Consider the following 445,433-nt stretch of genomic DNA (forward strand, 5'->3'; position numbering starts at 1 on the left):
GGGGGGCAAGCTGCGCACCATGGGCTCCACCACCTACAAGGAGTTCCGCCAGCACTTCGAAAAGGACCGCGCGCTGAGCCGCCGGTTCCAGAAGATCGACGTGAACGAACCTTCGGTCGATGACGCGGTGAAGATCCTGCGGGGCCTGAAACCCTATTTCGAGGATCACCACTCGGTCAAATATACCTCCGACGCGATCAAGACGTCGGTGGAACTGGCACACCGCTATATCAACGACCGCAAACTGCCGGATTCGGCCATCGACGTCATTGACGAGGCCGGTGCAGCCCAGCATCTGGTCGCTGCCTCCAAGCGCCGCAAGACCATCGGCACCAAGGAGGTCGAAGCCGTGGTGGCCAAGATCGCCCGCATCCCGCCCAAGAACGTATCCAAGGACGATGTTGTGGTGCTGAAGGATCTGGAAGCCTCGCTCAAACGCGTGGTCTTTGGCCAGGACAAGGCGATCGAGGCGCTGTCCTCTGCCATCAAACTGGCCCGTGCGGGCCTGCGCGAACCGGAAAAACCCATCGGCAACTATCTCTTTGCCGGGCCGACCGGTGTCGGCAAGACCGAGGTGGCCAAACAGCTGGCGGATACGCTGGGTGTGGAACTGCTGCGCTTCGACATGTCGGAATACATGGAGAAACACGCGGTCTCCCGCCTGATCGGCGCGCCTCCGGGCTATGTCGGCTTTGACCAGGGCGGCATGCTGACCGATGGTGTCGACCAGCACCCGCACTGCGTGCTGCTGCTGGACGAGATGGAAAAGGCGCACCCGGATGTCTACAACATCCTGTTGCAGGTGATGGACCACGGCAAGCTGACCGACCACAACGGCCGGACGGTGGATTTCCGTAATGTGGTGCTGATCATGACCTCGAACGCGGGTGCCGCGGAACAGGCCAAGGAAGCCATCGGATTTGGCCGCGACCGCCGCACAGGCGAGGATACGGCGGCAATCGAACGCACCTTCACGCCGGAATTCCGCAACCGTCTGGATGCGGTGATCAGCTTTGCACCGCTGCCCAAGGAGGTGATCCTGCGTGTGGTCGAGAAGTTCGTGCTGCAGCTTGAGGCACAGCTGATGGACCGCAACGTGACCATCGAGCTCAGCAAGAAGGCCGCCGAATGGCTGGCCGACAAGGGCTATGACGACAAGATGGGTGCGCGCCCGTTGGGCCGCGTGATCCAGGAACACATCAAGAAGCCGCTGGCCGAAGAACTGCTGTTCGGCAAGCTGGCCAAGGGTGGTGTGGTCAAGGTCGGCGTCAAGAAGGACGAACTGTCGATCGAGGTTCTGGGGCTGGAAAACAAGCGTCTTTCGGGCAACAAGCCCCCGCTCCTGACCGCCGAGTGATCCGTCAGGGCCTGACGGCCCTGATACTGCCCTTCGCCGGTCCCGCACTGGCGGAGGGTTTGCTTTTGCAGTCGCCCGTGGCCTGCGACCTGGGTCAGACCTGCTACATCCAGCAATATATGGACCGTGATCCCGGCCCCGGCGCCACGGATTTCACCTGCGCGGGCCTGACCTATGATGGTCACAAGGGAACCGATTTCGCCCTGCCCACCCTGGCGGATATGGCTTCGGGCGTCGATGTGCGCGCCGCGGCACCCGGCATCGTGGCGGGCGTTCGCGACGGGATGGATGACCTTGGTTATACGCCCGAACGCCGCGCCGAACTTGCAGGGCGCGAATGCGGCAACGGGGTGCTGATCCGGCATGAGGGGGGCTGGCAGACCCAGTATTGCCACCTCAAACAGGGCAGTATCGCCGTCAGCCAGAACCAGACCGTCGAAACCGGCACCGTCCTGGGGCAGATCGGCCAGTCCGGCAATGCCGCCTTTCCACATGTGCATCTTTCGGTGCGCGATCCCGATGGCGCTTCGGTTGATCCCTTCGATCCGGATGGCACGCTGAGCTGTGACACGCCCGGCGACAGCACGCTCTGGGCCGACCCGCCCGCCTACCGCCCCGGCGGGCTGCTGAACCTTGGGTTCTCGGACGCGGTCCCCGACTATCAAAAGGTCAAGGCGGGAGAGGCCACCGCGGACAGCCTGCCCGTGGACGCCCCGGCGCTGGTGGTCTTCGCCTATTTCTTTGGCCCGCGCGCGGGCGATATCCTGCAGCTGGAGATGACCGGCCCCGCCGGACAGGTCATCGCGGACGAGATCAAGCTGAGCAAGACCCAGGTCAAGGCATTCCGGGCAATCGGCAAACGGCGCAGCAGCGCGCCCTGGCCTGCCGGGCGTTATACCGGCACGGCGGTGCTGCTCCGGGACGGCGCGCCAGTGGACCGCATGACTGCGGAGATTTCCCTGCGCTGATCGGCTCCGGGTTACTTCTCGGTGAATTTCAGCTCGATCCGGCGGTTCTGCGCGCGGGCTTCCTCGCTGTCGCCGGTGGCGACAGGCTGATACTGGCCAAAGCCGTTCGCAGCCAGCCGGTCGGGCGCGATTCCCTGAGCGCTGATCATGTATTTCACCACCGAAAGCGCCCGCGCCTGAGACAGCTCCCAGTTGTCGGCAAATTCGCCCAGGCCGGAGAGCGGCACGTTGTCGGTGTGGCCGTCCACCCGGATCACCCAGTTGATCTCGGACGGGATGTCGCCCGCGATGGCGCGCAGGATGCCCGCCACCTTGGCAATCTCCCGTTCACCGTCGGGCGACAGCACCGCCCCACCGGGCGGAAACAGCACCTCTGAGGAAAAGACGAAGCGGTCCCCTTCGATCCGTACCCCCTCCTGCGCGCCCAGCAGATTCCGCAAACGGCCGAAGAATTCGGAGCGGTATTGTTCAAGGTCCTTGGTCTGCGCCTCAAGCCGCGCGCGCTCTGCCGCTTCCAGCTCGGCACGGCGGCGCTGCTCTGCCGCGACGCGGGCCAGGGCGGTGTTCAGCTCGGACCCAAGCGATTGCAGTTCCACCGATTGCGCCGCATCCCGCGCCACCGCATCGTCCAGCAAGGCCTGAAGGTCGCCCAATTGCTGGCGCAGGGCCGCAACCTGCTGGTTCAGCAATTCCGTCTGCCGCTGGGCCGCAGCACTTGTGGCTTCTTCCTCGGCCAGTGCCGACCGCGCCGCCGCAAGCAGCGCCGCGCGTTTTTCCGCCTCGCTTGTTGTATCCTCGGCCAGGGTTTCCGCCGCCAGCTTCGCCGCCAACGCCTGTGCCAGTTGCGCGCGCAGGTCGTCGCGCTCTTCCGTCAGCTCTGCACTTGTTTCATCAAGACGCCCGCGCAGCGCTTCGATTTCGGCACGCAGGCGCGCGGCGTTCTCCTGCGCGTCCTCGCCTTCGGAAATTGATTTTTCTGCCTCCTGCAAACGGAGCAGGGTCTGCGACAGACGGCTGTCCAGATCCGCCTCCGCCGCTCTTGCCGCGGCCAGCAGGGTCAGGGTTTCCTCCGCCTCCCGGCGTTGCTGCTCCAGTGCCAGGGTCATCGCCGTCAGTTCCGCATCTGCATTTTCCAGACGGTTGCGCAGCATTTCCGCTGCTGCCGCTTCGGCCAGCCGCGCGGCCTCTTCCTCGCTCAGTGCTGCCTCGGTCTCGGCAACCTGTTGTGTCAGGTCGGCCACCTGGCCCTCGGCCTCCGCGTTGCGCGCCCGCAGGTCCGCGACCAGGGCATCCAGCGCCTCGCGGCGGGAGGCGGCAAGGCGCGCGGCTTCGGCCTGGGCATCCACCTCATTGCGCGCGCTGGCCAATGCGAGGTTCAGCGCCTCCTGTTCGCTCAGCAATTGCGCCTGACGTTCCTGCAAGCTGGCCTGCGAATCCTCCAGTGTCGCCACCTGACCCAGCGCATTGTCGCGCGCAGCGATCAGGGCGGCGACCTGCGCCTCGAACCCGGTAATCCGGGTCTGCGCGGCTTTCAGTGCACTTGCCTGGCTGTCGCGCTCGCTTGTCAGGGATGCGATCAGGGCGGCCTGCTGGTTGACCTGTTCCTGTGCATCATTCAGCGTTGCGTTAAGCGCCCCCAGACGCGCCTCAAGCTGTGCGTTGGAACGTTCCTCCACCCCCAGCGCGCGGGCCAGGGCGGCAACCTCACCCGAAAGCTGGTCCAGCTCGCTTTCCTGACCGGTGATCCGTTCGGTCAGGACATATTGCACCACCATGAAGATGGTCAGCACGAACATCAGAACCAGCAAGAGACCGGTCATCGCATCCACGAAGCCGGGCCAGATCGACCCCTGGAAGCGCGCTCCTGTCCGCCGGGACAAAGCCATGGTCAGCTCTCATCCGGCGTTTCGGGACTGCGCATCCGGCGCGGCACGGATGCGGGCCGCCCGCCCGATACCGCCTTTGCCAGCAGCGAGATGTCATGGCGCAGTTCAGCCATGGTTTCCTGACGGCCGGCGGAAATCTCTTCCAGGATCCGCAGCATCTGCACGTCGATGGACCGCAGGCGCATCCGGCTTTCGGCATCCATACCGTCGCCGCCCGTCTTTTCCAGCGTGGCGATCAGCCGTTCCTGCCCCTCTGCAATACGCTCCAGCGTGCTGGCAGAGTTATCGCCCCGTTCCATCCGGTTTGTCATCCGGTCCACCGCATCGGCCAGCTTGCCCAGTTTTTCATCCACCATGGACCGGCTGATGTCGGACTGGGTGTACATCTGCTGCAGGCTTTCCATCTGCTCTGCCATGTGATCGACCACGCCCGCCATCATATGCTGATCGCTGGTGGCATCATCCCCGGCAGAAAAACCGACGCGGGTGATGGAACTCAGCCAGTCTTCGAGTTCCTGATAGAACCGGTTCTGTCCGTGGCCTGCGAAAAGCTCAATCAGCCCCACCACCAGCGACCCGGCCAGACCCAGCAGGGAAGAGCCAAAGGCAACGCCCATGCCGCCCAGCTGCGCCTCAAGTCCCGTCATCAGGCGGTTGAAGACATTGACGCCCCCTTCACCCTCGGAGGGTGCCAGGCTGCGAATGGTATCCACCACCGCCGGAACGGTCGTGGCCAGCCCATAGAAGGTTCCCAGAAGGCCGAGGAAAATCAGCATGTTGACAATATAACGCGTGATCTCCCGTGCTTCGTCGATGCGGGTCGCAACGGAATCCAGGATAGAGCGTGTCGATGTTGCGCTGATCTGCATCCGCGCCCCGCGCGTCCGCAAAAGCTGCGCCAGAGGTGCCAGCAGTTGCGGCGCCATTGTTTCCGGGTCGGGCTTGTCCGAGGCGAAATTCTCGATCCAGCGGACCGAACCGATCAGCTGGAAGACCTGATAGAAACAGGCCAGCACACCGATGACGAAGACAAAGACGATCACCCCGTTCAGATAGGGGTTGGCCACAAAGATCGGAAACACGGAAGGCAACGCAATAAAGCCGCCGACGGCGGTCAGGGCCAGCACCACCAGCATCAGTGTAATCTGACGCACCGGCTGGGAGAATTGCGGTGTCTGCGCGCGGTCTGGCTGCGCCATCAGGCTTGGCTCCTGACCCTTTTTCCTGCTCTCACCGGTGTTTATACCGGATTTGCCGCGTTGCGCCATGTAATTATGAGGTCAGATGCCTCACCCTTTCGTGCAGCCAATCCAGTTCGGCGTCGTGCAGGCCGATCTCGGCCAGATGGCTGGCCGTGTTGTAGAGGTATTCGGTATTGGGCCCCCGGCCCCCGACCGCACGCGCGATGATCTGCGCCTGCTCCTCCAACGGCAAACCACCACAATACTGGTCGTGGGTTTCGTCGATGACATAGACCACGGCCCGGACCCGCCTGCCATCGGTCAGATCGACATCCAGGTTCTTTTCCAGATAGGCGGAAGAGATCAGTTCACGCTCCCGCAGATAGGCCAGCGTCGCCGCCTCCTGCCCCGGCGCCACGCGCAGGGCGATGCCGGTGCAGGCATGATCCGGCTGCTCGTCCAGCGCCAGCACCAGTCCCGGAGATTCCTCGCTGCCGCGATGGTGGATCGAGCGCATGCAGAAGGACCGCGCATATCCCGGCAGGGTGCCGACCACGCTTTCCGCAACCTCGAACCCCGGGTTCCACAACAGGGACCCATATCCGAACACCCACATTTCCATCTGGCTGGTCCTTTCGCTTTGCCCCCGGTAAACCGCATCATCGGGTCGAGTTAAAGGGGGCTCTTGATGCGCAGCTTGGTGATTTTGCTCATATCCGTCGCCCTGCTTTGGTCTGCATGGTGGGCCGGGGCCAGCTATGCCCTGCGGCAAGGGGCACTGGCATGGCTGCAGGACCGCCGCGCCGCCGGGTGGCAGGCAGAGGCCGATGTGGCGCAAAGCGGCTTTCCGCTGCGTTTGCGCAGCCTGGCACATGGGGTGACCCTGGCCGACCCGGCCAGCGGGAATGCGGTATCGGCGGAACGGATCACGCTGTCGGCGCCGGCCTATTGGCCCGGTTATGTCACGCTGGAGCTGCCGCAAACGCCGATCACCATCACCCTTGCGGGTCAGCAGTTCAGCCTGCAGGCACAGGATGCCGCCGCCCGGTTGCGGCTGCGCCCGGGAACCGCGTTGCAACTCGAAAGTGTGGCGCTGCACAGCTCGGCATGGCAGTTCTCGGCCTTGCAGGGTACCTTGCTGCGCGCGGATGCCCTGACCCTGACGGCACAGCAGGATGCGGCAACCGAAACGCTCTATACCATTGATATCGAGGCGGCGGCGCTGACACCGGGCGATGCCCTGCGCGACCTTCTGAACCTGACCGATGGCTGGCCAGCCACATTTGAAAGCTTTGCGCTGCAGGGCGCCATCCGGTTTGACAGGCCGCTGGACCGGGAGGCGCTGACAGGCCCGCCCGCACAGCCGCGCGCGATGGACCTCAAGGCGCTTGATCTGCGGTGGGGCGCGCTGGCGCTGACCGGCAATGGACAGGTTACGATTGACGCGGCCGGTGTGCCGACCGGTGATGTGACCCTGCGCCTGGCACAGTGGCAGGAGATGATCGACCTCGCCGCAACCTCAGGCCTGCTGGACCCGGCCCAGCGCGATCAGGTGCAGCTGCTGATGGGCGGGCTGGCCAATATCGGCGGTCAGGACGGCGATATCGAAATCACCCTTGCCTTCGCGCAGGGGCAGATGGCGCTTGGCCCGGTCGCGCTTGGACCCGCGCCGCGCATCATGCTGCGACAGGATCAGCGGCAATAGGTTCCTGACCGGTAACGCGCGGTATCGAAATGAAAGTGGTCGCGATGAAACCGGTTGGCATTGGGGCCCAGCACCGTGCCGAACGGCCCGCAGGCGGCCTTGTGCATCTGGCGCAGTGGTTTGGAATAGGTTCGCGCATTCCACCCCTGCAAAACGCTGACCTCGGTGCCGTTGTTCAGGACAAAGCCCGAAATGTCGATGGCCCGGCCCTTGCCGTGTTCGGATATCTTTGCGCCCTTCTGGTTGTTGCGCCCCCGGCAAGCGTAATGCGCCGCCACCCTGACACCTTTCAGACCGCCACCCGATCTGGACAGGGCCGGTTTGGCCGCGCGTTCCATCCAGGCTTTCAATGCATTGGCCGTGGTGCAATCCATCACCGCGCCGGTGCTGAGCTTTACGCCTGAGACCGACCGCACCTTCACCGCATTGTCCACGCCGCAGCCGCTCAGCGTGCCTTTGACCCGGCCCAGGACTTCGCCCTGGATTGCCAGATCACCGCAGACGGCGCCTTTCTTGAGCATTTCGCGCTGCGTGCGGGCGGTCTTTTCGACTTTGCGGGACCGGAACAGGGGGCGCAGGGATTTGAACAATCCCTTCCTTTCGGGCTGCACATTCTGCGTCATGATGGTGTCGTCGGGCTGCCCGGCCGGGGCCACCGGTGCCGATTGAACCGGCTCACCGCCCTCGCGCGGGACCGGGCGCAGCGACGTGTTCGGGCCGCTGGCCTGGGCCAGCGTGGCCAGAACCAGCAGAACACATGTCGCCCCCGCCGCTTTCATTTCTTGCCCCCTCCCCGGCCGAAGTCGGGCGCATCGGTATCCTGACCCGCCTCGATGATCCCCTTGCGGATCGCGCGGGTCCGGGTGAAGTAATCGTGCAGATGCGCCCCGTCACCCTGTCGGATCGCCCTTTGCAGCGCAAACAATTCTTCGGTGAAGCGGCCCAAGATCTCCAGCGTCGCATCCTTGTTCGACAGGAAAACGTCGCGCCACATGGTCGGGTCAGAGGCGGCGATGCGGGTGAAGTCGCGGAAACCACCGGCGGAATATTTGATGACTTCGCTGTCGGTCACCCGGCGCAGATCATCGGCGACCCCCACCATCGTATAGGCGATCAGGTGTGGCGCATGGCTGGTCACCGCCAGCACAAGATCATGATGTTCCGCATCCATTTCGTCGACATTGGCACCAAGACCTTCCCAGAGCCGCCGCAGTTTCGCGATGGCTTCCGGGTCCGTACCCTCCGGCGGGACCAGAAGGCACCAGCGGTTTTCGAAAAGCTCGGCAAAACCCGCACGTGGGCCGGAGTGTTCGGTCCCGGCCAGAGGGTGTCCCGGGACAAAATGCACACCTTCCGGAATATGCGGTCCGACCTGGGCGATGACATCCGCCTTGACCGATCCCACATCGGTGACGGTGGCCCCCGGTTTCAACGCCGGGGCGATTTCCGCCGCCAGTTCCCCCATCACGCCCACGGGAACGCAAAGCACGACCAGATCCGCGCCCTCAACCGCCTCAAGCGCTGTGTCGCAGATCCTGTCACAAAGACCGATCTCGCGCGCGATCTTGCGGGTCTCGGCGGAACGGGCATAGCCGGTGACCTCGCGCGCCAATCCGCCCCGTTTGATCGCCCATGCCATCGAGGAGGCGATCAGGCCAAGGCCGATCAGCGCCACGCGGTCATAGACTTCAGTCATCCGCCTCACCGTTCTTGAACTGGCGCACCGCATGCACGACCCGGCGGCAGGAGGGTTCGTCACCCACCGAAATCCGCAGGCAATTGGGCAGGTTGTAGCTGGCCGAAGGCCGCACCAGCAGGCCCTGAGAGGTCAGATGCGCGTTGCAGGCCGCAGCCTCTTCGGGGCTGGCGAAACGGGCCAGCACGAAATTGGTTAGCGATACGTCGGACGGCACGCCGATTTCGGCCAGCGCGTCGGCCATCCAGGTCCGCATGCGTGCGTTTTCCGCCCTGCAGTGATCCACATAGGCCACATCGCGGATGGCCGCCTCTGCCGCGGTCAGCGCCGCCTGAGACAGGTTGAACGGCCCCCGGATGCGGTTCAGCACGTCGATGACATGGCGCGGGCCATAGCCCCAGCCGATGCGCAGGCCGCCCAATCCGTAAATCTTCGAGAAGGTCCGCGTCATGATGACATTTTCGCGCGCCTCCACCAGGGCGGCGCCGCCGTCATAGCCATCGACATATTCCGCATAGGCCCCGTCAAGCACCAGCAGCGCCTGCGGTGGCAGGGCCTCCGCAAGCCGCGCAACTTCGCCGGGCGCAATCATCGTGCCGGTCGGGTTGTTGGGGTTGGCGATAAAGACCAGCGCGGTCTTGGGACCGCAGGCGGCAAGGATATTGTCCACATCCGTGACCCGCTCGCGCTCTTTCACCTCCACCGGGGTGGCACCTGCCGCCAGCGCATTGATCTTGTACATGCCGAAACCGTGTTCGGTATGGATCACCTCGCGCCCCGGCCCGGCATAGGCCTGGCAGAGAAAGGCGATGATCTCGTCCGAACCGGCGCCACAGATGATGTTGTCGGGATCGAGGCCCAGGACCTCCCCGATTGCCTGGCGCAGACCGGCATGGTCCGTTGACGGATAGCGATGCAGGCTGAACGCCGCACGGCGGAAGGCCTCCATCACAGCTTCGGAGGGGCCCAGGGGGTTCTCGTTCGAGCTGAGCTTGACCACGTTCTGGATGCCCGCCACATGGCTGGCCCCGCCCTGGTAGAGCTTGATATCCATGATGCCGGGCTGCGGCGTTATCTGTGTCATGCGGCGCACTCCATGATGATGGCCCAACTTCTAGCGGCCGCCGCGGGGCGGCACCACCGGTTTCGTCAACTGGCCAGCACGTTGCGGAAAAGCCAGGGATCGCTTTCGTCGATATCCTCGGGGAACAGCTCCCAGCGGTTCTGCAGCGGCGTCCAGTCGGTATAATGCGCCTCTACCGGGCCCAGGTAGGGGCGTTGCACCTCAAGGCAGCGGGCATGATCCATCTCGTCGGTTTCGACAATCCCGGCGGTCGGGTTTTCCAGCGCCCAGACCATGCCCGCCAGCACGGCAGAGGTCACCTGAAGGCCGGTGGCATTCTGGTAGGGGGCCAGTTCGACCGCCTCGGCGTTGCTGAGGCGGGAGCCATACCAAAGCGCGTTCTTTTCATGCCCGTAAAGCAGCACACCCAGCTCGTCGATGCCTTCGCTGATCTCATCGGGTTCCATGATGTGGTGTTTGGTCTGGGTCACGCCGGAACCGAACATCTCGTGCAGGGAGAGCACCGCGTCGTCAGACGGGTGATAGGCATAATGACAGGTCGGGCGGTAATCGGGGTTCCCGGCCGCGCCGACGGTGTAATAGTCCGAGATCGACACCGCTTCGTTATGGGTCACCAGAAAGCCGAACTGCGGACCGGGCGTGGGGCACCATGTGTGCACCCGGGTGATGGCACCCGGACGCTCGAACCAGATTGCCGCCTGGCAGCCGGTGTCATAGCTATGGGCATTCTCCGGCATCCAGGTCTCGTGCGTGCCCCAGCCCAGTTCGGCAGGCTGGAACCCTTCGGAGATGAACCCCTCCACCGACCAGGTGTTGACGAAGGTGCCGCGCGGGCGGGGAATGCGGCGGGCCTGGGTGTCGCGTTCGGCGATATGCACGCCCTTGACGCCCAGCGACTGCATCAATGTCGCCCAGCCCTCGCGGGTTTCGGGGGTGGTCACCTGCCTGCCCGTATCCTGTGCCAGGGTCAGCAGCGCCTCTTTCACGAACCAGCTGACCATGCCGGGGTTGGCCCCGCAGCAGGACACCGCCGTTGTCCCGCCGGGGTTGGCCGCCGCCTCGTCCCGCACCTTCTGGCGCAGGGCGTAATTGGTGCGTTCCGCATTGTTCTGGGTTTCGAAATAGAACCCCTCCCAGGGCTCCACCACCGTGTCGATATAGAGCACGCCCAACTCGCGGCACAGCTTCATGATATCAAGGCTGGAGGTATCCACGCTGAGATTCACGCAGAACCCCTTGCCGTCCTTGAAAAGCCCCCCCAGCAGATCGCGGTAATTGTCGCGCGTGACCTTTTCCGCGATATGGCGAATCTTGCGCTGGCTCAGAAAGGTATGCACGCCCGCATCAGGTTCGATCACCACAAGCTGATCCGCGTCATAGTCGAAATGACGTTCGATCAGCGGCAGCGTGCCGCGCCCGATCGAGCCGAAGCCGATGATCACGATTGGACCGTCGATGCGGCCATAGGTTGGATATGCGGTCATGTGGCGTACCTCACTTTGTCACGGGTTGCCCCCGCTGATGCATGAGGCAGGCTACAGGGTCAATCCTGTGCCGGTGTGTCGTTGACCAGACAGGCTTCGAGTGCGGCTTTCACATCGGCGGGCCAGGGGATCGAAATATGTTTGTCGAGGTCCGATGCGGCCAGGACCTGGGTGCTGGACCAGCGCTTTTCGCCCTTGCAGCTGATCTCGTGGTACATGGTCACCGAAGAGCGCCCGACCTTTTTCACATGCACCTCAAAGGTCAGTTCCTCGCCGAAAAAGGAGGGGCTGGAAAAGTCGGAGGACAGATGCACGGTGGGCGTGCCCCAGCGGTCTTCCCAGATGATCTTGTGCCAGGGCCAGCCGAGGTGAAGCCAGAATTCCTCGTTCACGCCGTTGAGAATGTTCAGGTAGGAGGGGAAATAGGCGGTGCCAGAGATGTCGCAATCGCCGAAATTCAGCATGCGGGTGGTCTTGAACGGAACTTGCATGGGCGTCTCCTCCTGCGTTGGGGGATGGTGGTACACTGGCAGAGGCCGCTTTCCCAGATACATTTCCCAAATACAAATCAAGACATGTCAAAAATGACATGTCTTGATTTGTAGATCGCGGAGGAGACGCCGAGCTGAGGCTTAGGGACCCTCAAGGAGTATGGCAGATCAGCCAGACAGGATGTGTCAGGGCTGAGCCCTTCCGGAGCGCCTGTTTGGAGGTTCCGCCATACTTCCCCCAGGCCGCGCTCTTCAACCTGCCAACATTGTCGGCGGTTTTGCCCAAGGGTTCCGTTAACCCCGCCTTCACCTTCCCCCGCTACGCAAATCAAGACATGTCAAAAATGAGATGTCTACATTTGCAGATCGTGGAGGAGGCGGCCGGGAATGCTGACCTACAGACCAGACAAGTTCGAGCGCGCCTTTCATCTGCAGGACGGTGCAGCGCTCTGGGATTTTCTCAGGCAGCCCGAAAACCGCCTGCGCATGGAAACGGCAACCTATCTCGGCCGTCCGGCCATCGAACCGCTCTCTCCCGCGCTTGTACAAGCCTTCGGCAACCGGGTCAGGGATCATCAGATCAGGCAGATGATCGGCCATATGGTGCGCCAGATCATGGAGGAACGCGGCTATCGCCTGGACCGCAGCGGCGTGCGCATCAGGCGCAGGAACAACATATTCTTCAGCGGCAGCAGGTATCTCGCACCCGATTCCGCATGAAAAAGGCCGCACCCTGCGGTACGGCCTTTCCAGACAGGATGGCGAAAAACCTTAGTTCTTCGCGTAGAATTCCACGACCAGGTTCGGTTCCATCATCACCGGATAGGGCACATCGCCCAGACCCGGTGTGCGCACGAATGTCGCTGTCATCTTGGAGTGATCGGCTTCGATGTAATCGGGCACGTCACGCTCGGCCAGTTGTGTCGCTTCCAGCAGGGCAACCATTTGCTTGGAACGGTCACGCACTTCGATCACGTCACCCTCTTTCACGCGGTAGGAGGGGATGTTCACTTTCTTGCCGTTCACGCGGACATGGCCGTGGTTCACGAACTGGCGCGCAGCAAATACGGTTGCGACGAACTTGGCACGGTAGACAACCGCGTCCAGGCGACGCTCCAGCAGGCCGATCAGGTTTTCACCGGTGTCGCCTTTGACACGCTCTGCTTCACCATAGATGCGGCGGAATTGTTTCTCGGTCAGGTCGCCGTAGTAGCCTTTCAGCTTCTGCTTGGCGCGCAGCTGAATGCCGAAATCGGACAGTTTGCCCTTGCGGCGCTGGCCGTGCTGGCCGGGGCCGTATTCGCGGCGGTTTACCGGGGATTTCGGACGGCCCCAGATGTTTTCGCCCATGCGGCGGTCGATCTTGTGCTTGGCAGCGGTGCGTTTTGTCACGGCTGTTCTCCTTTATGTGGCCCCGAGGGGCGGTAAAGGGCGTTGTCCTTTGGGCTTGCGACCCCGACAGGCATCCCCTTGCGGGGGCCACCAACACCAATGAAGCCGCGCTTATACGGGGGTGCCACGGGGAGTCAATGCAAGAATTCCCGATTCCGGCAGACCGCGCGGATCCGACGCCAGATCCGTCTTTGGCCGCTGGTATCCACCCATCGGGCCTCAGGCTCCTGAACGCCCCAGTTCCGCACATGCCGCATGCCGATGACAGGTCACGATATGGTCGTTGACCAACCCGCAGGCCTCCATCCAGGCATAGACGATGGTGGGGCCGCAGAACTTGAAACCTTCCTTCTTCAGGTCCTTCGATACCTGCTGTGACAGCACGGTCTGCGGGGGCACGTCGGCCTGTGTCGCAAACCGGTTCTGCAATGGCACACCATCCACATACCGCCACATGAATGTGTCAAAACCTTCGCGGGCCTCCACCTCTTGCCAGGCGCGGGCATTTGCAATCGCCGCCTCGATCTTGCCCCGGTGACGGATGATCCCCGGATCTGCGACCAGCCTGGCCACCTCTTCCTCTCCCCAGGTTGCGATTTCATCGGGATCGAACCCGGCAAACGCCCTGCGGAAATTGTCCCGCTTCCTGAGGATGGTGATCCAGCTCAGCCCGGCCTGGAATCCATCCAGGATCAGCTTTTCCCACAAGGCCCGGCTGTCATATTCTGGCACCCCCCATTCCCTGTCGTGGTAGTCCATATATACCGGGTCGGTCCCGGCCCATCCGCACCGCTGCATGGCCCCTCCTCTGCGCAGGAAAAATTCGAAGCAAATTCGTTCCTTAAAGCGCCGTTATCACTTTGGACGCCAAGGTGGCGCAGCACCGTGGGAAAGTACATGCCGTGAATGCCAGACAAAAACAGAAATGGGCCGATGTGCCCGCAGATGCCGTCAATCCGCTGACCCATGCCGTCGCCGCGCGCGACCGCAATACGCTTGCCATGGTCCGTGATGCCATAACGCACAAGGAAACCATGCTGGCCTATCAGCCTGTCGTCTCCGCGCGCGCGCCCGGCACCCGGGCCTTTTACGAGGGGTTGATCCGGGTGCTGGACGCCACCGGTCGCGTGATTCCGGCGCGCGAATTCATGCCGGTGATCGAAGACACCGATCTGGGGCGCGAGATTGACGTCATTGCCCTGCGGATGGGGCTGACCGCCCTGCAACGGCATCCGGCCCTGCGCCTTTCGATCAACATGTCTGCCCGCTCCATCGGGTACAAGGCCTGGAAGCAATTGCTGCACCGCGCCCTCAACCGCAACCCGATGCTGGGCGAACGGCTGATCCTGGAAATCACCGAAAGCTCTGCCATGACCGTGCCGGAACTGGTGGTCGACCTGATGGATGAACTGCAACCCAAGGGAATCTGCTTTGCCCTTGATGACTTTGGCGCAGGCCAGACCGCCATCCGCTATTTCAAGGATTTCCTCTTTGACGTGATCAAGATCGACGGCCAGTTCATCCGCGGCATCGCACGGGATGCGGACAACCGCGCCCTGACCGGTGCCATGGTTTCCATTGCGCAGCATTTTGACATGCTCACCATCGCCGAATGTGTGGAAAACGAACAGGACGCCGCGGCCGCCGCTGCCCTTGGCGTGGATTGTTTGCAGGGCTATTTTTTCGGCGCGCCCACCACGCAGCCCGACTGGCTGAAACCTGCAGCGCAGTCTTCGGCCCGGTAACCTACCTGCGCCACTCAGTTGCCGCGCCCCTGTCCTTGGGATATGACAAGCCAGAGGGCAGAGGAGTCGCGGTATTCACCCCTTCACCGCGGCGAGACTCTTCTGTCGAACATGAAGAGGAACGCTATCTCATGACCAACGTCGTCATTGCATCCGCCGCGCGCACCCCAGTGGGCAGCTTTGGAGGCTCCTTCGCCAATATCCCTGCCCACGATCTGGGCGCTGCCGTCTTGCGTGAACTCGTTGCCCGCGCGGGCGTGGATGCCGCCGATGTGTCCGAAACGATCCTGGGCCAGGTACTGACCGCTGCACAGGGCCAGAACCCTGCCCGTCAGGCCCATATCAATGCGGGCCTGCCGATCGAATCCGCCGCATGGTCCATCAACCAGGTTTGCGGCTCCGGCCTGCGGGCCGTGGCCCTTGGCGCACAGCACATCCAGCTGGGTGATGCCGCCATCGTGGCCGCCGGTGGCCAGGAGAACATGACCATGTCGCCCCATGCGCAAAACCTGCGCGCGGGCCAGAAAATGGGCGACCTGCAATTCATCGACACGATGATCCGCGATGGTCTTTGGGATGCCTTCAACGGCTACCACATGGGCCAGACCGCCGAAAACGTTGCCGAAAAATGGCAGATCAGCCGCGACCAGCAGGACGAATTCGCCGTCGCCTCCCAGAACAAGGCCGAAGCCGCGCAGAAGGCCGGCAAGTTTGCCGACGAAATCGTCGCCTACACCGTGAAGGGCCGGAAGGGCGAAACGATTGTGGATCAGGATGAATACATCCGCCACGGCGCCACCATCGAAGCCATGCAGAAACTGCGCCCCGCCTTTACCAAGGACGGCTCCGTAACCGCCGCCAACGCCTCCGGCCTCAATGACGGTGCCGCCGGCGCCCTGCTGATGAGCGCGGACGAAGCCGAGAAACGCGGCATCGAACCGCTGGCACGGATCGCATCCTATGCCACTGCCGGTCTGGACCCGTCGATCATGGGCGTCGGCCCGATCTATGCCAGCCGCAAGGCGCTGGAAAAGGCCGGCTGGAAAGCTGAAGACCTGGACCTGGTCGAGGCCAACGAAGCCTTTGCCGCCCAGGCCTGCGCGGTGAACAAGGACATGGGCTGGGACCCGGCCATCGTGAACGTCAACGGCGGTGCCATCGCCATCGGCCACCCCATCGGGGCCTCCGGCGCGCGGATCCTGAACACCCTGTTGTTCGAGATGAAACGCCGCGGCGCGAAAAAGGGCCTGGCAACATTGTGCATCGGTGGCGGCATGGGCGTCGCCATGTGCCTTGAGCGCCCTTGATCTGATTGGCAACGCGGCCCTTTCACGGGGCCGCGTTGCAGCGCGCTGATGCCTGCACTTCCCCGCCCTCCTGTTTCGAACGCTGGTCTGCTGAGGTGGCGGGAGGGACGGCTTTTCCCCGCAACATGTCACCGAACCCTGCGCCGCGGCAGATCAGGCGCGCAGCCCGGGCAAGACTGCGCCGATGCCGCGAAAACGCTGAATTGGGTGGCTGAAGTTCTCTCCCCAAATAGTAGAATCGACAAATTGAACCGCCAAGCTCGCTTCGGTGTTGCCAAGCTTGAACAAGCCGCATAAACCGGTTGTGGTAGCAATAAAGTTGCGTCTGATAGATGCATTTCGAAATATCATTACTGGAGGAAACTAAATGTCCCGTGTCGCACTTGTAACCGGAGGGAGCCGTGGGATCGGCGCCGCCATCTCGAAAGAACTGAAGGATGCAGGCTATTCCGTTGCCGCCACCTATGCCGGCAATGATGAAGCCGCTGCCGAATTCACCAAGGAAACCGGGATCAAGACCTACAAGTGGAACGTTGCCGACTACGAGTCCTCCAAGAATGGCATAGCACAGGTCGAATCGGACCTGGGACCGGTCGAAGTGGTCGTCGCCAATGCGGGCATCACCCGTGACGCACCCTTTCACAAGATGACGCCGGAACAATGGCACCAGGTGATCGACACCAACCTGACAGGCGTGTTCAACACCATTCACCCGATCTGGCCGGGCATGCGCGAACGCAAGTTCGGGCGCATTGTGGTGATCTCCTCGATCAACGGACAAAAGGGGCAGTTTGCGCAGGTCAACTATGCCGCAACCAAGGCCGGCGATCTGGGCATCGTGAAATCGCTGGCGCAGGAAGGTGCGCGGGCGAACATCACCGCGAATGCGATCTGCCCGGGCTACATCGGCACGGATATGGTCATGGCCGTGCCTGAGAAGGTCCGCGAATCGATCATCGCGCAGATCCCGGCGGGCCGTCTGGGCGAGCCGGAGGAAATTGCCCGCGCCGTCAAATTCCTGGTCTCTGATGATGCGGGTTTCATCAACGGCTCCACCATCTCGGCCAATGGCGCGCAATTCTTTGTCTGATTGCAGCAGTTGAGACAATCAAAGGCCGGCTCCTTCGAGCCGGCCTGAGGCTGCTGAAAAAGCACGTTCCTGCACCCGCCCCCCCCGAAACAACGAAATCGTTCTTCCACGACGCCAGCCACAACCCTTGGCGCGGGCTGAAAGCCCGGGCCGCGCCCGACCCTCCCCCCGGGAGGGCGCTTTTGGTGACTTCTCGTATCACACTGACAACATTGATATTTGTAAGGGAAGCGCTCCGAATGCGCGTCTCAATGCGCCCTCCCAGGCTCGGGCGCGGCCCTTCGTTCGAAAACGTAACGCCGAGCGCAGAAGAACGATTTACCTCCGGCGGCAGCCGTTTCCGGGTTTGTCAGCTATCTGAGGCCGGCTCCTTCGAGCCGGCCTTTTTGCTGGTACGGGCTGGGAAAGCCCGATCCGCCGCCCTTAGAACGCCCGACCTTAAACCAGAGACATGAGCGCCTGCGGCGCTCCCGGGGCATTCATGTCGCTGGATACTTCAGGTTAAAGATCGGACGCTTTAGCGGCTGGAACGGGGAAACAACCAACCCCAAAAGGCGTTGACAGCAGCCCCACGCGCACGATGTGCCTTGTGGATGGCGTTGCGGGCTGCGGCGTTTGTTGTGGCTTCAATCATCGGATCAATCCTTGTGATCGTTTTACAGCGTCCCGCCTTTCACCTGATACATTCCGTATCGCCGATGTCCCAGGAGCGCGAAGCGCGGCAGGGTATCGGCTATACAAGTTTAAGGCGGGGCGCTTTAGTGTTTTTGACCTGAACCCAATCTGGGCCTTTGCAACGGTGCTTACAAACGAGACTTTTCAATCCGTCAGTTAAAGTATACTTAACTGAGAATGGTAGGTCGCCTTCCCCCTCTCACCGCCCTGCGCGCCTTTGATGCCGCTGCGCGTCACATGTCCTTTGCCAGGGCGGCAGCGGAACTGAACGTCACCCCTGCCGCGTTAAGCTTTCAGATCAAGTCGCTGGAAGAACACCTTGGCACCCCCCTGTTCCGGCGTCTGAACCGCATGGTGGAACTGACCGAAGCCGGGCGCGCGCTCGCGCCGGATGCCCGGAGTGGTTTTGAAATTCTGACCCGGGGCTGGCGCGCGGCCCAGCGCACCCAGGACCATCAGTCACTGACCGTGACAGCGGGGCCTGCCTTTACCGCCAAATGGCTTGCCCCCCGGCTTTTCGACTTTGCGCAGGAACATCCCGACATCGAACTGCGGTTCTCGGCCTCCCTGCATCTGGTGGACTTTGCCCGCGACGATGTGGATGTGGCGGTGCGCTTTGGCCTTGGCCCCTACCCCGGCCTTTATGCCCTGCCGCTGGCAGAGGAATGGGTAACGCCGGTGATGGTGCCCGAACTGGCCGCCCGATACCCCGAGCCTGCTGATCTGCGCAACGCGGTGCTGATCACCGATGAATCGATGGATTTTCTCGCCCCGCCCGCCGATTGGGCCGCATGGTCAGCCGCATTGGGCTTGCCCCCGCTCAAGCCGGCGGGCCCGCGGTTTTCGCAGGCCGATCACGCGGTGGATGCTGCCCTTGCGGGAATCGGCGTTGTGCTGGGGCGCCGCGCATTGGTGATCAAGGACCTGGCAGAGGGCCGCCTGATCGCGCCGTACAAGACCGCCCTGCCGACCGGGGCAAGGTTTACCTTCATTTGCCCCGAAGGGGCAGAGGACCGCCCCCAGATTGCGGCCTTCCGGGACTGGATGCTGCGGGAGATTGACAAGACTGCACATATCGCCGACGCAATGACCGTGTTGAACAGGGCATCCCCATCATGACAGGCAAGGCCGCCACCGCCATCGGTTTCATCGCCGTGCTTCTCTGGGCGCTGCTGGCGCTTTTTACCGTCGGATCGGCACCCACACCGCCCCTCCTGCTCAACACATTGTGCTTTGCTGTCGGCGGGACGCTTGGGCTGATCTGGGCCTGTGCGACCGGTTCGCTTGGCGCATTACGGCGGGTGCCGCTGCGGGTCTATGTCTTTGGCACCCTGGGGCTGTTCGGCTATCACGCGCTCTATTTCTCGGCCCTGCGCCTGGCACCTGCGGCCGAAGCGGGGCTGATCGCCTATCTCTGGCCGCTTCTTATCGTGATCTTCTCGGGGTTGCTGCCGGGCGAACGGCTTCGCGGCGGCCATATGCTGGGGGCCGCGTTGGGATTTGCAGGCGCAGCCCTGATCATCGCCGGGGGCGGTCTGGGGTTTTCGTCGGAAAACCTGCCGGGCTATTTGCTGGCCCTGCTCTGCGCGCTGACCTGGTCCAGCTATTCGGTTCTGTCACGGCTGGTGGGCAATGCGCCGACCGTCTCCGTGACCGTCTTCTGCCTCGCGGCGGCGGCCCTGTCCCTGCCCCTGCATCTTTTGTTCGAGCAGACGATTCTGCCCGCCACCGCATTGGGCTGGGCGGCGATTCTCGGCCTTGGCCTTGGTCCGGTCGGGCTGGCGTTCTTTGTGTGGGATATCGGTGTGAAACACGGCGACATACAGCTATTGGGAACAAGCTCTTACGCGGCACCGCTTCTGTCTACATTGGTGCTTGTACTCGCCGGGGTCGCCGCCCCCAGTCTCACGTTGCTGTGGGCGGCCTTACTGATCACTGGCGGCGCAGGTATTGCCGCCTATACCAGCATGAGAAAGCGTTAGGTCCGCAGACCTACGCCGAAAGGCGCGCAATTTCTTCCTTGAGGCGCAGTTTTTCTTTTTTCATTGTAGCAACTTCCAGATCATCAACTCCAGGGGAGCGTTGGGCCGTCTCCACCGCTTCGCTCATCGCCTGATGTTTCCTTCTCAGAGTCTCCAGATGTGCGTCAAAAGCCATATAATCCTCCATATGATGAGCTAACCCTTCGAGTGGATCACAGAACGATGTTTCTGTCACGCTGCCTCGCAGCATAATCGCTAAAGTAGTAAAAGATTGCCTAACGCGGCCTAAAACTTCAGCGCGGCCCCGGCGCGGAGCACGGCGTCAACCGCCGGCACATAGTCTTTTGCGTCACTTTCGTGATGCGCCCCTGCATGCAGTGCGAGTGCGGGGTGCAGGCGGAATGCCGCCCGCCCGCTCTTGCGCGCCCGCAATATCACGCGGTCAGGGGCACGCCCCGGCCGGGCGGCAAGCGGCAGCACCTCGACAGAGCCAAGGTCATCCGGCAGGGCGCGGATCAGGTCGGGCAGGCGCTCGACCCGGTGAATGAAATGGGCCTGCCCCTTGGGGGCGAGACGTTTCGCCGCAACCCTGACCCATGTGGCCAGCGGCACTCCCTCACCGTGCGCCGCCTCACGCGCCGGATCGTCGGACCGGACAGAGGCCGCGCGATCATAATAGGGCGGATTGGCCAGCACGTGGTCGAACTGGCGTTCACGCAGGGCCTGCGGCAGCCTGGCAAGGTCGGCTGTGAACACCTCCAGCGCCTCGCCTCCGTTGCGCCGGGCCAGATCCGCCATCGGCGGATGGAGCTCCACACCCGTCAGCGCCAGGCCGGAAACCCTTGAATTCAGGCATAAGATCGCAGCACCCACACCGCACCCCAGATCCAGCACGCGCTGGCCGGGCCGGGCCTGCACAGAGGCGGCCAGCAGCACCGCATCCACCCCGGCGCGGTAGCCCTGTCGCGGCTGCCACAGGTGCAGCCTGCCGCCCAGAAAGGCGTCATGGGTCAGATCGCTGTCACCCGACCCGCTCACAAGCCCAGCGGGATCCCGTTATCGCGCATCACCTGGCAGGCGGCGTCATGGTCATCGGGATGCACCATCAGCCGGCGCGGAAAAATTCCGATGCCGCCTTCCAGCACGCTCATATTTACGTCCATCTCGAAGCAGGCTATATCCTCGCCCCTGAGAAGGGCCGTGGCAAAGGCGATGATCGTCATGTCGGTGCTGCGCAAAAGTTCCTTCATCAGATTGATTTGGGGCAAGCGTGCCCGTTTGTCGAGCCTTGGGTGGGGCCATGCCATGAATATCGCGACAAAGGCCAAGCCGCACGAAAGGCTCGCCGCCTATCTGACCGAGGATATGGCCGCCGTTGGTGCGCTGATCCGCGAGCGGATGGCGTCGAAACATGCGCCGCGCATCCCCGAGGTCACGGCGCATCTGGTCGAGGCGGGCGGCAAGCGCCTGCGCCCCATGCTGACCCTCGCGGCGGCGCGCATGTGCGGCTATGAAGGCCCCTACCATGTCCACCTCGCAGCGACGGTGGAGTTCATCCACACCGCCACACTGCTGCATGACGATGTGGTCGACGAAAGCGCCCAGCGGCGCGGGCGGCCCACGGCCAACCTGTTGTGGGACAACCAGTCATCGGTGCTGGTGGGCGACTATCTGTTTGCGCGGTCCTTCCAGTTGATGACCGAACCGGGCTCCATGCGGGTGATGAGGATCCTGTCGAATGCCGCGGCCACCATCGCGGAGGGGGAAGTGCTGCAACTGACCGCAGCGCAAAACCTGGCAACCGACGAAAGCGTCTATCTGCAAGTGGTCCGGGGCAAGACCGCCGCGCTCTTCTCTGCCGCCACAGAGGTCGGCGGCGTGATCGCCGATGCACCCGAGGAGCACGTCAAGGCGCTGTTCGATTATGGCGATGCTTTGGGCGTGGCCTTCCAGATTGTCGATGACCTGCTGGACTATCGCGGCCAGGCCGATGCCACAGGCAAGAACGTGGGCGACGATTTCCGCGAGCGCAAGCTGACCCTGCCGGTGATCAAGGCAGTGACCCGTGCCGATGCCGAAGAACGCGCTTTCTGGGTGCGCACCATCGAGAAGGGACGCCAGGAAGACGGCGATCTTGAGACCGCGCTGGACCTTTTGCAGCGCCACGGCGCCCTGTCGGACACGCAGGAGGATGCCATGGGCTGGGCGGAACAGGCCAAGGCGGCGCTTGCCCCCCTGCCCGACCATCCGGTGAAATCCATGCTGATTGATCTTGCGGATTACGTGGTCAGCAGAATCAGCTGATCCGCGGCTGGCAAAGCGCCTGCATGTCGCCCAGTTGCGTTGAGGTAACCCACCAGTGCGGCCGCACGTCCGACAGCCACGCGGCAGCCGATTTGGCCCTTGCGGCAGTCTCGTAGAGCCCGAAACAGGTGGCCCCCGATCCCGACATCCGCGCCAGCAGGCAACCTGCCGAGGCCCTGAGGGTTTCCAGCGCATCCTGGATCACCGGTGCCAGGGACACGGCAGGTGCTTGCAGGTCATTGCGCTGATCCTTCAGCCAGGCGATCAGGTCGTTGGCTGTATGGAAGTCTGGCAAATGATCCGGCATTTCCGGATTCCCACGCTGTTCCAGCGCCTTGAACACCGATGGTGTGGACAGGGCCACGCGGGGGTTTGCCAGAACCGCATGTAGTCCGGGCAGGCCCGGCACCGGTGTCAGGTCCTCTCCGACCCCGCGCATCCGGCTGGGACGACACGACAGGCACACCGGAATGTCAGCGCCCAATGCCAGTAACCGGTCGGCCAGATCCGCCGGAACCGCACCCGTTCCCCGGCTGGCAAGCAATGCCCGCACCACCGCCGCGGCATCGGCGGAGCCGCCCCCGATACCGGAGGAAACCGGCAGGTTCTTTTCCAGCCTGAATCTGCCGGTGGGCGTCCCCTGCATCAGAGCTGCCGCCCGCAGCACCAGGTTGTCGCCACCACCCTGCAACCCGCCGCCTTCCGGGCCGGAAATGGTCAGCGAAAGCGATGTGCCCGTGGTCAGTTCCAGCCTGTCACCCACATCGGCAAAGACCACCAGCGAATCCAGCAGGTGATATCCGTCGGGGCGTTGACCGGTGACATGCAGTGTCAGGTTGATTTTCGCAGGCGCGCGGACCCGCACGCGCAGCGGTACGTCAGCCACCGGCCGCTCAGATGTCGCTGCTGGTTTTCAACGGTTCGGCGCCTTCTTCCTCCAGCACCGCGTCCAGACCAACCTCAAGCTTGCGGCGCATCCTTTCGGGGTCCGCCTCGCCGTCGGTATCCTCGGGGTCGACAAAGGAAATCGCCCGGCGCCACTGGAACTCCGCTTCACGTTTGCGCCCGACAGCCCAATAGACATCGCCAAGGTGATCGTTGATCACCGGATCGACCGCCAGGAGCTCCACCGCGCGCTCCATCTGATCCACCGCCTCCTCGTAACGGCCAAGCCGATAAAGCACCCAGCCCAGCGAATCCACGATGTAACCGGAATCAGGGCTGGCCGCGACAGCGCGTTCGATCATGTCCAGCGCCTCGTCCAGGTCACGCTGCTGTTCGACCAGCGAATAACCGAGGTAGTTCAACACCTGCGGCTGTTCGGGATTGATCGCCAGCGCGGCACGGAAATCCGTTTCGGAGGCCGCCATGTCGCCGGAGCGTTCATAGGCGATGCCACGGGAATAGAAGAGCACCCAGCGCATGCGGTTGTCTTGTGGCACCCGTTCAATGGCGCGGTCATAGGCGGCAATCGCACCGGCCCAGTCTTCGCGCCCGCGCAGCAGGTCACCCAGGGTCGAATGTACCACTGCCAGATCGCCGTGGCTGCGCGCCAGCTGGGTCAGCACCTCGATCGCCTGATCGTCCTTGCCGGATCGGCGCAAAGCGCCTGCGCGGCCCAGTTCGGCAGCATGATAGGTGGGGTTGTCCGCAGGCACCGCGGCGAATTCGTCGATGGCCAGTTGGTACTGGCCAAGGTTTTCCAGCAGTTCAGCGGTCAGCAGCAGCGCATCCATGTGATCGGGCCGCAGGTATCGTGCGACACGGGAATAGAGCAGCACATAGTAATCGCCGGTATTCTCGTTCTTCAGGACCGCCGCAAAGGTATAGAACACCTCGGCCATCCCGGCCAGGGGGTCCGGCACATGGGTAAAAGGCACCGGTTCCCCTGCGGCAAGCGCCGCAGTCAGCATATCGAGTTCGGGGTCGGTCCCGGTGCCAAAGCTGGTGCGGATCAGAGTCAGCGCCTCGTCCTGCCGGTCGAGTTGCGCCAGGATTTCGGCATGGGCCATGACACCCCGGCGGGTCTGACCGGCAGCGCCCACCAGGCCCTCGCCGAATATGTCTGCAGCACCTTCATAATCGCCGACGCTCGCCAGTGCGAGGGCCTTGTGATACATCACCAGCCCCTGCATCCCCGGTTCTTCGCCAAGCGTATCAAACGCCGCCATGGCCGAGGTCACGTCGCCCACACCCATATGCGCCCAGGCCTTGACCAGCCCGTCGACCCAGGGGCCGATCCCGGTTGCGTCATCGCCCCGTTCCAGCAGGCCCTCATAGTCACCCCGCTTGGCCATGTCGGCGGTCAGGACAAGCCGGGCCACCTGGCTGCGGTGGTTCTTTTCCTCAAGCGCACGGGCCAGCGGCACGGCCTTTTCCACATCACCCAGGGACAACAGGGACAGCGTCCCGCTTTCCATCAGTTCGGCATTGGTCGGATCATGGCTCAGCGCCTCGGTGTAATACCTGGCGGCCTCTGCGTAATCGCTGCTGACAGCAGCATGCCGCCCCGCCAGATAGGCCCCCGCCACCGATTGCGCCTGTACCGGCGGGGTCAGGGCGCTGCTGACCGCAAGAATGGCAACCGCACTCAGCACTCGTTTCATCATTTTGCAACGGCCTCTAATTCTGTTTTCCCAAAGGCTATCAGGTCCAGCGCCAAGCGCAATGGCACAGCCCCGCCATGACGCACCTGTGAGCAAAGTGGCGCGGACAGGAAAAAGGCGGGGTCACCCCCGCCTGAGGCTGCTGAAAAACCCGGAAACGGCTGCCGCCGGAGGTAAATCGTTCTTCTGCGCTCAGCGTTACGTTTTCGAACGAAGGGCCGCGCCCGAGCCTGGGAGGGCGCATTGAGACGCGCATTCGGAGCGCCTCCCTAACAAATATCAATGTTGTCAGTGTGATACGAGAAGTCACCAAAAGCGCCCTCCCGTTTTGCCGGAGGCAAACCTTCGGTTTGACGGGAGGGTCGGGCACGGCCCGGGCTGACACCCGGGCCAAGGCTTGTGGCTGGCGTCGTGGAAGAACGATTTCGTTGTTTCGGGGGGAGCGGGTGCAGCAACGTGCTTTTTCAGCAGCCTCAGGCGGGGTCACCCCCGCCTCATTTCGCATCACATGTCATTTCGCATCACATGTTGGGATAGTTCGGCCCGTCGCCCCCCTGCGGCGTGGTCCAGACGATGTTCTGCGTCGGGTCCTTGATGTCGCAGGTCTTGCAATGCACGCAGTTCTGGAAGTTGATCACGAAACGCGGGTCCTTGCCGTCTTCGATGACGAATTCATAGACCCCTGCCGGGCAATACCGCGCCGAGGGCCCTGCATATTCGGGCAGGTTGACCTTGACCGGGACATCCGGGTCTTTCAGCGTCAGATGCGCAGGCTGGCTTTCCTCGTGGTTGGTAAAGGAGAACGCCACGTTGGTCAGACGGTCAAAGCTGAGCTTGCCGTCGGGCTTGGGATAGTCGATGGGCTTGTGCATGGACGCCTTTTCAGTGGCTTGCGCATCGGTTTTGCCGTGGCCCAATGTTCCCAGCAGCGAAAAGCCCAGGGTGTTGCACCACATGTCGAAACCGCCCACCGCGAGGGAGGTGGTCAGGCCGAATTTGGACCACAGCGGCTTGACGTTGCGCACTTTCTTGAGGTCCGCACCGATGGCACCGCCGCGCACGTCCTCCTCATAGGCGGTCAGCTCATCGCCAGACCGGCCAGCCGAGATCGCCTCATAGGCTGCTTCCGCCGCTGCCTTGCCGGAGAGCATGGCATTGTGGTTGCCCTTGATGCGCGGCACGTTGACCATGCCCACCGAGCAGCCCAGCAGCGCCACGCCCGGTGCCACCATCTTGGGCATCGACTGATAGCCGCCCTCGGTGATCGCCCGCGCGCCGTAAGCCACGCGCTTGCCGCCTTCCAGCAGCTCCTTGACCATCGGGTGATGCTTGAAGCGCTGGAATTCCATGTAGGGAAACACATGCGGGTTCTTGTAACCCAGATGTACCACAAAGCCGACATAGACCTGATTGTTATCAAGGTGATAGATGAAAGAACCGCCGCCCGCGTTCTTGCCCAGCGGCCAGCCCATGGTATGTGTCACAGTGCCTTCGCGGTGTTTGGCGGGGTCGATCTCCCAGATTTCCTTCATGCCAAGGCCGTATTTCTGCGGCTCCTTGCCTTCGTCCAGACCGTATTTGGCGATCACCTGCTTTGACAGGCTGCCGCGCACGCCTTCGGACAGGAACACGTATTTGCCATGCAATTCCATGCCCGGCTCATAGCTGGGGCCGGGCTTGCCATCCGGCCCCACGCCCATTTCCCCCGCGACGACGCCCTTGATCTCGCCGTTGTCACCGAACACCAGCTCGGAACAGGCCATGCCCGGAAACACCTCGACGCCCAGTTCCTCGGCCTGTTCAGCCATCCAGCGGCAGACATTGCCCATGGAAACGATATAGTTGCCGTGGTTGTTCATCAGCGGCGGCATGGGGAAGTTCGGCACCCGCAGCTTGCCCGCCTCGCCCAGCAGGTAAAAGTTGTCTTCCTTCACCGGCACGGTGACAGGCGCGCCCTTTTCCTTCCAGTCGGGGATCAGCGCATCCAGCCCGCACGGGTCCAGCACCGCGCCCGACAGGATATGCGCCCCGACTTCAGAGCCTTTTTCGAGCACGACGACATTGCAGTCGGCATCCAGTTGTTTGAGCCGGATCGCAGCGGAAAGACCGGCAGGCCCCGCGCCCACGATCACCACGTCATATTCCATTGCTTCGCGTTCGATCTCGGCCATGCTCGGCGCTCCCTCCAGGCAATTAAAAAGGTTTGAAATTGGCTAAACCACGCCAAGCCCCTTTGCAATCCGGACGTGGGGTGAAATTTCGGGCGTGTCGTCGCATGCAGGCAAGGGAAAGCGCCCCTACGGGCGACCGGGTTCCGCTGGCATGACGCCGCAGGATCAGCCTTCGGGCGTGTCGCCCATCAGGTAACGCGGCCCCTGCCCCCGATCCGCCGCCTTGTCGGCAGGGTTGTAAAGCGCGCAGCTGTCCAGGCTGAGGCAGCCACAGCCGATGCAGCTGTCCAGACTTTCACGCAGCTTTGTCATCGTGTCGATGCGCTGGTCCAGCGCAGCCTTGAAACCGGCGCTGATCTGGGCCCAATCGGCCTTGTTCGGCGTCCGCCCGCCCGGCAGCCGGTCCAGTTCCGCCTTGATCTGGGGCAGGGTAAATCCGAATTGCTGCGCGATCATCACAAAGCTCAGACGCCGCAGATCCGCCCTTTCGAACCTGCGCTGGCCGCCCGCATTGCGCCAGGGCCGGATCAGCCCCTGCGCCTCGTAATAGCGGATGGCAGAGACCGCCAGGCCGGTCCGGTCCGCCAGCGCCCCAATCGACAAACCGTCATTTACCGCCATCTGAAATTTCTCCGCAAAATACCTTGACCTAAAGTGAGGTTTAGCAATTACGATGAAAAAATCAACAACAAAGGAGGCCCAGATGCCTGCAATCCTCGAACATACGAATTACACCGTGTCCGACCCTGCCGCCACCGCCGCATGGATGGAAAAGCTGTTTGGCTGGCACATCCGCTGGCAAGGCGATGCCATGGCGGGCGGGCATACGGTTCATGTGGGCACTGACGATCATTACCTGGCGCTTTACACCCCCGGCACCCCGGCCAGCGAAGCGACCTCCAGTTACACCCGTGTCGCCGGCCTGAACCATATCGCGGTCGTCGTCGACGATCTGGACGGCACCGAAACCGCCATCAGGGCGCATGGGTTCAAGACCGGTAATCACGCCGATTACGAACCCGGACGGCGTTTCTATTTCCACGACGATGACGGCATCGAATACGAGGTCGTGGCCTACAACTGATCCCCTCTGCCGCCGATCCTGCGCTGCCCCCCTTGCAATCGGCGGCAACTTTGGGTCACTTGGAGTCCAAGCAAAGCAACCAAGGCCGCTCCCGGTATCAAACCGGGGTGCGGCCCTCCTTACGTGGACGGACGGCCCATGGAAAAGATCCCGATGACCCGCGCGGGTCACACCGCACTGGAAACCGAACTCAAGCAGCTGAAGAGCATTGAGCGCCCCGCCATCATCAAGGCGATTGCAGAAGCGCGCGAGCATGGCGACCTGTCGGAAAATGCCGAGTACCATTCCGCCAAGGAAAAGCAGTCCTTCATCGAAGGCCGCATCAAGGAGCTTGAGGGCGTGATCTCGCTCGCCGATGTGATCGACCCTGCGAAAATGTCCGGCCCGATCAAGTTCGGCGCAACCGTGACACTGGTCGACGAAGACACGGACGAGGAAAAGACCTATCAGATCGTGGGTGAGTACGAGGCCAAGATCGAGAATGGCCTGCTGAACATCAAATCGCCCATCGCCCGCGCCCTCATCGGCAAGGAAGAAGGCGATTCGGTCGAAGTGCGCACACCAGGGGGCGAAAAATCCTATGAGGTTCTCAAGATCGTCTATGCCTGACAGGGGGCTGCGGCATGACTGACGCGCCCGAATCCGCTGCCGGCACCGAAACGTCCGAGACCGCCAAACCGGCGGCCAGGGCGCCCCGGGTGACCCCCTTGGGAATTTACGACAAGCCAAAGCCCGATGCGATCACCTCGATCGAGGTGATTGCCATCGCGCTGAGCGCCGTCTGGCTTCTGGGGGCCGGTATTTTCTTTGTCTTTGTCAGCTCCGAGCCGGAAACGCAGGCGGAATCCGGAGGGTTCCGGTTTCTGATGACCATGCTGGCAGTCTTCATGCCGGTTGCGATGATCTGGGTTTCGGCGACGGCGGCGCGCGCCAGCCGCGTCATGCGCGAGGAAAGCCAGCGCCTGCAATCGGCCATCGACGCGATCCGCCAGTCCTACATCGCGCAGCAGCAGGGCATGCATATGCGCACCGAACCCTCGGTCGCGCGCAAACTTGATGAAATCGCCGCCGCCGCCCGCAAGACCGAAACCGCGCTGGCGACCTTTCAGTCGCGCCGCGATGAGCGGATGCGCCTCGCCCCCCTTGCCCCCGCGCCACAGGTCGATGACCAGCCGACACTGGCACTGGGCACCCAGGCCAGCGACATGATGCCGCTTCTGTCGAACGAAGACTTCATCCGCGCCCTCAATTTTCCCGAAACCGCCGAGGACGAGACCGGCTTCGCCTCCCTGCGCCGGGCCTTGAAGGACCGCGCTGCCAAACAGCTGATCCAGGCCGCGCAGGATGTGCTGACCCTGCTCAGCCAGGACGGCATCTATATGGACGACCTGCGCCCCGACCGGGCGCGCCCCGAAGTCTGGCGGCAATTCGCGCAGGGCGCGCGCGGCCGTCCGATTGCGGCACTGGGCGGCATCCGGGACAGATCGTCGCTGGCGCTGAGCAATGCACGGATGAAGCAGGACCCGATCTTTCGCGATGCCGCGCATCACTTCCTTCGCCGCTTTGACAAGACCTTCGCCGCCTTCGAGCAACAGGCATCGGACGGAGAGATTTCGGCCCTCGCCGACACCCGCACCGCGCGGGCCTTCATGCTGCTGGGCCGCTGCGCGGGGACGTTTGACTGAGGCTTTTTCAGGGGAACAGTAGCGATCGCCACCATCTAGAAGCGCAGTGCTACGCCAATTTCATAACTCTTGGAGATTGAGGCGCCAGCTGGAAATTTCGCTTTCCAATTCGTTCCAGCGTTGTTCAAGCACCTGCCGGTCGCCACTCTTGATCGTTGGGCCATCGAGCCCCTCGAACTGATCGCCAAGGTAAACCGGCAAATCACCGCTTACTTCCTGAGCGAAATACAGCCCGGTAAAGTCGGCCAATCGTTTCAATTCGCATAGAACCTTTTTAGCATCAGTCAGGTTAAATTGATCCAATGCCTTTCCTTTTCGACTGAAGCTATTTCCCGAATGCGCGACATAGGTGTTCACGTGGTCGACCAGCCAATCTAGCTGATCAAGTCGCGCGCGAGTCTTGTCAAATATCGTGCGACTGATGACATCCTCGGGACTTCTGTCCTCTTCGAGTACACCGCTCAATTCATCAAATGACCGATGCGCTGCTCTTATTCTAGACAGAGCAGGATCGCCCCAAACCGGGCGACCAGCAGAGTCTTGAAGACGTTCATACATCACTTGCTCGTATCGTTGCGCACTGTATTCGACACCATGGACGCATTCCACATAGGTTCTCCGGTCAAGCCAATCGCTACAGGCTTCGACGTCTTTCATCACTGATCGGATCGAATAGACACCTTTCGGTCCGCTCAAGTCGTGATTGTCGAGCAGCCTTCTTGTTCCGATCAGGAACAACGCCCAAAAACCGCGCGCGATGAGATCGAATGTCATTTGGTTCGGAGCGTTACCTTCCCAATCTGGCTTGGCACACAACTTCACAATCTGTGCTGAATTCGCAAAAGCGGCGAAATCCCAACAAAGATTCTGGATCAGGGTGTGTATTCCCGTGGTTTCATCAATGTAAGCATTTTGCCATAGCCTGATACGCTCCGCTCTGTTCTTTGCGAGTTGTTGTCCCATCAAACCCCGAAACTCCCGTAAGGAATGAACCGCACCATGTCCCCCTGCGCCACTTCTGCCGCCGGTTCGGGCAGTTCCACCAGCCCTTCCGCCCAGCTTAACCCGCTGATCCGCCCCGACCCTTCGGAGGCAAAGACCTCGGCCCGCCCGTCCCGCATGCGCGCCCGCAGATATTCCCGGCGCCCCGCCTTCTTGCGCTTGGAAAATCCGGCGGGCACGTCGAAGCCCTGGGGCACCGGCCAGCTTTCCCCGGCCAGGACCGCCAGCGCGGGCCGTGCAAAGATCAGGGTACAGACCAAAGCCGCAACCGGGTTGCCCGGCAGGCCAAAGACCGGTTTGCCCTGCCACATGCCCAGGGCCAGCGGACGCCCCGGTTTGACAGCGATGCGCCACAGCCCCATCGCCCCCGCCTCTTCCAGCAGGGCCGAGACGTGATCCTCATCCCCGGCAGAGGCGCCGCCGCTGGTCAGGATCACATCCACCTGCCCCGCCGCATCATCGAGCACCCCGCGCAGCGCCGCCCTGTCGTCACCCACCTGCCCCAGATCGACCGGCTGATGGCCAAAGCGCTGCAACAGGGCCAGCAGCATCGGGCGGTTCGCATCGAAGATCTGCCCGTCGGAGGCCGGATTTCCCGCAGCGACCAGTTCATCACCCGTTGACAGCACACCGACCCGCAGCGCGGCCCGCACTGCAACTTCGGCATTTCCCGTTGCCGCCAAAAGGGCCAGGTCGGGGGCGGTGATGCGCCGACCCGCGCGCAGGACAGGATCACCCGCCTGCACATCCTCACCCGCCCTGCGCGTGTTGGACCCTGCCTTGACCGGCCCCTGAAAAGTCACCTCTGCACCGTCAAGCACCACGTCCTCTTGCAGGACAACGGTATCGACCCCCTGCGGAAGGGCTGCCCCCGTCAACACCCGGATCGCCTGCCCCTCTGGCACCATGCCGGGGCGGTCCCCTGCCGCTGCACGCCCTTTGGCCAGGGTCAGGCGATGGCTGCCTTCGCCACGCGCGCCCGCGAATCCATAGCCATCCACGGCGGTATTGGGCAGCGGCGGGTTCGCCCGCAAGGCGGCAACATCCGCTGCGGCAACCCGGTGCATCGCCTGATCAAGGGAAACAATCTGCAGCGGTGTGACCACCTGCATCCGCGCTTTCAGATGCGCCAGGGCCTCCTCCACCGGGGTCCAATGCACCCCCGGCGGCAAGGCAAAACAATCGTTGCGCAGTGGCGGCGGTGCAGTGCCTGCCTGCGCCGCCGCGATCAGCTCATCGCGTATCCGCGCGCCCAGTATCCAGGCCTCCTCGCCCGCCTCATCCGGCAGATCCGCCATATCCGCCACCAGCCGGTCGGGCGGCAATTTGGCCAGCGCATTGGCCAGCAGCCGCACCTGTTCGCGGTCCCGGATGGCATCGGCCCCCCGTGCCTGCATCGCACCCCGCACCGCCTGTTCCACCAGACCGGGCCAGATTTCCGCCAGGACGACAGCCGCGCCGCTGATATCCTCCAGCGGCCAGGCACGCGCGCCGCAGGCCCTGCGCAGCCGCGACAGCACCGGCAGCCCCATCATGACCTGCCCGCCCACCGTCGGGGGGAAAGCCATCTGGAAACAGGAAGAAGCTGCATTTGCCACGATGTCCGTGACACGCCTTTCGGCAATTTCGTCGAACCGGACGCCCTGCTTGCGATAGGGCACGCCGGGCCATCTGTCGCGGTGCGATTTCCCCCAGAAGGGGCCGGGGCCGCTGAAAAGCGCGTTCAGGCGCTCGGCCACCTCATAGCGGTTGTTGTGGCCCGAGGCATCGTCGCTGATCTGGCTCTCGAACCAGTCCCACAGGGCCAGCGTGCCCTTGTTGCCGACAACCTTCCGGGCAAACCCCTTCGGATAGCCAAAGGGGAAGTCGAACCCCAGCAACAGCCGCCGCCCCGCCGCCACCTCCTGCGCAATCAATGCGCGCAACTGGTCTTCCGCCTCCGGCCTGCTGCGACAGTAAAGCGGTGCCTGCTCCACACCCGCGCGGTTGACCCCGATCCAGATCGCATCCTTTGACGGATGTGCCGGGGCGCGCTTTCCAGCGGACCAGTCGACAACGGCAAATGTATCGAACGCCGTCACAGCCCGACCTCGGCCAGGATGAAATCGGCGATGGCGCTGGTGTCATTGAGGTCAAAGACCGGCCGGTCGAGGTCGAGCGGCACATCGCTGGCCACTGCCCGCACGGTCGGATCCTCCGGCGCGATCAGGGGGTTGCCCGTTTCGGCGCGATGCGCCTCCACCTTGGGATGAGCGTCACGTTTGTAACCTTCGATCAGCACCAGATCGACCGGCGACAACCGCGCCAGCAGCGCCTCCAGCGTCGGTTCCGCCTCCGCGCGCAGCTCATGCATCAGGGCAAAGCGGTTGCGCGAGGCCAGCATCACCTCGGTCGCGCCTGCAACACGGTGACGGTGGCTGTCCTTGCCTTCGTGGTCCACGTCGAAGGAATGGTGCGCGTGCTTGACCGTGGAGACGCGCAGGCCCCGCCCGGTGATTTCGGTTACCAGCCGTTCCATCAACCCGGTCTTGCCCGCGTTCTTCCACCCGACAACGCCGTATAACTTCATAACATTGCCTCGGCCCGCTGCAGGTCTTCGGGCGTATTGATGTTAAAGAACGCCGCCTCATCCGGGAACAGCGCTTCGCGCCCGTCGTGGCGCGCTGTCCACTGCACAACCTTGCGCATGCCGTCTTGAAGTGATGCACGAAGATCGTCGCGTAACCCCACAGGCCATAAGCCAAAAGTCGGATGCCGCGCATGGCCCCGCTCAGGATCAGGCGTCGCGGCCAATACCAGCGGCTGCGCCATCCCCTCGCTTGCCAGCAAGAGCTGCGGGACCAGATCGCAGGGAAAGAACGGCGTGTCGGCGGCGGCGGTCACGATCGTATCCGCCCCCTGTTCCGCCGCCCAGTCCAGCCCGGCCAGAACCCCCGCCAGCGGGCCTGCGAAACCGTCGATACTGTCGGGCAGAACCGGCAGCCCAAGCGCCGCAAAGCGGGCTGCATCGCCATTGGCATTCAGCGCCAGATCAGCGACCTGCGGCGACAGCCGCCCGATCACCCGGTCCAGCACGCTCTGCCCGCCCAGCCGCAACAACCCCTTGTCGCCGCCGCCCATGCGCGTGGCTTGTCCGCCTGCCAGGATCACGCCGAGAGGTTGCTTCATGTCGCAGCCTCATGCCACCGGACCACATCCCTCACACCCTTCGCCACCAGCATCGCTCCGACCCCACCGCCGGGGACCAGCATGCCCGCAAAGTGCAATGCGTAGCTCTCGGTCATGATGCGGCCTTCCGCCCGGAGCGCTTTGGCTCATCGGCCACAGTTTCCGGATCCACATCCCGCGCCAGACGTTCCGCACCGCTCAGGCAGATGAACCGCCGCCCCTTCAGCCGCCCGATCAGGGTCAGCCCGACCTGCCGCGCAATCTCCACGCCCCAGGCGGTAAAGCCCGAGCGTGACACCAGCACCGGGATGCCCATCATCGCCGTCTTGATCACCATTTCGGAGGTCAGCCTGCCGGTGGTGTAAAGTATCTTGTCGGCCCCATCGACGCCCTCGGACAGCATCCAGCCCGCGATCTTGTCCACCGCGTTGTGGCGCCCGACATCCTCCATATAGACCAGCGCGCGCTGCCCCTGGCACAACACGGTGCCATGGATCGCACCCGCCGTGAGGTACAGGCTGGGCGTCCGGTTGATCCGGGCGGAAAGCGCATAAAGTGCAGAGGTCGTCACCGGCGTCTGCGGCAGATGTACCTGGTCCAGCCCCTCCATCATGTCACCAAAGACGGTGCCGACCGCACAGCCCGAGGTCCGCGTCTTGCGGCGCAACTTGTCTTCGAAATCGGTTTCGACAGCGGTGCGGACCACCACGGTTTCCAGCTCTTCGTCATAATCCACGCCGGTGATCTCATCGCCCAAGCGCAGCATCTGCTGATTGCGCAGGAATCCCAGCGCCAGATACTTGGGATAATCCCCGATGGTCATCGCGGTGACGATCTCCTGCCGGTTGAGGTAGATGGTCAGCGGGCGCTCCTCCACCACGCGGATGTCGGTCTCGACCCCGTTCTGGTCCGTGCCACGCACAGCCCGTGTCAAACGATCCGCCGCAGGATCGGGCGCGATCAGGAAATCAGACAGATCCGGGTTCTGGGCCAATTGTATCCCCTTTTGTAACAGGTTACCCCTGTCCGCATAATCTAGGGGTATCCCATGACCATCACCACCACCAAATCCGCCTATCTGAAGGGCATCGCCGACGGTGCCCCCTTCATTCTGGTGATCATTCCCTTTGCTGCGCTCTTTGGCCTGCTGGCCACCGAAGCCGGTCTTTCGGTGATCGAGGCGCTGTCCTTTTCCGTGGTGGTCATTGCCGGGGCCGCGCAGTTCACCGCCCTGCAGCTGATGCAGGAACAGGCCCCGACGGTGATCGTCTTGTGCTCTGCCCTTGCGGTGAATCTGCGCATGGCGATGTATTCCGCCTCTCTTACCCCCTGGATCGGGGGCGCGCCGCTGTGGCAGCGCGCGCTGGCGGCCTATCTGACAGTCGATCAATCCTATGTCATCGCGATGGCCCAATACGAAAAGGCGCCAAAGATGACGATCCCGCAGCGGATGGGATATTTCTTTGGGGCGGTCACGCCGATCGTGCCGCTGTGGTATTTCTTTACCTTCATCGGTGCCTACCTTGGTGCCCGGGTGCCGGACGGCTTGGCGCTTGATTTTGCGATTCCGATTACATTTCTCGCGATGATCGCGCCGATGTTCCGCACGCTGGCCCATGTGGTTGCGGCCTTTGTCGCTGTTGTCGTCAGCCTGTTCGCGACCGGCATACCCTATTCGCTGGGCGTCATCGTCGCCGGCTTGATCGGCATGATGGCAGGCGCAGAGGTCGAGCGCCGGATGAAGCGCCGCGCGGGAGGTCCGACATGATCGACAAGACAACACTCTGGATCGTGATCATCGGGCTGGGGCTGGGCAGCTTCTTCTTGCGATTCGTCTTTACCGGGCTGGTCGGCAACCGGGCGATGCCGGAATGGCTGCTGCGGCACCTGCGTTACACCGCTGTCGCCGTATTGCCTGCCCTGGTGGCACCCCAGGTTCTATGGCCGAATGCAACCGGGGGCGAGTTCGACCCCGCACGGCTGGCGGCAGCAACGGTCACGCTGGCGGTGGGCGTTCTGACCAAGAATGTCATCGGTGCCATCCTGTCAGGGGCGGCAACGCTGTACGGTCTGCTCTATCTGCTGGGGTAGCGGTTAATCCGCGACGACAATGCCCGCCTTGACCGCGTCGGTCACATGACCTTCGTCATCTTCGAAGTAGCGGGTGGTGGTCACGCCAGGGCGTTTTGCAATCTGTTCCATGAACTGCGCCGGGTAGAAGGTGGTTTCGATGTCACCAAAGCCCGGAACCTTCTTGAGCAGGGAGGTGGTGGCATTGGCGCAATAGGCACCGGGCACAGCGCCATTCGCCTGGACCAGCCGCAGGGCGGTTTCCGCCTGCTCGGGTGTCACGATCATTTCCTGGGTGACCACATGAAATGTCTCACGCGCATGGGCGGATTTATAGGCCTGGATCCAGGACGGTGTCATGCCATAAAGCACATCGCCGCGTTCGACGACGCGTTCGTCGCGGAATGACCCCGCCGGGTCAAAGATGACCTGCTGGGAGCCATTGACCAGCAAGGCGGTATGACCGCCCTTGCCGGTGCGGTTGTTGATCATCGTGAAGACGGTGATTTTCTTGGGGCCCGGCGCCTGATAGGCGGCCGCGGCCACTGCTTCCGGCGGGCTGTCGGGGCTTGTGTCAGCCGCGCAACCGGCAAGAAGGGCGGCGCAAACAAGGCCGGTCAACAGGCGTTTCACTAAAGAAATCTCCGATACTGGTCACATATGCCTGGCATCACCGGATGCCGCAGCGCCTCAGCGGATGAAGATCGCCATCAGCACCAGCAGCAGCAGAATGATGATTCCGGTGCGGGTCACAAAGGACATGAAAGATGCAAAGGTCTGTTCCTGCACCTTGATGTCCATGCTGCCATGTTCGTGATCGGCCATATCAATCGGTCCCTCGTTTCAATGTTTGCGGCTGACTACCCTATTCAAACCGTCCTGTCACGACCCCTTAGTGGCTCAGGGTCAGGATGTCGCGGCGCTGTTGTCCGCATCATTCTCCAGGTCCTGGACCAGCCGGAAGCCGATCCGGTTGGGTTCGGCATCCTCGACCGCTTTCGGCAGCGCCCGCAGGATCACGTTCAACTGGCTGACATGCTGGATATGCTGCATTCTTCCGCCCACCGGATCGGCCCCGTAAAAGGTGATGATATCGGGATCGAAATAGCCCATGCCCACGATCCGCAGCACCCCGGCATCAGCCCCGGTAAAGCCCATCGCGACCTCGTGATCGCTGTCCAGCTGCTCTTCGAATTTCTTGAGATAAAGGACAATGCGTTCATAGGCCCATTGGGCCGGTGATTTCTGCTCCATGGGCTGACCGCTGACCGCACCGGGCACCGGCTGGTCCTGCGCGCGGGCCGTCTCGGGGTCCATGTGAACCTCATAGCGGCGCGGCAGCGCGTCGGCCTCATAGGCTTCGGCGGCGGTCTTGATCTCGTTGTCCATGTTCACACCTTGCTCTGGTACACCCAGGCCCCGTCCTGCTGCCGCAGCGCGCGGGTGGCGTGGCCTGTCTGGTATAGGTGGCTCAGATGGGCAACGGCTTCAACCAGGGCAAGGCCATATTCGCCCTCGCCGATCTTGCGCTTGAACAGGGGCGGGAAACATTCCGACGCGGATCTGGGGGTCGCGATGAAATCCATCAGACGTTTCAATGCGCCGTGATGATTCTCGATCAGTTGCTCCATCCGCTTGGGCAGGCCGGTAAAGGGCAGTTTGTGTCCACCCAGCACCAGATGATCGGCCCGCGCCAGCGGGGCCAGCCGCTCGCAGGCCTCAAGCCATTCGCCAATCGGATCCGCCATCGGTTCGGTTGCATAGACGCCGACATTCGGGCTGATGGAGGGCAATATCTGATCCCCTGCAATCACCAGGTTGTCGTCCCTGCTCCAGAAGGTCGCATGCTCCGGGGCATGGCCATTGCCGATGTGCACATCCCAGGTGCGCCCGCCCATGACAATGGTGTCGTCCTGCCTGATCCGGGTGTAGCCCAGCGGCATCGGGTCGACCACATCGGCAAAGTTGAAGGGCCGGTCGTTGCTCCGTTTCTCCAGCAGCTCGCTGTGCATGCCCGACTGGCGGTAAAAGCTCAGCGTTTCTGCCGGGGCCACTTCCTGCGTGTCGAGGGTCAGCATCCGCGCCGTCAGCCAGGCGGTACGCGTGGTCACCAGCTCGGCGCCGTGTTCGGTCTGGAACCATCCGGCGAGGCCCACGTGATCGGGGTGGTGATGCGTCACCACCACCCGGCTGACAGGTTTGCCTCCCAGCGGGCCTGCCAATGCCTCTGCCCAGATCGCCTTGGATTTCTTCGATGAAAACCCGGTGTCGATGATGGTCCAGCTGTCACCTTCATCCAGCGCATAGATGTTCACGTGATCCAGCTTCATCGGCAGCGGCATCCGCAGCCAGAGCACGCCGGGCGCAACCTCGATCGCGGCGGTGCCATGTTCGGGCGGCGTCTCCCAGGGATAGCGCAGGCCGGCAGGTGCAATATCAGCCATTACGCCACCAGATCGTCGGCTGTGACGGCAAAGAGATCGGCCGCGCCCGCCTGGGCATGGGTCAGCAGCCCGCCATATTCCGGCATGATCCGCTGGATATAGAACCGCGCAAGGCGTTCGCGCGGCCCGCCCTTGTCGGCCATGGCGGCCTTGAGGTGCAGATGCCCCCCCAGCACCCGTGCAAAGGCCCGCAGATAGGGCACAGCCCCGGCAAATCGCGCCTGCATGTCATCCTGCGCCACCAGCCAGTCGGTCGCCTCGCGCAGGCTTTCGCAGGCCTGCCAGACCGCATCGGCCATGTTGGGAAAGCTGTCGCGCGCCCGTTCGATGTCCGCTTCCATCTCGTCCAGCAGCGCGCCCGCCGCATCGCCGCCGTCCATCATCTTGCGGCCCACCAGATCCATCGCCTGAATGCCGTTGGTGCCCTCGTAGATCGCGGTGACCCGCACGTCGCGGGCAAATTGCGCGGCGCCGGTTTCCTCGACAAAGCCCATGCCGCCGTGGACCTGCACGCCGGTCTGGGCAACCTCGATGCCCACGTCGGTGCCAAAGGCCTTGGCAATCGGGGTCAGCAGCGCCGCCCGCGCCTTCCAGGCGGCGTCGCCGGTGGCATTGGTCATGTCGATGGCATGGGCACAGGACATGGCGATGGCCCGCGCGACATAGATGTCGGCCTTCATGGTCGCCAGCATCCGGCGCACATCGGCATGGTCGATGATCGTGCCCTTGCCGCCCTGCCTGCGTTCCTGCGCATAGGCCAGCGCGTGCTGATAGGCACCTTCCGCCACGCCCACGCCCTGCCCGCCGACACCCAGACGCGCGTTGTTCATCATGGTGAACATCGCGGCCATGCCGCCCTGTTCCGGCCCCACCATCCAGCCGGTGGCACCGGCGTATTCCATCACGGCAGTGGGCGAGCCATGCAGGCCCAGCTTGTGCTCCAGGCTGACGACCTTCAGATCATTGCGCCTGCCCGGGTTGCCATCGGCATCCGGCAGGAACTTCGGCACCAGAAACAGGCTGATCCCCTTGGTCCCCGCAGGGGCGCCGGGCAGACGCGCCAGCACCAGGTGGCAGACGTTCTCGGCAAAGTCGTTGTCACCCCAGGAGATGTAGATCTTCTGCCCGGTGATCGCATAGGTGCCGTCGCCCTTGTCCTCGGCCCTGGTCGACAGCGCGCCCACGTCCGAACCGGCCTGCGGTTCGGTCAGGTTCATCGTGCCGGTCCATTCGCCCGAGATCAGCTTGGGCAGGTAGAGCGCCTTGAGTGCGTCAGAGGCATGATGCTCCAGCGCCTCGATCTGGCCCTGGCTCATCAGCGGGGCCAGTTGCAGCGACAGGCAGGCGCCGCTCATCATCTCGTTCACGGCGGTGTTCAATGTCATCGGCAGGCCCATGCCGCCATGCTCCGGGTCCGCCGTTATGCCGATCCAGCCACCCTCCGCGATGGCGCGAAACCCCTCGGCAAAGCCGGGTGAGGTGCGCACGACCCCGTTTTCAAGCCTGGCCGGATGCAGGTCGCCGGGGCGCTGCAGCGGTGCCAGCACCGCGTCGCACATCTTGCCCGCCTCGGAGAGGATGGCACGGGTGACATCCTCTGTCGCCTCTGCAAAACGCGCTGTGGCGCGCAGGGCCTCCGTGTCCAGAATGTGTTCGATCAGAAAGGCAAATTCATCTGTGGCAGCTTGGTATGGCATGTCTATCCTCTCCCGACTGGGGCGCAGCGGCTTGGCAACCCCGTCCCCACCCTGCTATGGGCAGGTCCGTAGTGCCGTCAACATGAAGCGCGGCACCCTGCCCCGCAACCCAAAACGCAGCGTCATCAGCACCCATGGCCGATCAGTCAGAGATCCTGCAATTCGACACGGACGGCATCGCCAGGGCCGCAGCACTTCTGTCCTCCGGGCAGTTGGTCGCCTTCCCGACCGAGACGGTCTATGGGCTGGGCGCGGATGCGCGTGACGGGGATGCCGTGGCGCGGGTCTATGCGGCCAAGGGCCGGCCCGGTTTCAATCCGCTGATCGCCCATCTGGCGGATGCCGGACTGGCCCGCAGCTATGTGCAATGGTCCGACATGGCGGAAATCCTGGCAACCGCATTCTGGCCGGGACCGCTGACGCTGGTCCTGCCGCTGAAACCCGGGCACGGGCTTTCAACGCTGGTGACCGCGGGCCTGGACACGGTGGCCCTGCGGGTGCCGGCCCATCCCGCAGCTCACGCGCTGCTGGAGGCTTTCGGCGGCCCGGTGGCGGCCCCTTCGGCCAATCCATCGGGTCGGATCAGCCCGACCACGGCTGCACATGTCTTGGCCGGTCTGTCAGGGCGCATCGCAGCAGTGCTGGACGATGGCCCTTGCACGGTGGGTCTGGAAAGCACCATCATCGGCCTGGATGGCCCGGCCCCCACCCTGCTGCGCGCAGGCGGGCTGCCGCAGGAGGCCGTGGAAGCGGCCCTTGGCCGGCCGCTGTCGGTTGTGAGCGGCGCAGAGGTGATTGCACCGGGGCAGCTTGCCTCCCACTACGCGCCGCGCGCGCGGGTCCGGCTGAATGCCACATCGGCAGAGGCCGAAGAGGTGATGCTGGGGTTCGGCCCGGTGGACGGGATGCTGAACCTCTCCCCGACCGGCGATCTGGTGGCGGCGGCAAGCCATCTGTTTGACCATTTGCACCAGCTAGACGCCATGAACCGCCCCATCGCGGTGGCTCCGATCCCCGATCACGGGCTGGGCCGTGCCATCAACGACAGGCTGCGCCGCGCCGCCGCCCCACGTTAAGACATTGCGGAAGAAATCCCGGGGTCAGGCCCTGCCTGCCGTCGCCGACAGGCCCAGGGGATCGACGCCCAGCGATTTCAGCGCCGCAGACCATTTGCGCTCGTCCGGCAGGTCGAACACCGTTTCTTGCGTTGCCTCGCAGGTCAGCCAGCCATTCTGGGCAATCTCGCCCTCCAGCTGGTCAGGCCCCCAACCGGAATAACCCAGCATCAACTGCGCCTTTTCGGGCCCCTTGCCTGCGGCGATGTCCTCAAGCACATCAAGCGTCGCCGTCACGGCAAAAGCACCTGCGATGTTCATGGTCTGCATGGCAGAGCGGTATTCCGGCGAATGCAACACGAAACCGCGCCCGGTCTCCACCGGCCCGCCGATATGCACCCGCAGGTCGAACTGCGCCGGGGCTGTCGGGGTCTCGATCTGGTCCAGCACATCGGACAGCGCCATGTCCGCCGCGGGCTTGTTGACGATCAGCCCCATCGCCCCCTTTTCCGAATGATCGGCGACAAAAATCACCGCATGGGCAAAGCGGGGGTCGCCCATGCCGGGCATCGCAACAAGAAGTTTTCCGGTCAGGTTCATCGGCTACGGCATGTCATTACAGGTGATTTCAGCCTTTACGATGCCCAAGCAGGCAGGCTGTGGCAAGGGGTGGATCAAATGTCGGTGACCTTGGCCGAAACATGGATGATGCAAACGTGACTTGGCAGGGGCGCGCGCTTGGGCCATTGAAAGGGCATGATCAAACATCTTGCATCCGCGCTGGCCCTTTGTCTGGCAACCGCCCTGCCGGGGCTCGCCCAGACCGGAATCGGCACACCCGTTACAGCGGAAATCCTGCCCGGATGGGTCAAGGCGGACGGCACCCGCGTCGCGGCGATCAGGTTCAAACTGGCACCGGGCTGGAAGACCTACTGGCGCGCGCCCGGCGATGCCGGCATCCCGCCGCAATTCGACTGGTCGCAGTCGGACAATCTGCGCGGCGTCGGCATCACCTGGCCGGCACCGAAAGTATTCCACGAAGGCGGGGTGCGCACCATCGGCTACAAGGACGAGCTGGTGCTGCCAATCACCCTTGCCCCGCGCAACGCCGGCAAGCCGATGCGCCTGACGGCAACCCTGGATTTCGGCGTTTGCAGCGACATCTGCGTGCCGCAGCAACTGGAAGTCTCTGCCATGCTGGACGGCACGGACAGCAGGCCGACACCGGCCATTGCAGCGGCCCTCGCCGCACGCGCCTATTCGGGGTCGGAGGCCGGCGTCAGTTCCGCCACCTGCAGCTTGCGGCCAACGGCAAACGGGCTTGAGATCGAGACGCGGCTGGATATGCCCCGCGCCGGCAAAAGCGAACTGGTGGTGATCGAACCCGGCCAGCCCGGCCTCTGGGCGGGCGAGATGGACAGCACAAGGTCCGGCGGAACGCTGACGGCAAGGGGCGCATTGTCCGCGATATCGGGGGGCGCGGTGGCTATCGACAGATCGGCCATCACCATCACCGTATTGGGCGACAATCAGGCCATAGAAATCCGCGGCTGCACACCCGGCTAAAGCGCCCCGCCTTGAACTTGAATCGCCGATACCCTGCCGCGCTGCGCGCTCTCTGGACATCGGCGATATGGAGTGTATCAGGCTAAAGCCGGGACGCTACAGGTGTCGGAGGTCAGCTGGCGGCCGCCTTCGCCCGCCTGCCCGACAGGGTGAAATAAAGCGCGCCGGTGACGTAACCTGCCAGCGCAATCACCCCGGCCCCGATCACGAACAACAGCAGCGCACCCTGGATTCCGCCCATGGCAAAGGGAACCAGCCCGGAAACCGTCGGCTGCACGCTGCCCTGCCAGACCGCCCAGCCCAGCGTCAGACCACCCCAGGCCAGCACCAGCAGCCAAAGCGCGATCATCCCCAGCCGCAGGCTGCGCAGCGGCGCCCGCAGGCCGCGCCGCATCGCGGTCACCTGCAACGCCACATCCTGCTGGGCCGCCACCAATGCGGGCACCACAAGAAGCACCAGCAACATGCCAAAGCCCAGCCCATAAACCAGCGTGATCACCGTGGGCTTGAGAAACTGCGCCTGCTGGCTTTGCTCATAAAGCAGCGGCGCCATGCCCAGCACCGTGGTCAGCGTGGTCAGCATCACGGGCCGCAGCCGATCTGCCGCGCCGTCGATGATCGAGGGGACCAGCCCCCGCGTTTCGGCATATTCGTCGATGGTCGTCACCAGCACGATGGAATCATTGATGATGATCCCGGTCATGCCCAGCAGCCCCACCACCGTGAACATGCTCAGCGGCACATCCCACAGCGCGTGCCCATAGATCGCCCCGACCAGGCCGAAGGGGATGATCGCCATCACCACCAGGGGCCGCGTCCAGCTGCCAAATATCCATGCCAAAACCAGGTAGATGCCCGTCAGAACCAGAATCAGCCCGGTCAGCGCGTCGCTGAGGAAATCGCTTTCCTGTTCGCTCAGCCCAGACAGGCGGAACTCGACCTGCTGTTCCGAGGCGACGCGCGGCAGGATGACCTCCTGCAGGGCCTGCTGGATCTCTGTCGCGCGGGCGGCATCGTCTTCCGAGATATCGCCGGTCACCGAGATCAGCCTGATCCCGTTCTCGCGCCGCACCGTGCTGAAACCGGTCCGCCGCGCCACGCTGACGATATCGGCCAGCGGCACATAAAGCCCCTCCGGCGTGCGCATCTGGGTCCGGTCCAGGAAATCCGCCGTCAGCTCGCCCTCGGGCAGTTCCACCCGGATCGCGGCAGAGCGCGGACCATCGGGATAGGTCGCCGCTTCGATCCCGGCCAGGCGATTGCGCAGCACCCGCCCCAACGTGTCGATGGTAAAGCCCAGCGCCTGCCCCTGCGGGGTCAGATCGAGGATCAGCTCTTCCTTGTCATAGGCCAGGTTATCCTCGACCGCGCTGACCTCGGGATAGCGGCGCAATGCATTCTTCAGGTCTTCCGCCGCAGCCTTGAGCCTTTCGGTACTGGCCCCGTAGAATTGCACGTCCAGCGCATCGCCTCCCGGTCCTGACCGCCAGCCGCGAAAGCTGACGGTTTCAGCCAGCGGATGGTTCACCACCCGGTCCTGCAATTCTCCCACGAAGGCAAAGCTGGAATAAGGGCGCAGATCGGCGTCGATCAGCTCGATCGAGATGCCGCCCAGCAGATCCGCATCCTTGTTATCCGCCCCTGCCAGGCCGCGCCCCGAGGTGCCGCCGATCTGGGCCATCACATAGTCCAGCGGATTGGCCCCGTAGCGCGCCTCATATTCCGCACCCAGGGCTTCGGTCGCGCGCTGCATCTCGCGCATCATCTCCATCGTGTCGGCGCGGCTGGCCCCCTCTGCCATGGCAAAACTGCCCGACACGGAGCCCTGCTCCGGCGAATTGAAGAACCGCCATTGCACCGATCCGTTGATAAACAGCGTGATCTGCGACGCCAGCACCACGACCACACCCGCCAGCACGACATAGCGGGCGGCGATCACCCCGGCCATGAAGGGGCGGAAGAGCCGGTCGCGCATGAACTCGAACCCGCGGTTCACCACCCGGCTGGGCAGATCGTACCAATGTTCCCTGGCCGCCGCGCGCATCGCATGTGCCATGTGGTTGGGCAGGATCAGGAAACATTCAACCAGCGACGCGGCCAGAACGGCAATCACGGTAAAGGGGATATCCTGGATCAGGTCACCGAACCGGCCCCCGACAACAACCAGCCCGTAAAAGGCGATGATGGTCGTCAGGGTGGCGGCAAAAACCGGCATCGCCATCCGCCGCGCGGCATTCTCCGCCGCCTGCAAGGCACTTTCTCCGGCCCGGTAACGCTGATCGGCATATTCGCCCACCACGATGGCATCGTCGACCACGATGCCCAGCGTGATGATCAGCCCGAAAAGCGAGATCATGTTGAAGGTGAGCCCGCCCGCATACATCAGCGCGATGGCCGCCCCCATCGCCACCGGAATGCCAGCCGCCACCCAGAAGGCGGTGCGCGCGTTCAGGAACAGGAACAGCAGCAGCACAACCAGCCCCAGACCCATAAGACCATTGTCGATCAGCAGGTCCAGCCGCCCGGTGATCGCCTCCGCCCGGGTGCGGATCAATTCGACGGTGACATTTGCGGGCAGGCTGGCCGACAGCTCTGCCGCCACCTCCTCGACCGTGGCCTGGATGCCGATGGCATCACCCCCGTCAGAGCGGTCCACCCGGACCGAAACGGCGGGATTGGCACCGACGAAGTAGGATTGCATCCGGTCCACGCCTTCGCTGCGCACGGTCGCCAGGTCACCGATGGTCAGCTTGGAGCCATCGGCGTTGGAGCGCAGGACGATCCCGGAAATCTCCTGTGCGCTGCGTTTGGCGGTGCCGGTGCGGACCCTTGCATTGGCCCCGGTGACATCCCCTGCCGGGTCCGCATCGACCTCGGAGGCGATGGCAGCGGCAATATCGGCCATGGATATGTCAAAGGCGATCAGCTTGGCAGAAGGCACCTCGACCAGCGTCTGTGGTGCCGCGATCCCCTGGATCGACGTGCGGGTGACACCACGGGCGAACAGCCGGGTCACGAATTCATCGGCAAACCGGCCCAGCTGTTCGGGCGCGATGGGGCCGGTGATGACCACATCTGTCACCCGGTCGCGCCAGGCCCCGCGCCGGACATTGGGGTCTTCCGCCTCCTCCGGCAGGGTGGTGATGGCATCCACCGCCGTTTGCACATCGGTCGCCGCGCGTGCCATGTCCCAGCCCGGTTCGAAATCCAGCGTGACCGTGCCCCGCCCTTCGCGCGACGTGCTTTCCGAGCTTTCGACACCCTCAACCGCCAGCAGCGCCGGTTCCAGCACCTGCACGATTGCGGCGTCCACATCCTCGGCTCCCGCCCCGTCCCAGACCGTGGTGACAGTGACATTGTCGACAATCACATCGGGGAAGAACTGCGCGCGCATGTTCGGTGCGGCAGCGGCCCCCGCAACCAGCAGCAGGACCAGCAGAAGGTTCGCCGCCGTGCGGTGCCGCACGAAGTAGGACAGCAGCCCCCCGGCCTTGCCCGTGATCGCGCGGACCATACCCTAGCCCCCCATCCGGCTTTCCAGCCGCGCCACCATGCCGGCAGGGACACGCGGTTCCGACAGCCGTGCCAAGACCCGTTCCTTTGCCTCCTGCGGCATCGCGCTGCTGGCCTCGACAAAGGCCACCAATCGCGCGCGGCGCTCTTCACTCAGCTCCAGCATATCCGCCGCCTCATCCGGCTGTGGTTGCGGCAAGGCCCGGTCAAGGGGTTTGACGGCAATGCCTGCACCCAGCAGGGGCGAGCGTTCGCGCACGACCTGGCGGCCCTCGACCGGGCCCCTGACCAGCACGTCGTCACCCTGGCGGCGCAGCAATTCCACCGGCACCTGCTCCAGCCTGTTGCCTTCGCCCAGCACCAGCACGCTCTCACCGGCATCCAGCGCGGAAGCGGGCAATTTCACCACGTTCTGCAGCACCGGCTCCGCCACCCGGACGGTGACGAAATCGCCGGTCTTGAACCCGGCGGCATTCTCCAGTGCGGCAAAGATCAGACGCCCCGTCGCCCCCTCGCCCGCGGCGGCACTGGCCCGGCTGATGCGGCCCCGCGCCTCCAGGTCGACACCGGCCACATCCAGCGTCACCGTGACATCGCTGCTGATCAACCGGCCCTCATCGTCCAGCAGGCGGGCATATTGCGCCGTGGACAGGCGAAACGACACCTCCAGATCATCGGGGTCGATCAACTGGGCCAGCTGCTCATTGGCAGAGGCCAGACGCCCCACCACCACGGAGGTGGCCGAAAGCGTGCCGGAAAACGGCGCTTCGATCGTCGTGTCGTCCAGACGGCGCTCTGCCTCTGCCAGGGCGATCCTTGCCCGTTGCAGGCTGGTCGCGGATTGATCCACCCGCGCCTCGGCCGCTGCAACCGCCTGCCGGGAGGAGATCACCGCCAGCCGGGCGGTCGATGCGGCCAGTTCGGCGGTTTCCGTTGCGGTGGCGGTGCTGACGCCCCGCTCCCCCAGATCCTGTTGCCGGTCAAAGGCACGGTCGCGCAGGGCGGCCTGTTCTTCGGCAGCCGTGAGAGAATCCCGTGCCAGCACCAGCGCCCGTTCTGCATCGCGCTGTTCGGCCTGCGCATCGGCGATATCGCTGGCAGCCCGGTCCACCGCCGCCTGCGCATCGCTGGGGTCAAGCCGCACCAGTACCTGCCCGGCCTCAACCGCGCCGCCATCCTCGAAACCCTCCGCCAGTTCAACGACCCGCCCGCCCACAGCGGCGCGCAGTTCCAGCAGACGGCGGCTTTGCAGCTCGCCGAAGGTCTCCAGCACCGGAGCGATATCCGTCGCCTCGGCCAGCATCACATTGACGGAAAACACCCGTTCGCGCGCGGGCGGTGTCCGGGGTTCCTGCGCAAGACGTTCCTGCAGCGCGCTGCCGACCAGATAGACGGCAAACACCAGGAGCCCCAGCGTCGCCGCCGCGAGGAACAGGCCGATCATACTCTGTCTGAGAAACCGCATGCAGATCCGATCCGAAAATGACTGAGACGAGAGAGCTATACCCTAGTTCGCAGCCGAAAAATACAATTCACACCCCTGATACGCAGCAGCGAAACCTTTCCGTCGCCGCCACCAGTCTAGAATGTCGCGCAGCTTTGACCCGGTACATCCGATTTTCTGAATCGCATCAACGGGCCGCATCCTGCAATTCTGACCCAAACGTCAGGTATCTCTGGCCCGGCTTGCGCCTCACGTCATACTGGGCACCATACTGCCATTCACCGCAATCCGCGCGGAGGTCCGTTGTCCCGTTCCGGGTCCGCGATGAGGTAAAAGCAATCTTCGCGCGACCTCATACAACCACGAATAAACCGGGCAGATCAGCCTTGCTTGCCGAACAGCCCGCCAAGGGCACGTTTGATGATGCTCCGCACCCTGGGGCGTTTCGACGGGGTAAAGGGCAAGGGGCGGCACACCTCCATCGCTGCCACACCGACGCGCGCGGTCAGCGCCCCGTTCACCAGGCCTTCGCCAAAGCGCCGGCTGAGCTTGCCCAGCAGCGATCCGCCCAGGATCGGTTCCAGCATGTCGTCGCCCACGGCCACCGCACCCGTCGCCACAAGATGCGACAGCACCGCACGGGTCAGCCGCCATGAGCCGAAAAAACCCGAGCGGCCGCCGTAGATCTCCGCAATCCGGCGGATCATCCGCAGGTTCGATGTCAGCGCCGCGGCCACATCGGCCAGCGCCAGCGGCACCAGCGCCGTCACCGTCGCCACCTGCCGCGCCGCCGCCTCGACCTCGCGGCTGGCGGCAAGGTCGAGCGGGCCAAGCAGTTCGGCCTCGGTCAGTGCCAGCAGACCCTGAGCATCCAGCTGGTCCCTCCGCAGTTCCGCCAGCCTGTCCCGGCCCCAGCGGGTGTCCTCGCGGCCCTTGTAGAGCGCGACCATCCGGTCTGTGACGGCCCGCGCGGCCCCCAGATCAGCCTGCGCCAGCGCCTCTGCCGCATCATGGCGCAGCCCGTCGAGCCGGGCCAGACGGCCAAAGGCAGCCATCTCGCGCAGGCAAAGCAGCGACAGGACCAAAAGGAAGGCCGCGACCAGCACCGTCATCGCCCAGCCCAGCAGCGGATATTGCGCCATCAACCCGGTGATGAAACTCCACGCCGCGATCGAGACCGCAGCCCCCACAAGCGCCGTTGCAAGCCACCAGAACAGCCGCACCAACAACGAGGGGCGCCGCGCGGCAAGCTGGGCAGCGATCTGCATCGCCTGCCCCTTTGGCGCCGGGTCCGACAGATCCGGCACCGGCGGCGCTTCGGCCACCTGCGGGCGCAGCGCCGCGTCTTCGTCGAGTTCAAACAGAACCGGGCCCCTGGCCATCACCTTGCCTCCTGTTGCCATTCATAGCGAATATCGGGCAGGCCCTCGTCATTGGCCTCGCCCTGTGTCCGCAACGCTTCACGGAACCCATGCCGCAGGTAGAACCGCTGCGCGCCGGTATTGGCCTGAAAGGTCCAGAGCGTCAGCGCTGGTGCCGCGGCCTGTGCCTGCCGCAGCAGATCGCTGCCAATGCCCTGTCCCCGTGCCACCCGCGCGACATATAGCGCATGCAGTTGGGCAGCGTCGCGCGCGGCAAAGCCCAGAACCTCATCCACCCCTACGGCCAGGGTCACCCAGCCAAGGTCGATCATATCCGCCGCATGGGCCAGATCCTGCGCCCGGCTGTGGATGCGCGGCATCCAGGGGGTCGTGTCCACGAATTCGGACAGGATCATCCCCACCGCCCCCGCATCGACGGGCCGTGCCGCCCGCAGCCGGATCACAGCCGGTCCCCGAACAGGAATTCCGCCGCCCGGTCCAGCCGGATATGCGGCGGCCCGTCGCCGGGACGCAACGCCAGCGGGGCCGGTGCAAACCGCATGATCTGGTAGTCCTGATCCAGCCAGCTTTCTGCCCCGCTGCGCGCCGGCGTCAGCAGATGTGCGGGATCCGAAGGCAGGTCACCGGGATAGAATGCCGCCTCCTTGCCGGTCTCCAGCAGGGTGCCGCGCACCACGCCCAGATCTTCGCCCTGATGTTTCATCATGTCTTCGGTCGTGGCCCGCAGCGAGGCGATGGCCATGGCGGCGGTCCCCGCACCTGCATATTGCGCCCGGTCCCGCGCCTCGCGGGTCAGCGCCTCCATGATCGCGGTCAGTTTGGGATGCTGGCTGTGATGCAGATGATCGGCCTTGGTGGCGGCAAAGAGGATCTTCTCCACCCGCTTGCCACCCAGCAGGCTGCTCAGGAACCGGTTGCGGCCGGGCCTGAAGGCGCCCAGCGTCTCGCCCATGGCGCCGCGCAGGTCCTCCACCGCCTGTGGCCCCTGATGGATCGCACCCAGCGCATCCACCAGCACGATCTGCCGGTCGATGCGCGCAAAATGATCCCGGAAAAACGGCCGCACCACGCGGGATTTGTAAGCCTCGAACCGGCGCGCCATCTCGCGGTGAAGCGAACCGCGCGAAGACGACCCCTCAACCGGAATCGGGGCAAAGGTAAGCACGGGGCTGCCCGCAAGATCGCCAGGCAGCAGAAACCGCCCCGGCGTGCAGTCAGAAAACCCCGCCGCGCGGGCCTGAACCAGATATTCGCCAAAAAGCCGGGCAAGCTCCTGCGCCAGCGGCTCGTCATGTTTGCCCTCGGGGTCGACGTTGCGCGCGCGCGCCATGAATTCGGCAGCCGAGGGCCGCGCCGCGATCCGTTCCAGGGTCTCGCGCGACCAATCTTCGAAACTGCGCTCCATCAGCCCCAGATCCAGCAGCCATTCGCCGGGGTAATCGACAATATCCAGATGGATGGTGCGCGGCCCCTGCAAACCCGCCAGCAAACCGGTGGGCCGCACCTTGAGCGACAGGCGCAATTCGGAAATCGCGCGGGTGCTGTCGGGCCAATGGGGCGCAGGGCCGGTCAGCGTGGCCAGATGGGATTCATATTCGAAACGCGGCACGGTGTCGTCGGGCTGGGGCTGCAGGAACGCCGCCTGAATCCGCCCCTCCCGCGCGGCAACCAGACCGGGCATGCGGCCACGGTCCAGCAGGTTCGCCACCAGCGAGGTGATAAAGACCGTCTTGCCGGACCGCGCCAGCCCGGTCACGCCCAGCCGGATCACGGGTTCCATGAACGTCTCCGACACCGCGTCCTGCACATTTTCGACCTGACGCCAGATGCCGTCCGCGATCCGCCCGATGACCAATGCCTTGCCCGTCCCTTCGTTGCTGGGTGTAACATAGGGTCGCGACGCAGGGATTGCCAGATGGCCACCGCCCCGCTAAAGCGCGGCCATGCCCCGATATGCCCTGAAAATCGAATACCACGGCGCGCCCTTCGTTGGCTGGCAAAGGCAGACGAACCTGTCCTCGGTTCAGGGTGCGATCGAAGCTGCCCTGGCCCGGCTGGAACCGCGCACCCACAACATTGTCGCCGCCGGACGCACCGATGCGGGCGTGCATGCGCTGGCGCAGGTGGCCCATTGCGACATGGCGGATGACTGGGACCCGTTTCGCCTGTCGGAAGCGCTGAACTATCACCTCAAGCCGCAGCCCGTCGCGATCCTTGATTGCAAGGCCGTGCCGGATGATTTTCACGCGCGCTTTTCAGCGCTGGAACGGCGGTATCTTTTCCGCATCCTGTCGCGCCGCGCACCTGCCGTGCACAGCGCCGGTCTGGTCTGGCAGATCAAACACCGGCTGGACCTTGAGGCCATGCGGGAGGCGGCGGGGATTCTGCTTGGAAAGCACGACTTTACCACCTTTCGTTCAACCGTCTGTCAGGCGGACAGCCCGGTCAAGACGTTGGATCACCTGACCATAGCACAGGTTGAGGCACCCGGCGGCGTGGAATACCATTTCGATGTGCGCGCACGGTCGTTCCTGCACAATCAGGTCCGCAGCTTTGTCGGCTCGCTGGAGCGGGTCGGCACCGGATCATGGCAGCCGCAGGACATGCAAAAGGCGCTTGATGCCCGCGACCGGGCGGCCTGCGGTCCGGTCTGCCCACCTCAGGGGCTCTACCTCGCGCATGTCGGCTATCCGGACGATCCCTTCGCCTGAGGCGGTGCCAGACTTTTCAAAAAGTCTGGGCCGATTTTTTCAAAAAAATCGTCATCTTGCGCGGGGTTGTTCAGCTCGGCTCATCCCATGTACCATGGTGGTTTCCGGCCATGTCCAGCCGCCCGAACCCGTGATGTCCAAAGAAATCCCGCTGCGCCTGTATCAGGTTTGCGGTCCCCCGCGCCCGGCGCATGGTGTCATACCACGCCAGCCCCGCAGAGAGCGCAGGCAGCGCCACGCCCATGGAGACCGCCGCCACCAGCACCCGCCGCAGTGCCGGGATTGCCTCCTGCAACTGGGTGCGGATCGCGGGGGCCAGGATCAGATGGCCATGGGGCAGCTCCCCGCGGAAGGCTGACGCAAGGTCATCCAGCAAGGCGGAGCGGATGATGCAGCCGGCCCGCCAGATCTCTGAAATCCGGGCCAGATCCAGCTGCCAGCCGAATTCCCCGGAAGCCGCCGACAGGATGCGGAACCCCTGCGCATGCGACAGGATGCGCCCCGCCAGCAGCGCCAGCTCCAGGTCCCTCTCAGGGGGCATCTGCGCGTCCAGCGCGCCCGCTGCCAGCATCGGCTCCGCCGCCGCGCGCATGTCCTTTTCCGAGGACCAGCCGCGCGCGCCCACCGCCGCCTCGATGGTGCTGGCCGATTGCCCCATCCTCAGGGCCTCGATCAGGGTCCAGCGGCCGGTGCCCTTTTGCCCCGCCTGATCGCGGATCACATCGACCATCGGCTGCCCCGTCTCCCTGTCGGTAGAGGACAGCACGGTCGCGGATACATCCATCAGGTAGGATTTCAGCGGCCCCTCGCGCCAGCCCTCAAAGAGCCTGCCGATGCTCTGCGCCGTTTGTCCGGCACCGTCGCGCAACAACCCGTAAACCTCTGCAATCATTTGCATATCGGCATATTCGATGCCGTTGTGAACGGTCTTGACGAAATGGCCCGCCCCGTCGGGACCCAGATGCGCAACGCAGGGCTCGCCCTCGAATCTCGCGGCAATTGCCTCCAGCATCGGTTGCAACTGGGTCCAGGAATGACCGGTGCCGCCCACCATCATCGAAGGGCCGTGGCGCGCGCCCTCCTCGCCGCCCGACACGCCCATGCCGACGAAATGCAGCCCCTTGTCCGTCAGCTCTGCCGCGCGTCTGCGGGTGTCGTTGAAATCGGCATTTCCGCCGTCGATAATGGTATCGCCCGGGTCCAGCAGGGGTGCGATCTCGGCAATCATCGCATCCATCGGCGCGCCCGACGGGATCATGAACAGGATCGACCGGGGGGTGGCGAGCGCCGCGACGAAACCGGCCAGTGCCGGGGTGCCGACCAGGCGGTCGGCCAGCGGCCCCGCTTCCACCAGGAACGGGTCGATCCATTCCGCCTCCCGGTTGGACACCGCAACGGTGAATCCGCTCTCTGCCAAATTCAATGCCAGAGCGGAACCCATTGTCCCCAAACCGAAAACACCTATATCTGCAGTGGCGGTCATGATTGCTCCCTCAATTGCTTGTCCGCAGAGTGGTCGCTGGACCCGCAAGGTGCAAGCCAACAGATTGGATTTGCCTTTCGGCGGGGAATAAGTTATCCACAGGCAGATACAAGACGATGATATTAATAAGAAATTAACAGGCAAACCAGATGATACACGCCTTTCGCCTCGCCTGGACCGAGATGGTCCTTCCTATTCTGAAACGCCCCAAGCGTTTGCAGGTCGCGGCCCTGTGCTATCGCGACACAGCGGAGGGCAAGCGCGTGCTGCTGATCACCAGCCGCGACACGGGCCGCTGGATCGTGCCCAAGGGCTGGCCGATCGACGGGCTGGACGGCCCCGGTGCCGCCCTGCAGGAAGCCTGGGAAGAGGCCGGCGTGCGCAAGGCCGAGATCGAAAGCGATCCGGTGGGATTTTACTATTATGCCAAGGGCATGACCGAAGGTCTGACCATCCCGGTCGAGGCGCAGGTCTATCTGACGCGGGTCAAGGAGCTGGGCGAGGATTATCCGGAGGCGGATGTGCGCAAGCGTGCCTGGTTCACCCCCGAACGGGCCGCCGAGCTGGTCGAGGAACCTGACCTGCAGGACATGCTGCGCGCCCTCTGAAGCGCCTGACGACCCCCCGTGATCCCACAGCACACTTGCGCGCGAAGGCCCGCTGTGCCAACCGGTGGAACCCATAGACATGTCACCGGGGGAGACAACAGGTATGAGCAGCCGACCGAAGGGCAGCCAATGGAAGACGCTGGATACCGACCTTAATCGGATTTCGCAGGTCGAACAGGCCACGGCCTATGTGTCGCGGCCCCTGGTCGCCACCGGGATCGCGCTGGCCTTCATGGTGCTGGCCGGCGTGATGGCCTCCATATTCTTCGGTCAGACCCCACAAAACTTCGTGGTGATCGCCGCCGCCGTCTTTGGCGCCTACATGGCGGTCAACATCGGGGCAAATGACGTTGCCAACAACATGGGTCCGGCGGTCGGGGCGAATGCCCTGACCATGGGCGGGGCCATCCTGATCGCGGCCCTGTGCGAAAGCGCGGGTGCCCTGCTGGCGGGGGGCGACGTGGTCTCCACCATTTCCAAAGGCATCATCGACCCTGCTTCCATCGCGGACACGCGGATTTTCATCTGGGCGATGATGGCGGCGCTTATTTCCTCTGCCCTCTGGGTCAATCTGGCCACCTGGGTCGGGGCGCCCGTCTCGACCACCCATTCGGTTGTGGGCGGGGTCATGGGGGCCGGTATCGCGGCGGCAGGGATGTCTGTGGTGAACTGGCCCTCCATGGGCATGATCGCGGCAAGCTGGGTCATCTCGCCGGTGCTGGGGGGCGTCGTGGCGGCAGGCTTCCTGGCCTTCATCAAGGCGCGCATCCTCTACCAGGAGGACAAGATCGCCGCCTCGCGGACCTGGGTGCCGGTGCTGGTCGGGCTCATGGCCGGCGTCTTTGCCACCTATCTCGCGCTCAAAGGCTTGAACAAGGTCGTCACCATCGGCATGTCCACTGCGCTGATCATAGGCGTGCTGGTGGGTCTGGCCACCTATGCCATTTCCGCGCCGCGGATCCGGCGCAAGTCGGAAGGGATGGAGAACCGCAACAAATCCGTCAAACTGCTCTTTGGCCTGCCGCTGGTCTTTTCGGCGGCGCTGCTCAGCTTTGCCCATGGGGCCAATGACGTGGCCAATGCGGTCGGGCCTTTGGCGGCCATCGTGCATGCCAGTGAATTCGGCGGTTTCGAAGCCAAGGTCAGCATCCCGCATTGGGTCATGGTGATCGGCGCTTTCGGCATCTCTTTCGGGTTGTTCCTGTTCGGGCCCAAACTGATCCGCATGGTCGGCAGCCAGATCACCAAACTGAACCCGATGCGCGCCTATTGCGTGGCGCTCTCTGCCGCCATCACGGTGATCATCGCCTCCTGGCTGGGTCTGCCGGTCAGTTCGACACATATCGCTGTCGGCGGGGTCTTCGGTGTCGGGTTCTACCGCGAATGGCATATGGAGCGGCGGTTGCGCAGACCGGATGTCACCGTCGGCACTGTCAAAAGGATCGCGCCAGAGGAACGCCGCCGCCGCAAGCTGGTGCGCCGGTCGCATTTCATGACCATCGTCGCGGCCTGGGTGATCACCGTACCGGCGGCGGCAACGATCTCGGCGCTGATTTTCCTGGTTTTGAACGTCGTGACGAACTGACTGCCGCCCGGGATCAGGCCTGCTGATCCAGGGGCCGCGCAGCGGTGCGTTTCAACTCGGCCCGCAATGCGGCGGCGGGCAGGTTGGGCAGGCCCTGACCTGCGATTTCAGCCGTCTCGATCAGTTCGGCCACCAATCGTGCAACCGGTGTCCTGCGCCCCAGTTCCGCGCCCATGCGGATAAGCTCGCCCTGCAGCGCGTCGATCTCTGTCGGGCGATGTGCCATCAGGTCATAGGACATGGAGGCGCGGGCCTGATCGTCAATCGTCAGCATCTGTGCGGCCACCCGCGTAAAAAGCGGCGTGGGCAACCGAAAGATCCAGGGGACGGCACCGACGGAAACCGGCGTTGTCGAGGCAGGCGAAATCCCCTTGCCGCGCAGCACCGCCAGCGCCTCGGCCCATTGGTCGGCCATCAGCCGCCGCCAGCCCCTGTCGTGCAATTGTGCCTTCAGCGGCAGGCCACTGAGCGCATTCAGCGCATTGTTGAGGTTGATCAGGAACTTGCCCCATTGCACCGCGTCGATATCGCGGCTTTCCCTGACCCGCAGGTAAGGCACGCTGAGCAAGGCCCCCAGATCGTCCGGCCCGGCCCCGATGACGATATCGCCGCTGGTCGCACGGTGATAGCCGCCCTGCCCCATCGGCACCACGTTGAAGGGCACCATCCCGCCGCGCAGGTCGCGGCCTGGCAGGAGGCGCTGCAGCGTCAGGACATTGGTCACCCCGTTCTGAAGGCTCACCACCGGGCATTTCGCGGGCGCATGCCGGTCGATCAGCCGCGCGATCTGCGCGGTGCTGCCCGATTTGACCGTCACAAGGATCAGATCGGCATCGGCGAGGCAGGCAGGATCTTCCGACAGGGTCATCCTGTCGCCGCTGACCTTTTGCGCCATGCCGTCGAAATCCGTCAGGGTCAGCCCGTGGGTATGTATCTCCGCCGCGACCCTTGGCCGGAGCAGCAAGGTCACCTGTGCCCCCGCCGCCGCCAGCACCCCACCTACGAAACAGCCGATGGCACCCGCGCCGGCTATGACGATATTGGGGTCTGCGCGCATTGCGGTCCTATCGGCCCAGACAGTGGCGCATGATGGCCTTTTGCGCGTGCAGGCGGTTCTCGGCCTCGTCGAAGATCACCGAATGCGGCCCGTCCATGACGGCGCTGGTCGCTTCATCCTCGCGGTGGGCGGGCAGGCAATGCATGAACAGGGCATCCTCCTTGGCCCGCGCCATCAGCGCCTCGTTCACCTGATAGCCGCGCAACTGGTTGTGGCGGCGCTCGCGGGCCGACTGGGGGTCATGCATGCTGACCCAGGTGTCCGTCACCACAAGGTCCGCGCCCTCGACCGCCTTGTTGGGATCGCGCTCCACCGTGTAGAGCCCGGCAAGCGCCGGTTCCGGGTCAAGCGGTGGCGGGCCGGTAAAGACCAGATCAAAGTCGAACTGCTTGGCCGCATGGGCGAAGCTGGCAAAGACATTGTTGCCATCGCCCGACCAGACAACGCGCTTGCCCTTGATCGGGCCGTTGTGTTCCTCGAAGGTCATGATATCGGCCATGATCTGACAGGGATGGCTGCGGTTGGTCAGCCCGTTGATCACCGGCACGCTGGCGTATTCGGCCATGTCCAGCAGGGTCTGTTCCTCGAAGGTACGGATCATGATCAGATCCACATAGCGCGACAGCACGCGGGCGGTGTCCGCGATGGTTTCGCCATGGCCCAGCTGCATGTCGGCCCCCGAGAGCACCATGGTCTGTCCGCCCATCTGGCGGACCCCAACGTCAAAGGACACGCGGGTCCGGGTGGAGGGTTTTTCAAAGATCAGGGCGACCATGTGGTCCTTGAGCGGCAATGTGTCGTCCGGCGCGCCCTTGGGCCGCCCGTTGCGCGATTGTTTCATCGCGGCGGCATTGTCGATGATCTGCCGCAAATCGGCGGAATCGGTTGTGTTGATGTCGAGAAAGTGTGTCATGTCAGTCTCTTACTTGGCGACCGCACGCCCGTGGCGGGCGGAGTCGCAGGGATATTTATGGGCCAAAAAGAAATCAGGACCCGGCAAGCGCGCCAGCGGCCCGATCAAGGCGGCTGACCGCTTCGGCGATCTCCTCGTCGGTGATGTTCAGCGGCGGCAGCAGGCGTACCACGTTATCGGCAGCGGGCACGGTTATCACCTCGACACCGTAACCGGCGGTCACCAGATCGGCGGGGGCGATCTTGCATTTCAGACCCAGCATCAGGCCCGATCCGCGGACCTCTTCCAGCACATCCGGGTGGCTGGCCACCAGCCCCTCCAGCTTTTGCCGCAGCAGCCCCGCCTTGCGGTTCACCTCTGCCAGAAAATCCGGGTCGGCAACGATGTCCATCACCGCGCAGCCCACGGCACAGCCCAGCGGGTTGCCGCCATAGGTGGAGCCATGGGTCCCTGCCGTCATGCCGCTGGCCGCCTCCTCGGTCGCCAGCACGGCGCCCAGGGGGAAGCCGCCACCGATGCCCTTGGCCACCATCATGATGTCGGGGGTCACGCCCGCCCATTCATGGGCAAAAAGCTTGCCGGTGCGCCCCACGCCGCATTGCACCTCGTCCAGGATCATCAGGATGCCCTTTTCGTCGCAGAGGTCACGCAGCCCCTTGAGACAGGCATCGGGTAGCGGGCGAATGCCGCCTTCGCCCTGCACCGGCTCGACCAGCACGGCGCAGGTCGTGTCGGTGATCGCGGCGTTCAACGCCTCGTGGTCGCCAAAGGCAAGATGGACAAAACCGGGCAGCAGGGGGCCGAACCCCTTGGTCATCTTCTCTGACCCGGCGGCGGCAATCCCGGCAGAGGACCGGCCATGGAACGCGCCGTCGAAGGTGATGATCTCGACCCGCTCGGGCTGACCCTTGTCGTAGAAATACTTGCGCGCCATCTTCACCGCCAGTTCGCAGGCCTCTGTGCCCGAGTTGGTGAAAAAGACGGTATCGGCAAAGCTATGTTCGACCAGCTTGTCCGCCAGCGCCTGCTGTTGCGGAATCTGGTAGAGGTTCGAGGTGTGCCAGAGGGCGCCGGCCTGATCCGTCAGCGCCTTGGTCAGCGCCGGGTGTGCGTGGCCCAGCGCGTTCACGGCGATGCCTGCGCCAAGGTCCAGAAAACGTCGTCCGTCCGCCTCGATCAGCCAGGTGCCTTCGCCCTTCACAAAGCTGAGGGGCGCACGGTTATAGGTCGGCAGGACAGAAGAGATCATCTGAAGTTTCCTTGGATAGGGCCGCGAAAAGCCCAAATGGGCATGGGCGGCGTGCTGGGTCAAGAGATTTGGGGAGGTGCAATGCACCATGGATCAGACCTGCGGTCGGCAGGTCACGCTGGGCTGTTTCAGCCGCGGCGTCGTCGGGACGGGATATGTCGCATCGTGATCATGGCGCATTCATTACGCCGCATTTCGCCTTTTGCCTAGCCCGAAAATGACGCCTTGTCTCTGCACATTGTTGCGGCCATACCGGCCGCATGTATCAGGCCAGGGTCCAGAACAACGCACTTGCCGCCGGCTTGATCGGGGTGGCAACGGCCTTCATTGCGGCGACGACCCTGATGGCCAAGGCCCTGGGCGGTGACACCTTCGGCGCCCCCCTCCCCGCGCTGCAGATCAGCCATGGCCGTTTCCTCTTTGCCTTTGTGGTGATCGGCAGTGCCACGCTGATCCTGCGCCCCGCCCTGGAGCGGCCCCACTGGGGCCTGCACATCGCCCGGACCGCCTGTGGCTGGGGCGGGATCACGCTGATGTTTGCCTCTGTCGCCTTCATCCCGCTGGCGGATGCCACGGCGATCTCCTTTCTCAACCCGGTATTCGCGATGATGCTGGCGATCCCGCTGCTGGGCGAGAAGGTCGGGCGCATCCGCTGGTCCGCTGCGGCAATGGCCATGGCCGGTGCGGCCGTGCTGCTGCGGCCCACGCCTGACAGTTTTCAGCCCGCCGCGCTGCTGGCATTGGGGGCGGCCATGGTCATGGGGATGGAGCTGATCTTTATCAAGAAACTGGCCCGGCGCGAAAACCCGTTCCAGATCCTGCTGGTCAACAACTTCATCGGCCTGGGCATCGCGACGCTGGCGGTTCTGCCGGTGTGGCAGCCACCGACCACGGCGCAATGGGCCGTGCTGGCGGGCATCGGCGGTTGCATGGCGCTGGCGCAGACCTGTTTCGTCAATGCCATGGCGCGCGCCGACGCCAGCTTTGTCGCGCCCTTCAGCTATGCCACGCTGATCTTTGCCACCCTCTATGACATCGCGTTTTTCGGGGTCATCCCGGATGCGGTTTCGCTTCTGGGCGCTGCCATCATCATCGCCGGTGCCGTCCTTCTGGCCCTGCGCGAGGCGCGGCTGAAACCGGAGCCGCCGCGGCCCACAACCGCGGTGTGACGCATCGTCCCTTGCACCCGGCAGTGGAGTGATTAGAATAGGGGCCTGACTTTGACAAAGCGGCCACTCAAAAAGGGCCGCTTTTTAACTGGGGAAACCTGCGATGTCCTGGACCGATGAGCGTGTTGAGACGCTGAAAAAGATGTGGGGCGAAGGCCAGTCCGCGAGCCAGATCGCCAAGGAACTTGGCGGCGTGACGCGCAATGCCGTGATCGGCAAGGTGCATCGTCTGGGCCTGTCGAACCGCGCCACATCCGGGGCCGCAGCGGCCAAACCGGAAACCAAGCCGAAGCCGGAAGCCAAACCCAAGGCGCCGCCGAAGCCCGAAAAGCCCGAGATGAAGACCGAAGCGGCAGCACCGCCCCGGTCGAACCTGCCCGCCCGCAAGCAGATCATTCCCGCAGGCCAGCCGCTGCCCCCACAGCCCTCGGCCAACGAGATCAGCCCGGAAGCGCTGGCAAAGGTCAACGAGGTCGAGAAGAAGGCCAAGAAGATCGGCCTGATGGACCTGACTGAGCGGACCTGCAAATGGCCCGTCGGCGACCCGGCGACCGAAGATTTCTGGTTCTGCGGGCTGCCCGTCAAACAGGGCAAGCCCTATTGCGAAGCCCATGTCGGGGTGGCCTTTCAGCCGATGTCGGCACGGCGCGACCGCCGCCGCTGAGCCGGATTTCCTGCAAAAACTTCGCCAGGTGCCGTCAGGCATTCAGACATCAGCAATGAGAAGCTGATGGGTTCCCCGCGGGGAACCCAATACATTGTTAATAAATGTTTTTATTTGATTAACCCGGCACGCGGGGCGAGAGAGCCCCTTGCCGAAGCGTTTCTGGACATACCTGGTCCAGTTGTTTGCAGCCGCTCCCCTCGTTCGAACGCGCAAAGTGATCTGCGATGTTTCAGGTTTGTCCCGAAACGCGGTCGCCCTGGTCTGCCCTGCAACAAAGCCAACGCGCACGTGAGTTGCGCCCTGCCGCGCCGCGTGGTTGATAATCCTGTCACCCTGCTGGAAAGGCGCCGCCATGCCCGATACGATCCGCGCCGCCGATGCGCTTGCCCGCCGCCTTTATGCCGCAGGGTGCCGTACCGCCTTTGGCATGCCGGGGGGCGAGGTGCTGACCCTTATTGATGCGCTGGAAAAGGCCGGGATCCGGTTCATTCTGGCCAAGCACGAGAACGCCGCCGGTTTCATGGCCGAGGGGGTCCACCACCGCGACCTTGCCCCGGCGATCCTGGTCGGCACCATCGGGCCCGGCACGCTGAACGGCGTCAACACGGTGGCCAATGCCCTGCAGGATCAGGTGCCGCTGATCGTGCTCTCGGGCTGCATGGATGCGGATGAGGCACAAAGCTATACCCACCAGGTGCTGGATCAGGCTGCGGTTTTCAAACCGCTGACCAAGGCCCAGTTCACCCTGAACGCCGGGGCCGCGCATCTGATCGCGGACAAGGCTGTCGCCATCGCCACCGAAGGGCGTCATGGCCCCGTTCATATCGACGTCCCGATTTCCGTGGCAGAGGCCCAGGTGCCGGCCGAGCCCCCTGCCCCGCGCGCGCCTGCCACTGCCCGCGCGCCCCATGGGGCTGACCTGGCCACCGCAAGGGACTGGCTGGCGCAGGCGCGCCGCCCGGTGATGATCGTCGGTGTCGATGCCTTGAACGAAGGGGCGCAGAGCGCCGTTCAGCAATTCGCCGAAGACCACCATGTGCCGGTCATCACCACCTACAAGGCCAAGGGGATCCTGCCCGAGGATCATGCGCTGTCGCTGGGCGGCGCGGGCCTGTCCCCCCTTGCGGATCAGCATATTCTGCCCTTTGTGCAGGCCGCCGACCTGGTGCTTTGCGTCGGCTATGACCCGATCGAGATGCGCCCCGGCTGGCGCAATGTCTGGGACCCCCGGCAAAAGCACGTCATCGACATCAGCGCCATGCCAAACCACCATTACATGCATCAGGGGACGCTGAATTTCGTCACCGATTGCGCGCCGACACTTGCCGCCCTCTCCGAGGGGCTGGACACGGATGAAACCTGGCCGGAGGGAGAGATCTACCAGCTCAGGACCGCACTGGCATCGGCCTTTCGCCGGGACGAGGACTGGGGCCCTGCCGCGATCATCGACAGCTGCCGGAAAATCCTGCCGCGCAACACGATTGCCAGCGCAGACAGCGGCGCACACCGCATCCTGCTGAGCCAGATGTGGGAATGTTATGCACCCCGCGACCTGATGCAATCTTCCGCGCTTTGCACCATGGGCTGTGCCCTGCCGCTGGCCATCGGGGCAAAGCTGGCCGCGCCCGACCGGCCTGTTGTCTCCTTCTCAGGGGATGCCGGCTTCCTGATGGCGGTTGGCGAGCTGGCCACCGCCGCAGAGCTCGATATTGCGCCGATCTTCGTGGTCTTTGTCGATGCCTCGCTGGCGCTGATCGAAAAGAAGCAGCGTGAGCGGCAACTGGCGAACTTTGGCGTCGATTTTGCGCAGCACAACTTTGCCGCGATGGGCGTTGCCTTTGGCGGCGTCGGGGTCACGGTGCGTGACCGCGCAGGATTGGAAGCGGCGCTGACAGAGGCTTTGCGCGCGGATAAATTCACCGTCATCGCTGCGCTGATCGACAGGGGAGCCTATGATGGCCGTATCTAGTATGGCGGAAACGAAATGCGCACCATTTCGTTTCCGCCATGCCACGGGCGATTGCTGAACTGGGCATCGATTCGTTGCAAAAATAGGCACATCGCCTTGCAACCTACCGATTTTGCGCAGGAAACCGCTCAGCCCGGAGCAGGTTTCGGCGGGTTTTGTCACAATCGCTCACGAAACCGGATAGGCCCTTCACGTTGGCGTGTGACACAGCCATGTGCGGTCCCGGGCTGCCTCTTTGACAGTATGGTACCGGCACCCGAAAGCTGCCCGGAAGGCCATCTTGATGACGAACGATATCTGCAATGCGCCCGTCGCACTGACACGCCCGGCTGCGCTGCGAAGCTGGAATGCGATGATCCGCGCGTTTCTGGCGCACAAGCCCGAGACGCCGCAACACCTTGGCGACACCCTCGCCGCCGCACCCGATTTTGCCATGGGACATGCTGCCCGTGGCCTGTTCTCGTTGATGATGGGCCGGGCCGAACTGTGGCAAGTGGCCGAGGATGCCCGCACGGCTGCCCATGAGGCTGCCCGGAACACGCAGATCAGCCCCCGCGAAAAGGGCTGGCTCGACGCGCTGGATCACTGGCTGGCCGACAGCCCCACGGGCGCCATCGCGGCCCTTGAAGGTATCCTTGATCACTGGCCACAGGACACGCTGAGCGCCAAGGCAAGCCATGGCATCCGCTTTATCCTTGGGGATGCGTCAGGCATGCGCAGATCGGTGGAACGGGTGCTGCCCGCCCATGCCGCCGACCACCCGCTGCGCGGCTACCTGCTGGGCTGTCATGCCTTCACGCTTGAGGAAACAGGCGAATACGCGGCGGCGGAACGGGCGGGCCGCGAAGGGTTGGTCCTGGCCCCCGACGATGCCTGGGGTCTGCACGCCATCGCCCATGTCCACGACATGCGCAACGAGGCGGATGCCGGGATCGCCCTGATCGAGGATTTCCGCAGCGCCTGGGAAGGCAGCAACAACTTTCGCTATCACGTCTGGTGGCACAAGGCGCTGCTGCATCTGCACCGGGGAGAGCTGGATGTGGCGCTGGCGCTTTATGATAGCCAGATTCGTGCCGACAAGACGGACGACTACCGCGACATCGCCAATGCCACCTCGCTGCTGATGCGGCTTGAGCTGGACGGGGTCGATGTCGGACACCGCTGGGACGAGCTGGGCGCCCTGGCCCAGAATCGCATCGACGACGGCTGCATCGTCTTTGCCGACCTGCATTATCAGCTTGCGCTGGCCGGTGCCGGCAAGGGCCGCGCGGCGCAGGAGATGGCCGACCGCTTTGCCCGCGATGCCCGCCAGAGCGGTGATATGGCCGCGCGGGTCGCCGATCCTGGCCTCTGCGCGCTGGCCGGTCTCACCGCCTTTGCCGAAGGCCGTTATGGCCATGCGTTTGAAAACCTGAGCGCCGCCCGGCCGAAAATGCAGAGCATCGGCGGAAGTCACGCGCAACGTGATGTTTTTGAACGAATGACCATTGACGCAGGCCTGCGCGCGGGCCATTTCCACGCGACAGAACAGATCCTTCTGGACCGGCTGGCATTGCGTGACGGTCATGCGGACCGCTTTGCCGAAAGCCGGTTTGACCAACTGTCACGCATGCGACGAATTCCCGCTCAATAGCTTCGAGAACCCTCAACTAAATGACAATCGCCGACACCACCCACGTGCCTTCTCGCCCTGTCACCGCCCTGGGAGCGCAGGCACCTGCCCGCGTCCGTGACCTGCGGCTGGATTTCTTCCGCGGCCTTGCGATGTTCATCATCCTGTTCGCGCATACGCCCGGCAACCTGCTGTCTCTCTGGATCCCGGCGCGCTGGGGCTTTTCGGATGCGACCGAGATTTTCGTGTTCTGTTCGGGCATGGCCTCTGCCATCGCCTTTGGCGGGGCCTTTGCCCGCGTCGGCTGGTTTCTGGGCACGGCCCGCGTGCTGTTCCGGGTCTGGCAGGTCTACTGGGCACATGTCGGGCTGTTCTTTGCCACCCTGGCGATGACTGTCTACCTGACCGACCTCGATATCACCGGACAGAACTACTGGGGCCAACTGAACCTCTGGCCGGTCTTCGTGGAAAGCGACAAGTGGGAGAACTCGAACATCCTGCTGTCCTTCATGACGCTGCGCTACGTCCCGAACTATTTCGACGTCCTGCCGATGTACATGATCGTGCTGCTTCTGATGCCGCTGGTCATGGCGCTGGCACAGGTCGACAAACGTCTGGTCGCGGCCTTTGTCATCGGCATCTGGCTGCTGGCACAGGACGCCCTGCTGCAGGCCCTGGGGCTGGGAGCCTGGCACCTTGAATTCCCGGCAGAGCCATGGTCGGACCGGGGCTGGTTCTTCAACCCCTTCGGCTGGCAGCTGATCTTCTTCACCGGTTTTGCCTTCATGCGGGGCTGGCTGCCCAAACCCCCGGTCACGCCGCTTCTGTTTGGCCTGGCGGCCTTTATCGTGATCGCCAACATCCCGTTGTCCAACATCGGCGTGAGGGAGCTTGAACTGGGATGGGCCGCCGACTGGCGCAAGGCCAATGCGGCCCTCTTTGACAAGACGGATTTTGCCATCCTGCGCTACGTTCACTTTCTCAGCCTTGCCTATATCTGCTGGGTGCTGGCGGGGGACCAGGGCAAGAACCTTCTGGCACGCGGCACGGGTACTGCGGCACGCCTGCGCGAGGGTCTGTTGACCGTGATCCTCAAGGTCGGCCAGCAAAGCCTTGCCGTGTTTGTCTTCAGCATGTTCACCGCGCGCGTCCTGGGCTTTGTCATGGATGTGATCGGGCGCGGTGTCTTCATCACCCTGGCCGTGAACCTGGTCGGCTGCGCCCTGCTGGTCGCCGTGGCCTATGGGGCAGGCTGGTTCAAATCCCAACCCTGGCGTCAGAAGAGGGCCACATCATGATCCGCCGCGACGTACTGAAAGCAATTGCCGCCCTGGCCGCCCTGCCCGCCACAGCCTGGGCCGAGGACAACAGGCTTGCCCTGAAAGAGACAGCTGCACCCTTTGGCCCCGATACGGTCACCAACCGCGCGCGCATTCTGGCCAGCAAGCCCTATGCCCCGCGCCCGATGATTCCCGAGGCCTGGCGCAAGCTGACCTATGATCAGTACCGGCAGATCTGGTTCGACGGGCGCAACGCCCTGTGGGAAGGCACCGACGTGCCACAGCGGGTCGATGTGTTCCCGCCCGGTCTCTATTTCCCGCAGGCCGTGGCGATGCATGTCGTGGCAGAGGGAGAGGCAAGGCCCATCGCCTTTGACATGGGGGTCTTTGACACGACCGACCAGTTCCCCGATCTTCCCGTGGATGACACCCTGGGCTATTCCGGCCTGCGCCTGCGGGCAGAGCTGGAAAAGCAGGGCATCTTTCAGGAATACGCCGTGTTCCAGGGGGCCAGCTATTTCCGGGGCATCGGAACGGGCGAAACCTATGGCCTGTCGGCACGGGGCCTTGCGCTGAAAACCGGCGATCCGGCAGGCGAGGAATTTCCCGATTTCACCGCCTTCTGGCTGGAACGTCCCGCGGCCGACAGCAACAGCCTGGTGCTGCATGCCCTGCTGGACAGCCCCTCCTGCACCGGTGCCTACCGGTTCGAGATCACCCATGGTCCCGTTCTTCAGATGAAGGTCCGCGCAACCCTTTTCGCCCGCGAAGAGCTGACCCACCTGGGCATTGCGCCGCTGACCTCGATGTTCCTGTTCGACGACACCATGCGGCAAAGGTTCTCGGATTTCCGTCCGGCGGTGCACGACAGCGACGGCCTGCTGATGCACAACGGCATCGGCGAGGTCATCTGGCGCCCGCTATCCAACCCGCTGAACCTGCAGATCAGCAGCTTCGTGGACAACAACCCGCGCGGCTTTGGCCTGTTGCAACGCAAGCGGCAGTTCTCGGACTTCAACGATCTGGAGGCGCTTTATCACAACCGCCCCGCCGTCTGGATCACACCCGGTGAAGACTGGGGCAAGGGCGCCGTGACCCTGGTCGAGATCCCGGCCGATCTTGAGATCTACGACAATATCGTCAGCTACTGGCGGCCCGCCACCCCGCTGCCCGCCGGGGCGGAACACAAGATGAGCTATACCATGCACTGGGGGGCCGACCCCGTGGCGGTCACCGCGGATGTGCCGGTCAAGGTCCTGAACACCGCCATCGGCGGCAGGATGGAGGGCGGTCAGGTCGTGGTGATCGACTTTGCCCCCGGTCCCGAAGTGCCCGAAGACCTGTCGGAGATCGAAGTTGTCATTCGCGGGGGCGAAGTTCCGCTCACACCGGGGATCCTGCAACGCAACCCCGAAACCAACGGCCCGCGTCTGGCGTTCACGTTTCAACCCGAAGATGCAGCCTTCGCGGAATTCCGCGCGCAACTGCGCCTCGCGGGGGAACCGTTAAGCGAAGTCTGGTTATACCGTTGGACTAGAACATGATTGAACATCCGCCGACTGACGACACCATGCCAAGCCGGGCACCGCTTGCCATGCAGATACAGGATTTTTCACGCCCGCCGGTCCGCCGCGCGACGACGGTCCAGCCCCGTTCGCTCGGCTGGCGCCTGGCGGTGTTCGGCCCGGCACTGATCGGGACCGGCCTGCTGATGTACGGGCTTTACGGCTGGTTGGCCGGAGCCGGGATGACCTGGCTCGAATGGGCCCTGCTCAGCATGATCGGGGCGACCTTTGTCTGGGTGACGCTCTCGGTCAGCACCGTGGGTGTTGCGATTGCCGGATTGCTCGCGCGGCAACGCGCCGACGAACGTGCGCCGGATGCGGTGCGTTCCCTCGACGTGGCCCTTCTGGTGCCCGTGTACAACGAGGTGCCATGGGACGTTTTTGGCAACGCCACCGCCATGCTGGCCGATCTGCACCGCCGCGCCGGGCCACACCGCTACACGCTTTTCATCCTGTCCGACACGCGGGACGAGGCGATTGTCGCGCAGGAAGAGCGCGCCTTTGCCCAGCTGCGGGCCGAAGCGCCCGCGGGCATGAATGTATATTACCGCCGCCGCGCCACGAATACGGACAAGAAAGTCGGCAACCTGGTTGACTGGATCACCGGCTGGGGCGCCGCCTATGAAGGCATGGTGGTGCTGGATGCCGACAGCCTGATGACCGGCCGGGCCATCGACAGGCTTGCCAGCGAACTTTCCGCGGACCCCGACGCGGGGCTGATCCAGACCTTCCCGATGCTGATCGGCGCCAATACATTGTTCGCCCGCATCCAGCAATTCTCCAACATCGCCTATGGCTGGCTGCTGGCCGAGGGGCTGGCCCTTTGGGCACGCAACGAAGGCAATTACTGGGGTCATAACGCGATCATCCGCACCCGTGCCTTTGCCGAAAGCGCCGGGCTGCCCTACCTCACGTCGGGCGGACGCAACGACCTGATCCTCAGCCATGATTTTGTCGAGGCGGGCCTGCTGCGCCGCGCGGGCTGGCGGGTGCGTTTCCTGCCCCGCGTCACCGGCAGTTTCGAGGAAACCCCCGGCACGCTGATCGACTATGTGGTGCGTGACCGGCGCTGGTGCCGGGGCAACCTGCAGCACCTGCGCCTGCTGGGCACGGCGGGGCTGCACCCGGTGTCTCGGTTCCACCTGTTTCACGGGGCGGTCGCCTATCTGCTGTCACCGGCATGGTTTGTCCTGCTGGTGATCTGGTCCCTGCTGGGCAAGGACGCGGACACCAATGTGGTGCGCTATTTCAATCAGGCGAACCCGTTCTTCCCCGACTGGCCCCCGGCAATGAGCCATATCGACAGCGCGGTCTTTCTGGTGATCATGTACGCGATGCTTCTGACCCCCAAGGTAGCGGGCGCGGGCATCATCGCCTTTACCCCCAGGGCCGTTGCGGTTTTTGGCGGCAAGGGTGCCTTTCTGGGGTCCTTCCTGGTAGAGGTGGCCCTTTCGGTGGCCTATGCCCCGATCCTGATGATCCAGCAGACCAAGGCGGTTCTGAATGCCGCATTGACCCGCAGTGAACCATGGGCCCCGCAGCAGCGCGGAGCAAAAGGCTATCCGCTGCGCACGCTGATCGGCTTTCACTGGCTGGAAACACTGCTGGGCCTGCTGTTGCTGTCCGGGCTTGTGGCGGGGCTGATCTCGCTCTGGCTGGTGCCGATTGTCTTCAGCCTTGTCATGGCAGTGCCCCTCTCTGCCCTGTCGAGCGTGAACCTCGCAGGTGTGACGCGCCGGGGCTTTCGGATGGACAGCCCCAATACCCTGCGCGAACCGGCCATCGTTGCGCAGGCGCGGCGCGCGCGGACACAGATCAAGTCCCGGCTGCTGGCAATCGAGAAGGTCGCGGCGGAATAGCCGCGCGCCCTGCCCTCCGGCGCGCGGTCATTGCATGACCGGCAATCCGCGCGCCAGCCACCCCGGCCCCGCGCCGGACCCCAGCATGCCTTCGGGCACATCCAGAATCGCGGTGAATCCGGCCTGGGACAGACGTTTGCCAAGCCGCGCGGAGCGGACCCCACGGGCGCAGATCAATGCAACGGGCCGCGCCCTGTCGCCGCCAGCCTCCGCCAGAAGCGCCTCGACAAAGTCATCGCGCCGCAGATCAAGCGGGACCGCGCCCAGCGGAATGCCCGTGGCCTGCCATTCATCCGGCCGTCGGATATCCACCAACAGGATCTCGCCCAGCTGCGCCCGCGCCAAAGCCTCCGGCGCGCTCAGCGCATCCTCACCGATCTCGGCCCCGATGTTGTACCAGCGCGCCACGCATACGCCGGCAGCCACGACCGCAACCGCCCCCAGCACGAAACCCCGCCGCAACATGTGCGACGGGGTTCGGGAAGGTTCGGCGCGAGGTTTCAGTTGACCGGTGCCGAAGAGGTGAACTTCGGTATCGTGCTGGTCGACCGCTCCTTGGGCTCGATGGAGACCCAGTTGCTCTCAGCCAGTTTGATGTTGCCGGGAATGTCTTCCTCCCAGAAACTCACCACGTTCTTGGTGATGTTCAGGTAGAGCTTTCCATCAACAATGCGCCAGAGGTTCGGATTGCCCGGCACCTTGCCGCCCTTGGCGACCCCATAGGCGCAATGTCCGTCATATTGCGGCGCATATTTCGCCGGGTCGGCCAGAAAGGCTTCGCGGTTTTCTTCCGAGGAGAATGCGAAGGTCGCGCCGTTATACTCCGCGGTGATGGCCGCCTTGCCGGGCACGGCTGCCGGCTGTGGCTGGCCCGGATCGGACTGGGGCAGATCGAAATAGGCGACCACATCGTAACCCGACGCGGCAAAGCCCGTTTCATCAATATATTGATCCCCCGCAAAGGCCTGTGTGGCAAGGGTCAGCGCCGTGGCGGCTGCGGCAAGGGTCAGTGTAAATCTGGTCATGTTTCAAATACTCCGTGAACGTTGCGTTGCACCAAGGATACGCATGCGCCTGCGTCATCGCATCCCACAAACCCGTGACCTCGCAGCCCCGTGAGGCAATCTATCATGCCCCGTGATCAAACTGCCCGATTATTTCAGGATCGGCGGCTTTGCCGGGTCCGACCCCGGCGGCAAACGCGGTGTTTGTTGCAGGGCCTCCCCCTGCGGCAGGTCGAACCGCAAACCGACCTTCGCCAGTTTGGCCACCACCGGATCGGAAGGCGCGAAGAAACCCACGTCCATCGCACCCGCCTCGATCCCGGAAAATGTCAGCGCCTCGGAGGCCGCGCGCACCAGCGCATCCTGCGCGCGCGGGATCGCCCCGACAAAGGCCAACAGATGCCCGCGCCCGCCCCCCGCATATGAGACCCCCACCAGGAAAGCCCCCGCTGCCATCGCCGTTGCCGTTGCCAGCTTGGCATCAATCGCGGCAATCAGGGTTTCGGGCAGCCCCTTTGGCGGCAGGACCTGTTCGATGCGGGCCTCGACCTCACCCGGCGCATGGGCCAGCGCGTCACGCAGCCAGTCCAGCGCCTCCGCGGGCAACAGGATCTCAGAGGGCGCCACCCCGACATTCACCGCCATGCCCAGCGGCTGCCCTTCCAGCATCCCCGCGATGGCGCGCCCCGACAGGGCGACATAGGGCGCAGGCTCCCCCACATAGGCGCCCAGCCGCGCGGCCCGGTCAAAGACCAGCACATAGGTGTCATCCAGCAGGACCGGGCTGATCTGATCCCCCTCCGGCTCCGCCTCAAGCAGCAGATACAGTTCCACATCCGCGATCCGCTCGAAGAACCGCAACCGGGCGGTGTCGTCATCCTGTGCCGCGGTCATGGCGGCATGGGCGGTGTCCAGCGGGGTCGGGTCAGTCATTCAGCACCTCTGCAACGGCGGCACGCAGCCGGGGCAGAACCTCGGCTTCGAACCACGGGCTTTTCTTCAACCACCCGGTATTGCGCCAGGACGGATGAGGCAAGGCAAAGACGCCCGGCGGATGATCGCGCCAATCGGCAACCGCCTGCCTCACTGTCCTGAACCCGGGCAGATGATAGCGCATCGCATGGCCGCCGATCAGCACAGTCAGGCGGATGTCCGGCACCAGCTCCAGCGCCCGCGCCCGCCAGGTCCGGGCGCAGATGGGTGGCGGCGGCAGATCGCTGCCCTTGGCGTCATAGCCCGGAAAACAAAAGGCCATCGGAATCACCGCAACCTTGCCAAGGTCATAGAACCGCGCCTCATCCAGCCCCAGCCAGTCACGCAGACGATTGCCCGAAGCGTCCCGGAACGGCTTGCCCGCCTCATGCACGCGCAGCCCCGGCGCCTGACCGGCAATCAGGATGCGCGCACCGGGAGCAAACCACACCACCGGCCTTGGCGCATGCCCCGTGGCCGTCGCGGCAAACCGCGCCGCGCAGAGGCTGCATGCCCGCAATTCATCACGCATATCCGACATGACATCCAGATACACCACCGGAGTGTTCTGCCAAACCCCGGTTTCATTGTTCTTCAAATACACATCGCAACCGCGGCAAAGAACACTTCGAGAATTATCGAAATAAGACTTGCGCCACAATTTCATTTCTATATTTCTAGAAATATGAAATCCGAATCGCATATCGCCCCGCCCCTCACCCTGGCCGCTGCCAGCTTTGCCGCTCTCGGCTCCGAACAGCGCCTGTCCGTCCTGCGCAGCCTGGTCCGCGCAGGGCCAGAGGGGCTCAGCATCGGGGCGCTGGGGGATCGGACCGGCGTCACCGGCTCCACCCTCACCCACCACCTGAAACTGCTGGCCGCTGCCGGTCTGGTCAAACAGACACGGTCGGGCCGCTCCACCATCTGCGCCGCCGTCGCCTATGACGAGATCCAGGCGCTTGCGCATTTTCTGCTGACCGAATGCTGTGCCGATGCCTCGGCCCCCTGCAAGGACCACGACCATGGCTGACACCACCCAGACCTCACAAACCCTCAGCGCCGCGCTGCGCTGGCGTCCCGGCGCTTGGGCCTTCACCCTCGCGATCCTGGTGGCACTGGCCCTCTTCGACCTGCCGCAGCTTGTCCCGACCCTGGTGTTCGCGGGCAAGGCGCTGGCGGGCACAGCCCCCTTCATCGCCTTTGCGGTCCTGGCCGTGGCCTATCTCAAGGCCAGCGGGGCCGAAACGCTTCTGGCCCGCGCCTTCGAGGGGAACCCGGCGCGGATGATCGTCATGGCAGCGCTGCTGGGCGGGCTGTCGCCCTTCTGCTCCTGCGAGGTCATCCCCTTCATCGCCGCCCTGCTGGCGGTCGGCGCGCCGCTGGGCGCGGTCATGGCCTTCTGGCTGGCCTCGCCGCTGATGGACCCGGCGATGTTCGCCATCACTTCGGGCACGCTGGGCTGGGATTTCGCCATTGCCAAGACCCTGGCCGCCGTCGGCATCGGCATGTTCGGCGGTTTCGGTGTCATGCTGGCCGCGAACACGCCGCTCTTTGCCGATCCGCTGCGCGAACGCCCGGCGGTGGGCGGTTGCTGCGGCGTCAGGAAACCCTTCTCCGGCCAGCCGGTCTGGCGCTTCTGGCAGGAAGGCGCGCGCCGCGAGGTGTTCCGCGACACCGCCATGGACAACGCGCTGTTCCTGATCAAATGGCTGACCCTGGCCTATGTGGTCGAGGCGCTGATGCTGACCTATGTGCCCGCCGACTGGATCGCCGGCGTGCTGGGCGGCACCGGCCTGATGCCGATCCTGCTGGGCGCGCTGGTGGGGGCACCGGCCTATCTGAACGGCTATGCCGCCGTGCCGCTGGTGGATGCGCTGCTGGCGCAGGGCATGACACAGGGGGCCGCGATGTCCTTTGTCATCGCGGGCGGGGTCAGCTGCATCCCGGCGGCCATTGCGGTCTGGGCGCTGGTCAAGCCGCGCGTCTTTGCCGCCTATATCGGCTTTGCCCTGATCGGCGCGATCATTGCCGGGCTGCTCTGGCAGGCGGTGGCCTGACCGCTACATCGCGTAACAAGCGGGGCTGCACGCGCTGCCGCCCCACCCAATAGGGACAGGAAGACCATGGCGCACGACCATCATCATCACATTGATCCAGAAGCGGGCGACGCCAAGGTGGCCTTTGCCATCGCGCTGAACATGGCGCTGACACTGGCACAGATCATCGGCGGCGTGATTGCCGGCAGCCTGTCGCTGATCGCCGATGCGCTGCACAACTTTTCGGACGCCATCGCGCTGATCATCGCCTTCGGCGCGCGCAAGATCGCCCGCCGCCCGGCAGATGCGCAGATGACATTCGGCTATGGCCGGATCGAAGCCGTCGCGGCGCTGGTCAATTACACCACCCTGATCGTGATCGGCCTCTACCTGGTTTACGAGGCGGTGATGCGCTTTTTCGAACCCTCCGCGGTGGCGGGCTGGATCATCGTGATCGTGGCGGGAATCGCGCTGGCGATCGACCTGGCGACGGCGGCGCTGACCTATACGATGTCCAAAAGCAGCGTGAACATCCGCGCGGCCTTTTTGCACAATGTGGCCGATGCGCTTGGCTCCGTTGCGGTGATCCTAGCCGGGACCCTGGTGATCCTGTTCGGCTGGACCTGGGTCGATCCCACGGCGACCTTGCTGATCGCGGGCTACATCCTGTGGCAATCACTGCGCGAAATGCCTGCCGTGATGCGCATCCTCATGCTGGCCAGCCCGCCCGATCTGGACACCGCTGCCGTGATCGACACCGTTCAATCCACCCCGGGCGTGGCCAGCACCCACCATGTCCACCTGTGGATGATGGGCGAACATGAAACCGCGCTGGATGCCCATGTGGTACTGGATCCGGGTGCCCCGGCCGATGCCACCCGAAGCGCGGTAAAGGCCCGTCTGGCCGCAGCCCATCACCTGCACCATTCCACGCTCGAAATGGAAACCCGCGACCACGCCTGCCGGGCTCCCCTGCTGATCGGCCACTGACCTGCCGGGCCGCGTTGTACATTTGTTTCCTAATGAGACATAATGTGGACAAAATTGGGCACTAGGGCTGACCCAAGCCACGGCCAACGGGGCACTCGGATCAGATCAGACACCGCGAGCGAAACAGGCATGCTGGAATTCGAAAACGTCTCCAAGTCCTTTTGGACCGGAACCCAACACAAGGTGATCCTTGACCGGGTTTCCTTCAAGGTGGAACTGGGGCGTTCACTGGGCATCCTGGCCCCCAACGGGACCGGCAAGACAACGCTGATCAACATGATGGCCGGCCTTGAAAAGCCGGATGAAGGCGAAATCAGGCGCGGCTGCAACATCTCTTTCCCGCTGGGCTTCATGGGCGGTGTCGTCGCGAAGGTTTCGGCGATGGAAAATGCCCGTTATATCGCACGGCTTTACGGGCTCGACCCGGATTATGTGGAGAGCTTCTGCCGCTGGCTCTGCGGGCTGGGCGAATACTTCGATCAACCGCTGGGCACCTATTCGGCGGGCATGCGGTCGCGGTTTTCCTTCGCGCTGATGCTGGCGCTTGATTTCGACATGTACCTGATCGACGAAGGCATGCCTGCGACAACAGATGTTGAGTTCAACCGCAAGGCGGGCGATATCCTTCAGGAACGTCTGCGCACCACCACGATCATCATCGTCTCGCACCAGGCGCAGACGCTTGAGAAATTCGCACGTTCAGCCGCCGTTCTCCTGAACGGGCAGCTGCATATGTTTGACACCTTGGAAGAAGCGAAACAGCTCTATGACTACGAAACCCAAGGCTCGTAAGTTCCGCATCAAGCGGAGCGTGCCCCCCATGCCGACGGCAGATCATGCCGAAATTGGCAGTGCGCAGCCGAAAGAGCATGTTACGCCCGAACGCCCCGCCACATCCGCGCGCCCTGCAGGGCCGCGTCCCGTCCCGGTATCCGATGCCAGGCCCGCAGCGCAGGCGCCTACCGCCTCGCAGCCCAAGGCCGGGGCAGAGGACAGCGCGCCGCAGGACACCCTCCGCAGTGGTGAGGTTTCTTCCCCCAAGGAAGTGGCGGGCGAGCTGGACATGGATGCGATCCGCCGCGAGGGGCTGACCGGCCGTCAGCTGCGCATGGCGCGGCGCGTGGCGCAGAAACACGGGCTTGCGCCCACCTCCGACTTTGACGCGGTGCGCCTGCTGCGGTCCAAGGGGATCGACCCCTTCCAGCGCTCGAACATGCTCGAACTGGTGGTGCCGCAGGCCGGCGGAGAACAGCGCGATGGCGGCCCCGGCGACATGATGGCGCAATTGCCCGCACAGCAGGGCGGCGCCGGAACCGGCCGCGTGCAACTGCCCCAGACCGTGCCGGCGGGCGGCGGCATCAACCTGCCCTCGACCGAGCTGAGCCCGGCCGAACGCCGCCAGCGCGAAATCGGCGACATCCAGCGCGACATCTCGCGCCGCCGCCGCCGCAAGCTGGGGCTGCTGATGGTGCGGCTGGCGTTCTTTGTCATGCTGCCAACCTTTGCGGCAGGGTATTATTTCTACAAGGTTGCGACCCCGATGTATGCGACCACCAGCCAGTTCCTGATCATCCAGAGCGAAGGCACCAGCACCAGCCCCTTTGGCGGGCTGCTGCCGACGCAATTCGCAAACTCGGCGGACAGCATCGCGACACAGGCCTATCTGCAATCCAAGGACGCGATGCTGCGCCTGGATGCGGACGCCAATTTCAAGACGCATTTTTCGAATGCGGACGTGGACCCGATCCAGCGGCTGACCGATGATCCGACCAATGAAGAGGCCTATAAGGTCTACAAGAAGAACGTGAAGATCGGCTATGATCCGACCGAAGGCGTCATCCGGATGGAGGTCATCGCCGCCGATCCGCATGTCTCTGCCGATTTCTCGCGCAACCTGCTGAAATACGCGGAGGAACGCGTCAACAACCTGTCCAAGAAAAAGCGCGAAGACGGGATGGCTGACGCGGTGCAGGGGCTGGAGCAGGCGATGGACAAGCGCCGCGCCGCCCAGCAGAACCTGATCGAGCTTCAGGTGCAGAACGGTGTGGACCCCGAGGCCGAAATCATCGCGATCAGAACCCAGATCACCACCTACGAAGGATTGCTGATCGAAAAGGAACTGGAACTGGCCGCCTTGCTGGACAACACCCGCCCCAACAAGGCCAAGGTCGATGGCGCACAGGGCGACGTACGCCGCCTGAACGAACAGCTGGACAAGCTGAATGCCAAGCTGAATTCGGCCACACAGGGTGAGGATTCACTGGCCAAGAAAGCGGTTGAACTGCAACTGGCCCAGGCCGATCTGGTTGCGGCGGACACCAACCTGCAACTGGCCCAGACCGGGCTGGAGGCCGCCCGCGCCGAGGCCAACCGCCAGGTGCGCTACCTGACTGTTGCGGTGGAACCGGTGGCACCACAAGAACCCACCTATCCGCGCAAATTCGAGAACACGATCTTGGCTTTCCTGATCTTTGCAGGCATCTACCTCATGCTGTCGCTGACATCGGCGATCCTAAGAGAACAGGTAACCTCATGACGCAAGTTCCCGTTGGTGACATCCTTATCGGCAATGACCGCCCGCTCACGGTGATCGCCGGCCCCTGCCAGCTGGAATCCGAGGATCATGCCCAGATGATCGCGGGCCGGATGAAAGAAGCCTGTGCGGCAGCCGGGGCGCAATATGTGTTCAAGGCAAGCTACGACAAGGCCAACCGCACCTCGCTTTCGGGCAAGCGGGGCCTGGGGATTGATCAGGGGTTGAAGGTACTGGAATCCGTCGCACGCGCCAATAACGTGCCGGTGCTGACCGACGTGCACACCGAAGAACAATGCGCGATTGCGGGCGCGGTTGTGGACATCCTGCAGATCCCCGCCTTTCTCTGCCGCCAGACCGACATGCTGCTGGCCGCCGGAAAGACCGGCAAGGCGGTGAACGTCAAGAAGGGCCAGTGGCTCGCACCCTGGGAAATGGGCAATATCGTCGACAAGATCAAATCGACCGGCAATGAAAAGATCCTGCTGACCGAACGCGGCACCTCCTTTGGCTATAACACCCTTGTGACGGACATGCGCAGCCTGCCCCAGATGGCACAGACCGGCTACCCGGTGGTCATGGATGCAACCCATGCGGTGGCCTCTCCCGGCGGCAAGGGGACGTCATCGGGCGGACAGCGCGAATTTGCGCCGGTGCTTGCACGCGCCGCCGTGGCCATTGGCGTGGCAGCGGTTTTCATGGAAACCCATGAAGACCCCGACAACGCCCCCAGCGACGGGCCGAACATGGTCTATCTCGACCAGATGCCGGGTCTGATCGCCAGCCTGATGCGCTTTGACGCGCTGGCCAAAGAATTTCCCCTGTCTTTCTGATACCTGAACGAAAGAGGTCCCTGCGTGACCAGACCAGCACCTGCCGTGACCCAGAACACCTGGGAATTTCTGCGCGACGCCATGATCACGCCCACGGGATTCCGCGAATATGACGCGCGCTGGAAATACCCCGACGACATCAACCTGCCGGGCATCACCGCCCTGGGCCTGGGGCTGGGCACGCAGATGTACCGGCGCGGGATCGAACCGGTGATTGCCGTTGGCAACGACTATCGCGACTATTCCCTGTCGATCAAGAATGCGCTGATGCTGGGGCTGATGCAGGCGGGCATCCAGGTCCGTGACATCGGCCCGGCCCTGTCGCCGATGGCCTATTTCGCCCAGTTTCACCTTGATGCGCCTGCGGTGGCCATGGTCACGGCCAGCCACAATCCCAATGGCTGGACCGGGGTCAAGATGGGCTTTGAACGCCCGCTGACCCACGGCCCCGACGAAATGAGCGAGCTGCGCGACATCGTGCTGAACGGCGAGGGCCAGACGCGCCCCGGCGGCGGTTACGAATTCGTCCACGGGGTGCGCGAGGCCTATCTCGACGATCTTGTGGGCGATTTCAAAATGACCCGCCCGCTCAAGGTGGTCTGCGCCACCGGCAACGGCACCGCCTCGGCTTTCGCGCCCGAGCTGTTCCGCCGCATGGGCGTGGAGGTGGTCGAAAGCCACAACAGGCTCGACTACACGTTCCCGCATTACAACCCGAACCCCGAAGCAATGGAAATGCTGCACGACATGGCCGCATCGGTCAAAGCCTCGGGCGCGGATCTGGCGCTGGGATTTGACGGCGACGGCGACCGTTGCGGCGTGGTCGATGACGAGGGCGAAGAGATTTTTGCCGACAAGGTCGGCGTGATCATGGCCCGCGACCTCGCCCGGCTCTATCCCGGATCGACCTTCGTGGCAGACGTGAAGTCGACCGGGCTTTTCGCCTCCGACCCGGAGCTGATCAAACACGGAATCAAGGCGGATTACTGGAAGACCGGCCACAGCCATATGAAACGCCGGGTCAAGGAACTGGGCGCATTGGCGGGTTTCGAGAAGTCCGGGCACTACTTTCTCGCAGAGCCCATCGGGCGCGGATACGACTGCGGGATGCGGGTGGCGGTGGAAATCTGCAAGCTGATGGACCGCAATCCGGACAAGAGCATGTCCGACCTGCGCCGCGCCCTGCCACAGACTTGGGCCACGCCGACCATGTCACCCTATGCCGCCGATACGGAGAAATACGCGATACTGGACCGGATCGTGGGCAAGCTCACGGCCCTGCCGGAACTGGCGGGCCGCAAAGTGGCGCAGGTGGTCACCGTGAACGGCGCACGGGTGATCCTGGACAATGGCGCATGGGGGCTGGTGCGGGCATCCTCGAACACGCCCAATCTGGTGGTGGTCTGCGAAAGTCCGGATTCGGAAGCTGAGCTGCGCCAGATTTTCGCGGAACTGGATGCGGTGATCCGCAGCGAACCCGGCGTCGGCGATTACGACCAGACCTTCTGAACCTGCGCCGGATATTCTTTCAAAGGAATTTGCCGGAGTTTTTGAAAACTCCGGTACGCGGCAGGCAAGACCGGTGGCACAACAGGCGAATTTTTCAAAAAATTCGGTCCGGAGTTTTGAAAACTCCGGCGCGCGGCGTCACTTTCTTCGCTGATGCTCGTCCAGACGCGGCATGATCTCCACGAAATTGCAGGGCCGGTGACGGTAATCCAACTGCTTCACCAGGATCTCGTCCCAGGCGTCCTTGCAGGCCCCGGGTGATCCCGGCAGCGCGAACAGATAGGTGCCATTCGCCACCCCGCCGGTCGCACGGCTTTGCACGGCGGAGGTGCCGATCTTGTTCATCGACACGATGGTAAAGACGGTGCCAAAGGCGTCGATCTCCTTTTCATAGACGTCGCGGTGCGCCTCCACCGTCACATCGCGCCCGGTCAGCCCGGTGCCGCCGGTGCTGATCACGACGTCCACCCCGTCATCCGCGCACCAGGCGCGCAGCTGGTCGGCGATTTCCGCCCGCTCGTCGCGGAGGATCCGGCGATCGACCACCCGATGCCCCGCCGCCTCGATCCGGGCCACCAGCACGTCGCCTGACCTGTCTTCGGCCAGATCGCGGGTGTCCGACACGGTCAGCACCGCAATGCGCACCGCGATGAAGTCCTTGGTTTCGTCGATCCGGCTCATGCCCGCTCCATCATTGCCAGCCGCGCGGCCAGCGCGACAAAGATACCCGCGCTGAGATAGCCCAGCAAACGCCCGCCGCGCGCCAGCCTACGGCCGAGCGTGCTGGCGAATACACCAACGCCCGCGTTGATCACAAATCCGCCCAGCCCCAGCACCGCGCCAAAGACAAGGAACTGCCCCAGCACGGATCCGGCATCGGGGCGCACGAACTGCGGCACGAAGGCCAGCACAAAGAGGATCACCTTGGGGTTGCTCAGGTTCACATAGAACCCGGTGCGAAACGCCTGCCAGACGCCAAAGGCGCGGGCATTGTCCTTTGCGGCCCTGCTGTGCCGAAGGGTCTGCGCCGTCAGCCACAGCAGATAGGCCACGCCAATCCAGCGGATCACCTCAAGCGCCCAGGGCAAGGCGGCCACCACAGCCCCCAGCCCCAGGCCCGCCAGCCCCACATGCACCATGCCGCCAAAAGAAATCCCGGCACTGGCCGCCACCGCCGCCCGGGGACCGGAACGCAGCCCCTGGCCAAGGCAGAACATCATGTCCGCCCCCGGCGTCAGGTTCAGCGCCAGCGCGGCGGGCACAAAAGCCAGCAGGGTCAAAGGATCAACCATCCGCCAGCTTCGCCTTCAGCGACAAAAGATCGGCCCAGGCCTCGCGCTTGAACTCGGGCGAGCGCAGCAGATAGGCGGGATGGAAGATCGGCAAGGCGGGCACCCCGGCGGCCTCGGTCCATGCGCCGCGCAGCCGGGTGATGCCACGTTTGCCCAGCAGCGCCTGGCAGGACCAGTTGCCGACAATCACCAGCACCTGCGGCTTTGCCAGTGCGATGTGGCGCATGAGGAAAGGTTTCATCATCGCGATCTCTTCCGGCTTGGGGTCGCGGTTCTGCGGCGGCCGCCAGGGCAGGACATTGGTGATATAGACCGGCGCCTCTGCCCGGTCGCGCCCCATGTCGATGGCGGCCAGCATCTTGTCCAGCAGCTGCCCTGCCCGCCCGACAAAGGGCTTGCCCGCCCGGTCCTCGTCACGGCCCGGTGCCTCGCCCACCAGCATCACGGGCGCGCCGGGGGTGCCATCGCTGAACACCAGATTGCGCGCGCCCTTCTTCAGGTCGCAATGTTCGAATGCCGCCATGGCCGCGCGCAATTCCTCAAGCGTTGCCGCAGCAGCGGCCGCCTGTTCGGCAATGGCCACGGCATCGACCCTGGCCTGTGGCACCGGCGTGACCGCAGGTGTCGCAGCCACGGCGGCCTTCGGCTTTTCAACAGCGGCAGGCACCTCATAGCGATTGACCGGCATATCCCCGATCGCCTCAAACGCGCCAAGCTCGATCTGCCATTCCAGCAGCGCGAGATCGTGATGATAAGCCGATGATTCCATGACGCCACTCTACGCCCTGCCCGCGCCAAGCTAAATCCCCACCTTGTCGCCCGCCCCCGCACCCCCCTATAAGGGCCCGACACTGACGAAAGGCGCCGCCATGTCCTTCCCCCACCGCCATCTGCTAGGCATTGAGCACCTGTCGCAGGGCGATATCACCACCCTGCTGGACCTTGCCAACACCTATGCGGAGCTGAACCGCCAGCCTGACAAACACGCCGATGCACTGGCCGGACTGACGCAGATCAACATGTTCTTCGAGAATTCGACCCGCACGCAGGCCTCTTTCGAGATTGCGGGCAAGCGGCTGGGTGCCGATGTGATGAACATGGCGATGCAGGCGTCGTCGATCAAAAAGGGCGAAACCCTGATCGACACCGCCATGACCCTGAACGCCATGCACCCCGACCTGCTGGTGGTGCGGCACCCGCAATCGGGCGCGGTGGATCTGCTGGCACAAAAGGTCAATTGCGCGGTGCTGAACGCGGGCGACGGGCGGCACGAACATCCCACACAGGCGCTGCTGGACGGGTTGACCATCCGCCGGGCCAAGGGACGCCTGCACCGGCTGAGCATCGCCATCTGCGGTGATATCGCCCATTCCCGTGTGGCACGGTCGAACATTCTGCTGCTGGGCAAGATGGAGAACCGCATCCGCCTGATCGGCCCGCCGACCCTGATGCCCGCAGGCGTGGCCGATTTCGGTGTCGAGGTCTTTGACGACATGGCGGAGGGGCTGAAGGACGTGGACGTGGTGATGATGCTGCGCTTGCAAAAAGAACGCATGGATGGCGGCTTTATCCCCAGCGAAAGGGAATATTACCACCGTTATGGGCTGGATTCCGAAAAGCTTGCACATGCCAGGCCCGACGCCATCGTCATGCATCCCGGCCCGATGAACCGGGGTGTGGAAATCGACGGCACGCTGGCCGATGACATCAACCGCAGCGTGATCCAGGACCAGGTCGAAATGGGTGTTGCCGTGCGGATGGCGGCGATGGACCTGCTGGCGCGCAACCTGCGCCAGACACCGGTGCGCCAGGTTTCCTGACCTCTATCCGAACCAATACCGCCCGGTTTGCGTTTGTCCCTCATGAGACAGCTCAAATCATCCACGATTGAAAATCCGGACCCCGACGAGATGGCACAAATCACCATTCCCGCGCATGAACACGGCATTGTGCGTGTCTTCAGTCTTTCGATGTCTGATGACCAGGCGAAATCGCTGCGCAACAGCCGTCAGGCGCAAAAGGATGCGCTGGGGATGCAGCAGCTTGATCCGCGCGGAATCGACGTCTTTCAGATTTCCGATCTGGCCGAGATCGGATTGCATGGCTATCTGCGCGAAGGGGTCGATGCCGATGAGGCAGGATTGACCCGCGACCGCGCCAAGCTGCGTGCGCTCGAAGGATGGGTCATGCTGGTCTATTCCAGCGCTTTTGAAGGGCGCGAAGTGACATTCACGCCGACCCCGGAACTGACGCTGATCGGCACCTATGGTCAGGCAAAGCGCGACTGGAGCCAGATCGAGATCGATTCGGATGCGGCAAAACCATATTCCGGCACGCCGACCCTGACGCCCCCGCAGCCGGTGCGCGGTGGCGCGGGCGGGGCGATGGTGATCATCGGGCTGCTGGTTCTGGTTGCCCTTGTCTGCCTGTGGATGCTTTCCTAACCCCGGCCCATGCGGTAGGTAACTTTCATGAAGGAACCTGAACCCGACCCCAAGATGTCCGGCCGCATCGCGATGATCGCCCTGCTGGTGGCATTTGGCGTGGCCGCGATGATGGTCTGGATGGCCGGATGACGTCGCGGCTGAGCTGGGCGCCGCAACGGGCGGTGTTTCTGCGCCGGGCGGCGGTCACCGCGCTGTTTACCTTCCTGGCGCTGCTGGCGGTCGGGTTTCTTTTGTCCTTTTACACCGATCTGCCGTTTCTTTGGGTGATCCCGACGGCGCTTTTGCTGACAGCAGGATTTCTGTTCGACGACGCCCTGCGCTGGCGCGCCTCCAAATACGACCGCTGGCATCTTGAGGGCGGACATCTGATCCACGAAGACGGCGATGGCACCGCGCAGCTGCCGCTGAGCGAGATCGACCGGGTCTTTACCCGCTTCGGGGGCCGTGTGGTTGTGGAATTATCCTCGGGCCAGCGCATCGCGATCGGATATCTGCCCTATCCGGCAAAAACCGCCGAGACCATCGAGGCCGCGCGCCGGGGTCCCCTCGCGGATTGAACTTGCCCCTTGGTTCAGCCCGCGTTTTAGGGCAAGACACGCCGGACCCAAACACGAAGGCCCGCCATGACGTTGCACTTCATCAACGCGCAGCTGATCGACCCCGAAGCGGGGACACTCACCAAAGGGGCGCTGACCGTCCGCAATGGCCGGATCGAACGGATCGCCGCCAATGATGAACCGCCCGGTGACGCGCAGATCATTGATTGCCGGGGCAAATACCTCGCCCCCGGCATTGTGGACCTTGGCGTAAAGGTCTGCGAACCCGGTGAACGCCACAAGGAAAGCTATCGCTCTGCCGGGCTGGCGGCGGCAGCGGGCGGTGTGACAACGATGATCACCCGGCCCGATACGACCCCGGCCATCGACAGCCCCGAAGTGCTGGAATTCGTCACCCGGCGCGCCAATGAGGCGGCACCGGTCAACGTGATCCCGATGGCGGCCCTGACCAAGGGGCGCGCGGGCCAGGAGATGACCGAGATCGGTTTCCTGATGGACGCAGGTGCTGCGGCCTTTACCGATTGCGACCATGTGGTCACGGATACCAAGGTGTTTTCGCGCGCCCTGACCTATGCCCGCAGCCTTGGCGCGCTGGTCATCGCCCATCCGCAGGAACCGATCCTGAGTGCCGGGGCCGCCGCGACCAGCGGAAAGTTCGCCTCCCTGCGCGGCCTGCCCGCCGTGTCGCCGATGGCCGAACGCATGGGGTTGGACCGCGACATTGCGCTGATCGAGATGACCGGGGCGAAATACCACGCCGACCAGATCACCACCGCCCGCGCCCTGCCCGCGCTGGAACGGGCCAAGCGCAACGGGCTGGACATTACCGCCGGGGTGGGTGTGCATCACCTGACGCTCAACGCGCTCGACGTGGCGGACTATCGCACCTTCTTCAAGCTCAAGCCGCCGCTGCGGGACGAGGATGACAGGCTGGCAGTTGCCCATGCTGTCGCTTCCGGCCTGATCGACATCATCTGCTCCATGCACACGCCGCAAGACGAGGAATCCAAGCGCCTGCCCTTCGAGGAAGCCGCCTCCGGTGCCGTCGGGCTGGAAACCCTGCTGCCCGCCGCGCTGCGGCTGGTCCATGCAGAGGTGATGGACCTGCCGACGCTCTGGCGCGCGCTGTCGCTGAACCCCGCGAAACGGCTGAACCTGCCCGGCGGACGGCTGAGCGCGGGGGCCCCTGCCGATCTGGTGCTGTTCGACGCCGACGCACCGTTCAAGCTGGACCGTGCCACATTGCGTTCCAAATCGCGCAACACCCCGTTTGACGGAATGCGGATGCAGGGTAAGGTCCTGAAAACCTATGTTGCTGGCAATTGCGTATTCGAGGCCCCCTGATGCCCCTGATTGAAAGTTCCGCCGCCGTTCTGATCCTTTGGGGTCTCATTGGCTATCTTCTGGGCTCGATCCCCTTTGGCCTGCTGCTGACCCGCGCGATGGGGCTGGGCAACCTGCGCGACATCGGCTCCGGCAACATCGGTGCCACCAACGTCCTGCGCACCGGCAACAAGAAGGCCGCCGCGCTGACCCTGGTGCTGGACGGGGCCAAGGGCGCGGTTGCGGTCCTGCTGGCCCGTGCGATGGCGGGCGAGGATGCGGCACAGCTGGCCGGGCTGATGGCGATGCTGGGCCATTGCTATCCCGTCTGGCTGCGCTTCAACGGCGGCAAGGGTGTCGCGACCTTCCTAGGCATCGTGCTGGCACTGGCATGGCCGGTTGGTATCGGCTGCTGCATTGCCTGGCTGATCGGGGCGCTGACCAGCCGCATATCCTCGATGGGGGCGCTGGCCGCCGCTTCCGCCTCGACCTTCCTGATGGTGATTCTCGGCGCGGGTAACGCTCTGGTTCTGGGCGTGGTCCTGACCCTGCTGATCTTTTGGCGTCACCGGGCCAACATCAAACGTATCCGTGCCGGCACGGAGCCGAAAATCGGCAAGACAGCGTAACACCGCCACCCGATGATCCGGGCCTGCACCAAAGATCACAAAGCATTGAATCTATTGAGTTTACCTCAATATCCTGTCTGCTTTCACGACAGGTGATCCGACCCTGTGACATCGCGCCACAGCGCCACCGGACAAATTCTCTTGCCATTCCCGACATTCCTGATATTTCTGTCATTACAGAAATTAACGTATGGAACATGAAGATGCACCTCACACCGGCCATGCAGAACTTTATCCTCCACTGGGGGGACATGGGCGCGAAATGGGGCACCAACCGCTCCGTGGCGCAGGTCCATGCGCTGCTGCACATCGCGCCGGAAGCCCTGAGCGCGGATGAAATCTGCGAGCTGCTGAACCTCGCCCGGTCAAACGTGTCGAACGGGCTGAAAGAGTTGCAATCGCTCGGCCTGGTCAAATCGCAGCGCAAGCTGGGGGATCGGCGCGATCACTTCACCTCGATCCGCGACATGTTCGATCTGGTCAACCAGGTGATCGAAAGCAGGCGGGAACGTGAATATGCCCCGACCCTCGCCGCCCTGCGCGAGGTTCAGGCCGAGGCCGAACAGGACGCAACCCCGCCCGCCGTGAAAGCGCGCATCAACGAGACGCTGACCACCATGCAGATGTTCGACGACTGGTATCGCGATGTGTCGCGCCTGCCCCGGTCGGTGCAATTGTCGGTGATCAAACTGGGGGGCCGCATCGCGCGCTTCCTGCCAAAGTCCAAGGACAGGGGCTGACAAGCGCCTTCCATTTACCCGAGGATTTCTCTCATGACAGAAATTACTGGAAACTTCGCCTCCACCCGCACCGCCGGTCCTCATCATGTCATCGACCCCGTGGCCTTCTTCCTTGCCCTCATCGGCGGCCCGGTATTGGTAACCGCAATCAGCTTCTGGCTGGTGGTCCCGGTCTTCGCGCTGATCATCGGCGGGCCGCTTTACCTTGCTGTCGGGACCCCGGTTTTGCTGTGGCGTCTGCAAAGAGAGGTCCACGACATCTTTGAGCTGGCCGTTCTTGCGATGAAAGCGGTGGGGATCCTGACACTGGGCGCAACACTCTATCTGTGCCTCACCGCCCAGGAGGGGCAAATCCCTTCCCTGCTGACAATGGCCCTGTTCGCTCTGGTCTTTGCCGCCCTCTGGACCGCCACATTCGGCTGGCTCTATCGCAGGCTTTGCCGCGATTTCTTCACCCATCCCATTCCCAACTGACCTCGATAGGAGAGACAAATGATCCTGCTTGCCCTTATCTACCTTCTTCTGGCCTTCGGCGCGCTTGCCGCCCTGTGCACCATGATCCTGCGCATCGGCGCGATGATCGGCACCTGCCCGCAGACCGGTGCCGCAGCCCGCGCAGCGGCAGTCACCATCGCCACCGGCTTTGCCGCCATCGGCACGGGCGGTGTGATCCTGATCGGCGCACTGCTGCCGCTTGCGGTCAGCGGCCCGGTGATCAGCTTCCTGCTGGCACTGGGTCTGGCAAGCCTCTGCCTTGGCCTTGGCTTCACCCATGCCGTCGGCACCCTGCGCGCTGTGCTGGCCACCCCTGCCCGGGACAATCCCCGGCAACAGCCAGAACCGGCCTGACGGCACGACCACATGAACCAGGGACCGGCGCGCAACCGCGCCGGTCCCGCACCCTGCGAATAGACGGCGCGCCCGATTAGATCACACCACCGTCAAAATCCTGCCCCGATCGCCCGGCAGTTTCGGTCCCTGAACAACATTCATCGGATTGCACCGTGCGAGCATTTTTCCAGTACTTCGAGAATTTCTTTTTCCGCGCATTCAATTTTTCGGGCCGTGCCTCACCGCTCGAATACTGGTGCGTGATGCCGCTGATCTGGATCGTGATCCTTGCCCTGCTGCCGGGGGATGCCGCCGAATTCTGGTCCAGCCTGCTGGCGCGGCAGATCCCGCCGCTGAACCCGCTTTACTACGATTCCATCCTGGTCTTCGTGCTGACCATCGTCCCGCGCCTCTCCCTGACCGTGCGCCGCCTGCATGACAGCGGCAAAAGCGGCAAATGGGCCAAGCTGCCCTTCATCGCGATTTTTTCCAGCATCACTTTGGCATTGGGCATCGGCTCTGCCTTGCTGACATCCAGCGTCGCCGGAAATGAAGCCGTGCTTGGCCTGGCCGTATTGGCTGCCCTCGTCATGGGATCGGCAGAAAGCGCCTGGGACGGCATTTTTGCCGCTGCAATTGCCGCAAATAGCCTGGGATGGGATGTGATCTGGGCAACGCTCAGTGACATGACGGGCGGCATGCCGAAACCACAGCTTGCACAAGGTGTCGGAGATCTGGCCCAGTCGGTGAAATCGGATCCCGGCATTGGCATTCCGGCGATCCTGGTCACGACGCTGATGGTCTGTACACCCGTCGTCTCGGCCCTGTTGCACCTGATGTTCATGCTGGCCCCGACCAAATACGAAGAGGACGGGTTTGGCGGCATGCTGGACCCCGCGCCGATGCGCAAGACGGGTGGATCCTCTGCCCCCGGGATCAAACGGCGTGATCCGCTGCAAAGCTATGCCTGCCTGTTCGAACGCAGCCCCGAGCAGGAAGCCGCCCTGAAGGTCAGGCAGAAGCAGGAGTTGAAAGACCTCTACCGCACCCGCGTGCTGGGCCAGGGCTAAGGCACGCGCGCCGGGAAGGGCTCAGTAGCTGAAATCGTCGTAGATCCGGCTCAGGTCACCGCCCCAGGGGCCGTGATAGGCCTCCAGCAGTTCATCCGCAGGCACCCTGCCGGTCTCGACGCTTTCCTTTAGCGCGTTCAGGAAATGTGTCTCGTCGGGGACCAGCCCGCCTGCGCCTGCGCGTGCGCGGGCTTTCAAACCGGCCTCAGACAGGGCCAGGGCCTCGCGGGCGACCTCATGCAGGGAAATGCCCTGCACCTTGCCCTGCAACCCTTCGATGCTGGCCGACACGCGCAGCCCGTCATGCTGTGCCGACGTCCAGTGCTTGACCAGATCCCAGGCGCCGTCCAGCGCCGACTGGTCATACATCAGCCCCACCCAGAAGGCCGGCAGCGCGCAGAGCCGCCGCCAGGGCCCGCCATCCGCGCCGCGCATCTCGATGAACTTCTTCATCCGCGCCTCGGGGAAGGCGGTGGTCAGGTGATCGGCCCAGTCGCTGAGCGTCGGAGTCTCGCCGGGCAGCGCGGGCAGTTTGCCCGCCATGAAATCGCGGAACGACATGCCCAGCGCGTCGATATACTTGCCGTCGCGGTAGACAAAGTACATCGGCACATCCAGCGCATAGTCCACCCAGCGCTCAAACCCGAACCCTTCCTCAAAGACAAAGGGCAGCGTGCCGGTGCGCGAGGCATCCAGGTCGCGCCACACCCGGCTGCGCAGGCTCTTGTAGCCGTTCACCTTGCCTTCAAAGAACGGGGAATTGGCGAACAACGCGGTGGCCACGGGCTGCATGGCAAGGGCCACGCGCATCTTCTTGACCATGTCGGCCTCCGACCCGAAGTCGAGGTTGACCTGAACCGTGCAGGTCCGCCGCATCATGATCCGCCCCATGGTGCCGACGCGGCCCATGTAGTCGTTCATCAGCTTGTATCGCCCCTTGGGCATCAGATCCATCTGCTCATGGGTCCAGTCCGGTGCCGCGCCCAGCCCGATAAAACCGACGCCGATCTCGTCGGCGACATCCTTGACCTCGCGCAGGTGGCTGTTCACCTCGTCGCAGGTCTCGTGAATGGTCTCGACAGGTGCGCCGGACAGTTCAAGCTGCCCCCCGGGTTCAAGCGAGACATTCGCGCCATCCTTTTCCAGCCCGATCAGCTTGCCGCCCTCTTCGACCGGGGTCCAGTTGTGGCGGTCGCGCAGCCCCTCCAGCATGACCCGGATCGAGCGTTCGCCCTCGTAAGGCAGGGGATTATGGGTATCCTTGCAATAGCCGAACTTCTCATGCTCGGTGCCGATCCGCCACTGGTCCCGGGGCTTGCAGCCCTCCGCCAGGTATTCGGCCAGTTGTTCGTGACGCTCGATGGGGCCGCCGCCGGACTGTGGAATGGACATGGGTGAGGGCTCCGCAATGATATCTCTGAATGGTCAGGGATGGGCGATCAGAAAGGGCGTGTCAATGCAGCACGCGCACTGGCGGTCGCTGCACTTGCCGCTGCCAGATCACCACCGATTGCACGCCACCTGCCCGCAGCTCACCCAGCATCCTCTCGGTCCTGATCCCAGGCAGGGTTGCAAAGGCATCAAACAGCGCCTCTGACCCCGCCGCGTTCACCGGAATCAGCAAAGCGGACTGCCCGGGCTGTTCAAGCCGCCAATGTGCCGGATACATGTTGCGCTCCAGCGTCAGGCTCTGCATCTCCCGCAGGGCCACGGTGCCCCCGGTCAGCGGGCCGAAATATGTGACCTCGCCCTCATCGACCTGAACCGCCCCCGGCCCGTCCCGACCCGCCCGGAACCGCAACCGCTGCACCCCGATCCAGGCCAGCCCGGCACCTGCCGCGATCAGCGGATAGCCCACGACCGCCAGCAGAAAACCCGGCACCGCCACCAGCCATAACCCGGTCAGCCCCAGCACGGCCCCCGCGATCACCTCGCGCCAGCGCCACAGACTTTCTGCCGCCTCAGGCCGGAGAAACGTCATCCGGGGTCCACTTTCATTTCATTGTTCCCAAAATACACACCACAGACCTCAGCCCCAATCGCCCAAAGCCTGCTGCCAAAGCGTCATCGCCGCAACCGCCGCCGTATCCGCCCGCAGAATGCGCGGCCCCAGACGCACCGCCACTGCCGTCTCCAGCCGCGCCAGCCGTTCCCGCTCCTTCTCCGAAAACCCGCCCTCCGGCCCGATCAGGATGGCCCAGGGCCCCCGCACCTCTGGCAGCGCAGAGCCGCCCCCGGCGGCCAGCGCCTCGTCGCAGAACATCAGGTGGCGGGTGCTGTCCCATCCGTCCAGCAACCGGTCAAAACGCACCGCTTCGGCCACCTCCGGCACATAGGTGCCACCGCATTGCTCTGCCGCCTCCACCGCATGGGCCTGCAGACGGTCGGTCTGCACCCGGCCCGCGTTGGTGAATTCCGTCATCACCGGCACGATCCGCGCCGCCCCCATTTCGGCGGCCTTTTCCACGATGAAATCCGTGCGGGCCTTCTTGATCGGGGCAAAGCACAGCCAGAGGTCCGGCGGCATCTGCAAGGGCCTGCTCTGCGCGACGCAGATCAACTCGCCGTCACGTTTGCCAGCGCGGGCAACCTCTGCCAGCCATTCACCGTCGCGCCCGTTGAACAGCGCCACCTGCGCGCCGACAGGCTGCCGCATCACCCCAAAGAGGTAATGCGCCTGCCCCCGGTCCAAAGGAACCGATTGCCCCGCCCCCAGGGGGTGATCTACATAAAGCCTGATCTTCGCACTCATGAGGTTCATATATGCAAGACCAGCCCGCCGCGCCAGATCGCCAGGACGCAAAAGGCACCGTCGCCGATGCGCCGCCCGACAATTGGGTGGATCGCCACGCGCCCCAAGCCCTGCGCCCCTACCTGCGCCTGTCCCGCGCGGACCGGCCCATCGGGACCTGGCTGCTGCTGCTGCCCTGCTGGTGGGGGCTGGCCCTGGCCATCCTGCATGACCAGAGCCCCCGCTGGGAAGACCTCTGGCTCTTTGCCGGCTGCGGCATCGGCGCCTTCCTGATGCGCGGCGCGGGCTGTACCTGGAACGACATCACCGACCGCGACATCGATGACAAGGTGGCGCGCACCCGGTCCCGCCCGATCCCGTCGGGACAGGTCTCGGTGCGCCAGGCCCTGGCCTGGATGGTGCTTCAGGCGCTGCTGGCGGCCTGCATCCTGTTCACCTTCAACTGGGCCGCCGTCGGTCTAGGGGTGCTGTCACTGCTGCTGGTCACGGTCTATCCCTTTGCCAAGCGCTTTACCTGGTGGCCGCAGGTCTTCCTCGGGCTGGCCTTCAACTGGGGTGCGCTGCTGGTCTGGACCGCACATACCGGCAGGCTGGAATCACCCGCCGTGCTGCTTTACGTCGCGGGAATCGCTTGGACGCTGTTCTACGACACGATCTACGCCCATCAGGATACCGAGGACGATGCGCTGATCGGCGTCAAATCCACCGCCCGCCTCTTTGGCGACAAGAGCCCGCAGTGGCTGCGCCGTTTCCTGGTGGTGACCGTTGGACTGATGGGGCTGGCGGTGGTGTTCTCTGCCCTTCCAGACGCCTCCGTATTGGCGCTGGTGCTGGCCCTGGGCGGCCCCTGGGCCATGGGCTGGCACATGGCATGGCAATTGCGCGGGCTCGACCTGAACAACCCCTCGAAAATGCTGCAATTGTTTCGCGCCAACCGCGATACAGGCATGATCCCGCTGTTGTTCTTCGCAGCAGCCCTGCTGGCATGATTGCACCCCCCGCCCCCGGCGCGTATCAAGACGGCAGCGTTCACGATCAAGAAGAAAAGCCATGCGCCTGTCTGCTGTCCTGACCATCACCCTTACCTTTGTCGCCGCCGCCGTGGTTTCCCTCGTGGCGGCGAATTTCTCTGTCAAACTGATCGAGGAGACATCGGAAATCGGTGTGCGGGACGCGCTGGACGATCAGGGCATGACATGGGCCGAGGTACAGGCCGACGGGCTGCAGGTCACGCTTGCAGGCATCGCACCGACCGAGGCCGTCAGGTTCCGGGCACTGACCACGGCAGGCTCCATCGTGGATGCCGCCCGCGTCATCGACGACATGGAAGTCGAGGCACAGGCCGCCATCGCCCCGCCGCGTTTTTCCGCCGAGGTCCTGCGCAACGACAGTGGCGTGTCCATCATCGGTCTGATTCCCTCCTCGACCGACCGCGAGGCCGCGATCGCCCGTTTCACCAAGATGTCCGGCAGCAAGGAAGTCGCCGATCTGCTTGAACAGGCGGATTATCCCGCGCCTCCCGGCTGGGAAGAGGCCCTGGGGTTTGCCATCACCGCGATTGCCCAATTGCCCCGTGCCAAGGCCTCCATCGAGGCCGGGCGCGTCTCCATCACGGCAATTGCCGACAGCCCCGAAGCCAAGGCCGCAATGGAAACCAAGCTCAAACGCGCAGCACCGCCATCGCTGAAGCTGGTGCTCGACATCGCGGCCCCCCGCCCGGTGATCACCCCCTTTACCATGCGCTTCGAACTGGATGAGGATGGCGCTAGATTCGACGCCTGTTCCGCCGATACGGATGCCGCGCGCAACCGCATCCTGGCGGCAGGCGAACGCGCCGGTGCCCCTGCGAACAGCCGCTGCACGGTCGGTCTGGGGGTTCCAAGCCCGGCCTGGGCGGAAGCGGTGATGCAGGGCATCGACGCCGTCAAACGCCTTGAAGGCGGTTCGGTCACCCTGGCCGATGCCGATATGACCCTGGTCGCCCAGCCCGGCATCGACCAGTCACTGTTCGACCGCGTCGTGGGCGAGCTGGAAACCTCCCTGCCCGAGGTCTTTGCCCTGAGTGCAAAACGTCCCAAGCTCGAAGACCCCAATGCAGGCCCGCCGGAATTCACCGCCACGCTCAGCCCCGAAGGTCAGGTGCAATTGCGCGGCCGTGTCAGCAATGCGCCGCTGCGCGAACTGGCCGACAGCTATGCCAAGGCACGCTTTGGCTCCGACAAGGTCTATATGGCCGCGCGGATCGACGAAGACCTGCCCGACAGCTGGGGCCCCCGCGTGCTGACCGGGCTGGAAGCGCTCGCCAGCCTGTCCAACGGCGCTGTCACCGTCACCCCCGATACCGTCTCGGTCACCGGCAACACCGGCAATCCCGATGCCAACACCGCAATTGCCTCCCTGCTGTCCGACAAACTGGGGGAAGGGGCCGACTATGACATTGATGTCATCTACCAGGAAAAGCTGGACCCGGTGCTGGGCCTGCCCACGCCAGACGAATGCGAGGCCGAAATCGGCGAAGTGGTGAAAGTCGCCAAGATCAATTTCGAACCGGGCAGCGCCACCATCGACGCCAGCGCCCTGGGCACCATGGACGACATCGCGGAAATCCTGAAACGCTGCGGCGACCTGCCGCTTGAGATTCAGGGCTATACCGACAGCCAGGGCCGCGAGAGCATGAACCTTGCACTGTCGCAATCGCGCGCCGAATCCGTCCTGAACGAATTGCGCGCGCGCCGCGTGTTGACCGGGTCTTTCACCGCCAAGGGCTATGGCGAGGAGAATCCGGTCGCCGACAACAAGACCGAAGTGGGCCGCGAAGCCAACCGACGCATCGAGTTTCGTCTGATCCGCCCGAAAACAGTGGAGCTTCCGGGGCAAACAACGCTGGAATCCATTGCCCAATCAAGCGATACAGAGGCGGATCAAGTCGAAGAAGGCCCCACTGATGAGCAGAACTGAATTCGTCCTCGCCACCGCGATCATCCTGTTCGTGGCTTTCTGTCTGGGATGGTTTGCAAACTGGCTGCTGCACAGGTTCACCCGTGTCGCGGCAGGTGATGTGGCCCAGCTCGACAAGATGAGCCAGGAATTGCACGAGGCCGAAGAAACCCGCGATCAGGCGATCACCTACCTGCAACAGCGCGAGGCGGAGCTGACCAATCAACTGGCCCAGACGGAAGCGGAACTGCGCGCGGCGATGGATGGCCTGCGCGACGCCCGCCACGAGGCCGAGGAAATGCGCGCCTATATCGACCGGCAGCAGGCCAGCTGACCGGTCCTGCAAAGCGGACAGGGGCGCGGCCGGGGCCGTCTCAGGCCACGGTCATGACAGCACATTGCGCGCTCTTGCTGATCTCCTGAGAGGTCGAGCCCAGAAACAGCCCCTTGACGGCACCCAGCCCCCTGCGCCCGGTGACAATCAGATCGGCCTTCGCCTCCCTGGCGCGCGCCAGAACATTTGCCGCCGGAAGACCATGCCCGATGTGAACCTCCACATCCGGCATCCCCGCTTCTGCCGCAATCCCTTTGGCGCGTTCCGCCATTTTCACAGCCGCTTCGCGCAGCATCTCGTCATGGGCCGCCGTGGGGCCGACATAGAACCCCGAAATCGCCTCGGCGGCAAAGGTCACCGTCTCTTCCAGAGGCGTATGGCATACCTCCAGCCTGGCCCCGAACTTAAGCGCCAGTTCGCAACCCATCTTCAGGGCGCGCTCGGCAGCCTCGGACCCGTCAAAACCAACAACTATGGACGTGATCATCTTTCATCCTCCTGTGCTTTCCCCCTGATCCTATCAGCGGAGTGTGCAGGGAACCTTGATGTGGGTCAAACAGCCGCTTGTCAGGACCAGCGGTCCAGCGCCGCCTCATCCTCGTCCTTTGCCGCGACCCAATCGCCGCCCTGCGCCGTCACTTCGCGCTTCCAGAACGGGGCGCGGGACTTGAGGTAATCCATCAGGAACTCCGCCGCGGCAAAGGCATCCTTGCGGTGCGGTGCCGCGGTCGCGACCATCATGATCATCTCGCCGGGTTTCAGCGCACCAAACCGGTGGATCACCAGCACATCGCCAAGAGAGAACCGCGTCACCGCCTGCTGCGCCATATCGGTCAGCGCCGCCTCTGTCATGCCGGGGTAATGTTCAATCTCCATCACGTCCAGCGGATCACCGGGCAGGTCCCGCACGACGCCGGTAAAGGTGACGATGGCCCCCATGTCAGCGCGGCCCGCGGCAAAATCCGCAGCTTCCTTCCCCAGATCAAAGGCCGCTTCCTGTACGGAAATGCGCATCGCCTACCCCCCCGTCATCGGGGGAAAGAACGCCACTTCACGGGCGCCATCCAATGGCGCGTCAAAATCCACCAGGGTCTGATCCACCGCCACACGCAGCGCCGACAGATCCTCAAAGGCCGCGGCATAGCGTTCCTCGCGCCCGCGCAACTCGGCAACCAGGTCATTCACGGTCCTTGCCCCGGTCTCGACCTCTTCGCGCGGCACGCCGATCCGCTCCCGCACCCAGGCAAAATACAAGACGTTCATGAGTTGCCCTCCTTCAGATGCGGCATCGCCTTTTTCAGGTAGTCCACCCCGGTGATTGCCGTCAGCGCCGCCGCGATCCACAACAATGTCAGCCCGACGCGCCCCGCCCAGACTTCCAGGTCGAGGTCGTGACCGATCAGATCGTGCTCCAGCGCCACGCCCAGCGTTTCCCCCGACGTCACATCCATCCCGCCACCGGAAAGGCCGAAATAATGCTCGAACACGCCCTGGCTGAACAGCACAGCGATGGCAATCATCTGCGCCGTTGTCTTCCACTTGGCCAGTTTGGTCACCTTCAGCGTGCCGGACACATCGCCAAGGTATTCCCGCAGCCCGGAGACAAAGACCTCCCGGAACAGAATCACCGTGGTGGGCAACACCAGCCAGGGTGACCAGCTTGAAAAGCCCACAATGACCATCAGCGCAATCACCACCATGGCCTTGTCGGCAATCGGGTCCAGCATGGTCCCCAGCTTGGTCTCCTGTTTCCAGGCACGCGCCAGATAGCCGTCGAACCAATCCGTCACCGCCGCGACCACGAACAACAGCATCGCCAGCCCGTCCGCATAAAGACGATCGAAATACAGGAACATCACCGCAACACCAGGTGCTGCGACCAGACGCAAAAGCGTCAGAACATTGGGCAGATTCCATTTCATGACCGCACCCTAACCCGCCCCGCAAAGGCGCGAAAGCACCAACCCCCCTCTCTTTTTGGCCAAAAATATTCCCAGGGGGTTTGGGGGACAGCGTCCCCCATCAGAAAACAGGATCGAGCGCGGCGCAGCCGCTCCTCCGGGTCAGCCCCGGTCATGAAAATAAGCATATATCGTCTCGGCCAATGCGCCGGATACGCCCTCAACCGCCTTGAGATCGCTCAGGTTCGCGCGCCCCACCGCCTTGGCGGATCCGAAATGCGCCAACAATGCACGTTTGCGGGCCGCGCCCACGCCCGGCACATCGTCCAACGGCGTGGCCCCGACTGCCTTGGCGCGTTTCGCGCGGTGCGTGCCGATGGCAAAACGATGTGCCTCGTCGCGCAGGCGCTGGACGAAATACAGTACCGGATCGTTATGGCGCAGCGCCATCGGGCGTTTGCCAACACGGTGGAACTCCTCCTTGCCGGCGTCGCGGTCCACGCCCTTGGCAACACCGACCATCGGAATATCCTCGACCCCGTATTCGCGCATGATCGACGCCACGGCAGAGACCTGCCCGGCCCCGCCGTCAATCAGCAACAGCTCCGGCCACTGGCCTTCCCTGCGTTCCGGATCTTCCTTGATCAGGCGCTTGAAACGGCGCGTCAGCACCTCTTTCATCATGCCGAAATCGTCGCCGGGGGTCAGCTCATCACCGCGGATGTTGAACTTGCGGTACTGATTCTTCATCATCCCGTCGGGTCCGGCCACGATCATGGCACCCACCGCATGGGCGCCCTGAATATGCGAGTTGTCATAGACCTCGATCCGCTGCGGCGGTCCCGGCAGGTCGAATGCCTCGGCCAGACCGCTCAGCAATTTGCCCTGTGTCGCCGTCTCCGCCATCTTGCGGGCCAGGCTCTCGCGGGCGTTGCGCAGGGCGCCATCCACCAGCTCGGCCTTTTCGCCACGCTGGGGCACCAGCAGTTCCACCTTGCGGCCCAGCTTGCCCGACAGCGCATCCGCCATCAGATCGGGGTTTTCGATCTCGTTGCTCAGGATCAGCTGGCGCGGCGGCTCACGGGTGTCATAGAACTGACCGATAAAGGCCTCCAGCACCTCGGCGGCATCCACGTCTGCGCCGACGCGCGGGTAGTAATCGCGGTTCCCCCAGTTCTGGTTCGCGCGGATGAAGAACACCTGCACGCAGGCCTGCCCGCTGTCCATGTGCAGCGCGATGATGTCCGCCTCGGCCACGCCCTTGGGGTTGATGCCCTGGGCCGTCTGCACCTGCGTCAGCGCCTTGATCCGGTCGCGCAGGGCGGCGGCACGTTCAAATTCCATCGCTTCGGAGGCCTGCGCCATCTCGCCCGCCAGCCGGGCCTGAATATCCGTCGTCCTGCCCGAGAGGAATCTTTCCGCATCCCGCACGGACTGGCGGTATTCATTGCTGCTGATCTTGCCGACGCAGGGGGCGCTGCAGCGTTTGATCTGGTGTTGCAGGCAGGGCCGCGTGCGGCTGTCGAACATGGCATCCGAACAATCGCGCAGCAGAAACACCCGCTGCAACTGGTTCAGGGTCCGGTTCACCGCCCCCGCACTGGCGAAGGGACCGTAGTAGGCGCCCTTCTCCTTCTTGGCGCCCCGGTGTTTCTTGATCTGGGGAAAGTCCTGATCCGTGGTGACGAGGATGTTTGGAAAACTCTTGTCGTCGCGCAGCAGCACGTTGAACTTGGGCTTGAGCTGCTTGATCAGGTTCTGTTCCAGCAGCAGCGCCTCAGTCTCGGTCCTGGTGGTCAGGAACATCATCGAGGCGGTGTTGGAGATCATCCGCGCAATGCGTGGCGAATGCCCGGTGGGGCGCGCATAGCTGCTGACCCGCGCGCGCAGATTCCGCGCCTTGCCCACATAAAGCACCCGGCTTTCCGCATCCAGCATCCGGTAGACACCCGGCGAGGTGTCGATGGTCTTGAGATAGCCCTGGATGACCTCGTGACCCAGCTGCGGTTTGATCGTTTCTTCCGTCATCGTCCCGTTCTGATTCTCCGGTTGGCCTGCAACAGGCGGCTGGTCATGACAAGGATTAACCTGTCCACCAAATATGTGGATAACTCTGCAGATAACTCTGACGCAGGTGGAATTTTTCTTTGAATCCGGCCCGCTTCACCGAAACGCACAATATTTAGGCAGATATGCAACCTCTTGATTTTCCACGTTAAGTTTATTAACCCTTGCCAATTCATTGAATCTTAACGACTTTTGCAACGGTTTTGTAACACCTCCGCAGCGCCGTGCAGAACTTTCGCCCGGGGTCTTACTCGACACCGATGATGTCGCGTGTCTGCCAGACCAGATGCTGCCCGCCATCGACGCACAGCAACTGTCCCGTGACCCCCGGCGCATCCAGAAAATAGCCAAGGGCGGCAGTGATGTCATCGGGGTTGGCCCCCCGCTCCAGCAATGCGCTGGCGCGTTGCTGGGCGAAATGCGCATCGCTCTGCCGGGCGCCTTTCAGGGTTGGTCCGGGGCCGATGCCATTGACCCGGATGACCGGGGCCAGCGCCTGCGCGGTGGTATGGGTCATGGCCCACAGCCCCATCTTTGCCAGCGTATAGGTCATGAACTCAGGCGTCAGCTTGCGCACCCGCTGGTCGATCATGTTGACGATCAGACCGGTCGCAAGCGGCTCTCCGTTCGCGTCCCGATCCGGGGTCAGCCCCTGCGCGGCCATGGCCTGTGTCAGCAGGAAGGGCGCGCGCAGATTGCTGCCCATATGCCGGTCCCAACTGCTGCGGGTTGCGGATTTCAGCGTGTCGTATTCAAAGATCGAGGCATTGTTGACCAGACAGGTGATCGGCCCGCCCAGTGCCGCGGCCGCGCGGGGCAGCAGGCTTTCCGTCGCGGCGTCCTCCAGCAGATCGGCCTGCAGCGCCGTGGCCTTGCGGCCCATCGCCTCGATCTCGCGCACGACTTCTTCCGCGCCTTCGGCGGAACTGGCGTAATGCACGGCCACATCATGGCCCCGCGCCGCCAGGTACAGCGCCATTGCGCGGCCCAGCCGCTTTCCCGCACCGGTCACCAACGCCCGTTTCATCACGTTCTCCTCAGCTCAACACGACCACAAGATACAGGGCATATAGAGCGGACAAGGCAATCCCCCAAATGCGCGTGATGTCGCGGCCCAGATAGACAAAGGGGATCAGCAGCAGCGACGCGCCCAGCATGACCCAAAGGTCGAGCCTCAGGAAGGCGGGGTCGACGTCGATGGGACCGACGAGGCTGGCGATGCCAATGATCGCCAGCAGGTTGAACATGTTCGATCCGATCACATTGCCCAGCGCCACATCCGCCTGGCGGCGCAGGGCGGCCATGACTGTCGTGGCCAGTTCCGGCAGCGAGGTGCCGACCGCCACCAGGGTCAAACCGATCACCGTATCGCTGACCCCATAGGCGGTTGCGATGATGGTGGCATTGTCCACCAGCAGGCTTGCGCCCAGCGGCAGGCCGATCAGGCCCAGCACCAGGAAAACCGCAATCTGCCAGCGCGGCATGTCGGGGTCGGCCCCTTCGGGTTCCTCGGCATCATCGCCTTTGCAGGCGTTGCGGTGGTTGCAGGCCTCACCGAACTGATCGGCCAGCACATAGGCCAGCCCGCCCAGCAGGACCAGCCCGGCAATCCAGTCAAAGACACCCCGGAACGCCAGCGCGATGAACAGCACCGAGGCGGCGATCATGAAATTATATGTCTTGCGCGTGTTGCATTCAGAGGTGTGCATGGTTGCCAGCAAGGCCGGTATGCCCAGCACCAGCAGGATATTGGCGGTGTTCGATCCCACCACATTGCCCAGGGCAATGCCCGGCGCATTGTCGATCACGGCCTTGATCGAGATCAGCAGCTCCGGGGCGGATGTGCCAAAGGCCACAATGGTCAGGCTGACGATCAGTGCGGGCACACCCAGCCGCAACGACAGGTTTACCGCGCCCTTCACCAGCGCATCGCCTGCCAGCAGCAGGATCACCAGCCCCAGAAGAGACAGCAGCCACGGCATCAGCATCAGCCCTGCCCCCCGCAGCTACAGCGGCCCTTGCCGATACGATACCGCCCGCAGGCGCTGCACTTGGTCTGGCTGAAGCGCTTGCCGCCGAGCCAGTGCATCTTGCCGAACCAGGCAAGCATCCCCATGAACACAAGGAAAAGAAGAACGATCTTGAATACCATCAGAGCCCAAACCGCGCAAAGGCCGCGCGTTCTTCGATGCCCTGCACTGCATCATCGACGATCTGCGCCCCGAACCGCGACAGCAATCCCTTGCGCGCGCCATAGCGGCGGAATTTGACCTTGTCGCCAAAGCGGTCCTTCATCATCGGGCGCAGGTGGCCGATGCCGTCGATCAGACCCAGTTCGGCGGCGCGTTTCGCCAGCCAGATCTCTCCGGTGAACAGGTCCTGATCCTCGGGCAGCTTGCCTGCCCGCCGGCTGTTCACATGGTCCTTGAAATTCTCGTGGATGTCTTCCAGCAGCACCTTCAGCCGGGCCACGTCTTCCGGGTTTTCGGGGCGGAACGGGTCCAGCATGCTCTTGGATTTGCCAGCGGTATAGACGCGCCGTTCCACGCCGTATTTGTCGATCAGTTCATGCACCCCGAAGGAGGCCGAGATCACACCGATGGACCCCAGCACCGAAGACGGATCGGCATAGATCTCATCCGCGGCCACGGCCAGCCAGTAGCCGCCGGAGGCCGCGACATCCTCGACAAAGGCGATGACGGGAATCTTCTTTTCCTCTGCCAGCCGGCGGATGCGCGCACCGATCAGCGAAGACTGGACGGGGCTGCCACCGGGCGAGTTCACCTCAAGCGCGATGGCGACCGGTTTGCCCTTGCTGAACGCCTTTTCGATCACCGGCCCCAGGGTCGCGTCGTTCAGCACGCCACGCCCTGAGGTGCTGATCATCCCCGACAGGCGGATCACAGCAACGGTCGGGTTGGACTTCAGGAAAGGCAGCCATTTGTTCATGCCCCCCATGTAGAACGCCGACGCCGGTCAAACAAGGCGAGGCGAAGCTTTATTGGCGAATGCGCCAGCCGGTGCGGAAAATCCACCATATGATGCCGAGACAGACACCGGTAAACAGCCCGATGGCCAGAAGGCTGGTCAGGATCGGCACATCCGCGGTATCAAAGAACGCCCAGCGGAACCCCGAGATCAGGTAAACCACCGGGTTGAACATCGACACTGCCTGCCAGAACGGCGGCAGCATCGAAATGGAGTAGAAAGACCCGCCCAGGAACACAAGCGGCGTGACGATCAGCAGCGGCACGATCTGCAATTGTTCGAAATTGCCCGCCCAGATGCCCAGGATAAATCCGAAGAGCGCGAAACTGATCGTGGTCAGCAGCAAGAACGCCACCATGGCCAGTGGATGGGCGATGCTGAAATCGACAAAGAAGTATGCCGTGATCAGGATGATGAACCCGATGATCAGCGACTTGGTCGCGGCGGCCCCCACATAGCCCATGACGATTTCGAGAAAGCTGATCGGCGCGGACAGAAGCTCAAAGAACGTGCCGATGAACTTGGGGAAATAGATCCCGAAAGAGGCATTGGCGATGGATTGGGTTATGACCGTCAGCATGATCAGCCCCGGCACGATGAACGCCCCATAGCCGACCCCCTCGACCTGTTCGATCCGGCTGCCGATGGCCGCGCCGAAAACGACGAAGTAAAGTGATGTGGAGATGACAGGCGCAAGCAAACTCTGCGCGACGGTCCGGAAGAACCGGAACATCTCGAAAATATAGATGGAGCGGACAGCCGTCCAGTTCATGCCGCGTCCTCCTTGACCAGATTGACAAAGATATCTTCCAGGCTGGATTGCCGGGTCACGACATCGCGCAGCACCAGCCCCTCGGCGGCAACATCCGCCAGCAGCTTGGTGATGCCTGTGCGTTCGGCATTGGTATCATAGGTATAGATCAAGGCGTGCCCGTCACTGGACAAGGCCAGATCGTCGGACTGCAGGTTCCTGGGAACCTCGGTCAGGGTCTCGGTCAATTGCACCTCAAGTTCCTTCTGACCCATGCGGGTCATCAGCTTGGTCTTTTCCTCGACCAGCAGCAGCTCGCCATGGGCGATCACACCGACGCGGTCGGCAATCGCCTCCGCCTCTTCGATATAATGGGTGGTCAGGATGATGGTCACGCCATCTTCCTTCAGCTTGTCGACGATCTGCCACATGTCCTTGCGCAATTCCACGTCGACGCCTGCGGTGGGTTCGTCAAGAAACAGGACGCGGGGGTCATGGGCCAAAGCCTTGGCGATCAGGACACGGCGCTTCATACCGCCCGACAATTCCCTGATCTGGTTGTCCTTCTTGTCCCAAAGCGACAATTGCCGCAGCACCTTCTCGATGGCCGCATCGTCGGACGGCTTGCCAAACAGACCGCGTGAGAACCGCACGGTGTTGATGACCCGTTCAAAAGGCTCCAGGTTGATTTCCTGCGGCACCAGCCCGATCATCGACCGCGCGGCGCGATAATCATGCAGGATGTCATGCCCGCCGACAGTGACCTTGCCGCTGGTCGGCATGGTGATCCCACAGACCGTAGAGATCAATGTGGTCTTGCCCGCGCCGTTCGGGCCGAGAAGGGCAAGGATTTCACCCTCTTCAATCCCCAGGTTCACGCCCTTGAGCGCCTGGAACCCATCCTTGTAGGATTTGCGCAGGTCTGTGATTTCAACGATATTTGCCATGGCTCAGGCCCCCTTCATCCCGCGCGAACTTAATCGGCGGGACGTTAAAGTAAACAGTTCAGTTCAGTCTTTTGACCGACCGAACCAGCCTTTTTTCCTGGGGGCCTCTTCGGCGTCGTCCCCGCCTGCATCTTCCGCCGGTCCCTCCAGGGCCGCCTGAAGGTTGTCGAAGAACTGATCCGCCATCTTCTTGGCAAAGCCGTCGATGATCCGGCTGCCCAGCTGCGCGAGCTTGCCGCCCACCTTGGCCTCCACGTCATAGCTCAGCTCGGTGCCGCCATCCTTTGCCGCCAGCCGCACGTCGGCACCGCCCTTGGCAAAACCCGCAGCACCGCCCTTGCCCGCGCCATCGATCTTCATGGATTGGTCCGCAACCAGATCGGTGATTGTCACCTCTCCCTTGAAGGTGGCCTTTACCGGCCCGACCTTCTGCACGACGGTCGCCTCGTATCCCTCCTCGACCGAGCCGGTGACCTCGGTGGCGCCCGGCACGCAGGCCTTGAGCACCTGGGGATCCAGCAGGGCTGCGTAAACCTCTGACGGGGGCGCCGCAATCTGACGGGTATCTGACATCTGCATGGGGAACCTCCGGGTTATTTGCGCGCAGGATAGCCAAGTTGGCAGGACTGTCCAACGCCAAACGCACTGGACAGACGCGGCAGGGCTGATAGGTCAATTGTATGACTGTGCTTCCCCAAAATCGCGCCGGGCCGGCGATTGCCTTTGTGCTGGCCGGGATCCTGGCGATTTCCGTGAACGACATGCTGATCAAGCGGCTTTCCGGGGGCTATCCGCTGCATGAACTGGTGTTCGTACGCTCGGCCATCGGGATCGTATTCAGCCTGGTGCTGGTCCAGATCGAGGGCGGCTGGCACATCCTCAAGACCGACCGGCCGGGTCTGCACCTGCTGCGCGGGGCGCTGGTGGTGATTGCCAACATGACATTCTTTGTCGCCCTTGGGGCGATCCCGCTGGCCGATGCCACCGCATTGTTCTTTGCGGCACCCCTGTTCATCACGCTGCTGTCGATCCCGATCCTGGGGGAAAAGGTGGGGCTCCTGCGGCTCGGTGCCGTGATGGTTGGATTTGTCGGGGTTGTCATCATGCAACGGCCCTGGGCCGGCAGTGAAACGCTGGGTGCCTCCCGGCTGGTGCTGCTTTTGCCGGTGCTCGCGGCGCTGACCTATGCGCTGAATCAGCTGATGACCCGCAAGCTGGGGGTAAGCAGCAAGGCCTCGGCCCTCTCGGTCTACATCCAGTCGGTTTTCATCGTCGTTTCGCTGGGGTTCTTCCTGGTGGCCGGCGACGGACGCTTTGTGAGCGAGGGCAGCTCGGCCTCGATGCAGTTCCTGCTGCGCGCCTGGGTCTGGCCCGCGCCGGGGGACGGCTGGATCTTTGTTGGCATGGGGTTGAACGCGGCGGTAATCGGCTATTGCCTGAGCGCCGCCTACCGGATGGCCGATGCCGCCACGGTCGCGCCCTTTGAATACATGGGCCTGCCGCTGGCGGTGTTCTGGGGCTTCATGATTTTCGGGGATCTGCCCGCCTGGGAAGTCTGGATCGGCATCGCATTGATCCTCGGTTCGGGATTGTTCGTCTTCCTGCGCGAGCGGCAAAAGACCCGTGTGCGGGTCAACCGACCGACCACCCGACGGTACTGAGGGTTCGGAATTTTCAAAAATTCCGGACCGTTTTCTTCAAAGAAAACGAAGTCAGGTAGCGACAGTGGCGAGCCGTCTGCGAGACCGCACAGGCTGTGTCCTCTGCATCGATCTACACCGTTTGATCCGTGGCACACGGAATTTTCAAAAATTCCGGACCGTTTTCTTCAAAGAAAACGACTACTCCGGCTGAGACACCTGCACCACCACCTTGCCCGTGGCCTTGCGGGTCCGCAGCAGGTCCAGTGCCTCGTTCGCCTGTTCCAGCGGCAGCACGTTGCTGACATGCGGCTTGATCCTGCCTGCCACATACCAGTCGATCAGGGTGCGGAAACTGTCGGTCAGCACGCCGGGTTTGATCCGCGCGTAACCGCCCCAGTAAAAACCCAGAACCGTCAGGTTCTTGACCAGCAGGATGTTGGCCGGGATCTGCGGCACCTCGCCACTGGCGAACCCCAGCGGCAGCAGCCGCGCCTCGGGGTTGCAGGCGCGCATTGCCGCCTTGAACTGATCGCCGCCGATCGGGTCATAGACCACATCCGCCCCGCCCAGCGACTTGACCACCGCGCGGATGTCATCGGTATCGGAATCGATCAGGTGATCGGCACCCAGCTTGCGGCAGATCTCAAGCTTCTCCTTGCCCCGCGCACAGGCGATCACCTCTGCGCCCATCAGCTTGCCCAGTTCCACCGCGGTCAGGCCAACCCCGCCCGAAGCCCCCAGCACCAGCAGCCGTTCCCCCGGTTTCAAACCTGCCTTGTAGTCCAGCGCGACATGGCTGGTGCCATAGGCGATCAGGAAGGCCGCCGCATCCACCGCGTCCATCTCATCAGGAATCGGGACGCAGACCTCCGCAGGCAGGACCGCATATTCCGACAGGCCGCCAAAGCCGGCATAGGCCGCAATGCGCTGATCCTTTGCCAGCGTGGTCACCCCGTCGCCCAACCCCACGACACGGCCCGCCAGTTCCATCCCGATGGTAAATGGCAGCGGCGGCTTTTCCTGGTAGGTCCCCTTGATCATCAGCGTGTCGCCGAAATTCAACCCGCAGGTGTCAATCCTGACCAGCACCTCGCCCGGTCCGGGCACGGGCAGCTCCAGTTCCCGCAGGCTCAGGGGTTCGTCATAGGCGGTCACTTGCATCGCGCGCATCATGGGGTCCTTTTCGATTGGCCCGCTTTGTCGCCTGTCCCCGCAGCCCTTGGCAAGGGGCATCACGCTATCCTGCGAAAATCACGGCGCGGATCCCATAGGCCACAAGACCCAGGGCCGAAATGCTCAGCACCCAGAGCAGCACGAACCATCCTAGCCGACGCAGCCAGAGCGGCATCAATGATATCCGTCTTCCGGGTCGATCTTGCCCCGGAACACCCAATAGGCATAGGCGGTATAGGCAAGGATCATGGGCACCAGCACCAATGTCCCGACCAGCGTGAACCACAGTGAACTGTCGGGGGCCGCGGCATCCATGATGGTCAGGGCACCGGGCACCATATAGGGGTAAAAACTGATCCCGATGCCGATGAACCCCAGAACGAAAAGGCTGAGTGCGCAGAGGAACGGCTGCAGGTCACGCTGCTGTTGCAACCCCCGGAACAGGCCCAGAATGCAAAGCCCCACCAGCACCGGCACGACAAAGCTGAAGCCCATCGAGGGCCAGGTGAACCAGCGTTCGAAATAGACGTAGCGCAGGAAGGGTGTCCAGAGACTGACAGCCGCCATGAAAATCACCGTTGCAATGGCAAACGGCCAGGCCAGCCTGCGCATATGGGTCTGGATGCGCCCCTCCAGCTTGAGGTTCAGCCATGTGGCTCCCAGCATCGCGTAGCCCACCGTCACCGCGACACCGGTCAGGAAGGTGAAGGGCGTCAGCCAGTCCCACCAGCCGCCCGCATAGGCGCGGTTCTCGACCTCGATCCCCTGTACCAGCGCGCCCAGCGCGATGCCCTGGCACAGCGCCGCCGTCAGCGATCCGCCGAAAAACGCGATGTCCCAGGTCCCCTTCCAGCGCTTTGTGCGCCAGCGGTACTCAAAGGCCACGCCGCGAAACACCAGCCCCAGCAGCATCAGGATGATCGGCATGTAAAGCGCGGGCATCACCACCGCATAGGCCAGCGGGAATACCGCGAACAGCCCGCCGCCGCCCAGCACCAGCCAGGTTTCATTGCCGTCCCAGATCGGCGCGACGGAATTCATCATCACGTTGCGCTCTTTCTCGTCCTTGGTCAGCGGGAACAGCAGGCCCACCCCCAGGTCGAAACCATCGAGGATGACATAGACCAGCACCGCAAAGGCGATGATCCCCGCCCAGATGAATGACAGTTCAAAACCCAGCATCTCAGGTCCTCGCCTTGTCGTCGTGATTGCCCTGCATCTGCACCGACGGGGTCGTCCCGGCGGTGCGGGTCGGGCCTTCGTCCGTGATCGGCGCATCGCTCACGGGTTTGATCGGCTTGCCCATCAGGCGCAGGATATAATAGGTGCCTGCGCCGAAAACGAAGAAATAGACGATGATAAAGGCAATCAGCGAGGCCGCGACCGCAGGGGCCGCCACGGGCGAGAGGCTGTCGGAGGTCCGCAGCAGCCCGTAGACGGTAAAGGGCTGGCGTCCCACTTCGGTCGTGATCCAGCCCGCCAGCACCGCGACGAACCCCATCGGCCCCATCGCCATCGACACGCGGTAAAGCCAGGGCGCATCGAAAAGCCGCCCGCGCGCCCGCGCGATCAGCCCCCACAATCCCAGACCCAGCATGGCAAAGCCAAGGCCCACCATCACCCGGAAGGAGAAAAAGACGATGGCCACCGGCGGTTCATCCTCGTCCGGAACGGTATCAAGACCGGCCAGCGGCGCGTTCAGGTCGTGCTTGAGGATCAGAGAGCTGAGCTTGGGGATCTCCACCGCGTAATCGACACGCTTTTCCGCCTGATTGGGGATGCCGAACAGGATCAGCGGCGCTCCGTGGGGATGGCTTTCGAAGTGCCCCTCCATCGCCATCACCTTGACCGGCTGGTGTTCCAGCGTGTTGAGCCCGTGGGAATCGCCCGCCAGGATCTGCAGGGGGGTCACCAGCGCCAGCATCCACATCGCCATGGAGAACATCCGCCGGGCAGGCGCATCGCTGCGGTCGCGCAGCAGGTGCAGGGCCCCCACCGCCCCCACCACCAGCGCGGTTGTCAGGAAGGCGGCCAGCACCATGTGCGTCAGGCGATAGGGGAACGAGGGGTTGAATACGATCTGCCACCAATCCTCGGGAATGAACTGCCCCAGCTCGTTCATGCTGAAGCCCGCCGGCGTCTGCATCCAGGAATTGACCGACAGGATCCAGGTGGCCGAAATCAGCGTGCCGAATGCCACCATGCCCGTTGCCATCATGTGCAGCGCATCACCCACCCGTTCGCGGCCAAAAAGCATGATCCCCAGGAACCCCGCCTCAAGGAAAAAGGCGGTCAGCACCTCATAGGCCATCAACGGGCCGATCACCGGACCGGCCTTGTCCGAAAACACCGACCAGTTGGTGCCGAACTGGTAGGACATGACGATGCCCGACACGACCCCCATGCCAAAGGCAATGGCGAAAATCTTGACCCAGTAATTGAACAGAATCAGGAAGGTGCGGTCCCGCGTCCAGAGCCAGCGCGCGTTCAGAACCGCCAGGAAGCTGGCCAGCCCGATGGAGAAGGCCGGAAAGATGATGTGAAACGAGATCGTGAAGGCAAACTGCACCCGCGCGAGGATCTCTGCGGAATATCCGTCGAACATGGTCTGGCCTCCATTGCTTCTGTCCCGGACATAGGCTGTTTTCGCAGCCTGTACAGCGACACATTTCGCCGCAGCGGGTATCAGAAGCGCAGGTCCACTTTCAGACCCGGCTCATTGTCACCCAACACGAGTTCCGCACCATGCAGCGCCGCCACGGCCGCCACCAGGCTCAGGCCCAATCCGTTTCCGGGCGTGTTGCGGGTGCGATCCAGACGATAAAGCCGGTCCAGCACCTTGTCACGTTCCTTGACCGGAATGCCCGGTCCGGTATCGGCCACCTGAAGCCAGACCCGGCCCGCCGCGTGTTGCGACAGGCGAATCGTGATTTGGCTGCCTGCAGGCGTATGGCGCAGCGCGTTTTCGATCAGGTTCGAGACCATCTGCCCCAGCAAAGCCCTGTCCCCCCGCACCTTCGGAACATCAGCGGCAATCTCCAGGGTCAGGCGATGGCCGCTGTCGCCGGCACTGGGGTCATAAACCTCGACCAGGGTCTGGCAGACCTGCGCCAGATCAACGGGTGCGAAGCGCGACCGGGCCGATCCGGCCTCGACCTGCGCCAATTGCAGCAGCGCCTGGAACACATGCCCCATATCCGCCACTTCGGCACGGGTGCGGGCAACCAGTTCGGCCTCTTCGCTGTCCGGGGGCACCTTGCCCTCCAGATCCTCCAGTTGCAGGGCAACCCGTTGCAACGGCGTCTTGAGGTCATGGGCGATGTCCGATGACACCTGTTTCAGCGCGGTGACAGACGCCTCCTGCGCGGTGGCCATCTGATTGAGCTTGCCGCCGATCTGCGCAAGGTCGTCTGACCAGCGCGGCCCGACCTTGACGCGCGCGCCCAGATCCCCGCCGGTCATCCGGTCCAGCGCGCGGCCCACCACCTCCACATGCCGCTTGGAGCGGCGTGCCAGCACCAGCCCGCCCGAAAGCGCGATCAGCGCCGTTGGCAGCAGGCTGATCAGCAGGATGTTGAGGAAGACCCCGCCCAGCGCCTCGATCTCTGCCCGACTGCGGGCGATGGTGATGATGCCGCCATGCAACCGGTCGGTCAGCGACAGATAGGCACCATCATATTGCGCGCGGTCCCGGTCCAGCGAGATGATGTGAAACCCTGCCTCGTCCCGCGCGATCGCCCCGTTGCCAAAGATCCTGCCCGAAGGCGCGATATAGCTCAGCACCATGCGGTTGGGGTCAGCCTCGCGGCTTTCGGCCTCTACCAGTGCCGCCACGGCGCGGGCATTGGGGGCGGCGCGAAAGCCCGCAAGGTCCTGGCGCAGATCGGCACGCATGGCCTGCTCGAACGAGCGTTGGGTAAACCCGTAGCTGGCCGCGAGGCTCAGCAGGCTGACTGCGGTGAACAGCGCCACCAGCAGCAGCGCCAGCCGCAGCGGCATCGACCGCCAGAGTTCCGCAAGCCGTGCCGTCATGCGGCAATCCGGTATCCCGCCCCGCGCACCGTCTGGATGATTTCCTTGTCAAAGGGCCGGTCCACCTTGGCGCGCAACCGGCTGATGTGGGTTTCCACCACATTGGTGCCGGGGTCAAAGCCGATGTCCCAGACCGCTTCCAGCAACATGGTTCTGGTCTGAACCCGCCCCTTGCGCCGCAACAGATGTTCCAGCAGGGCAAATTCGCGCGGCAACAGGTCCAGCACCTGCCCCGCCCGCGTGACCGTCCGGGTGATCAGGTTCATTTCCAGATCGCCTGCGCGCAGCACCGTCTCCGTCTCCATCGCCTGGGGCCTGCGCGACAGCGCCGCCACCCGCGCCGACAATTCGCCAAAGACAAAGGGTTTCGCCAGGTAATCATCCGCCCCGGCGCGCAGCCCCTCGATCCGGTCGTCGACATCGCCCATCGCCGTCAGCAGCAAGACCGGCACCTTCGATCCGGCGCCGCGCAGCGTCTTGAGCAGGGTCAGCCCGTCGACCTGCGGCAGCATCCGGTCAAGGATCAGCACATCATGCCCCCCCGCCGTCGCCGCAATCAGCCCTTCGCGCCCGTCCGCGACCAGATCGACAACATGACCTTCCTCGCGCAATCCCTTGGCGATGTAGCGCCCGGTTGTGGCGTCGTCTTCTATGACGAGCAGTTTCATCGTGACCTCTGTTCCTGATCTGCAGGTCTCCTGCATAGACAATATGGGGCCGCAGGCCGCGTTACAAATTTGTATAGGGCCGCCCATGATGCTGTAAGGACAGACCGTCATATGGGGTGGGCACAAGAAAATTCGAGGTAACCCCGATGCACTCCATACTGAAATCACCAAGACAAAGCGCCGCCGCGGCATTGACTGCGGCCCTGCTGGCCACTTCCGCGCTGACCGTCGCACCTGCTGCGGCCTATGCGGTGCCCGCCGGCGGCTATGCCGATCTGGTGGAACAAGTCTCCCCTGCCGTGGTCTTTATCGAAGTCACCACCAAGGCACAGGACACGCCCGCCCCGATGCCGCGCAACATTCCCCCGCAGCTGCGCCGCTTCTTCGAGGACGGCATGCCCGGAATGCCCGGCCACCAAGGGCCGCTTCAGGGCGTGGGCTCGGGCTTCATCATCTCTTCCGACGGCCAGATCGTGACCAACCACCATGTGGTGGCAGGTGCCGACACCGTGACCGTCAAACTGGCCGATGACCGCAGCTTCGAGGCCAAGGTGGTCGGCAGCGACCCGATGACGGACATCGCCCTGCTCAAGATCGAAGCGGATGTTGACCTGCCCTTTGTCAAATTCGGCGCCACAGATGGCCTGCGGGTGGGCGACGAGGTTGTCGCCGTCGGCAACCCCTTCGGCCTTGGCGGCACCGTGACCTCCGGCATCATCTCTGCCCTGTCGCGTGACATCCGCTCGGGCCCCTTTGACGACTTCATCCAGACCGATGCATCGATCAACAAGGGCAACTCCGGCGGACCGCTGTTCAACAACGCCGGTGACGTGATCGGCGTCAACACCGCCATCCTGTCGCCCGATGGCGGCTCCGTCGGCATCGGCTTTGCCGTGCCTGCCGACCTGGTGCAGACGGTTGTGGCCGATCTGTCCGACGACGGCAGCGTCTCGCGTGGCTGGCTGGGTGTGAACATCCGCCCGATGACCGAAGAGGTCGCCAATGTCCTGGGCTACGATTCACCCAAGGGCGCGGTGATCGAAGCGGTGAGCGAGGACAGCCCTGCCGCCAAGGCCGGTCTGAAGCGGGGCGACATCATCATGTCCTTTGGCAAGACAGAGGTGACCGACCTGCGCGACCTGACCCGTGCGGTGGCCACCACCGAGCCTGAACAAAGCACACAGATGAAAGTGCTGCGCAAGGGCGAGGAGCTGACCCTCGACGTAACCGTGGGCAAGCTGGATCCCAAGCCGGCCTGACCCATGCGTGACCCCGGCGGCGCATCCCCCGTTGCCGCCGGGGATTTTCAAGCCGGCCCGGCCGCTCCTACAATTTGGCGATGCGCACAAGCGCCTGCCGCAACAGCCGGGCCTCTTCCTGCGAAAAATCCGCCATCAAAGCCCGGTCGAACTGTTTCCCCTGCGCGGCCAGATCGGCATAGGCCTGCCTGCCCTGCGATGTCAGCGCCAGGGTTTCATGGCGCCTGTCGTCCTCCCAGGGGCTGCGCGTCAGGAATCGTTTGGCCTGCAGGGCCGCAACCGCGCGGCTGACCTTGGTCTTGTGCATCCGCGCCCGGTCGCAGATCTCCTTGGCCGTCATTGCCCCGTAGCGCCCCAGATGGAACAGCACCCGCCATTCGGTGCGCAACATCCCGTATTTACCCTTGTAATATCGCTGAAAACTCGCGCTGGATTCCTCCGCCGCCATGTTCAGCAGATAGGGCAGAAACCCCCGCAGGTCGAAATCATCCACCGTATCCCCCGGCGGTGCCCCGTCTTTTTTCGGCATTTTGCAATTTATCCCGTTGTTAGTTACAAAACCAACTAATATGTGATCTTCACGTTTTGCGAAAGGACCTGCCATGAATAAGGACGTCGCCCCCCACGCGCTGAAAAGCGCCGCAACGCCTGTCGGCACCCATGAGGGATACATGCCCGGCTTCGGCAACGACTTCGAGACGGAAGCCCTGCCCGGTGCCCTGCCCCAGGGCATGAACTCGCCCCAGAAGGTGAACTACGGCCTCTACGGCGAACAGCTGTCCGGCACCGCCTTCACCGCGCCGAGCCACCAGAACGAACGCACCTGGTGCTACCGCATCCGGCCATCGGTCAAGCACACACACCGCTTTGAAAAGATCGACCTGCCCTATTGGAAATCCGCGCCACATGTGGACCCGGACGTGGTCAGCCTGGGCCAGTACCGCTGGGATCCCGTCCCCCATTCCGAAGGAAAACTGACCTGGCTCACCGGCATGCGCACCATGACCACGGCCGGTGACGTCAATACGCAGGTCGGCATGGCCAGCCACATCTACCTTGTCACCGACAGCATGGTGGACGCCTATTTCTACTCCGCCGACAGCGAACTGCTGGTGGTCCCGCAGGAGGGCCGTCTGCGCTTTGCCACCGAACTGGGCGTGATCGACATTGAACCGCAGGAAATCGCGATCATCCCGCGTGGCCTGGTCTACCGGGTCGAAGTGCTCGAAGGGCCCTGCCGCGGCTTTGTCTGCGAGAACTACGGACAGAAGTTCGACCTGCCCGGTCGTGGCCCGATCGGAGCCAACTGCATGGCCAACCGCCGCGATTTCAAGACGCCGATCGCCGCCTTTGAGGACCGCGACGCGCCCTCCACCGTCACGGTGAAATGGGCGGGCCAGTTCCACGAGACAAAAATCGGCCATTCCCCGCTCGACGTCGTTGCCTGGCATGGCAACTATGCCCCCTGCAAATATGATCTGCGCACCTATTGCCCGGTCGGCGCGATCCTGTTCGATCATCCGGACCCGTCAATCTTTACCGTGCTCACCGCGCCCTCGGGTGTCGAAGGCACCGCGAACATCGACTTCGTCCTGTTCCGCGACCGCTGGACGGTGGCCGAGGATACCTTCCGCCCGCCGTGGTATCACAAGAACGTCATGTCCGAACTGATGGGCAATATCTTTGGCATCTATGATGCCAAGCCCAAGGGCTTCGTCCCCGGCGGCATGTCGCTGCACAACATGATGCTGCCCCACGGCCCGGACAAGAACGCTTTCGAAGGCGCGTCGAACGCCGAGCTTGAGGCCGAGAAACTGGAGAACACCATGTCCTTCATGTTCGAAACCCGCTTCCCGCAGCACCTGACCCCCTTCGCCGCCAAGGAGGCACCACTGCAGGACGATTACATCGACTGCTGGACCGACCTCGAAAAGAAATTCGACGGCACCCCCGGCAAGAAATGATGCCGCCTGCCGGTTTCGCCCTGGGTGAAACCGGCAACTATCAGCACAAGGAATACCCATGACCCTCCTCCAATCCTGGGTGGAAAGCGCCAACAGCGCCGACACCGACTTCCCGCTCAACAACCTGCCCTACGGCGTGTTCGAGACAAACACGCTTGAACCGCGCTGCGGCGTGGCCATCGGCGACATGATCCTCGACATGGCCGCAATGGAAGAGAACGGGCTGATCGACCTGGCCGAAGAGCCGGTCTTTGACGTGCCCTACTGGAATGACGTGATGGAACTGGGGCCCGAAGGCTGGGCCGCCCTGCGCAACCGGCTGACCGACCTGCTGGCGGCCGATGCCCCGGACCAGGCGCAGGTCGCGCCCCACCTGGTGCCGATGGCAGAGGCGCGGATGCACATGCCGCTGGTGGTCACCGAATTCACCGATTTCTACGCAGGCAAGCACCACGCCACCAACATCGGCACCATGTTCCGCAGCGCTGAAAACGCGCTGCCGCCGAACTGGCTGCACATCCCCATCGGCTACAACGGGCGCGCCTCCACCGTGGTTGTCTCCGGCACGCCCATCGTGCGCCCCAATGGCCAGACCAAGGTGCCGGACGCCGATATGCCCTCCTTCGGCCCCAGCAAGCGGCTGGACATCGAGCTGGAGATGGGCGCCATCGTCGGCACCTCCTCCGAGATGGGCCACCCGATCACCGTGGCGCAGGCCGATGACATGATCTTTGGCTATGTCCTGCTGAACGACTGGTCGGCGCGCGACATCCAGCCCTGGGAATACCAGCCACTGGGCCCTTTCCAGGCCAAGGCATTTGCCACTTCGATCTCCCCCTGGATCGTGACGAAAGCGGCGCTGGAGCCGTTCCGCACCTCCACGCCCGAACGCGAAAAGGACCTGCTGCCCTACCTGCGTGAACCCGGCCCGATGCTCTATGACATCGAGCTGGAGGTGACGATGGCCCCCGAAGGCAAGGCGCCGACCACCATCGCGCGCACCAACTACAACCAGATGTACTATTCCGCTGCACAGCAGCTGACCCATCACGCCTCTTCCGGCTGCGCGATGAACGCGGGCGACCTGCTGGGTTCGGGCACGATCTCCGGCCCCGAAAAGGATCAGCGCGGCTCGCTGATCGAACTCAGCTGGGGCGGTAAGGAAACCATCACGCTGGACAGCGGCGACACCCGCACCTTCATCGAGGACGGCGACACAATGACGCTCAAAGGCGCCGCCAAAGGCGACGGATTCCGCATCGGCTTCGGCGACTGCGTGGGCACGATCAAACCGGCAATCAAGTTCCCCTGAACTTCATTGTTCCAATAAATACACAGATGTGACGCCACCACATGCGCCACGCCAGAAAGGACATACCATGGCCAAAGCTTTTGCCTCCCAGGGCGACCTGACCGAAAAGAAAATCACCTTCGACGAGGTCGGCCGCGGCCTCTGGGCCTTTACCGCCGAAGGGGACCCCAACTCCGGCGTCATCATCGGTGATGACAGCGTCATGATCGTCGAGGCGCAGGCGACCCCGCGCCTGGCCGGCAAGGTCATCGAGAAAGTCCGCGAAGTCACCGACAAGCCGATCAGCCATGTGGTGATGACCCACTACCACGCGGTCCGCGTGCTGGGGGCCTCCGCCTATGGTGCCGATCAGGTCATCATGTCCGACGTGGCCCGCGCCATGGTGGTCGAACGCGGACAAGAGGACTGGGACAGCGAATTCCAGCGCTTCCCGCGCCTGTTTGAAGGGCATGAGAGCATTCCCGGCCTGACCTGGCCCACCACCACATTCTCCGACAGTATGACCGTCTATCTCGGCAACCGCCGGGTGGACATCAAACAGATCGGCCGCGCCCATACCGCAGGCGACGCCGTCATCCACGTCCCGGACGAGAACGTGATGTTCACCGGTGACATCGTCGAGGACCACTCCGCCTGCTATTGCGGTGACGGGCATTTCAACGACTGGGGCGGCACGCTGGACAATATCCTGGCCTATGACGTGGATGCCATCGCACCGGGTCGCGGCGGCGCGCTGATGGGCAAGGATGCGGTCAAGGGTGCCATTGCCAGCACCCGCGACTTCGTGAATTCCACCTATGCCCCCGCCGCCCGTGTCGCGGCCCGCGGCGGCAGCCTCAAGGAAGCATGGGACGCCGTGCGCGAAGCCTGCGACCCCAAGTTCTCGGATTATGCGATCTACGAACATTGCCTGCCCTTCAACGTGGCCCGCGCCTATGACGAAGCGCGCGGCATCGACACGCCCCGCATCTGGACCGCCGAACGGGACATCGAAATGTGGAACGCGCTGCAGGCGTGATCCTGCAGCCCAGGGAGGATCGATATGGTTGCCGTGAGATACCAGACTGCTTTCAAGCTCTACCCCTACCACCAGGTCCCCGCGCAATCGCAGGCCCCGGTGCGGCACCCGGTGGTCATCGTCGGGGGCGGTCCCATCGGCCTCACCCTGGCGCTTGATCTCGGGCTCAAGGGCACCCCGGTACTGGTGTTGGACGACCACGAGGGCGCTGGCCTTGGGTCCAAGGCGATCTGCTTTGCCAAGCGCACGCTGGACATCGCGCATCGTCTTGGCGCGGCGCAGCCGATGGTGGACAAGGGCGTGGTCTGGAACGTGGGCCGGGTGTTTCACGCAGACAGTGAGGTTTACGAATTCAACCTTCTTCCCGAAGACGGCCACCGCTACCCCGCCTTCATCAATCTGCAGCAGCCCTATTTCGAACGCGACCTTGTGGAAGCCATCGAAAAAGCCCGGACCACTGGCGCGCCGATCGAGATACGGGGCGCAAACCAGGTCACCGCGATCACGCCGCAGGACGGGTTTACCACGCTGGAGGTCGACACCCCCGATGGCCCCTACCGGATCGAGGCCGACTACCTGATTGCCTGCGACGGCGCGCGTTCTCCCCTGCGCGAGATGATGGGGCTGACCTTCGATGGCCGGGTGTTCGAGGACAACTTCCTGATCGCCGATGTCCACATGAAGGCCGACTTCCCCACCGAACGCTGGTTCTGGTTCGATCCGCCCTTCGAGGGCGCCGGCCAGTCCGCCCTGCTGCACAAGCAGCCCGACGACATCTGGCGCATCGACTTTCAGCTTGGCTGGGACATCGACCGCAAGGCGGAGCTGGACCCGGAGCGTATCCGCGCCCGCGTCGATGCCATGCTGTCCAGCCAGACCGGCACCGTGCCGGAATACGAGCTGGCATGGACCTCGATCTACACATTCCAATGCCGTCGCATGAAGTCTTTCCGACATGGCAACGTGATCTTTGCAGGCGACAGCGCGCACCAGGTCTCGCCCTTCGGTGCGCGCGGGGCCAATTCCGGTGTGCAGGATGCGGACAACCTGGGCTGGAAACTTGATCTTGTGCTGAAAGGGCTGGCCGATGACAGCCTGCTCGACAGCTATGCCACCGAACGTGAATTCGGCGCCGATGAGAACATCCTGAATTCGACCCGTGCCACCGACTTTCTGACGCCCAAGACCCAGACCAGCCGACTCTTCCGTGACGCGGTGCTGACCCTGGCAGAGCGGCATACCTTTGCCCGGCCCTTGGTGAATTCGGGACGCCTGTCGGTGCCATGCACCTATGACGGATTTCCGCATTTCGGCCCCGATGCGCTGAATGGCCCTGCGGTCACCCGCCCCGGCGCGGCCTGCGTCGATGCGCCGGTCGAAGACGGCTTCCTGCTGGACAACCTCGGCGGCACCTTCACCATCCTCGCTCTGGGCTGCGCCGCAGAGGCGCTGAGCGCGCAGGGCATTGACGCGGCTGTGATGGAAATCGCCAACCCCTCCGACGCGCTGATCCGCCGCTACCTTGGTGACGCGAAACAGGCCGTTTATCTCATCCGCCCCGATCAGCATGTCGTGGCCCGCTGGCCCGGTTTCGACGCGGATGCCATCGCCAGCGCCATTGGCCGCGCCCTCGGAAAGGACAGCTGATGTCTGTGACACTGACCCCGAACATCCCCGACCAGGACGGATTTTACGACGAGCTGCTGCGCGCCCATGAGGGCCTGAGCAAGGAGCAGTCCGATGCGCTCAACGCGCGGCTGATTCTGGTGCTGTGCAATCACATCGGCGACCGCGAGGTGATCCGCGCGGCGCTGGCGGCGGCGAAATAATCACAGGTCCACTTCGACCACGCCACCGGCCTCTGCCGCCCGGCTCTGGCACAGGATGATTGCATCCTGCCGCTGCGCCCTGGACAGCACGAAATCGCGGTGCTCGACCGCGCCCGAGACCAGGCCGCATTTGCACACGCCGCAGATGCCGTCGGAGCATTTCACGTCCACATGGATGCCATTTTCCGCCAGCACGTCCGTCGCGCTCTTGCCGGCAGGCACGGCGAGGTCGCGCCCCGAGCGCGCCAGCCGCAGGGTGAATTCGTGGTTCACATATTCCGGCACTTCGGGGACCGAGAAATACTCCAGATGCCGCGCCTCCTCCGGCACGCCCGCCGCCTCTGCCGCCGCCATGACCGCCGACATGTAGCGATCCGCCCCGCAGGTATAGACATGCGCGCCCGCAGGCAGGCCGCCCATCACGGTGCCCAGATCGGCGCGTGTATCCTCATCGGTGATGTGCAGATGCACCCTGTCGGCCCAGGGCACCGCCGCGAGATCCGTCAGATACCCCATGCTGCCGCGTGACCGCCCGGAATAATGCAGGGCAAAATCGCGCCCCGCGCGGTGCAGCTCATGCGCCATGGCGATCATCGGTGTCACCCCGATCCCGCCGCCCATCAGCAGCGAGAACGGTGCTTCCGCATCCAGCGGGAAATGGTTGATCGGGTGCGAGATGAAGACCTTGCGCCCCTCGCTGAAGATCCGGTGCAGCAGTTTCGATCCACCGCGCCCCGCATCCTCCATCAGCACGCCGATCTGATAGGTGCTGCAGTCGCCCGGATCACCCGACATGGAATACTGGCGCAGGAATTCCGGCGCCACCACGATATCCAGATGCGCCCCCGCCTGCCAGGGCGGCAGATCACCCCCGCCCACAGGCTGAAACTCATATTTGGTGATCCCTGCCGCCATCTTCTCCGCCTTGGTGATCTCTACATGGATCACCGGGCTGTCGGCGGCATCGGTGGTGCGGTGCACCATGCTCTCATCGCCCGCCGCCAGACGCCGCTGATATTCCTCGGCCGTGATCATCGCGCGGTAGGCCTCGATCCCCGCCTCCCGGTCCATCGGGTCAGGGTACGGATATGGATGCGGGGCCAGTGGTGCGGGATAGACCGCCAGAGTCTGGTCCTCATACTTCAGGTCCAGATCCCGTTGCAGGGACCGTTCGTTCACTGGCTTGTCCGTGGGACGGTAGCCGCCGTCTTCCGCGATCTCCAGATCCCACCACCATTTCTTGACCGGGTTCAGCCCGCCATTGCCCACCGCATCATCCAGCCGCGCCAGCGCCGGGGCCGCTGCGGGAATGTTCATCGCGGCCCAGCGGAACGGGGCTTCCTTGAAGATGCCTTCCAGGTTCCAGGGGCAGGTCTTCATGCAGCGCCCGCACATCGCGCCGCCGGGTGTGGTGATCCGGTAGGTGGCGCATTTCTGGCTGTCGGATTTCCAGATCTCATAGCCGTTGAACATCAGCTTCGGCCCGGCGGTGATCGCGCCCGAAGGACATTCCCGCGCGCATTTGTTGCAGGACTCGCAGAATTTCTGCAGGCCAAAGTCGATGGGTCTGTCATGCGCCATCGGCAAATCGGTGGTGATCGCCCCAGATTTCAGGCGCGGGCCCAGATAGGGGTTCAGGATCACCTCGCCGATGCGGCTGACCTCGCCCAGCCCGCTCAGCAGCAAGAGCGGCGGCTGCAGCACCTCGCCATCCATCACCGTGTGCGCCTTGGCGCTGTAGCCGAGGTTGCGGATCTGTTTCGCCACCACGCCACCAATCAGCGAGAACCGCAAATAGGCGCGCATCGACTGCGCAACGCTGATCCAGTCGTCGCCCGAGGCGCCCTCCATCGTCTCGTAGCCCTGGTCGATGATCAGCGACACCGCCTGATCATGCGGCGGGTCGATGGGCGCGCCGGTGGCGTCATGCGAATACCACGCCCAGTCCGGGCAGCGCGAAATGCCGACCGCATCCGCGCCAAGGTAATAGCAGGTCGCCTTGACCAGATCGGCGGCCTCCGCCGGGTCCAGCGTGACCTTCCGATCCGCCGGGGCGCCATCCTGCAACAACACGAAAGCCCCCAGCGCCCGCCGTTGCGCGGTCGAAGGCGCAGCCTTGCGCACATAGTATCCGCCCTTGGCCCCCTCCTGCAGCGCCTTGCCCATGTCGCCGAACTGCGCGCGGGCGAACATGTCGGTCCGCTTGGGCACCCGCGCCACCCGCGCCTCGTCGATATAGGTGGTGGGGTCCTCCACCCGTTTCAGGCGCTCGAAAGGATGCGCGCCATCCACGAACCGGCGTTTGGCATAGGGCACCGCGTTCATCGCATTCTTGCGAAAACCCGTGCCCAGTTTCCACCGCACGCCAAAGGCCGGGGCAGGCTGCGCCGACATCGGTGCCAGTGGCCGGTCCGGGGCCATGGCAAAGCTGGTCGTCACCGCCGCCAGACCGAAGCGCCCGCCGATATAGGGGTGGTGCAGCGCGCCGTCCTCCACCGTCGCCAGCCCCGCGGCAACCGCAAGCCGGCCAAGATCAACATCCGAGGTCGAGACCGTATGCCCCCGTGCGTCAAAGCCCAGCACCCTCAGGTAATTGGCCAGCACCACGGCGGTTTCCGCCGCGAGCAACCCTGCCCGATGCGCCTGCGCCTCCCTGATCCAGGTGGTCCCGGCTTCGCCCGCCTCAACGTCACGCGGGTTCTCGTAAAGGAAGACCAGCGCATGGGTGTGGCCGTCAATCGTGCCCGGCGGCGCCTCCATCGATTCCTTGAGGTCGGCCATGATCATGTCGATGCCCGAGGCCAGTGTTTTGGTCTGGCGGGTGCGCAGGTCTTGCGCCAGCCGGTCGATGTCGGGGTTGCGAAAGGGGGTTTCCAGCACCGCTTCCGCAGGCAGCTTGCATACGCCGACCACCGCCGCGTCAGAGAAATATCCAAAGGCTTTCAAATGATTTGCACGCTCCTGCAAGTCCTCCGGCACCTCGGATATGCCCCGATTGATCAGCCCGTCGCGGATTGCGTCCAGCATCGCCTGATGCTCGCGCATCGCATTGAGGATCGACAGCGGATCATCAGACCGTTCAAAGCTGAGCTGCGCCATCGGCGGCACCGCTGACAGCTCCGGTAGTTGCCCGGCCCGCGCCAGCAGCTCGGTGGGGTATGGCCCCATGTGGACCGGACGGTTCTTGTCCGAAAACAGGCGGAATGTCATCGCGCGGTCCCTTTGCAACAGCCAAATGCCGAGGCCGCGACGGTCACCTGCCGCACAGGCCTTGTCAACCGATCACGCGCAGGCAATTCCGACCACCCCGGCCGCCCCGAAACAGGCCATAGCCAGCGGCCCCGTGGGGCCGTGACCCAGTCGGATGCAACACACCCCATTTAGTTAGCATGGAAAGTAATATAGCCTTGCACTGCCACCCGTAAGATACCAGATGAACCCATCCCACCAGCCAGCAGGTTCCCGTGTGACCAAGCCCAAAGACGCCAGTTCAGAGACCCTGCCCGCAACCGACCGGTCCCTGCCGATCGCGCTGATCCGCGCGCGGGAAACGGTGATGGCCCCGATCCGCGAGATGCTGAGCGAGACGGGGATCACCGAACAGCAATGGCGGGTGCTGCGTGTCCTGTCCGAAGGCGGCACGCTCGACGCGACCGAAGTGGCGGACCGCGCCAGCCTGCTGCTGCCCAGCCTCACCCGCATCGTGCGCAGCCTGTCGGACCGCGGCTATGTCACCCGCACCCGCGACAATGGTGACCGCCGCCGCCAGATGCTGGCGATCACGCCCACCGGCCAGCAGGTGATCGACGACAATCTTGACGAGGCCCTGCGCATCGCCCAGCGTATTCGTGCAACCCTTGGCGAAAACAATTACGAAAAGCTGCTGGATCTGCTGGGCGCGTTACACACGTTCAAATAGAAGAACGCCAAATTTCTTGACAGCCGAATGTCTGGTTCCTTACCCTCGCCCAATATTTCGGGGTAATTTCCTTCTAATTCATTCCACTGGATCATTCTGCCCGGCCTTTCCCCCGCCGTGCGAAAGGAACATCATGCGTTCGATCAAATTCATCGCCACGACCGTTTTTCTTTTTCCAATGGCTGTCAGCGCCCAGGACAATTTCCTCAACGGTGTAAGTATATCCGACAATGATTTGGGAGAGGCCGACCTGTTTGTCACCGACAACTCCGTTCTGGACGGGGATGTCTGCATCGGTAACGGCTGCACCTTGGACGTAACTTTTGCGACAGATGTCGCGGTCATTGTTTCCGATACAAACAACGGCGTGATTTTTGACGATACATCCTCGGCAACCTACCCGGACCGGGACTGGAAACTGCTGATCAATGATGTGCCGCCAGTTGCGTCCGGCGGACTGGAACGGTTCGCTATCGAGGATGTCACCAACGGCACCATTCCCTTTTCGGTTCTGGGCGCTGCGCCGGAGAATGCGCTGGTGGTGGCCAGCAGCGGCCAGGTGGGCCTGGGCACGGCCATTCCGCAAGCTGATCTGCACATTTCCAGCGCGGACACAGCCGACGTGTTGCTTGCACCCACGAATGCGGGTGTGCGTTCTTTTCAGGTGGGAGTGGATGCAGATGGCCTGTTTACCCGGATTTCGACCGGCGCGATCCCGTTCGAAGTGGCCAATGACAGCGCTTTTGGCGCGTTGCAGATCCTCAACAGCGGGGTCCGGGTGAACGCGGGCAATTTCGACAAGGATTTCCAGATCGGCAGCGATGTGAACGACAATGCAATGTTCGTCGATGGCGCCACAGCCTTTGTCGGCTTCGGCACCAATTCCCCCGAACAGCTGCTGCACATTCGTTCCGACGCGACCGGCAGCGACGCCTTCGCCTTGTTCGATGCCAATGGCACAGGCTCCGACGCGGCGTTCCTTCTGCGCCAGAACGGCGTCACGCCCACGACCTGGGAATTCCGCAACCAGCAGGATTCAGGCCGCCTGAATGTCGGGGTCGCGGGAGGCAACACGCCGCTCAAGATTGACAATACCGCCAACAACAATCTGCTGAAACTGGGCCGCAACGGCCGCCCGGACGAGGTGGTGGTGACCGGAAAGCTGGTGGTGAACAACACCCAGATGAACGTGCCGGATTACGTCTTTGCCGAGGATTACGCCCTGCGCCCGCTGTCTGATGTTCAGGCATTCATTGACGCCAACAGCCATCTGCCCGAGGTGCCTTCCGAAGCACAGATCAGGTCAAGCGGTCTGGACATGGCCGAAATGCAGCTGGTCCACCTGAAAAAGATCGAGGAACTGACGCTTTACACGTTGGAGCAGGAAGAACGGATCACCCGGCTCGAAGCCGCGCTGGAGGCGCTTGTCGCAGAGTAGCCGCAGCGGGGAACTGATAATGGCCTGCGTCTGCGCTGCCCGTGATGTCACGACACAGGGACTTGATCTGGCACAGATGCAGATGGTGGACCTGGAAAAGATCGAAGAGCTTACCCTGCACAGTATCGAGCAGCACAAGACCAACACGGCACAGGGCGCGAGGATAGAACGACTGGAAGAACTGATCGAGGATATGCGCGCCACCCGCTGACCAATTTCTTTTCATGGACGGGTCAGCACCAGGCGCTTAGCGTTACCTGCATATTCACAACTTTAAAGCGCCGTTTCGACGGCTGAACAAAAGGAACAATTTCAATGATCCATTCACGTCTGTTTGCTTCCGGGTTTGCCCTTGCTCTTGCCGCGATGCCAGTGCTGGCCCAAGACCTGACCGGGGACGATCTGATCATCAGCGGAGAGATCGACCAAAACGGATTTGGTACAAACGATTTCAGCGCGTCACTCTCACTCTTTGACGGGCGCATGTGTATCGGGAATGCCTGTGACGACTCCACTGTAGGCGCCCCGGGCCAGCCACCGCTGAAACTACGCTGGAGCGATCCAAGCCTCGTTTTTGAGGACAGTACGACAACGAGTAGCATCCCCAAGCGTGACTGGCGGATTCAGATCAATGATAACACGGTCGGCGGGCTGGACCGGTTTTCCATTCAGGATGAAGGCGATACACCCGGTGAGGAAATACCGGTGATCCCCTTTACAATTATCGGTGGCGCCCCGGAAAACAGCTTCTGGATCGCAGACGATGGCGATATCGGCCTGGGGACAAGCCTGCCGCAGGGCGATCTGCATATTGTAAGCTCTGGCACCCCCGTCAGCCTGCGGATGCAGAACGGCGGCGCCAGCCCCTACAACTGGGAAATGCAATCCAACAACCTGAACTGGTTCGTGAAAAACGTTACCGGCAACCGGGTGCCATTCGTGGTGCGCGCCGGGGCCAGCGACAGCACCCTCGTTCTGAGCGACGACAGCTTTGTCGGCGTCGGGACGGCGGCACCCGAAGAACTGTTGCACATCCGCTCCGACGCGGCCAACACGGACGCCTTCGCGCTGTTCGATGCGAATGGCAGCGGCTCTGACGCGGCCTTCCGCCTGCGCCAGAACGGTGTCATCCCCACCACATGGGAGTTCCGCAACCAGCAGGATTCCGGTCGCCTGAACGTCGGCATCGCGGGCGGCAATACACCGCTGAAGATCGACAATGCAGCGGCCAACAACCTGCTGAAGCTGGGCCGCAACGGCAAACCGGACGAAGTGGTCGTCACCGGCAAGCTTCTGGTCAACAACACCGAGTTGAACGTGCCCGACTACGTTTTCGATGACAGCTATGCCCTGCGCCCCTTGGCCGATGTCCGGTCCTTCATCGAGGCCAACAGTCACCTGCCCGATGTGCCCTCGGCCGCGGATATTGCTGCGTCCGGGGTCGATATGACCGAGATGCAGATGACCCTGCTGAAAAAGGTCGAGGAGCTGACGCTTTATACCCTGGCGCTGGAAGATGCCCGCGCAGCGCAGGCACAAGAAATCGCGGAATTGCGCCGGTTGGTCACGGCAATCCAGGACTGACGACAATCAGCCACCACACCATTTTACGCCATATGGGCGGCAAATTCTGAACGGATTTGCCGCCCATATGCCTTCCCCTCGCCCATTTTAGGCCAAACCGTTGGTTAATGTAGCCACTGGATCACGACCAAAGGTGGCGCAAACAGATGAACAGCCCAAGCACCCTCGCCCGCAGCGCTATTGCAGCCTGCACATTATTTGCTGCGGGGTCGGCTGCTGCGGAAACTGCGCTGCCGGTCAACGACAAGGTGGCTGAACAGAACCACCGGACAGAGGCATTGGCACCCCTTGTTCACCACTTCACCCCACAGGCCAGTAACCAGTAAAGAGGACCAACAATGCCCTTCACCAAATACCTGCGCGCCACCGCGATTGCGGCGGCTACCCTGCCCGCCCTTGCCCAGGCTGAAGTCCTCAGCGAGGACAATCCGACCATCCGCAGCTTTCTCTGCGTCGGCTTCAACTGTGCAGATCAGGATATTGCAGGGATTGACGATTTCCGGGTCAAGGACAACACGATCCGCATCCACTTTGACGATGTGTCCTCCTCCAGCAGCCCGGACAACGACTGGCGCATCATGATCAACGACAGCGCCAGCGGATCGGACGAATACTTTGCCATCCAGGATGCGACGCGCGGGCCGCAGATCTTTCGTCTGTCCGCAGGCGCACCGGAAAACGCTTTGTTCATGGCCCCTACCGGGCGCATCGGCCTGAAAACCTCAATGCCACTGCGTGAACTGCATATGGTGGACGCCAATACCGTGACCCTGCGCATGGACCAGCGCGGCGGCAGCGCGCCCGTGCAGGTCTGGGACATCAACGCCAACCACAACGCCTTTTACGTGACCGATATTTCCAACAGCACGACCCCCTACAGGATCGAACCGGGCGCGCCCAGCGACAGCTTCAGCATCGAGAGCAACGGTTTCATCGGTCTGGGCACCAATGCCCCGGAGGAATTGCTGCACATCCGCACAACGGCTGACAATACCGATGCCTTCGCGCTGTTTGACGCCGCGGGCAGCGGCTCGGATTCCGCCTTCCGCCTGCGCCAGAATGGCGTGACCCCCACCACATGGGAATTCCGCAACCAGCAGGATTCGGGCCGCCTGAATGTCGGGATCGCCGGGGGCAACACGCCGCTCAAGATTGACAATACCGCCAATAACAACCTGCTGCGGCTGGGCCGCAACGGCAGACCGGATGAAGTTGTCGTCACCGGCAAGCTGGTGGTGAACAACACCGAAATGAATGTCCCGGACTATGTGTTCGAACCCGGTTACAAGCTGAAGACCCTGGCCGAAGTCGATCAGTTCATTGCCGAAAACGGGCATCTGCCCGGTGTTCCTTCTGCCGCCGATGTCGCGGCAACCGGGCTGGACATGACGCGGATGCAATTGGCCCAGCTCGAAAAGATCGAGGAACTGACCCTGCACAGCATCTCGCAGGACAAGCAGCTGTCAGCCCAGCAAGAGGAAATCGCACAACTGCGCGCAATGGTTGAGACCCTTGTCGAAGCCCGGTGAAATCGGGGGTTGGGCGCAGCTGCCCGGCAAATAACAACCACGCGCCCTGCCGAAGCCGGGCGCCTGGCCACCCAACTGTGGCCAAAACCCAGCACAAGGTGATAATTCCTGCGACGCGGGACGAATTGGGCAAAACTGTGTTCTCTGTCACGCCCAACCCCGTTATGTTAACTCTGAAATATCAAAAACATCAAAGAGCGACAGCAAACTGTGCTATAATTGCGCTTCCCAGCGCCAGGAGAGAAAAATGAAAAACACCTTTAACCGCACCAGCACCATTGTCGCCGCCGGCGCTTTGATGACCCTGACAGGTGCCGCAAGCGCGCAGCAGGTTTTTGCAACAGACGTCATTATACAGGGCAGCCTCTGTGTCGGCTTTGATTGTGTAAACGGTGAAAACTTCGGTTTCGACACGGTGCGGCTCAAGGAAAACAACCTGCGTGTGCATTTTGACGACACCAGCGCCTCGGCTTCCTTTCCCGGCAACGACTGGCGCATTGTCATAAACGATACCGGCAATGGCGGTGCAAACTACTTTGGCATCGACGACGCAACGAGTGGCAGGCGTGTTTTCAACATCGAAGCGGGCGCAATTTCCAATGCGATGTATATTGATGGCGATGGCGATGTTGGCCTCGGCACCACCAACCCTGCGGTCGAACTGCATGCCGTGGACGGCAATACGCCAGCCCTGCGGCTGGAGCAGGACGGCAGCTCCGGTTTTACGGCGCAGACCTGGGACCTTGCGGGCAACGAAGCAAACTTCTTTGTCCGGGACGTGACAAATGGCAGCAAGCTGTCTTTCCGGATCAGACCCAACGCGCCTGAAGACTCGCTCTTCATCAAAGAAGGTAATGGCGATATCGGCATGGGTACGGACAACCCGCAGGCCGGCCTTCATATTCGCCGGACAAGTACCACAAAGGCGGCGCTTTTGGTTGAGGCAGCTACCGCCGATGCGACCCTCGAACTCAAGCAGAGCGGCACCGTCAGCACGACCTGGGAATTCCGCAATCAGCAATCTTCGGGGCGTCTGAATATCGGTCTTGTGGGTGGCAATACGCCGGTCAAGATCGACAATACCGCCAACAACAACCTGATCCGCATCGGTCGCAACGGTCTGCCGGACGAGGTGAACATCACGGGGCGTCTGGTGATCAACAATACCCAGGTCAACGTGCCCGACTACGTGTTCGCTGATGATTACGTGCTGCGCCCGCTGGCCGAGGTCCGGGCCTTCATCGACACCAACAGCCACCTGCCCGAAGTCCCCTCTGAGGCGCAGATCAAGGCCAATGGCGTCGACATGAGCGAAATGCAGATGGCCCTGCTGAAAAAGGTCGAGGAACTGACGCTCTATACGCTTGATCAGGAAGACGTGATCAGCGCGCAGCAGGCCAAACTGGCCGAGGTTGACGCCCTGCGGGCGGAACTGGCCGAGATCAAGACGCTGCTGTCAGAAACCCGCTGAACAACAAAGCCAGCCCCTTATAGGGTCTGGCGAAATACCTGAAGCATCAGGCATCACGTAGCGCGTTGAAATCTCTGATTTCAGGCAGCGTTACGTGATGCAGGTTTTTCGCATGACGTTTTACAGCGTCCCGCCTTTAACCTGATACACCCCGTATCGCCGATGTCCCGAGAGCGCGCAGCGCGGCAGGGTATCGGCGATTCACGTTTAAGGCGGGGCGCTCTAGCGGGGCTGGTCGGTCCCTGTTTCCTCAATCTCCAGATCAGCCTCCGGGACATTAAGGGTCGACCAGGTCTTGTCCTGCCGGGGGCTTGGCGGCATGTCGCAAGCGCGCTTGTGAATGTTCACCTTGGCAATGAAATTGGCGGATATCGGCGCGGTCACAAAAAGGAACGCGATGATCAGCAGCTCATGCATCGACCCTTCCGCGTAAACGTAAGAGTGGATCATCGACGCCAGCAGCAGCGCCCCGATGCCGACCGTACCAACTTTGGTCGGGGCGTGCAGTCGGGTCATGGAACCGTTGAGTTTCAGCAGGCCTATCGCCGCCACCAGGGCGAAAAACGCGCCCACGACAAGGCAGAAGGCCACGGCATATGTTCCGATCACGGCAAGGGTCATTCGATGATGTCCCCCCGCAGCACGAAGCGCGCATAGGCCACGGTCGACACGAAGCCGAGCATGGCGATGATCAGCGACGCCTCAAAATAGATGCCGGTGCCCTGCGCGACCCCCAGCAGCACGATCAGCCCGATGGCATTCACCACCATCGTGTCGAGCGCCAGGATCCGGTCGCCGGTTGACGGCCCGATCACCAGCCGGACCATCGCCCCCAACTGGCTGAGCGCCACGCAAACAAAGGCAGCAACCAGGCTCCATTGCATCACCTCCTGAGCAAGGGTCATGCGAAAATCTCCTTCAATCTGCGTTCGTAGCGGTGCTTGATATCATCGCGCACGGCATCAGGATCAGGCGCGTCGAGCGCATGTACAAGCAGGCTGTGCCCCTCGTCCGAAAGGTCCGCCGAAACGGTGCCGGGGGTCAGGGTGATGGTGCCGGCCAGAATCGTGATCGCCTCGGGCTGGCGCAGGTCCAGCGGGACGACAACCCAGGCCGGCCGCATCGCGGCATTGGATTTGGTCAGCACGATCCAGGCCACCTGCACATTGGCCACCAGAATGTCCCACATCACCAGCAGGCAATAGCTGAGCATCCTGAAAACCCTGATCTTGCCAGGCCGATCCGGCCACCATTGCGCCGTACCAATGGGGATCACGATCCCCAGGATCAGACCAAAAACGACCATACCCGCCGAGATGCCGTTCTGCAGCAGGGTCCAGACCACGACCAGCAGCAGCGTCAGGAACGGATGTGGCAGCAGCCATCGCAAGGCACGCATCATCTCAATGTCCCTCCTCTTTGGTCTCGCCATGGCCTGCATCCCCGGCCCCGTGGCCCTCATCCGCATGACCGTTGTCATATCCTTCGGGCTTGGGCCGCGTCAGCTTGCCCTTGGTCTCAAGCACCGTGGACATATAGCGCGAGGGCGCGAACAATTGTGCCGAAGTCGCCTCCGTGAAACGGTAGATCGGCCCGGCCAGAACCGTATGCAGCACCAGCAGCACCAACAGCCCGCTGACCGCACCGTAGGACAGGAAACTTGGCACGTCAGAACCATCGTCCTTGGCCGTGGCTTCACGGTTTTCCGCGCTCTTGCTGTCCTCCGCGTCGGCCACATCGCTGGGCACCACGACACTTCGCGACTTCCAGAACAGCGTGCTGCCCGCGCGCGAGAACCCGATAACCGAGATCAGGCTGGAGCCAAGCACAACCGCCCAGATCCAGACCACCCAGCCGCTGGCATAGCCGGCATCCAGGATCAGCAGCTTGCCCACGAAACCCGACAGCGGCGGCAGCCCCGCCATGGCAATCGCGGCGGCAAAGAACATCGCCGCTGTCAGCGGCCCACCGGCCACCGGAGGCTGCGCTGTCAGGTTCAGATCGGAACGGCCCGCGCGGGTCAGATCGGTGATCAGGAACAAGGCCCCCGCCGCCAGCGTGGAATGCACGATATAATAAAGCGCCGCCGCGATGCCGGCCGGTGTGAACAGGGCGATGGACACCATCACCATCCCCATCGACCCGATCACCGAAAAGGCCACCAGCCGGTGCAACCGCCGCGCCGCCAGCACACCGATCATGCCGATGGCCAGCGAAATCAGCGCCAGCGGCATCAGCCACAGCCCGTGCAGCCCTTCCGTCACCGCCACATCCGGGCCGAAGATCAGCGTATAGACCCGGATGATCGCATAGGCCCCCACCTTGGTCATGATCGCGAAGAGCGCCGCCACCGGGGCCGGTGCCTCGGCATAGCTCGACGGCAGCCAGAAATGCAGCGGCACCAGCGCCGCCTTGATCGCAAAGACCAGCAGCAGCATGACGGAGGCGATGCGGATGCCCACCGTCTCGGCCCCGTCGATCATCGTCACCCGCTGCGCCAGATCGGCCATGTTCAGCGTCCCGGTCTGGGCGTAGAGCGCGCCCAGCGCGAACAGGAACAGGGTGGAGCCAAGCAGGTTGTAGAGCACATATTGCACCCCGGCCCGCAGCCGCACATGCCCGCCCGCGTGGATCATCAACCCGTAGGAGGCGATCAGCAGAACTTCGAAGAACACAAAGAGGTTGAACAGGTCACCGGTCAGGAAGGCGCCCATGATGCCCATCAGCTGGAACTGGAACAGCGCATGGAAATGCCGCCCCCGGTTGTCCCATTCCGACCCGATGGCATAAAGCAGCACGAACAATGCCAGCACAGCGGTCAGCAGCACCATCATCGTGCTCAGCCGGTCTCCCACCAGCACGATGCCAAAGGGCGCGGCCCAGTCGCTGAGTTGGTACAGGGTGACCGTCCCGTCCGAGGCCTGCCAGGTCAGACCGGCGGCAATGGTGATCAGCGCCAGCACCCCGGCGACGGAGAACACCCGCTGGATGCCGATGTGATAGCGCGCGGCCAGCACGATGAACGGGGCCAGCATGGCGGGCAGAACGACGGGGGCAATGATCCAGTGGTTCATGCTGCGCCCTCCGACCCGTCTTTGGCCGGGGCCGGATCGTCCACGTGATCGTCATCCGCGCCCAGGTAGGCCCCCAGCGCGATCATCACCACCACTGCCGTCATGCCAAAGGAGATCACGATCGCCGTCAGCACCAGCGCCTGCGGCAAGGGATCGGTATAGCGCTCCGCATCCGTCAGGATCGGCGGGGCACCGATGGTCAGCCGTCCCGAAGCGAACAGGAACACATTGACCGCATAGGTCAGCAGCGACATTCCCATGATCACCGGAAAGGTCCGCAGACGCAGGACCAGGTACAATCCTCCGGCGGTCATGACGCCGATGGCGGAAGCAACAAGGAACTCCATCTTACAGCCCCCCTTCCAGCTTGGGGTTGGCAGGATCGGCCGGATCGCGCGAGGGATCGATGTCCATCGCATGTTCCGTATCCGGCACATGGGCGCGCCGCGCCAGCCGCGAGAAACTCTCAAGCGACAGCATCACCGCGCCGACCACGGCCAGGAACACGCCCAGGTCGAACAGCGCCGCGGTGGCCAGCTCGAATTCATGGAAGGGCGGAATGCGGACATAGGTATAGTCCGAGGTCAGGAAGGGCTTGCCCACGAACCACGACCCGATGCCGGTCAGCCCGGCCACCAGCACGCCGGCGCCGATGATCCCGTGATAGGGATAACGTTGCCGCGCGGCGGCCCAGCTGAAGCCGCTGGCCATATACTGCATCACCACGGCGATGGAGACGACCAGACCGGCAATGAACCCGCCGCCGGGTTCGTTGTGGCCCCGCAGGAAGATGTAGAAACCCACCATCAGCACCACCGGCATGATCACGCGGGTCAGCACCACCATCATCATCGGATGCATGTCCCCCGCGCGCGGCTGGTCCGGCTTGCGGTTCAGCAGCCGCGCCCGCACCGGGCCGTCCAGCAGCGTTTCGGTCAGGGCATAGATCAGCAGCGCCGCGATCCCCAGCACGATGATCTCGCCAAAGGTATCAAACCCCCGGAAATCCACCAGGATCACGTTCACCACATTGGTGCCGCCGCCGCCCTTGTAGGAATTGGCCAGATGGAATTCCGAGATCGACGGCGCTACGGTATCGCGCAGCAGGAAATGCCAGGACATCAGCGCCGCCGTGATCCCGCCGCCCAGCGCCACCGCCACATCGCGCATCCGGCGCAGCACGGTGCTTTCGATGGGGGTCCGGTTCGGCAGGAAGTTCAGCGCCAGCAGCAGCAGGATGATCGTCACCACCTCGACGGTAAGCTGGGTCATCGCCAGGTCCGGCGCGCTGAAGACGACAAAACCGACCGAAACCATCAGCCCGACGATGGCGATCAGGATCAGCGACAACAGGCGGTTGCGGTGCAGGAACACCAGCCCCAGTGTTGCCGCCACCAGCATCGCCCAGCCTGCAATCTCGATTGCTCCGGCGGTCTGCATGCTGCGCGTCGCGGGCCCTACTGACCCCGTCCGCCAGCCATGATAGCCCAGCGCCACCACCGTCACGGCCATGATCGCCGCATAGCGGGTGAAAGCGCCGTTATGCAGACCGTGGATCACCCAGCGCGCCAGCGCCACCGCCCCCGCGATCACGGCTTCAAAGATCACCTTGGCCTCTGGGCGCGGTGCCGCATCCCAGACCCGCAGCAGCGGACGGAATGACGCCAGCACCAGCAACCCGCCACCCACTGCCGCAATCGACATGTAAAGGGCGGGCGTCAGACCATGCCAGATCTTGATGTAATGCACATCCAGCGGGGCCACCCCGCCGATCACCGCGCGCGCCACAAGAAAGACGAAGTCCTGCACCAGGAAGGGCGCCACCCCGATCACGACCACCAGCACCACCAGCAATGCGGGCGGCGCCCACATGCCGAAGGGCGGATCATGCGGATGCGCCGGATAATCGTCACGCTTGGCCCCCAGAAAGGTATGCGAAATCAGGCGGAAGCAATATGCGGCGGAAAACAGCGAACCGATCACCGCAAGCGCGGGCACCAGCCAGCCGGTGTTGAACAGGACAGTATGCGAGGCTTCCTCAAGCATCATTTCCTTGCTGAGGAACCCGTTCAGATAGGGAATACCGGCCATCGACAGCGCGGCCAGCGTGGCCATCACAACGGTGATTGGCATCAGATGGCGCAAGCCCCCCAGCTTGCGGATGTCACGCGTATGGGTTTCGTGGTCGATGATCCCGGCAGACATGAACAAGGCGGCCTTGAACGTCGCGTGGTTGAGAATGTGAAACACCGCCGCCATCGCGCCAAAGGCGGTGCCGGTGCCCAGCAACATGGTGATCAGCCCAAGGTGGCTGACCGTGGAAAAGGCCAGCAGCGCCTTGAGATCATGTTTGAACAGCGCGATCACCGCGCCCAGCACCATTGTGATCAGGCCTGCAGAGGTCACGATCACGAACCATTCCGGCGTGCCCGACAGCACCGGCCACATCCGCGCCATCAGGAATATGCCTGCCTTCACCATCGTGGCGGAGTGCAGATAGGCGCTGACCGGCGTCGGTGCCGCCATGGCATGGGGCAGCCAGAAATGGAACGGGAATTGCGCCGATTTTGTGAAACAGCCCAGCAGGATCAGGATCAGCGCCGGCAGATAAAGCGGGCTGTCCTGAATGATCTCACGGTTCTGCAGGATCACGCTCAGGTCATAGCTGCCCACGATCTGGCCCAGGATCAGCATCCCCCCGATCATCGCCAGCCCGCCCATGCCGGTCACGGTCAGCGCCATCCGCGCGCCTTCGCGGCCCTCGGGCAGATGCTTCCAATAGCCGATCAGCAGGAAGGACGACAGCGATGTCAGCTCCCAGAAGACCAGCAAAAGCAGGATGTTGTCGGACATCACGATGCCCACCATCGCGCCCTGGAACAGCAGCAGATAGGTGAAAAACTCGCCCATATTGTCGTCACGCGACAGGTAGAACCGCCCGTAGGTGATGATCAGCAGCCCGATCCCCAGGATCAGCGCGGCAAAGAAGAAGCCCAGACCATCCAGCATCAGGTTGAAATTCATGCCCAGCATGGGCAGCCAGTCCACCCCGGCGGTGACGACATCGCCCGCCAGCACAGCGGGCAAATTGGTCAAAAGCCCCACAAGGGCGGCAAGGGTCACGGTGAATGTCACGCCAGCACAGGCAGAGCGCCCCGCCGAATTCATTATTCCGGGCAACAAAGCACCCAGAAAGGGCAGGGCAACGATAAGAAAGAGGGACACGCGAACTCCTGATCTGTCAGCCTGTGCAGTCCTCCATTGTTGAGGGAAATTTTCAGGTTTCTCAAGGCGAACCGGGAAATTTTATTGCAAATTCGTGACTTCTGTCGCTGCAATCGCCCGTCCTGGCCCCCGGTCCGGGAAATGTGACGCAAGGGAAGTTCGCATTTGCGAAACGAAGTTCCGACCTGCGGGATTGGCAGCGCCGCATTTACTGTCTAGCCTCCGGCAAGAGAGTCGCGCCACCCTGTGGAGGAGGTGGCGCTGCAGATGCTCCGGGGGAGGACCGACCATGCGATACCACAGACCAGCCGCGCAGCACGGGCGCGCATGAAGATGACCGCCATGACACCGGAAGAAGCCGTGCGCCATGTGCTCGCCACCGAACCCACCTTCGCCGTGGAAGAGGTGAACATACGCGGTGTTACCTACAAGGCGTTCAAGAACGTCCCCCCAACCGTCCCGGCCCTGATGGCCGCCAGCCGTGCCAAGCAGGGTGATGGCACGCTGGATTATCTCGCATACGAGGGTGAAAGCCTGACCTACGACCAGTTCTGCACCCATGCGCACCGCGTCGCCCATGCGCTGCGTGACGATCTGGGGGTGCGCCAGGGCGACCGCATCGCCATCGCCATGCGCAATTACCCTGAACTTCTGACCGCGATCATGGCAATCTCCTCGCTGGGCGCGACGGTGGTGTTCCTCAACGCCTGGTGGACCACGGAAGAGCTGGACTATGCCCTGCGTGACAGCGGCGCGCGGATCGTCTTTGCCGACCGTCCCAGGATCGAACGGCTGGCCCCGCTGAAAGACGCGCTGGACCTCAGGCTGATCGGCTGCCGCGACGGCACAGGACTGGGCGACCACGATTATACTGCGCTCTACGATGCCGCCACCGGCGACGCGGCCCCCGCGGTCACGATCGACACCGACGATGACTTTGCGGTGATGTATTCCTCCGGCACCACCGGGCACCCCAAGGGCGTTGTCCAGACCCATCGCGGCGCGGTGAACGCGGTGTTCAGCTGGCTGATGCAGTCGGTTCTGGCTCCCCTGGTCACCCCGCCGGAACCGGATGCACCCGAAGCGCCCCGCCCTTCGGTGCTGGTGGTCACCCCGCTGTTTCACGTCACCGCAACGCATCCGATCTTTCTGCTTTCGATGCCCGCCGGGGCCAAGGTCACGCTGATGTACCGCTGGGACCCGGAAGAAGCCGTGCGCCTGATCCGCGATGGCAATGTGACCCGCTTCCTGGGCGTACCGACCCAATCCGCCGAACTGATGGAGGCGGCCCGCAAGATGGGGGAAACCCTGCCCTCGCTCGATTACATCGGCGCAGGTGGCGCGAAACGCCCCGCCGCGCAGGTTGCCGCCATCGCCGAGACCTTTCCCAATGCGGGCGTCGCCACCGGCTGGGGCATGACTGAGACCCAGGCGCTTGGCATCGGCATGATCGGCGACGATTACAAGGCGCGCCCCGACTGCGCGGGCAAGCTGCACCCGCCGGTGCAGGAACTGCGCTTTCTCGATGATGCGGGCAACGATGTGCCGCCGGGGACATTGGGCGAGATCACGGTCAAGAGCCCGGCCAACATGCGCTGCTACCTCAACATGCCCGACGCCACCGCCCAGACAATGCAGGACGGCTGGCTGCGCACGGGCGACCTGGGAGTGATCGACGCGGACGGCTATGTCACCATCCTAGACCGCAAGAAGAACATCATCATTCGCGGCGGCGAGAACATCGCCTGTCTTGACGTGGAAGGCGCGCTGCATCGGCTGCCCCAGGTGGCCGAAGCCTGTGCCTTCTCCGTACCTGATGAGCGGCTGGGCGAAATCGTGGGTGCCATCGTGCAACTGCGCCCCGGCGCAACGCTTGATCGTGACAGCATGGCACGCGCGCTTGAGGGGCATCTGGCCAGCTTCAAGATCCCCGCCCTGCTGTGGTGCCAGGACGGCCCGCTGACCCGTGGCGCCACCGACAAGATTGACCGCCGCGCGCTGCGCGCGGCCTGTTTGCAACAAATGGAAGAGACTGCATGACCCATCCGACAGAAGAAGAGATCGGCCAATACATCGCGGCGGCCGGCAAGGCCGCATGGGAGGTTCCCGGCCTGCCCGACGGCATCGCGCACCGCCCGGTCAAGACCGTGGGCATCATCGGTGCCGGCACCATGGGCGGCGGCATCGCGATGAACTTTGCCACCGCAGGCTACCCGGTGAAGATCGTGGAAACCACGCAGGAAGCGCTGGACCGGGGCCTGAAGGTGGTGCGCGGCAACTACCAGCGCAGCGCCGACAAGGGGCGTTTCCCGCAGGACGAGGTCGAGGCCCGGATGGACCGCTTTGACGGTCGTTTGTCGATTGCCGATCTGGCTGACTGTGACCTGGTGATCGAAGCGGTGTTCGAGGACATGGAACTGAAGCGCAAGATCTTCACCGAACTGGACCGCGTGATGAAACCCGGCGCGATCCTGGCCACCAACACCTCGGCGCTGAACATCGACGAGATCGCGGGCATGACAAAACGGCCCGAAGACGTGATCGGGCTGCATTTCTTTTCGCCCGCCAATGTGATGAAACTGCTGGAGATCGTGCGCGCCCACCATACCGCCGACGATGTGGTTGCCACCTGCATGGCATTGGCCAGGGACATCAACAAGATCGCAACGCTGGTCGGCGTCTGCCCCGGCTTTGTGGGCAACCGCATCCTCTTTGCGCGCCAGAAACAGGCCAACAAACTGGTCTATCAGGGCGTCATGCCCTGGGACGTGGACGCGGCACTCAACCAGTTCGGGTTCAAGATGGGCCCCTTCCAGATGAGCGACCTTGCGGGCCTCGACATCGGCTGGTCCAAGGGAGCCAAGACCGAGAACCCGATCCGCGATGCGCTGTGCGAAATGGACCGGCGCGGGCAAAAGACCCAGGCGGGCTTTTACGATTACGACGAAAACCGCCGCCCGATCCCTTCGGATGTTACCGCCGGGATCATCCGCGACATCACCGGGGCCGAGCCGCGCAGCATGAGCGCGGAGGAGATCATCGAAATCTGCATCTACCCGATGATCAACGAGGCGGTGAAAATCCTTGAAGAGAACAAGGCCCAGCGCCCCAGCGACGTCGATGTGGTCTGGCTCAACGGCTACGGCTGGCCCGCCGACAAGGGTGGCCCGATGTTCTATGGCGACATGGTCGGTGCGCAGGCGGTGCTGGACCGGATGGAGAAACTGGGCGCGGAAGACCCCGACTTCGCCCCCGCCGACACCCTGCGCAAACTGGCGGAGACGGGCGGCAAATTCACGCAGATCGACACCGGAGGGCTGAAAACATGAGCTACGAATACATCCAGACCGAGACCAGGGGACACATCCTGATCGTCACCATGAACCGCCCCGATGTCTACAACGCGGTGAATGAGGACATGCACCACGAGATGAGCGATTGCTGGGATGCCTTCGCCGCCAATCAGGATCTCTGGGTCGCCGTGCTGACCGGCGCGGGGGACAAGGCGTTCTCTGCCGGCAACGACCTGAAGGCGACGCAGCAGGGCGGCATCAAGAAGGGCCTGCCCGAGACCGGTTTCGCCGGGCTGTCCTCGCGCTTTGATCTGGAGAAACCGCTGATCGCTGCCGTGAATGGCTTTGCCATGGGCGGCGGATTCGAAACCGCGCTGTCCTGCGACATCATCCTCGCCTCGGAAAACGCGAAGTTCGCGCTGCCCGAGGTCAAGGTCGGCTTTTTCGCCTCCGCCTCCGGCGTGCAGCGCCTGTCACGTTACATCGGGCGGCTGGCGGCGCAGGAGCTGATGCTGACGGGCCGCACCATCGGCGCGGAGGAGGCATTGCGCATGGGCTGCGTGAACGAAGTGCTGCCCGCCGCCGATCTGATGGACCGCGCCATGGCAAAGGCCGAAGAGCTGTGCAGCGTCTCGCCCTCTTCCGTGAAGGCGACAAAGCGCATCCTGAATTCCATGGCCATCGCCGACGGTCTGCCCGAAAGCCTGGCCTATTCCCGCGAAGTCCAGATGGACCTGGCCCGGACCGAGGATTTCAAGGAAGGCGTCAACGCCTTTGTCGAGAAACGCAAACCCAATTGGGTCAACAAATGACGGCCCCCGAGAGGGGCTGAGACATTGGGTTCTTCGGGAACCGGAAAAACACAACTGGAACAATGCCCAGGGAGGCACAAAAGATGAGCGATATGAACCCACCGGAGTTGAACAACCTTGAGATGTCAGAGGGCAACAAGCCTCTGCTGAACGCGGTGATCAAGCACATCCGCGAAAACGTGGACCCGATCAGCGAAGAATACCACCGGCTCGGCGACGCGCAAAAGGACCGCTGGTCCTATCACCCGCGCCAGCTGGAACTGCTGGAAGGGGCCAAGCAAAAAGCCCGTGACGCGGGCCTGTGGAACTTCTTTCTGCCCAACGCGGAAACCGGCGAGGGGCTGTCGAACCTCGACTACGCCTATATCGCGGCGGAACTGGGCAAGAACCCCCTCGCCTCGCAGACGCTGAACTGTTCGGCCCCCGATACGGGCAATATGGAAGTGCTGGAACGGGTCGGCACGAAAGAGCAGAAGGAAAAGTGGCTCAAGCCCCTGCTGGCCGGTGAAATCCGTTCGGCCTTCGCGATGACGGAACCGGACCGCGCGTCTTCCGACGCCAAGAACATCGCCATGTCCGCCGTGCTGGAAAACGGCGAATGGGTGATGAACGGCGAGAAATACTATATCTCCGGCGCAGGCGATCCGCGCTGCAAGATCATGATCGTGATGGTCAAGACCTCTCCGGATGCGGAACCCTTCCGTCAGCAGTCGCAAATCCTCGTGCCGATGGACACGCCTGGGGTCGAAATCCTCGGGCCGATGCATGTCTTTGGTCACGACGACGCGCCGCATGGGCATATGCACATCAAGTTCACCGATGTCCGCGTCCCCGAAAGCAACATACTCTGGGGTGAGGGCCGCGGTTTCGAGATCAGCCAGGTCCGCCTTGGACCCGGCCGCATCCACCACTGCATGCGCTCCATCGGACAGGCGGAAAAGGCGCTGGACCTGATGATCGAACGCGGCCTGTCGCGCGAAGCCTTCGGCAAGCGGATCATCGACCTGGGCAAGAATATGGAAACCATCAGCCGCGCCAAGATCGAGATTGAATCCATGCGCCTGCTGGTGCTCAAGGCCGCCAAGGCGATGGACGTGCTGGGCAACAAGGAGGCCCGCATCTGGGTGTCGATGATCAAGGCCAAGGTGCCGGAACAGGTCTGCGACATCATCGACCAGGCGATGCAGGTGCATGGTGCGACAGGTATTTCCCAATGGTCGCCGCTGTCGGGCATGTACGCCCAGCAGCGCACCCTGCGCTATGCCGACGGCCCCGACGAGGTGCATCACCACGTCATCGCGCGCCACGAGGTCAATACCTACAAGGAAAGCAACGCGCGCCAGGACGCCGCCAAGCAACACACCGAAAACCGGGGCAGCGCGGGGTTCATGGGATGAGCAAACTTTTCGACCTGACAGGAAAGGTCGCGCTGCTGACCGGTGCCTCAAAAGGCATGGGGCTGGCGATGGCGACAGCGCTGGCCGAACATGGTGCCACAGTTGTCATTTCCGCACGCAAGCAGGATCAGCTTGACGCGGCAGCCGAGGGCATAAATGCCCTTGGCAAGGGCAAGGCCTTTGGCATCGCCTGCAACGTCGGCTACAAGGACCAGCTGCAGGCGCTGGTCGATCAGACCCATGAAAAAGCGGGCAAGATCGACGTGGTGATCGGCAATGCGGGCGTGAACCCCTATTATGGCAAGACATCGGAGATCCCCGACGACGCCTATGACAAGACCATGAACGCCAACGTGAAATCCAATCTCTGGCTGGCGCAGATGGTGGCCCCCGACATGATCGAGAAAGGCTCGGGGTCTATGGCCTTTACCTCCTCCATCGGGGCCTTCAAGCCCTCGGTCATGCTGGGCACCTATGGCATGTCCAAGCTGGCGCTGATCGGGCTGTGCCGCAACCTGGCGGCTGAGTTCGGCCCGAAGGGCCTGCGCTTCAACGCGATCTGTCCGGGACTGGTGAAGACCGAGTTCGCGCGCGAGCTGTGGGATAATCCCGAGGTGGAAAAGCGCATCAAGGAGGAAATCCCCCTGCGCCGCCTGGGCGAGCCGGAGGATTTCGCGGGTCTCGCCGTCTTCCTCGCCTCGGATGCCAGCCGCTATATGACAGGTCAGGCGCTGACCGTCTGCGGCGGCTCCAACATGTGGACGTGACGCCATGGAACTGAAGGACAAGATCATCGTCGTGACCGGTGCCGCCAGCGGCATCGGACGCGCCATGTGCATCCGCTATGCCGAGGAAGGCGCGAAACACATCGCCTGCGTGGACCGCGACCTGAAAGGCGCGGAAGAAACCGCCGCAATGATGGGCGGCACCGCCCATATGGTGGATGTATCGGTCAGGGATCAGATCACCGCCATGATCGACAAGGTCGAGGCCGAGGTGGGCCCGATTGACCTGTTCTGCTCCAACGCGGGCATATCCGTGGCCGGTGGTGTCGAGGTCGAGGACGACGCATGGCAACGCATCTGGGAAATCAACGTGATGTCCCATGTCTGGGCCGCGCGCCATCTGGTGCCGAAGATGGCCGAACGCGGCGGCGGATATTTCCTGAACACCGCCTCCGCCGCCGGTCTGCTGAACCAGGTCGGCTCGGCCCCCTACGGCGTGACCAAACACGCGGCGGTCGGTCTGGCCGAATGGCTGGCGCTGACCTATGGCGACCAGGGCATCAAGGTCAGCGTGCTCTGCCCCCAGGCCGTGCGCACCGAGATGACACGCGGCCATGAGGAACATGTGGCCGCCATCGACGGCATGATGGAACCCGCCCCCGTGGCGGAAGCCTGTGTGCAAACGATCCGGGACGAGACATTCCTTGTCCTGCCACACCCCGAGGTGCTGGGTTACATGCGCAAGAAGACCGAAAACTATGACCGCTGGATCGGGGGCATGCGCAAGCTGAACCGCCGTTTCGGCGGGTTCGAGGAGTAAGCCAATGATCGGATATGCAACCATCGGCGTGGCGGACATGACCCGCGCCAAGACATTCTACGGCGCCTTGTTCGAGGGCAAGGCCAAGGTGGTGATGGATCAGGGGCGCATCGCCTTTCTGTCCTCGGGACGCGGCCAGCCGATGCTGGCCATGTGCGAACCCTACGATGGCAACGCGCCCAACCCCGGCAACGGCACGATGATCGCCTTCACCTGCACCGACAAGGCAGAGGTGGACGCGATGTACGCCCGCGCGCTGGCGCTGAACGCGCCCGACGAGGGCGCGCCGGGCCAGCGCATCCCCGACCGGTTCTATGGCGCCTATGTGCGCGACCCGGACGGCAACAAGCTGTGCTTCTTCGTGTTTGGGTAAGCACATGGCCCACATCGGCCCTCAGGTCACGCTGAATGACCCTGCTTTCGTCCACGACAGCGCATTGCTTTTCGGCAAGGTGACGCTGGGGCCCGGCAGCTCTGTCTGGCCCTATGTCGTCACCCGCGCCGAGATGCATGAGATCATCATCGGCGCGCGCACGAATATTCAGGACCATGTGATGATCCACGTGGGCTATGCCACGCCGACCATTGTCGGGGAGGATTGCTCAATCACCCACCGCGTGGTTCTGCACGGCTGCGAAATCGGCGACCGTGTCCTGATCGGGATCGGCGCGACGATCATGGATGGTGCAAAGATCGGCAGCAATTCCATTGTCGCAGGCCATTCCATCGTGACCGAAGGATCAGAGTTTCCGGAAAATTCGATCATCGCCGGCAGTCCGGCGAGGTTGGTCAAGACGCGTGACAACGGCCCGGCCAACCTGGCAAATGCGCGCTTCTACCACATGAATGCACTGAACTATGCGCAAGGGATCGACCGCCTGACGGAAGACAATCTGCGCCAACTTCAGCCCTGAGACAGGGCTGCGGCCCTACCCCCGCTTCTTCAGCGGTCGCATCAACCCTTCTTGCGTGACCGATGCAGCCAGCTGGCCGTTCTGGTTGTAGATCAGCCCCCGGTTGAACCCGCGTCCGCCGCCCGTCCAAGGGGCGTCCAGATCGTAGAGATGCCAGTCGGAAAAATCTATCGGCGCGTGGAACCACATCGCGTGGTCCAGGCTGGCGGTCATCACCTTGCCCTGGAACCAGGTCAGCCCGTGGGGCCGCAGGGAAGAGCCCAGCAGGTTCATGTCCGAGGCATAGGCCAGCAGGCAGTGCTGCATCTGCGGCCCCTGCCCCTTGGCGGCTTCCATGCGGAACCACAATTGGTTGCGGTCATCCGCAGGGCCGGGTGAGAACAGGTCACGCGGCTCGATCTCGCGGATCTCGATGGGGCGCTCACGCAGGAAATCTTCGCGGTATTTCTCCGGGATGCGCGCCACATTGGCCTCGCGCAGGGCGGGCCGGTCGGGCCAGTTCTCCGGCGGTTGCGCGTCGGGCATAGGGTGTTGGTATTCCCACCCCTCTTCCGCGATATGGAAGGAGGCCGACAGGTTGAAGATCTGCTTGCCATGCTGGATCGCAACCACCCGCCGGGTGGTGAAACTGCCGCCGTCGCGGGCGCGGTCAACCTGGTAGATCACCGGGATCGCCGGATCGCCCGGCCGGATGAAATAGGCATGAAGCGAATGGCACAGCCGGTCTTCTACCGTGCGGTAGGCCGCCATCAGCGCCTGGGCGATCACATGGCCGCCAAAGATACGCGTCGTTGTCTCCCCACCCGACCCGACGCCCCTGAACAGGTCCACTTCAAGCTGTTCGATGTCCAGCAGTTCGAGCAATTCTTCAGCGACGGCGGTCATGTGAGGGCTTTCTCAGGTCAGGGCCCGTGCCTCGGCATAGGCGATAAAGAAATCAAAGCTGTCCGGGTTGGCCATGGAATCGCGGTTCACGACCTTGGCAGCATCGCCCCCCAACAATAACTTTTTGACCGGAACCTCAAGCTTCTTGCCCGACAAGGTGCGCGGCACTTCCTTTATCTCTATGATTTCATTCGGGATAAAACGGGCCGACACACCACTGCGGATCGCGGCGTTGATCTGATCCTTCAGCGTATCATCCAGTGCAACGCCGGGTGCGGGCACCACGAAAAGCGGCATGAAGCTTTCGCGGCCCAGGAATTCAAGATCGACCACCAGCGAATCCATCACGCTGTCCAGCCCCTCGACCGCCTGGTAGATCTCGGCAGAGCCCAGCCGCAATCCCTTGCGGTTGATCGTGGCGTCGGACCGCCCATAGATCACACTGGCCCCTTCGGCATTGATCGAAATCCAGTCGCCATGGCGCCAGATGCCGGGGTAATCGGCAAAATAACTGTCGAACAGGCGGCTGCCGTCCTCGTCCCCCCAGAAATACAGCGGCATGGAGGGCAAGGGCTCCGTGCAGACCAGCTCGCCCACCTCGTCCACCAGCGCATTGCCATGGGCGTCATAGGCATGCACCGCATTGCCCAGGGCACGGCATTGCATTTCGCCCGCGCGCACTGCCATGCCGGGATGGCCCAGCACAAAGGCCCCGGCAAGGTCGGTCCCGCCCGAGATCGGCGCAAGCCATTGATCGGCCTTCACGTCCCGGTAGATCCAGTCATAGGCATCCGACGACAACGGCGACCCGGTGGAGCCGAGCGAACGCAGCGCGCTCAGATCGACATCGGTGCGCGGGGTCACGCCCGCCTTCATGCAGCCGCTGTAGAATGCGGCACCGGCACCGAAATAGGTGATCTTCTCCGCCGCCACAAAACGCCAGACAACGCCCATGTCAGGATGGTTCGGCGCACTGTCGAACATGGCAACGGTCGCCCCCTGCCCCAGTGCCATCCATTGCGAATTCCACATGATCCAGCCCGAAGAGGTCATCCAGCAGAACCTGTCCGCAGCTGTCAGGTCATGGTGCAGCGACTGCTTGGCCGCCTCAAGTATGATGCCGCCATGGCCATGCACGATGGGTTTGGGATTACCCGTGGTGCCCGACGAATAAACGATCCAGAGCGGATGTTCGAAATCCACCTGTTCCGACAGGTACGGCGTGTCATCCCCAGTCAGGCTGGCCCAGGCGACATGGCCCGGCGGCAGCGCGCCCACCACCGGTACGGTCACGCATTGGGTGACGCTGGGCAGGCCCGCCGCGATCTCGGCCAGAATGGCGCGCCGGTCGATGGTCTTGCCCGCGTGCACATAGCCGTCCTGCGCGATCAGCACCTTGGGTTCGATCTGTTTGAAGCGGTCAAGGATGGCGACATGCCCCATGTCCGGTGCGCAGAGCGACCAGATTGCCCCGATGCTGGCCGTTGCCAGGAAGGCCACCAGCGCCGTGTCGGTATTGGGCAGGATGGCGACAACCCGGTCACCCGTACCCACCCCCATGCCGCGCAGCCGCGCGGCAACGCTTGCCACCTGGGCCCGCAATTCGCCCCAGGTCATCTCGCTCCGGCCAAAGGTCTCCGATTGCACGATCAGCGCAAGCTGGTCTTCGCGCCCTTCCACGTGTTTCATGATCTGGTCGACATAGTTCAGCCGCCCGCCGGTGCCCCATTCGGCCCCCGGCATCTGACGTTTGACCAGCAGCTTTTCCGGCCGAACACTGGCCCGCACGTCAAAGAAGTCCCAGATCGCCGACCAGAAGCCTTCCAGGTCCTCGATGCTCCACCGCCACATGGCGTTGTAATCGTCGAAACTCAGGCCACGGTGATCGGACAGCCAGCGCTCAAACGCGGCCATGGTGGAGGCCTCCCGGCGTTCAGCCGAAGGTGCGTAGAGCACCGGTGCCGTCATGTCAGCGCCCCATGCACCAGCGCCTTGAGTTGTGCGCGTGCGGGATAGGCGCTGCTGGGGATCAGCTGGGTGAAAAAGATCACCGAGAGGTCAAAGACCGGGTCGATCCAGAAAAAGGTCGAGGCCATGCCGCCCCAGCTGAAATCGCCCACCGACCCCGGCGCACGGGCGCGGCCCGGATTCAGCAACACGGCCCCACCGATGCCGAACCCCATGCCTTCCATCGGCTGTTCGGCAAAGCTTTGCGGCCCCATGGAGGCGATTTCCCCCGGCAGATGGTTGCGCATCATGAAGTCGAGCGTCTTCGGCCCGATGATCCCGGCCCCGCCGGTGCGCAGCATTTCGGTGAACTTCAGATAATCGTCGATGGTCCCGACAAGGCCACCACCGCCCGACAGCAATGTGGCCTCCAGAAACGGGGATTTGTCCGCGCCGTCGATCAGGCGCAGGGTATCGCCGCCCTTTTCGATCTTGCCCACGGTAAAGCCCCCCTCCGCCATCGGGGTGTAGCAGGCGGCAAAGCGGTCGCGGGCGGCGGCAGGCACGGAAAACCGGGTTTCATCCATGCCGAGCGGGTCAAAGATTCGCTCGACAAAAACCTCTTCCAGGGTCTGGCCGGTGACCACTTCGATCACCCTGCCGATCACGTCAATGCCCACCGAATATTCCCAGCGGCTGCCGGGCTGAAAGGCCAGGGGCAGTTCCGCCAGCATGTCACACATCGGGGCAAGCTCCGACTGATTGGGGCGGAATTCCACCTTGTGCTCACCCATCAGCCCGCCCAGCACCCCCGGATTGAATGCATAGCTCAGCCCGGAGGTATGGGTCAGCAACTGGTGCAATGTCGGCGGCGCGCAGGGTTCGACCTGATTGGCAGCGGTGGCACCCGGCACGAAGCAGGTCATGTCAGAGAAAGCGGGAATGAAGTCCGACACCGGTGCGTCGAGGTGAAACAGGCCTTCTTCGACCAGCGTCATCAGGGCAAGGCTGGTGACCGGTTTGGTCATGGAATAGATGCGCGCCACGGTATCGCGTTCCCAGGGGCGCCGGGATTCGACATCGCGGTGGCCGGCCTGATGATAACATACCTCCTGCCCGCCCTGCACGATCAGGGCAGAGCATCCGGCAAGGCGGCGTTGATCCACATAGGACTGCATCCAGCCCGCGATCCGGTCCAGCCGCCCGGCATCAAATCCGCCCATCTCTCAGACCTCTAGCCATTCCTTGCGCACGTCTTCGCGGGCTTTCAACTCGGCCGGTGTCCCTTCGAACACCACCTGCCCGTGCCCCATCACATAAACACGATGCGCAATGTCCATGGCAATGGACAGTTTCTGCTCCACCAGCAGGGTCGAAATGCCCTTTTCCGCAATCGCCTTGAGCACTTCAGCGACTTTTTGCACCATCTGCGGTGAAAGCCCCTCTGTCGGTTCGTCGATCATGACGAAATCCGGGTCCCCCATCAGCGTGCGGCACATGGTCAGCATCTGCTGCTCGCCCCCCGACAGCACAGAAGCCTCGACATCGGCACGGCGATCGAGGTTCTCGAACATCTCGAACATGGCCTGCATGGACCAGCGCCCGGCACCATCCTTCTGCCCTGGCTTCAGACCCAGCGTCAGGTTCTGCCGTGTGGTCAGACCGGGGAAAATGTCGCGGTTCTCGGGCACATAGCCAATGCCCATGTTGGCGATTTCATAGGCCTTCTTGCCCGCAATCTCCTTGCCTCTGAACTTGACCGAACCCTTTGGTTCGACCTCGCCCATGATGGCCTTGCAGGTGGTGGACCGGCCCACGCCGTTGCGGCCCAGAAGGGCCACGATCTCGCCCTCCTGCACGTTCAGGGACACGCCCTGAAGAATGTGGGACTTGCCATAATAGGCATGCATGTCGGTGACTTCGATCATCAGTGTTCTGCCTCCAATGCCGCGCCAAGATAGGCTTCCTGCACCTTGGGATCGCCGCGCACCTCTTCGGGTTTGCCTGTCGCGATGATTTCGCCGTAGACCAGCACCGAAATGCGGTCCGCGAGGCCGAATACGACACCCATGTCATGTTCCACCATGATCAGGGTCTTGCCCTCGGTCACCTTCATGATCAGGTCGGTGATATAATCGGTTTCCGAATGGCTCATCCCGGCGGTGGGTTCATCCAGCATGATCACATCCGCACCACCGGCAATGGTGATCCCGATCTCAAGCGCACGCTGTTCGGCATAGGAAAGCGTACCGGCAGGCAGGTTGCGCCGCTCTGTCAGGTTGATCTGCTCCAGGATCGCCTCTGCCCCTTCGGTCAGGTCACGGCTGCGGTTCACCAGGTTCCAGAAGCTGTATTTGTACCCCTGCGACCAAAGCAGCGCACAGCGCACATTCTCGAAAACCGTCATCTTGGGAAAGATATTGGTGATCTGGAACGACCGCGACAGCCCTTTGCGGTTGATCTGGTAGGGTTCCAGACCGATCAGGTCCTCGCCGTGCAGTTTCACGGTGCCTGCCGTGGGCTGGAAACGCGCGGTGATCAGGTTGAACAGCGTGGATTTCCCCGCCCCGTTTGGCCCGATGACCGCATGGCGTTCCGATTTGCCGATGGACAGGTCGATGCCACGAATGATCTCTGCCTTGCCAAAGCTCTTCTTGAGGCCGCTCAGTTCAAGTGCCGGGGTGCTCATGCGCTGCCTCCTGCCGTATTTGCTTCGTTCCAGGCATCCCGCAGCGCAGGCACATTGGCGCGGGTGATGCCAAGGGCAATGGCCGTCACCCCGAGGGCAATCACCCAGGGCAGGATGTCGTGGCTGTTGAACGTGGTCCAGAACAGCGTCATCTCATCGTCCCCATAGGCCGCGTGGCGCACATGGAACACCATTTCCACCAGCGCTGACAGACCAAGTATGCCAATCAGGGCCGGCAGCAGGGTCTTGAGGTAGGGCCATATCAGCAACCTTGCCTTGCCCAGTTTGAACACCGGCACATGCATCATCATCAGCCCGGCAAGACCGCCCGGAAAGAACATCACCGTGGCGACAAAGAGCGTGCCTGCATAAAACGCCCAAAGCTCCGTTTGCAGGCTGAGCACGGTCTGCAGCAGGGTAAAAGCGATGGCCCCGATGATCGGCCCGAAGAAGAAACCGACGCCGCCCAGGAAGGTCACCAGCAGGATGACACCCGAAGACGTGGTGTTCAGATTCTCCTCGGTCAGGATTTCATAGTTGATGGCAAAGAGCCCGCCCGCGATCCCGGCAAAGAAACCCGAGGCGACAAAGCTGTAGAACCGAACCCAGCGCGCCGAATAGCCCAGAAACTCGGCCCGTTCCGGATTGTCGCGCACGGCATTGGCCATCCGCCCCACCGGGGTACGCGACCACAGGTACATCAGTGCGGCCGCAATCAGGACCCAGGCGGAAATCAGGTAGTACACCTCGATCTGTTGCAGGAATTCGGTGCCGAAGAAGGGCCGCGCATAGGTCCGGTCGCCCGACACGCCTTCCTCGCCACCGAAGAAGGCGACGATGATCACCGAACAGGCGGCGATCAGCTCGCCCACGCCGAGCGAAATCATGGCGAATACGGTGCCCGCGCTGCGGGTGGAGAAACTGCCGACAATCATCGCCAGCCCCATGCCGAACAGCCCGCCAAAGACCGGGAGCACCGGCAAGGGCAGCGCCGCAAAGAAGTCGGAGGCATTCATGATGTGCATGCAGGCGAACCCGCCGACCCCGGCATAGACCGCATGTCCGAACGACAGCATGCCCCCCTGTCCCAGCAGCATGTTGTAGGCCAGCGCAAAGATCACCGTGATCCACATCTGGTTCATGATGGTGATCGAGGAATTGTTGGTGAAGATGAACGGCAGCACCGCCAGCAACACTGCCGCCACGATCCAGGGACCGAGGGTCAGGGTCATGGAACCGGCGCGCATCCGCTCGGATGGTTTGGTCGGGTCGGTGGTGATTTGATCGGTCATGAGTGACGCTTTCCGAAAAGTCCCGAAGGCCGGAAGATGAGGATCAGCACCATCAGGATATAGGGCAGAATGTCTGCGATCTGCGGGCTTGTGATGGTCCAGAAGTCGCGAAACACGCTCTCGTCCAGGTTCTCGGGTGTGCCGATGCCGATGCCGTTCAGGATATCGGCCATCTCGATGTTGTAGGATTTGGCGAAGGTGGTGATCCATCCGATCAGCAGCGACGCGACCAATGCGCCCCACAGGGATCCAAGCCCCCCGATCACGATGGTCACAAAGACGATGGACCCCAGCACAAAGGCCATGCCCGGAAAGGTGCCCAGCACCGGCCCTGCGATGACCCCGGCAACACCGGCCAGCGCCGTGCCGACGCCAAAGACCCCCATGAAGATCAGCGGCACGTTATGGCCCAGCGCCTCGACCGTGCGCGGATAGCTGAGCGCGGCCTGGATGATCATGCCCACCCGCGTCCGGGTCAGGATGTAAAGCAGCCCAATAAAGATCCCGATGGAGATGAAGATCATGAAAATCTTGTAGGCGGGAATGGAGTTGCCCGCGATGGCGAAGGCCGAGAAGTTCAGCGCGTCGGGCACGAAATAGGGCATCTGGTTCTTGCCCCAGATGAACTGCACCAGTTCCTCGATCAGCAGGGCAAGGCCGAAGGTAAAGATCAGCTCCGGCACGTGGCCATATTGGTGCACCCGCCTGAGCCCATATCGTTCGACCCCGGCGCCCAGGACGCCGACAATCAGCGGCGCCAGCAGCAAGCCCATCCAGAATCCCAGCGCGATGCTGATCTGATAGGCGAAATAGGCCCCCAACATATAAAAGCTGGCATGGGCAAAGTTCAGAACGCCCATCATTGAGAAAATCAGGGTCAGACCGGCAGACAGCATGAACAGCAGCAGTCCGGTTACCAGCCCGTCGATGATATTGACGAGAATGAGGTCCATTGGCCCCTCCGGCTAGGATATGGCAAGGTCGTGTGACGCGAATGAAAAGGTCCGTCCCCGGCAGCGCCGGGAACGGACCGACAGCACCTTATTCGGGGCGCTTCATCTCGCAGGTGGTCGGGCTGTCCATGGAGGCCATCTCGATGGTTGACTCGTTGACAATGCCAAAACCGGACTGGTCGTAGTCGAAGTCGATGTTTTCATCGGTGTGGACGCCGACATGCATGTCCTGGATCAACTGGTGGTCCTGCGGACGCATGAACAGTTTACCGCCCCACATGCTGTCATACTCCATGCCTTCCAGCTTGGAAGCGACGGCCACGACATCATCCGCTGTACCCGCTTCCTCGATGGCGGTCGCCAGCATGCCGATCACGTTGAAGATCCGGCTCTGGTCGATGTTGCCATCCGGGTATTTGGCTTCGAACGCCTCATAGGTGGCACGCGCCTCCTCGGAGCCGATCGGGTTGATGCTGCCCTGGGAAATCAGGCGAATACGACCCTTGCCGCTGTCACCGAAGGCCGCCGTCATGCCGGAGCCTGCCGCATAGTAGGTATAGATCGGTCCTTCGAAACCGTTGTCGATGATCGCCTTGCCCAGACCCAGCATGTCAGCGCCCCAGTTGCCGGTAATCACGGCATCCGCACCGGATGCAACGATCTTGCGCGCGTAGGGGGTGAAATCCTTGACCTTGCCGATGGGGTGCAGCTCGTCGCCGACAATTTCGATGTCGGCACGTTTTTCGCCCAGCATCTTGTTTGCCGCATCAGACACGGCCTTGCCGAAGGAATAGTCCTGACCAATGATATAGACCTTCTTGATGTTCTCGTCCGCGACGATCACATCGGTCAGCGCATCCATCTTGATGTCCGCGTTGGCGTCGAAACGGAAGTGCCAGAAGTTGCATTTCTCGTTGGTCAGCGCCGGGTCAACAGCAGCGTAGTTCAGGAACAGAACGCGGCTGTCGGGGTTGCGCTTGTTGTGCTTCTCGATCGCTTCGGTCAGCGCGTTCGCCACGCCGGAGCTGTTGCCCTGCACGATGTAGCGGATGCCCTGGTCAATCGCGACCTGCAGCTGGATCAGGGATTCCTTGGGGCTGATCTTGTTGTCGAAACCCACAACTTCAAACGTGTCGCCATCCAGAACGCCGCCCTTCTGGTTGACCATATAGTCGGCCGCGAATTCGAACTGATGCAACCCGTTTGTACCGGTGCTTGCGAAAGGTCCGCTCAGCGGGTCGATGAAGGCGATCTTGATTGTTTCGGCAAAGGACGCAGAGGCGCCCACAATAAGTGACAGGGCCGAGACCACGCCCAGCTTGGTGATATTTTTCATATATTCCTCCCTATGGCGACCTGTTTTGCGTTCGCTTGGGACGCTTCCGGTCGCAGGCTGAGCCTTGCATACCAGAGGCCAAAGTCAAGGCTGGTGATGGCATCCGACCTAGCGTCACTTCATCCGAAAATCCGGCGCTGCCCCACATTCAGGCAGTGACCTCACTTTGCACATCGGCACGAATTTCCCGATAAGGCGCTGAAATTGAATAATAAATGGAAACATGTGCTTGGAAAGGCATGGATCCGAAGGGGCGAAATGACTGTAAAAACAGCATTTTCCCGGTTTTAATAACCCGTGAATACTGCGCGTTTTCTCTCGCGAAAACGTGAGAAAACGGATCGAAAATCACGATTTTTTCACCGTCGCGAAATATTATGACTTTTACGCATTCCGCTGTGCGAAACAAATGTCCGCTTACTTTCAGGCGATTCTCTGCGGCCTGACGGCGCTCTCAGCCGCGCAGGCTGATCAGCTCCGCCGCCTTGATCAGGCGGGGCGCATAGACGGTTTCAAGCTGCTTTTTCTTGACCCCGAATGAGGGTCCGCCAACGTTCAGCCCGTAGACGCGTTTGCCATCGGTGCCCATCACCGGCACGGCGATGCCGTTCACATCGCTGCGCCAGTCACCGTAGCTGGAGCAGAACCCCTTGGCCTTGTACTCGCTCAGGCCGGCCTTGTAATTCGCCCGCCCTTCATCCTCGACATCCTGCCCCTGTTGCGCTGCAACCTGGAAGATCTGTTCGCGTTCGGCATCCGACATGCCCACCAGGATCGCCCGCCCGATGGCCGATCTGAACAGCGGCAGGCGCGAACCGATCCGCATTGTCAGGGAGACCCCTTCGAATGAATTCTGGGTGGCGATGTAAATCACGTCCAGCCGGTGCTGTTCGCCCAGCGCCACGGTAATATAGCTGTTCGGCCCGTCCCGAAGGGCGCGCATCTCCGTCTCGGCCCGCGAAGAAATATCCATTGAATTCAAGGCACTGAACCCAAGCTGAAGCACACCGGAACTCAGCCGGTAGGTTCCGACCCGCGCATCGGCCACAAGGTAATCCAGCGCGCAGAGCGTATGGGTCAGACGCGAGATCGTGGCCTTGGGCAGGCCCGTCCGCTCCGAAAAATCCGAATTTGTCAGCGTCACCTCATTGGGTCGGAAACAGCGCAGGATATCCAGGCCGCGCGCCAATGCGGTCACGAAATTCCGGTCTTTGCCTTCGCCGAGGTCGGTGCCAAATTCGTCCATAAGTCTCTTTACCGCTTGAGTGAATCCACCCCGTGCTGCGCAAAAACGGGAACATATTGTCCCAGCTTCATGGCCCGCTCGGGGTTTGAGGCATTGCCGTCCAGCGCGCGCTTGTGAACGCCCTGGATGATCGCCGCCATCCGGAAAAAATTGAATGCCAGATAATAGCCGAAATGGTCGATACCTTTCAGACCGCGCCGCTGGCAATAGGCCGCGATGAATTCTTCGTCCGAGGGCAGGCCCAGCGCCGCCCGGTCAAGCCCGCCCATACCGCGCCCTTCGGCGCCCGCGGGCATCTGCCATTGCATGATGACCGCTGCCAGATCGGCAAAGGGGTGGCCGATGGTGGACAGCTCCCAATCCAGCACCGCCCGGCAATCGGTGGTCTGCGCGTCATAGATCATGTTGTCGAGCCGGTAATCCCCGTGCACCAGCCTGCGCTGGCCATCGTCTTCGGGGCATTCGGCCACCAGCGCCGCCATCAGATGGTTCATCGCCGGGATATCCTCGGTCTCGGAGGCCTTGTACTGCTTGCTCCACCGCCCCACCTGGCGTTCGAAGTAATTGCCCACCGGTCCAAAGTCGCTCAGCCCCACGGCGTCGATATCGACCTCATGCAGGGCGGCCAGCACGCGGTTCATCTCGTCGATGATCCGGCCCCGGTCCTGCACCGACACGCCGTCCATCGAGGGCTGGTTGAAATTGCGCCCCGGCACATGGTCCATGATGTAAAAGGCCGAGCCGATCACCGCGTCATCCTCGCACAGCAGGTGCATCTTCGCGACCGGCACATCGGTGTCCGCCAGCGCGCGCTGTACGCGGAACTCGCGGTCGACCGCATGGGCGGATTTCAACAGGACCCCCGGGGGCTTGCGCCGCAGCACGTATTTCCGGCTGGGGGTTTCCAGCAGGAAGGTCGGGTTCGACTGACCGCCCTGGAATTTGGTGACAGCCGTCAGCCCGTCAAAGCCCGGAAGATTGTCACGCAGATAGGCGCTGACGGCGGCTTCGTCCAATGTCTGTGTGTCTGCGCTCATGACCAGATCCTTAACTGTAACTTAGCAGTTCCGCACCCGCAGCGTGCGAAAAATGCGGTGTGGCGTTGAACTCATGCAGGGAAAAACTGCTGCCCGAGAACATGAAACGCGTGATGGAGGAATTCTTGACCTGCAGGTTCAGGTTCATCATCTGGGCGATGGGTGCGCCAAGCGATGCAGCCGTCAATTGCCCGATGACGCCCCCCGATGAGATCACCAGCACCCGCCGGGCATCCGTATCGGTGGCAAAGACGCGGGCCGCCTCGACCCGTGCCGCGAACTCACCCCAGGTCTCTGCCGCCCCGTCAAAGGCATCCTCCTGCCATTCGAAAATGGTATCCCGCAGCGCCCGGAAATGGGTTTTGCGGTCCCCCTTGACCAGTTCCGGCACCTTCCCGCGATAACGCGCATGCAGCAGGTCGTGAAAATCGTATTCGTTGAAGCCGGCGTGCTCCTCCGGCGTGGCGGTGAACCCCATGGCCGACAGCGTGTCCTTCTGCCGGGTCAGCGTGCCGGTGATCAGACGGTCCGGCACCCAATCCATGTCACGCAGCACCGCCCCCACGGCAGCCGCCTGCCGTTGGCCAAGGTCGGACAGCACGTCGTAATTGTCCTGCCCGAAGGAGGCCTGCCCATGGCGGATGACGAGCAATTCAGCCATGGCGCTCTCCTGCAGGAGGCAGCCTATCCGCGGGACACCCGTTCCCGACCCCTATCGTATCAAGCACATCCTTCACGAGAACTCCGCCGCCAGTTTCCGGCCCGCAGCGAGGTATTCGCGCGCCATCCGGTCCACGATATCACCCGCAGGGCCCACCGATTTCACCGCGCCAATGCCCTGACCGGAGCCCCAGATGGTTTTCCAGGCTTTCGGCTTTTCACGGTCCTGACCAAAGTTCATCGACGATGCATCCGCCGTTGGCAGATTGTCCGGATCCATCCCTGCATTGCGGACCGAATCCTTGAGGTAATTGCCCCAGACCCCTGTGAACAAAGAGGAATAAACAATATCCTCGGCCCCGCCCGAGACGATCATCTGCTTGTAGGCGTCGTCGGCGTTGGCTTCGTCCGTGGCGATGAAGGGCGAACCGGTATAGCCCAGATCGGCCCCCGCCGCGCGGGCGGCAAGCAGCGCCTCGCCCGTGGCGATGGACCCCGACAGCGCCACCGGCCCGTCGAACCATTCGCGGATTTCACGCATCAGGGCAAAGGGCGATTGCTGCCCCGCATGCCCCCCGGCACCGGCAGCCACAGCCACCAGACCATCCGCGCCCTTTTCAATCGCCTTCCTTGCGAAGGTGTTGTTGATGATGTCGTGCAGCACGATGCCACCGCAGGAATGCGCGGCCTCGTTCACCTCTGTCCGGGCGCCCAGCGAGGTGATCCAGATCGGCACCTCGTGTTTCGCACAAATCTCCAGATCCCGCTCCAGCCTGCCGTTCGACCGATGCACGATCTGGTTCACAGCATAGGGCGCTGCCGGGTGATCGGGGTTCGACTGGTTGTGACGGTCCAGCTCCTCGCGGATTTCGGTCAGCCAGGTGTCGAGCAACGGATGCTCGCCCTCCGCCTCGCGGGCATTCAGCGCGGGAAAGGCACCGACAATGCCCGCCTTGCACTGCGCAATCACCAGTTTCGGCACCGAAATGATGAACAGGGGAGAGGCGATCATGGGCAAGCGCAACCCTTGCAGTGCCTTGGGCAGATGGGAATCGTCGCGGGGCATCGTGGCTCCTGTCAGGGTCATGTTGACGGTCAGGGGGCGGGTGAACCCGCCCCTCTTGTTGGCAAAGCGCAAGGGGTTACAGAACCTCGAACAGGCCCGCAGCCCCCATGCCGCCGCCGACACACATGGTGCAGACCACATATTTGGCACCGCGGCGCTTGCCCTCGATCAGCGCATGGCCGACCATGCGGGCGCCCGACATGCCATAGGGATGCCCGATGGAGATCGCACCGCCGTTCACGTTCAGCAGTTCATCCGGGATCCCCAGCACATCGCGCGACTGGATCACCTGCACTGCGAAGGCTTCGTTCAGCTCCCACAGGCCGATGTCATCCATCGTCAGCCCATGCGCCTTGAGCAGCGGCGGCACGGCATAGATCGGGCCGATGCCCATCTCGTCGGGCTCGCAGCCCGCCGCCATCACGCCGACATAGCGGCCCAGCGGCTGCAGGCCCATCTGCTCGGCCTTCTTCGCCTCCATCACCACGGTGGCAGAAGCACCATCCGAAAGCTGCGAGGCGTTCCCGGCGGTGATGTATTTGCCTTCCGCGATGTGGATGCCGTTCTTGTGCACCGGCTGGAGCCCCGCAAGGCTTTCCGCCGTGGTGCCGGGGCGGTTGCCCTCGTCCTTCTCCAGCGTCACCTCATGTTCGGTGATCTCCTTGGTTTCCTTGTTCTGCACCATCATCTTGCTGGGCAGCGGCACGATCTCATCGTCGAACTTGCCCGCTTCCTGCGCCAGATGGGTCAGCTCCTGCGACCGCGCGGCATATTCGTCCTGCCGCTCGCGGCTGACGTTATAGCGTTCGGCCACGGTTTCCGCCGTCTCCAGCATCGACATGTAGATTTCCGGCTTGTGCTCTTTCAGCCAGCCGTCCGCCTTGACCCGCATTTCCGGGGTCTGCACCATCGAGATGCTTTCCACCCCGCCGCCGACAACCACGTCCATGCCGTCCATCACCACCTGCTTGGCCGCCGTGGCAATCGCCATCATGCCGGAGGCGCATTGGCGGTCCAGCGACATGCCTGCAACCGTCACCGGCAGGCCCGCCCGGATCGCGGCCTGACGCGCGATATTGCCCGCCGAATGGCCTTGCTGCAGAGCCGCACCGATGATGCAGTCCTGAATCTCGGCGGGGTCCACCCCGGCACGCTTGACCGCATGTTCGATGGCATGGGCTGCCAGCGTCTGCGGCGTGGTGTTGTTGAACGCCCCGCGATAGGCCTTGCCGATCGGGGTGCGGGCTGTAGATACGATGACTGCGTCGCGCATGGGTAATCTCCTATGTTACCAGTCGAGCTTCAGGCCACGGGCCTGCGCTGCATTGAGGGCGTATTTCTTGGTCTGGCCGAAGGCGTCGCCCAGTTGTTCTTGGTCCTTGGGATTGCGGATGTCGTCGAACCGCGCCGCCACTTCCTCGGGGGTGTTGTCTTCGCCCATCAGGGTGATGCCGCGCGTCTCATAGACCCGCGTCTCGGCAAAGCTGCCCGCGCCGGCCCCCAGAATGACCTGGCTGGGGCCATCCTCGCTGACCAGATACAGCAGACCCGGCGTGATGGTTTCAGGGGCCAGCAGCTCCTGCGCCTCGGCCGGCAGCAGATCGGCGGTCATCCGGGTGGCGGCGGTGGGGGCCAGCGTGTTCACCCGGATGTTGTCGCGCGCACCTTCCATGTGCAGCACGTTCATCAGCCCCAGCATCGCCGCCTTGGCCGCGCCATAGTTCGACTGACCGAAGTTGCCATAAAGCCCCGAGGCGGAGGAAGTCAGCACGATACGCCCGTATTTCTGTTCGCGCATATGCGGCCAGCAGGCATGGGCCACATTGGCCGACCCGATCAGATGCACATCCACCACCTTGCGGAAGGCGGACATTTCCATCTTGGCAAAGGTCTTGTCCAGCAGGATGCCCGCATTGTTCACGCAGATGTCGATGCGGCCCCAGGCGTCCATCGCCTGCGCCACCATATCCCTGACCGCAGCCTCGTCAGACACATCGGCGCCATGGCTCATCGCCTCACCGCCCATTGCCTCGATCTCGGCCACCACGGCCTTGGCTGCCTCCGAAGATGTGCCGGTGCCGTCGCGGGCCACGCCCAGATCGTTCACCACAACCTTCGCGCCGCGCGCGGCAAGACCCAGCGCATGAGACCGACCCAGGCCGACGCCCGCACCGGTGACAATCGCCACCCTTCCATCAAACCGGATATCAGCCATCAGTGCAGCGCCTGTTCAAAGATGTTGGGGCCGGACATCACGTTGATGCCGCCCGACACCGGGATCACCGCGCCGGTCACATAGGCCCCGCCCCGTCCGCAGAGGAACAGCATACAGCCCGCGATATCCTCATCCCGGCCCACGCGCTTCAACGGCACGTCGTCGCCGACCCTGCTGCGCATGTCCTCGTCGTGGGTGGCAAAGGCGGTCATGCGGCTGACAAAAGGTCCGGGGGCCAGCGCGTTGACGGTGATCGCCTCGCCCGCAAGCTCCTTGGCGAGGATCTTGCTCAGGTGGATCACGGCGGCCTTGGAGGCAGAATAGCTGTAGGCGCCATCGCCCATTTCGCGCTCGCCCATGACGGAGCCGACATTGACCACCCGCGCGGGGTCATCCACGCTGCCCGAGGCGCGCAGCATCGGCAGCAGTTTCTGCGTCAGGTCGAACAGCCCCGCCACGTTCACGTTCATCACCTTTTCCCAGGCCTTGAACGGGAAATCGCCCAAGGGCGCGCCCCAGGTGATGCCGGCATTGTTCATCAGGATGTCCAGCCGGTCGGTGTATTGCTGCACCGTCTTGACCAGCGCATCGACACCCGCTTCGGTGCCGACGTCCCCGGCAAAACCAACCGCCTTGCCCGAGGCACCCATGGCGTTCAGCTCTTTCGCGACAGCTTCGCAGGCCTCACCCTTGCGACTGGCCAGCAGCACCGTGGCCCCGGCGCGCACCAGCCCCTCCGCGGCCATCCGGCCGATGCCGGTGGCCCCGCCGGTGACCAGCGCCACTTTGCCCTCAAGACCAAATAACGTGTTGATATCCATTTAAAACCCCCTTGCTGCAGCGACCTGTTCGGCGTGATAGCTGTAGTCGCCCAGCCATTCCGCACCCACCCGCGCGCGTTTCATGTAGAACCCCATATCATAGGCATCCGTCATGCCGATGCCACCGTGCATCTGCACCCCTTCCTGCACCGCCAGCGTCGCCGTCTGGGTCGCGCGGGCCTTGGCCAGCGATACCGCCAGCGCCGCATTCTCCGGGTCCGCATCCATCATGCGGCCCGCGTTCAGGATGGCTGATGCCGTCACCTCGATCTCGCACCACAGATGCGCCGCGCGATGCTGGAGCGCCTGAAAGCGGGCGATTTCCACGCCGAACTGCTTGCGCTCCTTGATGTAGCCCACGGTCATGTCGAAGGCCCCGGCAGCCAGCCCCGTCATCTCGGCGGCAAGCGCGCCCTGGCCTGCCATCAGTGCCGGTTTCAGCACGTTCATCGCCTGATCGACCTGGCCCAGCACATCCTCGCCCGTGGCCTCCACGTCATCAAAGGTGATCCGCGCCGCATCGCGGGCGTCGATCATGTTGCTGCGGTCGCGGGTCACACCCGCGCGGTCGGCGGGGATGTCGAACAGGGTCAGCCCGTTCTCCGTCCGCGCCAGCACCAGCAGCCGGTCGGCCATCGCGCTATCGACGACAAATTGCTTCTTCCCGCTCAGCCGGAAACCATTCCCATCCGCGCGCGCTGTCATCTGCGTGGCCTCGGGATCGAACTTGATCCCCTCATCCACCGCCAGAGCATAGGTCGCCTCACCCGCCGCGATGCGCGCCAGTGCTGCCTTCGCACGGGCATCGGCAACCTGCCGCAGGGCCGTGGCCGCGATCACGGCGCTGGAGATGAAGGGGCTGACCGTCAGCGTCTTGCCCATTTCGCGCGCCAGCACATTGGCGGCGGCGTACCCCATGTCAGAGCCACCCTGCGCCTCCGGCACCAGCACCCCGGCCCAGCCCATCTCGGCCATTTCCTTCCAGAGCGCCGCATCATGGGTCTCGTTCGCATCACGCATCTTGCGCAGCTTGGCGACCGGTGCCGCGCCATCCAGATACCCGCGCGCCATATCGGCAAGCATGGTTTCTTCTTCCGTCAGTACAAGTTTTTCCATGATCCTACCCCGGCAATCCAAGAACGCGGCGCGAGACAATCGACAGCATCACCTCGCTGGTGCCACCCTCGATCGAATTCGCCTTGGTGCGCAGCCAGTCGCCCGCACGGTTGCCCAGCGGGCCATCCCATTCCAGCGCATCCGATCCGCCGGCCGTCATCATCAGCTCGTGCCGCCGCTTGTTCAGCTCGGTGCCCATGTATTTCAGCATGGCCGAGGCATCGCCCGCGCCCTGCCCGGCCTCTGCCTGATCCTTGTAGCGTTCCAGCGTCAGGCCGATGGCCAGCGAATCAATCTCGCAGCGCATCGCATCGGCGCGCAGGGTCGCGTCGCTGATCCCCTCCATGGTGTCATTGATCACCGCACCCAGCGCGCGACCGCCACCCGACAGGCCCGCGCCACCACCGGAAATCATCTCGCGCTCATGGGTCAGCAGGTATTTCGCCACGTCCCAGCCGCGATTCTCTTCGCCCACGATCTGATCCTTGGGCACCTTCACATCGGTAAAGAAGGTCTCGCAAAAGGGTGAAATGCCGCTGATCATCTTGATCGGGCGCGTCTCGACTCCCGCGTCTTCCATGTTCATCAGCAGGAATGAAATGCCCTTGTGCTTGGGCGCTTCGCGGTCGGTGCGCACCAGCGCGAAGATCCAGTCGGCCTTGTCCGCGTAGGAGGTCCAGATCTTCTGCCCGTTGACCAGCCAGTGATCGCCCCTGTCCTCGCCTTTGGTCTGCACATTGGCCAGATCGGACCCGGCACCGGGTTCGGAATACCCCTGGCACCAGCGGATTTCACCGCGTGCGATTGGCGGCAGATAATGCAGCTTTTGTTCATGAGAGCCAAAGTGCAGCAGCGCCGGGCCCAGCATCCAGATGCCGAAACTCTGCAACGGCTTGCGCGCATTGATACGGTCCATCTCCTGATGGAATATCTTTTCCTGCGCCCGGTTCAGCCCCGCCCCGCCATAGTCCTTCGGCCAGGTCGGCACGGTGTATCCCCTGGCGGCGCAGCGTTCGAGCCACTGCTTTTGCGCATCTGACGTGAACTGCCAGTTCTTGCCGCCCCAGCAGATGCCGTTTTCGGTCATCTTGCCATCCCGCATTTCCTGCGGACAGTTTTCCTCAAGCCATGCGCGCAACTCTTCGCGGAACGCATCGGGCGTCGTTTCGGCACTCATATTTGTCTCCCTCCCAAGGGAACGCTGCGTCACTTCCCGCCGCATCATTCCGCAGAGCAGAATGCCCTTTCGAAATTGGATTGACAAGAAGAGACGCTGCGTCCCCTACTGAGGCGCAACCGAATTCGGGAGGAATTACAGATGAAAGCGATGCTGAGCGAAGCACCGGGCGGACCGGAAACACTGGTCCTGAAAGAGATCGACACACCCGAGCCCGGCAAGGGCCAGGTGCGGCTGCGGGTGCATGCCGCCGGGCTGAACTTTCCCGACACGCTGATCATTCGTGACATGTATCAGATGAAACCGCCACGCCCCTTTGCACCGGGCGGCGAAGTCGCGGGAGAGATCGAGGCCGTCGGTGACGGCGTGGCGGACTTCGCCCCCGGCGACCGGGTGCTGGCGATGACCGGCTTTGGCGGCTTTGCCACCCATGTGGTGGCGGATGTGACCAAGGTCATCAAGATCCCCGATGACATGCCCTACGAGGAAGCCTCCTGCCTGGTGCTGACCTATGGCACATCGCATCACGCGCTCAAGGACCGCGCGGCAATCCAGCCGGGGGAAACCCTGCTGATCCTCGGTGCCGCAGGCGGCGTCGGCGCGGCGGCAATCGAGTTGGGCAAGGCGGCGGGCGCACGGGTGATCGCCGCCGTTTCCTCCGAAGAAAAGGCGCAGTTCTGCCGCGACCTCGGCGCGGACGAAACACTGATCTATCCGCGCGAGTTGGACCGCGACGCGCAAAGGGAGTTCTCCAGCCAGATCAAGAAACTGGCAGGCGGTGACGGTGTCGATGTCGTCTATGACGCCGTGGGCGGCAATTATGCCGAACCTGCCGTGCGGGCGCTGGCCTGGAAGGGGCGGTTCCTGGTCGTGGGTTTCCCGGCGGGCATTCCCAAGCTGCCGCTGAACCTGACCCTGCTCAAGGGCTGTCAGATTGTCGGCGTCTTCTGGGGCGCGCATACCGCCCGTGAACCCATGGCCCATGCGGAGAACATGCAGGATCTGTTCCGGATGTATGCGGATGGTCAGATCAAGCCGCGCATTTCTGCGCGTTTCCCGCTGGAAAAGGCGGCAGAGGCGCTGGAAATGATGCAGGACCGCAAGGTGCTGGGCAAGGTCGTGGTGACGGTGGCGTGAGAAAGATCCGGCGGGCGCTGCCGCCCCCCGGGCATCTTGTCACTCAGCGCCGTTCAGAGATGCGACACATCGTTGAAACCCCGCAGGATCATCTGGTTCCCCTGCACCACAAGGCGGCTGATCGAGCCGTTGTCGGCCCCGGTGAAGCCGAAGGGCCGGGACTCGGTGGCGAGGGCCAGCGCCGCGCCGATCACACCGCCGTGCACGACGACCGCCACCAGTTCGTCGGGATGCGCCGCCGCAATCCGCGTCAGCCCGCGCCGCACGCGGCCGAAAAAGGCATCGCGCGGCTCCGCCCCCGGAAGCGCGCCCCAGTCCTGCAATTCGCGCATGCGCAGGATGACCGGATCATTCTCGGCGGCGCGGAACCGGTATTCGCCGCCGTCCCAATCGCCCAGATGCACTTCGCGCAGGTCCGGCTCGACCCTTGGCGTCAGACCCAGCGCCCCGGCCAGCGGGGCCGCCGTCTGATGGGTGCGCTGCATGGTGGTCACATAGATCGCGCGGATCGGCTGATCCTTCAGCCGCGCCGCGACGGCCTGCGCCTGCGCCTCGCCCTCGGGGCGCAGTGCCGGGTCGCCCTGCCCGTCCACCATCGGGAAATCCTGCCCCCGGATCGCCGCCTGCGTCTCACCATGCCGGATCAGCAACAGGTCAGCGGCCCCCGCCGGGGGCTGAAACCTGTGCTGGCGCGCTTCATTGCTCATACCTCACTCCTTCTCAATTCAACCCAATAGGACATATCCCATGACAAATCGCCAGATCGTGATTGCCGAACTGCCCAGCGATGCGCTGACCCCCGACCATTTCAGGATGACGGAAACCGCCATGCCCGAACCCGGCGCGGGCGAGGTGCTGCTGCGGGTGATCCTGATGTCCATCGACGCGGCAAACCGGTCCTGGATGAAGGGCGCCACCTACCGCGCTGCCGTGCAGGCGGGCGACGCCATGCCGACCTATGCCATCTGCGAGGTCACGGCCTCCAACAGCCCCAAACTCTCCGTCGGTGATCTTGTGGCGGCGGAGGCGACATGGTCCGACTATATCACCCTGCCCGCGCACAAGGCCCAAAAACTGCCGAAGGTGCCGCAGCTTTCGCACCTGATGTCGGTCTATGGCATTGCGGGCAAGACCGCCTATCACGGGCTCATCTCCATCGGTCAGCCGGTGGCGGGCGAAACCGTGCTGGTCTCTGCCGCTGCCGGGTCGGTGGGGGCCTATGTGGGCCAGATCGCCAAGGCGCTGGGATGCCGCGTGGTCGGCATCGCCGGCGGCGCGGAGAAATGCAAATGGGTGCAGGAGGAACTGGGCTTTGACGCCTGCGTCGACTACCGCGCAGGCGGATTGTCGCGGGCACTGGCCGAGGCCTGCCCGGACGGGGCGGATGTCTATTTCGACAATGTGGGCGGCAAGGTCCTGGAATCCGCGCTGAATGTCATGAACGAAAAGGGCCGTATTGTCTGCTGCGGCGCGATCAGCCAGTATGATACCGACGCCCCCTCCGGCCCGCGCAACCTGCCCGGCGCGATCGTGGTGAAACGGCTCCGGATGGAAGGGTTCATCGTGATGGATTTCGCCCGCAACGACGCCAAATGCCTGCGCGCCCTGCAGCATTGGGTGGCAAGCGGACAGATCAAGGTCACCGAGGATATCGTCGAGGGGCTGGAAAACGCACCGGCGGCGCTGATCGGCCTGCTGGCCGGTGACAACAAGGGCAAGCGCATGGTGCGCGTTGCCGCCGACCCAAGCTGAAGGAGCAAGGACGATGTCCGCCATGCAAGAGGCCCTCGCGGCCAGCGAGAAACTGATCGGCACCGAAGTTGGTGTGTCGAACTGGATTCTGGTCGATCAGGCGATGATCGACCAATTCGCCGAAACCACCCATGACATGCAGTGGATTCACGTGGACCCGGAACGCGCCGCCGCCGAGACGCCTTTTGGCGGCACCATCGCGCATGGGTTCCTGACCCTGTCGCTGGCCAGCCGCTTTGCCTATGATTGCTTTTCGATGCTGCCGGGGCAGGTCATGGGCGTGAACTATGGCATGAACAAGCTGCGGTTTCTCAAACCCGTGTTGGCCGGATCGCGACTGCGGGGGCGCTTTACGCTTCAGGCCGTGCGCGCGCGGGGCAAGGAAAAGATGATGCGCGAGAACCTTCTGACGGTCGAGATCGAGGGCGAGGAAACCCCCGCCCTGATCGCGGAATGGCTTGGGCTGGCGGTGTTCAAGGATTGAGGCAGCGCCCTCCTGCAGTGCCGCACCCTGCAAGCAAAGTGACGCAGCCTCCCCACGGCTGCATCCTGCGGCACCTTGCGCCATGTCCCCCGCAAATGAAGACATGTCATATTTGAAAGGTCTTAAATGACATGTCTTCACGAAGCGGTCTGGTAACCGATAGGTCCGCGCTCGTAAGGGTTCAGGCCGGGTGGAACGTCGGGTGCCAAAGGCGGCTGGCCAGACATGCGCAACGGCCTGCCGTTTTGCAGCCCTGCATCCCGCCCGCACCAGCGCCTTCCCGCACCTTGCGCCAAGCACCCCGCAAATGAAGACATGTCATATTTGACAGGTCTTACATGACATGTCTTCGCGAGAGGTATTGCGGACCCCGCGCGCGGCGCGCCCGGGTCCCGAGGCGCCATGCGCACCCCGGTCACATACGCCCGGCAATCACCCCGTCAGAGCAGCTTTTCCAACAATGCCCGGGTATTCTCTGCCGTCATCTTCACTGGGTTCCCGCCCGTGCTGGGGTCGGCCAGCGCCCCCTTGACGACACGGTCCATGTCCAGGTTTTCGATCCCCATTTCGCTCAGCGACTTCGGGATACCCATCGAGGCATTCAACGCGTCCACGAAGGCCGCGAACCCGTCAAAGCCCCCGTCGATGCCCAGATAGCGCGCCGCGCGTTCGATCACGCCCTCGATCTCGGGCCGGTTGAACTGCAGCACCGCGGGCATGCAGACCGCATTCGTGGTGCCGTGATGCGTGTGGTAGATCGCCCCGATCGGATGCGACAGCGCATGGATCGCCCCCAACCCCTTCTGAAAGGCCGTTGCCCCCATCGCCGCCGCCGCCATCATCTGCGCCCGCGCCTCGATATCGCTGCCATCCGCATAGGCACGCGGCAGATAGTCCTTGACCAGCCGCATCCCTTCCAGCGCCATGCCCTGCGACATCGGATGATAATGCGGCGAGGAAAACGCCTCGACACAATGGGCAAAGGCATCCAGCCCGGTCCCGGCGGTGATGAAGGGCGGCATGCCCACCGTCAACTCCGGGTCGCAGATCACGACACGCGGCAGCATCCTGGGGTGAAAGATGATCTTTTTCTCCGCCGTGTCGGATTTGGTGATGACGCTGGCGCGGCCCACTTCCGATCCGGTCCCGGCGGTGGTGGGCACCGCCACGATGGGCGCAATCGCCTCCGCGTCGGCCCGTGTCCACCAGTCGCCGATGTCCTCGAAATCCATCAGCGGACGCGTTTGCCCCGCCATGAAGGCAATGACCTTGCCCAGGTCCAGCCCCGAGCCGCCGCCAAAGGCGACCACCCCGTCATGCCCGCCCTCGCGGTAGACGCGGACACCTTCTTCGGCGTTCCTGTCGGTGGGATTCGGGTCCACCTCGGCAAACATCGCGCGGCCCAGACCCGCCGCTTCCAGCAGGTCCAGCGTGCGCGTGGTGATGTCCATCGCGGCAAGCCCCCGGTCGGTGACCAGCAGCGGCTTCCGGATGCCCGCGGCAGCGCAGGCCTCCGCAATTTCCGAGATACGTCCGGCACCAAAGCGGACAGCGGTGGGATAGGACCAGTTGGCGGTAAGCGTCATGGGTCAGGCTTTCTTGAGATGGTATGATTTGGGACGTGTAAGGTTGTGATAGCCGATCACCGACAGGCCCCCGCCGCGTCCGGTGTCCTTGCAGCCGGTCCAGCACAGCGCCGGGTCCAGGTAATCGGCACGGTTCAGGAAAACGGTGCCGGTTTCGATCCGGTCGCCCAGCGCCTCGGCAGCCGCCGCGTCGCCGGTCCAGATCGAGGCGGTCAGCCCATAGTCGCTGTCATTCATCAGCGCCACCGCCGCATCGTCGTCGGAAACCCGCATGATCCCCACCACGGGGCCAAAACTTTCCTCGCGCATGACCCGCATGTCATGGGTCACATCGGTCAGGATCTGCGGCATCAGATAGGCCCCGCCATCCTGGGGGAAGAGCGCAGGGTCGATCAGCGCCTTGGCGCCCATTTCCACCGCCTCTGCGGTCTGGGCGCGCACAAGGTCGGCAAACCGCGGCTGCGCCATCGGGCCCAGCGTGGTCTCCGGGTCCAGCGGATTGCCCAGCTTGTAGCCCTCGACGATGGACACCGCCCTGGCGACAAAGGCGTCATAGACATCCTCGTGCACATAGATCCGCTCGATCCCGCAGCAGCATTGCCCGGCGTTGAACATGGCCCCGTCGATCAGGGTTTCCGCCGCCGCCTCGACATTGGCATCCGCCCGGACATAGCCGGGGTCCTTGCCGCCCAGTTCCAGCCCCAGACCGGTAAAGGTCCCGGCCGCCGCGCGTTCGATCGCCTGACCGCCACTGACCGAGCCGGTGAAATTCACAAAGCCGAATGATTTCGCCGCAATCAGGTCAGAGGTGGTCTGGTGGTCCAGGAACACATTCTGAAACACCGCCTCCGGCACCCCTGCCGCGTGGAAGGCTTCGGCAAGTCGCTCGCCCACCAGCGGCGTCTGGCTGGCGTGTTTCAGCATTACCGCATTGCCCGCGATCAGCGCAGGCGCGACCGTGTTGATCGCGGTCATATAAGGATAGTTCCAGGGCGCGATCACCAGCACCAGACCATGCGGCACCCGTTTGATCACCCTGCGGAAACTGTCGCTGTCCTCGATCCCGATATCCGCCAGCGCCTCCGAGGCGATCCCGGCCATGTAGGTGGCGCGCTCGTTGAAGCCGCCGAATTCGCCGCCATAGCGCACCGGCCGGCCCATCTGATGCGCCAGTTCCGGCACGATGGCATCGTTCATCGCGCCCACATTGGCGACCCCGGCCTGCACCCGCGCGATCCGGTCCTCCAGCGGCAGCGCCGCCCAGGTGGCCTGGGCCGCCCGCGCCCCGGCCACGGCGCCTTTCGCCTCGGCCAGCGTCAGGGTGGGCCGCTCGGCATAGACCGACCCGTCGATGGGAGAAATACAAGTGATCATGTCAGGCCCTTTCAAATCCGCGTGCGATTTCCCAATCCGTCACCGCGCGGTCAAATTCCTCCTGCTCCCATTCGGCGCAGCGGGTGTAATGGTCAATCACGTCATCGCCCATCACCTCGCGCAGGAAGGCCGAATTGCGCAGGGTTTCCGTCGCCGCCCGCAGGGTCTGCGGAATATCCGCCGCCTTGGAATCCTCATAGACATCGCCCCTGGTGGGCGGGGCAAGCGCCATCTTCTCCTCGATCCCCTTGATCCCGGCTGCCAGCATCGCGGCCTGCGCCAGATAGGGGTTGAGGTCGGACCCGCCCACGCGGCATTCCACGCGCACCCCCTTTGTCCCCTCGCCACACAGGCGGAACCCGGCAGTGCGGTTGTCCACGGACCAGACGGTTTTTGTCGGCGCGAAGGTGCCCTTGGCAAAGCGTTTGTAGCTGTTCACATAAGGCGCGAGGAAGAACGTATACTCCGGCGCATAGGCAATCAGCCCCGCCATATAGTGGCGCATCAGATCGGACATGCCCAGATCGGCCTCCGGGTCAAAGAACATGGGCTTGCCGTCTTTCCACAGCGACTGATGCACATGGCTGGAGGAGCCCACCCGGTCCGGGTGCCATTTCGGCAGGAAACTCGCCGCATGTCCCTGCTGCCAGGCAATCTCCTTGACCGCGTGTTTCGCAATGGTGTGGTGATCGGCACAATCGAGCGCCGGGGCATAGCGGATGTTCAGCTCCTCCTGCCCCGCCTCGGCCTCGCCCTTGGTGTTTTCAATCGGCAGACCGGCGGCAAAGAGGTGATTGCGCACCGGGCGCATCACATGTTCCTCCTTGGAGGTCTGGAAGATGTGGTAATCCTCGTTGTAGCCGCTGATCGGGGTCAGATCCGTGAACCCGCCCTTGCGGATTTCATCCAGGGTTTTCTCGAACAGGAAAAACTCCAGCTCGGTGGCCATCTGCGCCTCGAACCCCAGGTCCGCCAGCCGCGCAATCTGCTTTTTCAACATGCCGCGCGGGTCATGGGGCACCGGTTTGTGGTGGTGATCCAGAATATCGCAAAGCACCATTGCCGTGCCTTCCAGCCAGGGCAGCAGGCGGATGGTGCTCAGGTCCGGCGCCATCACGTAATCGCCATAGCCCTTTTCCCAGGAGGTCGAGGCATAGCCGGCCGGTGTCGCCATCTCAAGATCCGTTGCCAGCAGGTAATTGCAGCAATGGGTCTCCTTGAAAGAGGTCTCAACGAAATTCACCGCATGGAAGCGCTTGCCCATCAGGCGGCCCTGCATGTCCACCGCACAGACCAGCACGGTGTCGATGGTGCCCGCCGCAACGCGGGATTTCAGATCGTCAAAACTCAGGTTGCCCGGCATCTCGTTCTCCATTCGCAAAAGGCAGGCAGGGGCGCCACAACGCCCCCGCCGATCGTGGTTCAACCGTTGGTATAGGGAGGTCCGGCCTGATTGATGACGCTGTTGTACTCCTTGAAGATGTTGACGATCTTCTGGTGCACTTCGCCTTCCTGGGCCACTTCTTCCCAGAATTCCTTGGCCGCGTCTTCGACCTCGTTCCACTCCGCGGCAGGCACCGTGCGCAGTTGCAGCTTGTCGCCATTGGCGCGCAGGGCCGCTTCACCACCCCAGTACCATTGGTTGCGATAGGTGTGGCCCGCTTCGGTCCCCGCCATGACGATGGCCTTGAGGTGTTCCGGCAGATCGGCCCAGCGCTGTTCGTTCACGAACCACGACCCGATCCAGGCACCGGAAATGTTGTTGGTCAGGAAGTAATCGGTCACATCCGCCCAGCCGACAGTATAATCCTCGGTGATCCCCGACCATGCCATGCCGTCCAGCTCGCCGGTCTGCACCGCGACTTCGGCATCCTCGTAAGGAATGTTGACCGGCACAACGCCGAACTTCGACAGGAAGCGGCCCGCTGTCGGGAAGGTATAAAGCTTCAGCCCGTCAAGATCGGCAACCGATTTGATTTCCTTCTTGGTGTTGAAGTTGCAGGGGTCCTGCCCTGCCGCCGACAACCACTTGACGCCGACCTTGGCGTATTCCTCTTCCCAGATCTCTTTCAGACCGTATTGGTTGAACAGCACCGGCACGTCGAGAATATGCTTGGTGGCAAAGGGAAAATAGCCGCCGAACTGCTGCAGGGGCGTGGGCGAGGCCATGGAATCGTCGTCCGAATGCACCCCGTCGATGGTCCCGCGCTGCAGCGCCTGGAACAGCTCGCCCGTCGGCACGATCTGATCCGCATAGAACAATTCGATCTCAAGCTCACCGTTTGCGGCGGTGTTGATATAGTCGATGACCGGCTTGGTCACATGTTCCCCCAGCGCCGAACCGGCATAGGTCTGGAAGCGCCACTTGATCGCTTCCTGGGCACGGGCGATGGAGGGCGCGGCCAGCGTGGCGGCGCCGGCAAGGCCAGCGTGTTTGATGAAATTACGTCTCGTGGTCATGTCTTTCTCCTTGTTGAATGAGGCTCCGTTGGCGGAGTTCTTGGGGTTATTTTCCGTAAACGAGGTCGGGCAGCCACAGCGCCAGTTGCGGGAAGATCATCACCAGCGCCAGCGCCCCGGCCATCACCAGCACGAAAGGCGTGATCGAGGCATAGATGTCGCGCAGCGAAATCTCCGGCGGGGCCATGGCGCGCATCAGGAACAGGTTATAGCCGAAGGGCGGCGTCATATAGGCGATCTGGCAGGTGATCGTGTAAAGGATACCGTACCACACCAGATCAAAACCCAGCGCGCCCACCAGCGGCACATACAGCGGGGCGACGATCACCAGCATCGCGGTATCGTCCAGAAACGTCCCCATCAGAATAAAGCTCAGCTGCATCAGGATCAGGATCACCCAGGGTGACAGGCCCAGCTTCTCGGTGAACAGGTTCTCGATCGCCTTGACCGCGCCCAACCCGTCGAACACCGCGCCAAAGGCCAGCGCCGCAAGAATGATCCACATGAACATGCAGGTGATGCCCAGCGTGTTGCGCACCGAGTTCTCAAAGACCTGTCGCGTCATCCGCCCCTTGAGCACGGCGGCCAGAAAGGCCGCAATCGCCCCGATGGCCGAACTTTCCACCAGCGAGGTCCAGCCCCGCACGAAGGGCACCATCATGACGGCAAAGATCACCAGCGGCAGGATGCCCGCCCCCAGCAGCCGCAGCTTTTCACTGCGCGGGATCGCGGCGCGTTCCTCGGCGTCAAGGACCGGACCAAGCACGGGATTGAACCGGCAGCGGATCGCGATATAGGCGATGAAAAGCCCCGCCATCATCAGCCCCGGCACCACACCCGCCAGCCAAAGCTGCCCCACCGGCTGCCGCGCGATCATCGCGTAAAGCACCAGCACCACCGAGGGCGGCACCAGGATGCCAAGGCTCGATCCCGCCTGGATCACCCCGGTCACCATGCGTTTGTCATAGCCCCGCTTGAGCAGTTCCGGCAGCGCGATGGTGGCACCAATGGCCATGCCCGCCACGCTCAGCCCATTCATCGCGGAAATCAGCACCATCAGCCCGATGGTGCCGATGGCCAGCCCGCCGCGCAGCCCGCCCATCCAGACATGGAACATCTTGTACAGATCATCGGCGATCTTCGATTCCGACAGCACATAGCCCATGAAGATGAACATCGGCAGGGTCAGCAGCGGATACCATTTCATCAGCTTCATCGCAGCGGAGAACCCGATGTCGAACCCGCCCTGGTCGCCCCAAAGCAGCAGCGCGGCCACCACGGCGACAAAACCGATGGCCCCGAACACCCGCTGCCCGGTCAGGAGCATCAGCATCATGGTGGAAAACATCAGGGTGGCGATCAACTCATAGGACATCAGATCGTTTCACCCTTCAGACGCAGCACGTCTTTGCAGAATTCAGAGAGGCATTGCACGATCATCAGGCAGAACCCGACGATCATCACCACCTTGATCGGCCACATGTAGGGCCGCCAGGCGGAGGATGATTGCTCAAGCCGCCCGATCTCTTCGCTGCCGGTCAGGACGCCGAAAAGATAAGAGATCGGCGCGTCCTGCCAATAGCCCAGCGAATAGGCGGTGGAGCTGATCGCCCCGTAAAGCAGCACGCAAAGATAGAAGATCAGCAGCACAGCCGTGAACAGGTCGAACCAGGCCTTGCGGCGGACCGACCAGTTTCCATAAAGCAGGTCCATCCGCACGTTGGAGCCGAGCTGCAGCGCATAGGGCCCGCCCAGAATGTAGTAGCCCACCATGACGAACTGGGCCATTTCCAGCGTCCACAGGGTCGGCACAAAGAAGGTCTTGCTGATCGAGGACCACAAAAGCACCCCCATCAGCGCAAAGATCCCGTACATCGCGATGCGGCCCAGACGGTAGTTCACCGCATCGGCCACCCGAATATATCCGCGCATCACGCCACGCATGAAACACGCCCTCCCCTGCCCAGCCGCGTACAGGCATCCGCCAGCCAGCCCGCGATCATCTCGGCCATCCGGCGCTGTGCCTCTGCCGTCGCAATCAGGTCGTTGCGCACCTCCAGCATCACGTTCAGATGGCCCTGGCGCTGCGCGTGCATTTGCAAGGTATGGGTCACACCGTCTTGCGGCCCATAGGGCGCATTGCGCGCCACGCGCGCCCCGGTATGCGCCCCGGCACATGCCAGCAGCGCATCGGCCAGACGGCTGTCCTCGTCATGCAAGACGCCGATTTCGACACTGCGCCGCTGGCCATGGAAAACCGGGGTGAAACTGTGGATCGTGATCAGGATCGGCTCGGCAATCCGCGCCATCTTCCGGCTGATGCAGTCGTGAAACGGCCTGTAATAGCGCGCCACCCGCTCCGCACGCGCGGCATCGGACAGATCCCGGTTGCCCGGCACCACGATCAGCTCGCTCTGCGCGGGCATTGCGCCTGGCGCTTCCGGCGGACGGTTCAGATCATAGACCAGCCGCGACACGGTGCCGGCGATCAGGACGGCATCCAGCCGGGTCGACAGATGCTCCGCCACCGCCAATGCACCCGGGTCCCAGGCGGCATGGCTGGTCCGGTCGCCTTCAGCCATCCCAAGCCCGTCAAATTCATCGGGGATCAGGTGGCTGGCATGTTCACAGACCAGTACAATGCAGGATGTGCCAGAGGGGTTCACCTCCGCCACGCTTTCTTCCGCTGCATGATCTGTCGTCTGAGCCATGGCACCCCCGTCTGAGGATAAAGTGCTTGCCAAGCGGCGCGGATGTCAACAGAATTGTGAAAAATTTATCACAAGCACGAAGGCTTTGATAATTTTCCGATCAAATCCGGAGCAACGATGGCCGAAGCGCCCCTGACCATATCCGACCGCATCCAGCAAAAGCTGGAGGGGCTGACCCGCGCCGAACGCCAGCTGGCCCATTCGATTCTCGAAAACTACCCGGCCTCCGGGCTGGGCCCGCTGACCGCGCTGGCCAAGGATGCCGAGGTTTCCGTGCCGACAGTGGCCCGGATGGTGCAGAAGCTGGGTTTCCGCGGATACCCCGAATTCCAGGCCGAACTCCGCGAGGAACTGCGGGCCAAGGTCAAAGGGCCGATTGCCAAACACGACACCTGGGCAGACGGCGCGCCCGAGGGGCATATGCTGAACCGTTTCACCGACGCGGTGATCGACAACATCCGCCACACGCTAGGCCAGATCGACCCGAAGGCCTTTGACGCCGCCTGCGCGCTGGTGGGCGACACCAAACGTCACCTTTACATCGTGGGCGGGCGTGTCACCCATACGCTGGCCGAATATCTGTTCCTGCACATGCAGGTCATCCGCCCGCGGATCACCCATATCCAGTCCACCTCCAACACCTGGCCGCATTACCTGCTGGATGTGGCGCCGGGCGATGTATTCGTGATCTATGACGTGCGCCGCTACGAGAATAACACTTTGAAACTGGCCGAGATGGCCCATGCGCAGGGGGCCAGGGTGATCCTCTTCACCGACCAGTGGCGCTCTCCCGTGCATGAGCTGGCCGACATCAGCTTCAGCAGCCGGATCGTCGTGCCTTCGGCCTGGGATTCCGCCGCCACCACCCTGCTCTTGACCGAAACGATGATTTCCGCCGTTCAGAACCTCGACTGGGACAAGACCAAGACCCGGATGGAAGCGCTGGAGGACATGTTCGACCAGACCAAGCTGTTTCGGAAATTTACCTAGGGCCTGTGGACATTCGTGAAAATTGCAGTGAACGGCGGGATTGAGCCCGGAGTGCCGGATGCTGCAAGCCGGGCCAGCGCCTGCCCGGGGTGGGCGATGCCGACTTGTGTAAATGGCACTTTATTTCTCAACCATGATGAGTCCTATCGGGGGAATACCCAGCCTCACCAAATCGCCTACCCGTGGGGCGGGCAGGCGATGGCCCGGCGCCTTTGGCTTGTCCCGGGCCTGGGTGCCAGTGATCGACGACAGAAAGGTCCCGCTCAGCTGACCTTGTCCCATACCACGCCAGGAGCCTCAGTTGCGCGACATGCGACACCCGTCTATTCGTCGTCCAGCAGGATTCGCGCGGCATTGCCCTTGTCGTCGTCATACTGGTCCGACCGCACGGTCCACAGAAACCCCGCAAGGCCCACCCCGCCAAGGATCAGGGACACCGGGATCAGCACCACCAGAACATTCATTTCAGGCTCCTCATCCTTTGGGAATTCAACAGGACCGTGATGGAAGACAACGACATCGCCAGCGCCGCGGCAAGCGGTGTGGCAAACCCCGCCAGGGCCACCGGGACCGCGATGAAATTATAGGCCGCCGCGATGGCAAAGTTCTGGCGGGACAGCCGGCCCGTCGCCCGCGCCACCCGCAGCACCATGGGCAGATCGGCAAAACTGTCCCGCAGCACCACGACATCCGCCGCACTGCGCGAGGCGTCCAGCGCCTTTGCCGGCGCGATGGAGGCATGGGCGGAGGCAAGCGCTGCCGTATCGTTCAGCCCGTCGCCCACCATCAGCACCTTCTCGCCACGCGCGGCCAGTGTGTTCAGGCGACGCAGCTTGTCTTTCGGCCGGGCATTGGCGGTCACCGGCAGGTTGATCCTTGCCGCCAGCTGCGCTGCGGGACCCTCGGCGTCACCGGTCAGCACCTCACAGGGCAGATCAATCCCCGCCAGCGCCGCGCGCACGCCCGGACGCAACCCATCCGTCACTTCCAGCGGAATCGCCTGCGCCGTGCCGATGCGCAGGCCCAGACCGGGAAAATCAGCGCCCAGCCAGGGACCGCGCCCAAGGCGGATCATCTCGCCACCTTGGCGCAGCTCCACCCCCTGGCCCGCGACCTCCCTGATCTCTTCTGCGGCCGCCGCTTCGGTGTCGCCCAGCGCGGCAACCAACGCGCGTGCCAAGGGGTGATGCGAGGCTTCGGCCAGCGTCTTTGCCACAGCGCGGTCGGCGGGGGCCAGCGCTTCCGGCACCGCGACGCCCGGCATGGTCAGCGTGCCGGTCTTGTCGAATACCACATGGGTCACTTCCGCCAGACGCTCCAGCGCGGTGGCGCTGCGCACCAGAAACCCGGCAGAGAACAGGCGGCTGACAGCGGCGGTGGAAACGGCGGGCACCGCAAGGCCCAGCGCGCAGGGGCAGGTGATGATCAGCACCGCAATCGCCACATTCAGCGCATGGCGCATGTCGCCGGTCGCGATGGCCCAGCCCAGAAAGGCCGCCAGCGCCAGCAGATGCACGGCAGGCGCATAGACCTGCGCGGCGCGGTCGGCCAGCGCGGTATAGCTGTTGCGCGCATTCTCTGCCGTCTCGACCAGCACCGCCATGCGGCGCAGCGAGGTATCTTCCCCCACCGCCGTGGCCCGCAGGCGCAGGGGCGCGGCAAGGTTGATTTCACCCGCCTGCAGGGCCTGCCCTGCCGTCACCGCCACCGCAGCGCTTTCGCCGGTCAGAAACGACCGGTCCATCAGCGCCGCATCACTTATCAGCACCCCGTCCACCGGCACCCGCGCCCCGCAGGGCACGGCGATCACATCATCCACTGCCAGCGCCGTCAGCGGCACCGTTTGCAGGCCGCGCGCGGTCACGCGGTCGGCGGTATGCACCTCCAGCGCGGTCAGTTCCCGTGCGGCGGATCGCGCGGCGCTGCGCGTGCGGTGATCCATGTAGCGCCCGATCAGCAGGAAAAACGTCAGCGACAGCGCCGCATCGAAATAGGCATGCACCCCGCCATGCAGGGTCTCGAACAGGGACATGCCCGCCGCCAGCAGGATCGCCAGTGAAATCGGCACATCCATGTTCAGCCGCCACACCCGCAGCGCCGCCCAGGCATTGATAAAGAACGGCTGACCGGAATAGGCCACCACCGGAAGGGCGATCAGCGCCGAGATCAGGTGGAACAGGTCGCGGGTGGCATCGCTGGCCCCGGACCAGACCGCCACCGACAGCAGCATGACATTCATCATCGCAAAACCCGCAACCGCCATGCGCGTCAGCAGGGCGCGCCCTTCGGTGTCGCGCGCGCGGTCCAATGCGGCCAGATCCAGCGGATAGGCCTCGTAGCCCAGATCCTCCAGCACCGACAGCACCCGGTCGGGGTTCACCTGCCCCGACACGGAAAGCCGCTTCAGCGAGAGGTTCACCCGCACGTCCTGCACCCCCAGAACACCCGCCAGCCCCCGTTCGATCTTGCCGATACAGGCGGCGCAATGGACGCCGGGCAGCGAGAATTGCAGCGCCGGGCCGCTGGCCACATCCTGCGCCAGCGGCGCAGCCGCACAGGCGGGACAGGCCATGGTCATGACGGATGCCTCACAATGATGCGCTGCTGGAACAGCGTGCCATCCTCGGCCCGCGCCTTCAGCCGCAGGTTCCAGTTGCCGCGCCCGCCCTGCACGCTGGCGCGCAGGGCCGCGCCGTCAAAGGTGAACTCCGGCGTCTGATCCTGCGCAACGCTGGTGGCCCGCCCGAAGGTGGCGCTTTCGATCTGCGGCGCGATGGCCCTGCCCCCCTCCAGGATCACCAATTCAAGGTCATTGCCCCGCAAGGTGGCGGAGACCTCCCAGCCCAGCCCCAGCTGTGCGGTCTTGTCCCGGTCGAAGGACTGGCTGGCGACATAGGAATTCTTCACCTCCAGCCCCGGAAAGGTCCGCACGGCCTTGAAGGCCAGCGTCAGGTTGACCGCAATGATCACGCCAAAGGCCATCGAAAAGCCTGCAAAGACATGCCATCCCTTGATTTCACGTATCATTGTACTCTCCCGTTGAAACTGGTGGCGCGGCTGGCGCGGTCCCCGCTGGCGATGTCCTCGACCCAGATGCGCAGATCGGTGGTATGGGCGCTGGCCGCAGGGTCCTGCGGGCGCGCGGTGACATAGACCCGTTGCAGCACGGTGGTGTCGGTGGGCACGGTCACGTTCAGCCGGTTGGCCATGCCCTCCAGCTCGATCCGCAGGATCTCGGCGCTGGTCAGGCTCAGGTGAAACACGCGGTCCTCGCCCAGCTTGTTGCGCAGCCGCACGTCATAGATGTTGCGGATCGACCCGTCCGATTGCACCACATAGGTCGGGTTGCGCACCGGGCTGACTGTCAGTTCGATGTCCGACCGGATGAACAGCGCATAGACCAGCCCGGCGCCGATCAGCAGCCAGATCGCGGTGTAAAGCAGGGTACGAAGCCGCAGCACATGGCGCCAGATCGGTTTCGGCGCGGCACCCGCGCGCTCCTCCGCCTCGTCCGACAGCGCCATGTAGTCGATCAGCCCGCGCGGCTTGCCGATGCGCGCCATCACATCGTCGCAGGCGTCAATGCAAAGCGCGCAGGTAATGCATTCCATCTGCTGACCGTTGCGGATGTCGATCCCCATCGGGCAGACGTTCACGCAGGCCATGCAGTCGATGCAATCGCCATGCTCCTGCTCCGACGCGGTGGCTGTGGGCTGTCCGCCCGCCTGCAGCGCCCGGTTGGGGTAGGGTGTCGCGGGATAGCGCGCCGCCCCCGGGCCCGCGGCCCGCACCTCGCGCTCGGCCTTTTCGGCGGCGGCGCGGTCGCGCTTGCGCAGGTTGCCCTTGCCGCGCGGCTCGCCCCGCCAGTCGCGGTAGGCGACGGTGATCGTATCCGGGTCCATCATCGCGGCCTGGATGCGCGGCCAGGGGCACATGTAGATGCAGACCTGCTCGCGCATGAAACCGCCAAAGACAAAGGTGGTCGCGGTCAGCACCGCGATGGTGCCATAGGCCACGGGATGGGCCTGAAACTGCACCAGGTCGCGCAGCAGCGTCGGCGCATCGGTGAAATAGAACACCCAGGCCCCGCCGGTCGCCACCGCGATCATCAGCCAGACCGCCCATTTGGTCAGCCGCAGCCGCGCTTTGCGCAGGTCCCATTTCGCCTTGTGCAGGCGCAGCCGCGCGTTGCGGTCGCCTTCGATCCAGCGTTCGACAGCCAGGAACAGATCGGTCCAGACCGTCTGCGGGCAGGCATAGCCGCACCAGACCCGCCCCAGCGCCGAGGTGAACAGGAACAGCCCCAGCCCCGCCATGATCAGCAGACCCGCGACAAAGTAGAACTCATGCGGCCAGATCTCGATCCAGAAGAAATAGAAGCGCCGGTGCGCCATATCCACGAGCACCGCCTGATCCGGCAGGTTCGGCCCCCGGTCCCAGCGGATCCAGGGCGTCAGGTAATAGATGCCCAGGGTGATGAACATGATCCACCATTTGAAACGGCGGAAGGCCCCGGTGACACGCCGGGGAAAGATCGGCTCGCGGGCCGCATAGAGACTGGGAGTGGTCATTTCAAGATTCCTGTTCGCAAGACCTGTCTAAGGCCAGGTGCATCAGGCCGCCTTGATCTGGATCAAGACAGCACCTGTCGAATGCCGCGTATTTCCGATTCTTTCCGGACCCTTGACACGGCGTGCGCAGGGGTCTGCTCAGCGGGACGAAGCTGCCGTCCACCAGAGCCCGGAGTCAAGGTGCGCAGCACCGCCGGGCAGCGCCCGACCGCCCCATGGGCGGGCGCTTTCTCACCGTATTGCGGTTCATCATCCCCACGCCAAAGATTAGAAATAAAGTGGCACCCACGGACGTTCCGCTGCCCACCCGCGGCCAGGCGCTGCCCTGTGTGGTTAAGTCACTTTGGGCTCGTTCCCGACCTTCGCTGCATTTTTCACGAATGACCGCGGATCTACTGCACGTCCTTCGGACGCAGCGCCGCGATCCGGGTCGGCGACGTGACGCAAAAGTCCGTTTTGCATTGCAACTGACAGCACCCGAAGCGGCGACGGTTTGCGAACAGGGCCGCTTCGGGGCGGGCTGCCCTTGGGCAGCCGGGGTCTGTCTACTCGCCCCCTCCAAGGCTGTGAACGTAGACAGAAACGGCGCGGACATCCGCATCGGACAGGCGCTGGCCCCAGGCGGGCATCACCCCGAAACGCGCATCGCGCACCGTGGCAGTCAGCGTGTCGCGGTCACCGCCATAAAGCCAGATCGCATCCGTCAGGTCAGGCGCCCCCATCTCGCGGTTGCCCTCTGCCCCGTCGCCGTGACAGGCGGCGCAATTGTCCGCAAAGACGGTGCTGCCGCTCTCGGCCAGCGCGCGGTCATAGTCATCCGACGACAGGCTGACCACATGTTCCACAACCGCCTCGATCTCTGCCTTGGGCAATATGTCGCCAAAGGCCGGCATCTGCGAATAACGCGCATCCGGGTCGGTTTCGTTGCGGATGCCGTGGTTCACCGTGGTCGCGATGTTTTCGATATCCCCACCCCAGAGCCAGTCGTCATCCAGCAGGTTGGGATAGCCCTTGGCCCCCGCCGCCCCGGCCCCGTGGCACTGGCTGCACTGGGCGCGGAACACGGAACCGCCCCGCGCGGTGGCATAGCGCCGCAGCCCCTCGGCATCGTCAAGCGCGGTCAGATCCGCCGCCTCAAGCGCCGCCGCCAGCTCAGCGTTCTTCGCCTCATGCGCCGCGATGTCGGCGGCAACCTCGGCCCGCGTGGAATAGCCCAGCAGCCCCGAGGTCGCGCCCGAGATCATCGGCCAGGCGGGATAGGCGATGGTATAGCCCACCCCCCAGATGATCGTGGCATAGAGCGTCCAGAGCCACCAGCGCGGCAGCGGGTTGTTCAGCTCCTCGATGCCGTCCCAGCTGTGGCCCGTGGTTTCCACCCCGGTGGTATCGTCGATCTTGCGGTCAGACATTGTGCTTGTCCTCGAAAGTGTAACGGGACGGCGCGCAGGCGCAGGTGGCGCAGGTGCCCTTGCAGGGCGCCTTGGCGTCGTCGTCGCGGAAGGGGATCATCGCGGCATCCTGCCGGGCGCGGCTCTGGCTTGGCAAAAAGGCCCAGATGGCGGTGCCCGTGAAGAAGCCGAACATGGCCAGCAGGACCCAGCTGTCGGCGATCTGGCGAAGAAGGGAATAGGTATCCATGTCGGTGCCTCCTAGCGGGTTTCATCCGGGGTGAAGGTCGAGAAATCGACCATGGTGCCCATGACCTGCAGATAGGCGATCAGCGCGTCCATCTCGGTCAGCCCGGGCTGGCCGTCGAAATTGCCCACCGCCGCGCCGGGATAGCGTTCCACCAGCCCGTCCCAGTCGCCTTCGGGATCGGCCTGCACCCGGAAATCCGCCCGGGCCGAGGTGATCTGCGCGTCGGTATAGGGCACACCCACCAGGCGGTGCGTGGACAGCAGATCTTCGATATGGTCGGCCTCGATCCGCTTGTCGGCAAGAAAGGCGTATTTCGGCATGATGCTTTCGGGCACCACGGATTGCGGGTCCATCAGGTGATCCACATGCCAGGCATCGGAATACCGCCCGCCAACCCGCGCCAGATCAGGCCCGGTGCGTTTGGACCCCCATTGGAACGGGTGGTCATACATCGATTCCGCCGCCAGCGAATAATGCCCATAGCGCTCCACCTCGTCGCGCATCGGGCGGATCATCTGGCTGTGGCAGACATAGCAGCCCTCGCGCACATAGATGTCGCGCCCGGTCAGTTCCAGCGGGCTGTAGGGGCGCACGCCCTCGACCTCTTCGATCGTGTTCTCCAGCCAGAACAGCGGTGCGATTTCCACGATCCCGCCGACGGTGACCACCAGCAGCGAAAAGGTCAAAAGCAGCGTCGGGCTTTTCTCAAGGATGGCGTGTTTGTCAAGAATGGCCATGGTATGCTCCTTATTCGGCGGGTGTTGCAGTGGCGGATGTGCCGGGCAGCGCGACGGTGGCGGGCTGTGCCCCGCGGATCGTCATCCACATGTTCCAGACCATGATCAGCGCCCCGGAGAGGAACATGACGCCGCCCAATCCGCGCACCACATACATCGGGAACTTGGCGCTCACGGTGTCGGCAAAGGAATTGACGAGGAACCCCTGGTCATCGACCTCGCGCCACATCAGCCCTTCCATGATGCCGGTGACCCACATCGACGCGGCATAAAGAACGATGCCAAGCGTCGCGAGCCAGAAGTGCCAGCTGATCGCGGACATGGAATACATCTGCTTGCGGCCCCAGAGTTTCGGCGTGAGGAAATAGAGGCAGGCAAAGGTGATCATCCCGTTCCAGCCAAGCGCGCCGGAATGCACATGCCCGATGGTCCAGTCAGTGTAGTGGCTGAGGCTGTTGACCGCGCGGATCGACATCATCGGCCCTTCGAAGGTGGACATGCCGTAGAACCCCAGGCTCAGCACGAACATCCGCAGGATCGGATCGGTGCGCAGCTTGTCCCAGGCGCCCTGCAGGGTCATCAGACCGTTGATCATGCCGCCCCAGCTGGGCATCCACAGGATGATCGAGAACACCATCCCCAGTGTCGAGGCCCAGTCCGGCAGCGCGGTGTAATGCAAATGGTGCGGTCCGGCCCAGATATAAAGAAAAATAAGCGCCCAGAAGTGAATGATACTCAGCTTATAGCTGTAAACCGGGCGCCCCGCCTGTTTCGGAACGAAGTAATACATCATCCCCAGGAAACCGGCGGTCAAAAAGAAGCCGACCGCGTTATGGCCATACCACCACTGGGTCATTGCATCCTGCACGCCCGAGAATACCTGCACAGACTTGCTGCCCCAGATGCTGACCGGGACCGACAGGTTGTTGACCACATGCAGCATCGCCACGGTGATGATGAACGCCAGGTAGAACCAGTTGGCGACATAGATGTGCTTTTCCCGGCGCTTGATGATCGTGCCCAGGAAAACCGCAAGGTAAGCCAGCCAGACAACTGTCAGCCAGAGGTCCACGTACCATTCGGGTTCCGCATATTCCTTGGATTGGGTGGACCCCAGCAGATAGCCGGTGGCGGCCAGCACGATGAACAGCTGGTAACCCCAGAACACGAACCACCCGGTCCGCCCGCCCCAGAGCCGCACGCCGCTGGTGCGCTGCACCACATAGAACGACGTGGCGATCAGCGCGTTGCCGCCAAAGGCAAAGATCACCGCCGATGTGTGCAGCGGCCGGAGCCGCCCGAAGTTGGTAAAGGGCTGGCCCCAGTCAAAGTTGAGCGCCGGAAAGGCCAGCTGAAAGGCGATGAAAGTGCCGACCAGAAATCCCGCGATGCCCCAAAACGCCGTGGCGATCACCCCGGCCCGGATCACCCCGTCGGCATAGATGCCGTCCTGGGCCGGCCCGGCCTGTCGCGGCTCATCGGTGTTGCGCAACACCCAGATGAACATCGCAAAGGCGATCACCATGATCAGGAACGCATGTACCTGATAGGCAAGGTCATGCCCCCAGCTGGCCGCAATGGCGGCGATCAGCGTGACAAGACCCAAAAGGATGAGTTTCACATAGTCCATATTCATGCCCTCAATTCAGTAAGAGCATCGCGGGACGCTCCTGTTCGCAGGACATCTCTAGGAATATGGGCGCGCGCCCACTTTGATCTGAATCAACTTCCGCAGAAAATGATGCGGGAAACCGTCAGCTTCGCCTTGTCAGGAAAGGATACCACCGTCGGAATCATCGCCGGTGGCTTCCTGAAGCGCGACGATATCCAGAATCTCGAACTGGCGACGGTCGGTGAAATCGACCACGCCTTCCTTTTTCAGCGCGCTGAACTGGCGGCTTACGGTCTCAAGCGTCAGCCCGAGGTAATTGGCGATCTGGTCGCGGGTCATCGGCAGCTGGATCGTGGTGTTTGCCAGCGGTTCGGTCCCCTGCGACCGGCGCACCAGCATGTCGATGAAGGTGGCGATCTTCTCCCGCGCGGATTTGCGGCCCAAAAGCAGCATCCAGTCCCGCGCGGCATCCAGCTCGTCCAGCGCCAGTTCCATCAGCCGCTGCGCCACATGGGGGGTTTCATCGACCAGCTTTTCAAAAGGTTTGCGGTCGAAACAGCACAGGGTCACATCGGTTGTGGCGGTCACGTCGAATTCGATCAGCTTCCGGCCCGGCCTGCCGATGAAATCCGAAGGCAGCAAAAGACCCACCATCTGGGTCCGCCCGTCCTCCATCGTCTTGGAGAGGGAGACGACACCGGCAACCAGAGAGGCCACGAAGTTCAGCGGCTCCCCCCGCCACAGGATAACCTCCCCCGCCGCATAGCTGCGGTAGGATTTCATCCCCTCCAGCACTTCCAGCTCATCCGTATCGCAACGCGCACAGACGGCGCGATGCCGGATCGGACATTCGCTGCATTTGACGCGGGTCAGTGAAGGTATCGCCATGGTGTCTTGATCTAAATCAAAGAAGGACTCTCCCATGCAACCCTAGAAACACTTATGCACAGCTTCAACACACTTCGCCGCCACGGGCTTTTTGACGCACGTGTGCCCCGCTACACCAGCTATCCGCCGGCCAATCATTTTCAGAATGATTTCGGCCAGCGCCATCAGGTGGACTGGCTGCGGGCGGTGCCGCAGGACAGGGATATTTCCGTCTATGTTCACATCCCCTTTTGCAAGCGGCTGTGCTGGTTCTGCGCCTGCCGGACCCAGGGCACCAGAACCTTGCGCCCGGTCGACGCCTATGTCGCGATCCTGCTGAAAGAGATCGAAACAATCCGCCAGACCCTGCCGCCGGGCATCCGCATGGCGCGTCTGCATCTGGGCGGCGGCACACCGACCATCCTGCCCTGCGGCACCATGTCGGCCTTGCTGAACGCGCTCTTCGCCGCTTTCGAGCGCAGCGCGGATTTCGAGTTTTCCGTCGAAATCGACCCGACCGAAGCCCCCGACGATCTGCTGCAACTGCTGATCGACGCGGGCATGAACCGGGCCAGTGTCGGGGTGCAGGATTTTGCCCGGCCCGTGCAACAGGCCATCGGACGCAGCCAGTCCCTGTCACAGACCCGCCATGTCATCGACCTGATGCGCAGCCAGGGCGTGGCCAGCCTGAACCTCGACCTGCTTTACGGGCTGCCGCACCAGACCTCGCTGAGCTTTGGCCAGACTCTGCGCCACGTGGCCCGGATGCGCCCCGACCGGCTGGCGATCTATGGCTATGCCCATGTGCCCTGGATGTCGAAACGCCAGATCATGATCAAGGCTGCCGACCTGCCCGACAACGAGACCCGCTTTGCCCTGGCCGAACAGGCACGCGCGGCCTTTCTTGCCGAAGGCTATGACAGCATCGGCATCGACCATTTCGCCCTGCCCTCCGACAGCCTTTCCCGAGCCGCCGTCACGGGCAGGCTGCGGCGCAACTTTCAGGGCTATACCGACGATCAGGGCGAAACCCTGATCGGTCTGGGGGCCTCGGCGATATCGCGCTTTCCCGGCGGATACATGCAGAACGCCACCGCCACCTCCGCCTATCAGGACCGGGTCACAAGCAGCGGCCTGGCCGCGCACAAGGGCTATGGCATGACAGCGCAGGACCAGCTGATCGCCCGCATCATCGAAGACCTGATGTGCCGCTTTGTCTATGACGAGGCCGCGCTGCGTGACAGCTTCCCCGAACAGGCCGCGCTGATCCGCCAGACCGGCATTTCGCTGATGACCCGCTTCACCGATGTCTTTTACATCAGCGAAGCCGGCCTGAAGATGCGCATCGACACCCGCCCGCTGGTGCGTGTCATCGCCAGCCATGTGGATGCCTTCGCCTCGGAGGCAACCGCACATTCGGCAGCGATATGATCGCGACCCGCGTGGTTCGGATTTCTTGCCCAACGGTACAAAATTGAGCGCAAAAAAGCCCTAAAAATGACATGGTTGGCGATATAGTCTTTAGTATGTACAATACTAAGGTATGTATCTTAAGCGCGTAGAAAGGTTACTGACTGCCGTGACTCCTTCGTCACCCCGACGCCGATCCGGCAGGAAGTACGTCATCGAAACTTGAATTCTCCGGCTCTGATCTGTGCCTGCCAAACCACGGTTAAAGGAAACCACCATGAAAATACTCGCCGTAGATGACGATTCCTTCATGCTCGACTTCTTGCCGGCGATCCTGAAGGAAGCGGATTTTCCGGATGTGACCGTTGCATCCTCCGGACAGGAAGCGCTGCGCATCCTGGAAAATGCGACAGAACCCTTCGATTGCCTGCTGCTCGACATCGTCATGCCCGACATGGACGGGATCACGCTCTGCCGGAAAGTGCGCGAGATGCGTAGCTACCGGACAACGCCGATCACGATGCTCACCCTCAAGACCGATACGGTTTCGATCGAAAAGGCCTTTGCCGCAGGGGCCAATGATTACATTTTCAAACCCTTCGAAGTCCGCGAGATTGCGCGCCGCCTCCGGGTCACTCAGCGGATGCTGGACACGACGGAAGTCGCAATGCGGGTCGATCCGCAGATGATGCTGCCGGACGGAGAACGCGGCCAGCATGTTTTCTCACTCGAAGATCCGGTTTACGTTCTGGGGATCCATCAGCTGGTCCCCCCCTTCACCCTTGGCAACTACCTGTCGCAGCTCTCGCGCAAGAATCTCAATTCCTGCCATGTCTTCTGCGCACAGGTCGAGGATATCACAACCCTCTACGCCCATTGCACCAGCCGGGAATATGTCATGGCCATTGCCGCCGGCGCGCGGGCCATTGGCCGGGTTGTGGACAGGCCGCAACTTCTCATGGCGCATATCGGAAGCGGCACGCTCCTGGGCATTCTCACCGGCGACAGCCTGCCGGAATGGCCACATATCGAGGAAGATGTGCAAAGAGAACTGAAGACCCTGACCCCCTGGGATCAGGACTCGCTCGATATCCCGATCAGCATCTCGCTGGGCCGCCCGATCCAGCCGAACGCCCACCGGACACAGCGGGTCAAGAACACCTTTGACCGGGCGATCGGCCGGCTGGTCGAGCGCCAGAAAACCATGCACAAGGCACTGCTTGGTCACACGCCCGCGGTATCATCCGCACGCTGATCGCCTGACCGCGACAGACGCAGATCTTCAGACGCGGCCCGACACGGTTCTTCCGGTCGGGCCGTTTTCTTTTGTTCAGGCAGGGTGTCAGATGCGATGCCGGCAACATGGAACTGGCGCAGGATATCGGCACGGATCACGGCGGCCACCTTCATCGCGCTGGCCCCGCCCAGCAGGAACGCGATCACCACGGTCCAGGCGACACCGCCCATAAGATAGACGACGGTGGCGGCGACGATCGCATAGATCAGGCCGATCAGCGCCACGCTTGCGGGGGGAACAAAGGAAAGCCAATCGGATGCAAAAGCCTGGCTTTCGCGCTTTCCGGCCCCGTCCTTGGTTTTTGTGCTGTGCAATTTCAGCCCCTGATCTTGTCGGCATTGTCGAGATCGGCAAGTGGTCGACCCCGGTCTGCAAATCCTTGGAAGGTCACGCTGTCGTCCGCTCGGGCTAAGAGAAATGATGATCGTTAAAAAGGAACGGCTGCCTGCGCAGCCCTGTACTCCCGATTGGTCCTTGAACTGGCTTGGCCCCCCGCAGTCTTGCGACTTGAGCGAGGGGCCAATCCGTTGGCTTTTATGGTTCAGCTCAGGCGATCAGATGTCGCCCAGGCCGTCGTTGCCCAGAAGCCCGCCCAGCAGGTCACTGGCATCGGAGAGCGTTTCACCAAGCGGGTTGCTGCCGCCCAGCAATCCGCCGCCGAGCACGTCACCCAGCGGGCCGTCCTCTCCGGTCAGACCACCGAGCACGTCACCCAGAGGACCGTCTTCGCCAGTCAGGCCGCCAAGCACGTCACCCACCAGGTCACCCTCTCCGGTCAGACCACCAAGCAGATCACCCACCAGGTCGTCCTCTCCGGTCAGGCCACCGAGTACGTCACCCAGCGGACCGTCTTCTCCGACAACCCCGCCAAGTACGTCACCCAGAGGGCCATCCTCGCCGGTCAGACCACCGAGCACGTCACCCAGAGGACCGTCTTCTCCGACAACCCCGCCAAGAACGTCACCCAGAGGGCCATCCTCGCCGGTCAGGCCACCCAGCAGACCACCCACAAGGTCGTCCTCACCGGTCAGGCCACCGAGCAGACCGCCCACAAGGCCGTCATCTCCGGTGAGGCCACCGAGTACGTCGCCCAGCGGACCGTCTTCTCCGACAACCCCGCCAAGTACGTCACCCAGAGGGCCATCCTCACCGAGCAGACCACCCACAAGGCCGTCATCTCCGGTCAGGCCACCGAGTACATCACCCAGAGGACCGTCTTCACCGACAACCCCGCCAAGCACGCCATCCAGTGGGCTGCCCTCACCGATCAGACCGCCCACAAGGCCGTCTTCGCCGGTCAGGCCATCGAGCAGACCGCCTACCAGGCCATCTTCTCCGGTCACGCCACCGAGTACATCACCCAGGGGGCCATCCTCGCCGATAACACCACCGAGCACATCACCCAGGGGGCCATCTTCGCCGAGGACACCGCCGAGCACGTCACCCAGAGGACCGTCTTCGCCGATAACACCGCCGAGCACATCACCCAGGGGGCCATCCTCGCCGACAACACCGCCGAGCACATCACCCAGAGGGCCATCTTCGCCGAGGACACCGCCGAGCACGTCACCCAGGGGGCCATCCTCGCCGAGGACACCGCCGAGCACGTCACCCAGAGGACCGTCTTCGCCGACAACACCGCCGAGTACATCACCCAGAGGGCCATCTTCGCCGAGGACACCGCCAAGCAGGTCGCCCACCGGGCCATCCTCGCCGAGGACACCGCCCAGTATGCCGTCCACCAGGCCATCTTCGCCGACAACATCGTCGAGCAGGTCACCCAGCGGCGCATCCTCGCCGATCAGATCGCCGACAACATCGCCCAGCGGGCCGTCTTCGCCGACAACATCACCAAGCAGATCACCCAGCGGGCCATCCTCTCCGATAACATCGTCCAGGATGTCGTTGTCGCCCAGCAGGCCACCGAGAAGGCCATCGTCGCCCAGGACACCATCCAGAAGACCGCCGGCAATGCCGTCACCTCCCGGCGTGCCGTCACCAAGCGTGCCGGTGCCGGTCAGATCCCCGACAAGTCCGTCGGAGCCGGTGGCGTCGGACAATTGCCCGTCGTTGCCGATAAGGTCGCCCAGCAGACCATCGGAACCCGTCAGGTCGCCAAGCAGGCCGGAGTTACCGGTGATGTCGCCCAGAAGGCCGCCATCCCCGATGAGCCCGTCGGCGATACCGACGTCCCCTGTTACGCCGTCGCCCAGCAGGGGCTGACCCAGAAGGTCATCACCCAGGTTGCCAAGCAGCGTTCCATCTCCGATCAGATCGCCCAGCAGGCCGTCCGAGCCGGTGATGTCACCAAGCGCCCCGGAGTTGCCAGTCAGGTCACCGAGCAGCCCGTCATCAGAGATGATCGGATCAAGGAAGCCCTGGTCACCAGCATCCGTAGGATCGGTCGGGTCCGTAGGATCGGTCGGATCGGTCGGGTCCGTAGGATCGGTCGGATCGGTCGGGTCCGTAGGATCGGTCGGATCGGTCGGGTCCGTAGGATCGGTCGGATCAGTCGGGTCCGTGGGATCGGTCGGATCAGTCGGGTCCGTAGGATCGGTCGGATCTGTTGGGTCCGTAGGATCGGTCGGATCAGTCGGGTCCGTGGGATCGGTCGGATCTGTCGGGTCCGTGGGATCGGTAGGATCAGTCGGGTCCGTAGGATCGGTCGGATCAGTCGGGTCCGTGGGATCGGTCGGATCAGTCGGGTCCGTGGGATCAGTCGGATCGGTCGGGTCCGTGGGATCGGTCGGATCGGTCGGGTCCGTGGGATCGGTCGGATCAGTCGGGTCCGTGGGATCGGTCGGATCAGTCGGGTCCGTAGGATCGGTCGGATCGGTCGGGTCCGTGGGATCGGTCGGATCGGTCGGGTCCGTGGGATCGGTCGGATCAGTCGGGTCCGTGGGATCAGTCGGATCGGTCGGGTCCGTGGGATCGGTCGGATCGGTCGGGTCCGTGGGATCGGTCGGATCTGTCGGGTCCGTGGGATCGGTCGGATCGGTCGGGTCCGTAGGATCGGTCGGATCTGTCGGGTCCGTGGGATCTGTCGGGTCCGTGGGATCGGTCGGATCTGTCGGGTCCGTGGGATCGGTCGGATCTGTCGGGTCCGTGGGATCAGTTGGATCGGTCGGGTCCGTAGGATCGGTCGGATCTGTCGGGTCCGTAGGATCGGTCGGATCGGTCGGGTCCGTGGGATCGGTCGGATCTGTCGGGTCCGTGGGATCAGTCGGATCGGTCGGGTCCGTGGGATCGGTCGGGTCCGTGGGATCAGTTGGATCGGTCGGGTCCGTAGGATCAGTCGGATCGGTCGGGTCCGTAGGATCGGTAGGATCAGTCGGATCAACGGGTCCACCGCCGCCGCCACCGGATGCGGCGGCAAGCAGGCCCAAACCACCAACGGCAGCTGCGATAATGCCCTCATCGGTCATTTCGCCACTGCCGCCGGCTTCGGGATCACCCTCGATACCGCTTTCATCACCATCGGCCAGGATCAGGCTGTGCAAAGAGCCGTCCATCGCTGGCTTGTAAAAGTCGACAACGGTGATCACGTCACCGTTTTTGAGGGTAATGAACAGGTCACTCCCCTTTCTTGCGTAATTGGCGATGTCAGACCGCTCTACGTCGATCTTGATGCCAATTTCAGGGCCAGCCTGGATGCTTCTGTTTGCCATGTTTGAACTCCTCATGGGTGCGCTTGCGGGCAAGGCGAACTAAAGTATGTAATGCAATCTTAAGTATATGAAAACCAGCCATCGGTATCTATGTCAATGCCGAATGGGTAGTTCTCACCCCTCTTGCCCCAGAAAGCACAACTTTTACGTGAAAGCACTGAAACTGCTGTTTTCAAATGAAAAAGCCCCGTCATTTGGCGGGGCTTTTCCGGATTCTCTTAGGATGGAAACAGTTTGTTTACATCCCGGTTACCGTGGCGGGCGGATTTGAACCCGCACCACCTCAGTTCAGGCCGTCAAGCAGATCGCCGCCCAGGTTGCCCAGAAGGCCGCCATCGCCGCCGTCGCCCAACAGGCCGACACCGATCAGATCACCAAGCAAGCCGTTCTGCCCGGTCACGTCACCCAGCAGCCCCATGTCGCAGACAATATCGCCCGCCAGGCCCTCTGACCCGGTCACCTCGCCCAGCACGCCTTCATTCCCCGTGAGATCGCCAAGCAGACCACCGTCCGCGATCACCGGGTCAAGCAGGCCATCTTCGGCACCGATACCGGCCAGCAGATCCCCGACAGTGCCCGAGAGGACACCACCAGCACCGTCGCCGCCAAGCAGGCCACCAACGAGGCCCTCGTCACCGAGGACGCCGTCGAGCAGACCGCCGTCACCGCCAAGCAGGCCACCAACGAGGCCCTCGTCGCCGAGCACACCGTCCAGCAGACCACCGTCGCCGCCAAGCAAGCCGCCAACGATACCCTCGTCACCGATCACGCCGTCCAGCAGACCACCGTCGCCACCAAGCAAGCCGCCAACGATACCCTCGTCACCGATCACGCCGTCCAGCAGACCACCGTCGCCACCAAGCAAGCCGCCAACGAGACCCTCGTCACCGATCACGCCGTCGAGCAGACCGCCGTCACCGCCGAGCAACCCGCCAACGATGCCTTCGTCACCGAGCACACCGTCCAGCAGACCGCCGTCACCGCCGAGCAAGCCGCCAACGATACCCTCGTCACCAAGGACACCATCCAGCAGGCCACCGTCGAGAAGGCCGCCATCACTGCCGTCGCCCAGCAGGCCGACACCGGTCAGGTCCCCGACCAGCCCGTTCTCCCCGGTCACGTCACCCAGCAGGCCCATGTCACCGACAAGATCGCCGGCCAGGCCGTCGGACCCGGTCACATCGCCCAGCAGGCCTTCGTTCCCGGTCACGTCACCGAGCAGACCACCGTCGGCGATCACCGGGTCGAGCAGGCCATCTTCGGCACCAATACCGGCCAACAGACCACCGTCACCGCCAAGCAGACCGCCAACGATACCCTCGTCGCCGAGGACACCATCCAGCAGGCCACCGTCGCCACCGAGCAAGCCACCAACGATGCCTTCGTCGCCGATCACGCCGTCAAGCAGGCCACCGTCGCCGCCGAGCAGACCGCCAACGATGCCTTCGTCACCGAGCACACCGTCCAGCAGACCACCGTCGCCACCAAGCAAGCCACCAACGATGCCTTCATCGCCGATCACGCCGTCCAGCAGACCGCCGTCACCGCCAAGCAGACCACCAACGAGGCCTTCATCGCCGAGCACGCCATCCAGGAGACCACCGTCGCCAGCAAGCAAGCCACCAACGATGCCTTCATCGCCGATCACGCCGTCCAGCAGACCGCCGTCACCGCCAAGCAGACCACCAACGAGGCCTTCATCGCCGAGCACGCCGTCCAGCAGACCACCGTCGCCACCAAGCAAGCCACCAACGATGCCTTCATCGCCGATCACACCGTCAAGGACCTCTTCCACGGTTTCAACGATTTCATCCACCGTGCCGCCTTCGCCAAGCAGACCATCGGTCAGACCGATGCCACCAAGCACATCGCCCAGCAGCGACTCTTCCGACAGAAGTCCGCCGGTCAGACTGCCCGATCCATCACTGTTCCCCAGAAGCCCGCCGCCGGTCAGGGTGCCGAGCAGGCCATCCTCTCCGGTGACGGGGCTGAGCAGGCCATCGTTGCCGACCAGATCGCCCAGCAAACCGTCGGAACCGGTAAGGTCGCCGAGCAGGCCGTCGTTGCCCGTGAGGTCGCCCAGCACGCCTTCGTCCGCGAGAATCGGGTCAAGAATACCCGCGTCCGCCGCATCAGTCGGTTCGGTCGGGTCCGTGGGATCAGTCGGATCGGTCGGATCTGTCGGGTCTGTAGGATCAGTAGGATCTGTCGGGTCCGTGGGATCAGTAGGATCTGTCGGATCAGTCGGGTCCGTGGGATCAGTAGGATCTGTCGGATCAGTCGGATCCGTGGGATCAGTAGGATCTGTCGGATCAGTCGGATCAGTCGGATCAGTGGGATCAGTGGGATCAGTCGGGTCCGTGGGATCAGTGGGATCGGTCGGATCCGTGGGATCTTCGCTGTCACTGGCCGTGGCAAGAAGCCCGGTTGCCAGCGCACCCAGGCCGGCACCGATCTGCTCCATGTTGGCACCCAGACCGGCGGCCTCTTCATCCTCGTTCCAGATGCCCTCGACACCGCTGTAGCTGCCGTCTGCCAGCATCAGCCGGTGGGGTACGCCTCCCTGCGCGGGATCGTAGAAATCGGAGACAACGATCTTGTTGCCATCCGCCAGCTCGACGACAAGGTCGTCACCTCTTTTCACATATTTGGAAATATCTGCTTTTGTTGCATTTATTTTCACCTCGACCATATTTCCGGCCCGGTATGAAGTCGTCGTCATATCACTTCCCTCTGTCTATCTATCGCTCACACGGAGCGTGTTCAGGCCCCCACCCAATCCTTCTCACTCACATCACATACTAAAGTTACGGTCAATAGATTGGTCTAACATACTTTCGGCTAATATTTTACCGTTGTTGCCTCATTGCCTTCCCTGCTGCCTGATTCCACCGCAATGGCCCGCGCAGTTGACGGCATGGAACCGAAACAGCAGACTCACCGCGACGACCTGGTTCGGGTTGACGTTGTTCCTGCGCGAGAGAAGATGCAGCATCATGGAGAATGGGATGCCCAACGAAAGCGAACCGGGGTTCAATGCAGCGCGGGTCAGACCCACCCTGCAGGCCATTGCGCGGCTCATCTCCACTGATCGGCGCATCGTCGTCCTGGCGACGGAAAAGGCGGAAATCCTGCTGTCGAACAAGCCTGCCGCCCAGCTGGAACTGGACGTTTCCGCCCTGCAGACGGGGTTCAACTGGCATACGCTCTGCACCCGTGCGCGGCGCAGCGGCAGTGTCGCGGTATCGGTAACCTTCCGCGAGAAACACCTTGAGGGAGAGCTGGTCCACCTCCCGCTGGGGAATGCCGCAGCTTTCCTGCTCCGCCTGGTCGAAACCGATCAGGAAGCGGTGCTCTTGCAGAACCGGGCGCGCGCGGCAACGCTGCTTCGGGTGTCGCATGATCTCAAGACGCCGATCCAGTCCGTGCTTGCTTCCGCAGAAGCGCTTTTTGACAGCAGGGAAGACCGCGCGGGAAAAACCAATCCCGATACCGCCAGGGTGGAGAAATCAGCCCGAATGGCGCTGACCCATATAGAAAAGGTGATCCAGGTCATCCGCGGCGAGATGACAAGCGCCGATCTGCAGGCCGACGAGGACTTCGATCTGGCCGAAGAATCCCGCAATGTCCTCGACATGATCGAACCGATCGTGCTGGCCCGCCGCGCGACCGTGACGATGAAGATCGAGCCGGAAACCGCGATCGGCCTGCACGGACCGGTGCATATCGTCCGTGCGCTGCTGCAGAACATGTTCGACAACGCCAGCAAGCATGGCGGCGAGACCATCGACATCCGCGTCGCCTGTGCTCCCGAACTGACCGCTTCGAAAGACGGCCGCAAGGAGCGGCTGATCACCGTCGAGGTCGCGGATCAGGGGGGCGGCCTGCCCGCCACGCAAAAGGCGCGCCTGCTGGGCACCGGCATCGACGGCACCCGCGACGAGCGTACCACAGGCGCCAACGCGGACCGGACAACAGCAGGGCTGAGTGTGCTGGCCCATGCCATCGGCCACCTTGGCGGCCATATCGAGGTCTTCGACCGCCTCGCCGGGGGCGCGCCGCTGAAGAACGGGACGCAGCCGGTCATCGGCACCATCCTGCGGGCGATCTTCTCGCTCCCGCCAACCGAAACCGATGCGCTGCCCGAGACCAGGGAAACGCCGCAGGCCGGCGTCGCTGCCGGGCTGCTGCAGGGCATCGGCGTGCTGGTGGTGGAGGACAGCCCGTCAAGCCGCGACTGGCTGGTTCAATGCCTGCGCAATGCCGGGGCGCGGGTCGATGGGGTCGAAAACGGCTTCAAGGCGCTTGAAGTTCTGAATCAGCCCGAGGCGGTGCATCAGATAGATGTCCTGCTGACCGACATCACCCTGCCAAACATGAGCGGTGTCGAACTCATGCGGCGCATCAAGACCGAAAGATCGAAGAAGACGATGGCTTGGAACGGCCAGATCCTGGGTCTGACCGCCCATACCGATGCCGGGCTGGAAAAGACCTGTCTGGCGCTCGGCATGTCCCGGCTGCTGGAAAAGCCGATCCGCACCGCCGCACTCTGCCGCGCCGTGCAGAATGCAGCCCGGGGCAAAGCCGACACCCGGCAGACTGCGGCAGTCAGGCTGAAACACCGCCCGGCCAGGACAGCCGCAACGCCGGATCAACCGCTGGCCCGGAAAGTGGTTGCCGAACTGATCGGTCAGCTCGGCGAGAAAGCGGCCCTGGGCTTCATGATCCGTGCCCATGCAGAGGCCAAAGCGGTCATGGACAAGATCACCAGCGACGGCCAATGCCCGGACACCAAACGCCTGCTGCATTCCGCAACCGGCTCCTCCGGGCTGACCGGTCTGGCCCTGCTGCAAAGCAGCCTGCGTCAGGTGGAACTCGCGCTGGACGGCCCCGTGGCAAAGCTGAACGCGCTGGTTGCAGAGGCGAATCAGGCGCTCAGCGCCACGGAAAAGGCGATCAGCCTGATCGGGTCAGAGGCAGGCGGTGGGAGATGATCGCTTGCCACGCTTCACTTTCGTGATACATTACAGAGCACTCTGGCAATCGGGCGGGCAAATCCTGTTCGATCTCCACCGGCGGAATTCCGTCTGACAGCGCCGTTCTTGACGAGTAGGTTTTACCATTGGGTTTCGTAAATCTAAGATGAGCATGATGACACCCTCTGAAGCCAAACCGATCCGAGTGCTGATTGCAGATGACCATGCCATGGTCCTGGAGATGTTTAAGCAGTTCCTGTCCAACCTCCCGGATTTCGAGGCGCAGACCGCGCCCGACCTCGACACCGCGCTCGAAAAGATGGACGCCGAAGGGCCCTTCGATCTGGTTCTGGTGGATCTCGACATGCCGGGCATGAACGGGGTCGGCGGGCTGTCCAAGGCGATAGAGCGCAATGGCGGAAATCCGGTCGGCATCCTGACCAGCAACCCGACGGCCCATGTGGTTTCAGAATCCCTGTCGCTCGGCGGCGCGGGCATCATCCTCAAGACGGAATCGCTGAAGAACCTGACCAACGAAATTCGCTTCATGGCCAATGGCGGGCGGTATGTTCCGGTTGAACTGATCAACCGCCCCCGCGCCAAGGCGCGCGACAGCTCAGGCAATTCATCGCTGTCAGAGCGTGAGATGACCGTCCTGGCGCTGCTGGCCCAGGGAAAACCCAACCGGGAGATCGGCGCCGAGCTTGGCCTCGCGGAGGCCACGGTGAAGATGCACGTAAAGTCGATCTGCGCGAAACTGGGGGCCAGCAACCGCACCCAGGCGGTGATTGTGGCCCGGGACATCGGGATTTTCTAGGCGCTGCGCAGGTCCCGCAAACCGGCCCGCCGGGGCCTCTTCTTTGGTTGCGTCCTTAAGTTTATGTGCGTTACGCTCCGGGGTGCCCCGGTCACCCGGGCTGCCTGAGAACGGAGAGCATGCACCGTGAGCAAACCAGTGATCGTCTTTGTCGGTGCGGTATACCCGGGCCAGTTCGGCCATCTGTGCGATTACCTGCGCGAAACCGGCCAGGCGCAAAGCTTTTTCCTGACCACCCCCGGACACATGGAACGCAACCGCGAGCGGGGCAATCACATTCTGGGGTTTCAGCCCGACGGGCCGATCATCTCCGATGACCGCTATTATTATTCCGCCAAGGTCGAACGCTCTGCCCGCATCGGTCGGGGGGTGCTCAACGCCCTCACCGCGATGCGCAAACACACCCGCATCGACGCGGTTGTGGCGCATTCGCTCTGGGGGGCGCCGCATTTCCTGTACGACGAGATAGACGCGGCAATCATCAGCTACATCGAATTCCCGAGCTTTCGGGCGCATGGCTGGGATCCGGCCTATCCCCCCGATCTGGCGCAGCGGATCACCGACCGGAACACCGAAATGCTGAACTTTCATCAGGCGCTGAACAGCGATCTGGTGATCTGCCCCAGCCAGCATGCCAAGAACATGTTTCCTGCCGCTCTGCGGTCCCGCATCGAGGTGCAGCTTGAGGGGTTCGATTTTGCCGCGATGGCCGAGCCCGAACCCCCTGCCAGCGACAAGGGGAGCAAGGGCGGCAAACGTGGCAAGGGCAGCAAGCCGGTGATCGGTTTTGCCGCCCGCGACCTGTCCTCTGCCAAGGGGTTCGAGACCTACGTGCGGCTGGTCGACACCCTGGTGGAGCGGGGTGTCGATGCGCAATTCGTTGCCTTCGGCGGCGCCGAGGAAGTGACCTATGGCTACGAGCAGCAGGCCGTCAAGCGCCAGCATGGCGGCAAGGTGACGACCTTCCGCGACCACCTGATGCTTGCCTATCCGCGTGCGGCAAAGGTGATCGAATTTCCCGGCAAGCTGCCCTACGACGAATTCGCCAGGCGCATCGCCGGGGTCGATATCTTTCTCTACCCGCTGAAGTTCGGGGTCGCCAATTGGGGATTGGTGGAGATTCTGGGCCGCGGCGGCTGTGTCCTGGCCCCTGATCGCGGCTATGCCGCCGAACTGATCCAGGACGACATCAACGGCCGGCTTCTGCCCGATGACAACGAAGCCTGGATTGCCGAGATTCTCGCCCTGATGGACGATCCGGCGCGGCGCTATCGCTATGGCCAAAAGGCCCGGTCCATGGCCCGTGCGCAATACGACCTCTCCGTCGTCGCGCCGCGCTACATGGCCCTGTTCCGGCAGGCCATGTCCAACCGCGCCGCAAGAACAGGCCGCCCTGCCCGGCGTTAAAGCACTTCTCGAAAAACATGAGACGCAGCGCATCACTTAACGCGTTGAAATCTATGATTTCAGGCAGCGTTAAGTGATCCAGGTTTTTCCGAAAGTACTATAGGCTCTGGACCTTAAATCTGAATCATCCTGTGACATGAATGCCCCGAGAGCGCCGCAGGCGCGGCAGGGAATCGGCGATTCAAGGTTAAGGCGGGGCGCTTTAGAACTGCGTGCTCAGGCTGATGCCAAAGGTCTGCCGCTCGTCGCCCGGCTCATGTTCGATCGGCGTGGCAAGATACAGCGAAACCGGGGTCTTGCCGATGTCGAAAACAACCGACAGCCCGACGCTGCTGCGCCGGCGCCAGCCGTCATCAATGGCCCCGCCAAGCGTATCGTCCAGATCCCAGCTGCCGCCGGATTCCAGGAAAATACCGCCAAGTACCGGCGCCTTGAACACTTCGCCAAAATCGCGCTGCAGCTCGATGGAGGCCCGGACAAAGGTGTTGCCCCCCAGGGCATCCCCGCCATCGCGCGGGCCGATACCACGCGGCGCAAAGCCGCGGAAGCCGTCAGCACCCGGATAGAACCGGTCGATGGCCCGCGTCGCATTGCCGTTCAGCCCGGTGACCGCGCCCGCATCGAATCCGAACAACAGACGGGTCCTGTCCGCGATCGGAAACTGCATCAGCGCCTCGAACCTGGTATCGGACAGCGGGTCCGATGTGCCGATGTTCCAGAAATACTGGTCCAGCCTGACACTGTAGCCAAAGTTCTGCCAGCGGTCGTCGCCCTCTTCGGCGTCCGGCAGGCTCTTGTGTTTCAGCCCCAGACGGACATAGGGCGCAGAAATGCCGTTGGTCTGTTCGCGCACCAGCAAGGGGCTGGCGGCAGGGTCCAGATCATAAAGCCGGTGGTCACGAAAACCGATGCCCCCCTCGAACCGGGTCGTGGCTGTCACTGGCCAGGCCAGATAGGTTTCGGCGCGGATGGTTTCATGGGTGAAACTGCGGTCGTCGAAATCGTCACGCCCGCCGACAAGCTCAAACCCCAGATCCAGACCGCTCTCAAAGACTTCGGTGCGGTACAGGTTCGCGCTGTAGCGCTGAATCTCCTTGCTGTATTCAAGGCTGAACGCGCCATAGGTCCGGTCGAAAAGGTTGTAGCGCTCATAGGCCAGGCTCGCCGTCAGCCCATCCTGCGAGACATAGGCGATGCTTGCATCAATCCGCCCCGGCCGCGTGTCCAGCTCCTGAACGTCGATCACCAGCGTGTCGCCCTCACGGGACAGGGCCACCGTTTCAAACACCCCGGTGGACATCAGGCAATCCTCGATGGCCAGCAGTTCCCACCGCGAATATTCCACTCCCGATTCGGCACCGCAGGTCCTGCGGATGTCGTCTTCGGGAATGAACTGCGCCCCGCGTACCTCGACGTTGCGCACAACCTGCGCATCGGCCACCGACCCCGGTATCATCGCCAGCACCATCGCCACAGCCGGTGACAATCCCGCAAGTACAGTGGAAAAAGAGGCGCGCGAGGCACCTGACGGCAGCAGAGAGGGCAAGGGCAGCACTTTCCTGTTTTACTTGGCGTGGAGACCGGCCAGCAGCGGCCCCGCCCCACGGATTTACTGAAGACGCGCCTTGAGGATCGGGCGTGTCAAATAACTTAGAATGGACCGCTCGCCACTTTCAATATCGACCTGCGCAATCATGCCGGGCCGGATGCTGTAGCGCTGACCGAAACGTTCGAGATAGCTGCGCTCGGTGCGCACCATGACCCGATAGAAGTCAGCCGGCCCCTGGGGCGTGTCCTCTTCCACCGTGTCCTCCGAAATCTGCGTGACCGTGCCGCGCAGATCGCCGTAGGTGGCAAAATCATAGGCCGTGATCTTGACGCTGGCGGGCATGCCCGGCGCGATCAGCGCAACGTCCCGCGGCTTGATCTTGGTCTCGATGATCAGCTGGTCGTCGGTCGGGGTGATCTCCATGATCGATTCACCCGGCTGCACCACCCCGCCCAGCGTGGTGATGTCGATGTTGTTGACCCGGCCCGACACCGGAGACCGGATCTCCGTCCTGCGAAACTCGTCCTGTTTCTGGACCAGTTGCTGCTGCATCATCTGCAGCTTGGCGCGCCGTTGCGCCAGGTCCTTGTAGGCGTCCTGCACATAGGCATTGCGGGTCTCGCTGATCTTGCCGTCCAGTTCGGCCTTCTTCTGCTCCAGCTGAAGCAGGTTGATGCGGCTGACCGATCCGCTGGCCGTCAGCGGGCGGGTGATGTCGATCTGTTGCTGGATCGCCTTCAATTCCGCTTCGAGCGCCACCAGGGACGCCTCAAGCTTGGTCCGCCGCGCGGTGAACAGCTTCAGCTCGGTGACTTCGGACGAATTCGGCGTATCGCCGAAATCCAGCTTGGGCTGCTCCAGAACTTCCGCCTCAAGGCGGGCAACCTCGGCCACCAGCGCCGTGATCTCGGATTCCGCCGAAAGGAACGCAGCCTCCGAACGGGTCGGATCAAGCCGGGCCAGCACCTGCCCCTCCTTGACGATATCGCCTTCCCGCACCATCAGTTCCGCCAGAATGCCCCCTTCGAGGCTCTGGATCGTCTGCATTCTGCGCAGGGGAATGACGCGCCCGTCGCCGCGCTTGATCTCGTTGATCTGGGCAATCGAGGCCCAGACGATGGCGATGATCAGCGAAATGACAACCGTGCGGATCGTCCACCGCGCGACCTTCAGTGTCTGCCGTCGGTAACTGCCATCCAGATGGCTGGTCAGCATGTCCTCGGCGACGGTCATGTGACGGCCTGCACCGGTTTTTTCTGAACCGCATTGGCGCGCGCCGTATTCAGGATGTTGAGCAGATCGCCGTCACGCGCGACGCGGCCATCTTTCAGCACGACCGCCCTGTCGGTCAGGGCCAGCAATTCCCGCTTGTGGGTCGAAATGATCGTCGTCCGGCTCTTCAGCCAGTCCTTCATATGGGCGATAACCTTGTTTTCCGTCACATGGTCGAAAGCCGAGGTGGGTTCATCCAGCAGCACGATCCGGGGGTCCTGCAACAGCACCCGCGCCAGACCAATCGACTGGCGCTGCCCGCCCGACACATTTGCATTGCCCTGCAGCATCAGGTCGAGCCCGCGCACATGGCGGCGCACGAAGGTGCCCAGACCCACCGCGTCAAGCGCTTCAAGCAGTTCATCGTCGCTGTGCAGCCCATGATCCAGCAGCAGGTTGTCCCGCAGTGTCCCCTGGAACAGCGCAACGCTCTGCGGCAGGTAGCCGATCTGCCGCCGCCGGTCGATGGGGTCAATCTGGCTCAGCGACAGGCTGTCCACCAGCACGCTGCCGGACTGCGGATCAATCAGACCCGCCATCATGCGCAACAGGGTCGATTTGCCCGCGCCGTTGCCGCCCAGCAGCGCAATGCGTTCGCCCGGCTCGATCGCAAGCTCGGGGATCGACAGCACCGGCGGCGCCTGCGGATCGTGGCGGAACACCACGCCATCCAGCGTGAAACCACCGCTCAGCGAAGGCGCGCGCACGAAATGGCGGTCTTCGGGCCGTTCCACGGAGAGGCCCATGATCTGGTCCAGCCCCTCCATCGCCGCGCGCACATGCTGCCAGCGCGCCAGCAGCCCGGCCACCTGCCCCATGGGGGCCATGGTCCGGCCGGACAGCAGCGTGCAGGCAATCAGGCTGCCCACGGTCAGCTCACCCGCGCTGATCAGATAGACACCGGTGACAATCACCCCGGCATAGGCCAGCTTCTGCACCGTGCTGACCAGCTGGGTCAGAAAGTTGGTGATGCTGCGGGTGTTGATTGCCGTGGTGGCCATCGTCGCCGTCAGATGGGCATGGGCACGCTGCAGCCGCCCTTCCGCGCGGGAGGCCTTGACGGTCTCCAGGTTCGAAATCGTTTCCAGCAACAGACCGTTCAGCGCCGCCGCCTCGCGGGTGTTCTCCTTTGACGCCCGCGCAAGTTTTTTCTGCATGACCAGGCCGGGCACCACCGTCAGGATCACCCCTGCCAGCACCACCAGCGCCACCGGGCCGCCGATGAAATAGATCACCCCGACAAAGATCAGCACAAAGGGCAGGTCACAGATGGCTGTCACCGTGCTGGAGGTGAAGAAATCCCGCACCACCGCAAAGTCGCGGACCTGGTTGGCAAACACCCCGGTCGAGGGAGGCTGGTGTTTCAGCCGCATGTTCGCGACCTTGTCGAAAAGCTGCGCCGACAGCCGCAGGTCGATATCCCGCCCCGAGACATCGACAAGCGTCGCTCGCATCAGCCGCAGCACCAGCTCCAGCACGATGGCGATCCCGACACCGCTGGCCAATATCCACAGGGTATCGAATGCATTGCTGGGCACCACCCGGTCATAGACCTGCATCGAGAACAGCGCCGTGGCAACCGCCAGCAGGTTGGCCGCAAAAGAGGCCCAGATCACGTCGCGATAGATGCCCCAGTTGCCCAGTACCGGGCCCAGGATCCAGTGCTGGCCGGTTTTGGAATCGTCCAGCCGACGGGTCACGATATCAATCGGTTTCGAAATCAGCACCCGCCCGTCGTGCAGCGCGTTGAGATCCTCAAGCGGCCAGTCCCCGCGACCGCCGCCGGATTCCGGCAGGATGACCCAGGCCTGGGTCTTGGTCAGGGATTCGACCACCACGGTCCGGCCGTCTTTCAGGAACAGCAGCGCAGGAAGGCAGTGCTCTGGCAGCGTGGCAAGCGGCTCCCGGCTCACCCGGCAGCTCATGTTCACCCGGCGCAGCGCAAGACCGGCAAGGCTCTCGCCCTTTTCGGCCCAATGCGTTTTCGGCAGGCCGTCGGTCAATTGCTCTGCCGAGGTCGTCACACCTTGAATCCGGCAAAGCTCGACGAGACCGGCAATCAGGGGATCCGGGGCACCGTGGTTAGTCATTTCTACACCCGTTCAGCACATTGCCACCTGTCTACTGGGTTGCCGATGCGGCAATGATCAGGGTCCCCAGGACACCCAGATCATGCGCCGCCTGGTATTCCGCCCGCTTGCGTTCCTCGTAGGTGGAGATCTTTTCGATTTCCGAGTCGTACAGATCGCGACCCGTCGTCAGCAGGTCCAGCAACTCGCGCTGCCCGCCAATGAACTGTTGTTCGTAATTGTCCAGCACGCGCTTCGATTCGATCAGCTGCTGCGACCGCGCGCTTTCGGTCCGGCGCAGGATCTCGATCTGCTGCAGGGCGCTGGCGGCCGTATTGGTCAGCTCGCGCTCGGTGAAAACCAGCGTCGATTCCGCCGCCTGCAGGTCCAGCTGCGCCGCCTGGATCTGGCGCCGCCCCAGCCCGCTTGAGCTCAGGTCCACCCCCGTGGACAGGCCGATCGCGGCCCGGCTTTTGCCGCCGTTCAGGTCGGCACGCCCCTGTGCCTGCAACTTTATCGTCGGCAGCCGCGAGGCCCTGGCGATTTCCACACCGGCTGCGGCTTCATCCACCCCCGCACGGGCGGCGATGTAATCCGGCGCGATGCGCACGGCAGAGCGGATTTTTGCGGCCTCGGCATAGCGGCGGGAAAAGCCCAGATCGCTCGGCGTACCAACGGCCCCCACCTTCCCGCCGACCAGAAACTCGATCTGCGACAACGCGATGCGCTGGTTCGCCATAAGCTGCGAAAGCTGGTCCTCCGCGCGGGCAATTTCCAGACGCGCGCGCGCAACTTCGCCATTGTCGCCGATGCCCGCCCTGGCGCGATCCTGCGCCTGCCCCGCGATCCGCTTGGCAAAGGCGAAATAGTCACGCGTGCGCGCGATCTTGAGGTCGGTCACCTCGACGTCGATGAAATATTCGGCCACCTGAAGGGTCAGCCCCTCCACCGCCATTTTCAGGTCGGAAACCGCCTGCACGCGGACATGGGACGCCGCATTGATCTTGTTCCGGATCAGCCCCCAGTCAAACAGCACCTGTGACACCGTCAAGGTGATCCCCGGCCCGTTCGAATCGGTGGTGGAGGTATCGCCCGACAGGCTGACACTGGGGTAATATTCGTCGCGGGCCGACTGGATGTCGATTGTCCGGCTGGCAACCTTCTGGCGCAGCGCCGAGATTTCGCCATCCCTTTCCGTGGCGCGCAGAACAGCCGTGCTCAGCGCCATCTGCGCCTGCGCCGGTGTCACCAGCACCAGCAAAAGCAACAGCGCAAACCCGGAGTTCAGCCAAACGGCAAAGTGCCGACACCAGTGGTGGATGGGGTCAACACGCTTCATACGACAAACTCCGTCAACAATTCAGCCAGCAGATCGAGCGGAGCGTCAGACTCCGCATTTGGCAGGACATCTGCCGTTTCAGAGGCACCGACAAACGTGCCGTCCACGGTGACTTCATCCGAACCAATCAATTCGCCTGCCACATCTTCCGCCCCCGACTCGGCATCGGCCTCCTGAGTATCCATATCATATTCCGAAGGGTCCAGGACCTCGGATTCACCCCCGGTGAAATCGTCAATGATCTGCGCAAGATCATCTTCCTCTTCCCTTCCGGTCTCCGGCGCAGTGCTGCTGCCGCCGCCCGAAAGGAAATCCACGCCCGAACCAAGCGAAATCCCGGCCCCGGCCAGAAGCAAAGGATTGGACCAATCCACCGATTGCCCGACCAGCCCGTCCTGACCGGCATCCCCGTCACCGCCCGCGGCATCCTCCGCCCCCGATGCCTGTGCCATCTGCTCCGTCGCCCCGTCGGGATAGGCCGGTTCGGGCCCCATCAGCCCGGTCACAAAGGGGTCTCCGCCGGGCAGCAGAAGACGGCTGAAGTCGCCATTCTCTCCGATCACGAAAAAATCCTCGACCCGAAGCGTGGTGCCATCCGAAAAGGTCACAACCAGGTCAGACCCCAGCTTGTCCGAGGCAACGATGGAGGCCGCCCCATTCACAAGCGCGACATCCATCGGCTTGTTCAGTGACACATTCGACGCAGTTTGCAGGTCTCCCGCTTCGGAAGATCCCCTTTGCTTCAGTGTAACGCCGACTGCCAAGGCCAGTCCTTTCCAAATCTCTTTGTCTCACCCGGAAGAAATCCCAAAACATCCCGGACTTCCACCCAACCAGAGCTGGTTTTCTTTAAAACGTTCCAGACCGTTCGTTACAAGTTGTAATTGTACTCTTTTGCACGCTGCAACTAAATTGAGTTAATTCTATGGCACTCGATAAAATTTAACGATACTAAATACTTACTAAAAATCACTCATGCGAAATATGGCCACCACTTGACTGTGGTGACCACCTGTCCTCCCCGCCTGAATCGCGCTCGTTAAACGCTGTCGTCGTTGGTCAGGCCACCCAGCAATCCACCAAAGGGCGAGTTGTGCCCCTGTTCCGCGCCCTGGTCGAAGAGAATGCCCAGAGCGTCCTCGACCGCCGTCGCCTCCGCAAGTTCGCCAACCTCGGCCCCGATCAGCTCGCCAATTTCGCCCACTTCCTCGACTTCGGCATCGTTGCCCAGAAGCGCGTCAAAGGCAGCCTCCTCACCGGTGATGTCACTCACGCCACCAGCCAGAATATCGTTCAGAAGGTTGTCGATATAATCGTCGGTTTCGCCGGTATCGACCGGATCGGAAAGCTCCAGCACACCTTGCTCGATCAGGCTTCCGGAAAGCCCCTCGCCACCGGTCAGACCCGCGAACAGGTCATCGCCTTCCGCGCCGTTTTCGACAACATTGATACCAAAGACATCCGTTTCGCCAAGCAGCCCGTCAAGAACCGACCCGCCCAGCTCGAAAATTTCCCCGGCAGGATCCAGGGTTTCATCGCCGATTCCGGCCACCAGCGTATCCAGGAACCCGCCATCGCCTTCGGCGTCGCCAACCGGCAGATCTTCGACGACCGCTTCGACGGTTTCCTCGACCATATCGGCGGCGGGTGCCGCTGCGGGTGCTTCATCGACATTGTCCACCGGCAGGGGAATCACCCCTTCGGTCAGAACACCGCCGACCGATGGCAGCGTATCCGCAAGCACGCCCGCCACAGGCGTTTCACCAAGCAGACCGCCCGCAACACCCGCGTCCCCGAGAACCTCATCCGCAAGGTCCTCGACCGTCTCTGCGGCATCCTCGACCACTTCCGGCGTGACGACTTCCGCGACTTCCGCAACAGGCTCATCAACCGCCTGCACTTCGGGAAGAACATCTTCAACATCCGGCGCGTCACCGCCAAGCAGACCGCCCAAGAGGCCGCCACCGCCCAGCAAATCACCGAGGACACCATCCGCGAGGTCTTCGACAGTTTCTACAACGTCTTCAACCACCTCAGGCGAGACAACATCCACCACATCCGGCGCGACATCCCCGAGCAATTCACCAACGACGCCCTCGTCGCCAAGAACCTCATCCGCAAGGTCCTCGACCGTCTCGACGACATCCTCGACCACCTCAGGCGCGACGACATCCGCGACTTCCGCAACAGGCTCATCAACCGCCTGCACCTCAGGAAGAACATCCTCAACATCCGGCACGGCACCGCCTAGAAGACCACCGAGGACACCTTCCTCACCGAGAACCTCATCCGCGAGGTCTTCGACAGTCTCGACAGCATCCTCGACCACCTCAGGCGAGACAACATCCGCCACATCCGGCGCGACATCCCCGAGCAGACCACCAACGACGCCCTCGTCGCCAAGAACCTCATCCGCGAGATCCTCGACTGTCTCGACGACATCCTCGACCACTTCAGGCGAGACGACATCCGCCACATCGGCAACCGGCTCATCAACCGCCTGAACTTCGGGAAGAACATCTTCCACGTCCGGCGCGTCACCACCAAGCAGACCGCCCAACAGACCACCGACGACACCGTCCTCACCGAGAACCTCATCCGCAAGGTCTTCGACAGTTTCTACAACGTCCTCAACCACCTCAGGCGCGACAACATCCGCCACATCCGGCGCGACATCCCCGAGCAGGTCACCAACGACGCCCTCGTCTCCAAGAACCTCATCCACAAGGTCTTCGACTGCCTCGACGGCATCCTCGACCACCTCAGGCGCGACAACATCCGCCACATCCGCAACCGGCGCATCAACCGCCTGCACTTCGGGAAGGGCATCTTCCACGTCCGGCGCGTCACCACCAAGCAGACCACCGAGGACACCATCCACAAGGTCTTCGACAGTTTCTACAACGTCTTCAACCACTTCAGGCGAGACCACGTCGGCCACATCCGGCACAGCATCACCGAGCAGACCACCAACGACGCCCTCGTCGCCAAGAACCTCATCCACAAGGTCTTCGACTGCCTCGACGGCATCCTCGACCACATCCGCGACCGGCGCATCAACCGCCTGCACCTCAGGAAGAACATCTTCCACATCCGGTGCGTCATCGCCCAACAGACCGCCCAGAAGACCACCGAGGACACCGTCCTCACCGAGAACCTCATCCGCGAGGTCTTCGACAGTCTCGACAGCATCCTCGACCACCTCAGGCGAGACAACATCCGCCACATCCGGCGCGACATCCCCAAGCAATTCACCAACGACGCCCTCGTCGCCAAGAACCTCATCCGCGAGATCCTCGACCGTCTCGACGACATCCTCGATCACATCCGCAACAGGCGCATCAACCGCCTGCACTTCGGGAAGAACATCTTCAACATCCGGCGCGGCACCGCCCAGCAGGCCACCCAGAAGACCGCCATCGCCCAGCACGGCATCGACAACGCCGTCGTCACCCAGAAGACCACCGACGACGCCATCCTCCCCGAGAACTGCATCCGCAAGGTCTTCGACCGTTTCTACAACGCCCTCAACCATTTCCGGCGCGACCACGTCGGCCAAATCCGGCGCAGCATCCCCGAGCAGGTCACCAACGACGCCCTCGTCGCCAAGAACCTCATCCACAAGATCCTCGACCGTCTCGACGACATCCTCGATCACATCCGCAACCGGCGCATCAACCGCCTGAACTTCGGGAAGAATATCTTCAACGTCCGGCGTGTCACCTCCAAGCAGACCACCCAGAAGGCCGCCATCGCCCAGCACCGCATCGACAACGCCGTCGTCGCCCAGAAGACCACCGACGACGCCATCCTCTCCGAGAACCGCATCAGCAAGCTCCTCGACAGTCTCTACGACATCCTCGACCACTTCCGGTGCAGCAACATCCGCCACATCCGGCGCGTCGCCGCCAAGCAGGCCGCCCAGAAGACCGCCATCACCCAGCACCGCATCGACAACGCCGTCGTCGCCCAGCAGGCCTCCGACGACACCGTCATCCCCGAGAACCGCATCCGCAAGGTCTTCGACAGTCTCTACAACATCCTCTACCACTTCCGGTGCAGCCACATCCGCCACATCCGGAGCAGCGCCGCCAAGCAGGCCACCCAGCAAACCACCGCCCAGCACCGCATCGACCACGCCGTCGTCGCCCAGCAGACCACCGACGATACCGTCATCCCCGAGAACCGCATCCGCAAGCTCTTCGACAGTTTCTACAACATCCTCGACCACTTCCGGCGCAGCCACATCCGCCACATCCGGTGCGGCACCGCCAAGCAGGCCGCCCAGCAAACCACCACCCAGCACCGCATCCACAACACCGTCGTCGCCCAGCAGGTCTCCGACGACGCCATCCTCTCCAAGAACCGCATCGGCGAGGTCTTCGACCGTCTCTACAACATCCCCGACCAGTTCCTGCGGCAAGATATCCGCGGCGGACGGCAGCTCGGGCGCATCGTCGGAACCGCCCCCGAAGAGTCCGCCAAGAAGCGGCACCGACCCAAGCAGCCCGCCAATGCCACCCAGCTCACCCGACAAACCGCCCAGCAGGCCGCCATCGCCAAGCAGGCCACCCAAAACGCCGTCTTCCCCGAGGACGCCGTCAACCAGACCGTCATCACCCAGAAGTCCGCCAACCAGACCGTCATCACCAAGGAGCCCGCCAACCAGACCGTCATCGCCAAGCACCGCGTCAACCAGACCATCATCTCCGAGAACGGAATCGATAACACCCCCGTCGCCGAGCACCCCCGAAAGGACGCCGTCTTCGCCGGTGAGCACGTCCACCACGCCATTCTCGCCCAGAACGGAACCAAGCACGCCACCCTCGCCGAGCAGACCACCCAGGACACCATCCTCACCGAGGACACCGCCAACCAGCCCGTCATCGCCAAGGACGCCGTCCAGGACACCATCAACCAGACCGTCCTCGCCAAGGATCCCGTCAACCAGCCCGTCATCGCCAAGGACACCGTCCAGCACCCCATCGACCAGACCGTCCTCGCCAAGGATCCCGCCAACCAGCCCGTCATCGCCAAGGACACCGTCCAGCACCCCATCGACCAGACCGTCCTCACCGAGGATCCCGCCAACCAGCCCGTCATCGCCAAGGACACCGTCCAGCACCCCATCGACCAGACCGTCCTCACCAAGGATCCCGTCGACCAGCCCGTCATCGCCCAGCAGCCCGTCCACAACCCCGTCGACCAGACCGCCGTCGCCCAAGACACCGTCAACCAGACCGCCATCGCCCAGAAGCCCGCCGAGAACGCCATCGACCAGCCCGCCATCGCCAAGCACCGCGTCGATCAGACCATCATCCCCGAGAACGGAATCGATAATGCCGCCATCGCCCAGAACACCCGCAAGGATGCCATCCTCGCCGATGATCGCATCGATCACGCCATTCTCGCCCAAAACGGAGCCAAGCAACCCGTCCCCGCCGAGCAGGCCATCCAGCAGGTCGTCCACAAGACCACCATCGCCAATGACCGAATCGATAACCCCCCCGACAACGCCATCCTCACCCAGAAGGCCGCCGATCACCCCCTGATCGTCCGGGCTGACATCTTCCTCGGGGCTGGCATTGCCGCCGTTGTTGTTGCCGGTCTCGACCACCGGCGCGGTCAATCCACCCCCGCGGACTTCGGTCTGCGCCGCGACCGGAGAAACGGTCATTGTATTCGAAACGGCAACAATACCGGGCGCATTTGCCTCGCCGGCAATGCTGAAAATTTGCTGATTTTCCTGGAATGCAGGGGTGGCCGCGAGGTCGCTCGCGGCGGATTCCTGCCCCTCTTCGCCAGGCGAATCGGTCCGGGCGCCGGCTTCAGCCAGGGGAGATTCGGATTGGAACTCGGCCGCGACACCGGCTTCGGCCGCGATATCGCCCGCGCCGTCAACCGGCCCGCCGCCGCGCTGCGTCTGAGATCCGGCTTTCGCGACGGGCGCAAGGAAATCGCCTCCGGGCAGGGTCGCCGCAAAGGCAAGCAGCCCGTCCTGGGACGCGCTCTGCGATGCCAGGCCCATGCCGATCGCGCCAGCGGTGACTGACACGCCGGTGTTACGCGACCCCATTTCACTCAATGCCTGAAAGTGGGACATCGGAATCGGCGAACGCGCGCCCTGATCCTGCGCCTGAGTACCCTTGTTGCTCTCAAACTTGCCCAATTGGCAGCTCCATGACCCTGAGCCGTTCACACGACATGATGCCTTGCATCAAAAACGCGGTGCCCCGCCCTCGGTCATCACGACGAAAGCGAGGACACCCATACTTTTAACCATACACCGCTTAGTACGAAACTCTACAGAAATTATCTATACCAAAGCATTACAGACTTAAGATATAGTGCAATTTTGCCTCACCTGACAAGGCTGTCGTAACGGCGATTCTGGAAACAATCCTTGCGCCCCCCCGGGCCGTTCCGACATCCTTTTGAGAGTCGCACCGGGGTTAGCCAGGGGATCGGCCCGGGTGGCAGCCATATTCTTTCGCGCGATTTCGCTGCTGGGCTCATCAAGCATTTCGGGTTGCCAGAATGCTCAGGGCGCGGGTTCATTTCGTACCAGGTAAAAACAGCCGAAGATGTGGCTCTTGCATCAAAGCAGGGAGTGATGGTCATGTGGCGCGGCGCGGGCTTCTGGACGAAACGGCATCGACTTCTGGACGAAAAATTTAGCACCTTGGCCAAGTTGGCCATGCCTGAAATCCACCCAGCGGCCTCCCGGTCAGGGGAGGCCGCGTCTTCTTGCGGTGTCAGCTGGCGATGGTCATGCCGGGGTGTTTTTCCAGGCAGTAGGCCCGCAGCGCCTCATGGATCGATCCATCAGCTTCAGTATCCACGCCGGGGAAGACCCAGACCTCTTCGACATAGCCGTCAGCGGGCGTCGTGAAGCTGGCCCCGGCATCCGTGCGCAGGGAGCCGACGCGGAACCGCTGGCCGCCCAGCGCTGCGGCGCAGTTGGGCGTGCCGGACAAGGTCTGCTTGACCCCGTTGATGTAGATGCTCGCCGCCGCCAGCCCGGTGAACTCGATCACCAGCAGCATCAGTTCGTTGGGGATCACATCATCCACAGTTGTCGACAGCGCAGCGGGTGTGCGGCGAGTGTAGGCCGAGATTGCTTCGGTTCCGCCTGTGAAGCTGACAGCCATCTGGTCCGTGCCAGAAGCCATGTCGTCAGCTGATATGATGAACCCGCCGGATGCAGGCGGTTGCCACATCAAGAATGCCAAGGTCATCTGCGCCGATTGATCGACAGCGACGGAGGGCAGCACCGCATTGGCCGATGACAGCATCGTCCCCATCGCAACACCCGACGCGACTGGATCATCCTGCCCCATCGTGACCATCCCGTCAGCGCCGACGCCCTTCCGCATACGGTGCGCGTTCGTCGTGTCGTCGGGATGGCGCAGCAGGTACTGCGGCTCGCCGTCGAGGCCAGGCAGCCAGCCCACCACGTCCTGGACAAAGCCGTCACCGCCCAGGCGCGCCGCGCGGGCCGAGAACCAGCTCTTGTTCTTTGTGCGCCAGGCAGGCTGGTAGAGCAGATCGAGCAAGCCACGCTCTGCCGGGGTGTTCAGGGCCGGTGCGCCCGCCGGGGCGGTCACAAGAGGGTTCTTTACGGTCTGTTGAATGATGCGCTTAACGGTCATTGAATTGGTCCTTTAGGCTGGTACGGCTACGCCGGGGTTGGTGGTGTATCTCAGGACGGCGGCGGTCACCGCGGCGGCGGCGTCTTCCTCGTCCACAAGGCAGGTGATCAGTTCGTTCGAGGTGGTGCTGCCGGGGGTGCCGACCGGGACTTCGTCGCCACTCATACCGATGTAGGTTCGTGACCGGCCCCGGTCGTAGGCGACCAGGAACTTGCCGGTGTAGCGGCCCAGCCGGTCGCGCAGGAACACCACGGACGGATAGGAGCTGAGAGGCCGGTCGCGTTCTTCCAACAGCACCGGCGGCAGCCAATAGCTGTCTTGGCCGGCGCTGCCCTTGTAGCTGACCATGACGGACATCCGCAGGCGTGCGCCATTGTTGTTGAATGCCCAGACCAGCCGCCCGGACGGGCTACGGCACAGAACGGTTTTCGACCGGGTGCTTTCCAGCACTCTCTCGATGTAGGCATCCACTTCGTCGGTCCAGGACAGTCCGCCGTCGTAGGATCGCCGCTCCATCGCTTTAGCGTCCGCGCGGAACACCATCATCAGTTCGTCGCCGCCGACCGGGACAGCCGTGGGTTCGGGAAAGTCTTCTTCTTCGCTGTCAAGCATGGCCGGGACTTCGCTGATCACCTCGGAGTAGGCGCGCAGGCTGGTCACCGTGCCCTGGTTGCGTGTCTCGTGGATGCGCAGGCGACAGTAGCGCGGTATCCGATCAACCGCGCGCGGATCAGCTTCTGCGGGGAAGCCCGACATAAAAAAACGATGTTCGGTGCCGTACTGGTGAGGCTGAAAGGCAAAGCCGTAGCCGAAGAAAGTCTGCGGCCCGAACACGAATGTGCTGTCAACCACCAGATCGAGGTCTGCCGCCTCGCCTGTGTCTGGGTTTTGGATCACCCAAGCACGGTTGACCTGCAGATCGCCGGTGGTTTTGATCGCCATGGCGAACACCAAATAGCCTTGATGGGTATAGAAAAACTGCCCGTCCTGCACCAAAGCGTCATCGTTGGTGGCATAGTGGATGATGGCCGCTGGCAACCAGGTGACATCATCGGTCTCGCCATCGGTCGCAGGTGGAGCTACGCCGCCGTCCGCGAAATCCTCGGTGTATTCCAGCAGCATGAACATATCATGGCCAGCTTCCTCCGGGTCCGTTCCCAGAGGTCCGTTGTTGCCGTAATAGGCGCGCCAGACCCGCCCGCTGCGATGGCATTGGGTGATGACAGGCACCATGCGGTTCACCATCGGCAGGTACGTAGCCATGGTTGCCGCATCAGTGATCACAGTCAGCTCCGGGCTGTTCGCCGGGTCTTCCAATGGCGCACCGTTGGTGTCGAGGTCGGCCCGCCAAGCTGCGGCCTCATCCGCCAGCCCGATGCTCCCATAGGCCTGCATCGTGTCGGATAGCGCCGGGACAGCTTCGTCCTGGGGCTGCGCGTCGAGGCCGAGCGTCGCCGTCGCGCTGAGCACCTTGCCCGTGGGGTCGACCTCAACCACGTCTTTGTCAATCAGGGCCGCATCAAAGGTCAGGGTCCAGCGGGTGGCGGGATCAAACAAGGGCGCGCTGCCGGAAAGGATGTTGCCCTGCGCATCGGTGCGGACCTCATCGTATACCGCCACGCTGGGATCAAAGGTAAGCGTCCAGCGACCGGTGCCGCCTTTTGTGTCCTCAAGATCGGTGCCGACCCGAGCGATCTGCGAGGCTGGGCCAAGGCGGATCAGTTCGCCGTCTTCGGTTGCCTCCACCTCCTCGCCATCTTCCACATCGGCCTCATCGCCGAAATAGAGGGTCTGGCGCGGGACGGCCACGGCACCATCTTTGATCGCATCCAGCGCCGTTTGCTGGGGGGCCGACACGATCTTTTCTTCGTCCGGGGTGTTGTCGACCTGGTCGAGACCCACGTCTTCTTTGTCCAGCGAGACTGCGCCGGTCTTTGCGTTCACCGACAACACCTGGGGCGTGTAGTCTTCCTTGAACCAGTTTCCCGCGAATGTGCCGGTGCTGGCGTCATCCGTGATCGCGACGATGCGATCCCCGATCCCGAACGAGACGCCATCGACGGTCCCGGCGACCGAGACAATCCAGAGGTGGCCGCTCTGGGCTGAACCGGCACCGGGGAATGTCCCAACTGACGCATCCCAGACGTCCTGCAGAATAATGGCAGCATCCAGCGCGTTGACCTTGGCCGTCAGATCATCGACCTCACTCTGCGGTGCCTTGGTGGCCAGAGCTGCAGTGGTGGCTGCGTCATCCGCCTTGGTCGCCAAGGCGGCGGTGGTGGCCGCGTCGTCAGCCTTGGTGGCCAGCGCGGCGGCGGTTGCGGCGGCGTCAGCTTTGCCCGAGAGAGCCGTGTCGCTGACCCGCAGCCAGCGCGACCAGGTCGCTACCCAGCGGTAGACCCCGGCATTGGGAACACTCGCCCCGTCATAGCCGGTCGCCGTCGCCTGAAGGTGGGTCCCCGCGTCCGTATCAGGCACCGAGGAGCCCACATCGTCGGCAACCGGTACAAGGGCCAGAAGGTCAGCCCAGGAGCTGGCGGGACTGAGCCCGGAAAGTACCTGGTCTTCCAGCAGATCAAGTTTTTCGGCAACGGGGCCAGCCCCCAGAAGCTGTTGGCTGAAGTTCTGGAAAGATATCCTTCCTGATGACCCATCCTTGTTACCGACGATCTCATCGACCAAGGTCTCTTCAGGCACATCTGTTGTTTTCAGTCCGCTCATGCGTGATCTCCGGTTTTTTAACCGTCTTCACACAACTTGGATCGTAATTGGCCCGGACACAGGTCCGGGCACCCCCTCTTCATTTTGAGGCTCGATCCATACATAATGGGTGCCCTGAACCAAGCACGATGTCGTTTCCTGAATAACGACCACATTGGAAATGGTTCCATCGAATGCAGTGTCGGACAACCACTCGATGGCGTCATTACCTGTCACGGCCTGAATGCGGTCCAGGTGGGTCTGATTGGTCGAATTTGTCGCCCCTGTCCGGACTGACCCACCAATCAGCCGAGCGGTAATGGAGCCTGCGGTTGCATCGGTGAGTTCATAGGAAAACCTGTAAAATTTGCCAGCCTCAGTGGCCAAGGACAGGGATGAACCGGTAGCCGAGCCAGGTGACTTTGTTATTTGCCCACCATCGACTGACCAGTCAGCTCCCAGCGTCCAGGAAGGCGACGGAACTAGGTTTGAACGGCTGCCATCACCAAGCTGAACTTCATAGGTCCGGTTCGGATCAACAGTCACGGCCGAGCCGCTGGCATCTGTTTCTCGATTCAATGTGGAACTGGACGAGCGATAGATCTGAACCGCTGTCGTGTTGACGTCATCGCCAGTTGCGAAACCAACAAGGAAGCCACCCAAGCCTCCGCTCAACAGGAATGTCTCATCGTCCAGCGCCGTTGGAATGCCAGCATCCTTTGAGCCGACGGTCAGGGTCAGGATCGGCGTGTATGGCCCCTCTACCCCAGTGGCAGATATGCTTTTTGCCCTCAGTTCAATGGGGTCTCCGTTTTCATAGGCTGCTATTTCTCCACCCCCGTTCGCGACCGGAATAAGAAGGCTTTCCCACGTAGACCCTCCATCAATTCGATGCTCGATCTCGAATTCGTTCGCGCGAATTGGACCGCCACCCTCTTCGATCTGATAGACGATGAGATCGGCATTGCCAGTATCAATGAGGCCAGATTTCACGCTGCTGAAGTGCGGGGCTGAAGGCAGTGCCAGGTTCTCACTGATCTCGGCACCAATGCTGCCCGACCAAGGCGGGATCTCCGCCTCATCCGTCAGCTGGTCAATTTCTGGAGCTGCGTCGATAAGCCGAAGGTGGCTGACGTGGCCATCCCCGGCTTCCACCTCAGTTACGATGAGAGGAATGCTATCGGCACTCAGCGGGCCGAAGTGGATCAGATCGCCAACCTTTGGCTGCACAGACCCTTTCTCAAGCGTTAGGACTGATGTCTCGCCACCAATTGTTAACACCGGACAAACAACTGACTGACCCACAGTGTCCGGCTCCTCGTGAACGGGCCGGTCTTCATAGATCCGGAAGCGAATGCCATAATCCTGCCCCTCAACCATCCCGACCAGATCATCGATCTCGACCATTCTGCCAGTGACGGTCTTGATCCGAGCTGCCACAAGAACCCTGTCGATAACATAGTGGGACGCCATGACCTGGTCGCCCCTGGTTGCGACCAATGCCGGACCATCCTGCATCACGCTGTAGCTGTCTGGCCGGTGGATTGTTTCGTAGAGGCGGCGCAGGCCCTCCCGATAGACCTCGGCCGGATCCGTTTTTCCGCGCTGTTCGAGCTGCTCAGTCAGCCTGATCGGTCCCTCATACCCCGGCCACCGCACATATCGCTCCGCCTCTTTGTAATCGTTGGTCGCATCCTTGAACTTGATCCTGAGAGCATGAGGCGGTTCGAAGTAGGATCGGGTTATCGAGAAATCCTGCGAGTTGCGGGGGTTGATATGGTCGACGATCAGTTCCTGCGGCCGGTCGATGGTGACACCCCATTTCACGCCGTCATGCCTTGGACTGGCGCGCCCGGCCGCCGCGATCTCGGTCAGGGCGTCGCGCAGGGTAAACTGCGGATCGTCCATCACGCGGTCATATTTCAGATCCTTCTCCACGCAAAATGCGTGCCATTCGATCAGCTGCTCCAGATCGATCTCCGAATCGAGTGCTGGTTTGGCGTTGGCATTGTCCTGGAGGGCATAGCGATAGAGAGACGCTGCGTTGCTCGTCTCCCGGTCAATCCATTCTTCGGCTTCCGCGTCGTAGTCGGGGCAGATCCTGGAGGCCATGACATTGAAGTTGTCCAACTGGCCGTTGAGCTGATCCGTTGCTTTGATCCGCAGTGCAACAAGCGCCATCGGCGTGTCGATGTTCAGTGGATACTCGGGGCGCAGGGTCTGAAGTGCCGCCCAAACTGTACGTTCCTGCGTCTGGTCCGTGCCGCGTTCATCCGTCATCATCGTCACACGCACCTCCCACCGGCCGCGCGATGGAAAGTCCCATGTGTACTGTCGATAGAAGGCCTCCAGTGTGCGCTCCACGACGGACAGCGTGATGACTTCCTGCCAATTGTCGCTTCCAGCAAGACGATGCTCGATCCTGATCTCTTTGGTGATCGCGACCTTGCGCCCCTTGTCGTCGAACACGACCAAGCCTGCTGGCCATGCGAAGATCACTGAAGCCCCGGCGGCGTTGGCACCGGTTGCCCTGGTCACCGGTTTTTCAACGCCAGGCTCGCCCGGAATGATCTCGCCCAGGTCATCGCGCGGCAACAACCGTGTCAGCTCGGTGCCAATTGACTCCTCGACTTTCTGATGTGGCATCAGGGTAATCGGATCATCGTCCTCTTCACCCTCCCGAACCTCAAGTTCCACCTCATCGTACTCGGCAATTGAGGTGTCACCGATGCGAAAATCACTGAGCAACAAGCGCCCATAGCCGCAAAGGAACATGCTCACGACGTACTGATCGCCATTCACGATCTCAGTGAATGGTCGGCAGGCAAAGGGAGGGGCAAACCTGAGTTTTCCCATCACGACAGGTATCGCGCCGTCCGGATCCAGCCGGTTGCGCCATCCGGAAATCGTGTAAGTGTTTTCAGGGCCGGGATCTGGTTCGGGCGGTGGGATAAGCGCATTGATTGCGAGGTTGCCCAAGGCTGTCACCCCGAGCGAAAGCAGCGCTCCCCCGGCCTTTGCACCTATTCCTAGAGCTGTTCCGATCGTTCCCGCCAGCGCGCCGCCAGATAGTGCTGCGGCCGCGACGGCGACAACGATGGAAAGGATGCTGCGCAAGGCGTCTTTACCAGGCACGACGCGGATCACCACATGCACACCTGGTCGGGGCCGGACACGATGCCAATTCTCGGGCTCGATGATCGCGGACCCTTGCCGGGTCACCAGAGCAACGCGAACAGACGGCCGCTCAGCATCGCTCAGCCCCGGCAAGACAGAAGCGACGATTTCAGCCACGGTCAAGCCAACAGAAACCTCGACATCTATGCGCCCGGCCGCCGGATCGAAAAGTGGGGCTGCCAGGACAGGGATCAGTTCACCCTTGGGGGTCATGGCGCAGCTCGTGAGATCAGATCCACATGCCGGAATATCCCTGTGAGGCGATGCGCCCAGGCACCGGTACGGTAATCGGCATGCTTGGCGCAGTCCTCGTCGGCCATGTGCAACATGATCCCATGCTTCACGATCAGGCCGACATGGGTATCCAGGCGACCGCGCCGGAAGACCGCAACGTCGAAAGCAACCGCGCTTCCATCGGTTGGGACCCAGACCGGAGATGATTTCCCGTCAGAGATCAAAGCGGCGATCTCCGCATGTTCTTCGACCGAGGAATAGCCAAGATAATCGGGCAACGTGATGTTGAGCTCTTCCTGGTAAACGACGCAGATCAAGCCGTAACAATCACATCCAGTACGCAGGCGGCCGTGCTCATCGTATGGCGTTCCGACATAGTTGTTTGACCATTGGTTCATAGGTGCAGCCCCGGAAAACTGTTGCGGTTAAGGCGTCCGACCGGGAACCGCTCAAGCTCGATCTCTTCGCGGGAAAATGACAGGCTGACTTCGCCTGCATTCATCTCGGCCGTGGTGATTTTCAGACCAACCCACTCGCGCTCGATGAAGTCTGGCGAAGACGCCAGAACAACGGCCATGTTGAGGGTGGCGAGGTCGGTAAAGGATCGCAAAAGTCCGACGATGTTGTTGTCCAGGTTCTCAAGAACAAACGACCCCGCCGCCGGTGCGTCTTGCTTGTCATCCGGCACAAGAACCGACGCGATCACCCAGAGGTAGGGTTCTGTTGCAGGGTTTGCGCCCTGCCAGGTTGATCTGGTTCCGTAGATCAGTGGGTCCGTGGAGATCCGCTCTGCATTGTCCGTGGATAGTCGGATGGGCGCATCCAGCGACGTGTGGGTGATCTCAAGCAGCAGGACATAGATCTCGTCACTGGTCGCGGCGTCTTGCATCAATCGGGCGTTGAGGCTTTTGCGGATCATGGCATCACCGTCACGGAGAAGCGGATAAGAAACTCGATACCCTGAATGGTCTCTGTCGGAGCTGATTCGCCGAAAAGGCACAGCCATTGAGCCGCGACCAACAGCGGTACGCCTTCGCTTTGAAAAAGCGGCTGCCCGGTTGTCGAGAGCAACGGCCAGCCGTCGGTTGTAGGATCCGGCATGGTGAAGAGCAAAGAACCGTGCTTCGTGTCGATCTCGTAGAACCGGTCGAAGGTCTGTTTTTGGCTTCGGGTGAGGGTGACCGACAAGCTGATGTTTTTTGCCACGCCGGAAAATTTGCGCCGATAGCCTGGCGGGCCATTCTCACTGATCCGCTTTTGACGTGGATCCTGCGACTGCCTTTGCCATGTTGACCGCTCAGGTCGTGGCAAATTCGTGGGCCATGTCAGAATGGTCATCTTGCCGGACCTTTACGTTTGAGACCGTATTGACCCTCAAGTTGCCTGCTGAGCGGATTGCCCCGCTGTGCAACGGCTGCAGCACCTTGCTCACCGATGGAGATGACCGGACGCTTCTGCCCGCCCGGGCCGACCGTTTCCTCCTGCGTAACTGGTTCGCCGGTGTAGTTGTTGATCATCACCACTGGCGCAGCCTGGTTGGCGACTTGCGGTGCAAACCCACTCGCAGGTGCCGGGTTGGAACTGACCAGCCCACCTTTCCTGTAGCCTGGCATGGAGCCCTTGCGGATGGCCTCCAGGTTCGCCGCGCCGATCCTGCGGGTGGCGTCCGCGTCAAAGACGAATTCCTGCTCGTGGACCACGCCAGCCACCCTGGACGGATCAGAGCCGCCGGTCGCCCCTCCAACGCGGAAACCAGGCAGACCAACAGCGCCTGCAATGCCACCGATCAGAGTGCCCCACAGACTGCCACCGCCACCACTCTGACCGCCGCCGATTCCGGTGATGTTGGACAGGATGGTACCGACGATATCCGCCCCCTGGCCCAGCGTTCCGAGGTTTTGCGTTGCCGCATCGGTTGCTGTGCTGAACTTGGTCATTGCCGCCTGTGCGGCCCCCAGACGGCGGTCGAAGTGCAGCGCACCTTCAGGGTTTTGCGCGCTCCAGCCTTGAGGGCGCTCGAAGCCGACAAAAGCACCAGTTGCCTCTCTCACATTGGTCGATGCAAGCAGACGCCGCATGGCCGCCCCTTCGGAACTTTGCAGCTCTTTCCAGACATATTCGAGTTGTCCTTGCACATCGCCAAGGTTCCCTCGTCCCCCCACCTGGTTCAAAAGCCCTGTCGCCCGGTTCTTGTGATGCTGAAACAGGCCGAACGACGTCGGTTTCCCGTTTATCACGTCGCCTTGAGCCAGCGGGTTGAACCCGCTTTCCGCGCTCACATTGCCCATGATCCCGGCAATTTGATGCGGCTTGAGGCCTTTGGCGGCAAAGAAACGCCAAACCTGATTTTGCACATCCTGCTGGCCGGTCAACCCGCCAGCCGCCGCAACGCCGTTGATGTTGGCGGCACCCCCGGCCTGACCGGCCGCACCAGCAGCGAACCCCAGACCGCCATTCACTGTGACGGTCCCGGCTGTCACGGTCATCGCGCCCGTGCTCATGATCTGTGACTTGAGGATGGAGGAGGCCTGAGGTGCGGTCGCCTTACCAGTCAGCCGGTCCCAGATCCCACCAAGGCCGCCGACTTCGTCCATCGTGCCGTAGTTCGTGCCCAGAATGGCGTTCTTCAGCGGGTTCTTGATCGTTAACTCGGTAAAGAGGCCGGTGATCTCGGCGGCGAGACCTTCCAGGGCACCGGAAATATCGCCTTTGGTCAGGCTATCGGTCACCTTGTCGATGGCGCTTTCCGCCGAATTGCCAACCTTGTCCCAGGCCTCGGTCCATCGCTCCAGCTCGAGCGTTTCCGCCGCAATGACCTGGGCGGTGCCTCGGATATTGCCCGCGATCTGGCTGGCCGGGTCGATGCCGCGCGCGCGGATCTCGCGCTCCGCTTCCAGAAGACCCAGTATCTTGGCCCGCATTTCCGCGTTGACCCCCAGGAGCGAGGCCTCAACGCGCAGCTTCTCAAGCGTTTCCTGCTGACCGCGCAGAAACTCAGCTCCCGAGGCTTGGCTGCGCTGCTTCTCCAGATCCGCGTAGCCGTCGCGCAATTGCTCGATCACCTTTTGCAGTTCTGCCTTTTCGGCACCCTCTGCCATCGCGGCCGCCGTGATCAACGGTCTGAGCTGCAGCTCCTCCTGGAGCTGTCTGTTGGCCTGTTCACTGGTCAAGGCGCCAGAGGCAACCAATGCGCTCAGACGCCCCCTGATCTCGATTTCGGCGCGCATGTCTCTGGCTTGCGTTTGTGCGGCGCTGGTGGCCTCGAGGAGCACCCTGGCGCGCGCCCTTGCTGCTTCAGCAGCAACTTTGTCGGAGGTCATTTCCTGATCGGCCAGCTCCAATCGGGTCCGGCGCGCTTCCAGATCGGCGCGCAGCAGCGGATTGCGCTCGGTCTGGATCTGAACATCCAGTCGGTCGAGCTGAAGCAGGCGGGCCTGTTTGTTGATCAGCCCATCCAGCGCATTGGATCGCGCCTCGATGACCTGGGCAATCCGTTCACGTTGGGTGTCATCCAGACCAGGCGCGTTCTGACCAGTACGCAGAGCGGCAATGTCGTTTTGCAGCGCCTCCCGCCGTATGGCGTCAGCAATCGCCGATGACTGGTCTGCGATACCAATGGCCCTAGAGCCAAATTTCTCGCCCCGCTCTCTTTCGGATCGGCGCATAATAAGCGCTGCTTCCCTGCGCCGTTCATCAAGCATTCGATCAAGTTCAATTTCGACTTGGTCAGCATCTCCGGCGTGGCTTACGAACCCACGAATTCGACCAAGTAGACCATCGCCCTGGCCGTCCTCCACCTTCTGCCTTGCGCGGCGAACGGCAGCCAATTGACCCCTTATAAGGATTTGCGGGTCAACGGCGGCTTCTCCATCCGCCACCGCGTCAATGAATTGGCCTGTGGCGTCCAAAGCATTGCTGGCACCGGTTTTCACGGCATTCCAAGCACCTGCCAGCCCCGTGACCGCCTCTTCGGCCTTTGCCAGCCGGTCAGGCAGGGCCTCAATCAGCACCGCGCGCGCCTCACTCTCGCGGTTCTGCGCCGCCAGCATCCGGGCATTGCGCGCCGTCGCCGCATCGATGAGGCCGTATTTGTTCAGCAGCGTATCCGCCGCCTCGGCCGGGTCGGCAAACATATCGGCCAGCGTCCCACCGATCTCTTTCGCATCGATGCCCAGTGTCGCGGCAAAATCCTTCGATAGACCAATCAGGCCTTCGAAGCTCTCTGAGCCGATCCTGCCGGTGCGCAGGAACTGAGCTTCCATCGACCGCGCCGCCTTGATGTTGATCCCGGCCGCAGCTGCGCCAGCGCGGGCGGCGGCTTCCATCTCTTCGGATGTGCCGGCTACCGCACGTCCGATCCCGGTGGCGGCCGTCGCCACATCCTTGGTTGATTTCAGATACCCGTTCCAGGCTGACGCGCCGACCACAACGGCGGCGGACACGCCGCCAATCGCAAGGCGACCAGCAGTCAAAGCTGATTTGAGCGCCCGAAACGTATTGCCGACCCCCCCATATATTTGCGTAATCTGTGGACCTTGCTGCATCAGGATCTGCTGCAGAGGCATGCCGAGTGCCAGTGTCTGCACCACGTCATTGATCTGATAGGACAGATTCTGGGCCTGATGCGCGTTCAGTTTCATGTGGTTGCGGTTCGCCCCCAGAACCGGATTGAGTGCTCCGATCTGGGCAACCTGCTTGCGATACCCGGCCTCAAGGTGCGCCATTGCGGCGGCATGCTCCTTTGCTGAGATTGCACCCGATTTATGCGCCGCATTGATCTGTTTCAGCTCGGCCTGGTAGGTCCGTTGCACCGCGAAAAGCGGTACGTACTTCGCCCGCATATCTTCGATCTGTTTGGGGATTTCAGGTCCGAAGTGAGGCGTTGCGCCAGTCGGCTGGTTTGCAGGGACTGGACGCGCGGGAATACCTGAGCGGCGCTTGGCCTCCTCCTGGGCTTGCCGCTCGGCCTCGGACAGCTTCAGGGTGGCGGCTGCCGCTTCACGCGCGGAGGCGGCTTCCTTTTCAAGCGCGGTGGAATGGGCCTTGGCTGTAGCAGTTGATTGCCCTGTCTGGGTGTTGATGGTTCCCAGGGCCTGATCCATCTGGGTCAGGGCGGTGCGGGCCTGATCGGTATCTGCCCGGAATACCATTGCGATGTTGAAAGCAGTATCACGCATCAGTTCTCTCCCATCGCGGCCAGCGCCGCCAGCTCCATCACCTGCAGATCATCAAAGACGTCGTCGGCTGCCTTCCTGCGCCGCAGCACCACATCGACGGCGCTGTAATCCAGCCCAGTCAGCTGGCCACCACTGGGGCCGACAGCCACCCGCCACTGTGTTTCGCAATCCAGAAAGATGCACAGGCTCTCCCAGTTGACTGCCCAAACCTGAAAAGCATGGGTCTCGGTTTGATCGACCTCGACGGTCAGCCCCATTGTGGCAAAATCGGCGGCGACATCGTCATCGACGGTAACGGGAAGTTCAGGGTCGGCCTTGCCGCTTCTCCCGAACGCCCAGGCGCGCGCCGCCGCCCTCAGTTTCCCAGGCGCGCATCCTTGCCGCTCAGGCTCTCGTTGTAGGCGGCATAGACCGCCTCGCGGAACCAGGCCTTCTGAAGGGCATCCCTGAAAGCCTGATCGGTAAAGGAGACCGGCGACTTTGTGTCATCGACCACACCCGACCAGTTCTTGCAGACCAACCGCAAAAAATCGTGCTCGTGTTTGACGATATCCTTGGGGTCGATCAGCACATCGAGCTTTTGCTGGTTCTCGATCTGCTTGTCCCGGTCAATGGCCTCGAACTGCATCTTGAAGGTCTGTTTGATGACCTTTCCGGCATGATCCGGATCGGGGTTGGGAATACTGACCGTGACCGGCCACCAGTAGGTGAATGTTTTTGTGATCTGGAAGTCCATGTGGTGTCCTTTGATGCTGGGAAAGAGAGTGCAAACCGGCGCGCGTTCAGCGCACGACGATTTCCAATTCGTCGCGGCCACTGTCCGGGGTTAGCAACAACGGCAGTGAATAGTTCACGATGTTGTTGGTCTGGCCCTGCGTCGGACGTCCGATCTCAACAGCGGGCGCAGTCACCTCGACGATGTTGCCCTCGGTCGTTCCGTGGACCAGCGATGAGGCACCAAGGGTGCGCGCCTGGGAAATCGCAAACCAATCGACTGTCGCGAGGGATTTTGCCTCCACAACAGCCGTACCTGTGGCGCTCCGATCCGTGATCGGCATATTCTCATCGCCGATCAGGAAGCGTGGCGTGACCGTGTTGCCCAGATCCAGCGAAAAGCTCTCGGCAATCGCGGTCCAGCCGTGCAGGGTGAGGACCGTCGCTTCCTTTGACACGACCAGGGGGTCAATCCAGCCGGTCTGGCTCACCGCAGGCATGGACCCGATGTCAGTGATCGTGCCCAGCAGTCCCATGAACGTGAAGCGATAGTAGGGGATGCCCTTGGGCGTGAAGTTCAGCACGAGGTTGCCACGGCACCCCAACATGACGTGCTGAACCTTGTCACTGACAAAGTAGATCGACGCCGCCTCAACCCCGTCCTCGACGATGTTGTAGGTCACATCCGTATCAACATTGATTGTCTCGCTCATGCCGACAGCCCGCAGCGCAGAGCTGTATTTCGGCGGCGTACCTGCAGCACCCGAGCCTGCAATTTCGATGTCGAACTCGAGCCGGGCGTAAATGCCTGCCAGCTTCACGCCCTGGTTGCCCAGGTAAGGCAAGAGCAGATCGCGGGACACTTCCTCGCCTTCCATCGGGGCGAAGGTGACGTTCCGCGCGATCAGTGCGTCTGCGGCGGCTGGCGCGGCATCTGTCCCGTAGGTTGTTTCGATCTTGCTCAGGATGGCGAGTTTGCGCCAATGACGGACAGCCATGATCAGTTTCCTTCCTTGTTTTCGTCAGATGCAGGCACATTGGCCGCATCATCAGTCAGTTGTTCACGTTCGGGAGCGGATGCTTCGCCGGTCGGTTTCTGCACCTGCTTGAGGCGCTTCGACTTTGGATCGCGCACAAAGCGACCGCCTGTTTCGGGTTTCTTCATGGTTGGTCTCCTGTCAAAATTCGGCTGGTTTCCCATGTCTGGGCGTAGACACTTCGGTTGTTGCCGAGCGATGAGCTCTCACCGCCCACCAACTCAAACGGCTCTTCGGCCTCTTCCGGCTGCCAGCCTGCAAGGGCCTGTTCGATATCGGTCTTGAAACCATCGAAGGCTCTGGCACGGGCCGCGCCCTTGGCGTCGGAGTGCTGCTGGATGACAAATGCGACGACGAACTGGACCTGGACGAGCTGAAGGTGCCCCCCCATCGACCGGCTGTTCGGCTTGGCCCTTTCGCGAAAAGGAACCACGAATGCGGTGCCGCTTTTGGCCGCGGTCCCTGCGACCAATGCGTCCAGGTCCTCGGCGATCTCCACGGCGGTCAGCGTGGTGGCGGTGTCTTCCAGATGCTGGCGGATAACTTCAATCATTGTAGCCAGCCAGTTTCTGACGGGTGAACACCTCGTCGGGATGAATAGCCATATGGACGCCTTGCGTCTGTTGCGGCTCTTGCCCTGCCGCATCTGGCAGCGAAATCATGCCGCGCGCCACATCCTTCAGGGCCGCAAGGGCTTCTTTGTGGTCATCCTTCACCTGGTCCGGTGCGCCGTCTCGGTGAAGGTAGTACCGTGCAATCGATGTGGCCCAGGTACGAACCAGATCAGGTGTCTGAACAAACGGCAGGCCGTAGCGGTGCGCGACGTAGCCATTCACGATGTTGTCGGCATGCACCAGGGCGGCTTCGATCACATCGGGGTCGGGCGCGTCGTTACCGTCACGATCTGCGACCTGCAGGATCTCCGTTTCACCTGCGCGCTCGATCAGATCTTCAAGAGCAGCATAGGTCATGCCAGCACCCAGTAGCCGCTGCGCAGATACCCATGCCAGTGATCCACATGGTTCACCGAAGGCTGCAGCGTTGGCTCCTCCCTGGAGCCATTCCAGTTCCAGCTCGGGCGGTCGCCGCCGGGCTTGTGGCCGTCTCCGACCAACAGCCTGCCGATTACGCCACATCCACACGGGCAGACGTAAACAAGCTCGTAGAGGCCAGCGACACGGCGCGGCTCCAGGCAGAAGCCGCCGGGCGACATTGCCTTTTCAAGCGTGACGCGGTCTGGATATTGAAAGGCGCGGATCATGCTTCGTCCTGATCCTCGGGCAAGGTCGCGCGTCCGGGCTTAAACACGGCGCGGTTCATTGCCATGAAGCCCTGCTCGATGTTGGTGCGGCCAATGGCCAGCCAACGTCCGTCGATTTCCTGCCATTCCTCCAGTTCATCGAGAATACGCAGAACGCGCTCCTCGGCTTCCTTGTTCGCCTGGACAAGGGCCAAGGCGTCATCGGACTGCGGGCGGTAACCGTGAACGGGAAGGCCTTTGTGGGGTGTGTCGGTCATAAGTGTGCCCTGGTGCTGGAGGTAGGATTGAAATGCCAGGGGACCGAAAGGCCCCCTGGCGAGGGCAAGGCTTTGCCAGCCTGGGGGGTTGTTTAAGTCGCCTTGCCTTTGGCTGCGGGCTTCCTGCCCGTCTCTTTCTCGGCGGCCTTGGTAGGCGCGCTCTTTTTGTCAGCGTCTACAGACGCTGGGCTGGGTTTCTGCTCTGCTGTCAACGCGGCGATCTGGCCTTCCAGCTCCGCGACCTTCGCCTCAGCCTGCTCTGCGCGGCCCGCCATGATGTCGCGGCCCATCTCGACTTCCGCGCGCTCGGCTTCCAGCCGATCCGCGCGCTCGGTCGCGGCCTTGGCGCGCGCCTCGGCCTTGCGGGTTTCTTCGACCAGATCCTCGACGGCGACCACAACCAGCTCTTCGGCCTTTTCCTTGACGGCCATCTCGAACTCGGTGATCTCCACCTCAAGCTCATCGTCCAGATCAGCCAACTTGACGGCTGCTCCGGAGGCTGCGAGCTGGTCGCGGACCTCTTTGGTCACGTGGACCTTTGCGCCGACCGGTTTGCGAATGCCATCGACCTTCGCAGGCGCGATCAGAGTGACTTCAATCAGATCTTCCATGTTGATCAGATCTTCCATGTTGATGCCCTCCTTAGGCTGCAGCCGCGCCGGCGTTCTGGAACAGGAAGCCGCCTTCGGCCCCCACCAGGTACGGACGGCGCTCAACCTTCGTCGGATAGATCCAGCTGTCGTTCGAGTTTTCGAAATAGGGTTGGTTCACCATCGGATATCCGGCGAGCTCGTAGGTGTAGCCAAAGGAGGGCACCCGGAAGTTGTCGCCGGTCAGAGGGACATAGGCGAGGATCGCATCGTCACCCCAGACGTCGGTTGCCGGATCATCGTCACCGGCGGTTTCCGGCAGATAGACGGCCTTGCCCACCACCACCCGGTCAACTTCGAAGTACGCCGCCAACATCTCGACCGTGATGCTGTCCTTGCTGGTGTACTTGAACTGCTCCTTGATGGCCGGGTGATTGCAGAGCGCATTCTTGGCCGTCGGCCCCAGCTCCAGCGTGTTGGGATAGCGCCCGATCATGCTGCGGATCGCTTCCTTCGCCGCGTCCATGTCGCCCTTGGGGTCGCTCGTGGCACTGGTCCAGCGATCCGTGCCGGTCAGCGCGAGCTTGTTGTTCGCAGAATAGTTGGTCGCGTTCCGGGCCATGGTCGCACATTCGTACTCAAGGTTCAGATCGACGACGTCCAGCACCATGTCGATGGCGTTGGCAGCGAGATCGACGCCCGGAATGCTCATCGCCTCTTCCTGGTGCTCGATGGGCACCAGCCCTTCAAGCGCATCCTGGACCAATGAGATCGGATCGGATTCGTAGCCGTACTGGACGCGCTTCTTGTTCGCGCCAGGCGCGCGGCGGGTGTTGATCATCCGGAAGCTTTCCTTGCCAAACTTCAGGACACGCATGGAGCGGTTCGGGATGCGGACACGCGGAAACAACATTTCCGCGATGAACATGGCGTTGCGGTAACCGCGCGCGTGTGTCGACAGGATCGGGTCGACGACGGCGGCGGTGCGGACGTTTACGGGTTGGTTCATGATGATTTTCCTTAGCGCAGGAGGATTGTGACGTATTCGCCATCGGCGGCTGCTGTGAGCGCTGTGGCAAACGGGTTGACAGGATCGACACCGCCGGTCTGGACGCCACCTGCGGCGGCCGTTTTGACCTGCTCGCCTGCGGCAATTGCGCCGACAGCTTTGACACGCACTGTCCCGATCACGCAGACCGCAACGTCCATGCCGATTTCTGTGGCAGGGTTTTTGGCAAACCCCTTCACCGCAGCATCGTTGGTCGTAATCTTGGCGTCATCAAAACCGATGAGGTCATAGGCATCGAACAGGCCGGTGGCGGTGGCGGTGAGGGACAGGACGTCCTGGAAATATTGCATCTGTTGTTCCTCCTTCAGGAAACGGCGCGCACAGCCGCGAGATACGCGGTGTCCGGATGTTTGTTCTGGTAAGCGAGCGCCTTCTGGTGGATCTCCAGCTGAGCCGGATCCACCGTGTTGCCATCACTGGCGAAGGTTGCCGTCTGCTCGGAACCGGCCTCGGGCAGATCGAGCTTGCCGAAGCTCACGGCCTTGGGCTGCTCTTTCAGAACGGCACGGACAGCATCAGCCGGGGACAGCTTGGCCTCTCCTTCGGCGAAGGACACCGACACATCGGCAGGCAGAGCGTCCAGGATCGCGACAACCTTGTCCTTGGACGCTGGCAGAAGACGGCCCTCGGTTACCAGCTCGTCGGCGAAGCTGACGTTCTGATCGTGGGCAATCTTTGCTTCGCGCTCGTTCAGCTTTGCCTCACGGGCGGCGAAATCGGCTTCCTTTTGGGGGTCAGCCGGTTTGGGGTCTGTGGGCACAATGGCCTCCTTTTTCGGTTCGGGGGTGGTTTTTGGCGCTGAGAACGCGCGCGGGGTTTTTTCGATTTCGGTATCGTCCAGCCATTCGATCTCGTAGGCCGGGATCGCCTTGTCCGCGTCCTCAAGGCCGAATTTCTCGATCAAGAACTCGCGGATGCCCTGGAACATGCGCGCGGTACGCTCAAAGCCCCATTCGCCAAAATCGGCGGTAAAGGTGATGGCCTCGTCCGAGGTGATTGAGAACTGGGCGTTCTTCAGGCCGCTGACGGCAGGTGCCGCGCCGCCGAGAAAGCCGACATGCTTGGGATACCAGGAACCGGGCACCGGGTTTGCAGAATGGTCGGGCGGGAAGAACGACAAGGACACCTTCTTGTAGCGTCCAGCCTGAACAGCCGCAGCGAACTCGGCGTCGATGTCGCTCAGATTGGCGTAGAGCCGCTCTTCGGTTGCGTCGAACTCAAAGCTGTCGGCCCAGCCGAATGCAGGCGCATCGGTGCTGGGATGACCCACAACAATCGGCGCGGGTGCGGTATCGGGCGCATAGGCGTCCGCGATGGCCTTCAGGTCCGCATTCGAGAACGACAGGGAGCCGCCCTGCATGGGGGAGAAAGTGCCGGGGCGGAATACTTCGATCCGGGCGGTCTTCGGTTGGGTTGTAGCTTTGGGCATCAGGGCATGATCCAGTTCGTTCAACGTGGATCATCTCTAGCGGCGTGATTTGCACCTGTGGCCCGGACCTAGGTCCGGTCATCGAAAATCAGCTCTGCGAAGGGCAAGGTGCGCGATGAATTGGCTTCTGGCAAGCCGGAGTTCGTTGTTCTCTACTGGGATAGGGGCTCAATCGGGGCACAGAGCCATTCTAACACCACCTTAACACCCCTTGGCCGGATTTTCCGGGGGTGTGGGCGCAGGAGGCACCCTGCGCCCCACAGCGGCGATTTTTCCCGATAGGCAAAATCAGTCGTGCAACCACTCGTCCGCGATCTCGATAATTGCAGCCTGGTCCGCATCGGAAATGCCCAGGTAAGGGCGCGCCGGGATGGTGATCTCATGGGCGGGAATTGTCACATCCTGGACCGCGTTGGATTTGGACTTCTTTACAAAGCGGTTGCCGATCTCGCCGGTCCTTTCGTTGCGTTTGAGGAATATCTCGCCCTGGCGCGCCGGTTTCTTGATCGTGCCGCCCAGCTGGTGGATGGCAGCATATGGGACGGCCGAGCCGATCTTGACTTCCGTGCTGTCAGCCTGGGCATTGATGGAACCGGCAAGATCGCCCTGCGCCCGAAGAATGGCGATGGGCATTTGACCGCGTGAAGCGCGACCCCGGATCGTCGATGGCAAAAGCGGCTTCCACGGCTGACCGTCCGGTGAGGTCTCGCGGTCGAAAGTCTCCTTCGTCGAAAAGACCAGGTACTCGCCCACGTTCTTGTAGAACCCGGCCGACTGGGCGAGGCGGCGTTTGAGATCCTCCACGCCCGCCAGGGCTTCGCTGGCGTCGATTTCGTAGCTGATACCGGTCATATTGATTTTCCCGTCAAGAATGCCTATTTTCAGATGTGTCGGAGATGCGAAGACCGGTGATGGTCCAGCTAGTTATCTGACCGGGCGGCAGGATCACCTCTGCCGCCTTTTTCGTTTCCAGAGCAGTTTGCCGCCGCGTCTCCGGTCAAGCTGCTTCATGTCCGGACGGCCCTTTTTGTCAGATGGGGGATAGGCGGTGACCGCCTCCCAGAATTTACGTCCGATCTGAAGAACGACAAGCAGGCCGGTTTCCAGATCGACACGGATGTAGCGCCGATCCACAATCAGGTTCTCCACTGAGCTGTCCAGCGGATCTGGGCGCGATACCACGCCGACCCAGATTTCATCTGGATCCATGATGGTCTCTGCCATCAAGGGCGTGAGCACTGCACGATCCCGCTTTCCAACCTTCAGATCACCCCGCGCAGTCCTGAAATACTGATCCGAGATCGGGATGCGGTCGCCTGCCCGGTCCTCGAACAGGACCGCTTCACCTCGCTTTGCACCGAAAGGTGACAGGAAGCCGTCGATGTACTCCGCATCGGTCAAACCCTCCGCCAATGGTTCAGCTTTGAAGGGTCGCGCCTTCGCAATCAGGTCTTCAATAGGTTCGGGTACGTCCACCAGGGCAACGTGCCGCCCGAACTCAGTCGGGCCACCCGCCTCTTCCATCAGCTGAGACGGGACCAGACCCCGCTCCCAGAGGTTTCCGGGCTGGTAGTCCCAGCCATAGCCGACACCCTTCGGCTTCCGAACCGTCTCGCCGGTCGCAGCATGGGTGTAGGTCTCCATGATGATTTCAGGGGCGGTGTCCGGGCCGTCCTTGCCCAGGCGGCGCAGATCGCCTTGAGACAGGCTGGCAACACCGCAACTGCACTGCCAGTCGTTTGGCGGAAAGTGGTAGTCCCACCAGGGGTCATCATGTCGCAGGACAAGGCCATCCCAGGACTGATGCGATGGCCTTGGATTGCGTGGTACGCGGGTGTCCGCATGACGGTATTGCCAGAACGGCCGCAAGCGCAGCACGTCCGGATCGCGCATCTGCTGAAGACGGCCCGCCATATGGCTTGTGCGCATGTTGGTTTCGAAGATTGTACGGATGCGCCAATCCCGACCGCCATTGTAGTCCCAGCCATATTTCTCGACGATGCGGTCAAAGTCTTTGGCAAACGCCTTTCGGTCCCAGGACTGTGCCGCGTCGAGAATGGCCTCATGGAATTCCTCGACCATCGCAAGGTCCGTCGCACCGGCCACGACGAATGCCCTGTCGTGATCACCGGCCATGGCATCCGTCCAGGCCTTGGTCGGTTTGGCGCGTTTCTGCAGCAGGAAATCAATCTGCTCCTGAAACGGCTGGGGCACCACCTTCGCTGCGAACTCTTCGGTCGCATCGGTTTCGGCAAAGACTGCCTCGCGCCCCTGCAAAGCCGAAAGTTCCAGCGCCTGGTCAATCAGTCGCCCCAGGAGGCTTGGTGACCAGCCGGACCAGAGCTTCAACAAGTTGGCAGATGCCTCATCGGCATTCGGCGCATCCACCGCCTTGCGGATCGCCGCGATGCGCCGCGCGAAATGATCCGCCGATTCCGCCAGCAGCTGGTCGGTCAGCTGCGCGGTTGGATTGTCCGGATTGGCAAAGCAGGCGTGATCATGAACTTTTTTTTTACGCTGTTTTCCAGCCGCGAAGCTGGGCGCTTGAGGCTCTTCGATCCGGCTGCGCATGGCAACCAGCTGATCGATGGTCTGATCGGACAGACCTTCTGTCAAACCGTGTGATGTGATGTACTCACGGGCATCATCGTCACTGTCGAACTGGCGCGCGGTGCGAACAACGGCCATCAACGCCTTGTCCACGGCGATGGCAGCCTCTGCCTTCGACTTGCGCACCTTGGCCGTTTCGACCTCGTTTTCTGCCCGGACCCGCCAGACGTCCGGCACACGCGCACCAGGCACGTTGTAATCGACAATCCACGTCAGCAGCTGCTGTTTGAGCGTATCGGACAACAAGTCGCCATCACTGTCGACCAGGTTCTCCAGCATGTTCTCATGGGTCTGGGATGCAGCCCTGGAGCCGTTGGAGCCGATGTCGGTGGTCAGCGTCTCGCCATTGACGCAGATCGACATCTGCTTGTCCCAATAGTTGAGGAATTCCTGATAGGTCACAGAGCCGCTGCGCGCCGCCTCAAGGAACTTCACATCCGTGCCAACCGGAACGGTCACTGCCGACGATGTTCGGATCTGGTTCAGCGAGATCATCAACTTCCGTTGCTCCTCGGGCAGGACACCAAAGGGGATCTCTGCCACGACTGTCGGTCCGGCAAACTTTTCGAGGAAGTGCAGCCAGAACGCTACACCCTCTCTTTTGAACAGGACCGGCCAGAACAGACGGGTGCCAAGGCCAAGTCCGTAAGGGTTGTTCCCCTTCACACCATGCCGATGCACGATGAACTTGCGACCAGGCAATTCAATGCCGTCCCTCATGTCCGTGTAGGTCAGCAGGCGCGGATTCCAGTCTTCATCGAACACAAACCGCCGCTGATCGTGCGCAACAATCTTTTCAGGCGCGATCAGCCCCTCACGACGCCCCCAGACGATTTCCGAAACGGCAAAACCCTTCAACGTGGCATCAAGAAAATCCTCGCAGATCCGATCAAAGGGGAGCGCCTTCAAGAGCGCTTTGCAGATCTCGGCCGCGCGCACGTCCTTCGCATCGTCCGATGCCGCCTCGACCACCCATTCCCGCGCCACCAGAGTCTTTTTGCGCTTCTGGAGCATGGCGAAGGCATGAGTGTCGCGCTCAATCTCATCGTAGATCTTCAGGCCCCGGCCGCCGCCCTTCTGGATCAGCGTCTCATCGACATATTGAAGCGCGCCCGAAAAAAACGGGATCGTGATGTCGTTCCGCGCGTTCGCAATCAGATGCTTCGCGTCACGGGGCAAATTCTTGCGCTCAGATGCTGTCAGATCGCTGTCAGAGTTGTTCACAGGCGGTATCCTTCCAGAAGATCGCTATGCGCCGAGGATGAAGTGGAAACGCCGGTCTCACTTCCAGCCAGACCGCCGGCATATCGCAGGGCGTTCTGCCAAAGCATGTCCAGGCAATCGGGGCCGTCGTCATGATCCGCATCGGGCCATTGCTGGAGCTGATCGATCATGGTGGTGTGGTTGGCATTGAAGCGGATCAGACCGGCGGCGACCGGCGGCTGCAGCCGCTCGATGCGCAGGTTTTTGTCAGCATGGGGCGTGATCGGTACCGCAGGCAGGGCCACGCCCTGTTTTGCCGCCTCGGTCATGAGGCTTGTGCGCAGGAATTCTTGGAACTGCACCGCTTCCACAAACCACAGGTGCGCCTGGTACTTCTTCTGCATCGCGATGGCATCGCTGATGATGATATCTGGCAGTCTCTTGCGGATCGATGCCTCGAGCAGATCCATTCTGCCGGTCATCCGATCAAAACCGCCCACCAGAATGGCCGATGGATCACGGCCCTTGCCATGCTTGCCTAGCGACGGGTCGATGGCCCCGAAATGGATCAGGTTGGGTGTCGGAATAACGAAGTAGATCAGCTTTCCGAATGGATTGCCCTCGGAAATCGGCTTGTTCTGATACTCCGTCTGGAACGCGTCATGCGAGGCCGCGCGTTCGAACATCAGGAAGATCAATGATTGCATCGACGGCCAGTTGACCACTGCGCCCGCATCCATCGCGGCCTTGTTGGCCAGATAGAATGCCCGTGCCGCCGGTTCGCCGTCGTTCTGATAGATCTCTTCGAACCGGTCCCAGAGCTCCATGTTGTCGGGCCATTTGACGATGGCCTGGAACTCGACATTGCGCCAAACAGGCGACTTGGCGGCCCGGACGATCACCGCATCGTAATGCAACACGGTCCCGACCCAGATGACGTCCATGGACCCATCGGGAGGTCCAACCTTCAGAGCTGCGCGGTTGATCCAGTTCTCCAGTTTCTTGCGCTGTTCGGGCGACCGCACAGCCTCGTCGTTTTCCAGATCGTCGAAAAACATCATGTCGGGCCGGTGCGGGCCATGCCTGCGGCCCCTGATCTTCTGGCCCGCACCCAAACCTTCGATCCGGATGTTGTTGCGGGTGACGATCTCGCCCTCGCGCCAGACGCGACCGATTCCGCAGATTTCGGGAAAGTCAAATTTCAGCCGCGGATTGCTGGTTAATTCCGCCTTTATCGCTTCGATCAGCAGTGCCGCCTGGGAATAGACGTCGCAGGCTTCAAGCATGTACTTCTTGCGCCCGAGCATCACGCAGTAGAGCGCGAAGCCGAGCGAGAGGTGCGTGGATTTGGAGGATCCGCGCGGCGCGATGAACAGATCCCTTGCCCCTCCAGGTCCCGCGAGGATCTCCGGCACCCGCGCGAAGATGTGCTGGTGGAACAGGCTGTGATCGCCCCGGACGTAGTGCGGCAGATAGGTCTCGAGGAAGTACTGGAAGCCGGACTGCGGATCTACAATCCGGTCCAGACGTTCGGTGCGCGCGTCGGCATCTGCCGGAAATTCCGATACCGCCAGTTCAATCCAGCGCGAGAAATCGTTGGCCATTGCCGCAAGGTTCTCGCGGAACTCCTTGCGGCTGACCTTCGCCTTGAGCTGCGGGCGCTTGCTCATGAGGCGAACCGCGCGGTCAGCATGTCGCCAAACGGCTCGAGGATTTCAAGAATGGCGGCACTGTGGTGCGGAAATTCCGCTCGCACAAAATCCAGCATCTGCGATACCACGTCCTGGGCAACGCCCAGCTCGGAGATCCGGGGTGCCAGCTTGCCTGCAGCGGATGTCATCTTCGTCATCCCATCAGCCAGCGACGTCAGGTGCTTGATTTTCTGCTCCATCGGAATCGTATCGTTCTTGATCTCGTCGATCAGAGATTGGGCCATGATCATGAAATCTTCGACCACGCTGGAGACCACGGCCTCAACACCCTCACCGGCAATGATCGATGCACTGCGCGCGATATCCCAGTCATCGCCCTGCGCTTTCGCCGACTTCTTCCAGCGGGCGAAGGTGGAGGGGCTGATCCGATGGATTGCCGCAATCGTGGTGCCTGTCATGCGCCTGTAGACGTAATCAGACCGGGCTTTGCGCCTCTTGTCTTCTGGTTTGGACATTGTCAGCCTCTTCAGTTCTTGGGGCGCGCGTCCAGCGCGGCCTGGTAGAGCATGTTGATCTGCCCGCCGATGGTACTCATCTGCAGGTCGAATGCGGTTTTCAGGCCATGTACTTCGCGTTTGACGTCGCTGACGTCCGACTGGGTCGCGACCTTCTCCATGGTGCGCTCAACTTTCGAGACGCGATCACCGATGGAGCTCAATTCACTGCGCATTACGCCCAGATCGGTGCCGAGCGTACCAACTTCGCCCTCAAGCCGCCCCAACCGCTGCACCGTCTGCTCTTGCGGCCCGGAGGCCTCGCTGACAGCGTCCTGGGCAACCTTCTTCATCTTCCGATGCAGCCACAGGATGAGTGCGGACAACGCGCCGAAAACGGTCAGGATCAAGCCAATAATCCCCGTTGTAATATCCACGTATTCCATCATCAGAAGAGCAACCAAACAGTGAAAATCCAAAAAGAGATGAGCGAGACCACTTCCCACCCGATGCGGTGGGCGAAACGCCGACGCGAGGCATTCTGCGCCCTTACGAGCGGAACCATGACCCCATAGAGCCCAACGCAAACGATCAGTGAAAGCACTTCCGGAGCTGGGTGCATCCCCCACAGATTAACCCCCTTGCCGAGGAAAAACCGCGCCAAGACGTAATACCCGCGCTCAATCGACAGACCGACGCAGGCAATCGCAATGGCGGCCATAAGGCCATGTTCAATGGCCAAACCGCCCAGCCCCTTGTTGAAGGTGCTGAGCGCTCTGCCTGCCAAAATGAACAAGATGACAACCATCGCCAGGTGGCTGGCGATGGTCAGGCTATTCTGCTCAAGGCCCATTCACGCTGTCCTTTCGCAGGGTCCGGGCGAAATCCTTCAGCGTGTGGCCCCCCATGTAGAGCGCCATAAACAGACCGGTCAGCGACAGCAGCATCGTCATATCGATCTGCGGCACCGCCCATTTCATGATGGCGTTGATCATGTGGACGGCCACGATGTTCCAGAACCAGAGGAACATCAGGAAATACATCCAGAGCGGCCGCCATGCGCTGAACCAGCGCGGACCTTGGGTCTCCAGCGTGAGCAGGGCAAATTGCTTTTCAACGCCACTGGCATAGAGCGCGATCATCTCCGGTGCCATGGCTTCGACCTGTTCAATCGCTTCATGGATCAGGTCGGGGTCAGTCTCCGCAACCGCTTCCAGTTTGCTGACCGGCACCCCGGCCCGCTTGGCGATCTGGTCGACAACATCCATGACAAGCCCTGTGGGGCCGTTGCCGATCTTGCCCGAGAGGATCTGGCGCACCAGGGGCGCGCCCACGTTCATTGCGGTGGCAATCAATGCTGCTGACATATCAAAGCTCCCTCAGCCATTTTGCGATTTCCGGATTGGACGCCTCGATCATGGCCGCAATTGCATCGCGGTAGGTCCATGCCACCCAGATCAGCCAGGCAACACCACCTCCCGCGCCCAGGGCTGAGGGGTCCACGGGCAGTGCGTCGATGGCAGGCACCGCCGCACCGGCCGCAGTGCCACCGGCGGTGGCGGCACCGGCAGTGGCCGCTTTGCGTTTCGCGTCCCGCATGCGCTGGACTGTCGAAAGCGTTGCCCGGCCAATCAAACCATCGACGGTCAGTCCATGCTTGCCCTGGAAAGCGCGAACCGCCGCTTCAGCAATGCCATCCGAGCGGCTGCCGGGATCAAAACCAAGCGCAGAAAAGTCGGCGCGCAGATCCGCGATCTCCTGGGCAGACATGCTCACCACGATTCTTGCCGAGCCACCTTTCGAAACCGGCAGTTGGCCACCATAGGTGCCAAAGCGCATCACTTCGTATTCCTCCGCGCGGCGACGCGTCAGCCCCTTGAGGACACGGCCACCTGCCTTGTTCCAGAGACCGAGGCGGCGCTTGACCTCTGACCAGTTGCCGGAACGCCAGGACTTGACCCAGCTGGCGCGCTTGATTGCGCCGGTGTTGAAATGAAAGCTGACCGCACCATCGAAATCATTCTGCGAAGCGCCGGGCATTTCGTCGTTGACGGTTGGCTCATAATTCCGGTGCAGGGCTTCTGCCAACAGGCTGGACGCTTCGGATGGCGTAAGTTGCATACCGCCCTTGGGAGAAACGACGCCGGATGCCTTGGTCAGGCCCGCGCCAATGGTCCAGATGCCCACCGGATCGCGGTAGGCCTTGAGTACGACGCCTTCGTGGCGCTCGAGGAATGCGATGCCCTCAGAGCTGGTCTTCAATTGAGTTGCTGACATGAAAAAACCTCTGGCTGGCTGAACGTTGCCAGAGGCATGCGGGATAGGTGCTGACCAGTTTAGCGGACATACGTCCGGGCCGATCACTCACCGTCAGAAAACATGTCCAGTTGATTGGGGTCGCTTTTGCCGCCCGCGTTGGCAACACGCCGAACATGGCGCTGAGAAATGCCGAGCGTCCGCGCAATCTCAGATCGATCAAGACCCGCCTTTTCCAGCTTCATGATCGCGCGTTGCGTGGTTTTTCCACGCGCATGTGGAATATAGATGGTCGCGCCTGTCAAGAAGTGGCTGACTTCGCGGCCTGTCTCTTGGCCCAGGGCCTGCACCAGTGGGTGATCGTCAGGCGGGTTTCTGGGAAACTGAACATCAAGCCCGCCAAAGTGCTCCATCAGCAGAAAAACGACCTGCAGACCGAAAGTCTCAGCCACATCCACCAAGGACTGAGGGACGCCTTCCAGGGAAACAGGCAGCTGATCACTCATTGTTCGAGGTTCCCATCAAACTTGTCAGCCTGGTTGCCCCAGACGTCGTATCCTGCCCAGGCCTCGCGCGCGAAGATCTCTGCCAGATGGCCTTTGGGATGCAGACGTTCGATCATCTCCCGCATTTGAAGGGGCTTGCGCGAATGCTCCTGTCGCAGGCTGTCGATGAGATCTGGAACCTCTGTATCGATAATCACGTTGCGCTCGGAGCGGCTGGCTATCTCGGGCCGGTTGAGCTTGCCGACCAGGAAGGGTTCTGTGGCACTGCGCAGGACGTAGCCTGTTCCAAAAGCCGGGAGCCAGTTCCTGGTGCGCTTCAGCCAGGCACCACCCGTCACGTAAGTGAAACCCCACGCTCCAAGCACCTCCAGCGCCTGCGGCAAATGCGGCCATGTTGACCACATGAACAGATGACAATCAGGTGCCGCCAGCTGATCGACTGGCAGCGCCTTGATCGCGTCGAGAGGCATGGTGTCGTAGTGCGATTCCGGGCTCTTCTCGTATCCTTTGTCGGATCGCATGGCATAGGCCCATGGCGGATCGGCCAGGATCGCGGAATACTTCATGGGAATAAGCGGATCAAACGGCCATTCGGTCATGTCGCCTTGCCCCGCCGTTCCATGGCGCGCAGCGCATCGATGATAGGGCTGGCCTGCTCGTAGCTCAGCAGATCGGGGTCCGTCGCGACACCACCGCCGAGCTTGTTGCCACAGAAGGTGCGCAATGCCGCCCGAGACCCGTCATCGATGACGCCCAGCCCGTGACAGGATCTCCAAAGAGCATGGATCAGCCGGATATAGGGTTTCGTCGACGCAGGGTGCTTGCCCTTCGCACCGCCCTTGACCTTGAAGCCCAGGCGCTTGAACTCGGCGACCACGTCGCGTTTCTGCCGATCCGACATATCGCGCAAGGATGCTTTGCCGGTCACACGCTCCAGAACGGCCCGGTAATCATCTTCCTCCAGACGCAGCTCTTTCTTGGCGATGTTGATGATCGCGTTCGCGTTCATGGGAACAGCTCCCGCTCGATCTCGCGCACAAGTGGTTCCAGATATTGATGGTCCCACTCATCGCGGTTGGACTCGCTGGGCGTTAAGAAATAGCGCCCATCCTGGTCCGATCCGACTTCGAAACCTCTGTGGCGCAATGCTTCCATCAGCACCTCTTCGATCCGTTGTGCCCGGTCATAAACAGTCATGCTGGCTAGATCAGTCACGGGCGCACCTCGCACACTTGTCCGGGCTGGCGGCTGAGGGGGTGAATTCCTTGTCGCACAATGCGCATTTGGTGCGGTTGTCCCGATTGACCGTCGCTTTCAGATAGCGCTGATGATTGGCCCATTTGGCCCGCAGGCTGCCCATGGTCGTACCCACGTCTGCGGCCACATCCGCGATCTTTTCGCCGTCCCTGATCCGTGCAAAGGCCGCATCCAGGTCGAATTTGATCTCTGCAACCGCGACAGGGCGCGGGGCTGAGACTGGCAACTGGGGGGTGCTGGCAGACCCTACCTTCTCGGCAGCCGGCTGCTTCTTGGACACTTCTGAACCGCCACGCACAGCCGCGAAGGCCTGTGTCGCCGGGGCCTTCTCAGGAGCAGGCGTAAGCACCTCAGGCCCGACTTTCTGCGGAAACAGCAGAAGGTTCAGCACCTTAAGCGCGACGTCCCGGTCGTGGAATGTGCCAACCACCTCTGGTTCCACCCGTATGAGATCGACACCGCCGGTTTCGTTGTCCTTCAGCGAATATTCCATCCGTCTTCCTCCGGTTGCTCATCAGTACGAGGCCACCACGCCCCGCAGACCGGCCCACCGGGCCGGTTTCGCAAAGGATGCGATCAGCCCTTCATTGCCTTTGCCGCCTTGAAGGCCAGTGTGCTGCTGGCGGCAATCTCGATGGACTCGCCGGTGCTGGGGTTCCGCCCGGTGCGCGCGGCCCGTTCGCGGCGCTCGAAGGTGCCGAAACCTTTCAGGCCCACCTTGTTGCCTTCAGTCGTGTGCAGGTCGATCTGTTCGATCAGCTTGTCCACGACAGCGGTCACGTCTGATTGGGCAAAACCCGTGCCTTCTGAGATTTCCTTGGTAATTTGCGTTTTGGTAATCGTGCTCATGTCATTTTCTCCAGAGCTGTTGCTGGCCGCATGTCGCGAACCAGTTGGGTTCCATCTGCGGGGAGCCGCAGATGGTCGAGCAACGCCAGATGGCGCGCGCGTTCGAGCCAGAGGTCACGGGCAGCGCGCCACGCCGTGTCCTTGGGCAATTCGTGAATGAGGGTGACCGCGCGCTCGAAAGCGTCTTCGTCCGGCGTCCCATGGCAGACAGGCTCAGTCCCGAAGAACACGAACCTCTCGGCTGCGAGAGCGATATTGTCTGCGACGGTCAGCTCTCCGAAATCCGCAACCTCATCAAGCGCCCATGCAAAACCGATAAGGTCATCAATTTCGGCCTTGGCCTGGTCGAGGGCGATTGGAACAGCGAATTTCGATGGGTATTCACATGCCCGGGCGACGAAATCCACACTCGGCCTGGAAAAGTCGCCCAGCAGGAATTCATGCGCATCGTGCAGCAGGCCCCAAGCCTCAAGCCCTGGCGGGCAGATGTGCGACACCAGTATGGAATGTGACGCCACTGACCAGGGCACCGGAGTGCAACCGTTAAAGCGGTTGGTTTTAGCCAGACTGTCGGCGATCTTGTCTGCTGTCAGGTCACATTCGCGCAGGTTCATCAAGTCGATCAGGCCGTCGATGGTCATAAATGGAATGTCCATCACTGCTGCTCTCTTTCGTTAGAAAGAGCTTCCTCAGCCTTGGCGCGACCTTCATTGTAATTCGCCGTCAGGCAAGCGGCGATATCACTGGGCTCAACTTCAACCTCTTCTGCAAACCTGCCGTAGTACCCGGCGTATTGAGCCAAGATCGCGAATGCCTCCAATGAGTTCCGATCCTGCACGAAATCGATTATCGCTTCGTCAAGAACGATAATCAGTTCGCGGTGTCTGGACGTGATTTTCTCGAACGTTGCGTCGTAGGTCATTTTGGCCACCTCACAACTTCGCGAAGTCGAGCGAGATCGTCTCGAGTTTGCCGCTCAAAGGGTTCTCTTCATAGAAGCGCGCATAGGACGCGGTACTCTTGACCTTGACCGCGTCGGCAATGGCCTCCATCGCCCTTTCCCAATTCGGGTCGACCTCGCCGGTATCGCTCTTCATGTTCACGCCGCGCAGGCCCAGTACGCGGCCGGTGTCGATGGACCCTTCTTTGTTGACCTGGAAGGCATGTTCGACCAGCGCACGAATGTTCTGGTTCCCACCTTCAGACCATTCTTCGATGCACTCATCGATCAGCGACTTCGCAGCCTCGAGCTCCGGCCCGAAATGGATCTGCTCTTGAACGGAAATCTTCACCGCCTGCTTCCCATCATAGGAGCCGATTGTGATGTTCCCCTTCTGGCCACCAACCTTGGCATTGTACTTCTCCATGATCAGCGCCTTTGCGGCGAAAACTTCAGAGAAGGTCAGCTCCTTCAACTCGGCCATAAGCGCCTGCACCTCCTTGGCCTTTGCGACCATGCGCACCGCAACTTCGTGCTTCATGATGTCTTCGGGCTTCACCAGGTCGATAGGGACATGATGCCCCTGGCTGTTGATCATCATTTCTTTGGGTTGTTCGCTCATTTTGTCGTTCCTTCTGGTTTTGAGATTGGGTTTTGGGGACAGGCGCGGCAGGCCATGAACTGGCTCATGCGCTCCGGGTTGTTGGTGGACATCGGACGGCCAGCATGATGACGGCATGTTTCAAGGCTGATGCCTTTGCGCAGGTGCGGGCAGTGCAACTGGTCCTTCAGAAGAGCCAGCACCTTTGCAGCGTACTTGTTGCCGACCTTGTCCAGACGCGCGGGATAGGTGTCATTCACCAGCAGGGACAGCGACGGACGGGGCATCCCGATCCGTGCGGCGACCGAGCTGACGGATTGGCCGTCCTTGGCCACCTCGCTCTTGAGAAGCGCCAGCCATTCCGGATCGACACAGGTGGTCATTGCTTTGGCTTGCATGGCAATTCCTCCCCCGTGTTCGGATCCAGCAACATCTGGCGCGCCTCGGAATAGACCGGTGCGGCGCGCCCGCTGTCCTTGACCAAACGGTACGTCTTGAACCCGTTTGATCCCGGTTTCGTCCCGGCCTGGCGGAAAGGAAGCTCTTCGATATAGCCCGCCCAAAGAAGATACCGGACATATCGCGCAAGATTGTTGTGCGGGTTCCGGTCTTCCGCAGTTGCGTCAATCAGAATGTCGGGCTGGGTGAACTGGCGACGGAATCGCATGGAACGCCAGGCGCGCTCACGGAACGTGTGCTTGACCACCCTGCGCGCGCCGCTGGCCTTGATCGGCCCCGAGGTGACGACAGCGCCATTGGCGGCGGCAGCGACACCAGCAGTGGTCAACCTGTAATAGCCTGCGCTCACAAGGCTCAACATTTCCCTGGTGCGCAACTGCGCCGCCGCGTCGGACACCTGACGTTTGGACCGTCTCATCTCCGTTGCCACGTCGGACAGAAAACGCGGCTTACCGTCCTTCAGGGCCTGCAACAGCTCGGTTGCGACAGTGCCTGGTGAGAGAGCCGACATCACACCAGCTCCGGGGCCATGATCGGATTCCCGGTGTCGCGGTCATAGGTGACAACCTGACCGGCCATGTCGGCCAACGTGACACCGCCCTCATCATAGTCGAGCCGAAGTCCCGCCCGCTCAACATGGGCAATCGCTTCAAGAAGTTCACGGTTGAACCCTTTCGACACCTTCCACATGAAATGGCTCAGATCGTCCGCAATCGGGACTTCGCAGCGCGCCTTGATGACTTTGCGCGCATCTTCCACGCTGGCTGGATGAAACCGCACCTTGCGAGGCGCGCGGCTCTCGATCTGGGGGAACCGCAGCAGATTCTCGCGCAGCCGCCCCATGCCGACAAGAACCGTCGGCATGAATTGAATGTCGGACAGATCCCGGATGGTCTCCATCACCTCACGGCGGGACGACACCTGGTCGCACTCATCGACCACCAGGCTGAACGTATGCCCGGCCTGTTCGGAGGCATGTGCGCGCTCCCGAAGCGCCTGCAGCAGCCGCTCATACCGCGCAAGCCGGGTACGCGGCGGCGTGATGTCCATTTCCTTCAACAGCGTGTCGATCAGAAAGCGGTAATCCCACCCCTGATTTGCCCGAAGGTAGATGCTCTGGGTCTGGGTAATGAAATGCGACATGCAGGTGGTCTTGCCCAGGCCGGGCGCGCCATCCACAACGATAATGCAGGCCTCATGGGCTCCACGATTGCTGACGTCGCGCAGCCGGTCATAAAACCTGGTGACGTTCTCTGTGTAGACAAACTTGGATATCATGGTAGTTTTCTCCTCGTGACCTCGGTTTTGTCAGGCGCGGCGCGGACGAGTTCTCTAAGCCGGTCCACGTCGATGCCTGACATTGCCAACCAGTTGCTGTCTTCCCTGTGATTCAGAAGATCTTTGATGCGCTTGACTTGGCGGGTTTGCAGTTCCTCGAAATGATCGAGAGCGAAGGCGCAGAATTCCTTGTCATTGCGGAATATCCTGCGTTGCGGGGATGCGGCGGGAACCATGTCCACTACATTGTCTGCCTTTGAAATCACGACCTCAGCGGCGGGTGCGACCGGCTCAAGCGGCACTTCGGGCCGGTGGTCCAGTTGTGCCGGATTGCCAAGCTCTTCGCGGATGGCGACGGCTTTGTCGTCCAGGCGACGCAACTGTCCCTTGGCACGGCGTTCTTCGGCAGCGCGTTGCGCGGTCAGCGGGATGTACCGTTCCTTGTTGCCGCTGAAATCGGCCTTGCAGATGAATGCGCCAGGCTCACCAGTGTCCTTGTCAATCTCGCGGACCCAAACAAAGCGCGCCTGCGTATCGTCGTAGCCCACCATGACCTTCTCGCCACTGAAACCGAAGAGCTCCTGATGGAAGAATTCGTTCCCGTTCCACTTGACCAACCCGCGATTGGCCACCCGCTCGACGTAGGGCCGGAACAGATCGTCTTTCAGGCTTTCCTCAACAGGGATTGCCTTAAAGCCAGCTTTGACGTGCGCCTCCCATGCCTCGTTGGGCGACATGTGCCGCCTGCGCCCGGAAACCGGGTCGGTAAACTTCGGAAGGGCAGAATGGGGCGCGGCGTTGTAATCTTCGACCGCTTTGGCTGCAGCCGCGAGAAAATCTTCCCACGTTGGCAACAGCCGCGATTGGCCGAATTCCTTGATATCGCTGCGGGTCTGTTTGTGAACCCGCCCCGCTGCTTCCTTGTCCATGTCCTTGCCCAGGTAGGTCGGAAACTTCTTTGCCAGTGGGTTCCAAACGGTCTTGTTAAACCGTTCGATGTTGCCCTTGGCCTGGGAGTTATAGGGCAGGGCATGCATCTTGGTGATCGACAGGCGGGCCATCAACCCGCTGGCATCATCGTCCATGACCTTGTTTTTGTACCCAGCACCCCGGTCAGTATAGAACATCGCCGGGATGCCATTGGCGACACAGGCGTTGCGCAGGGCCTCTGTAACCGCCACCGTGTTTTCTTTGCGCGACACCGCCCATCCGACACATTTACGCGTGGCAACATCCATGATGGATGTCATCTCCGGCTTCATGGGGCGCATCGTTTTCCAGTCAGCGACCTCTGCGTCCAGTGTCTTGCCGTCAGCCACATAGATCGTGGTCGGCAGAAACTGGTCATCCATGATCCGGGTGACATAGGCCATGCGGCTGCGCAGCGTCAGCAAGCCCTCGCGCCCCACGTTGCGCTCGATATCGTTCAACTTGTCCTTGAGGATGCGCCGCACCTGATCGTAGTTCAGGCGGCTTTTCGGATGGTTGGCGTTGTACTCCTTCAGCGCCTCTTTGATGTTCGGCTTCATCGGCATGGCATAGAATTTCAGGAAGGTCTTGAAGGCCTCCGGGATATCTTCTGCGACCTTGGTGCGATCCGGTGCCAGCGCTTCGACACCTTTTTCCTCGCGCACTTTGTACCACTGATAGAGCGACGACCGGCCAATCTTGACCGTGTCTTTGGCGCGATCATTGGCGATGATCAGCTGCTCGGGCAAAAGACCGAAGCCGTCATTGGTGGTTTCCGCCGTCAGGCGCGGTACACGGTTGACCAGGGCCTGCTCGGCGATTGTCAGGGGAAGTTCAGCCAGGGCCTTGCCCTGTACCTCCTCGAAGGCAATCCATTCATCGACTGCGCGTAAAAACGCCGCAATCGCCTTGCCGCGCTTCGTGCCGTTCCGGATCTGGTAGTTGCTGATTGCCAGCAGCACCGCATTGCGGGCATCTCGCACCTTGGCCTGACGGGCCTTCAGAGAGAGGTTGGGCATCGCCATAACCTCTGCCTTGGCCGTTTCCGCAAGCATTGCCTGCTCCGCCATTTGGTGAACGATCCGGTCCCTGCGTCGGATCTCGGCCTGCATGTCTTCCGGCAGAATGGAGAAATTGTACTCCATTGCGCCGCCGCGTCCCGCACGTTTGCGTGAGAGGTTGGAGGGGTGGCTGCTCCATCTTTCGCGCTTTGCAAGGCGAATAACGGCGCTCTCGGTCTCCGGAAACCGCACCCGATCCCCCGCTTCCTTTGCGATCTCGGCCAATTCACGGGCTGTGAAGAACTGCTGTATCTTCATCTTCTGCTCAGCCCCCTTGGGTCGAGCCGATCCAGCCGGGCGTTCATCTCTTCGATGTGCTGACGCAACAACTGCGCCTCGATCAGTCGGGCATATTTGTCCTCGATGACGGTCAATCCGAACTCACCAGGCACAAAGCCGGTCAGTTCCATCGCTTGCGTCGCCTCGATCAGGGCTACAAAGGCATCGAGCGGAATTCGGTGGCCCTCTGCGGCCTCGGATGACCACTTGTTGAGCATATCGACCGAGACAGCGCGGCCCAGGTACTGCGACATGCGAACAGCCAACTGGTCGCGATCCAAGCCGCGCGCATGGCGGGCATCGCGCATGGCCCTGCCGATCAGCCGTGCGATCTTGTTGTCCATCGCACCACGCCCCATGACCTCCGGTTGATAACCGATGGAAACATTCGGCTCCCAGTCAAACAGGTCTTCGGTCAAGGGATCGCGATAGCGGCTCATGCCTTCAGAACCCCCTGCCGCTTGAGGGATGCGATCACGCGCTCTTCATTCTCCAGCAGAAGCCGGTCGAAATCGGGATCCGGCAACTTGCGCAGATTGACGTTCAGCGCCTTGAGGCGCTTGGCCGTGTCTTCTGGCACATGGCCTTTTGTGACCAGGGCCACAGCATCGGCAATTGAGTGATATTCCGGCTCGTCTGCCAGCAGGATGTTCAGCACTCGGTCCTGGATGCGCGGGATCTGGGCCGACAACAGCGCCAGGTCAGATTGCTTCCTGGCAAAGGGTGTGCCCTGCAACCGATACTGGCTTTCGGTCGTGAGGCCCGACCATATCTTGACCGCCATCTGTATCGACCGCTGACTCAAGCCGATCTGGTCGGCGGTCGCTTTTGCAAACCCGAACACCTGCGGTTCTTCGGCATCTGGATCAAAACGCAAACTTTGCGTTTTGATTTTCTCCGATTTCCGATCACCGCCTTTTTTAGTTTGGGGATAGGCCTCTTCATAGGCCTTCTTCAACTCGTAAAGGTGGTGGCAGCGGTCAAGCGCGTTCAGCTCGTGACGGCCGAGGTTCTCCATGACCTCTTCAATACGGGCTTCGGCATCGGTCGCAGCAGCTGAAAGAGTGCATCTGATTGTCGTCGCGCCGTTGAGCACGGCCCCGGCATGCCGGTGCAGCCCGGATACCAGCACAAATGCGCCATCATTGATTTTGCGGACGCTGATCGGGTTGATCTGCCCCTGTGCCTTCATCAGTCCGGCAAGACCCTCAGCCCAAACGGGGTCCAGGGCGCGGGTGCGGTCGTTGGGGATCACGATCTGCGTTAGCGGCAGGTCAAAGCTCGTTTGGTCGGTCATTCAGTCACCTGTAAGTTCTACTCTCACCACCCCGCATTCTAGGCGGGTGTGGGCTTGGCCCGCCCGGACCTGTGTCCGGTGATAAGCCCTCAATTCCTATGCAAGCTTGGCGTCACCGGGCGGGTATGCGGCCCACCCGGTGACTATCGACACTGAATTTGTGGAGAAAAACCCGATGTCGAATTCTGTAAAAACACGTTTCCTCAACGCTTTGGCTGGCTCTCTCGCCGCGTTCAGGCTGGCCCATGAAGGCCACCTGATACCCATCGGCGTTGCCACGCTGACGCTGCTGAAGCAGAATAAGCCGGTCACACGCGACGCGCTGATCGCAGAGATGAGAAACCAACCACCGGGCGACTTACGAGAGAGAGGCATTCGCCACCTCCTCGATACCCTCCATGACGCCAGCGCATGAAAGTAGCGCGATGATCATGTATCCCGCTTCCCGGTCAGGAAGCGGGACGTCGGCGTCCACTTCGTCCATCAGAAGCTTGACCAGCGCGGCCGCTGTCAGATCGGGGCCATCGGGGGAAGGAAACCGCTCCCGGACCAGCCGCCCGAACATTTCGAAATCCCCGGCGCTGTCCGAAAGGCATTCAAACAGGAGAGAGACCAGTTTCGGCGTCAAGATCACAGCAAAGACCCCAACCAGAACACCGCCACCGCCCAGACCGTGATCACGGCAACTCCGAACCATTCGCTTTCCGGCATGTCCGCCACAATCTCGGCAAGGGAGCGCTGTTCATCCTCCACCTCGGCAACCGCCTCGGCCTCAAGGACTTCCATCAGTGCAGTCGCGCGCCAGTAGTCCATGCAGTCGCCGCTCGTCATGAGGTAACGGCATGCCGCAAGGACGTCCTCGCGGCAGAACATGTCTGGGCGCAACACAACCTGGCGGGCCGCGCGCAGCGTCTCCGTAGAGGACAGGAAGTTCAGGACCTGCGCATTCATGATCGGTCACCCTGGGCAGCGATCTGATGATCGTGCTCCAGAAACCGCCCCATGCGCTGCAACCAGGTCGCATCGCGCTTCAACTCGCCGCACAGGCGGCGCGCCTCGTTGTCGTTCAGCGGAATGCCGGATTGCAGGTAGGCCATGGCCTCCTGAATATTGGCGGCGGCGCGCATGAACCGTGTCTCGGCGCGAGGGACGCCCTTGTCATTTTGAGCGGTCGTCGCTGACGAAACAAGGCTCATGCCACCGCCCTCTTGTCAGCGGCATCGCGGCGGTTTTGACTGTTCACCGGCGGGAACTTCTTGGTATCAAGAATGCGAGGGCCACCTTTGGGGTAGCGACTCGGCCACAGGTCTTCAGGCTTTTCGCCAATGAAGGCGGCAATGGCATCCTGCGCGGGGTAGTGCGTGATGTTCTTGACCTTGCCACAGGCCGTGCGGGGCAGATCGTTCCGCAGGGACAGTTCGGTAAGCGTCATGCCCTGACGATGGATTTCCGCCAGAATGGCGGGCCAGTCCATCTTCGGCTCTTGGACCGATGATTTGCTCATGGGGTTCTCCGGATTGGAGCGGGTGCTGGAACACCCGCTTCTTTTTGGTCGATTAGGTGTAATCGCGCCGCCGTCATTGGCTGCGCATAAGGAAGGTTTAAGGCAATATATGGGTTTAGTAAACCCACTTCTTGCCAAAACAGCTATGGGGCGACCTGAAACGATAAAAACAAAGCTGGGGGAAAGGCTTAGGAAGGTAAGGGCTGCTTCTGGAGATCCTTCTAGAGACGAGTTTGCCCAAAATCTTGGAATATCAGCAAAGACTCTGGCGAACTATGAGCGTGGGGATACTCAACCTGACGCAACCGCTTTGGCGGCCTACCACAAAGCGGCTCAGGTCAGCCTAGACTGGCTGCTCACGGGTGAAGGCAACATGGTTTTGGTGTCGCCTGAAGAGAACAACCAATCAGATGGCGACAGGGGCTTTCATCCCCAGGTCAAAAACCGTGACATGATCGCTCTTCCGATGTTCGGTGGGATACAGGCGTCTGCAGGCGCTGGGTCGGTTCACACATCTGAAGAGGTAACCAGCGCAATCGCCTTCGATCCGCAATACCTTCGCGATCTCGGTGCGAAGCCCAGCCAGTGTTCGGTGATCACCGCCCAGGGCGAAAGCATGACGCCGACAATCCCCGATGGTGCACTGCTTGTAGTCGATCATAGTCAGATTTCCGTGGAGCACGGCTGCATTTACGTTTTCAACGTGGCGGATCGGCTGGTGGTAAAGCGCGCGCGTTGGTCGATGGACCGGACCCTGACGCTGATATCCGACAATCCGTCACCGGACTATCCGGACGAACGCTTCAACGACGACAGCGCCGACCAGCTGAACGTGGTCGGACGCGTGGTTTTTCATGGGAGAAGAGCATGACTGTTAAGACAACACGCTACAGTTCTGGAGTGGCATTAATATTGGTTTTTCTTGGACTTCAGGCGTGCACCTCCGTCGATGACTTCGCTAGTCGCCCCTTTGAAGAGTCGCGCATGTTTCAGGGGAACTACCAGGCAGTCTATGCTAGGACTTTGGTTGGCGCGAGGAAGTGCTGGAGCCCCGGGAACGTCGGAGGCTCGATTACATCGTTCGCTCTTGATACCCAGATCTATAGTGATCTCGGTTACGCAGAGATTTATAGCTACTCTTCCGGTGTTGCCGTTCAGCCGATGGCTTTGATACGATTTGAGAAAGCGGGCCAAAGTACTGTCGTTAAAGTTAAAACGACAGGTGGTGTTGGCACACATCTTCTGAGACGCATCGCTTATAAATGGGCCAACGGCTACACTGGCTGCAAAGCTTAGGACTTTCCCTCAGCCCGTCGCGCCCGCCGGATCGCGCGCATGACGATCTTCCGCCGCTCCGCCCGCGTGTCCTTCAATATCAATTCCTGACGAGCCGCGCGGGCATCCAGCACCGCAAGCCTTTGTTCTTCTTCATATTTCAGAAAATCTGAATATCCACTGTGCAATTGATCGCGCTGCACTTGCCGCCCTGCCATATCGCAAACTCCCTTTTTCTTATGAAATAACATACAGCAGACTTTGCTGCACCGAATTTCACGCACAGCCATTCTTAACAGATGCGATTTGCGAATGTTCCGCCTATGTTCCGGCACATCAATCTCAGAACAATGGGGCAACCATGCAAAAGACCACAGCGCACAAGTCAACGCCAGCAGCGCCTTGGCAGGGCGGCAAACGTAACCTGGCAAAACGCGTCTGCGCCATCATCGACAGCCATAATCATCAGACCTATGTCGAACCCTTTGTCGGCATGGGCGGTATCTTCCTGCGCAGGCGGCGGCAGCCCAGGGCCGAGGTAATCAATGATTACAACCGCGAGGTCGCAACTCTCTTTCGAATCCTGCAGCGTCACTATCCCCAGTTTCTGGAAACCCTCCGCTTCCAGCTGACCACCCGCGCCGAATTCGAACGCCTGGCGGGCACCGACCCCGACACACTGACCGATCTGGAACGCGCGGCCCGATTCCTCTACCTCCAGCGCACGGCGTTTGGAGGCAAGGTATCAGGTCGCAGCTTTGGGGTGGCAAAGGATCGACCAGCGCGATTCAACCTGACTACCCTGGAGCCGATGCTGGAGGATCTGCACACCCGGCTCTGCGGCGTGGTGATCGAACGGCTGGACTGGCGGGATACCCTGCGGCGCTACGATGGCCCGCAGACCTTCTTCTATCTGGACCCACCCTATTGGGGTTGCGAAGACGACTACGGCAAGGCCATGTTCGCACCCTCCGATTTCGCGGCAATGGCCGGGCAGCTGGCGGGCATCGACGGCACCTTCCTGCTGTCGATCAATGATGTTCCCCAGATTCGCGCGGCCTTCGCTGACTTCCGTCTCACCCCGGTGCAGACCAGCTATACTATCAGCAAGGCAGCAACCTCGGCGTCGGAGCTTCTGATCAGTAATTTTGAGGTGGTTTTGTAGAGCCGATCACCTGTTAGAGAATTGCCTTTTCGGGCAAATTCTAACGGATTCTCACGTCAGAGTTCGTTTTGTCCAGAAGCTAACGCTTTTCAGATTTTACAGCGCACAATCCGTGACTTAAGGAACTCTGACGCTTGGGTTTGAACTCTGACCGCGCGTCAGAGTTCAAACCGGACCTATTCCGCTCAATGGTGACGTTTGCGCGCCGAACTTGACCGCTCTGGCCCTGTCGTGCATCAAGGGGATGGGCGCAATTATCCTTGTTTCATTGGTCTGTCGGCGCTCTGCCTGCTGATGCACACATATGACGCCTCTCCGCGCGCCTTTCGGCACAACTTGCACGGTTTGCGCCCCATCATCCGCCATTTTATCTAGCTTTTGTCCACGACCGTTTTGCGGCAACTCTCTTTGCTGCGCGCTTTTTCCTTAGTGTTCACAGCAACTTGATGGATTCCGTCCAGAACATTGCTTTTGTCCAGAAGGTAGTACCCCCCTACAGGTCAACGAAGCGCCACACCAGTCGCGCCATTATTGTCTCAACAATATGCTCGCAAGGCCCTGTCATACGCGTTTAACCGACAAACAGGAACGGTTTTGTCCTCAACCCACGCACCCATGCGGCACCCAGCATCACACAACGTCGAGGAAACGAAGAATGCGAAAGGTGTAAGTGGCTGTTCAAATTTTGTAAAAATGGTGCCCGGGGGCGGAATCGAACCACCGACACGAGGATTTTCAATCCACTGCTCTACCCCTGAGCTACCCGGGCACGGGTCACCACGATGTGGTCGGGTGAGCGGGTTCTAGGACCTCTGGGGCGGGGTGTCCAGCCTCTTTTTACCGCTGAAACCAAAGGGCTTTCAATGTGGCTTTGATGGCGTGTCCGCCGCGGCTTCGGCGGCCTCGATGGCGGCTTCGATGTCTTCGGGGTCGGTGGAGGGGGCCGCATAGCTGCCGTTGAACCATTTCGCCAGGTCCAGGTCGGCGCAGCGGCGCGAGCAGAAGGGGCGATAGGCCTTGATCACGGGCTTGCCGCACATCGGACAGGACATTACAGCACCTCCGACAGGGCCGCCCGCATGCGCTTGCGCTGCAGTTCGAAATGGCCAAGCGGGGTCCAGCCCACCAGCGCCGTTTCCACGTCATCCCCCCGGAAGGCCGCGCGCAGGGCGGATTCAAAGGCGCGGCGGTCCTTTTTCGGCATCGGGGCCAGGTCCAGGGTGATCTGGCCGCCCAGGCCCCGCACCCGCAGTGCGCGGGGCAGCAGGCGCGCGCAGGCCATGTTGGCCTTGACCCCGGCGGCAAGCGAGGCGTCGCTGCCGGTGTTCACATCCACCGCCACCAGCGCGCGGGTCGGCTCCACATAGATCGAGGCGCCACCGCCCAGACCCACCTGCGGGCCGCGTGCGGCCTCGACCTCATCCATCACGCCGTGGTCCTCGAAACCGCCCGGCTCCGTCACCACCTCCGCCGGGGTGGTCCAGTCGCGCCAGGCCAGCACATGGGGGCCGTCGCCTTCGCTCAGCACCTCCATCCCGGTTCCGCCGTCCTCCATCACGCGCGCGGCAAGGTCGAGCATGGCGGTGATGTCCTCGGCAATATCATCGTCATCCGCAGCGGCGCAGGAGGAGCGCAGGATCAGGCCAAAGCCGCTGTCCCCGGCGCTGTCATGGGCCACCTCAAGCAGGCGGTCGCGCAGCGCCTCGTCCTTGATGCTGCGCGAGATGTTCAGCCCCGGGGCCTCCGGCGTGACAATGGCATAGCGGCTCTTGAACAGGATCTTGGCTGTGACCGGGATCGCCTTGCCCGGCTCGGCAAAGCCGGTGACCTGCACCAGGATCGGCTGACCGGGGGCCAGCCCCTTGATCTGGCGCAGAAAGGCAGAGCCGTCGGGGGTTTTCAGGAACATGCCGCCCTGCCCTTTCACCGGCCGGTCCGCAATGGCGCGGTAGACGGTGCCGGGGCGGGGGGCGTCGCTGTCGATCAGCAGATCGTCCAGCTTGCCGTCCACCATCAGGGCGGCGGCCTCGCGGTCGCCCAGGTGGTCCAGAATGATGGTGCGGCCCTTCATGAGGTCCCTTTCAGCAATGGATAGCCCGCTGCGATCAGCAGGTTCGCGGTTTCGGCCAGGGGCAGGCCCACGATACCGGTAAAGGAGCCGCTGATCCATGGGATCAGGGCGCCGGCAGGTCCCTGGATGCCATAGCCGCCCGCCTTGCCCTGCCAGTCCCCGCTGGCAAGGTAGCTGGCGATTTCTGCGTCAGACAGGGATTTCATGCGCACGGTGCTTTGCACGTCACGCTCCCACAGCCGGTCGCCCCGTTTCACGGCGACGGCGGTGATCACCTTGTGGCGGCGCCCCGACATCATCCGCAGAAAGGCTTCGGCCTCGGCCGCATCCCCGGGCTTGCCCAGGATGCGGCGGCCCAGCGCCACGGTGGTATCGGCGCAGAGCACGATGTCATCGGCCACGCAGGGGATTGCCGCCGCCTTTTCCCGCGCCATGCGGGCGCAATAGGGGCGCGGCAGTTCGGCCTTTTTGGGGGTTTCATCAATGTCTGGAGGGCGCACGTCATCGGGGACCACGCCGATCTGGGCCAGAAGCTCCAGCCGCCGGGGCGATCCCGATCCGAGTATCAAGGTCGGTCTGTCAGTCAAAACCACCTGCCGTAGGGTGCGCATTCACTGCGCACCATCCCGCGCCCGCACCGAGCGCCAAACGTCTGTCGTGAAAAGACGCCTGTTGCGAAAAGACGTCTGTCGTTAAAAGACGTCTGTTTTGAAAAGACGTCTGTTGCGAAAAGAAGGAACCCGAGGAAGGTGCGCAATGAATGCGCACCCTACGGGTCATTTGAACCGGTAATTGATCCGACCCTTGGTCAGATCATAGGGGGTCATCTCGACCTGTACCTTGTCGCCTGCCAGAACCCGGATGCGGTTCTTGCGCATCTTGCCTGCCGTATGCGCGATGATCTCATGGCCATTTTCAAGCTCGACCCGAAACGTCGCGTTAGGCAGGAGTTCCTTCACGACACCGGGAAATTCGAGCGTATCTTCCTTGGCCATGGTCTCTCCTTGGTTTACCTGCCCCAAATGCGGGGCACGCTGCTAAATGAGCCTATTGCGGCCAATTTTCAAGGGGTATTCAACGCAATCTCACAGGTATCGCCGCGCCGTCGCGTCCCGATTGCCCCTGCCAATGGCTGCGGTTGAGCACGACGCCATCGCGCCTGACATGGGCAACCTGGGCCAGGTCGACCTCGGCGCAGGTCCAGCCGGGGGCGTTCAGCGCGCCCTCGGCAATGACACCGGTGGGCGGAAATCCGGTGTCCGGCGGGGCAAAGATGCCGCCCGCGCCAAAGCTGGTGCCCAGCGCCTCGGACCAGTCAGCCTCCCCCACGACGCTGGACATGGCGGTGATGCACTGGTTCTCCAGCGCCCGGGCCATCGCGCCGATCCGCACCCGCCAATAGCCCGCCAGGGTTTCGGTGACCGAGGGCACGCAGATGATGTCACATTCCGTCAGCGCCCGGCCCAGCAGGGGAAATTCGCTGTCATAACAGATCAATATGCCGATCTTGCCCAGCACGGTGTCGAATACCTGAAGCTTGTTGCCCGGGATAACGTCCCAGATTTCGCCCTCGAAACGGGTCATGATCTGCTTGTCCTGCACCCCGATCTGGCCCGTGGGCGTGATCAGCCGCGCGCGGTTGACCGGCCGGGTCTGCGTCGCCGCGGGGGCAGAGGCGGCAACGATATGCACCCCATGCGCGCGGGCCAGTTTCACATGCAGGGCATCGGCCTCCGGCAGCCGGTCGGACACGGCGAACAGCGATGCCTCCAGATCGCCCGCCACCTCCGGGCCCGCCAGGGTGGCCAGTTCCATCGCGGCATATTCGGGGAAGACCAGCAGGTCGGCCCCCTGCCCGGCGGCCTCTGCCACCCAATGCGAAATCTTGTCCTCGTATTGCGCCCAGGATGTCAGCACATCGAGCGGATAGGCGGCGGTGGCAATCTTCATCTCGGTCTCCTTCTCGGGCGCACCATGGGGGGTGCGTGGAAAAGCTGCAAGTGGCGCAGGAGGACCCCGAAGCGCTTTGCGCTACATGCCGGTCCATGGACACAAAGCACAAGCCGGGCCAGCGCCTGCCCGGGGTGGGCGATACTGACCTTGGTTCATGCCACTTTATTTCTCAACCGTGATGAGCCCTATCATGGGAACACCAAGCCTAACTATATCGCCTACCCGTCATGCCAAAGGCATGCCGACGATCAAGGGCGCACCTTTGGTGCGACCGGCGGGCAGGCGCTGGCCCGGCGCCTGCGGCTTGTTCCGGACCTTGGCATGCCTGATCGACGGCGGCTTTGTCCGCTTACAAGTCTTTCGCGCGGCTGTCGGCGAAGATCCGGAAAGTGCCCTCTCCAAGTTCCTCTAGCGCGGATTCAAGGCCGCAGGCCGCCGCGCATCGCCGGGATGGTCCGCTTTGCCCCCCGGTCCATGGACACAAAGCGCAAGCCGGGCCAGCGCCTGCCCGGGGTGGGCGATACTGACCTATGTTCATGCCACTTTATTTCACAACCGTGATGAACCCCATCGAGGGAACACCAAGCCTAACTATATCGCCTACCCGAGCGGCGGGCAGGCGATGGCCCGGCGCCTGCGGCTTGTTCCGGGCCTTGGCATGACCGTTCGACGGCGACCGGACCCGGCCGCCGGACTGCCCCATACCGCGCCCCGGCCCATCAATGCGCCAGCCTCTCGTCAGGCCCGAATGCCGCTATATTCCGCTTTTCTTATGAGGTCTTCGCAAAAACGTCATAAAACCTTGACCCCGGCAGCGGATGCTTTCAAGAAACACGAAACAAGGGGCCAAGCATATGTTGAAAAAGGGCGTCACCCTGCGTGGAATCGAAGTCTTCGAAGCGCTGGCACAGGCCGGGTCGGTGGCACAGGCGGCCATGGCGACCGGGCTCAGCCAGCCTGCGGTCAGCCAGCAGATGCGCAATCTGGAACAGGCGGTCGGGGCCGATCTGATCGACCATTCACGCCGCCCCATGCGGCTGACCCCGGCGGGGGAATTGTTTCTGCGCCATGCCGGGGTGGCCCTGTCGGAACTCAGGCTGGCGCAAAGCGAGGTCACGGTGATGGACCTTGCCCACCTCAAGGAGCTGAGCCTGGGCATCATCGACGATTTCGACAATGACCTGACCCCGCGCCTTGCCACCATCCTCGCCGACAGCCTCACCGGCTGCCGGTTCCGCATGATCACCGACGGCAGTCTTGAACTGGCCGCCGCGATGCAGGCGCGGGCGCTGCACATGGCCATCGGGGCCAGACCCGCCGAACCGCCCGAAGGGGTCACCGAATATCCGCTGGCGCGCGACCCCTTCATCATTGTGGCACCGGCCGGGCTGGACCAGACACCCGACAGCCTGCTGGCGGGCACCGGGCCGCTGCCCCTGCTGCATTACGCGGTCGAGCAGCTGATCGCGCAACAGATCGGCGGGCATATCGCGCGGGCCGGGCTGACCCTGCCGACCCGGTTCGAGATCGGCAGCCATCTGGCGCTGATGGCCATGGTGGCGCGCGGCATTGGCTGGGCGATCACCACGCCCCTGGGCTATATGCGCGCCGCGCGCTTCCACGAGGCCCTGCAACCGATGCCCCTGCCGCTGCCGGATGCCGCGCGGCAGATCACCCTTTTTGCCGGGGCGGACTGGTCCGACCCGGTCCCGCGCGATATATCCGCAACCATGCGCCGCCTGATGCAGACCCATATGATCGGCCCGGTCACCGCACAGCTGCCCTGGCTGGCCGAGAGTTTCCACCTGATCGAGGACCAGAACCCATGATCCATTCCCGCAGCAAGATCGTGATCCTGACCGGTGCCGGCATTTCCGCCGAAAGCGGGATCGAGACCTTCCGCGCCGATGACGGGCTCTGGGCGCAGCACCGGGTGGAGGACGTGGCCACGCCCGAGGGTTTTGCCCGCAATCCCAAGCTGGTGGTCGATTTCTACAATGCCCGCCGCGCGCAGTTGCCGCAGGTGGAACCCAATGCCGCGCACCGCGCCCTCGCCCGGCTGGAGGCCGAACACGAGGGCGAGGTGATCGTGATCACCCAGAACGTCGATGACCTGCATGAACGCGGCGGATCGCAGCGGGTGATGCATATGCATGGCGAGCTGAAAAGCGCGCTCTGCGCCGCGTGCGATCACCGCTGGCCCGCGCCGATGGTGATGGCCCCGGGCGATCCCTGCCCCGCCTGCGGCGCGCCCGCCGCGCGGCCCGACATCGTCTGGTTCGGGGAAATGCCCTATGACATGGACGCGCTGTTCCGGCACCTGAGCGAGGCGGAGATCTTCATCGCCATCGGCACCTCCGGCAATGTCTACCCGGCGGCAGGTTTCGTCGCCGAGGCCCGCCGCGCAGGGGCCCATACGATCGAATTCAACCTCGAACCTTCCCTGGTCGGGAACCAGTTCGAAGAACACCGCACCGGCCCCGCGTCACAGACCGTTACAGATTGGGTCGAAGCCTTCCTGCGCGGCTAGAGCGCGGGTGGGAGCGGGCCTGCAGGCCCCGGGGCGACATGGGGTGCGGTTCGCGGAGCGGAGGACGCTGCCCCCGATCAGTTAGCCCAAGCCCCGGAACAATCCGAAGGCGCCGGCCCGGCTTGCCTCAACGCTGCGCCATGGCATGAACCCAGACTTCCGCCTCTGGCTCGTGCGGCGCCCGTGTGCCCTCCGTGCGGGCACCAAGCCGCTTCGCCACGGCCTGTGAACGCAGATTCTTGCGGTCGATGTAGCTGTACAGCCGATCCAGCCGCAGCGCTTCGCCGGCCCATGTCCTGACGGCGATTGCGGCTTCCGTGGCAAAGCCTTTCCCCTCGCCCTCCTCGAAGAGATGCCAGGCCAGTTCCACCTCCGGCCAGTTGGAATGCCTGATCAGACCCACGCGTCCGACAGGCTGTCCCGTCTGCTTTTCAACGACGGTAAAGAAGCCGAAACCGTGCCATTGCCAATGTCCGATTCCGGTCAGAAACCCGAACCAGGCCTGTTCCGCCGTGACGGTCTCTCCCTGCGCTTCCAGTGACGGGGCGCTGGTCATGAACCGGGTGAAGGCCGGCAGGTCCTCGCGTTCGGGACCACGCAAGATCAGTCTTTCGGTGGTGAGCACGGGTGCCGCAGACAATTTGTTCATCAGACGCCTTTCCAATCGCAAATGCGGGCTGAAGCCAGCTACGGTATAGCCAACGCCCCCGCGCAACTGAAAGAGGCCATTCAGGGCGGTTGTGGATTTTGCCCTTGCGGGCGCGCACCGGACCTTCCGCGGAAGGCGCGCGAAGGTCTGAGATGTGGGACGGAGTTGCCGTTCGCAACAAAACCCCAAGCCGCGCATCGACGGGCCGTGGTGCGGCGATCCGACCGTCGTGACTGGCACTTTATGGCAGCCAAGCACTTCCAAGTTATCCGTAGCACACGACAGCAGCCAAATCGCCGTGCCAGGGGACGGCCCGGCGATGCGCGGCGGCCTGCGGCCTTGATTCCGCGCTTGGTAAAGCGGAAAGGGCTCAAAGCGGACCTTCGCAGGAAGGCGCGCGAAGGTCTGCAATGCGGACGAAACTGCCCATGCCATTGGCGCGGTGCATACCCCCAAGCGCCTCCGCCCGGCGTCAGCCGGGCATCGCCCGACCTCCCCCGGAGGGCGATTTTGCACCGTCAGCCAAGCCATGATCCGGTCTGCGGGCTGAAACGTTGCCCATCGCATAAAGGTCTGGAACGCCCTCCAGGTCGGGCGATACCCGGCTGACGCCTCATGTCACTCCGGTCTCGTTCCCGCCCTTCGCTGCAAGGCCTGTGAAAGCCTGCTCTGCGGGTTTTGCTGCCGTCGGTCATTGGCGCGCAGGCCCGGAACAAGCCGCTGGCGATTCGCGTCATGCCGGGGGCGGGGACGCGCGTGACCGCTTTTCAGTTGCTGTGCTTCATCGCGCCGTGATCCGGCTTGCGTTCGTGGTCCACGGGGATCATCACCTGCATCTCGCCCGCTTTTTCAAACGTCAGCGTGACGGCGATTTCGCTGCCCTGTTCCAGCGGGCCGGTCAGCCCCATGAACATCACATGATCGCCCCCGCGCGCCAGCTGGTGCATGCCGCCGGCGGGCAGCGCGATGCCATCCTCGATCTCGGACATGCGCATGACGCCGTTTTCATCCTCGCTGTGGGTGTGCAGCTCGACCCGCGCCGCCACATCCGAGCTTACGGCGATCAGGCGGTCATCCTCTGCCCCATCGTTCATCAGCGTCATGAAGGCCGCGCCGCTGGCGGAAGTGGGGGTGGAGCTGCGGACATAGGCGTCGCTGACCATGATCTCGGCAAGGGCGGGGGCGGCAAGCAGCATCGCGGCAAGGGTGGCGGTCAGATGTCGTTTCATATGTCGTATCCTTGGTTGGCGCCGGTGAAAGCCTGGTTCAGACCGTCAGGAAAGAGACCCGGCCGGGTGGCAGGGTCAGCGACACACAGCCTGTCATCGCCCCGGTTCTACCCCGGCGCGGAACCGGTGACGAGGGGGCAAAACGACACAACCCCGGTCGCGGGGGACCGGGGTTGTGCATAGGTCGGCAGAAAGGAAGGCTCAGCTCAGCGCGTCAGCTTCCGTACCGGATTTCAGGATCGCTTTCTTGATCTTCAGCGCATTGGCGGACAGCTCGGTGTCTTTCGCCTTGGCCAGGAACTTGTCCAGGCCGCCACGGTGGTCAACGGACCGCAGGGCATGTGCAGAGATACGCAGTTTGAACGAACGGCCCAGCGCTTCGGACTGCAGGGTCGTGTCATTCAGGTTCGGCAGGAAGCGACGCCGCGTCTTGTTGTTGGCGTGGCTTACGTTGTTGCCCGTCATCGGGCCTTTTCCGGTCAGTTCGCAAACACGCGACATGGGTTCATCCTTTGATTTAGTGGTGCGGCAACGCAGGCCCGCTGCAACACATAAAAGGGGCCGCGCGATGCGACCCGTAAACTTGTCCGCTGGCTTTAGTGGGAATCACCTTTGGCGTCAAGCCGATGTGACCGAAGTTATGCCCGATGGTCAGGCCACCCGCCACCGCCTGGGGTTGCAAAAATCACGCGAGGGGGCTGCCGCCGCATTTATTTCTTTCATCCGCCAGTCCAATTTGCAACACCTTTGGAATGACCATTCGCCTGCGCGCCCTTCTTGTTCACCTCTTCACCGCCACCGGCGCCGTCTTTGCCATGCTGGCGATGCTGGCCGCGGTCGATGGCAAATGGGACATGATGTTCCTCTGGCTGGTGGTCGCCTTTTTCGTGGATGGCATCGACGGGCCGCTGGCACGCAGATACGACGTCAAGACCAATGCGCCGGAATTCGATGGCGTGCTGCTGGACCTGATCATCGACTACCTCACCTATGTCTTCATCCCCGCCTTCGCCCTGTTCACCTCGGGCCTCATGAACGGCTGGAGCGGCTGGGTCATGATCATCATCGTCACCTTCGCCTCTGCCATGTATTTCTGCGACACAAGGATGAAGACAAAGGACAATTCCTTTTCCGGCTTTCCGGGGTGTTTCAACATGCTGGTGCTGGTGCTCTTTGCCCTGACGCCTGCCTGGTGGGTCTGTCTGATCATCGTCACGGTCCTGTCCGTCGCGATGTTCCTGCCGATCAAGTTCGTACATCCCGTGCGCACCGAGCGCTGGCGCGGGGTGACGCTGCCGATGGCGCTGGCCTGGACCTTCTTTGCCGGTTGGGCCGCCTGGGGCAATTTCGACGCGGCAAGCTGGTCTCACTGGGGTCTGGTGATCACCTCGGTCTACCTGATCCTGGCCGGTGCCGTGCAGCAGGCATTCTTTGATCCGAAAGACTGACGGCAAGAGGCCGGACGGGGAAGGACTGGGTGGAGGTCTTCTCTGACCGCTGACGCGAGGCGCAAGCCGGGTATCGCCTGCCCGTCATGCCAAATGCGTGCCGACTACATACGGCGCACCTCTGGTGCGACGGGAGGTCGGGCGATGCCCGGCTGACGCCGGGCGGAGGCGCTTGGGGGTATGCACCGCGCCAATGGCATGGGCAGTTTCGTCCCGCACATCCGACCTTCGCGCGCCTTGTAGTTAAGATCGGGATCAAGCCCCGAATGACCAGAGGCGCAAGCCGGGCGGGTACGCCCTTGCGCCAGTCCGCGCTTCTGACGGCTTAAGCAAGCGGGCGACAAACGGACTCACATTTCCGCTTGACCTCAACCTTGGTTGAGCCGCCATCAAGGGGCAAATCGCAAAGGATTGCCCATGACCGCCTCGACAACATCCACCCCGAATACCGAATATGTGCCCTGGCGCGAGTTCCTTGGCGCGGGCTATAACGCGCCTCTGCTGCTGGTCTGCCTCGGGGTCTGGCTGCATGCCGCCGACAGCCTCGTCGTGGCCACCATGCTGCCCGCCATCGTGGCCGAGATCGGCGGTGCGGCCTATGTCAGCTGGACCGTCTCGATCTATGAAATCGGCTCCATCGTCGCAGGCGCGGCCAGTGCGCTCCTGACCCTGCGCTACGGGTTGCGGGTGCCGATGGCCGGGGCGGCATTTTGCTTTGCCGCCGGCTGTGCGCTGTCGGCACTCAGCGGCTCCATGGGGCTGGTGCTGGTCGGGCGCAGCCTGCAGGGCCTGGGCGGCGGCGGGCTGACCGCGCTGTCCTTCATCGCCATCGGCGTGCTCTTCCCGCGCCGCCACGCGGCCCGCACGCTGGCGGTGGTCTCCGCCTTCTGGGGGGTATCCGCCTTTCTCGGCCCGCTTCTGGGCGGATTGTTCGTGGAATATGCCAACTGGCGCTGGGGCTTTGCCTTTTTCGCGGTGCAGGCCCTGGGCCTTGGCCTGTGGATCGCGCTGCGCCCCGCACCCGCACCCGCCACTGCCGACACCGGCAGCGGGTCGCCCGGCGGCTTCCCCTTCTTCCGCCTTGCCGTGCTCTGCGCGGCGGTGATCCTGATCTCTTCCGGCGGGGTCCGGGTGGAACTGCTGCGCAGCAGCCTGCTGATCCTGGCGGGCATGGCCTGCCTGTGGTGGTTCCTCTGGCGCGATGCCCGTGCGGGTGCCGCGCGGCTGTTGCCCGCTGCCCCGATGAACCCGCGCCAGGCCACCGGCGCCACGCTGCTGATGCTTTTGTGCATCTCGATGGCCACCATCGGCTTGCTGGCCTATGGCCCGCTGCTGATGACGCTGATCCATGGGGTCTCGGCCCTGACCGCAGGCTATATCGTCGCCGCCTCCTCGATCGGCTGGACCCTGACGGCAGTGGCGGTCAGCGGATCGCCCGAGCGGCGCGACCGGCTGTGGATCGGGTTGGGCATGGGCTTGACAACCCTCAGCGTTGCGGGTTTTGCCTATGCGATCCCGCATGGGCCGCTCTGGCTGATTGCCCTGTTCTCGGCGATCGAGGGCGGTGGATTCGGCCTAGCCTGGACCTTCATCCTGCGCCGGGTCACGGCGCTGGTCCCGGCAGAGGAAGCGGCCCGCGTTTCCGGCGCCATCCCCACCGTGCAGCGCATGGGCTATGCCCTGGGTGCGGCCTATGTGGGGATCGTGGTCAATGCCAGCGGGTTCCTGGAGATGACTGGCCCGGCAGACGCCGCCCATGTCGCGCGGGTGCTGTTCCTGTCGAGCCTGCCGCTGGCGCTGATCGGGCTGGCGGCGATGGCGGGGCTGTTGCGCCGCCATCCGCATGACGAAAGGCTTCAGATGAGCAGCCCCGCCGCCCCCTCATGACGCAGCAGCGCCACCTTGGTCTCCACCCCGCCGCGTCCTGAAAACCCGGTCAGCCCCTTTGCCCCCATGACCCGGTGGCAGGGGATGATCACCGGGATCGGATTGCCGCCACAGGCCTGCCCCACCGCCTGCGCGGACACGCCCAGATCGCGGGCAATCTCGCCATAGGTGCGGGTATGGCCAAAGGGGATCGCCGCGATGGCAGCGCAGACCCGGCGTTGCAGCTCGGAGCCCCCGACCCGCAGCGGCAGGTCGAACACCTCCAGCGTGCCGGCATCATAGGCGGCAAGCTGGCGCAGCCCCTCTGCCAGCAGATCGCTGGTGTCGGGCTGCGCCACGGCCCCCCAGCTGACGGCGGTGATTGCGCCATCCTGTTCTGTCAGGGTCAGATCGCCGAAGCGGGTGGAGATATGGCTGCGTTTCATGGTGCCAGAATGACGCGGAATGCCCCTGCGCTCAATCCGGAACCTGCGGGTATCATGAAGGGCAGCGCCAGTGTTGATTACAGACACCTTGGCCCGGAACAAGCCGAAGGCGCCGGGCCATCGCCTGCCCGTGCGTCGCACCAGAGGTGCGCCGTTGATCGTCGGCATGCCTTTGGCATGACGGGTAGGCGATTTGGTGAGGCTGGGCACTCCCTCGATAGGATTCATCATGGTTGAGAAATAAACTGCCATGAACATAGGTCAGCATCGCCCACCCCGGGCAGGCGCTGGCCCGGCTTGCGCTTTGGCTCAACAGTTTGGCACAAAGGCCGGTTTGGCTTGGCATCCGACAACGTCTGCAAGCACCGATACCCGCACGCGGCCCCTGGCCCCGGCGGTGTCACTGCAATCTGCCTGAATATGGAAAGGAGCCGGTAAAGGTGGCGGCGCCGCCAGATTCGGAAAATGAGACAGGGCATGGCCCTGCACCCTGAACGGTTCAGCGTGGCGCGACACTTGCGCGCCTCTGCTCCAATGGTGCCGAAAGGTGGAAAGTCTTCCGGCGGTCAATCGCGATTGGGATGGGGTTTAGGGCAATGCCGGTTAAGGCCGCGTTTGCCCTGCGGGCGATGGCGGGCGGTGCCGGGCAACAGCCGCACCGCCCGCGCGGGGTCAGGCCCCCGCGTCCATTTCCCGCACCGCTTCGTCACAGCGTTTGCAGACACCGGGTGTGGCATGGCTGCCCACATCCGGCAGCACCTTCCAGCAACGGGCGCATTTGCCGCCCTCGGCCTTCTCGAACACCACGGCAACGCCTTCGGCCTCGGGCATGCGGAACGCCTCTGCCGGGGCCGGGTCACCGGTGACCGAGATGTCGGAGGTGATCGCCACATCCTCGAAAGACACGCTTTGCAGTGCCGCGCGCTGATCCGCATCCGCGACATGAACCACCGGCGCGGCCTCAAGCGAGGCGCCGATCACCTTGTCGGTGCGCTGCACCTCCAGGGCCGAGGTCACCACCCGGCGCGCCGCGCGGACCGATGCCCATTTCGCGGCCAGTGCCGGGTCCAGCCAGTCGGCAGGGGTTTCCGGCATATCCACCAGATGCACCGAACTGTCCTCGCCCCCGAACCGCTCAAGCCAGACTTCCTCCATGGTAAAGACCAGCACCGGGGCCAGCCAGGTGGTCAGCCGGTGGAACAGCAGGTCCAGCACCGTGCGGGCCGAGCGGCGGCGCAGCGTGTCGCCGTCGCAGTAAAGCGCATCCTTGCGGATGTCGAAGTAGAAGGCAGAGAGATCCACCGTGGCAAAGGTGAAGACCGCCTGGAACACCCCCTGGAAGTCGAAGCGCGCATAGCCGTCGCGCACCTGCTTGTCCAGTTCCGCCAGACGGTGCAGCACCCAGCGCTCTAGCTCCGGCATATCCGCAGGTGCGACCCGGTCGCTTTCGCTGAAATCGCTCAGCGCGCCGAGCATGTAACGCATCGTGTTGCGCAGCCGGCGATAGCCGTCCGCGACCCCTTTCAGGATCTCGTCGCCGATCCGCTGGTCCGCGGTATAATCGGTCTGCGCCACCCAGAGCCGCAGGATATCGGCGCCATATTGCTGTACGATCTTTTCCGGCACGATGGTATTGCCGATGGATTTGGACATCTTCATGCCCTTGGCATCCAGCGTGAACCCATGGGTCACCACATTGCGATAGGGCGCGCGGCCGGTGGTGCCGACCGATTGCAGCAGCGAGGAATGGAACCAGCCGCGGTGCTGATCGGTGCCCTCCATATAGACATCGGCGATGCCGTCCTCTGTCCCGTCCGGGCGGTCGCGCAGGGTAAAGGCATGGGTCGAACCGCTGTCGAACCAGACATCCAGAATGTCGGTCACCTGGTCGTAGTCATCCGGGTTCACGATGCCCTCCAGGAAGCGCGCCTTGGCGCCCTCCTCGTACCAGGCATCCGCGCCTTCGGCCTCGAAGGCCGCGACGATGCGGGCGTTGACCTCGGGGTTGCGCAGCAGGAAATCCGGATCGGTGGGCAGCACGCCCTTTTTCGTGAAACAGGTCAGCGGCACGCCCCAGGCGCGCTGGCGCGACAGCACCCAGTCGGGCCGCGCCTGCATCATCGAATGCAGACGGTTGCGGCCCGATTTCGGGGTCCAGTTCACATTGTCGATCTCGGTCAGCGCCCGTTCGCGGATGGTCTTGCCATGCATGTCCAGCCCGTCGCCCACCACCTTGTCGATGGCGGCAAACCACTGCGGCGTGTTGCGGTAGATCACCGGCGCCTTGGAGCGCCATGAATGCGGGTAGCTGTGCTTGATCTTGCCGCGCGCCAGCAGCCCGCCGACCTCGACCAGCTTGTCGATGATCGCCGCGTTGGCATTGCCCTCCTTGCCGTTCGGCTTGAGGATCGCCTTGCCGCCAAAGAACGGCAGGTCGTCGCGGAACCGCCCGTCGGGGTTCACGTTGTAGGTGATCACCTGCTCCAGCATCCCAAGGCCACGGTAAAGCTCGTATTCCTCAAGACCATGGCTGGGCGCGCAATGCACAAAGCCTGTGCCTTCGGTATCGGTCACGAAATCGGCGGCACGGAAGTCGCGGATGTCGTCCCATTCGCCGCCCGCGCCCTCGGCGCCCGCCAGCGGATGCTGCAGCGACATCCCGGCAAGCTGTGCCGATGTCACATCGCGCAGCCGCCGGTACATGCCCGGTTCCAGCCGCGCCCGGCCCATGACGTCATCCGCCAGCTTGTCGGCCAGGATGTAGCGGTCCCCGACAGAGACCCAGCTTTCCTCCGGCGTGCCGGTCACCTCATAGAGGCCATAGGCGATGTCCTCGCCAAAGACGACGGCCTTGTTCGACGGGATGGTCCAGGGCGTCGTGGTCCAGATGACCACATGCGCCCCTTCGAAATCCTGCGCGACCCGGGTTTCGGCAGCCAGTTCGGCCCCGCGATCGGAGACAGATTCTTCCTCGCCGCCGGTCACCAAATCGGCCAGCCTGAAATCCACCACCTTGAACTTCACCCAGACGGTAAAGCTCTCCTTGTCATGGTACTCCACCTCGGCCTCGGCCAGGGCGGTCTGCTCCACCGGCGACCACATCACCGGTTTTGACCCCTGATACAGCGTGCCGTTCATCAGGAACTTCATGAATTCCTCGGCAATCACCCGCTCGGCGTGGAAATCCATGGTCAGATAGGGATCGGCCCAGTTGCCGGTGATGCCCAGACGCTTGAACTCCTCGCGCTGCACATCGACCCAGCCGGCAGCAAACTGGCGGCATTCGGCGCGGAATTCGTTGATCGGCACCTCGTCCTTGTCGCGGCCCTTCTTGCGGTACTGCTCCTCGATCTTCCACTCGATCGGCAGACCGTGGCAATCCCAGCCGGGGATATAGCGCGCGTCAAAGCCCATCATCTGGTGGCTGCGCACGATCATGTCCTTGATCGTCTTGTTCAGCGCATGGCCGATGTGCAGGTTGCCATTGGCATAGGGCGGGCCGTCATGCAGGGTAAAGGGCGTGCGGCCGGGCTTTTCGCGCAGCCGGTCATAGACCCCGATCCGCTCCCAGCGTGCCAGCCACTCGGGCTCGCGCTTGGGCAGGCCCGCGCGCATCGGGAAATCGGTCCTGGGCAGGTTCAGGGTGGCTTTGTAGTCAAACGTCTCTGGCGTGTCGGCACACATGTCTTGCGTCCTTCGAATCTCGGGGAAAATGGTCAGATCGGTGCGATGGTCTCAAACACCTCAAGCCCGGCGTCTCCAATCGGTCAGAGCGCCGGGGAAATAATTCGAATGAGGATCGCGAAATGCCATGCCATGCCGGGCTTATAATCAGGCACCGTCCGACGGACAAGACCCGACCCCCCTCTCTTTTTGGCCGTAAATATCCGGCCTTATGTATCAAACGCACCAACAATCTAGCTGACTTTCCGCCCCATGTGAATCACCCTTGGGGCCATGCTGGAGAAAACGATAGATAGCGCGCTGCTGGCGCTGCGTAAACGGACGATCCGCGAGGGTCGGGAGGGCCTGGCCCAGGTCGAGGCGCTACTGACCCTGCGCGGCGTCCACATGCCAACTGTGCTGCCGCCTAAACGTGGTGACGTGTCCCTGAGTGGTCACATGCGCTGGTGGCTACTGGACGCGCTCAGCGAGCGGCCCATGAAGCTTGCGGAACTGGTGGAAGTCGTGCGCCAGCATCAGCCCGGTGTTCCACACGAGCGGCTATGCGCGCGGACTAGCAATGTGCTGTGGAAGATGAAGCTGGCGGGGATGGTCAGGCATGAGCGGCGGTGGTGGATAGGCCACTAAGAGATGTGGTGCAGGACTTCGGGCCGGATGGGTGTTTGTGGCGGCTTCGCCTTGGGATTACAGGGCAGTAGTAAGCCCATCAATCACTGTCTCTTTTTCATCGTCACTCAAAACGTCACAGTTTTCAACGTGGTCAATCAGTTTTTCAATAACTGGTCTGGGCAACATGCCCTCTGACCTGGCGTTGTTTTGCTGCATATACTGGTCGGAAACCGTGAGAATAGTATTACAGGCGATATAGCTTTGCGCATTAGGCAGCGCTGGGAAATCGTCGTGGAGTAGTTCAAATGAACCTTCCCAATTTCTTGAGTTGATGAAAAAATATATTCCCCGAGCGCCACATATGCAGGTGTGGTATTTATTCCTCCTGCGATATCCTGCGGCTTGATCGCTTTCAACAAATACGACTTCCCCCGATGAAAACAACTATTCGCCAGTCATTTCGGCTAGGTAACGTATGTCATCTACTGCGTCATCGCTGGCATCATCAAGCAACAATTCCATATTCATAGGAAAAGCGCTGCAATCCTCCTCATCTCGCCACGCTGCAACATACGCTCGGTCCTCATGCGTTATCTTTCGAATTTGACCGAAAGAAAGTGACATGACTGTTGATAACGCGTTCGCAAGTGCTTGTTGATCAGATGCAGCGATTGTTCTTAATTCTGGCCGTTGCTGGTCAATGGAAAACCGATGCACTTTCCCCTTCCTGACTGAATTCCAAGGGGCGGCATCCAAGTCAACGCTACGCCAATTGAAATTATTCTTAAGCGCGTCATAAGCAAACGAAGGCACTGGTCCATGCGTCATTGCAAAATAACTATCAAATGTTACAGGTCTTCCATATCTATTCAGGTGCGCCCTGTCCGCCAAAAACAGCGACTTCACAAGGTCATACTGCGATGGCTCATAGCCCCGTTCGTTCGCCTTTCCTATAAGGAAAAGGAGAGCATTTACGGTTTTGATCTTGTTGACGCGGAAGCTAATCATAGCCTGCATGTAACACTCAGGGCGCTCGTTTTCAATTTCTAAGATAGAGCCACTAAGACATTGTTAAGCAGCCCGCTGCCAGTAACCCTTCCACTGGCGGCTGACAGGCGCGCCCATCGCGTTGCTCACCACGATCTGCGCCAGCGTCCCGTTGTCGGTTCTGCGATTGTCCTCCAACCATGCGGCGTGGTTCGCGTACTGGTGCAGGTACTGCGGGCTGACGTGGTGGTGCTGTCCGACAACCATGCGGCGCAGGCGGCTGAAATAGCTTTCCACCATGTTGGTATGCTTGCCGTGGTCGCTGTAGATTTCGGAGTGGTTCACGCGCTCCACATCCCAACCCATGTGCAGCATGTCCCAGTGGCTTGCCTCATCCGCTGACATGGTGGCCATGCGGCTGACGTTCTCGTTTGCCAACACCACGCCATCTGCCTCAGACATGCGCACGAAGGGCAGTGTGCGGCCATCGCGCTCACGCAGGGCAACCACGACGCGGCGCTTGCCTGTCTGGTGTTCTTTCAAGCGGCGGTCCTTGCGGTCTGCCTTTGCGTTCTCGGGGCGGATATGGCCTCCGAAGTACGCGCCATCAATCTCGACGTGGCCTTCCAGCACTTCCGCTGTCTGAACCTCAGTTGCCATCGCCTCGCGCAGCTTGTGGGCCAGAACGAAGGCTGTCTTGTACTGGCAATCCAGATCGCGGCTCAGTTGAACCATGCTGACGCCCTTGGAGGCGTTCACGATGATGCAGATCGCGGCCAGCAGGTCCACGAAGTCCATCTTGCGGCTGGCGAAGATCGTTCCGCTGGTCACGCTGAACTGATGGGCGCATCCCTTGCACTTGAACTTGCGGCGCGTGGTGATGGTGTAGGTCTCATGGTTGGAGCAACGGGGGCAGACTGCCGCGCCATTGGTCTCGGGCCAGCGCATTTCGCAGAACGTCTGGTAGGCCGCTTCTTCGCCAGCCTTGTAGATCGCGCGAAGGCTGAGAGTGCGGGACGCTGCGGAAAGGAGGAAGTGCTGTGCCATTGTCATTGTATCCGATGATGTTACTCATCATATATGGATACTTGTATAGCCACATTCAAGGGTGTATATCATCAAAAGTGATGATATTTGGAGAAAGCTATGACCTTGCGAAAATCTGACCCCGTGAATGTCGAGTATGAAGCAAAGGCGAAGAACATTTTGAAAGGTGAGATGAAGCGGCGCGGCGTGACATATGCACAACTCGCTGAACTCCTTTCAGAAAAGGGTATTCAAGAAAATGAACGGAACCTGAACAATAAGGTAAGCAGGGGTGGATTCTCCGCCGCTTTTATGATTCTATGTTTAGAGTCAATAGGTTGCTCCGACATCCGTTTCTGATCAAAGGCTGGTACTATGGCAAAGCTGACTACCATGGATCACGACCCTGGGCGGCCTGAAAATGCTGACTTCGCTGTAATCGTAGACTTCAAGAAGGGCGAGGAATCGCCAACGCGTGTGTTTACCGCCGCAACTGAGTTGATCAGATCTTTTGAGGCGCTTGACCGAATACTTGCGAGATCGGTTGATTCAAGCATTACGCCAGTTATGGTCTTAGAAGATGTAGAGATTGGAAGCCTGAAAATATGGCTGACAAATGCGCTCAGATCGACTGACGACCAAGCGCTCAAAGACCTTGATTGGCGTCCGGCGGTCGGAAAGTACTTGGTCCGAGCAAAATATGTCGTGCTGCGGTGGGTGGATCAGGATGACACACCCAGAAGCCTACAGGACCTGAGAAAAGAAATACGAGATTTAGCAGCGGAGACAGATGTTCGGCGCTTGCCTGACTATGCCCCCCCAGACCCCTCCGGATTAATTGAGATCGCAAAGCAGCTTCAAGATGCGAAGAAGATGCTCGGCCCGCATGACCGGATATTCTTTGAAGGCAACGAGGGCCGCGTAGAGGTCGATCTGACGGTCGATATCGATCCAGACGAACTTGCTGAACTGGCAACCAAAGAAACCATCAAGATGCCACCAGCGGAAATGATCCTCGCAGTCAAAAAGCCTGACTACCTTGGGAACTCAAAGTGGGAACTCAGACACGGGAAAAGGTCGATCTCGGTTCGCATGGAGGACACTGTGTTTCTGGAGGCATTTCAAAGTAGAAAGCAGGACGTAAGGCCCGGAGATGCACTCCGCTGCATGGTAACTGTTGAAATGCGATATGGGTACGACAACGAACTAATATCGGAAACGTATGCAATTGAGACCGTAAAGGAAGTTCTTGAAGACCTTAACGATCAAGACGATTTGTTCGACTGACCTTGGTGCGTTTGATACATAAGGCCGTAAATATCCCTGGGGGAGTTTGAGGGGGCAAAGCCCCTTCAAGGTGTCGGGGAGTTTGAGGGGGCAAAGCCCCTTCAAGACGTCGGGGGAGACTGTCAGATATTTTGTGCCCTGGCGCGTTTGATTAGGCCATTGGGAAGCGGTCTTCGAACATGATTGCCAACTGACTTTTTACGGCATGCCATTCGCGCACTGAGCGCTTCCACTCCTGTGATGTAGCATTCAGCGCCAGGTAGATCAATTTTGCCGCCGCCTCGTCGCTGGGGAAGTGGCCCCTTGTGCGGACGGCGCGGCGGATTTTCGAGTTCAGCGCCTCGATGGCATTGGTGGTGTAAATCAGCCTACGCACCTCCGGCGGATAATCCAGGAATGGGATCACCTCGCTCCAGGCCCGTCGCCAGCTCGGCGCTATGGCCGGGTATTTGGCAGCCAGATCGCTTTGCTCAAATTCAGCCAGCGCGGCCTCTGCCGCCTCGGCATCCACGGCGGTGTAGACGGACTTCAAGGCCTTCGCGACAGCCTTGCGGTCCTTGTAGCTCGCAAAGCTCATGGAATGGCGCAGGAGATGCACGATGCAGGTCTGGACCTGGGTCTGCGGGAACGCCGCCTCGATGGCCTGGGGGAAGCCCTTGAGCCCGTCAACGACCGCGATGAGGATATCCTGTACGCCGCGATTGCGCAGATCGTTCAGCACCTTGGCCCAGAACTTGGCGCCCTCGTTCGCCTGGAACCAAAGGCCCAGCACGTCCCGCGTCCCGTCTGGCAGGATGGCCAGGGCCACGAAGACCGCCTTGTTCGACACAGCCCCGTCGCTGCGGATGTTGACCCGGATCGCATCCATGAACACCACCGGATAGCATGGCTCCAGGGGGCGGTTCTGCCAAGCGGTGACCTCGTCCATGACCGCATCGGTGATCGCCGAGATCAGGCTGGGGGAGGCCTCGACGCCGTAGATCTCCTCAATATGGCCCTGGATTTCCCGGGTCGTCATGCCGCGCGCGTACATGCTGACGATCTTGGTATCGAACTCCGGAAACCGCCGTTGATATTTGGCGATCAGCAACGGATCAAAGCTGCCGTTGCGATCCCGGGGAATGTCCAGAACAACCTTGCCGTTGTCCGTTGCTACCGTCTTCTGACTGCTGCCGTTGCGCCGGTTCGGCGGCGGGTTCGCACCTTCAGGCGGCGGATCGGCCCGTTCCTCGGTCAGATGCGCGTCCAGCTCGGTGCTCAAGGCGCGTTCCGCCAAAGCCTTCGTCAGCTCCTGCAAAATCCCGTCCTTGCCGAACAGGTCGCCGGGCTTCCGGCCTTCCATAAGTTGGTCCAAAAGGTCTTTGTTGATGCTCATACGGGGGTCTCCTCATCTCAGAGCTACCACGCCAGAGCACAAAATTCAGGATAGTCCCCGTCGGGGAGTTTGAGGGGGCCTGCCCCCTCATCAGCAAAATGGATCGCGCACCGCGTCAGCGGTTCATTCAGACAACGCCATCAGACCGGGCCGCCGCGCAGAAGGCCGCCATCAGATCCGCGTCCTTGACCCCCGGTGCGCTTTCCACGCCGGAGGCCACATCGACCTGCCGTGCGCCGGTCATGGCGATGGCCTGGGCGACGTTCTGCGGTGTCAGCCCGCCCGCCAGCATCCAGGGCACCGGCCAGCGCCGTCCGGCAATCAGCCGCCAGTCGAAGGTCAGCCCGTTGCCCCCCGGCAGGACCGCGCCCTTTGGCGGCTTGGCATCCACCAGCAGCTGATCCGCCACCGTGCCGTATTCATCCAGCGCCGCCAGATCCTCCGGCACCGCCACGCCGACCACCTTCATCACCGGCAGCCCATAGCGCGCCTTGACCTCGCGCACCCGCTCGACGCTTTCGGCACCGTGCAATTGCAGCATGTCCAGCGGCACGACCGCCACCAGCGCATCCAGAAAGGCATTGTCGGCATCGACCGTCAGGGCAACCTTGCAGATCCCCTCCGGCACCGTGCCCGCGATAAAGGCGGCATCGGCGGGGGCCAGGTAGCGCGGTGATTTTGCAAAGAAGTTGAACCCAAGATAGCGCGCACCGGCCAGAATGGCGGCGGGGACATCGGCGCTTTCGGTCAACCCGCAGATCTTGACGTTGATGGCAGAGGGCATCGGCGCCTCAGCCGGCTTCGTCCAGCAGGGCCAGGACCTCGTCCTTGCCCTTGTGCTTTTCGCCCTTCAGACGCGCCACTTCACGCTCCAGCCTGCGCATCTCGCGCGCCTGTCTGGCCGCTTCGGCCCGCTCGCCGTATTCGCGGATCCATTCCCAGACAAAGCCGATCAGCAGCCCCGCAAGGATGCTGCCCAAGATGACAAGGAACAGCGGCAGCCTGATCTGCGGCGTCACCGCAAACCAATGGGCCACTTCGCCCGGCAGCACCTTCAGTTCCACGATTTCCCGGTTGGCGAGCGCAACCGCGATCAGCGCGACGGCGAAGATCGCGATGCAGAAGTAGCGGATGTAACGCATCATGCTTTCCCGTTCAGCCTGTCCCGGAGCAGCTTGCCGGTCTTGAAAAACGGCACATGTTTCTCTTCGACGTGAACGGTTTCGCCGGTCCGGGGGTTCCGCCCCACCCTGGCATCACGCTTCTTGACAGAAAATGCGCCAAATCCGCGCAGCTCCACGCGATCTCCCTTGGACATGGCCCCGGTGATCTCGTCGAAGATGGTATTCACAATGCGTTCGACGTCGCGCTGGTAGAGATGCGGGTTGTCATCCGCAATCTTCTGGATCAGTTCAGACCGGATCATCGCGATACCCCCCAAGGTGCGTCTATTTTTGCGTTCCACATGCCACTATAAAAAGAAACCCCGCCGCCGTGAAGCCGTGCTTGCGCCTGACTTCGACTTTTTCGGCGCGGAACCTCCTGTTTTTTTGGCTTTTTTGCATAACACCTGAGCTGCGGCGCCGCATCCGGGCGAAAAGCGGAAGCTCCTGCAGGCCGGGCGCCGCCGATTCGTTCGGCATGTCACATGACATATCATCGCCCCTTGATCGGCGCGGCATCCGCCGTATCCGGGCAGCCGTGACAGGCAAAAGGCCCCGCATGTCGCCATGCGGGGCCCTTTGATTTCGTCAAACGCGAGGCGTTTACTTGTCGTCGTCGCCTTTCAGCGCCGCGCCAAGGATATCGCCCAGCGATGCGCCGGAGTCGGAGGAACCGTATTGTTCGACGGCTTCCTTCTCTTCCGCGATTTCGCGTGCCTTGATCGACACGCCCAGGCGGTGTGCCTTGGTGTCGACATTGGTGATGCGCACGTCGACCTTGTCACCGACAGAGAAACGCTCGGGGCGCTGCTCGGCACGGTCACGGCTGAGGTCGGAGCGACGGATGAAGCTCTTCATGCCTTCGTATTCGACCTCGATGCCGCCATCCTCGATGGAGGTCACGGTGACGGTCACGATGGAGCCACGCTTCACGCCGCCCACGGCTTCGGCGAACTTGTCACCGCCGACACCCTTGATGGAGAGCGAGATGCGCTCCTTCTCGACGTCGACTTCGGAGACAACCGCCTGCACCATGTCGCCCTTGCGGTAGTCCTGAATGGCTTCTTCGCCACGCTGGTCCCAGCTGAGGTCGGAGAGGTGAACCATGCCGTCGATGTCGCCGGGCAGACCCACGAACAGACCGAATTCGGTGATGTTCTTGACTTCGCCTTCGACCTCGGTGCCCTCGGGATGCGTTTCCGCAAAGACTTCCCACGGGTTGCGCATGGTCTGCTTGAGACCCAGGGACACGCGGCGCTTGGCGCCGTCGATTTCCAGCACCATGACTTCGACTTCCTGAGAGGTCGAAACGATCTTGCCGGGGTGCACGTTCTTCTTGGTCCAGGACATTTCGGAGACGTGAACCAGACCTTCGACACCGGGCTCCAGCTCAACAAAGGCACCGTAATCGGTGATGTTGGTCACGCGGCCAGTGTGCGAGGATTCCAGCGGATACTTGGCGGCCACCAGATCCCAGGGATCTTCCTGCAGCTGCTTCATGCCGAGGCTGATGCGATGGGTTTCCTTGTTGATCTTGATCACCTGCACCTTGATCGTTTCGCCGATGGCGAGGATCTCGGAGGGGTGGTTCACGCGGCGCCATGCCATGTCGGTGACGTGCAGCAGCCCGTCAACACCGCCCAGATCAACAAAGGCACCGTATTCGGTGATGTTCTTGACCACACCATCGACGTTCTGACCTTCGGTCAGGTTGCCGATGACTTCGGCGCGCTGTTCGGCACGGGATTCTTCGAGGATCGCACGACGCGACACCACGATGTTGCCCCGGCGACGGTCCATTTTCAGAACCTGGAACGGCTGCTTGAGACCCATCAGGGGGCCCGCATCGCGCACGGGGCGCACATCGACCTGGGAACCGGGCAGGAAGGCCACGGCACCGCCGAGATCGACGGTGAAACCGCCCTTGACCCGGCCAAAGATCGCGCCTTCGACACGTTCTTCTGCGGCATAGGCTTTTTCCAGACGGTCCCAGGCTTCCTCACGGCGCGCCATCTCGCGGGAGATGACAGCTTCGCCACGGGCGTTTTCGACCTGACGCAGGAAGACTTCGACTTCGTCGCCGACTTCGATCTTGGGCGCTTCGCCCGGATCGGCAAATTCTTTCAGCTCGACGCGGCCTTCCATCTTGTAACCGACGTCGATGATGGCCTGACCGGCCTCGATGGCAATGACCTTGCCTTTGACAACAGACCCCTCTTCGGGGGTGTCCATCTCGAAGCTCTCCTCCAGGAGTGCTTCAAATTCGTCCATAGCATTTGACATGTAGCTTTACGTTTCCTTTTAAGATGTATCTGGCCGTGCGGTTGTCTCCGCCGGTCTTGGGTGTGAATTGGACCTCGGGCCGATCCGGCAGACGCAAAAGAAATAGGGCCGGATGGTTCCGACCCTGCCTCAGTACTGCGTCCGGTGCTGTAATCGCCCCTTAGACAGCCGCGCATATAGGTTATTTAAGGCGCGCGCGCAAGAGCCTCGAATCGCGGATGTTCACGGCAGGCGGTTCCGCGCGGGGTTCGGAACGCCCGGAATCAGGCCGGGCGTTCCTGTTGCTTCACGCCAGACGGGCGCGGCGGCGGCGTGTCAGGTGCAGCGCGATCTCGACCGCCGCGATGACCAGCATCGACAGGCCCACCAGCGGAAAGAACACCCCGGCCAGTACCGCAAGCACCAGCAACATGCGCGGCATGCGCCAGTCCGTGGGCATCGCGGGGGTGCCGATGGCCCCGGCCGGGCGGCGTTTCCACCACATGATCGCCGCCGAAACCGCCAGCATGATCATCGCCAGACAGGCCAGCAGCAGCACGATCTGGTTGGCCAGCCCCCAGGCCTGCCCCATGTGGATGCTGACCCCCCATTCAGCGGCCCAGCCCAGACCGCCAAGGTCGGACAGGCCCGCGTCATAGAGCACCGCGCCGGTATATTGGTCCAGGTGGATCACCCGTTCCTGGCTGATGTCGTCGGGATAGACCGAAGCCGTAAATACCCCCTCCGGCCCGCCGGGCATGTTCAGCGCATATCCGGGCGCAATGCCAAGCCCCTCGACCGTTGCGACCACCTGATCCAGCCCTGCCGGAACCCCGTCCGAGGCCCCCGAAACCGGCATCGGCTGCTTTTCCATGATCCAGGGCGCGCGGTCGATCGCATCGCCCACCGGCACCGTGGAAACCGGCAGTTTGGACCAGTAGCCATCGGGCATGCCCAGCCCTGCGGCATAGGACAGGTCATAGAATTTCCCGCCCCAGACCGAGGACCAGGGCAATCCGGTCATGGCAAGGAACAGGATGAACGCGCCGGTGTAGATCCCCGTAACGGCATGCAGGTCGCGCCACCAGGGCCGTCCTTTCGTGGCCTTGATCGACATTGTGCCCAGCTTCCTGCCGCGCGGCCACCACAGGTAGATGCCGGTGCCCACCAGCAGCACCATCCAGCCTGCCGCCGCTTCGACCAGCCGGTTGCCCAGCCAGCCGACATATTCCAGCGAGTGCAGCTTGCGCACGACATACATCGCCGGGCTGCCGGAGGGGCCTGCGTCCCATTGGCTGCCCAGCACTTCGCCGGAATAGGGGTTCACAAAGACGGTATCCTTGAGCCCCTCCGCGCCGAGAATGCGGACCTCTGCCGCGCGGTCGGGGGCGGCGGCGGGCGTATAGGCCTTGAGCGTGCCGGGATGGCTGGCCAGCGCGGCGGCGGTCAGCTGCGAGGGGGCAAGCGGTGCGGTGGCCTGCGGTTCCACCAACCGCAGCTTGGCATAGGCGGCGGTGTTGAATTCATCCTTGAACAGATAGATCGCCCCGGTGGTGGCGATGATCAGCAGGAAGGGCAGGATGATCAGCCCGGCGATGAAATGCCAGCGCCAGACCGCGCGATAGAGCGCGGAATCACCCGCGCTGCGTGTAGATGTAGGGGTCATGTCCCGTGGTTCCTTGAGATTTGTTTGCCCGCTCCGGGTCGTGCCGGAGCGGGAGAATGCATCGGCGCCGGTTCAGCCCGCGATCAGCTTGCGGATCTTGCCCACCGCACTGTCGAAATCTTCCTGATAGGCGATGGGCTGGGCGAAACGCCCGCGATCATCAAAGAGCAGCACAAAGGCCGAGTGATCCATCGTATAGCCGCCCTCGCTCAGCGGGACCTTCTGCGCATAGATGCGGAAGGCCCTGATCGCCTTGTCGATTTCCGCGCGCGAGCCGGAGACACCGGTCACCCCCGGCACCCAGGAGACATAATCCCCCAGCATCTCGGGCGTATCGCGTTCAGGGTCGACGGTGACAAAGAACACCCGGAGTTCCTCGCCCTCCTCGGCCAGCGCCTCCTGCCAGCCGGAGACATCGCCCAGCGTGGTCAGGCAGACCTCGGGGCAATGGGCAAAGCCGAAGAACACGGCAGAGGGGGTGCCAATGAGCGTGTCCTGGGTGAAGGTGCCGCCGTCGGTCATGGTCAGGCTGTAGTCGCCCCGCCCGAGTTCATCGGCAACCGATCTGTTGAGGCGCGGTTCAAGCACGGTGAACCAGCCCAGGGCCAGAAGCGCGATCAGCGTGATGCCCCAGAGGCCGATCAGGAATTTCTTGCGTTGTGAGGTCATGGCGCGGTCACTCGCTCTTCTTGTGATGCGCATCATGTCCGTCATGCGCGTCATGCGCCGTGCCGTCGCGGGCCAGCACCGGCATGGTCAGCGTCACCGCGCCCGCCTTTTCAAAGGTCAGGGTGACCTCGGCCGTGTCGCCCTCGGTCATCGGGCCGGAAAGGTCCATGAACATGATGTGATAGCCGCCGGGTTTCAGCATGACCGTCTCGCCCGCGGGAATCGGCAGGCCGTTCTCAAGCGCGCGCATCTTCATGACCTCGCCCTGCATCGCCATCTCGTGTATTTCCACCCGCGCGGCGGCGTCGGAAGTGGCGGCAATCAGGGTATCGTCGCTGTCGCCGCCATTGGTGACGGTCAAGAAACCGCCCGCGACGGGCTGGTTCGGCAGGGTTGCCCGGACGAAATAGGCCGACAGTTCGAGATCGCCCAGGGTCACCATTTCATCGGCGGGCATGTCCATCGCCGCATGGCCGTGGCCGTGGCCGTGACCGTCGCTGCCGGCAACAAGGGTCAGCCCCGGCGCGGGGTTTGGCACATCATGTGATCCGCTGGTGTCGGTCCAGTCCGCGGTTCCGCTGGCGCAGGTCTGCAGGGCCGGGAAATAGAGCGTTTCGCCGGGGGCCATGCCGGGGCCGACGGTGCCGCGCAGGGTGAATTCGTCATAAAAGGCGTCGGGCAGATCGCCCCCCGACCAGATCACCGCCCGCACCCCTTCGGTCATTTCCTTGCCGTGGTTGTCATAGGGTGTGGCATAGGCGCCGGTTTCGGTGGTCAGTTCCCAGCCCGCTTTCGGCATCGGCTTGGCCGCATAGAAGCCTTCGGGAATGTCGATGCGCAGGGTATGGGTCGCTTCGCCCGCGCAGCCGTGCGGGACACGCAGGGTTACCTTGGTGGTGGCGCCCACTGCCGCCTGTTTCTGTTCCAGCGTGGCATGGGCATGGGCGGTGCCTGCCAGCATGGCAAGGCAGAGGGCCGCAATTGATGTGGTCTTTGGATAGGTCATGAGAGTCTCCACAGAGATCCGGGCGCTGACGGAAGGCGCGCCCAACAATGAATTCGCGCCGGAGCACCGGCACGGATGGATTGAACTCAGCTGAAGAGAGGGGGTGCGCGGACGCCAACCGGGGCCGAAAGCCGCGCGTGGCCCGCAACAAGGTCGGGCCGGGCGGCCTGAACAAAGACCGGCTGCACCCGCTGCGACAGGTCGGGTGCGCGGGCGGCGGCGGCCCTGGGCAGTTTATGGCAGAAGGGGCAGCGATGATCCGAGGCCTCTGCATCCAGACCGCACAGGTCTCCGGCAAGGCTGCCCATGGCGATGAAGGCTTCCATGCGCAGGGCATCGTCGCGATCGGGGGCCATGTGATGGGCCGACACGGCACTGAGCACCGCGAGCATAAGCGTGGTGCAGTATGCCAGTATGGTTTTGCGCAGGCCCTGTGTCATGCGGGTTTAACTGCCGCAAACCGGGGCAAAGGGGAAGTGGGAAAATCTGCGACATAAAGCGCCGCAGTTGCCCCGGGGTCGGGGTGGCGGTCGGCGAAGGCCGGGAATCGGCGCTAAAAGATAAAGTCCCCGGCATCGAGGTCAGCCAGGGCCACCGAAAGCAGGGTGATCTGCTGCGCGGCGCTGGCGGTGATCACGACGTTGTCGCCCTGTTGCACCATATGATTGCCCGAAAGATCGGCGAAATCGGTAATCTCCGACACCCCGGACAGGTCGATGATCTCGAAAGGATTGGTGGCTTCAAAATCCTCCACCGTGTCGTTGCCGTCGCCATCCACGAAGACAAAGCAATCGGCGTTGAAATTGCCGGTCAGCAGGTCGTTTCCCTGCCCGCCCCGCAGGGTGTCAAAGCCTGATCCGCCGAGAATACGGTCGTCTCCCTCGCCGCCCTCCAGCATGTCGTTGCCCTGATCGCCGAACAGGGTGTCATTGCCCTCGCCGCCCCGGATGTGATCATTGTCGTCGCCGCCGCTGAGCCGGTCCGCCCCGGCATCGCCCCAAAGCTGATCCAGCCCCACGCCGCCCCAGATCGTATCGTCGCCACTGCCGCCAAACAGGCTGTCGGCGTTGGTGCCACCTTCGATACTGTCGTTGCCAGCGCCGCCATAGATCGTGTCGAAGCCGCCCCAGCCTTCGAGAAAGTCGTTGCCGCTACCGCCATCGAGGAAATCATTGCCGATCCCGGCGCGCAGCACATCGTGATCGTCGCCACCCCAGAGGTGATCGTCGCCGTCCTCGCCAAAGAGCCGATCGGCATCCAGCCCCCCGGCGATGCTGTCATTGCCGGTGCCGCCAAAGATCGTGTCATCGCCGGTGGCACCGTCCACCACGTCATCGCCCCCGTTGGCATAGATGACCTCATAGGCGCCGGTTCCGGCCTGGGCCACGCCCTGCACATTCCCGCGGATGTATTCGGAGGTTTCGAACCCGCTGAAGCCGTCATCGCTGTGGACCACGTTCCTGATTCGCAGGTGCAGGCTTTCGTAATGGTCGAAGGGCACGAAATTGACCTCGTTGTGATAGGCCACCTCGGTCAGCTCTTCTGCGGTCGGGACGTTGATGAAATGCAGCTCGTTGCCCCCGTGGCGCGACCCGTCCAGCGCATAAAAGACATTGTCGCCGATCTGCAGGAACTGCTGCGGGCCCAGTCCCAGTTCCGCGGCACCGTGCCCCTCGCCATAGGAGGTAAAGGACACGATGCGCACAAGGACGCTGGTGCCGTCAGCAATCCTGACACTTGCCGGCAGGGCGTTCAGGTCGATCGGATACCCTTCGATCATGATGACATCCCGCGTCGGCTCAAAGTCGTTGATCCGCCCCACCACCGGCGCGTTCACCAGATGGATGTTGGTGAAGTTGAAGATGTCGGCCCCTTCGCCGCCGTAAACGTGATGGCCCTGACGCCCGAAGTCATTGCGCAGGTCGAGGTTGAACAGATCATCCCCGATATCGCCCCTGAGATGTATCTGGCCAATATCGGGCACCGCCGCCGTCAGCGTGTCATCGCCCTGCCCGCCGTCGAGACTCTGCATGCCGATTCCACTGATGGAAAGCGAATAGCCCGCTGAGCGGACATCTGTGAAAGGCGGCATCTAAAGGGCTCCCGACCGTGTAGAGAGCGCAATGATAGGGAGGCGATCAGGGGGAGCGCAACGGATCAGGAGCAGGAATCCAGAAACTAACTGTTTCCGCTAAGTGTCAGCGCGGGCTTTGTGGCCTGCGCTGCGCCCGGAGATGAGACAGGCACGCCGACCGGAGTCGGCTGCCTCAGATTGCTGACAAACCCGGAAACGGCTGCCGCCGGAGGTAAATCGTTCTTCTGCGCTCAGCGTTCCGTTTTCGAACGAAGGGCCGCGCCCGAGCCTGGGAGGGCGCATTGAGACGCGCATTCGGAGCGCCTCCCTTACAAATATCAATGTTGTCAGTGTGATATGAGAAGTCACCAAAAGCGCCCTCCCGGGGGGAGGGTCGGGCGCGGCCCGGGCTTTCAGCCCGCGCCAAGGGTTGTGGCTGGCGTCGTGGAAGAACGATTTCGTTGTTTCGGGGGGAGCGGGTGCAGGAACGTGCTTTTTCAGCAGCCTGAGGCACGCCGACCGGAGCCGGCTGCCTGCCCCTGCCTTCAGACTGCCTCAGGCACAGGCGGTTGCCTCGATCTCGAACAGCAGACCGGGGATGGCCAGACGGGTGACGCCAAGCAGGGTCATCGGCGGGGCACAGCGGGCGGCGCCGAAGCGCATGCCCAGCAGATCGAAATGCTTCAGCGCCTCATCCACATCGGTGGTGTAGATGGCCAGTCGTGTGACATGGCCAAGCTCCATGCCTGCGCCGGACAGAACCGCTTGGAGATTGTCCAGCGCCAGACCGATCTGGCCGCGCATGTCGCCCGGATGCCGGGGATTGCCTTCTGCATCCACGGCGGTCTGGCCGGCGCAGATCAGCTGGCGCGATGCGCCTTCGATGATTTCGGCCTGGTTATAGCCCAGTTTCAGGGACCAGTCCCAGGGGTTTACGGCGGTGCGTTGCATGTCGGTTTCTCCGGTTTGATGTCATTGGAGAATCCCTATGTTCAAATGGTGCCAAATTTTGTCACCAAATGTGCTAGACTGCGGAAATGGATATTCGCAGCCGCCATGACGCCATCATCCGCAGCCTGCGCCGCAGGGGGACCGCGACGGTTGACCAGCTGGCCGGCGAGGCCGGCGTTTCGCGCCGCACGGTGCTGCGCGACATCGGTGCCCTGCGCGATCAGGGGTTTGTCATAGATTCGGAACCGGGGCGCGGCGGCGGTCTGCAGCTTGACCCGCAATCCATGCAGACAACCGCGCGGCTGGCGGTGACGGAGGTTTTTGCGCTGCTGATCAGCGTGGCGGCGATGCGGGCGGCGGGGCATCTGCCCTTTTCCGATCTGGCCGATGCCGGGCTGGCAAAGATCGAAAGGACCCTGCCCCGCGACAAGCTGCGCGACCTGCGCCGTTTTCTGGACTGCCTGCATGTGGGCAAACTGTCCCCGTTGCAGGACCTGTCGGACATGGGCACGATCGACCCCGCTTTGCTGCCCGCCTTTGAAACCGCGTTCCTGCAACGCCGCCATCTGCGGTTCGACTACTGCGATGCCAGGGGAATTGAGACACGCCGCGAGGTCGAACCGCAGGCGATGCTGATCCTGCCGCCGCTGTGGTATCTGGTGTCATGGGATCCCGCACGGGGCGATTTCCGTCATTTCCGGATGGATCGCATCACGGGGCCCGTGCTGGTCGAAGGGACAGCGTTTCGCCAGCGGCAGGTGCCGTTCGGGGAGGATGTCTGCCCCTACAGCGCATTGCCGCGGTGAGGTTGGCCGGCCGGCCCGCGCGATCAGTTGAGCGTCAGCGCCGCGGTGCCGAGCCGGGACATCTGGACTTCGATCCGGCCCTTGCCCTTGTGATACCAGATCGGGCTGTGGGTGCCGCAGAACACGACCTGGCCCGCCTCAAGCGCAAAGCCGCGCGCGGCCAGGTGGTTGGCGATCCAGGTCACCGCATCCAGCGGGTCCTGTGGGGCGGCGCCGGTGACGTCATGCACGATCTCACCGTCGATGTGCAGGGTGGTTTGCAGGTCACCGACGTTCAGGTCTTCGGGCGCGAGGCCCGGTCCGCCGACCACCGCGCCGACGTTGGAGATGTTCTGGGCAATGGCGTCGGGGATATGGGTGTTGGGCATGTCGGTGTGCCGCAGGTCCAGAAGCTCGATCCCCGGCACGAAACGGTCGATGGCACCCATGACCTGCGCGCGGGTGAAGGGGGTGTCTTGCGGGCTGAGTCCCGTCTTCATCACGGCGACGATCTCTGGCTCAATGGCGAATTCGGTGTAATCGGCCACATTCAGCGATGCCTCGCCATCAATACGCTGGCTGGCGAAAATGCGGCCGGTTGCAGGTTCGCTCAGCTTGAAACGTGCCATCAGCTGCTGCGAATTCGCGGCGATCTTCCAGCCCGCAACCGGGCCGCGCACCGCGGGGTCGGACAGGGCTGCGGTCAGCGCGTCCTGAATGGCATAGGCCTGTGCCAATGTGCGCGGCGGGTCCTTGGCATAGGGGTCAAAGGCATTGCCCTTCAGCACATCATCGAAAATCTTCTGCGCCAGCGTCCGGAGGTCCGTCATGCCATCATCCTTTTGAAATCCGTGATCCATTCAAGCGCGTCGCCGGTGTTTTCCAGAGGCCGGTACTCGGCAGAGACTTCTGCATCGTAGCCGGTGTCGCGCAGGGCCGCAAAGGCGGCGGGAAAGTCGATCATGCCGGTGCCGGGTTCGTGGCGGCCCGGCGTGTCGGCGAATTGCACATGGCCGATCCGCGCGCCTGCGCGGCGGATGGCGGCAGGCAGGTCCGGTTCGGTGATGGCCATATGGTAAAGGTCGAACTGCAGCGCCAGATTGGGGTGGTCTATCTCCTCCAGCAGGTTCAGCGCAGGGTCGAGCCCGGAGAGGAAGAACCCCGGCACATCATCGCGGTTCACCGGTTCGACCATGACCTGCACACCGATTTCGGCCATGACATCTGCGGTATGGACAAGATTGGCCTTTAACACCGCCAGACATTCCGCAGGGGAGGCGCCCTCGGGCGGCCTGCCGGAGAGCACATTGACCTTGCGCACGCCCAGTGCCGCGGCCTGTCCGGCGCAGGTGGCAACGGCGGTGCGGAAGGCGTCCTGTTCACCGGGCAATGCGGCAAGGCCGACGGCGTCACCCGGTCCGCGCGGCACGTTGATCAGGGTGATGGGCATGGCCAGCGCCTGAGATGCCTCCTTCAGGGGTTCAATTTCGGCCAGTTCGGGGAACTGGATTTCGACGCCCTGAAACCCGGCGTCCCGCGCGGCGCGCAGCCTTTCGATCAGTGGAACTTCGCAGAACATCATCGAGATGTTGGATATCAGCTTCATGTGTACCGCCCTGGATTCATTGTTGACAGAAAACGGGATTCGGTGGTTTGGTTCAAGCATAAACCTTCTTTCATGAAACTTTCTTTGGAGGCGGCAACCATGGCATCGTCTGACAAAAAGCCACTTCGTTCGCGAATCACGACGGATGGCATCGACCGCAGCCCGCACCGCGCATTCATGCATGCCATGGGGCTGGACGACGCCGCGATTGCCAGGCCGATGGTGGGGGTTGTCAGCCAGAAGGGTGAAACCACGCCCTGCAACATGACCCATTACCAGCAGGTCGAATATGCCAAGGAAGGCATCGCGATGGCCGGTGGCACACCGCGCGAATTCACCACGATCTCTGTCTCGGACGGGGTGGGGATGAACCATGAGGGCATGAAGTTCAGCCTGGTCAGCCGCGAGATCATCGCCGACAGCATCGAGGCGGTGATTCATGGCCATGCCTATGACGGCATCGTCGGCTATGGCGGCTGCGACAAGACCTTGCCCGGCGTGATCATGGGCATGGTGCGCTGCAATGTGCCTGCTGTCTTTGTCTATGGCGGCTCGGCCCTGCCCGGGCGGTTCCAGGGCCGCGATGTCAGCGTTCTGGACACTTACGAGGCGGTGGGCGCGGTGCAGGCCGGCACGATGACCGAAGATGAGCTGACCCAGCTTGAAGAGGCCTGCAAGCCGACCATCGGCGCCTGTGCGGGCCAGTTCACCGCCAATACGATGGCCATGGTGTCAGAGGCTTTGGGCATGACGGTACCCAATTCCTCGATGATTCCCGGCGTCTATTCGGAACGCAAGGGCGTGGGCCAGCGTGCGGGCGCGCTGGTGATGGAACTGATCGAACGGGGCGGCCCGCTGCCGCGCGAGATTGTCACGCGCAAGGCGCTTGAGAACGCCTGCGCCATTGTGGCGGCGACCGGCGGGTCAACCAATACCGCGCTGCACATTCCGGCGATTGCCCATGAGGCGGGCATCAAGTTTACCGCCGATGACGTTGCCGCAGTGCTGCAGCGGACACCCTTCATCGGCAACCTGCGTCCCGGCGGGAAATACCATGCCAAGGACGTCTATGAGATCGGCGGTGCGCATGTGGTGATCAAGGAGCTGATCGCCCATGGGTTCATGCATGGCGATACGCTGACCGTGACGGGCCGGACCCTGGCCGAGGAGGTCGCCCATGCGCCGGCACCGGATGGTGAGATCATCCGCCCCGTGTCCGACGCCATCATGCAATCGGGCGGCGTGGTTGTCCTGAAGGGGAACCTTTGCCCGGATGGGGCGCTGCTCAAGGTGGCGGGGCTGAAATCGCTGACCTTTACCGGCACGGCGCGCGTGTTCGAGAGCGAGGATGACGCTGTGGAGGCGGTTCATTCGCGCGACTACAAGGCAGGCGAGGTTCTGATCGTGCGGAACGAGGGGCCCGTGGGCGGCCCCGGCATGCGCGAGATGCTGGGTCTGACGGCGCTGATCTATGGGCAGGGCATGGGTGAAAAGGTTGCCCTGCTGACCGATGGCCGTTTCTCCGGCGCGACGCGGGGCATGTGCATCGGCCATGCCGCGCCCGAGGCTGCGACCGGCGGCCCGATGGGGCTGGTGCAGAACGGCGACAGCATCACCATCGATGGCAAGGCCGCGACGATCACGCTGCACGTGTCAGAGGATGAACTGGCCCGCCGCCGCGAAGGCTGGACGGCACCGGAAACGCGGCATCGCGCCGGTCTGCTGTCGAAATATGCGGCGACGGTGGGACAGGCCCATGAAGGTGCCGTGACCCATGCGGGCAACGCGCAATGGCCGGAAACCCGCAGGAAAGGAAAGACGACATGACCAAGACGGCAACACTGGGCTATATCGGCACCGGTCTGATGGGGACCCCCATGGCGGCACGGCTGCTGGCGGCGGGCCATCCGCTGACCGTCTGGAACCGCACGGCGGCCAAGGCGCAGGGGCTTGTGGACAAGGGTGCCGCGATGGGGGAAAGCCCCGCCGATGTGGCCGGCCGCTCCGATATCGTGTTCCTGTGCCTTACCGACACAAATGCCGTGGAAGAGGCCGTTTTTGGCGAAAACGGCGTGGCCAGGGGCGCGCGCAAGGGCAGCGTTCTGGTCGATTTCTCCTCGATCCAGCCGGATGCATCGGTCAGGATGGCGGAGCAGCTGAAATCCGAGACCGGGATGGACTGGATCGACGCGCCGGTTTCGGGCGGCGTGCCGGGGGCCGAGGCGGGCACGCTGGCGATCATGGCCGGTGGCGCGCAAGAGGTCTTTGACCGGGTCGAGAGCACCGTGCTGGACATGGCCGCGCGGTTTACGCTGATGGGGCCTTCGGGGGCCGGGCAGACCACCAAGCTGTGCAACCAGGTCATTGTCGGCTGTACCATGGCGGTGCTGGCCGAGGCCGCGCGCCTTGCCACCAATGCGGGCGTGGATGCCACGCGGCTGCCGGAGGCCCTGGCGGGCGGATTTGCGGACAGCAAGCCCTTGCAGATCTTCCTGCCCCGCATGGTCAATGCGCAGCATGAGCCGCCCCTGGGGCATGTCTATACCATGCTGAAGGATCTGGATTCGGTCTGTGCGCTGGCGCGCTCCTGCACCTCGCCGGTGCCCTTCACCGCCATGGCTGCGGAACAGTTCCGCCTGCTGACCGTGCGCGGCGGCGAGACGGCGGATGCCCTGGAAATCTTCAAACTGAGTGGGCCGAGCAAGCTTTGACAATTTTGACGTAAGCGCGGCGAAGGCCGCAAAACACAAGGGAGAGTAAGATGAAACACTTTACGACCTGGACATTGGCGGCGGCCATGACTGTCGCGGCATTGCCCGCATTGGCGCAGGACACCAAGACCATGCGGATCGGGTCCTGGCTGCCGCCGCATCACCTGATCGTTTCGGGTATCCTGCAGCCCTGGGCCACGGCCATCGAAGAGGAAACCGGCGGGTCGCTGAAGTTCGAGATCATGACATCGCCGCTTGGCCCGCCGCCCGCGCAGTTCGACCTGTTGCTGGATCAGGCCTTTGACGTCGGCTATGGCGTGTCCGGCCATAACGCGGGCCGTTTCACCATGACACAGGTCATGGACCTGCCGTTCATGTCGCCCGATCCCTGGGCCGGCTCTGCGGCCTCCTGGCTGACCTACCAGAAGTACGGTGCCGAATATGGCGAGCATGAGGGCGCGCATGTGGTGGGGCTGTTCACCCATTCGAACCCCAACATCAACATGGCAAAGGGCCGGGTCGACACGCTTGCCGATCTGGAGGGCAAGACGATCCGCGTTGGCGGCAATGTCACCGGGCGCATCATGTCCGAACTGGGCGCATCGCCGGTGCAATTGCCCCCGACCGAAGCGCAGACCGCCATGTCGCGCGGTGTGGCCGATGGCATCACCTTCCCGTCTGAATCCATCGACTTTTTCGGCATCACCCCGGTCATCTCCTCGATCACGCGGATTCCCGGCGGGCTTTATACCGATACCTTCTGGGTCGCCTTCAACCAGGACAGCTGGGACAGCCTGAGCGATGAGGAACGCGCCGCGGTCGAGAAACATTCGGGCATGGCCATCGCCATGCTCTCCGGCTTTGCCTGGACCAATGGCGACAAGCATGGCGAAGCGAAGCTGAACGAAAACAATGTGGAATTCGTGACCCTGCCCGAGGCAGATGTTGCCGCCGCGCGCGAAAAGCTGAAGCCGCTGGAGGCCGAATGGCTGGCGCAGGCCTCGGAAAAGGGCTTCGACGGGGATGCGATCCTGCAATATGCGCGGGACATGGTCGAGAACTACCGCACGGACAAAGTGGTGAATGTGGTAAAGTAATGTAAGGCTCTGGACCCATTAATTCTATATGCTCAGTTTGACAGATTTTTTTGCAGACCAGGAACATCTGCGCAGGAATAGTGGTTCTATTCCAAGCAGATGTGACGCAGACTGCGGGAAAATCCGTCAAACCCGAAGGGCGGCGATTTCACTTCATTTCAATATCTTGGGTCGCTTGCAAATAGAACCACTATTGGCTGCACGCCCCAAACCATTGAAATCTCGTGAAATCACCGCTGAGTATATAGAATTAATGGGTCCAGAGCCTAGGCGGCATTGCAGAAGGTGCCGCCTTTTTCATTCCGTCATCCGCGCGCCCCGGAGGGAAGATCACCGTGACAGCCGCCATTACCCTTTTTGACAGATTGTGTCTGGCGCTTGCCTGGCTGTCCGGGCTGATCGCCTTTTTCGTGATGGCTGTCACCTTTACCGGTGTCGTGATGCGGTATGGGTTCCGCAGTCCGCTGATGGGCGGGTTCGAGATGATCGAGATCGGCATGGGACTGATCGTCTTTACCGCTGTGCCGCTGATGGTGCGCAGGCGGGGCAACATCACCGTGACGATCCTGACCGAGCGGCTGCCCCCGAAGGTGCTGGCGGTTGCCACCTTCCTGTCGGATCTTGTGGGTGCGGCGCTGATGGCCTTTGTGTCCTGGCGGGTCTGGCTGCAGGGTGAGCGGCTGCTGACCTATAACGAGGTCACGATGGAACTGCGGGTGCCCAAGGGGTTGATTGCCCAGGGCATGGCGGTGTTTCTGGCGGTTGCCGCCCTCGCCTTTCTCATCTGTGCCATTGATGTGCTGAGGCGGGCGCGCCCTGCCGTATCCGAGACGGGCGGTGGGCTCTGATGGCGGTCTGGGAAATCTCCGGTCTGGCCTTTGCCGCAGTCTTTGTGATGATGATGGGCGGCATGCCCATTGCGCTGGCGATGCTGCTGGTCGGCCTGTCGGGCATCTGGATCAATATTTCGGACCGCACCGCCATGGGCATGATCGGCCAGCTGCCGATCAACGCCACGATGTCCTATGAGCTGTCGGTTTTGCCGATGTTCATCCTGATGGGGGTCTTCGTGACACGGGCACGGATGTCGGAGGATCTCTACCGGCTCTGTCACGGGTTCGTGGGGCATATGCGCGGCGGTCTGGCGGCGGCGACGATCCTGGCCTGCGGCGGTTTCTCGGCGCTGAGCGGCTCTTCGCTGGCGACGGCGGCCACGATGGCAAAGGTCGCCGTGCCGGAGATGCGCCGCTATGGCTATGCCGATGGTTTCGCGGCCTCTGCCGTTGCGGCGGGCGGCACCCTGGGCATCCTGATCCCGCCTTCGGTGATCCTTGTGCTTTACGGGATCGCGACCGGGACGGACATCGGTTCGCTGTTCATCGCGGGTATCCTGCCCGGTGTGCTGGCGATCCTGCTTTACCTGGCGGCGATCCGGATTGCCGCACAGATCGACCCTGCCTGCGCGCCTGCTGCCCCGCGCGCGGACTGGGCCGAACGGCTGCGATACCTGCGCAGTGTCGGGCCCATCCTGCTGCTTTTCATCGGCATCATCGGCGGGCTTTACCAGGGTGTCTTTACCCCGACCGAGGCGGGGGGCGTTGGCGCAACCGGCGCGCTGGCCTTTGCCCTGTGGCGGCGCGCCCTGTCCTGGGAGGGGCTGATCGCCTCGCTGGTGGAAACCGTGACCACCACGGCCAGCCTGTTCCTGGTGCTGATCGGGGCCCTGGTCTTTTCCAACTTCATGAACCTGATCGGCCTGCCCGCCGCCCTGTCGGATCTGATCACCTCGCTGGGCCTTGGCCCGATGGCGGTGATCTTTGCCATCCTCGTGATCTATCTGTTTCTGGGCATGTTCATGGAAAGCCTCTCCATGATCCTGCTGACCATCCCGATATTCTTTCCCATCGTGACACAGATGGGATTTGATCCGATCTGGTTCGGGATCTTTGCCGTGATGGTGACGGAACTTTCGCTGATCACGCCGCCGGTGGGGCTGAACCTTTTTGTCATCAAATCCGTCATCAGCGACCTGTCGGTCGGTCAGATGTACCGGGGGATCCTGCCATTTGTTCTGGCTGATATTGTCCGCATCATTATCATAATTGCTTTCCCATGGATCGTGATGGTCCTTCCTCTGATGGCGCGGTGAATATGGACAAGAAGACATACGATGCAGCTCCGGGGATCAGGGATGGCGACGTGCTGTCCTATGGGTCGGTACAGGCCCCGGACACCGACACATTGGACCATGGCATTTTGCACGAATTCATCGGTATGTATCTGCGCCGCGCCCATGAGACGGCCTATGAGGATTTCCGGGCACGTCTGGGCGATGATGCCCTGCATCCGGGTTATTTCACCATCCTGACCCTGATCGTGCGCAACCCGCATATCAGCCAGACCCAGATCGGCACCGCCTCGGCGCGCGACAAATCCAGTGTGACCAAGGCGCTGCGGTGGATGGAAGACGAGGGGATGATCGTGCGTCTCAGATCGGCCAGCGACCGCCGGATTCATCTGAGCGTCGCCACCGAAAAGGGCATCAGGCAGCAGGCCATGATGGAAGCGAAAGCCATCGGGCACCTGCAATCGCTGAACGATGCGATCGGCAGCGACAGATATGCGACCTTCATCGCCACGCTGAAGGATCTGATCCGCAACCTGGAAAGCGCCGCATCCGCAAGGGGCGACTAGGCAGAACGCCGCCGATCACTGCCACCCATGCCCGGTGCAAGCCTGAGGCGCCGGGCGGGAACCAAACCAGCCTTCGCTGCACTGGATGATCAATTTGGTGGCGGCCGACGTCCATCCAGACCCAAGAACTCAGGCAGGGCTGGCTTGTTGACGAGAATGCAAGAAGTTGAGTCTATGCATGCGCCCATGCGAGGTTCACGACAAACCACGGGGGCCTGGCAGGGGCAATGGCCGGGGTGGTCATTGCATCCATTTGAATGTGTCGGCTTGAAGTTGAAAACAAAAATCTCGACTATGCATAATCCCCGCGCCCTCAAACGAGGCTTGAGAACATGAAATTATCGAATTTGCACAGGCCGTTGCTGCTGCTGGCCGCTGTCTGTGTCATTTTCGCGATGGTGTTGCTCGGCCAGCGTTTTGTCTATTATGAGCGTGCATCCTATACATTGCCGCGCCTGTTTCTGCTGCTTGAACGGTCAATCGGCTATGCCGGGTTCATCCATAATTTCAAGAATCACGTGCTGCGCCCCGACGAGACGGGGTATCTGGACGCGGCCCTTGAAGACTACAACATTGCTGTTGTCGCGATCTCAGAGATTGAAGTTCAGGCCGCGAATTTGGGCATTAAGGAACAGATGACCGACCTGAGGTCGACTTTGGCGACCTATCGCGAAATGCTGGATAGGACCCGCGACATACGGGATCAGCTGACAATTGCCGAGGTCGATGAGCGCGTTCGCGTATCGGATACGGACGCCGCGCGGAGCATCAGAGAATTCGAACACAAGATTCTGGATGTGATGGCACGCCGACGGGCCATCCTCTATGCCGTGGCCCTTCTGTTTGCATCTTCCGTCGTGGCGGGGGCCCTGGCGGTTGCCGTCGTGCAATCAAGACGGCGCCGTCAGGCCGAAACCGACAAGCTGAAGCTGCAGGAGCAGGAAACATTTCTTCTTCAGGCGGAACGCATCGCCCGGCTCGGGCGCTGGAAATCCGACCTCAAGGGCGATCTCTACTGGTCCGAAGCCGTGGGCCGGATCTGCGGGCTTGAACCCGGAAATTTTCCGACGACCGTCGAAGAGGGCTGGGCCTTTGTCCTGGAGGAGGACCGGGCCAAGCTGCGCGCAGCGGTCGATCTGGCGCAGTCGGAAAAGGGGCAGTTTTCAAACCTGCACCGTATGCGGCGCCCTGACGGGTCGATCGTGAATGTCGTCGACAGCGGAGAGGTCATTCTGGATGCCGGGGGAGAGATCATAGGCATGGCCGGCACGCTGCAGGATGTTTCCATGCTGGTCGATATGGAAAACGAACTTCGCCAGTCGCAAAAGATGGAGGCGATCGGCAATCTCGCGGGTGGCATGGCGCATGATTTCAACAATATCCTCGCCGTCATCCTTGGGAATCTGGAGCTGCTGCAGACTGAACCCGATCACGCCGGGCATGCGGATTACATAGAAAACGCGATTGATGCGACGCAGCGCGGTGCCGACCTTACCCGGAACATGCTGGGTTTTGCGCGCCGTTCACATCTGGAACCGACCCTGCTGCAGGCCAATGACATGATCCGCGATGTGTTGAACTGGTCGAACCGGCTTTTGCCCGCGAACATTCAGATCGAGACCTCGCTGCTGGCGAACCTGTGGCGGTTTACTGCTGATGAAAGTCTGGCCAAGAACGCGCTTTTGAACCTGATGCTGAATGCGCGGGATGCCATGCCCGACGGTGGCCGGCTGACGATTGAGACCGCCAATGTCCGCATCGACAATGAATACATCGAGGACCGTGGCGAAGATCTGGTGCCGGGGCGCTATGTGATGATTGCGGTCAGCGATACCGGCGTCGGGATCGGGGAAGAAGATTTGAAACGGGTATTCGAGCCGTTCTTCTCGACCAAGCCGACCGGCCAGGGGACGGGGCTTGGGCTGTCCATGGTTCAGGGCTTCATGAAACAGTCGAACGGGACGGTCCGCATCTATTCGGAGAGGAACACCGGCACGACACTGAAACTGTATTTCAAAGCGGCCCTGGAGGGTGGCAAGACCAGGGCGGCCGCTGCCCTGCCCCGGGATATGTCGCATCTCGCCGGCAAGCGGATCTTGCTGGTCGAAGACAACGCCGACCTTCTGATCGCGCTTGAAGACATTCTGGTGAGGGCCGGCATCGAGGTCACGACCGCACCCTCCGGCGACGATGCGATGGCCCTTTGGGAAAAGGACCCGAGTTTTGACCTGATCGCGACAGATATTGTCATGCCGGGGAAGTTGCAGGGCACCCATCTGGCGAAAGCCATTCGGGCGATGGACCCCGACGCCGCCTTCATCTTCATGTCGGGCTATGCCAATGAGGCCATGGTCCACGGCAACGGCTTGCACGCCGATGACATCCGCCTGATGAAACCCGTGCGACAGGTCGATTTGCTGAACGCTGTCGCATCCGTGATCGCGAAGCGGGGTTGAAAACAGGCCCTGCCGTTTGTCGGGAAGCTGACCCTGCCCTTCTTGACCGGCGCCGGGGCGCTGTCTATCCTTGACGGGTCTGAAACAGGTCAGGCCCGGGAAGGTTGGCCCGGCCCCCGCGCCCTGCGGGTCCTTCTGCTGATTGTCAGCGGCCCAAGACTATCCAGGCGTCTGCATGGTGCGGGCGCCGATAGGAAAGGGCATGACATGAAACCCGGAATATCCGTTCTCACACTTGGTGTCGCCGATCTCGAACGTTCGCTGGCATTCTACCGCGACGGCCTCGGGCTGCCGACAGAAGGCATCATCGGGCAGGAGTACGATCATGGCGCGGTTGCGTTTTTCGACCTGTCCGGCGGCATGAAGCTGGCCCTGTGGGCGCAGGCCGACATTGCCCATGACACCGGGCTGGCGGTGCAGCCGGTCAGCCCGACAGCCGTCACCATCGGGCATAATGTGGCCCGGCGCGAAGAGGTGGATCAGAACCTTGCGGCCGCGGCACAGGCCGGTGCCAGGATAATCAAACCCGCACAGGACACATTCTATGGCGGCTACGCGGGCTATTTCTGCGACCCTGACGGGCACCTGTGGGAAATCGTCTGGAATCCGCAGATGCTGCCGCCGGAGGGGTAACGGGCCCCGCGCCCCGGTCAGCGCCGATGAAAACGCCCCGCCTTAGAGCGCCCGACCTTAAACCCGAGACATGAATACCCTGCCGCGCCTGCGGCGCTCTCGGGACATTCATGTCGCTGGATGCTTCAGGGTAAAGGTCGGACGCTTTAAGCTTGAGTAGCCCATACCCTGCCGCGCTGCGCGCTTTCGGGACATTGGCGATTTGATTTGTCTCAGGTCAAAGCCGCCTCCTGATGCCGGAACGGTGTATCGCCGGGGGATGCTGCCCGGGTCTGGCGGGATTTGCAGAAGGTATAGACCAGCTCAGTCGCGGCCCGCGCCGGGGATGGCACCGGCTACGCCTGCGCCCTCACCGCATGTACGGCACGGATCAGCCAGTCGATATCGCCTGAGCCGAGGCGCGCGACGTTGACCCGGCCGCCTTTGACGACGTGAATGCCATGCTCCGCGGTCAGCGCCTTTTCCTGACCCTCTGTCAGCGGCAGCAGGGAAAACATCCCCGATTGCCGGGCGAAATAGGCCAGCTCCTGCGTGCCGAAATCATTCAGTTCGGTCTTTGCGATAGCGGTACGCACCTGTGCCACGCGGGCGCGCATCTGGTCCAGTTCCTGCAGCCAGAGCGCCTTTAACGTCTGATCCTGCAGGATGGTACGCACCACGGATGGGCCGTGATCGGGGGCATGGGACGCGCCGGCGCGCACGATGGCAGAGACGGCGCGGTGCATGCGGGCGCGGTCCGCTTGCCGCGTTTTCACGAACAACGCCCCGGCGCGGTCGCGGTAGATGCCAAACGATTTGGAAAGCGTGACGCAGACGATACATTCGGCAAAGCGCGCGGCGACCTGCCGGGCCATGGCGCAATCCGCGTCAAAGCCCTGGGCGAATCCGAGGTAGGCAAGATCGATCCAGGGGATGATCCCGCGCGCCTCCAGCAGATCGAGCAGGGCGGCAAACTGCTCTGGCGTCATGTCGGCGCCTGTCGGGTTGTGGCATACGCCCTGCATCAGGAAGACATCGCCGGGCCGGGCGGCATTCAGCCCCGCCAGCATCTGATCAAAGGTAATCTGACGCGCAATCGGATCGTAATAGGGCACGGCAGCAAAGCGGGCCCCGGCAGCGCTCAGGATCGGGACGTAATTGCCGTAGGTCGGCGTTTGCAGCCATACGTTGGGCGGTTCAGGCATCTGCGCCAGCAGGTCCGCCATGACCCGCAGGGCCACGGCCCCGCCCGAGGTCTGCGCCGCAACCCAATCGGCACCAAAGGCCGCGCCCAGAATTTCCTGCCCCAGCACCGCGCAATATTCGGCGTCGCCGGTCAGGGCGAGGTAGGATTTTGTCATCTGCGTCTCGATCAGCCGCCGCTCCGCCTCCTTCACGGCGCGCAGAACCGGTGTTTGGCCGTCCTGGTCCTGATAGATCCCAACCGTCAGGTTGAGCTTGTCGCGGCGCGGGTCCTGGGCAAAGTAATCCGCCCCGATCATGATGGGATCGACCGGGTACTCCTCTAGTTTCTCGAACATGCCTCGGACCTTTCGCGCTGCCCTGGCGCGGCGGGCATATTGCCGCCGCCGGTGAAACCAATGCCACCCATGGTTCAGAACCGGGTGATGACCGTGGCACCCACGGATTGAAACTTGTCCATGTTCATCAGGGCCTGCGGTGCCTCGGCAAGGCTGATCCGGTCGCCCACCAGCCGCGCGGGATCCAGCTTGCCGCTGGCCACCATGTCCAGCATCGCGCCGTAGCGGTGCGCCTGCATCCCGTGCGAGCCGAGCAATTCGATCTCCTGCCCCACGATCCTGGGCATGGGAATGGCCGGGGCCGCATGTTCACCCAGCATCAGGCCGACCTGGATGTGTTTGCCCCTTGGCCGCAGGCAGAGGATGGAGTTGGTCATGGTCACGGTATGGCCCAGCGCATCGAGGGAGACATGCGCCCCGCCGCGGGTGATCTCCCGGATTGCCTCGGGGACATCGGCCTCGCCCCCGTTGATCACGGCCACAGCACCCAGCTTTTGCGCCAGGGCCAGCTTGGCCGGGTCGAGGTCCACGCCGATCACATTGGCCCCGGCGGCGGTGGCGATCATCACCGCAGATAGCCCCACGCCGCCGCAGCCATGCACGGCCACCCATTGGCCCGCCCTGACCTTGCCCTGATCAATCACCGCGCGGAAGGAGGTGGCGAAGCGGCAGCCAAGGCTGGCCGCCGTGGCGAAATCCATCGTTTCGGGCAGCGCCACGAGATTCAGATCAGCCTGATGGATGCCGACATATTCCGCGAAAGAGCCCCAGTGGGTGAAACCCGGCTGTTCCTGATGCAGGCACACCTGCTGATGGCCTGCGTGGCATTCCGGACAACTGCCGCAGCCGCAGATGAAGGGCACGGTCACCTTGTCCCCCACCTTCCAGTTGGTCACATCCTTGCCCACCGCTTCGACCACGCCGGCCAGTTCGTGGCCCGGCACATGCGGCAGATCGACGTCGCTGTCATGGCCCATCCACCCGTGCCAGTCGCTGCGGCAGACGCCTGTGGCCGCGACCTTCAGCACCACGCCATGCGTCTGAGGGCTGGGATCAGCCACCGTGACCAGCCTGGGCGCTTCTTGGAACTTTTCGAACAGGACGGCTTTCATGGCGGGGCTTTCGTTTTGGAGTGTGAATCGGGGTGATCATAGCGTTCAGCAGGGAAACAACTTTGCCAATCTTGCAGGATTTCTGGTATTCTTGAGTGAGAACCCCTCTTATCCGACAAGTTTCGAAAGGTTTCTGCCCTTGCCCGAGATTGACGCAGTGAACGCCCATTTGCTGTCCCTGCTGCAAAGTGACGGGCGGATGACCAATGCGAAGCTGTCCGAAAAGCTGGGGATGAGCGAAACGCCCTGCTGGCGGCGGCTGAAACGGCTGGAGGAAAACGGGATCATAGAAGGCTATCAGGCCAACCTGAACCGCCGCAAGCTGGGACTGGGTGTGATGGCCTTTGTGCAGCTGCGCTGTTCCAAACACGATCAGGCCGCAACGGCGGAATTTCAGCGGATCGTGGAAACGACGCCAAACATCCTGGCCTGTCACAACACCACCGGGGCGGATGATTTCCTGCTGATCGTCGTGGCGCGGGATCTGGATGATTACAGCAGCTTTGTCGACAGTACCCTGCGCCGGCTGCCGGGGGTGACGAGCATTCGTTCGAACCTGTCCTTGAAAGAGATGAAAGCCTCCAGCAAATTGCCGATCATACCGCCTGCTGCCCCCTGATTGTGAAACGTCGGGTGAACCACCGTCGATGTTGCGAAACCCGCTGAGGTGTCGATGTTTACCATGCGGACGCAGCGGTCGTCCCGTTATTGCGATGCCCAGACCCCAAATGCCTCGCCCGGGTCCCAGGCCGGGCAGGTGATTCTGAAAAAACCTGAATCCGCATGTAACACATCGCTGCTTCGCGCCCTCTTCATATGTATCCGCCGCAGTTTCGCGGCGGCAAACATGGAGATCAAAATGAAAAATTTCGACGTACAATCCATCGGCCTTACCGTTTCCGCCCAAGCGGCATTCGACTATATCTCGCAGCCCGCGAACCTGCCGAAATGGACCAACGCGTTTTCCCGCGCCGATGCCACGACAGCCGTTCTGGTGACCCCGAACGGCGAGGTTCCGATCACCTTGCAGACCGTGACCTCGCGCGAGGCGGGCAATGTCGACTGGCTGATGACCTTTCCCGACGGTTCCGTCGCCTCGGCCTATTCGCGGATCACTGCAAATGGCGCAGATAATTCCATATATACCTTTGTATTGATGGCACCGCCTGTGCCGCTTGAGGCTTTGGAAGGCGCGCTGGAAGCGCAAAAGGGCATTCTGGCAACCGAGCTGGAAAAACTGAAAGGGATTCTTGCCGCATGATCCGCTTTGATCCGGTTGACGTGGAGGCCGCGCGAAAGGGAAGTCGCGCGGCCCTTGAAACACTTGTGAACGCGGCGAAAGCCCCGGTTTTCAATCTGGCCATGCGCATGCTTGCCCATCGGGAGGACGCAGAGGATGCGACACAGGAAATTCTGATCAAGATCATCACGCATCTGGGCGATCTGCGTGACACCGAGCTTGCCGGGGCCTGGGCCTTTCGCGTGGCGACCCGCCATCTTGCCCAATCCGCGCGGCTGGGACGGGTCGAGAGGATGCGCCTGACCTTTGACGATTTCGCCGAAGACCTGCACCTGGGCCAGGGGGACTCCGCGCATCTGGGTCTGACGGAGATGGAACATCAGCTTGCATTGAAGGAAGTGAAGGTGGGCTGCACCCTGGCCCTGTTGGTGTGCCTGTCACGGCCGTTGCGCATGGCCTATATTCTGGGCGACATCTTCGAGATGACCGATACCGAAGCCAGCGACGTGCTTGATGTTCCGGCCGGAACCTACCGCCAGAGATTGCGGCGCGCCCGGTCTGCGGTCAGCGGTTTCATGCAATCGCATTGCGGCATTCAATCCGCGAAGGCCCCCTGCCGCTGCGAGAACCGCATCGCACCCGCGCTGGGGATGGGGCGCATCGCAAAGGGTGCCGCGCATCTGGACAGCGATCAGGCCGGGCAGTTGTCGCCGGATGAGATCCGCCGGGACGTGGCGGCGCTTGAGACCGCGCAGCGCTCGATCGCGATCATGCGCTCCAACCCGCAGTTTGCGAGTGCGGTCCCGTCCCTGGTGGAACAATTCCTGGACCGGATTTCATAGACCGCCGCGAAAAGCGGCTTACCCGGCGCCGGGTTTGCTGCGCATGTTCCGCGTCGCCCGAATGCCGGCACGGATGATCGCGGCAACGGTGAGCAGGGTCAGGAACCAGAAAAACCAGGTGATCGGACCCCGGAACAGGATTTCAGGCGAATTGCCGGACATCAGCATCGCCTGGCGAAAATTGTTCTCCAGCAGCGGGCCGAGGATAAAGGCGATCAGGAAGGGGGCTGCGGGAATGTCGTTGCGCAGCATCACGTATCCGACCCACCCCATGACGAACATCACCCCGACATCAAAGATGTTGTTGTTCACCGCGAAGACCCCGTAGATGCACAGCACCAGCACACCGGGAAACAGCACACCGCGCGGAATGTCGGCCACGTATTTGAAAAGCCTGATTGCCAGCGAGCCGATGAAGAACAGAAAGACGGAACTGACGATCAGCCCGATGAACAGGCCGTAGATCAGATCCTTGTTCAGCACGAACATCATGGGACCGGGCTGCAACCCGTGGATCATGAATGCACCGATGATGATCGCGGTGATGACATCACCCGGCACCCCAAGTGCCAGCAAGGGGATCAGCGTGGCTCCCGCCACGCCGTTGTTGCCGGATTCGGATGCGGCCACGCCTTCCACCTCGCCTTTGCCGAAGTTCGCCTTGTTCGGCGATTTCCGGCGCGCCTCGCTGTAGGAGAGGAAGGCAGCCGGGGCCGCGCCGATCCCCGGAATGGACCCCAGGAAGACACCGATGAAACTGCCGCGCACGATGGTCCGGAAGCAGCGTTTGTATTCGCCGAAGGTGACGGAATCATTGCCCAGGCCGCGCGCCTTGCCTTCGTGCGGCTTGGGATCCCAGACCATCGACATCACCTCGGGCATCGCGAAAAGCCCGATCAGGACGGCGATGAAATTCAACCCGCCCATCAGGTTCGGATCGCCGAAAGTGAGCCGGTTCGTCCCATAGACCAGGTCAAGACCGACAGTCGCCAGCAGCAGCCCCAGCATCGCCGACAGCGCCCCCTTGAGCAGGCTGTTGCCCGACACCCCCGCGATGATCGTCAGCGAGAACAGGATCAGCGTGAAGAATTCCGGCGGGCCGAAGTTGAGCGCGAAGGAGGCGAGCCAGCCCGCAAAGAGGATCAGCGAGAGATTGGAGATCAGATCCGCCGTGCAGGATGCCCAGAGCGCCATGCCGAGCGCCTTTCCCGCCTGACCCTTTTCGGCCATCGGATAGCCGTCCAGCACAGTGGCGCTGGAGGCGGGCGTACCGGGCGTCTTGATCAGGATCGCGGGAATGCAGCCGCCAAAGATGCCGCCCTTGTAGACACCCAGCAGCAGAAGGATCGCCGGAACCGCCTCCATCGCGAAGGTGAAGGGCAGCGTCAGCGCAACCGCCATCGTGGCCGACATGCCCGGAATCGCCCCGGCAATGGTGCCGATCAACACACCGACAAACAGCGCTGCGAAGGCTTCGAAATTGCCGACCAGCGACAGGCCCGCGGCGATACTGTCGAGAAAACTCATGGCAATCTCACGTAATTGCCCTGCGGGATCGCAACGCTCGCGACATGGGCGAAGAATCCGTAAAGCACCAGTGGCACGGTAATGGCGCAGATGATCGCGGTCCGGGGATGGGAGGTCCGGATCAGGAATGCCGTTGCTGCGAAAATCAGCATAGAGGTCCAGACCATGCCGAGGCGCGGCAGCGCGAACATGGTCAGCGCCATGATTGCCGCCAGGATGCCCAGCCGCCTGTAGCCGCCGGATATGGCCGGCTGTTCCGGCTCATCCGGGTCGGTGGTGAAAAAGCCCGTGACAACCAGACCCAGCCCGATCAGCACGGTCAGCCCGCTGAGGATATAGGGCCAGAACAGCGGCGAAAGCACGATATTGCGCACGTTGCTGGGTGAGGAAACCCATGTCGGTATGACCGCGAACATCAGGATCGCAGCCACGATGATGCTTGCGATTCCGATCAGGGATTGTCGCTTGATGCGCTGCATGTCCAACCGAGCCCCGTGCAAAGAAAAGGGCGCACGAATGGCTTCGTGCGCCGGTTCGGTTCAGGTTTACCCTTCGATCCGCATGCCGAGGCGATCCACCAGATCCTTGAACGTGTTGTACTGGGTGCGGATGAAGTCATTGGCTTCTTCCGGGCTCATCACCTCGATGATCGAACCGACCGCTTCCATGCGTGATACGAATTCTTCGTCCCCCGCTGCGGCCTGCATCCATTCGCCCCACTTCGCCGCGACTTCATCCGGAAGGTCCTTGGGACCGGCGATGCCTGTCCAACCCACAAGCTGTTCCAGTTCCGGCTTGCCAAGCTCGGCTGCTGTCGGGGCGTCAAAGCCCACGACCGGCTCCGATGTGGTGACCATCAGCGGCTTGAGCTGGCCATTGGAGACAAAGCTCGCCAAGGCAGAGGAGTTTGTGCACAGAAAGGTCGCCGTCCCCGCCAACACGGCTGTCGCCGCGGCACCGCCACCGTCCATCGGGATATGCGTCACCTGGTTGAGCGGGTCCTCGACGCCGAAAGCGTCCATCACCATGACCCCGCCCAGGTGCAGGCCGGAGCCAACGCCGGAAGAGGAAAAGCTGACCCCGCCCTCACGCGCCCTGGCGACAAGATCATCCATCGAATTGATGTCTGAATCGGCGGCGACCGCACAGGCAAAGGGGTTGATCTCGTAGACGGTCACATAGCGGAAATCGTCCAGCGTGTAGGGGAGTGTCGCCTTCATCGCCGGGTTGACCGAATGCGAGCCGACGCGGGTGAACAGCATCGTGTAGCCGTCCGGCTTTGCGTTCATCGCGGCGACCGATCCGGTGGCGCCACCGGCCCCGGTTACATTCGCCATGATCAGCGGCTTGCCGACAACCTTGCCCAGCGGCTCTGCTATCGTGCGCGCAGAAATGTCTGTCGCACCGCCCGCGCCGAAGGGGATGATCATGTTGACAGGACGTTCAGGATATTCCGCCGCTGCTGCCGTCGCGAGCCCGAAGACGAGGGCGCCGACCGCACCGAATTTTGCAAATTTCATCGTTTCCTCCCAAAAACAAATGGCTGATTTCACTCAGCTCGCTGGGCCGACAATCCTGGCGACCTGACGATCCTTGACAAACTCTATTGGTAAGTCAATTTTGTATAAAGCGGAAACTCATTACAATTTCCGAAAGTATTGCTAACGAAAAGCGTAACTCAGATGTCCATCAGAATGTTTCGCACCCTGATCGCCGTGGCCGATCACGGCACGTTCAGTGCGGCGGGTGAGGCCGTGTTCATCACCCATGCCGCTGTCAGCCAGCAGATGAAGGCGCTGGAGGCGCAATGGGACATTGCCCTGTTCGACCGCACCCGGCGCACGCCGGAACTGACCCCTGTCGGTCGCTCCATCGTTGCCCGTGTCCGGGAGATCGTGGCGGCCTATGACAACCTGCTGCCCTCCGTCCTGGGCGATGACGGGCTGCGGGGAAACCTGTCGCTTGGCAGTGTGCCGACGGGGCTGACCAGTTTGATCCCCTTCGCCATTACATCCATCAAGGCCCGTTTTCCCGAACTGCACATCGGTGTCACGCCCGGCCAGACCAAGGAACTGGTCGTGGAACTGGAACGCGGCATATTGGACGCCGCTGTCGTGACCAAGCCGCATGTGATCCCGCGCAACATGGTCTGGGCCCCGATCGCCGAAGAACCGATGCAGCTTGTGACCTCCCTGAATGTCACCTCCGAAGACCCCTTCGAAATTCTGGCCACACATCCCTACATCCGCTTCACCCGCAAGGCACTGCTGAGCGACATCATCGACAATTGGCTGCAGATGAACCGCATCGTGGTGAAAGACACGATGGAGCTGGAAAACCTCGAAAACATTTCGAGCATGGTGCATGCCGATCTTGGCGTATCCATCGTGCCGCGCCGGTGCGTTCAGCCGCCCAATCCGCTGCCGCTCAGGTACATCCCCCTTGGCAGCGACGCGCCGGTGCGCGAACTGGGGCTGTTGTCGCTGGCGAACACGGTCAAGCTGCGGGTCCTTCAGGAAGTCGAGGCCGAGCTTCTGAATGCTGTCCGCGTCGGTGTCTTCGATCCCTTTCCTGCCGGTGTTGCGGCACCATGAGCCTGTATTTCTTTGTCATCCTCGCCCTTGGCGCCGCAGCGGGCGGGTTCATGAACGGGCTGGCCGGGTTTGGCACCGCGCTTTTTGCGCTGGGGTTCTGGCTGCAGATCATGCCACCGGCCCAGGCGGTGGCCATCGTCGTGGTCATGTCGGTGGTGGCGGGATTGCAGGGCGTCTGGCTGGTCCGCAGGTCGATCACGGATCATCCGCGCCGGCTGGCGCGTTTCCTGCTGCCTGCGCTGATCGGCGTGCCGCTCGGGGTGGCGATGCTGTCGATGCTCGAACCCGACATGCTTCGCCTGATCATTGCGGGTTTTCTGATCCTTTATGGCGGGTTCTTCACGCTGCGCTCTTCCCTGCCCCGGCTGGAGCGCCCGACCCCGGTGGTCGACGTGCTGGTGGGCTTTTTCGGCGGCATCCTGGGCGGTGCCGCATCCCTTTCCGGTGCCCTGCCGACCATGTGGTGCGCCATGCGCCCCTGGCCAAAGGCCGAGACCCGCGCGGTCCTGCAGCCCTTCAACGTCTGCGTGCTGGCGCTCGCGGCAATCGTGTTTGCCCTCAAGGGGACCTACACGACCCAGACGATCATCTATGGCGCGGTGGCCCTGCCGACGACGATGATCTTCGCACAGATCGGCATCGCGGTTTTCAAACGCCTTACCGACAACCAGTTCCGCCGCCTGCTGATTGCGATGATGCTGGTGTCGGGGCTGATCCTGATGGCAAGAGTGGTGATGGGATGACCTGCCGTATCGAACGCGTCGAAGTTTTCTGTTACCGGGTTCCCGTGAAAGTGCCCGTCGCGACCTCCTTTGGCGTGATGCGGGACCGACCCGCCGTCTTTGTCAAACTGACGGACAGCACCGGATGCCATGGCTGGGGCGAAATCTTCGCGAACTGGCCTGCCGCCGCTGCGGAACACCGCGCGCAGCTGCTTGTGCAGGACATCTGCGATCTGGTGGTCGGCGCGAATGTCGCCACTGCCGATGCGCTGTTCGAAAGCCTGACCGCGCAAACCCACATCCGCGCGTTGCAGTCGGGGGAATGGGGGCCGTTCCGGCAGGTGATTGCCGGGCTGGACATCGCCCTGCATGACATCTTTGCACGCCATCGCGGCCTGCCTCTGGCGCAATTCCTCGATGGTGGCGCTGCCGCAGAGGTGCCGACCTACGCCAGCGGCATCGCCATCGGCGCGGCGGCGGAGCTGATCGCCAGATCCCGCGCGGTGGGTCACAACGCCTTCAAGGTGAAGATCGGCTTTGACGGCGCGCGCGATATCGACGCCTTGCGCGCCCTTGCGGACGACCTGGTGGATGATGGCGAGCGTCTGATGGCGGATGTCAACCAGGCCTGGACCGTCACCGAGGCGCTGTCACATGCGGCTGCAATAGATGCGCTGGGGCTGCAATGGCTCGAAGAACCGATCCGCGCCGATCTGCCCGCCGGTGATTGGCAAGCCCTGGCAGACGGCTTTGCCACGCCCCTGGCCGCGGGCGAGAACATCACCGGCAACAGCGGGTTCGAGACCGCCATCGCTGCCGGTCATATCTCTGTGGTGCAGCCGGACATCGTGAAATGGGGCGGGATCAGCGGCTGCCGGGCGGCTGCGCGGCGGACAAGGGATGCCGGGCTGCGTTATTGTCCGCATTTCCTGGGCGGCGGGATCGGTCTGATCGCTTCGGCCCATCTGCTGGCGGCTGTCGGAGGCGACGGCTTGCTGGAGGTGGATGTGAACCCCAACCCCCTCCGCGATGCCTTTGAGGGCGCGCGGCTGCGCGATGACGGCAATTTCACCATCGGCACGGCACCGGGGCTTGGCATTGACGCCTTGCCCGCGGACCTGTCGCAATACCAAACCTTATCGCTTGAGCGGCGGGCTTAGATCACCTCGTCCGACCGATCATCCGTCTCACCATAGCGTTTCAGCGTGGCCGGGCGGGTGCCCTCGTAGATCTTGTCGAAATTCTGCGAGATCTTCGCATTCTCCCGCTCGAACAGGCAATCGCCGTTCTTGTCCGATGCGACGATGAAGGGCCCCATCTCCTTGCACCTGATGACCCACATGGCCTGGGCAAGGCCCAGTTCCTCGTTCCAGTGGACGGCCTCGACGTTCTCGACCCCGCGGCCGAGCAGGGCACCGGTGCCGTAGCCGACCGTGGACAGGTAAATCGCACCATTGGGAACGAAGTAGGACTTGTAGTCCTTCGACGACATCCCGCCCTTGCCGATGATCAGCTTGGCACCCGATTTTTCCATCCATTCCGGCAACCACTTGGAAAAGCGGAAGGACGCGGTGGCGGTCACCGCCCCCATCTCGAAACTGCCGTCGGCGTTGATCCGGGCGGCGGGCGAACAGTGAAAATTCGCAGCCGAATCGCGCGGCAGTTCCATCGGGATGTTGGCCTTTTCCTCCAGTGCGCGTTTGTAGACGCCTTCGCGGGCGGTATACATCAGCCCGTCCAGATAGACGATGTCGCCCAGTTGCAGGTCATCCAGCGCTTCTTGCGTGGGCGTGGTGCTCAGGCGGATCTTACGTGGGCTCATGAGGGGCCTCCGGTGTCAGGATTTCGGTCATTCCGCGGCCTCCATCGCCGGGGCGTCCCATTCCACGGTTTCACGACGTTGGTAGTCGGTGAACCAGTCGGGATCGGTGCGGTATTCCACCCGCCCGTCGGGGAACACGCGGGCCACGGCCCGGCGTGACGACAGGCAGAAGGCGTGAACCGACATCTGCATCCCGCCGGTGTGGCAATAGCCCACCTCGATATTGCAATCGACGACCATGGATTTGCCGACGAAACCCATCGCCCCCATGCCGATGGAATTGCCCAGCTCCTTGAACTCCCGCTCCAGCCGGGCGATTTTCGGATCGGAGTTTTCGCTGCCGACCGTGCGCAGGCAGGCCGCGCGCTTGCCCAGCACCATGCAGGTATCCTTGCAGCCGCCCAGCCCGATGCCGATGATGGCAGGCTGGCAGGCCAGCCCCCGTTTGCCAAAGGCAATGAGGCTGTCGAGGTAGAACCGCCTGATCCCCTCGATCCCGTCGGAGGGGAAAAGCATCCGGTAATCGGTGCCGAACAGCCCGCCCTTGTGGACGGTGATCAGGTCGATCCATTCGCCGCCCGGTTCATAGCCGTATTCGATCTCGGGCGCGCCGATGCCCACGTTGTTGTTGTGATCGGTGCGCCACAGCGGATGCACCCGATTGGGCCGCAACGGCACGCCGTTGGTCGCATTCGCCGTGGCGCGCCGCAATGCGGCTTCCAGCGCGATGGGTCCGCCCTCGATCCGGGTGTCGTTGCCCATCTTGACGTACCAGCGCGGCGTGCCGGTATCGCCGCACATCGCGCGGCGGTCCTCCTTTGCGGCTTCGTAATTCTCAAGCATCGCCTGCAGCACGAAGGACGACAGATCGCCGTCCTCCACCTCGGCGGCGGCCTTGAGACCGTCGAGGTAATCCTGCGGAATTTCGATGGCGGCCTTGTCCATCAGGGTTTCCGCGGTCTTCTGGATGATGTCTATCTGGATCATTCGGCAGCCTCCACCAGGGATAGGGGTTCGTTTTCGGGCAATATCGTCTCGCCCGGTCTGACAATCGTGAACTGAACGTCCTCGCGGCTGACATCGAGCGTATCGCCTGTCTGCCGCGCCACGGTGAAATAGCTGCTCTCCATCGCGCCGCTGTCGGGAAAGTCCTCGCGGAAATGCGCGCCGCGCGAGTTTTCCCGCGCCAGCCCCGCTTTCGCGATGACCTCCGACACTTCGCAGAGCGAGGCCATGTTCAGCCAGTCATGCCAGGTCAGGTTGAAGGCCAGGTTGTCACCGGCCACGCCGGCCTGCAACAGTTCGTCGTGGATATCCGCGATCCGGGTCAATCCGCGCGCCAGGCCGGTTTGCGTGCGCATCACGCCCACATCCTCCCACATTGCGTCCTGCAACTTGTCGCGCAAGGGCTGGATCGGGGCGACCTTGTTCGACAGGGGCCGCAGCGCGCGGGCGATTTCTGCCTCCAGCACCGTCTCGTCCGGGTCACGGAGCGCGCCCATGCGCCGGATGTCCGCCCCCATCACATCACCCGCAACGCCACCGTAGACCGTGGAATTTGCCACGCCGTTGCCACCGAGGCGGTTGGAGCCATGCGCGCCCCCCGCGTCCTCGCCCGCGACGTAAAGCCCCTCCATCGCCGTGCGCGTGTCGGGGTCGACCACGACGCCGCCCATGAAGTAATGCGCGGTCGGCACCACCTCCACCTTGCCGGCGGCCAGATCGAAACCGCTGTCGGCGCAGCGCTTGACCATACCGGGAAATTTCACGCGCACGTTTTCCGGGCCAAGGTGCGACATGGAGATATAGACGCCGCCGTGTTCGCTGGTGTTCGACTTGCGCATCTCGGCAAAGATGCCACGGCTGACCACATCGCGCGTGGCCCGCTCGCCCTTGGCATCGTAGTCGAACATGAAGCGGTTCTCGGCCCCGTTGAGCAATTGGCCCCCCGCCCCGCGCAGCCCTTCTTCCAGCACCGTGCCGGTCATCTTGGTGTGGTCCCCGGCCAGCAGGCCGGTGGGGTGGAATTGCACCATCTCCATGTCCCGCAGGGGCAGGCCCAGGCGCAGGGCCATGGCAAGACCGTCCATCGTCTTGTCGCCGCTGGGGGTGTGGTACTTGTACATGGTCGGCCCGCCGCCGGTGCCCATCATCACGGTCTTGGCCCGCACGAAGCGGAACCTGCCGCTGCGCATGTCGATCATCAGAACCCCGGCCAGCGCGCTGCCGTCCGCTGTCGGGACAAGACCAATCGCCCGATGCTCCTGCAACTTCTCCACCGGGCGGGACAGGACCTGCTCCATCAGCCGGTTGATGATCTCGATCCCCGTGAGGTCGCCCTTGTGCACGGTGCGGTCCGCCGTTTGCCCGGCAAAGGCCTTCTGGTGCAGCGACCCGTCCGGGTTGCGGTCGAAGAAACAACCGATCTCGTTCTCCAGCTCGCGGATCCGCACCACCGCCTGTTCGCAGAGCTTCCAGGCCATATCCTGATTGGGCAGCCATTTGCCGCCGTTGATCGTGTCCATGAAGTGCCGCTCAACAGTATCGCCACCGCCCAGCGCCACGTTGTAGCCGCCCTGCACCATGCGGGTGCATCCGCATTTCCCGATCAGGCCCTTCACCGCGATTGTGATCTTCGTCCCCGGCGGGGCGCTTTGCTGGGCGTGCAGGGCGGCGAACATGCCCGCGCCGCCCGTACCCAGGATGAGGATATCGGTATCATGTCTCTCGATCTGCATCAGATGGCCCTCATCAGGAAAACGCCCGCAATCAGCGTCGACGCGGCAACCGCACCGGCGGCGGCGGTCTTCTGGCCCGATGTCCAGGGCAGCCATTCCAGCGCCATCAGGCGCAGGCCACCGAACAGATGCGCGGCCAGCAGGAAAACCAGGCCGAACTCGGCGAATTTGACGATGCCCATCTCGCTCCAGCGCAGGAACCCGTCGAGGTGTTCCGGCTGGTTCAGCGCATAGGACAGCACCCAGAAATGCACCGGCAGGAACAATGCCAGCGCCACACCGGACAGGCGGTGCAACAGGTAGGCGGCCCAAAGGGTATGGTTCCGGTAGCCGCGCCTCATCTCGCCGTCACCCCGTGAACAGCCAGCATGCCAAGGACCAGCAGCAGGGCGAAAATGGCCCAGGCCGCCGCATTCAGGGCGCCGCCCCGCAGGCCCAGCCATTCCGACAATACCGTGCGCAGGCCAATCGCCCCATGCACGGACACGGCGGCGACAAATGTGCCATAGACCGCGAACCAAAGGATGCTGCCCTTTGTGCGGCCAAGGATTTCGGCGGCGGACAGCCCGCCCTGGATGGCATAGATCATCACACCGATATGCAGCAGCACCAGCGGTGCCATGATCAGCGCCGAAATCCGCTGCGCCATATAAAGACCAAGCGTCATCAGGAGCGCCTCCTGAAGAAGTTGCGTGCGGTCTCGCGCTTCAGGCCGGCGATGGCGTTCATCGGGTTCAACGCGTTCGGACAATGCACCGCGCAGCTGCCCTGGCTGTGGCAATTGTGGCAACCGCCAACACCCGACACCGCGTCCAGCACCGCCTGTTTGTCCGCGTTCTTGCTGTCGTTGTAGACGCTCCAGGCCCGTTGCAATGCGGCGGGGCCGAGGAAATCGGGATTGTTCGCCACCGTGTCGCAGGCGGCATAGCAGACCGAACAATTGATGCATTCGATGCCCGCCGCACTCTCGACCCGCGCGGCCTCCGCAGGGTCGAGTGCCTCGATCGGGTCGTTGCGGGTCAGGGTCGGGTGGTGGACCCCTTCCGCCGCGACCCATTTGTCGAAGAAAGGGTCCATATCGGTGGCCAGATCCTTGATCACCGGCAGGTTGCGCAGCGGCGCAATCTGCATGTGGCCGTCCACCAGCACCTTCTTGACATGGGTCCGGCAGGTCCAGCGCGGCGTGCCGTTCACCATCATTGCGCAGGATCCGCACATGCCGACACGACAGGCGTAGCGATAGCTCAGGGTCGGGTCGGCGTATTGCTGGATCCAGGCGACCACATCGAGCACGGTCTGGTTGTCCTCGACCTTCACTTCAAAGGGCTGAAAGGACCCCACGGCGTCGCCGCGCCAGACCGAGACAGACATATGGGTTTCATTGGCCAAGCGCCTCTCCATCGGTTGCAGGGTGGTTCCGCGGCAATATAGATGATTGTTTTTCTAACAAAAAGGAATAAAGACTTACCCGTTTCTTAAGATTTGGTTACATTAACGCAGCCTTTTCAATTGCTTGCCGACCGCTATGATCGCCCCTGAAGTCCAGGGAGGAACCGCATGCTGACGCTGTACGACGCCGGGGAAACGGCCGCATCGCCCGTCCATATCGCTGCGGTCGGCGGCGGCCTTTCCAAGCATAATGGCGCAGCGCGCGCTGATGGCGGCGCACCCTGCTGTGCAACCGGTGCTGACGTCTGATGAGTGACCACCTCTCTGCCCTCCTCGCCGCGCGCTTTTCCGATGCGCCGCAGGTCCCTGCGGACCTGGCGCAGGTTTCATCCCTGCAGGCCATTGCCGGACGGGGCTCTTGCCGGTCATTCGAACCTGATCCGGTCCCCCTCGAAACGCTCAGAACGCTCGGCGCAATCGCCCTCGCCTCGCCGTCGAAAAGCGATCTGCAACAGCGCGACATCGTGATCGTCGATGATGCGGAACAGAAGTCACGGCTGCTGGATCTTGTCTCTGACCAGGCGTGGACGGGGCAGGTGCCTTCGCTTGTGGTCTTCTGTGCCAACAACCGCCGCCAGCGTCATCTGCATGAGATGCAGGGGCTCGACTTTGCCAACGATCATCTCGACGCGTTCTTCAACGCCAGTGTGGATGCGGGCATCGCGCTGGCAAGTTTCGTCATCGCAGCGGAGGCGGCGGGCCTTGGCTGCTGCCCGATCAGCACGATCCGCAACCGGGCGGCAGAGGCAAGCGATATTCTGGGGCTGCCGGACCACGTGTTTCCCGTTGCCGCGCTGGCCATCGGCCAACCCGCTGCTGCCCCCCGGATCAGCCCCCGCCTGCCCCTGCGGGCGACGCTTCACCTGGACCGTTTCAACGAGACGACAACCGCAGACATCGCAGCCTACGACGCGGAGCGCGCCGCCGTGCAACCCTATGCAAATCAGCGCCGCACCGACCTTTACGGCACCAGCGACAGCTACACATGGTCAATGGACAAGGCCCGTCAATACAGCCTGCCGGAACGGAAAGGCTTCGCGCAGTTCATCCGCGGCAAGGGTTTCCGCCTTGATTAATGCGCAGCGCCGCTCGGCGCGGGCAGGCCTTCGATCAGCACGTTGACACAAGCGGGTTTACCGCTTTGCACCGCGCGCGCCAATGCCTCGTCAAGCCCGGCAAGCTCTGTCACATATTCCCCATGCGCGCCAAGCCCCCTGGCGGCCAGATCATAGCGCGCCCTGCTGAGCCCGCAGCCGATCAGCCGTTCGGGGCCGTATTCGCGCAGCTGGATCTGATGCTCGGCGTTCCAGCGCTCGTCATTGCCGATCACCGCGACAAACGGCAGCCCCGCGCGTACTGCCGTCTCGAACTCGGCAAAGTGGAAACCGACCGTGCCGTCCCCCATCAGCGCAAAGATCGCAGCATCCGGCGCTGCGGCGCGGGCGCCCAGAGCATAGCACAGCCCGCCCCCGATCGCCCCGGAAATCCCGTTGATCACCCGGCGCTCCGCCCGCGTGGCGGCCTGCGCCCACTGGCCGAATTCACCACCATCACAGATCAGCACGGCCTGCGCCGCCCTGTCGATCTGCCGCTGCACGGCGGCGCATAATTGCGCAGGGGTGATCCGCCCCGAAGGCACCATGTCGGCGGTGCTGAACCCGCGCCGTCCCAGATGCGCCGCCACATCGGCCCGCCACTGGTCATGCCCCCCCTGCCCGGCCTCGATCAGAACACCGAGACTGTCCCGGGGATCAGCGGCGAAACAGGCGGCCAGCCGATTGCCAAGATTGCGATGCGCCCGGTCCCGCTCTTCCGTGCCGGCCTGAACAACCATCCAGCGGCAATCGGCATGGAACGCCGCCGCGCCGCCAAACCCGAGGGTAAAGTCGATCCGCTTGCCCAGGGCAACGACAAGGTCGGCCTGCCCAAGCGCCTTGCCGATGTCGCCAAGCGCCGGGTCCTTCAGGCCGCGCGGGCTTTCCATCACCACAACGGGCGCGCCAAGGGCCGCTTCCAGCGCCTCCAGCCTGCCCGGATTGCGTGTGGCATTCATCGCCGGGCCGCAGATGATCAGGGGCCGCTGCGCTCCGGCGACGGCCGCCGCAATCGCCGCCGCATCGGAAGCCGACAAACCCATCGGTTCTTTCGTGACCGCATGGGGCACATCGACATCGCCCACATCCGCCTCGACCAGGTCAAAGGGCAGCGCCATATGCACCGGCCCCGACCGCCCCGAAAGCGCGACCCGCAAGGCGCGCGCCGTCTCAACGCCGAAATCCGCCGCGCGGGTCGGACGGAACGACAGCTTGGTCACCGGCGCTGTCATCGGCACCTGGTCAAGCTCCTGGAAAGCGCCTTTGCCATCCTGACCGATGGGAGAATCGCCGGTCAGCAGAAGCACCGGCGTCTCTGATTCAGAGCAGGTGAACAGCGGCCCCAGCGCATTTGCCGCCCCTGCCCCCGCGGTCACCAGGGCCACGCCCACGGTTCCGGTCAGCTGCGCATAGGCCTCCGCCATGAACACCGCCGCTGCCTCGTGACGGGTATGGACAATCTCAATCCCGGCATCGAAACAGGCGTCGAAGATCGGCATGATCTGGTTCCCCGACAGCGCGAAGATGCGGGTGATACCGGCGGATGCCAGCGTTCTTACCAATAGATCTGCACCGCGCATCATGTTCTCTCCCCCCGTGATCATTGCCGCCGCGACCTGAACCTATCCTTCCCGCGCCGTCCATCCCCTTTATGGCAGCCCCTGCCGCAAGGGCCCCTGAGGGCATGAAGAACTCACAAAGTCCCGATCACCCCAAAAACGCCTTCGACAGCGGGTAGAGGTGAAATTGCACCGTGACACTGGTGCTATGGCAGCTTCTGCCTTGGCAAGCTGCGCTGAATGGAGGGGCACCCGGACCCAAGCTCCGATATCGGCCATGCGCGACTGAACCGGTCGCACCGTGGCCCCGGCATGGTACGGGCCACATGCAGCACCGATGAACGACAGCGCGGGAGCGCCTGATCGTTGCTCACCGGGCGGTTCGCGCCGCGTTGTTCGCCTCAGTCATGTTCCGAGGTGCGTCTCGATCTTCGAGGTCTTCCCACCAACTTCCCAACGCGTCGATCAGCGGCACCAGATCATGTCCGTCGGCAGTCAGATCATATTCCACCCGCAGCGGGTAGCCGCTGAATTCCGTGCGCTGAACGATCCCCGCATCCTCCAACTTCCTCAGCTCCAGTGCCAGCATCTTATGGGAAATCGTCGGGTTGTCGCGGCGCAGATCGCTGAACCTCCTGGTGCCCGTCTTCAAGTAATAGATGAGCAGCGTCGGCCACCGGCCGCTCAGGATTTGCATGACCTCTTCGATCGGGCATCGCGACACAAGATTTTTCATTGGGACCTCATGGTTACAAAAAGGTGCGTAATTTACCCCGGAATACATGGCGGTATGTTTCGGGTTCGCTGCGCAGCGTGATGACATGAGATTATGGAGTATAAATCATGGAACCGATTCTACTTTATGGCTTCCCGTCTGGAAGCTCCATGGGGCTTGTCGCAGCTCTCGAATGGCTGGCGAAACCCTACCGTCTTTGCCGTGTCGATATGTTCGGTGAGATGCGCGACCCATCCTATCTGCGCATCAATCCGCGGGTTGAGACGCCGGTCCTCATCACCGACAACGGCGACGTACTGACTGAAACGCTGGCGATAGCATCATGGCTGGAAGCCAGGGATTCCAGGCGCAGCATCAGTTTTGACCCGCTGTCGAGAGAAGCCGACCGGATGCATCAGTTGATGGCCTTCATCAACACCGGCTTTACAGGATCGTTCGGACCGCTTTGGGCGGCCATGGAAATGGCTGACATGAACCAGGCGGTACGATCTGCACTCAGCGAGTGGGGTCGGGACGGTGTTTTCGAACGCCACGACAAGCTCGAAGAGATGATCGGGGACAGCAGGTTCCTGATCGCGGATCACCCTACGCTGGCTGACGCCCTCTTGGTCGGTGTCGCGCGTTGGCTCGATTTCCACGAACTGGCTGACAAAGGCCGCTGGCCAAAACTTGCGGCTGTTCGCGCGCGAATTGAAGCGCATCCGGCTGTCATCTACGCGACCGCTCTTGAGAACGGGGATATGAACCCGGGGAGCGGCGCCTGTCTGGGCCACATCAATCTCACCGAGGTCATTGAGCGGTTTGGTAGCTAAACGCCACGAGCGCGGGCTGAGAAACGTCATCAGCCCGCGCTCAACACCGGCGCCGCGCAACTGCGACGCGAGGGTGGCGAATTTGCTGAATCATGCCAGTGGGCCGCGCCAGGCAATTCCGACCTAAGTGCCAAGCATCTCTGACCCAAACCAGACTTTGGGCGTGGTATGGGTCAAGGACGGGTGAGCGGACGGAGCGGACATTCGAGACCTAATCTCGGTCAGGTGCTCCTAATGGGAAGAAGGATCGAAAGGGACGCGCCTCGTCGACGACGCGGGCCACCGAGGGGCGGGACAGAAGCCGTGCCCGGTAGGCGGCGAGCGCGGAGCAACGCTCTGGAATCGGATGAACCCAGTCACCATAGAAAAGCGCCGGAGCAGCTGCGCAATCGGCAATCGTGAAACGACCACAGGTCGCCCATTCCGTGTCTTGCAGACGGGGTTCCATCCAATCATAGCAGCGGTCTATAAGCACATGCGCATCGGCAACGCCACGGGGATCACGCTCATCTTCGCCACGCAGGGCGTCACCGACGATCCGTTGCGTCTGCGCATGGATATAGTCATCGAACACATCCGCGATCATGCGAGCCTCCAGCGCTTCGCGGACATCCTCGGGAACCATCGGCGGCGCGTCGCCGTGAAACAGGTCGAGATATTCGACCACAGCGTTGCTTTGAGTGACTTCCCGGTCGCCATCGACCAGCGCCGGAAACTGCCCGGTGGGGGAAAGGGCGGCCATGCGAGCGGCGTTCTCCGGGTGATCGGGGTCGACCATTCGGAAGTCGAAGGCGACGCCGCGCTCGTATAGAGCGATCAGCGGTTTCCAGACAAAGGAGGCAAAGGGATGCCCATAGAGCGCAAGGGTCATTGAAGAATCTCCAGCGATTGAAGCGTGGCCTCGATCATGTCGAACTGGATTCCGGTGCCGTGACGGCGGTCTGCGGTGCCGTCCTTTCCATCCAGGAACACAATCTGTTCGGTGTAGGAGACGCGGGTCTTGTCGCCGTCTGCGTCAAGTTCCAGGCTCGACAGCGTCACGGAATGAAAGCTGCCGGAATGGTGAAGGTCGTAGTCATACACAAGCCGTTTGGCCGGTTCGATGACATGGAAACGTGCCTCGAACAGTGTTTCCAGACCGCTTTCGTTGAAACGCCCCTGCAGGACTTCCTGACCACCGGCGCGAAAATCCATCGAACGGCGCATCAGGGCCCATTTTTCGGCCGGGCCGGTGAACCACTGCGCCTTGATCTGCGGATCGGACCATGCGCTGAACACGCGGTCTGGCGGTGCCGCCCACAGTCGTTTCAGTGTAAATGTCCCATGGAATAAGCGATTTTCGGTCATGTCTCATTTCCCTTGGAGGATTGGCCTGAACCGTCAGCCATGTCTGTTGTTTCTTTGCTTTCGAGCAATTCTCCGAGCCGGTCAAAATGTCCTTCCCAAAGCTGGCGACGTTCGCTCAACCAGATTTCGACGCGCAAGACAGCTTCGCTGGAAATCCGGCATTCGCGGACCCGGCCGCGTTTTTCCGTTACAACCAGTCCACTTGCCTCCAGCACCTGAACGTGCTGATGGATCGCGGAAAGGGATGTGTCGTAGGGCTTGGCCAGGTCACTTACGGAGGCCGATCCGCGTGAAAGATGATCAAGGATCCCGCGCCGCGTTGCGTCAGAAAGTGCGTGGAACGCCATATCAAGTTGTTTGGAATGCTCAACCATACGCTTAAGTTATAGCGCGCCTGACAAAAGTCAAGTGTCCACTTAAGTGTTGATCCGTTGAAACCGCCCCTCAAAGCAGACCTTCACTGCAGTTTTCACGAATGACCGCTGCCCCTGCCCCGTCCTTCGGCGGTCACGCCGCGATCCGGGTCAGCGATGTGACGTAAAAGCCAATTTCGTCTGACGTCTTACAGGGGTGTCGAATGCCGCGCATTTCCGACTCTTTCCGGCGAATTTTCTGAATCTTGTCAGTGGGCCATGCCAAGCAATTCCGACCCAAATGCCAAGCATTTCCGACCCATCCGGACCTTCGGCGCGATGCACACGAAAGTCGGCAGTGCGGACTTTGCTGCCATCAAACATGAGCACCCAGGCCCGGAACAAGCCGAAGGCGCCGGGCCATCGCCTGCCCGCCGGTCGGGTAGGCGATTTGGTGAGGCTAGTTGTTCCCTCGTTGGGATTCATCACGGTTGAGAAATAAAGTGGCATGAACCAAGGTCAGTATCGCCCACCCCGGGCAGGCGCTGGCCCGGCTTGCGCTTTGCGTCACTTCGGGCTCGAAGACGACTTTCGCTGCATTTTTCACGAATGCCGCTTAGCCCCTGCCCCGTCCTCCGAACGTAGCGCCGCGCTCTGGGTCAGTTACCTGTCACAAAAGTCGGTTTTGCTTGGCAACTTACAGGGGGGTAGTGGCGGACCGAGGAGGATTCGAACCCCCGACCCCTTGATTCGTAGTCAAGTACTCTATCCAGCTGAGCTATCGGTCCACTGTCGGGCGGTTTAGTGGCCTGCGCGGGGGTTTGCAAGCCCCAGTTTTGACCTGTGGCGGATTTCCTGGCGGTGTCAGACGGCGGCGTCGCCCTTGGGCAGGCAGACCGCAAAACATGTGCCGGTTTCATCGCTGCTCAACAGGGACAATTGCCCGCCGTGGCCGCGCACCAGTTCCGCCGCGATGGCCAGGCCCAGTCCGGTGCCGTCCTTGCGGGTGCCGCCCTGGAACGGCTTGTACAGAAAAGTGCGCGCCTTGGGCGGCAGGCCGGGGCCGGTATCGGCCACCTCGATGTTCCAGCTGGTTTCGTTTTCGGTTGCCCGCAGGGTGATTTCACCCCCCGTCCCGGCCGACATCAGCGCCTGCCGGGCATTGCGGGTCAGGTTGCTGAGCACACGGTAGAGATGTTCGGGGTCTGCGCGCACCTTCAGGCCGGGGGCGACATCGGCAACAAAGCTGATCTGCGTGCTCTGGGTCGCCAGGCGTTCGTTCTCGATCACCTCTTCGACCAGTTCGGCAAGCGGCACCATGGTCAGGGTCGGCCCCGGTTCTTCCGCCTTGCCGAAGGCCAGGGTGCTTTCGCACAGATGGACCGCGCGGGTGATCGACCCCACCAGTTTGGGTGCCAGCCGTTTGACCGCCGGATCCTCCGAGGTTTCGATGCGATCGGTAAAGAGCTGCGCGGTGGTCAGGATATTGCGCAGGTCGTGGCTGATCTTGCTCACCGCCGCGCCAAGCTGCGCCAGCCTGTCCTTCTGCTTCAGCGCCTGGGTCAGCTCCGTCTGCAACGTGCGCAGGGCGACTTCGGCTTCGCGCAACTCGGTCACGCCTGCCTTGGGTTCGATGATGCGGCGGGCGTCCTCCGGGGCTTCGGCATAGCGCTGGATATGACCCACCACGCGTTTCACGGGTTTGAGGAACATCGCCCGGATGGTCAGGAAGAGCAGGGTCGCGGTGATCGCCGAAATCACTGCCGAGAGAATCAGGATGCGCAGGCCATAGTCGATCATCGCCATGCGCAGCGGTGCGGTTTCCATCGTGATCTCGATCAGCAGCCCCGCATCCCGGACCGGCGCCCCGATGACACGGATCACTTCGTTTTCACGCCGGAAAAGACGCATCACCGCATCCCGGATCAATGTCATCGCGGTGGCGTTGCGCAGATCGAAGGTCTGCGAGATCGCCTGCGGCATCTCGGAAGACAGCATGAGCTGGCGCACCGCGTCACGGCGCAGGACAACGTTGAACACCTCTGCCGTTTCCAGCAGTTCCGCCTCAAGCGCGGGGTCCAGCATATCGTCCGCGAGAAGCGCCAGCGAGGCGATCTGCGCCCGCTCCAGCCGCTGCAGCATGTAATCCTCGCGGAACCGCGCGATGGAGGGCACGAAGATCAGCACTTCGGCCACCATGACAAAAACACTTGTCAGGATCAGCAGGCGGCCGGACAGGGAATTCAGCATGCCTGCGTCACCCCCATGGGACGGCGGGCGGGCTGTCGCGCCCCGGCGCGCAGGCCCCCGTTGTCACGGCACACATCGCTGAACAAACCGCACCACCCGCTTTACAAGATCGCTTTCGAACAGGCGCGGGCTGAAATAGGCCCCCGCCGCACGTTTGTTGACTTCACCGATTGTCGGATAAGGAGCCACCATGGCTGCAATCTGGCTCATTTTCATGCCGTTTGCCAGAGCCAGCGCCCAAAGGCCGATCAGTTCTCCCGCCTGATGGCCGACAATGGAGGCGCCCAGGGGCCTGCCCTTGACCACCATGACCTTGATGAACCCTTTGGTCTTGCGCTCTGCCAGGGCGCGGTCGTTGTGTTCATAGTGGAACCGGACCACTTCCAGCCTGTCGCCGTGTTTTTCCTGCGCCTCGGCCTCGGTCAACCCGACCTGCGCCAGTTCCGGGTCGGTATAGGTCGCCCAGGGAATATGGGAAGTCTTTGCCCGGGACGGCAGGCCAAACAGCATGGATCTGATGATCACCCCGGCATGATAGCCTGCCACATGGGTGAATTGCAGCCCGCCGGCCACATCCCCGATGGCATAGACCTTGCGGTTGGTGGTGCGCAGCGATGCATCCACCTTGATCCCGCCTTTGGCCGGTTCGATCCCGGCCTTGCCGAGATCCAGCTTGTCGGTATTGGCCTTGCGCCCCACCGCGATCAGCAGGTGAGAGCCCTTGAAGATCCGGCCATCCTTGGCCTCGACCTCGATCTTGCCCGCCGTGCCGCGCACTTCGGCGGCGGTGGCGTTTTCCTCGATCACCACGCCCTCGTCCCGCAGGGTGTCCAGCACGACGCGGGCGGTTTCCGGGTCGTCCTTGCCCAGCGCCTTCATCCCTTCGATCACGGTGACCTTGCAGCCCAGACGCAGATGGGCCTGGGCCATTTCCATCCCGATGGGGCCCCCGCCGATGATCAGCAGATGTTGGGGTTTCTCGCGCAGTTTGAACAGGGTTTCATTGGTCTCATAGGGGACCGTATCGAGACCCGGAATCGGCGGCACCAGCGGCGATGATCCGGTGGCGATCACAATGCGCCGGGCCTTGATCACCGTATCGCCTGCCTGCACCTCGTCGCGGGAAATGAAGCGCCCATAGGCGCGGATCACCTTGACGCCCAGGCCTTCGAAGCGTTCCTGACTGTCCACCGGGGCGATCTGCGCGATCACATCGGCGACGTGATCCTTGGCGGCGGCGTAGTCCACGGTGCCGGGGGCATTGGCCACACCATATGGCGCCGCGTGACGCTGCGCATGGGCCGCCTTGCCGCTGGCGATCAGCGCCTTGGAGGGCACGCAGCCGTAGTTCAGGCAATCGCCGCCCATTTCATGGCCTTCCAGCAGGACCACATCTGCCCCCATCTGGACCGCACCCGCCGCGACGGACAGGCCGCCGGAGCCTGCGCCGATAATCAGAATGTCCGTCTTGATCCGGTTCATTTCAATACATCCTTCTGGCCCGTGGCCCATTTGAGTGCGGCGGGCAGCAGGGACAATGCGCAGAGCCCGAGGATGGGGAACAAGATATGCGGCTCGAAGATGATGCCAAGGTCCGGCGTTTCTCCGCGCGCGAAAACCGCGCCGAGCCCAGCGCCGACGGAGGTATAGACAACAGCCCCCGGCATGATCCCGAAGAAGGTGGAGACCACAAAGCGATGCAGCGGCACCGCCAGCAGGGCCGGGATCAGATTGGCGACAAAGAAGGGCACCGCAGGGACAAGGCGGATGAAGAACAGCATCGACCATTGGTTTTCGTCCAGGCCCTTGCCGATCCTGGACACCAGCCCCTCGGAAGCCTCCAGACGCGCCTTGAGCACCTGCCCCAACCCCATGCGCGCGGCAAGGAAGATCAGGGTCGCGCCGATGGTGGCAGCTGTCACGTTGAACCCGGTCCCCAGGACGGTGCCGAACAGGAAGCCCCCGGTCAGGGTGGCGATCGTGGCCCCCGGCAGGGAAAAGGCGACAATCGCCACATAGGCGGCCATGAACAGCAGCGCAGTTACCAGGTAATTGCTGTCCCGGAAGGCGATCAGCGCCTCGCGGTTGTCGCGCAGCGTGTCAAAGCTGAGGTAGTCGCGCAGCGTGAAGGCACCGATCACCGCCGCGACGGCAATCGCGATCAGGGGCACAATGCGCGCCCGCTGCGATCCGGTGTGTTTTCCGTCGGCCCTGTCCGCCATTTCCGTCTCTCCGCCGCAACCGGCCTATCTGCCTGCCTCACAGATGATCCGGAACCCGGCCCGCGCCTAGCCCTATCACGGCCCCTTGAACCAAGGTGTGCTTTTCGGGGGTCTTTCGTGAAAGATCGGCCTGAATTGAAATATATACCAGCCGCGACGGATAAATTGTTGCAAGAGAGGGGGGAAAACCCGCTTGCAGGGTTTGACTTGCCCGCGCATCCTGACTAGAGAGCGGGTCTGAATTGACGTGACGGGCCGAATCTGCGCCCCGAATGACCTATTGGAGATCGACGCGATGAAACGCACCTATCAACCTTCGAACCTTGTCCGCAAGCGTCGTCACGGGTTTCGTGCGCGCATGGCCACCAAAGCGGGCCGCAAGATCATCAACGCACGCCGCGCCCAGGGCCGGAAGTCGCTGAGCGCGTAAACCGCGCAGCGCCTTGCAAAGCATGACACCGCCGGAGGCCCCCGTGGATGGCAGCACTGCCAATCCGGGGAACAATCCTCCGGCGGTTTCTTTGCGTCTGCAGGTGCTGAAGAACCGCGCCGATTTTCTGCGCGCCTCCCGCGCCAGCCATGTCGCGATGCCCGGTTTCGTTGTGCAGATGCGCCGGCGCAAGCCGGATGAAACAGCCGATCCGGATGTCATTCGCGTGGGGTTTACCTGCTCCAAGAAGGTCGGCAATGCCGTGGCCCGCAACCGGGCAAAACGACGCCTGCGGGAAATCGCGCGTCTGTCCCTGCCAGCGATGGGCCAGCGGGGACATGACTATGTGCTGATCGGCCGGCGCGGGGCCACCGCCACCCTGCCCTTTGCGCAAATGCAGTCCGACTTCGCCCGCGCCCTGGGCAAGCTGCACAGGCCGCCCGCGTGACCGCCCTTGCCCGCATCCTGGCGCTGCCGGTGCGCGCCTATCGGCTGGTTTTCAGCCCCTGGGTCGGGTTCAACTGCCGCTATCAGCCAACCTGCAGCGCCTATGCATTGGAAGCGCTCGAAACCCATGGGGGGCTGAAGGGCAGCTGGCTGGCACTGCGCCGGATCTTGCGCTGTCACCCCTGGGGGCGCAGCGGCTATGATCCCGTGCCGCCCATGTCGCAGGACCACGGGCCGCACTGAGGTCTGAGCCTGCCACCTGCCGCCATGCCAACGGGATCGGGAGAGGTTCGCCGCCCGCTGTCAACGACCCACGGCCTGCTCCACCTGCTGAACCGGACACTCCCCGATGACACACTCCCGTGGAGACATGTCAAAAATGACATGTCATCATTTGCAGGACTATCGGTATGAACTGACGCTGACGCGCAGGGGCAAGCGGCATCTGTAACGCGCCGCAATACCGCGCGCCTGCCCCATCCGCTCAACACGCTGGAATATATTGTTTACAGCGTCCCGCCTTGAACCTGATACACTCAGTATCGCCGATGTCCCGAGAGCGCGAAGCGTGGCAGGGTATCGGCGATTCAAGTTTAAGGCGGGGCGCCCTAAATGGCCTCCGGCTGGCTCAAATTCACCACAAGCCCTTCCAGGACTGCAGCCCCTGGCAGCCTCACACGCCCCTTACGCCTTCAACACCGCGTCCCCGTTGGTGATCAGCCGGGTCGGCATATCCGCCGCCGCCGTTCCCGCAAGTGTCAGCGCCACATCCTTGAAAAATCCATCATCGCCGAAATAGAAACGATGCGAAATCTGCGCGCCCTTCTGGGGAAAGGCCGCATAACGCTGTGTGGCATCGACATCGACCTGATCCTTTTCCACCAGATCAGGCAGCCCTTTGCGCCCGGCGCGCCTGCGGCCCCCGTTGATGAAATCCCCCGACAATTGCAGCACCGCATCATTGCCGTTGTAATAATTCGTCAGGCGGTTCGACCGACGGTCCATCACCAGACTGCCCCATGCGCCCTTGCGCATCCATTCCACATCCACATCCGCCGCCGCAAAAATCGCCTGATCCACGTCCCATTTGCGCGCGCCGGGCGCATCCCCGACACCGGAGAACCCGCGCAAGGTCAGGTAGGCGCCCATCGAATGGGCCAGCACATGCAGCTTGAACCGGGGGTTTTCATTCAGGAAAAGACCGATCGTTTCCGTCACCAGGTAGGGCGCAACCTTTTTGGCGTCATTGCGGTCGGAATCATACGCCAGCACATTCCCGTCGCTGGGCCAGTCAAAGCCGACCACCGCACCGCGATAGCCATGTTTGCGCAACCCCTGCTCAAGTGCCGCCAGCCGCTGCAACATGGTTGTCTGCGAGGTATTGAACCCGTGGACGAAAAACAGGATCTCGCGGCTCTGCGACGCGCGCAGGACCTCCCGGTGCCAATCCGCGCGCGAAATGATGCCCCCCTTGCTCACCGCCCCCGCAGAGCTGGTGATCTGTACATAACGGGTCAGTGCCGCAGCATTATTGGTGAATCTGTTTGTCTGGGCGTTATAGGTCCGCCGGCTTGCAAATAGGGTCATGTCTCAAATTCCTTTATCAATAGGGTCGGCAATAAAAGGCAGCGTAGCATGTTCTCGCCTTTAGCGCGAAACCTTCCTCCGCCGCGCATCGCGTCCTTGATCGCCTTTGGGCAATGGATTACTGCGATCACATGCTCGACCAACCCGAAGAAATCCACGCGCTGTTTCAGGGTGCGCCCCAGACGACGGAGTTCAGGAAACTCCGCAAGCGGATCGTGCGCGCCACGCGCGAGGCGATCGAGCAATATGGCATGATCGCCCCGGGCGCGCAGGAACCCGACGCCCCCCGCGCCCGCTGGCTGGTCTGCCTGTCGGGCGGCAAGGACAGCTATACCCTGCTGGCGGTTCTGCACGAGCTGCAATGGCGCGGGCTGTTACCGGTCGACCTGCTGGCCTGCAACCTCGATCAGGGCCAGCCCGGCTTTCCCGCAACGGTCCTGCCCGCCTTTCTGGAAAAGATGGGCGTCCCGCATAGGATCGAATACCAGGACACCTATTCCATCGTGATGGACAAGGTGCCGGCGAACCGCACCTTCTGCGCGCTGTGTTCGCGGCTGCGCCGCGGCCACCTCTACCGGATCGCGCGCGAGGAAGGCTGTTCCGCCGTGGTGCTGGGACACCACCGCGACGACATCCTGGAAACCTTCTTCATGAACCTGTTTCACGGCGGGCGCCTGGCCACGATGCCGCCCAAGCTGGTGAACGAACAGGGCGATCTGTTTCTCTACCGCCCTCTTGCCCATGTGGCAGAGGCCGATTGCGAGAAATTCAGCGGCGCGATGCAATACCCGATCATCCCCTGCGATCTTTGCGGCTCGCAGGACGGGTTGCAGCGCCAGCAGGTCAAGCAGATCCTCGACGGCTGGGAAAAAAACAGCCCCGGCCGGCGTCAGGTCATGTTCCGGGCGCTGATGAATGCGCGCCCCTCGCATCTGCTGGACCCCAAATTGTTCGATTTTGCCGGCCTGTCGCTTGATCCGCAGACTTTTAGCTAAAAGGACGCCATCTTTTCGGGCAAGATTAACCCCCGGCTCATTCCACGCAGGCTAAGCTCCTGCAGATGCAGCGGACGCATCTTACGACGAGCGGGGAAGCACCTATGGCGCGACGGCGGGCCAGGACACTGGCAAGATGGCAAAATCATCTCACTTCCGCGCTGAACTGGCCCGGCGCTCTGGTCCTGTTGCCGACCCTGACCCTGGCCGTCTACATGGCTGCCGGCGAAACCGGGCTGATCTGGTTTTCGCTTTCCATGCCGGGGCTTTATCTGATCTTCGGACAGGGTGCCTTGCGGTTTCGGGCCTCTGATCCCGCGGTGCCGGGCATTCTGACCCGTCAGGCCTTTTCCGAGATCGTCAGCCAGACCCTGAAACAGGCCCATGCCGAAGACAGATTTGCCGTCATCTATGCCATCGCATTAAGTGAATTCGACGCGCTTGCAGACCGATACGGTCAGGCCGCCGCCGACACGGTTGTCCTGCGCACCGGTGAACGGCTGATCGCCACATTGCGCGATGTGGACAGTGTTGCGCAGCTGGGCGACGCCCGGTTCGGCATCTGCACGGCCCCGCTGCGCCATCTTGATCTGGAAACCTGCATTCAAATGGCGTCCCGCCTGCAGACCGCGCTGGAAGAACCCGTGGCCATCAACGGCGTCAATATCTACGTCTCTGCCAGTGTCGGATTCTGCCAGCATACGCGTGCGCCCGACAGCGGTGGCGACGCCTGGATGCACGCCGCCCTCACCGCCCTGCGCGAAGCGCAACACCGGGGGCCTTCCGCGATCCGGGCATTTTCCGATCAGATGCGCATCGCCATCGAAACCCGCGAAGAGATCCGCGATGACGTGGTCAAGGCACTGGATTCCGGCCAGATCCAGCCCTGGTTTCAACCCCAGATCTCCACCGACACCGGAGAGATCACCGGGTTCGAGGCGCTGGCCCGCTGGCATCATCCGCAGCGGGGCATCCTGCTGCCCAAGGATTTCCTGCCCGCCATCGAAAGCGCCGGTCTGCTGGAACGGCTGACCGAGGTCATGATGTACCACACCTTTGCCGCGCTCAAGGCATGGGACGGTGCGGATGCGCATGTGCCCCAGGTCGGCGTCAATTTCACAAGTTCGGAACTGCGCAATCCCCGTCTGACCGACAAGGTGAGATGGGAGCTCGACCGGTTCGATCTGACCCCGGACCGGCTTGCCGTCGAAGTGCTTGAGACAGTGGTCGCCTGCACGCCGGATGACCTGATTACCCGCAATATCAACGCGCTGGGCGCAATGGGGTGCCGCATTGATCTGGATGATTTTGGCACCGGCCATGCGGCGATCACCTCGATCCGGCGGTTTTCGGTCAGCCGGATCAAGATCGACCGCTCCTTCGTGATGAAGGCCGACCGCGACCCGGAACAGCAACGCATGATCAGCGCGATCCTGACCATGGCCGAAAGGCTGGAGGTGGAGACCCTGGCGGAGGGCGTCGAAACCGTGGGCGAACACGTTCTGCTGGCGCAACTGGGTTGCGACCATGTGCAGGGCTATGGCATCGGGCGGCCCATGCCATTCGACCAGACCCTGGACTGGATCAGCCGCCATACCGCCAAACTGGCCGACACCCCCCGTTTCATGGATGGCAAGAGCGGCTGACCGCCTCGGGCGGCACGGGGCCCTCCCGCCCTGTCAAACCAGCCTGCGGGGCCTGCGTCGGATCATCGCGCAGACCGGAGGTTTTGCCCGAATCCGCTTGACCTCTGGGCCTCAACTCTGTTCAACCCACCCAGATCAAAAGCATCCCGAAGGTGGCGGTCCCCATGGACGAACAGAACAAGAATCTCATTCTCGCGACGGCACTCAGTTTCATCGTGATCCTTGCGTGGTTCGTCCTGTTTCCACCACCCGAACCGGACCCCGCCCTCGACAGCACGACACCGGCGACCCAGCAGACCGCTGACGGAACCGTGCCCGTGGCACCCGCCGATCCCGCGACCGCACCGATTTCGGGCGGGGACGACACCACATCGACCGTTTCGCTTGCCGATGCGCCCCGCGTCAACATCGAGACGCCGCGCCTGACCGGCTCCATCTCGCTGGTCGGCGGCCGGATCGACGATCTGAAACTCAAGGATTACCGCACCACGCTGGACGCCGATGCGCCCATCGTCACATTGCTGTCCCCCCAGGGCACGACAGACGCCTATTATGCCCTGCAAGGCTGGGCCGCCGGCACCGGCATCGACCCGACATCGGTCCCCGGCCCCGACACGGAATGGTCGCTTGCCGAAGGCGACACGCTTGGCGTCGATTCCCCGGTGACCCTGACCTGGGACAACGGCGCGGGCCAGGTCTTTACCCGCACCATCGCGGTGGATGACAACTACATGTTCACGCTGGGCCAGGGGGTCACCAACAATGGCGAGGCCCCGATTTCCCTCGCCCCCTACGGCATGATCGTCCAGCACACCCAGCCCGATGATCTGCAGAAATTCTTCATCCTGCATGAAGGTGCCGTATCCATCGCAGATGGTGAATTGATCGAAACCGACTGGGACGACATCTCGGAAGCGGATGCAAACGCGAAATGGGGCCGCCAGGCCATCGTCAAGGAAGATGTGACCACGGGCTGGATCGGCTTTACCGACCACTTCTGGCAGGCGATCCTGATCCCCGATCAGGGCCAGCCCTTTGACGAGGCGCTGACCTATGACGCGCGTTCCGACGTCTATCGCGCCGTCACCCGCCAGCCCACCCAGACTGTGGCAGCGGGTGCCTCGGCCAGCATGAAAACCCAGTTGTTTGCCGGTGCAAAGGAATGGGCGATCCTGCGCGACTACGAAGCCGCCGGCGTGCCGAAATTCATCGACAGCATTGATTGGGGTTGGTTCTTTTTCCTGACCAAACCGATCTTCTGGCTGCTGCACGAGCTGAACAAGCTGATCGGCAACATGGGCATCGCGATCATCGGGCTGACCCTGCTGATCAAGGCGATCCTGTTCCCGCTGGCCTATAAATCCTACGTCTCCATGGCCAAGATGAAAGAGCTTCAGCCGCAGATGGAGAAGCTGAAAAAAGACGCGGGCGACGACCGCCAGAAAATGCAGCAGGGCATGATGGAGCTTTACCGCAAGGAAAAGGTGAACCCGGCCGCGGGCTGCCTGCCGATCCTGTTGCAGATCCCGATCTTCTTTTCGCTCTACAAGGTGATCTTTGTCACCATCGAGCTGCGCCATGCGGCGTTCTTCGGCCCCTTCCAGGACCTCAGCGCGCCTGACCCGACCTCGCTGTTCAACTTCTTCGGCCTGCTGCCCTGGGGCGCGCCCGAGGCCGGCACGATCATGGCGCTGATCTTTATCGGTATCCTGCCGCTGCTGCTGGGCATCTCGATGTTCCTGCAACAAAAGCTGAACCCGGCGCCCACCGACCCCACGCAACAGATGATCTTTGCCTGGATGCCCTGGGTCTTCATGTTCATGCTGGGCAGTTTTGCAAGCGGGCTGGTGGTCTACTGGATCGCGAACAACACCATCACCTTTACCCAGCAATACCTGATCATGCGCAGTCAGGGCTACAAGCCTGACCTCATGGGGAACATCCTGGGGTCGTTCCGGCGCAAGCCAAAGCCGGACGCCAAGAAATGACAACGCTGGTTCAACTTTTCCGCCATCCTCTCAAGAGCCACGGCCGCGAAGAGTTGCAGAGCGTGACCCTGACCGCCGGGCAGGCGATGCCCTTCGACCGGCTCTGGGCCGTGGCGCATGACCACTCCAGGGCGGATGGGTCGGAATGGGCGCGATGCGTGAATTTCAGCATCGGCACCAAGGCCCCGAAACTGGCCGCGATCAATGCCGTGCTGGCGGAGGATGGCAAGACGCTGACCCTGTCGCATCCGGAACGGCCCGATCTGACCTTCCAGCCCGACAGCGAAGCTGCGCGGCTGATCGAATGGGTGCTGCCGCTGGTCCCGCAGGACCGCGCCCTGCCCGACCGGATTCTGCGCCTGGCCGAGCGTGGTTTCACCGACACCCCGTTCCCCTCGGTCAGCCTGTGCAACCTGGCGTCTCACCGGGCCGTCGCGGACAAGGCAGGCGTGGCGCTTTCCAATCTGCGCTGGCGTGGCAACATCTGGTTCGACACGGGCACCGCATGGGACGAATTCGACTGGATCGGCAAGGACGTGGCCATTGGCGGCGCGCTTTTGCGGGTGCGTGAACCGATCCGCCGCTGCCTGCATACCGCCGCCAACCCCGAAACCGGAGAACGCGACGTGGACACGCTGGGCATCCTCAATTCATGGGACCACCAGGATTTCGGTGTCTACGCCGAGGTGATCCAGTCGGGCCAGGTGGCAATCGGCGATGCGATCGAGGTGAAATGATGCAGCTTCCCTTCCCCATCGCAGCAGAACCCGAAGCGCAGACCCTGGAAACGGGCCGCCTGCTCTTTGCCGGGGAAACACTGTTTGTCAAAGGCGTGGTGGCGATGGATGGCCTGCCGCCCGCCGACCGGATGGAAGTCTGCTTTGCCGGGCGCTCCAACGTCGGCAAATCGACCCTGATCAACGCGCTGACCGGGACCAAGGCGCTGGCTCGCGCCTCCAACACGCCGGGCCGGACGCAGGAAATCAACTATTTCACTGCCGGTGACTCGCATTACCTCGTCGATCTGCCGGGCTATGGCTATGCCAATGCGCCGCTTCCGGTGGTCGAAAAATGGCAACGCCTGCTGAAACAATACCTCGGCGGCCGCCAGACCCTGCGCCGCGCCTTTGTGCTGATCGACGCACGCCATGGGGTGAAAAAGGTGGATGAGGAAATCCTCTCCCTGCTCGACAGTGCCGCCGTCACCTTTCAGGCGGTTCTGACCAAGGCCGACAAGGTCAAGGAAAAGGAACGCGAAAAGGTGCTGGATCAGGTCCGCGGCGCGCTGGCGAAACATCCCGCTGCCTATCCCGAAATCATCGTCACATCGTCGGAAAAGGGCTGGGGCATCCCCACGCTTCGTGCCATCATCGCGACGCTGGAATAATCCCGCCGCCGTTCCCGGAACCCAAGGCATGAGAAAACAAGACATGAACCGCGACTGGATCGCCACCGCCAAGACCCTCAGCCAGGCCCTGCCCTATATGCAGCGCTATGCCGATGCCACCGTCGTGATCAAGCTGGGCGGCCACGCCATGGGCAGCGACGAGGCGATGGATGAATTCGCCCGCGATGTCACCCTGATGCGGCAGGTCGGGGTCAACCCGGTGATCGTGCATGGTGGCGGGCCGATGATCAACGCCATGCTCAAGCGGCTGAACATCCAGTCCGAATTCGTCGACGGCCAAAGGGTCACCGACGAGGCGACGATGGAAGTTGTCGAAATGGTTCTCTCCGGCCTGGTGAATGCGCGCATCGTGCAGGCGATTTCCGAACAGGGCGGCCGCGCCGTGGGCCTGTCAGGCAAGGATTCCGGCCTAATCGTCTGCGAACACGAGGACCCGCGTCTGGGTCTGGTGGGCAGGCCGACCCGCGTGAACCCGCGCATCCTGCGCGACATGGCGGACAAGGGGATCATCCCGGTGATCGCGCCCCTGGGCATGGGCGACGGGGGCGAGACCTTCAACATCAACGGCGATACCGCCGCCGGGGCCATTGCCGCCGCGCTCAAGGCCGACCGGCTTTTGCTGCTGACCGATGTGGCCGGTGTCAAGAATGCCGAGGGTGAAGTGCTGACCGAGCTGACTGCGGCGCAGATCCGCGAAATGGTCGCTGATGGCACCATCGCCGGGGGCATGATCCCAAAGACCGTTACCGCCCTGGATGCGCTGGAGGGTGGCGTGCGTGCCGCCGTCATCCTGGACGGACGCGCTCCCAACGCCTGCCTGCTGGAGCTTTTTACCGAACACGGTGCGGGCAGCATCATCCGGCAGGGATGACTTTCGCGGCGCTTCAGAAAAGCGCCCGCGCGCGTCACCTGAGCATCCTTGGCGGCTTTCACCCCGACGCCGGTGACGATGTCCCGCAAGCCTGCCGAACCATCCTGTTGCTTGGCCCCGATGAGCCTGCATTCTGGCCCGCGTACCAAGACAGCCCCGAGGCCCTGGACGGCGCCCCCGACCCGATGGACCGCTGGTCGCGCCGGGTGATCGGCGCCTGGGCGGAAACGCTTGGGGCGCAGGCGCTTTACCCTTTTGGCGGACCGCCCTATCTGCCGTTCTACAGCTGGGCCCTGCGCAGCGGGCGGGTCCATGCCGCGCCGGTGCAATTCCTGGTCCATGACACGGCGGGGCTGATGGTCTCTTTCCGGGGCGCGCTGGCCTTGCAGGCGCATATAGACCTGCCCGACAGCCCGCCCTCGCCCTGCCAGACTTGCGCCGCAACGCCCTGCGTCACCGCCTGCCCCGTTGCCGCGCTGACGCCGGCGGGCTACGACGTACCGGCGTGCAAGGCATATCTGGAAATGGCGGCCGGACAGGACTGTCTTACCGGGGGCTGCCGGGTGCGCAGGGCCTGCCCGGTCTCTCAGCGTTTTGGCCGCCTGCCTGCGCAATCCGAATATCACATGCGCCAATTCAAAGGGGCCTGACATGAAACGCCTGATCCTGATGCGCCACGCAAAATCCGACTGGTCGGGCGAAGCCCTGATCGACCACGACCGCACCCTGAACGACCGGGGCCGGGCGAATGCGCCCGCGCTTGGCAATTGGTTGCGGGATCAGGCCTTTGTGCCGGACGAGGTGTTATGTTCATCGGCGGTGCGGACACAGGAGACTCTGGCGGGATTGAACCTGCCCGGCGGGATCAAGACCACGATCACCCGCAAGCTCTACCTCGCATCGCTGGACCAGATCCTGAGCCTGTTGCAGCGGGCAACGGGCAATTCGGTGCTGGTGCTGGGGCATAATCCCGGGGTCGGCATGTGTGCCGATGAAATCCTTGCCACCGCGCCGGATCATCCGCAGTTCATCGGCTTTCCAACCGGTGCGACGCTGGTTGCGGATTTCGATCAGGACATGTGGTCGCTCGTGGGCTGGGGCAAGGGCCATCCCGCCGCCTTTGTCGTGCCACGCGACCTTTCGCACTAAGGGCGCACCGCCTTACACTTGAACCGCCGATACCCTGCCGCGCTTCGCGCTCTCGGGACATCGGCGATACTGAGAGTATCAGGTTAAAGGCGGGACGCTGTAAGGGCGCCTGCTGATCGCAGACGCCCTTTGAAGCATTGTGCAGGTCGGGCGGCTGCCCTTCCCCGTGGTCAATGACCGAGGATCTGGCTCAGGAACAACTGGGTCCGCGGCGATTGCGGGTTGTTGAAGAACTCTTCCGGTTCGTTCTGTTCGACGATCTGGCCCTGATCCATGAAGATCACCCGGTTCGCCACCTGACGGGCAAAGCCCATCTCATGCGTCACGCAGAGCATGGTCATGCCTTCTTCGGCAAGTTCGATCATCGTGTCGAGAACCTCCTTGATCATCTCGGGGTCCAGCGCCGATGTGGGCTCATCAAACAGCATGATGCGCGGACGCATGCACAGGCTGCGGGCGATGGCGACACGTTGTTGCTGACCACCCGAAAGCTGGCCGGGGTATTTGTCGGCCTGATCGGGGATCTTCACCTTTTCCAGGAAATGCATCGCCGTCTCTTCGGCTTCCTTCTTGGGCGTCTTGCGTACCCAGATCGGGGCCAGCGTGCAGTTTTCCAGGATGGTCAGATGCGGGAAGAGGTTGAAGTGCTGAAAGCACATGCCGACCTCGGACCGGATCTTGTCGATGTTCTTGAGGTCCGAGGACAGCACGGTGCCGTCCACTTCGATCCGGCCCTTCTGATGCTCCTCCAGCGCGTTGATGCAGCGGATCAGTGTCGATTTGCCGGACCCCGATGGCCCGCAGATCACGATCCGCTCACCCCGGTAGACCGTCAGGTCGATGTCGCGCAGCACATGGAAGGTGCCGTACCATTTGTTCATGTTCTGGATCGAGATCGCGATCTCGTCCGATACTTTCATTTGTGTTGCAGTGGCCATGTGTCAGCCCTTTCTTAACGATGATCTGTCGCAAGGCGGCGTTCCAGCCACTGCGAATATTGCGAAATGCCGTAACAGACGACAAAGAAGAGGATCGAGGCGAACATCAGAAGTTCCCAATAGACCCCGTTCCAGTCCGTCGAGGCCAGGATCGGACCCCGGATCATGCCCACGATGTCAAACAGCGAGATGACCGAGACCAGCGTGGTGTCCTTGAACAGGCCCACCGCGATGTTCACGATGCCGGGGATGGATATCTTGAGCGCCTGCGGCAGAATGATCAGGCGAATGGCCTGCGCATAATCCAGCCCCAGCGAATCCGCCGCCTCGTTCTGCCCCTTGGGCAGGGCAGCCAGACCGCCCCGGATCACCTCGGCGATATAGGCCGAGGAGAACATGGTGATCATGATCACCACCCGCAGGAACAGGTCCACGGTGGATTCCGGCGGAAAGAAATAGGCCAGCATCACGCTTGCCACGAACAGCAAGGTGATCAGCGGCACGCCGCGAATGAACTCGATGAAGACAACGCAGATGCCCTTGATCAGCGGCAGGTTCGACTGACGCCCCAGCGCCAGCGCGATGCCGATGGGCAGGGACAGCGACACGCAGGTCACGCCCAGCATCAGGTTCAGCATGAAGCCGCCGAGGTCCCTGCTGGGGATCGGTTCCAGCATGGCACTGGCCGATGCGCCTGCCGGAATCAGGTAGCCACCGATTGCCCAGACCAGAACCGCCGCAGCGATCCCGCCCAGAAACCCCTGGGCAAAGCTGGTTTTGACAAACCGTGCATAGACGAGGTAGCCCACGATGAAGCCCAGCAGCGCCACCAGCGGCGCAAGGATGGTGCCGCCCCAGATCAGCCAATAGGCGATGAAGGGATAGAGCCCGGTAAAGATCAGCAGCTTGCGCGGCAGGTCAAAGAACAACACCGGTGCCGCAGCAAAGAACAGCATCAGCAGCGCCAGGTTGGGCCGCCAATACAGTTCCGACGGATACTTGAAGCCGTAAAGCAACTGGTGCCACCGCTCCGTCAGCACGGAGAAACAGGCAGCGGACCGGCCATCGAGAACCTCGCGGCAGGCGGCCAGGCTGTTGGTGTTCCAGACGCCACCCAGGATCCAGGGCAGGGTCGAGGACAGGACCAGCCAGATCACATAAAGTGCAGCGACCGTGAGCAGCGCATTGGCCCAGGTGGGAAACAGGTTGTCCCGCACCCATTTGATCGGCCCTGCCGCAGTCGAGGGCGGTGCTGAGGGCGGAATGGCTGTTTCGCGGACGAAAGCGACGGATTGTGCATGTGTGTCCGACATCTCAGCGCTCCTTCAGCTTGTTGGCATTGTTGTAGACGTTCATGAACGCCGAGATCAGAAGCGAGATCGTGAGATAGAACAGCATCAGCAACAGGACACATTCGATGGCCCGGCCCGTCTGGTTCAGCGTGATGCCGCCCAGCGTCGCCGTCACATCGGCATAGCCCACAGCAATCGCCAGCGATGAGTTCTTGGTGATGTTGAGATATTGCGAAATCAGCGGCGGGATGATCACCCGCAGCGCCTGTGGCAGGACCACCAGGTTCATCACCCGTCCGGGGCGCAGGCCCAGGGCCGCGGCGGCCTCTGTCTGGCCCTTGGACACAGCCTGGATGCCCGCGCGCACGTTTTCCGCGATGAAGGCACCGGTATAGATCGACAGGGCGAACCAGAGCGCGATCAGCGGTGCACCGATCTTGATCCCGCCGCCAAAGTTGAAGCCCCGCAGTTCCGGGTAGTCCAGGCTGATGGGGGACCCCATGATGAAATAGGCAAGGATTGCGGGCAGCAGCAATATCCCGACCGAAGGCCAGAACATCGGCAAGAGCCTGCCCGTGTCGTACAGCAGCTTCGTCGCATAGCGGCGATAGGCAAAGACCCCGATAATGGACAGGATAAAGACAACGACAACCACCAGGGACCCTGCCCCCCAGACCGGCGCGGGCACATAGACACCGCGGTTGGTAAAGGCGAAGGCGCCCAACAACATCGAAGACGCCGGATCCTCGCCCCGGAAGGCGCTGGGTGCAGGCATCGAGGCGGTCATCACGGTGAAGATGATGATGATCCAGATCAGCACGGGAATGTTGCGGAAGATTTCCACGTAGACTGCCATCAGCTTGCGCACCAGCCAGTTCGGCGACAGGCGCAGGACACCGGCGAGCACGCCAAAGACCGTCGCGGTCACACAGGCCAGGAATGCAACCAGCAGCGTGTTGAGAATGCCGACGACAGCCGCTCTGAGGTGCGTGGACCGGCTGCTGTATTCGATCAGCGTCTGGTTGATATCATAGTTCGAGGCGCTGCCGAGAAACCCGTAGGAGATGTTCAGCCCTGCAGCCCGCAGGTTCTGGATCAGGTTGTTGCCGAGATAAACAATCGCAAGTGCCAGCAGCAGGGCCGCGATGGCCTGCATTGTCAGCGACCGATAGCGTGTATCGTTCAACAGCATAGAGAGCCGGAACGACTCCTTCGGAGGGTCGGTGAGTGTTGTCATCAGATTTTTCCCTGTGTCCCATGCCTTGATTTTTTTCACTGTGCCTTTGTGGCACATGCGGCAGGGTCATTATTGGTCGCAGGCACCGCATCGCGCTGATTTGGTGCCATCAGGTGCGAAAGGCGCGGAATGTTCCGCGCCCTCCGGCAGTTCTGTTTAGCGGAACGGCGGGCTGTAGAGCAGGCCACCGTCTGTCCACTGGGCGTTCAGCCCGCGTGCCAGGCCGATGGGTGTGTCTTCGCCGATGTTCTTGGCAAAGATCTCGCCGTAGTTGCCTTGGGTTTCGATGGCGCGCTTGGCCCAATCTGCGTCCAGGCCCAGCATGGCGCCCAGTTCCCCTTCGGTGCCCAGCAGGCGCGCGATTTCGGGGTTGTTGGTCGAGGAAGCCATTTCACCGACGTTTGCAGAGGAGACGCCCAGTTCTTCGGCTGCGATCAGCGCGTTCAGGGTCCAGCGGACCACATCGCCCCATTCGCTGTCGCCGTGACGGACCAGCGGGCCCAGCGGCTCTTTCGAGACGATTTCAGGCAGCAGGACGTGATCGCCCGGGTTTTCGAAGGCGGCACGTGTCGCCGCGAGGCCGGAGGCGTCTGTTGTGTAGACGTCGCAGGCACCGGCAAGGTACTGCTGCTGCGCTTCGGCGTTGGTTTCGATCGGCACCGGCTCATAGCTGATGTTGTTCACGCGGAAGAAGTCCGCGAGGTTCAGCTCGGTGGTTGTGCCGGTCTGGATGCAGACGGTCGCGCCGTCCAAATCCTTGGCCGAGGATACGCCCAGCGCCTTGGGCACCATGAAGCCCTGACCGTCGTAGTAGTTGACGCCGATAAAGTCGAATTTCAGGTCGACATCGCGCGAGAAGGTCCATGTGGTGTTACGGGCCAGCACGTCGATTTCGCCGGATGCCAGCGCGGTAAAGCGTGTCTTGCCGGTTGTCGGGACGAATTCGACAGCTGTCGCATCCCCCAGAACGGCAGCGGCGACAGCGCGGCATACCGCAACGTCAAAGCCTTTCCATTCACCGTTGGCGTCCGGTGCCGCGAAACCGATCAGACCGGTTGTCACGCCACAGTTGAGTTTGCCGCGTGCCTTGACATCGTCAAGCGTAGCTGCGCCGGCAGCGCCGGCAGCCAGACCCGCAACGGTCAACGCACCAAAAATCATAGATTTGTTCATTTTTACCTCTTCCTGATAATCCGCCACGTTTTGGACGGTTGATCCGACAATTCGATGCCGGAGGCGATACTGTGCAGGAGTTCCCATGCTCAGTGTAGGCTAATGTGCTCGGATTCCCGCAAAAAGGTCAAGGGTTAGCCCCCGGGTTTTCGACCGATTGACACGAATGCGGTCTCAGAACGCTCTGCATTGACGCTAATCGGCCTGACTCAGGGCAAACATCCGGCTGGCATGCAAAAAGGCCGCTTTCTTGACTTCCGCCAGCGCTTCGGCGGCATCGTCGCGGCCCCATTGTTCTGCCTGCCATGCCTCGTCAAGCCGTGAAATGTCCCACAGGACCTCTGTATCGCGCGCGCCGAGGGTTGCGGCGAAGCCCAGGACAAGGGACCCAGAGAGGCTGACCAGATCGTGAAAGGCGGCCAGTTCAAAATTGTTCAAGGCATGGGTGCGGGCGCGCAGGGTGTCCAGGGCGGCGGGGTCCTGCGGCTTGTGCATGATGCCGCTGCGGGGCTCCAGCCGCGCACCCAGCACTTCGGCAGCCCAATCCAGCATCGGGTCCCAATGCGCCGCCTGCCGCGCCACCAGTTCCTCCGGCGCTTCGGCACGGTAGCACAGAAGGTCGGCATCGCCGTAGTCGGCCAGCATGTCCGCCACTTCGGCGTGCTGCACCGCAACCTTGTCGATCGCCGAATTCGCGGTCTTGGTGACCGGCATCAGGTTCGGGTTGATCACCCCTTCCTGCGCGTCCCATTCGGCGGCGACGGCCCTGGCCATCTCTTCGGTGGGCAGGAACAGCGGCTGCTTCGCCGGTGTCTTGACCGGCCTGCCGTCCAGTTCGACCGCAAATCCGCTTGCGGCGGGCACAACTGCCGCCTGTTTCCAGAACCTCTTGGCTTTCCAGTCGCTCACGCGGCTACCCCCCAGATCAGGTCCAACGCAGCGGGCAGGGCATCGAAACTGTCGATCACCTGACCCGCGCGGGTCAGGCGCTGGCGGTCATGGTAACCCCAGCCAACGCCGACCCCCGCAATCCCTGCGGCATGGGCCATGTCCATGTCAAAACTCGTATCGCCCACCATCACCGCCCGCTCCGCAGCGATCCCCGTCTCGGACAGGGCGGCCAGCAGCATGGAAGGATGCGGTTTGGAGGGGTGGAAATCGGCGCATTGCAGGGTCTGGAACATGCCCTCCAGCCCGTGCCCCTCGATCAGCTTGTCCAGCCCCCGCTTGGATTTGCCGGTGGCAATGCCCAGCAGCACATCATCCCTGTCCTGCAGCAATTGCAGGGCCGCCAGAGCACCGGGATAAAGCGGCGAAGACTGCGCCACGCCTGCTGTCGCCCGCAAGTCCATATAGGCGGCCTTGTAGGCCCCGACCATGCGCTCATGATCAACGGCTTCCAATGCCGGTACAAGCCGGGCCATCGCCACATCCAGCGAAAGCCCGACGATCCCCAGAAGCTCTGCCCGTTGCGGCAAGGGCTGGCCTACAGCCCCGAATGCCGCCGCCATGGCCGCCAGGATATCGCCCTGGCTGTCGACCAATGTGCCGTCCACGTCGAAAATCACCAGGCTGAGGGGCGCGTCGCTCATCCCCAGCCTTCCTCGAACGGATCGTCCGGCACATCGGCGGGAGACCACTGGAACGTCTCCCAGGTGCGGGCCATATGATCGGGCAAGGGGGCCACCAGTTTCAGGACCGCTTTGGTCACCGGATGCTCCACCGTCAGGCTGCGCGCATGCAGGTGCAGCTTCTTGGAGATATCGCCCCCCAGTTGCGCACCCCAACCGTCACCGGGGTTGTCCTGGCCCGAGCCGCCGTATTTGCCGTCACCCACGATGGGATGCCCGATCTCGGCCATATGTGCCCGCAGCTGATGGGTGCGGCCCGTCACCGGGATCAGCGCGGCCCAGCAGGTGCGGCTGCCCGCCTGCGCCAGAACCGCGTAATCGGTGGTGGCCCGCTTGGCCCCTTCGGTGCTGTCGATGTCGGCGGGATGCACCGCGATCATCTTTTCGCCTTCACCGCGCGCCCCGTGACCGCCAGCCTTGACCAGCCCGAACTTGATCTGTCCGTTCTTGGGATGCGGCACACCTGCGATGGCCGCCCAGTAGATCTTGCGCGTCTCGCGGTGCCGGAAATTCGCCGTCAGCGCCTGTGCTACCGACCGGGTGCGCGCCATGATCAGAACACCGGATGTGTCCTTGTCCAGCCGATGCACCAGACGCGGCTTTTCATCCAGATCGAACATCAGCGCCTCGGCCAGCGCATCCACATGCCTGTCAGACTGGCCAGAGCCGCCCTGCACCGGCAGGCCCGGCGGTTTGTTCAGCGCGATCACATGATCATCGCGGTAGATCACGCAGGAGCGGATGAACTTGGCATCCGCATCCGTCACGCGGGTCCGCTTGGGTGGCGGCGGGGCGTCGCTGTCCGGCAAGGGCGGGATGCGCACCTGCTGGCCGACCTCAAGGCGCGTCGCCCCCTTGACGCGGCCGCCATCGACACGGATCTCCCCCTTGCGGCACATCTTGTCGATGCGGCCTTGAGATATCTGCGGAAACTGCCGTTTGAACCAGCGATCCAGGCGCTGATCGCCGTCGCCTTCCTGCACGGTCAATGTCTGTACCTTGCTCATCCCAGGATCCCCCGCGAGGCCCAGAGCCCCAGCATCAAAGCCGCCACGGACAATCCGACGGAGGCGCATACATAAAGCCCGGCCTGCCCATAGGCCTGGCGTTCGATCAGGGTGACCGTTTCCAGCGAAAAGGCGGAAAAGGTGGTAAATCCCCCCAGAAGCCCGGTCATCACGAAGGGGCTGTAATGGGTCAACCCCTTGTGCGCGGCAAACACCACGAAAGCCCCCATCAGGAAGGACCCGACGACGTTCACCGTTATGATGGCGAGCGGAAAGTCCTGCGGGCCGGTCAGCCGCAGCATCGCGACACCGGACAGGAACCGCAGCGCGGCACCGATGGCACCGCCGAGCGCAACAAGAGACAAGGTTGAAATCATGCGGCGTCTGTCACGGTTTGCGGGGCGATTGTCAAGAATTCACGCCCTTGCCCGGCATTTGCACGCAATTGAGACCCCTTTTCCTGACAATCCGCGCCGGTCTTCACCAGCCCGCGTCAGCCAACGCCAGTCTGTGTCGCGATCACACCGCACCCGGAAGCACCGGAACCCCGTGATTTTCCAAAAATGACGACATGACATGTCTTTCTTGCTGTCTCGGCATCGGAAGGCCCGGCACGGGATTACTCGGCACCACCCCGCTTGCTCCTCAGCTTCGCGAAATACTCCAGCCGCTTTTTCAACTCCCGCTCGAAGCCCCGCTCAACCGGGGCATAAAGCGCCTGTCGCGCCACCCCTTCGGGAAAGTAATCCTGCCCTGAAAACCCGTCTTCGGCATCGTGGTCATAGGCATAGCCATCGCCATAGCCCTGTTCCTTCATCATCTTCGTGGGCGCGTTCAGGATATGCTTGGGCGGCGGGGCCGATCCGGTTTCCTTCGCCGCACGCCGTGCGCCCTTGTAGGCCACATAGGCCGCATTCGACTTGGGCGCGAGCGCCAGATAGGTCACCGCCTGCGCCAGCGCCAGCTCGCCCTCCGGGCTGCCAAGACGCTCGAACGTCTCCCAGGATTGCAGACAGACCGCCTGCGCCTGGGGATCGGCCAGCCCGATGTCCTCCACCGCCATGCGGGTGATCCGCCGCGCGAGGTAACGCGGGTCCTCGCCGCCTTCCAGCATCCGCGCAAACCAATAGAGCGCCGCATCCGGGTCCGACCCGCGCACCGATTTATGCAGCGCCGAGATCAGGTTGTAATGGGAATCGCCGCTCTTGTCGTATTGCGCCGCCCGCCGCATCAGCCGCGCCGCCAGCGATGCCTTGTCCAGCTTGCCCTCGACCTTCCAGGCCACCAGCTGCTCGATCAGGTTCAGCAGCGCCCGCCCGTCGCCATCCGCCATCTCCAGAAGCGCCATGCGGGCGTCGGGCTGCAAGGGCAGGTCCACCCCCAGCTCCTGCTCGGCCCGCCGGGCCATCAGCTCCAGATCGTCAACCGTCAGCCGCTCCAGCACCAGCACCTGCGCGCGGGACAGCACCGCGGCGTTCAGCTCGAAACTGGGGTTCTCGGTGGTCGCCCCCACCAACAGGATCGTGCCATCCTCCATATGCGGCAGGAACCCGTCCTGCTGCGCCTTGTTGAAACGATGGATCTCGTCGACAAACAGCAAGGTCCCCTGCCCCTGCCGCCGCCGCAGCTTGGCCGCGTCAAAGACCTTGCGCAGCTCCGGCACGCCGCTGAAAATAGCGCTGATCTGCACAAAATGCAGCTCCGTCTCATCCGCCAGCAGACGCGCGATGGTGGTCTTGCCCACCCCCGGAGGCCCCCAGAAAATCAGCGAGGACAGCGCCCCCGACCCCAGCATCACCGTCAGCGGCGCATCCGGCCCCAGGATCTTGCGCTGGCCAATGACTTCGGAAATGGCGCGCGGCCGCAGCCGGTCGGCCAGCGGGCGATGCCCGCCGCCTTCCTCTGCATCCCCGGTATCGAAGAGATCTGCCACCGCTCAGACCCGAAACCGCAGAAGGCTGCGACGGTCGCCGCGCTGGATCAGCAGTTCAAACTGCCGCACCTGGCCACCGAACAGGGCCTGCAGGTCCCCGGGGTGTTCGATCTCCACGCCATTGACCGACAGGATGATATCGCCGTTGCGCAGCCCGACCCGGGGGCCGAACCGGCCCGCGTCCATGACAACAACGCCCGTTGCCTCCAGCGGCAGGTTCAGCTCTGATATCACCGCCGGGTTCACCCGTGCGATCCGCATGTCCGGCAGGATGCTGCGGGCAGGCAGCACCTCCTCGTCCCGCGCGGGCACATCCGGTGCGGCGATGAGCGAGACATCGGCCTCTTTCTCCTCCCCGCCCCGCAGGAAGCGCACCGGAGCCTGGCTGCCAAGGCCCGCAACGCTCATCCGGTAGATCATCTCATTGGGCGTATGCACCGGCGCGCCGCCCACATGGGTGATCACATCCCCCACCTGCAAACCGGCCTCCAGAAAGGGACTGGCCGCATGCAGGCCCGAGATGATGATCCCCCCGGCCCGGTCCAGCCCCAGGGGTCCCGCCATGTCGCTGTCCACCGGCTGGCCGCTGATCCCGGCCCAGGGCCGGGCAAAGGCCACCTCACCCGCGCGGGCCTGCGTGACAAAGGCCTTGACCAGGTCGGCAGGGATGGCAAAACCGATGCCATTGGACCCGCCCGACCGTGTCAGGATCGACGTGTTGATGCCGATCAGCTGCCCGGCCATGTCAATCAGCGCCCCGCCGGAGTTGCCCGGGTTGATCGGCGCATCGGTCTGGATGAAATACCCCAGCCCCGAATTGCCGCCCCCCGCACCGGAGCGCGCAAGCCCCGATACGATGCCGCTGCTCACGGTCTGGCCCACACCGAAGGGATTGCCGATGGCCAATGCCAGTTCGCCCACTTCCACCGTCTCGCTGTCGCGCAGTTCAAGAAAGGGCAGCGGCGCCTCCGCATTGATCTTCAATATGGCCAGATCGGCCTCTGCGTCCCCCAGCAGGACCTCCGCCGAATACTCTCGACGGTCGTTGAGCACGACGCGAATTTCCGTTGCCATGCCGACCACATGATAATTCGACACGACAATCCCGTCGGCGGAGAGGATCACACCCGAACCGAGCGAGTTCTGGACCCGGGGCCGTTCTGAAAACGGATCGCTGAAGAAACGCTCGAAAAACGGGTCGCTTTGCAGCGGTGTGCGGCGCGGGGCGGCCATGATCTTGGCATAGATATTGACCACCGCAGGTGTCGCCTGTTTGACCAGGGGCACGAAGCTGAGCTGCATCTGGGCGGCGGATTGCGGCACCTGCTGGGCCAGCGCGGGCGCCGCCACGAGGGCAAGGATCATCAACAGATATCTCATGCCCCAGATATGCGCGGCGAGGGCGGAATGCGCAACTCCCCTGCTCTTTTTGGCAATAAATATCCCTGCACCACGGCAGCAAAAAAAGCCCCGCCAGAAGGCAGGGCTTTCAACGCGCAAAATGCGCAAATTCTTATTCCGCGGCTTCTTCCGCTGACAGGCGGGCCTTGTCGCCTGCACCCTTGGCATCGCGGTCGCGGTCGACGAATTCGATGATCGCCATCGGCGCCATGTCGCCATAGCGGAAACCCGCCTTGAGAACGCGCACGTAACCGCCCTGGCGGTCCTTGTAGCGCGGGCCGAGAATGTCGAACAGTTTCGCCACATAGGCGTCCTGCTTGAGCTTCGCGGCCGCCTGACGGCGGGCGTGCAAATCGCCGCGCTTGGCCAGCGTGATCATCTTTTCGATGATCGGGCGCAGTTCCTTGGCCTTGGGCAGCGTTGTCTTGATCTGTTCATGCTCAATGAGCGAGCCTGCCATGTTTGCCCAGAGCGCCTTGCGGTGCTCATGTGTGCGGTTGAGGCGGCGGTATCCACGTGCGTGACGCATATTTCTTCTCCTAATGTGCCCTCTACGGGCGATTTTGCTTTGTCCGGCTGGCGTGCGTAGCGCCAACTCTCCTTGGGGTCAGCGTCACCCGGAGGGAGGCGCGTAACCCGGTCGTTGTCCGCCCTCGGGCGGGCAATGAAAGGGCAGGATGCCCGGGGTGCAAGGTGCGCAATAAATGCGCACCCTACGGGTTCTTAAAAGTTGTCTTCGAACTTCTTGGCCAGATCTTCGATGTTGTCTGGCGGCCAGTCCTCGACGTCCATGCCAAGGTGCAGACCCATGCCCGACAGCACTTCCTTGATCTCGTTCAGGGATTTGCGGCCAAAGTTCGGGGTGCGCAGCATTTCTGCTTCGGTCTTCTGGATCAGATCGCCGATGTAGACGATGTTGTCGTTCTTCAGGCAGTTCGCGGAACGCACCGAAAGCTCCAGCTCGTCGACTTTCTTGAGCAGCAACGGGTTGAATTCCAGACCGTCGTCGTCGTCCTGACGGGAGGCCGATTCCGGCTCGTCGAAGTTAACGAAAATGCCCAGCTGATCCTGCAGGATGCGCGCGGCGAATGCCACGGCGTCATCCGGCGTGATCGACCCGTCGGTTTCCACCTTCATGGTCAGCTTGTCATAGTCCAGCACCTGGCCCTCGCGGGTGGGCTGCACGTCATAGCTGACCTTCTTGACCGGCGAATAGATCGCGTCGATCGGGATCAGGCCGATGGGCGCATCTTCCGGCTTGTTCTTGTCAGCGCTGACATAACCCTTGCCGGTGTTGACGGTCAGTTCCATGTAGACGTCCGCACCATCGTCGAGGTGACAGATGACGTGATCGCGGTTCAGTATCTCGATACCGGCGGATTCGCTGATGTCGCCTGCGGTGACAACCCCCGGACCCTTGGCGGAGATCGACAGGCGCTTGGGCCCTTCGACTTCCATGCGGATCGAGACACCCTTGAGGTTCAGGACGATGTCGGTGACATCTTCGCGGACACCGGCAACCGAAGAGAATTCATGCAGCACGTTGTCGATCTGCACGGAGGAGATCGCGGCACCCTGAAGCGAGGACATCAGAACGCGGCGCAGCGCGTTGCCCATGGTCAGACCGAAACCGCGCTCCAGCGGTTCGGCAACCACGGTGGCCTGACGCGCGGGGTCGTTGCCCGGCTTTACGTCAAGCTGCTGTGGCTTGATCAGTTCGGCCCAGTTCTTATGGATCATGTGTCCCTCCATCCTAGTATCTGCCGCATGTCCGGTCGGCGGATACGCTCGAGGTTTCAAAAAAGCGGTATGGGGCCGCGTGAAAACACGCGGCCCCGTCAATAAAGTCGCGCTTAGACGCGGCGGCGCTTGGGCGGACGGCAGCCGTTGTGGGCCATCGGTGTCACATCACGGATCGAGGTGATGTTGAAACCGGCAGCCGCCAGGGCGCGCAGGGCGCTCTCACGGCCGGAACCCGGCCCCTGAACTTCGACTTCCAGAGTCTTCACGCCATGTTCCTGCGCCTTGCGGCCCGCATCCTCTGCAGCCATCTGGGCGGCATAGGGTGTGGATTTCCGCGAGCCTTTGAAACCGCATGTTCCGGCAGAGGACCAGCTGATCGCATTGCCCTGAACGTCGGAAATCAGGATCTTGGTGTTGTTGAAGCTCGAATTCACATGCGCCACACCTGCGGCGATGTTCTTGGAGACCTTGCGTTTGGTGCGTTTTGCATCGCGTGCCATGTTCTCAGCCCTCCCTTATTTCTTCTTGCCGGCAATGGCCTTTGCGGGGCCCTTGCGTGTGCGTGCGTTGGTATGGGTGCGCTGACCGCGAACCGGCAGGTTGCGGCGGTGGCGCAGGCCACGGTAGCAACCAAGGTCCATCAGGCGCTTGATGTTCATCTGCGTGTCACGACGCAGGTCACCTTCGACGGTGTAGTTTTCGTCGATGTGCTCGCGCACTTTCAGGACTTCAGCGTCGCTGAGTTCGTTGACCCGGCGGGACAGGTCGATGCCAACGGCTTCGCAGATCGCGCGTGCCGAAGAGTTGCCGATACCGGTGATATATGTGAGGGCGATGGGAACCCGCTTTGCAGTCGGGATGTTAACGCCGGCAATACGTGCCACGTGTCATATTCCTTTTCGTTGCGGGTCCGTCATCCCGGACCCTTTTTTCACAACATAAGCCCGATGCGATTTGGGCGCGTCGGGCCTGGCTGATCAGGTGATCTTGCGGAACGGAGAAACCCCCTTGCCGCAAATTGATTCGTCGTCAAGATACGGCTGGTTACGGGCAATCCGGACAAGGGTCAAGGCACGAACTGCCCGATGGGCCCGCTTCCGCCACATGCAAGCGGTTTTGCCGGGCACGGCGGGGTTTCGCGAACCCGATCGGGGTTTCCCGCCAGGTCAGATCGCGGCGCAGAGCAAACGCGCCTCATAGGCCCGCACAGTGGGCCGAACGGTCTTCCACATGCCACGCAAAACGCCGCTGCGCAATTCGGGAAACAGGCGGAACAGCTCGCGCCGGGTGGGTTCGTCCACCGCGCCGACTGCCCGGTCGCCTGGGTTGAAGCTCTCGGTTTCGCTGCCCGCCGCAAAGACGATTTCGTGCCGGTCACACATGAAATGCCAGTATTCGACCTCCGCCAGGTCGCGCACCTCCTGGATCGCTGAGCCTTCGACAAGATGGCGCGCGGCCACCAGCGCCTGATCTGTTGCCAGCAGCAATTCGCACCGGGATCCGGAGAACAGGAAGCGATGGGCGGGCGACACCATGATTTCGCAGAGCGGCAGGCCCTTCCCCAGCGCGCCGGCACGCAAGCGGATGGGGGCAAGTGCCGCATTTTCGGGGGTCAGGGCGACGCGCGTGGTCGCGATCCAGCGAATCGCCTGGGCGCCATTGTCCAGGGTCGTCACCATGTCGCCCGGGCGCAGGTTCTCTACCGCCACTTCCCCGTCCGGCGTGCGGATCGGCGTGCCACGGCAGAAACAGACAATCTCGTCCGGGTTGGCGGATGCGATATCCGACAGCTCCAGTTCCCCGTTGCCGCCCGGCAGCACATCGCGCCCCTGCACGAATGTGGCGGTCCCGGCATCGGCAAAGCCGCCAAGGTCGATGACGAACCTGGAGCCGCCGAAAAGGCCGAAGATGATGTAGTCGTCCCCGGCGCCTGTATTGTTATAGGCATCCGGCGTCGAGAAATTGGCAGAGATAAGTGGTGTGGCCGACGGCACCAGCGTGCCGGAAGCGTTCGGAACGGCGGCGTGGATTGCAAAGAACTGGCCATTGCCAATGGTTTCACCCTCGCCCTGAGTGCGGATCAGGAAGAAGCGGGAGGTCTCGTCGCCCAGCGTCTTGATGCCATTCAGCCTGATGGTCGAGGTGCCACCGGGAAAGGTGACATGCGCGGTCGAGAACTTCGCAATCTGGTTGCCGGAAAGGAGGAACTGCTCGCCTGACATTCTGCCCGCACCTTGAAGGGGTCTGACGCCCCTGTTCGGCCCACGATTCTTCGTGGATCCGATTCAACGATCAGTCAAATTCATGGCAAATTGATGGCGAAACAGATGGTGGCATGGCGCGCAGACGGAATAATCCCGCGCGCCGGTCCATGGATCAGATGCGGGAGACAGTCCCGTCAGGAATCCAGAGTCGCGGAAATGCTGCGCTGAACATCCTCGATGGCACCCAGGCCATCCACACCGCGCAGCAGTCCCTTGGCGTGGTAATAGCCGATCAGCGGCGAGGTCTGTTTGTAATAGGCCATCAGGCGCACCTTCAGGCTTTCGGCATTGTCATCCGCGCGCACCGGCTGGCCTGCCTTGCGGGCCTCTTCGGCGCGGCCGACGATGCGGTCTACCAGAACATCATCATCGACCTGCAGTTCCACCGCATGTTCGATGGTTTGGCCCACCTCTTCCATCAGGAGCGACAGCGCATCTGCCTGCGCCAGCGTCCGGGGGAATCCGTCAAAGATGAAACCGCCCTTGTTGTCGCCTTCCAGCTTTTCGCGGATCAGGCCGATCACGATCTCATCGGTGACCAGATCGCCACGCGCCATGACATCGGCGACCATCTTGCCCATCTCGGTGCCTGAATCCTTGGCCTCGCGCAGCATGTCACCGGTGGAAAGCTGAACCATGTTGCGGGTTTCAACCAGATGGCGTGCTTGCGTGCCTTTGCCGGCGCCCGGCGGTCCAAGGAGAATAATGTTCATCGGCGTACGGGGCTCCGTTTCTTGCGTGGTTTTCCTTTGCCGGCACCTTTACCGCGCAACTGAGATTTTTCGAGTAGACCTTCGTACTGATGCGCGAGCAGGTGGCTCTGAACCTGCTGGATCGTATCCATGGTCACAGAGACAACGATCAGCACCGATGTGCCGCCGAAATAGAAGGGGATCGCGAATTGACCACGCAGCACCTCTGGCAGGACACAGACCAGCGCCAGATAGGCAGAACCCAGAACCAGGATGCGGTTCACCACGTATTCAAGATATTCCGCCGTCTTCTTGCCTGGACGGATGCCGGGGACAAAACCGTTCTGGCTTTTCAGGTTTTCGGCGACTTCGTCAGGTTTGAAGCTGACGTTGAACGTATAGAAATACGCAAAGAAGACGATCATCGAAATGAAGAACAGCAGGTACAGCGGCTGACCGGGGCCGAAATTCGCCAGCAGGATCGACATGATCGGACCGGTGGAATTGCCCGAAAACGTGCTGATCGTGACCGGCAGCAGCAGCAGTGAAGAGGCAAAGATCGCCGGGATCACGCCCGCAGGGTTCACCTTGACCGGCAGGTGGCTGGACCCGCCGTCATACATTTTCATCCCGACCTGACGGCGGGGATACTGGATGTGGATCTTGCGCAGCGCACGTTCCATGAACACGACGAACATGATCGTGAGCACCACCATGACCAGCACGCCGATGATCACCGCCGGGCTGATCGCGCCGGACCGGCCAGAGGCAAAGAACTGTGCAATCGCGGCAGGAACCTCGGCGATGATGCCGACAAAGATGATCAGCGAAATGCCGTTGCCGATCCCGCGCGAGGTGATCTGTTCACCCAGCCACATCAGGAACATGGTGCCGCCGACCAGCGTGATCATGCAGGCGATGCGGAAATAAAGCCCCGGATCGGCGGCAATGTCGCCCGCCTCCAGGCTGACCGCCAGCCCATAGGCCTGCAGGGTCGCCAGCGCCACCGTGCCGTAACGCGTGTATTGGTTGATCTTCTTGCGCCCCTGCTCGCCCTCTTTCTTGAGCTGCTCAAGCGCGGGCACCATCGAGGTCATCAGCTGTACGATGATCGAGGCCGAGATATAGGGCATGATCCCAAGGGCAAAGATGCCCATCCGTCCCAGCGCCCCGCCGGTGAACATGGACACCATGCCGCCGATCCCCTGGCCCGCGCTTTCCATGAAATCGCGCAGCGCCTGGCCGTCAATCCCCGGCACCGGAATGAAGGTGCCCAACCGGTAGACGATCAGCAAACCCAGCGTGAACAGGATCCGGTTGCGCAGGTCTGTCGCCTTGCCCAATGCGGACCAGCTGGTGTTGGCGGCCATGTTTTCGACGGCTGATACCATGAGGGGTCTCTTTTATTGTTATGCAAACGCCGCCCCGGCCGTTTTCCGGCGGGCGGCGTTCTGGGAAAACTCGAAGGAACATGTAAGCGGGTCGCGGCCCGCTCACAAGTCTTAAGGTCCGATTACTCGGCTGCTGCCGCCGCAGGTGCTGTGACGGTCAGGGTGCCGCCCGCTTTTTCCACCGCTTCAACGGCAGATTTGGACGCGCCTGCAACCTGCAGGTCGATCTTGGACGTGATGTCGCCCTTGGCCAGCACGCGAATGCCGTCCAGTTCGCGACGCACCAGACCGGATGCAACCAGCGCGGCGGCGTCGATCGCCTTGCCTGCGTCCAGTTTCTTGGCGTCGATGAATTTCTGGATCAGGCCCAGGTTCACAACGGCAAAGCTCTTGCGGTTCGGCTTGTTGAAGCCACGCTTGGGCAGACGTTGGTAGAGCGGCATCTGGCCGCCTTCGTAGCCATTGATCGAGACGCCGGAACGGGATTTTTGACCTTTGATACCACGGCCACCCATCTTGCCCTTGCCAGAGCCGGGGCCACGGGCAACGCGCATGCGTTTCTTGGATGCGCCCGGATTGTCGGAAAGTTCATTCAGTTTCATGTCGCTTCTCCTTTTGCCGGAATTGGCCCCCAGCGACGGGAGCGGCCAAACGCGGCGTTTACGAATCTATAGCGGACGCGTCATGCGTCCACTGGGGGCGTATAGACGAGCACCGGCGCAGGATCAAGCAGGGTTGCACATCCCCCCGCGCGGACCGCACGTCACAGCTTGCGGGCCACGACGAAATGACTGGGTGGTGCGGCCGGGTAATTCCCGGTCTCGATAATCTCGAACCCCGCTTCTTCGATGGTGCGGTCCAGATCGGCGATCCTGAGAAAGCGGACAAAGGGGGCCTTGCCGATCAGCTGCATCACCGGCAGGACCAAGCGCCAGATGCCCGGCTTCTCGCCCAGACAGACGGTCTTGGTGATCAGCAGCCCGCCCTTGGCGGTCTGGTCCGCCAGTCCCGCCAGCGCGCCCTGCAGGTCCTCCACCAGGTGCAACAGGTTCAACCCCATCACCACGTCAAAGGGGCCGCCCGCGTCGACACCGCGCCCGACCGCCATCGTGCTGAAGGTCACATTGCCAACCTCTTGCGCCTGCGCCTTGCCCTTCGCGATGTCGATCATCGCCAGCGACAGATCCGTCGCATGCAAATGATCAACCTGTGGGGCCAGGATCAGCGCAGTCGACCCTGTGCCGCAGCCGACCTCCAGCACCCTGTCCTGCTGGCGCAGGTAAGATCGGATGCGGTCCAGCGTCTGGGCATAGGCCGCTTCATCCCTGACGGGCTGGCGGGCGTATTTCCTGGCGGCACCATCCCAGAATTTCGCACTTGGCTTCATCTTCGTCTCCCTCAGCTTGCCACTCTCTGTGTTGTCACTGGGTAATGCATACGCATATGGAAGGTAATTGTGGAAGAATGCAGTTTCGATATACGATATTGCATGGATAACGCCCAGATGAGCTTTGACTGGAACCGGGGCCGCGCCTTTCTGGCGACGGCTGAACATGGGTCGCTCTCTGCCGCCGCCCGCGCGCTTGGCCTGACCCAACCGACCCTCAGCCGGCAGGTCGCGGGGCTGGAACAGGACCTGGGCGTGCTGCTGTTCGACCGTGTCGGCAAGACCCTGCAATTGACCGACGCGGGGCGCGACATGCTGGATCATTTCAAACGCATGGGCGCTGCCGCCGAGCGGATATCCCTGGCCGCCTCCGGGCGGTCGACCTCGGTCGAGGGGCATGTGTCGATCAGCGCCAGCGACGTGACCGCCGCGCTTCTGTTGCCGGAAACGCTGGCCCTGCTGCGCCACACGGCCCCCGGCATCACGGTAGAGGTCGTCGCCTCCAACGCGCTGAGCGACCTCAGGCGTCGCGAGGCCGATATTGCCATCCGCCATGTGCGCCCCACGCAACACGACCTGACCGCCAAGCTGCTGTTCCAGACCCGCGCCCATTGCTATGCCGCGCAAAGTTATGCGGAAGAATACGGCCTGCCCCGGAGCATCGCGGATTTCACCCGGGCGCGCATGATCGGCTATGGCGAACCGGCGCAGATGCTGCCGCAGATCGCCGCGCTGAAACTGCCACTGACCACCGCCAATTTTGTCCATTGGTCCGAAAGCGGCGTCGTCGGCTGGGAAATGGTGCGCCATGGGCTGGGCATGGGCCTGATGTCCGAAACCCTTGGCGCCCGGACGACAGGGGTTGTGCCAGTCCTGCCCGATCTGGTTCCGGAAATCATCTTTCCCACCTGGCTGGTGGCGCACCGGGAATTGCACAGCAATCCGCGCATCCGGCTGGTGTTCGACTTTCTCGCCGATCATCTGCCGCGCTGACAGCTCTCGACACTGCGGGGCGGCGCGGTATCCTGACCCGGCCTTCATTCTCTCGGAGTATTCCCGATGCCGCTACGCCCGCTCGATATCGACCCTGCCCTGTGCCTGATCAATGGCCAGTGGCAGCCCCCCGCAGGTGGCGCGACCTTGCCGCTGACCAACCCGTCGGACGGCAGCGCGCTGTGCGAGATCGCGCGCGGCACGGCGGAGGACATTGACCGGGCCGTCGCAGCGGCAACAGCAGCACATGCCGGGGCCTGGGGCCGCGCAACCGCGCTGGAACGGGGGCGCATCCTGTCGCGGATCGGCGCATTGGTGCTGGAAAACGCCGACGAACTGGCGCGGCTTGAGGCATTGGACGTGGGCAAACCCCTGAAACAGGCCCTTGCGGATGTGAACGCCCTGGCCCGCTACATGGAGTTCTATGCGGGTGCCGTGGACAAGCTGCATGGCACGACCATCCCCTATCTCGACGGCTATACCGTCTATACCCTGCGCGAGGCGCATGGGGTCACCGGGCATATCATCCCCTGGAACTACCCGATGCAGATCATCGGCCGGTCGGTCGGTGCCGCCCTGGCCACCGGCAATGCCGCCGTGCTGAAACCGGCGGAAGAAGCCTGCCTGACCGCACTGGCCTTTGGCGAGCTGGCGCGCCGGGCGGGCCTGCCCGATGGCGCGCTGAACGTGGTGCCGGGGCTGGGGGCCGAGGCAGGCGCGGCGCTGGCCGGGCATCCCGGCGTGCAACACGTCTCCTTCACCGGCTCTGTCGGGGTCGGCAAGCTGATCCAGAAGGCGGCAGGTGACAATGTGGTGCCGGTCACGCTGGAACTGGGGGGCAAATCGCCGCAGCTGGTCTTTGACGATGCCGATATTGACGCCGCCCTGCCCTTCCTTGTCAACGCGGGCATCCAGAACGCGGGCCAGACCTGTTCCGCCTCTTCGCGCATCCTGGTGCAGCGCGGTGTCTATGACCGGGTCGTCAGCGCCATGGCCGAACGCTATGCCGCGCTGCGGGTCGGTCCTGCCCTGAGCGATCTGGACGTGGGGCCGCTGATCTCGACCCGGCAGCGCGACATCGTGCGCGGGTTCCTCGAACGCGGCAGCGATCTGGAAATTGCGGCGCAGGCCATTCTTGGCGATTTGCCAGAGAACGGGGCTTACGTTGCCCCCACCCTCTTTGCCGGGGTCGCGGCGGATCACCCGCTGGCGCAGGACGAGATTTTTGGCCCCGTGCAGGTCATCATCCCCTTCGAGGATGAGGCCGAGGCGCTGGCCATCGCCAATGGCACCGACTACGGGCTTGTCGCTTCGGTCTGGACGCGGGATGGCGCACGGCAGATGCGGCTGGCACGCGCCTTGCACGCGGGTCAGGTGTTCCTGAACAACTATGGTGCCGGCGGCGGGGTGGAACTGCCTTTTGGCGGAACCGGGCTGTCGGGCCATGGCCGCGAAAAGGGGTTCGAGGCGCTCTACGGGTTCACATCGCTCAAGACCGTGGCGGCCTTTCACGGGTAGTGAAATACAAAACGCCCCGCAGCAACCTGCGGGGCGTCTGATACTGGTGCCGGGGTTTTCGAAAACCCCGGTCCGGTTCTTTCGGAAAACCGGTTACCCTTTTTCTTCGATGATCTCGACCATATGGGGGATCGAATTGATCATGCCGCGCACGGAAGGCGTGTCTTCCAGCTCGCGGGTACGGTTCATCTTGTTCAGACCCAGACCGATCAGCGTGGCACGCTGTTTTGCGGGGCGGCGGATCGGCGAACCGATTTGCTTTACGACAATGGTTTTCGCCATGGTTTAGGCCTCCTCGGCTACTTGCGAAGATGTTTCAACGGCATCTTCACGCTTGGGCAGAATGTCCGCGACCTTCTTGCCGCGACGTTGCGCCACGGAACGGGGCGACTGCTCTTTGCGCAGGCCGTCCATGGTGGCGCGGATCATGTTGTAGGGGTTCTGCGAACCGATGGACTTGGACACAACATCCTTGACGCCCAGCATTTCGAAAACGGCACGCATCGGACCACCGGCGATGATCCCGGTACCTTCCGGTGCGCTGCGCATCACAACCTTGCCCGCGCCGTGACGGCCGGCCATGTCGTGGTGCAGAGTGCGGCCTTCGCGCAGTTGAACGCGGATCATCTGGCGCTTGGCCTGCTCTGTGGCCTTGCGGATCGCCTCGGGGACTTCCTTGGCCTTACCCTTGCCAAAGCCGACGCGGCCTTTCTGGTCGCCGACAACGACAAGTGCGGCAAAGCCAAAGCGCTTACCACCCTTGACGGTCTTGGACACGCGGTTGATCGCCACAAGGCGGTCTGCAAATTCAGGGGTCTCTTCGCGCTGATTGCGGCGGTTGCCCCCACGGTTGTCATCTCTGGCCATTTGCGGCCTCCTTGTTCTGCGGGCCTGTGCCCTGTTTGGTCAATCCAGGTGGGCATGTGGCCCCCGGATCATCGAAGGTGCGCAGTGAATGCGCACCCTACAGCTTTTTTGATCGTAGGGTGCGCATTCACTGCGCACCGCCACTTAGATTTTCAGACCGCCTTCGCGGGCCGCATCTGCAAGCGCCTTCACCTTGCCGTGGAACAGGAAACCGCCCCGGTCAAAGTATGCTTCTTCCACGCCAGCCTTCTTGGCACGCTCCGCAATCGCCGCACCAACCTTGGTTGCCGCGTCGATGTTGTTCTTCCCGACCACGCCCAGATCCTTTTCCAGGGAGGAGGCGGAAGCGATTGTCTTGCCAGCCACATCGTCGATCAGCTGAACGCTGATGTTCTTGGAAGACCGGTGCACGCTGAGGCGCAGGCGCCCGGCGTTGACGCGGCGAAGCTTGTTCCGAACGCGCAGGCGGCGTTTGATAAACAACTGTCTTTTCGTGTTTGCCATCTTTGCGTTCCTTACTTCTTCTTGCCTTCTTTGCGGAAGATGAACTCGCCCTTGTAGCGGATGCCCTTGCCCTTGTAGGGCTCGGGCTTGCGCCACGCGCGGATGTTCGAAGCAACCTGACCAACAAGCTGTTCGTCAATGCCTTCCACAACGATTTCGGTCTGCTTGGGCGCAGAGACGGTCACGCCTTCAGGCGCAACATAGTCCACGTCATGCGACAGGCCGAGGTTCAGTTTCAGAGTGTTGCCGGTCATCGCGGCACGATAACCAACACCCTGGATTTCCAGCTCTTTCTTGAAGCCGTCGGTCACACCGGTGACGAGGTTCGCCACCATGGTGCGGGACATGCCCCACTGCTGGCGCGCGCGCTTGGACTTGCCGCGCGGCGTCACGGTGATCACATTGTCCTCGACCGTGATGGTCACATCGTCGGTCGCCTTGAAGCTGCGGGTCCCCTTGGGGCCTTTCACTTCGACGGTCTGGCCGGAAACGGACGCGGAAACACCGCTGGGCAGTGCGACCGGTTTTTTACCAATACGAGACATCGAATTCTCCTTAGAATACGGTGCAGAGCACTTCGCCGCCAACATTGGCAGTCCGTGCAGCAGCATCCGACATCACACCCTTGGGGGTGGAGACAATCGACACACCCAGACCCTGACGGACCTGCGGGATGTCATTGGCGCCCATGTAGACGCGGCGACCGGGCTTGGAAACCCGCTTCAGCTCGCGAATGACAGGTTCACCCTCGTAGTACTTCAGGCTGATTTCGATGGCGGGGTGGCCGTCGGCGCCCGTCATCTTTTCATAGCCGCGAATGTAGCCTTCGTCGGCCAGCACATCCAGCACCCAGGCACGCAGCTTGGAAGCCGGTGTCATGACGGTGGACTTGCCGCGCATCTGGCTGTTGCGGATGCGTGTCAGCATATCTGCGATAGGATCGTTCATCTGATGCGCTCCTTACCAGCTCGACTTGACCATGCCGGGGATCTGGCCCGAGGAGCCGAGATCACGCAGCGCGATACGCGAGATTTTGAGTTTACGGTAATAGGCGTGCGGACGGCCCGTCAGCTGGCAGCGGTTGTGCAGGCGCACGGCGCTGGAGTTGCGGGGCAGTTTCGCCAGCTTCAGGGAGGCGCGGAAACGCTCTTCCATCGGCTTGCTTTCATCGCTGATGATCTCTTTCAGCGCGGCACGCTTTGCTGCGTATTTCTTGACCAGTGCTTCACGCTTCTTTTCGCGTGCGATCATGGATTTCTTAGCCATATCTAATCCTTCCCCGCGCTCAGGAGTTGAAAGGCATGTTGAAGGCTTTCAACAATGCTTTCGCTTCTGCGTCGGTTTTCGCCGTTGTGGCGATGACGATGTCCATACCCCAGGTCTCATCGACCTTGTCGAAATCGATTTCGGGGAACACGATGTGCTCTTTCAGGCCCATGGCATAGTTGCCGCGGCCGTCGAAAGACTTGCCCGAGATGCCGCGGAAGTCGCGGATACGGGGCATTGCGATCGTGATCAGACGATCCAGGAATTCATACATGCGCTCACCGCGCAGGGTCACTTTCGCGCCCAGCGGCATGTCTTCACGCACACGGAAACCGGCGATGGATTTCTTGGCCACGGTGGTCATGGCTTTCTGGCCTGCGATCGCGGTCAGGTCTTCCTGCGCGCTCTTGGCCTTCTTGCTGTCACGCACGGCTTCGGCACCACAACCGATGTTCAGCACGATCTTGTCGAGGCGCGGAATCATCATGTCGTTCTTGTAGCCGAACTCTTCACGCATCTTGGCGCGGATCTCGTCGCGGTAGACGCTCAGAAGACGGGGTGTGTAGGTTGCAGTATCAAGCATCGATCACGTCCCCCGTGGTTTTTGCAAAGCGCACTTTCTTGTCGCCTTCGATTTTGAAGCCCACGCGTGTCGCCTTGCCATTGGCATCGACGATGGCGAGGTTGCTCAGGTCGATCGGCATCGCCTTGGGGATGCGGCCGCCCTGGCTTTCCTGGGACTGGCGTGTGGCGCGGATGGAAATGTTGATCCCGTCCACAACGGCCTTGCCGGATTTCGGGTCAACAGACGTGATCGAACCCGTCTTGCCCTTGTCCTTGCCTGCCAGAACGATGACCTTGTCACCTTTGCGAAGTTTAGCAGCCATTACAGCACCTCCGGCGCAAGCGAGATGATCTTCATGAAGTTCTTGCCGCGCAGCTCGCGCACAACCGGGCCAAAGATACGTGTACCGATCGGCTCGTTGTTGTTGTTCAGGATGACGGCGGCGTTACGGTCGAAGCGGATGGCGGTGCCATCCTCACGACGTACTTCCTTGGCGGTGCGAACAACGACGGCCTTGCGGACGTCGCCCTTTTTCACACGACCGCGGGGGATGGCTTCCTTGACCGACACGACAATGATGTCGCCGACGGACGCGTACTTGCGCTTGGAACCACCCAGGACCTTGATGCACTGAACACGGCGTGCGCCGCTGTTGTCAGCAACATCCAGGTTGGTCTGCATCTGGATCATTTGGTTTCTCCCGACCTTTGGGGGGCGATGCGTGCCTTGTCCCCAGGGTTTCGATTAACGGTTGGTGCTTCAGGCCTCAGCGGTCTGCAGCACTTCCCAACGTTTGGTTTTCGACTTTGGTGCACATTCGATGATGCGGACACTGTCGCCCACCTTGAATGTGTTGTTCTCATCGTGCGCCCGGTACTTCTTGGACTTACGGATGGTCTTTTTCAGAACCGGGTGCGTGAAACGGCGTTCCACGGAAACGGTGACTGTCTGTTCGTTTGCGTCGGAGGTCACGACACCGGACAAGATACGCTTGGGCATAGGTGCTCTCCTTATTCCGCAGCAGCCGCTTGAGCGGCCTTTTGGTTCAACACTGTTTTCACACGGGCGACGTCACGCTTGACGGTACGCAGACGTGCGGGGTTTTCCAGCTGGCCGGTGGCTTGCTGGAAGCGCAGGTTGAAGGCTTCTTTCTTCAGGTTGACAAGCTCGTCCCGGAGCTGATCCGGCGTCTTGTCATGCAGTTCCTTGGCGTTCATTGACGCTTTCCTTTCAACATCACCAGCAGGCCCCTAAAGGGTGACCATGATTCTGGTGGAGTTCATGATGAAGGGTGCCAATACGCCGGGAGCCGATTTAACGCAACCCCTGTTGTCGGATTGGGCCATTTTGCGTGGCAAAGACCGTCACTTCGCCCCTTCTTACCACTCGCCTTGCCCGCGTCACTGGGGTATCCAGCCGCCATGACCGATATCAGATCCCTCTTCGTGACCCGCCTTTACCATGCCGCCCTGTCGGCGCATGGCCCTGCCATCGACCCGGACGAGATGGAGGCCTCCTGTTATTCCATCGCAGAGGATGACGAGGCGGGGCAGCAATGGTCGGAAGACAACGGATACCCCGGCTATACTTCCTACGCCTCGCTGACCGACCTGCCCTACCGCTTTCCGATCTTCAAGGATCTGGTCAAGGCGCTGGACAAACATGTGGCGGATTTTGCCAGGGATCTGCAATTCGACCTGGATGGCAAGCAGCTGAAGCTTGAGGACCTGTGGATCAACATCCTGCCCGAGGGCGGCATCCACACCGGCCACCTGCATCCGCACTCGGTGATTTCCGGCACGACCTATGTCGCCATGCCCGACGGGGCCAGCGCCATCAAGTTCGAGGACCCGCGCCTGCCGATGATGATGGCCGCCCCCGGCCGGCTGAAGGACGCCCGGCCCGAAATGCGCACATTTGCCTATGTCGCGCCCAAGGTGGGTGATGTCCTGCTGTGGGAAAGCTGGCTGCGCCACGAGGTGCCGATGAACATGTCCGAGGACGACCGCATCTCCGTCAGCTTCAACTACAGCTGGGGCTGAAGCTGGCAGGTCAGCGCAGCAATGCCCCCGCCGGTAGCTGCGCGGACGGGGGTCTGGCTCTGCTTTACTATATCTGCACTATATAATGTGCGCGCGATCACTTGTCGGTGGGTTTGGGGGCTTCTTCCGTGTCACCGGCCGGTTGATCCGCAGTACCGGCATCCTCCGTGCTTTCGCTGTCCGAACCGGCATCTGACTGGGCATCACCAGCCGGCGCATCGGCGTTTTCCGATCCTTCGGCGGCGGAGCCCTCCGCAGCCGCCCCATCCGTGCCGGATTGAACCGCTTTATCGCCATCCCGGGGGCTGTCCTCTGTCCCCTTTGCAGAAGTGCCATCGCCGGGCGCTGTCGCTTCGCTGCCCTGAGCTGTATCACCCGATTGCAATTCGCTCATCCGCCGTTCCGCCTCAAGCAGCGCGTTCGACCGCTCCTCAAGGTTCGCGGTCAGATCGGTCACCATCTGCTGGACCTCCTGCCGCTGCCCCTCCGCCTGTTCCACGTCGGTGGCCAATGCGCTGCGCTCTGCCGTCAGCCGCTCGATGTCGGATTGCAGCGTCTGCCTGCGCGCTTCCATCTCGGTCAGGCTGGTTTCCATCGTGGTCACCTGCGCGCGCAGATCCGTCTCCTGCTGCGTCAGTTCCTGCATCTTCTTTTCAGCGACGGCGGCATCCTCTGACAGGCGCGCGCTGTCGTCGGTCAGGGTTGCCAGAGTCTCGCGCAATGTCGCTTCTTCGGACCGCGCCTCTTCAAGGCGGGCGTTCACATCGTTCAGCTCCTGCGACTGCGCGTCGATTTCCGTGGTCAGGCCGCTCTTGCGTTGCTCGAACCCGGCGATCTCTTCCCGCATCGGCGCCAGTTGCGCTTCCAGTTCCTCGATCTTTTGCTGCTGTTGCGCAACTGTGCTCTCGGCTTCGGATTGCTGGTTGCGCAACCCGTCCAGCTGTGGCTGCAGCGTGTCGATTTCACCCTGGACCGCATCGCGATCCCCCTCCAGCGTCGCGACTTCGGGTTGCAGGCTGGCGATCCGTGCCTGCAGATCCTCGACAGTTCCGCTGGCCTCGGCGCGCTGACTGATGTCGCTTTCAAGCTGCTGGATCGTCCGATCCGACTGCGACTGCGCAGTAACAAAGTAAAGCGCCGTGCCCCAGCCAAGAACCGCAACCGCACCGACCGCCAACAGTTCCGTGTTCCACGATGTCTTCTTGCTGTCAGCCATGATGTGTTTCCCCCTGCGGGCCGCGCGGCCCTGTAAAGTTGTCAATATTTCGTGATCAACGCCCATGCGGCGCGACAGGTTCCACGATATATATATCAATGACCGGTGCCGGTGCCTGCCGCAGCACAGCGCGCGCACTGCACAGCAAAGAATCCTGACACTGCCAGGCCAAACGCGGTAAGGTTCCAGAATGACAGTTCGCCTCTCCCCCCTCCGGTTTCCGCCTGCCCTCCTGCTGGCGCTCATCCTCGCGTTCTGCATGACGCTGATCCCCGCGATCACCCATGCCGCAACCATCAAGGATTTTGTCGGCTCCTACGAAGGCGAAGCGGAGGTGATGGTGGACGGCGTCCCGCAGAAACGGAACATGAGCGTCACGATCGCGCCGACCAAGGAGGGGTTCAAACTCAGCTGGACCTCCGCCACCCACCGCGAGGACGGCCGGATCAAGGAAAAGTCCTATTCCATCGGATTCGTCCCAAGCGCCCGCGACAACATCTATCAATCCGCGATGAAGACGAACCTTTTCGGCAAGGCCACGCCGCTGGACCCCTTGCAGGGCGAACCCTTTGTCTGGGCCCGGATTGAGGGTGACACTTTCTCCGTCTTCTCGCTGTTCATCGACCCGGCGGGGGATTACGAGATGCAGGAATTCCACCGCACGCTAGCCCCCGGCGGGCTGGACCTGTTGTTTCGCCGCGTGCGCGAAGGCACCATAGAGCGCGAGATCAGAACCCTGTTGCGCCGCAAGGACTGAACCGACAGCCGTTCGGGCGGTCCCTGCAGATCGGCCAGCAGTCAGAACTCACCCCTTGCCACCTCCCCCCGCATCCCCTATAGCACGGCCATTGAGTCGGGGTGCGTCCACACGCGCCCCGTTTCAGTTACACATCAAGACGCGACGAGGGCGAGCGATGAGCGCCTGTCCTCCAATCCGTTGACATCCCAAAGACAAGGGATTTGCACATGGCTCAAAGCCAGAACATCCGCATTCGCCTGAAGGCGTTTGATTACCGGGTGCTTGATGCCTCCACCCAGGAAATCGTCAACACCGCCAAACGCACCGGCGCCTCCGTTCGCGGCCCCATTCCGCTGCCGAACAAGATCGAGAAATTCACCGTTCTGCGTGGTCCCCACGTTGACAAGAAATCCCGTGACCAATTCGAGATCCGCACGCACAAGCGCCTGCTGGACATCGTTGATCCGACTCCCCAGACCGTGGACGCGCTGATGAAGCTCGACCTGGCCGCTGGTGTGGACGTCGAGATCAAGCTGCAATCGTAAGGAGGGCAAGAACATGTTGCGCTCAGGCGTTATTGCGAAAAAAGTCGGCATGACCCGACTGTTCATGGAAGACGGGCGTCAGATTCCCGTTACCGTTCTTCAACTCGACAAGCTTCAGGTTGTCGCACAGCGTACCACCGAAAAAGACGGCTATACCGCCGTTCAGCTCGGTGCGGGCACAGCCAAGGTCAAGCGGACCTCCCAGGCGATGCGCGGCCACTTTGCCGCCGCCAAGGTTGAACCCAAGCGCAAGGTTGCCGAGTTCCGCGTGGACGCGGAAAACCTGATCCCCGTTGGTGAGGAAATCATCGCGGACCATTACTTTGCCGGTCAGTATGTTGACGTTGCAGGCACCTCCATCGGTAAAGGTTTTGCCGGTGCGATGAAGCGCCACAACTTCGGCGGTCTGCGGGCCTCGCACGGTGTGTCGATCTCGCACCGTTCGCACGGTTCCACAGGCCAGTGTCAGGACCCCGGCAAGGTGTTCAAGGGCAAGAAGATGGCCGGTCACATGGGTGCTGCCCGTGTCACCACCCAGAACCTCGAAGTTGTCAAAACCGACAGCGCACGTGGTCTGATCATGGTCAAGGGCGCCGTCCCCGGCTCCAAGGGTGGCTGGGTCACCGTCAAGGACGCGGTCAAGAAACCGTTCCCCGATGACGCAATCCTGCCCGCCGCGCTGAAGTCCGCCGCCGACGAAGCCGCGAAAGCCGCTGAAGAGGCAGCCGCCGCAGCCGCAGCCGAGGCAGAAGCCGAAGCCAAGCGTCTGGCCGAAGAGCAAGCAGCAGCCGAAGCCGAAGCGCTGAAAGCCGCTGAAGCCGAAATCGCAGCCGAAGGTTCCGATGAGCCGGCCGCTGACGAAGACAAGAAAGAAGGTGACGCATGAAACTCGATGTCATCAAACTCGACGGCGGCAAGGCCGGATCGGTAGACCTGGACGAGGCCCTGTTCGGCCTTGAGCCGCGCGCCGACATCCTGCACCGCGTCGTGCGCTGGCAGCGTAACAACGCCCAGCAAGGCACGCACAAGGTCAAGACACGGTCCGAAGTGAGCTACTCGACCAAGAAGATCTATCGCCAGAAAGGCACCGGCGGCGCACGCCACGGCGCACGTTCTGCACCGATCTTCCGCAAGGGTGGTATCTACAAGGGCCCGACCCCGCGCAGCCACGGTCACGAACTGACCAAGAAGTTCCGCAAGCTGGGCCTGCGCCACGCGCTGTCCGCCAAGGCGAAAGCCGGTGCATTGGTCATCATTGATGACGCGATGTCCGATGGCAAAACAGCAGCTCTGGCCAAGCAGGTGAAAAACCTCGGCTGGAAGCGGGCGCTGATCATTGACGGTGCAACCGTGAATGAGAACTTCCTGCAAGCCGCGCGCAACATCGAAGGTCTGGATATCCTGCCGACAATGGGCGCAAACGTTTACGACATCCTCAAGCGTGACACCCTGGTGATCACCAAGGCGGGGATCGAAGCACTGGAGGCCCGTTTGAAATGACCGCCAAGCACGAACATTACGACGTGATCCGCAAGCCGATCATCACCGAGAAAGCGACAATGGCGTCGGAAAACAACGCCGTCGTCTTTGAAGTGGCGATGGGCAGCAACAAGCCCCAGATCAAGGAGGCCGTAGAGGCGCTCTTTGGTGTCAAGGTGAAGGCGGTGAACACGACCATCACCAAAGGCAAGGTCAAGCGTTTCCGTGGCCAGATCGGCACACGCCGGGACGTCAAGAAGGCCTATGTGACGCTGGAAGAAGGCAACACAATCGACGTCTCCACCGGGCTGTAAGGCCCGAGACGCGAAAAGACGCAAAGGCCCTCCGCGCAAGCGGGGGGCCTTTTTCTGTTTCGCGGTGCAGGTTTAGCGCATTTGCACCGCCGGCGGCAATCTACCTTACATATTTGTAAGCAAATTCTGGGCCTTAGAACCTATACAGCCTGTGCTGATGAGGAGTATGCCAAGCGCAGGATTGGAGTTTGGACCTGCCGAGGTACAGTCCGCATATCCATGGTCCGGTCCGTTACAGGAACTATTATGGACTCTAAAATGAGACAATATCTTGTGGCAGCATTCGCGTCGATTGCGCTGTTCAACACTGCCTTCGCCGATGAACCCGTTGATGCCTCCGACTCCACCATTGCCGAACAACGCGCGGCACTTGCCTCCAGCGCCGACGGCGTTGGCTTTGGCCCGCAATCCCCGCGTGACATCAGCGTGACCACGGGCAGCAACCCGCGCGTCTTTGGTGCGGCACCTGCCTATACGCAGATGAACCTTTGCAACATCCACTTCCACGAAAACGCGGAGCACCGCGGCGGCGAGTTCACGACCTACGCCGGAAATGGCGATGGCCACGGCAACGGAACCGGCTTCAAGTATGATGGTGAGTTGACCGCAGCCGAACTTGCACCGCTGGATCACAAGGTCGGTGTCAACGAGCATGGCGATCTTGAGCCAGGTGACACCATCGAGGTTCACTTTGTCTATTCCACTGCCCAGGTTGAACCGGGCCCGACATTGGGGGCCTGCCTGAACGATGCCATCGGCAACCCGCAGCTGCGGGTCGAGGCCGAAGTCATGGTCCTGGTGAACGATGAACAGGCGCTGGATTTCACCAAGCTGGCGCAGGTTGATAAAGTGAACGGCTACTACCAGGCGCCCAATCTGCTGGAAACGCTGGGGGAACCCGTGACCTATGCCGGATCGACAACCGGGCCGGGGTACAATGAAAAGGCGTCGCCTTTTGAGGTCACATGGAACGTCCGGCCCAAGGTTGCGCATGTGAGCATCCAGTCCGTCGAAACCTGGCTCAAGGACAACCCGTTTGAGGAAGACCACGCCCATGGCGTCCGCAATCTGGTGGTTAACCCTGACCTGCTGTCTCCGATCACCCATTGAGGGGCGGCTCAGGATACTGACATGTGGCTGCCGGGGACAGTTCGCGGGATTTGGGGTCTAATCACTTGACCCTCCCCGCGTCCTCCCCTACACGACCCCATCGGCAAAGCCCCGGATTCGTCCGGGGCTCTGTCGTTGTTTGTATGCCGGGCGGTACACGCCCTGTGTACATCCGGTGCACAGGTTGTGCGCCAATCCCTCGGGGACCTTCGGGGCCCTATAAACCATAGCCAGCCTCGCGCTGGCACACAGCTAAACGGAAGACAGACAACATGGCACTCAAGTCGTACAAACCGACGACGCCGGGCCAGCGTGGGCTGGTACTGATCGACCGTTCGGAGCTTTGGAAAGGCCGCCCGGTCAAAGCCCTTACTCAGGGTCTGACCAAATCCGGCGGACGGAACAACACCGGACGGATCACAATGCGTCGTACAGGTGGTGGTGCAAAGCGCCTCTACCGTATCGTTGATTTCAAACGCAACAAGCTGGACATGTCCGCTGTTGTCGCGCGGATCGAATATGACCCGAACCGGACAGCCTTTATTGCCCTGATCCAGTACGAAGATGGCGAACAGGCCTATATCCTGGCCCCTCAGCGTCTGGCCGTCGGCGACAAGGTCATCGCAGGCGCAAAGCAGGACATCAAGCCGGGCAACGCAATGCCTTTCTCCGGCATGCCCATCGGCACAATCGTCCACAACATCGAAATGAAGCCCGGCAAAGGCGGTCAGATCGCCCGTGCCGCAGGCACCTACGCACAATTCGTAGGCCGCGATGGCGGCTATGCCCAGATCCGTCTGAGTAGCGGCGAACTGCGCCTGGTGCGTCAGGAATGCATGGCCACCGTCGGTGCCGTGTCGAACCCCGACAACTCCAACCAGAACTACGGCAAAGCGGGCCGCATGCGTCACAAGGGCATCCGCCCCTCTGTGCGTGGTGTCGTAATGAACCCGATCGACCACCCCCATGGTGGTGGTGAAGGCCGGACCTCTGGTGGTCGTCATCCGGTGACCCCATGGGGCAAGCCGACAAAGGGTGCCAAGACCCGCAACAAGAACAAAGCGTCCAGCAAGCTGATCATCCGCTCGCGGCACGCCAAGAAGAAGGGGCGTTAATAGATGTCTCGTTCAGTATGGAAAGGCCCTTTTGTCGACTCTTATGTCCTCAAGAAGGCCGAAGCGTCGCGTGAGAGCGGCCGGAACGAAGTGATCAAGATCTGGTCGCGCCGTTCCACGATCCTCCCGCAGTTTGTTGGCCTGACGTTCGGCGTCTACAACGGTCACAAGCACATCCCCGTCAACGTCAGCGAAGACATGATTGGTCAGAAGTTCGGTGAATATTCCCCGACACGGACCTACTACGGTCATGCCGCCGACAAAAAAGCAAAGCGGAAATAAGCCATGAGCAAGGATAAAAATCCCCGCCGCGTGGCAGACAACGAAGCCCGCGCAAAACTGCGCATGCTGAAAACGTCGCCGCAGAAACTGAACCTCGTTGCCGGCCTGATCCGCGGAAAGAAGGTGGAACGTGCCCTCACGGACCTGACCTTCTCCAAGAAGCGGATCGCGCAGGACGTGAAGAAATGCCTTCAGTCCGCCATCGCCAACGCCGAGAACAACCACAACCTTGACGTGGACGAGCTGATCGTGGCCGAAGCCTATGTCGGCAAGAACCTGACCATGAAGCGCGGTCGCCCGCGTGCGCGTGGCCGGTTCGGCAAGATCATGAAGCCGTTTGCCGAAGTCACCATCGTCGTGCGTCAAGTTGAGGAGCAAGCATAATGGGTAACAAAGTAAACCCGATCGGCATGCGCCTGCAGGTCAACCGCACTTGGGACAGCCGCTGGTACGCCGATACGAAGGACTACGGCGATCTTCTGCTGGAAGACCTCGCCATCCGCGCCTTCATCAAGGAAGAGTGCAAGCAGGCCGGTATCGCCCGCGTGATCATCGAACGTCCGCACAAGAAGTGCCGCGTCACGATCCACACCGCGCGTCCCGGCGTCATCATCGGCAAGAAAGGTGCGGACATCGAAGGTCTGCGTCAGAAGATCGCCAAGATGACCAGCTCGGAACTGCACCTCAACATCGTTGAAGTCCGCAAGCCCGAACTGGATGCCGCATTGGTCGGTGAAAGCATCGCACAGCAGCTGGAGCGCCGGGTTTCCTTCCGCCGCGCCATGAAACGTGCGGTTCAGAACGCCATGCGTATGGGTGCCCTGGGTATCCGTGTGAACCTCGCAGGCCGCCTTGGCGGTGCCGAGATCGCCCGGACCGAATGGTACCGCGAGGGCCGCGTGCCTCTGCACACACTGCGTGCGGACATCGACTATGCCCACGTGGAAGCCGAAACGGCCTATGGCATCATCGGGATCAAGACCTGGATCTTCAAAGGCGAGATCATGGAACATGATCCGGGTGCCCGCGATCGCAAGCACCAGGAACTTCAAGACGGCCCAGCACCTCGCGGTGCCGGCGGTCGCCGGTAAGGAGCAGATAGATGCTACAGCCAAAACGGACGAAATTCCGCAAGCAGTTCAAAGGCTCGATCAAGGGTCTGGCAAAGGGCGGGTCTGACCTGAACTTTGGCACCTACGGCCTGAAGGCGCTGCAGCCTGAGCGTGTCACAGCACGCCAGATCGAAGCCGCACGCCGTGCCATGACGCGCCACATGAAGCGTCAGGGCCGCGTCTGGATCCGTATCTTCCCGGATGTCCCGGTCACCTCCAAGCCTGTCGAAGTGCGTATGGGTAAGGGTAAAGGTTCCGTCGACTTCTGGGCAGCCAAGGTGAAGCCGGGCCGGATCATGTTCGAAATCGACGGTGTCGGTGACGACGTGGCCCGCGAAGCGCTGCGCCTGGCCGCGATGAAGCTGCCGATCAAGACACGGGTTGTCGTCAGAGAAGATTGGTAGGCGGTGCGCATGAATGCGCACCCTACGTAGGGTGTGCGCTCTGCGCGCACCTCTGCTGACCAAGATATAGAGATATGAAAGCCCCCGCTGAGACATCAGCGGGGGCTTTCTGTTTGCCTGCCGCTTCTTACAGACTCTTGCGCAACGATACCTCGCATATGATATATAGCGATGAAGCGCTTTTGAGTGTGCGAGTGGAGAGCATGGCGAACAACACGAAAAAAACCGTAGTAAACGGGGGCTGGATCGCCCGTAACGCAAAAAGCGGTAAGTTCGTCGCAGTCGGGACGAACGCGAGTACGTCGAAAAGCAACCCGAAGACGGTTAAGACGATTAAAGAAGTCTCCAGCAAGCGAGGCGTTGCGTTGCAGCGACTTGCGGATCGGTAAACGCCATTACAGGATAACACTCGCCGACGCGTTGGCCGCTCACGATGAAGCGCTAACCTATGGAGGTCGTGATGGTGTTTCCAGCCTTCACCTCATCCAGTCCGCAATTTCGAGGCCATACTCTGGCTACCACCGCTCGATCGCGGCAAAGGCTTCTGCGCTTTTGGAAAGCGTGGTTGGCAACCACGGGTTTATTGACGGCAACAAGCGCACAGCCTGGATTCTGGTGGAGCTGTTGATCAAGACACGGGTTGTCGTCAGAGAAGATTGGTAGGCGGTGCGCATGAATGCGCACCCTACGTAGGGTGTGCGCTCTGCGCGCACCTCTGTTGACCAAGACGTAGAGATATGAAAGCCCCCGCTGAGACATCAGCGGGGGCTTTCTGTTTGCGCGATATCCCATGCTATGGATTTTGCATCATGTCAGCGATAGGCTCGTCGCATCCCATAACAAAAGGTCCAGCGCGATGAAGAAAGTACCCAAGCCGACGACCGATGCCGCCCTCATCAAGGCCTTCCTGGACAAGGGCGGAGAGGTGAAGAAGGGCAAGACCAAGCCGATGCGCGAAGACCTCGGGCTTAGCAACAATCAATGGGGCAGCAAGCTGACCAAGGAAGAAAAAGCGGCGAAGAAGGCCAGGTAGCCCGCTTTCCACGCCTGAGCCCCTGCCCTGCCCGCTCCGGCCCCCACAGGCCTGCAATAGGCCCCGCCAGGCGCGGTCTGCGCGCTACTGCCCCCTCCCCCCCCCAACGACAAAGGCCGCCCCCTGTGGGAGCGGCCTTGCCTGTTCGTGTGCTCAGGAGCGCGCCCTTGCGGGCGCGTGCCCGATCAGTCGGTGATCTTCGACACCACGCCCGCACCAACGGTGCGGCCGCCTTCGCGGATCGCAAAGCGCAGGCCCTGCTCCATCGCGATCGGCGCGATCAGTTCAACGCCAAAGGACACGTTGTCGCCCGGCATCACCATCTCGGTGCCTTCGTTCAGCTGAACCGTGCCGGTCACGTCGGTGGTCCGGAAGTAGAACTGCGGACGGTAGTTCGCGAAGAACGGCGTGTGACGGCCGCCCTCTTCCTTGGTCAGGATATAGGCTTCGGCTTCGAACTTGGTGTGCGGGGTCACGGAACCCGGCTTGCACAGCACCTGTCCACGCTCGACGCCTTCACGCTCCACGCCACGCAGCAATGCGCCGATGTTGTCGCCCGCTTCACCACGGTCCAGCAGCTTGCGGAACATTTCAACGCCTGTGCAGGTCGTCTTCTTGGTGTCGCGGATGCCGACGATCTCGATCTCGTCGCCCACGTTGATCACGCCACGTTCCACACGGCCGGTCACAACCGTACCACGGCCGGAGATCGAGAACACGTCCTCGACCGGCATCAGGAAGGGCTGGTCAACCGCACGCTCGGGGGTCGGGATCCATTCGTCAACCGCAGCCATCAGCGCGCGGATCGAATTCTCGCCGATCTCGGGATCGCGGCCTTCCATCGCCGCCAGCGCGGAGCCGGGGATGACCGGGATGTCGTCGCCGGGGTATTCGTAGGAAGACAGCAGCTCGCGGATTTCCATTTCCACCAGTTCCAGCAGTTCCGCGTCGTCCACCTGGTCGACCTTGTTCATGTAGACAACCATGGTGGGGATGCCCACCTGGCGGCCCAGCAGGATGTGCTCGCGGGTCTGGGGCATCGGGCCGTCAGCCGCGTTCACAACCAGGATCGCGCCGTCCATCTGCGCCGCACCGGTGATCATGTTCTTGACGTAGTCGGCGTGGCCGGGGCAGTCGACGTGGGCGTAGTGACGCGCATCGGTCTCGTATTCCACATGCGCGGTCGAAATGGTGATCCCGCGGGCTTTCTCTTCGGGTGCGCCGTCGATCTGGTCATACGCACGGAAGTCGCCGAAATACTTCGTGATCGCCGCTGTCAGAGTTGTCTTGCCGTGGTCAACGTGACCAATCGTGCCGATGTTAACGTGCGGCTTGTTACGTTCAAACTTTGCCTTTGCCATGGTGTGGCTCCTTCATTTTTATTCAAAACGGTGCGTGCACGGCACACACCCTACGGGTTGGTGTAGGGTGCGTGGTTTCCCACGCACCGCTGGATCAAGCGAATTTGGACTGGATTTCGTCCGAGATGTTCTGCGGCACGGCCTCGTAATGGTCGAACTGCATGGTGAAGTTCGCACGGCCCGACGACATCGACCGCAGCGTGTTGATGTAGCCGAACATGTTGGCCAGCGGCACGAAGCAGTCGATCGCAATCGCGTTGCCGCGTGTGTCCTGACCCTGCACCTGACCGCGACGCGACGTGAGGTCGCCAATGATGCCGCCGGTGTATTCCTCGGGCGTCACCACTTCGACTTTCATGATCGGTTCCAGCAGTTTCGCACCGGCCTTCTTCATGCCTTCGCGCATACCCATCCGGGCCGCGATTTCGAACGCCAGCACCGAAGAGTCAACATCGTGGAACTTACCGTCGATCAGCGCCACCTTGAAGTCGATGACAGGGAAGCCCGCCAGCGGACCGGAGTCCAGAACCGACTTGATACCCTTTTCCACACCCGGGATATATTCCTTGGGCACGGCACCACCGACGATGCGGCTTTCGAAGGAATAGCCTTCGCCCGGCTCCGTCGGCATCAGGATCATCTTCACCTCGGCGAACTGACCGGAACCACCGGACTGTTTCTTGTGGGTGTAGGTGATCTCGGCTTCGCGCGTAATCGTTTCGCGGTAAGCCACCTGCGGTGCACCGATGTTCGCTTCGACCTTGAATTCACGCTTCAGGCGATCCACCAGGATGTCGAGGTGAAGTTCGCCCATGCCCTTCATGATGGTCTGACCGGATTCGAGGTCGGTCTCCACGCGGAAGGACGGGTCTTCGGCAGCCAGACGGGCCAGACCTGCGGACATCTTTTCCTGGTCGGCTTTTGTCTTGGGCTCGACCGCGATCTCGATCACCGGATCCGGGAAGGTCATGGTTTCCAGCACCACCGGATCGTTCTGGGCACAAAGCGTGTCACCTGTGGTGGTGTCTTTCAGACCCGCCAGCGCGATGATGTCGCCCGCAAAGGCTTCTTCGATTTCCTCGCGGTTGTTGGAGTGCATCATCATCATACGGCCGATGCGCTCTTTCTTGCCCTTGGTGGAGTTCAGGATGTTGTCACCCTTGTTGATCTTGCCCGAATAGATGCGGGTGAAGGTCAGCGAGCCGACGAAGGGGTCGTTCATGATTTTGAACGCAAGGCCCGAGAACGCCATGTCGTCATCCGCGCGGCGCGGGATGTTGCGGGTTTCCGTTTCGTCACCGGGTTTGAAGCCCATGTAATCGACAACGTCCAGCGGGCTGGGCAGATAGTCGATCACGGCGTTCAGCAGGGGCTGCACGCCCTTGTTCTTGAACGCGGAACCGCAGAGGACGGGAATGAACTTGATCGCCAGCGTACCCTTGCGGATCAGCTTGCGCAGCGTGTCCACGTCCGGCTCTGCGCCGTCCATCAGGTAGTTTTCCATGGCGTCATCATCCATCTCGACCGCAGTCTCGATGAGGTGGGCGCGCCATTCGTCGGCCTGTGCCTTGAGGCTGTCGCGGATCTCGCGCTGTTCCCAGGACGCGCCGAGGTCTTCACCGGCCCAGACCCATTCTTTCATGGTCACAAGGTCGACCATGCCCTCAAGCTCGTTTTCGGCGCCGATCGGGATCTGGATCGGTGCCGGTGTCGCACCGGTACGGTCCTTGATCATCTTCACGCAGTTGAAGAAGTCGGCGCCGATCTTGTCCATCTTGTTGACGAAGACGATGCGCGGCACCTTGTAGCGGTCGGCCTGGCGCCAGACAGTCTCTGTCTGCGGTTCGACACCGGCGTTGGCGTCAAGCACGGCAACCGCGCCGTCGAGAACGGCCAATGAACGCTCAACCTCGATGGTAAAATCCACGTGGCCGGGCGTGTCGATGATGTTCATCCGGTACTTGGTGTCGGATGTGGCATCTGCTGTCGGCTCTTCCTGGCGCTGCCAGAACGTTGTCGTCGCAGCGGAAGTGATGGTGATGCCGCGCTCCTGCTCCTGCTCCATCCAGTCCATCGTGGCCGCACCGTCGTGGACCTCACCGATGTTGTGGCTCTTGCCGGTGTAGAACAGGATGCGTTCCGAACATGTGGTCTTGCCGGCATCGATGTGCGCCATGATGCCAAAGTTGCGATAGCGTTGAAGCGGATAGTCGCGTGCCATTGGGAGGTGTCCTCAGAGGTCTTGCGTTAAAAAGGGTCAGGGGCCACGCGTATCGCAGCCCCGATCTTTGAAGTGAATTACCAGCGGTAGTGGCTGAATGCCTTGTTGGCATCGGCCATCTTGTGCGTGTCTTCACGCTTTTTCACGGCTGTGCCACGGGATTGAACGGCATCCAGCAGTTCCCCGGCAAGACGTTCTTCCATGGTGTTCTCGTTGCGCGAACGCGCGGCCTTGATCAACCAGCGGATCGCCAGCGCCTGACGACGCTCGGGACGCACTTCCACGGGCACCTGGTAGGTCGCACCACCGACGCGGCGCGAGCGCACTTCGACGGAGGGCTGGATGTTTTCAAGTGCTTCGTGGAACACTTCGATGGGCGCGCGTTTGATCTTGTCCTCAACGCGGGTCATCGCATTGTAGACGATTGTTTCGGCGACGGATTTCTTGCCGTCGATCATGAGGTTGTTCATGAATTTGGTCAGAACCAGATCGCCATACTTGGCGTCCGGCAGAACTTCGCGTTTTTCAGCGGCGTGGCGGCGTGACATGTCGTTGTCTTCCTTCGTGGGCTCGGGTGGTGCGCATCAATGCGCACCCTACGGATGGATGAGTAGGGTGCGCATTGACTGCGCACCGCTGCACAAATTACTTCGGACGCTTGGCACCGTACTTGGAACGGCGCTGCTTACGATCCTTGACGCCTTGCGTATCCAGAACGCCGCGCAGGATGTGGTAACGCACACCGGGAAGGTCTTTGACACGGCCGCCGCGGATCAGGACTACGGAGTGTTCCTGAAGGTTGTGGCTTTCACCCGGAATATAGCTGATGACCTCAAAGCCGTTGGTCAGGCGCACCTTGGCAACCTTACGCATGGCCGAGTTCGGTTTCTTCGGTGTGGTGGTGTACACGCGGGTACAGACGCCACGCTTCTGCGGGCATTCCTGCAGGTGCATGGATTTCGAGTATTTACGCTTCGGCTGCCGCGGCTTGCGGATCAGCTGTTGGATCGTTGGCATTCCGGTTTATCCCCGTTCTGTCTCATATCAGATGCACGAGGAGCACCCCATGCGGTTTCAAATTCGATGCTTTACCTTCGGCAAAGCAAAAACACCGCAACGTTCCCGTACCGAGGAAAACGAGGCGGTGGGGTTACAGAGGACCGGATCAGCATTAGACCGGGTCTTGACCACGTAGCTTATGATTTCGGGCCAGCAGGGGTTGCCCCACGTCCCGGATAGCGCGCGTATAGGCCGTTGGGCACAGGGTGTCAACAGCCCCCGGCCCGTCAGGATCGCAGCGAACCAGGAGCAAAGGCGCTTGCAACGGCGCCTGCCGCACCTGCATATTCGGGGTCACCCGCAGGCCTCAAGAGGAAACCACCCGTATGCAGGCGATCGGACTTTGCCGTTTTTCCTATCCCGCGCTGGGGGGCTTCCAGGTCGAACATGAGGACATCGAGGAAAGGATCGCCTATCTTTACGAAGACAGGCGGCTGGAAGAGCGGTTTCAACTGCTCGAAACCGTCGCCCTGCCCTGTCTGAGGGCACAGACCGACCCTGATTTCAGCCTGATCATCGTCATTGGCGACCAGTTTCCGAAACACCATGAGAAACGGCTCGAATCCCTTGTCAAAGACCTGCCGCAGGCCCTGATTCACAAGGAACCACCGCGCAACCAGCGCGAGGTGATGAAGGAAATCCTGAACGAAGCACGGATCAATCCGGCGGAGCCCTGCCTGCAATTCCGGTATGACGACGATGATGCGGTCTCTGTCGATTTCATCGAAAAGCTGCGCCGCGCGGTGGCAGATTCCAGCGCGTTGATCGGCAGCAACCGCACGGTCGCCTATGACTGGAACCGCGGCTTCGTGGCAGAATTCGGTGCGGAGGGGATTGCGGCGGTGGACATGTTCCGACAGTTCTACGTCGCCTCGCTGGGCATGTACATCAAGGGCAATTGTTCACAGACCATCATGAACTTTGCGCATGAGAAGATCCCCCGGTTCATGCCCGCAATCAGTTTCTCGGACCCCGCGATGTGGGTGCGCAGCCACAACGGCTTTAACGATTCGCGGCAGAAAAAGGTCAAGCCGATCCCGGTGACCCCGCTGACCGCCGCACAGGAAAAGCTGTTCAGGAAACGGTTTGCCATCGAGGCGGATCACGTCAGGCGGGTCTTTTCAGGCAGCTGACAGCTTGCGCTCGCGGTAGAAGGTGAAGACCCCGGTCGCCACGACAATTGCCGCCCCCGTCAATGTCATCCAGCCGGGCCATTCGCCAAAGACGAACCAGCCCAGCAACAATGCCCAGACCAGCTGCGTGTAGCGGAAGGGCGCGGTGAAAGACACGTCGCCCACCCGCATCACCCAGATGGACAGGAAGTAGCCGGCCATGATCACCACCGCCGAGCTGATGATCAGCACCCAGATATCCGGCGCGATTGAAACCCAAGGGCCGAACAGCGACACCAGACCGAAGGACACCATCACCGCAACCGCCGTGCTGAGCGCAACGGTCATCGAGGGAACCTGCGGCGACAATTGCCGGGTGATCAGGTCACGGGCGGTGACCCCCAGCACCGCCAGCAGCGCATAGATCGCCCAGATGTTGAACCCTTCCGCCCCCGGCCTGATGATCAGCATGACACCCGCAAACCCGATCACGATCGCCGTGATGCGCCGACGCCCGACCGCCTCGCGCAGGAACAGCGCCGAGGCAAGGGTCACGGCAAGCGGCACCACCTGCATGATCGCGGTGATATTGGCGAGCGGCATTTTGAACAATGCGGTGAGGAAAAAGTAAGAGATACTGATCTCTGTCGCGGCCCTGGCCCCGATCAGGACCCAGTCGCGGCGCGCGATGTCGAAATGCATCGTCCCGATCCGCCCCTTGGTCGCCAGCATCAGCGAACAGGTGATCAGCGAACGGATGAAGATCAGCTGCGCCAGCGGCACCGCGCCCGCCGTCAGTTTCAGCAGCGCATCATTCAGGGTGAAAGACGCCATGGAGGCCGTCATCAGCAACGCGCCAAGCAGAGTGGGTGACATTGTTCGGCGCCCTTCGACAAGTGTAACTCGCGCACCCTATGCCGCGTCGCCGGGCATGCACAATCCCACCCGACGCAGGGGCCGGAAAAACGAAAACCCCCGACACCTGGGGTGCCGGGGGCTTTCTTCAGTCACGGGTGATCAGATCAATCGCGGCTTTCTTCATCCACGATCACGGTGTCAAAGACATCGCCGCCGACCACATCGTCGCTTGCTTCCGGCGCGGCGAGGCGTGCGGCCTGCTCTGCCTCTTCGCGGCGGGCTTCGATGACCACGTTGTCACGGTCCTGGGCAACCTTGCGCATCTGCATGGTCGCACCGCCCGTACCAGCCGGGATCAGACGGCCCACGATGACGTTCTCCTTGAGACCCACCAGTTTGTCGCGCTTGCCCTGAACCGAAGCCTCGGTCAGAACCCGCGTGGTTTCCTGGAAGGACGCGGCAGAGATGAAGCTGCGGGTTTGCAGCGACGCCTTGGTGATGCCCAGCAGGATCGGTTCGCCCTTGGCCGGACGACCGCCCTTCTTGATCGCCTTCTCGTTGGCCAGATCGAACTCCTGCTTGTCGACATGTTCGCCCTTGAGCAGCGTGGTCTCGCCCGAATCCTGGACTTCCCACTTCTGCAGCATCTGGCGCACGATCACCTCGATGTGCTTGTCGTTGATCTTCACACCCTGCAGACGGTAAACATCCTGCACTTCGTCGATCATGTAGTCGGCCAGAGCCTCCACACCCATGATCGCAAGGATGTCATGCGGCGCCGGGTTGCCGTCCATGATGTAATCGCCCTTCTGGACATAGTCACCTTCCGCAACCGGGATGTGCTTGCCCTTGGGCACCATGTACTCGACCTTGACGTCCGGATCATCGGCAGACTCGATCGCGATACGGCGTTTGTTCTTGTAGTCCTTGCCGTAGCGCACATAGCCGTCGATTTCCGCGATGATGGCGTGATCCTTGGGGCGACGCGCCTCAAAGAGTTCGGCCACGCGCGGCAGACCACCGGTGATGTCCTTGGTCTTGGCACCTTCGCGCGGGATACGCGCGATGACGTCACCCGCCTTGATGTCGGTGCCGTCCTCAACGGACAGAACCGCATCCACGGACATCGGATAGGTCACCGGGTTGCCCGCATCGTTGCGGACCGGTTCACCATCTTCACCCACAAGGATCACTTCCGGCTTCAGCTCGTTGCCCTTGGGGGCCGCGCGCCAGTCGATCACGATCTTCTGGGTCATGCCTGTCGCGTCATCGGTCTCGTCCTTGACGGCGATACCCGACACCAGGTCCACGAACTTGGTCAGGCCCGATTTCTCCGCGATGATCGGCAGGGTATAGGGATCCCATTCAATCAGCTTGTCACCCCGGGCGACTTTCTGCCCGTCCTTGACGAACAGCGTCGTACCATAGCCGATCTTGTGGCTGGCCCGCTCGGCATCGTCCTCACCGACAATCCGCAGCTTCATGTTCCGGCCCATCACGATCACTTCGCCATTGGCGTTTTCGATGGTCTGGGCGTTTTCGAACACGATCTTGCCTTCCTGAGACGCCTCAAGGAAAGACTGCTGGCCACCCTGCGCAACGCCGCCGATGTGGAAGGTCCGCATCGTCAGCTGTGTACCGGGTTCACCAATGGACTGCGCCGCGATGATGCCCACGGCTTCACCCTGGTTGACCAGGGTGCCGCGTGCGAGGTCACGGCCATAGCACATGGCGCAGACGCCCTCTTCGGCTTCGCAGGTCAGCGGCGAACGGATGCGTGCGGACTGAACCGCAGCTTCGTCCACCAGATCCGCCATCCGTTCGTCGATGATGGTCCCCGCGGGCACCAGCACTTCGTCGGTGCCGGGTCTGAGGATGTCATCCGCCGACACACGGCCCAGCAGACGCTCGGCCAGGGAAGACACGACTTCACCATCGTTGACCGCCGCTTCGGCAGTGATCGCGGCTTCGGTCCCGCAGTCGTGCATGCGTACGATGCAATCCTGGGCCACGTCCACCAGACGCCGTGTCAGATAACCGGAGTTCGCGGTTTTCAGAGCCGTATCCGACAGACCCTTCCGGGCACCGTGGGTCGAGTTGAAGTATTCAAGAACGGTCAGACCTTCCTTGAAGTTCGAGATGATCGGCGTCTCGATGATGTCGCCGTTCGGCTTGGCCATCAGGCCGCGCATCCCGCCCAGCTGTTTCATCTGGGTCACGGAACCACGGGCACCGGAGTGGGCCATCATGTAGACCGAGTTCGGTTCCATCACGGCACCGTTTTCGTCCAGCCGCTCGGCAGAGATCGAGCCCATCATGGCCTCGGTCACCTTGTCGTTACACTTCGACCAGGCATCCACGACCTTGTTGTACTTCTCACCCTGGGTGATCAGACCGTCCATGTACTGCTGTTCGAAATCCTTGACCTGCTCGCGGGTCTCGTCGACGAGGCCCCATTTGCTGTCCGGGATCAGCATGTCGTCCTTGCCGAACGAAATGCCCGCCTTGAACGCTTCGCGGAAGCCCATGGTCATGATCTGGTCACAGAAGATAACCGATTCCTTCTGGCCGCAATAGCGGTAGACGGTGTCGATGACCTGCTGCACTTCCTTCTTGCGCAGCAGACGGTTGACCAGGTCGAAAGGTGCCTTGGCGTTCAGCGGCAGCAGCGCGCCCAGACGCACACGACCGGGGGTCGTGTCATAGCGCACCATGACCTCGTTGCCCTCGTTGTCGATCTGCTTGATCCGGGCCTTGATCTTGGTGTGCAGGTGTACTTCGCCCGCATCCAATGCGTGCTGCACTTCGTCCACGGTGCCAAAGATCTTGCCTTCGCCCTTCATGCCCGCGCGTTCCAGCGTGGTGTAATAAAGGCCAAGGATCATATCCTGCGAGGGAACGATGATCGGCGCGCCGTTGGCAGGCGACAGAACGTTGTTGGTCGACATCATCAGGACGCGCGCCTCAAGCTGCGCTTCCAGCGAGAGCGGCACGTGAACCGCCATCTGGTCGCCGTCGAAGTCGGCGTTGAAGGCCGAACAGACCAGCGGGTGCAGCTGGATCGCCTTGCCTTCGATCAGGACGGGTTCGAACGCCTGAATGCCAAGACGGTGCAGCGTGGGCGCACGGTTCAGCATGACAGGGTGTTCGCGGATGACCTCATCCAGGATGTCCCAGACCTCGGGACGTTCCTTTTCCACCAGCTTCTTCGCCTGCTTGACGGTGCTGGACAGGCCCTTGGCCTCCAGCCGCGAGTAGATGAACGGCTTGAACAGTTCGAGCGCCATCTTCTTGGGCAAGCCGCACTGGTGCAGCTTGAGTTCCGGGCCGGTCACGATGACCGAACGGCCGGAGAAATCGACGCGTTTGCCCAAAAGGTTCTGACGGAAGCGGCCCTGCTTGCCTTTCAGCATGTCGGAGAGCGACTTCAGCGGACGCTTGTTGGCGCCGGTGATGACACGGCCGCGACGGCCGTTGTCGAACAGGGCGTCGACGGATTCCTGCAACATCCGCTTTTCGTTGCGCACGATGATGTCAGGCGCACGCAGTTCGATCAGGCGTTTCAGACGGTTGTTCCGGTTGATCACGCGACGATAGAGGTCGTTCAGGTCGGAGGTCGCAAAGCGGCCACCGTCCAGCGGCACCAGCGGGCGCAGTTCCGGCGGGATCACGGGGATCACGGTCAGCACCATCCACTCCGGACGGTTGCCGGATTCCAGGAAGCTTTCCACGACTTTCAGACGCTTGATGATCTTCTTGGGCTTCAGCTCGCCGGTGGCTTCTTTCAGCTCTTCACGCAGCTGGTCGGCCTCGGCCTCCAGGTCGATCGCCGCCAGCATTTCGCGGATCGCTTCGGCACCGATGTTGGCGGTGAAAGCGTCCATGCCATAGGCGTCCTGGGCGTCCATGTACTCTTCCTCGGTCATCATCTGACCGTAGGTGAGGTCCGTCAGACCGGGTTCGATCACGACGTAGTTCTCGAAGTACAGCACGCGTTCCAGATCGCGCAGCGTCATGTCCAGCATCAGGCCGATGCGGGAGGGCAGCGATTTCAGGAACCAGATGTGCGCAACCGGCGAGGCCAGTTCGATGTGGCCCATGCGCTCGCGGCGGACCTTTTGCAGGGTCACTTCCACGCCGCATTTCTCGCAGACGACGCCGCGATATTTCATGCGCTTGTATTTGCCGCAGAGGCATTCGTAATCCTTGATCGGACCAAAGATGCGCGCGCAGAACAGACCGTCACGCTCGGGCTTGAACGTGCGGTAGTTGATCGTCTCAGGCTTCTTGATCTCGCCGAAGGACCACGACAGGATCCGCTCGGGCGATGCCAGAGAGACCTTGATCTCGTCGAACACCTTGGGCGGCGTCAGCGGGTTGAACGGGTTGTTTGTCAGTTCCTGGTTCATATCTTTTCCTCATTTGTAAGAGGGTGCGGGGAAGGTTTCGGCGAAAGGTGCGCGATGAACGCGCACCTTGCGTAGGGTGCGCATTTACTGCGCACCGCTTGATGCCTCACTCATCCTCCTCCGCATCCAGGAGTTCCATATTCAGGCCGAGGCCGCGCACTTCCTTGACGAGAACGTTGAAGCTCTCCGGAATGCCCGCTTCGAAGTTGTCCTCGCCCTTGACGATGCTTTCATAGACCTTGGTCCGGCCCGCGACGTCGTCCGACTTGACGGTCAGCATTTCCTGCAGGGTGTAGGCGGCGCCGTAAGCTTCCAGAGCCCAGACCTCCATCTCACCAAAGCGCTGGCCACCGAACTGCGCCTTACCGCCCAGCGGCTGCTGGGTAACGAGGCTGTACGGCCCGGTCGAACGCGCGTGGATCTTGTCGTCCACCAGGTGGTGCAGCTTGAGCAGGTACTTGACGCCCACGGTCACGGGACGGGCAAATTGCTCGCCTGTGCGACCGTCGAACAGCACCGACTGACCGGAGGTGTCGAAACCGGCCCGCTTGAGCGAGTCGTTCACATCCGCTTCCTTGGCACCGTCGAAGACCGGCGTGGCAATCGGCACACCGCGCGTCACGTTGCCTGCGGCCTCGATCAGCGTGTCCTCATCCATGCCTTCGATTCCCTCGGCATAGACGTCTTCGCCGTAGGCATGGCTCATCGCCTCGCGCACCGGGGTCAGGTCGCCGGACCGGCGATATTCCTGCAGCGCCTCGTCGACGTTCAGACCCAGACCGCGCGCGGCCCAACCCATGTGTGTCTCAAGGATCTGACCGACGTTCATACGCGACGGCACGCCCAGCGGGTTGAGGCAGAAATCGACCGGGGTCCCATCCGCGAGGAACGGCATGTCCTCCATCGGCACCACTTTCGAAATCACACCCTTGTTCCCGTGACGACCGGCCATCTTGTCGCCCGGCTGCAGCTTGCGCTTCACCGCCACGAACACCTTGACCATCTTCATCACGCCCGGGGGCAGATCATCGCCACGACGCACTTTCTCGACCTTGTCCTCGAAACGTGCATCCAAGGTCCGTTTCTGGATCTCGTACTGCTCGTTCAGGGCCTCGACGATTTTCGCGTCGTCTTCGTCCTCAAGCGCCAACTGCCACCACTGACCGCGGGACAGCTGATCGTCCAGCAGCTCTTCGGTGATCTGGCTGTTCGACTTGACACCTTTCGGGCCTTTGACAGCGACCTTGCCCAGGATCATCTCGCGCAGACGCGCATAGATGTTCCGGTCGAGGATCGCGAGTTCGTCGTCGCGGTCACGGGCCAGACGTTCGACTTCTTCACGCTCGATCTGCAGCGCACGTTCGTCTTTTTCCACACCATGGCGGTTGAACACGCGCACTTCGACGACTGTGCCGAAGTCACCCGGTTTCACCCGCAGCGATGTATCGCGGACGTCCGATGCCTTTTCACCAAAGATGGCGCGGAGCAGTTTCTCTTCCGGCGTCATCGGGCTTTCGCCCTTTGGTGTGATCTTGCCGACCAGGATATCGCCCGGCTCCACATCCGCGCCGATGTACACGATGCCCGCCTCGTCGAGGTTGCGCAGCGCTTCTTCACCGACGTTGGGAATGTCGCGGGTGATCTCTTCCGGCCCGAGTTTCGTGTCACGCGCGGCGACTTCGAATTCCTCGATGTGGATCGAGGTAAAGACGTCATCGCGGGAGATACGCTCGGAGATCAGGATCGAGTCTTCGTAGTTGTAGCCATTCCACGGCATGAAGGCGACAACCACGTTCTTGCCCAAAGCCAGCTCGCCCATGTCGGTGGACGGACCATCGGCAATCACCTGCCCCTTGGTCACCGTCTCACCCACTTTCACCAGCGGACGCTGGTTGATGCAGGTGTTCTGGTTCGACCGCTGGAACTTGCGCATGCGATAGATGTCCACGCCCGCGTCGCCCAGCTCAAGGTCTTCGGTTGCCCGGATCACGATACGCGACGCATCGACCTGGTCGATGATACCCGCCCGCTTGGCCATATAGGCCGCGCCGGAATCGCGTGCCACGACTTCCTCGATGCCGGTGCCGACCAGCGGCGCCTCGGCCTGCAGAAGCGGAACCGCCTGACGTTGCATGTTCGATCCCATCAGGGCGCGGTTCGCGTCGTCGTTCTCAAGGAACGGGATCAGCGAAGCGGCGACCGAGACCAGCTGCTTGGGGCTCACGTCGATCAGGTCAACGCTTTCCGTGGGGGCCAGCGTATAGTCGCCGGACCGACGGGTGTTCACCATCTCGTTGGTAAAACGACCGTTTTCATCCAGCGATGCGTTGGCCTGCGCCACAGTGTGGCGCATTTCCTCGGTCGCGGACATGTAGTGGACCTCATCGGTCACCTTGCTGTCCTTGACCACGCGGTAGGGCGTTTCGATGAAGCCGTATTTGTTCACGCGGGCAAAGGTCGCCAGCGAGTTGATCAGACCGATGTTCGGACCTTCCGGCGTTTCAATCGGGCACATCCGGCCATAGTGGGTCGGGTGAACGTCGCGCACCTCAAAGCCGGCACGCTCGCGGGTCAGACCGCCCGGTCCAAGCGCCGAGAGGCGGCGCTTGTGCGTCACTTCGGACAGCGGGTTGGTCTGGTCCATGAACTGCGACAGCTGCGAGGAGCCGAAGAATTCACGCACCGCGGCTGCGGCCGGTTTCGCGTTGATCAGGTCCTGCGGCATCACCGTGTCGATCTCGACCGAGGACATACGTTCCTTGATCGCACGCTCCATGCGCAGCAAGCCGACGCGGTACTGGTTTTCCATCAGTTCGCCAACGGAACGCACACGACGGTTGCCCAGGTGGTCGATGTCGTCGATGTCGCCACGGCCATCGCGCAGGTCCACCAGCGCCTTGATGCAGGCAACGATGTCTTCGCGGCGCAGGGTGCGCACGGTGTCTTCGGCATCGAGGTCGAGACGCATGTTCATCTTGACCCGGCCCACGGCGGAAAGGTCATAGCGCTCGGAGTCGAAGAACAGCGTGTCGAACAGGGCAGAGGCCGCTTCCACGGTGGGCGGCTCGCCCGGACGCATGACGCGGTAGATGTCCATGAGCGCGGTGTCGCGGTTCATGTTCTTGTCCTGCGCCATGGTATTGCGCATGTAGGGGCCGACGTTGATGTTGTCGATGTCCAGAAGCGGGATCTCGGTGATGCCCGCGTCGATCAGCTCCTTCGCGGTGCCACCGATCAGCGTGCCGTCCTTGTCGTATTCCAGCGTCAACTCGTCACCGGCTTCGACATAGATCGCGCCGGTTTCCTCGTTGATGATGTCCTTGGCGACAAACTTACCGTTGATGTGATCGAAGGGCAGCAGCAGCTCCGTGACGCTCCCGTCGTCGATCAGTTTTTTCACCGCGCGCGGAGTGACTTTCTTGCCCATCTCGAAGAGCACTTCACCAGAGGCCGCGTCAACAACGTCATAGGTTGGGCGCGTGCCACGTACCCGCTCGGGGTAGAAGGGGGCAACCCAGCCCTTGTTCTTCTGCAGGGTGTAGGTGATGGTCTTGTAATAGGCATCCATGATGCCTTCCTGGTCCAGCCCCAGAGCATAAAGCAGGGTGGTCACGGGCAGCTTGCGGCGACGGTCGATGCGCGCGAACACGATATCCTTGGCGTCGAATTCGAAATCCAGCCATGAGCCGCGATAGGGAATGATCCGGCAGGCGAACAGCAATTTGCCCGAGGAATGCGTCTTGCCCTTGTCGTGATCGAAGAACACGCCGGGAGAACGGTGCATCTGGGAAACGATCACACGCTCCGTGCCGTTCACGATGAACGTGCCATTCGGCGTCATCAGGGGCATATCGCCCATGAACACGTCCTGTTCCTTGATGTCCTTGACCGACTTGGCGCCTGTGTCTTCGTCGATATCAAACACGATCAGACGCAGCGTCACCTTGAGCGGTGCGCTGTAGGTCATGTCGCGCTGCTGACATTCCTCAACATCGTACTTGGGCTTTTCCAGCTCGTACTTGACGTACTCCAGCACGGAAGTCTCGTTGAAGTCCTTGATCGGGAAAACCGACTGGAACACGCCCTGGATGCCATCGCCATCCGTGGGGGTCTCGGCATCGCCGGAATTCAGGAAAAGGTCATAAGACGATTTTTGAACCTCGATCAGGTTCGGCATCTCCAGCACTTCGCGGATTTTGCCATAATATTTACGCAGACGTTTCTGGCCAAGGAAGGATTGTGCCATGTGTCGTGTCACCTTTCGATTCTCTCACCAAGCGCGTCCTCACCGGGGCCGTGAGGCGCTGCTTTAAGAGCGGAGTTTTCCGGTCAATGCTGGGATGCGTCCCACCGCACCCCTTCCGACCTGTGGACCTCTCCAGAAGGATGCTTTCGCAAAAGCACCCTTCAAGACAGGTTTGGCTGGACAGGACAATCGCCCCGTCCAGCCAATATTCTTGCGGGATGTGCCGGAATTTTGAAAATTCCGGTCCGATCTTTTCGAAAAGATCGGCTCCCTTGGCGACCGCTTAGGCCAGCTCGACTTCCGCGCCAGCTGCTTCCAGCTTCGCTTTGACTTCTTCGGCTTCGGCTTTGTCGACGCCTTCTTTGATCTTGCCGCCGGCTTCGACCAGGTCCTTGGCTTCTTTCAGGCCCAGACCGGTGATGCCGCGCACTTCCTTGATCACGTTGATCTTGGATGCGCCCGCGTTCTTCAGAACGACGTCAAATTCAGTTTTCTCCTCGGCTGCTGCGCCACCGGCGTCAGCAGGACCGGCCATCATCACTGCGCCGCCAGCTGCGGGCTCGATGCCATATTCGTCCTTGAGGATTGTTTTCAGTTCTTGTGCTTCCAGCAGGGTCAGACCAACGATCTCTTCTGCCAGTTTCTTCAGATCAGCCATGTTTAGCTCTTTCCGTTAACGATATGTGTGTTCCAACGTGTTGTTTCAACCAGCACGCCGATATGACGAATTGCTTACGCAGCCTTGTCCTCGATCGTGGACAGGATGGATGCAATGTTGCTTGCAGGTGCGCCAATGGCCCCGGCGATGTTCGATGCAGGTGCGCCCAGCATGCCCGCGATGGTGGAGATAAGCTCCTCCCGCGAAGGCATCTTGGACACGGATTCCACACCGGCCACGTCGAGTGCGTTCTCGCCCATTGCACCGCCAAGGATAACGAACTTCTGGTTCTCCTTGGCGAAGTCCTGAGCAACCTTGGCCGCAGCCACGGGATCCTCAGAATAGGTCAGAACGGTCATGCCCGTCAGAAGGTCGGCAATGCTTGCGCATGGCTTACCCTCAAGGGCGATCTTGGCGAGCCTGTTCTTGGCAACACGCACGGCCCCGCCAGCGTTACGAGCACGCGCGCGAAGGTCCTGCATTTCAGCAACTGTCAGACCGACGTAGTGGGCTACCACAACGACGCCAGAGCTTTCAAAGATCTGGCCGAGCTCGTCGACCAACTGTTCTTTTTGTGCTCTATCCACAGTTTCACTCCAGTAAGGGAGGGTTGCCCCTCCGGCTCAGTTTTGCCGGGACTGATGGCCCCGACTTTCGGGTCCTTACGGGGGCCGGACGCGTCGCTGCGGATCGCCCATCGGGCTGTCCGAAGAAAATCTGCCGTTTCCCGTCTCAGGCAGGAATTATGTTGAAAAGCCTTCAACACCCACCGTCTCGGACGAAAAGCACAAAAGCGCGACGAATCGCGCTTTGTACCTGAGGGTGGGATAAACAGTTGACGGGGGATTTCCAACCCCCAAATGCGCAAGTTGCACACTTAGCCCGGTCAGACCGCTTGGCGCGGTCCGGCGCAGCAGGGATACAGGCCTTTTCCGAAGTATTCCGGATCAGCCCGCCATGCGCAAGTGTTCTTCGACCTCGCCGAAATACTGGTGCACGATGCCCTTCATGTCCATGTCCAGTTCCAGCAGCAAATCATGCGCTTTCATCGTGTCATGCTGTTCCGGCGTGATCTGGTGCAACCGGCTCCACAGATGCCGCAGCTTTCGTTCGCGGCCCAGTTTCACCAGCCGGTTCATCTTGGCCAACAGCAGGTCCCGCCGACCGTTCCTGAATGCCTTGAGCCGAAAATCCGCTTTGCGCCGCCAGTCTGCGTAATTCAGGAAGTAGAAATGCAATAGCGCGCAACCGTCGTCCAGCGTCTTGGACCCGTCAGTGATCCGCTTGCCCTGCGCATCGACAAACCAATGCGGATGCGCGCGGGAAACCTCCAGCCCGGCGCGGGTCAGGGTCTTGCCGGTGACATGCCCGGCAAAGCCGCGGTTCCGGTTCATGTAGACCGCGAAGATGCCGAACACCTTGTCCAGCAGATCGCCGTCGATGAAACGGCGAAACAGAAGCCTGTCCGGCTGCTGCGGGAAATTGACGTATTCGACCGGACGGAAAACAACGGACCTGTCGCTTTCCGGCAGGGACGCCAACACCTCCGACAGGGGCCGGTCCCTGGACCACATCAATTCATCCCCATCAACAACCGCGACCCAGCCGTCCTTGATCTGCCGGTATGCATGCAGGATCGCCGCGTTTTGCCGCTTGGTGAAATTCACCGCGTCGAGCACGCCCAATTCTTCCCAGAAAGCCTCTGTGCAACGGGTCACGACAACACGGTCGCCAAAGCGGCCCATCGCCGCGATACCCGGATCTTCCGGATCATCAAAATATAGGAAAATACGATCCGCGCCCTGATGCAAATGCCATGCGACAAACCGCTCCAAGACTTCGCGGGGTTCGCGAAGGATGGCCACCACGGACCACTTACCAGACTGCATACTGCCTCGTTCATCGCTTTTGACGCGATTTTCAAATTACTTCGATGGAAGAAATCGGCAGGAAATATGGCAAAAATTGGGCAAAGATCGCGGATGCCCCCAAACGCGACCTTTGGGTCACATCTGAGTGCCGATCTGTCGGCAGCAGACAGATCGGAAAAGGACGGGTCTTAAAAGAAAAAGGGCGGTGACATTGCCACCGCCCCTCTCCAATCAGTTATCCGTTCAAGGCCGATCAGGCCTGACCGGTCATCGCGTCGTCAACCGCCACGGAGATCCCGGGGCCCATTGTCGAGCTCAGGTTGATCTTCTTCATGTAGGTGCCCTTGGAGCCTGTCGGCTTGGCCTTGGCCACCGCACCCACAAAGGCGCGGATGTTTTCAGCCAGCTTGGCCTCATCAAAGCTCAGCTTGCCGACGCCGGCATGCACGACGCCGCCCTTTTCGGCCTTGAACTGAACCTGGCCACCCTTGGCTGCCTCGACGGCCTCCTTGATGTCCATGGTCACGGTTCCGACCTTGGGGTTCGGCATCAGGTTGCGGGGGCCAAGCACCTTGCCCAGACGGCCCACGATGGGCATCATGTCGGGCGTGGCGATGCAGCGATCAAACTCGATCTTGCCGGATTGCACGGTTTCCATCAGGTCTTCTGCGCCAACGATATCCGCTCCGGCGGCCTGGGCTTCTTCTGCCTTGGGGCCACGGGCGAACACGGCAACGCGCATGGTCTTGCCGGTGCCGTTGGGCAGGCCGACAACGCCACGGACCATCTGGTCCGCATGACGCGGGTCAACGCCGAGGTTCAGGGCGATTTCCATGGTCTCGTCGAACTTGACCTTGGAGTTGCTCTTGATCAGTGCAACCGCTTCTTCAACAGTCACATCTTCCTTGCCGACGAATGCTTCGCGGGCGGCGGCGGTACGTTTTCCAAGCTTTGCCATCTTACTTCACCTCGATGCCCATGGAGCGGGCAGAGCCCAGGATGATCTTCATCGCCGCTTCAACGTCATTGGCGCTCAGATCGGCGGCCTTGGCTTCTGCGATCTCGCGCAGCTGCTTGGGCGTGACGGTGCCGACGGTTTCACGGCTGGGCGTTTTCGCGCCAGAGTTAATCTTGGCAGCCTTTTTCAGGTAGTAGGACGCCGGGGGCGTCTTGATGTCCATGGTAAAGGACTTGTCCTGATAATAGCTGATCACGGTCGGGCACGGCGCACCGGGCTCCATGTCCGCTGTCTTGGCGTTGAATGCCTTGCAGAATTCCATGATGTTGATGCCGCGCTGACCCAATGCAGGGCCCACGGGCGGGGACGGGTTGGCTTGCCCCGCCTTGACTTGCAACTTCATCGTACCGACGAGTTTCTTGGCCATTGGCCTTCTCCTTTCAACACCCTTGAGACGCGTCTCAAGAGTTTTTGGTTGCGTGGTCCGGTTCGGGTGCCGCGGCCCCCTTGCCTCCCACAATGATAGGGCGGATGCCCCGACACTCAGGCCTGCTTGTTGACCTGCGTGAATTCCAGTTCCACCGGGGTTTCCCGGCCAAAGATCGACACAGAGACCTTCAGGCGCTGGTTCTCGTCGTCGACCTCTTCGATCATACCGTCGAAATCCTCGAACGGGCCATCGGCCACCTTGACCTTCTCGCCCACTTCGAAATGAATCAGGGTACGCGGCGCGTCTTCGCCTTCCTGTACCCGGCCCAGGATCGCCTGCACTTCGGCATCGCGCATCGGCATCGGACGGCCCTGCGGGCCAAGAAAGCCGGTAACGCGGTTGATCGAGTTGATCAGGTGATAGCCCTTGTCGGACATTTCCATGTGTACCAGCACATAGCCGGGCATGAAGCGGCGCTCTGCCGTCACCTTCTTGCCCCGGCGAACTTCGATCACCTCTTCGGTCGGCACCAGCACCTCGTCGATCTGGTCCTCAAGGCCCTGCTCTTCGACAGAGGTGCGAATCTGCTCGGCGATCTTCTTTTCGAAGTTCGACAGGACACTGACCGAATACCACCGTTTTGCCATCTGAACTCTGGTCCCTGTCTTGCGCGGCATCTGCCGCCTTCTGAGTAACGCTCGTGCGCCGCGTGGGGCACACCTGAAAAAGCCTGAATAAAAAAGCGGCGCGCAACTCGAATCGCCGCACGCCCTTGTCAGGTCAGGCCTGCGCAATACCCTGCGCGCGCAGGTCTTTCAAGGGAGGATTGCGAATTCACGGCACAGCTCCGACAGAGCGTCGCTCAGCCGAACATCCCGAGAATGCTTTGCAGCCCGCCGCGGATCAGGATGTCCACGATCGCGAAAAACACGGCTGTGAGTGCCGCGAGGATGAACACCATCACCGTGGTCAACAGCACCTCGCGCCGGGTGGGCCATACGACCTTCGCCACCTCGGCACGCACCTGCTGAATGAACTGTAGCGGATTGGTGGTGGCCATCTGATATATCCTAACGCTTGTCTGCCCGAAGCATCTAAAGGCTGCGTCGGGCGGATTCAAGCCGTAACAGCCGGGCCCAATCGCTTTGCCGCGCGGGCCTGTCAGACCTCGCTCTCGCGCATTTCGGAAAACCGGCGGTCCAGGGCGGCGTCATGACGGCTTTCCGCTTCTGCCAGATCGCCGAAGTCCGGCAGGTAGAGGCCATCGACGGTCCCTTCCGGGAACCGGTCGAGAATTGCATCCCACTTCATCGCGAAACTGTCGAGCTTGCGGTGCATTTCCACCGCGCGGGTCGGATGCCTGCGGGCATACCAGCGTGCAAACCCCATGGCCCGGCGCCAGAAACCGTCATAGCCGAGGATCAGGAAGATACCGGTGAGAATGAACAGCGACAGGAAAGCAAGCCCCAGCACCAGCCAGGGCCGGAAGAAGACCATCAGGACAGCACCAGCGATCACGATATGGCGCGGTGTCGGGCGATACCCCAGCACGGCGGCCTTCATACGCGCGATTCGGCCGTCTTCGGAACGCGGCGGGCGCGCAGCTTTGGCCCTTTTGCCCCGGCCCAATTTCTTCCTGGGCTGGGCGGCAGGGGCCTGCGGCTCCGGCGGCGCGATTGCCTGCTGTTCCAGCAATTCACGCTTGCTCGGCGCTGTTGCAGCCAATGGCCTTTGGGCCATCCGCGGGGCGGCCTGCGGTTCCGGAACGGGTTGCGGGGCCTGTTCCTCCGATGCCAGCAGATCACGGATCGCGGCAAGGGCGCTCGGGTCAAGCTCTGCCACCGCGGGCGATGCCGGCCCCTGTGGAGCGATATCCGATGGTTCCTTGATGTTTTCGTTCGCTGTCGTCATCTTTGCATCTCTCAGCCAGTCCGCGCTTCGATACTGACGCAATCAGCCTGTTGATTGGCGAGAATATGTCAAAAACGAGGCAAGGGTTCTTTCAGGCGCCGCAGCGACCGCAGCTTCACCGTGGCAATCGCATGAAAATTTTCCACGGGAATTGCGGGAGAGCGGTTAAAAACGACCGCCGCACAGGTCATAGATTCTGATTTCGGAGATTGGCAGGGGCTGAGGGACTCGAACCCACGACCCTCGGTTTTGGAGACCGATGCTCTACCAACTGAGCTAAACCCCTATGCCGGACTTCCGACTAGTCGCAAATGCCGCCGCGATCAAGGGGCATCGCGCGCATTGCCGCTAAATTCACCGGATCGCGATGGAACTCTGCCTCGGGGGCGGGGCGTTGACCCTTTGACACGGGCAAGAGCCCCAAAATCAAGGAGACCGCAATGACACTCAAGAACCTTCACGACGTTTACCACGATCAGCTGCAGGACCTTTACAGCGCCTGCAAACAATCGCTCGACGCCACCACAGAGCTTGGGCGCGCCGCCGCAGACGAGGAATTGAGCGAAGCCCTGATCGCCGGTGCCAACGGGATCAGCGAAGGCATGGATCACCTGAAGTCGATCTGCGCCAGACATGACATCGACCCCGAAGGCGAGCACTGCAAGGGCATGGCAGGCCTGGTGACCGAAGCGCGCGCCCATGCGATCAAGGCGGATTTCGCCGATGACGCGACACGAGACGTTGTCATCATCACGCAATACCAGCGCATGGTGCATTACGCGCTGGCAGGCTACGGCTCCCTTGTCGCCTTTGCCAACCGTCTGAACCTGGACGAGGAGGCCGGCATTCTGCAAAAGCTTCTGGACAACACCTATGACGGCGATCGCCATATGACGGATATTGCCACCAACGGCGGCGTCAACAAGGCCGCCGCCTAAGCGCTGACCAAATCATAATACTACGAAAGCCCCCGCATCGGGGGCTTTCGCTTGATAGAGGGCAGATGTGTCGCACCCCTTGGGCCTGTCGGTTCAACCGCCGCTCGCCGCCACCAGCCCGGCGACGTCACCCCCGACAATCAGCGCCTCATGCGCCAGTATCCTGTCAATCGGCCAGTCCCACCAAGCAAGGCGCAACAAGACCTCAATCTGCTGCGGCTCGAAGCGCCTGCGCAGGACCCTGGCAGGGTTGCCCGCAACGACGCTGTAGGGCGGGATCTGCCCTGCGACCACCGCACCGGCACCGACAATCACGCCATCCCCCAGATGCGCCCCCGGCAGGATCCGGGCGCCCTGCCCGATCCAGACATCATTCCCGATCACCGTATCGGGCCCGGGTCCCGGCATCGAAGGCCGTCCCTCGGCAGGGCCACCGCCAAAGACGGCAAAGGGAAAGCTGGAAATACCGTCGTACCGGTGATTTGCCGACGCGGTGATGAAGGTGACACCATCTGCAATCTGGCAGAATTTCCCGATCACCAGACGTTCCGGGCTGAAGTCGTAAAGATAGGGTGCAAGATGCGCCGCCCAATCCTCGGGCGGCTGGTGGGCGCTTGCATAGGTATAGGCGCCGACCGAAATACGCGGATGGTCCACTGCGGCGGCAAGAAAAACCGTTCCGGCATGGGTGCTGCCATCGGGCAATGGCACCGGATGCAGGACGTCGGCGGCGGGGAAAGGTCGTGAATCGGGCATGACAGCTCCTTTGATCTGGAAAAGATTGGGTCAGATCGCGGTTGTTGTCATGTCACCCTCCATCGGTTTCACCTGCACTTTAACAAATCGTGACCCACGACGGAACCACCTCTTTCATGCCCGCCCCCAACGACAAAGGCCGCCCCCTGTGGGAGCGGCCTTGCCTGTTCGTGTGCTCAGGAGCGCGCCCTTGCGGGCGCCTGCCCGATCAGTCGGTGATCTTCGACACCACGCCCGCACCAACGGTGCGGCCGCCTTCGCGGATCGCAAAGCGCAGGCCCTGCTCCATCGCGATCGGCGCGATCAGTTCAACGCCAAAGGACACGTTGTCGCCCGGCATCACCATCTCGGTGCCTTCGTTCAGCTGAACCGTGCCGGTCACGTCGGTGGTCCGGAAGTAGAACTGCGGACGGTAGTTCGCGAAGAACGGCGTGTGACGGCCACCCTCTTCCTTGGTCAGGATATAGGCTTCGGCTTCGAACTTGGTGTGCGGGGTCACGGAACCCGGCTTGCACAGCACCTGGCCACGCTCGACGCCTTCACGCTCCACACCACGCAGCAGCGCGCCGATGTTGTCGCCCGCTTCACCACGGTCCAGCAGCTTGCGGAACATTTCAACGCCTGTGCAGGTCGTCTTCTTGGTGTCGCGGATGCCGACGATCTCGATCTCGTCGCCCACGTTGATCACGCCACGTTCCACACGGCCGGTCACAACCGTACCACGGCCGGAGATCGAGAACACGTCCTCGACCGGCATCAGGAAGGGCTGGTCAACCGCACGCTCGGGGGTCGGGATCCATTCGTCAACCGCAGCCATCAGCGCGCGGATCGAATTCTCGCCGATCTCGGGGTCGCGGCCTTCCATCGCCGCCAGCGCGGAGCCGGGGATGACCGGGATGTCGTCGCCGGGGTATTCGTAGGAAGACAGCAGCTCGCGGATTTCCATTTCCACCAGTTCCAGCAGTTCCGCGTCGTCCACCTGGTCGACCTTGTTCATGTAGACAACCATGGTGGGGATGCCCACCTGGCGGCCCAGCAGGATGTGCTCGCGGGTCTGGGGCATCGGGCCGTCAGCCGCGTTCACAACCAGGATCGCGCCGTCCATCTGCGCCGCACCGGTGATCATGTTCTTGACGTAGTCGGCGTGGCCGGGGCAGTCGACGTGGGCGTAGTGACGCGCATCGGTCTCGTATTCCACATGCGCGGTCGAAATGGTGATCCCGCGGGCTTTCTCTTCGGGTGCGCCGTCGATCTGGTCATACGCACGGAAGTCGCCGAAATACTTCGTGATCGCCGCTGTCAGCGTTGTCTTGCCGTGGTCAACGTGACCAATCGTGCCGATGTTAACGTGCGGCTTGTTACGTTCAAACTTTGCCTTTGCCATGGTGGTAGCACCCTTTTTGAATTGAGGGGCCGCATCGGCCCGGTCCTATCTGGCGGGCGATGTATTGGGTCTTGCCAGTAAAATCAAGCGCGACTTCGCACCGACTTGCAGCCCTGCCCTAGCCGTTGGGTTCTTCGGCGACAGGTGCGCCCGTACCGGGGCCTGCACTGAACCAGCCCTGTTCCTTGTTCTGCTTCACAAGGTAGCTTTCGATCGACTTCGCCGCATTCTGGCTGAGGTTCTTGAGCTGCTCTTCCGCAGATTTGGTATAGCCCGATCCCACAACCGGCCCCTGATCGAAGGATTCGAATACCGTGATCTGATGCGGCTTTTCGTTCAGCTTGCGGTTCTTCGCGTCGTCCCAGACGGTGAGGTTGACGATCAGGATCGACTTTGGCGCGAACACCAGCGGAATGCCCGGCTGGGCCAGGACGTAGCCCTCGACGCTCATCCCGAAGTGATAGTCGCGGCTGCCGTTGTACCGGCCAAAGCGTTCCGCGGTGGCATCGGTCAGCGCCTTGGTCAGCTGTTCCTTGGTGACTTCGCGGCTCAGGGGGCCTTTCACGGCCTTCGGGGCCACCGCGATATTGTGCTTGAGACTGAAGTCTCCCAGCGGCACGGGCGCCTTGTTCAGGTCTGCCGCGCCATTGCAGGCGGTCAGAAATGCCACGGACATCAATACGGCAAGTACGCGGATCATCTGTTTACCTCTTCCAGCACCAAGCTTTCACAGGCGATACCCGATGGTTGCCGCCGGTGCAATCAATTGCCACGTTGGCGAATGGCGCCCTACCCCCTATCTATCAGTCAACCGGCCCAAGGAGGTTCCCCCATGTCCACCACCCTGCCCGTCCGCGTGCCGCTGGTCACAGAACCCTGGGGCATCTTCAAAAGCCTCTCGGAAGCACGGCGCAATGTGCTCAGCATCATCCCGGACATCGCCACGCGACAGCCCATGGTCTCGGGCAAGACGGGAAAACGCTGGCACATGGTCATGGACCCCGGTGCAATCCGCGAAGTGCTGCTGGACCGGCTGGAGGATTACCCCAAGTCACTGGTCACCAAGAACCTGCTGAAACCCGCCATCGGCGAAAGCCTGTTCATTGCGGAAGGTGCCCATTGGCGCTGGCAACGGCGCGCGGCCGCGCCGGTGTTTTCCCATCGCAATGTGATGAACCTTTCGCCGATCATGACCGCTGCCGCCGAACGCACGGTGGCCCGGATCGAGGCGGCAGGACCCCGCGCAGTCAACATGCTGGACGAGATGGTCACAACCACATTCGACGTGATCGGCGATGTGACCTTTTCTGGCGGCGATACCTTTGACCGCGACAAGGTACATGGTGCCATCGACGATTACATCGCCGAAGCGGGCAAGATCAGCCTGTTCGACGTCCTGGGTTTCCCCGACTGGGTGCCGCGCCCGGGGCGCATCATGTCCGGTGCCGCGCTGAAGGAAATGAAATCCATGGCCGACAGCGCCATCGAGGCCCGCGCGAAACGGGGCCATCAGGGCGTGCCGGATCTGCTGGACCTGTTGCTGGAGGGCGTCGACCCCAAGACGAAGCGACAGATGTCCACCTCCGAGCTGCGCGACAACCTGCTGACCTTCATCGTGGCCGGGCATGAAACGACGGCGCTCACCCTGTCCTGGGCCATGTACCTGCTGGGCTTCGATCCGCAGGTGCAGGAACGCGCCCGACTGGAGGTGCAGGAGGTATTGCAGGGCCGCGCCTGCACCGGCGACGACGTGGAAAACCTGCCCTACATCCGCATGATCATCGACGAAACCCTGCGCCTTTACCCCGCCGCCGGGATCATTTCGCGCACCGCACAGAAAAGCGATACGCTTTGCGGCCGGGAGATCCGCCCGGGCGATACGGTGATGATTCCGATCTATGCCCTGGGCCGCAACGAGCTGCTGTGGGAAGACCCCGACCGTTTCGACCCCGAACGCTTTGCCGATCGCAGGGCAATCGACCGCTATGCCTATCTGCCCTTCGGGGACGGGCCGCGCATCTGCATCGGTGCCTCCTTTGCCCTGCAAGAGGCGGTGATCATTCTGGCGACCCTGCTGTCGCGGTTCGAATTCACCGCCGTCGCGGGCAGGGAACCGAAGCCGGTGATGATCCTGACCCTGCGCCCGGAGGGGGGCGTCTGGATGACGGCGAAACCAGCGAACGCACCGGCAAAGACCTGAGCGGCGCGCGTTTCAGGATCACTGCTGGCTTTCGCCCGGGCCAGGGCGCAAGATGCGCCCGGGTAACCGGGCACAGGCAACATGTCGGAAGAGACGAGACTTTTCATTTCCTATTCCCCCGATGACCGGGAAAAGGTGGAAACACTCTGCGCCTGCCTCGCGGATGAGCCCGGTCTCACGGTCTTTCATGGCACCGAAGACAGCCCGGACGCGCCGGAATCGCGCAGGCACCTGGAAGAATTGATCCGCAGCAGCGATATATTCCTCTTTGCCCTCAGCCCCCGGTCCGCAGCCTCCGAGGATTGCGCATGGCAATTTGATTTAGCCGACAGCCTGAACAAGCGCATCGTCCCCGTGGTGGTGGATCATGTTGATGGCACGGTGCCGACAGCACTGGCGCGATTGAACTACATCCATGCAACCGACCACGATGATCTTGCCATTGCGGTGGACAACATCAGATCGGCCATGGCCACCGATATCGGCTGGATCAGGGAACATACACGCCTTGCCACCCTGGCCCATCGCTGGACTGCGGCGGCGCGGCCCGGCACGCAGGCCCTGCGCGGGCCGGCACTGCACGCCGCCGAGGACTGGCTGGCAGAGCAACCAGGAGACGCGCCGCAACCGACGGCCGAACAGCGTCGCTTTATCCTGGAAAGCCGCAGGGCCACGGCCCGGCGCCAACGCAGAACAGCCCTTGGCGCGGTCGCGGCCCTGATTGTTGTCGGCATCCTGGGCATTGTGGGCTGGACCCAGCGCAATGCGGCGCGCGACGGCGAACGCATGGCCGAAGCCGCCCTGCGCAGCGCCACTGTGGCCTCTGGCACCTTGCTATCGGAGCTGGCGCAGGATTTCTCCTCTGCCACCCTCCCCGCAGACACCAGGCGCAGGATTCTGGTGCAGGCCCAGGATCTGCACGGCGACCTGATGCAGAACTTTCCCCGCGACCGCGCCTTGCGGGCAACTGCGGCCATGACGCAGACCCGTGTCGGCGACACGCTCTTCCACTCCGGCGACCTCAGATCTTCGCGCAAAGCCTATCAGGGGGCGCGGGACAAACAGATGGCACTGCTTGCGGAAACACCCGATCACACGGGTCGCCAGCATGCCCTCGCGGTCACGACAGAGCGGCTGGGTGACCTTGCAATGGCCGAAGGAAACCCTGCGGAAGCGCGGGAGCACTACGAAACAGCACTTGATCTGTCCCTGACGCTGGACGATGTGGACCCCTCGCTGGGCCGTCATGGGGCGGGTACTGCGGCGATCCTGGACAAGCTGGGCCAACGCGCATTGGACGAGAATGACCTGAGTGCGGCGGAGGACATGTTCACGCAAGCCCACGACCTGCGCGCCGCATTGCTAAAGCGGGAACCCGCGAATCCGGACTGGCAGAGCGCATATGCCGACAGCCTGAAATCGCTGGCCGGCCTTGCTCAGGCACGCGACACGCCCGCTGCGGCCCGGGACCTGCTGGAACAGGCGCTCGAAATACGCGAAACCCTTGTTGGGCTGGCCCCTGAGAATGCCGCGTTCAAACATGAAACCGCAGTCCTGCTGGAGGCTCTGGCCGCTATTGCACGGGCTGAGGGCGATGCCGATCAAAGCCGGACCTATCTCGAACAGCGCCTCGACCTGGCGCGGGCCCTGGCGCAAGGCGACCCATTGAATGAAGGCTGGCAGCACGATCTGGCGATCAGCCTGTTCGATGCGGGCACGGCGGACCAGAAGGCCGGAGAATACGCGGCGGCAAAAGCCTATTTTGAGCAGGGGCGTCGCACGATTCAGCGCCTCGTTCTGATCTCGCCCATCAACCTGCAGTGGCAATATGAACTGGGCAAGGTCGAAATGCGCCTGGCACAGCTCGCCGAACTCATGGTCGATCCCGAGGCCGCAAAAACGCAGTTTGAGGCGGCGGGCGAAATCTTTGCCACGCTGGCGTCAGCACAGCCCGACAATCCGACATATGCCAGCGACCTTGGCATGGTGTTCTTCAGCCTGGGAACCCACGCCAATCAGACGGATGATCCGGACAGCGCCCGGCAAAATCACGCAAAGGCGCTGGACTGGCGCAGGCGCGCGGCAGCGCTGCTGCCCGGCGATCCCGGCACCCGGCGCGCCGTCACGGGCAGCCTGTATGAAATTGCCGCCCTTCAGGAAGAAAGCAAAGACTATGACGCCGCCCTGGAAGGCTATCGCGAGATGCTGGATCATGCGCGCAGCCTTGTGGCGGCCTTTCCGCAAGACAGCGATCTGGCCGATGACCTGCGGGTGGCCGGTGATCTCTTTGCCAGACAGGCGGCAATTGTCTCTTTCGGGGATGTGCTGTTTTCGCGGCTGGACAAGGCCGAAACCCTGGCACGGGAGGCGCTTGAGGCAGCACCCGACAACCGCCGCGTTGCCGCCCATCTGGCCTATGCGCTGATGTTTCAGGAAGAGACGGACGCTGCGAAAGAAATCTTTCTTGCCGGGCGGGGCGCAGAGATTGACGGCGATCCATGGGAAGAAGTCGTCCAGCAGGATTTTGACACGTTTCGCAAGATCGGGCTGACCCATCCGCTGATGAAAGAGGTCGAGGCGGCGTTCTAGGTCGTGTTGACATTCATTGCCGCCCACCCGTTTCAGTCCAAAATTGCTCAGTTCCAGGCAAGAGAGCGCAGGAATAGCCAGCTATTTCAAGCTCTCTTTGCGCGCCCCGCCTTGAAATTGAAGCGCCAATACCCTGACGCGCTACGCGCTCTCGGGACATTGGCGAGGTGATCTGCCTTAAAATAAAGGCGGGACGCTGGAACGTAGAAATGGGCAATTTTGGCGAAACCCCTGCGGGGCGCGGCGGATTTTGCCTCTGCCATCCCGGATGTTCGCTTCCAATGATCACATTGCTGCGCGCTCATCAGGGCGCCAGCGGAAAAATCCGTCTCGCGCGGGTGGGCGACAATGAATGTCAACACGACCTAGGCTCTGGGCCGACCAGGCCTCATTCGCAGATTGTGCGCAGGGCGGCCCAATCCTCCGCGCTCAGCGCCGGGTCATACGCGGCTCCCGCCTCGACTGCCGCCCGCGCCGCTTCGATGCGGGCACCCAAGGCTGGATGGCTCAGGAAATGCGCCGCCACGCCGTCGCGGTCCCCATACTTGCGGCGAAAGCTCTCGAACATGTCACCCAATGCACCGGGGCTGATACCGGCGCGCGCCAGCACGTCATGGGCAAAACTGTCCGCACCCGCCTCGGCCTCCTGGGAATATTGCGCGGCGATCAGCCGCTCCGTCAGGAACAATACCGCCGCACCGCCGGCGAAATCGCCAAACAGCAATCCCAGCACACCGATGGACCCGGCAGACCGCAAGGCATGGCGGGTGGGGTCACGGCTGACCACATGGCCGATCTCATGGGCCAGCACCGCCGCGACCTCATCGGGGCTTTCAGCCGCCTCGATCAGCCCGCGAAACAGCACGACAAAGCCGCCCGGCAGCGCAAAGGCATTGACCATCGGGTGATCCAGTACCGCGACATTGATCTGCGGCACGCCATTTGTCGGCGCGTCCAGGCGGGCCACCAGCCGCTCCAGCGCGGCCACGCCTTCGGGGGCCTCGCACAGCGGCACCGGGTTCAGGCCGGTATCGTCCAGCGCCTCACGGATATGGCCGAATGTCGCCTCGCCCAGCGCCCGTTCCCCCGCGGGCGGGATATAGGCCGCCATGTTGTCGGCCAGCAGTGGAACCAGAACACCAATCTGCAGGGCCACTGCCGCAACTGCCGCCAGCGCCCAGGCGGCCAGCCGGCCGCGGCCCTTTGGCGGCGTGCGGCGCAACCGGTTCGGCAGATGTGTCAGCAGGCTGGCGTCGGTCACGAAAAGCCGCGCGAGCGGGTCACCCTTCAGCCACAGCACTGCGCCACCTTTTCCAGCCGTATCCGGCAATTGCCGCACATCCCCCACGGGCCAGCGTAGAATGCGCCCGTCATCCAGCCCGATCTGGAGGATGCCCGAAGCGATATGCAGGCTGACCTCCTCGGCCACCGGCCTGTCACCTTCGAAAAAGGCCGCCCCCATGGCGTCAAACCCGATGCTCATATCGCGGCCCCCAGATCCAGCGCTTCGGCAAAGCCTTCGGCCTCGGCAAAGGCATCGCGGTCGCGCTGGCTGATCGCCTGCAGGCCCGCTGTTGTCGGCAGGGTTGTCGTCCGCGCCATATGACGCATGATCGGAAAGGTGACGAAGGTATTGTGCAACACCCCCCACAGCAGGAAGACCGACAGGTAGATCACCCCGAGGATACCAAAGGACAACCAGCGCGGCAGGTTGCCTAACCCGCCAAGCCCGGCAGCATTGGCCCCTTCCAGCCAGGCAGTCGGGCCATACATGGCAATGCTCAGCACCACCAACAAGGCGATGCCCAGCACCAGCACCAGGTAGGAGATGAAGGTGCCCAGCGTATAGATCATCGCGATGCGCGGCCCCTGCAGGCGCGAGGCAAAGGTCACGCCATAGGCGGCCTTGTGGTTTGCCATGATACGCTTGGCCACCCACCGGTAATGTATCGCACCGTAGACCAGCCCCGCCATGAGGACCGGAACCGCCCACAGCCGCTCCGGACTTTCCCAGCCAAGCGGCCAGCGGCCAAGTTGCAGCGCTGTCACAAACCGCGACGGCAGGGAGCCCGGATTGGACAGCAGATCCGGGGTGATCGGGTCAATCACCAATATCCACAGGGCCAGTGCCATACCCGCGATCACCACCGCGATAAAGGGCAGCGCCGCACGGTAGAGCATTTGCCAGCGTCCCTGCTGAACCAGCCGGGCGGATCCAAAGAACGTCCGGTCGGTGCGGTATTTCTCCAGCGCGAAGGTCATCCGGGGCCAGAGAATGCCCAGCGTCAGGATCGTGACCGCCCAATGCACCAGCGCCCGCCCGGCATAGCCCCAAGCCCCTTTCTCAAGGCCAAAGCGAACCCCGCGCCAGCGGGTCCGGGCCAGCACATAGCGCCGGGCGCGGTAACGGGCGTAGAACCAGATCGGGATGACCCCTGCGAAACTGGCGAGATATCCCAGCCAGGAGGAATTGAAGACCGAAAAGCTGACGAACATCAGCAGCAGGTTCACGATGCCGATGTAAAATGTCAGCACCACAACCGCGATGAAAAAACCCAGCAGCTTTTCCAGCGGGTCGCCCACGTATTCCAACGGATGCCCGCCGGGCCGGATCGCGGACCAGTACCAGCGCCGCAGCCGCGTTTTCATCCAGAAGCGGTAGAACCCCAGGGTGAGGATGGTGAAGAAACCGGTCTTGAGCGCCAGCCAGAACAGCGGCCATCGCCTGCCGGTGAATTCAACCTGCATGCCATCCGGCTGCAGCTGCGCAGGTGCTGCCTGCGGTGGGGCGGCCCAGGGGCTGTCTGGCACAGCGGTATCGCTCATGCCAGGCAGCCCGGATCAGGTGAACTTGTTGTCACGGGGGAAGCCGCGCGGTGCCATCCGACCGGCGGAGGCCCGTTTGCCGGTCCACTCGGTCAATTCGATCTCTGTCCGGGTGCGGCCAGCGGGGTCAAGCCAGGTCAGGCCCGTGGCACCGTCAAAGGTGGTGGCGTCGGACATGCCGCCGTCCTTGTACTTCTGCAGCCGCACGCCCTTGCCCCGGCCCATCTCGGGCAATTCGTCCAGACCGAACACAAGCACCTTGCGGTTCTCGCCCACCACCGCGACACGGTCGCCCGTGACGGGCCTGCACACCAGCGCCTTCACATCGCCCCGCACGTTCAGCACCTGCTTGCCGCTCCGCGTCTGCGCCACGACATCCGCTTCCGGCACGACAAACCCGTCGCCTGCGGTCGAGGCGACCAGCAGTTTGCGGTCGGGCTGGTGAATGAACAGATCGACGATGCGCACCTCGTTGGGCAGGTCCACCATCAGACGCAGGGGTTCGCCCATGCCACGCCCGCCGGGAAGATTGGCCGCAGAGATCGTGTAGAACCGCCCGTTTGACCCAAAGACCAGCAGCCGGTCGGTGGTTTCGGCGTGGAATATGAACCGGGGGCCGTCGCCGTCCTTGAATTTCAATTCGCGGGTCAGGTCGATATGGCCGGTCATCGCCCTGATCCAACCCATTTCGGAACAGACAACGGTGATCGGCTCGCGGTCGATCATGGCCTCGATCGGCACGTCCTCCACCACGCCTGCCTCGGCAAAAGTGGTGCGCCGCTGTCCGCAATCGACGCCGTCAATGATCCAGTCCTTGCCAAATTGCTTCTTGGTGGCACGCAGCTGTTCGGTGATGCTGTCCCACTGCAGGTCTTCGCTTTCCAGCAGATCCTCCAGCCCGGCGCGTTCTTCCATCAGTTCGGATTGCTCGCGCAGCAGCTCCAGCTCTTCCAGCCGCCGCAAGGAGCGCAGGCGCATGTTCAGGATCGCATCGACCTGCACTTCGGACAATTCGCCCTCGCCCGGGGCGGGGCTGACATAGTCCTTTTCGTCCATCGCGCGGACGTGGTCCTTGCCCCAGTCCTCACGCATGAGCGCGGCCTTGGGGTCTTCGTCATAGCGGATGATGTCGATCACGCGATCCAGGTTGAGGAAGGCAACGATGAACCCTTCCAGAACCTCAAGCCGATGGTCGATCTTTTCCATCCGGTGCGCGGACCGGCGCTGCAGCACTTCCCGGCGGTGATCCAGGAAGGCCCGCAGCACTTCCTTCATGCTGCAGACCTTTGGCGTCACGCCATCAATCAGCACGTTCATGTTCAGCGAAAACCGCACTTCCAGATCGGAGTTGCGGAACAGCATCCCCATCAGCACATCCGGATCCACGGAGCGCGAGCGCGGCTCGATGATCAGGCGCACGTCGTCGGCGGATTCGTCGCGGACATCACCCAGAATCGGGATCTTCTTGGCCTGGATCAGCTCGGCGATCTTTTCGATCAGCTTGGATTTCTGGACCTGATAGGGAATTTCCGTGACCACGATCTGCCATTGACCCCGGCCCAGGTCTTCCACTTCCCAGCGGCAGCGCAGGCGAAAGCCGCCCTTGCCGGTGCGGTAGGCCTGCGCAATATTCTCGGCCGGTTCCACGATGACGCCCCCGGTGGGGAAATCCGGGCCGGGCACAAAGTTGAGCAGGGTATCATCCCGGCAATCGGGCACCTTGATCATGTGAATGCAGGCATCGCAAAGCTCAGCGATGTTATGCGGCGGAATATTCGTGGCCATGCCCACAGCGATCCCGCTGGACCCGTTGGCCAGCAGGTTCGGGAACTGCGCGGGCAATACCGCCGGTTCGGTCAGCGTGCCGTCGTAATTCTCGCGAAAATCGACAGCGTTCTCGTTCAACCCCTCCAGCATCGCCTCGGCAACGGCGGTCATCCGCGCCTCGGTATAACGGCTGGCGGCGGGGTTATCGCCGTCGATGTTGCCAAAGTTGCCCTGCCCGTCGACCAGCGGGTAGCGCACGTTGAAATCCTGCGCCAGACGCGCCATCGCGTCATAGATCGCGGCATCGCCGTGCGGGTGATAGTTGCCCATCACGTCGCCCGAGATCTTGGCCGACTTGCGGAATCCGCCGGTCGAGGACAGCCGCAACTCGCGCATCGCAAAAAGGATACGGCGGTGAACCGGTTTCAGCCCGTCCCGCGCGTCGGGCAGCGCGCGGTGCATGATCGTGCTGAGCGCATAGGTCAGATACCTGTCGCCAAGTGCGCGGCGCAGCGGTTCGGACACATTGTTCGGGTCCGCCTGAGGGGGGTCGGTTACATCTGACATGGAGGGCTTTCTATCCAAGGGGCGCTTGGGCGGCAAGCGCTGGAATGGCCGCATTTTACCGCATTGCGGCAGTTGCGCCACGGGGGACCGAATTTTGCTTTTTCCCCGGTCCCTCCGGAATATTTTTCAACTAGGGAACCTAAACGCGTGACTTATGTGTTAGTGTTGTAACTCGTGTACATTGGGGAGCGTCATGAAGCGATTTATTTTATTGAGTTTCGGTTTTTTGGGTTGGGCTTTCTACGAAATGAGCGGCGGAGCGGACTTTGAACCGCGCAGCGTTCAGATCGCACGCATGAACCCGGCGCCGCAGGTGCAGGAGCAGACGGTCGTCACCAGTACTGCCGAACAGCCCGGCACCGAAACCGCTTTCGTTGACACCGATCCGCCCCTGAACGCCCCTGATGACAACAGCGTGACCCGGGTTTCTCTGAATTTGACCGCCATCAGCGACATTCTGGAAAACAGCGGTTCTGTCGATCCCGAAGTGACCGATGCCGCCGTATCTGCAGATGACAGCGCTGTGCCGCAGAACGTCGGCAGCCTGACATCCAGCGCCGATACACCCGCGATCATCCCCAGCCTGATCAACCCCAACGATGGTTTGACCACCGCATCCTATTCGAGCACCGAAGGCGACATTCGCATTGTCTCGGGCAACCGTGTGAACGTGCGGGGCGGGCCCGGCACCAATTTCGGCGTTGTGACAAAACTTGCCGAAGGTGACGCCGTACGCGTCGTTCTGGACAACGGCGATGGCTGGGTGAAGATGCAGCCGCTCGATGGCGGCCCCGAAGGCTGGATGGCGGATTTCCTTTTGACCGGGGGCTGACCCCGGCTTGCCAAAGCATCCGACCCGCGCGAAGAAAGGCCTCCACCACGGGGGCCTTTTCATGTCGGCACGTTCCATCCTGATTACCGGCTGTTCCAGCGGCATCGGCGAAGCCTGCGCCCATGGCATGCGGGCGCGCGGCTGGCGGGTCTTTGCCAGTTGCCGCAAACAGGCAGATTGCAACCGCCTGATTGCCGCCGGGTTCGAGTCTCCGCGCCTTGACTACGCGGATGAGGACAGCATCCGCGCAGCACTGGACGAGGTACTTGCCGCAACCGGCGGCACGCTGGACGCGCTTTTCAATAACGGTGCATTCGCCCTGCCCGGCGCGGTGGAGGACCTGCCGACCGAGGGGTTGCGCAGCATCTTCGAAACCAATTTCTTTGGCTGGCATACATTGACGCGCGCGGTCATCCCGGTGATGCGGACACAGGGTCAAGGAAGGATCGTGCAATGTTCTTCCGTGCTGGGCATGGTCACAATTCCCTGGCGCGGCGCCTATAGTGCGACGAAATTCGCACTGGAAGGGCTGACCGATTCCCTGCGCCTTGAAATGCGCGGCACCGGCCTGCACATCTGCCTGATCGAGCCCGGGCCCGTGACCTCGAAGATCCGGGTCAATTCGATCCCGCATTTCGAACGCTGGATTGATTGGGAGGCCTCGCCCCGCGCCGAACAATACCGTGGCAGCCTGCTGAAACGGCTCTACGAATCGTCCGGGCCGGATCGTTTCGAACTGGGGCCGGAAGCGGTTCTGAAGCGCCTGATCCATGCCTGTGAAGCCACCCGCCCCCAGGCGCGATACTATGTCACGACTCCGACCTATCTGGCGGGGATGCTGCGCCGCCTGCTGCCCACCGCCCTGCTGGACCGGGTGATGGGGGCAGGATAAAGGTTGCGTTCAAGGCCATCGCCGCTACATCCCGACCCAGGGAAAGGGAATGATCATGTTTGAAGACCCTCTGTTCATCGTTGTGCTTCTGTCTGTTGTGGCTGTTGCAGTTGTCCTGTTGATCGGCCTTGGCGGCTTTGCCGGTGGCGGCGAATTCAACAAGCGCAACGCGAACAAGCTGATGCGCTTGCGGATTCTCGCGCAGTTCATCGCGGTCCTGCTGATCCTGGGCTTCGTCTGGCTACGCGGAGGAGCGGACTGATGGTTGTCCTCAACAAGATCTATACCCGCACCGGCGATGCCGGAACAACCGCACTGGGCAATGGCGACCGTGTTGCAAAGCACAGCGACCGGGTGGAAGCCTATGGCACCTGCGACGAGCTGAACTGCTTTGTCGGCGTGGCGCGGCTTGAGGCGAAAGGCCAGACCGACAAGGCGCTCAGCCGCATTCAGAACGATCTCTTTGACCTGGGTGCCGACCTGTGCAGGCCGGACATGGCATCGGACGACAAGGCCGAATACCCGCCCCTGCGGATGACCGCGGCCCAGGTCGACCGGCTGGAGCAGGAAATCGACGTGATGAATGCCGAGCTGGAACCGCTGCGCAGCTTTGTCCTGCCCGGTGGCAGCAAGCTGGCGGCTCATCTGCACGTTTGCCGCACCGTTGCCCGCCGGGCGGAGCGTCTGACCGTTCTGCTGGCAGAGCAGGGCGACGTGAACAGCGCGGCGGTAAAGTACCTCAACCGGCTCAGCGACTGGTTCTTTGTCGCCGCACGGATGGCGAACAACGGTGGCAAGGATGACGTGCTGTGGGTGCCGGGCGCCAACCGGGACTAGGACCCGAGCGACCCATTGCCAGCGCTAACAGGTCAGAACGCGGCGTCTTCACTGCGGAAAATGCCGATTTTTCCCTGTTTCGCCCCTTGAGGTTTCGCTAAACCAGCACGAGACAATTCCATCGCCCGCCCTATGTGGGTGTGCAGCAACCAAGGAGAAGAACGCACATGAAGGTATTGGTGCCTGTCAAACGCGTGATTGACTATAACGTGAAAGTCCGCGTGAAATCGGATGGCAGCGGTGTTGATCTTGCCAACGTGAAGATGTCGATGAACCCGTTTGACGAGATTTCGGTCGAACAGGCGATCCGCCTGAAGGAAGCGGGTGATGCGGAAGAGATCGTCGTTGTTTCCATCGGTGTGAAGCAGGCGCAGGAAACCCTGCGCACGGCGCTGGCGATGGGTGCGGACCGGGCGATCCTGGTGGTTGCGACCGACGACGTGCATCAGGACATCGAACCGCTGACCGTTGCCAAGATCCTCAAGGCGATCGTGGACGAAGAGCAGCCGGGCCTGGTGCTCTGCGGCAAGCAGGCGATCGACAACGACATGAACGCCACCGGCCAGATGCTCTCGGCGCTGCTGGGCTGGTCGCAGGCCAGCTTTGCCTCCGAAGTCTCGATTGACGGCGACCATGCGGTTGTGACGCGCGAAGTGGACGGCGGGCTGCAGACCATCAAGGTGACCATGCCCACCGTGGTGACGGTTGACCTGCGTCTGAACGAGCCGCGCTATGCCTCGCTGCCCAACATCATGAAGGCCAAGAAAAAGCCGCTGGATGAGAAGACACCTGCCGACTACGGGGTCGAAGTCGCCAACCGGCTTGAAATTCTGAAGACAGAAGAGCCCGAGGCCCGCGCAGCGGGGGAAATCGTGCCCGATGTGGACACGCTGGTGGCGAAGCTCAAAGAAAAGGGAGTTGTGTAATGGCTGTTCTGCTTCTTGCCGAGGTCAACAATGGCGAACTGGCAATGGACGCCACCGCCAAGACTGTGACCGCCGCCAAATCTCTTGGTGACGTGACCATTCTCTGCGCGGGCGGCTCTGCTGCTGCCGCGGGTGAGTCCGCCGCGAAAATCGACGGCGTGTCCAAGGTGCTGGTCGCCGAGGATGCAACGCTGGGTCACCGTCTGGCGGAATCCACGGCGGCGCTGATCGTGTCGCTGGCCGGCGATTACGAGCACATCGTCGCCCCCGCCACCACCGACGCAAAGAACGTGATGCCCCGCGTTGCGGCGCTGCTGGACGTGATGATCATCTCGGACGCTTCCGGCGTTGTGGATGGCGACACGTTCGAACGCCCGATCTATGCAGGCAACGCGGTCCAGACCGTGAAGTCGAAAGACGCCAAGAAGGTCATCACCTTCCGTACATCGACCTTCGATGCGGCCGGGACCGGCGGCTCTGCCCCGGTCGAGACGGTGGGCGCAGCGGCTGATCCCGGCCTTTCGTCCTGGGTCGAAGACAAGGTTGCCGCCAGCGACCGCCCCGAGCTGACCTCGGCCGGGATCGTTGTGTCGGGTGGCCGTGGTGTCGGCTCGGAAGAAGACTTCAAGCTGATCGAGCAACTGGCCGACAAACTGGGCGCCGCCGTTGGCGCGTCCCGTGCAGCGGTCGATTCGGGCTATGCCCCGAACGACTGGCAGGTTGGCCAGACCGGCAAGGTGGTCGCGCCCGAGCTTTATGTGGCGGTCGGCATCTCCGGTGCGATCCAGCACCTTGCGGGGATGAAGGATTCGAAGATCATCGTTGCGATCAACAAGGACGAAGAAGCCCCGATCTTCCAGGTCGCCGATTACGGTCTGGTTGCCGACCTCTTTGAGGCTGTGCCGGAACTGTTGGGAAAACTGTGATCTGACCAGCCAGCCAGGCTGGCCATTTCGGAACGCTCAAAGGCCCGCCACTGGCGGGCCTTTCTGTGTCAAAGAGAACCGATTTTCCCGATCAATCTGGCGGCACATTCCTCATGTGCCTGTGGCCCGAGCATTTGCGCCGCCGCCATCTCCTCCAACGGGCTGAAGATCATCCCCCCTGTCCCCTTCTGTACCGCAGCGGCAGAGGCGACCACTTCGACCAGATCGGTCGCATCCGCTGCGACCTGCTCCAGCATCATGCGGGTGACGAACAAGGGACCGGCACCGCAGCGCTCCATGCCGTCGCCGTCATCCTCTGCCGGGACATGGTCGGAAAACCAGAGCAGAACGCACTTCCTTCCGGCATGGCCCAACAGCAGTTTCATCCGCGCAATCCAGGCGCGTTGCAACTCCCTGCGGACCGCCGCGAACCGTTCCGGCGACACCTGATGAAGGTGCCCCAGCATGTGCCTGGTAAAATGGAAATCCGCAAAATCCACCTCTGGATAGATGGTTTGCAACAGGGGTGACGGCGCCACGAACCGGTCGTTCCGGCGCGGATGGACCGTGTAGAACCGGTTTGACATGTTCTGTGCGCCCATGACCTGCACCACAACCGCATCGGCCCGCGCTGCCGCGTCAATGACAAAGGGATCAAGCGTGAAAGCATCAATGCCCGCATTGGGCAGACCGAAATTCACGCAGGGCTTGCGCAGCCCCTCCTCGACCAATGCGGGAAAGGGCCTTTCGATGAACCTGCCATATGTCTTTGTCCCGCCCAGAAAGGCAATATAGGGCTCTTGCAGATTGCGTTGCGGCCCCCGGAACACAAGCTTGGAATTGGCATACCGACACGGCTGATAATCAAGGGCCCCCGGCCCCAGCACATCATAGGTCATAAACCCACCTCATTTAACTCACCCATCCGCACCCTGCACCACCTCCGCTTGCGATTTTGTAAATGGAAGAATTTGCCGAGCCTTTTAGACACCTGCAGCCCTTGCGGCTCGGGCCCCGCGCGCACTAATGTGTGCCGAACTCAGACAAAGGACGGGCCATGGACATCCAGACAATCGGTATCGTGGGCGCAGGTCAGATGGGCAACGGTATTGCCCATGTGATGGCGCTGGCCGGCTATGACGTCAAACTCACGGATGTCTCCGAAGACGCCCTGCGCGCAGCGGTCGAGATCATCGACGGAAACCTTGAACGGCAGGTCAACCGCGAGAAGATCACAGCCGAGGACAAGGCGGCGGCGATGGCGCGCATTCAAACCACCACCACCCTGACCGACCTGGGCAAGAGCGACCTGATCATCGAGGCCGCAACTGAACGCGAAACGGTGAAACAGGCGATTTTCGAGGACCTGATCCCGCATCTGAAGCCAGAGACGATCCTGACCTCGAACACCTCTTCGATCTCGATCACCCGGCTGGCCAGCCGCACGGACCGCCCGGAGAAATTCATGGGGTTTCACTTCATGAACCCTGTGCCGGTGATGCAACTGGTCGAATTGATCCGTGGGATCGCCACCGACGAGGAAACCTTCAAGGCCTGCGCTGATGTGGTGGACAAGCTGGGCAAGACCGCCGCCAGCGCCGAAGATTTCCCCGCCTTCATCGTCAACCGCATCCTGATGCCGATGATCAACGAAGCCGTCTACACGCTTTACGAAGGTGTGGGGTCTGTCAAATCCATCGACAGTTCGATGAAACTGGGGGCCAACCATCCGATGGGGCCGCTGGAACTGGCCGATTTCATCGGTCTGGACACCTGCCTTGCGATCATGAACGTGCTGCATGACGGGCTGGCGGATACGAAATACCGGCCCTGCCCCCTGCTGACCAAATATGTCGAAGCGGGCTGGCTGGGCCGCAAGACCCAGCGGGGTTTCTACGATTATCGCGGCGACACGCCTGTGCCGACCCGTTAGGTCGGCCGCAGGACCGGCCTGATCAGTCTTTCAGCGCCAGCGTATGCGCCCGCAGCCAGGCCATGAACCCGCGCGGATCGTCGGCGTATCTGTCGATTTCAGCCTGATCAATCGGGTGGCCGACAATAGGGCCCTGCGGCTTGTTGCAGGAATGGACGATCTCGTGCAGCAAGAGGCCCTGACGCAACATCGGGCTGATCTGGTTGGCAATCTGATAGGCGCGGCTGTTCTGGCCGGGAAACTTCATCGGAACGACAGCAGCACCCGAGCGGCGGATCATCTTGGCCGTAAAGACGTTCCATTCGGCCTCGACCGCCGGGCCCCACCAGGTCTCGGAGGAGGCAACGACGCCAGAGGGAAACAGCGCCACAACGCCGCCATCCTTGAGATGGGCCATCGCCTTGGCCCGCATTTCGACCCCTTTGCGCTGCGCGTCAGCGTCATGCGGGAAGGGCACCGGTATCATGAAACTGCCGGCCACCTCGTCAATCGAGGTCAGCAACGACCGTGTCAGGATGCGGTAATCGGAGCGGACCCGCCCGATCAGATCGGCAAAGATCATGCCATCGACCATGCCATGGGGGTGGTTCGCCACCACGACAACAGGACCTTTCGCCGGGATGCGCTCCAATTGTTCCTGCGGTGTCGTCAGGTCGATCCCCATCGTATCAAGGGCCGCACGCCAGAACGCCTGTCCCGAGGGGGCGCCACGTTTTTCGAACTGGCGGATCATGCGCAGGATGGTGAGTTTCCCGGTAAACATCTCCATCACACTGATAAAGCGGGCCTTCCAGGGATCGTCAAAAGTTGACGCATAGGAAAGACTGCGCCGATCATACTTGTTGAACGAAACGGTTTCAGCACGGGTGCTGTTCGCACTCGTGTTCCGGTTTATCAATGATTGTGACTCATCCACCAAGCAACATCACCTTTGTCATACGCGCATCAGCGGTGTCAGTAGCCTTCCCCGAACTTATCCGCAACCAATGCGGTCAGCGCCTCGGCCAATGCATCTGCATCGGGGCCGGAGGTCTGGATGTCAATAGTGGTACCACGGGAAGCGGCCAACATCAAAAGACCCATGATGCTGTCACCGGAAGCGGACATGCCGTCCTTGCTGACTTCGGCTCGGGCGTCGAAGGCTTCTACAACTTCCACCAGCTTGGCGGATGCACGTGCGTGAAGCCCCTTTACGTTAATAATCTTGAGGGAAATATCTGTCATTTCAGGACTTGGACTTTCTACTGCGCGCTCACGTTCTGGCTGTCGATGTACTTCTTACCAGCTTCAAGCGCCGCGCGCACGGCATCCGGTACATCCATCTGGCGGGATTTGGCCAGCTTGATCAGCATTGGCAGGTTCGCGCCATAGATGATCCGCCGGTTGGCCTGCTTGCAGGCCAGCAACGACAGGTTGGAGGGCGAACCGCCGAACAGATCGGTCACGACAACCACACCGGTCCCCTGGTCGACCTCATCGGCCGCTTCGCAAATTTCTTCCTGTTTGGCATCGCGGTCATGATCGGCGTGAATGGCAATGGCACGCACGCCGTTTTGTGATCCCACGACATGTTCGATCGCCGACAGGTATTCCTGTGCCAATCCTCCATGCGCTACAATCACAATGCCGATCAAGATGGTGCCTCTGCTATTCGTTGGCGATCCAGTTCGCGATGCCTTATTGACACCGGCCACCCTGCCTCTGCAAGACGCAAAGCATGGTCTTCGGCCATGGTCACAGAACGGTGTTGCCCGCCGGTACAGCCAAAGGCGATGGCAATATGGGATTTCCCCTCTTCGCGGTAGGCGGGCAGCAGATAAATACTCAGCTCCAGCACCTTCTGCGCAAAGGTATCGAACCGGGCGTCCTGCTTGACGTAATCGGCAACAGCGGCGTTTGTCCCGTTCAGCGCCTTGAGCTGCTTTTCATAATGGGGATTACGCAGGAAACGGCAGTCATAGACAATATCGACCCCGCGCGGCACGCCGCGCTTGTAGGAGAATGACTGCACCGAAACCGCAAGGTGGTGCTGGCCACCAGGGACGAACCACTTTTCAATATCCTCGCGCAGGCGGTGCACGCTGTAGGATGTCGTGTCGATCAGCACATCCGCGCGGTTGCGGATCGGGGCCAGCAGGTCACGCTCGCGGCGGATGCCCTCTTCCGGCTGGTCCACGGGGGCCAGGGGGTGGCGGCGGCGGGTTTCCGAAAACCGCTGCAAGAGCACTTCGGTCGAACAATCGAGATAGAGCAGTTCCGACGTCAGATCCGGGGCTGCGGCCAGTTGGCGCAGCAGATCCATCATCGCATCCAGCGAAAAATCCCGGTTGCGCGGATCAATGCCCAGCGCCATGGGGCTTGACCGTGCAGGCGCGGCCAGCAAGGCCGGCATCAGGCGCAGGGGCAGATTGTCTATTGCCTCATAACCCGCATCTTCCAGCACGTTGAGTGCAGTCGACCGCCCCGCACCAGCTTGTCCCGTGACCAGCACGATATGCGGATGCGTGGCGCGGCGGTCGGCAGACCCGGCTGAATCACTATCGTTCATTGCTCAGAACTTATGCTGCACCGCAGATAAAGCAAGATGGCAGCGGCGAAATGCGGGCCGTCGACCCGGTGCAGGCAGGGAATATCCAACCCCAGCACCTGATGGGTCCGGGCCGGCGGCAACCGGTCCTGCTCTGCCCGGGACAAATCAACAACCAGCGCCAGCGGCGTCGGCCCGGCACCTGGCACCCGCAGGATGCCCAGGCCGCGGGCTTCGATCATCCCGGCAATGCTTTCGGGCACATCCGCGACCACACCATCACCGCGCCGGGAAACCCGCGTTCTGTCATCGGCGACCAATGTCGCGCCAAGCGCAATCAATTGCAGCGCCAGGGCGGATTTTCCGGCCCCCGAAGGCCCGATGATCAACACCCCGCGATCCGCGATGCGGACCGTGCTGGCATGCAGGATGTCGGTTTCTCCGCTCAGGTCGGCAACCCGACGACAAAGCGCGCGCCCAGCGGGTCAGAGGTGATATCCGCCTCTGTCGGGCGAATGTTCTCGGCCCAGATCACACCGCCATGCGCTTCGACGATCTGCTTGGAAATCGCCAGCCCGAGGCCGGAGTTATTGCCAAAATGCTCTTCGGGACGTTGGGAATAAAACCGGGTGAAGATCTTGGAAAGTGCCTGTTCCGGAATGCCGGGGCCGGTATCCTCGACCACGACCAGAACCCGGTTCTCCCGCTTGCGCGCCCAGACCCGGATGGCATCACCGTCCTCGCAGAAGGAAATCGCATTGGTGATCAGGTTGACGAATACCTGCGCCAGCCGCGCCTCCAGCCCGTGCACGAGGATCGGGTCCGGGGGCAGATCAGTGATAAAGTCGATCCCCTTGCCCCTGGCTTCTTCGCCCAGGAATTCGCTGAGGTTTCCGATCATCTTGAGCAGGTTGAACTGTTCTTCCTCTTCCTTGACCAGTTCCGAATCCAGCCGGGAGGCGTTGGAGATGTCGCTGACCAGCCGGTCGAGGCGCCGCACGTCGTGGTCGATCACATCCAGCAGTTTTTCGCGCTGATCGTCACGTTTGACCATCCGCAGCGTCCCCACGGCGGACCGCAGAGAGGCCAGCGGATTCTTGATTTCATGTGCCACGTCGGCGGCAAATTGTTCGTTGCTGTCGATCCGGTTGTAAAGCGCCGAAACCATGCCGCGCAACGCCCCTGACAGGCGGCCAATCTCATCCGGTCGCGCGGTCAGATCGGGGATGCGAATCCGTCCGGGGTTTACCTTGCGCGCGTTCTTGTCACGCCCCAGCTCCGCCGCCGCCGACAGGTCCGCGAGCGGGTTGGCAATGGTCGATGCCAGAACAAGGCTCAGCCCGATGGACACCAGCGTGGCAATAACGAACATCTGCAACACGCGCTCGCGCTCGCCCCGGACCAGGCGGTCAATCTCCCCCGCCGCCGAAGCAATCGCGACAAAGCCGACGGGCTGACCGTTTTGCAGGATCGGCGTCATCACGGTGAACAGGGTGCCACCGTCAGCGTCAAAGTTGTTTTCGATCTGGGTCCCGCTTGCCGCCGCACCGGGGATCATGGATTTCAGCCTGTCCTCAATAGGGATTTCCGCGTCATCCGGGCCGCCAAACGGTGCCGATAATTTCGCCCACAGCCAGTTCAGGCCATCGGTCAGCAAGGTATGCTCTGCGACCTCAGACGGGCTGCCCATCTTGCCTTCGGTCTGGGAAATCAGCGTCTCGGCGGTGTCATATACATAGACCTCTACGCCGCTGCGCAGGTCGAGCGCGGACAGCGTGGCGGCGACATCCACACCATCACCCGTCGCGAGGTTCACCGGCGCATTGCTGGGCAGTTGCGCTTCGAACACATCTGCGATCAGCTCGCTTTCGGAGACCAGCGCCGAGGCACGTTGAACAGCCAGGCTGTCGCGGGATGAATTCAGATACAGGATGCCCGCGACCAGCACATTCAACGCAATCAGGTTGAATGTGATGATCTTGCGGGTCAGCGGTGACGAGCGCAACGAAAGCAGGCCGCGCCGTTCCCGGCGTGCCCGCATTTCGTCCGGCGCCTCGTTGTCCGGTGCGATCCAGTCATCGCCTAGAACAATATCGCCATCCCGTGAAGATGTGCTCGTGTCGCGCACAAAGTTCCTTTCGGCAATTGCCAAGGGCTTGCTCTATTCTTCGTTATATCTGTAGCCGATCCCATAAAGCGTCTCAATCGCCGAGAATTCGTCGTCGGCGGTCCGCATCTTCTTGCGCAGGCGCTTGATATGGCTGTCGATGGTCCGGTCATCGACATAGACCTGATCGTCATAGGCCACATCCATCAGCTGATCGCGGGATTTCACGAAACCGGGGCGTTGGGCCAAAGCCTGCAGCAGCAGGAACTCGGTCACGGTCAGGGACACTTCCTTGCCCTTCCAGCTGACCGCATGCCGCAGCGGGTCCATGCGCAGATCGCCGCGTTCCATCACCTTTGTCTCTTCGGTATCGCCGACCTCTCCGGTCTCCACCGCATCCTGACGGCGCAACAGGGCGCGAATGCGCTCAACCAGAAGGCGCTGCGAAAAGGGTTTCTTGACGTAGTCGTCCGCGCCCATCCGAAGGCCCAGAACCTCGTCAATCTCGTCATCCTTGGAGGTCAGGAAGATGACCGGCATCGCCGTTTTCTGGCGCAGCCGCTGCAGCAGGTCCATGCCGTCCATGCGCGGCATCTTTATGTCAAGAACTGCCATATCCGGCAGTTTCTTGTTGAAGGCGTCAAGTGCCGCCTGCCCGTCATTATAGGTTTCCACTTCGAAACCTTCGGCTTCCAGAGTCATCGAGACGGACGTCAGGATGTTCCTGTCGTCGTCAACCAATGCAATTTTAGACATTGCCCGCTTCCTTCTTATGCTGCTCAACATTCGTTTTTGATTTTTGATTTATAGAACCCCGAATGTGGCCACCGAATCAATCTCTAACTACGAATCACCGCGCTTCCACCCATAATTCGGCCACAATTTGGTTAGGAATGGCTAAATTGCCGCACTTTTTCATGGACATCAGCCGGCCTGCCCGCCCCGGACACCGCCTGCCCGGAACCTCTTTGAGCACCCTTTCCGCCAAAGTTTGCCATGATGGCGCTAACTGCGACAAACCTGCCTGTTCTTATCTTGAAACCTCGTGTTAAGAGGCGCTGCATGACCCTAGATGGTCGCAGGCTGACTGCCTGAGCAACCTTGATTTGCGCAATTTCCGCGCGCCTGCAGGAGAAAATACATGACATTTGGACGGGTAAACCCGCAGTTCCGCCTTGAGGATCAACAGATCGCGGGGCTGGGCAATGTCTATTACAACCTGATGGAACCAGCTCTGATCGAGACCGCGGTGAAACGTGGTGAAGGCACGCTTGGCAATGGCGGCTCATTCCTGGTGACCACCGGCAAGTTCACAGGCCGGTCCCCCAAGGACAAGCATGTGGTCAAGACCGACAGCGTCGTCGACACGATCTGGTGGGAAAACAACGCCGCCATGTCGCCCGAAGGCTTCGATGCGCTTTATGATGACATGATTGCCCATATGCAGGGCAAGGATTACTTCGTGCAGGATCTGGTCGGCGGCGCCGATCCCCGCCACGCGATCAACGTCCGCATGGTCACCGAACTGGCCTGGCATGGTCTGTTCATCCGCACCATGCTGCGGCGTCCGGACCGCGCGGACCTGGACGATTTCACCGCCGATTTCACAGTGATCAACTGCCCGACCTTCCAGGCCGACCCAAAGAAACATGATTGCCGTTCCGAAACGGTGATCGCGATGAACTTTGACCGCAAGCTGATCCTGATCGGCGGCACCGAATACGCGGGCGAGAACAAGAAATCCGTCTTTACCCTGCTCAACTATCTGCTGCCGGAAAAGAACATCATGCCGATGCATTGTTCCGCCAACCACGCCACCGGCAACCCGGTGGACACGGCGGTCTTCTTTGGCCTGTCCGGCACCGGCAAGACGACCCTGTCCGCCGATCCCCAGCGCACGCTGATCGGCGATGACGAACACGGCTGGTCAGACAACGGCACCTTCAACTTCGAAGGGGGCTGCTATGCCAAGACGATCAACCTGTCTCCGGAGGCAGAGCCGGAAATCTATGCCACCACCACCAAATTCGGCACAGTGATCGAGAACATGGTCTATGACGAAGAGACCAAGGAACTGGATTTCGAAGATGACAGCCTGACAGCCAACATGCGCTGCGCCTATCCGCTGCATTATATCTCCAATGCCAGCAAGAAGGCCCTGGGCGGCCATCCGAAAAACATCATCATGCTGACCTGCGATGCCTTTGGTGTCCTGCCCCCCATCGCACGGTTGACCCCCGCGCAGGCGATGTACCACTTCCTGTCCGGCTTCACCTCCAAGGTCGCCGGCACCGAACGTGGCGTGACCGAGCCGGAGCCCACATTCTCCACCTGTTTCGGCGCGCCTTTCATGCCGCGACGCCCAGAAGTCTATGGCAACCTGCTGCGCGAGAAGATCGCCCAGCACGGTGCGACCTGCTGGCTGGTGAACACCGGCTGGACCGGCGGCGCCTATGGCACCGGCAGCCGGATGCCGATCAGGGCCACCCGGAACCTGCTGACCGCTGCACTGGACGGTTCGCTGGCGGATGTGAAATATCGCAAGGACCCCAACTTTGGCTTCGAAGTCCCCGTATCGGTCGACGGTGTGCCGGATATCCTGCTGGACCCGCGCCGCACCTGGGACAACCCCGAAAGCTATGATCGCCAGGCGGTCAAGCTTGTCACGATGTTCTCGGAAAACTTCGGCCAATACATGGCGCACATTGATGACGACGTAAAAGCAGCCGCTATCGGCTAAGGCTTTATGCCGGTTTCCTGTTATCCCGGCTTGGGGTGACAGCGTGCCAGTTTCGCGTCAAATGCGCTCACAAAAAAAATCGCCCTCGCAGCAGTTGCGAGGGCGTTTTTGATTTGGCAACGACGGTTCCGACAAGAACCATGGCTTGGATGCTGGCGCGTCTGTCCGGTTCAGGCCACCAGTTCTTCGACCGGGATATCCAGCATGAAGCGGGCGTCCTCACGGCTGAGGTAAACCATGAAGGCTTCCAAAAGCTGTTCACGGCCATGGACAGCCCATTTCAGCGCGCCGGGTTCGGTATGCATATAGCCCACACGCTCGGAGAACCCTTTGAAGGCCACGGCACGCAACATGAAGCCGAATATCCAGTCGGGATCCCAGCGGTTGACCGCTTCGAGGATGCCCGCACGCGTCAGCACGCTGGACAGACCGGTGCCACGATACAGCCCGTCGTCCGGGGCCATCCAGACCTCACCATGGTAAACGGCATCGCCGTTGATCCGATGGGCACCGGGTGAAGCCCGATACCGCGACCGGCCCAGATCGACACCGGGAATGGGCGGCGGGAAATTCTGATAATTCCGCATCAGATAGGTGCTGAGCGCGACATCCTGAAGACTGATTGTCTTGAACGCCTGGGTATGGATCAATTCGCCAAACTGGTTGCGACCGATCAGCCAGAAACCCGTTTCCGCACCGAGATCGTGGTAATCAGGGTTGAATGGATCGCCAAGCTTTTGCGCGGGACGCTCTTCCTCGACGACGGTCTTATAAATCTCAAAGTCGCTGCCGACTGTGATCTCTATTTTGCTGGCCCCCAGAATGTTCCCGCTTGTCGCAATGAAGGGCGCCGCATTGCTTGGGAATTGAACAGTCATGACTATTGGTCTCCTTAGCCGCCTGACCACAGGTTACGCCAAGAAGTAGAAAAACACCCGTAAATTGAATCGAATTTGTCAAAATTAAGGCAGCAACTCGTTCAAGTCATGGAAATCTCCTCGAATTTTGCCTCATTTTTGTCGAATTCCTGCATCCCAATATCCACCAAACCGGCCAGTTTTTCGGGCTCAAGGTTGCGAATCAGGACCTTCGGAGTAGGCACAACAAGGGTCATGACCGCCGGTGATCCGTCTGGGAAAAAGCCTGCCATCATAAGGCGTTGATATGCGATTGGCACCCAGCCTTCACCGTCCGGACGGGGCATTCGGGTGAATACATGATCCAGCCGGGCAAGCTGCGTTGCCTGCACATCGTGAAACGCCTGATTGAGCATATGGCCGAATTCTTCGCCTGCAGGCAGCAAGGCAATGGGTCGGCCGATGCTCGAACGGGCATAATCCAGCCCAAACCATCCCACATAGGCCGACCGTTCACCAAATTCGACACAGAGCCATTCTGTCCCTGATTCGCGGTACACGAGAAGATAGGGCCGGACATGGGCCAGATTATCGCTCTCAATCTGGCCGCAGGACATGGACCAGGCCCGAAAGGTTTCACGCAGCAGAAGGGACGAGTCATCCCATATCAGGCCGATCGGTTTCTGCTCCTGGTAGAAATCCCATTCGCCGACATGGGCCTGCAGAAACTGAAGGTTCCCATGCGACGAGGACGCGCCGCGCAGCCATGTCTTGCCCCGCGCAAGGACATCCTTTGCACCGGCAAGGCTTGCCTCGCCTTTCTCGCTCAGCTGATAACGCCGGTCATCCACGACAAACAACGGTGCACCCAGCTCCGCCTCAAGCGAGGCAATGTGTCGGCGCAATGTCTGCCTTGTGCTGCCCAACTCCTTAACAGCATGGCTCAGGTTCAAAGTTCGGGCAAGCGTGACAAATGACCGGATCATCTCGAAAAGCAGTGCAGGCGGCGCGCTTTCGATATCATTCGGTGTTACGTCGATGTCGGTCATGGGTTTATTCATCAACGAAAATCGTAAACCAATCACCCATTAATGCAACAAATATCACCCATCTACATCACATTCGTGATCAGAAAATAACAGAATCTACGCAATTGAACGAAATGGGGAAACTCGCGATTAAAGTGTATGTTCAACCAGAGGTTTGAAGTTATGACCCATCCTGTAGACGCCCATGTGGGCAAAAAACTTAAGCAAATTCGGACTCTGCGCCGCCTTTCGCAAACAGATGTAGCACGAAAGCTCCAACTCTCGTTTCAGCAAATTCAGAAATACGAGATCGGTTCAAACCGGGTTGCCGCCAGCCGTCTTTTCGAGCTGTCGCAAATCCTGGATGTTCCGCCGTCCTACTTCTTTGAGGGGCTGCATGACAATGCGAACACCGCCCCCAATGCTGACCCGAGCATGGAAATCGTCTCTGCGCTGGCGTCCATCAAGGACGATGCCGTGAAAACCCGGATCGTCACCTTTATCGAAGACGTTTCCGGCGTCACGGTTGCACGTCAGGTGTAAGATGGCTGCAGGGCTCCCCTGCAGCTGTCGCAAGATTTCATTATAAATCAGGCCCGTTTGGGCATCATCCTTTGCCAAGCGCCCGCTGTTTCGACACGTGGTTGTTCTGAAAGCAGCCGGGCGCCAACCCGGCGGCGAAACCCAATCTCAACATTGATTTGGCCGCCGTGACGGCCAAAGATAGGGTAGCCGCCTGTCAACGCTCGTTTTTTGCGTGGTGTCATGCAGGAAAGAAACAATCGGCTGCGCAATTTTAGAACAAATTTCCGCAGCGAAACGTATCTTTGTTGTGCTGCGACTGCGAAGAGGCTAAGTGGTCACCCAGCAGAAAAGGGATGATATACATGGCACATGATGGTCAGGACCTGACGAAACTGAATGCACCTGTGATACTGGACGACCTGCTGGCGCTTACCGCAGCAGCGGTTGGCCCGGTTGATACCATCCTTGAAAAGGCCAAGGTCAGCCTGCGCGCGATGGTCAGCGCCGATGGCCGGGTGTCGGCCGATCTGATCGAACAGAATCAGACCGCAGCCCATGGCCTTGCCTGGCTGGCCACCTACGCCCAATCCCTGCGCCAGATGCAGAAATGGGCCGAAGCGCTGGAATCGAACGGAAAGTTCGGCGAGATCGAGCAGCTGATCCACCAGATCGCATTTGGCGAATATCTCTGGCAGATCTACGGCGGCATCCAGATGAACCAGGGCGAAATCCTGCGCCTGCAGGACCTGGGCCTGTCGCAGGATGACATGCGGGGCCTGATGGAACCCGCGATCATGACGCTGACCCAGGGCGGCAACACGCAGGCCGCGCGGGTCCGTCTTGTCGCACTCATGCAGGAGCAATCCGCAAACATCACCATGGGGGCCACCGGCCTCGATGACGAGTTGGAGATGATTCGCGAGCAATTCCGCCGCTATGCGGTCGAAAAAGTCGAACCATTTGCCCATGACTGGCACCTCAAGGATGAGCTGATCCCGATGGAGGTGATCACCGAACTGGCCGAAATGGGTGTCTTTGGCCTGACCATCCCCGAGGAATACGGCGGCTTTGGCCTGTCCAAGGCCTCGATGTGCGTGGTCTCGGAGGAACTTTCACGCGGATATATCGGTGTTGGCTCCCTTGGCACCCGGTCTGAAATCGCGGCGGAACTGATCATCGCGGGCGGCACGGATGCGCAGAAAGAGAAATGGCTGCCGCGCATCGCCTCTGCAGAAACCCTGCCCACGGCGGTGTTTACCGAGCCGAACACGGGTTCCGACCTCGGCAGCCTGCGCACACGCGCGGTCAGGGACGGCGACGACTACAAGATCACCGGCAACAAGACCTGGATCACACATGCCGCGCGCACCCATGTGATGACCCTGCTCGCCCGGACAGACCCTGACACCACCGACTACCGCGGCCTGTCGATGTTCCTTGCCGAAAAGACCCCCGGCGATGACGCCAACCCCTTCCCCACCGAAGGCATGACCGGCGGCGAAATCGAGGTCCTGGGCTATCGCGGCATGAAGGAATACGAACTGGGCTTTGACGGTTTCCACGTCAAAGGGGAAAACCTGCTGGGCGGCGAAGAGGGCAAAGGCTTCAAACAGCTGATGGAGACGTTTGAATCCGCGCGCATCCAGACAGCGGCCCGCGCCATCGGCGTGGCGCAATCGGCAATGGATATCTCCATGCAATATGCGCAGGACCGCAAGCAATTCGGCAAGGCACTGATCAACTTCCCGCGTGTGGCATCGAAACTGGCCATGATGGCGGTCGAGATCATGATTGCACGGCAACTGACCTATTTCTCTGCCTTTGAAAAGGACGAGGGCCGCCGCTGCGATGTGGAAGCCGGGATGGCCAAGCTGCTGGGCGCACGGGTCGCCTGGGCCGCCGCCGACAACGGGTTGCAGATCCACGGCGGCAATGGCTTTGCCCTGGAATACAAGATCAGCCGCGTGTTGTGTGATGCCCGCATCCTGAACATCTTTGAAGGGGCCGCCGAAATCCAGGCGCAGGTCATCGCACGGCGGTTGCTTGGCTAGGTAGAAAACCTCGGCCTTGCCTCCCCCAGGCGCGGGTGCAAACCCCGCGCCAGCCAGGCCGCCCACAACATCCCGCCCCCGCAGACCGCAAACAGACCTGCGATCGGCATGCTCAACAGCACCAGACCCGCCACCGCAGGTGTCACGATCCCCGAGGCATCGCGGTAGCTGGAATAAACCGCCGACATTTCCGTCCTCTCCGACGGTTTCACCGCCATCAGGAACGGCAGCGAGCCGCAGACATCCAGCATGATCAGCAGCACGGATGCGATATAGAGGCTCGCCACCGCCATCCAGGGGGAGGCTGTCAACATCCATCCCCCGATGAAAAAGGCACCCCCCACGGCGAAGGCCCCGCTGACGGCGTTGCGCACGCCGACCCGGCGCACCACCACCATCAGCAGCGGTGCCGCGAACAATGTCATGTTCGAGGCCGACAGCGCCGCCGCTCCCACCGCATTGCCCAACCCGTTTTCCACGCAATAGATCGGCAGATATACGACATAGACCCACCAGCCGCAGGACCGGATCACCGCAAACAGCCAGCCCGCCACCAGCCGGGGTTGATGCACGAAGCGACCGAGGTAGGCCAGCGGCTGCGGCGCCTGCGACCGCGCGCGGGTGATCTGTTTGCCATTGCCCATCCGCAGCCGCCAGAACATCGCCATCTGCACCAGGGCAAACAGCCCCGCTACAATGAAGGGTGCCGGTGTCCACCAGTTCAGCAACCAGACCCCGGTGATCGGCCCCACAACCCAACTTGGCCCGCTGAACAGCAGCCGCATAGATTCAGACCGCGCCAGGTTGGTCCGCGCCACGTAATCAAGCACATAGGCGTTCAGACAGACCGCGCAGGTCACCGTCCCGAGGCTGAGCACACCCAGCGCCAGCGCACTGAGAACCGGCACCTGGGTCAGGGCCAGGGCAACACCCAGAAGATAGAAGGCCGTCCCCGCAGTATACATCCAGCGCCGCATCAGGAGCGCCGCCAGCGATGGAACCATCAGCCCGAACAGCAGCGACACGATCCCGACGCCAAGGTAAATCCAGCTCACCAGGCTGGCATCCGGATAGGCACGGTATATCACCAGGGGCATCACCGACATCAGCATCCCGCGCACGCCCGCCTCCAGCCCTGCAAGAATCGCAAAATCGCGGACCTGTGGAAGGTGCAAATGGGTAAGCGGCAATGGCGCGCGTGGACTGATCATGCCTGTTTCTTGATCACATGGCATCCGGCCCGTCGCAGCATTACGCGACAATTCGCGTGTCGGAAACATTGCTTCGCGTGACGGCTTGCGCTGACCGTGGCCCGGCCCTATCCACTGGCGCATGAATACAACGCGGCTCAATTCGGACAGGTGGATCGCGGCGGGGTTCGACGCCCTGCGGCAGGCGGGCCCGCAGGCGCTTGCCGCCGAGCCCCTGGCCCGCAGGCTGGGCACGACCAAAGGGTCATTTTACTGGCATTTCAAGGATGTGCCCGCCTATCACGCGGAACTGCTCGCCCGCTGGCAGACAGATGCGCTGGCGCAATTGGCGGATTTGCGACAGCAGGACGGTGCCGCCAACCGCAGGCTGCGCGACTTTGGCCTTGGGATGCTGGCCGACCCCACCGAGCCCTCTCTGCGGGTCTGGGCGCAAAGCATGCCCGACGTGGCCCGCGCCCTCGCCCGGATCGACGCGGAAAGGCTGTCCCATCTGGAGGATCTGCTGCGCCAGCTGGGCCTGGGCAACCCCGACTTTGCCCGCGCGCTGCTGGCCTCCCTGATCGGCCTGCCTCAGGTCCCGGCATCCGGTGACGAGACCTCTGCGGCGGCTTTTGAAATCCTTGTCGATACCGTATTGGCACTCGAATGATGAAAATCCACCTGCCGCTTCTGGCGCTGTTTGCCCTCGCGGCCTGCGACAGCGACGAAACCCTGCGTGGCCATGGTGCCGCTGACAAGGAATGGCGCCTGGTCGAATTGCAGGACGCCGCCTTTGCCGCCACCGCCACACTCACTTTCCCTGAAAAGGGCGTGGTCAGGGGTCAGGGCCCCTGTAACGGTTTTTCGACCACCAATACCGTGCCCTACCCGTGGTTCGATGCAGGCCCGATCCTCGCCACGCGACGCGCCTGTCCGGACCTTGCCGCCGAAAGCGCCTATTTCACCCTGCTGGAGGCCGCCACCCTGTCAGAGGTGCTGGGTGACACGCTGACATTGTCGGATGACAGCGGCGTGTTGCTGACGTTCAAAGCCGCCGACTGAAGGCTTCGACGAAACGCGCCCGCGCTTCGGGCAGGGGCTTGTCGCCAAGATCCCGTGCCAGATGAGCCTCCAGAAAATATCCGGTGGTGCGAAAGGCCGCGGCAATCTCAATGTCCTCTGCGTCACCCTGCCCGCGCAGCACATCCGGCAGCGGCAACAGCCGCTCGGCCCAGTCGCCGGCCCCTTTTGCTGACACCGCCCGCCCGGATTTGGGGGACACATACACCAGTTTCTCCGTGGTCCCCGTCACCGCGCAGGACGACAGATCAAGCCCATAGCCCATCTCCTCAAGCAGCCCCAGCTCCCATTGCAGATAGGCCAGCGGCCAGATCTCATTCTGCCCCAGCAGATCAAGCAGTCGCTCCGTCCGGTGATAAAGCCCCGGATGCGCCTCACGCTCCGGCAGGCAAAAGGACAGGATCGCGGTAACCGCATTCAACCCGGCCAGCGCCAGCCGGTCCGACATCACCAGGGCAGCCCGGCTGCGCAGCGGTTCGACGGTAAAGGCACCGATATGGTCTTCCAGCCGCGCGCGCCATGCTACGTCAAGCTGCGCACCGGGCTGCAGGTGCGGCGCGATCTTGCGGCTGGTGCCGCCGCGCACCACGCCCAGATGCCGCCCCTGTGCCGCTGTGAACATTTCGATGATGGCGGATGTCTCCCCGTGGCGCCGCACCCCAAGCAATATGCCCTGACCGCGCCATTCCATCAGGCCAGGCCTATTTCATCCAGCAGGTGCCGCCCCTGACGGTCCTCGACCTCTATCACCCATAGATCGGGGTCAAAACCCCGCTGCCGCGCCACCGTGTCATCCACCGCGCGCTCGGCACCGCTGCTCAGCTCGACCCAGCGACGCTCCCCGGTCATCAGGTCGAATGACCGCTGGAACAACACGGCATTGCCATCCAGCGTCGCAAGCTTGACCAGCACCGCACCGCCGGTGTCATCGCCATGCGCAACCACAAAGGCCGGGATATCGCTCAGCCGCAACCGCGCCAGATAGGCGTCGACCCAGAATCGTGCGGTCAGACGGGGCACGCCATCCCCCGCTTCATTGTTCCAAAAATACACTCTTCCGGCGCAACATTCCGGCCGGGCTCACCCGTTGCCATCTTTGAAATCCAGACCCATTTCGGTATAGCGCTCCGCCTCGTCCAGCCAGTTCGCCCGAACCTTGACCTGCAGGAACAGGTGAATGCGCCTGCCCAGGAATTCCTCCAGCTCTTCCCGCGCGGCCTTGCTGACCTGTTTGATGGTCTCGCCCTTGTTGCCCAGGACAATGCCCTTGTGGCCTTCGCGAATGACATAAATCAGCTGATCGATCCGGGCGGAACCATCCTTGCGCTCTTCCCAGTTCTCCGTCTCAACCGTCAATTGATAGGGCAATTCCTGATGCAGCCGCAGGGTCAGTTTCTCGCGGGTCATCTCAGCGGCGATCATGCGCAACGGCAGGTCCGCGATCTGATCCTCGGGGTACAGCCAGGGCCCCTGCGGAACCTCACCCGCAAGCCATTGCCGCAGGGCGTCCACGCCATGTCCCCGCTCGGCAGAGATCATGAAGGTCTCCGCAAAGTCATAACGGGCGTTCAGGTCCTTGCTGAGACCCAGCAGAACCGGCGCCTCCACCCGGTCGATCTTGTTGATCGCCAGAGCCACCTTGCGGCCCTCGCCGATATCGCCCAGGCCTTCGAGAATGCGTTCGACCCCTTCGGTAACCCCGCGATGGGCCTCGACCAGCAGGACAACCACATCGGCATCCGCGGCCCCGCCCCATGCGGCGGCCACCATCGCACGGTCCAGCCGGCGGCGCGGCTGGAACAGCCCCGGCGTATCCACAAAGACGATCTGGGCCTCCCCTTCCATCGCCACCCCCCGGATCCGGGCCCGGGTGGTCTGCACCTTATGGGTGACGATGGAGACTTTCGCCCCCACCATGCGGTTGAGCAGGGTGGATTTACCCGCGTTGGGTTCTCCGATCAGGGCAACGAATCCGGCACGGGTGGTCATGTGTTGTTCTCCAGCTGCCTGAGCAGCGTGCTTGCAGCTTCCTGTTCGGCTGCGCGTTTCGACGGGGCGGTTGCCCGTGCCTGTTTGCCGTTTTCCAATCGCGCCTCGATGGTAAAGACCGGGGCATGATCGGGGCCGCTGCGGTTGGTCTGGACATATTGCGGCGGCGCCAGCTTGCGCGCTTGCGCCCATTCCTGCAAGGCCGTCTTGGCATCGCGGGCATCCTCCTCGACAGTGTCGATCCGAGCGCCCCAAAGCCGCAGAACCAGCGCCTTGGCCACGTCAAAGCCACCATCCAGGTAGACGGCGGCAATCACCGCCTCGATCGCATCCCCCAAAAGCGCCAGCTTGCGCCTGCCACCGGAGATCATCTCGGACCGGCCGAGCTTCAGAACCTTTCCCAGATCAATCTCGCGCGCCACATCCGCGCAGGTTTCCTTGCGGACCAGGGCGTTGAAACGCGGGGCCAGTTGCCCCTCCGTCGCCCCGGTATCCAGCGCCAGCAGCGCCTCTGCCATGACCAGCCCCAGAACCCGGTCGCCCAGGAACTCCAGACGCTGGTTGTCGTCCCGGTTGGCCGAAGACATCGAGGCATGGGTCACCGCGCGGACCAGAAGAGCTGGATCGGCAAACTGGTGGCCGATGCGCTCTTCGAAGGCCTTGAGGTCCGCGCTCAGTTTCATTTCACCGCTTTGAAGAACCGGTCGCCGCGCCAGGTCCAGAAAAACAGCATCGACCGGCCGGCAGAGCTGAACATGATACGATCCGCCCGGCCGATCAGGTTTTCGAAAGGTACGAAACCAACGCCGCCCGCCTGCTGCGCCAGACGGCTGTCGGCAGAATTGTCGCGGTTGTCACCCATGAAGAAATAATGCCCTTCGGGCACGTTATATATCCCGGTGTGGTCCGACTGCTGATCGCCGATGTTCAGGATCGCGTGGGACACGCCATTCGGCAGGGTCTCGATCCGGCGGCTCTTGATGCAGGTGCCGCCCTCGCCCACGGGTCCATTCTCGCACCGGGGGCGCAAACCCTGCGGGCCCTGCGCGGTCATCTCTTCCTCAAAGACACCTGCGTCTTTCAGCGCCACGGGTTCGCCGTTGATGTGCAGCACACCCGCCTTGACCTGAACCGTATCGCCGGGAAGGCCGATCAGCCGCTTGATATAGTCGCGGCCCGAAACCGGGTGGCGGAAGACAACCACATCGCCGCGTTCGGGCTCGCTCCCGAACAGGCGTGTGTTCTCGCCGTCAAAGACACCGCAGATGTCCTTGGCATCCACCTCGATGCCAAAGCGGGGCAGCATCAGGCTGGGACAGGAGGCATAGGAATAGCCATAGGCCATCTTGTTCACGAAAAGAAAATCACCGATCAGCAATGTTTCCTTCATCGAACCGGAGGGAATCCAGAACGGCTGAAAGAACAATGTTCGGAACACGCCTGCGATCAACAGTGCATAGACGATTGTTTTGACGGTTTCGACAAAGGCGTTGCCTGTCTTTTCCTTCTCGGCCATTCGGCGCTTTCCTTTATGCTCGGGCTTGAGGGTACATGCGCAGGGACAGCGCTACTGTCAAGGGAGGGTGCGCCCGGGTGAGCGGAAGCGGCACGCCGCAGTTCAGGAGAGCGGGCGCGCTTCGATCACGACAAAGGCCTGCGCCCAGGGATGATCATCTGTCAGGGTCACATGGATGATCGCTTCATGGCCCGGCGGGGTCATCTCGTTCAGGCGTTCCGCCGCCCAGCCGGTCACCGCCATCACCGGCTGGCCGGTTGCAAGGTTGCTGACAGCCATGTCGCGCCAGCTGATCCCCATGCGCAACCCGGTGCCCAGCGCCTTGGAACAAGCCTCCTTCGCGGCCCAGCGTTTGGCATAGGTTCCGGCCACATCCTTGCGACGTTCGGCCTTTCGTTGCTCGACTTCGGTAAAGACCCGGTTTCGAAATCTGTCACCAAAACGGTCAAGCGTGGCCTGAATGCGTTCGATATTTGCCAGGTCGGTGCCGATGCCCAGGATCATGAGGAAACCTTTCGCACAGAGGTCACGCCCCGTTCGGCGCAACACCGACCTTGCTCATGACCGTGCTTCATCCATCAGCCGACGCATTTCCGCAATGGCAGGTTCCAGCCCCAGGAAAATCGCTTCCCCGATCAGGAAGTGGCCGATGTTCAGCTCGCGCACCTCGGGAAAGGCGGCAACGGGCGACACCGTGTCATAGGTCAGCCCATGCCCGGCATGCACTTCCAGCCCCAGGCCATGCGCCATGGTCGCCATTTCCTGAAGGCGGCGCAATTCCTCCTGAGCCTCATCGAACCGCCCCTCTGCATAGGCGTCGCAATAGGCACCCGTATGCAGTTCGATCACTTCCGCACCAATCCGGTTGGCAGCCTCGATCTGGCGCTGATCGGCGGCGATAAAGATGGATACCCGGCATCCCGCATCCCGCAGCGGCGCGATGAAATGGGCCAGCCTGTTTTCCTCGCGCGCCACGTCCAGCCCGCCTTCGGTGGTGCGTTCCTCGCGCTTTTCCGGCACGATGCAGACCGCATGTGGCTGGTGGCGCAGGGCGATCTTCTGCATCTCGTCGGTCGCGGCCATCTCAAAGTTCAGCGGCACCGAGAGCACATCCATCAGCCCCTCGATATCAGCGTCCGAGATGTGGCGCCGGTCTTCGCGCAGATGCGCGGTAATGCCGTCGGCACCTGCCTTTTCGGCAATCTTTGCCGCGCGCAGCGGATCGGGGTATTGGCCGCCCCGCGCATTCCGGACGGTCGCCACATGGTCAATGTTCACGCCCAGTCTGAGCTTTTGTTGTTCCGCCATATCCAACCCCCTCGTTGATCCACAAACTAATCCACTTTGCGCTTGGCATCAGCCTTAAGTGCCGTTTTTTGCTTCAGCGCCTCGAACTTTGCCTTGATCATCCCCTTGCGCCGTTTCTGATAGGCGCGCAACAGCGGCACCATGAGGTAATAGGACAGGGTGGCAAAGAAAATGCCGGGCAGGATGCCCCCGATCAGATAGGGATAGAAAATCTGTTGGACAAAGACCACGATGCCCGACCAATCCATGTCGGCATTCGTGAACATCGCCCGCAGGTTCCACCAAAGATCGCCCCCGGCATCGGCGAACTTGCCGCCGAAAGATCGGTGGTCGCCCTCGGGCAAATGCGATCCCAGAACGAAATGCCCGGTTTGCAGCGCCATCACACCGATCGGTACATAGGTCAGCGGATTGCCAAAGAAGGTCCCCATCAGGGCGGCCAGCACATTGCCCTTCATCAGTTTCGCCAGCAGCGCGGCGATCAGGAAATGCAGGCCATAGAAAGGTGTGAACGCCGTAAAGACACCTGCCCAGATCCCGCGGGCGATACGTTCCGGGCTGTCGGGCAGCCGTTTCATGCGGTGTTTGACGTAGTGAAACGCACGCGTCCATCCGCCGCGGGGCCAAAGGAACTCGGCCATCGCGCGCAATGTCGGTTTCGGATCACGGCGTTTGAAAATCAAATCCAGTTTCCAATTTCATTATGGCCGCTCAATTGTCCTGGCGTTTGAGCGATGCCTGCGTATCCGCCTTTTCGGGCAGATCCTTGTTCCTGTAGCGGCTGATTTGCGCGACTTCGCTTTCCGCCTCCAGCGTCAGCATCAGTGAATGCAGATGCGCAATGTCTCTTAATTCCACATAGATCAACAAACGATAAAAGTCAGGCCTGCGCTCAAGAAATGTCAGGTCCGAAATATTGGCTGCGGCTTCTCCGATCAATGTACAGATGCGGCCCAGCGCGCCCGCGCCATTGCCCAGGGTGATGTCCAGCACCGCCTCGTAAACGGCGGGATGGTTGCCGTCATGCCAGCGCAGGTCCAGCCATCTGTCCGGCTGTTCCTCATAGGCCGACAGACGGTCGCAATCAATCGCATGCACGGTCACGCCCCGGCCACGGAACATGATGCCGATGATCCGCTCACCGGGAAGCGGGTTGCAGCACGGAGCACGGTCAAAGGATTGTCCGGGCTCCAGACCGATGACTGCGCGGGCCTTGTCGATATGATCGCCCTCGCGCGGGGCGAGATCCGCATAAACCGCCCGCACGACTTCGCGGCCCGACAATTCGGAACTGCCCAGCCGCGCCAGGACTTCCTCGGCACTATCAAGACGCATGTTCTTGGCCGCCGTGCGCAGCACCTTGTCGGTCACCCGCTTGCCCACATGGGCAAAGGCAGAGCGTGCCAGTTCCTGCCCCAGTTTGATGAACCTTTCGCGGTCCACTTCCCTGAGCGAGCGCCGGATGGCTGTCTTGGCCTTGCCGGTGGTTGCGATATCCAGCCAGGTCACCTGCGGGGTCTGGCCCTGCGCGGTGATGATCTCGACCGACTGGCCGTTCTTGATCCGGGTCCAGAGCGGCACGCGCATGTGATCCACCTTGGCCCCGACGACGGCATTGCCGATCCTTGTGTGGATCGCATAGGCGAAATCAATCGGCGTGGCCCCGCGCGGCAGCTTCACCACGTCCCCCTTGGGGGTAAAGCAGAAGACCTTGTCCGCATACATCTCCAGCTTGACCGCTTCGAGGAAATCCTCGTGGTTTTCCTCCGCGTCGAACTGCTCTGTCAGTTGCGAAATCCACTTGGCCGGATCCACGGCAAAGGGGTTTCTCGACCGCACCCCGTCGCGGTAGGACCAATGCGCCGCCACGCCTGTTTCGGCCACATCATGCATCTGGCCGGTTCTGATCTGCACTTCGACCCGTTTGCCGTCCCGACCGGAAACGGTGGTATGGATGCTGCGGTATCCGTTCGACTTCGGCTGGCTGATATAATCCTTGAACCGTCCCGGCACCGCGCGCCAGCGCTGGTGGATCGCGCCCAGCGCACGATAGCAGTCTTCTTCGTTCTCCGCGATCACGCGGAAACCGTAGATGTCGGACAGCCGGCCAAAGCTCTGTTCCTTTTCTTCCATCTTGCGCCAGACAGAATAGGGCTTCTTGGCACGGCCAAAGACTTCGGCCTCGATCTTGGCCTTGGCCAGTTCGGTCCGCATGTCGCCGGTGATCCGCTGGATCACATCGCCGGTCTCGCGCTGGAGCGTGATGAAGCGGCGGATGATGCTTGCGCGCCCTTCGGGGTTGAGCACGCGAAACGCCAGATCCTCCAGTTCTTCGCGCATCCACTGCATGCCCATCCGGCCGGCAAGCGGCGCATAGATGTCCATGGTTTCGCGCGCCTTCTGCCCCTGCTTGTCGGCGCGCATCGCCTTGATGGTGCGCATGTTGTGCAGGCGGTCGGCGAGTTTCACCAGGATGACGCGCAGGTCTTTCGACATCGCCATGAAAAGCTTGCGAAAGTTCTCGGCCTGCTTGGTCTCGGAAGAGTTCAGCTGCAGGTTGGTCAGCTTGGTCACGCCATCGACAAGCTCGGCCACCTCGCGGCCAAACTTCTTCTCCACATCCGCATAGGATGCCTTGGTGTCCTCGATGGTGTCGTGCAAAAGCGCCGTGATCAGCGTGGCATCGTCAAGCCGCTGTTCGGTCAGTATCGCCGCCACGGCGACCGGATGCGTGAAATACGGCTGGCCCGAGTGGCGGAACTGCCCTTCGTGCATTTCCGCGCCAAACTCAAACGCGGCGCGGATCAGTGTCTCGTTCGATTTCGGGTTGTAGGCTTTGACCAGGCGAATCAGATCGTCGGCAGTTGTCTCGGCGCTTTCCATGCCATCTGCCCCATGCGCCCGTTACCGGGGTTACCCCTGCCCCTGTGCCGCCATCAGCTGACGCAGCAGCATTTCTTCGGACATGCTGTCTTCTTCGGGCTTGTCCTGCTCCTGACCCATCAGAAGCGCCATGGCGTCATCTTCGGGCTCGTCCACTTCGATCTGGTTCTGGTTGCTTTCGATCAGACGCTCGCGCAGGTCATCTGCGGCCTGCGTTTCCTCGGCGATTTCACGCAGGGAGACGACGGGATTCTTGTCATTGTCGCGGTCCACAGTAACGGCGGAACCGGCAGAGATTTCGCGTGCCCGGTGGGCCGCAAGCATGACAAGCTCAAAACGATTCGGAACCTTGTCGACACAATCTTCTACGGTAACGCGGGCCATTTAGGTGCTCCCATCTGAAAGAGGCGGTAAGAAGAGGCTTACCTAGGCGTGTTCGCGCTGATTTACAAGCGGCTATTCGATTCGTTTGACCGCCTCGACATCTGCCCGGGGCAGGGCCGCCAACAGGTCCCTGACGGATTTCTGCAGCACCGGATGGATCCAATCCGGCGCAATTTCTGCAAGCGGGACCAGAACAAACGCCCGATCCTGCAGGCGCGGGTGCGGCAGGATCAATTGATCCGGCGCCTGTTGTGCCTGCTGATCAAGGGGCAACGCGCCCCAGCGCCGGTAGGTCTCCAGATCCGGCAGCACCTGGTCGCCAACTGCCAGCAGATCAATATCCAGCGTCCTTTGCCCCCAGCGCACCTTGCGCTTCCTGCCCATTTCCGCCTCGATTTTGTGCAACAGGTCAAGAAAGGCCTGTGCTCCCCCTGAAAATTCGACCTGTGCTGCGGCATTCACAAAATCGGGACCTGACCCCGCAGGGAAGGCCGGAGTAAGAAAAAATGAAGAAACTTGGCGAATCACTGTGCCCTGTGCTTCAAGCGCGGCAAGCGCCGCAGAAAGGGTTTGATCGGGTGAACCAAGGGCTGACTTTTGGTTTGCTCCAAGCGCCAGCAAGGCGTTTTGGCCATGAATGAGCGGACGACCGCCCTTTTCCCCGTTACTCGTGGCTTGAAGCATGGCCAAAAATCCTTAGTTATGCGCGTTATCTAATCGCGCGATCTTCTGGTCATAGTTGAATTTTGAGCCACAAAGCACGTTAGACCAAATTTGATTGCATGGCGAAGTCCTCGCCGAAAGGAAACCAGAATGTTTTACAAGGATGAGCGTCTTGCGCTGTTCATAGATGGCTCAAACCTCTATGCAGCGGCAAAAACACTCGGCTTTGACATCGACTACAAGTTGCTGAGAGCTGAGTTCATGAGGCGCGGCAAGCTGCTGCGTGCTTTCTATTACACGGCGCTTCTGGAAAACGACGAATATTCGCCGATCCGTCCGCTGGTCGACTGGCTGAACTACAATGGCTTTTCGATGGTCACAAAACCGGCCAAGGAATACACCGACAGCATGGGCCGCCGGAAGGTGAAGGGCAACATGGACATCGAACTGGCCGTGGATGCGATGGAACTTGCGCCCCGCGTGGACCACATCGTCATCTTTTCCGGAGATGGCGATTTCCGGCCACTGGTCGAAAGCCTGCAACGGCAGGGCGTCCGGGTGTCGGTCGTGTCCACAATCCGCAGCCAGCCACCGATGATCTCCGACGATCTGCGCCGCCAGGCCGACAATTTCATCGAACTGGAAGACTTGCGTGAAGTGATCGGCCGGCCGCCTCGCGACAATTCACCGGAATAATCCCAACTCATCGGAATACTCCCTACAGAATTCAACCCGCAATAGCACACCGAAGACTCTGAAAGCCTTCGGTGTGCAAAAATTCTTAAATTTGGCAGGGATACTATACATCACGGGCTTCCGTGCCCCCGCCGCCCTTCCTACACTGCTGCGAAATAATTGCGATCCCCCGAAAAGGGGGGGGAGGAAACCATGCTGGTGAACAGAGCGGCAACGCTTGAACGGATTGACGATGCCGACGCCCTTTGGGACGCGACAGTCGCAACACTGGCCAGTGCCGGTTTCGACCACGCGATCTATCTCACGGTCTCATCCGATTTCACCGCGCCTTTCCTGCGCTGCACCGCCCCCGAAGTCTATGCCCAGCGCCCACCGGAGCAAGACCCCTTCCTGCGCTATGTCTGCGAAAGCTACCGCATCCTTCCACTGGGCGCAGAATTCATTGACGCCCATCCTTATGTAACAGACACCGAGCGCAGTTTCATCGAGAGCGCGGCGGAGGCGGGAATGCGCTCCTGTCTGGGGATACCCATGCGGCTCAGGGGGTCCGACCGCTTTGGCGGCTTCATCGTCGGCACAGGCCGGGACAAGACCAGTTTCATGGAAAAGGTGTTTCCTCGGGCCGAGGAGATCAGGCTGTTCTGCCTGCTGGTCCACCGCCGCTTCGAAGAACTGACAACGCAGAATGCCACGCCTGTGCCGGAGACATCGAAAAACGGGGAGTTCTCCAAATTCCTGATCGCGCCGGAACTGCCGGAACCCTTTGAAATGCTCAGCCCGCGTGAGCGGGAAATTGTCTACCTTCTGGCACAGGGCCGCAGCAGACAGGAAACCGCTGAACTCTGCACCATTTCGGTACATACCGTGTCAGATTACGCAAAATCCGCCTATCGCAAGCTGGGCGTCAACAACCGGGCGCAGGTCGCGGCGCTGATTTACCAGGGCGATGCCGCCCCCTGACCCGGCAGGTCTCTGGACCTGCGGCGCATGAATGCCTAAGTCTGGCCCATGCCGCAGGAGACCCCGATGACAAAACCCGCCCTCACGCTCTACCTTGCCGCCCCGCGCGGTTTCTGCGCGGGCGTGGACCGCGCGATCAAGATCGTCGAGATGGCGCTGGAGAAATGGGGCGCGCCGGTCTACGTGCGCCATGAAATCGTGCATAACAAATTCGTCGTCGACGGGTTGCGCGACAAGGGCGCGGTCTTTGTCGAGGAACTTGCCGAATGCCCCGATGACCGCCCGGTGATCTTTTCGGCCCATGGCGTGCCGAAATCGGTGCCAAATGCCGCCCAGGCCCGCAACATGATCTATGTCGATGCGACCTGCCCGCTGGTCAGCAAGGTCCACATCGAGGCGCAGCGTCACGCCGACAACGGATTGCAGATGATCATGATCGGCCATGCGGGCCACCCCGAAACCGTGGGCACCATGGGCCAGCTGCCCGAGGGCGAGGTCTTGCTGGTAGAAACGTCTCAGGATGTCGCGGCGATCGAGGTCAGGGATGAGCAGCGTCTGGCCTATGTCACCCAGACAACGCTCAGCGTGGATGACACTGCGGATATCGTCGCGGCGCTCAAGGCCCGCTTCCCTGCAATCGTCGGGCCGCACAAGGAAGACATCTGTTACGCGACAACCAACCGCCAGGAGGCGGTCAAGGCGATGGCGCCGAAATGCGACGCGATACTGGTTGTCGGTGCCCCGAATTCCTCCAACTCGAAGCGGCTGGTCGAAGTCGGTGCGCGCGCCGGCTGCAGCTATGCGCAACTGGTCCAGCGCGCCGATGACATCGACTGGCGCGCGCTTGAGGGGATCACATCCATCGGCATCACCGCCGGCGCCTCTGCCCCCGAAGTGCTGATCGACGAAGTGATAGATGCCTTCAGGACCCGGTTTGACGTCACTCAGACACTGGTGGAAACGGCACAGGAAAACGTGGAATTCAAGGTTCCCCGGATTTTGCGCAAGGCAGGCTGAGCGGGTGCCTTTTCGGTCTCACTCGCCTGCGGTTGAACCAAATCGCAATCACCCTGCCCCGCCGGTTTGCAGGATTAATCGGTCCTGGCCCTAGCGTAGCGGTCAACGGATTGCTAAGGACGCCTTGCTTTCGAACACGCCTGAAACGGGATCTGAAACCTGATGAACCGCATACCCGCCCCAGCCCTGTTGCTGGCCCTTGCAGGCCTGATCCCGTTCCTGTGGGCCGCCCTGCTGGCGCTGGGGCTCACCTCGGCGGCCGACTGGAACCTGCCTGCCGTATTCGCGGGGGACGGCCGCCTGCTGATGGTGCGCTACGGCGGGATCATCCTGCCCTTCATGGCAGGCACCCTCTGGGCCTTTGCGACGCGGGCAGAAGGCCCGCCGGCTTTCGCCGCCTATGTCGCTTCCGTCCTGCCCGCACTGTGGTGGTTCTTCATGCCCGGCACCAGCGCCGAAACCGCGCTGATCAACCTCGCCATCGGCTTTGCCGCGCTGCTGCTGATCGAAATCGCCTTTGACCGGTGGCAACTGACGCCATCCTGGTGGCTGGCCCTGCGCATTCAACTGACCGTCGTGGTCCTGATCTGCATCGCCATCGGTATCTGGGCATGAGCGATCCTCAAACCCTCGCCGTCTACGACGCTCAGGCAGACGACTACGATGCGATGATGCAGGCGGAAGCCACGGCCGACCCGCGCGTACACCATTTCATCACGGCCTTGCCCGAAGCGGCCAGCGTGCTCGACCTCGGCTGCGGGCCGGGGAACTATGCCCGCATTTTTGCAGAGGCCGGGCTGAAGGTCACCGCCATCGACGCCTCGGCGGAAATGGCAGGCCGCGCCGCGGCGATCCCCGGCGTGACGGCACGCCATGGGTTTTTCGAGGATGTGACGGAACAGGACGCCTATGATGGCATCTGGGCCAGTTTCTCCCTCCTGCACGCCCCGCGCGCCGAACTGCCGGGCCACCTCACCCGCCTGCGCGAGGCGCTGAAACCGGGCGGCACCTTTTTCATCGGCATGAAAACCGGCACCGGCGGCGGGCGTGACGATCTGGGAAGACATTATGAATACTACAGCCAGGAAGAACTGGAGACATTGCTGCAGACGGCAGGCTTCTCGCCGACACAGCACTGGACCGGCTATGGCAAAGGGCTGGCCGGGCAGTATGACGGCTGGATCGTGATCCACGCAAATGGCTAAACTTTACGCATATACCGATGGTGCCTGTTCAGGAAATCCCGGCCCCGGCGGCTGGGGCGCGCTGATGCAGGCGCGCGACGGCGACCGGGTGATCAAGGAACGCGAGCTCAAGGGTGGCGAAGCGGCCACCACCAACAACCGCATGGAACTGCTGGCCGCGATCCACGCGCTGGAGGCGCTGGAGCGGGACAGTGAAATCACCATCGTCACCGACAGCAACTACGTCAAGAACGGCATCACCGGCTGGATCCACGGCTGGAAAAAGAACGGCTGGAAGAACGCGGCCAGGAAACCGGTCAAGAACGCCGAACTCTGGCAGCGGCTGGACACCGCCAATGCCCGCCACCGGGTGACCTGGGAATGGGTCAAGGGCCACGCCGGCCACCCCGAGAACGAACGCGCGGATGCGCTGGCGCGAGCGGGCATGGCCCCTTTCAAGAAATGACCCTGCTCGCGGTTCTGGATTACGGATCGGTTCTGGTCTTTGCGATCACCGGAGCACTGGTGGCCAGCCGCGCCCAGCTTGACCTTGTGGGATTTGCCTTCATCGCCTGCCTCACGGCCCTGGGCGGCGGCACCATCCGCGACCTTCTGCTGGACCGCAACCCGATCTTCTGGATCGCAAACCCCACCTATCTAGCGGTGGCCGCCGGGGCGGCGCTGGTGGTCTTTTTCACGGCCCACCTGCTGGAAAGCCGGATGCGTGCGCTGGTCTGGCTTGACAGCGTCGCACTGGCGATTGCCGTCGCGGCGGGCGCGGGGGTGGCACTGGCGCTGGATCAATCCGCTGTCATCGTGGTGCTGATGGGCATGGTCACCGGCTGCATGGGCGGGCTGATGCGCGACGTCGTCGTGGGCGATGTGCCCGTGGTCCTGAAACAGGGAGAACTCTACGTGACCGCCGCCTTTGCCGGTTCCACGGCTGCAGCGCTGTCTCGTTATTACGGGTTTGACCTGCTCATCACCCTGCTGGCCTGCGCCGTGACCACCTGGGTTCTGCGCGCCGGGTCCCTTGCCTTCGGCTGGCACCTGCCCGTCTACAAGAGCACCCCGCCAAAGTCCTGACCCTGTTCTTTTTGGCCTTAAATATTCCCCGCCGGAGGCAATGGCCCGCAGGGCCATCCAACTACCTGCGCCAGTGGAACGGCACGATGATCAGCGCCCCGATGGAGGATACGATCGCATTCATGCCCGGGCTGGCGAAACCGATCCCGAACATGATCCGCACAAAATAGAACAGAAAGGCACCCCCGATGCAGATGATGATGCTCTGCAATATGCCGTTATGGGTCCACCCGGTCTTTTCAGAGACATAGCCGACGATCCCTGCAATCACCACGGTGCCGAAAAGTGCCAGAAACATCGCTTAACCTTCCCCCAGCAGGGTGCCGGGCGCAATCCGTGCGCCGCTTTGAAACACATCCGCGTCCTGAGCAGCCTTGCCCGCCTTTTGCAGACGCGTCAATGCAACCGCCCCGGTGCCGCAGGCAACATGCAGGCCTTCGGTCAATACCCGCCCCGGCTGCCCGCTCCCGTCAGCCAGCCGCGACCCCAGCACCTTGATGCGCGTCCCCTCCTGTTCGAACCAGGCCCCGGGAAAGGGCGACAGCCCCCGGATCAGGCGGTCGACCTCGGCCGCGGGCCGGGTCCAGTCGATGCGCGCCTCGGCCTTGTCGATCTTGGCGGCATAGGTCACGCCCGCCTCCGGCTGCGGCTCTGGCACGAGGGTGTCCAGATGCGCCAGCGCCTCGGTGATCGCTTCGGCGCCCAGCCTGCTCAGCCGGTCATGTAGCTGCGCGGTGGTTTCCTCCGCTCCGATATCCACCGCCCGGCGCAGCAACACCGGCCCGGTGTCCAGCCCTGCCTCCATCTGCATGATGCAGACCCCGGTCTGCGCATCCCCCGCCATGATCGCCCGGTGGATCGGGGCCGCGCCGCGCCAACGGGGCAAAAGACTGGCGTGAATGTTCAGGCATCCGCGCGCGGGCGCATCCAGAATCGCCTGCGGCAGGATCAGACCATATGCGACCACCACCGCCACATCCGCCTTCAGCTCTGCAAACGCGGCCTGAGCGGCCTCGGATTTCAGCGACACAGGATGCCGGACGTTCAGCCCCATGGCTTCTGCCCGCTGATGTACCGGCGTCGGCCTGTCCTTCTTGCCGCGCCCGGCAGGACGGGGCGGCTGGCAATAGACCGCGGCGATGTCATGCCCGGCGGCCACCAGCCCCTCCAGCACCGGGACGGAGAATTCGGGTGTGCCCATGAAAACGATACGCATCAATGTCTCCCGACGGAGGGCGGCGGATGGCCCGCCCTAGCTGTTCAGTTTCTTTGCACGCCGCAGCAGCATGTCGCGTTTGACCTTGCTCAAGTGGTCGAAATACATCCGCCCGGCCAGGTGGTCGATCTGATGCTGGACCGAGGTTGCCTCAAGCCCCACGAACTCGCCGCGCCTGATCGTTCCCGTCTCGTCCATATAGCGCACGCTGACCGCGCGCGGGCGGCTGATCCTGGCGGACACCCCCGGCAGGTTGGGCGAGGCTTCCTCGTAGTCGTTCATCTTCACCGATGCTTCCAGCACCTGTGGATTGGCCATGCGGATGCGTTTCTTGCGGTCCCTGGAGGCATCGACGACAGCAAGCTGCAGCATCACGCCGATCTGCGGCGCGGCCAGCCCGACACCGGGCATGGCATCCATCGTCTCGATCATGTCCTCCCAGATCGCGCGGATCTCATCCGTGATCTCGGGCACCTTTTCCGCAGCGGTGCGCAGGCGCTTGTCCGGCCAGGCAATGCACTTGCGCAGTGTCATAGCCCCTCATACTCGGCCAAAAGCGCCGCCCTTGTGTCGCTGTCCAGGTGATCAAAGGTCACCACACCGTCCAGATGATCCAGCTCATGCTGCGCACAGACGGCGGCGAAACCGTCAAAGCTCTGAACATAGCGGCCCCCGTTCAACCCGGTCCAGACCATCTGCACCCGCGTCGGACGGTTGACCATCGCGGTTACGCCGGGAATGCTCAGGCATCCCTCCTCGGTGTCGGCGCGGTCCTCACCAACCTCCTGTATCATCGGGTTGATGCAGACCAGCGGGTCGGGCTTGCCCTCTTTCCAGCCGACATCCATCACGAAGAGACGCAGCATCGCACCCACCTGGGGCCCGGCCAATCCGCGCCCGGGTGCGGCATACATGGTTTCCAGCATGTCGGCAGCCAGCGTTTCGATCTCCGGCGTGATCCCGGCCACGGGGGCACAGATCTCTGTCAGGCGCGGGTCCGGCCAGGTCAGGATCGGCAGAATGCTCATGTCCGCGCCAGTTCGCGCTTCAGCTTGACCATCTTGCGGGTGATCATCTGCCGTTTCAGCGGCTTGAGGTAATCGATGAACAGCTTGCCATCCAGGTGGTCGATCTCGTGCTGCACACAGGTCGCCCAGAGCTTGTCAAAGGTTTCTGTCCGTTCGTTCCCGTCCCGGTCGATCCAGCGCACCTCCACCTCTGCCGGGCGGGTCACATCGGCATATTGGTCCGGTATGGACAAACACCCTTCCTCATAGGTGTTCAGCCGGTCAGAGGAGGCGATGACTTCGGGGTTGAACATGACCAGCGGGCGGGGTGCTTCACCCTCCGCCTTGACGCAATCCAGCACGATCAACCGGCTCGACACGCCGATCTGCGGTGCGGCAAGGCCGATGCCCGGCGCTTCATACATGGTCTTCAGCATGTCATCGGCCAGGGCGCGCAAATCGTCAGACAGGTCGTCCACGGGCGCTGCTGCCTTTTTCAGGCGCGGGTCGGGGTGCAAAAGGATCGTGCGCTTCATGGCCACGATTTAGGGCAACACCTGCACCTCTGCAACCGGGGGCTTGCAGCCGCGGGAATTGAGGATAGCTTGCACCCCAAGTTTATAGGAGCGCCTCATGAGTTTTGACGAGATCATCGACCGCCGTGGCAGCCATTGTGCCAAATGGGACAAGATGGAAGCCATTTATGGCGTGCCACGCGACACCGGAATCGCGATGTGGGTCGCCGACATGGATTTCCAGCCGCCCCAGGTGGTGCGCGATGCCCTGCAGGCACAGGTCGATCACGGTTTCTTCGGCTATTTCGGCGATGACAGCAAATACCTCGCCGCGATCCAGTGGTGGATGGAAAACCGCCACGGCTGGAAGGTCGATCCCTCCTGGGTCTTCACCACCCACGGTCTGGTGAACGGCACCGCACTCTGCGTCGAAAGCTTCACCGCGCCCGGCGAAGGGGTCATCCTGTTTACCCCGGTCTATCATGCCTTTGCCCGGGTCATCTCTGCGGCGGGCCGTCAGGTTGTCGAATGCGAGATGATCAACGACAACGGTCGCTACGAGATGGATTTCGACCGCTGGGACGCTCAGATGACCGGCAACGAAAAGATGCTGGTCCTGTGTTCCCCGCACAACCCCGGCGGGCGCGTCTGGACCCGTGAGGAACTGCAGGGCGTGGCCGATTTCGCAAAGCGCCACGACCTGATCATCGTTTCCGACGAAATCCACCATGACCTCGTGATGCCCGGCCACAAACATACGCCGATGGCGCTGATCGAAGGGGTCACCGACCGGCTGGTGATGATGACCGCCTCCACCAAGACCTTCAGCATTGCGGGGGCGCACGTCGGCAATGTGATCATCGAAGACGACAAGCTGCGCGCGAAATTCGGTGCGCGGATGATGGCACTGGGCCTGTCCCCCAACTCATTCGGTCTTTTCATGGCCACCGCCGCCTATTCGCCCGAAGGGGCCGCCTGGGTCGATGATCTGGTGACCTATCTGGATGGCAACCGAAAGCTGTTCGATGCGGCGATCGATGCCATTCCCGGGCTGTCGTCGATGAAGCTGGAGGCCACCTATCTGTCATGGGTGAACTTCGAGGATACCGGCATGCCGATGAGCGAGGCCATCAAGCGGGTTCAGGAAGACGCCGCCATCGCGGTCAACCACGGTGAGACATTCGGCAAGGGGGGCGAGACATTCATGCGCTTCAACATCGCCACGCCCCGCGCCCGTGTCGAAGAGGCCTGCAACCGCCTGACGGACGCCTTCCGCGATCTGCAATAGCGGCGTTCAGCCCCTGCGCCTGTCGGTAATCAGCCCGGCGGGCGCGTTTTCCGCCCTTTCAAAGTCAAGTGCGGCATGGTCCGCCACGGGTGTGGCGCGCTTGAATTCATAATGCATCTCACCCGGAACAACCTCGTCCGTGGCGACAATCAGGCACTGGAACAGATGCTTGGCCCCGTCGAAAATATCGACCAGCCCGCGTAGTTTTGGCGCATCCTGAGCGTCCACGGCAAAACCCGATTTCCACATCCGCAAAATCGGATAGGTCACCCCGCCCACGTCGATCCGCAACCGGGACGCGCGTCTCAGGCTCGCCATGCGGGCCGCATCAAGGCCTGCCTGAACCTCTTTCGAGAATACCGTTTCCATGAAATCCCCCACCCAACTGATTAATCAAACTGGGCGAAAGCCAAACAAAATCAAGTGAATATTTCATTACGGGGATCATCTGTGCAAGGTTGCAGATGTGCTGCGCGCGGGGATTCCTGTGCGCAAGCCTCCAACCGCTCTAGATATGGTTTGGACTGAAAAGGGGAGAACAACATGGGCCTTCTGATCGACGGCGTTTGGCACGACAAATGGTATGACACCAGCAAGACAGGCGGCAAATTCGAACGTTCCGCCGCGCAGTTTCGCAACTGGATCACCTCCGACGGCGCGCCCGGACCATCCGGCACCGGCGGTTTTGCAGCCGAATCGGGCCGGTATCACCTCTATGTCAGCTTTGCCTGCCCCTGGGCACACCGCACCCTGATCTTCCGCCAGATCAAGGGCCTGGCCGATCACATCAGTATTTCCGCCGTCCACCCCGATATGCTGGGCGAGGGCTGGACCTTTGACACCGATTTCCCCGGTGCCACCGGCGACACCCTGTTCGGCCTGCCCTATGCGCGCGACATCTACATCCGCGCAGACCCCAGGTTCAGCGGCCGCGTGACCGTGCCGATCCTGTGGGACAAATCGCAGGGCACGATCGTCTCCAACGAAAGCGCAGAGATCATCCGCATGTTCAACAGCGCGTTCAACGGGGTCACCGGCAATACCGACGACTATTACCCGGAGCCGCTGCAGGCCCGGATCGAAGAGCTGAACGCCCGCATCTACGACACCTTCAACAACGGCGTCTATCGGTCGGGCTTTGCCACCACGCAGGAGGCCTACGAAGAGGCTGTCTATCCGCTGTTCGACACCCTGGACTGGCTTGAGGATATCCTGTCGACCAACCGCTACCTGACAGGGGATCGGGTGACCGAAGCCGATTGGCGCCTGCTGCCGACGCTGCTGCGCTTTGACAAGGTCTATCACACGCATTTCAAATGCAACCGCAGCCGCATCACCGATTACCCGAACCTCTGGGCCTACACCCGTGAGCTGTACCAATGGCCCGGCGTGTCGGACACGGTGAACTTCGATCACATCGTGCGCCACTACCACTACAGCCACGAGTCGATAAATCCCTACCGGATCATCCCGATCAACCCGCAGCCGGACTTTGACGCGCCGCACGGACGCGGCTGATCAGGGCGGGTCAGGCGCTGTCCACTTCCCGGCCATAATGCTGCACCATCGCGGCAAGGTCTTCCGGCTCGGTCCCCACGGGAACAAGGGCCCGGGCATTCGCGACATGGGCAAATATCGACCCATCCGAAAAGAACGAGGTGTTGGAGACAAAGATCACCTGCGCTTTCGGCATCCTGTAATTGGCGAAATCCGCAACCGCCAGCGCGGCACCGTCAGCCAGCACAAGGTTCAGGATGATGATCTGGGGTTCATTCTCTGACAGGTAGCTGACCGCATCGTCCTGTGTATGGCGCAGAACCACGTCCATCCCGTGCCGCTCAAGATGCCGCTTCCAAAGCCGACCCAGCTCAGCACAGCTTTCGACGATCAGCACTTTCATATGGGGTCCTCGTCCGGCAGCGGGGCGCACCATGGCCTGAATAACGGTGGTCTGCCCGATAGGTTAACAAATGGTTAAAAAGCGGTGAAATTGATTAACGATTCAGACTTTCCTTGAAGATCGCGATTTTTTCAGCTTTGACAACGCAGAGTGAGGGAATTTTAGGCCAATATGTCAGTCGATCAAGTAGCGCCAAAATCAGCAAAGCGTGATCATGGGGGCGGTGTTGACGCCGCCGCCCGGCGTTTTGGCGGCACGCGCGACAGCTGGCTGGACCTTTCAACCGGGATAAACCCCCTGCCCTATGATGTGCCTGATCTGCCCGCCTCGGACTGGACCGACCTGCCCGACGAAAACGCCCGCCTCCGGCTTGAGACCGCGGCCCGGCACTTCTGGAATGTACCGAAGGGGGCAGCGATCTGCGCCGTCCCCGGGGCCTCGGCGGCCATTGCACGCATTCCCCTGCTTGCGGCAGCGGACCGGGTGCGCATCCCCGAACCTACCTATAACGAACATGCCGCCGGGTTTGCAGCGGCTGGCTGGCAGGTGGGGGCGCAGGCGGGCAGCGCCTCTGTGCTGGTCAACCCGAACAATCCGGACGGGCGCATCTGGCAGGCCGGCGATCTGGACGGTGCATTGCGTGTCATCGACGAAAGCTTTTGTGACGTCACCCCAGCAGCAACCCTGATGGATCAGGCCACCCGGCCCGGCACGCTGATCCTGAAGAGCTTTGGCAAATTCTGGGGTCTGGCGGGTCTGCGGCTGGGATTTGTCATCGGCGATCCCGCACTCGTTCACCAATTGTCTGCCGGGCTCGGACCCTGGGCGGTATCCGGTCCGGCGCTGCGGATCGGCGCGCTTGCGCTTGAGGATCAGGCCTGGGCCGACAAGACACGCGTTCGCCTGCAAAGCGATGCGGCGCGGCTGGATCAACTGATGATCAACGCCGGGGCAGATGCCATTGGTGGCACGACGCTGTTCCGGCTTTACGATGTCGCCAATGCCGCCGACTGGCAGATGCGGCTGGCCTCCCATCGGATATGGTGCCGGGTGTTCCCCTATAACGCGCGCTGGCTCCGGCTGGGCCTGCCTGCACCAGACGCCTGGCAAAGGCTGGAACGGGCGCTGGCATGACCGCAGTTCTGCTTCTCCTGGCGATGCTTCTGGACGCCGCATTGGGCGAACCCGAATGGCTCTGGCGGCGTGTGCCTCATCCCGCCGTCCTCATGGGCCGTGCGGTTGCCTGGTGCGACGATAAACTGAACACGGGCCAGGCGCGCAGGGCAAAGGGCCTTGCAGCCATCGCCGGCCTTGTGGTCGCCGCAGCGGTAACGGGGCAGATCCTCAGCCTGCTGGGACCGGTGGTAGAGGTGCTGGTGGTGGCGATCCTGCTGGCGCAACGCTCCCTTGTCGCACATGCGAATGCGGTTGCCGATGGCCTGCGCCTGTCCCTGCCTGCGGGCCGCCGCGCGGTTGCGATGATCGTCAGCCGCGACACCGCCGATATGTCGCCCTCTGCCGTCGCCCGCTCTGCCATCGAAAGCGCATCCGAAAACCTGAGCGACGGGGTCATCGCACCGGCCTTCTGGTTTCTGATCGGCGGGCTTCCAGGCATTCTGATCTACAAGGTTGTCAACACCGCCGACAGCATGATCGGCTACCGCACCCCGCGCCACAAGGATTTTGGATGGGCATCTGCACGGCTTGACGATCTGCTGAACCTGATCCCGGCACGCCTGACCGCAGTGCTGATCGCCCTGACCTCCGGCGTGATCAACGACTGGCGCGCCATCGCCGATGACGCCCGCCTGCACCGATCCCCGAATGCCGGCTGGCCCGAAGCCGCCATGGCCCGCGCGCTTGGTGTGGCCTTGGCCGGGCCACGGGCATATGATGGCGCGATGCAGAACTTTGCATGGGTCCATCCCGCCGGAAGGCGCACCCTGGCTGCCGCTGACGTGGACGCGGCGATCCGCCGGTTGTGGCAGGCCTGGGGCGTGATGCTGGGCCTGTGTGCGATATTGATACTGATTTCGTCCTGAAGGATTTTCATGCGCCAACTTATTTGTACGCTTGCCCTGACACTCCTGGCCCAGCCCGTCCTGGCCGACACGCCCTGCGGCGGTAACTTTGCAAGCTTCGTCTCCGAGCTGAAGACCGAAGCAATTGCAAATGGCATTGAACCCGCGACGGCGGATGCTTTCTTTGACGGCATCCGGCAGGACCCGGCTGTTCTGGCAGCAGACCGCAAACAGGGTGTCTTCCAGATCCCGTTCGTGGATTTCGCGCGCCGCCTGATCTCCGAAGATCGCCTGCGCCGGGGCCGGGCCAACGCCCAGAAATACGATGCAATCTTTGACCGGGTAGAAACCGAATATGGCGTTGACCGTGGCGTCTTGCTGGCCTTTTGGGCCTTCGAGACGGATTACGGCGCATTCCAGGGAGATTTCAACACGGCCAATGCCCTGGTCACACTGGCACATGATTGCCGCCGTCCCCAATTGTTCCGCCCCCAGGTACTGGCTGCGGTGACGCTCTTTGCCCAGGGCGGGTTCGATCCGCGCCGGACCACCGGTGCATGGGCCGGGGAAATCGGCATGGTCCAGATGTTGCCCCGCGATATTCTGGAGAACGGCGTGGACGGTGATGGCGACGGTGTCGTTTCGCTCAAGACATCGGCCCCCGATGCGCTGCTGTCCGGGGCCAGGATGCTGCAAAGCCTCGGCTGGCGCGCCGGTGAACCCTGGCTTGCCGAAGTTGTCATGCCATCGGATTTCGACTGGTCCCTGACCGGCCTGGAGACGACGAAACCGGTGTCCGAATGGCAAGCGCTTGGGGTGCAGCCCCGCAACGGCCCGCTGGCCGAGGGGCTGACAGGATCGGTCCTGCTGCCGCAGGGCAAGGATGGCCCGGCCTTCCTGGCCTATCCCAATTTCCGGGTCTATTTCGACTGGAACCAGAGCTTTACCTACGTCATGACCGCCGCCTATTTCGCCACCAGGCTTCAGGGTGCGCAGGTCTTTGACCCAGGCAGCCCCCGGACCGGGCTGGACGGCACCCAGATGAAGGCCCTGCAAACCAAACTGGAAGCACGCGGTCATGATGTCGGTGGTGTTGACGGCATCCTTGGCGCGGGCACCCGCGCCGCCGTGCGCGCAGAACAGGTGCGGCTTGGCCTGACAGTCGACGGATGGCCAACGCCCGAACTGCTATCGCAACTTTGAACCCAGGAGAAACCACATGCCTCTGAAGAAAACATCCGCCCAGATGGTTGCCGATGCCCGCGCGAAGATCGAGGAGATTGACAGCGAGGCGGCCATCGCCCTGCTGAAAGACCCCGATGTCCAGTTCGTCGATCTGCGCGACCCGCGCGAACGTGATCGCAGCGGTTTCATCCCCGGCGCATTTCATTGCCCGCGTGGCATGCTGGAATTCTGGGTCGATCCCGAAAGCCCCTATTTCAAGGATGTCTTTGCCCAGGACAAGAAGTTCGTCTTCCATTGCGCCTCCGGCTGGCGCTCTGCCATTTCGGTCGCCACGCTGCAGGAGATGGGCTTTGAGGCAGCCCACCTGCGGGACGGTTTCGGCGGCTGGGAAAAGGCCGGTGGCCCGGTGGAAAAGAAGGGCGATCCCGAAACGCTTTAGTCAGTTTCCCGGCCGGAACGGGTATCGCCAGACAAGGCGCATGTTTGCATTTTGTTTAGCTTTGACTTATATTCTGAAGATCGAAACGAAGTTGTAGTCCAGCTTCTTCACCTGAACTACAGACCCCGCAGAGCGTCTACTCTGCGGGGTCACTCTTTTTCAGGGTATCAAACCCCGAGCCAGAGCCGGATGATCGCGACGATCAGTGTAGCCACACCAATCAGGACCATCCATTTTCGAAACGATTGCTCTTCCAGCCTCATCACCTCCTTCCACCGCGACGGGTCGCGGCCGGGGCATGGTGCGGACAGAATTTTCAGGAACGGTTAACCATCATCGGCGCACCGGAAAGCGGTCGCCCTTCTGCGTCAGCAAGACGACGCCGCCGTCGCGCCATGCAAAGCGGTCGCAACGATTGCGCCCGTTGTGGAAGGCCACGCAGACGGTGCCATCGGCGCCGATATCATAGACCCCATAGGCCGTTGCCCCGCCCGCATAGGAATAGCTGTAGGCGCCGCCGACAAAATAGCGCGACTGACCGTCGTCATGATAGGTCAGCGTCTGCCCGTCGATCAGCGCATGGACTTCGGCAGCGGCCAGAACGGTATCCCCCGCCAGAACGGCATAGGGATCGGCAGTTGCAGGTGCCGCGGCCAGCAGCAGAGGGATCAGGAAACGCATGAACATGGGTAACGCGCCAACTGCCCCGCGTCAAAACACCATCGCGCAAAACACGTCGATGTTACGCTCGGGGCGTTTTCTCAGACCACCAGTTCTCAGGCCACCAGCGTTTCAGCCTTTTTCAGATCCACGGAGACCAGCTGACTGACCCCCTGTTCGGCCATGGTGACACCGAACAGCCGGTCCATGCGTGCCATGGTGACCGCATGGTGGGTAATGATCAGAAAACGCGTGTCTGTCTGGCGGCACATCTCGTCCAGCAGGTCACAAAAGCGCGTGACGTTGGCATCGTCCAGCGGCGCATCGACTTCGTCCAGCACGCAGATCGGGGCCGGATTTGCCAGGAACACGGCAAAGATCAACGCCATCGCCGTCAGCGTCTGCTCCCCCCCGCTGAGCAGGCTGAGCGTGCTCAGCTTCTTGCCCGGCGGCTGGCACATGATCTCAAGCCCGGCCTCAAGCGGGTCGTCGGATTCGACCATCACCAGGTTGGCCTCCCCCCCGCCGAACAGATGCCGGAACAGCATGGAGAAGTTGGAATTCACCTGCTCGAAGGCCGTCAGCAGACGCTCCCGGCCCTCCCGGTTCAGGCTGGCAATGCCCGAACGCAGGGTCTTGATCGCCTCTTCGAGGTCGTTCTTCTCCGCGATCAGTGAATCATGCTCTTGCTGAACGTCCTTTGCATCTTCTTCGGCGCGCAGGTTCACCGCCCCCAGCGCGTCACGCTGGCGTTTCAGCCGGTTCACGTCAGCTTCCAGCGCATCGGCACCGGGCATCTGGTCCGGGTTGGTGTCCAGACGTGTCAGCAATTGGTTCGGGGTCAGTTGGCTGTCCTCGGCAATCCGCTCCGCCGCTGCGGTCACGCTTTCGCGGGCCGCCTCGGCGCGTGCTTCGGACCCTGCGCGGGCCTCGCGCGCTTCGGAGGCCTCCCGCTCTGCTTCCCGCTCTGCCACAGCCGCCTCGCGCAGCGCGCTTTCCGCCTTTGACAGCGCATCGGCGGCCGTGCCGCGCCGCGCTTCGGCCCTGGCAATCTCACTGCTCAATTCTTCGCGCCTGGCGGCCAGTTCGGCCGGCGCCGCGCTGGCGTCCTTCAATTCACTTTCGGAGGCCGTCTTGCGCTCCACCAGTTCCGCAGTCCGCTTTTCAGCCGTCTCAAGGCGGTGTTTCCAGCCGCTCAGCTCCTTGACGACCTCCTGCGACCGCTTCAAACGGGCCTCGCCCTCGCGGCGCAATTCGTCATGTGCGGAACGACGCGACATCATGGTGATGCGGGCTGCCTCAACGGTCATGCGGATATCGTCCACAGCTGCACGAGCCTGCGCGAGATCGCCCAGTTCCGCCAGGGCGCGCTCGGCCTCCAGTACCCGGCCACGGGCGGCCATCGCCTCATCCTCGTGGCGCTTGACGGCCAGCCCAAGGCTTTCGAGCCGCCCTTCGGCAAGGTTACGGTCCGCCTCGGACCGGCTCAGCGCGCGTCCGGCGTCCGCAACCATGCGGTCCGCCTGCCTGCGGGCTTCACGCGCCCGCTTGTCTGCCTCGGTCTGTTCCACCATGAGACGGGTCAGGGTCTCATGCGCAGCCCGGGCACCCTCGGCGCGCTGGCTGGCCTGCTCCAGCGATTGTTTCAAAACCTCCAGGCGGTTCAACTGCTGCAACCGAAGCGCCGCAGCAGATGGCGCATCCTCGGCCCAGGCGCGGTAGCCGTCCCAGCGCCACAAATCCCCCTCCAGAGACACCAGCCGCTGCCCCGGCAGCAGTGCCGCCTGCAATGCCGGACCTTCATCCGGGTCCACCAGACCAATCTGCCCCATCCGCCGGGTCAGCACATCCGGCACCGACACATGCTGCGTCAGGGGTGTCACCCCTGCGGGCAGCGGTTGATCCGTGTCATAGGCAGGCAGGATCGCCCAGCCTGACGGGCCATCGCTGTCGACTTCCGGCGCACGCAGATCGTCGGCAAGCGCCGCACCCAAGGCCTTTTCAAAGCCATGTTCGACCTGCAAACGGTCGAGGATCTGGCCGCCTTCCGCAGTGTCACGCTCCAACAGCTTTGCCAGCGCGCCGGTTTCGGCCCTGAGCGCGTTCATCTCGCCCTCAGCCTCGGAGCGTTCGGCCCGCGCGTCAGCCTCGCGGCCCTGCGTTTCGGCGCGTGCTTCCTCGGCCTGGTGCAGGGCCTCATCCGCCGATGCCGCTGCGGCCACCGCCTCTGTCTCGGCAGCTTTGGCCGCATCGAAATCCTCTGCCGCCTTGGCCAGCGCGGCGCGGCTTTGGGTGACCGCTTCCTGTGCCTTCAACGCCTCGGCTTCCGACTTTGCCTGCGTCTTGCGGCTGTCCTCCAGCAGGCGCTCGGCCGATCCGTGCCGCGCGGCCAGACGGGCCACGTCTTCGGTCAGTTGCGACAGATCACCCTCGCGCGCCTGCAGCACGGTCGCGGCCTCGCGTGCCGCGTCTGACGCGCGTTCCAGCGCGGTCTCGTGCCCTTCGCTCGCCTTGGCCAGCTCGCGCTGCTCCCATTCCAGCCGCTCAATGGTTTCGCCCGCATCACGGTTCAACCCGCCTTCGCGTTCGATGTCGCGCGTCAGCTGCGCGATCCGGTTCGTCAAGGTCTCGATCGCGGTCTGCGCCCGGGCCTCCTGATCCGCAAGGGTATCGCGCTGCACGACCAGACGTTGCAGAACAGCGGCGGCAATGGCTTCTTCCTCGCGCAGGGGCGGCAGGGCTTCTTCCGCCGCGCTGCGTGCCTTGATCGCCTGCTGGACGATGCTCTGGGCCTGTGCTGCTGCCGTCACACGCGCCCGCAGGTCATCTTCCGCCTTCGCGCGGGCATCATCCGCCTCGCGCCAGCGCCGATACAGCAGCATCCCCTCGGTCCTGCGCAGCTGATCGCCGATCTCGCGATAGCGCGCCGCCTGGCGGGCCTGCCGCGCAAGCTGCGCAAGCTGGGTGGCCAGCTGTTCGATCACGTCGTCGACCCGCGCCAGGTTCGCCTCGGCACCGTTCAGCTTCAGCTCCGCCTCGTGACGCCGCTGGTACAGACCGGAAATACCGGCCGCTTCCTCAAGGATCCGGCGGCGGTTCTTGGGCTTGGCGTTGATCAGCTCGCTGATCTGACCCTGCCGCACCAGCGCAGGGCTGTGCGCCCCTGTCGAGGCATCGGCAAACAGCATCTGCACATCGCGCGCGCGCACGTCCTTGCCCGCCGCCTTATAGGCGCTGCCCACATCGCGGGTGATCCGGCGCACGATCTCAAGCGCGTCGTGATCGTTGAACCCCGCCGGGGCCAGACGTTCCGAATTGTCGATATGCAGGGCCACTTCGGCAAAGTTGCGGGCAGGCCGGGTTGCAGCACCTGCAAAGATCACGTCTTCCATGCCACCGCCGCGCATCGCGGTGGGGCGGTTTTCACCCATCACCCAGCGCAGCGCTTCCAGCAGGTTCGATTTACCACAGCCATTCGGACCCACCACCCCGGTCAGACCATCGGCGATGATCAGATCCGTCGGATCGACAAAGCTCTTGAAGCCCGTCAGCCTGAGTTTGGAAAAGCGCACCTAGAATGGCCCCGATGATTCAGTCATCCATGGAAAATGCGGTCCGAAAGGCCATCCTGTCAACAGCAACACACCAGAACAAGGGGGAGCGAAGGACTTATCCACAAGATATTGCGGTTTCAGAAGGCCGCGCAGTCCAGGTCGAGCGAAACCTCGCCGGCGATCTCG

452 protein-coding genes, 3 tRNA genes and 1 other RNA gene (2 of these 456 only partly in view) are annotated in these 445,433 nt (G+C 62.2%); 159 read left to right on the forward strand and 297 right to left on the reverse strand.

Annotated elements, in window-relative coordinates:
- Together clpA and ACWNZ3_RS14315 are read left to right on the forward strand one after the other, a co-directional pair.
- Positions 1 to 1,357: the 3' portion of an ATP-dependent Clp protease ATP-binding subunit ClpA gene (gene clpA / locus ACWNZ3_RS14310; RefSeq protein ID WP_496900363.1), read on the forward strand. Its footprint begins 965 nt before the window's first position; 1,357 of the gene's 2,322 nt are visible here — the last part of the coding sequence; the start codon falls outside the window, past its left edge; its stop codon occupies positions 1,355 to 1,357.
- A complete protein-coding gene (locus ACWNZ3_RS14315) occupies positions 1,354 to 2,325 on the forward strand; it encodes a M23 family metallopeptidase (RefSeq protein ID WP_496900364.1) in 972 nt (323 codons plus the stop codon). Before clpA ends, ACWNZ3_RS14315 begins: the two co-directional genes overlap by 4 nt.
- An 11-nt stretch (positions 2,326 to 2,336) precedes the next feature.
- Here ACWNZ3_RS14315 and ACWNZ3_RS14320 read toward each other — a convergent pair whose 3' ends face one another.
- The 3 genes from ACWNZ3_RS14320 to ACWNZ3_RS14330 form a co-directional block, all read right to left on the reverse strand.
- Positions 2,337 to 4,211 carry a peptidoglycan -binding protein gene (locus ACWNZ3_RS14320; protein WP_496900365.1) on the reverse strand — a complete coding sequence of 625 codons (1,875 nt, stop codon included), beginning with the start codon at positions 4,209 to 4,211 and terminating at the stop codon, positions 2,337 to 2,339.
- A gap of 2 nt (positions 4,212 to 4,213) precedes the next feature.
- The gene (locus tag ACWNZ3_RS14325; RefSeq protein ID WP_269361265.1) at positions 4,214 to 5,410 is read right to left on the reverse strand and encodes a biopolymer transporter ExbB; all 1,197 of its coding nucleotides are present in this window, start codon (positions 5,408 to 5,410) and stop codon (positions 4,214 to 4,216) included.
- A gap of 73 nt (positions 5,411 to 5,483) precedes the next feature.
- Positions 5,484 to 6,014, reverse strand: a complete 531-nt coding sequence (locus ACWNZ3_RS14330; RefSeq protein ID WP_269361266.1) for a gamma-glutamylcyclotransferase — start codon at positions 6,012 to 6,014, stop codon at positions 5,484 to 5,486.
- 66 nt (positions 6,015 to 6,080) lie between these two features.
- Between ACWNZ3_RS14330 and ACWNZ3_RS14335 the strand changes: the two genes are divergently transcribed.
- Positions 6,081 to 7,097, forward strand: a complete 1,017-nt coding sequence (locus ACWNZ3_RS14335; RefSeq protein WP_496900366.1) for a DUF2125 domain-containing protein — start codon at positions 6,081 to 6,083, stop codon at positions 7,095 to 7,097.
- Here the strand turns inward: ACWNZ3_RS14335 and ACWNZ3_RS14340 are convergent.
- The 5 genes from ACWNZ3_RS14340 to ACWNZ3_RS14360 all read right to left on the reverse strand — a co-directional run bounded on the left by ACWNZ3_RS14340 (position 7,085) and on the right by ACWNZ3_RS14360 (position 11,852).
- Positions 7,085 to 7,876, reverse strand: a complete 792-nt coding sequence (locus ACWNZ3_RS14340; protein WP_496900367.1) for an extensin-like domain-containing protein — start codon at positions 7,874 to 7,876, stop codon at positions 7,085 to 7,087. The genes ACWNZ3_RS14335 and ACWNZ3_RS14340 overlap by 13 nt on opposite strands.
- Positions 7,873 to 8,793, reverse strand: a complete 921-nt coding sequence (locus ACWNZ3_RS14345; protein WP_496900368.1) for a prephenate/arogenate dehydrogenase family protein — start codon at positions 8,791 to 8,793, stop codon at positions 7,873 to 7,875. Before ACWNZ3_RS14345 ends, ACWNZ3_RS14340 begins: the two co-directional genes overlap by 4 nt.
- Positions 8,786 to 9,877 carry a histidinol-phosphate transaminase gene (gene hisC, locus ACWNZ3_RS14350; protein WP_269361273.1) on the reverse strand — a complete coding sequence of 364 codons (1,092 nt, stop codon included), beginning with the start codon at positions 9,875 to 9,877 and terminating at the stop codon, positions 8,786 to 8,788. Before hisC ends, ACWNZ3_RS14345 begins: the two co-directional genes overlap by 8 nt.
- A gap of 65 nt (positions 9,878 to 9,942) precedes the next feature.
- Positions 9,943 to 11,361, reverse strand: coding sequence for a homospermidine synthase (locus ACWNZ3_RS14355; RefSeq protein ID WP_274573892.1), 1,419 nt, complete (start codon positions 11,359 to 11,361; stop codon positions 9,943 to 9,945).
- Between the two features lie 59 nt (positions 11,362 to 11,420).
- Positions 11,421 to 11,852 (reverse strand): acyl-CoA thioesterase, encoded by a 432-nt coding sequence (locus ACWNZ3_RS14360; RefSeq protein ID WP_240313051.1) that lies wholly within the window; start codon positions 11,850 to 11,852, stop codon positions 11,421 to 11,423.
- A 387-nt stretch (positions 11,853 to 12,239) separates the two neighbouring features.
- Here ACWNZ3_RS14360 and ACWNZ3_RS14365 point away from each other — a divergent pair, with 387 nt between their 5' ends.
- Positions 12,240 to 12,572: a hypothetical protein gene (locus ACWNZ3_RS14365; RefSeq protein WP_496900369.1), complete on the forward strand. Its 333-nt coding sequence runs from the start codon at positions 12,240 to 12,242 to the stop codon at positions 12,570 to 12,572.
- A 51-nt stretch (positions 12,573 to 12,623) separates the two neighbouring features.
- On the opposite strand, the gene rpsD is transcribed toward ACWNZ3_RS14365, so the two are convergent.
- Together rpsD and ACWNZ3_RS14375 are read right to left on the reverse strand one after the other, a co-directional pair.
- On the reverse strand, positions 12,624 to 13,244 hold the full coding sequence (gene rpsD / locus ACWNZ3_RS14370; protein WP_114275193.1) for a 30S ribosomal protein S4: 621 nt from the start codon (positions 13,242 to 13,244) through the stop codon (positions 12,624 to 12,626).
- A 219-nt stretch (positions 13,245 to 13,463) separates the two neighbouring features.
- Positions 13,464 to 14,042, reverse strand: a complete 579-nt coding sequence (locus tag ACWNZ3_RS14375) for a DNA-3-methyladenine glycosylase I (RefSeq protein WP_496900370.1) — start codon at positions 14,040 to 14,042, stop codon at positions 13,464 to 13,466.
- 104 nt (positions 14,043 to 14,146) lie between these two features.
- Here ACWNZ3_RS14375 and ACWNZ3_RS14380 point away from each other — a divergent pair, with 104 nt between their 5' ends.
- The 5 genes from ACWNZ3_RS14380 to yddG all read left to right on the forward strand — a co-directional run bounded on the left by ACWNZ3_RS14380 (position 14,147) and on the right by yddG (position 20,043).
- Positions 14,147 to 14,989 (forward strand): EAL domain-containing protein, encoded by an 843-nt coding sequence (locus tag ACWNZ3_RS14380; RefSeq protein ID WP_269361281.1) that lies wholly within the window; start codon positions 14,147 to 14,149, stop codon positions 14,987 to 14,989.
- A gap of 131 nt (positions 14,990 to 15,120) precedes the next feature.
- On the forward strand, positions 15,121 to 16,296 hold the full coding sequence (locus tag ACWNZ3_RS14385) for an acetyl-CoA C-acetyltransferase (RefSeq protein ID WP_269361283.1): 1,176 nt from the start codon (positions 15,121 to 15,123) through the stop codon (positions 16,294 to 16,296).
- Between the two features lie 367 nt (positions 16,297 to 16,663).
- Positions 16,664 to 17,386: an acetoacetyl-CoA reductase gene (gene phbB / locus ACWNZ3_RS14390; protein ID WP_269361285.1), complete on the forward strand. Its 723-nt coding sequence runs from the start codon at positions 16,664 to 16,666 to the stop codon at positions 17,384 to 17,386.
- 852 nt (positions 17,387 to 18,238) lie between these two features.
- Entirely contained in the window at positions 18,239 to 19,180 is a 942-nt protein-coding gene (locus ACWNZ3_RS14395) for a transcriptional regulator GcvA (protein ID WP_269361287.1), read from the forward strand.
- Positions 19,177 to 20,043 (forward strand): aromatic amino acid exporter YddG, encoded by an 867-nt coding sequence (gene yddG / locus ACWNZ3_RS14400; RefSeq protein WP_496900371.1) that lies wholly within the window; start codon positions 19,177 to 19,179, stop codon positions 20,041 to 20,043. The genes ACWNZ3_RS14395 and yddG overlap by 4 nt, the downstream gene beginning before the upstream one ends.
- 10 nt (positions 20,044 to 20,053) lie before the next feature.
- On the opposite strand, the gene ACWNZ3_RS14405 is transcribed toward yddG, so the two are convergent.
- The 3 genes from ACWNZ3_RS14405 to ACWNZ3_RS14415 all read right to left on the reverse strand — a co-directional run bounded on the left by ACWNZ3_RS14405 (position 20,054) and on the right by ACWNZ3_RS14415 (position 21,293).
- Positions 20,054 to 20,218 carry a YdcH family protein gene (locus ACWNZ3_RS14405; protein ID WP_269361291.1) on the reverse strand — a complete coding sequence of 55 codons (165 nt, stop codon included), beginning with the start codon at positions 20,216 to 20,218 and terminating at the stop codon, positions 20,054 to 20,056.
- Between the two features lie 110 nt (positions 20,219 to 20,328).
- A complete protein-coding gene (locus ACWNZ3_RS14410) occupies positions 20,329 to 21,081 on the reverse strand; it encodes a tRNA1(Val) (adenine(37)-N6)-methyltransferase (RefSeq protein WP_269361292.1) in 753 nt (250 codons plus the stop codon).
- A complete protein-coding gene (locus ACWNZ3_RS14415; protein ID WP_269361295.1) occupies positions 21,078 to 21,293 on the reverse strand; it encodes a putative signal transducing protein in 216 nt (71 codons plus the stop codon). The genes ACWNZ3_RS14410 and ACWNZ3_RS14415 overlap by 4 nt, the downstream gene beginning before the upstream one ends.
- A 55-nt stretch (positions 21,294 to 21,348) precedes the next feature.
- On the opposite strand from ACWNZ3_RS14415, the gene ACWNZ3_RS14420 reads away from it, so the two are divergent.
- Positions 21,349 to 22,347 carry a polyprenyl synthetase family protein gene (locus ACWNZ3_RS14420; RefSeq protein ID WP_496900372.1) on the forward strand — a complete coding sequence of 333 codons (999 nt, stop codon included), beginning with the start codon at positions 21,349 to 21,351 and terminating at the stop codon, positions 22,345 to 22,347.
- Here ACWNZ3_RS14420 and ACWNZ3_RS14425 read toward each other — a convergent pair.
- The 4 genes from ACWNZ3_RS14425 to soxR form a co-directional block, all read right to left on the reverse strand.
- Positions 22,340 to 23,233: a 4-(cytidine 5'-diphospho)-2-C-methyl-D-erythritol kinase gene (locus ACWNZ3_RS14425; RefSeq protein ID WP_269361298.1), complete on the reverse strand. Its 894-nt coding sequence runs from the start codon at positions 23,231 to 23,233 to the stop codon at positions 22,340 to 22,342. The two genes, ACWNZ3_RS14420 and ACWNZ3_RS14425, sit on opposite strands and share 8 nt — an antisense overlap.
- 7 nt (positions 23,234 to 23,240) lie before the next feature.
- Positions 23,241 to 24,956: a tetratricopeptide repeat protein gene (locus tag ACWNZ3_RS14430; RefSeq protein ID WP_496900373.1), complete on the reverse strand. Its 1,716-nt coding sequence runs from the start codon at positions 24,954 to 24,956 to the stop codon at positions 23,241 to 23,243.
- 518 nt (positions 24,957 to 25,474) lie between these two features.
- Positions 25,475 to 27,124, reverse strand: a complete 1,650-nt coding sequence (locus tag ACWNZ3_RS14435; protein WP_496900374.1) for an electron transfer flavoprotein-ubiquinone oxidoreductase — start codon at positions 27,122 to 27,124, stop codon at positions 25,475 to 25,477.
- Positions 27,125 to 27,289: 165 nt separating this feature from the next.
- Positions 27,290 to 27,745 carry a redox-sensitive transcriptional activator SoxR gene (gene soxR / locus ACWNZ3_RS14440; protein WP_496900375.1) on the reverse strand — a complete coding sequence of 152 codons (456 nt, stop codon included), beginning with the start codon at positions 27,743 to 27,745 and terminating at the stop codon, positions 27,290 to 27,292.
- Between the two features lie 82 nt (positions 27,746 to 27,827).
- Between soxR and ACWNZ3_RS14445 the strand changes: the two genes are divergently transcribed.
- The 3 genes from ACWNZ3_RS14445 to ACWNZ3_RS14455 all read left to right on the forward strand — a co-directional run bounded on the left by ACWNZ3_RS14445 (position 27,828) and on the right by ACWNZ3_RS14455 (position 29,893).
- The gene (locus ACWNZ3_RS14445) at positions 27,828 to 28,208 is read left to right on the forward strand and encodes a VOC family protein (RefSeq protein WP_274573905.1); all 381 of its coding nucleotides are present in this window, start codon (positions 27,828 to 27,830) and stop codon (positions 28,206 to 28,208) included.
- 138 nt (positions 28,209 to 28,346) lie between these two features.
- Positions 28,347 to 28,817 (forward strand): transcription elongation factor GreA, encoded by a 471-nt coding sequence (gene greA / locus ACWNZ3_RS14450; RefSeq protein ID WP_269361305.1) that lies wholly within the window; start codon positions 28,347 to 28,349, stop codon positions 28,815 to 28,817.
- A gap of 14 nt (positions 28,818 to 28,831) precedes the next feature.
- Entirely contained in the window at positions 28,832 to 29,893 is a 1,062-nt protein-coding gene (locus ACWNZ3_RS14455; RefSeq protein WP_269361308.1) for a hypothetical protein, read from the forward strand.
- A gap of 60 nt (positions 29,894 to 29,953) precedes the next feature.
- Here ACWNZ3_RS14455 and ACWNZ3_RS14460 read toward each other — a convergent pair whose 3' ends face one another.
- The 5 genes from ACWNZ3_RS14460 to ACWNZ3_RS14480 all read right to left on the reverse strand — a co-directional run bounded on the left by ACWNZ3_RS14460 (position 29,954) and on the right by ACWNZ3_RS14480 (position 35,057).
- The gene (locus ACWNZ3_RS14460; protein ID WP_496900376.1) at positions 29,954 to 30,856 is read right to left on the reverse strand and encodes an AbiU2 domain-containing protein; all 903 of its coding nucleotides are present in this window, start codon (positions 30,854 to 30,856) and stop codon (positions 29,954 to 29,956) included.
- Entirely contained in the window at positions 30,856 to 32,976 is a 2,121-nt protein-coding gene (locus ACWNZ3_RS14465; protein WP_496900377.1) for a molybdenum cofactor synthesis domain-containing protein, read from the reverse strand. Before ACWNZ3_RS14465 ends, ACWNZ3_RS14460 begins: the two co-directional genes overlap by 1 nt.
- Positions 32,973 to 33,464 carry a molybdopterin-guanine dinucleotide biosynthesis protein B gene (gene mobB / locus ACWNZ3_RS14470; RefSeq protein WP_114275207.1) on the reverse strand — a complete coding sequence of 164 codons (492 nt, stop codon included), beginning with the start codon at positions 33,462 to 33,464 and terminating at the stop codon, positions 32,973 to 32,975. Before mobB ends, ACWNZ3_RS14465 begins: the two co-directional genes overlap by 4 nt.
- Positions 33,461 to 34,063: a molybdenum cofactor guanylyltransferase MobA gene (mobA, locus tag ACWNZ3_RS14475; RefSeq protein ID WP_274573908.1), complete on the reverse strand. Its 603-nt coding sequence runs from the start codon at positions 34,061 to 34,063 to the stop codon at positions 33,461 to 33,463. The genes mobB and mobA overlap by 4 nt, the downstream gene beginning before the upstream one ends.
- Positions 34,064 to 34,175: 112 nt before the next feature.
- Complete coding sequence (locus ACWNZ3_RS14480) at positions 34,176 to 35,057, reverse strand: formate dehydrogenase accessory sulfurtransferase FdhD (protein WP_496900378.1); 882 nt, start codon at positions 35,055 to 35,057, stop codon at positions 34,176 to 34,178.
- Positions 35,058 to 35,111: 54 nt separating this feature from the next.
- Here ACWNZ3_RS14480 and ACWNZ3_RS14485 point away from each other — a divergent pair, with 54 nt between their 5' ends.
- Together ACWNZ3_RS14485 and ACWNZ3_RS14490 are read left to right on the forward strand one after the other, a co-directional pair.
- The gene (locus ACWNZ3_RS14485) at positions 35,112 to 35,831 is read left to right on the forward strand and encodes an AzlC family ABC transporter permease (protein ID WP_269361315.1); all 720 of its coding nucleotides are present in this window, start codon (positions 35,112 to 35,114) and stop codon (positions 35,829 to 35,831) included.
- Positions 35,828 to 36,154, forward strand: a complete 327-nt coding sequence (locus ACWNZ3_RS14490; RefSeq protein WP_269361316.1) for an AzlD domain-containing protein — start codon at positions 35,828 to 35,830, stop codon at positions 36,152 to 36,154. The genes ACWNZ3_RS14485 and ACWNZ3_RS14490 overlap by 4 nt, the downstream gene beginning before the upstream one ends.
- 3 nt (positions 36,155 to 36,157) lie before the next feature.
- Here the strand turns inward: ACWNZ3_RS14490 and ACWNZ3_RS14495 are convergent, their stop codons facing one another.
- From ACWNZ3_RS14495 to ACWNZ3_RS14515, 5 genes are all read right to left on the reverse strand, one after another.
- The gene (locus ACWNZ3_RS14495; protein ID WP_496900379.1) at positions 36,158 to 36,754 is read right to left on the reverse strand and encodes a hypothetical protein; all 597 of its coding nucleotides are present in this window, start codon (positions 36,752 to 36,754) and stop codon (positions 36,158 to 36,160) included.
- Positions 36,755 to 36,823: 69 nt separating this feature from the next.
- A complete protein-coding gene (locus ACWNZ3_RS14500) occupies positions 36,824 to 36,958 on the reverse strand; it encodes an aa3-type cytochrome c oxidase subunit IV (RefSeq protein WP_269361319.1) in 135 nt (44 codons plus the stop codon).
- Between the two features lie 81 nt (positions 36,959 to 37,039).
- Positions 37,040 to 37,522, reverse strand: coding sequence for a DUF6173 family protein (locus ACWNZ3_RS14505; RefSeq protein WP_496900380.1), 483 nt, complete (start codon positions 37,520 to 37,522; stop codon positions 37,040 to 37,042).
- A gap of 2 nt (positions 37,523 to 37,524) precedes the next feature.
- Positions 37,525 to 38,577 (reverse strand): MBL fold metallo-hydrolase, encoded by a 1,053-nt coding sequence (locus ACWNZ3_RS14510; RefSeq protein ID WP_274573912.1) that lies wholly within the window; start codon positions 38,575 to 38,577, stop codon positions 37,525 to 37,527.
- Positions 38,577 to 40,274 (reverse strand): acyl-CoA dehydrogenase family protein, encoded by a 1,698-nt coding sequence (locus tag ACWNZ3_RS14515; RefSeq protein WP_496900381.1) that lies wholly within the window; start codon positions 40,272 to 40,274, stop codon positions 38,577 to 38,579. Before ACWNZ3_RS14515 ends, ACWNZ3_RS14510 begins: the two co-directional genes overlap by 1 nt.
- Before the next feature lie 134 nt (positions 40,275 to 40,408).
- Here ACWNZ3_RS14515 and ACWNZ3_RS14520 point away from each other — a divergent pair, with 134 nt between their 5' ends.
- A complete protein-coding gene (locus tag ACWNZ3_RS14520) occupies positions 40,409 to 41,350 on the forward strand; it encodes an L-threonylcarbamoyladenylate synthase (RefSeq protein WP_496900382.1) in 942 nt (313 codons plus the stop codon).
- A 24-nt stretch (positions 41,351 to 41,374) separates the two neighbouring features.
- Here ACWNZ3_RS14520 and ACWNZ3_RS14525 read toward each other — a convergent pair whose 3' ends face one another.
- Positions 41,375 to 41,929 (reverse strand): YqgE/AlgH family protein, encoded by a 555-nt coding sequence (locus ACWNZ3_RS14525; protein WP_269361328.1) that lies wholly within the window; start codon positions 41,927 to 41,929, stop codon positions 41,375 to 41,377.
- Positions 41,930 to 42,085: 156 nt separating this feature from the next.
- On the opposite strand from ACWNZ3_RS14525, the gene ACWNZ3_RS14530 reads away from it, so the two are divergent.
- Entirely contained in the window at positions 42,086 to 42,895 is an 810-nt protein-coding gene (locus ACWNZ3_RS14530; protein ID WP_496900383.1) for a protein-disulfide reductase DsbD domain-containing protein, read from the forward strand.
- A 112-nt stretch (positions 42,896 to 43,007) separates the two neighbouring features.
- Here the strand turns inward: ACWNZ3_RS14530 and ACWNZ3_RS14535 are convergent, their stop codons facing one another.
- The 5 genes from ACWNZ3_RS14535 to ACWNZ3_RS14555 form a co-directional block, all read right to left on the reverse strand.
- The gene (locus ACWNZ3_RS14535; protein ID WP_496900384.1) at positions 43,008 to 46,409 is read right to left on the reverse strand and encodes an efflux RND transporter permease subunit; all 3,402 of its coding nucleotides are present in this window, start codon (positions 46,407 to 46,409) and stop codon (positions 43,008 to 43,010) included.
- A 3-nt stretch (positions 46,410 to 46,412) separates the two neighbouring features.
- Positions 46,413 to 47,873, reverse strand: coding sequence for an efflux RND transporter periplasmic adaptor subunit (locus tag ACWNZ3_RS14540; protein WP_496900385.1), 1,461 nt, complete (start codon positions 47,871 to 47,873; stop codon positions 46,413 to 46,415).
- A gap of 359 nt (positions 47,874 to 48,232) precedes the next feature.
- Positions 48,233 to 49,234: a YcjF family protein gene (locus ACWNZ3_RS14545; RefSeq protein ID WP_496900386.1), complete on the reverse strand. Its 1,002-nt coding sequence runs from the start codon at positions 49,232 to 49,234 to the stop codon at positions 48,233 to 48,235.
- Positions 49,234 to 49,677, reverse strand: coding sequence for a GNAT family N-acetyltransferase (locus ACWNZ3_RS14550; RefSeq protein ID WP_496900387.1), 444 nt, complete (start codon positions 49,675 to 49,677; stop codon positions 49,234 to 49,236). Before ACWNZ3_RS14550 ends, ACWNZ3_RS14545 begins: the two co-directional genes overlap by 1 nt.
- Positions 49,674 to 51,089 (reverse strand): YcjX family GTP-binding protein, encoded by a 1,416-nt coding sequence (locus ACWNZ3_RS14555; RefSeq protein ID WP_496900388.1) that lies wholly within the window; start codon positions 51,087 to 51,089, stop codon positions 49,674 to 49,676. Before ACWNZ3_RS14555 ends, ACWNZ3_RS14550 begins: the two co-directional genes overlap by 4 nt.
- Positions 51,090 to 51,177: 88 nt before the next feature.
- Between ACWNZ3_RS14555 and truA the strand changes: the two genes are divergently transcribed.
- Entirely contained in the window at positions 51,178 to 51,945 is a 768-nt protein-coding gene (truA, locus tag ACWNZ3_RS14560; RefSeq protein WP_269361337.1) for a tRNA pseudouridine(38-40) synthase TruA, read from the forward strand.
- 70 nt (positions 51,946 to 52,015) lie between these two features.
- On the opposite strand, the gene gnd is transcribed toward truA, so the two are convergent.
- Positions 52,016 to 53,428 carry an NADP-dependent phosphogluconate dehydrogenase gene (gnd, locus tag ACWNZ3_RS14565; protein ID WP_496900389.1) on the reverse strand — a complete coding sequence of 471 codons (1,413 nt, stop codon included), beginning with the start codon at positions 53,426 to 53,428 and terminating at the stop codon, positions 52,016 to 52,018.
- Between the two features lie 149 nt (positions 53,429 to 53,577).
- On the opposite strand from gnd, the gene ACWNZ3_RS14570 reads away from it, so the two are divergent.
- Together ACWNZ3_RS14570 and ACWNZ3_RS14575 are read left to right on the forward strand one after the other, a co-directional pair.
- Positions 53,578 to 54,036 carry an NUDIX hydrolase gene (locus ACWNZ3_RS14570; protein ID WP_269361341.1) on the forward strand — a complete coding sequence of 153 codons (459 nt, stop codon included), beginning with the start codon at positions 53,578 to 53,580 and terminating at the stop codon, positions 54,034 to 54,036.
- A 103-nt stretch (positions 54,037 to 54,139) separates the two neighbouring features.
- Positions 54,140 to 55,621, forward strand: coding sequence for an inorganic phosphate transporter (locus ACWNZ3_RS14575; protein WP_269361343.1), 1,482 nt, complete (start codon positions 54,140 to 54,142; stop codon positions 55,619 to 55,621).
- Between the two features lie 13 nt (positions 55,622 to 55,634).
- Here the strand turns inward: ACWNZ3_RS14575 and ACWNZ3_RS14580 are convergent, their stop codons facing one another.
- The 3 genes from ACWNZ3_RS14580 to ACWNZ3_RS14590 form a co-directional block, all read right to left on the reverse strand.
- Positions 55,635 to 56,678, reverse strand: coding sequence for a 2-dehydropantoate 2-reductase (locus ACWNZ3_RS14580; RefSeq protein WP_496900390.1), 1,044 nt, complete (start codon positions 56,676 to 56,678; stop codon positions 55,635 to 55,637).
- Positions 56,679 to 56,685: 7 nt separating this feature from the next.
- Entirely contained in the window at positions 56,686 to 57,591 is a 906-nt protein-coding gene (gene argF / locus ACWNZ3_RS14585; protein ID WP_269361346.1) for an ornithine carbamoyltransferase, read from the reverse strand.
- A 73-nt stretch (positions 57,592 to 57,664) separates the two neighbouring features.
- A complete protein-coding gene (locus ACWNZ3_RS14590; protein ID WP_496900391.1) occupies positions 57,665 to 58,840 on the reverse strand; it encodes an aspartate aminotransferase family protein in 1,176 nt (391 codons plus the stop codon).
- A 260-nt stretch (positions 58,841 to 59,100) separates the two neighbouring features.
- On the opposite strand from ACWNZ3_RS14590, the gene ACWNZ3_RS14595 reads away from it, so the two are divergent.
- From ACWNZ3_RS14595 to mdoH, 7 genes are all read left to right on the forward strand, one after another.
- Positions 59,101 to 60,009 carry a DMT family transporter gene (locus tag ACWNZ3_RS14595; RefSeq protein WP_269361349.1) on the forward strand — a complete coding sequence of 303 codons (909 nt, stop codon included), beginning with the start codon at positions 59,101 to 59,103 and terminating at the stop codon, positions 60,007 to 60,009.
- Between the two features lie 103 nt (positions 60,010 to 60,112).
- Positions 60,113 to 60,673, forward strand: coding sequence for a GcrA family cell cycle regulator (locus ACWNZ3_RS14600; RefSeq protein WP_269361350.1), 561 nt, complete (start codon positions 60,113 to 60,115; stop codon positions 60,671 to 60,673).
- A 355-nt stretch (positions 60,674 to 61,028) separates the two neighbouring features.
- Positions 61,029 to 62,645 carry a thiamine pyrophosphate-binding protein gene (locus tag ACWNZ3_RS14605; RefSeq protein WP_496900392.1) on the forward strand — a complete coding sequence of 539 codons (1,617 nt, stop codon included), beginning with the start codon at positions 61,029 to 61,031 and terminating at the stop codon, positions 62,643 to 62,645.
- A 283-nt stretch (positions 62,646 to 62,928) separates the two neighbouring features.
- Positions 62,929 to 64,278, forward strand: a complete 1,350-nt coding sequence (locus tag ACWNZ3_RS14610) for a tetratricopeptide repeat protein (protein WP_496900393.1) — start codon at positions 62,929 to 62,931, stop codon at positions 64,276 to 64,278.
- A gap of 20 nt (positions 64,279 to 64,298) precedes the next feature.
- A complete protein-coding gene (locus ACWNZ3_RS14615) occupies positions 64,299 to 65,555 on the forward strand; it encodes an OpgC family protein (protein ID WP_496900394.1) in 1,257 nt (418 codons plus the stop codon).
- Positions 65,552 to 67,081 (forward strand): glucan biosynthesis protein G, encoded by a 1,530-nt coding sequence (locus ACWNZ3_RS14620; RefSeq protein ID WP_496900395.1) that lies wholly within the window; start codon positions 65,552 to 65,554, stop codon positions 67,079 to 67,081. Before ACWNZ3_RS14615 ends, ACWNZ3_RS14620 begins: the two co-directional genes overlap by 4 nt.
- Positions 67,078 to 68,961: a glucans biosynthesis glucosyltransferase MdoH gene (gene mdoH, locus ACWNZ3_RS14625; RefSeq protein ID WP_240313054.1), complete on the forward strand. Its 1,884-nt coding sequence runs from the start codon at positions 67,078 to 67,080 to the stop codon at positions 68,959 to 68,961. The genes ACWNZ3_RS14620 and mdoH overlap by 4 nt, the downstream gene beginning before the upstream one ends.
- Positions 68,962 to 68,988: 27 nt before the next feature.
- Here the strand turns inward: mdoH and ACWNZ3_RS14630 are convergent, their stop codons facing one another.
- The 4 genes from ACWNZ3_RS14630 to ACWNZ3_RS14645 form a co-directional block, all read right to left on the reverse strand.
- Positions 68,989 to 69,387: a rhodanese-like domain-containing protein gene (locus tag ACWNZ3_RS14630; protein WP_496900396.1), complete on the reverse strand. Its 399-nt coding sequence runs from the start codon at positions 69,385 to 69,387 to the stop codon at positions 68,989 to 68,991.
- A 74-nt stretch (positions 69,388 to 69,461) separates the two neighbouring features.
- Entirely contained in the window at positions 69,462 to 69,986 is a 525-nt protein-coding gene (locus ACWNZ3_RS14635) for a YHS domain-containing (seleno)protein (protein WP_496900398.1), read from the reverse strand.
- Positions 69,987 to 70,115: 129 nt separating this feature from the next.
- Positions 70,116 to 70,898: an SseB family protein gene (locus tag ACWNZ3_RS14640; RefSeq protein ID WP_496900399.1), complete on the reverse strand. Its 783-nt coding sequence runs from the start codon at positions 70,896 to 70,898 to the stop codon at positions 70,116 to 70,118.
- The gene (locus ACWNZ3_RS14645; RefSeq protein WP_496901909.1) at positions 70,891 to 71,478 is read right to left on the reverse strand and encodes a uracil-DNA glycosylase family protein; all 588 of its coding nucleotides are present in this window, start codon (positions 71,476 to 71,478) and stop codon (positions 70,891 to 70,893) included. The genes ACWNZ3_RS14640 and ACWNZ3_RS14645 overlap by 8 nt, the downstream gene beginning before the upstream one ends.
- A gap of 144 nt (positions 71,479 to 71,622) precedes the next feature.
- On the opposite strand from ACWNZ3_RS14645, the gene ACWNZ3_RS14650 reads away from it, so the two are divergent.
- From ACWNZ3_RS14650 to ACWNZ3_RS14680, 7 genes are all read left to right on the forward strand, one after another.
- On the forward strand, positions 71,623 to 71,967 hold the full coding sequence (locus ACWNZ3_RS14650) for an ArsR/SmtB family transcription factor (RefSeq protein WP_269361365.1): 345 nt from the start codon (positions 71,623 to 71,625) through the stop codon (positions 71,965 to 71,967).
- Positions 71,960 to 72,994: a permease gene (locus ACWNZ3_RS14655; RefSeq protein ID WP_269361366.1), complete on the forward strand. Its 1,035-nt coding sequence runs from the start codon at positions 71,960 to 71,962 to the stop codon at positions 72,992 to 72,994. The genes ACWNZ3_RS14650 and ACWNZ3_RS14655 overlap by 8 nt, the downstream gene beginning before the upstream one ends.
- 66 nt (positions 72,995 to 73,060) lie before the next feature.
- Positions 73,061 to 73,963 (forward strand): cation diffusion facilitator family transporter, encoded by a 903-nt coding sequence (locus ACWNZ3_RS14660; protein ID WP_496900400.1) that lies wholly within the window; start codon positions 73,061 to 73,063, stop codon positions 73,961 to 73,963.
- A gap of 129 nt (positions 73,964 to 74,092) precedes the next feature.
- The gene (locus ACWNZ3_RS14665; protein WP_114275243.1) at positions 74,093 to 74,755 is read left to right on the forward strand and encodes an ABC transporter ATP-binding protein; all 663 of its coding nucleotides are present in this window, start codon (positions 74,093 to 74,095) and stop codon (positions 74,753 to 74,755) included.
- Positions 74,730 to 76,499 carry a KpsE/RkpR family capsule polysaccharide export protein gene (locus tag ACWNZ3_RS14670; protein WP_496900401.1) on the forward strand — a complete coding sequence of 590 codons (1,770 nt, stop codon included), beginning with the start codon at positions 74,730 to 74,732 and terminating at the stop codon, positions 76,497 to 76,499. Before ACWNZ3_RS14665 ends, ACWNZ3_RS14670 begins: the two co-directional genes overlap by 26 nt.
- Complete coding sequence (kdsA, locus tag ACWNZ3_RS14675; protein ID WP_269361372.1) at positions 76,496 to 77,329, forward strand: 3-deoxy-8-phosphooctulonate synthase; 834 nt, start codon at positions 76,496 to 76,498, stop codon at positions 77,327 to 77,329. Before ACWNZ3_RS14670 ends, kdsA begins: the two co-directional genes overlap by 4 nt.
- Positions 77,330 to 77,410: 81 nt before the next feature.
- The gene (locus tag ACWNZ3_RS14680; RefSeq protein ID WP_496901910.1) at positions 77,411 to 78,838 is read left to right on the forward strand and encodes a phosphomannomutase/phosphoglucomutase; all 1,428 of its coding nucleotides are present in this window, start codon (positions 77,411 to 77,413) and stop codon (positions 78,836 to 78,838) included.
- A gap of 138 nt (positions 78,839 to 78,976) precedes the next feature.
- On the opposite strand, the gene moaB is transcribed toward ACWNZ3_RS14680, so the two are convergent.
- The 3 genes from moaB to ACWNZ3_RS14695 are packed head-to-tail and all read right to left on the reverse strand — an operon-like array spanning position 78,977 to position 80,899.
- Entirely contained in the window at positions 78,977 to 79,519 is a 543-nt protein-coding gene (gene moaB / locus ACWNZ3_RS14685) for a molybdenum cofactor biosynthesis protein B (RefSeq protein WP_496900402.1), read from the reverse strand.
- Entirely contained in the window at positions 79,516 to 80,130 is a 615-nt protein-coding gene (locus ACWNZ3_RS14690; RefSeq protein ID WP_496900403.1) for a LysE family translocator, read from the reverse strand. Before ACWNZ3_RS14690 ends, moaB begins: the two co-directional genes overlap by 4 nt.
- Positions 80,123 to 80,899, reverse strand: a complete 777-nt coding sequence (locus tag ACWNZ3_RS14695; RefSeq protein WP_496900404.1) for a uracil-DNA glycosylase — start codon at positions 80,897 to 80,899, stop codon at positions 80,123 to 80,125. Before ACWNZ3_RS14695 ends, ACWNZ3_RS14690 begins: the two co-directional genes overlap by 8 nt.
- Positions 80,900 to 80,999: 100 nt before the next feature.
- On the opposite strand from ACWNZ3_RS14695, the gene ACWNZ3_RS14700 reads away from it, so the two are divergent.
- From ACWNZ3_RS14700 to ACWNZ3_RS14740, 9 genes are all read left to right on the forward strand, one after another.
- Positions 81,000 to 81,950, forward strand: a complete 951-nt coding sequence (locus tag ACWNZ3_RS14700) for an aspartate carbamoyltransferase catalytic subunit (protein WP_114275250.1) — start codon at positions 81,000 to 81,002, stop codon at positions 81,948 to 81,950.
- Between the two features lie 90 nt (positions 81,951 to 82,040).
- Positions 82,041 to 82,574: a hypothetical protein gene (locus ACWNZ3_RS14705; RefSeq protein WP_269361383.1), complete on the forward strand. Its 534-nt coding sequence runs from the start codon at positions 82,041 to 82,043 to the stop codon at positions 82,572 to 82,574.
- A 128-nt stretch (positions 82,575 to 82,702) separates the two neighbouring features.
- On the forward strand, positions 82,703 to 83,134 hold the full coding sequence (locus ACWNZ3_RS14710; RefSeq protein ID WP_114275252.1) for a hypothetical protein: 432 nt from the start codon (positions 82,703 to 82,705) through the stop codon (positions 83,132 to 83,134).
- A 66-nt stretch (positions 83,135 to 83,200) separates the two neighbouring features.
- The gene (gene pyrC / locus ACWNZ3_RS14715; protein ID WP_269361387.1) at positions 83,201 to 84,478 is read left to right on the forward strand and encodes a dihydroorotase; all 1,278 of its coding nucleotides are present in this window, start codon (positions 83,201 to 83,203) and stop codon (positions 84,476 to 84,478) included.
- The gene (gene plsY, locus ACWNZ3_RS14720) at positions 84,478 to 85,086 is read left to right on the forward strand and encodes a glycerol-3-phosphate 1-O-acyltransferase PlsY (protein ID WP_269361389.1); all 609 of its coding nucleotides are present in this window, start codon (positions 84,478 to 84,480) and stop codon (positions 85,084 to 85,086) included. The genes pyrC and plsY overlap by 1 nt, the downstream gene beginning before the upstream one ends.
- Before the next feature lie 203 nt (positions 85,087 to 85,289).
- Positions 85,290 to 85,826: a GbsR/MarR family transcriptional regulator gene (locus ACWNZ3_RS14725; protein ID WP_496900405.1), complete on the forward strand. Its 537-nt coding sequence runs from the start codon at positions 85,290 to 85,292 to the stop codon at positions 85,824 to 85,826.
- Between the two features lie 33 nt (positions 85,827 to 85,859).
- A complete protein-coding gene (locus tag ACWNZ3_RS14730; RefSeq protein WP_496900406.1) occupies positions 85,860 to 86,300 on the forward strand; it encodes a hypothetical protein in 441 nt (146 codons plus the stop codon).
- A gap of 18 nt (positions 86,301 to 86,318) precedes the next feature.
- Positions 86,319 to 86,675 carry a hypothetical protein gene (locus ACWNZ3_RS14735; protein ID WP_274573941.1) on the forward strand — a complete coding sequence of 119 codons (357 nt, stop codon included), beginning with the start codon at positions 86,319 to 86,321 and terminating at the stop codon, positions 86,673 to 86,675.
- Between the two features lie 155 nt (positions 86,676 to 86,830).
- Complete coding sequence (locus ACWNZ3_RS14740) at positions 86,831 to 87,727, forward strand: DUF805 domain-containing protein (RefSeq protein ID WP_496900407.1); 897 nt, start codon at positions 86,831 to 86,833, stop codon at positions 87,725 to 87,727.
- 21 nt (positions 87,728 to 87,748) lie between these two features.
- Here ACWNZ3_RS14740 and ACWNZ3_RS14745 read toward each other — a convergent pair whose 3' ends face one another.
- From ACWNZ3_RS14745 to ACWNZ3_RS14755, 3 genes are all read right to left on the reverse strand, one after another.
- A complete protein-coding gene (locus tag ACWNZ3_RS14745) occupies positions 87,749 to 89,119 on the reverse strand; it encodes a glutamate--cysteine ligase (RefSeq protein WP_496900408.1) in 1,371 nt (456 codons plus the stop codon).
- 61 nt (positions 89,120 to 89,180) lie between these two features.
- Complete coding sequence (locus tag ACWNZ3_RS14750; protein ID WP_269361401.1) at positions 89,181 to 89,708, reverse strand: hypothetical protein; 528 nt, start codon at positions 89,706 to 89,708, stop codon at positions 89,181 to 89,183.
- Between the two features lie 48 nt (positions 89,709 to 89,756).
- Entirely contained in the window at positions 89,757 to 90,479 is a 723-nt protein-coding gene (locus ACWNZ3_RS14755; protein ID WP_496900409.1) for a 16S rRNA (uracil(1498)-N(3))-methyltransferase, read from the reverse strand.
- 11 nt (positions 90,480 to 90,490) lie between these two features.
- Here ACWNZ3_RS14755 and ubiA point away from each other — a divergent pair, with 11 nt between their 5' ends.
- From ubiA to ACWNZ3_RS14770, 3 genes are all read left to right on the forward strand, one after another.
- Entirely contained in the window at positions 90,491 to 91,468 is a 978-nt protein-coding gene (gene ubiA / locus ACWNZ3_RS14760; protein WP_274573946.1) for a 4-hydroxybenzoate octaprenyltransferase, read from the forward strand.
- A gap of 61 nt (positions 91,469 to 91,529) precedes the next feature.
- Entirely contained in the window at positions 91,530 to 93,437 is a 1,908-nt protein-coding gene (locus ACWNZ3_RS14765; RefSeq protein ID WP_496900410.1) for an OmpA family protein, read from the forward strand.
- Positions 93,424 to 93,750 carry a hypothetical protein gene (locus ACWNZ3_RS14770; RefSeq protein WP_114275262.1) on the forward strand — a complete coding sequence of 109 codons (327 nt, stop codon included), beginning with the start codon at positions 93,424 to 93,426 and terminating at the stop codon, positions 93,748 to 93,750. The genes ACWNZ3_RS14765 and ACWNZ3_RS14770 overlap by 14 nt, the downstream gene beginning before the upstream one ends.
- Before the next feature lie 40 nt (positions 93,751 to 93,790).
- Here ACWNZ3_RS14770 and ACWNZ3_RS14775 read toward each other — a convergent pair whose 3' ends face one another.
- The 12 genes from ACWNZ3_RS14775 to ACWNZ3_RS14830 all read right to left on the reverse strand — a co-directional run bounded on the left by ACWNZ3_RS14775 (position 93,791) and on the right by ACWNZ3_RS14830 (position 102,983).
- A complete protein-coding gene (locus tag ACWNZ3_RS14775; protein WP_269361408.1) occupies positions 93,791 to 94,237 on the reverse strand; it encodes a universal stress protein in 447 nt (148 codons plus the stop codon).
- Between the two features lie 80 nt (positions 94,238 to 94,317).
- Entirely contained in the window at positions 94,318 to 94,764 is a 447-nt protein-coding gene (locus tag ACWNZ3_RS14780) for a molybdenum cofactor biosynthesis protein MoaE (RefSeq protein ID WP_496900411.1), read from the reverse strand.
- Positions 94,765 to 94,767: 3 nt separating this feature from the next.
- A complete protein-coding gene (gene moaD / locus ACWNZ3_RS14785) occupies positions 94,768 to 95,013 on the reverse strand; it encodes a molybdopterin converting factor subunit 1 (protein ID WP_496900412.1) in 246 nt (81 codons plus the stop codon).
- A complete protein-coding gene (gene pgsA / locus ACWNZ3_RS14790; RefSeq protein WP_496900413.1) occupies positions 95,010 to 95,672 on the reverse strand; it encodes a CDP-diacylglycerol--glycerol-3-phosphate 3-phosphatidyltransferase in 663 nt (220 codons plus the stop codon). The genes moaD and pgsA overlap by 4 nt, the downstream gene beginning before the upstream one ends.
- A 141-nt stretch (positions 95,673 to 95,813) precedes the next feature.
- Entirely contained in the window at positions 95,814 to 97,679 is a 1,866-nt protein-coding gene (gene uvrC / locus ACWNZ3_RS14795) for an excinuclease ABC subunit UvrC (RefSeq protein ID WP_496900414.1), read from the reverse strand.
- A gap of 286 nt (positions 97,680 to 97,965) precedes the next feature.
- Complete coding sequence (locus tag ACWNZ3_RS14800) at positions 97,966 to 98,745, reverse strand: SDR family oxidoreductase (protein WP_496900415.1); 780 nt, start codon at positions 98,743 to 98,745, stop codon at positions 97,966 to 97,968.
- A gap of 10 nt (positions 98,746 to 98,755) precedes the next feature.
- Positions 98,756 to 99,700 carry a calcium/sodium antiporter gene (locus ACWNZ3_RS14805; protein WP_496900416.1) on the reverse strand — a complete coding sequence of 315 codons (945 nt, stop codon included), beginning with the start codon at positions 99,698 to 99,700 and terminating at the stop codon, positions 98,756 to 98,758.
- A 5-nt stretch (positions 99,701 to 99,705) separates the two neighbouring features.
- Positions 99,706 to 99,870 carry a hypothetical protein gene (locus tag ACWNZ3_RS14810; RefSeq protein ID WP_205388213.1) on the reverse strand — a complete coding sequence of 55 codons (165 nt, stop codon included), beginning with the start codon at positions 99,868 to 99,870 and terminating at the stop codon, positions 99,706 to 99,708.
- On the reverse strand, positions 99,870 to 100,667 hold the full coding sequence (locus tag ACWNZ3_RS14815) for a S49 family peptidase (RefSeq protein ID WP_496900417.1): 798 nt from the start codon (positions 100,665 to 100,667) through the stop codon (positions 99,870 to 99,872). The genes ACWNZ3_RS14810 and ACWNZ3_RS14815 overlap by 1 nt, the downstream gene beginning before the upstream one ends.
- Positions 100,668 to 100,716: 49 nt before the next feature.
- Positions 100,717 to 101,478 carry an ABC transporter permease gene (locus ACWNZ3_RS14820; RefSeq protein ID WP_269361420.1) on the reverse strand — a complete coding sequence of 254 codons (762 nt, stop codon included), beginning with the start codon at positions 101,476 to 101,478 and terminating at the stop codon, positions 100,717 to 100,719.
- The gene (locus ACWNZ3_RS14825; RefSeq protein ID WP_496900418.1) at positions 101,475 to 102,404 is read right to left on the reverse strand and encodes an ABC transporter ATP-binding protein; all 930 of its coding nucleotides are present in this window, start codon (positions 102,402 to 102,404) and stop codon (positions 101,475 to 101,477) included. Before ACWNZ3_RS14825 ends, ACWNZ3_RS14820 begins: the two co-directional genes overlap by 4 nt.
- A 63-nt stretch (positions 102,405 to 102,467) precedes the next feature.
- Positions 102,468 to 102,983: an SRPBCC family protein gene (locus ACWNZ3_RS14830; RefSeq protein ID WP_269361424.1), complete on the reverse strand. Its 516-nt coding sequence runs from the start codon at positions 102,981 to 102,983 to the stop codon at positions 102,468 to 102,470.
- A 101-nt stretch (positions 102,984 to 103,084) separates the two neighbouring features.
- Between ACWNZ3_RS14830 and ACWNZ3_RS14835 the strand changes: the two genes are divergently transcribed.
- Positions 103,085 to 104,065, forward strand: a complete 981-nt coding sequence (locus tag ACWNZ3_RS14835) for a DMT family transporter (protein WP_269361426.1) — start codon at positions 103,085 to 103,087, stop codon at positions 104,063 to 104,065.
- Between the two features lie 180 nt (positions 104,066 to 104,245).
- On the opposite strand, the gene ACWNZ3_RS14840 is transcribed toward ACWNZ3_RS14835, so the two are convergent.
- From ACWNZ3_RS14840 to ACWNZ3_RS14865, 6 genes are all read right to left on the reverse strand, one after another.
- Positions 104,246 to 105,217 carry an NADPH:quinone oxidoreductase family protein gene (locus ACWNZ3_RS14840; protein ID WP_496900419.1) on the reverse strand — a complete coding sequence of 324 codons (972 nt, stop codon included), beginning with the start codon at positions 105,215 to 105,217 and terminating at the stop codon, positions 104,246 to 104,248.
- Positions 105,218 to 105,284: 67 nt separating this feature from the next.
- Positions 105,285 to 105,395 carry a DUF2474 family protein gene (locus ACWNZ3_RS14845; RefSeq protein ID WP_269361429.1) on the reverse strand — a complete coding sequence of 37 codons (111 nt, stop codon included), beginning with the start codon at positions 105,393 to 105,395 and terminating at the stop codon, positions 105,285 to 105,287.
- On the reverse strand, positions 105,395 to 106,402 hold the full coding sequence (gene cydB, locus ACWNZ3_RS14850; RefSeq protein WP_496900420.1) for a cytochrome d ubiquinol oxidase subunit II: 1,008 nt from the start codon (positions 106,400 to 106,402) through the stop codon (positions 105,395 to 105,397). The genes ACWNZ3_RS14845 and cydB overlap by 1 nt, the downstream gene beginning before the upstream one ends.
- 1 nt (position 106,403) lies before the next feature.
- Complete coding sequence (locus ACWNZ3_RS14855) at positions 106,404 to 107,825, reverse strand: cytochrome ubiquinol oxidase subunit I (protein WP_496900421.1); 1,422 nt, start codon at positions 107,823 to 107,825, stop codon at positions 106,404 to 106,406.
- 80 nt (positions 107,826 to 107,905) lie between these two features.
- Positions 107,906 to 109,252: a sensor histidine kinase gene (locus ACWNZ3_RS14860; RefSeq protein WP_496900422.1), complete on the reverse strand. Its 1,347-nt coding sequence runs from the start codon at positions 109,250 to 109,252 to the stop codon at positions 107,906 to 107,908.
- Positions 109,249 to 109,920, reverse strand: a complete 672-nt coding sequence (locus ACWNZ3_RS14865; protein WP_269361435.1) for a winged helix-turn-helix domain-containing protein — start codon at positions 109,918 to 109,920, stop codon at positions 109,249 to 109,251. Before ACWNZ3_RS14865 ends, ACWNZ3_RS14860 begins: the two co-directional genes overlap by 4 nt.
- A gap of 146 nt (positions 109,921 to 110,066) precedes the next feature.
- Between ACWNZ3_RS14865 and ACWNZ3_RS14870 the strand changes: the two genes are divergently transcribed.
- Positions 110,067 to 111,179 (forward strand): Do family serine endopeptidase, encoded by a 1,113-nt coding sequence (locus ACWNZ3_RS14870; RefSeq protein WP_269361437.1) that lies wholly within the window; start codon positions 110,067 to 110,069, stop codon positions 111,177 to 111,179.
- A 67-nt stretch (positions 111,180 to 111,246) separates the two neighbouring features.
- Here the strand turns inward: ACWNZ3_RS14870 and ACWNZ3_RS14875 are convergent, their stop codons facing one another.
- The gene (locus tag ACWNZ3_RS14875; protein ID WP_496900423.1) at positions 111,247 to 111,708 is read right to left on the reverse strand and encodes a MarR family winged helix-turn-helix transcriptional regulator; all 462 of its coding nucleotides are present in this window, start codon (positions 111,706 to 111,708) and stop codon (positions 111,247 to 111,249) included.
- Between the two features lie 73 nt (positions 111,709 to 111,781).
- Between ACWNZ3_RS14875 and hmgA the strand changes: the two genes are divergently transcribed.
- The 5 genes from hmgA (at position 111,782) to ACWNZ3_RS14900 (ending at position 117,302) form a co-directional block, all read left to right on the forward strand.
- Positions 111,782 to 113,143 (forward strand): homogentisate 1,2-dioxygenase, encoded by a 1,362-nt coding sequence (gene hmgA, locus ACWNZ3_RS14880; protein WP_496900424.1) that lies wholly within the window; start codon positions 111,782 to 111,784, stop codon positions 113,141 to 113,143.
- 58 nt (positions 113,144 to 113,201) lie between these two features.
- Entirely contained in the window at positions 113,202 to 114,455 is a 1,254-nt protein-coding gene (gene fahA, locus ACWNZ3_RS14885; protein WP_496900425.1) for a fumarylacetoacetase, read from the forward strand.
- Between the two features lie 67 nt (positions 114,456 to 114,522).
- Positions 114,523 to 115,473, forward strand: a complete 951-nt coding sequence (locus ACWNZ3_RS14890) for an MBL fold metallo-hydrolase (protein WP_496900426.1) — start codon at positions 114,523 to 114,525, stop codon at positions 115,471 to 115,473.
- 24 nt (positions 115,474 to 115,497) lie between these two features.
- Positions 115,498 to 117,120 (forward strand): FAD-dependent oxidoreductase, encoded by a 1,623-nt coding sequence (locus tag ACWNZ3_RS14895; RefSeq protein WP_496900427.1) that lies wholly within the window; start codon positions 115,498 to 115,500, stop codon positions 117,118 to 117,120.
- Positions 117,120 to 117,302: a DUF2783 domain-containing protein gene (locus ACWNZ3_RS14900; RefSeq protein ID WP_114275286.1), complete on the forward strand. Its 183-nt coding sequence runs from the start codon at positions 117,120 to 117,122 to the stop codon at positions 117,300 to 117,302. Before ACWNZ3_RS14895 ends, ACWNZ3_RS14900 begins: the two co-directional genes overlap by 1 nt.
- Here ACWNZ3_RS14900 and ACWNZ3_RS14905 read toward each other — a convergent pair whose 3' ends face one another.
- The gene (locus ACWNZ3_RS14905; RefSeq protein WP_496900428.1) at positions 117,303 to 120,512 is read right to left on the reverse strand and encodes a 2Fe-2S iron-sulfur cluster-binding protein; all 3,210 of its coding nucleotides are present in this window, start codon (positions 120,510 to 120,512) and stop codon (positions 117,303 to 117,305) included.
- A gap of 256 nt (positions 120,513 to 120,768) precedes the next feature.
- Between ACWNZ3_RS14905 and hpaR the strand changes: the two genes are divergently transcribed.
- The 6 genes from hpaR (at position 120,769) to ACWNZ3_RS14935 (ending at position 127,243) form a co-directional block, all read left to right on the forward strand.
- Entirely contained in the window at positions 120,769 to 121,221 is a 453-nt protein-coding gene (hpaR, locus tag ACWNZ3_RS14910; protein ID WP_496900429.1) for a homoprotocatechuate degradation operon regulator HpaR, read from the forward strand.
- A 133-nt stretch (positions 121,222 to 121,354) separates the two neighbouring features.
- Positions 121,355 to 122,659, forward strand: coding sequence for a hypothetical protein (locus ACWNZ3_RS14915; protein WP_496900430.1), 1,305 nt, complete (start codon positions 121,355 to 121,357; stop codon positions 122,657 to 122,659).
- Positions 122,660 to 122,678: 19 nt separating this feature from the next.
- Complete coding sequence (locus ACWNZ3_RS14920; RefSeq protein ID WP_274573963.1) at positions 122,679 to 122,870, forward strand: hypothetical protein; 192 nt, start codon at positions 122,679 to 122,681, stop codon at positions 122,868 to 122,870.
- 104 nt (positions 122,871 to 122,974) lie between these two features.
- Positions 122,975 to 124,243 carry a hypothetical protein gene (locus ACWNZ3_RS14925; protein ID WP_496900431.1) on the forward strand — a complete coding sequence of 423 codons (1,269 nt, stop codon included), beginning with the start codon at positions 122,975 to 122,977 and terminating at the stop codon, positions 124,241 to 124,243.
- Positions 124,244 to 124,581: 338 nt separating this feature from the next.
- On the forward strand, positions 124,582 to 125,772 hold the full coding sequence (locus ACWNZ3_RS14930; RefSeq protein WP_269361455.1) for a hypothetical protein: 1,191 nt from the start codon (positions 124,582 to 124,584) through the stop codon (positions 125,770 to 125,772).
- A gap of 247 nt (positions 125,773 to 126,019) precedes the next feature.
- On the forward strand, positions 126,020 to 127,243 hold the full coding sequence (locus tag ACWNZ3_RS14935) for a hypothetical protein (protein WP_269361457.1): 1,224 nt from the start codon (positions 126,020 to 126,022) through the stop codon (positions 127,241 to 127,243).
- Between the two features lie 222 nt (positions 127,244 to 127,465).
- Here the strand turns inward: ACWNZ3_RS14935 and mnhG are convergent, their stop codons facing one another.
- Genes mnhG through ACWNZ3_RS14965 form a run of 6 tightly spaced genes read right to left on the reverse strand, consistent with a single transcriptional unit; the run spans position 127,466 to position 133,542 of the window.
- A complete protein-coding gene (gene mnhG, locus ACWNZ3_RS14940) occupies positions 127,466 to 127,864 on the reverse strand; it encodes a monovalent cation/H(+) antiporter subunit G (RefSeq protein ID WP_114275294.1) in 399 nt (132 codons plus the stop codon).
- Entirely contained in the window at positions 127,861 to 128,148 is a 288-nt protein-coding gene (locus ACWNZ3_RS14945) for a K+/H+ antiporter subunit F (protein WP_114275295.1), read from the reverse strand. The genes mnhG and ACWNZ3_RS14945 overlap by 4 nt, the downstream gene beginning before the upstream one ends.
- Positions 128,145 to 128,645 (reverse strand): Na+/H+ antiporter subunit E, encoded by a 501-nt coding sequence (locus ACWNZ3_RS14950; RefSeq protein WP_269361460.1) that lies wholly within the window; start codon positions 128,643 to 128,645, stop codon positions 128,145 to 128,147. The genes ACWNZ3_RS14945 and ACWNZ3_RS14950 overlap by 4 nt, the downstream gene beginning before the upstream one ends.
- 1 nt (position 128,646) lies before the next feature.
- Positions 128,647 to 130,317 (reverse strand): monovalent cation/H+ antiporter subunit D, encoded by a 1,671-nt coding sequence (locus ACWNZ3_RS14955; protein ID WP_496900432.1) that lies wholly within the window; start codon positions 130,315 to 130,317, stop codon positions 128,647 to 128,649.
- Complete coding sequence (locus ACWNZ3_RS14960) at positions 130,314 to 130,664, reverse strand: Na+/H+ antiporter subunit C (RefSeq protein ID WP_269361463.1); 351 nt, start codon at positions 130,662 to 130,664, stop codon at positions 130,314 to 130,316. Before ACWNZ3_RS14960 ends, ACWNZ3_RS14955 begins: the two co-directional genes overlap by 4 nt.
- Before the next feature lies 1 nt (position 130,665).
- Positions 130,666 to 133,542 (reverse strand): monovalent cation/H+ antiporter subunit A, encoded by a 2,877-nt coding sequence (locus ACWNZ3_RS14965; protein ID WP_496900433.1) that lies wholly within the window; start codon positions 133,540 to 133,542, stop codon positions 130,666 to 130,668.
- A 327-nt stretch (positions 133,543 to 133,869) separates the two neighbouring features.
- Between ACWNZ3_RS14965 and ACWNZ3_RS14970 the strand changes: the two genes are divergently transcribed.
- The 8 genes from ACWNZ3_RS14970 (at position 133,870) to ACWNZ3_RS15005 (ending at position 141,503) form a co-directional block, all read left to right on the forward strand.
- Entirely contained in the window at positions 133,870 to 135,582 is a 1,713-nt protein-coding gene (locus ACWNZ3_RS14970; RefSeq protein WP_496900434.1) for a class I adenylate-forming enzyme family protein, read from the forward strand.
- On the forward strand, positions 135,579 to 136,871 hold the full coding sequence (locus tag ACWNZ3_RS14975; RefSeq protein ID WP_274573969.1) for a 3-hydroxyacyl-CoA dehydrogenase: 1,293 nt from the start codon (positions 135,579 to 135,581) through the stop codon (positions 136,869 to 136,871). Before ACWNZ3_RS14970 ends, ACWNZ3_RS14975 begins: the two co-directional genes overlap by 4 nt.
- Positions 136,868 to 137,647 (forward strand): enoyl-CoA hydratase-related protein, encoded by a 780-nt coding sequence (locus tag ACWNZ3_RS14980; RefSeq protein WP_496900435.1) that lies wholly within the window; start codon positions 136,868 to 136,870, stop codon positions 137,645 to 137,647. The genes ACWNZ3_RS14975 and ACWNZ3_RS14980 overlap by 4 nt, the downstream gene beginning before the upstream one ends.
- Positions 137,648 to 137,730: 83 nt before the next feature.
- A complete protein-coding gene (locus ACWNZ3_RS14985) occupies positions 137,731 to 139,044 on the forward strand; it encodes an acyl-CoA dehydrogenase family protein (RefSeq protein WP_269361471.1) in 1,314 nt (437 codons plus the stop codon).
- Positions 139,041 to 139,811: an SDR family NAD(P)-dependent oxidoreductase gene (locus ACWNZ3_RS14990; RefSeq protein WP_269361473.1), complete on the forward strand. Its 771-nt coding sequence runs from the start codon at positions 139,041 to 139,043 to the stop codon at positions 139,809 to 139,811. The genes ACWNZ3_RS14985 and ACWNZ3_RS14990 overlap by 4 nt, the downstream gene beginning before the upstream one ends.
- Before the next feature lie 4 nt (positions 139,812 to 139,815).
- Positions 139,816 to 140,589, forward strand: coding sequence for an SDR family oxidoreductase (locus tag ACWNZ3_RS14995; RefSeq protein WP_496900436.1), 774 nt, complete (start codon positions 139,816 to 139,818; stop codon positions 140,587 to 140,589).
- A 4-nt stretch (positions 140,590 to 140,593) separates the two neighbouring features.
- Positions 140,594 to 140,962, forward strand: a complete 369-nt coding sequence (locus ACWNZ3_RS15000; protein ID WP_496900437.1) for a VOC family protein — start codon at positions 140,594 to 140,596, stop codon at positions 140,960 to 140,962.
- 4 nt (positions 140,963 to 140,966) lie between these two features.
- Positions 140,967 to 141,503 carry a gamma carbonic anhydrase family protein gene (locus ACWNZ3_RS15005; protein ID WP_269361477.1) on the forward strand — a complete coding sequence of 179 codons (537 nt, stop codon included), beginning with the start codon at positions 140,967 to 140,969 and terminating at the stop codon, positions 141,501 to 141,503.
- Positions 141,504 to 141,518: 15 nt separating this feature from the next.
- Here ACWNZ3_RS15005 and ACWNZ3_RS15010 read toward each other — a convergent pair whose 3' ends face one another.
- The 17 genes from ACWNZ3_RS15010 to ACWNZ3_RS15090 all read right to left on the reverse strand — a co-directional run bounded on the left by ACWNZ3_RS15010 (position 141,519) and on the right by ACWNZ3_RS15090 (position 159,943).
- On the reverse strand, positions 141,519 to 142,388 hold the full coding sequence (locus ACWNZ3_RS15010; RefSeq protein WP_496900438.1) for an acyl-CoA thioesterase: 870 nt from the start codon (positions 142,386 to 142,388) through the stop codon (positions 141,519 to 141,521).
- 12 nt (positions 142,389 to 142,400) lie between these two features.
- Entirely contained in the window at positions 142,401 to 144,356 is a 1,956-nt protein-coding gene (locus ACWNZ3_RS15015) for an acetoacetate--CoA ligase (RefSeq protein ID WP_496900439.1), read from the reverse strand.
- Positions 144,353 to 145,558 carry a serine hydrolase domain-containing protein gene (locus tag ACWNZ3_RS15020; RefSeq protein ID WP_496900440.1) on the reverse strand — a complete coding sequence of 402 codons (1,206 nt, stop codon included), beginning with the start codon at positions 145,556 to 145,558 and terminating at the stop codon, positions 144,353 to 144,355. The genes ACWNZ3_RS15015 and ACWNZ3_RS15020 overlap by 4 nt, the downstream gene beginning before the upstream one ends.
- Positions 145,559 to 145,561: 3 nt before the next feature.
- Entirely contained in the window at positions 145,562 to 146,266 is a 705-nt protein-coding gene (locus ACWNZ3_RS15025; protein ID WP_331284217.1) for an ABC transporter ATP-binding protein, read from the reverse strand.
- Positions 146,263 to 147,024: an ABC transporter ATP-binding protein gene (locus ACWNZ3_RS15030; RefSeq protein WP_114275309.1), complete on the reverse strand. Its 762-nt coding sequence runs from the start codon at positions 147,022 to 147,024 to the stop codon at positions 146,263 to 146,265. Before ACWNZ3_RS15030 ends, ACWNZ3_RS15025 begins: the two co-directional genes overlap by 4 nt.
- Entirely contained in the window at positions 147,021 to 148,316 is a 1,296-nt protein-coding gene (locus tag ACWNZ3_RS15035; RefSeq protein ID WP_269361486.1) for a branched-chain amino acid ABC transporter permease, read from the reverse strand. The genes ACWNZ3_RS15030 and ACWNZ3_RS15035 overlap by 4 nt, the downstream gene beginning before the upstream one ends.
- Complete coding sequence (locus tag ACWNZ3_RS15040) at positions 148,313 to 149,269, reverse strand: branched-chain amino acid ABC transporter permease (protein WP_269361487.1); 957 nt, start codon at positions 149,267 to 149,269, stop codon at positions 148,313 to 148,315. The genes ACWNZ3_RS15035 and ACWNZ3_RS15040 overlap by 4 nt, the downstream gene beginning before the upstream one ends.
- 88 nt (positions 149,270 to 149,357) lie before the next feature.
- On the reverse strand, positions 149,358 to 150,605 hold the full coding sequence (locus ACWNZ3_RS15045) for a branched-chain amino acid ABC transporter substrate-binding protein (protein WP_269361488.1): 1,248 nt from the start codon (positions 150,603 to 150,605) through the stop codon (positions 149,358 to 149,360).
- 454 nt (positions 150,606 to 151,059) lie between these two features.
- Positions 151,060 to 151,851, reverse strand: coding sequence for an IclR family transcriptional regulator (locus tag ACWNZ3_RS15050; RefSeq protein WP_496900441.1), 792 nt, complete (start codon positions 151,849 to 151,851; stop codon positions 151,060 to 151,062).
- Between the two features lie 8 nt (positions 151,852 to 151,859).
- The gene (locus tag ACWNZ3_RS15055; protein WP_496900442.1) at positions 151,860 to 152,888 is read right to left on the reverse strand and encodes a phosphotransferase family protein; all 1,029 of its coding nucleotides are present in this window, start codon (positions 152,886 to 152,888) and stop codon (positions 151,860 to 151,862) included.
- Between the two features lie 10 nt (positions 152,889 to 152,898).
- Positions 152,899 to 153,549 carry a histidine phosphatase family protein gene (locus tag ACWNZ3_RS15060; protein WP_269361492.1) on the reverse strand — a complete coding sequence of 217 codons (651 nt, stop codon included), beginning with the start codon at positions 153,547 to 153,549 and terminating at the stop codon, positions 152,899 to 152,901.
- Between the two features lie 72 nt (positions 153,550 to 153,621).
- The gene (locus ACWNZ3_RS15065) at positions 153,622 to 154,614 is read right to left on the reverse strand and encodes an NAD(P)H-dependent flavin oxidoreductase (RefSeq protein WP_496900443.1); all 993 of its coding nucleotides are present in this window, start codon (positions 154,612 to 154,614) and stop codon (positions 153,622 to 153,624) included.
- 76 nt (positions 154,615 to 154,690) lie between these two features.
- The gene (locus ACWNZ3_RS15070; RefSeq protein ID WP_114275317.1) at positions 154,691 to 155,887 is read right to left on the reverse strand and encodes an acetyl-CoA C-acyltransferase; all 1,197 of its coding nucleotides are present in this window, start codon (positions 155,885 to 155,887) and stop codon (positions 154,691 to 154,693) included.
- A 15-nt stretch (positions 155,888 to 155,902) separates the two neighbouring features.
- Positions 155,903 to 156,829, reverse strand: a complete 927-nt coding sequence (locus tag ACWNZ3_RS15075) for an SDR family NAD(P)-dependent oxidoreductase (protein WP_496900444.1) — start codon at positions 156,827 to 156,829, stop codon at positions 155,903 to 155,905.
- Positions 156,829 to 157,650, reverse strand: coding sequence for an SDR family NAD(P)-dependent oxidoreductase (locus ACWNZ3_RS15080; protein ID WP_274573983.1), 822 nt, complete (start codon positions 157,648 to 157,650; stop codon positions 156,829 to 156,831). Before ACWNZ3_RS15080 ends, ACWNZ3_RS15075 begins: the two co-directional genes overlap by 1 nt.
- Positions 157,651 to 158,766 carry an acyl-CoA dehydrogenase family protein gene (locus tag ACWNZ3_RS15085; protein WP_496900445.1) on the reverse strand — a complete coding sequence of 372 codons (1,116 nt, stop codon included), beginning with the start codon at positions 158,764 to 158,766 and terminating at the stop codon, positions 157,651 to 157,653.
- A gap of 4 nt (positions 158,767 to 158,770) precedes the next feature.
- Positions 158,771 to 159,943: an acyl-CoA dehydrogenase family protein gene (locus tag ACWNZ3_RS15090; protein ID WP_269361504.1), complete on the reverse strand. Its 1,173-nt coding sequence runs from the start codon at positions 159,941 to 159,943 to the stop codon at positions 158,771 to 158,773.
- A 141-nt stretch (positions 159,944 to 160,084) separates the two neighbouring features.
- Between ACWNZ3_RS15090 and ACWNZ3_RS15095 the strand changes: the two genes are divergently transcribed.
- A complete protein-coding gene (locus ACWNZ3_RS15095) occupies positions 160,085 to 161,080 on the forward strand; it encodes an NADPH:quinone oxidoreductase family protein (protein WP_496900446.1) in 996 nt (331 codons plus the stop codon).
- A 53-nt stretch (positions 161,081 to 161,133) separates the two neighbouring features.
- Here the strand turns inward: ACWNZ3_RS15095 and ACWNZ3_RS15100 are convergent, their stop codons facing one another.
- On the reverse strand, positions 161,134 to 161,787 hold the full coding sequence (locus tag ACWNZ3_RS15100) for a histidine phosphatase family protein (RefSeq protein ID WP_496900447.1): 654 nt from the start codon (positions 161,785 to 161,787) through the stop codon (positions 161,134 to 161,136).
- A gap of 40 nt (positions 161,788 to 161,827) precedes the next feature.
- On the opposite strand from ACWNZ3_RS15100, the gene ACWNZ3_RS15105 reads away from it, so the two are divergent.
- Both ACWNZ3_RS15105 and ACWNZ3_RS15110 read left to right on the forward strand, forming a co-directional pair.
- Complete coding sequence (locus ACWNZ3_RS15105) at positions 161,828 to 162,832, forward strand: NADP-dependent oxidoreductase (RefSeq protein ID WP_496900448.1); 1,005 nt, start codon at positions 161,828 to 161,830, stop codon at positions 162,830 to 162,832.
- 13 nt (positions 162,833 to 162,845) lie between these two features.
- Positions 162,846 to 163,316: a MaoC family dehydratase gene (locus tag ACWNZ3_RS15110; protein ID WP_496900449.1), complete on the forward strand. Its 471-nt coding sequence runs from the start codon at positions 162,846 to 162,848 to the stop codon at positions 163,314 to 163,316.
- Positions 163,317 to 163,756: 440 nt separating this feature from the next.
- On the opposite strand, the gene ACWNZ3_RS15115 is transcribed toward ACWNZ3_RS15110, so the two are convergent.
- The 7 genes from ACWNZ3_RS15115 to ACWNZ3_RS15145 are packed head-to-tail and all read right to left on the reverse strand — an operon-like array spanning position 163,757 to position 171,447.
- On the reverse strand, positions 163,757 to 164,902 hold the full coding sequence (locus ACWNZ3_RS15115; protein WP_269361511.1) for an iron-containing alcohol dehydrogenase: 1,146 nt from the start codon (positions 164,900 to 164,902) through the stop codon (positions 163,757 to 163,759).
- 3 nt (positions 164,903 to 164,905) lie between these two features.
- A complete protein-coding gene (locus tag ACWNZ3_RS15120; RefSeq protein ID WP_496900450.1) occupies positions 164,906 to 166,276 on the reverse strand; it encodes an aldehyde dehydrogenase family protein in 1,371 nt (456 codons plus the stop codon).
- 1 nt (position 166,277) lies between these two features.
- Positions 166,278 to 167,639, reverse strand: a complete 1,362-nt coding sequence (locus tag ACWNZ3_RS15125; RefSeq protein WP_496900452.1) for a glutamine synthetase family protein — start codon at positions 167,637 to 167,639, stop codon at positions 166,278 to 166,280.
- A gap of 59 nt (positions 167,640 to 167,698) precedes the next feature.
- A complete protein-coding gene (locus ACWNZ3_RS15130) occupies positions 167,699 to 168,736 on the reverse strand; it encodes a TRAP transporter substrate-binding protein (RefSeq protein WP_496900453.1) in 1,038 nt (345 codons plus the stop codon).
- 46 nt (positions 168,737 to 168,782) lie between these two features.
- Positions 168,783 to 170,111 carry a TRAP transporter large permease gene (locus tag ACWNZ3_RS15135; RefSeq protein WP_114275329.1) on the reverse strand — a complete coding sequence of 443 codons (1,329 nt, stop codon included), beginning with the start codon at positions 170,109 to 170,111 and terminating at the stop codon, positions 168,783 to 168,785.
- A complete protein-coding gene (locus tag ACWNZ3_RS15140) occupies positions 170,111 to 170,668 on the reverse strand; it encodes a TRAP transporter small permease subunit (protein ID WP_496900454.1) in 558 nt (185 codons plus the stop codon). The genes ACWNZ3_RS15135 and ACWNZ3_RS15140 overlap by 1 nt, the downstream gene beginning before the upstream one ends.
- Positions 170,668 to 171,447: an N-formylglutamate amidohydrolase gene (locus ACWNZ3_RS15145; protein ID WP_496900456.1), complete on the reverse strand. Its 780-nt coding sequence runs from the start codon at positions 171,445 to 171,447 to the stop codon at positions 170,668 to 170,670. The genes ACWNZ3_RS15140 and ACWNZ3_RS15145 overlap by 1 nt, the downstream gene beginning before the upstream one ends.
- 117 nt (positions 171,448 to 171,564) lie before the next feature.
- Here ACWNZ3_RS15145 and ACWNZ3_RS15150 point away from each other — a divergent pair, with 117 nt between their 5' ends.
- Positions 171,565 to 172,437, forward strand: a complete 873-nt coding sequence (locus ACWNZ3_RS15150) for a MurR/RpiR family transcriptional regulator (RefSeq protein ID WP_269361521.1) — start codon at positions 171,565 to 171,567, stop codon at positions 172,435 to 172,437.
- Positions 172,438 to 172,760: 323 nt separating this feature from the next.
- On the opposite strand, the gene ccoS is transcribed toward ACWNZ3_RS15150, so the two are convergent.
- The 9 genes from ccoS to fnrL all read right to left on the reverse strand — a co-directional run bounded on the left by ccoS (position 172,761) and on the right by fnrL (position 181,883).
- A complete protein-coding gene (ccoS, locus tag ACWNZ3_RS15155; RefSeq protein WP_496900457.1) occupies positions 172,761 to 172,901 on the reverse strand; it encodes a cbb3-type cytochrome oxidase assembly protein CcoS in 141 nt (46 codons plus the stop codon).
- Positions 172,898 to 175,015, reverse strand: a complete 2,118-nt coding sequence (locus ACWNZ3_RS15160; protein WP_496900458.1) for a heavy metal translocating P-type ATPase — start codon at positions 175,013 to 175,015, stop codon at positions 172,898 to 172,900. Before ACWNZ3_RS15160 ends, ccoS begins: the two co-directional genes overlap by 4 nt.
- Positions 175,012 to 175,464, reverse strand: coding sequence for a FixH family protein (locus ACWNZ3_RS15165; protein ID WP_496900459.1), 453 nt, complete (start codon positions 175,462 to 175,464; stop codon positions 175,012 to 175,014). Before ACWNZ3_RS15165 ends, ACWNZ3_RS15160 begins: the two co-directional genes overlap by 4 nt.
- Positions 175,461 to 177,008 carry a cytochrome c oxidase accessory protein CcoG gene (ccoG, locus tag ACWNZ3_RS15170; protein ID WP_496900460.1) on the reverse strand — a complete coding sequence of 516 codons (1,548 nt, stop codon included), beginning with the start codon at positions 177,006 to 177,008 and terminating at the stop codon, positions 175,461 to 175,463. Before ccoG ends, ACWNZ3_RS15165 begins: the two co-directional genes overlap by 4 nt.
- 545 nt (positions 177,009 to 177,553) lie before the next feature.
- Positions 177,554 to 178,417: a cytochrome-c oxidase, cbb3-type subunit III gene (ccoP, locus tag ACWNZ3_RS15175; protein WP_496900461.1), complete on the reverse strand. Its 864-nt coding sequence runs from the start codon at positions 178,415 to 178,417 to the stop codon at positions 177,554 to 177,556.
- Entirely contained in the window at positions 178,410 to 178,646 is a 237-nt protein-coding gene (locus ACWNZ3_RS15180; protein WP_496900462.1) for a cbb3-type cytochrome c oxidase subunit 3, read from the reverse strand. Before ACWNZ3_RS15180 ends, ccoP begins: the two co-directional genes overlap by 8 nt.
- A gap of 11 nt (positions 178,647 to 178,657) precedes the next feature.
- Positions 178,658 to 179,383, reverse strand: coding sequence for a cytochrome-c oxidase, cbb3-type subunit II (ccoO, locus tag ACWNZ3_RS15185; protein WP_496900463.1), 726 nt, complete (start codon positions 179,381 to 179,383; stop codon positions 178,658 to 178,660).
- Positions 179,384 to 179,393: 10 nt separating this feature from the next.
- Positions 179,394 to 181,013, reverse strand: coding sequence for a cytochrome-c oxidase, cbb3-type subunit I (gene ccoN / locus ACWNZ3_RS15190; protein WP_496901911.1), 1,620 nt, complete (start codon positions 181,011 to 181,013; stop codon positions 179,394 to 179,396).
- A 138-nt stretch (positions 181,014 to 181,151) separates the two neighbouring features.
- Positions 181,152 to 181,883, reverse strand: a complete 732-nt coding sequence (gene fnrL / locus ACWNZ3_RS15195) for a transcriptional regulator FnrL (RefSeq protein ID WP_496900464.1) — start codon at positions 181,881 to 181,883, stop codon at positions 181,152 to 181,154.
- 54 nt (positions 181,884 to 181,937) lie between these two features.
- Between fnrL and hemN the strand changes: the two genes are divergently transcribed.
- Positions 181,938 to 183,293: an oxygen-independent coproporphyrinogen III oxidase gene (gene hemN / locus ACWNZ3_RS15200; RefSeq protein WP_496900465.1), complete on the forward strand. Its 1,356-nt coding sequence runs from the start codon at positions 181,938 to 181,940 to the stop codon at positions 183,291 to 183,293.
- A gap of 256 nt (positions 183,294 to 183,549) precedes the next feature.
- A complete protein-coding gene (locus ACWNZ3_RS15205; protein ID WP_496900466.1) occupies positions 183,550 to 184,527 on the forward strand; it encodes a response regulator in 978 nt (325 codons plus the stop codon).
- On the opposite strand, the gene ACWNZ3_RS15210 is transcribed toward ACWNZ3_RS15205, so the two are convergent.
- The 3 genes from ACWNZ3_RS15210 to ACWNZ3_RS15220 form a co-directional block, all read right to left on the reverse strand.
- Positions 184,497 to 184,883, reverse strand: coding sequence for a hypothetical protein (locus ACWNZ3_RS15210; protein WP_269361542.1), 387 nt, complete (start codon positions 184,881 to 184,883; stop codon positions 184,497 to 184,499). The genes ACWNZ3_RS15205 and ACWNZ3_RS15210 overlap by 31 nt on opposite strands.
- 240 nt (positions 184,884 to 185,123) lie before the next feature.
- Complete coding sequence (locus ACWNZ3_RS15215; protein ID WP_496900467.1) at positions 185,124 to 188,237, reverse strand: BapA/Bap/LapF family prefix-like domain-containing protein; 3,114 nt, start codon at positions 188,235 to 188,237, stop codon at positions 185,124 to 185,126.
- Between the two features lie 283 nt (positions 188,238 to 188,520).
- Positions 188,521 to 190,959 carry a BapA prefix-like domain-containing protein gene (locus tag ACWNZ3_RS15220; protein ID WP_496900468.1) on the reverse strand — a complete coding sequence of 813 codons (2,439 nt, stop codon included), beginning with the start codon at positions 190,957 to 190,959 and terminating at the stop codon, positions 188,521 to 188,523.
- Between the two features lie 286 nt (positions 190,960 to 191,245).
- On the opposite strand from ACWNZ3_RS15220, the gene ACWNZ3_RS15225 reads away from it, so the two are divergent.
- From ACWNZ3_RS15225 to ACWNZ3_RS15235, 3 genes are all read left to right on the forward strand, one after another.
- Entirely contained in the window at positions 191,246 to 193,231 is a 1,986-nt protein-coding gene (locus ACWNZ3_RS15225) for a hybrid sensor histidine kinase/response regulator (RefSeq protein WP_496900469.1), read from the forward strand.
- Positions 193,232 to 193,388: 157 nt separating this feature from the next.
- Entirely contained in the window at positions 193,389 to 194,030 is a 642-nt protein-coding gene (locus ACWNZ3_RS15230; protein ID WP_496900470.1) for a response regulator transcription factor, read from the forward strand.
- Between the two features lie 126 nt (positions 194,031 to 194,156).
- Complete coding sequence (locus tag ACWNZ3_RS15235; RefSeq protein ID WP_496900471.1) at positions 194,157 to 195,437, forward strand: glycosyltransferase; 1,281 nt, start codon at positions 194,157 to 194,159, stop codon at positions 195,435 to 195,437.
- 202 nt (positions 195,438 to 195,639) lie between these two features.
- On the opposite strand, the gene ACWNZ3_RS15240 is transcribed toward ACWNZ3_RS15235, so the two are convergent.
- From ACWNZ3_RS15240 to ACWNZ3_RS15500, 53 genes are all read right to left on the reverse strand, one after another.
- Positions 195,640 to 196,983 (reverse strand): BamA/TamA family outer membrane protein, encoded by a 1,344-nt coding sequence (locus tag ACWNZ3_RS15240; RefSeq protein ID WP_496900472.1) that lies wholly within the window; start codon positions 196,981 to 196,983, stop codon positions 195,640 to 195,642.
- Between the two features lie 63 nt (positions 196,984 to 197,046).
- Entirely contained in the window at positions 197,047 to 198,219 is a 1,173-nt protein-coding gene (locus ACWNZ3_RS15245; RefSeq protein ID WP_496900473.1) for a beta-barrel domain-containing protein, read from the reverse strand.
- Positions 198,216 to 200,348, reverse strand: coding sequence for a type I secretion system permease/ATPase (locus tag ACWNZ3_RS15250; protein WP_496900474.1), 2,133 nt, complete (start codon positions 200,346 to 200,348; stop codon positions 198,216 to 198,218). Before ACWNZ3_RS15250 ends, ACWNZ3_RS15245 begins: the two co-directional genes overlap by 4 nt.
- A gap of 31 nt (positions 200,349 to 200,379) precedes the next feature.
- The gene (locus ACWNZ3_RS15255) at positions 200,380 to 201,666 is read right to left on the reverse strand and encodes a TolC family protein (protein ID WP_274574018.1); all 1,287 of its coding nucleotides are present in this window, start codon (positions 201,664 to 201,666) and stop codon (positions 200,380 to 200,382) included.
- The gene (locus ACWNZ3_RS15260; RefSeq protein WP_496900475.1) at positions 201,663 to 202,430 is read right to left on the reverse strand and encodes a BapA/Bap/LapF family prefix-like domain-containing protein; all 768 of its coding nucleotides are present in this window, start codon (positions 202,428 to 202,430) and stop codon (positions 201,663 to 201,665) included. The genes ACWNZ3_RS15255 and ACWNZ3_RS15260 overlap by 4 nt, the downstream gene beginning before the upstream one ends.
- A gap of 275 nt (positions 202,431 to 202,705) precedes the next feature.
- Positions 202,706 to 207,835, reverse strand: a complete 5,130-nt coding sequence (locus ACWNZ3_RS15265; RefSeq protein WP_496900476.1) for an autotransporter outer membrane beta-barrel domain-containing protein — start codon at positions 207,833 to 207,835, stop codon at positions 202,706 to 202,708.
- A 586-nt stretch (positions 207,836 to 208,421) separates the two neighbouring features.
- Entirely contained in the window at positions 208,422 to 209,318 is an 897-nt protein-coding gene (locus ACWNZ3_RS15270) for a hypothetical protein (RefSeq protein ID WP_496900477.1), read from the reverse strand.
- A gap of 12 nt (positions 209,319 to 209,330) precedes the next feature.
- Positions 209,331 to 212,039, reverse strand: coding sequence for a sialidase family protein (locus ACWNZ3_RS15275; protein WP_496900478.1), 2,709 nt, complete (start codon positions 212,037 to 212,039; stop codon positions 209,331 to 209,333).
- Positions 212,040 to 212,066: 27 nt separating this feature from the next.
- On the reverse strand, positions 212,067 to 215,408 hold the full coding sequence (gpJ, locus tag ACWNZ3_RS15280; RefSeq protein WP_496900479.1) for a TipJ family phage tail tip protein: 3,342 nt from the start codon (positions 215,406 to 215,408) through the stop codon (positions 212,067 to 212,069).
- The gene (locus ACWNZ3_RS15285; RefSeq protein ID WP_114276056.1) at positions 215,405 to 215,827 is read right to left on the reverse strand and encodes an NlpC/P60 family protein; all 423 of its coding nucleotides are present in this window, start codon (positions 215,825 to 215,827) and stop codon (positions 215,405 to 215,407) included. Before ACWNZ3_RS15285 ends, gpJ begins: the two co-directional genes overlap by 4 nt.
- Positions 215,824 to 216,348 carry a hypothetical protein gene (locus ACWNZ3_RS15290; RefSeq protein ID WP_496900480.1) on the reverse strand — a complete coding sequence of 175 codons (525 nt, stop codon included), beginning with the start codon at positions 216,346 to 216,348 and terminating at the stop codon, positions 215,824 to 215,826. Before ACWNZ3_RS15290 ends, ACWNZ3_RS15285 begins: the two co-directional genes overlap by 4 nt.
- Entirely contained in the window at positions 216,345 to 216,767 is a 423-nt protein-coding gene (locus tag ACWNZ3_RS15295; RefSeq protein ID WP_496900481.1) for a hypothetical protein, read from the reverse strand. Before ACWNZ3_RS15295 ends, ACWNZ3_RS15290 begins: the two co-directional genes overlap by 4 nt.
- Positions 216,764 to 220,606 (reverse strand): phage tail tip lysozyme, encoded by a 3,843-nt coding sequence (locus tag ACWNZ3_RS15300; RefSeq protein ID WP_496900482.1) that lies wholly within the window; start codon positions 220,604 to 220,606, stop codon positions 216,764 to 216,766. Before ACWNZ3_RS15300 ends, ACWNZ3_RS15295 begins: the two co-directional genes overlap by 4 nt.
- Positions 220,606 to 220,863, reverse strand: coding sequence for a DUF1799 domain-containing protein (locus ACWNZ3_RS15305; RefSeq protein WP_496900483.1), 258 nt, complete (start codon positions 220,861 to 220,863; stop codon positions 220,606 to 220,608). Before ACWNZ3_RS15305 ends, ACWNZ3_RS15300 begins: the two co-directional genes overlap by 1 nt.
- A 98-nt stretch (positions 220,864 to 220,961) precedes the next feature.
- A complete protein-coding gene (locus ACWNZ3_RS15310) occupies positions 220,962 to 221,342 on the reverse strand; it encodes a hypothetical protein (RefSeq protein WP_496900484.1) in 381 nt (126 codons plus the stop codon).
- Positions 221,343 to 221,388: 46 nt separating this feature from the next.
- Positions 221,389 to 222,318 carry a phage tail tube protein gene (locus tag ACWNZ3_RS15315; RefSeq protein WP_496900485.1) on the reverse strand — a complete coding sequence of 310 codons (930 nt, stop codon included), beginning with the start codon at positions 222,316 to 222,318 and terminating at the stop codon, positions 221,389 to 221,391.
- Positions 222,319 to 222,320: 2 nt separating this feature from the next.
- The gene (locus tag ACWNZ3_RS15320) at positions 222,321 to 222,485 is read right to left on the reverse strand and encodes a hypothetical protein (protein WP_496900486.1); all 165 of its coding nucleotides are present in this window, start codon (positions 222,483 to 222,485) and stop codon (positions 222,321 to 222,323) included.
- On the reverse strand, positions 222,482 to 222,910 hold the full coding sequence (locus ACWNZ3_RS15325) for a phage tail terminator protein (RefSeq protein ID WP_496900487.1): 429 nt from the start codon (positions 222,908 to 222,910) through the stop codon (positions 222,482 to 222,484). Before ACWNZ3_RS15325 ends, ACWNZ3_RS15320 begins: the two co-directional genes overlap by 4 nt.
- The gene (locus tag ACWNZ3_RS15330; RefSeq protein ID WP_114276048.1) at positions 222,903 to 223,328 is read right to left on the reverse strand and encodes a gp436 family protein; all 426 of its coding nucleotides are present in this window, start codon (positions 223,326 to 223,328) and stop codon (positions 222,903 to 222,905) included. The genes ACWNZ3_RS15325 and ACWNZ3_RS15330 overlap by 8 nt, the downstream gene beginning before the upstream one ends.
- Positions 223,325 to 223,618, reverse strand: a complete 294-nt coding sequence (locus ACWNZ3_RS15335; protein ID WP_496900488.1) for a ubiquitination-like system serine protease family protein — start codon at positions 223,616 to 223,618, stop codon at positions 223,325 to 223,327. Before ACWNZ3_RS15335 ends, ACWNZ3_RS15330 begins: the two co-directional genes overlap by 4 nt.
- Positions 223,615 to 223,875 (reverse strand): Acb2/Tad1 domain-containing protein, encoded by a 261-nt coding sequence (locus ACWNZ3_RS15340; RefSeq protein ID WP_496900489.1) that lies wholly within the window; start codon positions 223,873 to 223,875, stop codon positions 223,615 to 223,617. The genes ACWNZ3_RS15335 and ACWNZ3_RS15340 overlap by 4 nt, the downstream gene beginning before the upstream one ends.
- Before the next feature lie 92 nt (positions 223,876 to 223,967).
- Positions 223,968 to 224,504: a hypothetical protein gene (locus tag ACWNZ3_RS15345; protein ID WP_496900490.1), complete on the reverse strand. Its 537-nt coding sequence runs from the start codon at positions 224,502 to 224,504 to the stop codon at positions 223,968 to 223,970.
- A 13-nt stretch (positions 224,505 to 224,517) separates the two neighbouring features.
- Positions 224,518 to 225,474: a major capsid protein gene (locus ACWNZ3_RS15350; protein ID WP_496900491.1), complete on the reverse strand. Its 957-nt coding sequence runs from the start codon at positions 225,472 to 225,474 to the stop codon at positions 224,518 to 224,520.
- A gap of 11 nt (positions 225,475 to 225,485) precedes the next feature.
- Complete coding sequence (locus ACWNZ3_RS15355) at positions 225,486 to 225,824, reverse strand: hypothetical protein (RefSeq protein ID WP_496900492.1); 339 nt, start codon at positions 225,822 to 225,824, stop codon at positions 225,486 to 225,488.
- Between the two features lie 14 nt (positions 225,825 to 225,838).
- Positions 225,839 to 226,963, reverse strand: a complete 1,125-nt coding sequence (locus tag ACWNZ3_RS15360; RefSeq protein ID WP_496900493.1) for a hypothetical protein — start codon at positions 226,961 to 226,963, stop codon at positions 225,839 to 225,841.
- A 288-nt stretch (positions 226,964 to 227,251) separates the two neighbouring features.
- Positions 227,252 to 227,815, reverse strand: a complete 564-nt coding sequence (locus tag ACWNZ3_RS15365) for a phage virion morphogenesis protein (protein ID WP_496900494.1) — start codon at positions 227,813 to 227,815, stop codon at positions 227,252 to 227,254.
- A gap of 93 nt (positions 227,816 to 227,908) precedes the next feature.
- On the reverse strand, positions 227,909 to 230,797 hold the full coding sequence (locus tag ACWNZ3_RS15370; protein WP_496900495.1) for a phage portal protein family protein: 2,889 nt from the start codon (positions 230,795 to 230,797) through the stop codon (positions 227,909 to 227,911).
- The gene (gene terL, locus ACWNZ3_RS15375) at positions 230,794 to 232,446 is read right to left on the reverse strand and encodes a phage terminase large subunit (protein ID WP_496900496.1); all 1,653 of its coding nucleotides are present in this window, start codon (positions 232,444 to 232,446) and stop codon (positions 230,794 to 230,796) included. Before terL ends, ACWNZ3_RS15370 begins: the two co-directional genes overlap by 4 nt.
- Positions 232,443 to 232,943 carry a DUF1804 family protein gene (locus ACWNZ3_RS15380; protein WP_114276040.1) on the reverse strand — a complete coding sequence of 167 codons (501 nt, stop codon included), beginning with the start codon at positions 232,941 to 232,943 and terminating at the stop codon, positions 232,443 to 232,445. The genes terL and ACWNZ3_RS15380 overlap by 4 nt, the downstream gene beginning before the upstream one ends.
- 11 nt (positions 232,944 to 232,954) lie before the next feature.
- Positions 232,955 to 233,359 (reverse strand): hypothetical protein, encoded by a 405-nt coding sequence (locus ACWNZ3_RS15385; protein ID WP_162792979.1) that lies wholly within the window; start codon positions 233,357 to 233,359, stop codon positions 232,955 to 232,957.
- Positions 233,360 to 233,370: 11 nt separating this feature from the next.
- Positions 233,371 to 233,775 carry a hypothetical protein gene (locus ACWNZ3_RS15390; RefSeq protein ID WP_114276038.1) on the reverse strand — a complete coding sequence of 135 codons (405 nt, stop codon included), beginning with the start codon at positions 233,773 to 233,775 and terminating at the stop codon, positions 233,371 to 233,373.
- Entirely contained in the window at positions 233,765 to 234,289 is a 525-nt protein-coding gene (locus ACWNZ3_RS15395; protein WP_114276037.1) for a hypothetical protein, read from the reverse strand. The genes ACWNZ3_RS15390 and ACWNZ3_RS15395 overlap by 11 nt, the downstream gene beginning before the upstream one ends.
- Before the next feature lies 1 nt (position 234,290).
- Entirely contained in the window at positions 234,291 to 235,286 is a 996-nt protein-coding gene (locus ACWNZ3_RS15400) for a glycoside hydrolase family protein (protein ID WP_114276036.1), read from the reverse strand.
- Positions 235,283 to 235,684 (reverse strand): helix-turn-helix domain-containing protein, encoded by a 402-nt coding sequence (locus ACWNZ3_RS15405; protein WP_114276035.1) that lies wholly within the window; start codon positions 235,682 to 235,684, stop codon positions 235,283 to 235,285. The genes ACWNZ3_RS15400 and ACWNZ3_RS15405 overlap by 4 nt, the downstream gene beginning before the upstream one ends.
- Positions 235,681 to 236,283: an MT-A70 family methyltransferase gene (locus ACWNZ3_RS15410; RefSeq protein WP_496900497.1), complete on the reverse strand. Its 603-nt coding sequence runs from the start codon at positions 236,281 to 236,283 to the stop codon at positions 235,681 to 235,683. The genes ACWNZ3_RS15405 and ACWNZ3_RS15410 overlap by 4 nt, the downstream gene beginning before the upstream one ends.
- Complete coding sequence (locus ACWNZ3_RS15415) at positions 236,280 to 236,693, reverse strand: phage protein GemA/Gp16 family protein (RefSeq protein WP_496900498.1); 414 nt, start codon at positions 236,691 to 236,693, stop codon at positions 236,280 to 236,282. The genes ACWNZ3_RS15410 and ACWNZ3_RS15415 overlap by 4 nt, the downstream gene beginning before the upstream one ends.
- A complete protein-coding gene (locus tag ACWNZ3_RS15420; RefSeq protein ID WP_496900499.1) occupies positions 236,690 to 236,899 on the reverse strand; it encodes a hypothetical protein in 210 nt (69 codons plus the stop codon). Before ACWNZ3_RS15420 ends, ACWNZ3_RS15415 begins: the two co-directional genes overlap by 4 nt.
- A complete protein-coding gene (locus ACWNZ3_RS15425) occupies positions 236,892 to 237,434 on the reverse strand; it encodes a hypothetical protein (RefSeq protein ID WP_496900500.1) in 543 nt (180 codons plus the stop codon). The genes ACWNZ3_RS15420 and ACWNZ3_RS15425 overlap by 8 nt, the downstream gene beginning before the upstream one ends.
- Before the next feature lie 8 nt (positions 237,435 to 237,442).
- Positions 237,443 to 237,508: hammerhead ribozyme type II (locus ACWNZ3_RS15430), an RNA gene on the reverse strand.
- A 9-nt stretch (positions 237,509 to 237,517) separates the two neighbouring features.
- A complete protein-coding gene (locus ACWNZ3_RS15435; protein ID WP_496900501.1) occupies positions 237,518 to 237,790 on the reverse strand; it encodes an HU family DNA-binding protein in 273 nt (90 codons plus the stop codon).
- Positions 237,787 to 238,446 (reverse strand): hypothetical protein, encoded by a 660-nt coding sequence (locus ACWNZ3_RS15440; protein WP_496900502.1) that lies wholly within the window; start codon positions 238,444 to 238,446, stop codon positions 237,787 to 237,789. Before ACWNZ3_RS15440 ends, ACWNZ3_RS15435 begins: the two co-directional genes overlap by 4 nt.
- Complete coding sequence (locus tag ACWNZ3_RS15445; protein ID WP_496900503.1) at positions 238,446 to 238,712, reverse strand: hypothetical protein; 267 nt, start codon at positions 238,710 to 238,712, stop codon at positions 238,446 to 238,448. The genes ACWNZ3_RS15440 and ACWNZ3_RS15445 overlap by 1 nt, the downstream gene beginning before the upstream one ends.
- Positions 238,713 to 238,722: 10 nt before the next feature.
- Positions 238,723 to 239,352, reverse strand: coding sequence for a DUF3164 family protein (locus tag ACWNZ3_RS15450; protein WP_496900504.1), 630 nt, complete (start codon positions 239,350 to 239,352; stop codon positions 238,723 to 238,725).
- Entirely contained in the window at positions 239,349 to 239,729 is a 381-nt protein-coding gene (locus tag ACWNZ3_RS15455) for a hypothetical protein (protein ID WP_496900505.1), read from the reverse strand. Before ACWNZ3_RS15455 ends, ACWNZ3_RS15450 begins: the two co-directional genes overlap by 4 nt.
- Complete coding sequence (locus ACWNZ3_RS15460) at positions 239,711 to 240,301, reverse strand: hypothetical protein (RefSeq protein ID WP_496900506.1); 591 nt, start codon at positions 240,299 to 240,301, stop codon at positions 239,711 to 239,713. Before ACWNZ3_RS15460 ends, ACWNZ3_RS15455 begins: the two co-directional genes overlap by 19 nt.
- On the reverse strand, positions 240,301 to 241,068 hold the full coding sequence (locus ACWNZ3_RS15465; RefSeq protein WP_496900507.1) for an AAA family ATPase: 768 nt from the start codon (positions 241,066 to 241,068) through the stop codon (positions 240,301 to 240,303). The genes ACWNZ3_RS15460 and ACWNZ3_RS15465 overlap by 1 nt, the downstream gene beginning before the upstream one ends.
- A complete protein-coding gene (locus tag ACWNZ3_RS15470) occupies positions 241,065 to 243,356 on the reverse strand; it encodes a transposase (protein ID WP_496900508.1) in 2,292 nt (763 codons plus the stop codon). The genes ACWNZ3_RS15465 and ACWNZ3_RS15470 overlap by 4 nt, the downstream gene beginning before the upstream one ends.
- Positions 243,353 to 243,817, reverse strand: a complete 465-nt coding sequence (locus tag ACWNZ3_RS15475; RefSeq protein ID WP_496900509.1) for a hypothetical protein — start codon at positions 243,815 to 243,817, stop codon at positions 243,353 to 243,355. Before ACWNZ3_RS15475 ends, ACWNZ3_RS15470 begins: the two co-directional genes overlap by 4 nt.
- Positions 243,814 to 244,632 carry a ParB N-terminal domain-containing protein gene (locus ACWNZ3_RS15480; protein WP_496900510.1) on the reverse strand — a complete coding sequence of 273 codons (819 nt, stop codon included), beginning with the start codon at positions 244,630 to 244,632 and terminating at the stop codon, positions 243,814 to 243,816. Before ACWNZ3_RS15480 ends, ACWNZ3_RS15475 begins: the two co-directional genes overlap by 4 nt.
- A gap of 400 nt (positions 244,633 to 245,032) precedes the next feature.
- Positions 245,033 to 245,308 carry a hypothetical protein gene (locus ACWNZ3_RS15485; RefSeq protein WP_496900511.1) on the reverse strand — a complete coding sequence of 92 codons (276 nt, stop codon included), beginning with the start codon at positions 245,306 to 245,308 and terminating at the stop codon, positions 245,033 to 245,035.
- Positions 245,305 to 245,625: a hypothetical protein gene (locus tag ACWNZ3_RS15490; protein ID WP_496900512.1), complete on the reverse strand. Its 321-nt coding sequence runs from the start codon at positions 245,623 to 245,625 to the stop codon at positions 245,305 to 245,307. Before ACWNZ3_RS15490 ends, ACWNZ3_RS15485 begins: the two co-directional genes overlap by 4 nt.
- Positions 245,622 to 245,870 (reverse strand): hypothetical protein, encoded by a 249-nt coding sequence (locus tag ACWNZ3_RS15495; protein ID WP_496900513.1) that lies wholly within the window; start codon positions 245,868 to 245,870, stop codon positions 245,622 to 245,624. The genes ACWNZ3_RS15490 and ACWNZ3_RS15495 overlap by 4 nt, the downstream gene beginning before the upstream one ends.
- On the reverse strand, positions 245,867 to 246,178 hold the full coding sequence (locus ACWNZ3_RS15500; protein ID WP_496900514.1) for a helix-turn-helix domain-containing protein: 312 nt from the start codon (positions 246,176 to 246,178) through the stop codon (positions 245,867 to 245,869). Before ACWNZ3_RS15500 ends, ACWNZ3_RS15495 begins: the two co-directional genes overlap by 4 nt.
- On the opposite strand from ACWNZ3_RS15500, the gene ACWNZ3_RS15505 reads away from it, so the two are divergent.
- Positions 246,177 to 247,049, forward strand: coding sequence for an XRE family transcriptional regulator (locus ACWNZ3_RS15505; RefSeq protein WP_496900515.1), 873 nt, complete (start codon positions 246,177 to 246,179; stop codon positions 247,047 to 247,049). The two genes, ACWNZ3_RS15500 and ACWNZ3_RS15505, sit on opposite strands and share 2 nt — an antisense overlap.
- 421 nt (positions 247,050 to 247,470) lie before the next feature.
- Here the strand turns inward: ACWNZ3_RS15505 and ACWNZ3_RS15510 are convergent, their stop codons facing one another.
- Positions 247,471 to 247,704: a hypothetical protein gene (locus tag ACWNZ3_RS15510; RefSeq protein WP_496900516.1), complete on the reverse strand. Its 234-nt coding sequence runs from the start codon at positions 247,702 to 247,704 to the stop codon at positions 247,471 to 247,473.
- 110 nt (positions 247,705 to 247,814) lie between these two features.
- Between ACWNZ3_RS15510 and ACWNZ3_RS15515 the strand changes: the two genes are divergently transcribed.
- The gene (locus tag ACWNZ3_RS15515; protein WP_496900517.1) at positions 247,815 to 248,618 is read left to right on the forward strand and encodes a DNA adenine methylase; all 804 of its coding nucleotides are present in this window, start codon (positions 247,815 to 247,817) and stop codon (positions 248,616 to 248,618) included.
- A gap of 694 nt (positions 248,619 to 249,312) precedes the next feature.
- On the opposite strand, the gene ACWNZ3_RS15520 is transcribed toward ACWNZ3_RS15515, so the two are convergent.
- From ACWNZ3_RS15520 to ACWNZ3_RS15545, 6 genes are all read right to left on the reverse strand, one after another.
- Positions 249,313 to 249,387, reverse strand: a tRNA-Phe gene (locus tag ACWNZ3_RS15520).
- Between the two features lie 91 nt (positions 249,388 to 249,478).
- Complete coding sequence (locus tag ACWNZ3_RS15525) at positions 249,479 to 249,670, reverse strand: DNA gyrase inhibitor YacG (protein ID WP_269361577.1); 192 nt, start codon at positions 249,668 to 249,670, stop codon at positions 249,479 to 249,481.
- Positions 249,670 to 250,689, reverse strand: coding sequence for a ribonuclease E/G (locus ACWNZ3_RS15530; RefSeq protein ID WP_496900518.1), 1,020 nt, complete (start codon positions 250,687 to 250,689; stop codon positions 249,670 to 249,672). Before ACWNZ3_RS15530 ends, ACWNZ3_RS15525 begins: the two co-directional genes overlap by 1 nt.
- On the reverse strand, positions 250,686 to 251,300 hold the full coding sequence (locus ACWNZ3_RS15535) for a Maf family protein (protein ID WP_496900519.1): 615 nt from the start codon (positions 251,298 to 251,300) through the stop codon (positions 250,686 to 250,688). Before ACWNZ3_RS15535 ends, ACWNZ3_RS15530 begins: the two co-directional genes overlap by 4 nt.
- 165 nt (positions 251,301 to 251,465) lie before the next feature.
- Entirely contained in the window at positions 251,466 to 251,684 is a 219-nt protein-coding gene (gene infA / locus ACWNZ3_RS15540; RefSeq protein WP_005978431.1) for a translation initiation factor IF-1, read from the reverse strand.
- Between the two features lie 79 nt (positions 251,685 to 251,763).
- The gene (locus tag ACWNZ3_RS15545) at positions 251,764 to 252,639 is read right to left on the reverse strand and encodes a carbon-nitrogen hydrolase family protein (RefSeq protein ID WP_496900520.1); all 876 of its coding nucleotides are present in this window, start codon (positions 252,637 to 252,639) and stop codon (positions 251,764 to 251,766) included.
- A gap of 857 nt (positions 252,640 to 253,496) precedes the next feature.
- Here ACWNZ3_RS15545 and ACWNZ3_RS15550 point away from each other — a divergent pair.
- Both ACWNZ3_RS15550 and cobB read left to right on the forward strand, forming a co-directional pair.
- On the forward strand, positions 253,497 to 254,471 hold the full coding sequence (locus ACWNZ3_RS15550) for a LysR family transcriptional regulator (protein WP_114276010.1): 975 nt from the start codon (positions 253,497 to 253,499) through the stop codon (positions 254,469 to 254,471).
- Positions 254,468 to 255,172, forward strand: coding sequence for a Sir2 family NAD+-dependent deacetylase (gene cobB / locus ACWNZ3_RS15555; RefSeq protein ID WP_496900521.1), 705 nt, complete (start codon positions 254,468 to 254,470; stop codon positions 255,170 to 255,172). The genes ACWNZ3_RS15550 and cobB overlap by 4 nt, the downstream gene beginning before the upstream one ends.
- Positions 255,173 to 255,299: 127 nt before the next feature.
- Here the strand turns inward: cobB and ACWNZ3_RS15560 are convergent, their stop codons facing one another.
- The 3 genes from ACWNZ3_RS15560 to rpmB form a co-directional block, all read right to left on the reverse strand.
- Complete coding sequence (locus ACWNZ3_RS15560; RefSeq protein ID WP_496900522.1) at positions 255,300 to 255,821, reverse strand: GNAT family N-acetyltransferase; 522 nt, start codon at positions 255,819 to 255,821, stop codon at positions 255,300 to 255,302.
- A 767-nt stretch (positions 255,822 to 256,588) separates the two neighbouring features.
- The gene (locus ACWNZ3_RS15565; RefSeq protein ID WP_496900523.1) at positions 256,589 to 257,050 is read right to left on the reverse strand and encodes a copper chaperone PCu(A)C; all 462 of its coding nucleotides are present in this window, start codon (positions 257,048 to 257,050) and stop codon (positions 256,589 to 256,591) included.
- A gap of 201 nt (positions 257,051 to 257,251) precedes the next feature.
- On the reverse strand, positions 257,252 to 257,551 hold the full coding sequence (gene rpmB, locus ACWNZ3_RS15570) for a 50S ribosomal protein L28 (RefSeq protein ID WP_114273540.1): 300 nt from the start codon (positions 257,549 to 257,551) through the stop codon (positions 257,252 to 257,254).
- Between the two features lie 251 nt (positions 257,552 to 257,802).
- Here rpmB and ACWNZ3_RS15575 point away from each other — a divergent pair, with 251 nt between their 5' ends.
- On the forward strand, positions 257,803 to 258,498 hold the full coding sequence (locus ACWNZ3_RS15575; protein WP_269361585.1) for a CDP-alcohol phosphatidyltransferase family protein: 696 nt from the start codon (positions 257,803 to 257,805) through the stop codon (positions 258,496 to 258,498).
- Between the two features lie 417 nt (positions 258,499 to 258,915).
- Positions 258,916 to 260,385: an MFS transporter gene (locus ACWNZ3_RS15580; RefSeq protein ID WP_496900524.1), complete on the forward strand. Its 1,470-nt coding sequence runs from the start codon at positions 258,916 to 258,918 to the stop codon at positions 260,383 to 260,385.
- On the opposite strand, the gene ACWNZ3_RS15585 is transcribed toward ACWNZ3_RS15580, so the two are convergent.
- Both ACWNZ3_RS15585 and ileS read right to left on the reverse strand, forming a co-directional pair.
- Complete coding sequence (locus tag ACWNZ3_RS15585) at positions 260,355 to 260,810, reverse strand: methylated-DNA--[protein]-cysteine S-methyltransferase (protein ID WP_496900525.1); 456 nt, start codon at positions 260,808 to 260,810, stop codon at positions 260,355 to 260,357. The two genes, ACWNZ3_RS15580 and ACWNZ3_RS15585, sit on opposite strands and share 31 nt — an antisense overlap.
- A 672-nt stretch (positions 260,811 to 261,482) precedes the next feature.
- On the reverse strand, positions 261,483 to 264,494 hold the full coding sequence (gene ileS, locus ACWNZ3_RS15590) for an isoleucine--tRNA ligase (RefSeq protein ID WP_496900526.1): 3,012 nt from the start codon (positions 264,492 to 264,494) through the stop codon (positions 261,483 to 261,485).
- Positions 264,495 to 264,767: 273 nt separating this feature from the next.
- On the opposite strand from ileS, the gene ACWNZ3_RS15595 reads away from it, so the two are divergent.
- On the forward strand, positions 264,768 to 265,121 hold the full coding sequence (locus ACWNZ3_RS15595) for a hypothetical protein (RefSeq protein ID WP_496900527.1): 354 nt from the start codon (positions 264,768 to 264,770) through the stop codon (positions 265,119 to 265,121).
- A 57-nt stretch (positions 265,122 to 265,178) separates the two neighbouring features.
- Here the strand turns inward: ACWNZ3_RS15595 and ACWNZ3_RS15600 are convergent, their stop codons facing one another.
- The 3 genes from ACWNZ3_RS15600 to ACWNZ3_RS15610 are packed head-to-tail and all read right to left on the reverse strand — an operon-like array spanning position 265,179 to position 267,137.
- Positions 265,179 to 265,547: a hypothetical protein gene (locus ACWNZ3_RS15600; protein WP_496900528.1), complete on the reverse strand. Its 369-nt coding sequence runs from the start codon at positions 265,545 to 265,547 to the stop codon at positions 265,179 to 265,181.
- The gene (locus tag ACWNZ3_RS15605) at positions 265,548 to 266,120 is read right to left on the reverse strand and encodes a Panacea domain-containing protein (RefSeq protein WP_496900529.1); all 573 of its coding nucleotides are present in this window, start codon (positions 266,118 to 266,120) and stop codon (positions 265,548 to 265,550) included. It lies immediately after the preceding gene.
- Between the two features lie 54 nt (positions 266,121 to 266,174).
- Positions 266,175 to 267,137 carry an IS1595 family transposase gene (locus tag ACWNZ3_RS15610; protein WP_496900530.1) on the reverse strand — a complete coding sequence of 321 codons (963 nt, stop codon included), beginning with the start codon at positions 267,135 to 267,137 and terminating at the stop codon, positions 266,175 to 266,177.
- A 99-nt stretch (positions 267,138 to 267,236) separates the two neighbouring features.
- Between ACWNZ3_RS15610 and ACWNZ3_RS15615 the strand changes: the two genes are divergently transcribed.
- Together ACWNZ3_RS15615 and ACWNZ3_RS15620 are read left to right on the forward strand one after the other, a co-directional pair.
- Positions 267,237 to 267,476, forward strand: a complete 240-nt coding sequence (locus tag ACWNZ3_RS15615) for a DUF6471 domain-containing protein (protein ID WP_496900531.1) — start codon at positions 267,237 to 267,239, stop codon at positions 267,474 to 267,476.
- Positions 267,477 to 267,491: 15 nt separating this feature from the next.
- On the forward strand, positions 267,492 to 268,403 hold the full coding sequence (locus ACWNZ3_RS15620; protein ID WP_496900532.1) for an LAPAL motif-containing putative phage structural protein: 912 nt from the start codon (positions 267,492 to 267,494) through the stop codon (positions 268,401 to 268,403).
- A 151-nt stretch (positions 268,404 to 268,554) separates the two neighbouring features.
- Here the strand turns inward: ACWNZ3_RS15620 and ACWNZ3_RS15625 are convergent, their stop codons facing one another.
- From ACWNZ3_RS15625 to ACWNZ3_RS15675, 11 genes are all read right to left on the reverse strand, one after another.
- The gene (locus ACWNZ3_RS15625; protein ID WP_269367759.1) at positions 268,555 to 269,778 is read right to left on the reverse strand and encodes an IS256 family transposase; all 1,224 of its coding nucleotides are present in this window, start codon (positions 269,776 to 269,778) and stop codon (positions 268,555 to 268,557) included.
- A gap of 127 nt (positions 269,779 to 269,905) precedes the next feature.
- Positions 269,906 to 270,562, reverse strand: coding sequence for a phosphoribosylanthranilate isomerase (locus tag ACWNZ3_RS15630; RefSeq protein ID WP_496900533.1), 657 nt, complete (start codon positions 270,560 to 270,562; stop codon positions 269,906 to 269,908).
- Positions 270,563 to 270,569: 7 nt separating this feature from the next.
- Positions 270,570 to 270,920, reverse strand: coding sequence for a LapA family protein (locus ACWNZ3_RS15635; protein WP_269361590.1), 351 nt, complete (start codon positions 270,918 to 270,920; stop codon positions 270,570 to 270,572).
- A complete protein-coding gene (gene ihfB, locus ACWNZ3_RS15640) occupies positions 270,920 to 271,204 on the reverse strand; it encodes an integration host factor subunit beta (RefSeq protein WP_067297179.1) in 285 nt (94 codons plus the stop codon). Before ihfB ends, ACWNZ3_RS15635 begins: the two co-directional genes overlap by 1 nt.
- A 340-nt stretch (positions 271,205 to 271,544) precedes the next feature.
- Entirely contained in the window at positions 271,545 to 273,224 is a 1,680-nt protein-coding gene (gene rpsA, locus ACWNZ3_RS15645) for a 30S ribosomal protein S1 (protein WP_205388135.1), read from the reverse strand.
- A 286-nt stretch (positions 273,225 to 273,510) separates the two neighbouring features.
- On the reverse strand, positions 273,511 to 274,869 hold the full coding sequence (locus ACWNZ3_RS15650) for a PepSY-associated TM helix domain-containing protein (RefSeq protein ID WP_496900534.1): 1,359 nt from the start codon (positions 274,867 to 274,869) through the stop codon (positions 273,511 to 273,513).
- Between the two features lie 72 nt (positions 274,870 to 274,941).
- On the reverse strand, positions 274,942 to 275,538 hold the full coding sequence (locus ACWNZ3_RS15655) for an SCO family protein (protein ID WP_496900535.1): 597 nt from the start codon (positions 275,536 to 275,538) through the stop codon (positions 274,942 to 274,944).
- A 7-nt stretch (positions 275,539 to 275,545) separates the two neighbouring features.
- Positions 275,546 to 276,544 (reverse strand): DUF1775 domain-containing protein, encoded by a 999-nt coding sequence (locus ACWNZ3_RS15660; RefSeq protein WP_496900536.1) that lies wholly within the window; start codon positions 276,542 to 276,544, stop codon positions 275,546 to 275,548.
- Between the two features lie 86 nt (positions 276,545 to 276,630).
- Positions 276,631 to 276,984 (reverse strand): hypothetical protein, encoded by a 354-nt coding sequence (locus ACWNZ3_RS15665; protein WP_496900537.1) that lies wholly within the window; start codon positions 276,982 to 276,984, stop codon positions 276,631 to 276,633.
- Between the two features lie 113 nt (positions 276,985 to 277,097).
- On the reverse strand, positions 277,098 to 278,576 hold the full coding sequence (locus ACWNZ3_RS15670) for a calcium-binding protein (protein WP_496900538.1): 1,479 nt from the start codon (positions 278,574 to 278,576) through the stop codon (positions 277,098 to 277,100).
- A 597-nt stretch (positions 278,577 to 279,173) separates the two neighbouring features.
- On the reverse strand, positions 279,174 to 279,569 hold the full coding sequence (locus tag ACWNZ3_RS15675; protein WP_269365971.1) for a RidA family protein: 396 nt from the start codon (positions 279,567 to 279,569) through the stop codon (positions 279,174 to 279,176).
- 86 nt (positions 279,570 to 279,655) lie between these two features.
- Here ACWNZ3_RS15675 and ACWNZ3_RS15680 point away from each other — a divergent pair, with 86 nt between their 5' ends.
- On the forward strand, positions 279,656 to 280,375 hold the full coding sequence (locus tag ACWNZ3_RS15680; RefSeq protein WP_496900539.1) for a helix-turn-helix transcriptional regulator: 720 nt from the start codon (positions 279,656 to 279,658) through the stop codon (positions 280,373 to 280,375).
- Between the two features lie 23 nt (positions 280,376 to 280,398).
- On the opposite strand, the gene ACWNZ3_RS15685 is transcribed toward ACWNZ3_RS15680, so the two are convergent.
- A complete protein-coding gene (locus ACWNZ3_RS15685; RefSeq protein WP_496900540.1) occupies positions 280,399 to 281,184 on the reverse strand; it encodes a 2-keto-4-pentenoate hydratase in 786 nt (261 codons plus the stop codon).
- On the reverse strand, positions 281,181 to 281,960 hold the full coding sequence (locus ACWNZ3_RS15690; RefSeq protein ID WP_496900541.1) for a hydroxypyruvate isomerase family protein: 780 nt from the start codon (positions 281,958 to 281,960) through the stop codon (positions 281,181 to 281,183). Before ACWNZ3_RS15690 ends, ACWNZ3_RS15685 begins: the two co-directional genes overlap by 4 nt.
- A gap of 99 nt (positions 281,961 to 282,059) precedes the next feature.
- Between ACWNZ3_RS15690 and ilvD the strand changes: the two genes are divergently transcribed.
- The 8 genes from ilvD to ACWNZ3_RS15730 all read left to right on the forward strand — a co-directional run bounded on the left by ilvD (position 282,060) and on the right by ACWNZ3_RS15730 (position 291,551).
- The gene (gene ilvD / locus ACWNZ3_RS15695; protein WP_274575864.1) at positions 282,060 to 283,787 is read left to right on the forward strand and encodes a dihydroxy-acid dehydratase; all 1,728 of its coding nucleotides are present in this window, start codon (positions 282,060 to 282,062) and stop codon (positions 283,785 to 283,787) included.
- Positions 283,784 to 284,671 carry an NAD(P)-dependent oxidoreductase gene (locus ACWNZ3_RS15700; protein WP_496900542.1) on the forward strand — a complete coding sequence of 296 codons (888 nt, stop codon included), beginning with the start codon at positions 283,784 to 283,786 and terminating at the stop codon, positions 284,669 to 284,671. The genes ilvD and ACWNZ3_RS15700 overlap by 4 nt, the downstream gene beginning before the upstream one ends.
- A 50-nt stretch (positions 284,672 to 284,721) precedes the next feature.
- Complete coding sequence (locus ACWNZ3_RS15705) at positions 284,722 to 285,768, forward strand: TRAP transporter substrate-binding protein (RefSeq protein WP_269365960.1); 1,047 nt, start codon at positions 284,722 to 284,724, stop codon at positions 285,766 to 285,768.
- Positions 285,769 to 286,103: 335 nt separating this feature from the next.
- Positions 286,104 to 286,616, forward strand: coding sequence for a TRAP transporter small permease (locus tag ACWNZ3_RS15710; RefSeq protein WP_496900543.1), 513 nt, complete (start codon positions 286,104 to 286,106; stop codon positions 286,614 to 286,616).
- Positions 286,616 to 287,917 carry a TRAP transporter large permease gene (locus tag ACWNZ3_RS15715; protein WP_496900544.1) on the forward strand — a complete coding sequence of 434 codons (1,302 nt, stop codon included), beginning with the start codon at positions 286,616 to 286,618 and terminating at the stop codon, positions 287,915 to 287,917. The genes ACWNZ3_RS15710 and ACWNZ3_RS15715 overlap by 1 nt, the downstream gene beginning before the upstream one ends.
- 2 nt (positions 287,918 to 287,919) lie before the next feature.
- The gene (locus ACWNZ3_RS15720) at positions 287,920 to 288,462 is read left to right on the forward strand and encodes a MarR family winged helix-turn-helix transcriptional regulator (protein ID WP_496900545.1); all 543 of its coding nucleotides are present in this window, start codon (positions 287,920 to 287,922) and stop codon (positions 288,460 to 288,462) included.
- Between the two features lie 332 nt (positions 288,463 to 288,794).
- Positions 288,795 to 290,918, forward strand: coding sequence for a PAS domain-containing hybrid sensor histidine kinase/response regulator family protein (locus ACWNZ3_RS15725; RefSeq protein ID WP_496900546.1), 2,124 nt, complete (start codon positions 288,795 to 288,797; stop codon positions 290,916 to 290,918).
- Positions 290,919 to 291,125: 207 nt separating this feature from the next.
- A complete protein-coding gene (locus ACWNZ3_RS15730; RefSeq protein ID WP_269365950.1) occupies positions 291,126 to 291,551 on the forward strand; it encodes a VOC family protein in 426 nt (141 codons plus the stop codon).
- Between the two features lie 335 nt (positions 291,552 to 291,886).
- Here the strand turns inward: ACWNZ3_RS15730 and ACWNZ3_RS15735 are convergent, their stop codons facing one another.
- Both ACWNZ3_RS15735 and ACWNZ3_RS15740 read right to left on the reverse strand, forming a co-directional pair.
- A complete protein-coding gene (locus ACWNZ3_RS15735) occupies positions 291,887 to 293,071 on the reverse strand; it encodes an aromatic amino acid transaminase (RefSeq protein WP_496900547.1) in 1,185 nt (394 codons plus the stop codon).
- Positions 293,072 to 293,145: 74 nt separating this feature from the next.
- Positions 293,146 to 294,183: a zinc-dependent alcohol dehydrogenase family protein gene (locus ACWNZ3_RS15740; RefSeq protein ID WP_496900548.1), complete on the reverse strand. Its 1,038-nt coding sequence runs from the start codon at positions 294,181 to 294,183 to the stop codon at positions 293,146 to 293,148.
- Between the two features lie 139 nt (positions 294,184 to 294,322).
- Here ACWNZ3_RS15740 and ACWNZ3_RS15745 point away from each other — a divergent pair, with 139 nt between their 5' ends.
- The 3 genes from ACWNZ3_RS15745 to ACWNZ3_RS15755 all read left to right on the forward strand — a co-directional run bounded on the left by ACWNZ3_RS15745 (position 294,323) and on the right by ACWNZ3_RS15755 (position 296,265).
- The gene (locus ACWNZ3_RS15745) at positions 294,323 to 294,802 is read left to right on the forward strand and encodes an Lrp/AsnC family transcriptional regulator (protein ID WP_496900549.1); all 480 of its coding nucleotides are present in this window, start codon (positions 294,323 to 294,325) and stop codon (positions 294,800 to 294,802) included.
- A gap of 240 nt (positions 294,803 to 295,042) precedes the next feature.
- Entirely contained in the window at positions 295,043 to 295,444 is a 402-nt protein-coding gene (locus tag ACWNZ3_RS15750; protein ID WP_274575878.1) for an SRPBCC family protein, read from the forward strand.
- Positions 295,441 to 296,265, forward strand: a complete 825-nt coding sequence (locus ACWNZ3_RS15755) for an RNA polymerase sigma factor (protein WP_496900550.1) — start codon at positions 295,441 to 295,443, stop codon at positions 296,263 to 296,265. Before ACWNZ3_RS15750 ends, ACWNZ3_RS15755 begins: the two co-directional genes overlap by 4 nt.
- An 18-nt stretch (positions 296,266 to 296,283) precedes the next feature.
- Here ACWNZ3_RS15755 and ACWNZ3_RS15760 read toward each other — a convergent pair whose 3' ends face one another.
- From ACWNZ3_RS15760 to ACWNZ3_RS15770, 3 genes are all read right to left on the reverse strand, one after another.
- Entirely contained in the window at positions 296,284 to 297,792 is a 1,509-nt protein-coding gene (locus tag ACWNZ3_RS15760; protein WP_274575880.1) for a tripartite tricarboxylate transporter permease, read from the reverse strand.
- Positions 297,789 to 298,271, reverse strand: a complete 483-nt coding sequence (locus ACWNZ3_RS15765) for a tripartite tricarboxylate transporter TctB family protein (RefSeq protein WP_269365937.1) — start codon at positions 298,269 to 298,271, stop codon at positions 297,789 to 297,791. Before ACWNZ3_RS15765 ends, ACWNZ3_RS15760 begins: the two co-directional genes overlap by 4 nt.
- 66 nt (positions 298,272 to 298,337) lie before the next feature.
- Positions 298,338 to 299,312, reverse strand: coding sequence for a Bug family tripartite tricarboxylate transporter substrate binding protein (locus ACWNZ3_RS15770; protein ID WP_496900551.1), 975 nt, complete (start codon positions 299,310 to 299,312; stop codon positions 298,338 to 298,340).
- 162 nt (positions 299,313 to 299,474) lie between these two features.
- Here ACWNZ3_RS15770 and ACWNZ3_RS15775 point away from each other — a divergent pair, with 162 nt between their 5' ends.
- The 3 genes from ACWNZ3_RS15775 to ACWNZ3_RS15785 are packed head-to-tail and all read left to right on the forward strand — an operon-like array spanning position 299,475 to position 302,268.
- Entirely contained in the window at positions 299,475 to 300,386 is a 912-nt protein-coding gene (locus ACWNZ3_RS15775; RefSeq protein WP_496900552.1) for a LysR family transcriptional regulator, read from the forward strand.
- Positions 300,383 to 301,129: a sulfite exporter TauE/SafE family protein gene (locus ACWNZ3_RS15780; RefSeq protein WP_269365931.1), complete on the forward strand. Its 747-nt coding sequence runs from the start codon at positions 300,383 to 300,385 to the stop codon at positions 301,127 to 301,129. The genes ACWNZ3_RS15775 and ACWNZ3_RS15780 overlap by 4 nt, the downstream gene beginning before the upstream one ends.
- Positions 301,126 to 302,268: a mandelate racemase/muconate lactonizing enzyme family protein gene (locus ACWNZ3_RS15785; RefSeq protein ID WP_496900553.1), complete on the forward strand. Its 1,143-nt coding sequence runs from the start codon at positions 301,126 to 301,128 to the stop codon at positions 302,266 to 302,268. The genes ACWNZ3_RS15780 and ACWNZ3_RS15785 overlap by 4 nt, the downstream gene beginning before the upstream one ends.
- On the opposite strand, the gene ACWNZ3_RS15790 is transcribed toward ACWNZ3_RS15785, so the two are convergent.
- Genes ACWNZ3_RS15790 through ACWNZ3_RS15815 form a run of 6 tightly spaced genes read right to left on the reverse strand, consistent with a single transcriptional unit; the run spans position 302,265 to position 307,039 of the window.
- A complete protein-coding gene (locus ACWNZ3_RS15790) occupies positions 302,265 to 302,930 on the reverse strand; it encodes a fumarate hydratase C-terminal domain-containing protein (protein ID WP_269365927.1) in 666 nt (221 codons plus the stop codon). The genes ACWNZ3_RS15785 and ACWNZ3_RS15790 overlap by 4 nt on opposite strands.
- 27 nt (positions 302,931 to 302,957) lie before the next feature.
- Positions 302,958 to 303,917 carry a fumarate hydratase gene (locus ACWNZ3_RS15795; RefSeq protein WP_496900554.1) on the reverse strand — a complete coding sequence of 320 codons (960 nt, stop codon included), beginning with the start codon at positions 303,915 to 303,917 and terminating at the stop codon, positions 302,958 to 302,960.
- Positions 303,914 to 305,668, reverse strand: a complete 1,755-nt coding sequence (locus ACWNZ3_RS15800) for an L-aspartate oxidase (RefSeq protein WP_496900555.1) — start codon at positions 305,666 to 305,668, stop codon at positions 303,914 to 303,916. Before ACWNZ3_RS15800 ends, ACWNZ3_RS15795 begins: the two co-directional genes overlap by 4 nt.
- The gene (gene sdhC / locus ACWNZ3_RS15805; RefSeq protein WP_274575889.1) at positions 305,668 to 306,009 is read right to left on the reverse strand and encodes a succinate dehydrogenase, cytochrome b556 subunit; all 342 of its coding nucleotides are present in this window, start codon (positions 306,007 to 306,009) and stop codon (positions 305,668 to 305,670) included. The genes ACWNZ3_RS15800 and sdhC overlap by 1 nt, the downstream gene beginning before the upstream one ends.
- The gene (locus ACWNZ3_RS15810) at positions 306,006 to 306,335 is read right to left on the reverse strand and encodes a succinate dehydrogenase/fumarate reductase transmembrane subunit (RefSeq protein ID WP_496900556.1); all 330 of its coding nucleotides are present in this window, start codon (positions 306,333 to 306,335) and stop codon (positions 306,006 to 306,008) included. The genes sdhC and ACWNZ3_RS15810 overlap by 4 nt, the downstream gene beginning before the upstream one ends.
- Positions 306,335 to 307,039, reverse strand: a complete 705-nt coding sequence (locus ACWNZ3_RS15815) for a succinate dehydrogenase/fumarate reductase iron-sulfur subunit (protein ID WP_496901912.1) — start codon at positions 307,037 to 307,039, stop codon at positions 306,335 to 306,337. Before ACWNZ3_RS15815 ends, ACWNZ3_RS15810 begins: the two co-directional genes overlap by 1 nt.
- 186 nt (positions 307,040 to 307,225) lie before the next feature.
- On the opposite strand from ACWNZ3_RS15815, the gene ACWNZ3_RS15820 reads away from it, so the two are divergent.
- Positions 307,226 to 307,366 carry a hypothetical protein gene (locus ACWNZ3_RS15820; RefSeq protein WP_496900557.1) on the forward strand — a complete coding sequence of 47 codons (141 nt, stop codon included), beginning with the start codon at positions 307,226 to 307,228 and terminating at the stop codon, positions 307,364 to 307,366.
- Entirely contained in the window at positions 307,366 to 308,193 is an 828-nt protein-coding gene (locus tag ACWNZ3_RS15825) for a nitroreductase family protein (RefSeq protein ID WP_496900558.1), read from the forward strand. Before ACWNZ3_RS15820 ends, ACWNZ3_RS15825 begins: the two co-directional genes overlap by 1 nt.
- Here the strand turns inward: ACWNZ3_RS15825 and ACWNZ3_RS15830 are convergent.
- Complete coding sequence (locus ACWNZ3_RS15830) at positions 308,190 to 309,794, reverse strand: thiamine pyrophosphate-binding protein (RefSeq protein ID WP_496900559.1); 1,605 nt, start codon at positions 309,792 to 309,794, stop codon at positions 308,190 to 308,192. The genes ACWNZ3_RS15825 and ACWNZ3_RS15830 overlap by 4 nt on opposite strands.
- Before the next feature lie 346 nt (positions 309,795 to 310,140).
- A complete protein-coding gene (locus ACWNZ3_RS15835; protein WP_496900560.1) occupies positions 310,141 to 310,506 on the reverse strand; it encodes a winged helix-turn-helix transcriptional regulator in 366 nt (121 codons plus the stop codon).
- A 107-nt stretch (positions 310,507 to 310,613) separates the two neighbouring features.
- On the opposite strand from ACWNZ3_RS15835, the gene ACWNZ3_RS15840 reads away from it, so the two are divergent.
- Complete coding sequence (locus ACWNZ3_RS15840) at positions 310,614 to 311,318, forward strand: glutathione S-transferase family protein (RefSeq protein ID WP_496900561.1); 705 nt, start codon at positions 310,614 to 310,616, stop codon at positions 311,316 to 311,318.
- A gap of 211 nt (positions 311,319 to 311,529) precedes the next feature.
- On the opposite strand, the gene ACWNZ3_RS15845 is transcribed toward ACWNZ3_RS15840, so the two are convergent.
- The 7 genes from ACWNZ3_RS15845 to ACWNZ3_RS15875 all read right to left on the reverse strand — a co-directional run bounded on the left by ACWNZ3_RS15845 (position 311,530) and on the right by ACWNZ3_RS15875 (position 317,490).
- On the reverse strand, positions 311,530 to 312,189 hold the full coding sequence (locus ACWNZ3_RS15845) for a glutathione S-transferase family protein (RefSeq protein WP_274575897.1): 660 nt from the start codon (positions 312,187 to 312,189) through the stop codon (positions 311,530 to 311,532).
- Complete coding sequence (locus ACWNZ3_RS15850) at positions 312,186 to 312,665, reverse strand: SRPBCC family protein (protein ID WP_496900562.1); 480 nt, start codon at positions 312,663 to 312,665, stop codon at positions 312,186 to 312,188. The genes ACWNZ3_RS15845 and ACWNZ3_RS15850 overlap by 4 nt, the downstream gene beginning before the upstream one ends.
- A complete protein-coding gene (locus tag ACWNZ3_RS15855; protein WP_496900563.1) occupies positions 312,662 to 313,039 on the reverse strand; it encodes an ArsR/SmtB family transcription factor in 378 nt (125 codons plus the stop codon). Before ACWNZ3_RS15855 ends, ACWNZ3_RS15850 begins: the two co-directional genes overlap by 4 nt.
- A gap of 690 nt (positions 313,040 to 313,729) precedes the next feature.
- A tRNA-Arg gene (locus tag ACWNZ3_RS15860) sits at positions 313,730 to 313,806 on the reverse strand.
- Positions 313,807 to 313,882: 76 nt separating this feature from the next.
- A complete protein-coding gene (locus ACWNZ3_RS15865) occupies positions 313,883 to 315,268 on the reverse strand; it encodes a sensor histidine kinase (RefSeq protein WP_496900564.1) in 1,386 nt (461 codons plus the stop codon).
- A gap of 63 nt (positions 315,269 to 315,331) precedes the next feature.
- A complete protein-coding gene (locus ACWNZ3_RS15870) occupies positions 315,332 to 316,750 on the reverse strand; it encodes a dihydrolipoyl dehydrogenase family protein (protein WP_496900565.1) in 1,419 nt (472 codons plus the stop codon).
- Positions 316,747 to 317,490, reverse strand: coding sequence for a TVP38/TMEM64 family protein (locus tag ACWNZ3_RS15875; protein WP_496900566.1), 744 nt, complete (start codon positions 317,488 to 317,490; stop codon positions 316,747 to 316,749). Before ACWNZ3_RS15875 ends, ACWNZ3_RS15870 begins: the two co-directional genes overlap by 4 nt.
- A gap of 295 nt (positions 317,491 to 317,785) precedes the next feature.
- On the opposite strand from ACWNZ3_RS15875, the gene rpmH reads away from it, so the two are divergent.
- From rpmH to yidD, 3 genes are read left to right on the forward strand one after another with little or no spacing between them, the layout of a single operon-like run.
- A complete protein-coding gene (rpmH, locus tag ACWNZ3_RS15880) occupies positions 317,786 to 317,920 on the forward strand; it encodes a 50S ribosomal protein L34 (RefSeq protein ID WP_037911188.1) in 135 nt (44 codons plus the stop codon).
- A gap of 22 nt (positions 317,921 to 317,942) precedes the next feature.
- A complete protein-coding gene (rnpA, locus tag ACWNZ3_RS15885) occupies positions 317,943 to 318,368 on the forward strand; it encodes a ribonuclease P protein component (protein WP_269365890.1) in 426 nt (141 codons plus the stop codon).
- On the forward strand, positions 318,365 to 318,610 hold the full coding sequence (gene yidD / locus ACWNZ3_RS15890) for a membrane protein insertion efficiency factor YidD (protein ID WP_114273580.1): 246 nt from the start codon (positions 318,365 to 318,367) through the stop codon (positions 318,608 to 318,610). The genes rnpA and yidD overlap by 4 nt, the downstream gene beginning before the upstream one ends.
- Before the next feature lie 441 nt (positions 318,611 to 319,051).
- Here yidD and ACWNZ3_RS15895 read toward each other — a convergent pair whose 3' ends face one another.
- The gene (locus tag ACWNZ3_RS15895; RefSeq protein ID WP_496900567.1) at positions 319,052 to 319,954 is read right to left on the reverse strand and encodes an alpha/beta fold hydrolase; all 903 of its coding nucleotides are present in this window, start codon (positions 319,952 to 319,954) and stop codon (positions 319,052 to 319,054) included.
- A 131-nt stretch (positions 319,955 to 320,085) separates the two neighbouring features.
- Between ACWNZ3_RS15895 and ttcA the strand changes: the two genes are divergently transcribed.
- The 8 genes from ttcA (at position 320,086) to ACWNZ3_RS15935 (ending at position 328,011) form a co-directional block, all read left to right on the forward strand.
- Entirely contained in the window at positions 320,086 to 320,949 is an 864-nt protein-coding gene (gene ttcA, locus ACWNZ3_RS15900) for a tRNA 2-thiocytidine(32) synthetase TtcA (RefSeq protein ID WP_496900568.1), read from the forward strand.
- A 104-nt stretch (positions 320,950 to 321,053) separates the two neighbouring features.
- On the forward strand, positions 321,054 to 322,595 hold the full coding sequence (locus ACWNZ3_RS15905; protein WP_496900569.1) for a putative bifunctional diguanylate cyclase/phosphodiesterase: 1,542 nt from the start codon (positions 321,054 to 321,056) through the stop codon (positions 322,593 to 322,595).
- A 164-nt stretch (positions 322,596 to 322,759) separates the two neighbouring features.
- Positions 322,760 to 324,583 carry a membrane protein insertase YidC gene (yidC, locus tag ACWNZ3_RS15910; RefSeq protein WP_274575916.1) on the forward strand — a complete coding sequence of 608 codons (1,824 nt, stop codon included), beginning with the start codon at positions 322,760 to 322,762 and terminating at the stop codon, positions 324,581 to 324,583.
- Positions 324,580 to 325,320, forward strand: a complete 741-nt coding sequence (locus ACWNZ3_RS15915; RefSeq protein ID WP_269365882.1) for an MOSC domain-containing protein — start codon at positions 324,580 to 324,582, stop codon at positions 325,318 to 325,320. The genes yidC and ACWNZ3_RS15915 overlap by 4 nt, the downstream gene beginning before the upstream one ends.
- The gene (gene yihA, locus ACWNZ3_RS15920) at positions 325,320 to 325,970 is read left to right on the forward strand and encodes a ribosome biogenesis GTP-binding protein YihA/YsxC (RefSeq protein WP_269365880.1); all 651 of its coding nucleotides are present in this window, start codon (positions 325,320 to 325,322) and stop codon (positions 325,968 to 325,970) included. The genes ACWNZ3_RS15915 and yihA overlap by 1 nt, the downstream gene beginning before the upstream one ends.
- Before the next feature lie 28 nt (positions 325,971 to 325,998).
- Positions 325,999 to 326,862 (forward strand): acetylglutamate kinase, encoded by an 864-nt coding sequence (argB, locus tag ACWNZ3_RS15925; RefSeq protein ID WP_205388138.1) that lies wholly within the window; start codon positions 325,999 to 326,001, stop codon positions 326,860 to 326,862.
- On the forward strand, positions 326,859 to 327,512 hold the full coding sequence (locus ACWNZ3_RS15930; RefSeq protein ID WP_496900570.1) for a ferredoxin: 654 nt from the start codon (positions 326,859 to 326,861) through the stop codon (positions 327,510 to 327,512). The genes argB and ACWNZ3_RS15930 overlap by 4 nt, the downstream gene beginning before the upstream one ends.
- A gap of 1 nt (position 327,513) precedes the next feature.
- Entirely contained in the window at positions 327,514 to 328,011 is a 498-nt protein-coding gene (locus ACWNZ3_RS15935; RefSeq protein WP_274575921.1) for a SixA phosphatase family protein, read from the forward strand.
- 170 nt (positions 328,012 to 328,181) lie between these two features.
- Here the strand turns inward: ACWNZ3_RS15935 and ACWNZ3_RS15940 are convergent, their stop codons facing one another.
- The 19 genes from ACWNZ3_RS15940 to ACWNZ3_RS16030 form a co-directional block, all read right to left on the reverse strand.
- Positions 328,182 to 328,949, reverse strand: coding sequence for an amino acid ABC transporter ATP-binding protein (locus tag ACWNZ3_RS15940; RefSeq protein ID WP_269365875.1), 768 nt, complete (start codon positions 328,947 to 328,949; stop codon positions 328,182 to 328,184).
- 14 nt (positions 328,950 to 328,963) lie between these two features.
- A complete protein-coding gene (locus ACWNZ3_RS15945) occupies positions 328,964 to 330,262 on the reverse strand; it encodes an amino acid ABC transporter permease (RefSeq protein ID WP_269365874.1) in 1,299 nt (432 codons plus the stop codon).
- Between the two features lies 1 nt (position 330,263).
- A complete protein-coding gene (locus ACWNZ3_RS15950) occupies positions 330,264 to 331,478 on the reverse strand; it encodes an amino acid ABC transporter permease (protein ID WP_496900571.1) in 1,215 nt (404 codons plus the stop codon).
- Positions 331,479 to 331,634: 156 nt separating this feature from the next.
- A complete protein-coding gene (locus tag ACWNZ3_RS15955; RefSeq protein ID WP_269365872.1) occupies positions 331,635 to 332,651 on the reverse strand; it encodes an amino acid ABC transporter substrate-binding protein in 1,017 nt (338 codons plus the stop codon).
- A gap of 195 nt (positions 332,652 to 332,846) precedes the next feature.
- On the reverse strand, positions 332,847 to 333,560 hold the full coding sequence (locus ACWNZ3_RS15960) for an ATP12 family chaperone protein (RefSeq protein WP_496900572.1): 714 nt from the start codon (positions 333,558 to 333,560) through the stop codon (positions 332,847 to 332,849).
- The gene (locus ACWNZ3_RS15965) at positions 333,557 to 334,243 is read right to left on the reverse strand and encodes an HAD-IA family hydrolase (RefSeq protein WP_496900573.1); all 687 of its coding nucleotides are present in this window, start codon (positions 334,241 to 334,243) and stop codon (positions 333,557 to 333,559) included. The genes ACWNZ3_RS15960 and ACWNZ3_RS15965 overlap by 4 nt, the downstream gene beginning before the upstream one ends.
- Positions 334,240 to 335,289, reverse strand: a complete 1,050-nt coding sequence (locus ACWNZ3_RS15970; RefSeq protein ID WP_114273594.1) for an RluA family pseudouridine synthase — start codon at positions 335,287 to 335,289, stop codon at positions 334,240 to 334,242. The genes ACWNZ3_RS15965 and ACWNZ3_RS15970 overlap by 4 nt, the downstream gene beginning before the upstream one ends.
- On the reverse strand, positions 335,286 to 335,666 hold the full coding sequence (crcB, locus tag ACWNZ3_RS15975; RefSeq protein ID WP_114273595.1) for a fluoride efflux transporter CrcB: 381 nt from the start codon (positions 335,664 to 335,666) through the stop codon (positions 335,286 to 335,288). Before crcB ends, ACWNZ3_RS15970 begins: the two co-directional genes overlap by 4 nt.
- A 242-nt stretch (positions 335,667 to 335,908) precedes the next feature.
- Entirely contained in the window at positions 335,909 to 337,222 is a 1,314-nt protein-coding gene (locus tag ACWNZ3_RS15980) for a replication-associated recombination protein A (RefSeq protein WP_269365866.1), read from the reverse strand.
- 3 nt (positions 337,223 to 337,225) lie between these two features.
- Positions 337,226 to 338,602, reverse strand: a complete 1,377-nt coding sequence (locus tag ACWNZ3_RS15985) for a trypsin-like peptidase domain-containing protein (protein WP_496900574.1) — start codon at positions 338,600 to 338,602, stop codon at positions 337,226 to 337,228.
- A gap of 133 nt (positions 338,603 to 338,735) precedes the next feature.
- Positions 338,736 to 339,152: a 50S ribosomal protein L17 gene (gene rplQ, locus ACWNZ3_RS15990; RefSeq protein ID WP_496900575.1), complete on the reverse strand. Its 417-nt coding sequence runs from the start codon at positions 339,150 to 339,152 to the stop codon at positions 338,736 to 338,738.
- A gap of 194 nt (positions 339,153 to 339,346) precedes the next feature.
- Entirely contained in the window at positions 339,347 to 340,363 is a 1,017-nt protein-coding gene (locus ACWNZ3_RS15995) for a DNA-directed RNA polymerase subunit alpha (RefSeq protein WP_067296727.1), read from the reverse strand.
- A 113-nt stretch (positions 340,364 to 340,476) separates the two neighbouring features.
- Positions 340,477 to 340,866 (reverse strand): 30S ribosomal protein S11, encoded by a 390-nt coding sequence (gene rpsK, locus ACWNZ3_RS16000; RefSeq protein WP_067296725.1) that lies wholly within the window; start codon positions 340,864 to 340,866, stop codon positions 340,477 to 340,479.
- 15 nt (positions 340,867 to 340,881) lie between these two features.
- A complete protein-coding gene (gene rpsM / locus ACWNZ3_RS16005) occupies positions 340,882 to 341,250 on the reverse strand; it encodes a 30S ribosomal protein S13 (protein WP_067296723.1) in 369 nt (122 codons plus the stop codon).
- Positions 341,251 to 341,532: 282 nt separating this feature from the next.
- Positions 341,533 to 342,588 carry a Hint domain-containing protein gene (locus ACWNZ3_RS16010; RefSeq protein ID WP_496900576.1) on the reverse strand — a complete coding sequence of 352 codons (1,056 nt, stop codon included), beginning with the start codon at positions 342,586 to 342,588 and terminating at the stop codon, positions 341,533 to 341,535.
- 176 nt (positions 342,589 to 342,764) lie between these two features.
- The gene (locus ACWNZ3_RS16015; protein WP_269365858.1) at positions 342,765 to 343,343 is read right to left on the reverse strand and encodes an adenylate kinase; all 579 of its coding nucleotides are present in this window, start codon (positions 343,341 to 343,343) and stop codon (positions 342,765 to 342,767) included.
- The gene (gene secY / locus ACWNZ3_RS16020) at positions 343,340 to 344,713 is read right to left on the reverse strand and encodes a preprotein translocase subunit SecY (RefSeq protein ID WP_269365857.1); all 1,374 of its coding nucleotides are present in this window, start codon (positions 344,711 to 344,713) and stop codon (positions 343,340 to 343,342) included. The genes ACWNZ3_RS16015 and secY overlap by 4 nt, the downstream gene beginning before the upstream one ends.
- A 122-nt stretch (positions 344,714 to 344,835) precedes the next feature.
- Complete coding sequence (rplO, locus tag ACWNZ3_RS16025; RefSeq protein ID WP_114273601.1) at positions 344,836 to 345,315, reverse strand: 50S ribosomal protein L15; 480 nt, start codon at positions 345,313 to 345,315, stop codon at positions 344,836 to 344,838.
- 161 nt (positions 345,316 to 345,476) lie between these two features.
- Positions 345,477 to 346,100 (reverse strand): class I SAM-dependent methyltransferase, encoded by a 624-nt coding sequence (locus ACWNZ3_RS16030; protein ID WP_496900577.1) that lies wholly within the window; start codon positions 346,098 to 346,100, stop codon positions 345,477 to 345,479.
- Positions 346,101 to 346,217: 117 nt separating this feature from the next.
- Between ACWNZ3_RS16030 and ACWNZ3_RS16035 the strand changes: the two genes are divergently transcribed.
- Together ACWNZ3_RS16035 and ACWNZ3_RS16040 are read left to right on the forward strand one after the other, a co-directional pair.
- Positions 346,218 to 347,093 (forward strand): LysR family transcriptional regulator, encoded by an 876-nt coding sequence (locus ACWNZ3_RS16035; protein ID WP_496900578.1) that lies wholly within the window; start codon positions 346,218 to 346,220, stop codon positions 347,091 to 347,093.
- Positions 347,094 to 347,159: 66 nt separating this feature from the next.
- Positions 347,160 to 348,611 carry an aldehyde dehydrogenase family protein gene (locus ACWNZ3_RS16040; RefSeq protein WP_496900579.1) on the forward strand — a complete coding sequence of 484 codons (1,452 nt, stop codon included), beginning with the start codon at positions 347,160 to 347,162 and terminating at the stop codon, positions 348,609 to 348,611.
- A 93-nt stretch (positions 348,612 to 348,704) separates the two neighbouring features.
- On the opposite strand, the gene rpmD is transcribed toward ACWNZ3_RS16040, so the two are convergent.
- From rpmD to rpmC, 11 genes are all read right to left on the reverse strand, one after another.
- On the reverse strand, positions 348,705 to 348,893 hold the full coding sequence (rpmD, locus tag ACWNZ3_RS16045) for a 50S ribosomal protein L30 (protein ID WP_114273606.1): 189 nt from the start codon (positions 348,891 to 348,893) through the stop codon (positions 348,705 to 348,707).
- Positions 348,894 to 348,896: 3 nt separating this feature from the next.
- Positions 348,897 to 349,478 carry a 30S ribosomal protein S5 gene (gene rpsE / locus ACWNZ3_RS16050; RefSeq protein WP_114273607.1) on the reverse strand — a complete coding sequence of 194 codons (582 nt, stop codon included), beginning with the start codon at positions 349,476 to 349,478 and terminating at the stop codon, positions 348,897 to 348,899.
- A 144-nt stretch (positions 349,479 to 349,622) separates the two neighbouring features.
- Positions 349,623 to 349,982 (reverse strand): 50S ribosomal protein L18, encoded by a 360-nt coding sequence (rplR, locus tag ACWNZ3_RS16055; RefSeq protein ID WP_114273608.1) that lies wholly within the window; start codon positions 349,980 to 349,982, stop codon positions 349,623 to 349,625.
- Between the two features lie 11 nt (positions 349,983 to 349,993).
- On the reverse strand, positions 349,994 to 350,527 hold the full coding sequence (gene rplF / locus ACWNZ3_RS16060) for a 50S ribosomal protein L6 (protein WP_269365847.1): 534 nt from the start codon (positions 350,525 to 350,527) through the stop codon (positions 349,994 to 349,996).
- A 10-nt stretch (positions 350,528 to 350,537) separates the two neighbouring features.
- Entirely contained in the window at positions 350,538 to 350,930 is a 393-nt protein-coding gene (gene rpsH, locus ACWNZ3_RS16065) for a 30S ribosomal protein S8 (RefSeq protein ID WP_067296696.1), read from the reverse strand.
- A 12-nt stretch (positions 350,931 to 350,942) separates the two neighbouring features.
- Positions 350,943 to 351,248, reverse strand: a complete 306-nt coding sequence (gene rpsN, locus ACWNZ3_RS16070) for a 30S ribosomal protein S14 (RefSeq protein ID WP_114273610.1) — start codon at positions 351,246 to 351,248, stop codon at positions 350,943 to 350,945.
- Between the two features lie 19 nt (positions 351,249 to 351,267).
- Positions 351,268 to 351,831, reverse strand: coding sequence for a 50S ribosomal protein L5 (gene rplE / locus ACWNZ3_RS16075; protein WP_269365843.1), 564 nt, complete (start codon positions 351,829 to 351,831; stop codon positions 351,268 to 351,270).
- Positions 351,824 to 352,135, reverse strand: a complete 312-nt coding sequence (gene rplX, locus ACWNZ3_RS16080) for a 50S ribosomal protein L24 (RefSeq protein ID WP_067296689.1) — start codon at positions 352,133 to 352,135, stop codon at positions 351,824 to 351,826. The genes rplE and rplX overlap by 8 nt, the downstream gene beginning before the upstream one ends.
- The gene (rplN, locus tag ACWNZ3_RS16085) at positions 352,135 to 352,503 is read right to left on the reverse strand and encodes a 50S ribosomal protein L14 (RefSeq protein ID WP_039523372.1); all 369 of its coding nucleotides are present in this window, start codon (positions 352,501 to 352,503) and stop codon (positions 352,135 to 352,137) included. Before rplN ends, rplX begins: the two co-directional genes overlap by 1 nt.
- A 69-nt stretch (positions 352,504 to 352,572) precedes the next feature.
- Positions 352,573 to 352,812 carry a 30S ribosomal protein S17 gene (gene rpsQ, locus ACWNZ3_RS16090; RefSeq protein ID WP_269365841.1) on the reverse strand — a complete coding sequence of 80 codons (240 nt, stop codon included), beginning with the start codon at positions 352,810 to 352,812 and terminating at the stop codon, positions 352,573 to 352,575.
- 11 nt (positions 352,813 to 352,823) lie between these two features.
- Positions 352,824 to 353,030 carry a 50S ribosomal protein L29 gene (gene rpmC, locus ACWNZ3_RS16095; protein ID WP_269365840.1) on the reverse strand — a complete coding sequence of 69 codons (207 nt, stop codon included), beginning with the start codon at positions 353,028 to 353,030 and terminating at the stop codon, positions 352,824 to 352,826.
- A 204-nt stretch (positions 353,031 to 353,234) separates the two neighbouring features.
- On the opposite strand from rpmC, the gene ACWNZ3_RS16100 reads away from it, so the two are divergent.
- On the forward strand, positions 353,235 to 353,855 hold the full coding sequence (locus tag ACWNZ3_RS16100; RefSeq protein WP_496900580.1) for a 2OG-Fe(II) oxygenase family protein: 621 nt from the start codon (positions 353,235 to 353,237) through the stop codon (positions 353,853 to 353,855).
- Between the two features lie 97 nt (positions 353,856 to 353,952).
- Here ACWNZ3_RS16100 and ACWNZ3_RS16105 read toward each other — a convergent pair whose 3' ends face one another.
- Positions 353,953 to 355,071, reverse strand: a complete 1,119-nt coding sequence (locus ACWNZ3_RS16105) for a hypothetical protein (protein ID WP_496900581.1) — start codon at positions 355,069 to 355,071, stop codon at positions 353,953 to 353,955.
- 190 nt (positions 355,072 to 355,261) lie between these two features.
- On the opposite strand from ACWNZ3_RS16105, the gene ACWNZ3_RS16110 reads away from it, so the two are divergent.
- The 13 genes from ACWNZ3_RS16110 (at position 355,262) to ACWNZ3_RS16170 (ending at position 363,204) form a co-directional block, all read left to right on the forward strand.
- Positions 355,262 to 355,828 (forward strand): hypothetical protein, encoded by a 567-nt coding sequence (locus ACWNZ3_RS16110; RefSeq protein ID WP_496900582.1) that lies wholly within the window; start codon positions 355,262 to 355,264, stop codon positions 355,826 to 355,828.
- 209 nt (positions 355,829 to 356,037) lie between these two features.
- A complete protein-coding gene (gene rpsJ, locus ACWNZ3_RS16115; RefSeq protein ID WP_005849850.1) occupies positions 356,038 to 356,355 on the forward strand; it encodes a 30S ribosomal protein S10 in 318 nt (105 codons plus the stop codon).
- Positions 356,356 to 356,368: 13 nt separating this feature from the next.
- Positions 356,369 to 357,241, forward strand: a complete 873-nt coding sequence (gene rplC / locus ACWNZ3_RS16120; RefSeq protein WP_269365828.1) for a 50S ribosomal protein L3 — start codon at positions 356,369 to 356,371, stop codon at positions 357,239 to 357,241.
- The gene (gene rplD / locus ACWNZ3_RS16125; RefSeq protein ID WP_067296672.1) at positions 357,238 to 357,855 is read left to right on the forward strand and encodes a 50S ribosomal protein L4; all 618 of its coding nucleotides are present in this window, start codon (positions 357,238 to 357,240) and stop codon (positions 357,853 to 357,855) included. The genes rplC and rplD overlap by 4 nt, the downstream gene beginning before the upstream one ends.
- On the forward strand, positions 357,852 to 358,148 hold the full coding sequence (locus tag ACWNZ3_RS16130) for a 50S ribosomal protein L23 (RefSeq protein ID WP_067296670.1): 297 nt from the start codon (positions 357,852 to 357,854) through the stop codon (positions 358,146 to 358,148). Before rplD ends, ACWNZ3_RS16130 begins: the two co-directional genes overlap by 4 nt.
- A gap of 258 nt (positions 358,149 to 358,406) precedes the next feature.
- Entirely contained in the window at positions 358,407 to 359,258 is an 852-nt protein-coding gene (locus tag ACWNZ3_RS16135) for a delta-class carbonic anhydrase (RefSeq protein ID WP_269365825.1), read from the forward strand.
- Positions 359,259 to 359,530: 272 nt separating this feature from the next.
- Positions 359,531 to 360,373 carry a 50S ribosomal protein L2 gene (gene rplB / locus ACWNZ3_RS16140; RefSeq protein ID WP_067296666.1) on the forward strand — a complete coding sequence of 281 codons (843 nt, stop codon included), beginning with the start codon at positions 359,531 to 359,533 and terminating at the stop codon, positions 360,371 to 360,373.
- Between the two features lie 3 nt (positions 360,374 to 360,376).
- A complete protein-coding gene (rpsS, locus tag ACWNZ3_RS16145) occupies positions 360,377 to 360,655 on the forward strand; it encodes a 30S ribosomal protein S19 (RefSeq protein ID WP_067296663.1) in 279 nt (92 codons plus the stop codon).
- Between the two features lie 3 nt (positions 360,656 to 360,658).
- The gene (gene rplV, locus ACWNZ3_RS16150; protein ID WP_025054725.1) at positions 360,659 to 361,039 is read left to right on the forward strand and encodes a 50S ribosomal protein L22; all 381 of its coding nucleotides are present in this window, start codon (positions 360,659 to 360,661) and stop codon (positions 361,037 to 361,039) included.
- Complete coding sequence (gene rpsC, locus ACWNZ3_RS16155) at positions 361,039 to 361,746, forward strand: 30S ribosomal protein S3 (protein WP_067296660.1); 708 nt, start codon at positions 361,039 to 361,041, stop codon at positions 361,744 to 361,746. The genes rplV and rpsC overlap by 1 nt, the downstream gene beginning before the upstream one ends.
- Positions 361,747 to 361,757: 11 nt before the next feature.
- Entirely contained in the window at positions 361,758 to 362,171 is a 414-nt protein-coding gene (gene rplP / locus ACWNZ3_RS16160) for a 50S ribosomal protein L16 (RefSeq protein ID WP_067296658.1), read from the forward strand.
- A 561-nt stretch (positions 362,172 to 362,732) separates the two neighbouring features.
- Positions 362,733 to 362,834 carry a Fic family protein gene (locus tag ACWNZ3_RS16165; protein ID WP_496901913.1) on the forward strand — a complete coding sequence of 34 codons (102 nt, stop codon included), beginning with the start codon at positions 362,733 to 362,735 and terminating at the stop codon, positions 362,832 to 362,834.
- Positions 362,835 to 363,027: 193 nt separating this feature from the next.
- Entirely contained in the window at positions 363,028 to 363,204 is a 177-nt protein-coding gene (locus ACWNZ3_RS16170) for a hypothetical protein (protein ID WP_269365818.1), read from the forward strand.
- A 185-nt stretch (positions 363,205 to 363,389) separates the two neighbouring features.
- Here the strand turns inward: ACWNZ3_RS16170 and tuf (ACWNZ3_RS16175) are convergent, their stop codons facing one another.
- The 4 genes from tuf (ACWNZ3_RS16175) to rpsL form a co-directional block, all read right to left on the reverse strand.
- The gene (gene tuf, locus ACWNZ3_RS16175) at positions 363,390 to 364,565 is read right to left on the reverse strand and encodes an elongation factor Tu (RefSeq protein WP_269365791.1); all 1,176 of its coding nucleotides are present in this window, start codon (positions 364,563 to 364,565) and stop codon (positions 363,390 to 363,392) included.
- A gap of 94 nt (positions 364,566 to 364,659) precedes the next feature.
- On the reverse strand, positions 364,660 to 366,786 hold the full coding sequence (fusA, locus tag ACWNZ3_RS16180) for an elongation factor G (protein ID WP_274575967.1): 2,127 nt from the start codon (positions 366,784 to 366,786) through the stop codon (positions 364,660 to 364,662).
- Between the two features lie 77 nt (positions 366,787 to 366,863).
- On the reverse strand, positions 366,864 to 367,334 hold the full coding sequence (gene rpsG, locus ACWNZ3_RS16185; RefSeq protein WP_067294877.1) for a 30S ribosomal protein S7: 471 nt from the start codon (positions 367,332 to 367,334) through the stop codon (positions 366,864 to 366,866).
- Between the two features lie 97 nt (positions 367,335 to 367,431).
- The gene (gene rpsL, locus ACWNZ3_RS16190; protein ID WP_025063456.1) at positions 367,432 to 367,803 is read right to left on the reverse strand and encodes a 30S ribosomal protein S12; all 372 of its coding nucleotides are present in this window, start codon (positions 367,801 to 367,803) and stop codon (positions 367,432 to 367,434) included.
- 368 nt (positions 367,804 to 368,171) lie between these two features.
- Between rpsL and ACWNZ3_RS16195 the strand changes: the two genes are divergently transcribed.
- Positions 368,172 to 368,978 (forward strand): putative rhamnosyl transferase, encoded by an 807-nt coding sequence (locus ACWNZ3_RS16195; RefSeq protein ID WP_496900583.1) that lies wholly within the window; start codon positions 368,172 to 368,174, stop codon positions 368,976 to 368,978.
- Here the strand turns inward: ACWNZ3_RS16195 and ACWNZ3_RS16200 are convergent.
- From ACWNZ3_RS16200 to ACWNZ3_RS16255, 12 genes are all read right to left on the reverse strand, one after another.
- Positions 368,967 to 369,833, reverse strand: coding sequence for a DMT family transporter (locus ACWNZ3_RS16200; RefSeq protein WP_269365810.1), 867 nt, complete (start codon positions 369,831 to 369,833; stop codon positions 368,967 to 368,969). The genes ACWNZ3_RS16195 and ACWNZ3_RS16200 overlap by 12 nt on opposite strands.
- A gap of 146 nt (positions 369,834 to 369,979) precedes the next feature.
- Positions 369,980 to 374,224 (reverse strand): DNA-directed RNA polymerase subunit beta', encoded by a 4,245-nt coding sequence (gene rpoC, locus ACWNZ3_RS16205; RefSeq protein WP_269365808.1) that lies wholly within the window; start codon positions 374,222 to 374,224, stop codon positions 369,980 to 369,982.
- 106 nt (positions 374,225 to 374,330) lie between these two features.
- Positions 374,331 to 378,470: a DNA-directed RNA polymerase subunit beta gene (rpoB, locus tag ACWNZ3_RS16210; protein WP_269365806.1), complete on the reverse strand. Its 4,140-nt coding sequence runs from the start codon at positions 378,468 to 378,470 to the stop codon at positions 374,331 to 374,333.
- Between the two features lie 283 nt (positions 378,471 to 378,753).
- Positions 378,754 to 379,128, reverse strand: a complete 375-nt coding sequence (rplL, locus tag ACWNZ3_RS16215) for a 50S ribosomal protein L7/L12 (protein ID WP_067294893.1) — start codon at positions 379,126 to 379,128, stop codon at positions 378,754 to 378,756.
- 74 nt (positions 379,129 to 379,202) lie between these two features.
- On the reverse strand, positions 379,203 to 379,715 hold the full coding sequence (gene rplJ, locus ACWNZ3_RS16220) for a 50S ribosomal protein L10 (protein WP_114273624.1): 513 nt from the start codon (positions 379,713 to 379,715) through the stop codon (positions 379,203 to 379,205).
- Between the two features lie 360 nt (positions 379,716 to 380,075).
- Positions 380,076 to 381,017, reverse strand: a complete 942-nt coding sequence (locus ACWNZ3_RS16225; RefSeq protein WP_269365803.1) for a glycosyltransferase family 2 protein — start codon at positions 381,015 to 381,017, stop codon at positions 380,076 to 380,078.
- A gap of 235 nt (positions 381,018 to 381,252) precedes the next feature.
- Positions 381,253 to 381,957, reverse strand: a complete 705-nt coding sequence (gene rplA, locus ACWNZ3_RS16230; RefSeq protein ID WP_269365800.1) for a 50S ribosomal protein L1 — start codon at positions 381,955 to 381,957, stop codon at positions 381,253 to 381,255.
- A 1-nt stretch (position 381,958) separates the two neighbouring features.
- A complete protein-coding gene (gene rplK / locus ACWNZ3_RS16235) occupies positions 381,959 to 382,384 on the reverse strand; it encodes a 50S ribosomal protein L11 (RefSeq protein ID WP_114273627.1) in 426 nt (141 codons plus the stop codon).
- 116 nt (positions 382,385 to 382,500) lie between these two features.
- The gene (gene nusG / locus ACWNZ3_RS16240) at positions 382,501 to 383,034 is read right to left on the reverse strand and encodes a transcription termination/antitermination protein NusG (protein ID WP_269365798.1); all 534 of its coding nucleotides are present in this window, start codon (positions 383,032 to 383,034) and stop codon (positions 382,501 to 382,503) included.
- Between the two features lie 215 nt (positions 383,035 to 383,249).
- Positions 383,250 to 383,447, reverse strand: a complete 198-nt coding sequence (gene secE / locus ACWNZ3_RS16245) for a preprotein translocase subunit SecE (protein WP_269365797.1) — start codon at positions 383,445 to 383,447, stop codon at positions 383,250 to 383,252.
- Positions 383,448 to 383,548: 101 nt separating this feature from the next.
- The gene (locus ACWNZ3_RS16250; RefSeq protein ID WP_496900584.1) at positions 383,549 to 384,298 is read right to left on the reverse strand and encodes a hypothetical protein; all 750 of its coding nucleotides are present in this window, start codon (positions 384,296 to 384,298) and stop codon (positions 383,549 to 383,551) included.
- Positions 384,299 to 384,508: 210 nt separating this feature from the next.
- Positions 384,509 to 384,584 (reverse strand) — tRNA-Trp (locus ACWNZ3_RS16255).
- A 154-nt stretch (positions 384,585 to 384,738) separates the two neighbouring features.
- Here ACWNZ3_RS16255 and ACWNZ3_RS16260 point away from each other — a divergent pair.
- Positions 384,739 to 385,236 (forward strand): ferritin-like domain-containing protein, encoded by a 498-nt coding sequence (locus ACWNZ3_RS16260; RefSeq protein ID WP_269365793.1) that lies wholly within the window; start codon positions 384,739 to 384,741, stop codon positions 385,234 to 385,236.
- Positions 385,237 to 385,329: 93 nt separating this feature from the next.
- Here ACWNZ3_RS16260 and ACWNZ3_RS16265 read toward each other — a convergent pair whose 3' ends face one another.
- From ACWNZ3_RS16265 to ACWNZ3_RS16275, 3 genes are all read right to left on the reverse strand, one after another.
- Positions 385,330 to 385,992 (reverse strand): CatB-related O-acetyltransferase, encoded by a 663-nt coding sequence (locus ACWNZ3_RS16265; RefSeq protein ID WP_496900585.1) that lies wholly within the window; start codon positions 385,990 to 385,992, stop codon positions 385,330 to 385,332.
- A 208-nt stretch (positions 385,993 to 386,200) separates the two neighbouring features.
- The gene (tuf, locus tag ACWNZ3_RS16270; protein WP_269365791.1) at positions 386,201 to 387,376 is read right to left on the reverse strand and encodes an elongation factor Tu; all 1,176 of its coding nucleotides are present in this window, start codon (positions 387,374 to 387,376) and stop codon (positions 386,201 to 386,203) included.
- A gap of 118 nt (positions 387,377 to 387,494) precedes the next feature.
- Entirely contained in the window at positions 387,495 to 388,076 is a 582-nt protein-coding gene (locus ACWNZ3_RS16275; protein ID WP_274575981.1) for a hypothetical protein, read from the reverse strand.
- Positions 388,077 to 388,208: 132 nt separating this feature from the next.
- Between ACWNZ3_RS16275 and ACWNZ3_RS16280 the strand changes: the two genes are divergently transcribed.
- Both ACWNZ3_RS16280 and ACWNZ3_RS16285 read left to right on the forward strand, forming a co-directional pair.
- Positions 388,209 to 389,576 carry a cytochrome P450 gene (locus tag ACWNZ3_RS16280; RefSeq protein WP_496900586.1) on the forward strand — a complete coding sequence of 456 codons (1,368 nt, stop codon included), beginning with the start codon at positions 388,209 to 388,211 and terminating at the stop codon, positions 389,574 to 389,576.
- 81 nt (positions 389,577 to 389,657) lie between these two features.
- Entirely contained in the window at positions 389,658 to 392,165 is a 2,508-nt protein-coding gene (locus tag ACWNZ3_RS16285; RefSeq protein WP_496900587.1) for a TIR domain-containing protein, read from the forward strand.
- A gap of 388 nt (positions 392,166 to 392,553) precedes the next feature.
- On the opposite strand, the gene ACWNZ3_RS16290 is transcribed toward ACWNZ3_RS16285, so the two are convergent.
- The 3 genes from ACWNZ3_RS16290 to parC form a co-directional block, all read right to left on the reverse strand.
- Entirely contained in the window at positions 392,554 to 393,648 is a 1,095-nt protein-coding gene (locus ACWNZ3_RS16290; protein ID WP_496900588.1) for a M48 family metallopeptidase, read from the reverse strand.
- Positions 393,645 to 394,913, reverse strand: coding sequence for a DUF898 family protein (locus ACWNZ3_RS16295; RefSeq protein WP_496901914.1), 1,269 nt, complete (start codon positions 394,911 to 394,913; stop codon positions 393,645 to 393,647). Before ACWNZ3_RS16295 ends, ACWNZ3_RS16290 begins: the two co-directional genes overlap by 4 nt.
- 93 nt (positions 394,914 to 395,006) lie before the next feature.
- Positions 395,007 to 397,325 (reverse strand): DNA topoisomerase IV subunit A, encoded by a 2,319-nt coding sequence (gene parC / locus ACWNZ3_RS16300; protein WP_274575986.1) that lies wholly within the window; start codon positions 397,323 to 397,325, stop codon positions 395,007 to 395,009.
- A 247-nt stretch (positions 397,326 to 397,572) separates the two neighbouring features.
- Between parC and ACWNZ3_RS16305 the strand changes: the two genes are divergently transcribed.
- The 6 genes from ACWNZ3_RS16305 to ACWNZ3_RS16330 all read left to right on the forward strand — a co-directional run bounded on the left by ACWNZ3_RS16305 (position 397,573) and on the right by ACWNZ3_RS16330 (position 401,738).
- Positions 397,573 to 398,157, forward strand: a complete 585-nt coding sequence (locus ACWNZ3_RS16305) for an SH3 domain-containing protein (protein ID WP_496900589.1) — start codon at positions 397,573 to 397,575, stop codon at positions 398,155 to 398,157.
- A 61-nt stretch (positions 398,158 to 398,218) separates the two neighbouring features.
- Positions 398,219 to 399,049, forward strand: coding sequence for an SDR family NAD(P)-dependent oxidoreductase (locus ACWNZ3_RS16310; protein ID WP_496900590.1), 831 nt, complete (start codon positions 398,219 to 398,221; stop codon positions 399,047 to 399,049).
- Between the two features lie 55 nt (positions 399,050 to 399,104).
- Positions 399,105 to 399,311 (forward strand): twin transmembrane helix small protein, encoded by a 207-nt coding sequence (locus ACWNZ3_RS16315; RefSeq protein WP_114274395.1) that lies wholly within the window; start codon positions 399,105 to 399,107, stop codon positions 399,309 to 399,311.
- Complete coding sequence (locus tag ACWNZ3_RS16320; protein ID WP_269367347.1) at positions 399,311 to 399,886, forward strand: cob(I)yrinic acid a,c-diamide adenosyltransferase; 576 nt, start codon at positions 399,311 to 399,313, stop codon at positions 399,884 to 399,886. Before ACWNZ3_RS16315 ends, ACWNZ3_RS16320 begins: the two co-directional genes overlap by 1 nt.
- A 167-nt stretch (positions 399,887 to 400,053) precedes the next feature.
- Positions 400,054 to 400,812, forward strand: a complete 759-nt coding sequence (locus ACWNZ3_RS16325) for an electron transfer flavoprotein subunit beta/FixA family protein (protein WP_114273641.1) — start codon at positions 400,054 to 400,056, stop codon at positions 400,810 to 400,812.
- Positions 400,812 to 401,738, forward strand: a complete 927-nt coding sequence (locus ACWNZ3_RS16330) for an electron transfer flavoprotein subunit alpha/FixB family protein (protein ID WP_274575989.1) — start codon at positions 400,812 to 400,814, stop codon at positions 401,736 to 401,738. Before ACWNZ3_RS16325 ends, ACWNZ3_RS16330 begins: the two co-directional genes overlap by 1 nt.
- Positions 401,739 to 401,806: 68 nt before the next feature.
- On the opposite strand, the gene ACWNZ3_RS16335 is transcribed toward ACWNZ3_RS16330, so the two are convergent.
- The gene (locus ACWNZ3_RS16335) at positions 401,807 to 402,637 is read right to left on the reverse strand and encodes a DUF6473 family protein (RefSeq protein ID WP_496900591.1); all 831 of its coding nucleotides are present in this window, start codon (positions 402,635 to 402,637) and stop codon (positions 401,807 to 401,809) included.
- A 158-nt stretch (positions 402,638 to 402,795) separates the two neighbouring features.
- Here ACWNZ3_RS16335 and ACWNZ3_RS16340 point away from each other — a divergent pair, with 158 nt between their 5' ends.
- Positions 402,796 to 403,671: a 3-hydroxybutyryl-CoA dehydrogenase gene (locus tag ACWNZ3_RS16340; RefSeq protein WP_114273644.1), complete on the forward strand. Its 876-nt coding sequence runs from the start codon at positions 402,796 to 402,798 to the stop codon at positions 403,669 to 403,671.
- A gap of 22 nt (positions 403,672 to 403,693) precedes the next feature.
- Here ACWNZ3_RS16340 and ACWNZ3_RS16345 read toward each other — a convergent pair whose 3' ends face one another.
- The 7 genes from ACWNZ3_RS16345 to ACWNZ3_RS16375 are packed head-to-tail and all read right to left on the reverse strand — an operon-like array spanning position 403,694 to position 409,061.
- Positions 403,694 to 404,569 carry a lysophospholipid acyltransferase family protein gene (locus ACWNZ3_RS16345; protein WP_269367355.1) on the reverse strand — a complete coding sequence of 292 codons (876 nt, stop codon included), beginning with the start codon at positions 404,567 to 404,569 and terminating at the stop codon, positions 403,694 to 403,696.
- 56 nt (positions 404,570 to 404,625) lie between these two features.
- A complete protein-coding gene (locus tag ACWNZ3_RS16350; RefSeq protein ID WP_114273646.1) occupies positions 404,626 to 404,895 on the reverse strand; it encodes an HPr family phosphocarrier protein in 270 nt (89 codons plus the stop codon).
- A gap of 17 nt (positions 404,896 to 404,912) precedes the next feature.
- Positions 404,913 to 405,305, reverse strand: a complete 393-nt coding sequence (locus ACWNZ3_RS16355) for a PTS sugar transporter subunit IIA (RefSeq protein WP_269367344.1) — start codon at positions 405,303 to 405,305, stop codon at positions 404,913 to 404,915.
- Entirely contained in the window at positions 405,302 to 406,219 is a 918-nt protein-coding gene (gene rapZ / locus ACWNZ3_RS16360; RefSeq protein ID WP_274575991.1) for an RNase adapter RapZ, read from the reverse strand. Before rapZ ends, ACWNZ3_RS16355 begins: the two co-directional genes overlap by 4 nt.
- A complete protein-coding gene (locus ACWNZ3_RS16365; RefSeq protein WP_496900592.1) occupies positions 406,216 to 406,590 on the reverse strand; it encodes an HPr kinase/phosphorylase in 375 nt (124 codons plus the stop codon). Before ACWNZ3_RS16365 ends, rapZ begins: the two co-directional genes overlap by 4 nt.
- Positions 406,591 to 406,643: 53 nt before the next feature.
- Complete coding sequence (locus tag ACWNZ3_RS16370; protein ID WP_496900593.1) at positions 406,644 to 408,326, reverse strand: sensor N-terminal transmembrane domain-containing protein; 1,683 nt, start codon at positions 408,324 to 408,326, stop codon at positions 406,644 to 406,646.
- A 33-nt stretch (positions 408,327 to 408,359) separates the two neighbouring features.
- The gene (locus tag ACWNZ3_RS16375) at positions 408,360 to 409,061 is read right to left on the reverse strand and encodes a response regulator transcription factor (protein ID WP_269367341.1); all 702 of its coding nucleotides are present in this window, start codon (positions 409,059 to 409,061) and stop codon (positions 408,360 to 408,362) included.
- A gap of 385 nt (positions 409,062 to 409,446) precedes the next feature.
- Here ACWNZ3_RS16375 and ACWNZ3_RS16380 point away from each other — a divergent pair, with 385 nt between their 5' ends.
- Complete coding sequence (locus tag ACWNZ3_RS16380) at positions 409,447 to 411,045, forward strand: phosphoenolpyruvate carboxykinase (RefSeq protein WP_114273650.1); 1,599 nt, start codon at positions 409,447 to 409,449, stop codon at positions 411,043 to 411,045.
- A 170-nt stretch (positions 411,046 to 411,215) separates the two neighbouring features.
- Here ACWNZ3_RS16380 and ACWNZ3_RS16385 read toward each other — a convergent pair whose 3' ends face one another.
- Both ACWNZ3_RS16385 and ACWNZ3_RS16390 read right to left on the reverse strand, forming a co-directional pair.
- Positions 411,216 to 411,923 (reverse strand): hypothetical protein, encoded by a 708-nt coding sequence (locus tag ACWNZ3_RS16385; RefSeq protein ID WP_496900594.1) that lies wholly within the window; start codon positions 411,921 to 411,923, stop codon positions 411,216 to 411,218.
- A 101-nt stretch (positions 411,924 to 412,024) separates the two neighbouring features.
- Positions 412,025 to 412,951, reverse strand: a complete 927-nt coding sequence (locus ACWNZ3_RS16390) for a helix-turn-helix domain-containing protein (protein WP_274575993.1) — start codon at positions 412,949 to 412,951, stop codon at positions 412,025 to 412,027.
- A 162-nt stretch (positions 412,952 to 413,113) separates the two neighbouring features.
- On the opposite strand from ACWNZ3_RS16390, the gene ACWNZ3_RS16395 reads away from it, so the two are divergent.
- Together ACWNZ3_RS16395 and ACWNZ3_RS16400 are read left to right on the forward strand one after the other, a co-directional pair.
- Positions 413,114 to 413,473, forward strand: coding sequence for a helix-turn-helix domain-containing protein (locus ACWNZ3_RS16395; RefSeq protein WP_269367353.1), 360 nt, complete (start codon positions 413,114 to 413,116; stop codon positions 413,471 to 413,473).
- A gap of 344 nt (positions 413,474 to 413,817) precedes the next feature.
- Positions 413,818 to 415,506: an acyl-CoA dehydrogenase family protein gene (locus ACWNZ3_RS16400; protein ID WP_496900595.1), complete on the forward strand. Its 1,689-nt coding sequence runs from the start codon at positions 413,818 to 413,820 to the stop codon at positions 415,504 to 415,506.
- Here ACWNZ3_RS16400 and ACWNZ3_RS16405 read toward each other — a convergent pair.
- Entirely contained in the window at positions 415,503 to 416,717 is a 1,215-nt protein-coding gene (locus ACWNZ3_RS16405) for an MFS transporter (protein WP_269367337.1), read from the reverse strand. The genes ACWNZ3_RS16400 and ACWNZ3_RS16405 overlap by 4 nt on opposite strands.
- Before the next feature lie 121 nt (positions 416,718 to 416,838).
- On the opposite strand from ACWNZ3_RS16405, the gene ACWNZ3_RS16410 reads away from it, so the two are divergent.
- Together ACWNZ3_RS16410 and ACWNZ3_RS16415 are read left to right on the forward strand one after the other, a co-directional pair.
- Positions 416,839 to 417,366 (forward strand): TetR/AcrR family transcriptional regulator, encoded by a 528-nt coding sequence (locus tag ACWNZ3_RS16410; protein ID WP_114273654.1) that lies wholly within the window; start codon positions 416,839 to 416,841, stop codon positions 417,364 to 417,366.
- A complete protein-coding gene (locus tag ACWNZ3_RS16415) occupies positions 417,363 to 417,758 on the forward strand; it encodes an META domain-containing protein (RefSeq protein ID WP_240312961.1) in 396 nt (131 codons plus the stop codon). Before ACWNZ3_RS16410 ends, ACWNZ3_RS16415 begins: the two co-directional genes overlap by 4 nt.
- Here the strand turns inward: ACWNZ3_RS16415 and recO are convergent.
- The 11 genes from recO to folK all read right to left on the reverse strand — a co-directional run bounded on the left by recO (position 417,742) and on the right by folK (position 426,540).
- Positions 417,742 to 418,467 (reverse strand): DNA repair protein RecO, encoded by a 726-nt coding sequence (gene recO, locus ACWNZ3_RS16420; RefSeq protein ID WP_269367335.1) that lies wholly within the window; start codon positions 418,465 to 418,467, stop codon positions 417,742 to 417,744. The two genes, ACWNZ3_RS16415 and recO, sit on opposite strands and share 17 nt — an antisense overlap.
- Positions 418,467 to 418,796 (reverse strand): DUF1491 family protein, encoded by a 330-nt coding sequence (locus ACWNZ3_RS16425; protein ID WP_496900596.1) that lies wholly within the window; start codon positions 418,794 to 418,796, stop codon positions 418,467 to 418,469. Before ACWNZ3_RS16425 ends, recO begins: the two co-directional genes overlap by 1 nt.
- Before the next feature lie 60 nt (positions 418,797 to 418,856).
- Positions 418,857 to 419,765: a GTPase Era gene (gene era / locus ACWNZ3_RS16430; RefSeq protein ID WP_496900597.1), complete on the reverse strand. Its 909-nt coding sequence runs from the start codon at positions 419,763 to 419,765 to the stop codon at positions 418,857 to 418,859.
- Positions 419,762 to 420,448 (reverse strand): ribonuclease III, encoded by a 687-nt coding sequence (gene rnc / locus ACWNZ3_RS16435; protein ID WP_269367332.1) that lies wholly within the window; start codon positions 420,446 to 420,448, stop codon positions 419,762 to 419,764. Before rnc ends, era begins: the two co-directional genes overlap by 4 nt.
- The gene (lepB, locus tag ACWNZ3_RS16440) at positions 420,445 to 421,281 is read right to left on the reverse strand and encodes a signal peptidase I (RefSeq protein WP_496900598.1); all 837 of its coding nucleotides are present in this window, start codon (positions 421,279 to 421,281) and stop codon (positions 420,445 to 420,447) included. Before lepB ends, rnc begins: the two co-directional genes overlap by 4 nt.
- Positions 421,282 to 421,383: 102 nt before the next feature.
- Positions 421,384 to 421,785: a holo-ACP synthase gene (gene acpS, locus ACWNZ3_RS16445; RefSeq protein WP_496900599.1), complete on the reverse strand. Its 402-nt coding sequence runs from the start codon at positions 421,783 to 421,785 to the stop codon at positions 421,384 to 421,386.
- 54 nt (positions 421,786 to 421,839) lie between these two features.
- Entirely contained in the window at positions 421,840 to 422,589 is a 750-nt protein-coding gene (locus ACWNZ3_RS16450) for a pyridoxine 5'-phosphate synthase (protein WP_114273660.1), read from the reverse strand.
- A 26-nt stretch (positions 422,590 to 422,615) separates the two neighbouring features.
- Positions 422,616 to 423,272 (reverse strand): DUF2062 domain-containing protein, encoded by a 657-nt coding sequence (locus ACWNZ3_RS16455; protein ID WP_114273661.1) that lies wholly within the window; start codon positions 423,270 to 423,272, stop codon positions 422,616 to 422,618.
- A 28-nt stretch (positions 423,273 to 423,300) separates the two neighbouring features.
- On the reverse strand, positions 423,301 to 425,472 hold the full coding sequence (locus ACWNZ3_RS16460; RefSeq protein ID WP_269367331.1) for a RelA/SpoT family protein: 2,172 nt from the start codon (positions 425,470 to 425,472) through the stop codon (positions 423,301 to 423,303).
- Between the two features lie 30 nt (positions 425,473 to 425,502).
- Entirely contained in the window at positions 425,503 to 425,856 is a 354-nt protein-coding gene (gene rpoZ, locus ACWNZ3_RS16465; protein ID WP_114273663.1) for a DNA-directed RNA polymerase subunit omega, read from the reverse strand.
- Positions 425,857 to 425,928: 72 nt separating this feature from the next.
- On the reverse strand, positions 425,929 to 426,540 hold the full coding sequence (gene folK, locus ACWNZ3_RS16470; protein WP_269367330.1) for a 2-amino-4-hydroxy-6-hydroxymethyldihydropteridine diphosphokinase: 612 nt from the start codon (positions 426,538 to 426,540) through the stop codon (positions 425,929 to 425,931).
- Between the two features lie 129 nt (positions 426,541 to 426,669).
- Between folK and ACWNZ3_RS16475 the strand changes: the two genes are divergently transcribed.
- The 7 genes from ACWNZ3_RS16475 to ACWNZ3_RS16505 all read left to right on the forward strand — a co-directional run bounded on the left by ACWNZ3_RS16475 (position 426,670) and on the right by ACWNZ3_RS16505 (position 431,462).
- The gene (locus tag ACWNZ3_RS16475) at positions 426,670 to 427,215 is read left to right on the forward strand and encodes a LabA-like NYN domain-containing protein (protein WP_269367329.1); all 546 of its coding nucleotides are present in this window, start codon (positions 426,670 to 426,672) and stop codon (positions 427,213 to 427,215) included.
- A gap of 192 nt (positions 427,216 to 427,407) precedes the next feature.
- Positions 427,408 to 428,175: a helix-turn-helix transcriptional regulator gene (locus ACWNZ3_RS16480; RefSeq protein ID WP_269367328.1), complete on the forward strand. Its 768-nt coding sequence runs from the start codon at positions 427,408 to 427,410 to the stop codon at positions 428,173 to 428,175.
- 66 nt (positions 428,176 to 428,241) lie between these two features.
- Positions 428,242 to 429,192 carry a 4-hydroxy-3-methylbut-2-enyl diphosphate reductase gene (gene ispH / locus ACWNZ3_RS16485; RefSeq protein WP_496900600.1) on the forward strand — a complete coding sequence of 317 codons (951 nt, stop codon included), beginning with the start codon at positions 428,242 to 428,244 and terminating at the stop codon, positions 429,190 to 429,192.
- A gap of 162 nt (positions 429,193 to 429,354) precedes the next feature.
- Positions 429,355 to 429,807, forward strand: coding sequence for a DUF3429 domain-containing protein (locus ACWNZ3_RS16490; protein ID WP_496900601.1), 453 nt, complete (start codon positions 429,355 to 429,357; stop codon positions 429,805 to 429,807).
- A complete protein-coding gene (locus ACWNZ3_RS16495; RefSeq protein ID WP_496900602.1) occupies positions 429,804 to 430,397 on the forward strand; it encodes a class I SAM-dependent methyltransferase in 594 nt (197 codons plus the stop codon). Before ACWNZ3_RS16490 ends, ACWNZ3_RS16495 begins: the two co-directional genes overlap by 4 nt.
- On the forward strand, positions 430,390 to 430,842 hold the full coding sequence (gene rnhA / locus ACWNZ3_RS16500) for a ribonuclease HI (protein WP_114273669.1): 453 nt from the start codon (positions 430,390 to 430,392) through the stop codon (positions 430,840 to 430,842). Before ACWNZ3_RS16495 ends, rnhA begins: the two co-directional genes overlap by 8 nt.
- Positions 430,839 to 431,462, forward strand: coding sequence for a trimeric intracellular cation channel family protein (locus ACWNZ3_RS16505; RefSeq protein ID WP_496900603.1), 624 nt, complete (start codon positions 430,839 to 430,841; stop codon positions 431,460 to 431,462). Before rnhA ends, ACWNZ3_RS16505 begins: the two co-directional genes overlap by 4 nt.
- Before the next feature lie 61 nt (positions 431,463 to 431,523).
- On the opposite strand, the gene ACWNZ3_RS16510 is transcribed toward ACWNZ3_RS16505, so the two are convergent.
- From ACWNZ3_RS16510 to def (ACWNZ3_RS16530), 5 genes are read right to left on the reverse strand one after another with little or no spacing between them, the layout of a single operon-like run.
- Positions 431,524 to 431,760, reverse strand: a complete 237-nt coding sequence (locus tag ACWNZ3_RS16510; protein ID WP_269367323.1) for a hypothetical protein — start codon at positions 431,758 to 431,760, stop codon at positions 431,524 to 431,526.
- 3 nt (positions 431,761 to 431,763) lie between these two features.
- Positions 431,764 to 432,678 carry a methionyl-tRNA formyltransferase gene (gene fmt, locus ACWNZ3_RS16515; protein WP_496900604.1) on the reverse strand — a complete coding sequence of 305 codons (915 nt, stop codon included), beginning with the start codon at positions 432,676 to 432,678 and terminating at the stop codon, positions 431,764 to 431,766.
- Between the two features lie 36 nt (positions 432,679 to 432,714).
- A complete protein-coding gene (gene def / locus ACWNZ3_RS16520; protein WP_274576005.1) occupies positions 432,715 to 433,212 on the reverse strand; it encodes a peptide deformylase in 498 nt (165 codons plus the stop codon).
- Entirely contained in the window at positions 433,209 to 433,706 is a 498-nt protein-coding gene (gene def / locus ACWNZ3_RS16525; protein ID WP_496900605.1) for a peptide deformylase, read from the reverse strand. Before def (ACWNZ3_RS16525) ends, def (ACWNZ3_RS16520) begins: the two co-directional genes overlap by 4 nt.
- Positions 433,703 to 434,221 (reverse strand): peptide deformylase, encoded by a 519-nt coding sequence (gene def / locus ACWNZ3_RS16530; protein ID WP_269367319.1) that lies wholly within the window; start codon positions 434,219 to 434,221, stop codon positions 433,703 to 433,705. The genes def (ACWNZ3_RS16525) and def (ACWNZ3_RS16530) overlap by 4 nt, the downstream gene beginning before the upstream one ends.
- A gap of 97 nt (positions 434,222 to 434,318) precedes the next feature.
- Between def (ACWNZ3_RS16530) and ACWNZ3_RS16535 the strand changes: the two genes are divergently transcribed.
- Positions 434,319 to 435,488, forward strand: a complete 1,170-nt coding sequence (locus ACWNZ3_RS16535) for a MalY/PatB family protein (protein ID WP_496900606.1) — start codon at positions 434,319 to 434,321, stop codon at positions 435,486 to 435,488.
- 6 nt (positions 435,489 to 435,494) lie between these two features.
- Here ACWNZ3_RS16535 and ACWNZ3_RS16540 read toward each other — a convergent pair whose 3' ends face one another.
- Positions 435,495 to 435,857, reverse strand: coding sequence for a hypothetical protein (locus ACWNZ3_RS16540; protein ID WP_496900607.1), 363 nt, complete (start codon positions 435,855 to 435,857; stop codon positions 435,495 to 435,497).
- 174 nt (positions 435,858 to 436,031) lie between these two features.
- Here ACWNZ3_RS16540 and ACWNZ3_RS16545 point away from each other — a divergent pair, with 174 nt between their 5' ends.
- On the forward strand, positions 436,032 to 437,006 hold the full coding sequence (locus ACWNZ3_RS16545; protein ID WP_496900608.1) for a glutathione S-transferase family protein: 975 nt from the start codon (positions 436,032 to 436,034) through the stop codon (positions 437,004 to 437,006).
- A gap of 10 nt (positions 437,007 to 437,016) precedes the next feature.
- Here the strand turns inward: ACWNZ3_RS16545 and ACWNZ3_RS16550 are convergent, their stop codons facing one another.
- Positions 437,017 to 437,388 (reverse strand): hypothetical protein, encoded by a 372-nt coding sequence (locus ACWNZ3_RS16550; RefSeq protein ID WP_496900609.1) that lies wholly within the window; start codon positions 437,386 to 437,388, stop codon positions 437,017 to 437,019.
- Positions 437,389 to 437,559: 171 nt separating this feature from the next.
- On the opposite strand from ACWNZ3_RS16550, the gene ACWNZ3_RS16555 reads away from it, so the two are divergent.
- The 4 genes from ACWNZ3_RS16555 to ACWNZ3_RS16570 are packed head-to-tail and all read left to right on the forward strand — an operon-like array spanning position 437,560 to position 441,033.
- Positions 437,560 to 438,522 carry a threonine-phosphate decarboxylase gene (locus ACWNZ3_RS16555; protein ID WP_496900610.1) on the forward strand — a complete coding sequence of 321 codons (963 nt, stop codon included), beginning with the start codon at positions 437,560 to 437,562 and terminating at the stop codon, positions 438,520 to 438,522.
- On the forward strand, positions 438,519 to 439,430 hold the full coding sequence (gene cbiB, locus ACWNZ3_RS16560) for an adenosylcobinamide-phosphate synthase CbiB (protein ID WP_496900611.1): 912 nt from the start codon (positions 438,519 to 438,521) through the stop codon (positions 439,428 to 439,430). Before ACWNZ3_RS16555 ends, cbiB begins: the two co-directional genes overlap by 4 nt.
- Positions 439,431 to 439,439: 9 nt before the next feature.
- Entirely contained in the window at positions 439,440 to 440,612 is a 1,173-nt protein-coding gene (locus ACWNZ3_RS16565) for a lytic murein transglycosylase (RefSeq protein ID WP_496900612.1), read from the forward strand.
- A 16-nt stretch (positions 440,613 to 440,628) separates the two neighbouring features.
- The gene (locus ACWNZ3_RS16570) at positions 440,629 to 441,033 is read left to right on the forward strand and encodes a rhodanese-like domain-containing protein (protein WP_269367311.1); all 405 of its coding nucleotides are present in this window, start codon (positions 440,629 to 440,631) and stop codon (positions 441,031 to 441,033) included.
- A gap of 333 nt (positions 441,034 to 441,366) precedes the next feature.
- On the opposite strand, the gene ACWNZ3_RS16575 is transcribed toward ACWNZ3_RS16570, so the two are convergent.
- The 3 genes from ACWNZ3_RS16575 to ACWNZ3_RS16585 form a co-directional block, all read right to left on the reverse strand.
- On the reverse strand, positions 441,367 to 441,720 hold the full coding sequence (locus tag ACWNZ3_RS16575; protein WP_240312962.1) for a hypothetical protein: 354 nt from the start codon (positions 441,718 to 441,720) through the stop codon (positions 441,367 to 441,369).
- 89 nt (positions 441,721 to 441,809) lie between these two features.
- Positions 441,810 to 445,265, reverse strand: a complete 3,456-nt coding sequence (smc, locus tag ACWNZ3_RS16580) for a chromosome segregation protein SMC (RefSeq protein WP_496900613.1) — start codon at positions 445,263 to 445,265, stop codon at positions 441,810 to 441,812.
- A gap of 119 nt (positions 445,266 to 445,384) precedes the next feature.
- Positions 445,385 to 445,433 carry the 3' end of a hypothetical protein gene (locus ACWNZ3_RS16585; RefSeq protein ID WP_496900614.1) on the reverse strand. 491 nt of this gene lie beyond the right edge of the window, so 49 of the gene's 540 nt are visible here — the last part of the coding sequence; its start codon lies beyond the right edge, outside the window; it ends in the stop codon at positions 445,385 to 445,387.

Source organism: Sulfitobacter sp. IGS-18, assembly GCF_059628195.1.

Coding starts and splice junctions, on each gene's coding strand:
- ACWNZ3_RS14520 (WP_496900382.1), top strand. CDS start 40,409: ATGGCCGATCAGTCAGAGATCCTGCAATTCGACACGGACGGCATCGCC.
- ACWNZ3_RS14775 (WP_269361408.1), bottom strand. CDS start 94,237: ATGATCACGTCCATAGTTGTTGGTTTTGACGGGTCCGAGGCTGCCGAG.
- fahA (WP_496900425.1), top strand. CDS start 113,202: ATGACCCTCCTCCAATCCTGGGTGGAAAGCGCCAACAGCGCCGACACC.
- rpsG (WP_067294877.1), bottom strand. CDS start 367,334: ATGTCACGCCGCCACGCCGCTGAAAAACGCGAAGTTCTGCCGGACGCC.
- ACWNZ3_RS14970 (WP_496900434.1), top strand. CDS start 133,870: ATGAAGATGACCGCCATGACACCGGAAGAAGCCGTGCGCCATGTGCTC.
- phbB (WP_269361285.1), top strand. CDS start 16,664: ATGTCCCGTGTCGCACTTGTAACCGGAGGGAGCCGTGGGATCGGCGCC.
- ACWNZ3_RS14360 (WP_240313051.1), bottom strand. CDS start 11,852: ATGCAAGTTCCGTTCAAGACCACCCGCATGCTGAATTTCGGCGATTGC.
- rpmD (WP_114273606.1), bottom strand. CDS start 348,893: ATGGCGAAAACCATTGTCGTAAAGCAAATCGGTTCGCCGATCCGCCGC.
- ACWNZ3_RS16030 (WP_496900577.1), bottom strand. CDS start 346,100: ATGAAGCCAAGTGCGAAATTCTGGGATGGTGCCGCCAGGAAATACGCC.
- ubiA (WP_274573946.1), top strand. CDS start 90,491: ATGCAAGACCAGCCCGCCGCGCCAGATCGCCAGGACGCAAAAGGCACC.
- rpsN (WP_114273610.1), bottom strand. CDS start 351,248: ATGGCTAAGAAATCCATGATCGCACGCGAAAAGAAGCGTGAAGCACTG.
- mobB (WP_114275207.1), bottom strand. CDS start 33,464: ATGAAGTTATACGGCGTTGTCGGGTGGAAGAACGCGGGCAAGACCGGG.
- rpsJ (WP_005849850.1), top strand. CDS start 356,038: ATGGCTCAAAGCCAGAACATCCGCATTCGCCTGAAGGCGTTTGATTAC.
- ACWNZ3_RS15140 (WP_496900454.1), bottom strand. CDS start 170,668: ATGCGCGGATATATTCGGGTGGCCGATGCGGTGAACTACCGTCTGGGC.
- ihfB (WP_067297179.1), bottom strand. CDS start 271,204: ATGATCCGGTCTGAACTGATCCAGAAGATTGCGGATGACAACCCGCAT.
- ACWNZ3_RS14385 (WP_269361283.1), top strand. CDS start 15,121: ATGACCAACGTCGTCATTGCATCCGCCGCGCGCACCCCAGTGGGCAGC.
- ACWNZ3_RS14515 (WP_496900381.1), bottom strand. CDS start 40,274: ATGCCATACCAAGCTGCCACAGATGAATTTGCCTTTCTGATCGAACAC.
- ACWNZ3_RS15345 (WP_496900490.1), bottom strand. CDS start 224,504: ATGGAAGATCTGATCAACATGGAAGATCTGATTGAAGTCACTCTGATC.
- ACWNZ3_RS16400 (WP_496900595.1), top strand. CDS start 413,818: ATGGCACATGATGGTCAGGACCTGACGAAACTGAATGCACCTGTGATA.
- ACWNZ3_RS14405 (WP_269361291.1), bottom strand. CDS start 20,218: ATGGCTTTTGACGCACATCTGGAGACTCTGAGAAGGAAACATCAGGCG.
- ACWNZ3_RS14345 (WP_496900368.1), bottom strand. CDS start 8,793: ATGACTGAAGTCTATGACCGCGTGGCGCTGATCGGCCTTGGCCTGATC.
- ACWNZ3_RS16015 (WP_269365858.1), bottom strand. CDS start 343,343: ATGAACATTATTCTCCTTGGACCGCCGGGCGCCGGCAAAGGCACGCAA.
- ACWNZ3_RS14845 (WP_269361429.1), bottom strand. CDS start 105,395: ATGCCGCTCTGGCTGCGTCGGCTAGGATGGTTCGTGCTGCTCTGGGTG.
- mnhG (WP_114275294.1), bottom strand. CDS start 127,864: ATGACCCTTGCCGTGATCGGAACATATGCCGTGGCCTTCTGCCTTGTC.
- ACWNZ3_RS15325 (WP_496900487.1), bottom strand. CDS start 222,910: ATGATTGAAGTTATCCGCCAGCATCTGGAAGACACCGCCACCACGCTG.
- ACWNZ3_RS15110 (WP_496900449.1), top strand. CDS start 162,846: ATGTCCGCCATGCAAGAGGCCCTCGCGGCCAGCGAGAAACTGATCGGC.
- ACWNZ3_RS15130 (WP_496900453.1), bottom strand. CDS start 168,736: ATGACCACGAGACGTAATTTCATCAAACACGCTGGCCTTGCCGGCGCC.
- ACWNZ3_RS15470 (WP_496900508.1), bottom strand. CDS start 243,356: ATGAAGATACAGCAGTTCTTCACAGCCCGTGAATTGGCCGAGATCGCA.
- ACWNZ3_RS16545 (WP_496900608.1), top strand. CDS start 436,032: ATGGGCCTTCTGATCGACGGCGTTTGGCACGACAAATGGTATGACACC.
- ACWNZ3_RS14600 (WP_269361350.1), top strand. CDS start 60,113: ATGTCCTGGACCGATGAGCGTGTTGAGACGCTGAAAAAGATGTGGGGC.
- ACWNZ3_RS15395 (WP_114276037.1), bottom strand. CDS start 234,289: ATGTCAGCAGCATTGATTGCCACCGCAATGAACGTGGGCGCGCCCCTG.
- kdsA (WP_269361372.1), top strand. CDS start 76,496: ATGACGCAAGTTCCCGTTGGTGACATCCTTATCGGCAATGACCGCCCG.
- ACWNZ3_RS15505 (WP_496900515.1), top strand. CDS start 246,177: ATGGGGTTCTCCGGATTGGAGCGGGTGCTGGAACACCCGCTTCTTTTT.
- ACWNZ3_RS14935 (WP_269361457.1), top strand. CDS start 126,020: ATGAAAAACACCTTTAACCGCACCAGCACCATTGTCGCCGCCGGCGCT.
- ACWNZ3_RS14865 (WP_269361435.1), bottom strand. CDS start 109,920: ATGAAACTGCTCGTCATAGAAGACGACGCCACAACCGGGCGCTACATC.
- ACWNZ3_RS16290 (WP_496900588.1), bottom strand. CDS start 393,648: ATGAGCATCGGGTTTGACGCCATGGGGGCGGCCTTTTTCGAAGGTGAC.
- ACWNZ3_RS15560 (WP_496900522.1), bottom strand. CDS start 255,821: ATGAACAAATTGTCTGCGGCACCCGTGCTCACCACCGAAAGACTGATC.
- ccoG (WP_496900460.1), bottom strand. CDS start 177,008: ATGACCACTCCCAGTCTCTATGCGGCCCGCGAGCCGATCTTTCCCCGG.
- ccoO (WP_496900463.1), bottom strand. CDS start 179,383: ATGGCCATTCTTGACAAACACGCCATCCTTGAGAAAAGCCCGACGCTG.
- ACWNZ3_RS14930 (WP_269361455.1), top strand. CDS start 124,582: ATGCCCTTCACCAAATACCTGCGCGCCACCGCGATTGCGGCGGCTACC.
- ACWNZ3_RS14920 (WP_274573963.1), top strand. CDS start 122,679: ATGGCCTGCGTCTGCGCTGCCCGTGATGTCACGACACAGGGACTTGAT.
- pyrC (WP_269361387.1), top strand. CDS start 83,201: ATGACGTTGCACTTCATCAACGCGCAGCTGATCGACCCCGAAGCGGGG.
- ACWNZ3_RS15450 (WP_496900504.1), bottom strand. CDS start 239,352: ATGAGCGAACAACCCAAAGAAATGATGATCAACAGCCAGGGGCATCAT.
- ACWNZ3_RS14710 (WP_114275252.1), top strand. CDS start 82,703: ATGACGTCGCGGCTGAGCTGGGCGCCGCAACGGGCGGTGTTTCTGCGC.
- ACWNZ3_RS15215 (WP_496900467.1), bottom strand. CDS start 188,237: ATGGCAAACAGAAGCATCCAGGCTGGCCCTGAAATTGGCATCAAGATC.
- ACWNZ3_RS15270 (WP_496900477.1), bottom strand. CDS start 209,318: ATGACCGTTAAGCGCATCATTCAACAGACCGTAAAGAACCCTCTTGTG.
- ACWNZ3_RS15565 (WP_496900523.1), bottom strand. CDS start 257,050: ATGAAACGACATCTGACCGCCACCCTTGCCGCGATGCTGCTTGCCGCC.
- ACWNZ3_RS14445 (WP_274573905.1), top strand. CDS start 27,828: ATGCCTGCAATCCTCGAACATACGAATTACACCGTGTCCGACCCTGCC.
- ACWNZ3_RS15935 (WP_274575921.1), top strand. CDS start 327,514: ATGAAACGCCTGATCCTGATGCGCCACGCAAAATCCGACTGGTCGGGC.
- ACWNZ3_RS14995 (WP_496900436.1), top strand. CDS start 139,816: ATGGAACTGAAGGACAAGATCATCGTCGTGACCGGTGCCGCCAGCGGC.
- ACWNZ3_RS15455 (WP_496900505.1), bottom strand. CDS start 239,729: ATGCAAGCCAAAGCAATGACCACCTGTGTCGATCCGGAATGGCTGGCG.
- ACWNZ3_RS16130 (WP_067296670.1), top strand. CDS start 357,852: ATGACCGCCAAGCACGAACATTACGACGTGATCCGCAAGCCGATCATC.
- ACWNZ3_RS15390 (WP_114276038.1), bottom strand. CDS start 233,775: ATGGGCCTTGAGCAGAATAGCCTGACCATCGCCAGCCACCTGGCGATG.
- ACWNZ3_RS16170 (WP_269365818.1), top strand. CDS start 363,028: ATGAAGAAAGTACCCAAGCCGACGACCGATGCCGCCCTCATCAAGGCC.
- ACWNZ3_RS15750 (WP_274575878.1), top strand. CDS start 295,043: ATGAAAAATTTCGACGTACAATCCATCGGCCTTACCGTTTCCGCCCAA.
- ACWNZ3_RS14395 (WP_269361287.1), top strand. CDS start 18,239: ATGGTAGGTCGCCTTCCCCCTCTCACCGCCCTGCGCGCCTTTGATGCC.
- ACWNZ3_RS14490 (WP_269361316.1), top strand. CDS start 35,828: ATGATCGACAAGACAACACTCTGGATCGTGATCATCGGGCTGGGGCTG.
- ACWNZ3_RS15800 (WP_496900555.1), bottom strand. CDS start 305,668: ATGCAGATCGAGAGACATGATACCGATATCCTCATCCTGGGTACGGGC.
- ACWNZ3_RS15585 (WP_496900525.1), bottom strand. CDS start 260,810: ATGAAACGCAGCCATATCTCCACCCGCTTCGGCGATCTGACCCTGACA.
- ACWNZ3_RS16100 (WP_496900580.1), top strand. CDS start 353,235: ATGACCGATATCAGATCCCTCTTCGTGACCCGCCTTTACCATGCCGCC.
- ACWNZ3_RS15995 (WP_067296727.1), bottom strand. CDS start 340,363: ATGATCCATAAGAACTGGGCCGAACTGATCAAGCCACAGCAGCTTGAC.
- hemN (WP_496900465.1), top strand. CDS start 181,938: ATGCACAGCTTCAACACACTTCGCCGCCACGGGCTTTTTGACGCACGT.
- acpS (WP_496900599.1), bottom strand. CDS start 421,785: ATGATCCTGGGCATCGGCACCGACCTGGCAAATATCGAACGCATTCAG.
- ACWNZ3_RS14335 (WP_496900366.1), top strand. CDS start 6,081: ATGCGCAGCTTGGTGATTTTGCTCATATCCGTCGCCCTGCTTTGGTCT.
- ACWNZ3_RS14615 (WP_496900394.1), top strand. CDS start 64,299: ATGACAATCGCCGACACCACCCACGTGCCTTCTCGCCCTGTCACCGCC.
- ACWNZ3_RS14650 (WP_269361365.1), top strand. CDS start 71,623: ATGAAATCCGAATCGCATATCGCCCCGCCCCTCACCCTGGCCGCTGCC.
- ACWNZ3_RS16295 (WP_496901914.1), bottom strand. CDS start 394,913: ATGCAGGTTGAATTCACCGGCAGGCGATGGCCGCTGTTCTGGCTGGCG.
- ACWNZ3_RS15700 (WP_496900542.1), top strand. CDS start 283,784: ATGACCAAGACGGCAACACTGGGCTATATCGGCACCGGTCTGATGGGG.
- ACWNZ3_RS15815 (WP_496901912.1), bottom strand. CDS start 307,039: ATGTCTGTCTCGGTCTGGCGCGGCGACGCCGTGGGGTCCTTTCAGCCC.
- ACWNZ3_RS15915 (WP_269365882.1), top strand. CDS start 324,580: ATGACAACGCTGGTTCAACTTTTCCGCCATCCTCTCAAGAGCCACGGC.
- ACWNZ3_RS14835 (WP_269361426.1), top strand. CDS start 103,085: ATGACTGTGCTTCCCCAAAATCGCGCCGGGCCGGCGATTGCCTTTGTG.
- ACWNZ3_RS15620 (WP_496900532.1), top strand. CDS start 267,492: ATGGCAAAGCTGACTACCATGGATCACGACCCTGGGCGGCCTGAAAAT.
- ACWNZ3_RS15875 (WP_496900566.1), bottom strand. CDS start 317,490: ATGGCGGACAGGGCCGACGGAAAACACACCGGATCGCAGCGGGCGCGC.
- ACWNZ3_RS15515 (WP_496900517.1), top strand. CDS start 247,815: ATGCAAAAGACCACAGCGCACAAGTCAACGCCAGCAGCGCCTTGGCAG.
- ACWNZ3_RS15635 (WP_269361590.1), bottom strand. CDS start 270,920: ATGCGTTACATCCGCTACTTCTGCATCGCGATCTTCGCCGTCGCGCTG.
- rplP (WP_067296658.1), top strand. CDS start 361,758: ATGCTACAGCCAAAACGGACGAAATTCCGCAAGCAGTTCAAAGGCTCG.
- ileS (WP_496900526.1), bottom strand. CDS start 264,494: ATGTGTGCCGACACGCCAGAGACGTTTGACTACAAAGCCACCCTGAAC.
- ACWNZ3_RS15985 (WP_496900574.1), bottom strand. CDS start 338,602: ATGAGATATCTGTTGATGATCCTTGCCCTCGTGGCGGCGCCCGCGCTG.
- ACWNZ3_RS16575 (WP_240312962.1), bottom strand. CDS start 441,720: ATGTTCATGCGTTTCCTGATCCCTCTGCTGCTGGCCGCGGCACCTGCA.
- ACWNZ3_RS15660 (WP_496900536.1), bottom strand. CDS start 276,544: ATGACCTATCCAAAGACCACATCAATTGCGGCCCTCTGCCTTGCCATG.
- ACWNZ3_RS14340 (WP_496900367.1), bottom strand. CDS start 7,876: ATGAAAGCGGCGGGGGCGACATGTGTTCTGCTGGTTCTGGCCACGCTG.
- ACWNZ3_RS16460 (WP_269367331.1), bottom strand. CDS start 425,472: ATGGAAAGCGCCGAGACAACTGCCGACGATCTGATTCGCCTGGTCAAA.
- ACWNZ3_RS16380 (WP_114273650.1), top strand. CDS start 409,447: ATGACATTTGGACGGGTAAACCCGCAGTTCCGCCTTGAGGATCAACAG.
- ACWNZ3_RS14905 (WP_496900428.1), bottom strand. CDS start 120,512: ATGACATTCCGCCTGTTTTCGGACAAGAACCGTCCGGTCCACATGGGG.
- ACWNZ3_RS14690 (WP_496900403.1), bottom strand. CDS start 80,130: ATGGTTGATCCTTTGACCCTGCTGGCTTTTGTGCCCGCCGCGCTGGCG.
- ACWNZ3_RS15845 (WP_274575897.1), bottom strand. CDS start 312,189: ATGACCCTTGCGCTCTATGGGCATCCCTTTGCCTCCTTTGTCTGGAAA.
- recO (WP_269367335.1), bottom strand. CDS start 418,467: ATGGAATGGCGCGGTCAGGGCATATTGCTTGGGGTGCGGCGCCACGGG.
- ACWNZ3_RS16335 (WP_496900591.1), bottom strand. CDS start 402,637: ATGACCTATGATGTGCTGGGGCCGGGGGCCCTTGATTATCAGCCGTGT.
- ACWNZ3_RS15760 (WP_274575880.1), bottom strand. CDS start 297,792: ATGAGTTTTCTCGACAGTATCGCCGCGGGCCTGTCGCTGGTCGGCAAT.
- ACWNZ3_RS15350 (WP_496900491.1), bottom strand. CDS start 225,474: ATGAACCAACCCGTAAACGTCCGCACCGCCGCCGTCGTCGACCCGATC.
- ACWNZ3_RS14415 (WP_269361295.1), bottom strand. CDS start 21,293: ATGAAGGAACTTTTGCGCAGCACCGACATGACGATCATCGCCTTTGCC.
- ACWNZ3_RS16385 (WP_496900594.1), bottom strand. CDS start 411,923: ATGACTGTTCAATTCCCAAGCAATGCGGCGCCCTTCATTGCGACAAGC.
- ACWNZ3_RS14765 (WP_496900410.1), top strand. CDS start 91,530: ATGCGCCTGTCTGCTGTCCTGACCATCACCCTTACCTTTGTCGCCGCC.
- ACWNZ3_RS15955 (WP_269365872.1), bottom strand. CDS start 332,651: ATGAACAAATCTATGATTTTTGGTGCGTTGACCGTTGCGGGTCTGGCT.
- ACWNZ3_RS15150 (WP_269361521.1), top strand. CDS start 171,565: ATGGCCGAAGCGCCCCTGACCATATCCGACCGCATCCAGCAAAAGCTG.
- ACWNZ3_RS14890 (WP_496900426.1), top strand. CDS start 114,523: ATGGCCAAAGCTTTTGCCTCCCAGGGCGACCTGACCGAAAAGAAAATC.
- ACWNZ3_RS15095 (WP_496900446.1), top strand. CDS start 160,085: ATGAAAGCGATGCTGAGCGAAGCACCGGGCGGACCGGAAACACTGGTC.
- ACWNZ3_RS16475 (WP_269367329.1), top strand. CDS start 426,670: ATGTTTTACAAGGATGAGCGTCTTGCGCTGTTCATAGATGGCTCAAAC.
- ACWNZ3_RS15625 (WP_269367759.1), bottom strand. CDS start 269,778: ATGAGCATCAACAAAGACCTTTTGGACCAACTTATGGAAGGCCGGAAG.
- rpsQ (WP_269365841.1), bottom strand. CDS start 352,812: ATGCCCAAGCGTATCTTGTCCGGTGTCGTGACCTCCGACGCAAACGAA.
- ACWNZ3_RS15160 (WP_496900458.1), bottom strand. CDS start 175,015: ATGACCATGGCCTGTCCCGCCTGTGCGGCTGCGCCGCTGGCGCAGGAT.
- ACWNZ3_RS15010 (WP_496900438.1), bottom strand. CDS start 142,388: ATGACCGCCGTCGCTGAAGAATTGCTCGAACTGCTGGACATCGAACAG.
- rnc (WP_269367332.1), bottom strand. CDS start 420,448: ATGAAACTGAGCGCGGACCTCAAGGCCTTCGAAGAGCGCATCGGCCAC.
- ACWNZ3_RS15780 (WP_269365931.1), top strand. CDS start 300,383: ATGAGCCTGTATTTCTTTGTCATCCTCGCCCTTGGCGCCGCAGCGGGC.
- rpoC (WP_269365808.1), bottom strand. CDS start 374,224: ATGAACCAGGAACTGACAAACAACCCGTTCAACCCGCTGACGCCGCCC.
- ACWNZ3_RS14320 (WP_496900365.1), bottom strand. CDS start 4,211: ATGGCTTTGTCCCGGCGGACAGGAGCGCGCTTCCAGGGGTCGATCTGG.
- ACWNZ3_RS14640 (WP_496900399.1), bottom strand. CDS start 70,898: ATGACTGACCCGACCCCGCTGGACACCGCCCATGCCGCCATGACCGCG.
- ACWNZ3_RS16540 (WP_496900607.1), bottom strand. CDS start 435,857: ATGGAAACGGTATTCTCGAAAGAGGTTCAGGCAGGCCTTGATGCGGCC.
- ACWNZ3_RS14525 (WP_269361328.1), bottom strand. CDS start 41,929: ATGAACCTGACCGGAAAACTTCTTGTTGCGATGCCCGGCATGGGCGAC.
- rplL (WP_067294893.1), bottom strand. CDS start 379,128: ATGGCTGATCTGAAGAAACTGGCAGAAGAGATCGTTGGTCTGACCCTG.
- ACWNZ3_RS15295 (WP_496900481.1), bottom strand. CDS start 216,767: ATGACCATTCTGACATGGCCCACGAATTTGCCACGACCTGAGCGGTCA.
- ACWNZ3_RS15905 (WP_496900569.1), top strand. CDS start 321,054: ATGGCGCGACGGCGGGCCAGGACACTGGCAAGATGGCAAAATCATCTC.
- ACWNZ3_RS16350 (WP_114273646.1), bottom strand. CDS start 404,895: ATGACAGATATTTCCCTCAAGATTATTAACGTAAAGGGGCTTCACGCA.
- tuf (WP_269365791.1), bottom strand. CDS start 387,376: ATGGCAAAGGCAAAGTTTGAACGTAACAAGCCGCACGTTAACATCGGC.
- ACWNZ3_RS14435 (WP_496900374.1), bottom strand. CDS start 27,124: ATGGCCGAGATCGAACGCGAAGCAATGGAATATGACGTGGTGATCGTG.
- ACWNZ3_RS15765 (WP_269365937.1), bottom strand. CDS start 298,271: ATGCAGCGCATCAAGCGACAATCCCTGATCGGAATCGCAAGCATCATC.
- ACWNZ3_RS16195 (WP_496900583.1), top strand. CDS start 368,172: ATGCAGGCGATCGGACTTTGCCGTTTTTCCTATCCCGCGCTGGGGGGC.
- ACWNZ3_RS15705 (WP_269365960.1), top strand. CDS start 284,722: ATGAAACACTTTACGACCTGGACATTGGCGGCGGCCATGACTGTCGCG.
- ACWNZ3_RS15830 (WP_496900559.1), bottom strand. CDS start 309,794: ATGATGCGCGGTGCAGATCTATTGGTAAGAACGCTGGCATCCGCCGGT.
- ACWNZ3_RS15720 (WP_496900545.1), top strand. CDS start 287,920: ATGGACAAGAAGACATACGATGCAGCTCCGGGGATCAGGGATGGCGAC.
- era (WP_496900597.1), bottom strand. CDS start 419,765: ATGACCACCCGTGCCGGATTCGTTGCCCTGATCGGAGAACCCAACGCG.
- rpsS (WP_067296663.1), top strand. CDS start 360,377: ATGTCTCGTTCAGTATGGAAAGGCCCTTTTGTCGACTCTTATGTCCTC.
- ACWNZ3_RS16200 (WP_269365810.1), bottom strand. CDS start 369,833: ATGTCACCCACTCTGCTTGGCGCGTTGCTGATGACGGCCTCCATGGCG.
- ACWNZ3_RS14735 (WP_274573941.1), top strand. CDS start 86,319: ATGATCCTGCTTGCCCTTATCTACCTTCTTCTGGCCTTCGGCGCGCTT.
- ACWNZ3_RS16495 (WP_496900602.1), top strand. CDS start 429,804: ATGAGCGATCCTCAAACCCTCGCCGTCTACGACGCTCAGGCAGACGAC.
- ACWNZ3_RS15460 (WP_496900506.1), bottom strand. CDS start 240,301: ATGTCGGCTCTCTCACCAGGCACTGTCGCAACCGAGCTGTTGCAGGCC.
- ACWNZ3_RS15445 (WP_496900503.1), bottom strand. CDS start 238,712: ATGACCTACGACGCAACGTTCGAGAAAATCACGTCCAGACACCGCGAA.
- soxR (WP_496900375.1), bottom strand. CDS start 27,745: ATGGCGGTAAATGACGGTTTGTCGATTGGGGCGCTGGCGGACCGGACC.
- ACWNZ3_RS15580 (WP_496900524.1), top strand. CDS start 258,916: ATGACCGCCTCGACAACATCCACCCCGAATACCGAATATGTGCCCTGG.
- ACWNZ3_RS14950 (WP_269361460.1), bottom strand. CDS start 128,645: ATGATGCGTGCCTTGCGATGGCTGCTGCCACATCCGTTCCTGACGCTG.
- def (WP_274576005.1), bottom strand. CDS start 433,212: ATGACACTGCGCAAGTGCATTGCCTGGCCGGACAAGCGCCTGCGCACC.
- ACWNZ3_RS14500 (WP_269361319.1), bottom strand. CDS start 36,958: ATGGCCGATCACGAACATGGCAGCATGGACATCAAGGTGCAGGAACAG.
- fusA (WP_274575967.1), bottom strand. CDS start 366,786: ATGGCACGCGACTATCCGCTTCAACGCTATCGCAACTTTGGCATCATG.
- rpmC (WP_269365840.1), bottom strand. CDS start 353,030: ATGAACGCCAAGGAACTGCATGACAAGACGCCGGATCAGCTCCGGGAC.
- rplE (WP_269365843.1), bottom strand. CDS start 351,831: ATGCTTGATACTGCAACCTACACACCCCGTCTTCTGAGCGTCTACCGC.
- ACWNZ3_RS15275 (WP_496900478.1), bottom strand. CDS start 212,039: ATGAGCGGACTGAAAACAACAGATGTGCCTGAAGAGACCTTGGTCGAT.
- fmt (WP_496900604.1), bottom strand. CDS start 432,678: ATGCGTATCGTTTTCATGGGCACACCCGAATTCTCCGTCCCGGTGCTG.
- ACWNZ3_RS15320 (WP_496900486.1), bottom strand. CDS start 222,485: ATGAAGAAACCCGAAACAGGCGGTCGCTTTGTGCGCGATCCAAAGTCG.
- ACWNZ3_RS14355 (WP_274573892.1), bottom strand. CDS start 11,361: ATGACCGCATATCCAACCTATGGCCGCATCGACGGTCCAATCGTGATC.
- parC (WP_274575986.1), bottom strand. CDS start 397,325: ATGTCAGATGTAACCGACCCCCCTCAGGCGGACCCGAACAATGTGTCC.
- ACWNZ3_RS15165 (WP_496900459.1), bottom strand. CDS start 175,464: ATGATACGTGAAATCAAGGGATGGCATGTCTTTGCAGGCTTTTCGATG.
- def (WP_496900605.1), bottom strand. CDS start 433,706: ATGAGCATTCTGCCGATCCTGACCTGGCCGGACCCGCGCCTGACAGAG.
- rpsK (WP_067296725.1), bottom strand. CDS start 340,866: ATGGCACGCGATGCAAAACGCACCAAACGCAAGGTCTCCAAGAACATC.
- ACWNZ3_RS15655 (WP_496900535.1), bottom strand. CDS start 275,538: ATGACCTCACAACGCAAGAAATTCCTGATCGGCCTCTGGGGCATCACG.
- ACWNZ3_RS15850 (WP_496900562.1), bottom strand. CDS start 312,665: ATGACCGAAAATCGCTTATTCCATGGGACATTTACACTGAAACGACTG.
- ACWNZ3_RS16550 (WP_496900609.1), bottom strand. CDS start 437,388: ATGAAAGTGCTGATCGTCGAAAGCTGTGCTGAGCTGGGTCGGCTTTGG.
- ACWNZ3_RS16135 (WP_269365825.1), top strand. CDS start 358,407: ATGAGACAATATCTTGTGGCAGCATTCGCGTCGATTGCGCTGTTCAAC.
- rnpA (WP_269365890.1), top strand. CDS start 317,943: ATGACACCGCCGGAGGCCCCCGTGGATGGCAGCACTGCCAATCCGGGG.
- ccoP (WP_496900461.1), bottom strand. CDS start 178,417: ATGTCTGACCGCAAGATCGACGATACCACCGGGGTGGAAACCACGGGC.
- ACWNZ3_RS15100 (WP_496900447.1), bottom strand. CDS start 161,787: ATGAGCAATGAAGCGCGCCAGCACAGGTTTCAGCCCCCGGCGGGGGCC.
- ACWNZ3_RS15770 (WP_496900551.1), bottom strand. CDS start 299,312: ATGAAATTTGCAAAATTCGGTGCGGTCGGCGCCCTCGTCTTCGGGCTC.
- ACWNZ3_RS14960 (WP_269361463.1), bottom strand. CDS start 130,664: ATGGAGTTCCTTGTTGCTTCCGCCATCGGCGTCATGACCGCCGGAGGA.
- ACWNZ3_RS15355 (WP_496900492.1), bottom strand. CDS start 225,824: ATGCAATATTTCCAGGACGTCCTGTCCCTCACCGCCACCGCCACCGGC.
- ACWNZ3_RS14955 (WP_496900432.1), bottom strand. CDS start 130,317: ATGAACCACTGGATCATTGCCCCCGTCGTTCTGCCCGCCATGCTGGCC.
- ACWNZ3_RS14855 (WP_496900421.1), bottom strand. CDS start 107,825: ATGTTCGACGGATATTCCGCAGAGATCCTCGCGCGGGTGCAGTTTGCC.
- ACWNZ3_RS14900 (WP_114275286.1), top strand. CDS start 117,120: ATGTCTGTGACACTGACCCCGAACATCCCCGACCAGGACGGATTTTAC.
- infA (WP_005978431.1), bottom strand. CDS start 251,684: ATGGCCAAGGAAGATACGCTCGAATTTCCCGGTGTCGTGAAGGAACTC.
- ACWNZ3_RS14730 (WP_496900406.1), top strand. CDS start 85,860: ATGACAGAAATTACTGGAAACTTCGCCTCCACCCGCACCGCCGGTCCT.
- ACWNZ3_RS16110 (WP_496900582.1), top strand. CDS start 355,262: ATGACAGTTCGCCTCTCCCCCCTCCGGTTTCCGCCTGCCCTCCTGCTG.
- ACWNZ3_RS15855 (WP_496900563.1), bottom strand. CDS start 313,039: ATGGTTGAGCATTCCAAACAACTTGATATGGCGTTCCACGCACTTTCT.
- ACWNZ3_RS16280 (WP_496900586.1), top strand. CDS start 388,209: ATGTCCACCACCCTGCCCGTCCGCGTGCCGCTGGTCACAGAACCCTGG.
- rplR (WP_114273608.1), bottom strand. CDS start 349,982: ATGGCAAACACGAAAAGACAGTTGTTTATCAAACGCCGCCTGCGCGTT.
- ACWNZ3_RS15730 (WP_269365950.1), top strand. CDS start 291,126: ATGAAACCCGGAATATCCGTTCTCACACTTGGTGTCGCCGATCTCGAA.
- ACWNZ3_RS16330 (WP_274575989.1), top strand. CDS start 400,812: ATGGCTGTTCTGCTTCTTGCCGAGGTCAACAATGGCGAACTGGCAATG.
- ACWNZ3_RS14745 (WP_496900408.1), bottom strand. CDS start 89,119: ATGTCCATTCCACAGTCCGGCGGCGGCCCCATCGAGCGTCACGAACAA.
- ACWNZ3_RS14365 (WP_496900369.1), top strand. CDS start 12,240: ATGCTGACCTACAGACCAGACAAGTTCGAGCGCGCCTTTCATCTGCAG.
- ACWNZ3_RS16250 (WP_496900584.1), bottom strand. CDS start 384,298: ATGACGACAGCGAACGAAAACATCAAGGAACCATCGGATATCGCTCCA.
- ACWNZ3_RS15775 (WP_496900552.1), top strand. CDS start 299,475: ATGTCCATCAGAATGTTTCGCACCCTGATCGCCGTGGCCGATCACGGC.
- ACWNZ3_RS15070 (WP_114275317.1), bottom strand. CDS start 155,887: ATGCGCGACGCAGTCATCGTATCTACAGCCCGCACCCCGATCGGCAAG.
- rplB (WP_067296666.1), top strand. CDS start 359,531: ATGGCACTCAAGTCGTACAAACCGACGACGCCGGGCCAGCGTGGGCTG.
- ACWNZ3_RS15045 (WP_269361488.1), bottom strand. CDS start 150,605: ATGAAAAATATCACCAAGCTGGGCGTGGTCTCGGCCCTGTCACTTATT.
- ACWNZ3_RS14575 (WP_269361343.1), top strand. CDS start 54,140: ATGAGCAGCCGACCGAAGGGCAGCCAATGGAAGACGCTGGATACCGAC.
- argB (WP_205388138.1), top strand. CDS start 325,999: ATGAGAAAACAAGACATGAACCGCGACTGGATCGCCACCGCCAAGACC.
- ACWNZ3_RS15550 (WP_114276010.1), top strand. CDS start 253,497: ATGTTGAAAAAGGGCGTCACCCTGCGTGGAATCGAAGTCTTCGAAGCG.
- ACWNZ3_RS15105 (WP_496900448.1), top strand. CDS start 161,828: ATGACAAATCGCCAGATCGTGATTGCCGAACTGCCCAGCGATGCGCTG.
- ACWNZ3_RS15835 (WP_496900560.1), bottom strand. CDS start 310,506: ATGAAAAATCTTGTGTCGCGATGCCCGATCGAAGAGGTCATGCAAATC.
- ACWNZ3_RS15930 (WP_496900570.1), top strand. CDS start 326,859: ATGACTTTCGCGGCGCTTCAGAAAAGCGCCCGCGCGCGTCACCTGAGC.
- ACWNZ3_RS14325 (WP_269361265.1), bottom strand. CDS start 5,410: ATGGCGCAGCCAGACCGCGCGCAGACACCGCAATTCTCCCAGCCGGTG.
- rplC (WP_269365828.1), top strand. CDS start 356,369: ATGTTGCGCTCAGGCGTTATTGCGAAAAAAGTCGGCATGACCCGACTG.
- ACWNZ3_RS15950 (WP_496900571.1), bottom strand. CDS start 331,478: ATGACAACACTCACCGACCCTCCGAAGGAGTCGTTCCGGCTCTCTATG.
- secE (WP_269365797.1), bottom strand. CDS start 383,447: ATGGCCACCACCAATCCGCTACAGTTCATTCAGCAGGTGCGTGCCGAG.
- ACWNZ3_RS14530 (WP_496900383.1), top strand. CDS start 42,086: ATGATCAAACATCTTGCATCCGCGCTGGCCCTTTGTCTGGCAACCGCC.
- ACWNZ3_RS15405 (WP_114276035.1), bottom strand. CDS start 235,684: ATGAGTGATCAGCTGCCTGTTTCCCTGGAAGGCGTCCCTCAGTCCTTG.
- ACWNZ3_RS15525 (WP_269361577.1), bottom strand. CDS start 249,670: ATGTCCTGTCCGATGTGCGGCAAGCCCGTGATCAAGGCCTATCGCCCC.
- ACWNZ3_RS15725 (WP_496900546.1), top strand. CDS start 288,795: ATGAAATTATCGAATTTGCACAGGCCGTTGCTGCTGCTGGCCGCTGTC.
- ACWNZ3_RS15840 (WP_496900561.1), top strand. CDS start 310,614: ATGGAACCGATTCTACTTTATGGCTTCCCGTCTGGAAGCTCCATGGGG.
- rplA (WP_269365800.1), bottom strand. CDS start 381,957: ATGGCAAAGCTTGGAAAACGTACCGCCGCCGCCCGCGAAGCATTCGTC.
- truA (WP_269361337.1), top strand. CDS start 51,178: ATGCCCCGATATGCCCTGAAAATCGAATACCACGGCGCGCCCTTCGTT.
- ACWNZ3_RS15630 (WP_496900533.1), bottom strand. CDS start 270,562: ATGCCCTCTGCCATCAACGTCAAGATCTGCGGGTTGACCGAAAGCGCC.
- ACWNZ3_RS14895 (WP_496900427.1), top strand. CDS start 115,498: ATGGTTGCCGTGAGATACCAGACTGCTTTCAAGCTCTACCCCTACCAC.
- rpmB (WP_114273540.1), bottom strand. CDS start 257,551: ATGTCGCGTGTTTGCGAACTGACCGGAAAAGGCCCGATGACGGGCAAC.
- ACWNZ3_RS16105 (WP_496900581.1), bottom strand. CDS start 355,071: ATGGCTGACAGCAAGAAGACATCGTGGAACACGGAACTGTTGGCGGTC.
- uvrC (WP_496900414.1), bottom strand. CDS start 97,679: ATGACGGAAGAAACGATCAAACCGCAGCTGGGTCACGAGGTCATCCAG.
- ACWNZ3_RS16410 (WP_114273654.1), top strand. CDS start 416,839: ATGAATACAACGCGGCTCAATTCGGACAGGTGGATCGCGGCGGGGTTC.
- ACWNZ3_RS15220 (WP_496900468.1), bottom strand. CDS start 190,959: ATGACGACGACTTCATACCGGGCCGGAAATATGGTCGAGGTGAAAATA.
- ACWNZ3_RS16450 (WP_114273660.1), bottom strand. CDS start 422,589: ATGGCGGAACAACAAAAGCTCAGACTGGGCGTGAACATTGACCATGTG.
- ACWNZ3_RS16275 (WP_274575981.1), bottom strand. CDS start 388,076: ATGATCCGCGTACTTGCCGTATTGATGTCCGTGGCATTTCTGACCGCC.
- folK (WP_269367330.1), bottom strand. CDS start 426,540: ATGCTTCAAGCCACGAGTAACGGGGAAAAGGGCGGTCGTCCGCTCATT.
- ACWNZ3_RS16565 (WP_496900612.1), top strand. CDS start 439,440: ATGCGCCAACTTATTTGTACGCTTGCCCTGACACTCCTGGCCCAGCCC.
- ccoN (WP_496901911.1), bottom strand. CDS start 181,013: ATGGACTATGTGAAACTCATCCTTTTGGGTCTTGTCACGCTGATCGCC.
- ACWNZ3_RS15535 (WP_496900519.1), bottom strand. CDS start 251,300: ATGCGCACCCTACGGCAGGTGGTTTTGACTGACAGACCGACCTTGATA.
- ACWNZ3_RS15225 (WP_496900469.1), top strand. CDS start 191,246: ATGCCCAACGAAAGCGAACCGGGGTTCAATGCAGCGCGGGTCAGACCC.
- ACWNZ3_RS15300 (WP_496900482.1), bottom strand. CDS start 220,606: ATGCGTGATACTGCTTTCAACATCGCAATGGTATTCCGGGCAGATACC.
- ACWNZ3_RS16375 (WP_269367341.1), bottom strand. CDS start 409,061: ATGTCTAAAATTGCATTGGTTGACGACGACAGGAACATCCTGACGTCC.
- terL (WP_496900496.1), bottom strand. CDS start 232,446: ATGAGCAAGCGCCCGCAGCTCAAGGCGAAGGTCAGCCGCAAGGAGTTC.
- ACWNZ3_RS14985 (WP_269361471.1), top strand. CDS start 137,731: ATGAGCGATATGAACCCACCGGAGTTGAACAACCTTGAGATGTCAGAG.
- ACWNZ3_RS14545 (WP_496900386.1), bottom strand. CDS start 49,234: ATGGCCAGGGGCCCGGTTCTGTTTGAACTCGACGAAGACGCGGCGCTG.
- ACWNZ3_RS14725 (WP_496900405.1), top strand. CDS start 85,290: ATGCACCTCACACCGGCCATGCAGAACTTTATCCTCCACTGGGGGGAC.
- ACWNZ3_RS15680 (WP_496900539.1), top strand. CDS start 279,656: ATGGATATTCGCAGCCGCCATGACGCCATCATCCGCAGCCTGCGCCGC.
- ACWNZ3_RS15870 (WP_496900565.1), bottom strand. CDS start 316,750: ATGAACCGGATCAAGACGGACATTCTGATTATCGGCGCAGGCTCCGGC.
- moaB (WP_496900402.1), bottom strand. CDS start 79,519: ATGAGCCGGATCGACGAAACCAAGGACTTCATCGCGGTGCGCATTGCG.
- ACWNZ3_RS16555 (WP_496900610.1), top strand. CDS start 437,560: ATGTCAGTCGATCAAGTAGCGCCAAAATCAGCAAAGCGTGATCATGGG.
- ACWNZ3_RS15360 (WP_496900493.1), bottom strand. CDS start 226,963: ATGCCCAAAGCTACAACCCAACCGAAGACCGCCCGGATCGAAGTATTC.
- ACWNZ3_RS15290 (WP_496900480.1), bottom strand. CDS start 216,348: ATGATCCGCAAAAGCCTCAACGCCCGATTGATGCAAGACGCCGCGACC.
- ACWNZ3_RS14635 (WP_496900398.1), bottom strand. CDS start 69,986: ATGACCAGATTTACACTGACCCTTGCCGCAGCCGCCACGGCGCTGACC.
- gpJ (WP_496900479.1), bottom strand. CDS start 215,408: ATGACCCCCAAGGGTGAACTGATCCCTGTCCTGGCAGCCCCACTTTTC.
- ACWNZ3_RS15255 (WP_274574018.1), bottom strand. CDS start 201,666: ATGAAGCGTGTTGACCCCATCCACCACTGGTGTCGGCACTTTGCCGTT.
- ACWNZ3_RS14645 (WP_496901909.1), bottom strand. CDS start 71,478: ATGTCGGATATGCGTGATGAATTGCGGGCATGCAGCCTCTGCGCGGCG.
- ACWNZ3_RS15120 (WP_496900450.1), bottom strand. CDS start 166,276: ATGATCACTTGTATTTCTCCCATCGACGGGTCGGTCTATGCCGAGCGG.
- ACWNZ3_RS15740 (WP_496900548.1), bottom strand. CDS start 294,183: ATGAAAGCCGTCCTGTTCGAAAAGTTCCAAGAAGCGCCCAGGCTGGTC.
- ACWNZ3_RS14750 (WP_269361401.1), bottom strand. CDS start 89,708: ATGACGTTTCTCCGGCCTGAGGCGGCAGAAAGTCTGTGGCGCTGGCGC.
- ACWNZ3_RS15440 (WP_496900502.1), bottom strand. CDS start 238,446: ATGGACATTCCATTTATGACCATCGACGGCCTGATCGACTTGATGAAC.
- ACWNZ3_RS14925 (WP_496900431.1), top strand. CDS start 122,975: ATGATCCATTCACGTCTGTTTGCTTCCGGGTTTGCCCTTGCTCTTGCC.
- ACWNZ3_RS15895 (WP_496900567.1), bottom strand. CDS start 319,954: ATGACCCTATTTGCAAGCCGGCGGACCTATAACGCCCAGACAAACAGA.
- ACWNZ3_RS14610 (WP_496900393.1), top strand. CDS start 62,929: ATGACGAACGATATCTGCAATGCGCCCGTCGCACTGACACGCCCGGCT.
- secY (WP_269365857.1), bottom strand. CDS start 344,713: ATGGTATCAGCCGTCGAAAACATGGCCGCCAACACCAGCTGGTCCGCA.
- ACWNZ3_RS14825 (WP_496900418.1), bottom strand. CDS start 102,404: ATGGCAAATATCGTTGAAATCACAGACCTGCGCAAATCCTACAAGGAT.
- ACWNZ3_RS16010 (WP_496900576.1), bottom strand. CDS start 342,588: ATGTCAGGCGAGCAGTTCCTCCTTTCCGGCAACCAGATTGCGAAGTTC.
- ACWNZ3_RS15605 (WP_496900529.1), bottom strand. CDS start 266,120: ATGCAGGCTATGATTAGCTTCCGCGTCAACAAGATCAAAACCGTAAAT.
- ACWNZ3_RS14695 (WP_496900404.1), bottom strand. CDS start 80,899: ATGGAATCATCGGCTTATCATCACGATCTCGCGCTGCTGGAATGGCAG.
- ACWNZ3_RS14570 (WP_269361341.1), top strand. CDS start 53,578: ATGATACACGCCTTTCGCCTCGCCTGGACCGAGATGGTCCTTCCTATT.
- ACWNZ3_RS15340 (WP_496900489.1), bottom strand. CDS start 223,875: ATGACCGACACACCCCACAAAGGCCTTCCCGTTCACGGTTACCGCCCG.
- ACWNZ3_RS14485 (WP_269361315.1), top strand. CDS start 35,112: ATGACCATCACCACCACCAAATCCGCCTATCTGAAGGGCATCGCCGAC.
- rnhA (WP_114273669.1), top strand. CDS start 430,390: ATGGCTAAACTTTACGCATATACCGATGGTGCCTGTTCAGGAAATCCC.
- ACWNZ3_RS15250 (WP_496900474.1), bottom strand. CDS start 200,348: ATGACTAACCACGGTGCCCCGGATCCCCTGATTGCCGGTCTCGTCGAG.
- sdhC (WP_274575889.1), bottom strand. CDS start 306,009: ATGAGGCGCGGCTACCGGAACCATACCCTTTGGGCCGCCTACCTGTTG.
- ACWNZ3_RS14375 (WP_496900370.1), bottom strand. CDS start 14,042: ATGCAGCGGTGCGGATGGGCCGGGACCGACCCGGTATATATGGACTAC.
- ACWNZ3_RS15945 (WP_269365874.1), bottom strand. CDS start 330,262: ATGTCGGACACACATGCACAATCCGTCGCTTTCGTCCGCGAAACAGCC.
- ACWNZ3_RS15335 (WP_496900488.1), bottom strand. CDS start 223,618: ATGATCCGCGCCTTTCAATATCCAGACCGCGTCACGCTTGAAAAGGCA.
- ACWNZ3_RS15065 (WP_496900443.1), bottom strand. CDS start 154,614: ATGCCCCGCGACGATTCCCATCTGCCCAAGGCACTGCAAGGGTTGCGC.
- ACWNZ3_RS15820 (WP_496900557.1), top strand. CDS start 307,226: ATGCTGACGCTGTACGACGCCGGGGAAACGGCCGCATCGCCCGTCCAT.
- ACWNZ3_RS15330 (WP_114276048.1), bottom strand. CDS start 223,328: ATGACCTATGCTGCTCTTGAAGATCTGATCGAGCGCGCAGGTGAAACG.
- ACWNZ3_RS14810 (WP_205388213.1), bottom strand. CDS start 99,870: ATGGTATTCAAGATCGTTCTTCTTTTCCTTGTGTTCATGGGGATGCTT.
- ACWNZ3_RS14770 (WP_114275262.1), top strand. CDS start 93,424: ATGAGCAGAACTGAATTCGTCCTCGCCACCGCGATCATCCTGTTCGTG.
- ACWNZ3_RS14915 (WP_496900430.1), top strand. CDS start 121,355: ATGCGTTCGATCAAATTCATCGCCACGACCGTTTTTCTTTTTCCAATG.
- yidC (WP_274575916.1), top strand. CDS start 322,760: ATGGACGAACAGAACAAGAATCTCATTCTCGCGACGGCACTCAGTTTC.
- yddG (WP_496900371.1), top strand. CDS start 19,177: ATGACAGGCAAGGCCGCCACCGCCATCGGTTTCATCGCCGTGCTTCTC.
- ACWNZ3_RS14815 (WP_496900417.1), bottom strand. CDS start 100,667: ATGAACAAATGGCTGCCTTTCCTGAAGTCCAACCCGACCGTTGCTGTG.
- ACWNZ3_RS14595 (WP_269361349.1), top strand. CDS start 59,101: ATGTATCAGGCCAGGGTCCAGAACAACGCACTTGCCGCCGGCTTGATC.
- ACWNZ3_RS15490 (WP_496900512.1), bottom strand. CDS start 245,625: ATGAATGCGCAGGTCCTGAACTTCCTGTCCTCTACGGAGACGCTGCGC.
- ACWNZ3_RS15650 (WP_496900534.1), bottom strand. CDS start 274,869: ATGACCCCTACATCTACACGCAGCGCGGGTGATTCCGCGCTCTATCGC.
- ACWNZ3_RS15000 (WP_496900437.1), top strand. CDS start 140,594: ATGATCGGATATGCAACCATCGGCGTGGCGGACATGACCCGCGCCAAG.
- rpoZ (WP_114273663.1), bottom strand. CDS start 425,856: ATGGCCCGCGTTACCGTAGAAGATTGTGTCGACAAGGTTCCGAATCGT.
- ACWNZ3_RS15365 (WP_496900494.1), bottom strand. CDS start 227,815: ATGACCGGTATCAGCTACGAAATCGACGCCAGCGAAGCCCTGGCGGGC.
- ACWNZ3_RS14330 (WP_269361266.1), bottom strand. CDS start 6,014: ATGGAAATGTGGGTGTTCGGATATGGGTCCCTGTTGTGGAACCCGGGG.
- ACWNZ3_RS16325 (WP_114273641.1), top strand. CDS start 400,054: ATGAAGGTATTGGTGCCTGTCAAACGCGTGATTGACTATAACGTGAAA.
- ACWNZ3_RS15715 (WP_496900544.1), top strand. CDS start 286,616: ATGGCGGTCTGGGAAATCTCCGGTCTGGCCTTTGCCGCAGTCTTTGTG.
- mdoH (WP_240313054.1), top strand. CDS start 67,078: ATGATTGAACATCCGCCGACTGACGACACCATGCCAAGCCGGGCACCG.
- ACWNZ3_RS15005 (WP_269361477.1), top strand. CDS start 140,967: ATGGCCCACATCGGCCCTCAGGTCACGCTGAATGACCCTGCTTTCGTC.
- cbiB (WP_496900611.1), top strand. CDS start 438,519: ATGACCGCAGTTCTGCTTCTCCTGGCGATGCTTCTGGACGCCGCATTG.
- mobA (WP_274573908.1), bottom strand. CDS start 34,063: ATGAAGCAACCTCTCGGCGTGATCCTGGCAGGCGGACAAGCCACGCGC.
- ACWNZ3_RS15615 (WP_496900531.1), top strand. CDS start 267,237: ATGACCTTGCGAAAATCTGACCCCGTGAATGTCGAGTATGAAGCAAAG.
- ACWNZ3_RS14455 (WP_269361308.1), top strand. CDS start 28,832: ATGACTGACGCGCCCGAATCCGCTGCCGGCACCGAAACGTCCGAGACC.
- ilvD (WP_274575864.1), top strand. CDS start 282,060: ATGGCATCGTCTGACAAAAAGCCACTTCGTTCGCGAATCACGACGGAT.
- ACWNZ3_RS15825 (WP_496900558.1), top strand. CDS start 307,366: ATGAGTGACCACCTCTCTGCCCTCCTCGCCGCGCGCTTTTCCGATGCG.
- ACWNZ3_RS15425 (WP_496900500.1), bottom strand. CDS start 237,434: ATGGAATATTCGCTGAAGGACAACGAAACCGGCGGTGTCGATCTCATA.
- ACWNZ3_RS14820 (WP_269361420.1), bottom strand. CDS start 101,478: ATGAACTGGACGGCTGTCCGCTCCATCTATATTTTCGAGATGTTCCGG.
- ACWNZ3_RS15435 (WP_496900501.1), bottom strand. CDS start 237,790: ATGAGCACGATTACCAAAACGCAAATTACCAAGGAAATCTCAGAAGGC.
- rpsL (WP_025063456.1), bottom strand. CDS start 367,803: ATGCCAACGATCCAACAGCTGATCCGCAAGCCGCGGCAGCCGAAGCGT.
- hmgA (WP_496900424.1), top strand. CDS start 111,782: ATGAATAAGGACGTCGCCCCCCACGCGCTGAAAAGCGCCGCAACGCCT.
- ACWNZ3_RS15060 (WP_269361492.1), bottom strand. CDS start 153,549: ATGGCTGAATTGCTCGTCATCCGCCATGGGCAGGCCTCCTTCGGGCAG.
- ACWNZ3_RS15145 (WP_496900456.1), bottom strand. CDS start 171,447: ATGGCTCAGACGACAGATCATGCAGCGGAAGAAAGCGTGGCGGAGGTG.
- ACWNZ3_RS14510 (WP_274573912.1), bottom strand. CDS start 38,577: ATGGCTGATATTGCACCTGCCGGCCTGCGCTATCCCTGGGAGACGCCG.
- ACWNZ3_RS15665 (WP_496900537.1), bottom strand. CDS start 276,984: ATGACACAGGGCCTGCGCAAAACCATACTGGCATACTGCACCACGCTT.
- ACWNZ3_RS16570 (WP_269367311.1), top strand. CDS start 440,629: ATGCCTCTGAAGAAAACATCCGCCCAGATGGTTGCCGATGCCCGCGCG.
- ACWNZ3_RS15690 (WP_496900541.1), bottom strand. CDS start 281,960: ATGAAGCTGATATCCAACATCTCGATGATGTTCTGCGAAGTTCCACTG.
- cydB (WP_496900420.1), bottom strand. CDS start 106,402: ATGCTGGGTTTTGAACTGTCATTCATCTGGGCGGGGATCATCGCCTTT.
- ACWNZ3_RS15080 (WP_274573983.1), bottom strand. CDS start 157,650: ATGGATATCAACACGTTATTTGGTCTTGAGGGCAAAGTGGCGCTGGTC.
- ACWNZ3_RS14975 (WP_274573969.1), top strand. CDS start 135,579: ATGACCCATCCGACAGAAGAAGAGATCGGCCAATACATCGCGGCGGCC.
- ACWNZ3_RS15180 (WP_496900462.1), bottom strand. CDS start 178,646: ATGGATACCTATTCCCTTCTTCGCCAGATCGCCGACAGCTGGGTCCTG.
- ACWNZ3_RS14840 (WP_496900419.1), bottom strand. CDS start 105,217: ATGCGCGCGATGCAAGTGACCGCCTATGACGAACCCCTGAGCCTGCGG.
- ACWNZ3_RS14580 (WP_496900390.1), bottom strand. CDS start 56,678: ATGCGCGCAGACCCCAATATCGTCATAGCCGGCGCGGGTGCCATCGGC.
- ACWNZ3_RS15755 (WP_496900550.1), top strand. CDS start 295,441: ATGATCCGCTTTGATCCGGTTGACGTGGAGGCCGCGCGAAAGGGAAGT.
- ACWNZ3_RS14655 (WP_269361366.1), top strand. CDS start 71,960: ATGGCTGACACCACCCAGACCTCACAAACCCTCAGCGCCGCGCTGCGC.
- ACWNZ3_RS15465 (WP_496900507.1), bottom strand. CDS start 241,068: ATGATATCCAAGTTTGTCTACACAGAGAACGTCACCAGGTTTTATGAC.
- ACWNZ3_RS16285 (WP_496900587.1), top strand. CDS start 389,658: ATGTCGGAAGAGACGAGACTTTTCATTTCCTATTCCCCCGATGACCGG.
- ACWNZ3_RS14620 (WP_496900395.1), top strand. CDS start 65,552: ATGATCCGCCGCGACGTACTGAAAGCAATTGCCGCCCTGGCCGCCCTG.
- rplD (WP_067296672.1), top strand. CDS start 357,238: ATGAAACTCGATGTCATCAAACTCGACGGCGGCAAGGCCGGATCGGTA.
- ACWNZ3_RS15545 (WP_496900520.1), bottom strand. CDS start 252,639: ATGAAGATTGCCACCGCCGCCTATCCGCTCGATGTGCTGACATCCTGG.
- tuf (WP_269365791.1), bottom strand. CDS start 364,565: ATGGCAAAGGCAAAGTTTGAACGTAACAAGCCGCACGTTAACATCGGC.
- moaD (WP_496900412.1), bottom strand. CDS start 95,013: ATGAACGTCTTGTATTTTGCCTGGGTGCGGGAGCGGATCGGCGTGCCG.
- ACWNZ3_RS14680 (WP_496901910.1), top strand. CDS start 77,411: ATGATCACGCCCACGGGATTCCGCGAATATGACGCGCGCTGGAAATAC.
- ACWNZ3_RS14875 (WP_496900423.1), bottom strand. CDS start 111,708: ATGCCGAAAAAAGACGGGGCACCGCCGGGGGATACGGTGGATGATTTC.
- ACWNZ3_RS15040 (WP_269361487.1), bottom strand. CDS start 149,269: ATGGACCTCATTCTCGTCAATATCATCGACGGGCTGGTAACCGGACTG.
- ACWNZ3_RS15940 (WP_269365875.1), bottom strand. CDS start 328,949: ATGGCCACTGCAACACAAATGAAAGTATCGGACGAGATCGCGATCTCG.
- ACWNZ3_RS16320 (WP_269367347.1), top strand. CDS start 399,311: ATGGTTGTCCTCAACAAGATCTATACCCGCACCGGCGATGCCGGAACA.
- ACWNZ3_RS16395 (WP_269367353.1), top strand. CDS start 413,114: ATGACCCATCCTGTAGACGCCCATGTGGGCAAAAAACTTAAGCAAATT.
- ACWNZ3_RS14660 (WP_496900400.1), top strand. CDS start 73,061: ATGGCGCACGACCATCATCATCACATTGATCCAGAAGCGGGCGACGCC.
- rplK (WP_114273627.1), bottom strand. CDS start 382,384: ATGGCCAAGAAACTCGTCGGTACGATGAAGTTGCAAGTCAAGGCGGGG.
- ccoS (WP_496900457.1), bottom strand. CDS start 172,901: ATGAATGTTCTGGTGGTGCTGATCCCGGTGTCCCTGATCCTTGGCGGG.
- ACWNZ3_RS16405 (WP_269367337.1), bottom strand. CDS start 416,717: ATGATCAGTCCACGCGCGCCATTGCCGCTTACCCATTTGCACCTTCCA.
- greA (WP_269361305.1), top strand. CDS start 28,347: ATGGAAAAGATCCCGATGACCCGCGCGGGTCACACCGCACTGGAAACC.
- ACWNZ3_RS14800 (WP_496900415.1), bottom strand. CDS start 98,745: ATGAAACGGGCGTTGGTGACCGGTGCGGGAAAGCGGCTGGGCCGCGCA.
- ttcA (WP_496900568.1), top strand. CDS start 320,086: ATGCTCGACCAACCCGAAGAAATCCACGCGCTGTTTCAGGGTGCGCCC.
- ACWNZ3_RS14980 (WP_496900435.1), top strand. CDS start 136,868: ATGAGCTACGAATACATCCAGACCGAGACCAGGGGACACATCCTGATC.
- ACWNZ3_RS14605 (WP_496900392.1), top strand. CDS start 61,029: ATGCCCGATACGATCCGCGCCGCCGATGCGCTTGCCCGCCGCCTTTAT.
- ACWNZ3_RS15030 (WP_114275309.1), bottom strand. CDS start 147,024: ATGAGCACCCCGGCACTTGAACTGAGCGGCCTCAAGAAGAGCTTTGGC.
- ACWNZ3_RS16305 (WP_496900589.1), top strand. CDS start 397,573: ATGAGCGGCGGAGCGGACTTTGAACCGCGCAGCGTTCAGATCGCACGC.
- rplF (WP_269365847.1), bottom strand. CDS start 350,527: ATGTCTCGTATTGGTAAAAAACCGGTCGCACTGCCCAGCGGTGTTTCC.
- gnd (WP_496900389.1), bottom strand. CDS start 53,428: ATGACCGCCACTGCAGATATAGGTGTTTTCGGTTTGGGGACAATGGGT.
- ACWNZ3_RS15510 (WP_496900516.1), bottom strand. CDS start 247,704: ATGTTATTTCATAAGAAAAAGGGAGTTTGCGATATGGCAGGGCGGCAA.
- ACWNZ3_RS15610 (WP_496900530.1), bottom strand. CDS start 267,137: ATGGCACAGCACTTCCTCCTTTCCGCAGCGTCCCGCACTCTCAGCCTT.
- ACWNZ3_RS14780 (WP_496900411.1), bottom strand. CDS start 94,764: ATGCGCATTTCCGTACAGGAAGCGGCCTTTGATCTGGGGAAGGAAGCT.
- plsY (WP_269361389.1), top strand. CDS start 84,478: ATGCCCCTGATTGAAAGTTCCGCCGCCGTTCTGATCCTTTGGGGTCTC.
- rpmH (WP_037911188.1), top strand. CDS start 317,786: ATGAAACGCACCTATCAACCTTCGAACCTTGTCCGCAAGCGTCGTCAC.
- ACWNZ3_RS16035 (WP_496900578.1), top strand. CDS start 346,218: ATGAGCTTTGACTGGAACCGGGGCCGCGCCTTTCTGGCGACGGCTGAA.
- ACWNZ3_RS14805 (WP_496900416.1), bottom strand. CDS start 99,700: ATGCCGTGGCTGCTGTCTCTTCTGGGGCTGGTGATCCTGCTGCTGGCA.
- ACWNZ3_RS15305 (WP_496900483.1), bottom strand. CDS start 220,863: ATGGGGCTGACCGTCGAGGTCGATCAAACCGAGACCCATGCTTTTCAG.
- ACWNZ3_RS16535 (WP_496900606.1), top strand. CDS start 434,319: ATGAGTTTTGACGAGATCATCGACCGCCGTGGCAGCCATTGTGCCAAA.
- ACWNZ3_RS14505 (WP_496900380.1), bottom strand. CDS start 37,522: ATGGACAACGAGATCAAGACCGCCGCCGAAGCCTATGAGGCCGACGCG.
- ACWNZ3_RS16265 (WP_496900585.1), bottom strand. CDS start 385,992: ATGCCCGATTCACGACCTTTCCCCGCCGCCGACGTCCTGCATCCGGTG.
- ACWNZ3_RS15495 (WP_496900513.1), bottom strand. CDS start 245,870: ATGAGCCTTGTTTCGTCAGCGACGACCGCTCAAAATGACAAGGGCGTC.
- ACWNZ3_RS15125 (WP_496900452.1), bottom strand. CDS start 167,639: ATGCCGGGCAACCTGAGTTTTGACGATCTGAAATCCCGCGTTGCGGCG.
- rpsA (WP_205388135.1), bottom strand. CDS start 273,224: ATGTCAAATGCTATGGACGAATTTGAAGCACTCCTGGAGGAGAGCTTC.
- ACWNZ3_RS15410 (WP_496900497.1), bottom strand. CDS start 236,283: ATGACCGAATGGCCGTTTGATCCGCTTATTCCCATGAAGTATTCCGCG.
- ACWNZ3_RS16340 (WP_114273644.1), top strand. CDS start 402,796: ATGGACATCCAGACAATCGGTATCGTGGGCGCAGGTCAGATGGGCAAC.
- ACWNZ3_RS15790 (WP_269365927.1), bottom strand. CDS start 302,930: ATGAGCCCACGTAAGATCCGCCTGAGCACCACGCCCACGCAAGAAGCG.
- ACWNZ3_RS14535 (WP_496900384.1), bottom strand. CDS start 46,409: ATGGTCCGCGCGATCACGGGCAAGGCCGGGGGGCTGCTGTCCTACTTC.
- ACWNZ3_RS15015 (WP_496900439.1), bottom strand. CDS start 144,356: ATGACGGCACCGGTGCTCTACGCACCTTCGGCTGAACGCCGGGAGGCC.
- nusG (WP_269365798.1), bottom strand. CDS start 383,034: ATGGCAAAACGGTGGTATTCGGTCAGTGTCCTGTCGAACTTCGAAAAG.
- ACWNZ3_RS14670 (WP_496900401.1), top strand. CDS start 74,730: ATGACTACGAAACCCAAGGCTCGTAAGTTCCGCATCAAGCGGAGCGTG.
- ACWNZ3_RS15380 (WP_114276040.1), bottom strand. CDS start 232,943: ATGTCCAAACCAGAAGACAAGAGGCGCAAAGCCCGGTCTGATTACGTC.
- ACWNZ3_RS15115 (WP_269361511.1), bottom strand. CDS start 164,902: ATGACGCTTACCGCCAACTGGTCCTATCCCACCGCTGTCCGCTTTGGT.
- ACWNZ3_RS15310 (WP_496900484.1), bottom strand. CDS start 221,342: ATGGACTTCCAGATCACAAAAACATTCACCTACTGGTGGCCGGTCACG.
- ACWNZ3_RS14460 (WP_496900376.1), bottom strand. CDS start 30,856: ATGGGACAACAACTCGCAAAGAACAGAGCGGAGCGTATCAGGCTATGG.
- ACWNZ3_RS15075 (WP_496900444.1), bottom strand. CDS start 156,829: ATGGCTGATATCCGGTTTGATGGAAGGGTGGCGATTGTCACCGGTGCG.
- ACWNZ3_RS16510 (WP_269367323.1), bottom strand. CDS start 431,760: ATGTTTCTGGCACTTTTCGGCACCGTGGTGATTGCAGGGATCGTCGGC.
- ACWNZ3_RS15205 (WP_496900466.1), top strand. CDS start 183,550: ATGAAAATACTCGCCGTAGATGACGATTCCTTCATGCTCGACTTCTTG.
- ACWNZ3_RS15785 (WP_496900553.1), top strand. CDS start 301,126: ATGACCTGCCGTATCGAACGCGTCGAAGTTTTCTGTTACCGGGTTCCC.
- ACWNZ3_RS16260 (WP_269365793.1), top strand. CDS start 384,739: ATGACACTCAAGAACCTTCACGACGTTTACCACGATCAGCTGCAGGAC.
- ACWNZ3_RS16415 (WP_240312961.1), top strand. CDS start 417,363: ATGATGAAAATCCACCTGCCGCTTCTGGCGCTGTTTGCCCTCGCGGCC.
- lepB (WP_496900598.1), bottom strand. CDS start 421,281: ATGGCCGAGAAGGAAAAGACAGGCAACGCCTTTGTCGAAACCGTCAAA.
- rplX (WP_067296689.1), bottom strand. CDS start 352,135: ATGGCTGCTAAACTTCGCAAAGGTGACAAGGTCATCGTTCTGGCAGGC.
- ACWNZ3_RS15050 (WP_496900441.1), bottom strand. CDS start 151,851: ATGGACGAATTTGGCACCGACCTCGGCGAAGGCAAAGACCGGAATTTC.
- ACWNZ3_RS15020 (WP_496900440.1), bottom strand. CDS start 145,558: ATGGGCGGATTTGATGCCGGGCGGCTGGACCGGATCGCGGGCTGGATG.
- ACWNZ3_RS14700 (WP_114275250.1), top strand. CDS start 81,000: ATGTCCTTCCCCCACCGCCATCTGCTAGGCATTGAGCACCTGTCGCAG.
- ACWNZ3_RS15285 (WP_114276056.1), bottom strand. CDS start 215,827: ATGAACCAATGGTCAAACAACTATGTCGGAACGCCATACGATGAGCAC.
- ACWNZ3_RS14860 (WP_496900422.1), bottom strand. CDS start 109,252: ATGACGGCACGGCTTGCGGAACTCTGGCGGTCGATGCCGCTGCGGCTG.
- ACWNZ3_RS16505 (WP_496900603.1), top strand. CDS start 430,839: ATGACCCTGCTCGCGGTTCTGGATTACGGATCGGTTCTGGTCTTTGCG.
- ACWNZ3_RS15475 (WP_496900509.1), bottom strand. CDS start 243,817: ATGAGCCGCTATCGCGATCCCTTGACCGAAGACCTGTTTGACTGGGAG.
- argF (WP_269361346.1), bottom strand. CDS start 57,591: ATGACACACTTTCTCGACATCAACACAACCGATTCCGCCGATTTGCGG.
- ACWNZ3_RS14705 (WP_269361383.1), top strand. CDS start 82,041: ATGGCACAAATCACCATTCCCGCGCATGAACACGGCATTGTGCGTGTC.
- ACWNZ3_RS14870 (WP_269361437.1), top strand. CDS start 110,067: ATGCACTCCATACTGAAATCACCAAGACAAAGCGCCGCCGCGGCATTG.
- ispH (WP_496900600.1), top strand. CDS start 428,242: ATGACAAAACCCGCCCTCACGCTCTACCTTGCCGCCCCGCGCGGTTTC.
- ACWNZ3_RS15035 (WP_269361486.1), bottom strand. CDS start 148,316: ATGACCGATCAAATCACCACCGACCCGACCAAACCATCCGAGCGGATG.
- hisC (WP_269361273.1), bottom strand. CDS start 9,877: ATGACACAGATAACGCCGCAGCCCGGCATCATGGATATCAAGCTCTAC.
- ACWNZ3_RS15085 (WP_496900445.1), bottom strand. CDS start 158,766: ATGGAAAAACTTGTACTGACGGAAGAAGAAACCATGCTTGCCGATATG.
- ACWNZ3_RS15865 (WP_496900564.1), bottom strand. CDS start 315,268: ATGCTGAATTCCCTGTCCGGCCGCCTGCTGATCCTGACAAGTGTTTTT.
- ACWNZ3_RS14665 (WP_114275243.1), top strand. CDS start 74,093: ATGCTGGAATTCGAAAACGTCTCCAAGTCCTTTTGGACCGGAACCCAA.
- ACWNZ3_RS14755 (WP_496900409.1), bottom strand. CDS start 90,479: ATGAGTGCGAAGATCAGGCTTTATGTAGATCACCCCCTGGGGGCGGGG.
- def (WP_269367319.1), bottom strand. CDS start 434,221: ATGAAGCGCACGATCCTTTTGCACCCCGACCCGCGCCTGAAAAAGGCA.
- ACWNZ3_RS15965 (WP_496900573.1), bottom strand. CDS start 334,243: ATGAGCGACGCGCCCCTCAGCCTGGTGATTTTCGACGTGGACGGCACA.
- ACWNZ3_RS15315 (WP_496900485.1), bottom strand. CDS start 222,318: ATGGCTGTCCGTCATTGGCGCAAACTCGCCATCCTGAGCAAGATCGAA.
- yihA (WP_269365880.1), top strand. CDS start 325,320: ATGCAGCTTCCCTTCCCCATCGCAGCAGAACCCGAAGCGCAGACCCTG.
- rplO (WP_114273601.1), bottom strand. CDS start 345,315: ATGAAACTGAATGAACTTTCCGACAATCCGGGCGCATCCAAGAAACGC.
- pgsA (WP_496900413.1), bottom strand. CDS start 95,672: ATGAAATGGAATCTGCCCAATGTTCTGACGCTTTTGCGTCTGGTCGCA.
- ACWNZ3_RS15595 (WP_496900527.1), top strand. CDS start 264,768: ATGCTGGAGAAAACGATAGATAGCGCGCTGCTGGCGCTGCGTAAACGG.
- ACWNZ3_RS16480 (WP_269367328.1), top strand. CDS start 427,408: ATGCTGGTGAACAGAGCGGCAACGCTTGAACGGATTGACGATGCCGAC.
- ACWNZ3_RS15230 (WP_496900470.1), top strand. CDS start 193,389: ATGACACCCTCTGAAGCCAAACCGATCCGAGTGCTGATTGCAGATGAC.
- rapZ (WP_274575991.1), bottom strand. CDS start 406,219: ATGAACGATAGTGATTCAGCCGGGTCTGCCGACCGCCGCGCCACGCAT.
- rplV (WP_025054725.1), top strand. CDS start 360,659: ATGAGCAAGGATAAAAATCCCCGCCGCGTGGCAGACAACGAAGCCCGC.
- ACWNZ3_RS15245 (WP_496900473.1), bottom strand. CDS start 198,219: ATGACCGTCGCCGAGGACATGCTGACCAGCCATCTGGATGGCAGTTAC.
- rpsH (WP_067296696.1), bottom strand. CDS start 350,930: ATGAACGATCCTATCGCAGATATGCTGACACGCATCCGCAACAGCCAG.
- ACWNZ3_RS15795 (WP_496900554.1), bottom strand. CDS start 303,917: ATGATCCAGATAGACATCATCCAGAAGACCGCGGAAACCCTGATGGAC.
- ACWNZ3_RS15055 (WP_496900442.1), bottom strand. CDS start 152,888: ATGAGCGCAGACACACAGACATTGGACGAAGCCGCCGTCAGCGCCTAT.
- ACWNZ3_RS15090 (WP_269361504.1), bottom strand. CDS start 159,943: ATGAGTGCCGAAACGACGCCCGATGCGTTCCGCGAAGAGTTGCGCGCA.
- crcB (WP_114273595.1), bottom strand. CDS start 335,666: ATGATTTCAACCTTGTCTCTTGTTGCGCTCGGCGGTGCCATCGGTGCC.
- ACWNZ3_RS14590 (WP_496900391.1), bottom strand. CDS start 58,840: ATGATCTCTTCTGTCCTGCCGACCTATAACCGTGCGCCCCTCAGCTTT.
- ACWNZ3_RS16310 (WP_496900590.1), top strand. CDS start 398,219: ATGTCGGCACGTTCCATCCTGATTACCGGCTGTTCCAGCGGCATCGGC.
- ACWNZ3_RS16390 (WP_274575993.1), bottom strand. CDS start 412,951: ATGACCGACATCGACGTAACACCGAATGATATCGAAAGCGCGCCGCCT.
- rplQ (WP_496900575.1), bottom strand. CDS start 339,152: ATGCGTCACGCACGTGGATACCGCCGCCTCAACCGCACACATGAGCAC.
- ACWNZ3_RS15575 (WP_269361585.1), top strand. CDS start 257,803: ATGACCATTCGCCTGCGCGCCCTTCTTGTTCACCTCTTCACCGCCACC.
- ACWNZ3_RS14540 (WP_496900385.1), bottom strand. CDS start 47,873: ATGCGGTTTCTCAGACAGAGTATGATCGGCCTGTTCCTCGCGGCGGCG.
- cobB (WP_496900521.1), top strand. CDS start 254,468: ATGATCCATTCCCGCAGCAAGATCGTGATCCTGACCGGTGCCGGCATT.
- ACWNZ3_RS15675 (WP_269365971.1), bottom strand. CDS start 279,569: ATGCAACGCACCGCCGTAAACCCCTGGGACTGGTCCCTGAAACTGGGC.
- ACWNZ3_RS16490 (WP_496900601.1), top strand. CDS start 429,355: ATGAACCGCATACCCGCCCCAGCCCTGTTGCTGGCCCTTGCAGGCCTG.
- rplN (WP_039523372.1), bottom strand. CDS start 352,503: ATGATCCAGATGCAGACCAACCTGGATGTTGCTGACAACAGCGGCGCA.
- rpsE (WP_114273607.1), bottom strand. CDS start 349,478: ATGGCCAGAGATGACAACCGTGGGGGCAACCGCCGCAATCAGCGCGAA.
- ACWNZ3_RS15735 (WP_496900547.1), bottom strand. CDS start 293,071: ATGTTCGAGAAACTAGAGGAGTACCCGGTCGATCCCATCATGATCGGG.
- ACWNZ3_RS15670 (WP_496900538.1), bottom strand. CDS start 278,576: ATGCAGAGTCTCGACGGCGGGCAGGGCGATGACACGCTGACGGCGGCG.
- ACWNZ3_RS16225 (WP_269365803.1), bottom strand. CDS start 381,017: ATGCAGTCTGGTAAGTGGTCCGTGGTGGCCATCCTTCGCGAACCCCGC.
- rpsC (WP_067296660.1), top strand. CDS start 361,039: ATGGGTAACAAAGTAAACCCGATCGGCATGCGCCTGCAGGTCAACCGC.
- ACWNZ3_RS16315 (WP_114274395.1), top strand. CDS start 399,105: ATGTTTGAAGACCCTCTGTTCATCGTTGTGCTTCTGTCTGTTGTGGCT.
- ACWNZ3_RS16040 (WP_496900579.1), top strand. CDS start 347,160: ATGCCGCTACGCCCGCTCGATATCGACCCTGCCCTGTGCCTGATCAAT.
- ACWNZ3_RS15500 (WP_496900514.1), bottom strand. CDS start 246,178: ATGAGCAAATCATCGGTCCAAGAGCCGAAGATGGACTGGCCCGCCATT.
- ACWNZ3_RS14830 (WP_269361424.1), bottom strand. CDS start 102,983: ATGCAGATGTCAGATACCCGTCAGATTGCGGCGCCCCCGTCAGAGGTT.
- ACWNZ3_RS15530 (WP_496900518.1), bottom strand. CDS start 250,689: ATGAAGGGCCGCACCATCATTCTGGACCACCTGGGCGACCGCGAGGCC.
- ACWNZ3_RS15415 (WP_496900498.1), bottom strand. CDS start 236,693: ATGAACGCGAACGCGATCATCAACATCGCCAAGAAAGAGCTGCGTCTG.
- ACWNZ3_RS15135 (WP_114275329.1), bottom strand. CDS start 170,111: ATGTCCTATGAGTTGATCGCCACCCTGATGTTTTCCACCATGATGCTG.
- fnrL (WP_496900464.1), bottom strand. CDS start 181,883: ATGGCGATACCTTCACTGACCCGCGTCAAATGCAGCGAATGTCCGATC.
- ACWNZ3_RS14430 (WP_496900373.1), bottom strand. CDS start 24,956: ATGATGAAACGAGTGCTGAGTGCGGTTGCCATTCTTGCGGTCAGCAGC.
- ACWNZ3_RS15685 (WP_496900540.1), bottom strand. CDS start 281,184: ATGACGGACCTCCGGACGCTGGCGCAGAAGATTTTCGATGATGTGCTG.
- ACWNZ3_RS14990 (WP_269361473.1), top strand. CDS start 139,041: ATGAGCAAACTTTTCGACCTGACAGGAAAGGTCGCGCTGCTGACCGGT.
- ACWNZ3_RS15970 (WP_114273594.1), bottom strand. CDS start 335,289: ATGAGCAAGGTACAGACATTGACCGTGCAGGAAGGCGACGGCGATCAG.
- rpoB (WP_269365806.1), bottom strand. CDS start 378,470: ATGGCACAATCCTTCCTTGGCCAGAAACGTCTGCGTAAATATTATGGC.
- ACWNZ3_RS14420 (WP_496900372.1), top strand. CDS start 21,349: ATGAATATCGCGACAAAGGCCAAGCCGCACGAAAGGCTCGCCGCCTAT.
- ACWNZ3_RS15810 (WP_496900556.1), bottom strand. CDS start 306,335: ATGACGCTTGGTCTTTATATGGCGCAGCGGATTTCGGCGCTGATCATG.
- ACWNZ3_RS14945 (WP_114275295.1), bottom strand. CDS start 128,148: ATGACCCTTGCTCAGGAGGTGATGCAATGGAGCCTGGTTGCTGCCTTT.